Raw genomic sequence first — 461373 nt, forward strand, 5'->3', positions numbered from 1 at the left:
CTCGTCACCTGGCGCGTGATGCCGCACGCGGGAGCGGCGCCGTAAGCGAGCCATGAGATCAGGCGGAAACCCTGGCCGGATCGGAGCGGGCGGTTCTCGGCGTGCATGCTCGCCGACGCCGTCAAAATAAGGCTGCCCCGGATGATAACATTCCTTGCCTATCATGGCGACCCTGAGCGGCGGCAGCGGACGATCCACCGCGTGGTCGAGCTGATCAAGAGCGGTCGACTGGCCAGTGATGGCGATGGCCAGCGGATGCGGCTGACGGCGGCCTTTGGCGAAGGGCGTTATGATCTGTCCTGTGCCTATTACCATTGTGGCTTCCCCAGCCCCCTGTTGATGATCTGTGACGCCATCCATGACGGGCTTCCCGTGGAAGACGCGCCGGCCTTCGTCCTCTCGCTCGCCACGGCCGCCCGCCTTGACGCCGATCTTGCCGATGTTGCGCGGCGGTTCATGGACTGGATGGTGCCGTATGCCGTCGCCATGGAAGCCAGCCACTGCTTCAGCAAGCTGGCCGCGCTGCACGTCCCGACGCCGACGCGACAGCAAACGACCAAAGCGCGGGCTGTCGCACCGGACTGCTCAAGCGATCAGGCCGCGCACGCAGTCCACTGGGTTGCCAGCATCGCACCCTCTCCCGTCGATCAGTACCGGCGGTGTGCACGCAAGATGTTGGAACTGGTGGAAACGGCATGACCATCGACGCGCTTCACGCCTGGCTTGTGACGCACGGCTATGCCGACTGGATCAGGCGGGCTGGCGACAGGATCAGCCTGTTCGACTTCTACCTCGACCGCGAGAGCGACCTTTATCGGGTTTACATCATCGAACGCGGCGTGATGATCGCCCTGTGCCTTGAAACGGACAGCGAAGCCCGGGCCTGCGCGTATTTCGTCGAACAGGTAACCGGCAGTTTCCTGGTCTATGCGGGAAATGATCCCGCTGACGCCGCCGACGCTCAGGCGCGGCTGGCGTCTGACGGAATTGTGGTCCGCACCAACGACATGCCGCCGTTTACGGCAGCCGACGAGGGCCGCTTTCGCATTTTCGTGTCGGGGCCCGATCTTGCGCTGGCGAGGCAACTGCTGGAGCAGGCACACCCCCACAAATGAAGGGAATGCGCCCCCCTCTATGCGGGGGTTAGACCAGTCCCGATCAATCATGCTCAGGGGACGACGATGAATGCTGCAGCCCGCCCGTGGATCGGGCTCGTTTTCAAATGTCTGGCCGTGCTCGCCCTGATCTTTGCGTTCATCTTCTTCATGAACATGATGGACGAGCAGTCGAGGGTCGACAAATACAAGCAGGACGGATCGGTCTTCCAGGCTGTCGTCCACGACATGGCGGAAGGCGAGGTGACCAACCGGACCGGCGGGATCGGGCGGCGCAGTTCGGGATCGACCACCACCTACGACGTCTATTATCTGCTCGTCTATCTCTCGGAAGATCGCAGCGTTCCCTTTGCCGCCTACCCGGGGAAGGTGAGCGCTGCAGATCTGCCGGTGCCCGACAAGCTGACCGGCGATCCGGTGCGGGACAGCAAGTTCAGCCACGTCATGAAAGTGACGAAAGAACGCTACGACGCCACCAAGGTCGGCGACAAATTTGTGGTGGTCGACCGCATCTACAGCGGCGAAGATCCGGAATTCTTCGAAGCCATCCGTGATTTCGATCAAAGCATCTACTATCCGCGCATCGCCATCGCCCTGGCGTTGACGCTGCTGTTCGGGCTGGTCGGCTGGCGTATCGGCAAGGCTTCCACAGCGAAAGGCGTGGTCGAGGTCGCCAAGATGCCTGGAAGCGCGCCATGAATGCATATCGCCCGGTTGCCGACCAGTTGCGCGCGCGGCGAAAGGGCAAGCCGGGCGAGCTGCAACTGGCGCTGGGACTGGCGCTGACGATCGCGATGCCGTTTGCCGCCTATCTGTCCAGCGAAGAGGCAAGGAAGCTGGAGGCGCTCAAGGCAAGGGGCACCGTCGCTGAAGCGACCGTGATCGAGCGGAACAGCCGGAGCGAGGCCTATGTCGACGGCCAGGGGCGCCGCAAGACGCGCATCATCTATAGCCTGTCGTTGCAGCATGACCTCAACCGCGAAGCGCCCTATTCCGAATGGAAGGTCGCTGGACGACTTCCCGCGTCCGACTATCCGGCACTGACCACGACGCACCTTGATGTCGGGCAATCCGACTATGAAGCCCTAGCGGTCAGGCAGAAGGCGATGATCCTGCGCGATCCGTCCAAACCGGCGGACACAGAATTGTTGCAGCGGGTCGAAGCCGAAACCTCGCCTGGCTATCTGGCAATATGGTATGCTGCCGCCATTGTCGGCGTACTTGCGGGCCTGGCATTAACGGGTTTCGGTTGGCGTAAACGATCGGGCCAAGTTTAGGTCTGCGCCCGGGGGGTGGATAAGGTTGACGGGCCCAAATCATCACAGTCTTGCCGGGGGAGGGCGGCTGCACGGGCTATTGTCGCATCGTGTCAAAGACTGGCTTGCGGGAGTGCTGGTACTGGCCGGCCTTGTCATCGCCTTTTCGGCTTTCCTTTACGTCGCAGAAGAGAGTGCCCAGCCCAATGGACTGGAAGCCAGGAAAGTCCTTGAGTTCGTCAGGGTGGAGGCAGATGGATCGATCGATCCATCCTCGCCGGTTTTCACCGCGCCTTACGATGACGCCCCGATTTATCGCACCCCCATTGGTGACAGCGGCAACAGGGTCGCCTTTCGCATTCCCTTCCGGATCGCCAGGGCCGATGCCGATCTTGCCTTTTTTCTGGGGGCAACACCGGGCGTGCAGGAAATCAGGCTGAACGGGGCCGTCCTCCAACCCAATACCCCCCTCGATACCCTGCGCGGGGCAACGGACGGAAAGGCAGCCTATTATATGCTGCCGACTGCCCAGCAACGCGTCGGCCAGAACGAAATCCTTGTCTTCATCGACGCGCAGAGTTCCGTGCTGGCGCTTGCGCCATTCTCCATCGGACCGGCGACCGAGGCGGCCCGGGCCGTGCGCAGTATCGAACTGCTGGACACGTATATTCCGATCATGGCGGTGTCGTTCCTAGTGTTCGCGATCCTGTTGATCGTGGCGACCCAGTGGCCGCAGCAAGATCGCTCGCGTGTCCGCGCGTTGATGGTGGTGATGCTGTTTTGGGCATTGCGGACCTGCTTCATCACCTTTCCGATGCCGTTCGAGATTCCATTCCTGATCACCGCGTTCACCTATTACGCCCTCGAAGCGTCGGTGATTTTCGCCTTTGCCCTACATCTCCTTGCCGGCGAACAGATCGCTCCGCGATGGTCACGCCTTGCCGCCTGTCTCTGGGTCGGCGTGATCGCCTATCTGATCGTGGTGACGGTTGCCGGCTTTGCTGTCGGCCCTGCCATTCGTGGCTGGTTCAAGGTGGCGGCGATCGTTCATCTCGGGCTTACCGCCCTGCTCGGTGCAGTGGGTCTGACGGCTTTGGCATGGGCCATTGCGCACCGCAGGGATGGCCGCTGGCTGGAACGGATTTCGCTGGCGATGTGCTTGATGGCGCTGCTCGTCGATGCGGGCGACTCCGTCTTTGCGCTGCACGTGCCGTTCCGGCCGGACCTGCCGCTGACCTTTTACATTACGTCGGTCGCCGGATTGCTGCTGGGGCTCGGCGTGGTCGCCTCCATCGCCCGCGAAGCATCGCAGGCGCGCCAGACCGTCATCCACGCCAATGCGATTCTTGCCGAGCGGTTGGCGGAGCAGGACGCTGAGCTATCCCGGAGCTACGAAGCGCAACGTCAGATGCTCCAGCGTCAAGTCACCTTGGAGGAGCGCCAGCGCATCGTGCGCGATATGCATGACGGCATCGGAGGCCAGTTGCTGGGGCTGATGATGCAGGTGCGCAGCGGCGCGACCGAACCGAAGGTGATTGAGGAAGGCCTGCAGTCCAGCATCGCGGACTTGCGCCTGATCGTCGATTCCATGGATACGGCGGACGAAAGTCTGACCGAAACCTTGCGGTCGTTCGAACATCGGGTCAGGGCTCAGGTCGAGGCGGCCGGCATGGTTTTCCGGGTCGATCATGGACTGGACGAAGCCCAGCCCGGGCCGGGTCCGCGTCCCACCTTGCAAATCCTTCGCATCCTGCAGGAAGCGGTTTCGAACGCCATGCGCCATTCCAGGGCAACGGTGATCGCGCTCGATAGCGGCTATACCAGCGCGGGTGATGTCCGCATTTCGATCAGCGATGATGGCGTCGGGATGCCCGAACAACCCAAGGGGGGTCGGGGGCTCACCAGCATGCACACCCGCGCCAGGGCGGTTGGCGGCACCTTGCACATCGCCAGCGCGCCATGCGGGACAAGCGTTGAGCTCCGCCTCTCGCCGATCGACGCGCAGGGGTAGGGCGGAACGCTTCCGCAAGCCGCAATCGGCCCTGCCCGATCACCGGATGGCACCGCCGTCATTCGGCATAGTTCCAGCGCGTCGGCGCCCATAGCAGGGGCCAGAAATCATGCGGGACCGCGCGGCACCGGTCATAACGCCGGTCCTCGATCATGAGGAAGGCTGTGCCGGAAAATCCCAGCTTCAGTTGGCGGCCACAGCCGTCATCGCCGTCCTTGGGCAATCTGACAATCAGCAGCGAGTCGTCCCCCATCCCCGCATAGCCATGCACATGGGCCTTGCCTGTGGCATCCCGCGCATCGATCCGGACTGCGGCCTTGCCGTCCGGTTGCAGGAACAGCTTATAGCCTTCGGGGCATTCCAGGTGCCATAGTCGATGGCCCGGCCCGATCCGCCATCCATCGGGCTGGTTGACATAAGTGCCGCGATCACAGGCGCGTAGCACATCGCCGGGAACCGGATCCTCGATCTGGGAATGGCGCAGGATCACATGGTGATATTCCTTCAGCCACTGTGCTTGCTCTTGCGCGGACAGCCTTGGCTTCCGGGGATGCTGAAGCCGATCCATCCTGCGAAACAGGCGCTCAAGGTCGCCGTGGGGCATTTTCACCTTGAGCCCGCCGCTGCCCTTGATGACCGTTCCCGGCCAGCGACGCAGCGCGCCGATGATGGTCGCCCCGGCCGCTGGAGATGGGCGATAGGCGCCGTCCCGGTCGGCCGCGCCCAAACCCAGCCTCAGGGGCGGCGGCATTCTGGGCACACCACGCGCGTAGAGCCGCCAGCGATCGTTTGGCTGCGGGACGGAAAGACTGCCGAGCGAATCGACAAAGGCAATCCGCATTCGGGGCGGTGCGTTCCGCGCGATGCCCCGGCTGATCATGACCACAGCCCTCACGCCAACGCCATTTCGGGGAACTTTGGCGACGCCGATGATCTGACACAGGCGAGTACTGTTACACTGCAACGTCCAGTCGCCGGCATGGTAAGCCCTGTCCAGGTCGCGCAGATATTTGGGCGGTTCTCCTGCCGCCAGGGTGGGTGTGGCCGAAACGGCCAGACACACCCCCGCCAGCACTGCCCATCGCGCGCGACTGGGGTGGCGCAGATCACGCACCGGAACGCGCCCCGCTCGAAGCCTCTGTATAGGTTCGTATCCAGTGTTCCGGTGTCAGCCCCATGCACAGCGGCATCTCCCGCCGCTCCAGCAGGCGCCAGCCACGCGTGGTGTAGCCCCAGGCGCGGAACAGGCCGCAATCCTCCTGTTCGCCCGCAAAGGCATAGTGGCGCAGGATGCCGAAATCGAAATCGAAGGCGAACCCTCGGCCGGAAAGACCTTGTCTGCCAGCCGGAACAGGCCCGTCGCGAGGGTCAGGAAGCTCGAGTGACGCGGCCAGTTCGCCGGATCGGTCCGACATGGCCAGAAATTCGATATGCCCTTCAGGCTGGTCTTCGCATTCGTAAACCCACAGATCGGCGCCATTGCTGAACGTGAAACGGCGAACGTTTCGCGTGCCTGCGCCCTTGCAGCTGTTCCGGGTCATGACCGGCACGAAGCCCGAAACCAGTGCGGGCGTTGCGCGAAGTCTCGCGGCTGGCTTAGCATTTTGCGCTGTCGCGGCAGGGTTCGCGCGCAATCGCATCGATAGGGCGTGGTGCGCTCGTTTAAGGATGCGCAGCGCCTCCTGAGTGCTCTCGTGCGGAAACCGCACCGCCGCGCTCTCGCCGCCGATCGCCCTGCCGACGAGCGAGCGCCCGGCCGAAAGATGACTCAGCACCGCAAGGGCCTCGCGCTGGCCTAATGACACCCTTGCGCGGCCATGGACCGGGACGGTGATCGACCCATGTTCATCGGGAACGACACCGGCATCCGATCGCGCTTGGATGTCCAGCAGGAACGGCGGTGACGGCTTGGTTGTCGACTGCGATGCAGCAGTGCGCCCGAACCGCACCAGCTCGATGACGGGCGCTGCCGCGCCGGCTGATCCTGTCAGGCGGATTTGCAGCGCCAGGTCGATTGTCTTGCTTCCCGGATGGCTCCCGGCGGCCTGCGCCTGCGGAAAGCCCAGCATCATGCAATCGCCGCCATTATCGCAAGCGATCAGCCAGTCGCCCTTTTGCCGTACCTCGCCGCGCAGCAGCCGAGCGTCGGGATGCAACGACTTGGCTTCGGTTGCAGGGGGACTCGCCAGAACGAACAGAGCCAGGCCGGCCGTAAGGGCTGGCAGCAGTGCAGCTGCCAGCCCCATTCCCGGCGTGCCGCCGGTCGTCTCAACCTGCAGCAGGTGGGGATCGTCAGCCCGGTCGCACTTAGAAGGCGATGCTGACACGGCCCTGCACCGAATGGCGATCGGTCTGGCCAACCTCACCCCGATAGCCCAGGCTGAAGGTCATCTGGCTGCCGGTGGTATAGTCCAGTCCCAGGCCGAACAGCCCCTGGAGGGAATTGCGCGTGTCACCTTGCAGCACGACACCGGCATTGCTGGCCGCGAACGTCACCGGGATCGCCCGGTCGCCAAGCGCATCGAGATAACGGCCACCCGCTTCGATCCGCAGGTCTAGTCCTTCCGGCGTTTCCTCTGCGCCTTGGACAGGTGCCCACAGCCGGGTCTTTGCCGTCAACCGGGCCTGACCTTCGACGCTATCGGTGGACAGATCGTCGAGACGCAGGCGCAGCGGGCTGGTGCCGCTTTCGGTATATGCCTCCTGGCGCTGGCCGATGTAGCTGCCGCGGACATTGGCGCTGAAAGCCCATCCACCGGCCGAGCCCAATGGCAGTCCGAGTTCGGCGAAGACGCCAAACAGCGTGGAATCCGTGTCACCGTTCACACTGTCCGAAAAGCCGCTGAAGCTCACGTTCCGTACGGTCGCCTGATCGACCCGCCCGTACAGCGCCCCGCCGCCCAGCGTGAAACCGCTGCCGACATAGCGCGCGGTGATGGCGCCCATCACGCTCGATTGATCGCCGCCGCCGCCGTTTTCACCAAGCGTAATGTCTCCCTTCGCCCAGCCGACCGCCGCGCCCAGTGTCACGCCGTTTCCGACATCGACATTGACGCCGCCGGACAAGCCCCGGGTGTCATGGTCATAGCCCAGCGTGCTCCCCGATGCACTGCGGCTACCCCAGGTGCCAAAGCCGCTCATCCACACCCGGCTCCCATTCCCCTGGCGGCCGTCGCCCGCCCCGATCGCATCGATAAAGCCAAGCGCGGTGTCGGCCGCAGCCAGCGACTGCGCGTTGAAGGTCGATGGGCGTGCGGTCAGCACCGATGGTGCCATCAACCCGGCGTTGGGCTGGTAGATGACAGCGAGCGGCAATTGCGCGCCTACCGTCTCGACCGTGGCGAACGTGCCGCTGACGCCACCAGTCGCGGTTAGGAAGGTGCCGCCAAGCCCCTCGGCAGCGCCGATCGACACGAAGCGCAGCGTGCCGCCATTGAGCGTGGCGGTTCCGGTCACCGCCAGCAGATCGATCGCGCCGGTGCCGTCAAATTCGATTTCCAGAACGCTGCCGCTGTTGTGGGCATAATTGCCCTCCACCGTCATCGTGCCGATCGAATTGCCCGGGGCGACCGTGCCGTTGTTGGTCAGGGTACCGATCACCCGGCCGGTTCCGTCCAGCCTGGCGCCCGATGCCACCATGGCGTTGCCCGTCATAGTGGCATTGAGCCGCACGGATCCTGCATCGACCGCAAGCAAGCCGATGGCGAACGGGTTGGCGAACAGCAATTGTCCGGTTCCGATCTTGCGAAAGGTTCCGGCGCCCGAAAGGCCGGTGGCGAAGCTGCTGTTGTTAGATCCCGTATAGACCAGTTCAGCGCCTGATGAGATCGAAACCGGCCCGGTACCGATGCTGCCAAGGCCCGCAACGGCCAGCAGCCGCCCGCCGGAAATGGCAAGGCCCCCGGTCAGAGCGTTTTGCGTGACCGTCAGATCGCCAGCGCCGGACTTCTCCAGTCTCCCATCGCCGGTCAGCACGTTGGTCAGCGTCTGGTTGGTGCCGTTGTCGACGATCAGCGCCGTCCCGGTCGCCGCGTTGACGGGGCCAGTCGACAGAGCGCTGACATCGGCGACGCGCAGCGATCCCCCCTGAATATCGGTGCCGCCCGCATAGCTGTTGGTGCCGGTCAGGGTTACGGTGCCGGTGCCGGTCTTGACCACGCCGCCATTGCCGGAAATCACGTTGAAGAACGTGGTGTTCCCCGCGGTATCGAGATTGAGCCGCGCCGCGCTGCCGGAAATGATGATGTCGGCGATGCCGATATTCTGGCTGCCCGAAACCCGTAGCGTTCCATTCGAAATGAAAACGTCGCCCGACAGGCTGTTGTTGCCGGTCAAGGTCAGGCGGGTATTGCCCAGATTCTCAAGATCGCCGGCACCGGAGATGTTGGCCGCGATCGTGGTATCGCCCACAGCCGAATTGACGAAAACGATGGCGCCATTGGCAATCGCCAGACTGCCCGATCCCGCCGCGCGCCCGTCCAGCAGTTCGACGGCGCCGTCCTGGACATCGAACAGGCCGGTAAAGCCGCTATTGTCCCCGGAAAGGGTCGCGATGTTGTTGGCTGTCTTGATGATGGAACCGGTGCCAGAGACCGTGTTGGCAAGCGTGATCCCGCCGATGCCGAGAATGGCTCCGGTATCGATCTGGATGTTGCCAGTGCCCAGCGCGTCTCCGTTGTTCAGGCCGATGCGGCCCGCGCGAATGATCGTTCCGCCGGTGTACGTGCTGCTCTGGTTCATCACGACATCACCGGTGCCTTCTTTGATGAAGGTGCCGTCGCCCACCATGAACGGCGTGGTCTGCAGCAACTGGCCGACGCCATTGTAATTGAGGATCAGATTGCCGGCCGACCCGGTAAACACCATGCCACCGCCAAGCCGCGCAAAGCTGTCGATCCGGATGGCACCGTCATTGATCAGCGTGTTGCCGGTATAGCTGTTCGTCCCGGTCAGATCGACCACACCGGCACCGGACTTGACGATGGTGAGGTTGCCTGTGAGGTCGTTTGACAGCACGCCGTCGGTCCCGATCTCCAGCGACAGGACGCCGCTGTTGGTCGACGCGGTGATGTCCCCGGTGCCGAGCGCATTGAGGCTGGCCACCTCCAGCACGCCCTGGATATCCAGCCCGCCGCTGAAGGTGTTGTTGCCGCTCAGCCGGCTGTTGCTCCCTGCACTGGTCACGATGACCTGGCCGGTGCCGCTGATGTCGTTCGCCAGGTTGATGCCGCCGAGCTGGACCACCCCGGAATTCTGGAACGTCGCTGTGCCAAGCGCATCCGCAGTTGCGATGACGGCGGTATCGCCCGCCGCAATCTGGAAAGTGCCGGCGAAGGTGCTGCCGGTCCCGCCGAAGGTGTAGGTGCCGCCGCCCGAATTGAGCGCCAGAGTGCCGGTGCCGGCAAGGACGTGATCGAATGTCGCCACGCCGTTCTGCGACAGCGACAGCTGCGCGCCCGACTGGATCTGGACATTGCTGTTCGCCTGACCCAGTGCCGCCAGATTGGTGACGTCGACCGTGCCGCTTGCGACGTTGAACTGGGTCACATCGGCATGCGCACCGCTCAGCACACGAACGTTGCCGGCCCCCGGGTCCAGCACGAGCGTTTCAATGCCGATGCTGTTGTACGCGGAAACGCCACCGCCACTGATCCGCATCAGATCATTGCCCTGTCCGCCGTCGAACAGGATGTTGTTGCCCGTGCCGCCGGAGATGATCGCCCCGCTTTCGATGTCGATCGCGTCATCGCCATCGCCCAGATTCATGGCAAGGCCGTCGGACTGCACGGACAGGGTTCCGGAGAGCGATACGAGCTGGCTCCCGTTTCCGCCCCGCAAGAGATAGCTGCCGGTCGTGCTGCTGCCCGACAGGGTGCCACGCAGCGTGATGACGTTGGTTCCCGTTGGGCTTGCCAGAACGGCGAGGTTTCCGGGCGCGATGTTGACCATGCTGCCTGTGTCGAACAGCAGGTCGGAGCTGTCCCCATCTACCGTGATGCCGGCGCCATTGGCCGTACCCTGCACCCAGACAAGATTGCCATTGCCAAGCGTGTAGATCGTCGACGCGGTCAGTGACGCACCGCTGCGGACTACGGCAACGCTTTGACCGCCGATGAGGAAAATGTTCGACCCGCCGCCGACATCGGTTCCAGCCCCTGTGATCTCGACCTCGACCGCATTGGCATTGGAAGCGATGGTTTCGCCCGAGACCGCGCCGGTGCAGGTGACAATTGTTCCGTCGACCTGAACTCCGTTCAAGGGCTGACCATTGTTGGTGACACATTGCGCCTGCGCTGCGTCCGCGAACAAAAGGGCTGCGAACGAGGCCGAGACCATCAAGCCGGTCGAGGTAAAGCGCTTGGCACGGTTGCGATCAGAAACAGCGGACATTGGAGTTTCCCCTATGGGTTGAAGCTCCATGGCTTTCTTACGAACGCACCGCCGGTCCTATCCCCTCACATATAGGGGTGTGGTCTCAGCGTCGTGGTGCGCTGCGTGGCGTGGCCTGCCAGATCAGGATGAAGTCCTCGCTGCGGCGGCAGACCGGCATTGCTTCGCGCTCGACAATCCGAAACATCGCGCCGTCCCACACATAGCGTGTCCGCGTCCCGCAATCGCCCCAGCTCCGCCCGCGGGCAAAACTGCTGAGCTGCGCTGAATGATCGTCCCAGTCGGGATTGACGATGGACGATCCGGCCATGCGGCCCGCGCTGCGATGGGATTCGAAGGGGGCAGGGCGGGCGACACCGGCATTATCGATCAGAAACGCTTCGCTCCAGATATTATAGGGGCCATTGGCACACGGCCATGGCACCAGGGCCAGCGTCGTCCTGGCATCGAGGCGCTGTAGCACCAGTGCGTTGGCGTTGAGGTCGCTTGCCCCGGCCTCACACTCCTGCTCCCGCGCGACCCTGGCCTCCAGATCCGAAGGCAGAGCCGTTGGCGGCAGATCCGACCTGCTCGGCACAGTGATCCAGTGCTTGGGGGACTGCTTGATCCCATCGGGCGATAAAGGGCCGGGAACGGCGAGCGCGGTTCGGGTTTCAAGCCTGTGCTGAACCCGATCCATGTACAGCATGGCGGTTTTCAGCCCGCGCAGGGAGGACTTGCGAACCACGTCGCCATGGGCGTTGTGCAGGCTGAGCCAGCGGCCCTGGTGGAGCCTTGCCAGCAGCTGCGCGACCGGTCCGGCATTCCGGCTTTTTGGATCATCGGCAAGGTCGAGGCCGCTTCCTTCGTGTGCGGCGGTCGCGATCGTCTCGCCGTCGAGTGACAGGCGATAGGGGCCGACGGCATCGGGCCATACGACTGACAGTGACGCCCGATCTGCTCCCGCGCCGCCGCGCGAAACGGCGATGGCAATGGGATCTTCGACCGGGCCGTCTATGGGATCGCCTGAGCCCAGCGAAACTGCGCGACAATTGCGCAGGTTATCGCAGCCAACGGCCCAATCGTCGAAGATCTGGATTTCCCCCGGTTCGGCCGGGCTCGCACCGATCAGCAGCGCGGCGATTGGCAGCCACAACAGGCTCTGACGGTGCCGGGCAGGCGCGCCAAGGCGATCCGCGCGGTCATGTCTCATGGCTTGCCGATGCGGATGAGGTTGGCTTGGATTGCCTCGAACACGGCCTCGCCGCGCGATCTGACCTGAAGCTTGCGATAGATGCTCTGCATGTATTCGGCGACGGTATGGGGCGATATCTCCATCACGCGCGCCGCTTCCTTGCGACTGAGCCCGCGTGCCAAGAACTCGAGAAGTTCGCGCTCGCGCGGTGAAAGATGCGGCGCTTGCGGGTCGGCAGGCCCATCGGCAACGGGCTCGTCGCGAACAAAGCTCAACAAGTGGCTGGCCGCTCGCGCGCTGATCGGCGTTTCACCCGCCAGCGTCGCACGGACATGCTCGAGCATCATCTCCGCATTGGTGTCCTTGAGGATATAGCCGTCGGCGCCGGCCTTGAGCGTATTGAGCACGCTCGCCCGATCCTCGAACACGGTAAAAACCAGGACGCGGCAACCCGGAGCACGCTCCCGCACTGCATCGATGATCTGGATGCCGCTGCCATCGGGCAGGCCAAGATCGAGCAAGACCAGATCGGGACTTTGATCGATCAGCAACAGGCCGGCTTCCACTGTGCCGGCGGCACCGACCAACTGGATATCGTCGATCCGGGAAAGCGCACTGATCGCGTAATTGCGCAGGCGGGCGTCATCTTCGACCACCACAACGCGGGCCGGGTTGTCTCGATCCGTGGTTTCGTGATGTGTACTTGCCATCGGATGTTCACTGCCTGCCAGTTTCAAGAGTGTCCAACCCAGTTTGCGCGTCATCCGCGACCACAGGCTAGCCAAGTGCGTGCATGCCCGCTCTTGCTGCCGCAAGGGCGCTACGGTCGAACAACCAGACTAAAACGCGATGATTTAACATGCCCATCGGTGGGTCCTTGTCTGCCTGTGTCATGAACTAATCACGGAACTCCGCCGGCTGCATCCCATCGGATGTGGGGGGCACCCAAAGGCCGCAGAATCAAGGTGCCCCGGCGAAAGCGCCGCAATGCATCCGCCTTCGGCGTTTGCGGGGTATCGCGCCAATCCCGCGATTTGGGGGGATGGCCGCTCGCACGGTCGGCGCGCATTGCTCCCCCTCGAATCTTCGGGAGTGAAATCCAGTGAGTCCGATGCAGGGTTTTTCGATTTCGGTGGTCGCCATCCTGTCGGCAGGCACGGCAACCGCGGTTCTGGCCCAATCCAGCGCGCTGGACCGGGCGCGTACCGCGATCGAGCGAACGGAAGCGCGGCGGACTGCCAATCCCAAGGCGGCGCCAGCGGCCCCGGCCAATGGGTCGCAGATCCCGGACCAGGGCGTCCATAATCCCATGCACGCGGCCCACCAGAACCAGATCGTGTTCACCCGCAGCGACTTGACGCTGGGCGCCATCAACCCCGGCGCATTGGCGAGTGACTTCACGCTGGGACAGCCGATCTTCTTTCGCGTCTACACCGAACGGTCGGCGGTCAATGCTATCGCGGCCAAGAACGGCATTCCTGCCCAGCAAATCTATGCCGACGGGGTCCATTACACCGCGCGCTTCAAGGTAGGCGGGCAGACCTTCGATACGCAGATCAAGCCGTGGGGTGGCCGCAGGGATCACCAGACCTGGACGACTTGGCGCGGCCAGCTCGGCAATCCCGACCGCGTGGTCGTGCCCGGCGCCGATGCATTTCTCGAGCTGCTGAGCCGTGCGACGGCCGCGGGACTGTTGAAGCCGGGACAGCATACCATCGAAATGGAACTGATCGCGCAGACCAACACCGAGAATTCGGGGAAGCTAGCCTCGGGAGTTGTGGCCCGAGGGTCGTTTCGTCTTGCCGTCCCGGCCAGCGCGTTCACGCCGTCCAATCGCGCCGTTTGCGGGCCTGGCAGAGGTGCCGCTGGCAGCGCCGCGATCGAGGCGCGGGCGATGTCCGTCACGAAGCAATTTTGGGACAGGCCCGACATGACGGCGGTCCGTGCGATTGCCGCTGGCGAAGAATGGAAGGTGGAACGCAACGAATTGACCGGCATTCCGATCGAGCGCTCGACGCGCGTCGATATTCTCAGCCGTGGCGCAAAATACTGCACCCGGGAGAAATACAATTTCACCGAAAAATACATGGGCGGCGGGAACTTCGCTACGGCCACCGGGGGCGTGTCGGTCAACTTCGAACCCGGATATGTGCCCTGTGGCTGCCTTGGCTAAGGCGCGGGTGGCGCGACCGGGATCCCTGCAAATACCCGCTTTTGAGGGACGCAGAAACGCGAATGAACCTTGAGCATTGGGGGTGACTTGCGGGTTGGCAACTCCCGCCGGAACCGGGCCGACAGCTGATGGGTCGAAATCAGCCCCGTTTGAAATGATCCGATGGTCTGGATGAACGACTGGCACGCGATGGCGTGTCGAGCGCATAGCCAAGCCGGCGCATGACGACGCCATGATCCTGCTCAATACGGGCCAATTGGTGCGGCGACAGCGCGTCGCGCCACTGGCCGGCCCGTCCGGCACGAAAGAAGCGCTCCATGCCGGCGGGTCGTTCGCGGAAACCCCGTTCGGCCTCCAGTGCGGCCAGGCGCTCGAAATCGGTCGCGGCGATGGCACGAGCGATATCTTGCGTGCTCGGGGCGAGCCCGCAAAAATTGGTGAGCGCGGTGAATGCCGCCATGGGGTTCGCGACCAGATCCTCGTAGCGCAGCGTCAGGCGGCGTAGCGGTGAGTCGAGCCAGCTCGTCGTATGTTCCGACCAGGAGCCGCGCCGCTCCATCAATCGCGTCTTGGTCGTCTTGTCCGTGGGTGTGTCCGGCTCGCCGAGCCGCGCGATCGCGCGATCAACCGATAGTGCATCATGGGCTGCCAGCGACAGGCAGACGTCGCGCGGGTCGCGCACGATATGAATGCAGCCGAGGGTGGCCTCGATCGGAAACAGATCCGCGCCGGACGGCGTTTTGCCACAGGCGTCATGGGTCTTGAGAAACACGGGGCCGCGCGAACGCTCTGCCAGGGCGCGATAGGCGACTGGGCGCAGTTCGGCGGCTTCCTGCCATGACAGGTCGGCAAGGTCGAGATCGACAAGCTGCTCGATCAGGCCACGGCTGACGGCAAGCACGCCGGTATTGTCCATGCGCGCAAGATCGATTTCGGAATCGGGTTTCAACGCGCTGAGGAACAGGCGCACCCATGTGTTTCCGGACTTGGGATAGGATGCGATCCAGTAAATCCCTGTCGCTGCGTCGCCTGCGTGCGTCATCATGCTGACCCGCCGGGCGCGACTTGCGTCCTTGGCTGCGCTGGCCCGGCAGCAAGCTCCATTCGGTCCAACACCCAATCGGGCAACGCGGAGAGCTTCGACAGGTCGCGCGGGTACCAGAGTTCGTAGAGCGGCGTGTCCCGCGCGATCTGCGCCGCCAGGGGCATCCATATGCGGTCCAGCGCAAGGGCGCGTGCCGCCTGCGGTTGGCGCGCCAAATGGATGACTGCCTTGAACGCGTCGGAACCGTGGTGCCGCTGGGCCTGCGCAACGAGGCCTTCGGTCGCACGCCGCAAGATGCCGATTGCGCCGATCGGACATGGCATGGTTTGAAACCAGCGCGCGCCGGACAGGCAGTAGCGTCCGCCGGGACTCGGCTCCATTTCCGGCAGGGGATGCCCAAGCGCCGCGATCGAGTCCGGCCATAATCTGATTTCGGGAAACCCCGGCCAGATCATGGGCTGCGAACCGGGTCGCTGCTCAAGCGCGCACAGCCCGTCGGCAAGCAGGCCGAGCCCCTTGTCGGCCAGCGCCGCCGCGAGGGTGCTCTTGCCGATGCCGGGTGAGCCGACGAGCAGCAGTGCGTGGCCGTCCAATGCCATCGCGACCGCGTTGAGCGGAACCAGCTGCCACTGCATGCACACCAGCGCGAGCGGCGTGCCCTTCAGAAAATCCACCGCACGATCGCGTTCGGCCCCAGGCTCAAGCGCAATCGTAATGCAGGTTCGATCGCGGATCAGGTAGCGTGCAACGCCAGGAACATGAAACAGCGCGGTACCGGCCGCATCGATTTGCAGCAGCGGCCGGACGCATACCGGATTTGCCAGCTGAGCGGGCACGGGGCCGATCTCCAGCGCAACCTCCCGCCCCGTGCGCTGTCCGTCAGCTGTTGAAAAGCCCTGACACGGAAACGGCGCGACGATGTCGAGGCCAAGGGCGGAATAGCGATGGGTCAACCGGCTGCTCCTTCCTGCGCGCGGACGGTTCGGCCTGTTAGGCATGACGGACTGGTGTCAGCCATGTCCTTAAGGAACGCAGTTGCCTGTCATCATATGACCGTCGGATCGCCGGTAAAGGGTTCGGCGAACCGCGCGCGCAGATCAAGCCTGGAAGCTGCCGTGCCGCGCCAGCACGCGGCAGGCGGATGGTCGATTGGGCCTGATCGAGCGTGGCGTTCAATCCCGTGGCAGCCGTCCGGCAGCAAAATCGCGCGCGAGCGCGATAAAGGCCTGGAAGGCTGCGGACGAATTGCGGCGATTGGAATAATAGAGACACAGCGGCGCGAGCGGGGGCGTCCAGTCTTCCAGAATGCGGATCAGCCGACCTGCATCGATGTCTTCGCGGACATCGGCTTCCATGAAATAGCCGATGCCGATGCCGTTCATCGCCGCGATCCGGGCGAGCGACGCTTCGTCCAAGGTGATGGGGCCGTCAACCTCGACCTGCAGCTCTTCGCCGCCCTTCTCGAACTGCCATCGAAACATGGCGCCATTGGGGAGCCGCACGCGCAGGCAGGGGTGATCGAGCAGATCCTGTGGCACTCGGGGGATTGCCCTGCCTTCGAAAAAGGCCGGAGATGCCGCCACTGCCATGCGACGCATCTGGCCGAGCGGGATGGCGATCGCGTCGCTGGGTACCAGATCCGCGCTGCGCACCCCCAGATCGAACCCGGCCGCCACAACGTCAACGAGCCGTCCCTCGGTGACCAGGTCGATATGAACCTGCGGGTAGCGCTGAAGATAGCGGAGCACGAGCGGCGTCATGATTTCGCGTGCCGCTGTGGCGAAGGCGTTGATGCGCAAGATGCCGGATGGCGTCTCCTGCTGCGCGCGGGCGGTGTTCATCGCTTTTTGGATGTCTTCAAGCGCTGGCTTGATCTGTGCGACGAACATGCGCCCGGCATGGGTGAGCGAAACGCTGCGCGTAGTGCGATTGAACAATCGTACGGCAAGCTCCCGCTCGAGCTTGCCCACTGCATTGCTGATTGCCGTGGCCGACATGCCAAGATCGAGTGCCGCCGCGCGGAACGATCCGCACCGCACGATGGCGAGGACTGCCTCCAGCTCGATCAGCGAATGGCGGCGCATTATTCCGTTTCGCGTTACACTCTATGCCGTTTTGTCTCGATTATCAGGCGAAATGTCCATCGCTAAATGGCTGTCGTCACTGTCGAGGAGATGAACATGCCGATTGAGCTGCCCCCGCCGATTGCCGCCTATGTCGCGGCGAATGCCCGGCTTGATCTCGACGGCATGTTGGAGCCCTTCGCGCACGACGCCGTCTTCATCGACAACGGCAAGCGGTTCGCGGGAGAGGCCGCGATCCGCCAGTTGTTCGAGGATGAAGTGATGCCGGTGAAGGCGATCTTCGCGCCCGACACGGTCCGGGATGAGGACGGCGACATCGTCATCGAAGGTCCCGCCCATGGCGATTTCCCGGGGAGCCCGCTGCGCTTCACCTATCGCTTCACGCTGGTGAACGGCACCATCCAGACACTGGAGACGACGGTATGAGCATCACGGCAGATCCCACAGAGTTCGCGGGCAAGCGCGTGGTCGTCAGCGGTGGTACCAAGGGCCTGGGGCGCGCCACGGTCGCGCGTTTCCTGGCTGGTGGCGCACGCGTGATTACCGCCGCCCGGGCGATCAGGGACCCTATAGCGGGCGTCGACTATGTCGAGGCCGACCTGACCACGGCGGCGGGCAGCGAAGCGCTGGCCAGCGCGGCGGTAGAGCGGCTGGGCGGCGTCGACATTCTCGCCCATGTTATCGGCGGCTCGGCCTCGCCTGCGGGTGGCTTTGTCGCGCTCTCGGACGCGCACTGGCTGGCGGAGTTGAACCTCAACCTGTTGGCGACGGTCCGCCTTGATCGCCTGCTGATCCCGCAGATGGTCGAGCGGGGCAGCGGGGTTGTCGTGCACGTGACCTCGATCCAGTCTGTGCTGCCGCTGCCCGAATCCACGACTGGCTATGCCGCTGCCAAGGCAGCGCTGCGAACCTACAGCAAGTCGATCTCGAAGGAGCTCGGTCCGAAGGGCGTGCGGGTTAACGCCGTGTCGCCCGGCTGGATCATGACGGAGGGCGCTGGCGATTTTCTCGATACGCTTCGGGCGGCCAATGGCGGGACGATCGAGGACGCGCGTCGATCCGTGCTCGATGCGCTCGGCGGGATTTCGATCGGGCGTGGTGCCGAGCCCGAAGAGGTCGCCGACCTGATCGCCTATCTCGCGGCCGACCGCGCTGCCGCGATCCATGGCGCGGAGTTCGTCATCGATGGCGGGACCATTCGCACGGTTTGAGGGAGCCGCCCGGCGTTCGGACGATGGTCCCGACCCTCAGTTAAAGGCCGCACGGGCGCTGTGCCACAGCATATAGCTGGCGACGAGGAAGATGAGGCCGGCAAAAACCAGCGTCAGCTTGCCATCGCCCGACAAGCGGCGCGCCACCGCAGTGCCGGCAAGACCGCCGGCAGCGCCGCCAGCGATGAAAATGCCGGCAAGTGTCCAGTCGATCAGACCGGAAGCCGCATAATTGAGCGCCGTGGTCAGGCCAAAAGCGGTGACCGCGACCAGGCTTGTGCCGACGGCGTTGACGATCGGCATATGGGTCGATGCGATCAGGCCTGGCACGATCAGGAAGCCGCCGCCAATGCCGAAAAAGCCGGAGAATGCGCCGCTGCCCAAGCCAAAGCCGAGCACGCGGGGGGCGTTCGTCCGGGTGCATTGCGCCGTCGGGTCGCCCTTTGCCTTGCGACCGCGGATCATCAGCACGCCGACCGCGACCATGAGCAGCGCGAACAGGACCAGCAGCTTCTGACCGTCCACCGCCTTGCCGAGCGTCGATCCGGCGAACGCGCCGACAACGCCCGCTGCGGCGTACATGCCGCCGCACCGCCATTTGACGGTGTGGGCACGGGCATGGCTGGCGAGCCCGGTTGCTGCATTGGCCGCGACCGCCAGCGCCGCGGTGCCGATCGCGATATGCGGATTGGTGACGCCGACGACATAGACCATCAGCGGAACCGCCAGAATCGACCCGCCACCCCCGACCAGGCCGAGCGAAAAGCCGACCAGCGCGCCGGACAGCAGCCCGAGCAGCAGGTAGGTCAGATCAACCATGGCCGGGCTCCATCACGCGTCTGCCGGAGCGGTCACACCGCATCGAGCGGGATCTTGAGATACCGGGTGCCGTTTTCCTCCGGTTCGGGCAGGCGACCGCCGCGCATGTTCACCTGAATCGACGGCAGGATCAGTCGGGGCATGTCGAGCGTGCGGTCGCGGGCGGTCCGCATGGTGACGAATTCATCCTCGCCGATCCCGTCATGCACATGGACATTGGCGTCGCGCTGCGCGCCGATGGTGGTTTCCCAGCGGAATTCGTCGCGACCCGGTGCCTTATAGTCATGGCACAGGAACAACCGCGCCTCACGCGGGAGCGCGAGCAGGCGACGGATCGAATGATAGAGCCGCCGGGCGTCACCACCCGGAAAATCCGCGCGCGCGGTGCCGTAATCGGGCATGAAGATCGTGTCGCCCGGGAACACTGCATCGCCGATGATGAAGGCGAGGTCGGCCGGGGTGTGACCTGGCACGGCCAGCACGGTGGCGCGGATCGACCCCAGCATGAAGCTGTCGCCATCTTCGAACAGCTGGTCGAACTGCGATCCGTCGCGTTCGAACTCGGTCCCGGCGTTGAACAGCTTGCCAAAGGTGTCCTGGACCGTGGTGATGTGGCGACCGATCGCCAACTTGCCGCCAAGTTGCGCCTGCAGCCAAGGGGCGGCGGAGAGGTGGTCGGCATGGACATGGGTTTCGAGCAGCCATTCGACGGTCAGTCCGCGCGCTTGCACATAGTCGACGATCGCCTGTGCCGAGCCATGGCTGGTGCGCCCGGAGGCGGGGTCAAAGTCCAGCACGCTGTCGATGATCGCCGCGACGCGCGCGACCGGATCATGGACGACATAGCTGACCGTGAACGTCGCCTCATCAAAGAAGCCGCGCACGATCGGCACCGGCATCCTGTCGCTGCGGCAGGAGCGGATGATGTCCGCCGCCTGGGCCAGCGCCGCGTCGCCATGGGTCATGATCAGCTACTCCCGAGATGCGTCCTCGGAATATTAAATAGCTCTTATATTCGTATATGTCAATATAACTAAGGGTTCATGCCGGGGCGGCGTCGGGTTCACGGCAGGCACTGCACAGCGCGTCGAAGATCCGGCCGACCTGAGGGTCGGAGATCGAGTAATGGCGCAGCTGCTGATCGACCCGCGCCGCCACAGCGCCAGCTTCGCGCAGCAGCGCGAGGTGCTGCGACACCGCCGATTGCGACAGGCCCGTCACCTCGATCAGCTCCCCGACCGATGCTTCACCCGCCGACAATCGGCACAGGATCAGCAGCCGCGCGGGGTTGGCGAGCGCGCGCAGATGACGGGCCAGACCGTCCGCCTGCACGCGCATTTCGTCGAGGGATAGGTCCAGTGCGCTCATTGTAGTGCCTTTGTCATTGGCCGCTCGTCATCGCGCAGCACCACATAGATGGCCGGGATGACGAGCACGGTCAGCAGTGTCGAGGAAGCCAAGCCGAACAACAGCGAAATCGCAAGCCCCTGAAAGATCGGGTCAGTCAGGATCACCGCCGCGCCGATCATCGCCGCCGCCGCCGTCAGCACGATCGGCTTGAAGCGGATCATCCCTGCTTCCAGCAGCGTGTCGCGCAGCGATTTGTCCTCGGATCGCGCATGGCGAATAAAATCCACCAGCAGGATCGAGTTCCGCACGATGATCCCCGCAAGCGCGATGAATCCGATCATCGATGTGGCGGTGAACGGCGCACCGAACAGCATATGCCCCAGCACGATGCCGACCAATGTGAGCGGGATCGGCGTCAGGATCACCAGCGGGATCTTGAAATTGCCGAACTGCGCGACGACCAGCACATAGATGCCGAGCAGCGCGACCATGAACGCCGCCCCCATGTCGCGGAAGGTCACCCAGGTGATCTCCCATTCCCCGTCCCACAACAGCGAGGGGGTGCTCTCGTCCTCGGGCTGGCTGTTCAGGCGGATTTCGGGCTTGGGCAGTCCGCGCGCGGCCCAGTCGTGCGCCTCGATCGCTGCGTTGACGGCGAGCATGCCGTAGATCGGTGCTTCGTAGCGGCCGGCCAGTTCGGCGCTGACCATCGTCGCGCCGCGACCGTCGCGGCGGAAGATCGATGGATCCGCCGTGACCATCCGCGCCTCGATCAGTTCGCCAAGCGGCACCAGCTGTGGCCCGGCGGCCCCGCGCGTCACCGCGACCGGCGTTGCGGCAAGCGCCTGGCTCCAGCTGCGCTGCGACTGGTTGAGGCCGATCTGGATCGGCAGCGCGTCACGCCCGTCGCCCTGCGGCGCATCGCCGACCACGGTGTTGCCCATCAGCGCGCCGATCGAATCGAACAGCTGGCGTTCGGACAGGCCGTAATAGTCGAGCCGGTCGCGCAGGGGGATCAGCCGCAGCTCGGGCACCGGCGCGCCGAAGCTGTTGTCGACATCGACGACGAACGGGACCGAGCGGAACAGCTTTTCCACCTCGACCGCAACATTGCGCCGGGTCGCTTCGTCGGGCCCGTAGATCTCGGCGAGCAGCGTTGCCATGACCGGCGGACCGGGCGGCGTTTCGACGACCTTGATCGACCCGCCCGCAGGCAGCGGCAGCGCCTTGAGGCGTTCGCGCAGCGCGACGGCGACGTCATGGCTGGCGCGCGCGCGGTCCTCCTTGGGGGCGAGGGTGAGCATCAGGTCGCCCATCCACGGCTTGTCGCGCAGGAAATAATGACGGACCAGGCCGTTGAAGTTGAACGGGGCAGAGGTCCCGGCATAGGCCTCCATCGCCGTTACCTCGGGCACGGTGCGCGACACCGCCGCCGCCTGTTCCAGCAGGCGTGACGTTGCCTCCAGGCTGGTGCCTTCGGGCAGATCGACGACCAGCTGCACCTCCGACTTGTTGTCGAACGGAAGCAGCTTCACCGTCACCGCCTTGAAATAGAACATCGACCCGGCGAGCAAGGTCGCCAGCCCTACCGCGATCAGGAAGGTCCAGGCGCTGCGCCGGCTGGCGATCACCCGCGCGGCAACGCGGCCATAGAGCGCGCCGAGCTTGCCGCCATGGGCATCGTCATGGCCATGGCCCGCCGCAAGCGTCTTGCGCGCAAACCGGATCATCAGCCACGGCGCGATGATCACCGCGACGAAGAAGGAAAAGATCATTGCCGCCGAGGCGTTGATCGGGATCGGCGCCATATACGGCCCCATCAGGCCCGACACGAACAGCATCGGCAACAGCGCGGCGACGACGGTCAGCGTCGCGACGATGGTCGGGTTGCCGACTTCCGCCACTGCATCGATCGCGGCGGACACGCGGGTGCGGCCACCCTCGGTTCCGACATCGCCCATCGCCCAGTGGCGCGCGATATTCTCGATCATCACGATCGCGTCATCGACCAGAATGCCGATCGAAAAGATCAACGCGAACAGGCTGACCCGATTGATCGTGAAACCCATCAGGTTCGAGGCGAACATGGTGAGCAGGATGGTGGTGGGGATCACGATCGCGGTCACCCCCGCTTCGCGCCAGCCGATCGCAAAGCCGATCAGCAGCACGATCGAACCGGTCGCGAGCGCGAGGTGGAACAACAGCTCGTTCGCCTTGTGGTCGGCGGTCTCGCCATAGTTGCGCGTCACCGCGACGGTGACGGTATCGGGGATCAGGCTGCCCTTCAGCCGCTCGACCCGATCGGTAACCGCGTGCGACACGGTGACCGCATTGGCCCCGGCACGCTTGGCGATGGCGAGGCTGACGGCGGGTGCGCTCGACCAGCGATCGCCATCGCGCGACCAGCGCCAGGCGCGCGCCTGATCCTGGGTCGGTGCTTCGCTGACGTCGGCCACGTCGCGCAGATAGACGGGGGCACCGTGGACCGAACGGACCACGAGCGCCCCGACCGCTTCGGCGGACTCGAGCGTGCGCCCGGCCACGACCTGCGCGGTCTGGCCACCCTCGCGCACCTGTCCGACGGGGAAGGCGCGGTTGGCCTGTGACGTCGCCTCGATGACATTGCCCAGCGGCACCTGCATCGCCGCAAGCCGCGCGGGATCGGGCGCGATCCGGATCGCCTGCTGCTGGCCACCGACGATGAAGGTCAGACCGACATCGGGAATTTTGGCGATTTCGGTGCGCAGCCGCCCGGCGAGTTGCGCCAGCGCCTGATCGTTCCACGTACCCGGCGCGCCGGGGCGGGGGGTGAGGGTGAGGACGACGATCGGCACGTCGTTGATGCCCCGCACGGTCACGCGCGGCGGGGGAATGCCGACCGGGATCCGGTCGATATTGGCGCGCAGCTTTTCCTCGATCCGGATCGCCGCATTTTCGGGCTTGGACCCGACAAGGAAGCGGGCGGTGACCATCACGCCGTTGGATTCGGCCTGGGTATAGACATGCTCGACCCCGTCGACCGATTTGACGATCGTCTCCAGCGGCTTGGCGACCAGTTCGACCGCATCGCTCGCCGACAGCCCAGGCGCGGCCACCATGATGTCGACCATCGGCACCGAGATTTGCGGCTCTTCCTCGCGCGGGATGGTGATGGTGGCGAGCAGGCCGACCAGAATCGCCGCGAGCAGCGCCAACGGCGTCAGCGGCGAGTTGATAAAGGCGCGCGTCAGCCGACCGGAAATCCCGAGATTCATTTCTGCGCTCCCAGCGCGATCCGATCGCCCGCGGCGATGCCCGACAGGATTTCGACCTGATCCGGATTGCCGGTCGGCGCGGTCTGCACCGGCACCGTCGCGAGCGTCCCGTCGGCACCGACCAGCCGGACACTGTCCACCCCGAAGCGGGTGGTGATCGCACTTTTAGGAAGGATCAGCGCCGCGCGGCGTCCGGCCTCGACCCGCGCCGATACGCGGCGGCCGATCAGGTCGGCTGGCAACTTGTCGATGACGACATCGGCAGACACCTGGCCGCCATTCACTGCGGGATACAGCTTCGTCACCGTGCCACGCCTTGTGTCGCCGGCGGCCAGTTCGGCGGTAACCGCCGCGCCCGGCCGGATCGTGGCGGCAAGGCTTTCGGGCAGTTCGAGCCGCAGGATCACCGGGCCGGAGGTGATCGTCGCGATCGCCATGCCCGGCGCAACCGCCGACCCGGCGGGGATGTTGGCGATCAGCACGCGCCCGGCGGACGGTGCGGTCACTACGCCCTGTCCGGCAACGGCTGTCACCGCCGATTGCTGCGCGCGGGCGGCGCGGATCTGCGCCTCCGCTGCGCGGGCGCCGGCCTGTGCCTGATCCAGCCGCGCCTTGGCGTAGACGCCATTGTCATAGAGGAACTGCGTCCGCGCCAGCTCGGCCCGCGCCTGCGCCGCCTGCGCCTCGGCGGCGGCGGCCTGCGCGCCATAGGCGCTGCTCTGATAGCCCAGCTGGCTATCGACGATGCGGCCGATCACCTGCCCGCGCGCGACCACATCGCCTTCCTTGACCGTCAGACTGGTCAGCACGCCGGGGATGCGCGCCATTGCCTGCGCCTGATCGACGCTGGTGATGCTGGCGCTGACGGTCCGCCAGTCGGCGGCGTCGCTGCTGCGGACGGTGAGCGTCGGCCCGGCATAGCGGGTGGCGCTGGCGGCCGGCGCCTCGGCCTCGCCCCCGCAGGCGGCGAGCGAAAGGACGGTTGCCGCCAGCAACAGGGCGAGGCGTCGGCGCATCGGTCAGGCTCCCTGGGCAACGGGAAGGCCAGCGGCCTTCCACGCGCCGATCCCGCCGGCGAGATGCGTGTCGACCGCGGCCTGCGCCACCGCGCATTTGCCCAGCGCCATTGCCGACCGCTTGCCGCCCGCGCAGTTGAGCACGAGCGTGCGCGTGCCGGGATCGGGCAGGGCGGCTGGGTCAAAGGTCGAAAGCGGCACATTGACCGCACCGGCGATATGCCCGCTCGCAAATTCATCATGCTCACGCACATCGACGACCAGCGCGGTTCCGTCCGCGATCATCGCCTTCAACTCATTGGGTGTGACCTCACGCATCGTGCTTCTCCTGAACAGACCGAACATGGCAATCCTCTAAAATTGCGTATTGCTAATATGCATTATCAAGCATATTAGTCAACTCGAATTTATTGGAGAGAGGTCATGTCGGACTCACATGTCGTGGTGCTGGGGGCGGGGCTGGGCGGCACCATCGCCGCATATGAAATTCGCGAGGCGCTGAAGGGCAAGGCGCGGGTCACGGTGGTGAACAAGGGCGAGGATTACTGGTTCGTCCCGTCCAACCCCTGGGTCGCAGTCGGCTGGCGCGAGCCGGAGGCGATCCGCGTCCACTTGCCCCCGGTGATGCAGAAGCGCGGCATAGCCTATTCAAGCGTGGGCGCGGCGAAGGTGCATCCGACCGAGAATCGCGTCGAACTGCTCGACGGCAGCTCTGTTGCCTATGACTATCTCGTCATCGCGACCGGCCCCGACCTTGCCTATGATGAGATCCCCGGCTTTGGGCCGGATGGTCATACCCAGTCGATCTGCCACACCGACCACGCTGCATCCGCGCATGCGAAATTCGAGGAATTGTGCGCCAATCCCCGTCCGATCGTCGTCGGCGCGGCGCAGGGGGCGTCCTGCTATGGCCCGGCCTATGAGATGGCGATGGTGCTCGACACCGAGCTCAAGCGTCGCAAGATTCGTGACAAGGTGCCGATGACCTTCGTCACGCCCGAGCCCTATATCGGACATCTCGGCCTGGACGGGGTCGGCGACACCAAGTCGATGCTCGAAAGCGAGATGCGCGAGCGGCACATCAAATGGCTGACCAACACGCGCGTGACCAGCGTCGAGGATGGCGTGCTGCACGCCGAAGAGGTCAATGACGACGGCTCGCTCAAGAAGGCGCATGACCTCGATTTCGGCTGGGCGATGCTGTTGCCGGCCTTTCGCGGCGTTTCGGCGGTGCAGGGGATCGAAGGGCTGAGCAATCCGCGCGGCTTCATCCTGACCGACAAGCACCAGCGCAACCCGACGTATCGCAACGTCTTTGCGCTCGGCGTGTGCATCGCGATCCCGCCGACCGGGCCAACTCCGCTGCCCGTGGGCGTGCCCAAGACCGGCTTCATGATCGAAAGCATGGTCACCGCGATCGCGCAGAATCTGAAGCAGATCCATGCCGGCGAAGAACCGACGCATGAGGCGACGTGGAACGCCATCTGCCTTGCCGATTTCGGTGACGGCGGCGTCGCCTTCGTCGCCAAGCCGCAAATCCCGCCGCGCAACACCAACTGGTCGGCGTCGGGCAAATGGGTCCATCTCGCGAAGATCGGCTTCGAGAAATATTTCCTGCGCAAGGTCCGCAAGGGCGAGAGCGAACCCTTTTACGAAAAGCTCGCGCTGCACGTCCTCGGCATCAAGAAACTCCGCTTCGACTAAGGAAAGGTCTGTCCCATGAACCTCGATCGCGCCGTGCTCGCCTTTGCCGGAACTGTCGTCCTGGTGAGCGCCATCCTGTCGCTGACGGTCCATCCGTGGTGGATCGGCCTTACCCTGTTTGCCGGGGCCAATATGCTCCAGGCCGCGTTCACGGGCTTCTGCCCGGCCGCGATGGTGTTCAAGCGTATCGGCGTGCGGCCGGGCACGGTGTTCCGGTGAGGCGCCATGCTCTGAGCGCCGTGCTGGCGGCATCGGCGGCGGTCGCATTCGCTGCGCCGGTTCAGGCACAGTCGCTCGATGCCGTGGTCGAAGCGACGCTCGCGCGCTCGCCCGATCTTGCCGCAGCGCGTGCGCGGGCCGACGGTGCCTCGGCGCGGGTCGATCAGGCACGCGCCGAGCGGATGCCGAGCGCCAGCGCGCAGGGGCAGCTGGGCGTCGGGCGGATCGATCCGCAGGGTTTTTTCGGGCTCAGCGCCGATGCCGTCACACCGCGCGTGCTACAGTTCGGAACCGAATTGCCGCTCTTTACAGGTGGCCGGGTCGGTGCAGCGATCGGTCAGGCACGCGCGGGTGAAACCGCGGCACAGGCGGCAACGGCAATGTCGACGTTGTCGCTGCGGATTGATGTCGTGCGTACCTATGCCGAGGCGGTCGCAGCGCGCGACACCGCCGCCGCCTATGCGCGGATGGAAACCACGCTGACCGAAGCGTTGCGTCAGGCGCGGCTGAAATACGAGACGGGGGCCGGGACCAGCACCGATATGGCGCTGGCCGAGGCCCGTCTCGCCGAAGCGCAGGCCGCACGCGCCATGGCCGAGGGTGAGCAGGCGGCGGCGCACGCGGCGCTGCGGTCCTTGTCGGGGCTGGACGTGGTGCTCGACACCAGCTTGCCCGTCCCGCCGCTACCCGACCTGTCGATGCAGGCGGCGATTGCGCGCGCCAGGACGAAGAATCCCGCCATCGCAGCAGCGCGTGCGATGGTCGACGTGGCGCGCGGTGGCGTATCCGGCGCACGGGCCGAACGCCTGCCGACACTGGGCGCCTATGCCGAGGCGGCGAGCGTGCGCGACCAGTTCTTCCCCGGCTATCGCGCCGATAGTGCGAGCGTCGGCGTACGCGCCCGCTGGACCCTGTTCGACGGCGGGCGCACCGGGGCAAAGGTTCGCGCGGCCGAGGCCGAACTTGCCGAACGGTCCGCGCAATTGGGCGCTGCCGAGCAGGAGGTCGAGCGGCGGACGGCCGCCGCCTATGCTGCGCTGATCGGTGCGGACCGCGCGCTGATCGCGGCACGTGCGCGCCGCCAGGCTTCGGATGCGGCGCTGCGCGGCGTCAGGCTCGAGGTGCAGGCTGGCGCGCTGCCGATGCTTGCCCTGCTCGATGCCGAGCGCGACGCGGCGGCGGCAGCGGCGGAGGAAACGCGCGCACTGGCGCGCCGGTTGGTGCAGGCGGAGGCGCTTGCCGCGCTGCTGGGCGGGACATGAGATCTTGGTTGCAAGCTGGCCGCAGCTAACGTTCCGAAAGCCCAGAGATCATATTGTCCTCAGTGATCGGGCAGGTCCTTGGGATAGTCGTCGGGCTTGACGGTGCCGACGACCGGGCGATCCTCGACGGCTTCCTGCGGCTGGCCGCCCGGGGTGTCGCTTTGGCCGCGATCCAGCGTATCGCTGGGGCTGCGGGCATCGCCCTCGCGCTGATGCTCGGTCGACAGGTTCGGGCGGTCCTGTGTCTGCGTCGCGCTGTTCGCGGCAAGGTCCTTGTGGCCCGGCTCGGTCGAGCCATTCGGACGCGGCTGGGTTTCGGTGTGTTCGTTGGACATGATCGTTCTCCTCAATCTTCCCCGCTGCCCGGCTCGGCCATGGCGCGGTGGCGATCGGCCAGGATTGCCTGCGGGACGATCCCGGCGGCGGCGACTTGCAGCTTGTTGATCAGGCCGGAGACGATGTGCCCCTTGCCGTCCAGCATCGCCGACCATCCGTCCTGAGCCACCTTGGCCGGATCGGCCTTGTTCTCGTCCTGCCCGACGCTGGTATCGAGCATTTCGGCGCGGGCGAAGAATTCGGTATCGGTCGCACCGGGCATCAGGGTGGTCAGCGTGACGCCCTCCACATCCTTCAGCTCGTTGCGCAGCGCTTCGGTGAAATTGTCGATGAACGCCTTGGTCGCGTTGTAGATGGCGTTGAAGGCTCCGGGGATGTAACCGGCGATCGATCCGGTCACCAGTACCTTGCCTTCATTGCGCGCCACCATCGCCTGCAACACGCGCTGGAGCAGGTAGACGGTGCCCGTGACGTTGGTGTCGATCGAATGCCGCCAGTCGGCCACATCCTGCTCAAGAAACGGCCCGCCGGTGCCAATGCCGGCATTGGCGACGAGGACGTCGATGGTGCGACCCTGCACTGCGTCGAGTAGCTGATCGACGCCTGCGATCGATGACAGGTCGGCCTCGACGGCGCTCACCTGCGTCCCGAATTGCCGAAAATCATCGGCGGCGGACGCGATCAGCGGTTCGTTGGCGACGACGATCAGGTCATATCCGTCCTTTGCCGCCAGCGTGGCCAGTTCAAAACCGATGCCGGTCGAGGCACCGGTGACGACCGCCAGCTTGCCCGTTGCGCCGGTCATCGCACCACCTCCATCCGATCACGCGCCCAGTCCGGTTTCAGCACCACCTTGGTCACCTCATTCTGGTCGTCGTGGAACATCTTGTACCCCTCCGGTGCGCGTTCGAGCGGCAGCCGGTGGCTGATCAGGAAGGTGGTATCGACCTTGTTCTCCAGCACCGCATTGAGCAGGCCCGGCAGATAATGCTGGACATGGGTCTGACCGGTCTTGAGCGTCAGTCCCTTCTCCATGAACGCGCCGAGCGGGAATTTATCGACGAACCCGCCATAGACCGCCGGCATCGAGACGCGCCCGCCCTTGCGGCACGCGATGATCGCCTGGCGGATCGCATGGATGCGATCGGTGCCCAGGAACGTCGATGCCTTGATCTGGTCGATCACATTATCGACGAACAGACCGTGCGCCTCGAGCCCGACCGCGTCGATCACCGCGTCCGGCCCGATGCCGCCGGTCATCTCCATCAGCGCCTCATAGGTGGCACTTTCCTCGAAATTGATCGTCTCGGCCCCAAAGCGCTTGGCGAGTTCCAGCCGGCGCGGGAAATGGTCGATGGCAATGACGCGCTCGGCCCCCATCAGGAACGCCGACTGGACCGCGAACAGCCCGACCGGACCGCAACCCCATACCGCGACAGTGTCGCCCGGCTCGATATCGGCATTCTCCGCCGCCATCCATCCAGTGGGCAGGATGTCGGACAGGAACAGCACCTTGTCGTCGTCTATCCCATCAGGGATGACGATCGGGCCGACATCGCTGAACGGCACGCGCACATATTCGGCCTGTCCGCCCGAATAGCCGCCGGTCATATGGCTATAGCCGAACAGGCCCGCCATCGGATGGCCATAGGCGGTCTGCGCAATGTCCTGATTGTCGGCGGGCAGGCCGTTATCGCACGCCGAATATTGATGCTTGCCGCAATGGAAGCAGGAGCCGCAGGAAATGGTGAAGGGGACCACGACGCGCTGGCCCTTGTGCAGCGTCGACGCCGAGCCCGTTTCGACCACTTCGCCCATGAATTCGTGGCCGAGGATATCTCCGGCCTGCATCGTGGGGATGTAGCCGTCATAGAGGTGGAGATCGGAGCCGCAGATGGCGGTCGAGGTGATCTTGATGATCGCATCGCGCGGATTGAGGATTTCGGGATCGTCGACCGTGTCGACGCGCACGTCATGTTTTCCGTGCCAGGCCAGTGCGCGCATCAGTTCTTTCCTTCTTCGAGCAGGCGGCGGTTGCGCGCGCCGGTGGCGATCTCGCCGGTTTCCATCAGTTGCTTGAACCGGCGCAGGTCGCGGCGCGCCTGGATCGCGGGTTCGCGCTGGAACATCTTGGCGATGACCTTGCCGATGATCCCGGCGGGCGGATCGTAGAGGATCGTGGCAGTGACGATCGTCCCGCGATCGCCCTGGGCGTCGCGGAAATCGATCCGGCCGCTATTGGGGACATCCGCCCCCTCGACCGATGCCCAGGCGATATATGCGCCGTCCTGTTCGTCGGTGATCTGCGAAACCCATTCGACCGTGCCACCGCCCGGCGCCTTGACCACCCAGCGCGAGCGGTTGGCGTCGAGCAGCTCGATGCTTTCCACATTGTCCATGAACTGCGGGAGGTTGGTGAAGTCGCGCCAGAAGGCGAACAGCTCCGCGCGGGGGCGGTTGATTGTGACGGTCCGACCGACCAGCGTGTCGGCGTCGCCACCCGCTGGCTTGTCGATGAACGTGTCGGTGGCAGCATCCACCGCTGTGGACGGATGCTTGGAAGTCGAAAGCGGCGCATCGTCCGCGCGCGCGGAATCGATTGTCTCGGTCATCTGGAAACCTCCGGTCGAGGGAATGCCGACTCAACGAGGCGCGACAGATGCCGTTCCTCCCCCGGAGGTGAGAATCCTGAAATAAAACGGTTATGGCCGCGCGGTGCGGTCAGTCCGCCTCAATCTTCAGTCGAAAGGGAACGACCGGCAGCCCCGATCGCGCATAGAGGTTGATTGCGGGGCTACCCTGCCAAGCATAGCGAACTTCGCTGGCGGGGTGGCCGTCGTCGATGACCAGCACCGATTGCCCGTGAAGGCTGGCTCGCGCGAAGCGGCACACACCGCTGGCGTTGCATAGCTCAAACCCGACAGGCTCCAGCGCACCACTGACTGCAAGGCCTTCGGCGGAGCGCAGGCTGATCGCGATGCCCTCGCCGGTGCGTGTTGCCTTGAGCGGCTGGGGTGCAGCGGGACGGGCGATGCCATAGGCGACGCGCAGTGCTTCCTGACCCATGCGTTCGCCGACAACATCCTTGTGCGCGGGGTGGATGTCGGTGACGACGCCAAGGTCGATCGCGACCGCCAGCCCGGTGCCCGCGTCTTCATTGGCGACGACGCGCTGCGCCTCGCGCAACTGCGCCCATGGAGCATCGACGGGCCGGACGCCGCGCGGGCCATAGCCGGGCAGCTGGACGACGACGACCGGCAGCGCTGGGTCGCCGAAATGTCCGCGCCACGATGTCCGCCACGCCCGTAGCGCGCTGGCATAACCCGCGGCACGACTGGTATTCGATTCACCCTGGTACCAGGCGATGCCGCGCAGGCCGGTGCCCGCGAGCGGCGCGATCATGCCATTCCAAGCCATGGTCAGCCCGCGCGGCATGCTCCACGGAATGGCGGGCGGTGCTTGCTTCCACGCGCTATCGGCGGTGCCGCGACGATAGCGCCATGGTCCGGCCAGCGGCTTGCGCCCCCCGCCCGGCAGCACCAGCGCGAGCGCGTCTGCGGGGCCGCTGAAGCCGCCGCCGCCCATTTCGTCGATCACGCGCACCGCGATGCTGTTGTCCCCCGCGCGCAGTACGCCCGCCGGGATACGGTAACTGCGCTGTTCGGCGGCAACGAGTTGTGCGCCCACCGGCACGCCGTTGATCCACACGCGGTCGCGCTCGTCGATCCGCCCAAGCTGGAGCACGACATCCTTGCCATCGCCGAGTTCCGCAGCGCTCAGCGCGAAGTTCGTGCGGAACCACATGATCCCGTCATAGCCGCCCAGGCCATCGATCCCCGACCGCTCCCATTGGCCGGGGACGGCAATCCGGTCCCAGTCGCCATCCTCGAAGCCGGGGGCGGCCCAAGCGGCTCCGGCCGAGCCAGGGTCGACCTGTTCCGCCCAGCGGTCGGTCGCCTCGACCGCTGCGGCAAGCGCTGCCGCTGGGTCCGCCGCATAGCGGTCGAGCCAGCCCAGCTGCTCGGGCGACGCGCCGGACGTGCCGAGCGCTGCCGGGGACATCCAGTCCTCGATCGTCGATCCGCCCCAGGCGGAGTGGATCAGGCCGAGTGGAGTCTTGGGATCGTTGCGCAGGATTTCGCGCGCCATGTGCCAGCAGGCGGCGGAAAAAGTGCCGAGATTGTCGGGCGCCGCGCGCGACCAGGCGAGTTCAGGCACGATATCGCGTGCAGGCTTCGCCGCGGCAGTGCGCTTGAGCTTGAGCAACCGGATTGGCAGCCCGGCACTCTCGCGCGCCGTGCGGTCGGGATTGGCACTGCCCGACACCGGCAGGTCCATGTTCGACTGGCCCGAGCACAGCCAGACATCGCCGGTGACGACATCGTCCAGCTGCAGCGACGCGCCGCTGGCTGCGCGGATCGTGACCATGCCGCTCTGGCCGCGGGGGAGGGCGGGCAGGGTGACCTGCCAGTCGCCCTGCGCATCGGCGCGCCCGCGCGCGGTGACCGCACCGAAGCTGACGGTGACCTCTTCCCCTGCCTTTGCACCACCGCCCCGGAGTTGCGCAGGCTTGCCCTGTTGCAGCACCATGTGGCTCGCCAGATGCGGCGCGACGGTGAGCGGTCCGGCCAGCGCCGGCGTTGCGGCGGCGGTCAGCGCAAGCGCGATCAGGGCGGTTCGGGTCATCATCATTCTCGTTCGTTCAGCGCGGATAGGGGACCAGCCAGCCGGCGTCGGCAGCGGGCACTTCAGGCGGCATCAGCCGCGCGTCGCGGAACCCCCAGGCAGCGAGGGTCAGCATCGTGTCACTCTCGGTCATCGCCCGCGCCCGGCGACCGGGGTCGGCAAGGTCGATATCCTTGAACGGCCAGGCGTCGAGCTTGGCACGATAGCCCGCAAGATACTCGACCCCCCGCCGCAGCGGATTGGATTTCGTATCGCCCTGCCACAGATCGACGCCGACACATTCGCCGAGCATCGCCATCTGCACCCCGGCGCGCAGCGTGAAGGCGGAATAATGCCAGCTGCGCGTGCGGGCGGTTTCGGCGGGGAGGGTGCCAACGGCGTCGATCTGTGGGCCGAGGCGACGGGTGAGGAAATCCTGTGCCAGTCGCTGGGTCACGCTGTCCATCCGCGCGAACAGCGCGAACTGGCCGAGCAGCATGTCGTAATAGACGCCGTGATTGTTCTTTGCCGCGCGCTGCCCCTTGCCGTTGGGGCTGGTCGCCAGCCACGTAGCAAAATCCGCGAACCAGCCTTCGATCGCGCGCTGGTCGGTCGCGCTGATCGCCTTGCTGGGACCAAGCACGCCGATCGCCTCGATCACCGGGACCAGCCGCGTCGCTTCGATGATGCCCTCTGGGCGGCCAGCTGACGCACCCGGCACCGCCTGCGCATAGTCGAGATTGGGGTTCATCCGCGTTTCGGCGGTGACGAACCAGGCGCGCAGCAGCTTTGCCGCATGCTCGGCGTAACGCGCGTCGCCGGTCGCGTGCCATGCCAGCGCGAGCGTCTCGACATCGCGGCTAAAAGCACCGAGCCGCTGCACGTCGAACCGCTCGCCGTTGCGTTCGGGGTTCACTTGCCCGTCGCGGCGGCGATAGGGTTCGCCATCGGGTTTCGACGCGTCCGGCCACCAATAGGGACCGATCGACAGATAGTCGCGCTTGTCGCCGCTGCCCGCCGCGCGCGGCTTTTCGGTCACGCTGTATAGGCCACGGCGCAGCGCGGCATCCGCGCCACGGATCAGCCGCTGGCGCAATGCCGCGTCGCTGGTAGCGGCGGCTCGCTGCGCCGCCAGCCATTCGGGCCGCCACAAAAAGGTGCGCTGCCCGCTGGCGAGATAGCCGTCCGCGCCCTTGCACTGTGACAGCGACGGGGCAGCAGCGGCGGGCGCTACGGCGAGCAACACTCCCGCAAGTATTGCCGCGCCGCGCATCAGAACTTCACCGTCACGCTGACCGCTCCAGTCCGGCCATCGAAATCGGCAACGCGATTGAGGCGCGGATCGCCTTCATATTCCTCACGCCGCGAATTGGTGATGTTGTACACCTCCAGCCGCAGTTCGAGCCACTTGCTCGGCTTGAGCGCGCCGGAGAAGTCGAGCTGCCCCCGCGGCCGCACGCGGCTGGCGCTGCCGGTAAAGGTCGACCCGCCCGCCAGCTCGATGTCCGATGCGTGATTATATGCCATGCGCAGCTGGACGAGGCTGTCCTCATAATAGCCGATGATGTTGTAGGTGTCGTTGGCGACATTGTAGAGCTTGGTGCCGTTGGCCCCGCCCGAGCGGACGCGGGTGTAGTTGAATACGCCGCCGGTATTGCGCAGGAAGCCGGGCAGGAAGTCGAAGCGCTGCTGGATCTGGAATTCCAGCCCGTTGACCGTGATAGCATCGGGGTTGTTCACGATCTGGTTGATGATGATGCGCTGGTTGGCGGTCTCGATCGCCTGACCCTGATCGATGCGGCACCGGCCCGACCCGTCGATGAATAGCGGGCCAAAGGTCTGCCCCTCGATCGTGAAGCTCTGTCCCGCCGGGCAGAAATTGTTGAGGGTGAGGATGTCGTTGGTCACCCGCTTGTTGAAATAGCCGATCGCGATCACGCTTCCCGGGCGGTTATACCACGAGATGCCAAGGTCGAACGCGCGCGAGCTGCGCGGTTGCAGGCCGAAGCGGTTGACGTCGATCCGCACCGAATTGACCGTGTCACCTGCATCGGGATCGACGTCTTCAAGGATACGGGTCGGCGCCGGGCTGAATTCGACCAGGTCAAAGGCCTCGAAGGTTTCGTAATAGGCCGCGCGCGCCACCAGCTTCGGCGTGATCTCATAGATCAGGTTGGCCGAGGGCAGCCAGGCGCTGTACTTGCCCGTTGCCGGTTCCGGCGGGAGGAAATAGCCGGGCCGGAAATCGGCTTCGGTAAAGCCGAGCGCGGTATAGAAATCGAGCGCCTGGTCGCGGGTCACGCCCGACAGGTTCGAGCGGACATAGCGCATGCCGATATTGCCGCGCAGCGGCAGCCCCTTCCACTGCTCCAGATCGAACTTGGTCATCGCGAACAGCTCAAGATTGTCGCGTTCGGAATTGAAGTTCTGTCCCTCGACGCGGTTCAGCGGGAAACGCTGGACAAAGCCGGTCAGCGAGTTGCGCGGGGCGAGCGCAAGGATGTTGGCATAGGTGATCCGGCTGCGCGCCGCCGGGGTCAGCTCGGGGAAGAAGACGGCGAGCTGTGCGGCGGTCGGCGCGAAGGTCACGCCGGGCGGGATCGTATTGAGAACCGGGTAGATCGCCGCTTCGATATTGCGGATGTTGAGCGAGTAGAAATTGCCGAACTCCGCCCCCGGCGCGCCGCCGCCGAAGAAGGTGCCGCCCGAGGTAACGGCGTCGTTCAGGCGGAAGATGTTGTTGGTCAGGTTGTTGAGCTGCGTGCCGATATTGGCGTTTTCCTGCAGCGTCTGGTCCGCCGTCTCGCGCTGATAATAGGCACCCACCTTGACGCTGGTGAACGGGCCGAAATCGACGAAGCGCTCGACCTTGAAATCGGCGGCGAGCATGTCGCGCTTGACGCGCACGCCATTGCCGCTGGCGGTGAACACGACGTTTTGCGGGCGGGTCGAGTTGCGCGCCTGGATCGCGTTGCCCGCACTGACCGTGTAGGTGCCGTTGCCAACGTTCAGCAGCGCGCTCGGCACCGTCAGGTCGAACAGGAAGTCGTTATAATTGCCAAGGCCGGTGTTGATGATTGCATAGGCGCCGTTGCCCGCGTCATCGATCCCGTCGCCATTGGCATCGGCGCGGCCGGTATTAGGCTGGATGCGCTGTTCGTACAGGAACTCGCGCTTGTCGCCGACCGCCTTGGACCAGGTGCCGACGAAATCGACCGCCCAATCGTCGTTACGGAAATTGACCTGGGGGTAGATCGCCCAGCTCTGGTCGATCGAGGGGAAGTTGCGGTTGCCGATCGGGATCGCAAAATCGCTCGCGGCGATGTTGTTGACGACATAGACATTTTCGACCGACCCGTTGGAGCCGCGGTCGAACGTGCCCAGCGCGACCGGAGCCGACAGCGGCGTGACGATGCCGGTCGCATCCTGCGGGAAAGCGATCAGCAGGTCGAGATTGGCGTCGGACAGGTCACGGCGGGTGTAGATACCGTCGACACGCACCTTCAGCGCATCGGAAATCTCCCACTCCATGCCCGCGCCGCCGGACAGGCGATAGCCCTGGTTGGTCTGCGAAATCTGCCGCACTTCCGACGGGAAGACAACATCGTTGGGCACGCCGCCGGCATCGGTCGCGGGAATCGCGAAAGCGGGGTTGGTCGCCGCCAGCTGGTTAAGGCGGGCCTGGGTGAAGGAGGTGTAGGAATTGACCCGGATCGTGTCGCGGCGAAAGCTCTGCTTGGCGTAGGAGCCGGTGGCATAGACCCCGAAATTGGGCGTGATGCGCTTGACCGCCGACAGGAAGTAACCGGGATTGGCGTCCTCGGTCGTCTCTTCATATTGCAGCTCGGCGCGGGCGACGAAGCCTTCCTTGCGCGACAGGGCGGAGCGCAGGCGCAGGTCGACGTTCGAGGCGAGGCCGCCCGCCGGAATCTCGGCGGTGAATGACTTGATCACGTCGGCGCCGCTGAAGATCGCCGCGTCGAAGATACCGAACGGATTGCCGTTGCCGCGCGTGCCGAAGGTCGGCGTGGCGATGCTCTGCCCCATCACCGTCGTCTTGGTATATTGGCTGGGAAGCCCACGCACGCTGATCGACGCATCGCGCCGGTCGGCTGAGCGGTTGATCTGGACGCCGGGAATGCGCTGCAGCGCTTCGCCGAGGTTGAGGTCGGGGGTGCTGCCGATATCGTCGGCGGAAATGCCGTCGAGGATGACATCGGCCTTGCGGCGGATATCGAGCGCGTTTTCCAGCGATGCACGAATGCCGGTGACGACGACCTCTTCCTCCGCCTCCGGTTCATCTGCAGGCGTGGCGTCCGTCTGGCCGTAGGCGGATGGTGCCAGAGCAATGGCGAGCCATGCTGTCGAGCTGACCGCGGCGATCCGGGCCGCACGTGCGAAGTTGGTCATTTGGTCTCTCCCCAATTCTCTATACTTCGTGATACCGGTGTCATTTCGCGGCGCAGGAAATCGGCCTGCGCCTTCCGGCTATTCGTCGATATTTTTGCGGAACGTTTCGGGCAGGAACAGCAGCCCGATGATCAGGGTCAGCCCGGCGACCACGATCGGATACCACAGCCCGTAATAGATATCCCCGGTCGCCGCGACCATCGCGAAGGCCGTGGTCGGCAGGAACCCGCCGAACCAGCCATTGCCGATATGATAGGGCAAGGACATCGAGGTGTAGCGGATCTTGGTCGGGAACAGCTCGACCAGCATCGCCGCGATCGGGCCATAGACCATCGTCACCAGCAGCACGAGCCAGGTGAGGATCGCCACTACCAGCGGCTTGTTGATCTGCGCGGGATCGGCCTTGGACGGATAGCCGGCGGTCGTCAGTGCGGCCTTCAGCTCGCCCTGGAACGCCGTGATTGCAGCCTTGCGGTCCGCTCCGGTCACCTGCGCCGGATCAGGCGCGGTGAAGGTTGCATCGCCGATCTTCACCTGCGCGATCGCGCCAGCGGGTGCCTCGACCGAGCTGTAGCTGATCGCATTCTTGGCGAGGAACGCCTTGGCGATGTCACAGCTCTTGCTGTCGAACTTGTTGCCGCCGACCGGATCGAACTGCAGCGAGCAGTCCGCATCGTTCGTAACCACCGTGACCGGCGCGGTCGCGGCGGCGCGGGCGAGCGCTGGGTTGGCCGCCGACGACAGCGCCTGGAATGCCGGGAAATAGGTCAGCACTGCGAGCGCGCAGCCCGCCATGATGATCGGCTTGCGCCCGATCTTGTCCGACAGCCACCCGAAGAAGATGAAGAAGGGCGTGCCGATGGCGAGTGCGATGGCGATCAGGATGTTGGTGGTCGCACCATCGACCATCAGCATCTTTTCAAGGAAGAACATCGCGTAGAATTGGCCGGTGTACCAGACCACCGCCTGCCCCGCGACTGCGCCAAGCAGCGCGATCAGCACCAGTTTGAGGTTGCCCCATTTGGCAAATGCCTCGGTCAGCGGCGCCTTTGACGTCTTGCCCTCTTCCTTCATCTTCTTGAAGACCGGGCTCTCTTCAAGCTGCATCCGGATCCACAGCGACACGCCGAGCAGGATGATCGAAACGAGGAACGGCACGCGCCAGCCCCAGTCGCGGAACGCCTCTTCACCAACCAAGGTGCGGGTGCCGATGACCACCAGCAGCGCGGCGAACAGGCCGAGCGTCGCGGTCGTCTGGATGAAACTGGTGTACAGGCCGCGCTTGTTGTTCGGCGCATGCTCGGCGACATAGGTCGCCGCGCCGCCATATTCGCCGCCCAGCGCCAAGCCCTGGATCAGCCGCATCAGGATCAGCAGCACGGGCGCCGCAACGCCGATCGTGGCATAGGACGGCAGCAGGCCGACGACGAAGGTCGCAAAGCCCATCAGGCCCATGGTGACGAGGAAGGTATTCTTGCGCCCGACCAGATCGCCGATCCGTCCGAATACCAGCGCCCCGAACGGACGCACCGCAAAGCCCGCCGCGAACGCTGCGAGCGCGAAGATGAAGCCGGTGGTCTCGTTCACACCCGAAAAGAACTGCGCCGAGATGATCGTCGCCAGCAGCCCGTAGAGGTAGAAGTCATACCATTCGAACACCGTCCCCAGCGACGAGGCGGTAATGACCAGCTTCTCGCTCTGGGTTGCCTTGTGATGCTTGGGCATGTCTGAAGCCGGGGTAGCCATGCGCGCTCAACTCTCCTGATCGATCCGCCTTCTATCCTGCAACCGCAGTTCGAGGCGGCGACGATCATGGCGGTGGTCGCGCCGAAAGTCATTACGACAATGGTCGTAGATGTATGACATCATGCACCGGCGGAGCGGCTTGCGCGGGGATATGATTGCGCAAGAAAATGTGCCGGATTGCGTGACTTGTCGACCGTTCGGCGGTAGCTGTCGGCACCGTGGAGGGAAGCAGGCGTGACGCAATCCGTTCTCATTGCCGATGACCATCCCCTGTTCCGCCAGGCCTTGCGCCTTGCCGTGCAACATGTCCTGCCCGACGCGACCATCATCGAATCGGGCACGATCGACGGCGCAGCCACCGCCGCAGCCCGCGCCGAGGGATTGAAGCTCATCCTGCTCGATCTGAAAATGCCGGGGGCAGTCGGCTATTCAGGGATCGCCTTGCTTCATGCCGAGCGTCCCGAGGTACCGATCCTGGTCGTTTCGAGTTCCGGCCCTGAGGCTGCGGCGCAGGCGCGGGCGTTCGGCGCGATCGGGTATCTGCACAAGGGTAGCGACCTGGACGCGATCGAAGCGGCGATTGCCGCCGCGCTCGCCAATCCAGTCCCGTCCCCGGTCGATGTGCAGGAGCAACCGGTGGATCAGGTGCGGGCGACCGTGGCCAGCTTCACGCCGATGCAGCTCAAGGTGCTGCTGGCGGTGCTCGACGGACAGTTGAACAAGCAGATCGCGCATCGCCTGGATATCAGCGAGGCGACGGTGAAGGTGCATATGACCGCGATCATGCGCAAGCTGGATGTGCGGACCCGGACCCAGGCGGCGCTGGTCGCGCGGTCACTCGGGATCGATCTGCGCGGCTGAAGCCTCGCGCAGAAAGGCTTCGATCGCTGCGGGATTGGCCGGTTTGGCAAGGACATCGACGCCCAGCGCCGCCGCTTGCGCGCGGATCTCGGGTCCGGCTTCGGCGGTGACCAGCAGCGCGGGGAGATCGGCATAACGCGCACGCAGCTGGCCGATCAGGGCAAGGCCGGACAGCGGGCCGCCAAGCTGATAATCGACCAGCGCAGCATCGATGCGATCGGCCACCGTCAACGCGTCACCGGCGCTGCGGACGCCGATCGCACGATGGCCGAGCGCTTCGAGCAGCGCGACACTGGCGGCAACGATACGCGGGTCATCATCGACGACCAGCACGCTGAGCGATCGCACCGGCGCGTCCGGTTCGACCGGTGCTGGCGGCACCACAGGCGCATCCGCATGGGCGGGCAGCGACAGGCTGAAGCAGCTGCCATGACCGGGGCGCGAGCGGACATCGAGCTGTCCGCCGATCAACGGGACGATCCGGCGCACCAGCGCCAGGCCCAGCCCCAGACCCTCGGTCTCGATCGTGCCGAGCCGCCTGAACTCGGCAAAGATCTGGGAGAGCTGCGACGGCGCGATGCCGACGCCGGTGTCGACGATATCGATGCGCCAGAACGCGCCCCGCCGGCGCACGCCGATCAGCACCCCGCCCGCTACCGTATAGCGCAAGGCATTGCTCAGAATGTTCTGCAGCACCGAGCGCAGCAGGCCGGCGTCGCACCGCACGGTCCCGCGCGGATGGGCCAGGCGCAGATCCAGCCCCTTGTCCCCCGCCATCGGGCGAAAGCTCTCGGCAAGCTCGGTCAGGAACGGGCCGAGCGGGATGACAACCGGGTCCGGCGTCACGCCGCCGGCATCGAACTTGCTGATGTCGAGCAGCGCGCGCAGCAGGTCTTCGGCGGCCAGCAGCGCCTGATCGACCTGGGTCAGCAGGCCGGACTGTCCTGGCGTCGCCTCGCGGGACAGGGCGCTGGTGAACAGGCGGGCGGCGTGGAGCGGTTGCAGCAGGTCGTGGCTGGCGGCGGCGAGAAAGCGGGTCTTGTCGCGATCCGCCTCGGCCAGCCGCGCATTGGCATCACGCAGCTCGCTGGTGCGCTGTTCGACCCGGCGCTCCAGCTCGTTCAGCGTGGTGCGCAGCGTCGCGCGCATCCGCGCCTCCTCGCTGATGTCGGTAAACGACATGACATAGCCGCCGCCGGGCATCGGGCCGCCGACGGTCTTGATCGTCTTGCCATCGTGCCGCTGGCGTTCGAACTGGTGCGGCTGGCCGTTGCGCAGATGGGCGAGACGCTTGCGCACATGCATTTCGATGTCGCCATCGCCAAAGTCGCCATGCCGCGCATTGTGCCGGATCAGGTCCGCGACCGGCGCGCCGACATAGACCATGTCCGGCGGGTAATCGAACAGGTCGAGATAGCGATTATTCCATGCGACCAGATTCAGGTCCGCATCGACGACGCTGATGCCGGCCTCGACATTCTCGAACGTCGATGCGAGCAATTTGCGCGAGAATTGCAGGCTGGCACCGCCTTCGTCGAGCAGGCGCGCCACGTCGTGAACGCTGAGCTTCCCGCCCGCCAGCGCCGATGCGACCAGCGCGCGCGCGGATGACGATCCCACCACTTGCGCGATCAGCGCGCGGGCGCGCCGGGCCGAGCGCCGGTCGACCGACGCCGCCGGATCGATGTCGCTGAACGCCCGCTCCGCCTGTTCGCGCCCCACGAAACTGCCGGTCAGCTGGATCAGGTCGCGCTGGTTGCTGATCAGCTTTTCGCCGCCGAACATGCGCGGAAAGGTTGGCCGGTTCAGTCCGCGTGCGGCGATGGCACCAAACACGAGGAGGTTCGCGCCGACGCTCCAGATTACGCCATGGGTAAGCGGCGTTGCAGAGCCGATGCCGAGCAAGTTGGTAGGGTCGGCCAGCCCACCCTGCAGCACCGCCATCACCCCGTCGGGCAGCACCGGCGGCAGTGCCAATGTGTAGAGCCAGAAAACGAGGCCCGTTGTCAGGCTCGCCCGCGCCGCCAGGGCATCGCGGCCCTTTCCTGTGGCCGCGAGGATGAAGTGCGGCACGAACTGCGCCATCGCGGCAAAGGCGATGAGGCCGATCGACGCCAGCGAGTCCTGCGACGACACCAGCAGCGCCCATGCCAGGCCAAGCAGCATGATGGCGAGGATGGTGGCGCGCCGCAGCACCAGCATCCGCTGCCCCATCGGGCCCGAGGTGTTGGCGGTGGTCAGCACGCGCCTGCGCACCAATGTGGGGAACAGCAGGTCGTTCGACACCATGGTCGCCAGCGCGGTCGAATCGACGATCGCCATCGATGCGGCGGCGCTGACCCCGCCGAGCAGCGCCGCCGCGAGCACCAGGCTGTGCCCCTGCGCGGCGGGCAGCTCGAGAACATAGACATCGGGCGAAACGCCCGGGTCGAGCAGCATCGTGCCCGCCAAGGCGATCGGCAGGATCACCACGGCCATCGCCGCAAGATATGCGGCAAGACCGAAGCGCGCGCGCACCAGATCGTCGGGATGGCGCGCCTCGACCAGTCCCATGTAGAATTGCCGGGGCAGCACGATGATCGCGGGCATCGCGATCAGGAAGATGATCGCGACTTCCAGCGACATGCGATCCGCGCGGAAACTCTGCTGAAATCGCGCGAGTCCTGCCTGCATCGCTGCGGCGTCGGCGTTGACGATCACGGTGATGGCGATCCCGGCGACCAGCAGCAGGGCGAGCAGCTTGATCGCGGATTCGAGCGCGATGGCGTAAACGAGTCCTTCGCTGCGCCCAGCAAGCTCGAACCGGCGCGCGCCGAACAAGGCGGCGAAGATAGCGAGCAGGGGGGCGGCGACCAGCATGGCGGGCACGCTGACATCCGCGCCGGAGACGATCGACAGCGCTGCGCCGATCGACCGCAGTTGCAGCGCGATATAGGGGATGGTGCCGAGCAGCGCGATTGTCGTCACCAGCCGCGCGACCACGATGTCATGTCCGAAGCGCGCGGCGATGAAGTCGGACACGGTGGTGGCGCGCTCTTCTGCGACAGCTTCTGCCAACCGGCGCAGGAAGCGCGGTGCCGCGATCAGCAGGATGACCGGCGCCGCATAGATGGGCAGATAGCTCCACCCGTCGCGGACCGCGCTGCCGACCGCGCCGTAAAAGGTCCAGCTTGTGCAATAGACGCCCAGTGCCAGCGTATAGGCCCGGCGGCGCAGGCGCGCGTCGGGATGCTCGGTCCCGTTCCGCTCCACCATCGCGGCGACCGCGAACATCACGACGATCAGCGCAAGAGCGACCAGAGACGCGACATGGAGGCTCATGCCGCGACGCATAGCATGATCCGCCCTGTGATCGGCAAGCCCGGCCGCACGGTCCGCGCACACACGTCACCGCAACCGTTGCCGAAACTCCTTCCCGTCGCCGCCCAAGCTTAGTAGCGTGGGGGTTCAGGGAGGCGTGCATGGGCATTTTCGATTTTCTTTCGAAGCAGTTCGTCGATGTCATCGACTGGGTCGACGAACCGGGCGTGCTCGCGATCCGCTACCCGATGCAGGATCGTGAGATCCAGAATGGCGCGCAGCTGACCGTGCGCAGCGGCCAGACCGCGATGTTCTATAATGAAGGCGTGCTGGCCGACGCCTTCCTGCCCGGGCTGCACACCCTCGAAACCGCCAACCTCCCGGTCCTCACCTCGCTGCTGAACTGGGACAAGGGCTTTGCCGCGCCGTTCAAGTCCGATGTCTATTTCTTCTCACAGAAGGAGCAGACCGGCCTGAAATGGGGGACGCAGCAGCCGATTACGGTGCGCGACAAGGAATTCGGCCCGCTGCGGGTGCGCGCATTTGGCAGCTACAGCTTCCGGGTCGAGGATGTCGCGATATTTGCGGTCAAGATGATGGGGTCGCTCGACAGGCTGACCGCCGCCGACCTTGAGCCGCAGTTGCGCGCGGCCATCGCCACCGCGCTCGCCACGGGCCTTGGCGGCGGCGAGATCGCGTTTCTGGACCTGGCCGCCAATCAGGCCGCACTGTCGGACAAGCTGCGCGCGGCGGTCGAACCTGCCTTTGCGCAATGGGGCCTCACCTGCACCAGCTTCTTCGTCGAGAGCCTGTCGCTGCCCGAAGATGTCCAGGCGATGCTCGACAAGTCGAGTTCGATGCGCGTCGTCGGCGACCTCGACCGCTTCGTGCGGTTCCAGAGCGCGCAGGCGATCGAGACTGCGGCGGGCCAGTCGGGCGGTGTCGCCGGCGCTGGCGCAGGCGCGGCGGCTGGCTTTGCGATTGGGCAGCAGATGGCGGCGGGGATGACTGGTACCCCGGCCAGTGCCGCGCCCGGCGGCGGCGAGGACGCCTTTGCGCAGATCGAAAAGCTGCACAAATTGCTCACCATCGGCGCGATCGGCCAGGCTGAGTACGATACCAAGAAGGCCGAACTGCTCGGGCGTATTCGCTGAACCCGATGGGCCTGACGATCGCCTGTCCCAATTGCGGCGCCGACGCCGTGTTCCGCTCGTCGGCGCTGCCGTGCCGCATCTGCGACTATTGCCAAACGATGCTGGTGCGCAGTGACGACGGGGTGCGCGCGGTGGGGGAGGCGGCGGTGCTGCCGTTCGACGTCAGCCCGGTGACGATCGGCATGCGCGGCATGGCCGACGGCATCGGATTTCAGGTGATCGGTCGTGTGCGCTGGGCATGGACCGATGGCGCCTGGAACGAATGGCTGATGCTGCTGGACGATGGCAGCCATGGCTGGCTGGGCGAGGCGATGGGGCAGTTCATGCTGCTGCGTGAAGCGCCGCTGAAGACTGCGCGCGCAAAGCTGCTGCGGGACGTGATCAACGGCGAAGACGCCAGGCCCGGCACAGCGGCCGAGATTGGCGGGGTCAAGATGCATGTCGCCGATGCCCGCGATGTTCTGTGCATCGCGGCTGAGGGTGAGCTGCCCTTCACCGCGCCGCCCGGCTGGCGGGTATACAGCGTCGACCTGAAGGGCCCCGGCGGCGAATGCGCATCGCTGCAGCGCGATGGCGCGAGCGCGACCTTCTATCTCGGTCGCTATGCGACGCTGGCCGAGCTCGCCCCGCGCGGGCTGCGCCGGTTCGATGGGTGGAGCCTGCCCGACTATGCCGGCTGAGCTCGAAGCCATCGCCCCGCCGCCCGCTCCGGCGGTCCGCGCGCTCAATTGCCCGGCGTGCGGGTCGGGGGTGACGCTGCGCGCGGCGGGTTATTCGGTCACGGCGGGCTGCCCGTCGTGCGGCAGCATCCTCGACGTCGCCGATCCGCTGGTGAAGCTGGTCACGCGCTATGCCGAAATGACGCGTGCGCTCGACATCCCGCTCGGCACGCGCGGTACGCTCGACGGGATCGAGTGGGAAGCGATCGGGTGGCTCGCCCGGTCGATGAACGGCGCCTATCCGTGGGAAGAATATCTCCTGTTCAACCCCTATCACGGCTATCGCTGGCTGATCTTCGACGGGCAGAGCTGGAGCCTGGGCGAGACGCTGACCGCGACCCCGGACTTCGTGACCTATGATACGCTGAGCGCCGGGGGCCGCCATTATCGCCGCTTCTTCAAGGAGCGCGAGGCGCGGGTCGATGCCGTGCTCGGCGAATTCTACTGGCGGGTCACGATCGGCGAGCAGGTGATCACCTCCGAATGGGCCGCGCCCGGCTGGACGCTGTCGCGCGAAGCCAATGCCAAGGAGGTCAGCTGGTCGGTCGCGCGGCTGCTGCCCCCGCGCGAGATCGAGACGGCGTTCGGGGTGGAGGCGGAGCGCCATCCCTGGCCGCCGCCGCCGCATATGGTGTCGCCGCATGCCGGCTGGCTGTCGACCTGTTTCAAGCTTGGGCTAGCGGCGATGGCGTTCCTCGTCGTCGTATCGATCTTCATGGGCGGCGGGCGCTGGAGCGATATCGGCGTGTTGCCGGTCGCGCGCGACGGCTCCGCCCAGTCGGTGACGCTGGGGTCGGTGACGTTCGGCCAGCCGTGGCAGCGGGTCGAATTGCGCGCGCGCGTGCCACGCCTCGAAAATGGCTGGGTCGATCTCGACTACGCCTTGGTCGATCGCACCACGCAGCGCGTCTATGAGGCCTATGGCGTCGCGGAGCGCTATTCCGGCCGCGACGATGAAGGCGACTGGAGCGAAGGATCGCGCGAGTCCGAAATTTCGATCGCGAGCGTGCCGCGCGGCACCTATGATCTGGTGATCGATTATCGCGGCAATCGCTGGACCTCGAACAATCCGGGCGGTTGGGGCCAAGCCGACTGGCTCACCAATGGTGATGCGCCCGAAGTGGTGGTGGAAGTGCGGCGCGGTGGCGTCTACTTCTCCAACCTGATCATTGCCTTGATCTTCATTCTGATCCCGCTCGGTTGGGGCTTTGCCCGCCATGTCCGGTTCGAACAGGCACGGCAGGCAGAGAGCGATTTCGATCCCATCGGGGTCGCCGCCTTGTTCAAGGAAAGCGAATGACCCGCGGCAGCTTCCTCTTTGGTCTATGGTGCCTGTTCGTCGCGGCGCTGTTCATCGTCACCGCCATCTTCGGCTATTCGCCCTTCGCGCAGGGCGGGCGCAGCGCCGCGCGTGCCGGCGCCTATGGCCCCACCCATAAATAGGAGACGCACATGGTCACCACCCTTCCCGCATTTCTCGCCACTATCCTCTATGCCGCGATCGGCATCGTCGTCTTCGTGGTCGGTTTCGTGATCCTCGACGTGCTCACCCCCGGCAAATTGTGGGACGAGATCGAAAAGAAGCAGAATGTCGCGGTCGCGATCTTTGCCGGCGCGGTCGCGATCGGGCTGGCGATCATCGTCGCCGCCGCCATTCATGGCTGAGGGCGATCCCGCCCCCCAGTTGCGCAAGCCCACAGCCCCCGGCGCGGCGTTGCTCGCATCGGCGTTCGTCGTCGCGACCTGTGGCCTGATCTATGAGCTGCTGGCGAGCACGCTGGCGAGCTATCTGCTCGGCGACAGCGTCACGCAATTTTCGACCGTCATCGGCAGCTATCTGTTCGCGATGGGCATCGGCAGCTGGTGTTCGCGCTATGTGAAGCGCGACGAACTGCGCCTGTTCGTGCGGGTCGAGTTGCTGATCGCGATCCTCGGCGGCTTTTCGGCGGCGGCGCTGTTCCTGCTGTTCCCGCTGGTCGATCATTTCCGAGTCGCGCTGTACAGCATCGTGCTCGCGATCGGGTTCCTCGTCGGGCTGGAAATCCCGCTGCTGATCCGCATCCTGCGCGGCTATGATTTCCGTGAGGTCGTGTCGAACGTCCTGACCTTCGACTATGTCGGCGCGCTCGCCGCATCGCTGCTGTTCCCGCTCGTGCTGATGCCGCATCTCGGCATGATCCGCACCGGGTTCCTGTTCGGATTTGCCAACGCGGCGGTCGCGCTCGCGCTGCTGATCACCCTTCCGCGCGCGGCGCGGCTGGGGCTGGAAAAGGCGGTGGCGGTGGTAATCCTGATCGCGCTCGCCGCAGGGTTCGCGGGGGCCGAGCGGCTGCAGAAATGGGCCGAGGTCGCGAGCTATTCGGAGCCGGTGATCTATGCCGAATCGAGCCGGTTCCAGCGCATCGTGCTGACCCGCCGCGACGATGATCTCCGCCTCTATCTCAACGGCAACCTGCAATTCTCGTCGCGCGACGAATATCGCTATCATGAGGCGCTGGTGCATCCGGCGATGGGACGGGTGGCCAGCCCGCGCAACGTGCTGATCCTGGGCGGTGGCGACGGGCTCGCCGCGCGCGAAGTGCTGCGTTACCCCTCGGTCGAGCGCGTGACCCTGGTCGATCTCGACCCGGCAATGACCAAGCTGTTCGCACGGAGCGGCTTTCTCACCCGGCTGAATGGCGGCGCGCTGACCGACAAACGGCTGACGGTGGTCAATGCCGACGGGTTCCGCTGGGTGCGCGAAGCGACCGGACGCTATGACGCGGTGATCGTCGATTTCCCCGATCCGGTCGATTTCTCGGTGGGGAAGCTCTACACCGAGACCTTCTACCGCAGCCTCGTCCGCCTGCTGGCACCCGGCGCGATGGTCGCGGTGCAGAGCACCTCACCGTTGGTTGCGCCGCAGGCCTATTGGACCGTCGCCGCGACGATGGAGGCGGCCGGGCTGACCACGCGGCCCTATCATGCCTATGTGCCGAGCTTCGGCGAATGGGGCTTCATCCTCGCCGCGGCGGGCACCATTCCCATGGAAGGCCGCTTCCCGCGCGGGCGTTTCCTGACCCCGGCGGTGGAGCGGCAGCTCTTCGCCTTTCCGCCCGACATGGCGCGGCGTCCGGCCGAGGTGAACCGGCTCGACAACCAGATTCTGGTGCGTGAATTCGGCAAGGCTTGGGCACGCTATGAGAGCTGATCGCCGCACCGTGCTGGGGGCGGGCGCGGTAGCGGCCTGTGCGGCGGGCGGCGCATTCGCGCTGGCGCGTCCTGCGCCACTACCGCCCGGCGAGCTCGACGGCGCGGACATGGCGCGCGGGCACCGATTGCGCGACGGCGGTTTCCCCCCGCCGACGCGCGAGGAGCAGGTCGACCTGCTGATCGCCGGTGGCGGCGTCGCGGGGCTGGCCGCCGGGTGGCGGCTGATGGATGCCGGGTTCGACCGGTTTCAGTTGCTTGAGCTTGAGGACAGCGTCGGCGGCAACGCGCGCGCCGGGCGCAATGCGGTGTCGGCCTATCCGCTCGGCGCGCATTACCTGCCCGTGCCCAATCGCGAGGCGGGGGCGCTGCGCAAGATGTTGCGTGATTTCGGCATGATCACCGGCGAGCGCGATGGCGTGCCGGTCTATGATCCCGCCCAGCTCTGCGCCGACTTGCAGGAGCGCATCTTTTGGCAGGGCCGCTGGCATGAAGGGCTGATCCCGCGCACCGGCCTGACGCCGCAGGACACAGCCGACCTGCGCGCGTTCGAGGCAGCGATGGCAGCGTTTTCGCGCCAGACCGGCCGCGACGGCAAGCCCGCCTTTGCGGTGCCCATGGCCTATAGCTCGACCGATGCCGAACTGCGCGCACTCGACACGCAGAGCTTCGCCGCGTGGCTCGACGCGCGCGGCTGGCGCTCGCCGGTGCTGCGCGGTCATGTCCGCTATGCGATGCGCGACGATTACGGGACCGAGCCGGGCGAAGTCTCCGCCTGGGCCGGCATCCATTATTTCGCCAGTCGCCGCGGCTGGGCGGCGGATGGCGCGGGCGGCAACGAGCTGACCTGGCCGGAGGGCAATGCGCGGCTGACGCAGGGGATGGCGCGGCGCTGCGGCGGCCGTATCCGACCGGGCATCATCGTTCACCGTGTCGCGCGGCGCGGGGACGGGGTCGAAGCGGATGGCTATGACGTCGCATCGGGCCAGACCATCCGGTTCAATGCCCGCGCCGCGATCCTGGCCATGCCACAGTTCGTCGCCGCGCGGATCAGTCCAGGCATCGCGCCTGACCCGGTGCTGACCTATGCGCCATGGCTGGTCGCCAATGTCACGCTCGACCGACTGCCGTCGGGCCGCGGCGTACCGCTCGCCTGGGACAATGTCTCGGCAAGCAGCCAGTCGCTCGGCTATGTCGTGGCAACGCATCAGGGACCGGCGGCGCAGCCGGGCGCGACCGTCCTTACCTGGTATCTCCCGCTATCGGACATGGCCCCGGGCGCGGCGCGCCGATTGCTGGTCGAGCGCCCGGCGGATGACTGGAAGCGCATCGTGCGCGACGATCTGCTCACGACCAATCCCGAACTCGACGGGGCGATCCGCCGCATCGACCTGTGGCGCTGGGGGCATGCAATGGCGCGGCCGACACCGGGCTTTCTGCGCCGCGCGGGGGGCGGGGACACCGCTCCAATCTGGGCCGCGCACAGCGACCTCAGCGGATTGTCGCTGTTCGAAGAGGCGCATTATCACGGCGTCCGCGCGGCGGAAGCGGCGATGGCGCATCTCTCCTACCGCCATGAGCGCCTGTTATGACCGGGATGCTGCCGGGCGAGGGCTGGCACCTCATCGCCGACCTGATCGACGGCGCGCATCTCGACGATGCCGATCGTATCGAACGCATCCTGACCGATGCAGCCAAGGCAGCCGGGGCGACTCTGCTCGAAGTGCGACTGCACAAGTTCGGCGCGGGATTCGGTGTCACCGGGGTGGCGCTGCTCGCGGAATCGCACATCTCGATCCACACCTGGCCCGAATATGGCACCGCTTGTGTCGACATCTTCATGTGCGGGAAGAGCAACGACCTCGATGCCGCGCTCGCCGTGATCGTCGCGGGGCTGGAGGCGATGGTGGGGCAACAGGCGATCCATCGGCGTGCGTTCGGGGGCGATCGAACCCGACGGCGCGTCGACGACCGGTTTTAAGGCGCAATGCAGCCTTAAGTTCCCGCCGCGCGTTGACCATCGATGACCGACACGATCGAGGAACTGCAACAACAGATGGCTGCTGCGGCAAGCGCGCTCGATTTCGAGGAAGCGCAGCGCATTCGTGACCGCATCAATCTGATGCGCGGCGGAGCAAGCGCGGAAGAGACTGAAGAGGTGGATACATCGGGCCTGGTTCGCCAGCGTCCGGGCGCCATGGGGCTTGGCACGAGCCGGCAGCGGCCGGTTCCTCCGCCCGGGTGGAAACCGCCGCCGAAGCCCGATCCCATGACGTCCAATCGGAAACGAAACGGAAGATCGACCCGATAGGGCGCGATGCCGCTCGGATATTAAGGCGGCGTGCCGTCGGTTGAGCCGCCCAGCGCCTGCCACAGCACGACGCGCGCACGTGCGGCCCGCCCCTCCGCGGCGACCGCGCGTTCGCGACTGGCGAGTGCCTGCCGCCGCGCCTCCGTCAGCGCCGTCATGTCGGCAAGGCCGGCGCGCTGGCGGTCGGCGATCAGCCGGGCGGCGCGATCAAGCGCGATCAGCTCACGCCGCGCGGATAGCTCCTCGCGGTCCGCTGCGGCAATCACGCCATAGGCGGCCTCGGCCTCGCCCAGCGCGGTGTACACCGCCCCGCGATAGGCCTGAAACGCCGCACGCTTGCCCGCCGCAGCCGCGTCGATATCCGCCGCGATCCGCCCGAAATCGAGCAACGGCGCGGCAAGCGACGCGCCCAGCGACCCCACCAGCGAGTCACTGTCGAACAGATTGCCAAGGCCAAAGGCGAGCAGCCCCAAGGACGCATCGAGCCGCAGCGTGGGAAAGCGCCGCCGCGCCGCCGCCGCGAGGTCCGCATCCTGCGCCTCCAGCGTCGCCGCCGCCGCGAGAATGTCGGGCCGGTTCTGTAACAGCGTCGCGGGCAGCGCGGGCGGGGCAGGATAGGTGACCGCTGCTGCTGGCGGGGGCAGTTCCGCCGCATCGACCAGCACCGGCTGCGGCGGCATCCGCAGCGCCGCGCGCACGCGCTCCGCATCCTGCGCGGTGAGGGTGGTCAGCCGCCCGATCAGCCGCGCCTCTTCGCCCGCCAGCGCCGCCAGCCGGGTCCGGGCAGTTTCCGCCAGCGCGCGTGCCTGCACCGGATCGAGGCCGGAGACGATCCCCGCGCGCGCCCGGCTGCCTGCTAGCGCGCCCAGCCGCTCGGCCGCCGCCAGATCCTCGGTCAGCGCCGCGCGACGCTCCGACACGGTGCGCCAGTCGATCACGGATGCGGCGATCTCACCTACCAGCGCGATACGCACCGCCTGTGCCGATGCGGTGGCGGCGTCGAGTCGCGCCCGCGCCGCGCGCTGCTGCGCCCGCACCCGCCCGAACAGGTCGACGTCCCATTGCGCGGTCAGGTTGGCGGCATAGCTCGCGCGCTCGGCGGCAATCTCGACACCGGGGGGCAGGCTCGCGCCGAACTGGTCGGGATTGCTGCGCGTGCCGGTCACCGCGCCATTGCCACCGATGGTCGGCAGTGCCTCCGCCTGGGCGCGCCCGAGCCGCGCACGCGCCTCGTCGATCCGCGCCAGCGCTTCGCCCAGCGTGGGCGCGCTCACCAATGCCTCGCGCGACAGGCGCAGAAACCCCGGATCGGTGTTCGGCAACAGGTCCGCGACAGCTCCGCCCGTCTCCGCCGGGATCATCGCAAAGCGCGCGGGCAGTTCGGGCGTCGGCGTCGCGACTTCGGGCGCGGGTCCCGCCACGCAACCGGCAAGCGCCGCAGACAAGGTCAGCGCGGCGAGGCGCTTACCCCGGCTCATTGGCCGTCCTTGCGCGCCGGGATGAACGCGTCGACCTGTTGCCCGACGCGAAACGCGCCATTGGTTTCGGGCAGCGCGTAGATCAGCTGCAGCACGCGCACATCGACCCGCTCCTGCGCGCTGTTGGTCAGCGAGCGTTTGGGCACGATCAGCGGCTCGGCCCGGACGAAGCGGGCTTCAACCCGCCGGGTGGCGGCGCCCCGCGGCGAGACGATTGCGGCAGCGCCCAGCGCCACGCGTGGGGCTTGTTCCTCGTCAATGTCGATGCGCACATGCAGCGGATCGGTCGCGCCCATCTGGATAAATGGCTGGCTGGTCCCGCCCATGGTCGAGACAAACTCACCAGGCCGGATGTTGACGGTCAGGATTTCCCCCGCGATCGGCGCGCGTACGGTCAGGCGACCAATCTCGGTCCGCGCCGTTCCCGCCCGCGCCTGCGCTGCGGCAAGCCGTGCGCGGGCGAGCGCGACGCGCTGTGCGGCGGCGGCGGCTTCGCCCTCGACCCGCACGATTTCCGCGCGTGCGACCGCGGCAGGGTCGTCCACCGCGCGATACAGCGCAAGCTGGCGTTCGGCGGTAGCGCGCGCGCTGCCCGCTTCGGCGATCGCGGCGCGGGCCTCGCCGATCGCGGCCAGCGCCTCGGCCAATTGTGCGCGGACCGCGCGGTCGTCGATCGAGAACAGCGGCTGGCCCGCCACCACCCGCACGCCGGGGCTGACGGCGACGCTCATGACCAGCCCGGACAGCGGCGCGCCGATATCGATCGTTTCGCTCGACGGTTCGACCACCCCGGACCCCGCAACCCGGTCGGCAATGGCGAGCGCGGGAGGCGCCTTGGCCGGCTCGCGCTGCGGTGCGCTCGGGCTGCGGTCGGGCAGGCCGGCCCAAATGAACAGGGCAGCCAGCACCAGGCTCGCCACCGCGATCAGGGGCAGGATGGTCCGGGCAAAGCTCAGCCGCTTCCAGTCGGGCATCAATGGTCCTCCGGCATATGCGTACCGTCATGGGTAATGTAACCGTCCTCCAGCCGAAGGATGCGGTCGGCGAGGTCGAAGATCCGGTTGTCGTGCGTGACGATGATACACGCGCGGTCGGGCGCGACCGCCACCTCGCGCAGCAGGTCCATCACGCGCCGGCCCGAACGGGCGTCGAGCGCGGCGGTCGGCTCGTCGCACACCACCAGCCGGGGGCGGTGGACGAGGGCGCGCGCGATCGCCACACGCTGCTGCTGTCCGCCCGACAGCTGGCTGGGCAGCTTGTTTGCCTGATCGGCGATGTTGAGCGCGGCGAGCATCTCGACCGCGCGCTCACGCGCTTCCGCCCGCGCCATGCCCTGCGCGATCAGTGGCACGGCGGCGTTGCTCGCCGCATCGATCGACGGGATCAGATTATATTGCTGGAAGATGAAACCGATGTTGCGCAGCCGGAACGCCACCAGCTCACTGTCCGACAGGCGGTAGATATCGGTGCCGAACACCTCGACCTCGCCCAGCGTCGGATAGAGGATCCCGCACATGATCGAGATCAGTGTGGTCTTGCCCGACCCGCTCTCCCCGACGAGATAGGTCAGCTCGCCAGCTCGGATCTCGACATCGATTCCGTGCAGCACGGTGATGGCCTGGCTCCCCGCCATGAAGTCGCGGGTAACGCCGCGCGTGCGGATCGCGGGCTGGGAGGGAATGGCGCCGCTCACCGGAACACCGCGGCCGGTTCGGTCTTGAGCACGCGGCGCAGCGCGACCCAGCCGGTCAGCGCAAGGATCAGCACCACTGCCGCAAGGCTGATCAACGGGATCTGCCACGGGATGTAAAAGCCCTTGAAGGTCGGGACGGCGGAGAAGCTCCAGATGAACGCGATGGTCCCGAGCACGCCCAGGCCATAGCCGATCAAGCCGACCAACCCCGCCTGCGCCGCAACCATCCGGCGGATCGTGCCATTGGCGACACCGATCGCCTTCAGCGCACCGAACTGCTTGATATTGTCGCGGATGAACAGGCTGAAGGTCAGCCCGACGATCGCCACGCCCACGACGAAGCCCAGCGCGACGGTGATCCCGAAATTGAGCGGAATGCCGGTATTTTCGACGATGAAGTCGATGCCGTCCTGCGCGAACTGCGCACGGGTGCGCGCGCGCAGGCCGGTTTCCGCCTCGATCCGCGCGACCAGCTGCTGATGATCCACGCCCGGCGCGGCCCCCACCAGCACGAACGACAGCCGGTTGCGCGTACCCGGCACGTAGCGCAGCGCCTGGCTGTATTTGGTGTAGAGCGTGACCTGGCTGGTAAAGCTCGGCACCGCATCGGCGATGCCCCGGATAACGGCGCGCTGGTCGTTGAGCTCAAGCCGCTCGCCGATCGGGCTGCGGCCATCCTCGAACATGTTGGTGGTGCCGACATCGTCGATGATCACCGTGTCGGGACGCGAAAGCACATCGATGCTCCCTTCCGCCATCCGCCGCGGCAGGCCGATCAGCGTCGCGTCATCGACCCCGACGATCGCCACGCCCTCAAGGTCGCCGTCGCCGGTGCGCACCGATGCGGCTGCGCGCAGATGTGGCGCCGCCCATTCCACCCCGGGGACAGATCGGACCTTGTCGAGCGCGGTGCTCGGCATCGGATAGGCGACGTCGGTCGTACGGCTCACCCGGTCCATCACCCAGATATCCGCGGCCGGAACGTTGAACACGGCGCTCGCCCCACGTTCGAGCAGGTTGACGAAGATCGTCAGCTGTTGGGTGATGAGCAGGGTCGAAAAGGCGATGCCGAACACCAGCCCATAGAATTTCTGGGCGTCGCCGGTGAGCATGCGGATGGCAATCCAGATCATGCACCACTGCCCCCTGCTTGCGCCACGGCGTCGAATCGGGTTACACTGAACGTTGTCGTTCAAATGAACGGGACCGTTCACTCTGTCAAGCAAAACCCTTACGCGTGCGCAACGCTCGATCGATCCGGTGAAACGCCAGGCGATCCTTGACGCCGCCACCCGATCCTTCTTCGCCCTTGGCTTTGCTGCAACCGCCATCGAACAGGTGGCGGCTGACGCGCATGTTTCCAAGGTCACGATCTACAATCAGTTCGGTGACAAGCGCGGATTGTTTGCCGCCGCGATCGAACGCGAATGCGCGCGGATGGGCGATCATTTCAGCATCGCGCCGATGCCCGGCCTGTCCCTGCGCGAGCGGCTGGCGGCGATCGGCGCGGCGATGACCGCGTTCATGTCCCGCCCGGAAATGGTTCAGTTCGATCGGCGCATCGCGGCGGAAACAGAGCGCGACCCGGCGATCGGCGAAGCGTTTCTCGAGGCAGGACCGCGCCAGATGCTGCGTGCATTTGCAGCACTGTTGGGCACGCTGCGCGACGCCGGCGAGATCGCAGTGGAGGATCCGGAACTGGCGGCCGAACAGTTCGTCGCGATGTGCAAGGGACTGGGCGACCTGGAGCGCCGCTTTGGCTGTCCCAATGACGCCACCCGCAATCAGCGGCGGATCACGGCGGCGGTCGATGCATTCTGCCGAGCTTACGGCACCGGTTCGGGGGACTGACCTACGCGCGTCCCCGGCCTTGGAGATTGTCGTTCAGCGTCACGAGCGCAGGCGCGCCAAACGGACACAGAGCGGCGTTCTGAACGGACGGAGTTAGCCCAAAGATGTCGACGAAATCGGCACCCTATTCGCGCGACGGGCTGCGAATGGGGAAATGGTGCCCAGAAGAACACTCCCATCGGCACTCAAGTAGCTGATTTCCTACGCGAATTGGCAGTGGGAAATCACCAGCACCATCAATAGCACCATCATATCTTCTGGAAAAGGCTGGATTTCCACGGATCAAGCATATGTGACGTCGCAAAGAAGTGCCGGTTAGTGCGGCCCTTGGTCATCAAGAATAGCCTGCCCGCGCCCCAGCGACCCCCATCGACCGAAACCAGAATGTCTCCCTGCAGCAAATCACGCGTAGTTGATCATGCACCGCCTGATCGTTCACGAACGCGATACGACCAAAGAAGAACATCAGGTCGGTCGTTCAAGCGAGTCTATGATCGGGCAGTCGGGGCGGTCGTCACCGCAGCATCGGGCCGCCAGATCAAGCAGCGCGCGCCGCATTTTTTCGAGCGCCTCCGCCTTGCGGTGTAGTTCCTCGGCGCGTGCGGTCGCCAGCGACTTAACGTCGGCCGACGACCGCGCGCCGTCGTGCCACAAATCAAGCAGCGTTCGGATCTCTTCGATGGGGAAGCCAAGGTCACGGGCGTTGGCGATGAAGCGCAACCGATGCATGTCGGCGTCGGAATAATCGCGGTAGCCGCTGTCCCGGCGCGGCGGTGCCGGGACGAGGCCGATCTTCTCGTAGTGCCGGATCATCCGCTGCGAGACACCGCTCGCCTCCGACGCGGGTCCGATTTTCATAGTTTCACCCGGTTCAATCGCAGGGCATTGAGGACGACGGTGAACGAAGACAGCGCCATCGCCGCGCCCGCGAACATCGGCGACATCAGGATGCCGAACGGGGGATAGAGCACGCCCGCCGCAATCGGTACGCCGAGTCCGTTGAAGAGGAACGAGAAGAATAAATTCTGGCGGATGTTGCGCATCGTCGCATCGGCCAGTCTGCGTGCTCGGACGATTGCGGTCAAATCTCCACGGGTCAGCGTCATCCCCGCACTCTCGATCGCCACATCGGTGCCCGTTCCCATCGCCAGCCCCACGTCCGCCGCCGCCAGTGCGGGCGCGTCGTTGATGCCGTCGCCGGCCATCGCGACCTTCGCCCCAGCCGCCTTCAGTTCGCCAACGATACGCGCCTTGTCCTCTGGCCTGAGATCGGCGCGAACATCGTCAAGGCCGCCGACTGCGTGCGCGACCGCGTCGGCAGTGGCCTGGTTGTCGCCCGTAAGCATGATGACTTTCAGACCCTCGGCGCGCAACGCGGCGATCGCCTCGCGGGCATTTGCGCGGACCGGATCGGCGACCGCGAGTAGTCCTGCCGGCGACCCGTCGATGGCGATGAACATGACCCCGGCTCCAGTCTTCCGGTGCGGGTCGGCAGCGGCCTCCAGCGCGAACGGATCGGCGCCGACACGGGTCATCTGCGTAGCGTTGCCAATCGCGATGATGCGGCCATCGATCACTCCGCTGACACCCAGACCGGTCTGGGATTCGAAGTTCTCTACCTTTCCAACAATGACGCCGCGTTCCGTCGCGGCCGTGACGATGGCGTGTGCGAGCGGATGCTCGGATTGTGCCTCGACCGCAGCGGCCAGGCCAAGCAAATCGTCCTGGTCGAACCCCGGCAGGGCTTGGGTGGCAACGAGCCTCGGCTTGCCTTCGGTGATCGTGCCCGTCTTGTCGATCACGAGCGTATCGACCTTTTCCAGCGCCTGAAGTGCTTCTGCGTTCTTGACGAGGACGCCAGCATGTGCGCCGCGACCCGTGCCGACCATGATCGACATTGGAGTGGCGAGGCCAAGCGCACACGGACAGGCGATGATCAGGACCGCGATGGCATTGAGCAGTGCATGGCCGAAGCGTGGCTCCGGTCCAACGAAATTCCATACGATGAAAGCCGCGATCGCGATTGCGACCACCAGCGGCACGAACCAGCCCGAAATGCGGTCGGCAACCGCCTGGATCGGGGCGCGGCTGCGCTGTGCCTCGGCAACCATCCGCACGATCCGTGCAAGCATCGTGTCCGCCCCCACCGCTCGGGCTTCCATGACAAGGCTGCCAGTGCCATTAACGGTTCCGCCGGTCAGCGCATCGCCCGCCGACTTCCCGACTGCTAGAGACTCACCGGTGAGCATCGATTCATCGACCGACGAACGCCCTTCGATAACTATGCCGTCAACCGGGATTGCATCGCCCGGCCGGATGCGCAGCTTGTCGCCCGCCGCCACGTCACCGAGTGACACTTCTTCCTCCGACCCGTCCTCACGGACACGGCGCGCGGTCTTGGGCGCGAGATCCATCAGCGCGCGGATCGCGCGCCCGGTCGCCGCGCGGGCGCGCAGTTCCAGCACTTGCCCGAGCAACACCAGCGTCACCACGACGCCCGCCGCCTCGTAATAGACCGGCACCATGCCGCCGTGCATACGGAACGTGGGCGGGAACAAGCCAGGCGCGAAAGTCGCGACCAGACTGTAGAGGAAAGCGGCACCGACGCCGATTGCGATCAGCGTGAACATGTTGAGGTGCCACGTCCGGATCGACATCCAGCCACGCTCGAAGAAAGGCTTGCCCGCCCACAACACGATCGGCGCAGAAAGCGCGAGTTGAACCCAGGGCGACGCGGCGGGGCTGACGATCTCGATGCCCAGCATCTCGGCGACCATCGACACGATCAGCAGTGGCACTGCGAGCGCGGCGGATACCCAAAAACGGCGGGTGAAATCGACCAGCTCCGGGTTAGGCGCATCGTCGAGCGAAGGCTCCTCCGGTTCGAGCGCCATGCCGCAGATCGGGCACGTGCCCGGCCCCTCCTGACGGATTTCCGGGTGCATCGGACAAGTCCAGATCGCGCCCGGCATTGCCTTGGGTTCCGGACGCGGGGCATCGCTCAGATATTTGTCAGGATCGGCAACAAATTTGGTTCGACAGCCAGCACTGCAAAAATGGTAATCTTCGCCGTCATGCGCGGCATGATGCGCAGTTGTCGCAGGATCGACGGTCATGCCGCATACGGGATCCCTGACCGCGGACGTCGAGGGCTGGGTCGCGCAACAGCTGTGTTCGTCATGAGCCTTGTGGTCGGCATTAGTCATCGAGTCGTCCTCCATGACCCGGCAATAATGTCTGACATCATGTCAGGGTCAAGCCGCTTATTTTCGAGCCGCCAGCCAGGTGTCGATTTCAGTGATCTCCGCGCGTTGATCTCGGATGATCTTCTCCGCCAACGCCCGCGCCTCTGGATCGTCACCGTGGCGCAGTTCGGTTTCGGCCATGGCGATCGCCGCCTGATGATGCCCCTTCATCTGCTGCATGAAATCCGTGTCGGCCTCGCCAGTGTACTTTGGCATGTTGGCCATCATGTCGTTCATCGACTTCTTGTACCCTTGGGTCGCCGGCGGGTCGCCGGGGCTGGCGGCCGACATGTCCATCGGCCTCGCTCCGTTGGCGGCCGACGTGGCGGCCATATCGTGCGCGCTATTCTGCTGCGCATTGTCGGAACAGCCTGCCACGGTCAGCGACCCGGCGAGCAGTAGCGGGATTGCAAGGTTCTTCATGGCTTTCTCCTAGGATTCACCACAACGCCCGGACGGACAATCCGTGCCAATCACCCGACCGGTGACAGAGTTCCCAGGACCGCCACGACAGCGAGGATGAGCACCGCCGCCGCCGTCTCGACCAGGATCGCCAGCCGCAATCGGCGCTGCGCGATGGCCTGCCTATCGCCGCCCAATGCCGTCTCCAGGGTTGGCACGAGCCGCCAGCGGTTGAACCCGGCCAGACCGAGCATGACGCCAAACAGGATGAGCTTCAGCACAAGTAGCTGTCCGTATGATGTTCCAAATGTCGTGGAGAGACCTTCGATCCCGACAATCGCGAGAAGGTTGATCGCTCCGCTGACGACGATCGCGGCGACGATGATCCCACCGATGCCGGAGAAGCGTGCCAGTGCGGCGATCGCCGTTGTTGCCCCGCCGGGCGTCGCAAAGTCGAGCAGCAGGAGCCGCGCGAACATCGCCAGCGCTGCAATCCACAGCGCGCCCGCAACCAGATGAACGATGTCGCTGCTGCGGTGCGCCCAGCCCAGCGCCGCTTCGGATGCGCCGGCATGACCGGTCCAGGCTAGCGAACCCAGCGCAACGAGCGCCAGCGCGGCCGCAACCGGCCTGCTCGCCCGCCCGGCGAGCTGGAACGCCGCCAGCAACCCGAGCGCGGCGGCGCGCACGATATGAGAGATGCCCATCGGCGTTTCAAACGCCATGAACGTGAGCATTTCCCGATCCAGTATGGCCAGGTCGTAGCCAGTCATGGCCAGGGACGTCGCAGCAAGCTGGGCGATCGTGATGACCACGCCTAGTATGGCCAGCCAGCCTATTACACGTCCGCCAATCCCCGGCGCATGTCGACCGAGACCGCCACCCATGGCAAGGCCCGCCAAAAGCATGAGATCGGCATAGGCGGCGAAACGCAGGCCGATCGCCACCCAGTCGCTCATGATCAGCGGACGCTAAAGCTGTGCTGGCCGGTGATGCGATGCGTGTCCGCGCCAATCACGACCCAGTCAGCGCGGTAGCTGCCCGCGGGCAGCGGTTTGGCCGAGGTGAGGATGATCGACTTGCCATCGGCGGAAACGGCGCTGGTGACGCCCGCCATCTTCATGTCGGGATGGTTCGCCATTCCTGGCATCCCGGTCATGATCAGCGTGGCAGTGGAAAGCTTGGGCGTCAGGCGCTCGCTGAAGGTCAGCGTGATCGTCGTCGTGCGCGCGACCGTTGCGTTCGCGGCGGGCGTCGCCGTGACCAGCTTGGGATGTGCGAACGCGGTTGCCGGGATCAGCACCATGGCGAGGGCGGCGATGACGGCGGCGAATGGATTGAACTTCATCTCGAACTCCTGTGATATGCCCCCAATACGCAGTACCGGTTTTTACCCCTCAAACCGGCGTAGTTGAGGGATCGTGCATTCTCATACGTATGGGAAGCAGCGGATTACGAGGCAGTCATGCAAACCAATATCGACGATGCCCTTCAGCGGCTGGCGACAGGAACGCCGCATCGGGGACTGGCGGGTCTGGAAGACCGAGTCCTGAATGCGATCGCGCAACAGCCGGTTGCGGGCTTCGGTGCCGGCACCACGTTGGGGGCGATGGGCCTCGCACTGGCGCTCGGCGTTTTCAGCAACGTCGTTCCATCGACCGATGCGCAGGCCGCGCCGGTGCTGTCGCCTTTGGGCGCGTCCAGTCCGCTCGCCCCATCGACACTGCTGGGCGCGACCCGATGAACACACGGCGCACCGGGATCATCGTGATACTGGTTTTCCTCGCCGCATTGCTCGGGGTGGTCGCCGGACGATATCTTGTCGAACCGGCGGCACAGCCCGGGGCGGAGCTCCATGCGGTTCTTCACGACCAACTGAGTCTGGACGCGGCGCAGGAACGACAGCTGCATGTACTTGAGGAAGCGTTTGCCGTGCGCCGTCGCGCGCTCGAACTGGAAATGAAGGCCGAGAACGCCCGGCTTGCCGAAGCGATCGCCGCCGAGCACGGCAACGGCCCGCGCGTCGCCGCCGCGGTCGATGCTTCGCACCGCACGATGGGGGAGCTTCAGAAGGAAACGCTGGCGCATATCTTCGCGATGCGGGCTCTGCTCAAACCCGATCAGGCGGCGAAGTTTGACGCCGCAGTGACCAAGGCACTGACCGAAGACGCACGGTGACCGACGCACTTGCCGACCGCACGGACGGCGAGCTGGTCGCCCTGTGCCTTGGTGGAAGTCAGCTGGCGTTCGCTGAAATCGTGCGCCGTCACAAGGATCCACTGCATCGGCTCGTCGCGCGCATCGTCGGTGACGACGACGAAGCGCTCGACATCGTGCAGGAAGCCTTCGTCGCCGCGCATCGCGCGCTGCGGCGTTACGACATGGCGCGGTCGATGCGCCCCTGGTTGTCGCGCATCGCGATCAACAAGGCGCGCGACTTGCGCCGCCGCCGGGCGATACGCCGCCTGATCTCGGTCGTGCTTCCGCTCGACCATGCCGCCGACACCGCCGACGCAACGCCGTCGATCGAAACCGCGACCGCCGATCGCCAGGAGTTGCGGCAGGTCACAGCTGCCATCGCCGAACTGCCGGCCAATCTGCGCGAGACACTAGTGCTCCGCACGATTGAGGGGTTGAGCCAGGCCGAGACCGCCGAAACGCTGAGGATCAGCGAAAAGGCGGTCGAGACGCGCCTGTATCGCGCACGTCAGCGACTCACTGCGTCGCTGTCATAGAGCGTCGCCGGAGAAATCTTGCAGATCGCGCAAGGGATGCGCGCCCGGGCGTCGTATTATCCGCATGGGGGCGGTGGACCAAACAGGCGGGGGCGGCGATCCGTCGGCGCGCGACGGCGGTGTAGAGACGCGGGCAAGCGGGGCTTTCGTCGTCATGGACGCCCTGCGGTGCGTGCTGGCGGTGACGGTGGCGTTCGCCCATGCTTGGTATCTCCTGATCGCCGATTATTCGGGACAGGCCACGACGATTGCGTCGGCAGGTTATTTTCTGGCCGGTTTCGCCCATGCCAGCGTCATCCTGTTCTTCGTCCTCAGCGGTTACTGGATCGCAAAGAGCGTCGACCGGCGGATGACCGCAGGCTGGGCTTGGACGGGCTATGGGATCGACCGGCTCGCGCGGTTGCTGGTCGTTGTGCTGCCTGCGTTTGCGATCGGCGGCATCCTGGACGCAATTGGCCTCTATGGCCTTGAGTCCTCGACCCACACCGGCGCGACCGACACCTATGTGCTGAACAACAACCTTGCGGAGCGGCTGGGATGGCAGACCCTCCTCGGCAACATCCTGTTTCTTCAAAGCATTGCCGTAGCTCCGTTCGGCACCAACGGTCCTTTGTGGAGCCTGGCGTATGAATTCTGGTTCTATATCTGGTTTCCGGCACTGTGGGTCAGCTGGCGCAGGCGACGCCCGTCACTGCTGCTCGCCACCCTGTTCCTCGCCTGGATCGTGCCGAATATGCTGGTTGGCTTTGCCTGCTGGCTTTGCGGGGCGGCATTGTTCTGGGTGACCCACCGTTCCGGGAGGCAGAGCTTGCAGCCACTACGCCGCTTGTGGCTAATCGGTGCAGGTATCCCGTTCCTCGGAACCCTAATCTATTCGCGACTCCTCGGGCTTGACGGGACCGAGCTGCCGCTGGCGTTTACGTTCGCAGTGCTGCTTTACACATTGTTGCGCATCGATCTGTCCGCGCCCCGCTGGCTGAGGCCGTTCGCCCGCTATGGCGCGCAGGCGAGCTTCTCGCTGTATGTCCTGCATTTCCCGATCATCGCCTTCGCCGCTGCGTTGTTGCTCGACGACAAGCGTTTGCCCGCGACCGGAGCGAACATCGCGCTTGTCGTCGCGGTGCTTGCGGCGACGATTTTGATCTCCGCCCTGTTCGCACGGCACACCGAACGGCACACGGCCCGGGTTCGCGCGTTCTTCTCCGACGCACGGCCCGCCCGGATTTGATGCGCGTGGCAATCCGGGCGGTCTTTCGCCGATCGCGATGAGGGCCGGGCCGATATTCTGCGTAAAGCGGGTAACGTCATCGGAGCCATACATCACATGTCGCTGCTGCTAAGCCGTCGTAATCTGCTGCGCGGAGCCACCCTTGGGGGCGGCTCGCTCGCTTTCGCCCCGTGGTTTCCGGCGTGGGCACAGCCGGTGTCGGCTGGTATCGTCCAGGCGCTGCCGAGTGTCTCCGGCGAGGATATCCGACTGCGCATTGCGCACCAGATGATGACGATCGACGGACGCGAAAGCCACGCGATCGGCATCAACGGCACGATCCCAGGCCCGCTGATCCGGCTGCGCGAGGGTCAGAATGTCCGGCTGCACGTGGAGAACGCGCTCGACGAGGACAGCTCGATCCACTGGCACGGGCTGATCCTACCATTTCACATGGACGGCGTACCGGGCGTCAGCTTTCCGGGCATCAAGCCGCGCTCGACCTTCACCTATGAGTTTCCGGTCAAACAGGCCGGCACCTATTGGTATCACAGCCATTCGGGATTGCAGGAGCAGCTTGGCCATTACGGGCCGATCGTGATCGATCCGGCAGGCACGGACCCCATTGCCTCCGACCGCGAACATGTCGTCGTGCTGTCCGACCATGGCGAGATGCACCCGCACATCATCTTCAAGAAGCTCAAACAGCAGGGCGGCTATTTCAATCAGCAGAAACAGACGCTGGCCGATCTGCTGCGCGGCGAAGGCCAATCGGCCAAGGATCGCCTCGATTGGGGCAAGATGCGCATGGACCCCACCGACGTCTCCGACGTGACCGGTTCGACCTATAGCTATCTGGTAAACGGCCACGGCCCGCGTGACAACTGGACCGCATTGTTCACGCCCGGAGAGCGGGTGCGGCTGCGCATCGTCAACGCATCGGCAATGACCACCTTTAACGTCCGTATTCCGGGGTTGAAGCTGACGATCGTCCAGGCCGACGGGTTGAATGTACGCCCGGTGCAGGTGGACGAGTTCCAGATCGCCGTCGCTGAAACCTATGACGTGATCGTCGAGCCGTCCGACGATCGCGCCTATACGCTGGTTGGCGAAAGCGTCGATCGCTCGGGCATGGCACGCGCCACACTCGCCCCGCGCGCGGGAATGGCGGCGGAGGTGCCGCCTTTACGCAAACGGCCGATCGCCACCATGAAGGATATGGGCATGGGCGGCATGGATCACGGTGCGATGGCGGGCGCAGCCGCCACGCCGGGTGCCGGGGATTGCCCGCCCGAACATGCCGCGATGGGCCATTGCACGCCTGCGGCAAGCGGCGCGGCAGACGCCGGGGCTGGCGGCGGCATGGCCGGGATGGAACATTCGATGCGTGATTTCGCCGTCGCGCCCGGGGTCAAGAAAACGCCGACAGTCCAGACGATCTCACCGATGCCGATGGACCGCACCGGCGAGCCCGGCCAGGGGCTGGCGGATGTCGGGCACAAGGTGCTGGTCTATCGTGATCTGATCGCGGTGGAGCGCAACCCCGATGTGCGTGCCCCGGACCGGGCGATGCGCATCCACCTCACCGGAAATATGGAACGTTACATGTGGGCGTTCGACGGGGAGAAATTGAACGAGGTCAAGGATCCGATCCCGTTCCTGCAGGACGAGCGGGTGCGCGTCACCCTGGTCAACGACACGATGATGGGCCACCCGATCCATCTCCACGGCCATTTCTTCGAGCTGGTGACGGGGCATGGCGAATATGCGCCGCGCAAACATACGGTGCAGGTGCAGCCGGGCGGCACCGTGACCTTCGACGTCACCACCGACGCGGTCGGCGACTGGGCGTTCCACTGCCACATGCTCTATCACATGCATGCGGGAATGATGCAGGTCGTGACCGTCCGACCGCGCGGGGGAGAGGGGGCATGAAGATGTTGTCGCTCGCCACCGCCGCCGCCGCAATCGCACTGGCCGCCCCCGTCGCCGCGCAGACGATGGATCACTCGAAAATGCCCGGCATGAAGATGCCGGCGAAAACAGCGCCCAAGCCAAAGCCGGTAGCGAAGCCGCGTCCGACGTCGACACCGGCAGCAAAGCCAGCTGCAATAGCGGCACCCGCGAAACCGGCGCAGGCGGCACCGGCCCCCGACCCGGCCTGCCCACCTGAACATGCGGCAATGGGGCATTGCACACCCGCGGGTGCAGCCCCCGCTGCGCCCGAGAAAGCCGGGGGCGATAGCTCGGCAATGCCTGATATGGCCGCCGATGCACCGAGCACCGGCAGCGGCGGGACCGCGCTGCCCGCCGGAAACGCTCCGGCACCCGCCGCGCCCGAGCCGAACTATGCCGACCGTGTCTGGGGGCGCGAGGCGATGACCGGCGCGCGCAAGGCACTGCGCAGCGAGCATGGCGGCGGCACGTTCAGCCAAATCATGCTGGACATCGCCGAGCTGCAAATCCGCAAGGGGCGCGAGGGCTATCGGTGGGAAGGGGAAGGCTGGTTCGGCGGCGACATCGATCGGCTGATCGTCAAGACCGAGGGCGAAGGCAGCTTTGGTGAGGCGGTCGAAAGCGCCGAGGCGCAGGCGCTCTACAGCCGCGCCATCGGCCCATATTTTAACCTGCAGGCCGGCGTCCGTCACGATTTCGAGCCCAAGGCGCGTAGTTATGCAGCGTTCGGCATTGAGGGGCTCGCCCCCTATTGGTTTGAAGTCGAGGCTCATGCGTTCGTATCGACCAAGGGCGATGTGCTGGGACGGCTCGCGGCCAGTTATGATCAGCGGATCACCCAGCGGATTATCCTGCAACCGCGCGTCGAGTTCAATCTGGCGGCGCAGGATGTAATCGAGAGCGGAATCGGCGCGGGGCTTTCCGATGCCGAGTTCGACCTTCGTCTGCGCTATGAGATCGTACGCGAATTCGCGCCTTATATCGGCATCTCGCATTCATCGAAATTCGGCCGCACCGCGCGCTTCGCCCGCGCTGACGGCGAAGACCCTTCGGCAACCACCTTCGTCGTCGGGATCAGGGCCTGGTTCTGAGGTCGGAGACCGACGAAAATGGCAAAGGAGAATGCAATGACCCCCTATCGCAGCCTCGCACTGCAAACCGCCATCAGCGGGGTCATCATGTATCTGGTGATGTTCGTGATGATCGACCAGCTGTCGAGCTTCTACAACAACCTCAACATGCTCTACATGACGCTGATGATGGTCGCACCGATGGTTGTGCTGATGATCGTGGCGATGCGGGACATGTTTCCGTCCAAGCGCCTCAATGTGTTGCTGCTTGCCGGATCAGCCGTCGCGTTCTTCGGCAGCTTCGCGTTGCTCCGAACTCAGACTACGATCGACGACACCGCATTCATCCGATCCATGATCCCGCACCATTCAGGTGCGATCCTGATGTGTGAGCAGGCATCGCTCAGCGATCGCGAACTGGTATCGTTGTGCCGACAGATCATCAAATCACAGCGCGAGGAGATCGCGCAGATGAAAAGCATGCTGGAAAATTAGGAAGCAACGATGATGATTTTGAAGCCGCTGTCCACGACGGTTCTGCTGTTGGTGGCCACTTCGGCGTTCGCCGCCGACGTCGTAGTGCATCGTGATCCGGGTTGCGGTTGTTGCACAAAATGGGCGGCGATCGCGCAACGCGAAATCAAGCGACCAGTGCGGATGATCGACAATCCCCAGCGTGCCGCTCTCGCACAAAAGGCGGGGGTGCCTGCGGCGTTGTCCTCCTGTCATACCGCGATCATCGACGGCATGGCGTTCGAGGGGCATGTCCCCATCGCCGACATGAAGCGCGCGCTCGCGACGCGACCGAAGGGTGTGAAAGGCCTTGCGGTGGCCGGAATGCCGATCGGCTCGCCCGGCATGGAAGTACCGGGCGCGAAGGCCCAGCCCTACAGCGTCATTGCCTTTGGATTGGGCGGGCAGAAAGTCTTCGCACGTCATTGAGGAAGGGAGAGAGGCGCGGACGCCTCCCTCCCCATTCGTTACTTGCCCTGCGTGCTGGGCGTTTCCTTTTTCATGTCGTCGCAGCAGCCCGGCTTGTCGCCCTCTTTCTTGCAGCAACAGGTCTTCATGTCCTTGCAGCAATCCATGCCCTCGGCAGCATGGGCAACAGGCGAGGCCAAGAGCGCCAAGGTGGCACCGAGTAGTTTGAGATTCTTCATCGATAGTCTCCGTGATTTGATCAGATTCAGTAGAGTGCAGGTCGATCACGGGTGCGAGGCGGCGGCGGTGCGGGGCCTTCGTTGACGCTGCGGAGCGTTTCGGCGCTCGACGGATCGTAAACGGTGCTTAGCGCCAGCCTGATCGCCAGCGGAGCGACGGGCGCGGTATTCGCCAGCAAACAGGGAGCCGCGCACGCAAGCGAAGCCGATTTTTGCACCGGTGGCTTGCGCGGCATCTCCGGGCAGGCAGCCATGTCCGTCACGTGCGGCGATGCAACGATCTCACAGACGGGCGGCGACTTGAGGACAAGCAGACAGGCCAGCACAAGCAGGCCTATCATGCTGGCGATCGATCGGCGGTTCACGCGGCCCGTGTCCATCGTTTTTCATTACCCCTGAAGCGGTGCGCCTGCCAGCGATATGAGCAGATCACGCCGATCCTTGATAAGTCACAATCCCTTCTTTTCCCGGCGCGGCCAGTGACGGTGGAGATCGTCGATCTGAAAGGCGTGCCCAGCCCGTCCATCTGGATGTGCCTCGATCAGATGCGGGTGACCGGGCGGCAGGTCGTCATGACGATGCTCGACCACTTCCGGATCGCGGGATGGCCAGATCAGGAATGCAATGATGGTTCCGATCGCGGCCAGAATCGCGGTCGCCGTGAACGCCGTGCCAAATCCTGCGAGCGCGCCGACTTGTCCGGCGAGCGGGTAGGCGATCAACCAGCAGATATGGCTGAGCGCGAACTGTGCCGCGAACAATGCGGTGCGATCATCGGAACCCGCTGAACGTCGTAACAGCCGTCCGCCGGGTGTGATGCTGGCGGCATAAACCATACCGAGCAGCAGCCACCCGCCCAGCAACGCATACCAGAAGCCTGATCGCCCGTGCAGCTGCCATCCCAGCGCCAGCGCGCCGAGCAGCAGGGTCATCGCTGCGGCGGAAGCCAGCATCACCGTACGATCCGCAACCCGATCGAGCAGTCTGGGTAACAGCAATGCGGCGATCATCGAGCCGCCGCCGAATGCGGCCAGGGTCATCGCGACCTCGCTCTGCCCAAGGCCCAGCCCCGCGCGGATCAGAACCGGCGTGTTGACGATCACCATGGCGCTGGCGGCGGCAGCGGCAAGGGTTACGGCGAGCAAGCCGCGCAACCGCGGTGTCGCGAGATAGATGCGGGTGCCCAGCGTCGTGTTGGTCCAGATGCCACCTTGTCGCTGCTTCGCCGATGACGCGGGCAGCGCGGTCGCCAGCACCAGCAATGCCGATGCCGCAAAGCCGACCGCCGTCCCGGCGAACAACCAGTGGAAGTTGAAGACCGTGAGCAGCGCCGCCGCCAGGATCGGGCTGGTCAGGCTCTCCATGTCATAGGCCAGCCGCGAGAGCGACAACGCCCGGGTATAATCCTTCTCGTCCGGCAATATGTCGGGAATAGTCGCCTGAAACGTCGGCGTGAACCCGGCGGAGGCCGATTGCAGGATGAAGATCAGCACATAGACCTGCCAAACCTGGTCCACGAATGGCAGAACCAGCGCGACGCCGATGCGAATGACATCCATCGCGATCAAGAACGCGCGGCGTGGCAGACGGGCGGCATAGGCACCAACGACAGGCGCGACGCCGATATAGGCGATCATCTTGATTGCCATCGCCGTGCCCAGCACCGCTCCGCCGTTGCTACCGGCGATCTCATAGGCGAGCAGGCCCAGCGCGACGGTCGCCAGACCCGTGCCGACCAGCGCGATGACCTGCGCCAGGAACAGGTTGCGGTAGGTGGTATTGCTTAGAACGGCGAGCATTTCATGTCCCCATTGTCGTCCGCTTCACACGTCAGAGACGCTCGCGTCAAACCACCCGTTTGATCGCAGCGTAATTCCCGCTGGTCTTCAGCGTGACCGTCACCGGCGCGCCTGAGCGGTTCCGCCAGAACCAGCCATGTCCCCCGTCGAATGCAGCAACCAGCGTGCCGCGCTCGCCGGTCGACTCCTTGCCTTTGCCATAACCGTGGTAGAAGCCGCGAGGCGCGCCGATCTTGTCGCCATGCGTGTCATAGTTGACGTGTCCGCCCGTCACCGACCAGTCGAATGCGATAGCGGCCCCGGCGTCCGCAGTGACCTTGATCTCAGCCGCTTCGCCGGGTGCAAGCGTCAGCTTCATTTCGTCGGTGCGCGCGGCTGCCGCCTTTGTCGCATCGGCCTTTGCCGCTGGTGACGTCGCCACCGGCATTGCCGACGGAGTCGGTGCCGCCGCCTGCGCTTCTTCCTCGGCAGCTTCCGCCGCGAGCTGCTGTTTGATCTCGCCCATTTCGGTCAGGCCGAGCACCCGCCCGATGCCCGTGGGATCGATGGCATATTCGGATGGCAGCACGATAGTCACGAGCAACGCGCCCGCAACCCCCGCCGCAATCGCGGTCGAGCGAACGAGCTGACGCGACGTGGGCAGTTCGTCGGCGTTTGGCATCTGGGAATTATACATGGGATTTCTCCGGTCAGGCGGCGACGAGGCCGGTCAGTTGGTAGCCCACCAGCACGAAGCCAGCGGTCATCAGGATTACGTTGGCGACATAAGCATGGCGCTGGAAGCTGCGGGTGCGACGCCAGAAACCCATCGCGATCAGGATCGCGCCGAGCGCGAGCAACTGGCCGATTTCGACACCGATGTTGAACGCAATCAGATTGGGCAGCAGGCCGTTCGGCGACATCTCGAACTCAAGGATTTTGGTCGCCAGTCCAAAGCCATGGAAGAAGCCGAAGATCAGAGTTGCCGCTTTGGTATTTGGCTGAACGCCGAACCATCGCCGGAACGCCCCCATATTATCGAGCGCCTTGTAGACGACGGACAGACCAATGATCGCGTCGATGAGATAGGCGTTGGCGCTGATCCCGGTCAGCACGCCGAACAGCATCGTGGTGGAATGGCCGACCGCGAACAGCGTGACGTAGATGCCGATGTCCTTCATCCGATACAGGAAGAAGATGACCCCGAACAGGAACAGCAGATGGTCGTATCCGGTGACCATATGCTTGGCCCCCAGATACAGGAAAGGCATGAACAGCACCCCGCTGCTTTCCTGAATATAGCCCTTGTCGCCTTCCTCGACGCCATGCGCGAACGCATCGACGGCGGCGAGCAGCAGGACCAGCAGGGCGCTCAGCAACAGGAGCGCGGTTCGTTTATCAGACATCCATCGCTGGATTGTGTTCGCAGGCATCATCATCCTTTCACGACGGCTGCGTGCAGCGCGCCCTCATGATATTCCACCGCAAGTTGCACGATGTCCCGGCGATCCAGCTTGTTGAAGAAGACGCTGAACGATCGCGTGCCCTTCCCTCGTCTGGGAAGCGGGCCGGGCCGGGTGCCAATCGTTCGCGTATCGCTGACATTGGCGAGGGTCGCGGTCACGTCCAGATGGCCCCGCCCCGTTCGATACACGCCGTTGCGCGGTCGGATATTGCCAACGACGCGCACGCCATCCCCCGCTTGATAGGCATGCAGCCAGAATATCGAGATAGGGTCGTCAGAGGCCGCCACAGCGGTGGGTCGCAACGGCAACGGTTCCAAGCCCATGCAGCCAGACAAGAGGAGCACGGCGAATGCCGCACCGAAGACCCGTTGCCGGGTCGTGTTTGCAAGCGTCATCATCGTCATCCTTTCGCGAGGCGCTGGGTGTGTGGTGATGCTTCAGGATTTTCGTCGTCCGCCCGGCGACGTTGGACGAGGCGATAGAGCGCGGGCAGGACGACCAGCGTCAGCAGCGTCGACGAGATGATCCCGCCGATAACCACTGTTGCCAACGGGCGCTGCACTTCCGAGCCGATCCCGACATTGAGTGCCATCGGGACAAAGCCGAGCGACGCGACCAGCGCCGTCATCAACACCGGTCGCAGGCGGGTCAGCGCCCCTTCGCGGATCGCGTCGTCGAGGCCCATTCCTTCCTCGCGAAGTTGGCGGATGAAACTCAGCATCACCACGCCATTGAGCACCGCGACGCCGGACAGCGCGATGAAGCCCACGCCCGCCGAGATCGAAAACGGGATATCCCGCAACAACAACGCGAGCACGCCTCCGGTCAGCGCCAGCGGCACGCCGGAGAACACGATGCCCGCATCCTTGAGCGAGCCGAACAGCAGGAACAGCAGGCCGAGGATCAGCAGCAACGTCAGCGGTACGACGATCTGGAGCCGTGCCGACGCGGATTGAAGCTGCTCGAATGTGCCACCATAATCGACCCAATAGCCTTCCGGCAGTTCGGCCTGGGCTGCGACCTTTTCCTGGACCTCGGCAATGAACGAGCCGAGGTCGCGACCGCGCACGTTGACGGTGACCACCGCACGCCGCTTGCCATCCTCGCGACTGATCTGGTTTGGACCCGTTGTCTCGCGGATCGTCGCCACTTCGGATAGCGGCACGCTGTCGCGCAGCCCTTCGCCGCCGCCCGGCAGCGGGATCGGCAGCCGGTCGATGATGGAGCGATCCTGCCGCATCGCCTCGGGCAAGCGAACGACGATGTCGAAGCGCCGGTCGCCCTCGAAGATTTGCCCCGCCTCGGTGCCTGCGGTGGCGGCGGACACGACCGACTGGACATCGGCGATGTTGAGTCCCAGCTGGCTCAACCGCTGGCGATCGGGAATGATCTCCAGAAACGGCAGGCCGGTGACCTGCTCGGCCTGAACATCTTGTGCGCCGTCAATCGCTGTGACGATGCCCACGACCCGCTCCGCCGCTGCGGCCAGTTCGTCGAGATCGTCGCCGACGATCTTGATCGCCACGTCCGACCGCACGCCCGCAATCAATTCGTTGAACCGCATCTGGATCGGCTGGATGAACTCATAGCGCGAACCCGGCACGTCGCGTTGAATGCCCGCGTTCATTTCATCGACCAGTTGCGCCTTCGTCTTGCGTGGATCGGGCCATTGGTCGCGGGGCTTCATGATGATGAATGTGTCGGCGACCGAAGGTGGCACCGGATCGGTCGCGACATCGGCGGTGCCGATCTTAGCAAACACGTCCTGCACTTCCGGGAAGCGCTTGATCCTGTTCTCCAGTGCAGATTGCATCTGCACAGCCTGGCTGAGGCTGGTGCCCGGGATGCGTAGCGCGTGCAGTGCGATATCGCCTTCGTCCAGATTGGGGATGAACTCGGATCCCAGCCGTGTCGCCGCGACGCCGCTCAGGGCAACCAGCGCGACCGCGCCTACCAGCACAGCGATGCGCGCCTTCAGCGCCCAGTCGATCAAGGGCGCATACCAGCGTTTGGCCGCCCGGATCGCTGCGCTCTCCTTTTCGCTGACCTTGCCGCTCACGAAAGTTGCCACGGCTGCGGGCACGAAGGTGAGCGACAGGATCGCCGCCGCCGTCAGCGCCAGCACCACCGTGATCGCCATCGGGTGGAACGTCTTCCCCTCCACCCCGGTCAGCGCGAAGATCGGCAGATACACGATCGTGATGATCGCGATGCCGAACAGGCTGGGCCGCACCACTTCGGAGGAAGCCGATGCCGCGATGTCGAACCGCTCTTCCCTGGTCAGCAGCCGTCCAAGCCGATGCTGTGCCTCGCCGAACCGGCGCAAGCAGTTCTCGACGATGATGACGGCACCATCGACGATGAGGCCGAAGTCAAGCGCGCCCAGGCTCATCAGATTGCCCGAAATGTCCCCCGCGACCATGCCGGTGATCGTCATCATGAAGGTGATCGGGATCACCGCCGCCGTAATCAGCGCGGCGCGAATATTGCCGAGCAGCAGGAACAGCACGACGATGACGAGCAGCGCGCCTTCGGCCAGATTCTTTTCGACCGTGCCGATCGTCGCTTCAACCAGCTTTGAGCGGTCATACATGGTGACCGCGACGACCCCGGCGGGAAGCGATTTGTTGACCGTTTCCAGCCGCTCCGCGACCGAGACGCTGACCTCGCGCGCATTCTCGCCGACCAGCATGAAGATAGTGCCGAGCACCACTTCGCGCCCGTCCTTGGTCGCCGCGCCCTGCCGGATTTCCGATCCGATCGAGACATCCGCGACGTCGGCGACCCGCACCGGCGTACCATTGCGCGACGCCACGATGACCCCGGACAGGTCGGCTCGATCGGTCGCCTGCCCCGGCACGCGGATGACATATTGTGCGCCGGATCGTTCGAGATAGCCCGCGCCGACATTGGCGTTGTTCTTCTCCAGCGCCTCGGTCAGTTCGGTGACGCTCAGCCCATAGGCCGACAGTCGCGCTGGAATCGGAGCGATCACGAACTGCTTGCGATAGCCGCCGATCGAGTTGACCTCGGTCACGCCCGGCACGTTGCGCAATTGCGGTCGCACGACCCAGTCGTGCAGCGTACGCAAATCCTGCGCCGTATAGCGCGAACCGTCCGGCTTCACCGCGCCTGGCTTTGCCTCCAGCGTGTACATGAAGATTTCGCCCAGACCCGTCGCGATCGGACCCATTGCCGGTTCGACGGTCGGCGGCAGCGCCTCGCGTGCGCCTTGCAGCCGTTCATTGACCAGCTGCCGCGCGAAATAGATGTCGGTGCCGTCCTTGAAGACGACCGTCACCTGGCTGAGGCCCGCGCGCGAAACCGATCGGGTGAACTCCAGATCGGGCAGGCCGGCCAGCGCCGTTTCCACCGGATAGGTGATGCGCTGTTCCGCTTCCATCGGCGAAAATCCCGGTGCGGGCGTGTTCACCTGCACCTGGACGTTGGTAATGTCGGGAACGGCGTCGATCTTGAGCCGTCCAAACGAGTAGATGCCGATACCGATTAGCAGCAACGCTGCGATCAGAACGGCCCAGCGCTGTCGGATCGACAGCCTTATGATGCGTTCAAGCATGGCCGTGTTCCTCAGTGATCGTGGCTGGCGCCGGATTTTTCGATATCCGCCTTGATGACGTAGCTGCCCTTGGTGACGTAGCTCTGGCCGGGCTTGATGCCGGACTTGACCTCGGTCCACACCGGGCCGCGCGTCCCCAATTCCAGCATCCGCACCTCATAGGTGTCACCGACTTTGGCGAACACGACGGTGAAATCGCGGAATGCCTGCAACCCCTCGGTCTTGACCGCCAGCGGCACCTGACGCTGGTCGACGGTCAGCACGCCCTTGACGCTCATTCCCGGTCGCCAGAACCCGTCCCGGTTGGCGAGCGGCGCGCGGGCAACGAGCGCACCCGTCATGGGATCGGCCACCGGGCGAAAATCGCGGATGGTCGAGCCGATCGTGCGATTGTCCTCAAGCAGGCTGAGTTGAACGGGCGCGCCAGCGCGGACCCGCTCCATGTCGCGCGGAAACACCGGGAAGGCGGCGGTCGTCCGGGATGGGTCGGCGATCACATAGATCGGATCGCTTCCCGCGACATCGCCGGGGTTGGTGCGCCGTTCGGTGATGACGCCGCTGATCGGCGCGGTCACCGAATAGATCTGCATGCTTTCATTGCTCTCGACCCGCGCCAGCACTTGCCCGCGCCGCACGCGATCGCCCACGTTCAACGATGCCGAGACGACGCGGCCAGGGAATTTGGCTCCAACCTCCGCCGTGGCCGAAGGGTCGAGCTCGACCCGTCCGATCAATTCGAGCGCCTCGCCAATCTCTGCGGGTCCGGCATTTTCAAATGCAAGGCCCGCCGCACGGGCGGCGGCGGCGGGCATCGACACGCGGCCTTCGAACGAATCATATTTCCACCGGTGGGTGCGCCCGCCTTCGCGCGCGACGACAGTCACGTCGAAGCTGTGCGGCTCGACCACCCGGCCATCACCGCGCAGATAATCCGCCTCCGGTTTGAAGGCGAAGCGGTTGACCTCGCCGTCCAGCCTTCCCAGCGCGACCGATAGCTGTACTTCGCCCGGTGCGACCGGCTTGTCGTCGCGATAGGCATAGATGCGAAATTCGGGCGGCACGCCATCCTCGAAAATCGTCATCTCGACCGCGAAATTCCCGTCGCGCAGCATGCGGCCATTATGCGGCCCGCGTTCATAATCGGCGGCGGGTGCGCCCTCCGCTTCGGACGCCGTGTTCTCGGTTGCAGATTCGCCGCCACACGCGATCAGCGGCAACGGCAGGATAAGCGCTGCGGCGAGCGCGGCGTGGATGCGGGCCATCAGAAATCCCCCTTGGCGAGTTCGGTGAAGCGGCCGGTCAGTCGGTCGAGTTCGACCCTGGCCTCATGGTGACGGCGCACGGCATCGACCATCCGGGCGCGGGCATTGGCGAGCGTCGTTTGCGCCGCCGACACATCGACATAGCTGAAGAATCCGCGATTATAGCCGACGCGGACCTCCATCAGAGTGAGGTCGGCGTTCGGAATGACCTGATCGCGGATCGCCTCCGCCTCATGCGCGGTTTCCTCGACCTTCTCGACGGCCAGCGCGATCGTCCGTTCGCGGGTGAAGCGCTCAACCGCCAGATCGGCCTCGACCCGCCGTCGGTCGGCCTGGGCTTCGGCTAATCGTGCGTCTGATATGCGACGTCCTCCCAGCGGCAATGAGACGCCAGCGACCAGTGCGACATCACCGGTGCCAATGAAGCGCGGTCCCGCAGAGATTGTGGGATCGCGCTTGGCATTCGCGACCTGAAGGTTGATCGCTGCATCAGCACGCGCGCCGCGCGCCACAAAAACGGCAAGGTCCGCCGGGGCTGCCCCCGCCGCGCCGACGGGCTCGTGCTTGAACGACAGAAAGTCGCTGGTCGGGACCGATAGACCAGCCGATGCACCGCCCCACATTGCCGCCAGTCGCTTCAGCGCGGCGTCGCGGGCGTGAATCGCAAGTTCCACATCGACGCTGGCTTCGGACACACTGGTGGTCGCGCGCATTCCGGCGAACAGCGGGTCTTTGGCTGAAGCGACGCGGCGCTTCACTTCGGCCTCGACCATCCGGGCCATCGTCAGCCGCTGCCTGGCGATACCGATCTGCGCCTCGGTCGCCTGTACCTCGACATAAAGACGCTGGACCTGTGCAATGACGTCTAGCCGAACGACGATCGCCTCAGCGCGCGTCACGTCCATATCGCGATCGACGACGGCAACGCGCGCTTCGCGCTTGCCGCCGCGTTCGATGCGCTGGCTGTAGGTGGCAGTGACCTGAAACTGATCATAGAGGTCGCCGCTCGGAATGCCGAAGTTTTCAGTCGTGACTTCGATCGTCGGTTGCGGACCCAGTCCGGCGGCGGTGCGCGCGGCGGTCTGCGCCTCGATCCGGGCGGCGGTGGAGGCGGTTTGCGGTGCGGCGGCAAGCGTGCGCCGGATTGCGTCGTCGAGCGTCAGCGGCTGTGCCTGAGCCAGCGCTGCCGATGGCAGACAGACAGCCACGACAAGCGCGGCCCTGAACGGGGAATGCATCTGAAATCTCCTGATCCTATCGGTCAGCGGCGCGCGCGAACGCAGGCCGCGGGACGGCTAGGGTCAGGCTGACGGTGGTTCGGGGAGTGGTTCCAGCGTTGTCGAGCGCAGACGGGCGTCATCGAGGGGCTGCCGCCGGACTTTGTCGCTGGCGCTCGCAAGCAGGCTTATTGAGCTGCCCGGGACACCATCAGCGGCGACGTGAGTATGATAGCCCGATCCCTGCGTTGCCTTGTCCAGATCGTTCGACCGGTCGGGGGCTGCATCAGTCTGAGCAGATTGCGCGTCAACGGCCGCAGGATCGTCATTGTGATGATCGTGGTGGTCGGCATCGACCGCACGAACATGCTCATGCGTCGAACCGTCAAGATGAGGCACGGCCGCGCCCATCGGCCCGTGCGAAAGCGCCAGGACGAGAATGAGCAAGGCTGACAGGATGCGCCCCATATACCGGCCCGTAGCATCCTGGGCGAAGCGGGGCAATCGGCGACTAGTGCCAAAAATCTCGACGGAGTCTTCGAATGTGGTTCGCGGGTTCGCGAGCAGCAACCCAAGCCATCCAAGCAAAGGTGATAAGATCTACCAAGGCGGGCATTTGGCGCGCATTCAACCGACCCTGCCGGAGTTGCTTCTTCGAGTCAGGCTGTTAGTCTGCTCGGGTGCCGCGAGGGCGGCGCCGAGGCTTGAGAACCTCGCTTGGGAAGAATGACCCGCCATCGACGCGGCCGGGTGGCCGACGCGCATGTCCAAGCCGCTTGCGGCCAAAGGCGTCGGCGCACGACTCAAGCGTGCTTCTCAACACCCGGCTTCCGCCGGCGTCGCCTCGAAACGGGCGAGTCGGCGATGGATATTGGACTGATCAGATTTTTTCGGGCGAGTGGTCCGCCATACCCTCGGGATCGGGTATCGCGATGCGCCTGATCCCCGATGTTTTGAACGCATTGACCTCGCCTCGCCTGGCCGAGGGCGATCCATTGCCGCCCGATAATCGGGTCGCGGCCGGATCGGTCCTGGCGCTGAACGACTTGTACCAGACTCAGGCGCCGCGGCTGCATCGCTACTTCGCGCGCCGGACGGATCGGCAGGATGTGGGAGATCTGGTGCAGGAGAGCTTCGCCCGGCTCGTCGATGCGTCGGCGACGAAGGACCGGACGATCGAGCAACCCGAAGCCTATCTCAACCGTATCGCGACGAACCTGCTTCGCAGTCGCGCGAGGACCGCCTTGCAGCGATCGCTCGCCCAGCACGTCCCTGCGGATGAGGAATCGCTCGCCGGGCCAGACATGATCGCGGCGCTGGAGGCGCGTGATCTACTCAACCGGCTCCAAGGCGCCCTGATGCGGCTTAATCCGAAGACCCGCGAGATATTCCTGGCCCACCGCGTCGATGGCGTCAGCTATAGCGATATCGCCAAGCGGATGGGATTGAGCGTAAAAGGCGTCGAATGGCACATGACGAAGGCAATCGCGCGTCTCGACCACGTGCTGAGGTCGCGTTGACATCCGAGGCCGGGGAGGCACCCAGCCCGGACGATACCATCCGGGCGACCGCTGTCACCTGGCTGGCGCGTCTGCGCGCGCCTGACAGCGCGGACCATCATGAGGATTTCGAGGCCTGGTACGCCGCCGATCCGCGACATGCCGACATCTATGACGAGGTTCTCGCAAACTGGGAGAACATGGCCCTGGCGGCGCAGACGCCTGCCGCTGAACCGGCGCGGCGCCAAACTGCCCGGGCTGTGGATCGGCGCCGCCCGACATTGGCCTTCGCAGCGGCGGCGGCTGTCCTCCTTGTCATCTTTGCAGGCATCGGCATGTCGCGGCTCGATGGGCCTTGGTCGAGAGCAGTCGAGCCGACCGAGATCGCCAGCCGGCTCGGTGAGATCCGCACCACCACGCTTTCCGATGGCTCGCGCGTGACGCTCGACACCGACAGCCTGCTCCTGGTGGCCTATACGGATGGCGAACGAAGATTGTTGCTCCGTCGGGGGCGTGCTCGTTTCGACGTGGCGCATGACACGGCGCGGCCGTTCGTTGTCCAGTCGGATGGCGGCTTAATCATTGCGCACGGAACCTTGTTCGATGTCGAACAGCAGGCACGGCGGATGACCGTGTCGCTCCTGCGCGGATCGGTCGAGGTCCGCACAGCCGTGACTTGGACAGGCGAAACGGTCGGCAAGGGCCGATTGCTGCGTCCTGGCCAGCAGCTTGCACTCGAGCCGCAAACCCCGGCTGGATCGCCGGTGCCGCTTCGGGAGTCGGACATGCGGTGGACCTCGGGCATGCTGTCCTTCGAGGACGCACCGCTCGCGCAGGTGGTGGCAGCCACGAACCGCTACAATGACCAACAGATCCGGCTGGCGGACCCCAAGTTGGGCGCGTTGCGGTTCACCGGCACCTTCGCCGCAACAAAGCCCCGTGAGCTTGCCCAAATGCTGGCGGCAACCTTCAATCTTGACGTCGCGCTCGCCGATCGCGGCACCCTCATCCTGTCTCGGCGTCGATAGCCGAAAAAAATTCCCAGGGTAGGCGACGCCCCTGGTGTCGAAGCCCCCAAGCGATGCCACGTCGGCGTCGCGCAGGGGCACTTGACGATGACAATATTGCGCAACGCGGCGTTCGCGACTTCGATTTCGACATGCACAGCCGCCTTGATCCTGGGTTCGGCCCCGGCATCGGCGCAAGCCTCCGGGCGACAGACCTACCGTCTTCCGGCACAATCACTGGCTGAATCGCTACGCGCAGTCGCCATTGCATCCGGCCGTAGCATCATCGCGCCTTCCATCCTGGTCAACGGCAAGGACGCGCCTGCCCTGGACGGGGATCACACCGCCGAAGAGGCGCTGAATGCCCTGCTTGCCGGCTCGGGTCTGCGCTATCGCGTCATCGCTACGGGTCTGATCATCGAGCGGGATTCCGCTTCGCGGGAGACTGCGCAACAGGCAGGCGAGTCTGAGGTCGTTGTGACCGGCAGCCGTATTCGCGGAGCGCCGGTGGCGTCTCCGGTCGTCCGGCTGGACCAGCAAGCAATACGCGATGCCGGCCAGTCGGACCTTGGCGAGGTCGCACGCAGCGTGCCGCAAAGTTATGGCGGCGGGCAGAATCCGGGCGTGGGCTTCAATGTCCCTTCCAGCACCGGCGGAAATGTCGGCGGGGGATCGTCGTTCAACCTGCGCGGACTTGGCAGCGACGCAACGCTGACGATCCTTAACGGCCGCCGCCTCCCTTATGATTCGGCGCGGCAAGGCGTCGATGTCTCGGCGATTCCCCTGGCGGCGGTCGACCGCATCGAAATCGTCGCCGACGGCGCTTCGGCGCTCTATGGCTCTGACGCCGTTGGCGGGGTGGTCAACGTCGTCCTCAAGCGCGATTTCGACGGGATCGAGACACGCGCGCGCATCGGCGGCTCGACCGAGGGCGGCAATTTCCAGCAGCAATATGGCGCGATCGCGGGCGGTCGCTGGGACAGCGGCAGCGCCTTCATCACCTATGAATATGCCGACAACACCGCGATCAGCGCGGCCGACCGCGATTATGCCGCCTCGCGTCCCGGCATCACGCTGCTCCCCGCGAGCACGCGCCATGCCGTTACCGCCAGCGGTCATCAACGACTGACGGACGCCCTCTCGATCGAGGCCGACGCGCTCTATAATCACCGCACCAGTGCGACGACATATCCGCTCAATTTTGCGGGCGACCTTGCAGTCAGCCGAACGACGCAAAGCTTCGAGGCCGAATCCCACGCGCTGGCCGCCAGCCTGCGCTGGTCACTGGACCTGTGGCGGGTGAATCTCACCGGCAGCTTTGGTGAAAGCAGCACGGCCTTTCGGGGAGACACCTTCGTCAACAATGCCTTCGCCAGCACCGCTGGGGGACGCTACGACAATCGCTCGACCACCGGCGAACTCTCCGCCGACGGACCCCTGATCGCGCTTCCGGGCGGGCCGGCAAAACTCGCGCTGGGGGCGGGTGTGCGGTTCAACGATTTCGCGCTGTTTCGCGGCGCGGGCGCGATCCAGAACATCGATGCCTCGCAGGACATCTTCTACGCCTATGGCGAATTGAGCTTGCCAGTCATTTCGCCCGATCAGCAGATTCCGCTGATCCGGCACCTCAACCTGAGCGGTGCGATCCGCTATGAGCGCTATCGTGGCGTAGCCGACGTCGTCACCCCAAAATTGGGGATCGTCTATTCGCCATCGGACAGCCTCGATCTGAAGGCGACCTGGGGCCGGTCGTTCCGCGCACCCAGCTTCATCCAGCAATATCAGGTCGGGCAGGCACTGCTCTATCCGGTCACGAGTTTCGGCGGCGTTGGCTATCCGTCCGGTTCATCCGCGCTGTTACGGGCGGGGGGCAATCCGGCGCTCAAGCCAGAGAAGGCGAGGAGCTGGTCAGCGACGATCGCACTCCATCCGCCTTCGCTTGCGGGCGCGACGCTTGAGCTGAGCTATTTCTCGACGCGCTATGTGGATCGCATCGTCAATCCGATCCTGCTGCTCTCGCAGGCATTGTCCAACCCGATTTATCGCGACCAGATCACCCTCAACCCGACGCCGGGCCAGCAGGCTGCGCTCATCGCCGGTGCGGACCAGTTCATCAACGCCACGGGCTCAACCTATGATCCGGCGCGGGTCGTCGCGATCATCGACAGCGCGAACATCAATGCGGGGCGACAGTCGATCCACGGTGTCGATGCGCTGCTACGTTATCGGATGGCGGTTGCGCGCGGCTCCATCGAGATGAGCCTCAACGCGAGTTATCTCGACAGCGAGCAACAGCTCGCGCCCGCCCAGCCGGTTCAACCACTGGCCGGCAGGCTGTTCAATCCGCCGCAATGGCGCGCGCGCGGAATGATCCGCTGGGATAACGGACCGCTGGGCATTGCGGCGACGGTCAGCCATATCGGCGAGGTCCGCGACACGCGCCCGGCGACCGCAGTCCGTATCGGCGGAATGACCACTGTCGACATCTCGGGGCGGTACCGGTTCGCCAACGCTGCGGGACCGCTGGCCGGGATCGAATTGTCGCTGTCCGTCCAGAACATCTTCGACGAGACGCCGACGACGATCGCGACGTCGGTTTATTACGATACGCCCTACGACTCGACCAACTATTCGCCGGTCGGACGCTTCATCGCCGTCGGGCTGTCGAAGAAATGGTAGTGGCCGTACCCGGACATCGGCGACGTGTGCTGACCACTGCCGCTGCGCTCCTGCTGCCGTTGATAGCCGAGGCGCGATGCGACCTGTTGCCGCGCCAGCAAGCTGTCGATCAGCCGCAGCGGCTTGTCGCACCCGAGGATCTCGTGCGACTGCGCGACATCGGACTGCCGGACGGATCGATCCTCGGATGGCCAAGCCCACTTGGTCTCTCGCCCGATGGAACACGCGCCGCTTTTGTCATCAGCCGGGCGGACCTTGACACCAACCGCTACTGTCGCGGCCTCGCGGTGATCGACATCAAGCCCGCCGCAGCGCCGAGGCTCCTCGATGAAGGCGGGGACCCGATCCTGTCCGTTGGCGTCTATCGCGGTCTCTTCGCCCGGACCGGCTTCCCACAGGTCGTAACGCCTTTATGGTCGCCCGATGGCCGCTGGATCGCCTATCTGCGGCGAGATCGAGGAACGACGCAGCTTTGGCTTGTGGCTTTGGCGGGCGGACCGGGCCGTCCGCTCACCCGCTCGGCGGTCGATGTCGAGCGGTTCGCCTGGCTTTCAGATGGCACTGGGCTGGTCTTCGCAAGCCGCCCCGGAACGCTTGCCGAGCGTTCGGCGGCGGATCGCGAAGCGCGTCGCGGCTTCCATTACGACGAACGTTTCGTACCGAGCATGGGAAACGGCCCGCAGCCCAGCGCATCGACGCCGCTTGAGTATTTCAAGATCGGGTTGGCGGATCGCGAACTGTCCCCGGCCAGCGCGAGCGAGCGGGAGCGCATCAGTGCCGAGGGTGTGCCGGGCGTCCCGCCCGATCCGCGGGCGGACGCACCGGACGGGCGGCGCGCCTGGACCGAACGGCAATCGTCCTCGCCGCTCGGGCCGCTCGTCCTGCGGGCAACCGCCGCCTCCGGTGCGACCGTCACCTGCCCGCCGAGTGCGTGTTTGGGCAAGATCGTCGGGATGTGGTGGCTTCCAGGCGGCGGGCCGCTGTTGTTCCTTCAGCGCGAAGGCTGGGCACGCGGCGAGATGGCGCTTTATCGCTGGACGCCGGGTGCCGGACCGCCAAAGCGCGTTTTCGCCACGACGGATATCCTCGACGGCTGCTTGCTCTTCGCCGCACAACTGGTCTGCACACGCGAGGCAGCGACGGTGCCCCGGCGCCTCGTCATCCTCGACCCCCGCACCGGGCAATCGCGCCTCCTTTACGATCCGAACCCGGAATTCTCGCGACTTCGCCTTGGCCGCGTGGTCCGACTGTTCTGGAAGAACGACCTTGGCCTCGAAGCGCGCGGCGACCTCGTGCTTCCCCCCGGCTACCGTCCGGGCACGCGCCTCCCGCTGATCGTGACGCAATATTTCAGCAACGGGTTCCTGCGCGGCGCGACTGGCGACGAATATCCGATCCATGCCTTTGCCGCGCGCGGCTTTGCCGTGCTCAGCATCGAGCGCCCTCCCTTCTTCGCGGCAGCCAATCCGGCCCTCAAGACCTATGAGGATCTCAACGCTGCCAACGCCCGCGGCTGGAGCGAGCGCCGCAGCCTGTTGTCGGCCGTCACGAAGGGCGTGCAGCGGGTGATCGATCTGGGGATCGCCGATCCCGCGCGGATCGGCATCACCGGTCTTAGCGACGGCGCGAGCACGGTGGCGTTCGCGCTCATCAACACCGACCGGTTTGCGGCGGCGGCGATGAGCTCATGCTGCATCGAACCCTGGACCGTGATGACGGTCGTCGGTCCCGCCTATGCCGATCGCATGCGCGCGCTCGGCTACCCGCCGGCTACGGCATCGGATCGATCCTTCTGGGCACCGGCCTCGATCGCCCAGAATGCGGCGGCGATCGACACGCCTTTGCTCATGCAACTGGCGGACGATGAATATCTGACGAGCTTGGAGGCGTTCACCGCGCTGCGCGAGCATGGCAAGCCGGTCGACATGTACGTCTTTCCGGGCGAGCATCATATCAAATGGCAGCCCGCGCATCGTCTGGCCATCTACGCGCGCAACCTCGACTGGTTCGGCTTCTGGCTCGCCGGGCGCATCGACCCCGACCCAGAAAAGCGCGAAGAATTCGCACGCTGGCAGGCAATGCGCGATCGCCGCGATCGGGCGCGCATCAAGCAATAGATGCTGTCCAGTTCGCCGCCCAGGCCTCGACATCGGCCAGTCGCATGATGCGGCGATAATCCGCACCGACAGCCGGGCGCGGATCGGCCAGCACCTGCTCGACGGCCTGTGCATCGAGAATGCCTTCCGCGCGCAGCCTGCCGTCCAGCAGCATCGCGCGAAGCATAGGCCGGTTCAGTTCGAACAGTTCGGCGACGAAGCTGTCGGGCGATCCCTTTGACGACCGCCTGAGCGTTTCGTTGGGCAGCATCCCTTCGAATGCCTCGCGAGCGACGGCGCGATTCCTGCCTTCGGCGAACCACCACCAACTGGGCACGCGAAGGCAAACCTCGACCACCGGCTGGGCAACGAGCGGGGAAGCGCTGGCCAGCGCCCGGGGTTCACCCACCTCCGCCCAGCTTTGCGCCGCAACGACCATCGCAATATGCGCCGCCGTGCCGGGCGTGCTGCCGCGCGGGGGCTCGAGCCAGGGGTGCGCGGCCGCCACGCTCGCGCCGAATTGCGCTGCCCGGCTCAGAAAGCGCAATTCCGGCGACCAGCGATAGGCCGCCGAGCGGAAATAGGCACGACGGACAGCGCGCAGTAGCACGTTGGACACGCTTGTCTGCGCCAGCCCTGCCATCGTGCCCGCCACAGCCAGCGTCCTGCGGAAGGGCTCGCCGTGCAGCATCGCGTCGGCAACGGGTGCGACCGATTGCAGTGCGCAAAAGACATTGTCGCCGCCGCCGCCGTCGATGATCAGGTCGGCACCCGCTCGGGCAGCGGCGGCACTCGTCAAATGATCGGACGCTTGCATGAAACTGCGCGCAGACGGATTGGGCATGTCTGCGGCAGCCGAGCGTGTGACATCGACGTCGCGCACGTCCCACTGCGCCACGAGGAGCTCCACGCCCAGCGCGTCGGCGACGAGCCTCGCATAGTCGCGCTCGTCGCCGATCGCACCCGCGCTTGCCAGGTTCAGACAGCTGAACGGACGCTCGAGCGCCGAGAGCGAGGCCGCAACGATCGACGAATCGAGTCCGCCGGACAGCAGGAGCAGCGGATGTGTAGCGCGCGAAACGGTCGAGCGGACGGCATTCAGAACAGCCTGTTGGACGGCCTCCACGGCGAGGGCGCGACTGGCCACCGATCCGCAGCGCTCGGCCTGCTTCCAGGGCGTCCAGATTCGGTCGAGCGCGATCTTGCCATCTGCCAGGGTCATGCGATCGCCGCCCAGTAATTCCTCCACCCCGATGAGGCAGGTCGCAGCGCGGCGCAGGTCGCGCATGGCGAGATGCGACGCGACCTGATCCCAGGCCACACCTTGCGGCGTCCAGCCTGCCTCCGCGAGCAACCCCAAGTCGGAGGCGACCAGTAGGGCGGCGCCGAGGCGCGTCATCAGACAAGACAACGCACCGAACGGCGCGCGCACCACCGACCATTGCCGCGCGCGGGCGCCGCGCACGAATGCGACGTAGCTTCCCCAGAACTCTTGGGTCAGTGTGCTGCCATTCGACACGGGGATCGCGTGCTTCCAGCCGCCATCGAGACTTTTCACCCGCGCGCCGGTGCTTCTTGAGTAAAGCTGACCGAGAACCGCCCCCTCGTCGCGTCCGACCGGGAGCGTCGGCAGATCGTTCGTCGCGATCAGCAGCAAGTCGGGCTGATCGACGACAATGCCGAGGTCGGCGCGACGGTTGCAGAGCGCGCGAACACGGTTTGCCGCGACGGCTCCATCGGGCGAGTCGGCACCGAGGACGGCGAGATATTGCCCCGCCATCACACGACCAGGATGGGGGTGAACAAGCGCACAGCATCGAGCTGGTCGTTCACGACCACATCGCCCAACTGCACCCAGCAATGCGCCTGGAAAGGATGCAGCTTCACGCCCAGGATGAGGTCGGGCGTTGCCCCGAGGCTGGCGAGCTGCCAGGCGACCGCGAGCGAGGTCGCGAGGCATTGGTCATGCGCGGATACGAGCATTCCGGCGCGACGATAGGCCGCAGCGAGCCGCGAGATCTGAGCCACAGACAATTCCACGCCCGCTCTCGACGATTTTCGCTCCTGCACCCGATCCAGCACCGCCTTGAGCGGGCGTGCGCGAAGCCAGACCCGACTTGCCGCGCGGCGGGTGAGTGCCCCGAGCACGCTCGTCCGGCTGACGATCTGGTTGCTCTCGTGCAGCGACCCGCGCGGCGGGGCCGGCGGGACACACGCAACCGGGCGCGTGTCGTCGGCAGCCTCGCGGAGCAGGCCATCTCGCAGCGCCGCCGCGACCCACACGGGCGAACCTCCGGCGGTCACATCGAGAAATGCCTGGTCCGCGGCCGGACTCAGGCAGAAATATCGATCGCGGGGCAAGTCGAGGAACACGAAGCGGCCGTCGACACGGCAGAATGTCAGTCCCTTGCGCAGAGCATAGCCTGTCATTTTCGCGAATAGCGAAACGGCGCGCAGCCAAGGCTGCGCGCCGTCGCTTCAGTCGTCGGAAAGACCGGTCTGGAAGATTCCGAGCGCCAGATCGTCGACCGGGCCGCCGGGGCCCTTGGTCTCGGCGCTCGCGGTACCCAGGTCGATGACTTCGTCTTCGCGTTCCATGATACACTCCTTCTCTCAGGCTGCGAGTTGCAGCCCAGGGAGTGTATGAAGCGCGCCCGGCTATCCGAACTTTATACGGATTCTATATCGAGATTGTTTAGCGATCAGCGAAATCGTGACCGTTAGTCGGCCCGGTACACGGCGCGGACAATGGCCGCCGCCGCGCGACGCCGCCGACGGTGGTAAGCCGTGTTGAGACGGCGGAGCAGGTTGCGCTCCCCGGCCTCTGCTGCTGCCGTCACGGCAGCCAGTTCCGCATCCACATTATCGAGCACGTGGGCTTCAACCGTGCGGACGGCATGCAGCCTTGCGTTGAGACGATCGACTGCACGCGCGTGCTCGCCATTCGGCGAGCGCCGGGCAATTCCGAGGAACGCCTCCGCGACGCGCTCGGCGATCGGGTGCCCGTCCTGCGCACGCGGGTGAAAGACGATTGCAGCGTGTGGGCGCGGCCAGGCGTGAATGGCGAGCGCGACGAGTTCGGCGGACCAGTCGTACAAGTCTTTCAACGCCGGCTCGTCGAGCGCCGGCACATGGAATCCGTCGCCGGTGCGCGTCTCGACCAGGTCCTCGCCGGTGAGCAGGTGGAGGGCGTCGCGGACCGGCGTCACGCTCGATGCCAGCGGAACCGCCAGGATCGCCGGGTCGAGCCGGTCGCCTGGCCGGAATTCGCGGCCCATGATGCGGGCCTTCAACGCCTCATGAACCCGTTCCGCGGTCGCGCCCGAATTCACGGCGCAGCTCGCTGATCTTGGAGATAGGCGTCGATCATCGCTTGTTGATCGGGGCGCAGCGCATCGATTGCACCCAACGGACGGTCGCTGTCTTCGCCGAGCAGGACGGAAGGACACTGGCCCTCATAATTGCCGAGATTGGGGCGGTGCTGACGGTAACCGACGAGCGCGGCCAGCTCCGACGGAAAATGCCGCGCCACCTCTGGTGGATAAGCGAGCCACTGATTTTCGTAAGGTTTGAGCCACCCGAGCGAATAGCCGATGACCAGACCGCGCCGAACGCCCATGCTGGTGTTGGCACCCGCCCCGTGCAGCGCCGACCCGAGAAAGATCAGCGCGCCGCCAGGCTCCATTTCGGCCGCCACTGGCGTCTCGACGGGTTCCGGGTTGAGCGCCTGCGGCCCGTGGCTGCACGGCCAGACCAGCGTGGCACCATTTTCTCGCGTAAAGGGCGTCAGCGGCCACATCACATTGACGAGATATTCGATCTCGCCGGTCGGTCCACGCCACATGTCCTGATCCCGGTGCGGCAACTGCGCCGGCGCGCCCGGATGCACCGCGATCGCCTGGGTGGTGTTAAGCTGGATCCGGTCGCACCACGGCGACAAGACCGCCTCGACGATGCCGAGGATCAGGGGGTGCTGGACCAGCGCCGCAGCCTTTGGCGAACGGACGAGAAGTCGACCGAATCGCTTGGTCGTCGTGCCGTAGAATCCGCCCTGACCAAATGGCGTCCGGGCGAAATGCGCCGCGAGATCATTGTCGAGAGCACCGACCGCCGCGGGCGGCAACGCGTCAGGAATGTGACAATAGCCCCGGGCAGAAAGTTCGGCGGTGCGTCGCGCAATCTCGCCGGCGAGGTCGAACATATCCGTCATCGAAATGCTCCCCTATCAGGCTGCGACGCGACGGCCGTCGAACGGCATCGGCTTTGCCGCGATGCCTGCCGCGGCAAGCAATTCTGGCGTTTCGGGCGTGATGTCGATGCGGAGCGCTGCAAGCAACGTGCCGCCGACGATCCGTGGTAGACCGAGCGGCATGCAGCGCCAGCCGAACGCCAGGATTTGCTGGAACCAGCCGATTTCGGCCAGTGCGGTGTAGGTGGTAATGCCGGTTGCGAGCGCATGCTCGACCAGTCCCGTTACCAACGTATCGCGCACGATGCGCCGCTGGGCTGCGTTCAGCCGCCGATCGAGGCAGAAGCGCGTAATCTCGAAGGTGCCCGGTCCCTTGGGCGGGACCGCTTCGCACAACTCGGCATAGAGGCTGTCGAGAATATGTGGGCGGCATGTCGGCAGCAGGCGGGCCGATCCGAGATGGGTGCCGTCCGCTTCGGTGAGGACAAGGTAGGTGGCATGGATATTGTCGAATTGGTCGATCTCATAGGCATCGTCGAGCACGGGCACGTCCCATTTGAGCAGATCGACGAAGACGGATTTGCGCGCGGCGAACATTGCGCGGAGCGCGGCGTCGGATGCCGGGCTACCGGTGGACTGGAGGACTTGCAGCATGTCGGTGTCTCCCTGACCGAGTGATCGGGCAAGGGTCGGCGAGGAGCAGGCTGCGCCGCTATCCCGGAAAAGGGGTATATCAGTGGCGGAATAGGTCGGTGAAGGTCAGCGTTCCGTCGAACAGCGCCCGGATCACCAGCAATGTCCGCTTGCTTACCCCGTAACGCTCGCAGGCGTCCTTGATATGGCGCGCAACCGTCTCTTCGCTGATGCCGAGGATTATGGCGATCTCCCAGTCGCCCTTGCCATGGGCAACCCAAAGCACACAATCGCGCTGACGATCGGTCAGCGGCCGTTGCTGTGCGACCGGCATGTGACCGCGGATGCTCCACAAGCGTCGCGCGGCCTCGAAGGCGAAATTGCCCGCGAGTTGCGCCACCGGCAATATCGTCTCGGGCACCGGCCGGCCCGCTTCGCTGGCGAACGAACAGGAGCCGCGCGCTTCGCCTGGGACATGCGCCGGTATTGTGAAACCGTCGCCGATTCCCTGATCGCGACCAAGCGCCAGCACCTTGCGGTCACACGCTGTGAGTGGGATCATATCGGGCATGCGCGACCAGCAAAATCCCATGCTTGTCACATGGCTTGCCCTATGGACCGGGTCGGTGACGCCAAGCGCGTTGCCGTCATAATAGTCGGCCCATTGTGCCGGATAGTTGTGCAGCCGGATCGCGCTGCTGCTTGCCGCGACGATGTCGACATGGTGCGTCAATGCGAAGTACTGGAAGCCGAGCTCGTCGGTGATCGCTGCCATCGCCGCCGCGAGGTCGTCGGCACTTGCGACATCTTCGACGACGTGCATGAACCGCACTGCCATTGCGTGCAGGTGCATCGGGCATCAACGCAATCGCGGGCGGCGTCTCAAGCCACCGCAATCCCGGCGATCGTCCTTTCACGCGGGTACGGGCCGAACGGTGGGATCTCAAACCAGCGCACGGCGAATCTAGCAATAAAAGTGCAATATCACAGTGGGTTTGTCCGTCAAAGCGCCAGCGCCTCGGGAACAGGGTATGCGCACCGTAAAGGATTGAGCTTCCAGTCCATTGTGGAGGTTTCGTCCCGCAGTGTAAGGCTGCCCCCGGGATCAAACTGGTGAGCGGTTACGCTAGGGAGAACGCTTCTACCGACTGGCGCAACGGATCGAGCTATGATCGATTGCGTAGCATCGATCGCGCGGGGCTGATGTGGGAATGGCTGCGCCGCGATCCCGGCTATATCAGCTGGTATGCGCGGGCCAGCACGGCAACCCGCGGCACCGGCGACGCCATGCCCTGGGGGCTGCACTTTCGCCGAGCATCCCGACCTCCAGGCCCCGGAGGCGCGGATCATCTGGCATGCCGATTTCGATCCCGGGGCAATTGCCGTTACCGCCGAGTCGGCGGACCCGTCCGATCCGGACAGTCTCCGCATCGACCGGATCGCGCCCTGGCTCGCCATTGCGACCGACGCGGCCGGGCGCGAGCATGTCGTGCTATCCGATGGCTGGCATCATATTCGGCTCGATGTCGAGGAGGGCCGTCTGGCGGGCCAGGAAGCGGTCCTGTTGCATTACAGGTTGCGTGGGCTTGTCTCAGCGGAGGCCCGCTTGCTGCCGCTCCGCCGATTGCTCGATCTGTGTCGCCATCGCCGCTTCGCCCGCTCGCTCTTTCCCAGCGATGTCCGGATCGATCGGGGCGTCGATATGTTGCGTGTCCATGATGCAATCGGCCAAGGTGCGAGCCAGCGCGAGATCGGTTCGATCCTGTTCGGCAGCGAGCGGGTGGCGCGCGACTGGAATGACGTATCCGATTCGCTGCGCTCGCGGGTCCGGCGGCTGGTACGCGAGGCTGGTGCAATGGCGCGTGGCGGATATCGTCAATTGATGCGGCGCAAACCCTAGCCCACCCTTGGGTCGGATGGACGCGGTGCGCCTCATCCCTGGACCCGATCGGGTGTGCGAAGCGATGGCGCCTCACGCCGGTGAAGCGGCGCGACCGCGCTCTACGGCTCGAAGCCGGGCTTCGCGCCGCCGAGCCCCGTGGCCGGGTCTCGGCCTGACGGTGACGATCGGCTGGCGCGGGTCAGCGATGCTGACCCTGACGGAGCGGGGCTGAGGACGCACACTGCCGGACTGCGGCGCGGGTGATCCCACAAAGTCCCGCTTTGTGGGCCGCACAGCAGCCTCGCAGGGTGCGGCGCCTGATGGTGGCCCCGCAGGCACTCCGACCTCTCGGGCGGGCGGTGCGCCCGGTTTTGCAACGCCGGCGACAGGTGCCGCCTTGCCTTGCAAAGCCCGACCCTGCACCGCGCGTTCGCCCGCACCGGCCGGGGGCCATCCCTTCATTAGCGGCGGCTCTGCCGCCGGAAACGGCTGCGGTCGCCGCTCGCGCGGCGGCGCTGTTGGTGGCCTCTCCCGGTGGCGCGGGAGTGGGCGGCGCTCCCTGCTAGGCCCGCTCGCGTCCCCGGCAAGCCGGGCTGCGCCCGGCTCCTTCACCTACGTTGCGGCCCTTCGGGTGCCGGAGCCGCTCAAGCGGGCCTCTCCGGTTCGCATCTTGCCGCCCACCCCCGCTTCCGGGGAGGCCCTGGTGGTTTTGGGGCGGTGCAGGAGGTGAACGATGCGTGCTTCAACTTGCCATCGCGCGCGCGGCGCGGGCCGGAAACCCACCGCGTCCCGCGCCGGAAGAGCAACCCCGGCCAAGCCCGGAACTGACTCCGAAACGACCCGCGTCAACCTCTATGACGAGGTCACCGCCCGGATCATCGCCGAGCTTGAGGCAGGTCGCTTCCCATGGGTTCAGCCTTGGGCGACAGCCGGTGCCCCCGGACGTCCCGATGGCAACGGCAGCGCGGCCAGCCCCGGTCTCCCGCGCAACGCGCTTACGGCCCGGCGTTACTCTGGCGTCAATGTGCTGATCCTGTGGGGCGCGGTGATCGAACATGGCTATCCTTCGCAGGGCTGGCTCACGTTCAAACAGGCGCTTGAGGCGGGCGGCTGCGTGCGCAAGGGCGAGCGCGGCACCACGGTCGTCTATGCAGACCGCTTTATCCCCGAGGCCGAAAAGGCGCGCGCCGTCGAAACTGGCGGCGACGCCAAGGCCATTCCCTTCCTCAAACGCTTCACTGTGTTCAACGTCGCCCAGTGCGAAGCGCTGCGCCCCGGCCTCGACCCGGAACCGGCCCCCTTGCCCGAACGCCAGATCGTGCCGGTTGCCGAGCAGGTCATCGCGGCGAGCGGCATCGACTTCCGCGTCGGTGGCAATCGCGCCTTTTACGTCCCGGCGCAGGATTATGTGCAGGTGCCGCCGCAACCGGCCTTTTTCGAGCAGATCAATTATTACCGGACCTGTCTGCACGAGCTGACCCATGCCACCGGCCATCCGTCGCGGCTCGCGCGCAACCTGACTACCGGCTTCGGGTCGAAGGATTATGCCCGCGAGGAACTGGTCGCCGAAATGGGTTCGGCTTTCCTCTGCGCGGCGCTCGGCATCGTGCCGACCGTCCGCCACGCCGACTATCTGGCATCGTGGCTTGAGGTGCTGCGCGAGGATAACCGCGCGATCTTCCGCGCCGCCAGCGCCGCAAGCAAGGCTGCCGACTGGCTGCTGGCACGGCACGCCGCCGCCCAGGCCGAGGCTGTCCAAGGCGACACTTCCCATGATGACTCTGGCGAACGGAGGGCGACGAGGCCCAAGGTTCCGGCGATGCGCAGCATCGTTGGAATGGCGGAGGAGGGGGCGAAGCCTCGCAAGGCTCCGGCGGCGCGAAGCGTCGCGGGACAGGGGGCGGAGGGATGATCCTGCTCACCCCCGAACTTCGCGCCACGCTGCGCGTGAACGCCGAACGCTCCGCCGCGTGCGATCATGATCCCGCGCCGGTCGTCAAATTCTTCAATCCGCTCGGTGCGGCGACATGGCTGGCAACCGAACTTTACGACGATGGCGACACGCTGTTCGGACTGGCCGACCTTGGGTTCGGCTGTCCCGAACTCGGGCATTTCAGCCTGTCCGAACTGGCGGGCATTGGTTTGCCCTTCGGCCTCGGCATCGAGCGCGATATCGACTTTTCGACCACCGTCAGCCTGTCGGTGTGGGCCGACGTTGCGCGCCGAGCCGGTTCGATCAGCCAAGCCCAATCCATCATCTGGCGCATCGAGTCCGCGCCGGTCCCCGAGCTTCCGACCGACCCCGAACACGGGAGAGGTGGATGACGCGCGGCGCGTAACGCCGCTTTGCAAGCCGATCCGCCAACCCCGGAAAGAGCGACGGACCGGCACTCACAAGGAGTGACGACAATGAAACTCGATTTTATCCCGCTCGACAAGCTGGTCGTGAGCAAGGCCAATATGCGCTACGGCAAAAAGGCCCCGGACGTGTCCGATATCTTGCCGACCGTGCGCAGCCGTGGCGTCATCCAGCCGGTCATCGTCCGCCCGAACTGCGCGCCCGATGGCTTTGAAATCGTCGCCGGTAGCCGCCGCTTCCATGCCGCCAAGATCGTCGCCGAGGAACGGCGCGCGACAGGCGACGCCGATCCCGATGCGGCATTGCTTCCCTGTGCGATCCTCGACGAGGGCGACGATGCCGCCGCCATCGAGGCGTCGATGATCGAGAATATGGCGCGGCTCGACCCCGATGAGGTGACGCAGTGGGAGAATTTCACCCGCCTCGTCCGCGAGGGCCGCACGGTCGAGGACATCGCCGCAACCTTCGGATTGCCCGACCTCACCGTCAAGCGCGTGCTGGCGCTCGGCAACCTGCTCCCGGCGATCCGCGATCTCTATCGCAAACAACGGATCGACGCGGGGACCGTGCGCCACCTGACGATGGCGTCCAAGAGCCAGCAAAAATCATGGCTGGCGCTTGCCGACGATGAGAATGCCTATCTGCCGACCGGCCACCAGTTAAAGGCTTGGCTGTTCGGCGGGCAGTCGATCCCGGTCAAACATGCGCTGTTCGACATCGAGGCGAGCGGCCTTGCAACGATCGCCGACCTGTTCGGCGAGGACCGTTATGCCGCCGATCCGGAAGCTTTCTGGACTGCGCAGAATGCCGCAATCGAGGCACGCCGCGCCGCCTATATCGAGGCGGGCTGGGCCGACGCGATCATCGTCCCGCCGTCCGATCATTTCTCGACATGGGAATATGAGAAGGCGGGCAAGCGCAAGGGCGGGCGCGTCTATTTCGACGTGCGCGCGAGTGGCGAAGTGATCGTCCACGAAGGCTATGTCTCCGGCAAGGAAGCCCGCCGCATCGCCAAGGCCGAGGGATCGCAGAACGGGACCGGTCAGAAACCGGCGCGGCCCGAGGTCACATCGACGATGCAGACCTATATCGACCTGCATCGTCACGCCGCCGTCCGCGCTGCGTTGACCGGCCAACCGGCAATCGCGCTGCGCTTGATGGTCGCCCATGCCATCGGCGGCTCTCACCTTTGGACGGTGAAGGTCGAGCCGCAGTCCACCCGCAACGACGAGGTGCGCGACAGCCTCGACAACAGCAAGGCCGAGGCGGATTTCGACGAACGCCGCCGCGCAGTACTGGCGGTTCTCGGTTTCTCGCCCGAGGAACCGACCGTGACCGGGGGCAGCATCGAAGCGGACGGCGACGACTATGGCGTCGTCGGCATCTTCCACCGGCTGCTCGACCTTCCCGATGCGGTCGTCATGGAGGTGCTCGCCATCGTCATCGGCGAAACGCTGGCTGCGGGCAGCGCCGCTGTCGAGGCGGTGGGCATCGAGATCGGCGTCGATATGGCCCGCTATTGGCAGCCCGACGATGCCTTTTTCGCGGTTGTTCGCGACCGGGAAGTGCTCACCCGGATCGTCGCCGAGGTGGCGGGCGAAACCGTCGCCAGCGCCAACCGGCAGGAGAAGACCAGGACCCTGAAACGGATTGTGCGCGACCATCTTGACGGCACCAATGGGCGCGACCGGCGCGAAAACTGGGTGCCGCGCTGGATGGCGTTCCCGCCCACCGCCTATACGGCGCGCGGCGGCGTCGGCACGGTCGCGGCCCATGCCAAGGCGCAAGCCGCCCGCGCGGTCGAGCGGCCCCGCCCGGGCGACGAGGAGCCTGATCCGGGCGCACCGGGCGCGGTGATGGCCGTGCCGGACTCCGACGACGAGGCCGACCGCCTCGCCGCATGATTGCTCGCGGGCGGCGGCAAACCCGCCGCCCGCATCCTTCCATTTCTGAAAAAATTCGGCCGCGCGCCCGCGCCAGCAATCGGGTCGGTCATACCCCCGGTATGACCTGAACAGCGCGGGGCGCTGTTCACCCGTTGCTCGGGCGCGGGCGCGCGGCAAAGGAGATCATCATGGCCGACCGTGTATCCGCGAGCATCACCATCGGCGGCACCTTGCCGCGATCCTTGTTGCCCGATTTTCTCGCGCTCATTCGGGAGCAGGAACTGTCCACCGAATGGGACGGCGAACCCTTCGCCCCCACGATGTTCCGCGAGGGCATGTCCCTTGAACTCATGGCGCATGAAGTGCCCTGGGGCCGGTTCGAGCGCCTCGAAAGCTGGTGCGTCGAACATGGCCTGCCCTTCGCGCGTTGGTCGGGCGGCTATTGCGGCCAATGGGGTCCGAGCGCGCCGTGTTCACCGGCACGGGCGAGGTGCAATGCTATGCCGCCGACGAGGACGACTATCTCCTGATCGGTCGCTGCACCGTCGAACGGCTCGGCAGCTACGCAGCGATCCTCGACCACTTCGCGGCGAGCGATTTCGCCGTGCCGCCGTTGCGGCTGATGCCGTGAATATCGGCCGCGCCCCGGCCTGCTGGCGCGGGCCGGGGCGCGGCTGGTTCCTTGTTTTCATCGCCGCGCGCGCGCGCACCAGTCGGGCATCCGCTGCCAGCGCGGCCACCAGCGTGCGATGCCGCTCGCCACCAGTTCGGACCCGACATCGCGACCGGCCAGCGTCACTTGGGCGACCGTGCGGTTGTAGCTGCGCCCGCCCCGCATGACGGTGACAGTCCGGCCATCGAGCAGCGTTCGGACACGCGCGGTCGCGGCCCGGCCAAGTACGATCTCCGCTCTACATCTGGCCTGTCCCGCTTGCGTCTCCGGGGCGTCGATTCCGGCAATGCGGATGCGTTCGCCGTTCTCCAGCCGGAAGGTATCGCCGTCGATCACAAGGCCGACACGCCCCTGATCAGGCGGCGCGGCGGCGATCAGCAACAACGCCGCGCAGGCGGCCAGAGGGCGGAGGACGATCATCGACATGGTGCTGGCCTTTATCGCCTTTGACGCCGCACACGAAGCCCCGGCCTGTCGACATCGGCCACGCCGACGGCAATGCCGGCAGCCTCGCCGTGCGTGCCCCGGACGGTCGATCCGGTGATGCGGCGGTACGTCCGCGCTGTCCTCGACTGATCCATCGCGTAGGTGAACCGGCGGCATTATCGTCGTCGCCACCGCCATCTCCCGCACCGTTTTCGGCTCCTCGGGCGCATGACCTGGTACGGCCGCAGTCCCGCGAAACCATCGCCGTGCGGCTTATTTCCCCGCCCGCGCCCACCCCACGCGGCACGCCGCGTGGGGGCCCCGAGCTTGCGGGCTCCTCGCGCTCGCTGCGCTTCAAATAAGCCTTCGGCTCCGGTCCTCCGCTTCGCTCCGGCCTGCCGGTTCGCGGACCTGCTTTGACCGTCCCTTCGGTCCGCCCATCGCCCGGAAACGGTTCGGGGCGACTTTCTAAGGAGACGAGCAATGCCAGCCATCGGTTATGTCACCCGCGACGGAAACGGCTTCAAGGGCCAGCTCAAGACGCTCTCGATCCGCACCGATATCGAGATCATTCCCAACACCCGCAAGTCCGGCGACACCCAGCCCGACTACCGGGTGTCGGCAGCCGGCGTCGAGGTCGGGGCCGGGTGGGTCCGGCGCGGCGAGATGAGCGGCAAGGACTATGTGTCGCTGTCGCTCGCCGCCCCCGAATTCGGTCCGCGCCGGCTCTACGCCAATCTCGGCCGCGCCGCCGGCCAGGACGACGATGACGCTTTCGCAATCATCTGGAATCCCGCCGACTGAGCGAACCGCCCCGCGTCCCGAAAGGACGCGGGGCATCGCCACCGGCTCTAAACGCCGGTGCCAATTTGGGGGGTCGGAATCGCAGAGGTCGATTTGCGACCCTGCCGAAGACGACCGGATCGATCCAATCCGCGCTCATCAGCCGACGCCGGGTGCGTGGGCGCAGATGGAGCTTCATCATGGATACCGCCGAACGGGCGCAGGCCGCGCGCGAAACCTGTCCCTTCCTCACCGCCAAGCAGGCGGCTTTTCATCTCGGCCTCGCATACTCGACGCTCAAGCGCCTGCGCCAGACCGGCAAAGGGCCGAAATGCCGCCTGCATGGCCGAACCTGGCGCTATCACATCGACGATATCGAGACCTGGTCGGCAGCCCGCGCGCGCGGGGGCGACCGTGGTTGAGCGCCGGATTCGCGACCGCCCGCTCCCGCTTCTCGCCTGGCTTGAGGTCCGCCGCGCGGAACGTCAGCGCATCCGCGCGCGCCGCCTGCGGCTTGGGCGGCACGCGACGCTGCTCGGTATCGGTATCGCCTGCCTCGGCGTCACGATCGCCGTCCCGCCGCTGCCCCGGCTGGTGTGGAACGCGAGCGCGAGCGCACCTATCGGCCTCTATGCCGTGTCGCCCGGTGCATCGCTCGAACGCGGCGACATGGCGATTGCCTGGCCGCCAATCCAAGCACGGCAACTCGCAGCGCGCCGCCACTATCTGCCGAGCAATGTACCACTGGTGAAGCGCGTTTCCGGCATTGCCGGAGACACAATCTGCGCGGTGGATAGCGTCGTGACGGTGAATGGCAGGCCGGTTGCGCAGCGCCGTGCCGCCGATGCAGCGGGCCGTCAGCTACCTGCGTGGCGGGGGTGCATCCGGCTTGGACCTGGCACGCACTTCCTGCTCCTGACCGAGACCCCGGACTCGTTCGACGGGCGCTATTTCGGACCGACGCTGGCGCAGGATGTCATTGGCAAGGCGACCCCGTTGTGGCTGCGCTGAGGACGTTCGCGCTCGGCCTTGCGTTGCTCGCCGCGCCCCCCGCCGCCGCCGCAAATCCGTCGGGGACCGATCCGGTATCCCGCTGGCACGCCGAGATCGCCGAGGCGTCCGCCCGGTTCGGTGTGCCGGTCGCCTGGATCGAGCGGGTGATGCGCGCCGAAAGCGGGGGCCGGACCATGCTTGGCGGGCGACCGATCACCTCCCACGCTGGCGCGATGGGGCTCATGCAGTTGATGCCGAGGACATGGCTGGCGATGCGAGCCGCGCACGGCCTGGGGCGCGATCCCCATGATCCACGCGACAATATTCTCGCAGGGACGGCTTATCTGCGCGCGATGTATGACCGGTTCGGCTATCCCGGGTTGTTCGGTGCCTATAACGCCGGTCCCGGTCGCTACGCCGTCCATCTCGCCACGGGCCGTGCGCTGCCGACCGAGACGCGCGCCTATCTTAAACAGGTGTCGGGCGGGCCTTTGGTGCCATCCCCATCGCCCGCGCCGCAGCCGCCATCGACCTTGTTTGTCGTGCTTCGGCCCAGCAATCAGTCGGCTGATCCATCGCGATCGCGCACGCCGGACGCGCCGCCAGATACGCTGTTTGCGATCCGCGCACCCCGTTGAGTCTGCATGTGTTGCTGCGTCGAAGGGTGCCGACTGTAAGGGCATCGCGCGACCTTGGATGTTGGAGGGGCTCGTCTCGGCAAGGCCCAGCATGACGGGCGGCGAAGCGGCTGTGCAAGGCCGGCGGCCCCTCCAATTTTGCCGCGAACCAGAGGCTGCTGCGCAGCCGCGTTGTTTGTTTTCAGCGCAACAAAATCGGTTCCTCCGCCGCCGCTGCGCGGCGCTTCCGGCTTCGCCTCCAGCGGCCCTGACAGCCGCCTCGCCACCCGTCTTCGGATGTCTGTCCTCGATGATGGGGACTTCAAGCGAAGGAGGCGATCATGACCATGTTTCAACCGATTGGTGCGGCGTCGGACCGCGTAGTGGCGACGCTGGTGGCAGGGCTCGAAATCGAGTTTGGGCGGGGCGCAGGCGAGGCGCTTGCGACACGGTTTCTAGAGGCTGAGGAGAGCGATTTCCTGTGGGATGCGCGCATGTCGGAGCGGTGGCTCGGTGCGTATGAGAACATCGACGACGAGAATTTCGAGCTCGATCGGGTGGCGATCACGGGACGGTTGGATGGCCGCTGGTTCGTCGCGGTGAGCATCGTCGATGGCGATGGGAGCGCGCAAGGATTGATGGGTCGCCGCGATTTCAGGAGCGAACGCCAGGCACGCGAAGCGTTCGCAGCGACGCATTGATCGCAGCATCGGAAACGCCGGGACACAGTGCCGACAGGCATCGTGTCCCGGCTCTTTTTTTGCCTCGGCTCAGGCCAGATGGGCAGGCAGCAGGTCAGCGGAAATTGGCGACAGGAGCGGTTCCGATGGGAGGGTGGCGTAAGGCAAGATAAAGCTATGGCACTGGTGTTCCATAAGCCTTTGTCTGCACAGCGTTTTTTGGAGCCGCCACCGGCACTGCCCTCTCGGCACCAGTGCCGTTCGGCCCGGACATGGCGGTATTGCGCCACATTCGGCGGCACCGGTTTTCAGGGGAACCGCACGGGGTCATGCTTGCCGCTCCGCACCCCTTGGAATCATCACAATGGCCGACGACGACAGCTTTGAACCGCGCCTCGGGCGCCAGCGTCAGCAGGGTGCCAAACGCGCCCGACGCTATCTCGGCCGCGTCCTTGCCGCCGCCAACCTTGCGCGCGGCGGCGCGGTGGCTTCCGGTCTCGCGCGTGGGGCGTTCTCAGGCGTCCGGATCGGACGCGGTGCGGGTGTCGGACGCCTGCTCGCCAGCCGCGGCAATCATGCCGCCGCGAACGGCCGCCGGGTGATCGTCAAGGCAAGCATCGTCAAGCTCGCCGGCAAGGGCGCATCGACCGCTGCCGCGCATCTGCGTTACCTCCAGCGCGACGGCACAACGCGCGAGGGCGAACGGGGCGCGCTTTACGGGCGCGATGCCGGCGCTGTCGACGGCAAGGCGTTCGGCGGACGGGGGGCTAGCGATCGCCACCAGTTCCGCTTCATCGTCTCACCTGAGGACGGCGATCAATATGACGATCTGAAACCGCTCACCCGGCGGCTGATGGCGCGCATGGAAGAGGATCTTGGAACGAAGCTCGACTGGGTCGCGGTGGACCATTTCAACACCGGTCACCCGCACACCCATATCGTCGTGCGTGGGAAGGACGATCGTGGTGCCGACCTCGTCATCGCCCGCGACTACATGACGACCGGCATCCGCGAGCGTGCCGCCGAGCTGGTCGACCTCGACCTTGGCCCGCGCACCTACCGCGAAATCGCGCAGACGCTGCGCGTAGAAGTCGAGCAGGAGCGCCTGACCTCGATCGACCGGGCCTTGCTCAAGGGGATGGACGCCGCGCGGATAGTAGCGACCAACGGTCGCGATGCCGCCGACCAGACGCTGCGCGCCGCCCGACTTGCAAAACTGTCGCGCCTGGGCCTGGCCGAGCCGCTCGGCGCGGGACGCTTCCGGCTTGTGCACGACCTTGCCGATACGCTGTGGGCGTTGGGTGAGCGCGGCGACATCATCCGCACGATGCAGCGCGACTTTTCCCGTGCCGCAACCGTGCGGGCGTCGGCAGATCAGGCGATCTACGATCCCGCCGCGTCCGGTGCCCGCCCGCTGGTCGGCCGCGTGCTGGCACGCGGACTCGCCGACGAACATGCCGATCGCCATTATCTGATCGTCGATGGGGTCGATGGGCGCAGCCACTATGTAGCGATCGGCAAGCCCGCCCTGAGCTTCGTCGATAGTGGTACAGAAACCGATGCCAGCTTGCCGTGCGGTGCGATCGTGCGGGTCGATCCGGTTAGCCCGATCGTCCGCGAGGTGGACCGGACCGTCGCTGCGGTCGCCGCAGCGAATGGCGGACGCTATGATGTGGATGCCCATCTTCGCTACGATCCGGCCGCGACCCAGGCCTTTGCCGAAACCCATGTCCGGCGTCTGGAGGCGATGCGACGGACGTCGGGCATCGTCGAGCGCGAACCGTCGGGCCGCTGGATCATCGCGCCGGACCATCTGGCGCGTGTCGCGGCCCATGAAACGGCGAGGCTACGGGACCGTCCGGTCGCGATCACCTTGCTGTCGGCGCAGCCGCTTGACCGGCTGGTCGATGCCGAGGCCGCGACCTGGATCGATCGCGAGCTGATCTCGGCAGCGCCCGAGGCGGTTCGAGATGCCGGGTTCGGACGTGAGGTACGCGAGGCTCAGACGCGGCGTCGGCAGTGGCTGGTTGCGCAGGGTTTTGCGGAGGAAACGGGCGGCGATACGCCGTTCCCGAGGACCATCGTTGCGACGCTTCAGCGGCGCGAGTTGCTGCGGATCGCGGGCCAGCTCTCCGACGAACTCAAGGTGCCGTTCCGCGAAGCTGCCGAAGGCGACCGTGTCGAGGGCCGTTATCGCCGCCCAGTCGACCTTGTCAGCGGGCGCTTCGCGCTCATCGAACGGTCGCGGGATTTTACGTTGGTGCCGTGGCGCCCGGTGCTGGAGCGGCAGGTCGGCAAATCGGTTTCAGGGTTGATACGCGGCGACGGCATCAGCTGGTCCATCGGGCGCAGTCGAAGTGGGCCGGGGATTTCATGACCTGGCTGCTCTTGTGACCGTCGAGTTCGACGGACGAAGTCTGCAACCGACCGCAGCCGGTCAAAATCAACCGTACCCGGCGATCATGGTGACGTCCGCCCTTGAGAAACAGGCCGATAGGGCGACCCAAACAGACATTCGGCAACGCGCTCGCCTTGTCGTAGCTCAAACAGCTTGCGGCGACCTCCGAAAGCACTCCTTCGGTCAGCGCGACGGTCGGTCCGGAACGTGCGGCCAGTCCTCATGATATCTAACCGAAATCCGTTCCACATCTTGATAGTGGGTCTCGGCCATGTAGGCACTGAATGATCGACTACCCCGGCCTCGGCGCGAAGATGGTCCAGGCCGGGTTGCAATCGTCTGCGGGTCGCGCCGATCGGAAAACATGGCAGTTACGTCGATATGGCCACGGCCAGCCCTGTACACTCCGCGGCTCGGTCGAACGGTGCCGACCACCCTTATGCCGCTTCCGACCTGATAGGCATGTAGCCAGTAAATCCTAATCGGGTCGCCGGGCATGTTGACCGCCAAAGGCTGCAACGGGATCGGCTGCAAGGTGGCGCACCCTGAAAGCACAATTGAGATCGCCAGCGCTGCAAGCGACAGAAGCGGTCGCGGACCACCACCCATCCTACTTCTCCTGATTATTGTTGCGGCGGACGCCCATTCGCCAAGGGCGCAGCGGGGAGGGCAGTACAAGGCGTAGCTGCGCCGCCCGTCCGCGGATGGCATCAACCGTCCGGTGTAACCTTCGTGCGATCTCGCCCGGAGGGTGTCGCGCCTCGATCATCTGTATTAGCGCGGCATCGTCGGCCTCGGTCCATGGGCGCGGCTTGCGGCGCGCGGAGGTGTCGGTCGGATCGCTGCTCATTGGCGATACGCCAACAGACGAAGGGCATTGAATACGACCAGCAGTGTCGATCCCTCGTGGATCATCACCGCCGGTCCGATGCCCAGGCCCAGGATCGTAGCGGGCACGAGAAACCCGACGATGCCGAGGCTGACCACCAAATTCTGCCGGATGATGCCGCGCGTTTTGCGGCTTAGACCAACCGCGAAGGGCAGATGGGCGAGGTCATCCGCCATCAGCGCGACATCGGCGGTTTCCAGCGCCACGTCCGAACCGGCGGCGCCCATCGCGATGCCGACCGTCGCATTGGCCATCGCCGGCGCGTCGTTTACGCCATCGCCCACCATCGCGACCTTCGCTTCGCCACGCAGCTTGCGGATCGCCTCGACCTTGTCTTCGGGCAGCAAATCGCCCCATGCCTCGTCGAGGCCGACGTCGCGCGCAATTGCCTCGGCAACCTTCTGGTTGTCGCCCGAGATCATGATCATCCGCGTGATGCCGAGCGCATGAAGACGCGCGATCGTGTCTTTCGCAGCCGCGCGCGGCGTGTCCATCAGCCCGATGGCGCCGAGATCGCGTTCGCCGCGACGCACTACCATCGTCGTTCGCCCGCCGTCTCGCAGCCGGGCGATGGCATCGCGCATGGCATCCGAAAGCGGCGCAATGCCGTCAGCGCCGAACATCTCCGCCTTACCGATCAGCACCGGCTCGCCATCGATCTTCGCGGTGATCCCGCGTCCGGTCAGGCTGGCGAGATCGGTCGCGGCGGGAAGCTTGATCTCGCCGAGCCGTTTCTCGCCGTCCTTGGCGATCGCACGCGCGAGCGGATGGTCGCTGAGCCGCTCGACCGCCACCGCGACCGCGAGCAGATCGCGCTCATCCACACCGTCCGCCGGGATGATGTCGGTGATCCGCGGACGCCCCTCGGTCAGCGTGCCGGTCTTGTCAAAGGCGATGGCCTTGAGCGATCCCAGATCCTCGAGCGGACCACCGCCCTTTACCAGCACGCCGCCTCGGGCAGCGCGAGCGACACCGGATAGCACCGCGCTTGGCGTGGCGATTGCCAGCGCGCAGGGGCTTGCCGCCACCAGCACTGCCATTGCGCGATAGAAGCTGTCGCGGAACGGCTCGTCGATCACGACCCAGGCGAACAGCAGCACGACCGTGAGAAGTAGCACCGACGGCACGAACACGCGCTCGAACCGATCGGTGAAACGCTGCGTCGGCGACTGGCGCGTTTCGGCCTCGCTGACCAGTTCGACGACGCGCGCCAGCGTCGTCTCACTCGACTTGCGCGTGACCTCGACCTCGATCAGACCGCTGCCGTTGATCGTGCCGGCGAACACTCGATAGGGCGCTTCGATCGTGTCCGGTCTGGTGCGCGCCGCGGCTTCGTCGGGCACCGGCCGCTTGTCGACCGGCATGCTCTCACCCGTCACCGGCGCCTGATCGATGCTGGTCGTCCCTTTGACGATGAAACCATCCGCTGGCAGCCGCTCGTCGGGTTTGACAACCACCGTGTCGCCAACCACGAGTTGCTCGACCGGCAACTCGACCAGCTCGCCATCACGGCGCACCAAAGCTGTCTGCGGCGCCAACTCAGCCAACGCCTCGATCGCCCGTTTGGCGCGCCCCATGGCGTAGTTTTCGAGCGAATGCCCAAGGCTGAACAGGAACAGCAGCAGCGCGCCTTCGGCCCACGCGCCAAGCGCCGCCGCACCCACTGCGGCGACCAGCATCAGCGTGTCGATCTCGAACCGCTTGTGCCGCAGGTTGTCGATCGCTTCGCGCAACGTGAAGAAGCCACCGAACAGATACGCGGCGACGTAGCAGGCTAGCGGTATCCAGCCGGGCGGATTGGTCAGCTTCTCGAGCGCAAAGCCGATCGCGAGCAGCGCGCCGCACAGCAGCGCGCAGATCAGTTCGGTATTTGCGCCAAAAATCCTACCGTGCGCATGATCGTGCCGGCCATTTGGCTCGGGTGGGGCTTGATCGGTCATGCGATGGCCTCCGTTGGACGGACGTCATCCCGTTCGACCTCGGCCACGTCGGTCTCACGCCGGCCGTAACGGGCGTAGAGCGTGGGCAGGACGAACAGGGTCAGAAGCGTCGCCGAGATCAGGCCGCCGATGACGACTGTCGCGAGCGGCTTCTGCACTTCGGCACCCGACCCGGTCGCGATCGCCATCGGCACGAAGCCGAGCGAGGCCACCAGTGCGGTCATCACCACCGGCCGCAGCCGGGCGAGCGCGCCCTGCCAGGCCGCATCTACCCTCGCGACGCCGCGCGCCATCAGATCCTGAATCGAGTTGACCATGACAAGGCCGTTGAGCACCGCGATGCCGGACAAGGCGATGAACCCGACCGCTGCCGAGATCGAGAATGGCATCCCGCGCAGGAACAGCGCGAGCACCCCGCCGACCAGCGCGAGCGGCACGCCGGTGAAGACGATCGCTGCGTCGCGCACGCTGCCCAATGCCCCGTAGAGCAGCAGGATGATCAGCGCGAAGCAGGCCGGCACGACCAGCATCAGCCGCTGGCCGGCCGATTGCAGATTCTCGAATTGGCCACCCCATTCGAGATACTCGCCGGCCGGCAGACGTACCTCCCGGGCGATCGCCACGCGGGCGTCCTCGACCACGCCCGCGACATCGCGGCCCCGGACATTGGCCTGAACGACGACACGGCGCTTGCCATTTTCGCGGCTGATCTGATTGGGACCGGCCGTCACCGCGATGTCGGCGATGCTTTCGAGCGGGACGAATGCGCCATCCGGCGTGGGCACGGGAACCTGCCCCAGCGTCTGTAGATCGGCGCGCGCGGCGTCGGTCAGCCGGATCGTCACCGCGAAACGCCGATCGCCCTCGAAGATCATCCCGGCGTCGCGCCCGCCGATCGCGGCGGCAAGCGTGTCCTGCATGACCTGCGCAGTGATCCCCAGCCGCGCCATCGCATCGCGGTTGGGCCGGACGTCGAGCATGGGCAGACCTTCGGTCTGTTCGACCCGCACATCGGTCGCGCCCTCAACATTACGCAAAATGCCCGCGATCTGGTTGGCCGTTGCGTTCATCGTGTCGGTGTCGTCGCCGAACACCTTGACCGCGATGTCGCCGCGCACGCCCGCGATCAACTCGTTGAAGCGCATCTGGATCGGCTGGCTGATCTCGAATGCGTTGCCCGGGAGGCTTTCCAGTGCCTTCTCGATCTTCGCAACCAGTTCCGCCTTTGGCAGCTTCGGATCGGCCCACTCGTTGCGGTCCTTCATGATGATGAAGGTGTCGGAGATGTTCGGCGGCATCGGATCCGACGCGAGTTCGGCGGTGCCTGTCTTGGAAAAGACGAACTTGACCTCGGGAATCGCCGAGATGGCCTTTTCAACGCGGAACTGCATCGTCTGGCTCTGCTCGACCGACGTGCCCGGCACGCGGAGCATCTGCGCGGTCGCATCCCCTTCGTCCAGCTGCGGCAGAAACTCCTGGCCCAGCGTCATGAACGCACCGATCGCCAGCACGAAAGCACCGACGGCGGCGGCAATCGTCGTGCGTGGCCGTTTCATTGCCTTGCCAAGGCCCGGCTCGTAGCGCCGTTTGAGCCAGGTCATGATCCGGCCCTCCTTCTCCTCGACCGGCTTTGACAGCCAGATCGCCAGCATCGCTGGCACGAAGGTAAGCGAGAGGATGAACGCGCAGGCCAGCGCCAGGATTACGGTCAGCGCCATCGGCGTGAACGTCTTGCCCTCGACCCCGGTGAGCGTGAGCAGCGGAACATAGACGAGGATGATGATCGCCTGGCCATAGACCGAGGGGCGGATCATTTCGCGCGTGGCGCTCGCCACCGCGTGCAGTCGTTCGCCCTTGTCGAGGGTGCGGCCAAGGTGATGCTGGCGTTCGGCGATCCGTCGCAGCGCATTCTCGACGATGATGACGGCACCATCGACGATCAGGCCAAAGTCGAGTGCGCCGAGACTCATCAAATTTGCCGATACACCGCCGCGCAGCATGCCAAAGCTGGTCATCAACATGGTGATCGGTATGACCAGCGCCGCGATGAGCGCGGCCCGGAAATTGCCGAGCAGCAGAAACAGCACGACCACGACGAGCAGTGCGCCTTCCGACAGATTCTTGGCGACGGTCTTGATCGTCGAATTGACCAGCCCCGTGCGGTCGAGCACCGGCTGGATGATGATATCGGTCGGCAGCGAAGCGTTGACCTCGTCGAGCCGGTCGGCGACCGCCGAGGCGACATTGCGGCTGTTCTCGCCGATGCGCATGACGGCTGTGCCGACGACGACTTCCCGACCGTTTTCGGACGCCGATCCCATCCGCGTTGCCTGACCGAGCTTTACCGTCGCGACCTGATTGAGCAGGATCGGCACGCCTTCGCGCGTCGCGATCACGGTGCGGGCAAGCTGGTCGGCATTGGCGATGCGCGCGTCGGAACGAACCGCGAGACCTTCACCGTTGCGATCGACGACACCTGCGCCGACCGCGCTGTTGTTCGCCTCAAGCGCTTCGGCAAGGTCGCTAAGGCTGAGTTTGAGCGCGGTCAGCCGCTGTACGTCCGGCACGACCTGATACTGCTTCACATAGCCGCCGATCGAGTCCACGCCCGCCAGGCCGGGGACCGACTTGAGCAACGGCGCGACGATCCAGTCCTGCGCAGTGCGCAGATAGGTCGCCTTGTCAGCGTCGCTGACCAGCCGGTCACCTTCCGGCGTGATGTAGCTGCCGTCCGGCTGGATGCCCGGCTCGCCGGCCTTGTGCTTGTCCTCGGGCCGATGAGCCATGTGGACGGTCCACATATAGACTTCGCCAAGGCCGGTCGCGATCGGCCCCATTTCCGGTGCGACGCCCTCCGGCAGGTTTTCCTCGGCGGAGCGCAGCCGTTCAGCAACTTGCTGGCGCGCGAAATAGATATCAGTGGCGTCGGTGAACACCGCAGTCACCTGCGCAAAGCCGTTGCGGCTTAGCGATCGGGTGTATTCTAGACCGGGAATGCCCGCGAGCGCGGTCTCGATCGGGAATGCGACTTGCTTCTCGACCAGTTCGGGCGAAAGCGCCGAGGCGCGGACGTTAATCTGCACCTGGTTGTTGGTGATGTCGGGAACGGCATCGATCGGCAGCCTCGACAAGGAGACCGCGCCGATAACCGCGGCGATGAGGGTCAAGAGCAGCACGAACCAGCGCCGCTCGACCGCGAAATTGACAATGCGTTCGATCACGGATCAATGCCCTCCGTGCTCGGCTTCGCCCTTGGCGAGCTCTGCCTTGAGCGTGAAGCTGCCATTACCGGCGACTTCCTCGCGCCCGGTGAGGCCGGACGTGACTGTGACCGTGCCGGCGCCGCGAGCGCCCAGCGTGACCGCCTGCGCGCGAAATCCGGTAGCGGTGCGGACGAACACGGTGTTGCGGTTTTCGACCGTCTGGACTGCGGCAACCGGCACGCTGACCGCGCCGCCCCCTTCGCCCGGCAAATTCAATATGGCGGACACCGGTTCGCCGACACGCCACTGGCCGGCACGATTGTCGATCAGCGCGATGGCGGTGACCAGGCGCGTCGTTTCGTCGAGCACGGGCGAGACGAGGCTGAGCACCGCAGCCGAGCGGCGGCCACCCGCGCTGATCTCGACCGGCGTACCAACCCGCACGCGTGCGGCATCGGCTGGTGAAAGCGAGATCGTTACCGCGACGCGCGACAGGTTGGAGACGCGAAACAGCTCGGCATCTGCCGCAACGGTCTGGCCGAGCACAACCGGTCGTGCGGTGATGCGCCCGCCAAGCGGCGCGACGACACCGATGCGGTTGAGTGCGCCACCGCCGACGCCAGCCGCAGAGACCTGCTGTTGGGCAAGGCGCAGTGCGATACTGGCCTCAGTCGCCGCGGTGCGAGCCGCGATGAGATCGCGTTCGGGCGAGACACGAAGCTTGAACAGCCGGTCTTCGCGCCGCAGGTTGGATTGGGCGAGCGCCGAACGTGCTCGCGCCGCTTCGACCTCGGCTCTGAGCGACGCGGCTTCACGGCTTTCGATCACGGCGACCACCTGGCCGCGCGCGACGGCGTCGCCCAGATTGCGGTTGAGTGCGACGACGCGACCGCCGATCGCTGCGGAGACCACTTGTGTCCCCTGCGGATCGCCCTCGATCGTCGCGGGGAGCGTCAGCGCGCCGCCGCCGGAGGACAAGACCCGGACCACTTCGATGCCCGCAGCCTTGATCTGCGGTGTGGTCAGCGTGATGAGGCCTTCCTCGCCTTCGCCTTCTTCACGGGCGGCTTCGTCGCCGCCATGATCATCCCCGGCCTCCGCACCGGCTTCCATGGCCGCGCTGTTGTTGGCCGCATCCTCGCCACCCGAGCAACCTGCCAGCAGCATCGCCAGGACGAGCGGTGCCGTAGCCCCGCTTACGAGCTTTTTCATCGTCAGTTCCCCGTTTGCACCGGCGTGGGAGCCGGTGTGGTCAGCCGGGCGAGGCGCGCCTCGGCATCATGATATTGGGCGCGCGCGTCGATCGCGGCGGTGCGGGCATCGAGCAGAGCCTGTTCGGCTTCGAGCAGAACCAGCTGGTCAAACTTGCCCTCCCCATAGCCAATGCGCGCGATGCGCGCGGCTTCCTGTGCGGCACCAAGCGCCGGGCCAGACGCTCGCACGCTCGCCGCCGCCCGATCGCGGTCGGCGCGCGCCGCGTTGATCGCACGTTCGGCCTCGAACCGAGCCACTCGCTGCTTGGCCTCACTCTGGTTGCGCAGCGCCATAGCCTGACCCACGGCAGCCCGGCCGTTGTTGAACACCGGCAGCGGCACCGAGACGCCCAAGACCATCGCCATGTCGCCGCTGGCCTGAAGACGGCGCGTACCCGCGCTTACCGTCAGATCGGGGATACGCTGACTGCGCGCGAGGCGAAGTTGTGCATCGGCGGTGGCGACGTCGGCACCTGCGGCTGCGAGCGCCAACGTGCCATCCGCATTCGCCGGTGTCGCAGGACCCGCCCGAACGTTGTCGATACGATCGAACCACGGCTGGTCGAGGGCACCGGGCAGGCTGGCGCCGACGAACTGGGCGAGCACTAGCCGGTTCGCCTCGACGCTGCGCTGTGCACGCTCCAGCTCGGCTTCCGCGTTTGCCGCCAGCAGGGCAGCGCGCTGCTGATCGATGGGCGAGTTCGCACCGGCTTCGACCCGGTCGCGCGCGATACGCAGATTTTCGCGCGTCACCCCAAGCTGGTCCTGCGCGATCGTCAGCCTTCGTTCAGCGGCGACCGCCTCGATATACGCTTGTGTGACTTGTAGTCTGAGGTCGGCTCGCGTGATCACTGCGTCGATCTTGGCGCGCGCCGTCTGCGCGTCGGCTACTGCGATGCGTGCGGGTCGCTTACCGCCGAGTTCGAGCGGAAGCGCGAACGCAATCGTGGTCTCGGCCTCGTTGATGCCCTTGTACGGGCCGGTGCCGATCACATTCTCGACATCGGCGCTGAGCGTCGGGTTCGGTCGCAACGCAGCGACTGCACGCCCCGCCTCCGCCGCTTCGATGCCGAGCGCCGCCGCTTCGTTGGCTGGCGCTATCGCGCCAGCTTGCGCCAATGCTTCGTCGAGCGTTAGCGTCTCGCCCTCTGAGACGGGCGCGGACGATGTCGAGCTTTGCGCCTGCGCAATCCCTGCGCATGACGCCGCGGCGAGAAGCGCCGCGTAGATGGACTTCATGATGGAATACTCCTGACAGCCACAAACAGCCGCCGGGCATCGGCCCGCGGCGGAGGGGCGTCAGGCTTGCGGAGGTCTCAACGCGGGGTCGGGCGCGGCCGCGACCAGCACACTCGCCGGGCCGCGATCACGAATATTCTCATGTGAGGTTAACGTCGCTGTCACGGCGGCATCGTCAAGCGACGCGAAATGGTGTCCGTGGCAGCCACCATGCTGATGCGCGATGTTCTGGTCGCTCTTGCCGGTCTCCGGCGCGTTCTGATCGGCGTGATCCACATCCACGCCCGGCAGCGAGGGAGCCATCTCGACGCAGATCGACCGCTCCACGGCATGCGCGACCGGCGCAGTGCCGATCGACAGCAGCGCAAACGCACAAAGCATCAAGGTGAGCAGACGGATCATTGCGATGCCGCGTTATCCTGTCGAGGCCGGTTTGTCATCCGCAAAGTGCGTGGCAATGAAGTTGATATAGCGTATCATATCGCCAACAGAAGTGAATTGGGCCGCCGTCATTTCGAATTAACGTTTGGGACCATAAATATCCTGGCCAAAGGTATGAACTCATTCCGTATCGACGCCCGATGTATTTCATCTCATCCTTCATTTGACTTACAGACGGAAAATGCCGTGCTGCCCGGACGCGGAAATTTCACGCTTAGCCTGACGGATAATCTGAACACCGCCGGTGATCCCCAGGCCGGCCATGATCGCTGCCACGATCAGATCAGGCCAGGCCGTCCCGGTGCCGAACACCCCGACAGCAGCCATGACCACGGCGACGTTACCGATCGCATCGTTGCGCGAACAGATCCACACGGACCGCATGTTCGCATCGCCCGCGCGGTAGCGGTAGAGCATCAGTGCAACGCCGACATTTGCGATCAGCGCCACGACGCCAATAACGCCCATCACCTGGGCCTCGGGCGTCTGTCCGTCCCACACGGCCCATAAGGTTGTGCCGAGCACATAGGCACCAAGCAGAAGGAGCGTCACGCCCTTAAACATTGCGGCACGCGCACGCCAGCCGAGCGCCATGCCTGCAACGCCGAGGCTGATCGCATAGTTGGCCGCGTCGCCCAGGAAATCGAGCGCATCGGCCTGAAGCGCTTTCGATCCGCCCGCGACACCGGCGACCATCTCGGTCACGAACATCGTCGCGTTAACCAGCAGCGCGATCCACAGCGCGCGCCGCCATTTGGGGTCATTGTTCGCGTCGGATTTGTCCGACGCACAGCTGTTACAGGCCATTGCCACCTCGCGCGACTCGATGTGACTGGCTATATGGATCCTGTAGTAACTCCAGGGTCAATGGGCATGAAAATCGGCGAGCTTGCGCGAGCGACCAGCACCAAGGTTGAAACGATCCGCTTTTACGAGAAAATCGGTTTGCTTCCCGCGCCCGCTCGGACTGCAGCGAATTATCGCGCCTACAATCAAAATCAACTGGCCCGCCTGTCCTTCGTGCGCCGCGCCCGCGACCTTGGCTTTACGCTCGATCAGATACGCGGCTTGCTCGCTTTGTCAGATGATCGCGACCAGTCTTGCAGCGCAGTCGATACCGTGGCTCGTCAGCACGTTTCCGAAATCGACCGCAAGATCGCCGATTTGCGGGCGCTCCGCCGCGAGCTGCAAGAGATGCTCGACCAATGCAGCCAGGAGACGATCTCAACATGCCGGATCATTGAGTCTTTAGCGCCATGCTGACTTTGCGTTTCGTTGAGCAAAGTGGCGAACGACCGATTCGGTCGCTCCAAGCGCTCGCAGAGATACCCGACCCTGGGCGTTAGCTTGTAGAAGCTGACTCCGAAAAGCGACCGTTCCCAGAACGTCCGCGCAAGGTTATTGCCGTAAATAATTGATCGCACAGCGCAGTATGAGTCAGTGCTAAGACTGCCAATCTCCGGGGGATGGACCGATGAAGCTCGCGCATTTGCGCATCTGTAACTTCAGGTGCTTTGGAAATGTCGCTACTGAGATCGGGTTGGACGACACCACGTTCATCCTCGGACCTAACGGCACCGGCAAAACTGCGATCCTGCAGGCGCTGGCAAGAATGTTCAGTCTCGATCCTGCGCTGCGCAAGATCAGGCATTCGGATTTTCACATTGCAACCGATGAAGCACCCGATGCCGCGCCGGAAGAGCGCAGGCTCTGGATCGAAGCCGATTTCGACTTTCCCGAACTCGAACTGGACGACGAAGACGCCATGCCCGCCGTGCCGGGCAATTTCGCGCACATGCTGATGGTGGACGATGATGAGGCTGTGCGCGTCCGTTTCCGTCTGGCTGCAACGCTCGATCAGGATGGCGATATTGAGGAAACCTTCACCTATGTGACCAAAACCGACGATGCAGGGGTGCCGACCGAGGAAAGCCGCGCATCCAAGCAAGATCGCAATGCCATTCAGGTGCACTATCTGCCCGCTCGGCGCGATCCTTCCGATCATATCTCCTACTCGTCCAATGCGCTGTTGGGCCGGGCATTGCGGGCGGCGGACTGGAGCGGTGAACGTGCGGCAATCGGCGATCTCACCGCGCAGATCACCGCAGCGCTGACCGGCAACGCCGCCATCAAAAGCATTGGCGAATCCCTGACCACGATCTGGAGCCAACTGCACAAGGGCCAGTTCTTCGCCGACCCCGGGGTTTCCTTCGAGCAGAGCGAGATCGATACGCTGCTTCGCCATTTGAGCCTGACGTTCACGCCCGGACACGGTGAACCTCTCGTTGATTTTTCGCGGTTGAGCGACGGTCAGCAGTCGCTGCTCTACATCTCGCTGGTACTCGCCATGCGCGAGATCAGCGACAAGGTGCTAGCAGGCGAGCTGTGCGCGTTCGATATCGATAAGCTGCGGCCCGCAATCTTCACTCTGATTGCGGTCGAAGAGCCGGAGAACAGCCTGTCGCCACATTATCTGGGACGCATCGTGCGTGCCGTTTCCGAATTCGCCAAAGGTCAGAATACCCAAGCGCTCGTGGCAACGCACGCGCCGTCGCTTCTGCGGCGGGTTGCGCCCGAGACCATTCGTTATCTGCGGCTCGACGGCAACCGCCGCACGGTCGTTACGCGTGTCGTGCTTCCTCAAAATGCGGACGCCGCCAAATATGTGCGCGAAGGCGTACAAGCCTTTCCGGAGCTGTATTTCTCGCGGTTCGTGATCCTGGGTGAAGGCGACAGCGAGGAGGTCGTTCTGCCGCGGCTGCTCGGCGCGCGCGGGATTCTTACCGATGACGCGTCGATTTCGATCGTTCCCCTGGGCGGTCGGCACGTCAATCATTTCTGGCGTTTGCTGCACGCGCTCGGCATTCCGCACGCGACACTGCTCGACCTTGACCTTGCTCGCTATCAAGGGGGCTGGGGCCGGATCAAATATGCCGCGAAGCAACGCCTCAAATACGGCGATATCGAAAACGCCGGCATCGACGACGACGATATCGCGGGCATTCCGGCCTGGGACAGCGATCTGGGATTGCTGGACGATGACGATGACTGGATCGAGTATTTCGCAGATCGGGGAATCTTCTTCTCTTCTCCGCTTGATCTCGACTTCATGATGATCGAAGCGTTTGGGGAAGTGTACAAGATTGACGACGACGAGCGCGAGGAACCGGACGAAAGCACGCTCAAGGCTGTTCTTAGCAAGAAGCACGACACAGTTGATGGCCAGTACTCCGACGAGCAGCTGGAGCTGTTCGATGCTTATCACCGCAGGTTCAAGATCGGCAGCAAGCCGGCTTGGCACATTCGGGCGATGGCGGCGCTCGATGATGCAGAACTAGCGGCCGACATGCCAGCAGTTATGACAGCGCTGATCGACTATGTTGAAACCGCACTGGAAGGCCTGCCAGAATGATCTCGGCCGAGCGATGGTCTCCTGCCGACGGCTTGACGCTCGAGCCGAATGCGATGGCTGCCGCTACGGAGATCGCACGCAATCTGGCGCTGACCGCAGGTCCGGGTGCCGGCAAGACCGAAATGCTTGCGCAACGTGCGGACTTCCTGCTTCGGACCGGCACTTGCCGCTATCCGCGGCGGATCCTCGCCATCTCCTTCAAGACCGATGCCAGCCAGAACTTAAAGGCGCGCGTCCGCAAACGCTGTGGACCCGAACTGGCGGCGCGCTTCGACAGCCACACCTTTCATGCATTTGCGAAGCGGATCATCGATCGCTTTCGCCCCGTGCTCACCGGACGGGATGCCCTGGGCCCGGACTATTCGATCGGTACACGTCGGGTGCAGCGCCAGTCCATCACCTTCGCCGACATGGTGCCGCTCGCCCATACGATCATCGAAGCCAGCCTCATTGCGCGCAACGCAGTGCGTCAGACCTACACCCATATCTTTCTCGATGAATTCCAAGACTGCACGGCCGAGCAATATCGCCTGATTCTCGCTTGCTTCGGGGGCACCTCGGCGATTCTGACAGCGGTGGGCGATACCAAGCAAAGCATCATGGGCTGGGCCGGCGCGCTTGAGGGTATCTTCCAGACCTTTGCCGATGAGTTCGATGCGCTACCGCGCAACCTCTACCAGAATTTCCGATCCGCACCGCGGCTACGCCGCATGCAGAATGCGATGGTCAAAGTGATGGATCCGCCCGCCGCGCTCGACGATGCGGATATCCTCGGCGAAGAGGGCGAGATCGCTGTTCTTCGTTTCGACGATGATGGCGAAGAAGCTGCCAGCCTGACGGGGCAAATCCGCGACCTGATCGACAATGGCGTCCGACCCTCTGAAATCGCGATTCTCGTCAGCAAGCAGCAGAACCTCTATTGCCAGCGCCTTACGGTCGCATTCGAGGCCGCCGAAATCCCGTTTCGTGAGGAAGACAAGGAACAGGATCTGGCGTCGGAGCCGGTCGCCTGCCTGCTCATCGACTTTCTCCTAGTCGCCAGCGGTTCGCGGCAGCCCGCCGCCTATCGCCGATTACTGGATATCGTGGTGTTCAACCATGGCTATGACGAGGAGCGCGAATATCAACTGCGCTCACGCTGGGATCGCTTCGTTACAGAAACTAGGCGGCAGATCGCGTCGGGTGAGATCAATCTAGGCCATATCAACGACCTGCAAGCCGTTGCCACGGCGCTGGTAGGCGTAGTCGGGCGCGACAATCTCATCGCGCTTTCGCCTGACTACGCGCATGGTGGCCGCCTCGACCAACTTATAGAACAGGCACTCGAACGCGCGCATCTGTTGCTGCAAGGCGACGCGGAGCCGGCGACGGCCTTGGCGTCCTTCTCTGGCGACAGCGCGGTTCGCATCATGTCGGTGCATAAGAGTAAGGGTCTGGAGTTTGATACAGTCGTCATTCTCGGGGTCGAGAAAGAGACTTTCTGGGGTGAATCATCGGCGGAGCGCGCTGCCTATTTTGTCGGGATTTCCCGCGCTAAACAAAGGCTTTGGCTAACCGCGTGTCACTGTCGCCAGCGCCCGGATGGCGCTAAACGCTGGGATGTCGAGCGTCGGGAGCACGACGAATTTCTTGGCTACGCACTTGATGGCGATTGAGCCGAACTTATGCAGCGATCAGCAAAACTCGACATCGGCGTGGTTGTGTCAAGCTCGGTGAGCTCTTGGAGTTCTCGCAGGTACCTGACGAGAATCCGCGGTGCCAGTTTTCAAACCAGTCGGGCAGCCGTGCTGGCGCGTATGTACGATCAACCAAAAGGATCAAGCGCGTGCGAAAGCAAAGCGTGACGCACTTCGATGTTCTTCGTTCCGGCGCGGCTATGGGTCGTACTGAACCGGTTGATTCGATGCACCGGGACCATAGGAACCGGACCACCTAGAATATTTAGCGCAGCGTGAGACGCGATCGCATTTGCCAATCGCTCCATTGAGAAACCGAGATCGCCGTCCAACACATAACCGAGCATGCAACCGACCTCCAACCCTTCGGCATATTGCTCGGTGATGAAGCGCATCATTCCGTCGGTGACGTAAGGGCCGGCCAGTGATTGTCTGCCACCGCTGTAGATCACATTTAGGCGTTTGCATTCGTAGGCGAGGTAGCGCGTGCGATCCCAGTCGAGAATGACAGCGAGGTCGATCTGACCTTTGCTGTATTGGGCGCCTGTTGGATGGGTGCCGGTCGGTTCGAACTGAAATTCTATCCAGTGACAAAGCCGACGAACCACAGGATCCTTGCCCAGCAAAGAGACGAGATTGATTGTGATCGTGTCTTCGTCGGGTTGTCCGGGCAGAAGATCGAGGAGCGTGGGCCATACCGCCGCAATACGGTCGAGAATGCGATCATCGAGCGAGGCAAAACGCGCTGCCCATTTCTCAGTGTCGCCCAGCAGCATCAGGCGCCGGCAGTCCGTCTTTGGATGGTGATCGCGTCCTGAAGATCCATCGCGATCGAATCCGCGTCGGCAAGTGCGGCAGCCCGAAGCCAGAACCGCATTTGCATCGGCTTGATCAGATAGAGACTGTCGCCGACGAAGACCCGGAGATCGGGGATCAACTGGAAATTACCGTCCAGCGGCTGATTGATGTGCTCCGACAGATAATCCAGCACATCGTTCAGAGAAGCGCTGTCATCCTCGGAATAGCTGCTCTCATGCTCGAGCGTGATCCGCAATATTGCGAGATCGACGCTCCTGGCGACCAACTTCGTGCCTACCGATCCGCCATCAAGGAGCCATCCCCGCAGACTCTCGGCCAAGGTTTCGGCATATGCCCGCCGCTGATCTTCGAGCGGCGGCTTCCAAAGACCCGGACTTGCACCTTCGTGCGGCTGGATCGCGGGAATGATTGTTTCGACCGCATCGTCGATCAGAACGATCTCGTCGTCCGAAAGGCAGAAATAATCATATGTTAAGCGGTCGATCGCGCCGAGATACGCATCGTCTCCGCCACCGAGCGTGAAAGGTTGGCGCGAGGCATCCATCGCCGCGTCGATCACCGCGACCAGCGCGTCCGAGGCGCGGGCCGCTCGATCGGGATCCGGCAGCTCCGCGAGTTGCGGGAAGGGCAGGCGTCGCAGTTCGGCCTGCTTCACTTCCGGCCGGTCCGATCCGAACGATGCCGTGCCATGGAATGCGTACCAGACGGAAAGTCGGCTGTTCAGGATAGCCGTGAGCAATTTTGCCCGCCGCTCCTCGCCGGACGGAACGATGATCGCCTGCAGAATGTCTTGGAACGTCAACGGACTTTGACAATAGGCGGCGCGCAACCTGGTTTGGGAGGTTTCGACCCCGCGCGGGACAAGGATGCGAACCCCAGCAAAGCCCGGCTCGAAACCCCTTCTGCGCACAAGGTTGCTGATAGCAGGGTGCAGGCCATCATCGGCTTGTGCCAGTCTGCGAAAAGCACCGATCGGGAGGTCGGGGTATGTGCCGACATACTGGCTAACCTGAGGCTTGACCGGTTTGCTCCCCGTTTCGTCCTCCTCGGCGCCGGCGTAGCCCGCAGTTTCATCATCTTCATCGTCATCGGTCGTGAATGGCTGGTAGCCTTGCCCAATGACCCAGTGCCCAGTCGGGTCCTGCCGCCGCCGGCTGAACGACCCAAAGTCAGCGACAAGGTCGCCGATTTTTGACAGCCGGGCGAGATAGCCGAACAGTTTGGCGTCCGGTTCCCGCATCCAGAGGCGTTGCTTGAATGCTAACGGGTTATCTAGAACGGCCTCCACGGACATCGCCATCTTGTCGGCGCTGCTGAGCGTGATCACCCGTTTGATCCGCAGGTTCAGATCGGCTTTCGGCGCCCAATAATCAAACGTGTAGGGAAAATGGTCCACTGAGCCGGCACCATAAATGACAAGTGCTGCGGGACGATGGGCATGTTCGAAGAGCTGGAAGCGCAGGTCGGCGAAGTTGATGATCCGCCGGATGCGGCACGCGCGCATAAATTGGTTTCGCGCGGCCACCGTCTTTGCCGAATGGTTATGCAGGAAGCCCATCGACGGAAGAAGAAAAGCGACGACGCCGCCTGCGGCGAGATGCCGACCGGCCTTCCAGGTGAAGGCCCAGGCGTCCTCCTTGCCGGGCATCGGGAGCGCTGCCGCCTTACTCCACCGAACCGACGACCGGTCGGGTCCTCGCCGGCTCGTCCAAGGCGGATTGCCGATGATGAGATCGAAGCCCTCCTCGGCTTCGGGCACCGCGAAAAAGTCCCGACAGATGAGGCTGTGGCCCCACAGCTCCGGCAAGACCTTCCCTCGGCTGATCAGCCGTCGGATGTCGCGGGGCGATACTTCCTCGAGCAATGCGACGTAGAGAGAGAACACCGCCACGCGCACCGCGCTGCCATTGATATCCCAGCCATGGACACGGCGCAGTATCCCGAGGAGCTGGTCCCAGGCGATCTCGCCATCGTTCGAACGGCTTCGCCAGTGTTCGCACAGCCGCTGGAAGGACCGGACCAGAAAAACACCCGACCCGCATGCCGGATCGAGAAAGCGGCCTTTGTCGCGCACTGCTGGGCTTAGCATGTCCCAGACCTGCGATACGACGGTATCGGCCAGGAACATGGGGGTATAAAAGGCGCCGGTCGCCCGACGCTCCGCTTCTTTTTCCCCTAGAAAGCGATCATAAACCGCACTGACGAGTTCGACGGGGATGTATCGGAAATCATAGCCCCAGAACCTATGCTGCCCGTGCGCCATCTCTTCGCGACCCAGGCGGAACGAGGCGAGGATATCAAGATGGCTGCCCCTGATCTCCGGCGCTTGTACCTGCGGCTCGAACGAGCAGGGCGCGACAAAAATATCGCCGTTGAAGTCGGCCTTGAGCGTCGCGAACAGAGCCTGAAGAAGCGACACGTCCCGCTGTCCTAGCATTTCAAGGAAGCTATTCGCGGCTCCTGAGGATACCGTGCGGAAATATTCGGTCGAAATGATGTCGCGGTCTTCGAGATAAGCGATGAACATCGCCTGGATCAGAAGCGCCTGAGCGGGGTCGGGATCGAGACCCTCCTTGCGAAGCAGCGTGTGCGAGACCTTGAGATTGTCGAGCAGAACCTGGTCGATGCGTTCCTTCGGCTTGAAGTATTCCGCGTGCTCGGACCACAACCGACCCGATTCGGCGCCATCGACAATATTTCGAAACCGCAGGGCATCGGCCGTCAGCGTCAACGTGTCGACCAAGCAACGATTCTCGAACGCCTCGTCGGCATCTTTCAGCGGCGTTCGGGCGAGCGAGAACGCCCGCATGACCTCACCACTGATGACTAGGAGCAGACTGATCAGCCCTTGGTTCCACAATGCACCATGGAGATCGACGATCGCCTTGCGGTCGTAATTATCGGTGACCAGAATAGCGATCGTTGGCACCGTCTGGACGCAAAACACCGCCGACACCTGAAGGTCATCCAGCGCCACCCGGATCGCCGAGGCGTGCGGCGCATCAACAACAGACGCTGACACGTCGTAGAGTTCCGGCGCCTGCCGGTTGGCGAGGCCAAGCCGCTCCTTCCATTCCGGGCTAAGCGCGAGGGTCATCGGGTCGCTCATCCGGTGGCTGCAGCGCGCGTCAGTACAAGTGGCGGGAACATCAATTGACTTTGATCGCTCTCGCCCTGCTCGCGAAGCAGGGCACCACGCAGCTCCGCGAGCAGCGGATCGAGCGGACAGAAGATCGTCAGCTCGCCAGCTTTCCACGGCGATGGATCCCGGACAATGCGGCATTTGCGTTGCAGCAGGTCGATTGCGAAGACACCGCCTTCCATGACGCTCCAAGGGGACGCATCGCAGATAGTGATGATGTCCGGGACAATATCCTTCAGCGCGCTTACTCGAATGCCAGCCGTTTCGGTCAGTCGCCGGATGATGCTCGCCGCGACCAGATCACCAATTGTGAAGCATGGCGCTCGTCCAGTGCGCCCAGCATAGGACGGCAACGCGCGTTTCCAGTGCCGATAGGTTTCTAGCGAGAGGCCGACGGTGTCACGCAATTGGCCAATCGTATAATGCATGGGGCTCACAACGGCCTGAGGTGGGGCCAGCCCCATGTAATTGGTGCGCTAGGCGCCGTCAACCATGTTCTCTCTGTGTTCCCGGCAAGCTAGTTGCAGCGCGAATTGGCGGAAGTGCAAAGGCAAATGTGCATAACTCGTGGCTTTCCTCCATGCTCCGATCGGCCCGCTCCGTAAGCCGTTGGGCTTTGGAAGAGGCAATGGACGAATTATGTTGCTGCCAAGGCGGTTCGCCGCGAGAATCGTGACCGTGAGGCACGGCGTGGATCATCTGCCCTTGGTCCAGCAAGGCGAGCTGGACCGAGTGAAGCAATTGCTGATGGGCGAGTTCGCCCAAGCGACGGCGCGCGCAACTCAGCCCTGGAAGAGAAACGGGAGCATCCTCAAGGTCGTGTTGTTCGGCAGTTATGCCCGAGAGGATTGGGTCGATGAACCCCAGAATGGCTACCAGTCCGACTATGACCTGCTGATCATCGTCAGTCATCCTGATCTCACTGACATTGCCGACTACTGGTATGTCGCCGAGGATAAGATACTGCGCGACGCCGAAATCGCCCGGCCAGTGAACATCATCGTCCACACGCTGGATGAGGTGAACCAAGCGCTGAGCCGGGGCGAGTATTTTTGGGTCGATATCGTCCGCGACGGCATCGTCCTATACGAACGGCCTGGCAGTGCGTTTGCCACACCGCAACCGCTAACGATGGCTGATGCGTATGAGATGGCGAGCAAGTACCTTTCCGAATGGCTGCCCAGCACAGATAGAGCGTTGACGACGGCACACGAGCAGGCGCTTAAGGGCGCTGACGATCTCGGATGGCGCAAGGAGGCCGTGTTCTCGCTGCATCAGGCGACGGAGCGCGCCTATATCTGCTTCCTGCTTGTCCGAACCCTGTACTTCCCCCGCTCGCACAACATCAAATTCCTGCGGTCGCTGGCCGAGGACAGCGAGACACGGCTGATCGACGCATGGCCGCGCGCCACCCGGATTGACCGCCGGCGCTTCGAATTGCTCAAGCGCGCCTATGTCGAGGCTCGCTACTCGGCGAGCTTCGAGATCACCAATGACGACCTCAATGTCTTGTCCCAATCGGTCCGCACCCTTCGCGATATCGTCGAAATGGTCTCGCGCGAACGTATCGAAACGCTCCGGATAGACGCCGGTCTCTAACTGCCGAGCGATAGCTGCCGGATAGCTTCCGGCTCCGGCATCTGACCGAAACGCACCAAGACAAGCCCATCTGCGCCCATCAGCTCCGTTCCGTTTTGGGCGTCCGTGACCGAGTCTGAATCCGCCCGAGCCGATCCTGTCCGGCGGGCGGGAGCCTCGACGTGACACCGACCAAATTGCTCATCGGCCAGATCCTTGTCGTCTTCGCGATCGTCATCGCGGGCGTGTGGGCCGCGACGCAGTGGGCGGCGGCGATGCTCGCTTATCAGTCCGAACTGGGGCGGCCGTGGTTCCAACTCGGGTCCGTGCCAATTTACCGTCCCTGGGCGTTATTCGGCTGGTGGTATCATTATGATGCCTATGCCCCGATCGTCTTCGACAAGGCGGGCATGCTTGCCGGCACCAGCGGCTTTATCGGCTGCGCGGCGGCGATTTTTGGATCGATATGGCGCGCGCGCCAATCGAGCAATGTCACCACCTATGGCTCGGCGCGCTGGGCCAGCCGCCGCGAGATCGAACGCGCTGGGCTGCATTGCGACGCGGGAGTCATGCTCGGCACGCTCGGTGGCCGCTATCTGCGCCATGACGGCCCGGAGCATATCATGGCGTTTGCGCCCACGCGATCGGGTAAGGGTGTTGGCCTCGTCGTCCCCACCTTGCTGTCCTGGACCGGTTCGACCGTCGTCCACGACATCAAGGGTGAGAATTGGACGCTGACCGCTGGCTGGCGCGCACGCTTCTCGCACTGCCTGCTGTTCAACCCCACCGATGTCGCGTCGGCGCATTACAATCCGCTGCTCGAAGTTCGGCGCGGTATCGACGAAGTGCGCGACGTCCAGAACATCGCAGATATCCTGGTTGATCCCGAGGGTGCGCTGGAACGCCGCAACCATTGGGAAAAGACGAGCCATTCGCTGCTGGTCGGTGCGATCCTCCATATCCTCTATGCCGAGCAGGAGAAGACGCTCGCGCGTGTCGCGACCTTCCTGTCCGACCCGCAGCGCAGCTTCGTGGCCACGCTGCGTCGGATGATGACCACCAATCATCTTGGCGACGATCAAAGCCCCAGGGTCCATCCTGTAATTGCGTCCGCCGCACGCGAACTGCTCAACAAAAGCGAGAACGAGCGTTCTGGCGTGCTCTCGACCGCCATGTCCTTCCTTGGCCTTTATCGTGATCCGACCGTCGCGGAGGTCACGTCCCGCTGCGACTGGCGGATCGCCGACCTAATCGAGGCCGAACGCCCCTTGTCGCTCTATCTCGTCATTCCGCCGTCGGACATCAGCCGCACCAAGCCGCTGATCCGTCTTGTGCTCAACCAGATCGGCCGTCGGCTCACCGAGCGGCTCGACCAGCCCGGCACATCCGCGCGTCGGCACCAGCTCCTGATGATGCTCGACGAGTTCCCGGCATTGGGCCGTCTCGATTTCTTCGAGACCAGTCTCGCATTCATGGCCGGCTATGGCATTCGCGCTTTCCTGATCGCGCAGAGCCTCAACCAGATCGAGAAGGCATATGGCGATCACAACGCCATCCTCGACAATTGCCATGTCCGGGTTGCATTCGCGACTAACGACGAACGCACCGCCAAACGCATTTCCGACGCGCTCGGCACCGCGACCGAGCAGCGCGCCATGCGCAACTATGCAGGCCATCGCCTCGCGCCGTGGCTCGCGCACGTCATGGTCAGCCGCCAGGAAACCGCCCGGCAGCTGCTGACCCCCGGCGAGGTCATGCAGCTATCGCCCGACGAGGAACTCGTGCTCGTGTCCGGGCTCGCGCCGATCCGGGCGCGTAAACTGCGCTACTTCCGCGACCGCAACTTTGTCGCGCGCGTGACACCCGCGCCGGTGCTGGCATCGGGTGAATATTCCGATCGCCCTAAGCCGCGCGGCAATGACTGGTCCGATCAGGTGCGCGGCATCGATGCCCGGCTGCACCAGGCAGAGGATGCTGCGGGCGGCGAGGACGAAAGCGGCATGCAGCAGCAGCGTCATCCCGGCCTTCCCGAACAGGTCTCTAAGGCAACCGACGCCGCCGAAACACGCGATCCCCAGATCGTGCCCGACGACGACGATGTCGCCGCCGACAAGCGCGCCATGGACCAGGCGCAAGGGCAGAACGCCGTCGTCCGGAGCCATGCGATCAACGAGGGCGCGAAGCGCGACCTCATACCGGATTTCTGAGGCTGCGATGAAGATCCGTCAGAACCTTTATATCGACCGCGAACTCAGCGACGCGCTGGAAGTGCTCGCCGCCGGACCGCGCGGCAACAAGAGCCATCTCGTCAACGATGCACTGAAGGACTGGCTCGCGCGCCGGGGGACCAAGGAGGTCGATGACCTCCTCAAGGTTCGCCTCGACCGGCTGTCGCGCGAACTGGCCGGCGCGCGGCGCGACATCGACGTGCTGCTGGAAAGCCTGTCGCTGTTCGTCCGCTACCAGTTGATGGTGACGGCACCTTTGCCTGAAGCCGACGCCGCGGCCCGCGCCACCGGCCGCGACCGCTTCGATGCGTTCGTCTCACAGGTTGGCCGCCAGATTGCGGGCGGCACCCGCACGCTCGTGCCTGCCGAATCCGACGGAGCATCATCGTGATGTCCGCCCAGCCTGAAAGCGTCTCCGCAGAACGCCGCCGCGCGATGCTGCGCACCGCAATGGGATCGGCGATTGCCGCCGCGCTCGCCGACCCGCGCGTCATCGAGATCATGGTCAATCCCGACGGTGCGCTGGGCATCGACATTCTGGGCGAAGGCCGCGTCGATACCGGCGTGAAGCTCGATCCCGCCCAGGTCGAGCGGATCATCCGGCTGGTGGCATCGCATGTCCGGTCCGAAGTCCATGGCGAGAGGCCCATCGTGTCGGCTGAGCTGCCGCCGCTTGGCTCCGGGGCCGGGGAGCGGTTCGAAGGAATTCTGCCGCCAGTTTCGACTGCCCCCTGCTTTTCGATCCGGAAACCTGCGGCCCGCATCTACACGCTGATGGACTATGTGACCGACGGCATCATGTCGGCGGAGGCCGCGCGCCTCTTGTCGCTTTCCGTCGTCGATCGCCGCAACATCCTCGTCGCCGGTGGAACCAGTTCGGGCAAGACCACGCTCGCCAACGCGCTGCTCGCCGAGATGGCGCATTTGGACGAACGGGTGATCCTGATTGAGGACACCCGCGAGCTGCAATCGCCCGCGCGGGACACGGTCGCGCTCAGAACCCGGGCTGGCACCGTCACTATGGGCGATCTCGTGCGCTCGACGCTGCGCCTTCGACCTGACCGCATCATCGTCGGCGAGGTACGTGGGTCCGAAGCGCTGGACATGCTCAAGGCTTGGAACACCGGTCACCCCGGCGGGATCGCGACCGTCCACGCCAACAGCGCCGCATCCGCGCTCTACCGGATCGAACAGCTCATTCAGGAAGCTGTCGTCACCGTCCCGCGCCGCCTCGTCGCCGACGCGATCGACATGATCGTCTTCATTGCCGGACGCGGCACCGCGCGGCGCATCGAAACGATCGCGCGCGTCGCAGGGCTCGACCCCCAGGGCGATTACGCCGTCGTCGATCTCACACCCGTCCTGACCCCTGACCTTCAAGGAGACTGACATGCGTATGCTTCATATCCCCAACCGCGAGCGCTTTTTCCTGACCGGCCTGGCGCTCGGCCTTTCGTTCACCTTGGCGAGCGCAGCACAGGCCGGCGGGTCCGGCATGCCTTGGGAGCAGCCGCTCCAACAGGTTCTCGAGTCTGTCCAGGGACCGGTCGCCAAGATCGTCGCGGTGATCATCATCATCACCACCGGCCTGACGCTCGCCTTCGGCGAGTCCTCGGGCGGCTTTCGCCGGCTGATCCAGATCGTGTTCGGCCTTTCGATCGCGTTCGCCGCTTCGTCCTTCTTTCTGTCCTTCTTCAGCTTTGGCGGCGGGGCGCTCGTCGCATGAGCCCCGTGGACACCGGTCATGTTGCGGGCTTCGAGGCGCCGATCCACGCGAGCCTCGGGCAAGCAATCCTGCTTGGCGGCGCGCCGCGCGAAATCGCCATCGTCAACGGTACGGTCGCAGCGGCCATCGGGCTAGGCCTCCAGCAATGGCTGGTCGGGATCGCGCTATGGGCAGTCGGACACAGCATCGCGGTTTTCGCCGCGCGCCGCGATCCTGATTTCGCAGCCGTTTTGCTCCGCCACCTGCGTCAGAAGGGATATCTGGCGTGCTGAACCTCGCCGAGTATCGCAGCCGTGCCGACCGGCTCGCCGATCATCTGCCCTGGGCGGCGCTGGTCGCACCCGGAATCGTCCTCAACAAGGATGGCAGCTTCCAGCGCAGTTTCGCGTTTCGCGGTCCCGACCTCGAAAGCGCGACCGAGGCGGAGCTCGTCTCCGCCTGCGCGCGCGCCAACAACGTCCTCAAGCGGCATGGGTCGGGTTGGGCGCTATTCTTCGAGGCCGAACGGCGCGAAGCACTGGGCTATCCCGAAAATGTCTTTCCCGATCCTGCGTCGTGGCTGATCGATCAGGAGCGGCGTGCCAGTTTCGAGGCCCAAGGCCAGCATTTCGAGAGCCGCTTTCACGGCACGCTGGTCTGGCTGCCGGATGCCGACAGTAGCGATGCGGCAGGACGGACACTCGTCGAGCGACCCGACGACGCCAAAGGGCGCGACTGGCACGCCAGCCTCTCCGGCTTCATCGCCGAAAGCGATCGCGTGCTCGACCTTCTGTCCAGCTTCATGCCGGAGGTGCGCCCATTAAACGACGGGGAGACGCTGACGTATCTCCACGGCACCGTTTCCAGCCGTCGTCACCCCGTCGTCGTGCCGGAAACGCCGATCTATCTCGATGCGCTGCTCGCTGACACACCGCTGACCGGCGGGCTTGAGCCCAGGCTCGGCGATCTGCATCTGCGCACCCTCACCATCCTCGGTTTTCCGAACCTCAGTCGACCCGGCATTCTCGATGCGCTCAACCATCAGGATTTCGGATACCGCTGGGTCACGCGCTTCATTGCCCTCGACAAGACCGATGCGACCAAGGCGCTGACGAAGATCCGGCGGCAATGGTTCAACAAGCGCAAGTCGATCGCCGCGCTGCTGCGCGAGGTGATGTACAACCAGCCAGCCCAGCTTCTCGACAGCGACGCTGATAACAAGGTGGTCGATGCCGACCTTGCGCTCCAGACGCTCGGCGGCGATCACGTTGCCTTTGGGTATCTGACTACGACGATCACGGTGTCGGACTCCGATCGCGCTCGCGCAGAGGACAAGGTTCGCGCGGTCGAGCGGATCGTCAACGGCCTCGGCTTCACATGCTTGCGCGAAGGCATCAACGCGGTCGAAGCGTGGCTGTCGTCGCTGCCCGGTCAGGCTTACGCGAACGTGCGCCAGCCGCTGATCCATACCCTCAATCTCGCCCATCTCATGCCACTGTCGTCGGTGTGGGCAGGACCTGCTGGCAACCGCCATCTCGACGGCCCGCCACTGCTCTATGCGCAGACCAGTGGATCAACCCCTTTTCGCTTGTCGACCCATATCGGCGATGTCGGGCACATGCTCGTCGTCGGTCCCACCGGTGCTGGCAAGTCGGTGCTGCTGGCCCTGATCGCATTGCAGTTCCGGCGCTATGCCGGCTCGCAACTCTATATCTTCGACAAGGGCTATTCGGCACGCGCGGCGGTGCTGGCGATGGGCGGCGCGCATCATGCGTTGGGTCTCGGCGCGGATAGCGGCGACACTTTCGCGTTCCAGCCGCTTCGCCGCGTTGATGATCCCAGCGAACGGAGCTGGGCGGCAGAATGGATCGCGGCGCTGCTGGCCCACGAAAAGGTCATCGTCACCCCCGAGGTCAAGGACGCTGTGTGGTCCGCACTTTGCAGCCTCGCATCGGCACCACCTCAGGAGCGGACGCTGACCGGACTGGCCATGCTACTCCAGTCCAATGCGTTACGCATCGCGCTGACCGCCTATACGCTCGACGGCCCCTATGGGCGTCTCCTGGACGCGGCTGAACAGCATCTCGCCTTCGCGGACATCCAGTGCTTCGAAACCGAGGCGCTGATGGGACAGGCCGGGGTGGTCGCCCCGGTTCTGACCTATCTCTTCCACCGCCTCGAAGAGCGCTTCGACGGTCGGCCAACGCTACTCGTTCTCGACGAGGCCTGGATTTTTCTCGATCATCCAATCTTTGCCGCGCGCATTCGCGAATGGCTGAAGACCCTGCGCAAGAAGAATGTCGCGGTGCTGTTCGCAACGCAGAGCCTCGCCGATATCGCCGACAGCAGCATCGCGCCGGCGATCATAGAGAGCTGCCCGCAGCGCATTTTGCTGCCCAACGACCGCGCGATCGAGCCGCAATCGCGGGCCGCCTATGAGCGTTTCGGACTCAATGACCGGCAAATCGAGCTGGTAAGCCGCGCAACGCCGAAGCGGCAATATTACCTTCAATCGGCGCGCGGCAATCGGCTGTTCGAGCTCGGCCTCGGGCCAATCGCGCTCGCGCTGTGCGGTGCGTCCGATCCGGCAACCCAGGCGCGCATCGACGCGCTGCTGGCGGAGCATGGCCCCGAGAATTTCGCGGCCCGCTTCCTTGAGCAAGCTGGTCTCGACTGGGCCGCCGACCTCCTCGCCGATTTCCCGAATTTCGCGCCCACCGAAGAAGGAGAAGTGTAATGCGTATTGTCACCCGCAAAGTCCTGATCGCGTCCGCGCTCAGCATCGGAACCGCCGGTTCGCTGGCTATGGGGCTCGCCAGTGCGAGCACCCCGGCACGCGCGCAAATCAGCGTATTCGACCCGACCAACTACAGCCAGAACCTGCTCACTGCGGCGCGCACGCTCACCCAGATCAACAATCAGATCCAGTCGCTCCAGAACGAAGCGACGATGCTAATCAATCAGGCGAAGAACCTCAGCCGGATCGACTTTCCGCAACTCCAGCAGCTCAACCAGAACTTGGCTGCGATCGACCGGTTGATGGGGCAGGCGCAAGGGATCGATTTCAGGGTCGATGGCCTGGACCAGCAGTTCAGCCAGTTGTTTCCCAAGGACTTCAATCAGGCACTGACCACCAACAAACAGGTGGTCGCCGCCAAAGCGCGGCTCGATGCCGCAATGTCGGGCTTCCGGCAGGCGATGGGCGTGCAATCCCAGATCGTCACCAACGTGCAGGCTGATGCCGGGACGCTGAGCGAGATCGTTGCGAAGAGCCAGGGCGCTGAGGGCGGCTTGCAAGCCCAACAAGCCACGAACCAGCTACTGGCACTCACCGCCAAGCAGCAGTTCCAGATCCAGAAGATGATGGCGGCGCAATACCGCGCCGAAGCAACCGAAGCCGCGCGTCGTGCACAGGCCGAGGCAGAAGGGCGGGAACGCACCCGGAAATTTCTGGGCACCGGCCAAGCCTACACGCGCGAATAGGCGCGGTGACGAGCTGAGGCGGCGCAGTCCAGCTCCCCGATCGCGCCGCCTCGTCGCGGAGTCCGTTTGCCTTGCCCCCGGGTGGCGGGCTCCGCGACACCTTTACTCAAGTCGAAAGCTGCCGAACCGTGCAAGATCTCAATGTCATCGACCGCTTCATGCAGGCCTTCATCCGCTACATCGACAGCGGATTCGGGCTGCTCGGCAATGACGTCGGATTTCTCACCGCGACGCTGATAGGGATCGACATCACGCTCGCTGGCCTGTTCTGGGCAATGGGTGGCGACGACAACGTCCTTGGCCGGTTCCTCAAGAAAATCCTCTACATTGGTGCGTTCGCGTTCATCCTGAACAGCTTCTCGACGCTTGCTGACATCATCTTCAAATCGTTCGCCCAGGCCGGACTGACGGCTGGCGGCGGCACGCTGTCGGCCGACGACCTGCTTCGCCCCGGACAAGTCGCATCAACCGGCTTCAGCGCCGCCTGGCCGCTGCTCGAGCAGGCCTCGAGCATGATGGGCTTTGTCAGCTTCTTCGAGAACTTCCTGACGATCATGGTCCTGCTGTTTGCCTGGGCGATCGTCATCCTCGCCTTCTTCATCCTCGCCGTGCAGATGTTCGTGACCATCATTGAGTTCAAGCTGACGAGCCTCGCCGGCTTCATCCTCGTGCCGTTCGCGCTGTGGAACCGCACCAGCTTCCTCGCCGAGCGCGTGCTTGGCAATGTGGTCAGCTCGGGCATCAAGGTGATGGTGCTCGCGGTCATCGTCGGCATCGGTTCGAACTTTTTCGCCGAGTTTACCACCTCGATGCAGGGACAAGAGCCCGATCTCGGTGCCGCGATGAGCCTCGCGCTCGGCGCGCTTTCGCTGTTCGGCCTCGGTATCTTCGGTCCCGGCATCGCCTCCGGTTTGGTAGCGGGCGCGCCGCAGCTGGGTGCAGGCGCTGCGCTCGGTACGGCCGCCGGCGCGGCGGGCGTCACCATGCTTGCCGGCGGTGCGACGATGGGCGCGGCCAGCGCGATCGGGGGCGGTGCGCTCAGCGCGGTCCGCGCCGGGACATCAATGGGATCGGCTGCATCGACCGCTTACACGCTCGGCAAGGACACCGCCCCGTCGCCGACCATGGCTGCCGGCCTTGGCGGCGTCGCCCGCGCCGCAGGTAACGCCGCCCGCGATCGCGCGTCGAGCGCGCTCGGGCTTGGCGAAGCCGCATCGAGCGGCCGCACGGCTGCCTGGAACGCGCTCAATCGGTCCGGCGCAGGTGAGCCTGCCTCCTCAACGACTGTCGGCGAAGGAGCGCCCGAATGGGCTCAATCGATGCGCGCGCAGCAAAACGCTCGTCATCACCGTCAGATCGCACTGCACTCGATTCAACAGGGCGATCGTGGCGGTGCCTCCGCTCACCCCGACATCAAGGAAAGGGACGACTGATGATCTTCAAGCGCGCCGTCCAGCGCTACGGACGGACACCCCAGCCCGAAACGCCCTACCAACGTGCCAGTCAGCTGTGGGACGAGCGGATCGGCTCGGCCCGGGTTCAGGCCCGAAACTGGCGGCTAATGGCGTTCGGAACGTTGACGCTCACCTGCGCCATGTCTGCCGCACTCATCTGGCAGTCACTCCAGAGCAGGGTCACGCCCTATGTGGTCGAGGTCGATCGTCTTGGCGAGGCACGGGCGGTCACCGAGGCCGAGGCTGGATACAAGCCCACAGACCCACAGATCGCCTGGCATCTGGCGAAGTTCATCGAAAATGTTCGCGCTGTTTCGCTCGACCCGGTGCTGATGCGCCGCGACTGGCTATCAGCCTACGCCTTCGTGACCGAGCGCGGCGCCCGATCCCTCGACGACTATGCAAGGGCTGCGGACCCGTTCGCCCGGATCGGCGAGCGAACCGTGGCGGTGCAGGTGACCAGCGTCGTCCGCGCCTCGGAGCGATCGTTTCAGGTGAAATGGACCGAAACGCCCTACGAGCGCGGGAGTGCGGGGGGATCATCGACCTGGACGGGGATTTTGACGATCGTGACGAAGCCGCCCGTATCGGCGGACACGATTCGCAAGAATCCGCTCGGCATCTACGTCGATGCGATCGACTGGAGCCGCGAGATCGAGCCGGCAACGGTCACCGCCCCGGCGCGCACGCCGCCGCCTCCGTCCTCCGACAACCTGCCGCTGGGCTCGCCGCTCGATCCGAACCTTGCCGCACAACCGACCCCCAATCCGGAGACACAGCCATGATCCGCTACCTTGCAGTGCCATCCCTGCTGGTGCTTGCCCTTCCGCCAGCAGCGCATGCGGCCGGGGCTTCACCATCTCAAAGCAGCCCGACGCAACGGACGGTCGCATCCGCCAACCGCCTTGCAACCATCGAACGCGCTGCAAATGGTTTCCTGCATGCCGTTCAGGTTTATCCCTTTACGGAAGGGGCAATCTATCGCGTGATGACCGCACCCGGGCGGGTTACCGACATTGCGCTCCAGCCAGGGGAAACGCTCGTGGCGGTAGCCAGCGGCGACACGGCTCGCTGGGTTATCGGCGATACGACCAGCGGATCGGGCACCGCGAAGCGTACGCATGTGTTGGTCAAACCGTTCAGTGCTGGGTTGTCGACCAACCTTGTGATCACCACTGACCGCCGCAGCTATCATATTGCGCTCACCAGCGTCGGGAAGACGGCGATGGCTGCGCTCTCATGGACCTATCCGCAGGATGCGCTGATCGCCCTCAAACGCGCGGCCACGGCCGCCGAGGCAATGGCCCCGGTGGCCGCCGGCATCGAGGTGGAAACTCTTCATTTCAACTATGTCGTATCGGGCGATCGTCCTTCCTGGCGGCCGCTACGCGCGTTCGACGATGGCAGGCAGACGTTCATCGAGTTTCCTGCGTCGCTCGCTGTCGGGGTGGCTCCCCCGATCTTTCTGGTGGACGCAAAGGGCGAGGCCCAGCTGGTCAACTATCGGGTGAAGGGCCGTTTCTACGTGGTCGATCGGATCTTCGATGCTGCGGAGCTTCGTCTCGGCACGAAGAATCAGCAGGTCGTCCGCATCAGCCGGCTGGCGGCTGGCGCTAAGACACGGAGGGGATCATGACCGACGGGAATGATCGGCCGGCGACTGATGTCCAAGCAGCGCCCGGCAAGGCTGATCCGGAAACACTGGCACTTCGCGCCCAGCCGGCGCGGGCGATCCGTTTCAAGCGCGGTGCCATCGTGGCGATCGCGGCGCTCGGCTCCGTCAGCCTTGTCGCAACCGCCTGGGTTGCGCTCAGGCCATCCAATCTGCAGCTCGTAGGCCAGGCTGACGATCGGACAATCATTGCGAAGCCCCCTACCGACGCGCTCAGCGCACTTCCGGGCGGCTATGGCGACGTACCCAAGCTCGGACCGCCGTTGCCTGGTGATCTCGGCCGACCCATTCTCGATCATCAGCGCGCAATGGGAACCGAGCCGGTGGAAGGAGAGGCAGCCCGGGCCGATCAGGCGGCAGCAACCGAACGTGAGCGGCGCGCTGCTGAATTGAGAGCTGCGCGAGAATCCGGGTTGCTCGTTCAGTCGGGCAGTCGTCCAATCCCGACCGCTGAGGCTCAGGCAGCATTGCCTCTGGCACCGGTGGCAAGCGCCGATGCGCCGCGGCCTGCAGTCAACCCGGACCGCGATCCCAACGCCCAGCAGCGCAAGGCCGATTTTGTGGCCAAGCGCGATTCCGGCGGCGACGTCAACGGTGATCGGCTGACCCCACCTGCATCACCAAATATGCTTTCAGCCGGCAGCGTGATCGCCGCAGGTCTGATCACCGGTCTTAGGTCAGATCTCCCCGGCCTCGTCACCGCCCAGGTCACCGAACGGGTCTATGACAGCGCAACCGGCTCCATCCTGCTCATTCCGCAGGGCGCTCGGCTGATCGGCAGCTATGACAGCGTCGTAGCGTATGGGCAGAAGCGCGCGCTGATCGTGTGGCAGCGGATCATATTGCCCGACGGCAGTTCGATCCGGCTAGATAACGTCCCCGCGACCGACCCGTCGGGCTATGCGGGACTCGCCGACAAGGTCGACTTCCACACCTGGACGCTGCTCAAGGGCGTCGCGATTTCAACGCTGTTGGGCGTCGGTGCCAACCTCTCCTTCTCCGGTGAAAGCGATCTCGTTCAAGCAATTCGGGAATCGACCCAGCAGAATGTCTCCCGCGCTGGAGACCAGATCACGTCGCGCAACCTGCAAGTTCAGCCGACCATCACGATCCGGCCCGGCGCCCCTGTTCGGCTGGTCGTCCATCGCGACCTGATTCTCGCGCCCTGGCGCGGCTAGGAGACAACGATGCCAACCATTAAGCTGACCAAGCTGCCTGATCGCACGCCGATCAAGCTCACCATCACCATCACGCCGGACCTGAACCAGTTGCTGGCGGACTACGCGGAAGCCTATCGGGATGCCTATGGTCAGTCGGAGCAGGTGACTGACCTGATCCCCTATATGCTTCGCTCCTTTCTTGAGAGCGATCGCGGTTTCAGCCGCGGGAAGGCGAAATCATGACTTCACCCTCCCTGCCGACGCGGAACCATGAGCATGGCGGTGTCGCGATCGAGCCATTGTCCGTGCGCATCGCGACAGCGGTCCAGATCACGGGGATCAGCCGCTCTCGACTTTATGAACTTATCCAGTCTGGCGATCTTGAGACGGTCAAGGTCGGTCGGTCGACACTCATACCATATCGCAGCCTCAAGGAGCTGGTCGGCGGCTAACCCTATCGTCGACCGCCTCCGCTCCCGAAGATCGGACGAAAAATTGCTGCGCCGTCACGCAGCTGGTCAAGATGGTCCGACCAGTGCTGCATCATTCGGACTCGCTCGTCCCAATATTCTCCCCGCGTGTAAGCGCGGCGCACCGCGCTGCCGTCGAGGTGAGCGAGCTGCTTTTCAATCGCATCGGGGTTCCAGATGCCCATCTCGTTGAGCAGCGTTGCTGCCATGGCGCGAAAGCCATGCGCGGTCATCTCCTGCTGACTGTAGCCAAGCCGGCGAAGCGCTGCGTTGATCGTGTTCTCCGACATCGGCTTGTCCGCCGACCTGAAGGATGGAAACAGGTATTTCCCATGTCCGGTGAGCGTATGAAGGTGATCGAGATGCGCCATGACCTGTCGGGACAGCGACACCCGATGCGGGCGGCGCATTTTCATTTTCTCCGCCGGGATCGACCAGATTGCATTCTGCGCTTCAATTTCGGCCCATTCGGCCTTGCGCAACTCTCCTGGCCGGACAAACAAGTACGGCGATAGCTGAAGTGCGACCGCAGTAATCTCGTGGCCAGTGTAGCCTTCGATCGCGCGCATCAGCGCACCAGCTTCCTTCGGCGTCGTGATGGCTGCAAGGTGCGTGACCTTGGGTGTGATGAGGGCACCGCGAAGGTCGGCCGCTACGTCGCGGTCTGCTCGGGCGGTTGCGATGCCATACCGAAGGACGCGGCTTAGTACGCTGCGCATCCGGCGGGCGCTCTCGTAGCGCCCAGTTGCCTCCACCTTGCGCAACACGGAAAGCACGTCCTGCGCAGTGACCTTTGAGATCGGCAGGTTGCCGATCGTGGGATAGGCCATGCCCAGTAGCCAGCGAATCTTCTCCAGCGTGACATGCGCCCGACCCTCCCGTTCAATCTTGTCGAGCCACTCCTCGGCAACCGTCTTGAACGTATTGTCGGATGCGATCTTCTCCGCGATTCGAGAGAGTCTCTTCTCTGCGCACGGATCGAGTCCGGCGGCGATCTGCTCTTTCGCTTCGGTCCGTCGCTGGCGTGCCGCTGCGATTCCCACCTCGGGCCAGGCCCCGAAATACAGTGTCTTCTGCCGACCAAGGTGACGGTAATTCATACGCCAGAGCTTCGCGCCGTTCGGCTGTACGAGAAGGTAAAGCCCCTCGGAGTCGGCTACCTTGTAGGCTTTGTCCCTGGGCTTGGCGTTGGTGATCTGGATGTGATTCAGTGCCATGATGGTGCTAGCTCCAAAGGGCTCGCCGGCACCATCAAAAACACCATCATTTTGATGGTGCTGCCGATGGATTCGGGTGGATGAGCCCGGATTCCATTCGGCGATTTTCACTGAAAATATGCTGTAAAACCAGCTGCTTACTGGACCTTCCCGGACGTCGCCGGAAAGGCCTCTGGTGCCCAGAAGAGGACTCGAACCTCCACGACCTTGCGATCGCCAGCACCTGAAGCTGGTGCGTCTACCAATTCCGCCATCTGGGCACGGGGTAGGCGAGCGCCTCTACGGATGCGCCCTGGGACTGTCAACCGGCTTGGCTGGCAAATTCGCCTGGCGGCGCGATTTTTTCGGCGTCACCACTCAGCCTTGCTGGCGGATGGCGGTGACCAGGATACCCCCGGCTAGCGTCAGCACCGCGAGCAGCAGCATCACCGGGCCAAAATCGCGGGGAGTCGCCAGCGCCCAAGCGAGGGCGGGGCCGATCAGCGCGGGCAGGGTGTTGGTGAGGTTGATGAGGCCCAGGTCGCGCCCGCGATGCGCCGCGCTGGGCAGGAGCTGCATCGCAAAGCCGGAATGGATCGACAGGAACACCGATGAACCCAGCGCATAGAGCGCGAAGGCCGGCGCGGCGGCGGCCCAGTCGCGGGCTATGGCCAAACCGAGCAGGCCGAGCGCCGCCACCGCCGCTGCGGCAAGCAGGAACGGCTTGCGCCGCCCGATGCGGTCGGACCAGCGGCCCAGCAGCACAGCGGCGGGGAGGGGGAGCAGATAGGCGATCGTCATCAGCTGGCCGATCGGGCCGACTTGCTTGGCGGCGGACAGATCGGGGTCGATGCTGATGAAGTAATAGACGAGGTAGAGTGACAGGACGTTGCCCGCGATCTGCACCAGCAGCCGCGACAGCCAGGCGAGCGCCAGATCGCGCCCGGCGAGGCGCGGCTGCGCGTCCGCTATCGGGTCCACCGCCGCCAGTGACGGCACGCGCAGCAGCGGTACGACACAGAGCAGCACCATCGCGAAGATGAAGGCGAGGCGGGCAGCGTCGGTCGCAAAGCCGATGCCGATCATCGCCGCTCCCACCGCCGACGCCAGCGGCGAGCCGAGCGCGATCAACCCGCCCGCCAGCCCCATCTGCGTTCCCGGCACCTCATCCGCCATGATCGCAAATAGCGGGGCGAGCAGTGCGTTGACCGCAACCTGAAACAGGATGACGGCGATCAGGATCTCAGCGGGCGTCTGCGCCAGCGCGACGGTCGCGAAAGACGCTGCGAGCAGAACCAGGCCCAGCACAGCCCAGCCACGGCGTCCACCACCGCGCGCGCGCGTCCGGTCGCTGGCCCAGCCGAACGCGATATTGGACAGGCTGGCGGCGATGGCCCCCGCGATGACCGTCGCGGTGAACAGGCCGATGCGCGCTTCGCCCGCAATCTCGGCGATCTTGACCGGCAGCATCAGGCTGAGCAGCGGGAGGAACGCGATGACGCCCCCCGCATTGGCGAGCGCGACCAGCAGGATGAATCCCATCCCGCGCCGCGCTGCGCCGCCTGTCCCCTGATCGCCCGTCACCCGCTCCACCTGTTCGGACGCGTCGGTGCGCGGCCGTTTCCCGATGGCTAGGGCTTCATTGTCGCCGCGTCGAGCGTGGTGGTGAGCGTCATCGATCGGTCCGTCGCATCGCGGGCGATCGCGACGCGATAGCTGCCCCCCGCAATCCGCCAGCCGGGCAGGCTCGTGTCGTAGTCAGCGAGGATGCGCGGTTCGGCAGTCAGCGTCACCCGGCGCGATTCGCCGGGGTTCAGCGTCACGCGCTGGAACCCGGCGAGCCGCATCGGCTTGCCCGATCCGTCGCGGGTTACATAGAGCTGCGGCACGTCCGCACCGGCGCGCTGGCCAGTGTTGGTGACGGTGAAGCTGACGGTCAGCTTCTTGCCCCCGGTGAGCTGCGGCTGGGCATAGGTGAAGTTGGTGTAGCTGAGGCCATGGCCGAACGCGAACAGCGGCTTGTTGCCCTGCCGTTCGTACCAGCGATAGCCGACGTCGCTGCCCTCCTGATATTTGACCGGGAAGGTCTTGAGGCTGAAGTCGCCGCCCGCCGCCGGGTTCGACGCGGCATCGCGCTCCAGGCCGGTGAGCAGGTCGAGCCCGACCGGGGTGGGGCGGGGTGCCTGTGCCTCGCGGACGGGGAAGGTGATCGGCAGGCGGCCCGAAGGATTGACCTTGCCGGTCAGGATGTTCGCGATCGCCTCGCCGCCGCGCTGGCCGGGGTACCAGGCCTGGACCACGGCGGGGACCTGTTCGATCCACGGCATCGTCACTGGGCCGCCGGTGGTCAGCACGACGACTGTCTTGGGCTGAGCCTTGGCGACACCGGCGATCAGCGCGTCCTGATGGTCGGACAGGCGCAGGTTCGGCACATCGTCGGCCTCGGTCGTCCATTGCGTCGCAAAGACGATGACGATGTCGGCCTTGGCGGCGGCCTCCAGCGTCGCATTCATGTTGCGGCCGTCGGTAAAGTCTACCTGTGTTCTGGGCGCTGCCTTGCGCAGCGCGGCGAGCGGGGAGGAGGCGTGATAGGTGATCCGTGCGAACGACGCCGAGCCGCCATAGGCGAGCGGGATTTCGATCGGCGCGCCGCCGACCGAGCGCACCTGGCTGGAGCCGCCGCCTGACAGCACGCCGACATCCGCACCGCCGCCGATGACCAGGATCTTCTTCGCGCTTGCCGCCAGCGGCAGGATGCCGCCGTCATTCTTGAGCAGCACGATGCCGGCTTCGGCGGCGCGCTGCGCGACTTCGGCATTGGCGGCATAGTCGATCGGCTGTGCCGCGGCGGGGGCGGGCGTGTCGAACGCGCCGGTGAGGATCAGGCCGGTCAGGTACCGCGCGACCATGTCGTTGAGGCGTGCCATCGGCACCTCGCCCTTCTCGACGGCGGCCTTCAATGGCGCGTCAAAGAACATCGCCTTGTCGAGTTCCTGACCCGATTGCTGGTCGAGCCCGGCCATTGCCGCCTTCACCGTGGTATGGACGCCGCCCCAATCACTCATCACCCAGCCGGGATAGTTCCAGTCGCGCTTGAGCACCGTGTTGAGCAGGAAGTTATTCTCCGACGCCCAATGGCCGTTGACCTTGTTGTATGCGGCCATCACCGATCCGGGCTTGCCCTTTTCGATCGCGATCTGGAAGGCGAGCAGATCGCTTTCACGCAGGGCTGCTTCATCGATCTGCGCGTCGAGCACCATCCGGCCCGTCTCCTGCGCGTTGAGCGCGAAATGCTTTATCGTGGAGACGATGCGGTTCGACTGGACGCCCGCGATATGCGCGCCGGCCAGTTCGCCGGCGAGCAGCGGGTCTTCGCCGAGATATTCGAAATTGCGCCCGCCCCATGGATCGCGCGTCAGGTTGACGCCGCCGGCGAGCAGGACGTTGAAGCGCTTGGCGCGCGCCTCCGCACCGATCATCGCGCCGCCCGCGCGGGCAATCTCGGGGTCGAAGCTGGCGGCGGTGGCGAGGCTGGAGGGGAGGGCGGTGGCGACGTCGCCCTTGCGCTGCTCGACCTGATTGGCGACGCCAAGCGAGGCATCGCTTTCGCGGACGATGGGGATTCCGACGCGCGGCACGCCGTCGATATGCCCGGCCGACGGGATCAGTTCTTCCTGCGTCTTGCCTCCGGCCATGGGCGGGAACAGGCCGTGGACCAGCATGATCTTTTCATCGAGCGTGAGCTTCGCGACGATCGCGTCCGCCCGGGCGCGAGCCTGTTTCGCCGAAACAGTCGTGGCGGCGGCTGGCTTTGGAGCCTGCTGCGCTACGCTGGCACTGGTTGCAACTGCACCGATGGCGGCCGCAGACATGAGTGCGGCGATCATTTTCGACATCGAATTTCCTCTCCAGCGATGTGCGCTGCGCATTTCCCTGCCAGCTGCACCGACTGTCCAGACAGCATAGATTGGGAACGTTCACAATAGCGGATTTGCGCGCTCCGACCTGCTGGATGCCACGGGTGGCCCCGCTTGACAACGTTGTAAAACGGGTTCAAGTGAACGTTCTCAATGCGAGCACGAATGGCGTGCCGCGCGATGGGGAGGATTGGGGAATGCGTGACCTAAAGGCGCGCGCGCTTTCGCGACTGGTGATCGGCGTTTCGACGCTGGCGATCGTGACTGCGCCGGCATTTGCACAAGAGACTGACGCTGCGGCACCGGCGGAAGAGGGCGAGGAAATCGTCGTCACCGGCATTCGCGCCAGCCTTCAGGCAGCGGTGGACATCAAGCGCGACGCACAGGGTGTTGTCGACGCGATTTCGGCCGAGGATATCGGCAAATTCCCGGACACCAACCTCGCCGAATCGCTCCAGCGCATTACCGGCGTTTCGATCGACCGCTCGAACGGCGAAGGCTCGACCGTCACCGTCCGCGGCTTCGGACCTGAGTATAACCTCGTCACGCTGAACGGTCGCCAGATGCCGACCTCGACGCTCGGCGATGGTGCCAGCGCGCCGGCCTCGCGTTCGTTCGACTTCGCCAACCTCGCCTCTGAAGGCATTGCTGGCGTCGAGGTCTACAAGACCGGCCGCGCCGCCGTCGCATCGGGCGGTATCGGCTCGACCATCAACATCAAGACACCGCGTCCGCTCGATCGTCCGGGCATGCGCGGATCGGTCTCGGTCAAGGGCGTGCTCGACACGTCGCTGAACGAAGGCAATGAGATCACGCCGGAAGTGTCGGGCGTGTTCAGCACGACCTTCGGCAATGAAGAGCAGTTCGGCATCCTCGTCTCGGGCATCTATCAGAGGCGCAAGGCGAGCGTGAACACCGGCTCGGTCGGGTTCGGCAATTCGTTCCTGGGGAACGAGAATGACTGGGGCACGCTCGGGCCGGAGGGGCCGAACGTCATCAACCGTCCCGGCGCGACCGAAGTCTATGAAGTGCCGCAGAGCGCGGCCTATAACCTCACCGATATCGATCGTGAGCGGATCAACGGCCAAGTCGTGCTGCAGGTCCGTCCGGCGGATTCGGTGACCGCGACGTTCGACTTCACCTATTCGCGCAACCGCGTGGAAGCGCGCGACAGCAGCGTCGGCGTGTGGTTCAACTTCGGCGATACCTCGTCCGAATGGACCGACGGCCCTGCCGCCGGCCCGGTCTTCTACACCGAGCGGTTCGGCCCCGGTAAGGACCTGTCGTACAGCGGGTCGCTGACCGCGAACGAGTCCGAGAACAAGTCGTTCGGCGGCAATCTGAAGTGGGAAGCACCGGGTGGCGTTACGGTCACGCTCGACGCGCATCATTCGACCGCAGAGTCGAAGCCGACCAACAAGTTCGGCACCAGCACTTCGGTCGGTTCGGCCGTATTCGGCGTCGCGTCGCAGACCGTCGACTTCACCAACGAACTGCCGGTGCTGTCCTATACGATGCAGCCGGGGATCGACGCGCTCAACCCGGCGCTGATCACCGCGACCGGCAACTCGTTCCGCAACGCCTATTTCAAGGACGAGATCAATCAGGTGCAGCTCAATGGTCGCTACGACCATGACGGCGACTTCCTCGATTCGATCGACTTCGGCTTCTCCTATGTTCAGAACAAGGTGCGGTCGGCCTATGGGTTCGTTCAGAACGACACCTGGGGTGGCATCGGCACGGCAGCGGATCTGCCCGACGATCTGTTCACCCGCGTCACGCTGCCCGACAAATTCCCGGGCCTGACCGGGTCAGACGCCGGCATCATCCCGGCCTATTACCGGTTCGATTTCGAGCGGATGGTGGGCATCCTCAACAGCCGCTTCGGGGTCTGTGGCGGCGACAATGACTGCCTCGCGCCGTATGAGACCGATCGCCGGATCGAGGAAAAGACGATCTCGCCGTTCGTCCAGGTGAACACCAAGTTCCAGGTCGGCGCGGGCGACGCGCACCTGATCGCGGGTGTCCGCTATGACCAGACGACGATCGCATCGGCATCGCTGACGCCGATCCCGGTCGGCACGTCGTGGAACGCGGCGGGCGAGTTCAACATCAACTATGGCACCGCCAGCGATTTCCTGACTACCAAGGGCAGCTACGACAATTGGCTGCCGGCGGTCGATTTCGACATCGAGCCGATCGAGAACGTCAAGTTCCGCGCATCGTACAGCCACACCATCACCCGCGCCGACTATAACAGTCTGCAGGGCGGCCTGACGCTCAACCGTCAGTTCGGCATCGCCGGTGGCGGCGGGCTTCAGGGCAACCCGAACCTGGTGCCGTTCCTGTCGCGCAACATCGACGTGTCGCTGGAATGGTATTACGCCCCCGCCAGCTACGTCTCGGCCGGCTATTTCCGCAAGAAGGTGAAGAACTTCATCAACTCGCAGGAAGTGGAGCGCTCGGCATTCGATCTGCGCAATCCGGCCGATGGTCCGCGCTTCCGTGCGGCGCAGGCGGCGCTGGGCGGCACGACCGATGTCTCGCGCATCCGCGACTATATCCTGCGCAACTTCAGCGGGGTTGAGGTCACGCGCGACGCGATGGGTGCGCCGATCCTTGATGTGAACGGCTATTACCAAGGCCGCATCTTCGGCCTGCCCGAGGACGGGCTGGTCGACTTCCGCGTCGGCACGCCGTTCAACTCGGACCAGACGGCCACGCTCTATGGCTTCGAGTTCGCGGTCCAGCATGCCTTCTGGGACACCGGCTTCGGTGCGCAGCTCAATTACACGATCGTGCGTGGCGACGCCGAGTTCGACAATGCCGCCAACCCCAATATCGGCCAGTTCGCGCTGGCAGGGCTGAGCGACAGTGCGAACGCGGTCGTCTATTACGACAAGGGCGGGCTGCAGGCGCGTGTCGCGTATAACTGGCGCGACAAATTCTACGCCGGTGGCAACCCCAACCCGACCTATGTCGAAGCCTATGGCCAGTTCGATGCCAGCATCAGCTATGAGTTCATTCCCGGACTCACCGCCTATGTCGAAGGTATCAACCTGACCGGCGAAGGGCGTCGCGGTCACCGCCGTAACGAAAATATGGTGACCTTCGCCCAGCCCGGCTTCGCCCGCTACATGGGCGGTGTCCGCTTCAACTTCTGACCTCCTCCCCCCAAGGCCACCCTCGTTCATTCGAGGGTGGCCCTTTTTTCATCGGGGATGCACAAGTCGGGGCGTCACTGAAGCAAACGGAAAATACGGTGGAGCAGGAAACGGTCCGGATCGTCGTCGTCGGTGGGGGAACCGCCGGATGGCTGTCGGCATGTCTGCTCGCCGCGCGCGTCCCCGGCGCCACCATCACGCTGGTCGAATCCCCCGATGTCGCGACGATCGGGGTTGGCGAAGGAACCTGGCCGACGATGCGCCGCACATTGCAGGCGATCGGGCTGGACGAGGCCGAGTTCCTGCGCGCCTGCGACGCGTCATTCAAACAGGGTTCGCGCTTCATCGGCTGGGGCAGCGGCGCGGCTGACGATGCCTATTACCACCCCTTCACACCGCCCGCCGATACCGACGCCCGCGCGCTCGTCCGTGGCTGGCATGTGGCCGCCGGAGGGCAGGCGTTTGCGCCAGCGGTATCGGCCCAGCCGCGCATCTGCGACCTCGACCTTGCGCCGCGTCAGCGGGCGATGTCGGGCTATGCCGGCGCGCTCAATTACGCCTATCATCTCGACGCGGCCAAGCTGGCCGCGCTGCTGGCGCAGCATGGGGTGGAGAAGCTTGGCGTGCAGCATGTGCGTGCGCATGTCATCGGGGTCGATGCCGACGCCGATGGCGATCTGCGCGCGGTGCTGACGCGCGAACAGGGGGCGATTGCAGGCGATCTGTTCATCGACTGCACCGGCCATGCCGCGCTGCTGATCGACGGGCATTTCGGCGTTCCGTTCGTCGATCGCAGTGACGTGCTGTTCAACGATCGCGCGCTGGCGGTGCAGGTGCCGGTCGATCCCGACAGCCCGATCCGGTCGCAGACCGATGCGACCGCGCATGACGCGGGCTGGATCTGGGACATCGGCCTGCCGACCCGGCGCGGCGTCGGGTGCGTCTATTCCTCCGCCTTTATCGATGACGATCAAGTTGCGGCGACGCTGGCCCGTTATCTCGGACGAGACCCCGCCGATCTCGGCGCACGCGCGCTACGCTTCCGCTCCGGGCATCGCGCCGAATTCTGGAAGCGCAATTGCGTTGCGATCGGGCTATCGGCCGGATTTTTGGAGCCGCTGGAGGCATCGGCGATCGTGCTGATCGAATTGTCGCTGGGCGCGCTGATCGATGGCTTCCCGGTCGACCGCGCGGCGATGGATATTCAGGCGCGCCGCTTCAACACCCTGTTCCGCTATCGCTGGGACCGGATCGTCGAGTTCCTCAAGCTCCATTATGTGCTCAGCCGGCGCGATCAGCCTTATTGGCGCGCGCATCGGGACCCGGCGTCAATTCCGGATCGGCTGAGCGAGTTGCTCACGCTGTGGCGGCACCAGCCGCCATCGATCGCCGATTTCCCGGCGGTGGACGAAATCTTCCCCGCCGCCAGCTACCAATATGTCCTTTATGGCATGGGTCATTCCGCGCCGCCGCCCGGCCCGGTCGCGGTCGAACCCGAAGCGGCGGTCCGTGCCATGGCGCAGGCGGCCCAGCGCGGTCGTGCGCTCGCCGCCAGCCTTCCCACCAACCGCGCCTATCTTGACGCGCTGCACGCCGCCGCGCCACGCAGGGCGCTGGAGACCCTATGACCGACCATCAGCTGCTGACCCCCGAAGCCCATGCCGAGCTGCGCGTCCATCGCGGACGCGGCGCGACCTATGGCGATGCGGTCATGTCGTGCGTGACTGTCCCGGACGAGTTTCGCCAGGTTCAGGCCCATTACCCGATCCTGTTCCGGCGCAATATCGAGCGCGACGATGTTGTCGCCGTCGCCCTGTTCGGATTCGAGGAGGGCGAAAATCTGTTTCTGAGCGGCGATTGCTGGGACGCGGGCTATGTCCCGCTGGCGATCGATATTCAGCCGTTTCTGATCGGCGGCGCCCCCGACAGCGCGGATGCCAAGCAGGTCTGCGTCGACCTCGCCAGCCCGCGCATCGGCGCCGGCGAAGGCGTGCGGGTGTTCGACGAGTTCGGCCGTCCCAGCCCCTATCTCGAAACCGTTGCCGAGCAGTTGGGCGCGCTCGATGCCGGGTGGCAGGGTGCCGCCAGCTTCTACGCCGCGTTGCGCCGCCACGACCTGCTCGAGCCGCTGACGTTCGAAATCACGCTGGACGATGGCTCGACCCATCGGCTGGTCGGCTTCCACGCCGTGAATGAAGACCGGCTTCGCGCGCTCGACAGCGCGGCGCTGGGCGATCTGCATGGCGAGGGGCATCTGATGCCGCTGTTCATGGCGGTCGCGTCGATCGGCAACATCGCTGCGCTGGTCGATCGCAAGAACCGGCGGATTGCCGATGGCTGAGGCAGATCCCGGCGCACTGGCGGGCGTGGCGGCCGTGCCCGAGGTCGCGGTTGCCAATGCCGCCGCGCTGGACGCACAGCTGCGCGCTGCGACTGCGCCATTCGTGGTGCGCGGGCTGGTGCGCGATTGGCCGCTGGTCGAGGCCGGGCTGGAATCGGGCCGCGCCGCGCGCGACTATCTGCTGCGCCGCCGTCGCGATACGCGCTTTGCCGTTTCGGTCGGCCAGCCGGGTAGCGACGGTCGCCTGTTCTATGATGCGGCGATGGGCATGAACTTCACGATGGTCCGTGCCAAGCTGCCGGAGATTTTCGCCAAGATCGACGAGACCGAGGGCGATCCCACCGCGCCGCCAATCTATCTCGCCTCGATCGACGTGCATGATTTCTTCCAGGGTCTGCACGAAGCGAACCATGTCGATCTGGGCGACCGCCAGTGCATGGCGAGCATCTGGATCGGCACGCGCACGCGCATTGCGGCGCATAACGACATGCCGGCCAACCTCGCCTGCGTCGCCGCCGGGCGGCGGCGCTTCACGTTGTTCCCGCCGGACCAGTTCCGCAACCTCTATCTCGGCCCGCTCGACAACACGCCCGCCGGGCGCGCGGTCAGCATGGTCGATTTCAGCAATCCCGACTTTGCCGCGCACCCGAAATTTCGCGAAGCGCTGACGCAAGCGCAAGTCGTCGAGCTGGAGCCCGGGGACGCGCTGCATATCCCGTCGATGTGGTATCACCATGTCGAGGGGCTGGAGCCGTTCAACATCCTGCTCAACTATTGGTGGCGCGATACGCCGGTCTGGCTCGGCCAGCCGCAGGATGCGCTTCACCACGCGCTGCTCGCGATCCGCGACCTGCCCCCGGCGCAAAAGGCGCATTGGCGCGATCTGTTCGACCATTATGTGTTCGACAATGACGATGCCGTCACCGCCCATATCCCGGCGAGCGGGCGCAGCATTCTCGATCCACTGACGCCCGACACCGCGTCGCGCATCCGAACCTATCTGCTGCGGCAGCTCAGCCGATGAGGAAAGACATGATCAAGCGTATCGTCGTTGCCGGCGGCGGGACTGCGGGATGGATGGCCGCCGCTGCATTGGCGCGCACTATGGGCCACACCGTCGCGGTGACACTGGTCGAATCCGAGGCAATCGGCACGGTCGGCGTGGGCGAGTCCACGATCCCGCCGCTCGTCGTCTACAACCGCCTGCTCGGCATCAACGAGGCCGAGTTCATGCGCGCCACCCAGGCGACGTTCAAGCTCGGCATCCTGTTCGACAATTGGAAACAGCCGGGCGACCGCTATTTCCACAGCTTCGGCTATACCGGGAAGGACCATTGGGCTGCGGGATTCCAGCATTACTGGCTGGAAGGCCGCGCGCGCGGGCACACCCAGCCTTATGACGATTACTGCCTCGAACTGATCGCCGCGCTGCAGAGCAAGTTCGCGCAGCTGCCCGACAACAAGGTCAACTACGCCTATCAGCTCGATTCCGGCCTTTATGCCCGCTTCCTGCGCCAGATGGCGGAGGCGGACGGCGTCACGCGGATCGAGGGCAAGATGGCCCGCGTCGAGCTGAACGGCGAGAGCGGCGACATCGCCGCGCTGGAGCTGGACGGCGGTCGCCGGATTGAGGGCGACCTGTTCCTCGACTGCACCGGGTTCCGCGCGCTGCTGATCGAGGGAGCGTTGCACGCCGGGTATGACGACTGGACCCACTGGCTGCCATGCGACAGCGCGATCGCGCTGCAGACGCCGAATGTCCGCCCGCCGGTCCCCTATACCCGTGCGATGGCGCATGACGCCGGCTGGCAATGGCGCATCCCGTTGCAGCACCGCACCGGCAACGGCATCGTCTATTGCAGCCGCTATCTCGACCATGACGCCGCGCTCGAACGGCTGCTCGGCAATATCGAAGGCGAGCCGCTGACCCCGCCCAACAAGATCCGCTTCCAGACCGGCGCGCGGCGCAAGCAATGGCACCGCAACTGCATCGCGATCGGCCTGTCGGGCGGGTTCATGGAGCCGCTCGAATCCACCTCGATCCACCTGATCCAGCGCGCGATCCTGCGCCTGATCCGGATGATGCCGCAGGGCGCGATCAGCCCGCGCGACGTCGCCGAATTCAACGACCAGCAGTTCCAGGACATGGAGCAGATCCGCGACTTCCTGATCCTGCACTACAAGGTCACCGACCGCCGCGATTCCCCCTTCTGGCGCCAGTGCGCCGCGATGGACGTGCCCGACAGCTTGGCCCAGAAGATCGAGCTGTTCCGCGACACCGCGCGCGTGTTCCGCCGCAACGAAGAGCTGTTCGCCGAGAATAGCTGGGTTCAGGTGATGCTGGGGCAGGGGATCGAACCGCGCGCATGGCACCCGATCGCGGGCAAGCTCAACGACGATGAACTCGACCGGCTGCTCGGCATGATCCGGCAGGACGTGACCCGCACCGTCGCGGGCTTGCCCGCCCATGCCGATTATGTTGCCCGCTATTGCGGCGCCGCTGAGCCTGCAGCTGCCTGATGGCGCGTCGCAAGCAGGCGGTTACGATCAAGCATGTTGCAGCGGACGCCGGGGTCTCGCTGCAGACCGTGAGCCGCGTCATCAACAAGGAGCCGAATGTTCGCCCCGAAATGATGGCGCGGGTGCAGGAATCGATCGCGCGGCTGGGCTATGTCCCGTCGATCGCGGCGCAGCGGATGAGCGGGTCGCGCTCCTACCTGATCATGGCGCTCAACGACCGCGAGCGCACGATCGAGGGGTGGAAATCGCGCGAAGGCACCGACTGGGTCGATCAGATGCTGTTCGGCGGAATGCTGACCTGCGCCGAACATGGCTATCGCCTGATCGTCGAGCTGGTCGATACGCATAGCGACCATATCGAGCGTGAGCTGTCCGCCGCGATCGCCGCGCTCCAGCCCGACGGGGTGCTGCTGACCCCGCCGCACTCGGCCAACCCGAAGATCATGGCGCTGCTCGATGCGGCTGGGATCGAGCAGGCGCGGATCGGATCGCTGATGCCGGGGCCGGGGTTCCGGCTGACTATGGGCGACGACCTCGCCGCCGCCATGGCGACGCGGCACCTGATCGAGCTGGGCCATCGCCGGATCGGCTTCATCGCCGGTTCGCTGGAATATGAACTGAGCGGCTGGCGCGTCGATGGCTGGCGCGCGGCGATGGGCGAGGCGGGCCTCTCGACCGACGGGATGCTGGCGCAGGGCGATTTCAGCATCGAATCCGGCCGCGCCCGCGCGCCCGAGCTGATCGATGCGGGCGCGACCGCGATCATCGCCAGCAACGACCAGATGGCGATGGCGACGCTGGAGGTGGCGCGCGCGCGCGGCCTTTCGGTGCCCGGCGACCTGTCGATCGTCAGCTTCGACGACACCCCCGTGGTCCGTTTCGCCCACCCGCCGCTGACCGCGATCGAACAGCCGATTGCGGCGGTGACCGCGCGCGCGGTCGAGTTGATCATCGGCGCGCGCTCCTGTCGCGCGGCGCTCGACACGCCGGTGGTGGTCACGCCGTCGCTGACGGTGCGCGAATCGACCGCGCCACCGCGATCCTGACGGTGACCGAGATCGATCCGTAACGGATCGGACACCCGCTCCCGCACAGCGACGTTGCGATACCCTCGCCGGGCCGCATGGTGCGGCGGGGGTGTCGATGAGCGTTGCCAACTCCCTGTTCTACGGGGACAATCTCGATGTGATGCGGGCGCATTTCCCGGACGGGTGCGTCGATCTCGTCTATCTCGATCCGCCGTTCAACTCGCGCGCCAACTACAATCTCCTGTTCCGCTCACCCGAAGGAAGCGAGGCCGACGCGCAGGTCGAGGCATTCAAGGACAGCTGGCACTGGAACGACGCGGCGGAGGATGCCTTCGACCAGGTGATGCAAGGCGGCCACGCCCGCGCCTTCGACCTGCTTGCCGCCTTCCGCAGCGCGCTCGGCACCAACGACATGATGGCCTATCTCGCGATGATGGCGATCCGCCTGATCGAACTGCACCGCGTGTTGAAGGCGGAGGGCAGCCTCTATCTCCACTGCGACCCGACCGCGAGCCATTACCTCAAACTGCTGCTCGACGCGGTGTTCGGGGCGGAGCGGTTCCGCAACGAGATCACGTGGAAACGCACCGCCGCGCACAGCGATGGCGGCCGCTACGGGCGCAACACCGACACGATCCTGTTCTATGCCAAGGGCGCGAAGCCGCGCTGGAACCCGCTCTTCACCCCCTATGACGCCGATTATGCCGCGCGTTTTCGCAACCGCGATCCCGACGGGCGGCTGTGGATGGACGACAATCTGACCGCCAAGGGGCTGTCCGGCGGCGGCTATCATTATGCCTATAAGGGCGTGACCTCATACTGGCGGATGCCGGTCGAGACGATGGAGCGGCTGGACCGGGAGGGGCGGCTGCACTTCACCCGCACCGGCGGCATCCGCCTCAAACGCTATCTGGACGAGGCGCGCGGGTCGCCGGTGCAGGCGCTGTGGAGCGACATCCCCGCGCTCAACTCACAGGCGCAGGAGCGGCTATGCTACCCCACGCAAAAGCCGATCGCGCTGCTCGAACGGATCATCGCCGCCTCGTCCGACCCCGGCGACCTGGTGCTCGACCCGTTCTGCGGCTGCGGCACCGCGGTGCACGCGGCGGAAAAGCTCGGGCGGCGCTGGGCAGGGATCGACATCACGCACCTCGCCATCGGCCTGATCGAAAAGCGGATGCACGCCGCATTTCCGGGCGTGGCGTTGCGGGTCGAGGGAACGCCGCGCGACTGTGCCTCGGCCGCCGATCTCGCGCGGCGCGACCCGTACCAGTTCCAATGGTGGGCGGTGTCGATGATCGACGCGGTGCCGTTCGGCGGGCGGCGCAAGGGCGCGGATGGCGGGATCGACGGCATCATCTATTTCCGCCCCGAACGCCGCCAGACCGCCCGCGCGCTGGTCTCGGTCAAGGGCGGCGAGCGTGTCGGCGTCGGCGTGGTCCGCGACCTCCACTCCGCAATGGAACGCGAACGCGCCCCGATCGGCGTGGTCCTCACCCGCTCCACCCCCTCCGCCCCGATGCTGCGCGAAGCGGCGGCGGTGGGGCGGTTCCATAGCGAGGCGACCGGGCGGAGCTATGCGCGGATGCAGATCCTGACGGTCGAGGAGCTGTTCAGGGGGCGGCGACCGGACATCCCGCTGGTGGACCACGCGGCGGCGTTTCGGAGTGCGCCGCGCGAGCGGGTGGGCGGGGAGCAGGCGGTGTTGATTTAGGGGGGCGGCTATTCGCGGGACGCGCTCATGCTAATCTGCTTGGGCGACCCCGGCCGACCGCAGCATGTTGAGGACGGCAAGGTCGCGTTTTGCCCACTTAGGTTCTGAACGGGCTACAAGAACAACGCTGTCGAACAGCGATTCGGACAGGAACCACGACAAAGCAATGTCGATTGCGGTTGCGTCGAAGTCGAGCAGTTCCCAGTCGGTTTCCGCAAGCCTGTCCCGCGTCACCAATATCTGTGTCTCTGGGTTTCTTCTGACAAGATGGCCGGGAATGGCTTCAAAGCTGCAGCCACCCTTGAACTTCGCTTCAGATATGTCGAGCGCCCATTCGACCGATACATAGAACGAGATGGTAGCCGCGTCCCATTTCTGTTGGTCAGGTGATTGCGGTCCAACAGAGCGATTGATCTTGATGCCGCTTAGCGCACCTGACAGCTTCACATGCTTAAAGACGCAGCCCCAAAGGAACAGCGGGGATGCACCTTGCCTCTTGAGGTTATGCAGCGTCACCCCTTCGAGGGCCGCAGTGTTCAGGGCTGCATTGATTTGGGTGACGTCAATCAATGACACATCACGGACCACGTTCCAGTCGCCCGGGCGTTGTGAATTCGGGAGATACCATCCGTTTAATGTGTAGTTTCGGGCACGGCATTGTCCGAAGTGGCGCTGCTCCGTTCTTCCCCATAAACTGCCGCCGTCACATTCGGTCATGCTGATCTCCCCAATGCTAGTTATGCTGCACGCGGAAATGTTCGCAATGGGTTGGTTGGCGGACATTCGTTCTGCACACATTGCCCATCCGCCCCGCTCCCCATACACCTCTTCCCAATGCCCGAAGACCTCACCCCTATCCCCGCCGCGACGCTCGTCGTCTTCCGCGAACGCAGCGATGGCCCGCCCGAGCTGTTGATGCTCGAACGCTCGGCGGCGATGCGGTTTGCGGGTGGGGCGGTGGTGTTTCCCGGCGGCAGAGTTGATGCGGGCGACCATGTTTTTGCCGCGACCCTCCACGGCGATCCCGACGACCTTGCCGCGCGGGTGGCGGCGGTGCGGGAGACGGTGGAGGAGGCGGGGGTCGCGATCGGCGTCGATCTGTCCGACCTGCCCGCCGCGCGGCGCGCGCTGTATGATGGCACCCCGTTCGCGGAGGTGATCGCGGGGGCTAGGTTTGATCCTGCCGCGCTGGTCCCCTTTGCCCGCTGGCTGCCGCATCAGGGCGTCGCGCATCGCATCTTCGACACCCGCTTCTACCTCGCCCGCTGGCCTGATGGTGCGCCCGCGCCGGCGGTGGACGGCAATGAGAATAGCCTGCTCTTCTGGTCGAGCGCGCGCGACACGCTCGCCGCCGCCGACGCGGGCAAAGTGCGGATGATCTTCCCCACGCGACGCAACCTTGAGCGGCTGGCGTTGTTCAACAGTTTCGACGATGCGGTCGCCGATGCGCGGGCGCATCCAATCGAGACCATCACCCCCTGGATCGAGGCGCGCGACGGCGTGGACCATCTCTGCATTCCCGAAGGGCTGGGCTATCCGGTCACCGCGCAACCGCTGGGCGCCGCGCTGCGGGCATGAAGGCGTTGCGCACCTCGATCGCCGCGATCGTCATCGCCGCGTTGCTGCTGACGCTGGCGCTGCTCGTCTACGCGATGCTGCGCAACCGGCCGCAGGACCTGCCCTGGACGAAGGTCGATCTGTCCCAGCCGGTCGGCATGTTCACCGGGCGCAAGCTGACCGCGCTGACCGATGATTTCCCCGCCTGCCGCGCCGCGCTCGACAAGGCCGGCATCCGCTACACCGCGCTACCGGCACGGTCGGAAGGCGAGGGGTGCGGCTATACCGACGCGGTGCGCTTGACCAAGGGCGGGGCGCGGCGGATCGGTTTTGCGCCCGCCGACCTCGGTGTGTCCTGCCCGGTCGCGGCGGGGCTTGCGGTGTGGGAATGGGAAGTCGTCCAGCCCGCCGCCCAGCGCATCTTCGGCCAGCGCGTGGCGGAAATCGAGCATTTCGGCAGCTACAATTGCCGCCGCATGTATAATCGCGAGGGCGCGAGCTGGAGCGAGCACGCCACCGCCGACGCCGTCGACATCGCCGCCTTCCGGCTGGCGGATGGCACGCGCATCACCCTGATCGGCGACTGGGCGGGGGAGGGGAAGAAGGCGCAATTCCTGCGCTCGGTGCGGGATGGCGGCTGCGACCTGTTCGCGACCGTGCTGTCACCGGACTACAACGAAGCCCACCGCGACCATTTCCATTTCGACCAGGCCGAGCGCGGCGCGATGGGCTGGCGGGCGTGTCGGTAGCCTCCTGATCCTCCCCCGCCAGGGGGAGGTGTCAGCGTAGCTGACGGAGGGGGAGGAAGGGTAAACGCAAGAGGCTCAAGGACACAGCCGTCCTCCCCCTCCGTCGTCCCGGAACAAGTCCGGGACGCCACCTCCCCCTGGCGGGGGAGGATAATTTCAAATCAATTCGGCAGTGCCCCAGCCTCAACCTTCTCCACCCATTGCGGGTAGAAGGCCGGCTGGCGGTTCGACCAGCCCGACGCGGTCGCCGCGGCTTCGCTGATCGATTGGAGCAGCTTGCGGCGCAGGTCCGGGTGCAGATGCGGCAGCGCCGCTGCCCCGCAAAAGGCGGCGGGGAGCCAGGGGCGCACTTCCGCACCGATCAGCCGCTCATAGAGAAAGCGATACGCCGAAAAGCTGGTCAGCCGCCCCTGCGACAGGTCGAACGCGGTGACGGTGATCAACGGCGCGAGGAACGGCTCCATCGCATCAAGGCCGGTATCGTCGGGGATCAGCGCGCGGATTTCGGGGAGGCGGTCATAGATATGCGCCTGCGCACGGATGCTGGCCGCTTCGACCACGTCGCGTGACCAGCGCTCCAGTGCGTCGTCGCGGTCGAGGCCGATGTCGAGCGAGCGGCGGATATAGCGCTGGGTCGCTGCGGCGAACCCCGCAAATTCCTTCATCTCGGCCAGGGTCATGGCCCCTTCGGCTGGCTTGCTCCGTGCACTCATTGACTACACTCCCACCCCACTCATTTGCCCAACGCAATCATGCTCCCCGCATGGTTAACGACGCGATAATGCTGCGTCGTCGCGCGTTAAGCATGTGATCACAGCATCTATTGCAACGCAACATGGCTGCGGCGAACCGAGTCAGTCACATTTGAAACGATCGCGCGGTGCGGCTTTGGCGCAACAAAATGGTTCGGGGCCGTAACATCGCGACCGATCGCATTGTGGTTGACCGGCTCCTTCACCTTAGGCCGGATCAGCCGGGGTTGGTCGCTCGCGGGCGGGATTCGCAGGGGCTAGGTAGTCATCCTTAGGCATCCGCTGCGTCGCAACACGGCCTGTTCCGCAGGTCATCGCCCCGACGAAACGATTCATCGGATATACAGGTGCAGGGGGTGGTCAGCCCGCGACCGCCCTGCCAATCCCCATCCTAAGAGATCGGGGAAGGGGTTTTCCACCATGTTTCAGACGCTGAAAGCGCGTTTTGCGCTGATGGCCGCGCTTTGCCTGGCGACGATCGCCACGCCGGCCCAGGCCCAGTTCTGGCAGTGCGCCCCCTATGCTCGCATGATCTCCGGCGTCGAAATCTATGGCAACGCGCACACCTGGTGGGCACAGGCCGAGGGCCGCTACGCCCGCGGCGACGCCCCGGTCGAAGGCGCGGTGATGTCCTTCGCCCCCACTGGCAAGATGCGCCTCGGCCATGTCGCGATGGTTTCGAAGGTGCTGAGCGACCGCGAAGTGCTGCTCACCCACGCCAACTGGTCGCGTCGCGGCGGCGTTGAAAAGAATGTGATCGCGATCGACGTGTCGGAAGCGGGCGACTGGAGCCGGGTCAAGGTGTGGTTTGCGTCGAACAACGGCCTTGGCACCTCGACCTACCCCGTCAACGGCTTCATCTACGCCAAGGGCGCGCCGCGCAACGACGCAGCGCCGTTCGCTGGCGAAACCGTCGCGCAGATCGACCTGTCGATGTTCGGGATCGAAACGTCGCTGCAGAAGTGAGCGTCAGGCTGGCCTGAAGTTCAGCGCCAGCCCGTTGATGCAATGCCGCTTACCGGTCGGCGGCGGCCCGTCATCGAACACATGGCCAAGGTGCCCGCCGCACCGGCGGCAGATCACCTCGGTCCGCGCCATGCCCAGCGAGAAATCCGACTTGGTCCGCACCGCATTGTTCAGCGGCTGCCAGAAGCTCGGCCAGCCGGTCCCGCTCTCGAACTTGGTCTTCGACGAATAAAGCGGCAGGGCGCACCCGGCACAGGCAAACACGCCCGCGCGCTTCTCCTTGTTCAGCGGGCTCGAATAGGGACGCTCGGTCCCCTCCTGCCGCAGGATGCGGTATTGCGCCGGGGTCAGCCGCTTGCGCCATTCGGCATCGGTCAGGCTGAATTCGAACTTCTGGGCCGCAGCCGCGCTTTCGTCCGAACTGCACCCGACGATCATCGCCGTGCCGACGACCCCGATGAACTGACGACGATGAACGCGCATCCTGCTACTCCTTCACGACGAGATACGTTGCCGGCCGCAGAAAGGTTTCACCCCGGGCGCGTCAATAGCGGCTGAGCTCCACCGGCATCGCCTTATAGCCATGGACGAAGCACGCCGCGACGCGCTCCGGCTCCGCTACTACATTGGGGCGCAGGCGGCGCTTGGCCATTTCCTCCATCAGCACCCCGATCTGCAGCTCCGCCAACCGCGCCCCGACGCAGCGGTGGATGCCATGGCCGAACGCGAGATGCCGCCGGGCATTGGCGCGGTCGACGATGATCTCGTCCGGCCGCTCGAACACGCTCTCGTCGCGATTGGCCGACAGATACCATAGGACGAGCTTGTCGCCCGCCTTGATCTGCTGCCCCATCAGTTCAGCGTCGGCCGTCGCTGTGCGCCGCATATGTGCGAGCGGGGTCTGCCAGCGGATGATCTCCTGCGTTGCATTGGCGATCAGCGAGGGATCGGCCTCCAGCTTTGCGCGCTGCTCGGGGAATTGCTCCAGCGCCCAGGCATAGGCGCTCATCGAATTGCGCGTTGTATCATTGCCGCCGACGATCAGCAGGATCAGGTTCCCCAAAAATTCGAACTGGTCCATCTCCTTCATCGCGTCGGAATGGATCATCATCGAAATCAGATCCGGCGTCGGGTCCTTGCCCACCTTGCTGTTCCACAGCGCGCCGAATTCCGCCGCGCACTGGAACAAGATCTCGCGGCGCTCTTCCTTCTTCACCGGGTCCTTGGCGATCTCGATATCACCGGCCCAGTCGGACCAATAGGTCAGCTTGCGCCGCTCTTCCCACGGAAAGTCGAACAGCAAAGCCAGCATCTGCGTCGTCAGCTCGATCGACACGCGATCGACCCAATCGAACGTCTCGCCGACCGGCAGTCCATCGAGGATTTCCGCGGTGCGCTGGCGAATGTCGCCGGTCATCCGCAGCATCTCGCTCGGCGTAAAGGCGGGGGCGACGGTGCGGCGCTGGCCGGTATGCTTGGGCCGGTCCATCGCGATGAACATCGGCATGCGGATGTCTTCGGGCATCAGGTCGGCGACGACGATTCCGCCCGCTTCGGAGGAATAGAGTTCGGGGAGCGATTCGACCTCGACGATCGGCTTGTAGGTCGAGATCGACCAATAGGGCCCGAACCCGCTATGCTCGCACTTGTACACCGGTGCCTCCGCGCGCAGCTGGCGGAACGGTTCGTGCCAGGTATCGTCGCGGTAGAGTTCGGCCCGGGTGACGTCGAGTGGATCGACGATGCGTGCGGTTTCGGGCGCAAGGGTGGCCATGGCGATACTCTCCCGGATTCTGTCTTTCCGGGAGAGTGAATTAACTTACAGGAATGTCAATAGCGGGATGCGGTGGCGCTTCCGCTTAAGGGCAGGGACTATGCGGCCGGCACCACCACGTCGATTGCCCGTTCCGCCACGCGCACCGTCACCGGCACGCGCGCCAGCACTTCGCCGTCGATCGATATGCTGCGGCGGGGGCGGGCGTCGAGCTTCAACTCGGTGCCGCGAAACTCCTCGACCAGTTTCTCGCGCCCGCGCAAGCGAAAGAAGCGGGCGTACCAGTCCCAGGCAAGCCGCCAGCGGTTGCGGCCGGTGACGACCTGAATCATCATCTCGCCGCTCTCGACACAGGCCTCGTCACTCATGACTACGCCGCCATGAAATTTGCCGTTGAGGATGCGCACCTCGCTCGCCCACATGCGGTGCGCCCCGCGCGCGTCGGTCACGGTGACGCGGAACGGGCGGAAGCGGGCGAAGCACCACAGCGCCCAGGCGAGATAGCCGACGCGACCCAGATATTTTTTGAGGTTGTGCGGCACCGTCTTCCCGATCATCGGCGACAGGCCCATCGCGGCGGCGTTGGCGAAGTAATCGCCGTCGATCATGCCGAGGTCGACGCGGCGGCGCTTGCCGGTGGCGATCACGTTGATCGCACCGTCAAGGTCGAGGGGGAGGCCAAGCGTGCGCGCAAAGCTGTTGGCGGTGCCGAGCGGCAGGACGGCGAACACGACATCCTTGCCCACGACATCATCGACCACGCCCGACAGCGACCCGTCGCCGCCGCCGACGATGACCATCGGCGCGCCGCCACGGATCGCGTCGCGCACGGTGTCGTCGAGCAGGTCGGGGTCTTTCACCGGATGCGCGGCGATCAAGCGGATGCCGGCCGCTTCGATCTTTTCCCGCGCTTGCTCGAACAGCGCTTCGCCGCGTCGCGATTTGGCATTGACGATCAGCACGGCTTCGCGCGGGATGGGAAGAGTCATGGCGCCCCAACCCCGCACGCGCGACGAAGGTCCATCGCCCGATCAGTAAAGCAGCACACGTTCGTCAATCTCCCGGAACACCGGCAGGTCGAGCGTGGCGGTGTCGGCCCAGCCGACATGCACGACGTCTTCGAAATACCAGCGGTCATGGTCGCCATCCGATTTCGAGTTGCTCCGTAGTGTGACGCGCTGGCCATAGGGAAGGCGGACGATCCAGCGATCGAGATTGGGCCGATGCGGCGCGCGGTTGGCGATGTTGAAGCGCAGCCACAGATGATCCTTCCCCTCCATCCGCTTGGCGAGCGGCACCCGCCAATCCTCGATCACGCCGAGTTCGCCATAGCTGGTTACTGGGACAAAGCGGGCGCGCGCCCGATAGTCGATCCGCTGATACCAGCCGCGCTCGCTGGCGCGCGGCGGATCAAACGGAAGTTCGCGGGGCAGGGCATTGCGCACGCCCGACCAGGGCATGCCGCGCGCCACCTTGTCCCAATGGATATGCACATGCTGGATGGCGAGTTGCCCCCTCACAGGCGTTTGCCCGTCCGCCCGGCCAGATCGACGACATATTGCCAGGCGACCCGACCCGAGCGGCTGCCGCGCCGGGTCGCCCAGTTGATCGCCTCCGCCGCGTCGAACGGCAGGCCGTGGTCCGCCGCATAGGTCCGGACGATCGCGACATAGGTGTCTTGATCGATCGCGTGGAAGCCGAGGCTGAGGCCGAAGCGGTCGGCCAGCGCGAGGCTGTCGTCGATGCTGTCGCGCGGGTTGATCGCGCTCGCCTGTTCCTCAAGGTTGCGGGGGATCAGATGGCGGCGGTTCGAGGTCACGAACAGACGGGTGTTCGCCGGGCGCGCTTCGGCCCCGCCTTCGAGGAGCGAGCGCAGTGCGCGGCCGTCTGAGGCGGCGTCGAATCCGAGATCGTCGAGGAAGATGACGAAGGCGCGCGGCGCTTCGGCGAGCAGGGTGAACAGTGCAGGGAGCGTGTCGAGCGCGTCGGCTTGCGTTTCAATCAGCGCGACACCTCCGCCTTCGGCCTGAACCGCGGCGACGGCGGCCTTGCTCAGCGCCGATTTGCCGGTGCCGCGTGCGCCCCACAGCAATGCGTCATGCGCGGGCAGCCGTGCGGCGAGGCGGCGGACATTCTCGACTAGGGTGGCTTTCTGTGCGTCGATCCCGACCAGTTCGGACAGCGGGAGCGGCGCGAAGGCGCGGGCTGGCTGGAGATAACCGCGATGCCAGACATAGGCGGGATGCGCGGTCAGGTCCGGCGCGGGTGGCGGGGGCGGCGCGAGCCGTTCGAGTGCGGCGGCGATGCGGTCCAGCGGGTCGGTCATCACCCCGACGGCTAGGGGGTGGGGCGGGGGTTGGCAAGCTACCCTGTCGTCCCGGGTCAAGCCCGGGACGACGAAGAGCGGCGGGTTATGCCAGTTTCGCCAGCAGGGCCTCTGCCGCGCCCTTGTCGGTGAAGCCGGGGATGGCGAGTGCGGCGCGGGTTTCGGCGATGGCTTCGGTGCTGCGGCCGGCGTCGGCATAGGCCTGGGCGAGTTGCCAGCGGAGCATCGGGTGGCGCGGGGCGAGCGTTACGGCCTTGCGCAGCAGCTCGATCCCGCCCGCCTGATCGCCGCCCTGCGCCAGCGCCCAGCCCATGGCACCGGCGACTGCGGGGTTGCTGGGAGCGATGAGATAGGCCGCTTCGGCATAGCGCGCGGCGCGGTCGGGCTCGCCCGCGCCGGCATAGGCGAAGGCGAGTTCGGCCAGCAGTGCCGCGTCGCGATTGCCGATGCGCAGACGGATCGCCTCAAGCGAGTCGATCGCCGAGTCGAAATCGCCCGCCGCTGCCTGCCAGTGCGCCGAGAGGCGTAGCGCGGCGAGGTTGAACGGGTTTTGCGACAGGAACAGCGCGAGCGTCGTGGACGCCGTCTGGCGCTGGCCCGAGCGGTCGAGCGCCTCGACCAGCCGCAACATCGCGGGTTCGTCGAAGCGGATGCCGGCGGCGGTCTTGTACCATGGCACCGCGTCGGCGGGGCGCTTGAGCAGCATCAGCACATCGCCGACCAGACTGGCCGATGCCGGGGCGCCGGGGTTGCGGCGGGCGACGGCCTCGGCGCGGGCGAGCGCTTCGGCGCCGCGTCCTTGCTCGATCAGTCCGCGCAGCAGCGGGAGCAGCGTTTTCGGATCGTCGCCGCCGGCTTTGCCGGCAGCGGCGGCGAGGATCGGGAGCGAATCGTCCGAGCTGAACCAGTCGGGATTGTCGCGTACGGGAAGGGCCGCGCGGTCGAAATAGCGTGCCGCTTCGGCGCGCTCGCCGATCCGCTCATAGCCGCGCGCGACAAGGGTGAGCGCATAGGTATCGGCGTCGCCGCGCGCGACGACCGGGCGCAGGACGTCGATGCCGTTCTTCGATGCGTCGGCGCGGAGCAACGCGGTCGCGAGCAATTTGCGCGCGCCGATGTTCATCGGTTGCAGGGTGATCAGCGTGCGCAGCTTCTCGATCGCACGGGCATAGGCGCCTTCCTCCAGATCGAGCGCGCTGCCGAGCAGCAGGCCGCCGGGCAGTTGGCCGACGCCGCCGCCGGCGCGGGTCAGCAGCTGGCGGGCGAGGTCGAAGCGCTGGGCACGGGCGGCGAGGACGGCCTGAAGATACAGCGCCTGCGGGCTGCGCGGGCGGACCTCCATCGCGCGGCGGGTAAGGTCGAGCATCGCGCGCGTCTGCCCGGCATCGCCGAGCGTCGCGGCGTACTGGATCAGGGTTGAGTGGCGATACGGATCGCGCTGCAACGCGCGGTCGAACCAGGGGAGCGAGGCGACGAGGCCATATTGGGTGCGCACCAGCTCGCCGCGCAGCAGCAGCGCGTCGGTATTGCCCTTGTCGAGATCGACCGCCTTCGCGCTAGCCTCGATCGCGCCGACCACGTCGCCGGCGTTGAAGCGGAAGCGGCCGAGTTCGGTCCAGGCGTCGGCGCTTTGCGGGGCGAGGCGCACGGCGGCCAGCGCCGAATCCTGCGCCGCAGCGAGGTTGCCGCCCGCGACATAGGCGCGGGTCTGGACACGCAGGGCGTAGAGGCGGTCGGCCTGCGGCGCCTTGCGGCTTTCGACCAGAGCGCGGCGGGGATCGCCCTGTAACAGGATGGCGTGCGCCATCAGCGCACGGGTGCGGGCCGGGGCGATGCCGCTGTCGAGCGCGCGGCGAAGTGCGGCCTCGGCGGCGACGCCTTCGTCGAGGGCGAGGTTGGCGCGGGCGAGGGCGAGATGCGCCTCGCCCCAGGCCGGGTTGGCGCGGACCGCACTGAACGCCTGGCTGCGCGCGGCCGAGGCGTTGCTGACCTTCAGATAGGCCTCGCTACGCGCCAGCGCCTCACGCGCGGCGGCGGGGTCGGGGCGGTCGGTGATGACCGATTTGAACGCGAAGAGCGCGACCGCGAATGCACCGAGGCACAGGCCGAAGACGACGAAACGGCGCAGCGTGAGGCTGCGACGTGTGCGCGTCTCGCCCGACCGGCGGCGGCGGCGGCTGGGTTCAGGGCTGGAGGTCATAGGCCTTCATCAGGTCATAGAGGGTCGGGCGGCTGATCCCGAGCAGGCGCGCGGTGCCGGAGATATTGCCCTCCGCGCGGGCGAGGGCATGGGCGATCGCGCGGCGGTCGGCGGCTTCGCGGATCGCCTTCAGGTTGATCGGTTCGGCGGCCTCTGCAGGCGCAAGGTCGAGGTCGGCGGCGGTGACGAGCTTGCCATCGGCCATGATCGTCGCGCGCTTCACGCGATTCTCCAGCTCGCGGACATTGCCCGGCCAGTGCCACGCGTCGATCGCGTCGAGCGCGTCGGGGGCAAAGCTCTTGGCAGGCAGCTTCATCGCGGTCGCATGCTTGTGGAGCAGATGGCGCGCGAGCAGTCCGGCGTCACCGGGGCGCTCGGCCAGGGACGGGATGCGGACGACGATTTCGGCGAGGCGGTAATAAAGGTCTTCGCGGAAGCTGTTGTCGGCAACCATTGCGTCGACGTCCTGATGGGTCGCGCAGACGACGCGGGTATCGACCGGAATCGGTTTGCGTCCGCCGATCCGCTCGATCACGCGTTCCTGCAGGAAGCGGAGCAGTTTGACCTGAAGCGGGAGCGGCACGTCGCCAATTTCGTCGAGGAACAGGGTGCCGCCCTGCGCCTGTTCGATCTTGCCCTCGGTGGTCTTTACAGCACCGGTGAACGCGCCCTTTTCATGGCCGAACAACTCGGATTCGAGCAGGGTTTCGGGGATCGCGGCGCAGTTGATCGCGACGAACGCGCCCTTGCGTCCGCTCGCCTCGTGCAGGCCGCGCGCGAGCAGTTCCTTGCCGGTGCCGCTGGCGCCGAGCAGCATGACCGAGACATCTGCGGGGGCGACGCGCTCGATCGTGCGGGTGACCTTGAGCATCTCGGGCGCGCCGGTGATGATGCCGCCGAGTGTATTGCCGCTGTCGGCACGCGCGGCGAGGCGGCGGTTTTCGGCTTCGAGCGCGTGGACGTGGAAGGCGCGCGCGACGATCAGGCCGAGCGCGTCGATGTCGATTGGCTTTTGATAAAAGTCCCACGCACCCATGGCGATGGCGCGCAGCATCGATTCATGCGCGCCATGGCCGGATGCGACGATCACCTTGGTGTCGGGCTTGAGCGCCAGGATCGCTTCGAGCACCGCAAACCCCTCGCTGGTCCCGTCGGGGTCGGGCGGCAGGCCGAGGTCGAGCGTGACCACCGCCGGCTCCTCGGCGCGGAGCAGCGCGATGGCGCTTTCGCGGTCACTGGCGGGCAGGATCTGATAGCCCTCATAGGCCCAGCGCAGCTGACGCTGCAGGCCGGGATCGTCCTCCACGATCAGCAATTTCGGGAGTGGCGCGGACTTGTCGGTCATGCGGCGTTTCCAAGGGCATTGGTGTCGGCGCGCGCGGCGCGCAGGATCACGCGGAAGCGGCTGCCACGCCCCTCCGCGCTGGAGACGTCGAGCCGTCCGCCCATTTCCTCGGCCAGCTTGCGCGCCTCGAACGCACCGATGCCAAAGCCGCCCTGTTTGGACGAAACGAACGGGCGGAACAGCTTTTCGCGGATGAAGGCGGGCGACATGCCGCAGCCGCAGTCGATCACGTCGATCGCCACCGCATCGCCCAGTTCGACAATGGCGAGGGTGACACGCGCGTCGGGCGGGCTTGCATCGATCGCGTTCTGGACGAGATGGCCGAGCAGGGTTTCGAGCCGCGCAGGATCGGCGATGGCGATCGGGTCACCCTTGCTCACCACCTCGACCGGGTGGGTGGCTTCGCGGCTGCGCGCGATGCGGCGGAGCAATGGGGCGAGCGGCATGGCGACCGGTGGTTCGTTGCGGGCGCGGTGATGCTGCGACAGCCGGGCCAGCAGGTCGTTCATGCGGCCCGCCGAATCCTGCAGCGTCGCGACCATGTCGGCGCGGAACGCGGGATTGTCGGCATGGCGTTCGGCATTGCGCGCGACGAGGGTAAGCTGGCTCACCAGATTCTTGATGTCGTGCATGATGAAGGCGAAGCGGCGGTTGAACTCGTCGAACCGCTCGGCTTCGGCCAGCGCCTCCTGCGCGCGCTCTTCGGCGATATGGCTGGCGACCTGTCGACCCGCCGCCTTGAGCAAGTCGAAATCCTCCCAGTCGAGTGCGCGCGGCACGGGCGGGCGAGCAAGGATAATCACCCCGGCCAGTTTGAGCTGGTGCGGGAGTGGCACGACCACCCACGCCTGGTCCCAGGCCCGGATCGATGGCGGCACCGCATCGGCGCCGGCGCCGGTATCCAGTTCGACGACCAGCGCGGGATCGACCCGCTCGCGCTGCCAGCTTTCGCCATAGGCGGTCGGCAGCTCGGCGCGGGCGACATTCCAACCCGCGCCCATGGTAAAGCCATTGCCCTGGGGCAATAGGAGGACGCCGGCGGGGGAGTCGGTGAGGTCGGCCAGCGCCTTGACGATGCGCTCGTCCAGCGTCGCCGCGCCGTCGGGGTCGCCCAGCGTTTCGGTGAAGCGCATCCATTCGGCGCGATAGTCATAGCGGTGACGGAAGAAATGCTTGGCAAGCTTGACCTTGATCCACGCACGCAGCCACGAGCTTGAGATCAGCGTCAGGATCGCGGCGGTCGATCCGAAGACGAAGGCGGTCTGGAGTAGCCGGGCGTTCGGGCCGCCGATCGCGGCGAGCGCGCTGGTGGCGGCGGCAAGCAGGGCGACATAGACCCCGATCGCGACAAGGCTGAGCGCCTGATAGATCACCGTGCGCGACATCTGCACGGGTCGGTCGCCGCGCTGTTGCAGTCCGGCGGCGATTGCCATGGCGATCAGCGCCATTGCAAAGCCGCGCACTGCGATCAGCTGAACCGGCCAGCTCTCCACCAGCCAGGCGACGGCGAGCAGGTTGATATCGACCAGCCACATCGCGCCGAGCGCGAGGATCACCGGGCGGACCGCATGGCTCTGTCGTGGCGCCAGCGCGCTGTGCTGCCCCTGCACCAGCAGCAAGGCGGCGACCGTCGCGAGCATCTTGAGCAGCAGGGCGGCGTCGAGCACCGGGCGTGGCAGCTCGCTCGTGGCACTGGTCAGCACATCGAGCGTCGCGGCCATCACGATCACTACCGCGACGACCCCGAACACGGTGCTGATTGCCGCGGGCGGTCGCTCGATCCCGCCGCTGCGGTAGAGCGCGACCATGAATCCGAACCAGGCGAGGTTGCGCGCCGCTGCGGCGATCTGGGTGACGAGGTCACTTTCCCCAATCCCCGCCACCGCGAGCGCCCAAAGCGCCGTGATCGCCAGTGCGGCGGCAAGCGGGATACGCGGCATCGTCGCTTCGTCGCTGCGCAATGCCCATAGGCCGATTGCGCCAAACAACAGGGCGGCGAGCGCATGTCCCCAAAGGATCAGCGTCGCAAGCATCAGGTTACTTCACGTAGGCGGCACCGGCCCGCTCCCCCACCCGGCCACCCAGCGGCAGCATCATATGGGTGGCCGGGTGGGGGAGCGGGCCGGTGCCGGGGCGTGGCAACGCCAAACATCACCGCGCCCCGTCCGGGAACAGCACGACGCGCAACGTCTGGAGCAGGATCAACAGGTCGAGGAAGGGCGAGTAATTCTTGGCGTAATAGAGGTCATATTCCAGCTTCTGCCGACTGTCCTCGATCGAGGCGCCATAGGGATAGTTGATCTGCGCCCAGCCGGTGATGCCAGGCTTCACCATGTGGCGTTCGGCATAATAGGGCAGCTGCTGTTCCAGATCCTCGACGAATTGCGGGCGTTCAGGGCGCGGACCGACGAAACTCATCTCGCCCTTCAGCACGCTCCAGCATTGCGGCAACTCGTCGATCCGCACCTTGCGGATGAAACTGCCGACGCGAGTGATGCGCGGATCGTCCTTTTCGGCCCAGACGGCCTTGCCCGCGACTTCGGCATCCTGCCGCATCGAGCGGAGCTTGATGATGTCGAAGCCCTGACCGTACAGGCCGACGCGGCGCTGGCGGTAGAAGGCGGGGCCCTTGCTTTCCAGCTTCACGGCGAGCGCGCCGAGCAGGATCAGCGGCAGCGTCAGCGCGAGCAGGATCAGGCTGGCGGCGATGTCGAACAGCCGCTTGAACATGCTCGACAGCATCCGCCCCGACGAGAAGCCGTCGGAGAAAATCAGCCAGCTGGGATTGACCGACTGGAGATCGACGCGGCCGGTTTCGCGTTCGAGGAAGGTCGAGATTTCGTTGACGTGCACGCCGGTGGTCTTGATCCGCAGCAGATCCTTGAGGGGGAGCGCGTTGCGGCGTTCTTCGAGCGCCAGCACCACCTCGCTCGCGTTGAGCAGCACGACATGGTCGGCGAGGTTGTAGATCGCGTCGCGCGCGATCGCCTCCGGGATCACACGGTTCGCTTCGCTCATCGACACATAGCCGACGACGACGAAGCCCGATCCGGGCTTCTTCGACAAGACCTTGAGCCGTTCGGCGCGCGGGCCGGCACCCAGCACGACAACGCGGCGCTTGAACACCTGGCTGCCCAGCGTCTTGCCGAGCAGGATGCGCAGCGCGAACAGGGCCACGAACGCCGCCAGCATCGCGTAGAGCAGGTTCGAGCGCCAGAAGGTCAGCGCCGGAACGAGGAAGAAGATCACCGACAGGAAGATCGTGCCGAGCGAAACCGCGACCAGCAGCCGCGCGGTGGCGACGCGGTTCGATTGCAGTGCGTCCGCCCCATAGACGCCAACCGCGATCATCGCGAGTTCGAGACTTGCGACGAAGCTGAGCATCTGGGGGATGCGGGTCACGATCGGTTCGACGTCCATCCCGATCTGGTGCGCGCGATAAATCCAGCCGAACTCGGCCGCGGCGAACAGCAGCATGATGTCGAACAGCGCCAGCAGCAGCACCGCGTTCGGGATGTAATGTTTGAACAGGCGGATCATGATGGCCCAACCCTAAAGTGCGAGTGTAAACAAATCCGACACTGGCCCCATGTCGGGGAAATTGACGAAGAAATGCTGAACAACGGAAACTGCGGCTTAGATAAGTGTTTGGGAGTGCAGCCCGCGCCGCCTATGGGTATCGCGCGTCGGGGGGTTTTGAAGGGCAATCAATGAGCGAGCATGAGGCGATCGTCCCGGTCATCCTGTCGGGCGGATCGGGCACCCGGCTATGGCCGATGTCGCGGCCCGAACGGCCCAAGCAGATGCTGGCGCTGACCGCCGACGAAACCATGCTTCAACTCACCGCGCAGCGCGCGCCAGCCGAAGCAGGCTTTGGTGCACCGATCGTGGTCGCCAATGCGCTGCATGCCGACCTGATCGAACAGCAACTGGGCGGGACCGACGCGATCCGTGCGATGATCCTGGAGCCGATGGGGCGCAACACCGCGCCGGCGATCGCGTTGGCGGCGCTGGCGGTCGATGGCAGCGCGCCGCTGTTGGTGATGCCGTCCGACCATGTCATCGCCGACATCCCCGCCTTTCACGCCGCGATCGAGGCCGCGCTTCCCGCCGTGCGGGACGGGTGGATGGCGACATTCGGGATCAGCCCCGATCATCCCGAAACCGGCTATGGCTATATCCGCGTCGGCGAGGCGATCGGCGCGGGCATCCACCGGGTTGCACGCTTCGTCGAAAAGCCCGAGCGCGCGGCGGCCGAGGCGATGGTGGCGAGCGGCGACCATGTGTGGAATGGCGGCATCTTTCTGTTCCGCGCCGATGTGTTCGTCGATGCGCTGGCCGAGTTCGCGCCAGAGATGCTGGCGGCGGCCCGTGCGGCGATGGACCGGGCGGTGCGGGAGGGCAATCGCATCCTGCCCGATGCCGCCGAATTCGCGCGTTCGCCGTCGGATTCGATCGACTATGCGGTGATGGAAAAGGCGTCGAAGGTCGCGGTCGTGCCGGTGCGAATGGGGTGGTCGGATGTCGGCAGCTGGGACGCGCTGCACGCCATCAGCGCGTGCGATGCCAGCAACAATGCCTGTCGCGGCGATGTGGTGGCGATCGACACCGCCAACTGCCTGGTCCGGGCGGGCGACGGCAAGAAGGTCGCGCTGGTGGGTGTGTCGGACTTGATCGTCGTGGTCGATGGCGACGATGTCCTGATCCTGCCGCGCGGGCGCAGCCAGGAGGTCAAGCGCGTGCTGGCGGCGATGAAGGACAAGGCCAGCGGTCCGCAATGATCCCTCCCCTGGCGGGAAGGATTGATTGCGGCGGGGGCTGAAGTCGACCTTCGCCGGCGATGGTCACGACTTTGGGACGAACAGGATCGCCACCCCGTCGAGCGGGCGCGCCTGAAAGATCAGCGGCGCTGGGACGCGTTCGTTGTCGATCAGGATATAAAGGCGACCAGGCACCACCTCACCGCCGCGGAAGCGGTCAGTTTCGGCCTGCTGCCGGGCGGCGCCGCTGTGCGAAACACGGGCAACATAGACGCTGCGCACCGGTACCCCGGCCTTGGCGGCGCGCCAGGCGATTTCCTGAAAATGGCCCAGCCCCTTGGTCACGTCGCCGGGGATGAAGGCAATGTCGTCCGCCTGCGCGATCAGCTGGTCCCATTCGGGCGAGGGTGTGCGGACATAGAGCGGGGCGCGGCGCGCCTCCGCCGTTTGCGCCCGGATTGCGACGGACATGGGGACCAGATCGGCGACCTGCACGACGCTGGCCACGATCAGCGCAAGCCGCGCGGTCCGCTCCGGCAAGCGATAGATTACCCGCAGCGCGACGAACACCAGAACATAGGCGACCGGCCAGAACAGCCGCCCCGATGCACGCACCGCGTCGAGCGCGTTGGCGATGCTGGTCGGCAGATGCAGGCGCGGGAGCTTGTATCCGGCGATGTCGGGGTACGTGCTGATCGCGAGCAGGGTGAGGACGATGAGTGCCGGGACAAGCCAGCGATAGCGCGACAGGCTGTCCGGCGCGTCGGGTGCGGGCCGGGGTAGGCGGCGCGCGAGGATGAACGCTGCGGGGAGCAGCAGCAGCAGGCCGAGACCGAGATATTGGAACCCCTCGAACCCGCGCCCGGGCCGTTGTTCGATCGCGGGGAGGAAGGTCGAATAGGTCGCGACACCCGGGTTCCACAGCGCATCCAGCGGCATGGCGAATGCGCCGTAATTGCCCGAGGACTGGAAGTCGCCGAATACGCCGAGGGTCCAGGCGATGGCGAGCACCAGTGCGACCATCGCCGCGCCCTCAGCCAGAAGGCGCGGGAGTGCGCTGCGGTCCTTGCCCAGCCGCTCCAGCATTGCGCTCGCCCAGATCGCGCCGACCATCACCAGCAGATAGCTGTGCACCAATGTCGTCAGCGCGATCAGCACCGCCCAGCCGCGATTGGACGCGGCGCGCTCAGGATCATCGAAGCGCCACAGCGCCCACAGGATCAGCCAGTGCGCCATCAGGTTCACATGGACGACGCGGTTGAACAGGGTCGGCAGCGCGGCCAGCAGGATCACGCCGCACCACAAGGCGACCGGGCCGGGCGCATAGCGGCGGAGCAGCAGCCACGCGAAGCACACTTGCAGGAACAGGCAGGCGAGCAGCCACCAGCCGATCAGTTGCGCGTCCGCAGGCAGCGCCCATTGCAGCAGGAAGCCGATGGCGGAGAGCAACGGGTTGCTGTCGGTGAACAGCAGCGGCGTCCCCTCCGGCGCGCCGAGCAGGCTGGTGCGCAGGAAGCCGGGCGCGGGGTCGTGCAGCCAGGCATGCAGGCCCAGCGCATTCTCACCATTGTCGGTGCCGCGCAGCAGCCAGCCGACATTGCCGATGTCGAGGATCTGCCAGTGAAAGAACGCGCCGAACAGCACGAGCGGCAACAGGATCAGAGGCAAGCGGTGATCGACGGCGCGCATGGCTGAGCTATAGGTCGCGCGGCCCGGTGCGACCAGTGTCAGCGGGCCACGCGACGCACAAGCGCTCTGGCGGCAATGCTGGCCCCTGCCGCCAGCCCGCTCAGGCTGTATGGATTGAACATCCGCAGCCGGTGGCGCACGCGGCGCTCGTCCATCCACTCTGCTTTGTATCCCTCATCGCCATTGCCATAGTCGATCAGGTCGGGCCGGTCGTGATCCAGGACGTGCCGGAACATCGCATGCGACAACAAGGTGCCGGGCGAATTGGCGCGTTCGCTTTCGAGATGCGCCAGCTTGTGGATCGTCGCGACCCGGTTCTCGACGGTCCAGAACTGCGCGGCGACCGGCTGTCCATCGCGCCGCGCGATGCCGAGCCGCAGCGTGCCCGCCGCGCCCTCCTGCTTGGCAAAGGCGCGGACAAAGGCGGGCGAACCCTCATTTGGCTTCCAGCTGCCGGCATAGACCGTTTCATAGGCTGCCCAGGCATCGGCGTCGAAGCGGTCGAAGATCTGCGTTTCGACCGGGCTGCTCTTCGCGCGGCGGCGCACCGTGTTGCGCAGTTTCGACCCGCGCCGCGCCCAATAGGCGTCGAAATCAAGTCCCGCCGTATGCGCAACCCAATGTGCGGTCTCGACCCGTGCGATCGCAATCCAGCCCCGCGCGCGGAACGCGCTTTGCACTTCGGCGCAGACCTCGGGCTCCAGCGGCCAGAGCGCCAGCGCGCCGAAGCGCTTGCCCACCTGCCGTGCGATCGTTTCGAGGAGCGCCGCGCGCACATCTTCCGGACAGCCCGGCGTGGCAATCGGCGCAAAGGCGAGCGTATACCAGCTCGCGAGGCTACGCGCCCGGCCCGCCCCGCCGTCGCGCAATGGCAGCCACAGGGCATGCGGCCCGACCCGCGCCGCTGCGATCGCAACCGGCGTATCGGGCCAGAGGTGGTGTGCGGTCAGCGTAAGCCAGTCGAGCCGGTCATAATGGCCGCGCTGAAAAGGGCGGTCGAGCATCCCTGCCGACTCGCGGGCGAGCGCGTCGATCGAACAGAGCATCCGCGCACCGGGCGCTGCGGCGGCCTCAATCAGCGGGAAATGCGCCGTCATTCGGCGTGACCGGTCATGCGTCGCGCCTTCTGGATGCCGCGCCAGGCGATGGATTTGAGGTGATTCTGCTGCGGGAAGCGCGCGGGCATCGCGGGCTGCAACCCGGCCTTGCGCAGCAGGCGGTTGAGCGCATGGGCGTCCGCCTCGCGATAGCTCCATTCGGAGCGCCAGGTGACGGACAGCGAAATCGACATGGCGTCGCCATTCTGCACCCAGTGCGGCGCCTTGACCGGCACGTAGAGCGCGTCGCCCGGCGTCAGGCGCAGCGGTATGCCCTTGGTGGCGAAATGATCGTGGAAGGGCAGGTTGCGGTGGCCGCCGGTATGAAATGCCTCCTGCAGCGCGCCCGGCACCAGTTCGGGGTCGGCGGCGGGGAAGACGGTCATGACCTTTTCCCCGCGCAACTGCATCAGGATGTTGTGCTCGGGGTCGATATGGAAGGGCGTGACCGCACCGGGCGAGGATACGAAGATGAACGCCTCGCGCTTCAGCATCGCGCCGGTGCTGCGCGCGACGAGCGGCTCGATCTCATCGAGCACGGTATCGAGCAATGCGCGGTAGAGCGGGTCCTGATCGACGAATTTGAGGACCATCCACGATCCGTTTTCCTCGATCGAGCGGATCGACTCCTCGACCGACAGGCCGTTGCTCTTCAGCTCAGACGGGTCAATCCCGACCGGGATATGGGCGAGATTCTGTTCGACATCGACCGGGCGGATGCGCTGCGACAGCGCGACAAGCGCGTCGAGTTCGAACAGCGGATGGCCGCACAGATGGTGACCGAACACGCCCGGGCGCTCCGGGTAGAGCGCGGAGAATGCGGTGCGCGAATCGGTGTCGAAGATCGGGGTCATGCGTCGCTCTCCACGGTGGGAACGGGGCGGGGCGCGCGCAGCGCGCGCAGGGTGGCTGCGCCCTGTTCGAGCGCGCGTGCGGCCGTGAACAGTGCGCGACGGCGTGTTCCGGCGAGCGGAATCGACACGCGGATGATCGCGCGGCGCTCGCCCCACAGGCTGTTGATCATTGGGTGATTCTCCACCGCGCAGCTGTCCATCCAGCCGAGATCGCTGCGCGCGAGGAGCTGGAGATTGTCGATCTGCAGCAGCACGCCGGGCGAGAAGCGCGACAGGCGTTCATCGAAGGCGGTCTTGAACGAAAAGGCGCCGGGCGGGGCGAGCAGGTTGACCAGCATCGCGGTCGCCGCACCGTCCAGATCGATGCGGATTATGTCGAGCTTGCCCGCGTCATGCGCGCCCGTCACGACATCGCGGAAGAAGGCGGCGGTTTCGGGCGTGCATGCCAGCGCCGAGCCAGCCGCGCCCTTCCATCCGGCGCGTTCGAGCGCGAGGAAGGCGTCGATCCACTCCGGCAGCGAGTCGGTCGATGTCAGGCGGCGCGTTTCGACGACGCCCTGCTCCAGCAGGCGGGAACGCAGCCGGCCGAGTTCCTTGCGCTTCTTCTTGCGCACCGTGGCGGCGTAATAAGCGTCGGGCGACAGCTCGGTCGCCAGCATCGCCCGCTCGATCCGGTGAACAGTGTCGCACGGGCGGCCCAGAGCCTGCGCGGCCTCAACCAGCGCGCGATGCACGGGGCCGTGCTCAACCAGCCCGCTGACATGGAGCAGCGCCCCGGCGTCGCGATTCGCATCGAGCGCGGAGAGGATCGCGGTCCATGCCGAGACCTCATGCCCGTGCCGAAGCAGGGGTGTGCCGAGGAAGCGATGGTAATGCGCCCAATTCTCGACGTGGCGCAGCGGGATGCGGCCGTAGCGGGTGGCGGGGACGATCGGCATCAACCCGATCAGCTGCCCGCCGCGACGGACCCGCAACAGGCGCACGTCGGGCGGGGCGAGGTGCCGACTCGCCTCCGCGAACCAGCGTTCGGCGAAGACATCCGGCTCGGCGGCGTGGCTGGCGAGCGCGTCCCATTCGGCGGCGAAGGCGGCGTCGGGGACGCCCAGCGCCGCGATCTCGACCTGAGTCGCGGTCGCGATGCCGCACAGCGCATCGGGCGCAGGCGCATAGTCGCCGCCCGTGTCGATGGCCGTCACCGCGTTCATCGCCGCTCCTCAAGGGTCTGGGTCACGCGCATGGCGTAGCGGCGAAGCGTTAAATTTCCCCAATTGCGCGGCTCTTGCCCAGATCGAACATTTACGTTCGGCGGTGGGGAAAGCGGTGTCATGGGATCGCGCGGATTACTTCGCAATCGGGTAGGGTGACCTACCTGGGTCGCGGCCACACGGCGCACGGTGATCCAGCTTCAAGCGCCCGCGACTCGCGGAATCATCACGTTTGTTACACGCCTGCGATCATAAGTTGAGATTGATTCTCGAGTAGCGTTGTAATAAGTATTATGCGGATATATTTTCGATAATCTACCTACATCTTTGCCGTTGTCCGAATATTCCAACCATATAAAATACACGCATTTCGCCGTTAATCGTTTCGTCAGAGTAAAATGTCCAAATTCCGTCCGATCTATACATGTGAAATCGGATTCAGATTTGTAGTTTTGCGGGTTGTAGATTCTCGGATCGTAAAATCCCGATATCGCTGATTAACCACGAATCGACACAAAAGGTGCTTGTTGAGACGGTGAGTCGAGCACGGGGAATGGGTATGCGTAACGTTGCTTCCGAAAGCGTTCTGACGGCCTCCAATGGCGGGCGTGCTGCCCCCTGGTCATCTACCTCTGCGACAAGTGGGCGCAGCCTGTTTGCACCGAGCGATGGTCGTTTCGCCCCGGCCCCACCGGCGCGCCCGTCGCGACCGATGGGGGGCTTTGTACCCTATGCGGGACATTGCATCGTGCCGGTCAAGACCAATGGCCTGGTCCGGCTTCCTTCCTTCGTACGTCGTAATGTCAGCACCGAAGGGCCGAGCATCTTCCTCGGCCTGCATGCCGCGCAGAACTGCCTCGTCGGATCGAGCGTCCGCTGGTGGCAGCAGCTGACGATGCGTTGCGACAGCCATAGTTTTGACGGTGCCGAAGCAGCGGGCCGGCGCGACATTCCGCCGCCGCCAGCGCCGTCGCGCCGCCTGTTTGGCTTTTGCGAAGAGTTTTGGCGGCCCAATGAGTTCGTGAAGCTGCCAAGCTGGGCGCGCGCGGTCGCAGGGATCGCCAATGCTGCGCTGTTTGTCGGCGCGGGCGAGACGTTCGAGATCTGGTCGATCGAAGATGCGATGAAGTCGGACGACCCCGATCTGGTCGCTCTCGTCCACTCGGCGACGAAGCTCCAGTGAGCGGGGGCAGGACATGGCGCGCTGTCACCTGACCGGCCACCAGCCGGGCGACGAGATCTGGAACGAGGGATATTTCTTTACCCGCTGCACCCGCTGTGGCCGCGACATGATGCGCGCTGACGGGCCGTGGCGGACGGTGCCGAGCAAATATCGGGTTGTTTGGCGCAGCGGCTATCATCGTCACGCGGTGCCTAGCGATTTCGGGCGGCGGCTGCCGGCGGCGGCGAACATGCCACGCGACAAGCGGGCGAAGCTGCCGCGCTACAGCGTAGGCAGCATCATGATCAGCGCGCCACCGCCGAGGGATGAGGTGCCCGGTGAGCGCGAGGCGATGGATCAGGCGATTGCCGCATTCCGGTTGCTCGGGATGCGGTGAGTAACGTGTAGCGTTGCGTATGAAAAAGGGCCGGGGAGGCGACTCCCCGGCCCTTTTTTTGTCCGGTATGGTGGCCGGGGTATTGGATCCCGCCCCGGCAAAGCCGGGGCGTCGGACGGGCTCGGCGGACTGGCCGCCGACCCGCCGTCCGGACCTGAGGAGTCCTGAGTTAGCGTGGCTAACCCAGGCACCTCTAGGTCAGAAATCCATGCCGCCCATGCCGCCCATGCCGCCGCCGCCCATGGGCATTGCGGGCTTGTCTTCCGGCAGTTCGCTGATCGCCGCTTCGGTGGTGATCAGCAGACCGGCGACCGAAGCCGCGTTCTGCAGCGCGGTGCGAACGACCTTGGTCGGGTCGATCACGCCGGCGGTGACGAGGTTTTCATAGACGTCGGTCGAGGCGTTGAAGCCGAACGAGGTGTCCGACTGGTCGAGCAGCTTGCCCGAGACAACCGCGCCGTCCTGGCCCGCGTTGGTGGCGATCTGGCGAACCAGCGCCGTCAGCGACTTGCGGACGATGTCGATGCCGCGGGTCTGGTCTTCGTTGACGCCGGTCAGGCCTTCGAGCGCCTTGGTCGCGTACAGCAGCGCCGTGCCGCCACCGGGGACGATGCCTTCTTCAACGGCTGCGCGGGTTGCGTGCAGCGCGTCGTCGACGCGGTCCTTGCGCTCCTTCACTTCGACTTCCGAAGCGCCGCCAACCTTGATCACCGCCACGCCGCCAGCGAGCTTCGCCAGACGCTCCTGGAGCTTCTCGCGGTCATAGTCCGAAGTGGTCACTTCGATCTGCTGACGGATCGCATCGGTGCGGCCCTTGATCGCGTCGGCGTCGCCTGCACCGTCGACGATGACGGTGTTGTCCTTGTCGATGGTCACGCGCTTGGCGGTGCCGAGCATGCCCAGCGTCACCGACTCGAGCTTGATGCCGAGGTCTTCGCTGATCACTTCACCCTTGGTCAGGACGGCGATGTCTTCCAGCATTGCCTTGCGACGATCGCCGAAGCCCGGTGCCTTGACCGCTGCGACCTTGAGGCCGCCGCGCAGCTTGTTGACGACGAGCGTGGCCAGAGCCTCACCCTCGATGTCCTCGGCGATGATCAGCAGCGGACGGCCCGACTGGACGACGGCTTCCAGGATCGGGAGCATCGCCTGCAGGTTCGACAGCTTCTTCTCATGGATCAGAATGTACGGATCGTTCAGCTCGACCGCCATCTTCTCCGGGTTGGTGATGAAGTAGGGCGACAGGTAGCCGCGGTCGAACTGCATGCCTTCGACGACGTCGAGTTCGAACTCGAGGCCCTTGGCTTCCTCGACGGTGATCACGCCTTCCTTGCCGACCTTTTCCATGGCTTCGGCGATCTTTTCGCCGACTTCACGGTCGCCATTGGCCGAGATGATCCCGACCTGAGCGATTTCGGCCGAACCCGACACGGGCTTCGAGCGCGACTTCACGTCCTCGACGACCTTGGCGACGGCAAGATCGATGCCGCGCTTGAGGTCCATCGGGTTCATGCCGGCCGCAACCGACTTCATGCCCTCACGCACGATCGCCTGGGCGAGAACGGTCGCGGTGGTGGTGCCGTCGCCGGCGATGTCGTTGGTCTTCGAGGCCACTTCGCGCACCATCTGTGCGCCCATGTTCTCGAACTTGTCCTTCAGCTCGATCTCCTTGGCGACGGTGACGCCGTCCTTGGTGATGCGCGGTGCGCCGAAGCTCTTGTCGATCACGACGTTGCGACCCTTCGGCCCCAGCGTGACCTTCACTGCATCGGCGAGGATGTCGACGCCGCGCAGGATGCGCTCACGCGCGTCGCGGCTGAATTTTACGTCCTTGGCTGCCATGATGGCTGTTCCTCTATTTCGTCGCCCCGGCGGAGGCCGGGGCCGCTATGTGGCTTGGTAAAACGGAAGAAACTGGGCGGCCCCGGCCTGCGCCGGGGCGACGGCTGTGTCAGCCGACGATGCCCAGAATGTCGCTTTCCTTCATGATCAGCAGGTCTTCGCCGTTCACCTTGACTTCGGTGCCCGACCACTTGCCGAACAGGATGCGGTCGCCGGCCTTGACGTCGAGCGGGGTGACCTCGCCCTTGTCGTTCTTGGCGCCCGAACCGGCGGCGACGACTTCGCCTTCCTGCGGCTTTTCCTGGGCGGTGTCGGGGATGATGATGCCACCGGCGGTCTTGGCCTCGGCCTCGACGCGGCGGACCAGCACGCGATCGTGCAGCGGACGGAAGTTCATGGAGCTCTCCTGAACGTGGTTGAATTGCATTGTTGGCACTCACTCCCGGCGAGTGCCAGCAACGGGCATATGGGTGAGCGTTCAGAAGGCGTCAACGGGTGCAGTGCGGCTTGACGCAATTTGTCGGGAAATGAGCCGCAAGACGGCACCGTCTGTATTGGTTGATTAACACAGTGGCTTTACTCGCTTGCGCGCAGGCCTTACCTGTGCGTCAATCGCGTGGGGCATTTCGGAGAATTCAGACGTGAAACTGGTACGCGGCGCATGGAAGCTGCTCGTCGGCATCAAGGACGGGCTGGTCCTGCTGTTCATGCTGTTCTTCTTCGGGGCGCTGTTCGCGCTGCTGTCGGCACGGCCCAATCCGGGCGCGGTCAAGGATGGCGCATTGGTGCTGGCGATTGATGGCACGATCGTCGAGCAACCGGCCGAAGCGGATCCCTTTGGCGGGCTGGGCGGCGGCGACGTTCCGCGCGAATATCGCATGCGCGATCTGGTCCGCGCGCTCGACGCCGCGAAGGACGATGCGCGGGTCAAGGTGGTCGTACTCGACCTCGACCGGTTCGGCGGCGGCTATCCCGCTGCGGTGGCAGAAGTGGGCGAGGCGATCCGCCGCGTGCGCGACGCGAAGAAGCCGGTGCTTGCCTATGCTACCGGCTATAGCGATGCGAGCTATCTGCTCGCCGCCAATGCCAGCGAAATCTGGGTCGATCCGATGGGCGGCACGATCTTTACCGGACCGGGCGGGTCGCGGCTCTATTACAAGGGACTGATCGACAAGCTCGGCGTCACCACGCACGTCTATAAGGTCGGCAAGTTCAAGTCGGCGGTCGAACCCTATATCCTGACCCAGCAGTCGCCCGAGGCGAAGCAGGCCAATGAGGCGCTGTATGGCGCGATCTTCGGCCAGTGGCGCGAAGCGGTGAAGAAGGCGCGGCCCAAGGCGCGGATCGAGCCTTTGCTGACCGCGCCGGCCGATGCGGTCGTCGCGGCAAATGGCGATTTTGCCAAGATGAACCAGCAGCTCGGCATGGTCGACAAGCTGGGCGACCGGCTGGCGTTCGGCAAGCGCGTGGCGGAAATGGCCGGCGTCGATGCCAACAAGCCGGCGGGCAGCTACAAGACGATCAAGCTCGCCAACTGGCTGGAGGCCAATCCGGTCAAGAAGACCGGCGATGCGATCGGCGTGATCACCGTCGCGGGCGAGATCGTCGATGGTAAGGCCGGCCCGGGCGTGGCGGCGGGCGACACCATCGCCAATCTGCTGCTCAAGGGTCTGGCCGACAAGAAACTGAAGGCACTGGTCGTCCGCGTTGATTCGCCGGGCGGATCGGCACTGGCGTCCGAACGCATCCGTCAGGCGATTCTGGTGGCCAAGGAACAGAAACTGCCGGTCGTGGTCTCGATGGGCAGCCTTGCCGCGAGCGGCGGTTACTGGGTCTCGACCCCGGGCGACGTGATCTTTGCCGAGCCGAACACGATCACCGGATCGATCGGCATTTTCGGCATCCTGCCGACGTTCGAGAACAGCCTCGCCAAGATCGGCGTGACGGCGGACGGGGTGAAGACCACGCCGCTGACCGGCCAGCCCGACATCTATGCCGGCACCAATGCCGAAGTGGACCGGGTGCTGCAGTCGGGGATCGAGCAGGGCTATCGCCGCTTCATCGGCCTCGTCGCCGGGTCGCGCAAGATGACCACGGCGCGGGTCGACGAGATCGGCCAGGGTCGCGTATGGGACGGCGGGACGGCGCGCCAGCTGGGGCTGGTCGACCGGTTCGGCAATCTCGACGATGCGGTTGCCGAAGCGGCCAAGCGCGCCAAGCTCGACCCGGCCAAGACGCATGCGGTGTTCCTGGAGAAGGAGCCTGACTGGTTCAGCCAGCTGATCGCCGGGTTCATGTCGGGTGGCGATGGTGATGAGGAAGAAGCTGCGCCGGAGAGCGGCGGCGACCTCTATGCCCGCATCGCCGGCGATCGTCGCGCGGTGCTGGCGCAGGCGCTGGGCGATGCCAAGCGTCTGGCGGGCGCGTCGTCGATGCAGGCGCGCTGCCTGGAGTGCGCGTCCTACGGCCCGATGACCGGGCCGCAGGCAAAGGCGGATGCGCGGCTGATCGATCTGGTGATGGCGAAGCTGGGCTGGTGATACAGATCCAGCTGCGCGCTGCGGAGCCGGGGGATGCCGCGGCGATTGCCGCCATCTATGCGCCCTATGTGCTCACCGGCACGGTGAGTTTCGAGTTCGATCCGCCCGACGCGCGTGCGATGCGTGGGCGGATGGAGGCGTCGGACGGGCTGTATCCGTGGATCGTGGCGACCAATGGCGAGGGGCGCGGGGTGCTGGGCTATGCCTATGCGACCAAATTCCGTGAGCGTGCGGCGTACCGCTATGTCGTCGAAACCTCGGTCTATGTCGCGGGCGCGGTGCAGGGGCAGGGCGTCGGGCGGCTGCTCTATGAAGCGCTGATCGACACGCTGCGCGCGCAGGGCTTTACCCAGGCGATCGGCGTGATTTCGCTTCCCAACGACCAGTCGATCAAGACGCATGAGCAGGCCGGCTTCCGCCGCGCCGGGCAGTTGCGCGAGATCGGCTTCAAGCAAGGTCGCTGGGTCGATATCGGCATCTGGCAGTGCGCGCTGAACGACAGCGCGGTTCCGCCGATCGAGCCGAAGCCGTTCAGCGAAGTGGGCGTCGTTCGGGGCTGACCCCGGTACATTTTTTGGTGGCAGCGAATGACTTGGCCGCCATTCTTTCCTAAAATGCGCTCATGCACGCAGCGCCTACCCATCGCGTCGAGATCGACCGTGAGCGCAAGCTGGCAATCCTGACCATGCTCGCGATGCTCGGGCCGGAAGATGCGTCCTGGGCGGGCGAGGAACTGCGCGCAGCCATCCAGACGTTCGGGCCGGACATTGGCCAGCATGTCACGCTGTACGATCTGAGCGCGGTGCCGAGCATGCCGACCGCGACGATCGATCAGACGCTGCAAACGCTGGACCATCCAGCGGTGCGGGAAATCTGGGCGCGCAAGATCGCCTTCGTCGTCACCACCGCGACGGCGCGGATGCAGGCGCGGCGGTTGCAACAGGTGCGCAAGGACATCGGCGTGTTCGATTCGCGCGAGGCGGCGATTGCCTGGCTGATGGAGCCCTGAACTATCGCCCGCCGCGATAGGCGGGCAGGGCCAGCTTCCATCGAATCGCGGCGGCGCGCAGGGCGAACCCGGCGCTCGCGGCGATGAGGCTGGCGGCATAGAGCGGCAGTCCCACTAGGGTCAGGCCGACATGGAGCCCGGAGGCGAGCGCGGCGGCTGTGACGTAGAGTTCAGGGCGCATCAGGATCGATGGTTCCCCCGCCAGCACGTCGCGGATGATGCCGCCGGCACAGGCGGTGAGCACGCCCATCAGCATCGCGGGGACCGGCGGGATCCCGAAACTCAACGCCTTGGCCGCGCCGAACACGGCATAGGCGGCGAGCCCTGCAGCATCGAGCCAGTCGAATCCCTGACCCTGCCACCAGCGTTGCGGGGTCACCCAGATCAGCCCGGCGACGCCGAGGCACAAGGCGGCGACAAATGGGTGGTGGACCCACCAGACGGGCGCGCCGATCAGCAGATCGCGGATCGTGCCGCCGCCAACGCCTGTCACCAGCGCGAAAAAGGCGGCGGTAACGAACGTCTGCCCGCGTCCCGCAGCCGCCAACGCGCCGGTCGCCGCAAACACGGCGATACCGAACAGGTCGAGCCAGGGCAGCACGGTGCCGAGCGGAAGTGGGGTGGGGGACATGACTGCCCTGTCTCACCCCGCTCGCCTGCGGTCAACGCGCCGTGCCGACCCCCAGCCGCGCGAGGGCGCGCAGCACGCGCTGAATATGCAGCACGGGCAGCATCGCCGCCTTGAAGATCGTTGAGACGATGATCAGCGTCATTGCGGGGAGGCCCCAGCGCAATGCCTCCAGCATCTCGGTCGCGGCGAAAAAGCGCCAGGCGGCATAGACCCCGGCGAAAAACATCAGCGTCTGGGCGACGAGCACGACCGCACTGGTCCAGCCAAGGCGACCGCCGAACAGTGAGCCGACCTGGGTCAGATAGCCGGGCTCCTCGCCGATCTGGCGCAGCAATTCGCGTTCTTCGGCCGCGATGGCAGCGTCGATGTCCTGGTCACGCATGGGACTCTCCTTCCAATTGGGTTCTGAGCCTGGCGCGGGCATGCATCAGGCGGGTCTTGACGGTTCCGGCGGGGATGCCGAGCGCGACCGCGGTTTCGGCGATGCTCAGCCCCTCGAAATAATGCAGCGCGACGGCAGCGCGATGGCCGGGCGGAAGTGCGGCGACGGCGCGACGCAGGGCTGTGCCATCGGCGGCATCTTCAGGGCTCGGCAGCGCGGCAACTGGGGCATCCTCGAGCGCGGCGGCGAGCGCGCGGCCCGCAATCCGGTCGCCGATCGCGGCGGCGGTCTTGCGGGTGACAATGCGATAGGCCCAGGCGGGGAAGGCGCGCTCGTCGCGCAAGGTGCCGATGCCGCGCAGGATGTCGATCCACGCGGCTTGCACCGCTTCCTCCGCCATCGCGCGGTCGCCGGTCAGCCGCCAGCCATGCGCGACCAGACGGCGGTGCCAGCGCGTGACGAGCCGGTCGGTCGCGCGCCGATCCCCCGCCTGTGCCGCGACCACTAGCCAAGCATCGGTGGCACGATCAGCCTGCGGTGTTTCCCCGTTCATGCGGACAAGGTGCGCGCGAAATGACATTCGGTTCAATCGGCGATGCGATTTCCCGCTTGGCGTGGCGGTGCCGCTGTGGAGAATGCGGGGCATGAAGGATTATGCCCCCCGCTTCATCGCGCTCGCCGTCGCGCTGGCGGCGCTCGCCGGGTTCGTCGATGCGATCGCCTTCACCCGGCTGGGCGGCTATTTCGTGTCGTTCATGAGCGGCAATTCGACGCGGCTGGGTGTCGGGATCGGGCTGGCGGACGGGACGGCGTTGCTGGCGGCGGCACTGATCCTGGCATTCGTCGCCGGGGTGATGGCCGCGACGATCATCGCCCGGCGTTTTGCGGAGCGGCGCAAGGCGGCGGTGCTGAGCGCAGTGACGGCCACGCTGGCTCTGTCGGCGGCGCTGTGGATGCTCGTGCCCGGGCCACTCCCGCTGCTGCTGGTCGCGGCGGCGATGGGGATGGAAAATGGCGTGTTCGCGCGCGATGGCGAAGTGGCGATCGGCGTTTCCTACATGACCGGATCGCTGGTGCGGATGGCGCAGCGGCTGGCGGGGACGCTGATGGGCGATCCCGACCGCTGGGCGTTCGTGCCGCACCTCGCGCTGTGGCTGGGCTTTGCGGTCGGCGTGGTGCTGGGGGCGAAGGTTGGGGTGGCGGCGGCGGATGCGGCGCTGTGGATCGCGGCGGCGGCGGCGGGCGGGCTGACGCTGGTGGCGGCTGGCCTGATGCGGCCGCGAGCTCCCTCCGCCGCCTGAACCGGCGGCGCAGGGCACTGCGGGCGGATTACTTGCGCGGCGCCGGCATCGACCGACCACCCTGGTGGAGGATCGCGCCGGTCACCTTGCCGCTGGCATCGCGGGTGAACTCGACCTGGGCATCGACGACCTTGAGGAAGAAGCGGTCCTTGCTCTCGGGGAACAACTCAAATTCCTGCTGCCCGGTGGCCTGGGTCATCAGCTTGCCGTCCTTGACCCGCATGGTGAGCGCGAAGGTCGGTGCGAGTTCGTACACGCCGGCATATTCGGCGAGTTGATCGGGGGCGACGGTCGCCGCCTTGCGTTCGCTGGGAAGGGTCACGGCCCCGCCGCGCGCGAGGGTCATCAGCGATTTGGACAGCTTGCCGGGCGAGGGGCCGTTGAGGTTGCCGAGCACGACCACCGTGATCTTCCGGTCAGGGTCATAGGCGAGCGAGGTGTTGAACCCTTCGATCCCGCCGCCATGCTCGATCGTGGTCACGCCGTCCTTGTTATCGACGAACACGCCAAGCGCGTAGCCATCCTTGTACGGCGTGCGGAATGCGGCCAGCGTGGCGGGCTTGAGCAGCTTGCCGCCATACAGGCCGCGCTGCCATTTGAGCAGGTCGCGGGTGGTGGAATAGAGCGCGCCCGCGCCTTGCGGGATGGTCATGCTGATATAATCGGCATTGACCGGGCCGTCTTTGGACGGGGAATAGCCCGCGGCGCGGCGTGGGAGGATCGCGGCATGGCTGTCATAGCCGCTATCGGCCATGCCGAGCGGCTTGAACAGATTTTCGCGCACAAAGTCCGCGTAGCTCTGTCCGCTCAATTTCTCGACGATGGCGCTCAGCAGGACATAGCCAGAGTTGGAATAGGCGAATTTCTGCCCCGGGACGAACTCCAGCGGCTTGTCGCGAAAGCGCGCGATCAGGCTGGCATGGGTCGCGGGCAGGGTCTTGGTCTTCCCGTAATCGGGGAAGTTTGTGAAGTTGGGGATGCCCGCACTGTGGGTCAACAAATGGCGGACGGTCACCTTGTCCCAAATGCCGGGCGCGTCGGGCAGGTAGGTCTTGACCGGCGCGTCGAGCGTCAGCTTGCCTTGTTCCTGCAGCAGCAGGATCGCGACCGCAGTGAACTGTTTGGTGACCGAGCCGAGCCGAAACTTGGTATCGCCGTCATTGGCGATCTTCCATTCGAGGTTCGCCGATCCATAGCCCTTGTCGAACAGCACATCGCCATCGCGCGCGACCAGCACTGCGCCCATGAACTCGCCCTTGTCGACATCCGCGCGGACCACCGCGTCCATACGCACAGGATCCTGGGCGAGCGCAGGCAGCGGAGCCAGAGCGAATGCGGCGAGTGCGATGGCGGCATGAAGGCGCATGGATCAGTCTCCCCCTGTGTGTTACTCGACTATAGCGGTCGGGCGGGGGAAAACAACCGGCCGTGTGAGATCAGCTCGAGCGCTGAATCGCGTTGTGCCGCCGCCCGACGGGGCGGTGCCATATGGCGCGGTCGCGTCCGCCCTGCTTGGCCTCGGCGAGCGCTTCCTCGGCGCGGAGCAGCAGCGACTCGAACCGGTCGCCGGCAGTGGCGCCGGTCACGCCCGCGCTGACCGTCACGCGGACCATCTCGCCATAGCGGCCCGGCGTTTCCAGGCCATAGAGACCGGTGCGCACGCGTTCGACGACATTCATTGCCTCGGCCTGGCTGTCCGCGCGCACGAACGCTGCAAACTCGGCGCCGCCGATGCGTCCGCACAGATCGCCTTCCCGCAGCAACGCGGCGATGCCGTTGGCGATGTTGATCAGCGCGCGGTCGCCGGTTTCCTCGCCATGGACTTCATTGATCCGCTTCAGGTGATCGACATCGAACGTGAGCAGATAATGCCCTTCGCCCCCAAGCACCGTGAGCCGTGCATCGATTTCGCTCGCCAGATGGCGGCGGCTGGGAATGCCGGTCAGCGGGTCGCGAGTCGCGATCAGCTTGAGCTGAAGATTGGCGCGCCGCAGGGCTTTGGTCCGGTCGGCGACCTTGCGCTCCAGCTCGCTTTGCGCGGATCCGATCCGCTCGGCCATGGTGTCGAAATCATGCGTCAGCTGAGCCACTTCGTCGCGCCGTGCGACCCGATCGACATCGACGAAGCGCGCGCTCGGAACGCGACGGGTCAGTGTGCGGGTGCGCTCGATCAAGCGGGCAAGCGGCGCACCCACGCGGCGGCGTAGCAGCCAGGTGATGGCCAGCGCCTGCAGGACGAGACAGACCGCAGCGGTAATCGCGATGCGCAGAATCAAGCGGTAGGATTCGGCCTGCATCACCGACGGGTCCTGCACCACCAGCGCGTACCAGCCCGGCGTATCGATCCGGCGCATCGCGACGAAGTTGCCGAGCGCTTCGCCGAGATAGTTGCCATCCTTGCCATGCTGCTGGACGAACGCCCAGAGCGCCGCCAGTTGCGGGTCGCGGGTCGTGGTCAGATCGAGCATCGATTCCGGCCCTGAGCGCTTCTGATGCGTATAGCGGGGATGGTGGATCAGCCGCCCTTCGCGCGAGATCAGGATCACGCCCGTCCCGGGCACGTCGTTCAAGTCGTTCGCAGGCATCAGATCGTCGAGCGGAACGCTGGTCCCCCAGCTTCCCACATGCCGTCCGTCCAAATCGACAGGCGTCATACAGCCTGTGGTCCAGGTGCCCCCGGTGCGATCGTACATGATGTGGCGCAGCGCGGTGCAGCGCATCGTGCGCGCCGGATTGGCAGCACGGGTGGTGATCGTCGCGAATTCCTGTTGCTGGAAATCGAGCGTGCTCGGCGCGTCCTTGCGATAGAAGCTCAGCCGATCCGGGCGGTCGGCGGCAAAGATCACCAACGCATTTTCCGGTGTAAAGTAATAAAGGCTCTCAAGCTCCGGCCTGATCCCTTCGCCCAGTCTACTCACGACGCCGGTCGCGGCCATCAGGCGCTGGCGCGACGCAATGTCGGGCTCGCGCGGGATAAATCCGCCGATGGTCCGGACGTATCCGAATGGCGTGCTCGCGCCGGTGTAGAGCCCGTCGGCGCTGCGGCGACCTCCGCGCGGATCGGCGGGGAACATCGCGCTGAACGCCGCGGGATCGTTGAGCCGGGGATTGGCGGAAAGTTCGGCGCGCAACAGGTCACTCGCGCGCATATGGGTCGTACGGATGCGGGCAAAGCGCGCCTCCTGCTCCTTGACAACCTCGCGGGCATAATGGTCGAGCGTGGCCAGCCCGCTGTCGCGCGTGCGGCGGGCGCTGTCCTGATAGGATACGATGCCCGCAAGAATGAAGATCAGCCCGATCAGCGCGGACAGCGTGATCGCCGTCCGCGTCGAGATCGACATATCCCGAAGGAATGCGGAAAAGCGCGCGAGCATCGCCCCATGTTATCGGGGACCGGTTAAACTGCAGCTAATGCAAACAGGGCGGCGTGGCGTTACCAGCAGAAGCGGGTATCGGCGCCGTTTTCCTTGCGCGCGGCGATGAGCCTGGCGCGGTTCTGGGGGTCGGCGAGATAGGCCGTTTCCTTGACCATATCCTCGCGTAATCTGCCCAATGCCGCTTCGAGCAGGGCCGGGCGATCCTCACCCTTGGCGGCGCGCGCAGGGTCGAACATCGGCTGATAGGGGTTGGCTGCGACCCAGTCATAGGCCTTGCGCCGCAGCGCCTGTTGAGCGTCAATGTTGCAGAAGGCGTAACCGTTGATCGTCGGCCCGGCGAGTTGGACGAACGCCCCCATCGCCGCGCGTGCTTCGCCGCCAGCAGCGAACATGCCGGGGCGGTCATAGCCGGTCAGCACCCCAGACATCGTCATGAACCGGTCCTTGGCGACGTAGAACCAGAATACCGAATCGTCGCGTGCGCCGACATCGTAGAGGCGGGACGCGAGCACCATCATCGCCAGCGGGCTGACCTTGGCGGGGTCGGCGCGGACGCGTTCCTGCGCGGCCAGCACGTCTTCCGCGCGGTCGGAGCGGAGCAGGGGGTCGAGATCGGGATCGACCCGAACCACCCGCTTCGATGCCTTGGCTGCGCTGGAATAGAGCGGGGTGACGTAGAGATCGACGCTGCGCACCGGCTTGTCGTCGGACATGGCCATCACGGCCAGCGCCAGTGCGATCATGTCGTCCCCCGCTCTATCGCGATCAGATGTGGATCGGCTTGCCGGTTACCGCCATCGCCGCTTCCTTGATCGCTTCGCTGTGCGTCGGATGGGCGTGGCAGGTATAGGCGATGTCCTCGCTGGTCGCGCCGAATTCCATCGCCTGCGTCACCTGGGCGATCATCGTGCCGGCCAGGCTGGTGATGATCCACACGCCGAGCACGCGATCGGTCTTGGCATCGGCGATGACCTTTACGAAGCCGTCGGGCTCGTGGTTGGTCTTGGCGCGGCTGTTGCCGGCCATCGGGAACTTGCCGACCTTGATCTCGCCTTTTTCCTTCGCCGCTTCTTCGGTCAGGCCGATGCCGGCGATTTCGGGCATGGTGTAGACGACCGACGGGATCAGGTCGTGGTTCACGATGCCGGTGAGGCCAGCGATATTCTCCGCGACCGCAATCCCCTCATCCTCGGCCTTGTGCGCGAGCATCGGGCCGGGGACGACGTCGCCGATCGCCCAGATGCCGTCGACGGCGGTTTCGAACTCGTGACCGATCTCGATCTGGCCGCGTGCGTTGACGGTCAGGCCAGCGGCTTCGAGGTTGAGGCCGCTCGTGTTCGGGCGGCGGCCGATCGCGACGAGGACATTGTCCGCTTGAATCGTTTCCGCCGCGCCACCCTTGGCCGGTTCGATGGTGATGGTGGCCTTGTCACCATTGATCGCAACGCCCGTGACCTTGGTGCCGGTCTTGAACTCGATGCCCTGCTTCTTGAACAGCTTCTGCGCTTCCTTGCGCACGTCGCCGTCAAAGCCGGGGAGGATCTGGTCGAGATATTCGACCACGGTCACCTTCGCGCCGACGCGGCGCCACACGCTGCCCAGCTCAAGCCCGATCACGCCGCCGCCGATAACGACGAGATGCTCGGGCACCTTGGCCAGTTCGAGCGCGCCGGTCGAGTCGATGACGATTTTCTGGTCGACCTCGACGCCGGGCAGCGGGGTGACGCTGGAGCCGGTGGCGATGACGATGTTCTTGGCGCGAACCTCACGGTCGCCGACCTTGACGCTGTCCTTGCCGGTGAACGCCGCATAGCCCTTGAGCCACTCGACCTTGTTCTTCTTGAACAGATATTCGATGCCGCCGGTCAGGCCCTTGACCGCGTCGAGCCGCTGCGCGTGCATGGCGTCGAGGTCGAGCTCGACGCTGCCGAGCTTAACGCCGAGCTTGGCGAGCGCGCCGCTGGCGGCTTCGTTATACAGCTCGGACGCGTGCAGCAGCGCCTTGGACGGGATGCAGCCGACATTGAGGCAGGTGCCGCCCAGCGTCTCACGCCCCTCGGCGCACGCGGTCTTGAGCCCCAGCTGCGCCGCGCGGATTGCCGCGACATAGCCGCCGGGCCCGGCACCGATCACGAGGACGTCGAAGTCGTATTCAGCCATTTTCTTCACTCCGTCGCCCCGGCGGAGGCCGGGGCCGCTCTCGGCAAGCGCGTCGAGAGCCATGTGGCGGCCCCGGCCTTCGCCGGGGCGACGTCTATCTTACAGGTCGATCAGCAGGCGGGTCGGGTCCTCGATCGCGTTCTTGAGCGCGACGAGGAAGGTGACTGCCTCACGCCCGTCGATCAGGCGGTGGTCGTAGCTGAGCGCGAGATACATCATCGGGCGGATGACGATCTGGCCGTCGCGAACCACGGCGCGGTCCTCGATGCGGTGGAGGCCCAGCACGGCGCTCTGCGGCGGGTTGATGATCGGGGTCGACATCAGCGAGCCGAACACGCCGCCGTTGGAGATGGTGAAGGTGCCGCCCTTCATCTCTTCCATCTTGAGCGTGCCGTCCTTGGCGCGCTTGCCGAAGTCGCCGATCGTCTTTTCGACCTGCGCGACGCTCATCTGGTCGGCGTCGCGGATGACCGGAACGACCAGGCCCTGCGGCGCGCTGACCGCGACCGAGATGTCGGCATAGTCGTGATAGACGATCTCATCGCCGTCGATCTGGGCGTTGACGGCGGGAATGTCCTTGAGCGCCATGCAAGCGGCCTTCACGAAGAACCCCATGAAGCCCAAGCGGACGCCGTGCTTCTTTTCGAACAGGTCCTTGTACTTGGTCCGCGCTTCGATGACGGCGGTCATGTCGACGTCGTTGAAGGTGGTGAGCAGCGCAGCGGTGTTCTGCGCGTCCTTGAGGCGTCGAGCGACGGTCTGGCGCAGGCGGGTCATCCGCACGCGCTCTTCCTTGCGACCGCCGGTCGATGCGGCGGGGGCGGCGGTCGGAGCCGGGGCAGGGGCCGCAGCCGGAGCGGTGGCGGGCTTCGACGAGGCTGCGGCAACCACGTCTTCCTTGGTGATGCGGCCATCGCGGCCGGTTCCGGTGATCGTCGCGGGATCGACGCCATGCTCCAGCACCGCGCGGCGCACGGCGGGCGACAGCGCGGCGGCGGCTTCGCCAGCGGGTTCGGCGGCGGGGGCAGCCGGGGCCTGCTGCGCGGCAGCGGCAGGCGCTTCGGTCTTGGCGGCGGGGGCGGGGGCGGCGCCATCGCCCGCCTCGATCGTGCCGATCAGCGCGCCGACATTGACGGTGTCGCCGACGGCGACGGCGTGTGCGCCCATCACGCCTGCGACGGGGGCGGGGACTTCGACCGAGACCTTGTCGGTCTCAAGGCTGGCGATCGGTTCGTCGGCGGCAACCGCCTCGCCCGGCTGCTTGAGCCATTCGCCCAGTGTCGCTTCAGTGATCGATTCGCCCAGCACGGGGACGAGGATTTCGGTGGCCATCTCGCTGTGTCCTTCCTGGGGAATTCTTACGCGCCGGGCTTGCCGGCGGTCTTGGAGTCTTCGGTCGTGCGTGCGCGGCGGATTTCCTCGCGCACATTATGGCCGAGCGCGTCGGCAACGAGCGCGCCCTGTTCGGCCTGGTGGCGCTTCATCAGGCCGGTGGCGGGCGACGCCGCCGGAGCGCGACCGGCATAGCGCGGACGCTGCGGCTTGATGCCCGCTTCGACCATGCATGCCTCGATATAGGGCTCAACGAAGAACCAGTAGCCATTGTTGCGTGGCTCTTCCTGCGCCCACACCACTTCCTCGACATTGGTCATGCGCTGCAGGCGCGCGACCAGCGGTTCGCCGGGGAAGGGATAGAGCTGTTCGATGCGGATGATCGCGGTGTTCTTGTCACCCGCGGCATCGCGCGCCTCGATCAGGTCGTAGGCGACCTTGCCGGTGCACAGCACGACGCGCTTCACATCCTGATCCGCCGGGGCCGAGGGGTCCGACAGGATACGCATGAAATGCGTATCGCCCTGGAACTGGTCGGCGGTGGAGACCGCGAGCTTGTGGCGCAGCAGCGACTTGGGCGTCATCACCACCAGTGGCTTGCGGAAATTGCGGTGCATCTGGCGCCGCAGCAGGTGGAAATAATTCGCCGGGGTGGTGACGTTCGCGACCTGCATATTGTCGCCCGCGCACAGCTGCAGGAAGCGCTCCGGACGTGCCGAGCTATGCTCGGGGCCCTGGCCTTCGTAACCGTGCGGGAGTAGCATCACGAGGCCATTGGCGCGCAGCCACTTGGACTCGCCCGACGCGATGAACTGGTCGATCATGATCTGCGCGCCGTTGACGAAGTCGCCGAACTGCGCCTCCCACAGCACTAGGCTCTTGGGGTCGGCGAGCGCATAGCCGTACTCGAAGCCGAGCACGCCATATTCGGATAGCGGGCTGTCCAGCACCTCGAACCGGCCGTGCGGGATGGTGCTGAGCGGTACATATTTGCGCTCGTCGGTCTGGTCGACCCACACGGCGTGACGCTGGCTGAACGTGCCGCGGCCCGAATCCTGGCCCGACAGGCGCACGCCATAGCCTTCTGACAGCAGCGAGCCGAAGGCCAATGCCTCGCCGGTCGCCCAGTCGAAATTCTCGCCCGACTTGAACATGTTCGCCTTGGCATCCAGCACGCGCAGCAGCGTCTTATGCGGGGTCAGCCCCTCAGGAACGCTGGTCAGCGTGCGGCCGAGGCTGTCGAACAGCTTCTTGTCGATGCCGGTTTCGACGTTGCGGCGCGCGTTTTCGGCGTCCACCGGCGCGCTGAGGCCCGACCAGCGACCGCCGAACCAATCGGCCTTGTTCGCCTTGTAGGTCGCACCCGCGCTGAACTCGTCTTCGAGATGCGCGGTAAAGTCGGCGATGTGCTTGGCCGCGAAGCCGCCATCGATCACGCCTTCGCCCTCAAGCCGCTTGGCATAGAGCTCGGCGACGCCGGGATGGCCCTTGATCTTGGCGTACATCAGCGGCTGGGTGAAGGACGGCTCGTCGCCCTCGTTATGGCCGAAGCGGCGATAGCACCACATGTCGATCACGACGTCGCGCTTGAACTTCTGGCGATATTCGATCGCCATCTTGCACGCGAAGGTCACCGCTTCGGGATCGTCGCCGTTGACGTGGAAGATCGGCGCCATCACGCCCTTCGCCACGTCCGACGGATAGGGCGAGGAGCGCGCGAATTGCGGGCTGGTGGTGAAGCCGATCTGGTTGTTGATGATGAAGTGGATGCAGCCACCGGTGTTGTAGCCGCGGATCCCCGAGAAGCCGAGGCACTCCCACACGATCCCCTGACCCGCGAACGCCGCGTCGCCGTGCAGCAGCACGGGGAGCACCTGCTCGTGGTTTTCAAGGTCGTTGCGGTTGGTCTGCTGCGCGCGGACCTTGCCGAGCACGACCGGGTCGACCGCCTCAAGGTGCGACGGGTTGGCGACCAGCGACATATGGACGCTGATCCCGTCAAACTCGCGGTCGGTGCTGGTGCCGAGGTGGTATTTCACGTCGCCCGAACCGCCGATATCGTCGGGGTTGGCCGAGCCGCCGGCGAATTCGTGGAAGATCACGCGATAGGGCTTGGCCATCACGTTGGCGAGCATGTTGAGGCGGCCGCGATGCGCCATGCCGTACACGATCTCGCGCACGCCGTACTGGCCGCCGTACTTGATGATCGCCTCCATCGCGGGGATCATCGATTCACCGCCGTCGAGGCCAAAGCGCTTGGTCCCGACATACTTCTTGCCGAGGAACTTCTCCCACTGCTCGGCCTCGATCACCTTGGACAGGATCGCCTTCTTGCCGTTGGGCGAGAATTCGATCGCCTTGTCCTGGCCCTCGAGCCGCTCCTGCAGGAAGCGGCGTTCCTCGACATCGGCGATGTGCATGTATTCGAGGCCGACATTGCCGCAATAATTGCGGCGCAGGATCGCGATCAACTCGCGGATCGTTGCCTTTTCCAAGCCGAGATTGCCGCCGAGGAAGATCGGGCGGTCCATGTCGGCGTCGGTGAAGCCGTGATATTCCGGCGTCAGATCGGCCGGCAGCTCCTGCTTGGCGAGGCCCAGCGGGTCGAGATTGGCGGCGAGATGGCCGCGCACGCGATAGGTGCGGATCAGCAGCATCGCGCGGATCGAATCATTCGCCGCGCGGGCGATATCCGCACTCGATGCGGCCGGGGCAGGGGCTGCGGCAGGAGCAGGGGCGCCACCGCGCGCGGGCTTGGGCGCGGGCTCCATCTGGGTCGGGTCGAGCGCCGCGGTCAGCGCGTCGGTGTCCTTGAGCGGCCAGCGCGGATTGGCCCAGCTCGGGCCACTCGCGGTGCTTTCCAGCCCCGCGAACCACACGCGCCAGCCGGCTTCGACCGAGGCGGGGTCCGCCTTGAACTTCGCGTACATCGTCTCGACGAAAGCGGGGCTCACGCCACCTGCGATATCCGCGAAATCCAACCCATCAACGCCCATCATCAAATTCCTTCTACCCCCGGGGAATGGCCGGGCCGCGCACCGCGCGCACCCGGCCGGGAGTGGTGTGTCAGCCCTTCAACGCCTCAAGCAGCGTTTCGCCGAGCAGGCTGGGCGACTGCGACACGCGGATGCCCGCTGCCTCCATCGCCGCGATCTTGCTCTCGGCATCGCCCTTGCCGCCCGACACGATCGCGCCGGCATGGCCCATGCGACGGCCCGGAGGCGCGGTGCGACCCGCGATGAAGCCGGCCATCGGCTTCTTGCGACCGCGCTTGGCTTCGTCGATCAGGAACTGCGCGGCCTGCTCTTCGGCGTCGCCGCCGATTTCGCCGATCATGATGATCGATTCGGTCGCATCGTCGGCCAGGAACAGCTCGAGCACGTCGATGAAGTTGGTGCCGTTGACCGGATCGCCGCCGATGCCGACTGCGGTGGTCTGGCCCAGGCCCGCATTGGTCGTCTGGAACACCGCCTCATAGGTCAGCGTGCCCGAGCGCGACACGACGCCGACGCTGCCCTTGGAGAAGATGTTGCCCGGCATGATGCCGATCTTGCACTCGCCCGGGGTCAGCAGGCCGGGGCAGTTCGGGCCGATCAGGCGCGACTTGCTACCCGACAGCGAGCGCTTCACCTTGACCATGTCGAGCACCGGAATGCCTTCGGTGATGCACACGATCAGCGGGATTTCGGCGTCGATCGCCTCAAGGATCGAGTCCGCAGCGAAGGGCGGCGGAACATAGATCACCGATGCGTCGGCGCCGGTCTTGCTCTTGGCTTCGGCAACCGTGTCGAACACCGGCAGGCCGATATGCGTGGTGCCGCCCTTGCCCGGGGTCACGCCGCCGACCATCTGGGTGCCGTATGCCAGCGCCTGCTGGGTGTGGAAGGTGCCGGTCTCACCGGTCATACCCTGAGTGATGACCTTGGTATTCCGGTCGATGAGAATGGACATTCAGAACCCTCCGATAGATTGCGAGACCAGGACCAGGCCCTGGATGCCGTAAGACGTGCCGAGCGGGTGACCGCGCGGGACATAGGTAATTTCGAGCGTGACGCCAGTCTGCCACGGCTCCCACAGACGCTTGGTCGCGGTGCCGTTGGCCTGAACGCCGGTCGGGGCGGAGCCGACCCAGGAGTCGATCACTTCGCGCGGCGGGGCGGCTGGGGCGTCGAGGTCATAAGCGCGGCAGCCATCGCCCCAATAGCCTTCCTTGGCAACGAAGCGGCTGGTGACGAGCCAGACGGTGCGGCCGTCGAAGCTGTGGCGGAACATCTGGCCGGCATAGGTGCCATCCGGCTCCTCGGCCTGAACCGCCTTGCGCCCCATTGCCGTAATGCGCGCGATACGCGGGTCGGCATCGGCCTCGGCCACTTCGGTCCAGCCCGCAGCCTTGGCGGCGGGGGCGATCGTGTCGAATGCCGACTTGCCGTCCGCGCTCTTGAGGTTGAAGCACGCCGCCTTAAACGCCGCAAACAGCGGCGATGGCGCAGGGGCGGGTGCCGCCTGCGCCATTCCGAATGCTGCGATGAGGGCGGCTGCCGGCATCAGGCGAGCGAGCTGTCGATGGCCTTACACGCGACCAGCAGTTCCTTGACCGCGTCGACCGAGACCTGAAGATTGGCCTTGGCCTCGTCGTTCAGGTCGATCTCGATCACCTGCTCGACGCCGTTCGCGCCGATGATCACCGGCACGCCGACATAAAGGTCATCGACGCCATACTGGCCGGTCAGGTGCGCGGCGCAGGGCAGCAGGCGCTTCTGGTCGTAGAGATAGGCTTCGGCCATCGCGATGCCGCTGGTGGCCGGGGCATAGAAGGCCGAACCGGTCTTGAGCAGGCCGACGATCTCGCCGCCGCCCGAACGGGTGCGCTGAACGATCGCGTCGATGCGCTCCTTGGTCGAACGGCCCATCTTGATGAGGTCTGGGATCGGGATGCCCGCGACGGTCGAATATTCGACGACCGGGACCATCGTGTCGCCATGACCGCCGAGCACGAAGCTGTTCACTTCCTTGACCGACACCTTGAACTCGTCGGCGAGGAAGTGGCTGAAGCGCGCGCTGTCGAGCACGCCGGCCATGCCGACGACCTTGCTGTGCGGCAGTCCGGAGAATTCGCGCAGCGCCCACACCATCGCGTCGAGCGGGTTGGTGATGCAGATAACGAAGGCGTCGGGCGCGTTGGCGGCGATGCCTTCACCGACGGCCTTCATGACCTTGAGGTTGATGCCGAGCAGGTCGTCGCGGCTCATGCCCGGCTTGCGGGCGACGCCGGCGGTGACGATGATCACGTCCGCGCCTGCGATGTCGGCATAGTCGTTGCTGCCGGTGATGGTGGCGTCGAAGCCTTCGACCGGGCCGCACTGCGACAGGTCGAGCGCCTTGCCCTGCGGAACGCCCTCAACCACGTCGAACAGGACGATGTCGCCCAGCCCCTTGAGTGCAGCGAGATGGGCAAGCGTGCCGCCGATATTGCCGGCGCCGATAAGGGCGATCTTCTTGCGGGCCAAATGAGCCTCCCTGAACATGCGTTGGGCGGCCCGTCCTACTATTGGCCGCAGGGACGGAGGCGCCTTAGGCGCATTATAGAGGCTGGGCAACCGACGAATTGCCCGCCGTCAAGAAATCTTTGCTCGTGCGAATTAGTTGCAATAAGATGGGTTTTTAAGCGGGTTGCTTCTCAATCCTCCCCCGCAAGGGGGAGGTGGCGCCGTAGGCGACGGAGGGGGAGGACGGCTGTGCCCTATCGCCTCCTGTCCAACCCCTTCCTCCCCCTCCGTCACGCTGCGCGTGCCACCTCCCCCTGGCGGGGGAGGATTAGTCAGGCGACCAACCGCGCAGCCACGGCTTCGGCGACCTTGATGCCGTCAATCGCGGCGGAGAGAATGCCACCGGCATAACCTGCACCTTCGCCCGCCGGGAACAGGCCGGGGGTGTTGAGGCTCTGAAAATCGCCGTTGCGTGTGATGCGGATCGGGCTGGACGTGCGCGTTTCGACCCCGGTCATGATCGCGTCGGGATGGTCGTAATTGGCGATGCGGCGGCCGAAGATGGGCAGCGCCTCGCGGAACGCCTCAATCGCGAAGGAAGGCAGGCAGGCGGACAGGTCGGTCGGTGTCACGCCGGGCTTGTAGCTCGGCACAACCTCGCCGATCGCGGTCGAGGCGCGGTCGGCGAGCAGGTCGCCGACGCGCTGGACCGGGGCGTTATAGTTGGAGCCGCCGGCGACGAACGCCAGATCCTCGAAATGGCGCTGGAGTGCGAGGCCCGCGAGCGGACCATCGGGATAGTCGCGCGCGGGGTCGATCGCGACGACCAGGCCGGAGTTGGCGTTAAATTCGGCGCGCGAATATTGGCTCATGCCGTTGGTGACGACGCGCCCCTCTTCGCTGGTCGCGGCGACGACGCGACCGCCGGGACACATGCAGAAGCTGTAAACGCTGCGCCCGTTCGAGGCGTGGTGGACCACCGAATAGGCGGCGGGGCCGAGATCGGGGTGTTTGGCGCAAGTGCCGAAGCGGGCGGTGTCGATCCACGCCTGTGGATGTTCGATCCGCACGCCGATCGCGAACGGCTTCGCCTCGACATGCACGCCGCGACGGTGGAGCATTTCGAAGGTCGGGCGCGCGCTGTGGCCGACGGCGAGGACGACCTGATCGGTTTCGATGAAGCCGCCGTCGTGCAGATGCAGGGCGCGGATGTTGCGATTTGCATCCAGTTCGATGTCATCGACGCGGGTCTGCCAGCGATATTCGCCGCCCAGATCCTCGATCGCCGCGCGCATGCTTTCGACCATGGTGACGAGGCGGAAGGTGCCGATATGCGGGTGCGCCTCCCACAATATGTCGTCGGGTGCGCCGGCCTTGACGAACTCCTCCAGCACCTTGCGGCCGAGGAAGCGGGGGTCCTTGACCCGGCAGTAGAGCTTGCCGTCGGAAAAGGTGCCCGCGCCGCCTTCACCGAACTGGACATTGCTGTCGGGGTTGAGCTCGCTGCGCCGCCACAGGCCCCAGGTGTCCTTGGTCCGTTGCCGCACGACCTTGCCGCGATCGAGGATGATCGGGCGGAAGCCCATCTGCGCGAGGATGAGGCCCGCGAAGATGCCGCACGGCCCTGCGCCAATGACCACCGGGCGCTTCCCCGACCAGTCCGCGGGTGCGGTGACCGGCGGGCGATAGGCCATGTCGGGGGTGGGGCGGACATCCTTGTCGTCGGGGAAGCGGGCAAGCACCGCGGCTTCGTCGGCGAGGTCGAGGTCGAAGGTGTAGACCAGCTGAATCGCGTTGCGGCGGCGCGCGTCGTTGCCGCGCTTGAACAGCGTCCAGCTTTTCAAATCAGCGCGTGCGATGCCGAGCCGATCGCAGATCGCGGCGGGAATCGCTTCGGGTGCATGGTTCAGCGGGAGGTTGAGGCCGGAGAGACGGAGCATGTGGGCGCTTTAGGCCCAACTGCGGCGCAATCCAATTCCTCCCCTGAGCTCGCTCAGGGGAGGGGGACCGCCGCGAAGCGGTGGTGGAGGGGCTGCCCCGCAGAGGGCAGAATTTTGTCGAGCCGTTTCGGCCGTCTGCGCGGCCGCCCCTCCGTCAGCACTTCGTGCTGCCACCTCCCCCGCGGAGCAGGAGAGGCATTTGGTTGCCCCTTGCCGCCCCCTCCCAACCCGTTAAACCCTTGCACCAAAGGGATTGGGGGATTCTGAACATGGCGACCACAGCGGACGAGGCGTCGAAACAGCGCGAGCCGAGCAGGGCGGAAATGCGGCAGGTGGTGACCGCGTCGTCGCTGGGCACCGTGTTCGAATGGTATGATTTCTTCATCTACGGCACGCTCGCCGCGTCGGGGATCATCGGGCGCACCTTTTTCGCGACCGGCAATCCGGTGCTAGAGGCGCTTTATGCCTGGGCGGGGTTCGCCGTCGGGTTCGGGTTCCGGCCGCTGGGTGCGGTGCTGTTCGGATATCTGGGCGACAAGCTCGGGCGCAAATATACCTTCCTCGTCACCATCACGCTGATGGGCATCGCCACTGCGGGCGTTGGCCTCGTCCCATCCTACGCCAGCATCGGCGTTGCCGCGCCGATGATCGTGATCGGCCTGCGCATCCTGCAGGGGCTGGCGCTGGGCGGTGAATATGGCGGGGCGGCGATCTATGTCGCGGAACATTCGCCGCCGGGCCGCGCAGGCTATCACACCAGCTTCATACAGGCGAGCGTGTCGGCCGGGTTCATCCTGAGCCTGGCGGTCGTTCTGATCACGCGGTTCAGCATGCCGGCGGGGGCGTTTGACGATTGGGGCTGGCGTCTGCCGTTCATCTTCTCGATTGCCTTGCTCGCCATCTCGCTGTGGATGCGGGTGAAGCTTAACGAAAGCCCGGTGTTCAAGGCGATGAAGGCGTCGGGCGAGATTGCGCGCAATCCGCTGAAGGAGAGCTTCACCTATCCCGGCAACTGGCGGCGGTTGCTGGTCGCCTTGTTCGGCATCGCGGCCGGGCTTACCGTGATCTGGTACACGGCGACCTTCTCGGTCCTGTCGTTCCTGCAGGGGCCGATGCGGGTCGAGCCGGTGGTGGCGCAATTGCTCGCCGCCGGGGGCGCGGCGGCGGGGCTGTTCTGGTTCATCCTGTTCGGCAAATTGAGCGACAAGATCGGGCGCAAAAAGCCGATCGTCCTTGGTTATGGCTTCACCCTGTTGCTGCTGTTCCCGCTGTTCTGGGCGATGGGGCATGCCGCCAATCCGGGGCTGGCGGAGGCGGCGAAGCGCGCGCCGGTGGTCGTTTCCGGGCCAGACTGCGCCTATGATCCCTTTGCCGCGCGGCAATCGACGACGTGCGGGCAGTTGATGGATTATCTGTCGAAGAAAGGCATTCCCTATACGCAGGAGGTGACTCCGTCGGCATCGGTCGCGATCGGCAGCATCCCGGTGGTTTCGAACACGTCGGTCGATATCGACAAGGCGCTCGCCGAGTCGGGCTATTCGCTTGAGCGCGTGACGCCGGGGACGGTCGATCTGGTGCTGATCCTGATCGCGATCGTCGCGCTGGCGGCGCTGTCGGGCGCGACCTATGGCCCGGTTGCCGCGCTGCTGACCGAACTGTTCCCGCCGCGCATCCGCTACAGCTCGATGTCGATCCCCTATCATATCGGCACCGGCTATTTTGGCGGATTCCTGCCGCTGATTAGCCAATATATGGTGGCCAAGAGCGGCGATCCCTATGCGGGGCTGTGGTACACCTGGATCGTGGTGGCGATGGCGTTGGCGGTGACGGTGTTTTTCCTCAAGGAACGCGATCTGGTTCAGCAGTGATTGCGGGGATGGCGCGCGATGCCTAACCGGGCGGGATGATCGCTTCCCCGCTCCGCCTGCGTCTCGACCGCGACGCGCTGGTCGCCAACTGGCGCACGCTGGCCGCGATGAGCGGTACGGCAGCGTGCGGCGCTGCGGTCAAGGCCAATGGCTATGGCCTGGGCGCGCCGGAGGTGGTGCGCCATCTGGCGGAGGCGGGGTGTCGCGATTTCTTTGTTGCGACGTGGCGCGAGGCGCTGGCGCTGGCGGATGCAGGCGTCGCCGTATCCGTCCTGCACGGTGTGCGCGAAGACGACATGGCCGTCGCGCTGGCGTCGCCCCATGCGCGCCCGGTGCTCAACAGTGTGCAGCAGCTGCGCCGCTGGCGTGATGCCGGGGGTGGCGCGTGCGACGTCATGGTCGATACTGGCATGAACCGGCTCGGCATTCGGCCCGAGGATGTTGCCGCAGGGCTGCTCGACGGCATGCAGGTCGAGACGCTGATGAGTCATCTGGCTTGCGCGGATGACGATTCGCCGCTGAACGCGCAGCAGCGCGACAGCCTTGCGGCGTTGCGCGACCGGACGCAGGCGCGGCGGATGAGCCTGGCCAATTCGGCCGGAATTGCGCTCGGTCCGGATTATGCGTTCGACCTGACGCGACCTGGTGTTGCGCTCTACGGTGCGGTGCCGGTGCCCGCGCTGGCCGGGCGGATTCGTCAGGTGGTGACGCCTGAGGCGCAGATTTTGCAGCGGCGGCTGGTCCCGGCGGGCGCAAGCGTGGGGTATAACCTGACCTGGACCGCGACCGCCGATACCGAAGTGGCGATCGTCAATCTGGGCTATGCCGATGGCTATCTGCGCTGCTTTTCGGGCAAGGGGCGGGCCATGCTGGACGATCGCGTGTTGCCGGTGATCGGGCGGGTGTCGATGGACCTGACCGCAGTGGACGTGAGCGCGGCGCCGGAGCTGGCAGAGGGCGACTGGCTGGCGATGGACTATGATTTGCCTGCCATGTCCGCGCTGTCGGCGTTGTCGCAATATGAGCTGCTGACCGGACTTAGCGCGCGGTACGACCGGATTTGGGGCTGAAGGTGTAATTGGTTCAGCGTTGCGAAAGGCGCGATGCGATACCATCATGGGTAACAGAGGAGTGGAACGTCATGCGACTTGCATTTGCCGCCGCCGCCCTTGCCGCCCTGGCCCTGCCGGGCGCCGCAACGGCCGATCAGAAACCTTATCCGAAGGGCGAGGCCGAGCTCGCCAAGATGCTTGAAGGCCGGGTTGCCGGAAAGCCCGTGCGCTGTCTGCCGCATTCGCGGCTCGACCAGAGCACGATCATCGACAAGACTGCGATCGTCTATCGCGCCGGATCAAAGCTCTATGTCAACCGCCCGCGCGGCGGGGCCGATCAGCTGAACGACGATGAGATCCTTGTCACCAAAATCTATGGCAGCCAGCTGTGCAATGTCGACAAGATCGATCTGGTCGACCGCACCTCGCGGATGTGGAGCGGGTTTGTCGTGCTCGGCGATTTCGTGCCCTATGAGCGCGTGAAGTCCGACACGAAATAAGCGGTTTTCGCCGAATGAATATGGGTCAGCGGGTTATCCCCGCTGGCCCATTTTTTTGTGCGCGCTTCGGCCAAATAAAAAGGGCCGCCTGTCGAATGACAGACGGCCCCGAAGTTTTCGAAGTTCTGATTAGAACTTGAAGGTCGTGTTGATGAACACCTGACGGCCGGTATAGTCGTAGCCTGAATAGAGCGGCGCGTTACCGATCGTGGTGTAGTACACCGTGACCTGAGGCGGTTCGGTGTCGAACAGGTTACGCACGCCCATGGTCAGTTCGAACTTCTTGTTAACGTTGAACTGAACCGACGCGTTATGCAGGAAGTACGACGGCACCTCAATCTGGTAGAAGGTGTTGAGGATGTCGACGTTGGCCTGGTTCACCACACCGGTGGTGCGGCTGGTCTGGTTGTATTCGGCAGTGCCGCTCGAACCATCGAACCAGGTGATGCCGTAACGCGCCGTGACCGGGCCCGAACGGAAGCTGACGTCACCCGAACCAACCCAGTCCGGCACGTTCAGCGTACCGTTGGAGTCGAGCAGGATTTCCTCCGGGAAGACCTTGTCCGACTGTTCGGTGTACTTGGTGACGTTGGCGTTGATCGTCAGGCGACCGCCGAACAGGTCGGTGGCGAAGCGTGCCGAGGCTTCGAAACCCTTCACGACGTCAGTCGCGAGGTTCACGTAACCGCTGGTCACCGTGAGCGCCTGGTTGGCGTCACGCTGGACGAAGCGGCAGAAGCCACCGTTCGGGTCGAAGTCCGTTGCGCCGTAACAACGGTTAAGGATCGTCGTCCCGCCGAGGGAGGACACGCCGTTCGTCACCTTGATATCGAAATAGTCGATCGCAAGGGCGAGGGTCGTACCAGCGGCAATGCGCGGCTGAAGCACGGCACCCACCGACCAGTTGGTCGAGGTTTCCGCAGACAGGCCGGTTTCCGCACCGCCACGGGTGAGCGACGTGATCCCGTTGTTCTGCTGGAACGTCTCGACGTTGATGCCGACGGCAGCGCAGTTGTTCGCCCGAGTCTGCTGAGCCACGCTGTAGGGCGGCCGCGGAAGCGGACCGGCACCATCCGGATCCTGCGGGAAGTTGTCACCATCGCAAGGATCGTTGGCCGCGCCGAGGAAGCCACTGGTCGAGCCCAGGAACTGCTCGGCGAGCGCCGGTGCACGATAGGAGGTGCCATAGCTGCCGCGGATGCCGAAGCCCTTGAAGAACTCCCACTCGCCCGCGAACTTGTAGGTCACGTCCGAACCATAGGACGCATAATCGGTGTAGCGCACCGAAGCGTTCAGGTTCACGTTCTCAAAGAACGGACGGCCCGACAGGATCGGCAGATAGACTTCGGCAAAGGCTTCCTTGACGTTGTCCTTGCCGCGGGTCGGCGTACCGGCGGTCAGGCCGAGCAGGTTACCGCGGATCGAGTTTTCATCCGGCGTATCGTCGATTTCCTGCTCACGATACTCGACGCCGAGCGCGAGCTGCACATCGCCACCCGGAAGTGCGAACACCGGACCGTCGATTGCGGCGACGAAGGTGGCCTCGCGGAACTTGGTGGTCCCGATCGTGTTCTGCAGGATATAGTCGCGCCATGCCTGCGGCAGGTTGCCGCCGATCACCGCCGCACTGAGTGCCGGAGCGGCGACGCAGTTTGCGAAGGTCGCGGCCGAAGCGCAGCTGAACGAACCGTCGGTGTTTTGCACGACGTTGGTCGAGGCGGCAACGCGATCGATCAGGAACGAGTCGATCTCGTAGGTGCCGTCGGTGAACGACTTGCCAGCGTACACGTCATAGCGCCAGCCGCTCAGGAAGAAATCGCCGCGAATGCCGAGGCCGGCACGCACATAATCGACTTCCTGCGACGAGTCGGTCAGGCCAAAGCCGACGAACGCGCGGGCCGCGATTTGCTGACCGCTGCTGGTGTTGGTCGGGTTGGCGAACACGCCGTTGCGGAATTCCACCGGGAGCAGCGGGCTGCCGCGCAGATAGTCGATCGAGAGCTGGCGATACAGCTTCGACGACGACTGGCGACGCGTAGCGAGCAATTCACCGTAGAGTTCGGCATTGCCGAGGCCGTCGATGTCATAGCTGGCAGCAAGGAACCCGGTGTAGGTCTTGACCGGGGTGATCAGCTCTTCTTCCTGGCTACGCGGGTCGAAGCTGTCACGGTCGTAGAGGCCGACGCCGAGATAGCCCGGGGTCGCGCCACCGCCCTGGCCAGGCGCGGGCACGAAGCGGTTAAAGGTGGCGAGCGTGCCGCTGGTACGACCGATACCCGTGCGGTTCGGGAGACCCAGGGTGTTGATCGTCACACCACCATTGTCGATGGTGAAGCAGTTGCGCGGGTCACCCAGCGGATACGGATCGTCCGAACCGATCGGCGAATCCGCGTCGAGGCGGAAGCCGGGGATCGGGCACTTGGTGAAGTCGCGGTCGGCCAGGGTCATCGCGTCACGCTGACGATATTCGACCGAGCCGATGACGTTGAGCGGACCGCTCTCAAACCCGAAGGTCGCCGAAATGCGGCGATCGACGCCGGCACCGACTTCAGGAATGTTGGCCTGCGCTTCGAGCGTCAGGCCGCGCGTCGTGGTATCGGTGATGATATTCACAACGCCTGCGATCGCGTCCGAACCATAGACCGACGAAGCGCCAGCCTTCAGGACTTCGATCCGCTCGACGATGGACGTCGGAAGGACGTTAAGGTCGGCCGCGAGGACGTTGCCGCGCGTACCGGCCGGCGCGATGCGGCGACCGTTCAGCAGGACCAGCGTACGCGCCGGGCCGAGGTTGCGCAGGCCGAGCGTGTTGGCGCCGGTGCCGCCAGCGGTCACGAAACCGCCGTAGAAGTTGTTGATCTGGCCAGCGCCAGCCGTCACTTCGGCGCTCTGCAGCGCGTCGGTCGCGCTTGCGAAGCCCGACTGCGTGATTTCCTGCTTGGTCACCACGGTGATCGGCTCGACCGTCGAGAAGGTGTCGCGACGGATGCGCGAACCCGTGACGGTCACTTCGGTCGTGGATTCTTCCTCTTCCGCTTCATCCTGAGCGGTGGTTGGCGCAGGCGTTGGCGTGGCGGTCTGCGCAAGAGCGACTTGCGGAACAGCGAAGCTCGCACTCGCAAGCGCGGTCGCCGCCAGAAGACGACTAATGTTCATATGATTCCCCTTCGACCCGGCTGAATGCCGGTTCGTCACAGAGGAAACCGTTTTGTTCAGCCTAGCGCAAGCAAAAGCGTCCCGGTTCTGTCAGATTCGCCGTCATCGTGTTGCAACATTGCCACAATGGTGCGGTGCAACACGAATCAAGCGACATAAAATTTCAAAACTGGACGTTAGCGTGAACTAATTCAAACCTTAGGGAATCAGCCGTTGCGTTCGACGCACATGGCGATGCCCATGCCCCCGCCGATGCAGAGAGTCGCGAGTCCCTTTTTTGCATCGCGGCGCGCCATTTCATAGATCAGCGTGGTCAGCACGCGCGCGCCGCTGGCGCCGATCGGATGGCCGATCGCAATCGCGCCGCCATTGACGTTTACCTTGGCGGGATCGAATCCGAGTTCCTTGCCAACGCACAGCGCCTGGGCCGCAAACGCCTCATTGGCTTCGATCAGGTCGAGGTCAGCGACGGTCCAGCCGGCCTTTTCCAGCGCCTTTTTCGACGCCGGGACGGGGCCGATGCCCATGATCGACGGATCAACGCCGGCAGTTGCCCAGCTCTTGATGGTGGCGAGGATCGGTGCGCCGCGCTTTTCGGCTTCTTCGCGGCTCATCACCACCAGCGCCGCCGCGCCGTCGTTGAGGCCCGATGCGTTGCCTGCCGTGACCGTGCCGTCCTTCTTGAACGCAGGGCGCAGGCCTGCAATGCCGTCCAGCGTTGCGCCGGCGCGGATATATTCGTCCTGATCGACGATCGTGTCGCCCTTGCGGCCCTTGATCGTGACCGGCGCGATCTCGTCCGTGAAGCGACCTTCGGCGCGCGCGGCTTCGGCAAGGTTCTGCGAGCGGACGGCGAATTCGTCCTGCTCGCCGCGACCGACCTGATATTGCTCGGCGAGGTTTTCCGCGGTGATTCCCATGTGATAGCCGTTGAAGACGTCGGTCAGGCCGTCCTTGATCATCGTATCGACCAAAGCGACGTCGCCCATCTTCGCGCCGGCGCGCAGCGTCTGGGCGTGCGCGGCGAGTGACATCGATTCCTGGCCGCCCGCGACGACGATCGTGGCATCGCCGGTCTGCACCGCCTGTGCCGCGAGCGCGACCGCGCGCAGACCGGAACCGCACACCTGGTTGAGGCCCCATGCCGGGACCTCCTTGGGCACGCCTGCCGCCATCGACGCCTGGCGGGCGGGGTTCTGGCCCTGCGCGGCGGTGAGCACCTGGCCCAGGATCACTTCCGAAACCTCTTCGCCCAACACGCCCGCCTGCGCCAGCGCAGCCTCGATCGCGATGCGGCCAAGCTCATGCGCGGGGGTGGCGGCGAAGGCGCCGAGGAAGCTGCCGACGGGGGTGCGCTTGGCGGCGGTGATCACGACTTCGGTCATCGAGGGGCTCCTGAACTTGGTTGCGGGCTATTTAGGGGCGGGGAGGCCGGTTAGCCAGTCGGCAAGCGGTTGCCACAGAAACTGTCGCGCCGACGAGCCGACGACCATCCCGACATGGCCGAGGCGCAGCTTGCGTTGATCGGCGAAGCCGACCGCGCTGCCCGCAGGGACGATGCGGTCGGTGAGTGAGACGAACTCGACCGTGGGGCAGGGCAGGGTGAGCGGGTCGATGAGGTTCCCCGCTACGCGCCATTTCCCTTGCCCGGGCAGGTCGGCGGTGAAGAAATCGTCGAACATCTGGCGTCCGGCGGCGAAGGTCAGCGGCGCGCCGGCATTGGCCCAATCCTCCAGCACCACGAAATTCTTGGCCGCCGTGCTGGCGGGGTCGAGCCGGGCGAACTTTTCGAACTTGGCGATCGTGCGCGCCGGGTCGAGTTGCCAGAAGCCGGCCTGAAGCACCTCCATCGGCACGAGGCCGAGCGTGTCGCAGGTGTCGTGCGCCGCCTGCCAGATCGAGTCGATCTGTCCCAACGCGTCCGGCCCGAACCGCTCGAACTGCCACGGCGCGGCGATCAGCGCGAGGCCGCGCACCGGCACCGCCTGCGCCGCCGCCGCCGCGATTGTGCCGCCGAGGCAATAGCCGGCCAGCGCCACCGGCTCGCCGATGCTGCGCAGCAGCGGGATCAGCATTTGCTCGACATGCTGCGCCACGTCCTGACTGCGCTCGGCCGGGGTTGGCGTGCCCCAGTCGACCAGCAGCGGGCGGACCCCTTGCCGCGACAGCCAGCGCAGCAGCGAGCGGCGGTAGCGCATGTCGAGAATCATCGGCGGATTGATCAGCGATGGCACGAACACCACCGGACTCCCCGTTCCGCCATAATCGCGTAGCGTGGCCCGGCCCGCCTGCGCCACCATCGGCATGGCCCGGCGTGGGAGGGGTCGGCGGGCCGCCTGATAGGCCGCCAGCCCCGCCAGCGCCGCTGCGCGCCGTTCGGGCGATGCTGCGGTTTCTTCGCGCAGCAAGTCGAGAAACAGCGGCAGGGGGCGCGGCCCGTGTTGCGATGCGGCAATGAAAGATGTTAGGGCCATGTCAAATACCCTTGGGGGCGAGCATGAAAAAGACAGCGCAGACGGACGGCCCGGTCATCATCAAGAAATACGCCAACCGGCGCCTCTACAATACCGAAAGCTCGTCCTACATCACGCTCGACCATCTCGCCGCGATGACGCGCGAGGGGCGCGATTTCAAGGTCGTCGATGCCAAGACCGACGAAGACATCACGCACAATGTGCTGACCCAGATCATCATGGAAGAAGAGGCGCGCGGCCAGACGCTGTTGCCGGTCAACTTCCTGCGCCAGCTGATCGCGCTCTATGGCGATTCGATGCAGGCAATGGTGCCGGGCTATCTGGAAGCATCGATGGAAAGCTTCCGCCGCAATCAGGAGCAGTTCAAGAGCGCGGTCGAGGGCGCGTTCGCCAACTCGCCCTTTGCCGAGATTGCCAAGCGGAATCTGCAGATGTTCGAAGCGGCGGCCGAGGCGTTCAAGCCCGGTTCCGCAGCAGCTGGTGCAGCAGCAGCCAAGCCCGCCGCTGGCGCGCCCGAGAAGAGCAAGGATGACGAGATCGCCGCGCTCAAGGCGCAGCTGTCGGCGCTCAAGGATCAGGTCGACAAGCTCGGCTGAGCGCAATAGCCTTCGCCCATTCGCGTTCTGAATGGGGGAAGTGCATGAAATCCTTGGTCGCCATTGCGGCTGCAGCCCTGCTGGCGGGGTCGGCACTCGCCCAAGAACCGGCTCAGGTCGATCGCTACATCCATGCCGGCGCGCTGCTCGACCGACCGGGGCAGGCACCGCGCGGCGCGAGCACGATCGCGGTCAGGGGCGACCGGATCGTCGGCGTCTATGACGGCCATGTCATGCCGCTGGGCGATGCGCCGGTCATCGACCTGAAGGACAAGACGGTGCTGCCCGGGCTGATCGACAGCCATGTGCACCTCGGCTCCGACCGCGCCGGGCAGGAAGGGCTGCTGGCGGGCTTTACCGAGAGCAAGGAGCTGGGCGCGTTCGAGGCGCAGTGGAATGCGCGCAAGACGCTGATGGCGGGGTTCACCACCGTCCGCAATCTGGGCGACGACGGCGCGACGCTGGCGCTGCGTGAGGCGATTGCGCGGGGCTGGGCCGATGGGCCGCGCATCGTCGATGCCGGGCGGTCGATCTCCACCACTTCGGGCCATATGGATCGGCGGCTGGGGGTGGTCGAGGACCTGCACCCGGTGATCAGCACCGAAAACCTGTGCGATGGCGCGGACGCATGTCGCAAGGCGGTGCGCAATCAGGTCGCACGCGGCGTGGACGTGATCAAGATCGCGACCACCGGCGGGGTCAACAGCCGCATCGGCGCTGGGCTTGGCAAGCAGATGTTCGACGACGAGGCCCGCGCGATCGTCGAGACCGCGCGCCTCTATGGCAAGAAGGTCGCGGTGCATGCCCATGGCGCGGACGGCATTACGCTGGCGCTGAAGATGGGTGCGGATTCGGTCGAGCACGGCACGCTGATGGATGACGAGGCGATTGCGCTCTTCAAGAAGTCGGGGGCCTATTATGTCCCGACGCTGTCGACCGTGAACGGCTATCTGGAGCGGATCGCGAAGGATCCCAATGCCTATCCGCCCGCAGTGCGCGCGAAGATCGACTGGCGCATCGGCATCACTGGCAAGGCGCTGGAAAAGGCGGTGCCGGCGGGCGTCAGGATCGCGTTCGGCACCGATGCCGGCGTGTCCAAACACGGGCGCAATGCCGACGAGTTCGAGCTGCTGGTCAAGCATGGCATGACGCCGATGCAGGCTATTGCGGCGGCGACGGTCAACGCCGCTGATCTGCTGGGGCTGGCCAAGGAAGTGGGCAGCATCGAGCCGGGCAAGAGCGCCGACATCATCGCGGTTAGCGGCGATCCGCTGAAGGATGTGCGCGTGCTGAAATCGGTCGGCTTCGTGATGCGCGCGGGGGTGGTGCACAAACAATGAGGTGGCGGGGGCGGCGCGGGCCGCCCCCAATCTGCGTCAGCCGCCCCGCACGCCGGGGTTGGGCTTGCGGAATTTGAGCGTCATGCGGTCGCTTTCGCCGATTGCCTCATATTTGGCGCGATCAACATCCTTGAGGCGCAGCACCGGGGGCAGCGTCCAGACGCCGTCCTTCCAGTCGGCCGTGTCCTTGGGATTGGCATTCACCTCCGACGCGGCGACGAACTTGAATCCCGCCTCCTCGGCCAGTTTGCGGACGGTCGAGACCTTCACATAGCCGCTAGTCTTCTCGCGCGCCGAGTCGGCCGATTCGGGCAGCCGGTGGTCGACGATGCCAAGCGTCCCGCCGGGCTTGAGCATTGCGAAAATCTGCTTGAAGGCTTCGGCGCTGCGGTCGGTGGTGCCCATCTTCCAGTTGTGAACGTTGCGGAAGGTGAGGACGACATCGGCGCTGCCAGCGGGAACTGTGGGCGCGTCATCTGCGGCGGGGAAGGCGGCGAGCTTGACTGCGCCATAGAGGTCGGCATTCTTCGCCTGCAGCGTCTGTGTGCCCTTGACTCCATTGGGCCAGGGGGCCGCTGCATAGAGCGTGCCGCCGCCCTTCTTGAGATAGGGCGCAAGGATTTCGGTATACCAGCCGCCGCCCGGCCACAGTTCCACCACCGTGTGCGAAGGCTTCACCCCGAAAAAGGCGAGCGTTTCAGCCGGGTTGCGGTATTTGTCGCGGGCGACATTGGCAGGCGTGCGGGTGGATGCGGCAACGGCAGCCTTCAAATCGGCACTGGGCTTGCCCATCTGGGGCGCGCCGATGGCGGCGGCTGCGGTCAGGGCGACTGCGGATAGAGCGATGGCGGGCAGGGTGTAGCGCATGGACGGCTCCTCTCTGTTCTGGAGCGTGGTTTGGAGTGGGGCGCGGGGCGATGCAAGGGCCGTTATGGATCGGGGTAGGCGCGATGGTCGCGCTGGTCGGCGTGAGCGGTGTCGCGGAGTGGCGGCGCGGCAAGCGTGCTGATCTGGACCGGGTCGGCTGGATGCCCTGGACGTTCATTCAGGTGATGGCGCTGCTGCTCGCCATCGTCGGAGCCGCGCTGGCCCTGAAGGGCGTGTGACTCAGTAAAAGCTGGCGAGCGTCAGGGTGCGTTCTGTGCCGTCGCACAGAGTCAGGCGGATATGGCGGCCCGGGGTGCCCGTCGCCCAGTCGCGCGGGGCAGCAGCGGCCGGTGCGCCATCGATCGCACAGATCAGCGTGCCCGCGCGCCAGCCGCTGGTCGCCGCCGGACTTCCCCGCATGACATGCAGCACGCGCAGGCGGTCGGACTCTTGCGCGACCATCAGGCCGCTGGTCGATCGCGTCACCGGCCAGTCGGCGCGCGCGCCGCTCGCCAGCACCATCCGCCCCGCACGTGGGTCGAGCAGCACGCGGTGGCGGCGCAACAGTCCGCCGCCGATCCGCCCCGCCGCGCCCTTGCGTGCGGAAAAGCCGGTATCTGCCTCGACCCGCAACTCGACCTCCGCAGCAAGGCCGCCGATGCGCAGTTTCGGGAGGACGGCAACCTCATTCTCCACCACCCCGCCCAGGCCCCAGGCGATTGCCGTGGTCGTGCGAACGGAACCGGGGGCGCTCGCTTGCCAGAAACTGCGGGTCAGACTGACCATGCCGCCATCGCCGGTATCCACGATGACCGGGCGGACATTGCGGCCGCCCAGATCGAGTTCGCTGAGATACAGGCCCGATCGCTCGGCCAGGCGCAGCGGCAGGGTCACGCCGCGGAACGGCAGACGCCCGCTGGGGAGCAGGCGGAAGCGCTGGGCGTCGTAGTCGATCTCGAGCGCATGACCGGCGAGCAGGTCGGAGCCGACGAACAGGTCGACCGGTGCGCTACCGGTGACGCGTGGATCGGCATCGATGATCGCGACCCGCCCGCCCGTGCGGACCAGCCCGCCGACCTCGACCCGGTCGATGCCGGTCCAGGACAAGGCGACGCTGCCCCCGATCGCATCGGCGCGGCCAGCGACGAGTGGCTTGAGCCCGGCGGCGCGGGCAAAGCGCGCGGTGATGGCGGTGTCGGTCACGCCGGTGTCGAGCAGCGCATCGACCCAGCGTCCGTTGAGCTGGGTGCGGAAGCGGATCTGGTTGCCTTCCGTCACTTCGAAACTGACCCAGCGTGCCTCGCTGTCGGCGGAAAGGTGCATCACCGCTGGCGCCGCGACGACGCGCTGCGCCGGTGCGGCAAGGCCGATCAGGGCGGCGAGCAGGATCATTGGCGTGCGGAACCCCATCCGCGCGATGCTAGGCGCGGGGCGGATATGCGCCAGCAGTTGCGGTCGTGGTTAATGTCCCGTTGAGGGAGTCGTCTGTTGGCGGTGCCGGCCCGCTCCCCCGCCCGGCCACCCACTTCAGGGTATCTTTGGTGGGTGGCCGGGCGGGGGAGCGGGCCGGTACCGCGCCGCAGCGCAGCTGCGATCAGAGACACGCTTCCAGCAGCGCATGGTCGAAGCCGAACGAACGCGCCTTTTCAAGCGTATAGGGGCGCAGGCCCATCGAGCGATACTCGCCGATGATCTTGCCGTCGGCGCTTTCGTCGAGATATTCGAACTTGAACAGCTCCTGCGTCACGATGACGGGGCCTTCCATCCCGATCACCTCGGTGATGTTGGTGACGCGGCGGCTGCCGTCGCGCAGGCGCTTGACCTGAACGATCAGGTCGACCGAATCCGCGATCTGGCGGCTGATCGCCTCCTTCGGGATCTTGATGTCGCCCATCAGCACCATGTTTTCCATACGCCCCAGGCACTCGCGCGGGGAGTTGGAGTGGAGCGTACACATCGACCCGTCATGGCCGGTGTTCATCGCGGACAGAAGGTCGAAGCACTCAGGTCCGCGAATTTCGCCCAGGATGATGCGGTCCGGGCGCATACGCAGCGCGTTCTTGACCAGGTCACGGATCGTGATCTCGCCCTGACCCTCCAGGTTCGGCGGGCGGGTTTCGAGCGGCAGCCAGTGCGGCTGCTGCAGGCGCAGTTCGGCCGCGTCCTCGATCGTCAGCACGCGCTCGCCCGGGTCGATCATCTTCGACAGGGCGTTGAGCATCGTCGTCTTGCCCGAACCCGTGCCGCCCGAGATGACGATGTTGAAACGGCAGGCGCCGGCGATCTTCAGCATCGTCGCCATCTTGGTCGACATCGATCCGAAGCCCGCCATCATGTCGAGCGTGATCGGCTTGTCGGAGAATTTACGGATCGAGATCGCGGTGCCGCGCAAGGACAGCGGCGGCACGATCACGTTGACGCGACTGCCGTCCTTGAGCCGCGCGTCGGCGAGCGGGGTGGTCTGGTCGACGCGGCGACCGACCGAGTTGCAGATGCGCTGTGCGATCTGGAACAGATGCTCTTCGTCGCGGAACTGGATGTTGGCCAGCTCGAGCTTGCCCTTGCGCTCGACAAAGGTCTGTTCGGGGCCGTTGACCATGATGTCGCTGATCGAGCTGTCGCCCAGCAATTCTTCAAGCGGGCCAAGGCCGAGCAGTTCGTCGACCAGCACTTTTTCGAGCGCGAACTGTTCGCGGCGGTTGAGCGTGAGCTTGAGCTCCGCCAGCACCTCGCCGATGATCGGGCGGAATTCCTCGGCCAGCTCATCCTTGTTGAGCGTCGCGGCAGCTTCGGGATCGACGCGTTCGAGCAGGCGCGGAAGCACCTGTTCCTTGATGCGGTGGATTGATGCTTCGAAGCCTTCGATCCGCGAGCTGCTCGGTTCGCCGGTCGCGGCCTGACGGTCGGCGAGCCGTTGCATCGCCTCACTCGTATTCTGCGCAGCCATGCCGCCGCCGGAAACCGGCTCGGGCGGCAGTTGCGCTGCGCCGGGAAGGGGCACGTCATGGAGCGGCGGGAATTGCTCGCCGCCCATCGGTTCGCTGGGCCGCGACGCGCCGCCGCCCTGCATCGGGCGCGCAACGCCGAAGGCAGGGCGTCCCGACCCGGCTCCCGGTCCGCTACGACGTCCAAATGCGCTCACCTCGGCTCCCCGCTATCCGCTGTCGGCACGGGGATAACCGCCAAGGTTTTACAAGTTCCTAACCATCCATCGTCGGCTCGTCGCGCGCCGCGACGAACGGTCCGGCGGCGCGGCGGCGCGTGGTGCCGGGGGAAAGCCCGCCCAACGCCCGAAATTCGCGGGTCATGTGCGCCTGGTCGGCATAGCCCGAGGCGGCGGCCATATCGGCGAGGCGGGCGGCTTTGCCCTGTACCCCGGCCACCGCTTCGCGAAAGCGGAGCAGGCGCAGGTAGCTGCGCGGCGGCATTCCGATCTCCCGCGCGAAGATACGCTGAATCTGGCGCGGCGAAAGGCCGCTGCGGCGGGCGAGCGCACCGATGCTATCGACGTGGCGAATCAGATCGATCGGGTGTTGGGGCCGCCCGGCAAAGGCGGCGGCCAGTCGGGCAGGATGCGCGCCGTCGATCGGAAGCAGCGCTGCGAACGGGCTGTCCTCCGCAACGCCCCGCCAGTCATCGGCAAAATCGGCACAGCGGCTGCCGCCGAGCGCGTGCCAGCCCCATGGCCACAGGCGGATGGCGGTAAATCGCGCGTCGCCGCTGAAGCGGAGCGCAGCCGGACGCAGCGCGAGGCCGGTGACGAACAGCGGCGGCTGCTCGGTGCGCCACACCGAACGGCCGGCATGGCGACGGATCACCTCGATGCAGCCATCGGGCACCGCTTCGTGCGCGACCCAATCGCCGGGCGCCCCGCCGACATCCAGCGTCCAGATCGCGGCAACGAAACCCTCGAGGCCGGGCGGGGGCGGAGTCTCACGATAGTCCATCGCCAGAGCCTCGCATGTCGTAACGGTTCAAGCCAGCCGATCGCTGCGTGGCTATTGTCAGCGCGGGACCAGAGGGAGATTGGGATGATCGGGACAACATTATTGCTGGCGGCGTTGGCGATGCCGCTGGCCGCAACGGGATCCGACGGCAGCACCGGGCTTCCCGAATGGCTGGCCGGGCGCTGGTGCGGCGCCGATGGTCCGCAAGGCCAGACCTGCGAGACGTGGCAACAGGCGGCGGGCGGGACGATGCTCGGCACGTCGCAGACCGTGAAGGACGGCAAGACGGTCGCGTTCGAATTCCTGCGAATCACGCTGGAGGGCGACATTGCGGTCTATCTGCCCCAGCCGGGGGGCAAGCCGCCGGTGCCGTTTCGGGCAGTCGCGGGCAAGGACGGGGTGACGTTCGTCAACGCGACGCATGACTATCCGCAGCGGATTCAGTATCGTCGCACCGGCGACATGCTGACCGCCGAAATTTCTCTGGCGGATGGCAGCAAAGCGATGCGCTGGACCTTCAACCGGGTGCACTGACCGATCCTGACCGTGGCGGGGCGGGGCGAGCAATGCAAGGACGGCTGCGCTAATCGATCACAGGGGTTTTCAGATGCTCACTTTCCTCGTTTCGCTGTTCACCATGTTCGCCGCCCCGACCGGGCTGGCAACGGCACCTGCGCCGGTCGTGGTGGATGCAGCCGTGACGAACCGCCATCTCGACTGGCTGGGCGGGACGTGGCGCGGCAACGGGCTCGAGATGCGCTGCGACCCGACGAAGCTGGGTGTTTCGTGCAGCGAAGAGGGGACGAGCGGGGCGATGAAGGGCGCGAAGGCAGAGCTGGCGTTCGATGCAATGGGGGAAAAGGCGGTGCTGGACATCACCCTTCCCGCCATCCCGCCGAGCCGGTTTACCGAAGTTGCGCGCGATGCGCAGAGCGTGACGTTTGAAATGCCGACCAAGGCAGGCACCGCACGGCTGCGCTTCACCCGCACCGGCGACGCGCTGAAGGTTGAGCGTGGGACCGCCAAGGGTTGGGCGAGTGCGATGGAGTATCAGCGCGGGTAAGGGCAGCGCAGGGCGCATGAAAAAGGCCGCAGGGTTGCCCCTGCGGCCTTTTCGATTCCGGCAATGGCTAAAGAATCAGCCGGCCTTTTCGGCGAGGACCGTCAGGCCCTTTTCATTGACCTCGGCAAAGCCACCCTCGACGCGGATCAGTTCCGGCGACTGGTTCGACGCGGTCTTGTAGATTTCGATATTGCCGTCGCGGATCGTCGACATGAAGGGCGCATGGCCCTCCAGCACGCCGAAATCGCCCTCGCTGCCGGGGACCACCACCATGTGGACGTCCTCCGAGCGGAGCAGCTTTTCCGGGGTCACGAGTTCGAAGTGCAGCATTTCAATTTCTCCCCCCTCCCGCTTGCGGGAGGGGTCGGGGGAGGGCCTGTAACGATCGAGGATGGCCCGTGTGGACAGGCCCTCCCCTAGCCCCTCCCGCAAGCGGGAGGGGAAACTGGCTTACGCCTCGGCGGCCATCTTGGCGGCCTTGGCGACGACGTCGTCGATGCCGCCGACCATGTAGAAGGCCGATTCGGGCAGGTGGTCATATTCGCCGTTCACGACCGCCTTGAACGACTTGATCGTGTCTTCCAGCTGCACGAACGCGCCCGGGATGCCGGTGAAGACTTCGGCGACGTGGAACGGCTGCGATAGGAAGCGCTGGATCTTGCGCGCGCGGGCGACGGTCAGCTTATCCTCTTCGCTCAGCTCGTCCATGCCGAGGATCGCGATGATGTCCTGCAGCGACTTGTACTTCTGCAGGGTCGACTGGACGGCGCGTGCAGTTTCGTAATGCTCCTGGCCGACAACGCGCGGCTCGAGCACGCGGCTGGTCGAGTCCAGCGGATCGACCGCCGGGTAGATGCCGAGTTCCGAGATCGCACGGTTGAGAACCGTGGTCGCGTCCAAGTGGGCGAACGAAGTTGCAGGTGCCGGGTCGGTAAGATCGTCCGCGGGGACGTACACGGCCTGAACCGAGGTGATCGAGCCCTTGTTGGTCGAGGTGATGCGCTCCTGCAGCGCGCCCATGTCGGTCGACAGGGTCGGCTGATAGCCCACCGCCGACGGGATACGGCCGAGCAGTGCCGACACTTCCGCGCCCGCCTGGGTGAAGCGGAAGATGTTGTCGACGAAGAACAGCACGTCCTGGCCTTCGACATCGCGGAAATATTCGGCGATCGTCAGGCCCGACAGCGCGACGCGCGCGCGGGCGCCCGGCGGTTCGTTCATCTGGCCATAGACCAGCGCAACCTTCGATCCTTCGCTGATCGCGTTGCCGTCGGCGTCCTTGGCGATCACGCCCGCGTCGAGGAATTCGTGATACAGGTCGTTGCCCTCACGGGTACGCTCACCGACGCCCGCGAAGACCGAGGTGCCGCCATGGCCCTTGGCGATGTTGTTGATCAGTTCCTGAATGAGAACCGTCTTGCCCACGCCGGCGCCGCCGAACAGGCCGATCTTGCCGCCCTTTGCGTAAGGCGCGAGCAGGTCGATGACCTTGATGCCGGTGACGAGGATCGCGCTTTCGGTCGACTGGTCGACGAACAGCGGGGCTTCGGCATGGATCGGGGCGCGCAGGTCGGTGGCAACCGGGCCGCGCTCGTCGATCGGCTCACCGACGACGTTGAGGATGCGGCCGAGCGTTGCCGGGCCGACCGGAACCTGAATCTGTGCGCCGGTGGCAGTGACCGACTGGCCGCGGGTCAGACCTTCGGTCGAGTCCATCGCGATCGTGCGGACGGTGCTCTCGCCCAGATGCTGCGCGACTTCGAGGACGAGGCGCGTGCCGTTATTGTCGGTTTCGAGCGCCGAGAGAATCGCCGGCAGTTCGCCGGTGAAGCTGACGTCGACGACCGCGCCGATGACCTGCGCGATGCGGCCCTGGCCGGCTGCGGCGACGGGTGCCGCCGTTGCGGCGCTGTCCGCCTTGGGCTTGGTCGCGCGCGGCTTGCGCGCGGGCTTTTCTGCGGTGGGGGCTGCGGTTGCCATGTTCTTCAAGTCCTTGCTTGGCGAATGCGATCAGGGTTGCTGGGAGTTGTCGACCATCGCCTCGGCCGGGGCCGTAGCGGAGGGGCGGCGGAAAGTCACGGTCAGGGTGCGGGCGGCGTCGCCCTTGTCGATGGCAATGGCGATCGGCGCGGTGCCGATCGTGCCGTCGAACGCCTGTTCCTTGGCGATGGCGTCGAGCGCCTTCTTGTCGTCGATGCGATACTGGAACAGGAACGCGCGGACGATGTCGGTCAGCCGCTTCTTCGCGGTTTCGGCATTGGCGTCGTCGGTCAGCGACAAAGCAAAGGTGATCGTGTCGATCGTCTCTGCATCCGGGCCGGTGACGGTCACGGTGCCGGTGTTCGGCGACTTGGCATCGGACTGCGACAGCGTGATCGCCGCGCCCTTCGCCGCAAAGCCGGTCTGCGCCGCCGCATAAGGGGCGAGGCGATAGCCGTACTGGTTGAGGCGACCGATCGTCTCGGTCGGGAAGCCGAACACGCGGTCCCAGCCCTTGAGGTCCGCCGCCGCCTCGCGCGCCGCCGCCTCATTCTGCGCAAGCGTCGGTTGCTCGGCAGGCTGCTGGTTGCAGCCTGCGAGCGCGATGGTCGCAGTGAGGAGGAGAAACGCGCGCATCTTACAGTGCCTCAGCGCCCGAGATGATCTCGACCAGCTCGGTCGTGATCGCGGCCTGACGTGCGCGGTTGTACTGGATCGACAGCCGCTTGATCAGGTCGCCCGCGTTGCGCGTGGCATTGTCCATCGCGGTCATCTTGCTGCCCTGTTCCGACGCGGCGTTCTCACGGATCGCGCGGTAGAGCTGGATCGCGACGTTGCGCGGCAGCAGGTCGGCGAGGATCGCTTCCTCGTCGGGTTCATATTCCACCACCGCCGAGCCGGCATCCTCAACCACGACGTCGGGGATCTTGACCGGGATCAACTGCTGCTCGGTCGGCTCCTGCGTCAGGACCGACTTGAAGTTCGAATAGAACAGGTGCGCGACGTCATATTCGCCCGCTTCGAACCGCGCGATGAGGTCGTCGGCATAGCCGCGCGCATCGGCAAAGCCGAGCTTGCCGAGGTCGCCGGGCTCGATCGAGTGGACGAAGCTGTTCGGGTAGAGCCGGTTCAGCACCGCGCGGCCCTTGCGGCCGATGGTGTAGAATTTGACGGTCTTCCCCTGGGCGATCAGCTCCTGTGCGCGGCGACGCGCGAGGCGGGCGATGTTGGTGTTGAACGCACCGGCCAGGCCCTTGTCGCTGGTCGCGACGACGAACAGATGGACCTGATCCTTGCCGGTGCCGGCGAGCAGCGGCGACACGCCGGGGCCGCCCGCGACCTTCGACGCGAGACTGGCGACGACCTGTTCCAGCCGCTGCGCATAGGGACGCCCGGCCTCCGCCGCTTCCTGCGCGCGGCGCAGCTTGGCGGCGGCGACCATCTTCATCGCCTTGGTGATCTTCTGGGTCGATTTGACCGAGTTGATCCGCACTTTGAGGGCTTTAAGCGAGGCCAAGTCCGTAATTCCCTTGTTCGTCATTCCCGCGAAGGCGGGAATCCATTATCGCTGCCGTTGCGGCTCTATCGAGAGCCTAGCCAGAATGGATCCCCGCCTTCGCGGGGATGACGGTTACACTTGTGTCTTACGCGAACGTCTTGCCGAACGCGGCGAGCGCGTCCTTGAGCTTCGCCTTGGTGTCGTCGCTCAGATCCTTGCTGTCGCGGATCGCGGCGAGGATGTCGGCGTGCTTGCTGCGCATTTCGGCGAGCATCGCGGCCTCGTAGCGGACGACATCGTTCACTGCGACGCTATCGATATAGCCGTTGGTGCCGGCGAAGATCGACACGGTCTGCTCTTCGAACGGCAGCGGCGAGAACTGCGGCTGCTTGAGCAGCTCGGTCAGGCGCGCGCCGCGGTTGAGCAGCTTCTGCGTCGAGGCATCGAGGTCCGAACCGAACTGCGCGAACGCGGCCATTTCGCGATACTGGGCGAGCTCGAGCTTGATCGAGCCCGACACCTTCTTCATCGCCTTGGTCTGCGCCGACGAACCGACGCGCGACACCGACAGGCCGACGTTGATCGCCGGGCGGATGCCCGCGAAGAACAGGTCGGTTTCAAGGAAGATCTGGCCGTCGGTGATCGAGATCACGTTGGTCGGGATGTAGGCCGACACGTCGCCTGCCTGTGTCTCGATGATCGGCAGCGCGGTCAGCGAGCCCGAGCCATTGTCCTCGTTCAGCTTCGCCGCGCGCTCGAGCAGGCGGCTGTGCAGATAGAAGACGTCGCCGGGATAGGCTTCGCGGCCCGGCGGGCGGCGCAGCAGCAGCGACATCTGGCGATAGGCGACGGCCTGCTTCGACAGATCGTCATAGACGATCACGGCGTGCATGCCGTTGTCGCGGAAATATTCGCCCATCGCGCAGCCGGTGTAGGGCGCGAGGAACTGAAGCGGGGCGGGGTCCGATGCGGTCGCGGCGACCACGATCGAATATTCCATCGCGCCATTTTCTTCGAGCGTGCGGACGAGCTGTGCGACGGTCGAGCGCTTCTGGCCGACGGCGACGTACACGCAATAGAGCTTCTTGCTCTCGTCGGTGCCGGCGTTGACGGTCTTCTGGTTGATGAAGGTGTCGATCGCCACGGCCGACTTGCCGGTCTGACGGTCGCCGATGATCAGCTCGCGCTGGCCACGGCCGACGGGGACGAGTGCGTCGATCGCCTTTAGGCCGGTCTGCACCGGCTCATGCACCGACTTGCGCGGGATGATGCCCGGAGCCTTCACTTCGACGCGCGAGCGCTGGTCGGAGACGATCGGGCCCTTGCCGTCGATCGGGTTGCCAAGGCCATCGACCACGCGGCCGAGCAGACCCTTGCCGACCGGAACGTCGACGATGGTGCCGGTGCGCTTGACGACGTCGCCTTCCTTGATCTCCGAGTCCGAGCCGAAGATCACGATGCCGACATTGTCCGCCTCAAGGTTCAGCGCCATGCCCTGAACGCCATTGGCGAATTCGACCATTTCGCCCGCCTGGACATTGTCGAGGCCGTGGACGCGCGCAATGCCGTCACCCACGCTCAGCACCTGGCCGGTCTCGCTGACCTCTGCCTCGGTGCCGAAATTGGCGATCTGGTCCTTGATGACCTTGGAGATTTCTGCGGCGCGGATATCCATGGTTCTAGCTTTCAGCCTTTCATCGCATGCGCGAGGGAATTGAGACGGGTCTTGATCGAGCTGTCGATCATCTGGGAGCCGATCTTCACGACCAGCCCGCCAAGGAGCGAGGGATCGACCGACAGGTCGACGGTGACGTCGCGGCCGACGCGGGCGCGCAGCTGCGTCTTGAGTTCGGCCACCTGCGCCGCGTCGAGCGGGTGGGCAGAAGTGACCGCTGCGGTCACTTCGCCGCGGTGGTGCGCCGCGAGCGTGCCGAAGTCGCGGATCATGCCGGGCAGCGCCGACAGGCGGCGATTCTGGGCCAGCACGCCGAGGAAGCGGGTGGTGAGCGGATCGAGCTGCATCGCGCCCGCCGCAGCCGCGACGCCCCGCGCCGCCTGATCGCGACCGAGCAGCGGGCTTTTGGTCAGCGCCGCAAAGTCGGCCGATTCGGTCAGCGCTTGGCGGACCGTGGCAAGGCTCGATTCGACCGTTGCGATCGAACCGCCCTCGCGCGCCAGATCGAACAGCGCAGTCGCGTAACGACCGCTTAAGCTGGCTTGGATACCGCCGGAATTATCCACGGACGCGTGTTTCCTCTTGGACTCTAGAATGGCCCCATGGGGATTCGGAGGTGTGCCTGTGCGGCACCCCCGATGGGTTGGCGCGCGCCTAGCAAAGGGGGGGCAAGGATGCAACCTGTGTGACCATGTGATGACGGCGGCGGTGGCGGAACGGGGTTGCCCAAAGTGGGAACGGGTGCGAAACCGTCGGTCGCAAACGCATTTAGGGGGAATGCCATGCCGTGGACGCCGACCCGTGCCGCTGTGTTGCTTGCAGCGATGACCATGACCGCGCCGACCGCTCTGGCGGAAAGCGTGCGCATGACCGGCCGCTTCGCCGCGCCCTATCGCGACGCCGCGATGCTCGATTCGCTGCGCGTCGGGCGGATCGGGGGCGAGGACGGGATGCAGCTCGCACTGGCGATCGAACGCGCGCTGGGGCGGCCGGACATCGAGGGGCGGACCCATTTCGACCTGGTCGGCGGGCGCGGCGGCGATGCCGACGGGCTGATCAACGGCAATGTCGTCACCGGGGTTCAGGAAACGAAGTTCAAGCGCAAGGAAAAGGACTGCGTCGAGCGCGAAGGGGGCAAGCGCGATGGCAAATGCCTGCGCGAGGAAGAGGTCGAGAAAGACTGCACCCGGCGCGTGATCAACGTGAACGCCGACCTGCGCCTGAGCGGACCGGGCGGGCGTGTCCTTTATAGTGTATCGCGACCGCGCCGCGATGAGACCAGCTGGTGCCGCGGGCAGAATCCGGCGCGCACGACCGAAGAGGCGATCCGCGCGATGATCATCGACATCGCCGAGAATGTGCGCAGCGACATCGTGCCATCGGTCGAACTCTATTCGATCCGCTTCCGCGAGAGCACGCGCGGCCTGCCCAAGCCGCTGGAGCGGCCGTTCAAGGCTATCGTCAAGCAGACCCAGCGCGACTTGCGCGGTGCTTGTGCGGCGTGGGCGGCGATGGACGTGCAGGCGCCGAACCACCCGTCGATCACCTTTGACCTGGGCCTGTGCGCCGAATCGGCGGGGGAGTATGACAAGGCGCTGGCCCTGTATCGTCGCGCCGCGCCGCTGATCGGGCGGGGCGGCAACGAGGCGACGGCGGGGGTCGAACGGGCACAGCGGCTGATCGACGGTCGCGCCGACGAAGAAGCGCGACGTCGCGGTCGCGGGCCGGGGCGGCGGTGATGGTGAGATCAAGGCGACTCGATCTCGACCGGAATTGCGTTAGCATGGCGCGATGAAAACGATCCTGATCGCCGGCCTGATCGCCGCCATTGTCACCCCCGCTGCTGCCCAGAACCGTTTTCGGGTGGGCACGGTGGAATTCACGACCGCGCTACCGGCAGGCTATTGCCCGGCGGAGGGCAAGAATGCAGCGGTGGCGCAGATGCTCGCCGCGGCCGATCCTCGCAATGTCACCCACCTGACCGCGATGTCCTGCAGCGCGGACATGGCGTGGAAGGACTATTTCATCCTCAAGACGCCGAACGAATTGCTGGCCGTCAGCACCAACACCGCCGAACTTCAGCGCGCCATCGGCCCTGCGCTCAACGCGCAGTCGGGGGGCGAAAATGAAGAAGCGTCCAAGAGTGTTTCGCGCACTATGGGCAGCCCGGTCCAGATCAAGGGCGAGGTGCGCGGCTATGGCCAGGATGCGCACTGTGTTTATCTCGGGGCGGTGCTCGACATGGCGGCACCGGAGCGCGGGATCGCCTATACTCTGGCGATGAGCGGCTGCATGACCGTGGTGTCGGGCAAGGTCGTGACGATCTATCGCTATGCGCCCGGCACGACCGACGCGGATATCCGCAAGCTGATGCCGTCGGTGCTGGACTTTGCCAAGGCGATCAAGCCGGTGGCCGCCAACTGATCCGCTCCCCCCGGCCGGGCCGGGAGGAGCGTGGATCGATTACCCGCGACGCTGGCCTTGGCCGCCGCCGCCACCGCTGCGCTGGCCGCCGGGGGCACCGGCACCGGCGGGACGCGGGGTGAACTTCTTTTTGCGCGGGCCATAGAAGCGCGGCTTGTCGCCGGCTCCGGCGCCTTCACCCCCGCGCGGGGCGGCGGTGCCGAGCGTTTCGCGACGCTCACCGGCAGGGTTGCCGCGCGGGCCGCGGTCGCGCTGGGCGGCGCGGTGATGCGCATTGCGGTCCTGCATCGTGCGGCCGTTGCGGCCATTCATCTCGTCGCGGCTGACCGGGACCGGCCCGCGGCTCGACTTGATGCGGGCCGATTCGGCGAGGAAATCCTCGGGCAGCGGCTGAATCGTCACCTTCTGGCGGATCAGCTTTTCGATGTCGCGCAGATACGGCCGCTCGTCATCGGCGCAATAGCTGATGGCGATGCCGGTCGCGCCGGCACGCGCGGTGCGGCCGATGCGGTGGACATACTGATCCGGGACGTTCGGCAGCTCGAAGTTGAACACGTGGCTGACGCCCGACACGTCGATGCCGCGCGCCGCGATGTCGGTGGCGATCAGCACCTTGACCTTGCCTGACTTGAACTCGCCCAGCGCACGCTCACGCTGCGGCTGGCTCTTGTTGCCATGGATCGCGTTCGACGCGATGCCGCTCGCCGCCAGCAGCTTTACGACGCGGTCGGCGCCATGCTTGGTGCGGGTGAAGATCAGCGCGCGGTCGATGCTCTCGTCACGCAGCGCGATGGTCAGCAGCGACTGCTTCTCCGCCTGGTTCACGAAGGTCACGAACTGCTCCACGCGCTCGGCGGTGGTGGCGACCGGGGTCACCTTCACCTCGACCGGGTCCTTGATGAACTGGGTCGCGAGGTCGCGGATCGACTTGGGCATGGTGGCCGAGAAGAACAGCGTCTGGCGCTTGCTGGGCAGCTCGCGGACGATGCGCTTCAACGCGTGGATGAAGCCCAGGTCCATCATCTGGTCGGCCTCGTCCAGCACCAGGATTTCGATGCCGAGCAGGATCGCATAGCTTTGTTCGATCAGGTCGACGAGGCGGCCCGGGGTTGCGACGATGATGTCGACGCCGCGCGCCAGATCGGTCTTGTTCTTGTGGATCGAGGTGCCGCCGAACACGGTAGCGACCGACAGCTTGGTGCCCTTGCTATAGTCGCGGGCGCTCTGGGCGATCTGGCTGGCCAGTTCGCGGGTCGGCGCGAGGACGAGCATGCGGCAACCGCGCGGCTGCGCCCGCTTGTTCGACGCGACGAGGCGCTCGATCGAGGGGAGCATGAACGCGGCGGTCTTGCCGGTGCCGGTCTGGGCGATGCCGAGCAGGTCGCGCCCTTCGAGCAGCGCCGGGATCGACTGCGCCTGAATCGGCGTCGCGTCGGTATAGCCCTTTGCCGACAGCGCAGCCAGCGTGGTCTCGGACAGGCCGAGGGTATTGAACTTGGTCATGGAATCTCTTTGCATAACGGCCAGCGCGCATGCGGAATGCGCGCGCGCAGGCGGGTCAAAAAATGACGACCCGCGTGATATGGGAAGCCGAGCAATCAACCGAGGCGGAGCCGGAGCCGCAGGATGAACCCCGGCCCGATCACGCTGCATAACGCCTCGCTGCGCCGCGATATGGCAGCAAGGTTGCCATAAGTCAAGATCGGGGGCGCAAAGGTCGCGAATGTGGTCCGGGCGCGGGGCGGAGGCTGGCTAGGAGACAGGTCGCGAAACTGACGAAGTTACGCGGAACGCGGTTCATCCTGTCAGCTTCGGACGGTTTCTGCGCGGTGAGGGCGGGGCGGAGTTGACGAAGCTGACAAAAATACGGGTGTGTAAGGCGGGTTGTCAGGTTCGGGCCGGAGGCAGCCGAGGTCCGGCGGCGGGGCGATCGACGGGGTCAAAGAGCGGTCGGGGATCGACCGGGGGATGAGAACATATCGGGTCCAACATTGCAAGGGGGGCGGGTGTTTCGCAGGTGGAGGGGCTCCTCGGAGCCAAGCTTTCCTACGTTGCCCCGCTGGTGAACGTCATCAACACGGGCTAGTCGTTAGGCTTAATGCCCAGCCGCTTCGCGCGCTCCTTGTGCAGGATAGCCTGGCGGGTGTTCCTGCACCACTGGATCATGGCTGGGTCAGCCCTGAGCACATCCTCTATCGGCATAGTAGCCAACCCCCCAAGGTCCTCTCCCTCGCGGACCTTGGGGCAAAGCTGCCCTGTGGCTGGATAGGTCAGTGGCCCATAGGCCCCGCTCGATAGCGTCAAGAAAATGGCTGCAATCATAAGGCCCTCCACGGCCTGCCTACTGGCGCGCTTCGGTAGCGTCAATTGATACCGTCATCGAAACCGCAAATAGCAGGAGGGTTTAATCCCAGACGATGCGCCGATCTTTAGGTATTCGGTAATAAATTGCCCGTGATGTGGTTCTCAGGCTAATTGGGAACTCAACTTTTAAGGCTGATTCATTAGCAGCGACCATGTATGCTACTACGGCTGGCGCCGATGGCGCTACCACGGACACCAATTTTACTTGGATCAGTAGCAGCAATTCCAAAGTGTAGCTAATCAAGATATTTTACGCTGACTCTCTCGCCATTCCTGCCAATTGACCGGCTCGCTTTCGACGAGGTGAAGGTCGTCAGGGTCTAATCGATCCACAAAGAGCACTAGATTGTGACATGGCCAGCGCGCGCTCGGTGCCAAAATGCCGTCGAAGCCGAGGAACTGCGCTGCGTCGCCTATCTCCTGGCAGCGATCGTATGATAGGCTGGTGTAGTTCTCCCTGCTGATACCCAAGCCGACGAGGGCGTCGAGATCGGCAATTTTCAGAGTACGTGCTGTACGCACGGTCAGGCGGTGCAGCACCGACCGGAGCTTGGAAGGAAAAACCGGCTGTTGGCTCAGATGGAAATGGATTTCCGCGAGCGCGCCTTCGCGCTCCAGTGCCGTGTAGAGAACGTCGAAGGTTCCGGGATCCCAGCGGGCACCGGCGGGATAACCCTGAAGAACATCGCGCTCCTCGCGGACGATTCGCCAAACATCTCCTTCGAACGGAACTCCTTGATGTCCGTCGATAAGATCGAGCAACTCTAAGTCTCGGGCGCGCCGATCGTTCATTTCCCGACGCCTATAGGAATGCTCCGGCCTCAAGGCGCTCGATTACAGCTAACACCTCTTCGGTCCGGTCTGCATTGATAAGATCGATGGCTCGCTCGTTGCGGAGCAATGCATGACGCGAATGTAGCCAAAGACGTGCCTCATCTGCAGTGTAGAAATCCGAAAGCCGGTCTACGACATAACGCAGGTCGGCGATGACCGTCTGAGTATGGAGATTAGGCGTTCCGTTTCCGCGCGACCAACGCGAAACGGTCGCTGTGGAAACATCGACGATGTTGGCGATGTCTTTGCCTTGGAGACCGCCATAGGTCTTCAAGTCGTCGAGAATGCGGGTAACGGCTGTGGACATAACTTAACGCCTTGCGAGACTAGCGGCGCTGAGCGCCGAGCGGGAACGCTCTGGCGCGGCAGCCCGCGGCGCCCCATCGACCGTGCGGCCCAAATCTTCAAGCACGGCATGCATTTTTTCCAACCGTTCGCTGCTACGGGTCAACAGCTCAGACAGCCCGTCCTCGCTCACTTTGAGCTTGGCAGCATTCCGCGCCGCACGTTCAGTTGGTGCCAGCTCATGGTCAAGGAAATGGCGAACGCGACGGCTGTCGGGCACGCGCGCGAGTTCGGCAACCTGCCTAGAACGCTGGCGCAGATAGTGCGCTTTTGGATTTTTGAGCATATCCTCGAGGCCGTGCGGGCAGCAACCGCGATCCGCGCAACTCAGCGCCTTGCGCGCGCCTGGGGCTGCCATCAGCGTCTCGAGCTGCTTCACACTCAGCAATCGATCAACTGCGCTGATTAAGACACGTTTCTCGCGTCCACCGCCGCCTTGCTTAGGGGGCTTTCCCCAACTCGAAGCGTCGAAGCGCTCCTTCTCGGCAACGCCATGGCAAATGCCGCCGGCTGCCCCGAACGCAGCGATCGCAATTCCAGCGAGTCCGCCAACACCATCTGCAACAATTGGTCGCTCAAGCCGGGTGAAGTCCAGCATCGCAGCGATATAACGGCGCAGAGCCATCGGCGTAGCGTCTGCTCCAAAACCGGATACGCGAAACCACAAACTGGAATACGGAGTATCAGCGAGGCCCGCGATAAACGCACGACGCTGAACTGGATCGCGCAACGCGCCATTCTTGATATTCAGCTCGTAGTGGATGTCGATCTTCTCTCCGCCTTCTGCATCAAGCGAACGACGAAGAGCTGCGGTTGCTTCACGATCGACGCCAAAAAGCGGATCCGGCGAGCCGTCGAGGATATGCGTAGGCGCCAAGATCGCATGGAAGCCTTGATGCACAGCGTATCGCGCAATCTGGCCAATCACGTCACGATTGGCATTCGCTCGCATATCATCTGGAGTGAGCACGGCCGAAGGATTGGCCCAGGGCGCTTCGCGCGCGGCGCCTTCAAAACGGCCGAGTGAGGACAACTCAGCGACGTTTGTATCAAGAATAAGCTCGGCCCCCGCCTCGCGCAGCGACTGGATCAACTCCTGCTGTCGCCCTGCAGCACAGGCATCAATAACAACGCGATTAGGCATGGCGTTGCCAGCCCCCAGCAAGGTCTCAAGCTGGCGATGTCCCGTAGTTCCGACCCGCAGGAAGTGGCCTACGGGGCTCGGTTGACCATGAAGATAGACAACGTTCTCGCGCATAGGAGCACCTCTGCTGAGGCGGTTACGTTTTAATTTCACAAATGTCAATCGTGAAATTGAAACGCAATTTATCGGGGCGGTAGTGCAGTACGCGGAACCGAGATCTCCACGTTAAGCCCTCACCCCGCAGCTTTAGCCAACCCCCGCGAAATCTGCACCGCCGCATTCAGCCGCGCCCGTGGCGTCGCAAACGCGCGTGAGACCACCAGCTTCATGTCCGGGCGCAGCTTGGCGGTGCCGTCCAGGCGCTCGACATAAGCCAAAAGCCCGTCGACGCTGGGGAATTTGTCTTCGTGGAAGGTGACCAGCGCGCCCTTTGGGCCGACGTCGATCTTGGCGATGCAGGCCTTTTTGGCGTTCAGCTTGGCCTCGATCAGCAGCAGGAGGTTTTCGGTCTCCTCGGGCAGCTTGCCGAAGCGGTCGATCATTTCGGCGGCGAATTCCTCGATCCCCGCGCGGTCCTCGACATCGTTGAGGCGGCGGTAGAGGCCCATGCGCAGGTCGAGGTCGGGGACGAAGCCCTCCGGGATGAGGATCGGGGCGTCGACGGTGATCTGGGGCGAGAGGTCGCGGGGGCGGTCGCTGGCCATGCCGCCGGCCTTGGCGTCCATGATCGCCTCTTCCAGCATCGACTGGTAGAGTTCGTAGCCAACTTCCTTGATGTGCCCCGATTGTTCGTCGCCGAGCAGATTGCCCGCGCCGCGAATGTCGAGATCGTGGCTGGCGAGCTGAAACCCTGCACCCAGCGATTCGAGGTCGGAGAGGACTTTGAGGCGCTTTTCGGCGGCTTCGGTCATCTGCCGCTGGGGGGCGGTGGTCATATAGGCATAGGCGCGGGTCTTGGCCCGGCCGACGCGGCCGCGCAGCTGGTAGAGCTGGGCAAGGCCGAACTTGTCGGCGCGGTTGACGATCATCGTGTTGGCGCTGGGGATGTCGATCCCGGATTCGATGATCGAGGTGGAGACGAGCACCTCGTACTTCTTGTCGTAGAAGGCGGACATGCGCTCCTCGACCTCGCTCGGCGCCATCTGGCCGTGGGCGACGACGTAGCGGATTTCGGGCACCTCCTCGCGCAGGAAGGTTTCGATGTCGGGCAGGTCGGCGATGCGCGGGGTGACGACGAAGCTCTGCCCGCCGCGATAATGTTCGCGCAGCAGGGCCTCGCGCAGGACGACGGGGTCCCACGGCATGACATAGGTGCGGACCGCGAGGCGATCGACCGGCGGGGTCTGGATCACCGACAGCTCGCGCAGGCCCGACATCGCCATTTGCAGCGTGCGCGGGATGGGGGTGGCGGTGAGGGTGAGGACGTGGACGTCGGCCTTGAGGCCCTTGAGCCGTTCCTTGTGGGTGACGCCGAAGCGCTGTTCCTCGTCCACCACGACCAGGCCGAGGCGCTTGAATTCGATGCCCTTGGCGAGGACGGCGTGGGTGCCGACGACGACGTCGAGCGTGCCGTTTTCGAGCGCTTCCTTGGTCGCCTTGGCCTCGGCCGCGGGGACGAGGCGGGAGAGGCGGCCGATGCGCAGCGGGAACCCTTCAAACCGGGCGACGAAGTTGGTGTAATGCTGGCGGGCGAGCAGGGTGGTGGGGCAGACGATCGCGACCTGATAGCCGGCCATCGCCGCGACGAAGGCGGCACGCAGCGCGACCTCGGTCTTGCCGAAGCCGACATCGCCGACGACGAGCCGGTCCATCGGGCGACCGGCGGCGAGATCGTCGAGCGTTTCGCCGATGGCGCGCTCCTGATCGTCGGTCTCGCTGAACGGGAAGCGGTCGACAAAGGCGGGGTAGGCGCCGGGGTCGGGGTCGATCACCTCGCCCGGGCGGACGGCGCGGGCGGCGGCGGTGGCGATGAGTTCACCCGCGATTTCGCGGATGCGCTCCTTCATCTTCGACTTGCGGCGCTGCCATGCTTCGCCACCGAGGCGGTCGAGGGTCGCGCCCTCTTCGGAGGAGCCGTAGCGGGTGAGGACTTCGAGGTTTTCGACCGGAACGTAGAGCTTGTCGCCACCGGCATAGGAGAGCGCGACGCAGTCGTGCGGTGCCTGTTGCACCGGGATTTGCGTGAGGCCTTCATAACGGCCGATGCCGTGTTCGGCGTGCACGACGAGGTCGCCGGGGGAGAGGGTGGCGAGTTCGGCGAGGAAGGCGTCGGTCGACTTCTTGCGCTTGTTGCGACGGATCAGCCGGTCGCCGAGCATGTCCTGTTCGGTCAGCAGCGCGATGTCGGGCGCGGTGAAGCCGTGGTCGAGGGGAAGGACGATGAGCGCGACATTGGCGGAATCGCGCCCGCCGGCTGCGGCGCCCAGCGCCTCCTGCCAGCCGTCCGCCAGCACGGTGCTGGTCAGGCCATGATCGGCGAGCAGGCCCTTCAACCGCTCGCGCGAGCCGGTGGAGTAGCTGGCGAGGACCGGTTTCTTGCCCGCCTTGCGCAGCTTGGCGAGGTGGTCGGTGACGGCTTCGTAGATGTTGCTCTGTGCCGCGCGCTCGGGGGCGAAGTCGCGCGGGCCGTCGACGTTGAAGTCGAGGACGGTGGCGCTCTCGGGCTCGTGGAACGGTGTGGCGAGGTGCGCGCGGGCGGATTTGAGGCGCGTCTCCCATTCGGCGGGGAGGAGGTAGAGCTGGTCGGTGCCGAGCGGGCGGTAACTGCCGGCATCGGTCGACTGGGCGCGGACGCGGTTGGCCTGATAGTCGGCGATGGCTTCGAAGCGGGCTTCGGCGGCGCCCGCGTCCCCGGCATCGCGGACGACGACCGCGTCGGCGGGGAGGTGGTCGAACAGGGTTTCCATGCGCTCTTCGAACAGCGGGAGCCAATGTTCCATGCCGGCGAGGCGGCGGCCGTCGCTGATCGCCTGATAGAGCGGGTCACCGGTGGCGGTGGCGCCGAACTTCTCGCGGTAGCGGGTGCGGAAGCGCTTGATCGTGTCTTCGTCGAGCAGCGCTTCGGACGCGGGGAGGAGCGTGAAGCCGTCGACGCGGCCGGTGGTGCGCTGGTCGGCGGGGTCGAAGGTGCGGACGCTTTCGATCTCGTCGCCGAAGAAATCGAGCCGCAGCGCCTGGGGGGCACCCGAGGGGTAGAGGTCGACCAGGCCGCCGCGCACCGCGAACTCGCCGCTGTCGTGGACGGTGTCGGTGCGGACATAGCCGTTGGACGACAGCAGCGTCGCGAGCTTGTCGAGCGAGATGCGCTCGCCCGGCGCGAGGCGCGCGGTCATCTGGCGGATGCGGAACGGGGTGAGCGTGCGCTGGCTGGCGGCGTTGACGGTGGTGAGGATCAGGCGGGGCTTGGCGGTGGTGGTCTGGAGCGCGGACAGCGCGGCCATGCGTTCGGCCATGACGCGCAGCGTGGGGCTGGCGCGGTCATAGGGGAGGCAGTCCCAGGCGGGGAACTGGATGATCTCCAGCTCCGGCGCGAAGAAGGTCGCGGTGGAGGCGACGGCGCGCATCGCGGATTCGTCCGGCGCGATGTACACCGCACCGCTGGTCGAGGCGCGCGCGAGATCGGCGAGCAGCCAGGGGAGGAAGCCCGTGGGGACGCCCGACAGGGTCAGCGGGGTCTTGGCAGAGAGGATGCGGTTGAGGTCGGGCATGGCGGTCGAGGTGCAAACAAACCCGCTCGTGCTGAGCTTGTCGAAGCACCGTCCTTTGCTTGAACGGTCAAAGAAGAACGGCCCTTCGACAAGCTCAGGGCGAGCGGCGGTCACTTCGAAATCGGTACGTAATCCAGCGACTTGAGGTCATCCATCATGGCCCCCTGCCAGCGCGCGGGGACGGGTTCGGTTCCCATCGCCCAGGCCATGATGTCGACGTCCTGTTCCTCCATCAGGTCCTCGAACCACGCAACCTGATCTTCGCTCCAGCTGGCCGAGCGCGCGTCGTAAAAGCCGCCGAGCATCAGGTCGGCCTCCTTGACGCCGCGATGCCAGGCGCGGAAGCGGAGGCGTTTGAGGCGGGTTTCCAGATCCATCTTCATCCAACGCAAATTGGCCGACGGCGCTTTTGCGCGCGGTCGGCTGGGTGTAGGGTACCGCAGATAATCATGCGTCCCGACATCCTCAATCCCCTGTTCGCCGAAGTCACCGTCCTCAAGGGCGTGGGGCCGCAATTGGCCAAGCCGCTGGAGCGGCTCGGGCTGGCGCGGGTGGTGGATGTTGCGTTTCACCTGCCAAGCGGGTGGATCGACCGGCTGCCGCGCGAAGAGCTGGATCAGGCCGATGTCGGGCGGACGATCGCGATTCAGCTGACTCCGGTGAATTATCGCATGAGTGGCAGCGCGCGGGCGCCGGCGCGGGTCGAGGCGACCGATGCGCGCGGCAATTATGTGACGCTGGTGTTCTTTGGCGGGAATAGCGGCTGGGCGAAGAAGCAGCTGCCGCTGAACGAGGCGAAATGGGTGTCGGGGCGGCTCGACCAGTACGGGCAGGAACTGCAGATCGTGCATCCGGAGATCGTCGCGCTGAGCGAGCCGCGGCCGGGCGGGCGTGAGGCGATCTACCCCCTGTCGGAGGGGATGACGTCGAAGCGGCTGGCCGATTTCGCAGGCCAAGCGGTGGCGCGCGCGCCCGAGCTGCCCGAATGGATCGAGCCGAGCTTGAAAGCGCGGCATGGCTGGCCCGCATGGCGCGAGGCGCTCGCCACGATCCATGCCGATCCGGCGGACGCCAAGGCCCGCGACCGGCTGGCCTATGACGAGGTGTTCGCCAATCAGCTGGCGCTGATGCTGGTGCGCGGGGCGGCGCGGGCGAAGAAGGGGCGGGCGCTGGCCGGCGACGGGCGGCTGCGCGATGCGTTGAAGCTGCCCTACACGCCGACGGGCGCGCAGGCGCGGACGATCCGCGAGATCGAGGGCGATATGGCGCAGCCACGCCCGATGCTGCGGCTGCTGCAGGGCGATGTCGGCGCGGGCAAGACGCTGGTGGCGGCGATGGCGCTGCTGATCGCGGTCGAGGCGGGGGCGCAGGGGGCGATGCTGGCGCCGACCGAAATCCTGGCGCGGCAACATTATGAGACGCTGCGCAAGCTGTTCGCTGGCCTTGGCGTCGAGATCGCCATCCTGACCGGGCGCGACAAGGGCCGGGCGCGCGAGGCGACGTTGATGGGGGTGGCGGATGGATCGATCGACATTCTGATCGGCACCCATGCGATCTTTCAGCAGGGGGTCGAGTATCGCGACCTGGGGCTGGTGGTGGTCGACGAGCAGCATCGCTTTGGCGTCGCCGAACGCATGATGCTGCAGGCCAAGGCGAAGACCGCGCCGCATCTGCTGGTCATGACCGCGACGCCGATCCCGCGCACGCTGCAGCTCGCGACGCATGGCGAGATGGATGTCAGCAAGCTCGACGAGATGCCGCCGGGGCGCATGCCGATCGAGACGAGCGTGATTAGCGAGGAGCGGCTGGAGGAGGTCGTTAACGGCCTCGCGCGGCATCTGTCGGGCGGGGGGCAGGCATATTGGGTATGCCCGCTGGTCGAGGAGAGCGAGAAGACCGACCTTGCCGCCGCCGAGGCGCGGGCGGGGTCGCTGCGCGCGCGGTTCGGGGAGCGGGTGGGGCTGGTCCACGGCCGGATGAAGGGGCCGGAGAAGGACGCGGTGATGGCGCGCTTTTCCGCGGGCGAACTCGGCGTGCTGGTCGCGACGACGGTGATCGAGGTGGGGGTCGATGTGCCCAACGCGACGCTGATCGTGATCGAGGCGGCGGACCGGTTCGGGCTGGCGCAGCTCCACCAGTTGCGCGGCCGCGTCGGGCGCGGCGGGGGTCGGTCGGTGTGCGTGCTGCTGCGCGGCGGGACGTTGAGCGAAACGTCGCGCGCGCGGCTGGCGCTGATGCGCGAGACCAATGACGGGTTCCGCATCGCCGAGGAGGATCTGCGCCTGCGCGGTGCGGGCGAGATGCTGGGGACGCGGCAATCGGGGGAACAGACGTTCCGTCTCGCCCCGCCCGAGAAGTTCGCCGAGCTGATCGCGGCGGCGACCGACGACGCGCGCCTGCTGGTCGATCGCGATGGCGGGCTCGACGGCGAGCGCGGGCAGGCGGCGCGGGTGGCGTTGTATTTGTTCGAGCGGGATGCTGCGGTGGGGTTGTTGCGGGCGGGGTAGGGTTGGGGATTGCAGACCGGCAGATGTCGACCCCCTCTCGGTCAATCAACATCCATGCAGACGATCGCGTGAGCGGAACTTGACAGGCGTTGCGTCGGAAGCTTCATCTTTGCCATGTCTCGCGTCGCTGGCATCGTCTTCGTCCCTCCGTGGCGTCCTCTCGAACACCAAGTTGAGCGAGAGGGCCTACCCTGTCAGCTAAAGACAGAGGTCTCACCGGATCATCCACTGTGGGGACTGGATGCCGAAGTCATTGGTCGCGCTGATACTAATGACGATATCCTCGTGTCGTGTTCGGACGAACGTCTGGCGATCGTCCATCTCACTTGGGGACGGGGTCCGGGTAACCACGAATATCCTGACACGGTGTTCTACGAGACGGCGGCGGAACTCAATGACGCGCTGTGGCGCGACGCGGTATGGCAGGGATTCATCGAAGACTTTGATCCCACCGACCCAAGACTGCGGACCAATCAAATCTAAGTCTGCTTTGTAGCGTCTCCGGCCTGAAAACCATCGTCACCCCGGCCTTGTGCCGGGGTCCACTGGGCGGTGAGCGCGGGGCTTGGGGCTGGAGCGCTACGCTTGGGGAGGGGTGGACCCCGGCACGGGGGCCGGGGTGACGATGGGGGTGTTGCGAGCGGTGTCAGTTATCCTCCCCCGCCAGGGGGAGGTGGCGCCGAAGGCGACGGAGGGGGAGGACGGCTGTGGCCTCGCCCTTTAAGCCGAACCCCTGCCCCCCTCCGTCACGCATGCGCGTGCCACCTCCCCCTGGCGGGGGAGGATTGGGAAGGCTGGCGGTCTCGGTGAGATTTCACTGCCCCACCCCAACCCAGCATCGGGTAAACAGCGCCCCGCGCTGTTTAGGCCATGCCGGGGGCATGGCCGACCCGATACTCCTGAAGGGGAGGGGCTTAGAAGGGTCACCCCGCCTTCAGCATCCGGGCGAGCAGCTCGTAATAGCTCGCCAGATCGACTGCGCTGTCGAAGCTCACGCCGATGCGGCCGCCGAGGGACCAGCGGATCTCGGCGGGGAGCACGCCGACCACCGGGAGCATGACGCGCAGGCGGTCGCCCTCGGCAAACTCATGTTCGCACCGCGCCATCAGGCCGTGGGGGGAGATGTTGACGATCAGCAGGGTGCGCGGCTGCGCGTCGGGGCCGAAGGCGCGGGCGCGGAAATGGACTTCGTCGCGGTCGGTGTTGCGACGATCGCTGTCGGCGGCGGTGGCCCGCACAATGGACGAGAACTGAAAACTCATACTGGCCCCCACCGACTCGTGGCTCGATGTCAATCTGGGTAGGCCGGCGGGCGTAAACAGCTCCGCAACCGGATTGGTTACCAGTGGTTACTTACGTAGAACTACAGGGGTCGATCACTCGGCGCGGAGCAGGCCGTGAAGCTTCTTGCCCGCCGAGACGCGCACCTCCGCCGAGCCGACGGTCACGGTCGCGGCCTCGTCGCTGACCTTTTCGCCGTCGATGCGCGCGCCGCCGCCCTTGATCAGGCGGCGGGCCTCACCCTTTGACGCAGCAAAGCTCAAGCCGACGAGCGCGTCGACCACGCTGATTTCGCCACTGACCGACAGGGTCGGGAGCGCGTCGCCCGACGCGCCTTCCTCGAACGTCTTACGCGCGGTCTCTTCGGCGGCGAGCGCGGCGTCGCGGCCGCGGCACATGGCGGTGGCTTCGGTGGCGAGGATTTTCTTCGCCTCGTTGATCTCGGCGCCCTGCAGCGCTTCGAGACGGGCGATCTCGTCCAATGGCAGGTCGGTGAACAGGCGCAGGAAGCGGCCGACATCGCGGTCGTCGGTGTTGCGCCAGAATTGCCAGTAATCGAAGGCGGGGAGGGTGTCTTCGTTGAGCCACACCGCGCCCGACATGGTCTTGCCCATCTTGCCGCCGTCGGCCGTGGTGATCAGCGGGGTGGTGACGCCATAGACCTCGGTCCCGTCGACGCGGCGCGACAGTTCGATGCCGTTGACGATGTTGCCCCACTGGTCCGACCCGCCCATCTGCAGGCGGCAGCCGGCGCGGCGCGACAGCTCCAGGAAGTCGTAGCCCTGGAGGATCATGTAGTTGAATTCGAGGAACGACAGCGACTGTTCGCGGTCGAGGCGCAGCTTGACCGAATCGAAGCTGAGCATGCGGTTGATCGAGAAATGCTTCCCGATGTCGCGCAGGAACGGGATGTATTCGAGCTTGTCGAGCCAGTCGGCATTGTCGACCATCATCGCGTCGGTGGGACCGTCGCCGAAGGTCAGGAACTTTTCGAACACCGTCTTGATCGACGCGACGTTGGCCGCGATGACCTCGTCCGTCATCAGCTTGCGCGCTTCGTCCTTGAAGCTGGGGTCGCCGATCTTGCCGGTGCCCCCGCCCATCAGCACGATCGGCTTGTGCCCGCTCTGCTGCATCCGGCGCAGCAGCATGATCTGGACGAGGCTGCCGACATGCAGCGAGGGCGCGGTGGGATCGAAGCCGATATAGCCGGGCACGATCTGCTTGGCGGCCAGTGCGTCGAGCGCAGTGGCGTCGGTGACCTGGTGGATGTAGCCACGGTCGGACAAGGTGCGGAGCAGATCGGATGCGTATTCGGTCATGGTGGCGGCGCGCATAGCCGAGGTGGGGCGGCGTGTCATCTATTGGCTGGCGAGGTTCGTTGACGCAGGACTGGGGCTTCGACAAGCTCAGCCCAAACGGGGGTTGGAGTGCGCCCACATCCGTTTGCCCTGAGCTTGTCGAAGGGCGGGGGGAGAAATGAAGTGGCGTTCTACTGCTATATCCTGCGGTGCGGCGACGACAGCTATTACACAGGGCAGACTGAGGACCTGGAAATCCGGCTCGCGCAGCATGAGCGTGGGACATTTGATGGTTGCTACACCTATACCCGCAGACCGGTGACGTTGGTGCGGTCGCAAGATTTCGGATCGCGCTACGAAGCCGTCGAGGCCGAACGGCGGATCAAGGGGTGGAGTCGGCCCAAGAAGGAAGCATTGATCGCGGGCGACTGGGACGGTGTTTCGGTTCTTGCGCGCAACTGGCAGGTCGGGACTGGCCCTTCGACAGGCTCAGGGCAAACGGAGTGAGGGCTATGCGACATCGACTGATTTGCCATCCCGCTACGCCCGCAAACAAGGTCGATACCGTCTATGTGGACTTGCATCAGCAGGCGTCCGGGGCGTTGTGGTTCGAATATCACGTCGCTCCCTCCAACACGCTGATCGTGCCGCAATTTGCCGATCCGGTGCGGGCAGATGGCTTGTGGAAAACGACCTGCTTTGAGTTGTTTGCGAAGCCCAGCGGTGGCGATGCCTATTTCGAGTTCAACTTCTCACCTTCGTTCGAATGGGCAGCTTACGCGTTCGACGGCTATCGTTTGGGAATGCGTGAGTTGCCCTGCGACGATCCCGAGATCTTGGTGACCCCTAGCAGCCCACCTTCCTTTTTCCTGTCGGTCGAGGCAATGCCTGAGCTTCCCTCGGTTCCGATGCGGCTGAACCTCACCGCAGTCATCGAGGAAGCCGACGGCACCAAATCCTATTGGGCGCTGGCGCATCCGTCGGAAAAACCGGACTTTCATCACCCGGACGGGTTTGTCCTCGACCTCCCCGCGTGAGGTTAATCGTGACGCCAGAAGATCGTTGTAAATACAAATCATCTGTCTGCCGCCCGAATAGTTTCGTCACATAACTGTTATTGACATGAACAATTTCAAATGTGAGTAATATCGCACCGACGATCGCCAAGAATCGCGGCTGACAGGGGAGTGTGACGATGGGTCGAGCGACTTCGCGCGCGCAGGGGCGTGCAGCATCCAGCATCGCCGCGATTGCGGCTTTTTTGAGCTTTACCGCAGCCGCGCCGGCACTGGCGCAGGATAGTGCGGAAGAGGCGACTCCAGCGGCTGAGGGCGAGATTCTCGTCACCGCGCGGCGCCGTGAGGAGAGCCTTCAGGATACGCCGGTCGCCATTTCCGCATTCAGCGCCGAGACGCTGCAGGAACGGCAGATCACGCAGACGCAGGACCTTGAGCGGATCACGCCGAGCCTGCAGTTCAAGCCCGCCGGCCAGCTGTCGGGCAACAGCGCATCGTCGGTGGTGTTCATTCGCGGCGTGGGTCAGGTCGATCCGACCGCGGCGGTCGATCCGGGCGTCGGCGTCTATCTCGACGAAGTCTATCTGGGCCGTGCCGTCGGTGGCGCGATCGATTTCGGCGATATCGCGGGCGTCGAAGTGCTGCGCGGGCCGCAGGGGACGTTGTTCGGTCGCAACACGATCGGCGGCGCGATCCTCGTCCGCACGCAGCAGCCCAAGCTGGGCGAATTCAGCGGCCGGGCGCGGGTGCGCGGTGGTAGCGAAAACCTGATCGAGGGCTTTGGCGTCGTCAACGTGCCGCTGGGGACGACTGCGGCGGCGCGCGTCTCGGGCGGTTTCCGCAAGCGTGACGGCTATGTGATCCGCGCCGTGGATGGCCTCGACCTGGGTAACGAGAACCGCTTCTCGCTCGCCGCATCGGTGCTGTGGGAGCCGTCGAGCGACTTCGACCTGTTCCTGCGCGCCGATTACAGCAAGCAGGACGAGAATGGCGCGCCGTTCACCTTTGCCGGGATCAACGAACAGGCCCCGGTCGCGGCAATTGCCAGCGTCGCGGCGGGCTGCCCCGGTGCGACGATTCCGTTCGCGCCGCTGACGCCGGGCGATCCGCGTTTCGGCGCGCCGAACGTGCTGATGGTCAACGACATTCGCTGCGCCAACGACCTGCAGGCGCGCGGACCGTTCGTGAATGGCGGCACTGCACCGGTCGAGAGTAATTCGGAAGTGTGGGGCCTCGCCGCGACCGCCAATATCCGGCTGACCGATGTCGCGTCGGTGAAGCTGATCACCGCGTATCGCGAGACCGAATCGCGCGGCATTCGCGATGGCGACAACACGCCGTTGCTGCTGATTACCACCGACGTCGCCGCGCAGTCGGCGCAGTTCAGTCAGGAGGTCCAGCTTCAGCTCGACTTCGGGTCGGTCAATGCGATCGTCGGCGGCTATTATTTCAACGAAGTCACCGACGAGCGCGCGACCGTGCCGCTCGCCTTCCCGCCTTCACCGCCGGTGATCGGATCGCTGCTGGCAGGCGGGCCGGGGTCGCGCGACCTTCAGGTTTCGCGGCTCAAGACCGATTCGGTTGCGGTATTCGGCGAACTCGCCTGGAACATCACCGACGCGCTCGAGATCAGCGGCGGCCTGCGCTACACCAGCGACCGCAAGAATTATCGCGGGACGGTGCTGAACCTGTTCCCCGCGACCCTGCCAGATCCCAACCCGCTTCCGACGCTGGCAACGTCACAGGGCGGACCGCTGTTCATCTTCAACCGCCCGTTCCAGCAGGATTTCTCGGCGCTGACCGGTTCGGCGAGCATCCAGTATCGCTGGAACGACGCGATCAGCACCTATGCGTCCTATGCCAAGAGCTTCAAGTCGGGCGGCTACAACACCCGGTACAACGCGGCACCCGCCGGCAATCTGCCGGTCCCGTTCGCGGAGGAAAGCGTCACCAGCTACGAGATCGGTGCGAAGACCAATATCGGTCGGCTGCGCCTGAACCTCGCAGCGTTCCAGGCCGAGTATCAGGACATTCAGCTGATCTTCCGCCAGGGCGTCGTGCCGCTGCTGTTCAACGCCGGCGAGGCGCGCATCCGCGGGCTGGAGGCCGAGGCGAGCCTGCGCACCAGCTGGGGGCTGATCTTCGACGCCGGCATCAGCATCCTGGACGACAAGATCAAGACGATCACCCCGGTGCCGGGCGCGACCGCGACGGTGACGCCGAACGACGACCTGCCCTTTACCCCCGACATGCAGGCCAATTTCGGCATCAGCTATGCGATCCCGCTGGGCGGCGACATGACGCTGACGCCGCGGGTCGATGGCAGCTACCAGTCGAAGATCACCTTCATTACCGGCAGCATCCCGCTGATCGAGGAGAATGGCTATTTCGTCGGCAATGCGTCGCTGACATTGAAGCTCGGCAATGGGATCGAGGTCAGCGGTGGCGTCAACAACGTGTTGAACGAGCAATATCTGATCCAGGGCAACGCCTCGCTGGCGACGCTGGGTTACGCCGAGCGCATCTTTGCCCGCCCGCGCAGCTGGTATGTGCAGGTGGCGGCTTCGTTCTGATCGACAATGGGGAAGGTCGGGCGACCTTCCCCGTCATCTGACGCTACGCGTCTTTGCTAAAGAGGGTCGTCACCCCGGCCTTGTGCCGGGGTCCACCGGGCGGCAGGCGCGGCGCAAGAGGTTTTAGGTTCGCGCGTGCGGACGAGTGGACCCCGGAACAAGTCCGGGGTGACGAGTTGGGGGGCGGGGCTTGCGTCGCCTGCCAACTCCCGGCACCTGAAGGTCCATGAACTTCGGTATCGACCGGCTGATCGCCGACCCCGCTTTGCTCAACCAACTCAAGGGGCGTCGCGTCGCGCTGCTCGCGCATCCCGCGTCGGTGACGGCGGACCTGACGCATAGCGTCGACGCGCTGGTCGCGGCGGGGCTGGATGTGTCGGCGGTGTTCGGGCCGCAGCATGGCGTGCGCGGCGATCTGCAAGATAATATGATGGAGTCGCCGGACTATACCGACCCCACTTACGGGATGCCGGTGTTCAGCCTGTATGGCGAGGTGCGGCGGCCGACCGGTCAGTCGATGCATACCTTCGACGTGATCCTGATCGACCTGCAGGATCTGGGCTGTCGCATCTACACCTATGTCACGACGCTGCTGTATATGCTCGAAGCTGCGGCGGCGTATGGCAAGGAAGTGTGGGTGCTCGACCGTCCCAACCCGGCGGGCCGCCCGGTCGAGGGGTTGACGCTGCTGCCCGGATGGGAGAGTTTCGTCGGCGCGGGGCCGATGCCGATGCGGCACGGCATGACGCTGGGCGAGATGGGCGCGTGGTTCATCGATCACTTCAAGCTCGACGTGCAGTATCGTGTGATCGCGATGGAGGGGTGGCAGCCCGACGCCGCGCCGGGGTTTGGCTGGCCGCCCGAGCGGGTGTGGATCAACCCCAGCCCGAATGCCGCCAACGTCAACATGGCGCGCGCCTATGCCGGGACGGTGATGCTGGAGGGGACGACGCTGTCCGAAGGGCGCGGGACGACGCGCGCGCTGGAGCTGTTCGGTGCGCCGGATATTGACGGCAAGGCGGTGATTGCGGAAATGCGGCGGATCGCGCCGGAATGGACCGCGGGCTGCACGCTGCGCGATTTCTGGTTCCAGCCGACCTTTCACAAGCATGTCGGGCAGCTGTGCAGCGGCGTGTTCATTCATGCCGAGGGGGCGGGGTACGACCATGATGCGTTCCGGCCGTGGCGGTTGCAGGCGCTGGGGTTCAAGGCGATCCGGGCGCTGTATCCCGATTACGATCTGTGGCGCGATTTTCCGTACGAGTATGAGTTCGAGAAGCTGGCGATCGATGTGATCAATGGCGGCCCGGGGCTGCGGGCGTGGGTTGACGATGCCGGGGCGAAGCCGGGCGATCTGGATGCGGCCGCTGGGGGGGATGAGGCGGCGTGGGTGGAGCTGCGCGCGGGGTTTCTGCTGTATTAATTCCTCCCCGGAACGGGGAGGGGGACCAGCGAAGCTGGTGGAGGGGGCCCGAGGCACCGGACTCGTTTGCCTCGGGCCCCCTCCACCACGCCCTGCGGGCGCGGTCCCCCTCCCCGTTCCGGGGAGGAATTGGGTGCTTCCCCCGCCGAATCAATTCGCCTAACCGGATCAACATGCTGGCGGGGCTGATCTTTGCGACGGAGGATGCGGGCGATCGCGCGGGGGTGCTCGCCGCGACGCTGCCGTTCGGGGGGATGACCCTGCTCGAATATCAGGCGCGGCTGCTGATCGGGGCGGGTGCTGGGCATATTCTAGTGGCGGTGAGCCGGGTGACGCCGGCCTTGCTCGGCGCTGTCAGCCGCGCGGCGAAGCGCGGGGTGCCGGTCGATATCGTGCGGTCGGCGGCGGAGGCGGCGGCGCGGGTGCATCCGCTGGCGCATGTCGTTGTAGTCGCCGACGCGCTGGTCACGACCGACGATGTGATCGACCGCATGGCGGGTGAGGGCAAGGACGCGATCCTGGTGACGCAGGACCCCGCCGCGTCGCTCGAGCGGATCGATGCGCGCAATTGCTGGGCCGGGGTGGCGCACACACCGGCGCGGCGGATCAAGGACATTGCCGACTTCCCGCCTGATTATGATTTCCAGTCGACCCTGCTGCGCGCGATCGTCCAGGCGGGGGCGGAGCAGGTGCCGCTGTCGGCGGGCGCGGTGCGTGCTGGCCATGGCGTCGAGCGCGAAGGCGCGGCGCTGGCGAGCCGCAGCAACGCGGTGCTGGCGGCGCTGACCGAACGGCGGACGAGCTGGGCCGACCGGCATGTGTTCACCCGCATCGCGCGCTGGGTGCTGCCCAAGGTGGTGGAAAAGGGCATTCCGGCGTGGCTGCTGATGGCGGGCGGGGCGCTGACCGGGGCGGGGGCGGTCGCGCTGATCGCATTCGGCTTTGCCTGGGGCGCCGGAGTCGCGATTCCCGGCGTGGCGGCGCTGGCGACCGGGGCGGCCCTGTCGGCGTTGCGCGGCGAGGAAAAGCGCGCGCTGATGCAGGAGGCGCTGATCGGCGGAATCGTCGGCGCGGTCGTCGGGGCATTGGGACTCGGCGAGATGCGGATCGACGCCACGCTGGACGGAACGATCTTGGCGCTGGTCACGATTGCCGCGACCGCGATTGCCGAACGCAGCCAGGCGGTGATCCGCCGCTGGTGGGGGAGCCCGGCGGCCTATCTGCTGCTGGTCACCCCCTTTGCCATCGCCGGGCGGGTCAGCTGGGGGCTGGCGCTGATTGCGATCTACGCATTCGCGACGCTCGCCGCAGCGGTTGAGAGCAGGCGGGAAAAGCCTTAGGGCGGCCTTAACTGCATTCCGTTATTCCGGAGACCATGTCCGACCCGAATGTCGACATGAGTGACGGCGCCACCGGTCGGGGCGCCCGCACGTTGCTCGCGCATGTCGCGAGTGCGGACGCTGCCGCTTGGCGCGGCCTGGCGACGGCGATCGACGATTTCTTCCTGCCCGAATCGCACCGAATCGATGAACAGACGCGAGTCGGGCTCGCCCGCCTGCTGCGCGCATTGGTCGATACGGTCGAGGGCGAGATTCGCGACCATGGCGTGCGGCAGCTGCAGGTGCAGGGCGAAGCCGAGCTGGCCGCCGCGCTCGCCGCAGCCGACGGCGTATTTGCGGCACTGTCCGACTCGGGCGTGCTGCGCGACCGCGAGCTGATGGCCGAATTGATCGCGCAGGTGCAACAGGAGCTGCTGGCGAGCGGCATGCCGGTACAGGCGCATGACGACCCCGAACGGCCCAGCCTTATCAACCGTTTCGTCCAGCATCCCGACCGGGTGCTGGCGCAGAGCGCGATGGGCGTGCTGATCGCCGAAAGCCGCCGCCGCAGCCTGCCTGAAGCGGGACCGTTGCCGCAGACCGATTTGCCCGCCGAACTGCATCACAAGCTGGTGTGGTGGGTCGCCGCCGCGCTGCGGCTGCGGGTGGCCGCCGAGGATGTCGCCGCGCTCGATCGCGTGCTGGCGGAGGCGGCGCAGCGCAGCCTGGCGGCGCATGACGAAGGCGATCGGGTCGAGGCGGCGGTGATGCGGCTGGCGGTTGCAATCGACGCGCAGCCGGGCGAGCTGCCCGAATTGCTCAACGAGGCGCTGGGCGACCGGCGCGTGACGTTGTTCGCCGGGCTGCTCGCGCACGCGCTGGGCGTGGACTATGGCGTGGCGCGGAGCCTGGCGCTGGACGCGGGCAGCGGGCGGCTGTGGGTCGCATTGCGTGCGCTGAATCTGGATCGGGAGGCGATTGCCCGCCTCGGCCTTGCGCTGACCGAAGCCGACCCGCGCCGCGATATCGAGGCGTTCGCCGAACTGCTCGACACGATCATGGCCGTGGACGTGGCGGACGCCCGCGCGGCGCTGGCCGGGCTGCGGCTGCCGGCCGACTATCGCGCCGCCGTGCAGGCGCTGGGGAGCGCGGCATGAACGCGATCGACCCGCATGTGCCGATCGCGATCGGCCGGGTCGGCCGCGACGGACGGCTGCTCGATGCCGAACCGCGCCTGTCCGACCTCAACGCGCGTGCGGGCGGCAAGCAGGGCGAGCCGCTCGCCGTGCCGCAGATCGCGTCGATCGCCCGGCTGGCGCTGCGGCTGGGCATCGCCATTTCGCGCAACATCGTCGCGGCGGATGGCGAGGACGATATCGACCTGTGGGTCCGCGCCGAACCCGACGCCGATGGCGTACGGCTGGAGGTCAGTGGATGGCGCCCGCGCGCCGCGTGGCGGGCGGTGGCGGATGAGGGGCGCGAGGATGATTTCCTGCGATCCGACGCCGATTGGGTGTGGGAATGCGATTCGGCGATGCGGCTGACGCATCTCTCGCTGGAGGCAGGCGCGCGCTATGGCTTCGATGCCGGCAAGATGCTGGGCCAGCCTTTGACCCTGTTGTTCGCGCTGGAGGCGGATGACGAGGGCGCGCTGCCGATCCTGACGGCGGCGGCGGAGCAGGGGCGGTTCGAGGGACAGGTTGCAGAACTGCGCGGCACCGGCCGCCGCGTCCGGCTGTCGGCCAGCTCGCGCGTCGATGCGCAGCTGCGCTTTGCCGGCTTTACCGGCGCGGCCGAGATGATCGATCCGGACGAGGATGCGCCCGCGCATCCGTCTGCCGCGCCTGAGGCCGTGTTCACCAGCGAATTCAGCCAGCGGCTGGACCGCGCGCTGCGCAAGCCATTGAGCCGGATCATCGCCAATGCCGACAGCATCAGCGCCCAGCTCGATGGCCCGTTGCGCGCCGATTATGCCGAATATGCGGGCGACATTGCCAATGCCGGGCGGCATCTGTTGTCGCTGGTCGACGACCTTGCCGACCTCACTGCGGTCGAGCGTGACGATTTCGAGGTCGACGCCGAACCGATCGACCTGGCCGATATCGCACGCCGCGCCGCTGGCTTGCTCGCCGTGCGGGCGAGCGAGGCGGATGTGCGGATCGACAAGCCGAAAGCGGACGAGAGCCTGCCCGCGACCGGCGAGTTTCGCCGCGTGCTGCAGATCATGGTCAATTTGATCGGCAACGCGCTGCGCTATTCGCCGCCGGGCGGGTCGGTGTGGGTGCGGCTGGAGCGCGAAGGTGCGCTTGGCTGTGTCATCGTCGCCGATCAGGGCAAGGGCATCGCGCCGGAGGACCACGCGCGCATCTTCGAGAAATTCGGGCGGGTCGATCCGACCGAGCCCGGCGGCAGCGGTCTCGGCCTCTATATCGCGCGGCGGCTTGCCCGCGCGATGGGCGGCGATATCACCGTCGACAGTGCGCCGGGACAGGGCGCGCGCTTTGTCCTGACCCTTCCTGCCCGCGACCGCTGATCGTTTCGATTACGGTTGTAGTTGATCGTGGGGCAGCGGCATGATACGTCCGCCCCATGACCATGATCGATCGCCGCGCTGCCCTGCGCGGCCTTGCCGCCGGCCTTGCGCTTCCCGCCCTTCCGCTGGCGGTGCAGGCGAAGGAGCCGCCGCGCGACATCACGCTCGCGCAGGATTTCGACGAGATGTGGGAGACGCTGGCGGCGCGCTATTGCTTCTTCGGCGAGAAGGCGACCGATTGGGAGCAGGTGCGGCGCGTCTATCGCCCGCAGGCGGTGGCGGCGCCGGACTGGGACGCGTTCGCGCTGGTCCTGCGCGGGGCGCTGGGCGAGCTGTACGATGCCCACACCAATGTGCGTACCGCTCCCGATGGCACGCCGCGCATGCCGCCATTCGACCTGATCGTGGAGCGCGCGCCCGACGGGCTGCGCGTGACGGCGGTGCAGGAGGAGTCGGCGGCGGCGAAGGCTGGCATCGCGATCGGGGACGTGGTGACCGCAGTGAACGGCAAGGCGGTCGCGGAGGCGATCCGCGCCGCTGCGCTGCGGTGCCAGCGGCGCGCCGACCCCGAAGCCGACGCTTTCGTGATCAACAGCGTGGTTGCCGGCGGGCGCGGGATGCCGCGCACGATGCAGCTGCGCGCGGCGGGTGGTACGCGCGACGTTGCGCTGCCGCTCAACCAGCGCGATGCCGTGCCGGATGTCAGCCACCGGCGGCTCGACGGCGGGATCGGCCTGATCGCCATCCGCAGCTTTTCCGACGATGCAGCGATCGCCGCATTCGATGCGGGGCTGGCCGCGCTGCGTGACGCCCCGGCGCTGATCATCGATGTGCGCAATAATGGCGGCGGTGACACCGCGGTCGCGCGCCCGATCATGGGGCGTTTCATTCGCGAGACCCGCCCCTATGCGCGGATGCGCCGCCGGGCGGGGGCGGGGCTGGGGCCGGCCTGGACCGAGGTCGTCGAGCCACGCGGCCCGTTCACCTATGACGGTCCCGTCGTCGTGCTGTGCCACCATTGGAGCGCGAGCATGGCCGAGGGGTTCCCGATGGGGATGCGCGGGCTGGGCCGGGCGCGGATCGTCGGCACGCCGATGATGCGACTGGGCGCCGCCGTGTTTCCGCTGCGGCTCGACCGGACCGGCATCGAACTCCAATATTCGGCCGAGCCGGTTTATGATGTGCAGGACCGGCCGCGCTGGCAGTTGCAGCCGGACGTGCTGGTGCCGGACGGCGCGGACATCCTTACCGCTGGCGTCGCCGAGGCGCATCGGATGGTGGCGGCGGCCTTGCTGAGCTAAGGCTCTGCGGATGCTCACGCCGCGCGAAATCATCGACGCACTGCGCCAATGGGGCCTGACCCTGCCGGGCGCGCATCTCAAGGCGCCATGGCCCGATCATTCGGACCTGGCGGTCAATGACAAGACCTTTGCCTATCTCACCACCGGGGACGATTTCCGCATGTCGGTGAAGCTGCGCTACACTGGCGAGATGGCGCTGGATCTGCCGTTCGCGCGGCCCACCGGCTATGGCCTGGGCAAGAGTGGCTGGGTCACGTTCGAGTGTGACGCGGCGGCGATCCCCGACATGGGCCAGCTGCGCGAATGGATCGAGGAAAGCTACCGCGCGCAGGCGCCGAAGAAGCTGGTCAAGGAACTTGATGCGCGCGGGTGATCAGCGCAGCAGCATCCACGCCGCCATCGCCACCATCATCACATTTTCGGTCAGCGAGATGAAGCCGAGCGGCACATTGCTGTCGCCGCCCATGCAGGCGCATTTGAGCTCGCGCTTTTCGACATAGACCGCCCTGAACACCGACACCGCGCCAACGCTGCCGATAAAGGCGGCGAGTGGGATCGACAGCCAGTGCAGCGCCTGTGCCGTCATCAGGATACCAGCCAGCCCCTCCGCGAACGGATAGATGTAAGCATAGGGCACCCAGCGCCGGGCGAGCAGGTCGTAGCCCAGGAACATGGTCGAGAAACTCTCGACATCGCGCAGCTTCTGAATGGCGAGTGCGACCATGCTGAAGGAAATGAACCACTCCGCCGCACGGATCGTGAAGGGGTTGCCATAGGCGGCATGGCTGGCGGCCAGCGCCATCAGCGCCATCATTCCGAATAGCGCGATCACCGGAGCGTAGCTCGTCTCGCCCTTGTCGCGCACGTGCAAGCCGAAATGGCGGCGCAGATCGTCATAACCGCCGATGCGGCGCCCTTCGATGAACGTCTGCGGCGTGGTCGGGACGTCGTGCTCCGCCTTGAACGCGTCGGTTTCCGCGCGGGTCTTCAACCAATGGTCTTCGACGGTATAGCCCTTGCGCTCCAGCAGCGCCTTGGCCTTGAGGCCATAGGGGCAAATATGGCCGGGCATGACCATGCGGTAGAGCGTGGCGGTTGGTGTGGCGGGCATGACGAACTCCTTGGATATCGAACGTACCCACACCAGATAGGGTCCGTACCATGGTACGGAGTCAAGGTGTGAACGACATGACGATCGGTGCGCTGGCCAAGGCGGGCGGGGTGGGGGTGGAGACGATACGCTATTACCAGCGGCGTGGGCTGCTGGCCGAGCCACCGCGCGCCGGTGGGATGCGGCGCTATGACCGCACGGACGTTCGCCGGCTGCGATTCATCCGCATGGCGGCGGAGGCGGGATTCACGCTGACGCAGATCGGCGAGCTGCTGGAACTCGATGCGGGCGAGGACCGGGAAAAAGCACGGGCGCTGGCGGAAACGCAGGTTGCGGTGATCGATGCACAGATTGCCAAACTGGCCCGCGCGCGCGCGGCGCTTGAGGGACTGGCGCACCGCTGTGCCGCAGGTGAGGGCGCGGGGTGTCCGATCCTGACGGCGTTCGAGGGATAGCAAAAGGCCCGCCGGATTGCTCCGACGGGCCTGAGACTGCGGGTTTGCCTGAGCCTTAGCGCTGGCTGACCGGCACGTAATCGCGCTGGGTCGGGCCGGTGTAGAGCTGGCGCGGGCGGCCGATCTTCTGGTCCGGATCGCTGATCATTTCGTTCCACTGCGCGACCCAGCCGACGGTGCGGGCGAGCGCGAAGAGCACGGTGAACATCGTGGTCGGGAAGCCGATCGCCGACAGGATCACGCCCGAGTAGAAGTCGACGTTCGGATACAGCTTCTTCTCGATGAAATAATCGTCGCTCAGCGCGATCCGCTCCAGCTCGCGCGCGGTGTCGAGCACCGGATCGCTGATGCCGAGCTTGTCGAGAACTTCGGTCGCGGCCTTGGACAGCACCTTCGCGCGCGGGTCGAAATTCTTGTACACGCGGTGACCGAAGCCCATCAGGCGGAACGGATCGTCCTTGTTCTTCGCGCGGGCGATATATTCCGGGATGCGCTCGGGACGGCCGATCTCACGCAGCATGTTGAGCGCGGCTTCGTTGGCGCCGCCATGCGCCGGACCCCAGAGGCAGGCGATGCCGGCCGCAATGCATGCGAACGGATTTGCGCCCGACGAACCGGCAAGGCGCACGGTCGAGGTCGAGGCATTCTGTTCATGATCGGCGTGGAGGATGAAGATCGTGTCCATCGCCGATTCGATGATCGGATCGACGACATACTCTTCCGCCGGGACGCCGAACGTCATGCGCAGGAAGTTGCCGGTGTAGGACAGCGAATTGTCTGGGTACAGGAAGGGCTGACCCACGCTGTACTTGTACGCCATCGCCGCGATCGTCGGCATCTTGGCGATCAGGCGGTGGCTGGCCACCATCCGCTGGTGCGGATCGCTGATGTCGGTCGAGTCGTGGTAGAAGGCAGAGAGCGCGCCGACCACGCCGCACATGATCGCCATCGGGTGCGCGTCGCGACGGAAACCGCGATAGAAGGTCGCGAGCTGCTCATGCAGCATCGTGTGGCGGGTGATGGTGTTGGAGAACTTGCCCAGCTCGTCGCCGTTCGGCAGTTCGCCGTTCAGCAGAAGATAGGCGACCTCCATGAAGCTCGACTGTTCGGCGAGCTGGTCGATGGGGTAGCCGCGATGCAGCAGGATGCCCTGATCGCCATCGATATAGGTGAGGCCGCTCTCGCACGATGCGGTCGAGGTGAAGCCCGGGTCATAGGTGAACATGCCCGTCTGGGCATAGAATTTGCGGATGTCGACGACCTCGGGGCCGACGCTACCCTGTCGCACGGGATATGCCTTGTCGCCCAGATTGAGGGTGGAGTCGGTCATCGTCACTTCCTTTCCTTCAGCCGTCCGTGTCAATTGCCCGGGGAGGCCGTCATCTGATCTGCAATGCGGCTGAGGCTTTCGTCGCGCCCCAGCAAGAAGAGCACGTCGTAAATCCCCGGTGAGGTGCGCTTGCCGGTGAGCGCCGCGCGCAATGGCTGTGCCACCGCGCCCAGTTTGACCCCCGCCGACTCCGCGACCTCACGTACCGCAGCTTCGAGTGCTTCCGTATTCCAGTCCGCCACCGCGTCAAGCGCGCTGTGCAGTTGCGAAATAAGTTCGCGTGCGGGGCCTTCAAGCAGCGGCACCGCATCCGCGTCGATTTGAAGCGGGCGGGTGGCGAACAGGAAGGCCGCGCCATTGGCGATTTCGATCAGGCTGGCGGCGCGCGGCTTCAGCGCGTGCATGCTGCGCTGCAGAAGATCGCGCTGTTCGGCGGTCGGCTCGAACGGCAGGAACTTGGCGGCCAGTTCGGCGAGGCGGGCATCGTCGGCGGCGCGGATGTAGTGGCCGTTGAGGCTGTCGAGCTTTTTGAGGTCGAAACGCGACGGCGACTTGCCGACGCCGTCGAGCGTGAACCACTCGATCGCCTGCGTCCGGTCGATGATCTCGGCATCGCCATGCCCCCAGCCGAGGCGGAGGAGATGGTTGAACAGTGCCTCGGGCAGTACGCCGAGTTCGTCGCGGTAATCGTTGACGCCGAGCGCGCCGTGCCGCTTCGACAGCTTCGCGCCGTCCGCGCCGTGGATCAGCGGGATATGGGCATAGGTCGGCTCGGCCCAGTTCATCGCACGGATGATCGTCAGCTGGCGGAAGGCGTTGTTGAGGTGATCGTCGCCGCGGATCACGTGGGTCACGCCCATGTCGTGATCGTCGACCACCACCGCGAGCATATAGGTCGGCGTGCCGTCCGAACGCAGCAGGACCATGTCGTCCAGCTCGGCATTCTGCACCGTCACTTCGCCCTGGACGAGGTCGCGGATCGTCGTCGCGCCCTCCCGCTCGGCGCGGATACGGACGACATAAGGCTGATCGAGCGGGCCATCGCTGCGGTCGCGCCACGGGCTGCGGATGCGATAGGGTTGCTTCGCCGCCTGCGCCGCTTCGCGCTGCGCCGCGATTTCCTCCTGCGTCATCCAGCAGCGATAGGCGTGGCCGCTCTCCAGCATCGCGTGCGCGACTTCGGCGTGCCGATCGGCGCGGGCGAACTGATAGACTTCCTCGCCATCCCAATCGAGGCCGAGCCAGCACATCCCGTCGAGGATCGCGGCGATGGCGGGCTCGGTCGAGCGCGCGCGGTCGGTATCCTCGATCCGCAACAGGAACTTGCCACCATGATGGCGGGCGAACAGCCAGTTGAACAAGGCGGTGCGTGCGCCGCCGATGTGCAGGAAGCCGGTCGGCGAGGGCGCGAAGCGCGTAACGATGGTGGCGCCCGAAGGCTCAACTACTGCGCTCAACCGCGCGATCTCCAGCTTGCAAAGGGTGGCCGGGATGGCCGGCTGCGCCCCTAGCACGCGGTGCGATGCGCTTCAAACCGCAGTGATACGTAGGGTATTGGAGTGGGTTGCGTAGGGACTATGGCTGGACCAAGCTGCACTCCCGATGGGGACCGACGCCGCGCGCGCATGGGGGCCGATGCGGTTCCCGACCCCGGCATGGCCGGGCGGCGTCGCCGCGCGGGTCGAGCGCTGGCTGGAGGTCGAGCGCGGGCAGTTGTTCCTGTGGGTGCCGGTGATGATCGGCGCGGGCATCGCGGCGTGGTTCGCGTTGCCCGATGCGGCGCGCTGGGGCGCGGTGATCCTGGGTGGCCTTGCGCTCGCGGCCGCGGGGCTGGCGGTGGGGCGCAGCGGGCGTGCGGCGCGGGTGCTGGTGTGGGCTGGGCTGCTCGTCGCGCTGGGTTGTGCGCTGGTGTGGTGGCGGGCGGAGCGGGTCGCCGCGCCGGTGCTGGCGCGCCCGGCGGTGGTGCAGGTCGTGGGCAGCGTTGTGCGGATCGAGCCGATGCCGGCGCGGGAGCTGGTGCGGCTGCGCATCGCGACCGATGCGGGGAGCGCGCTGCCCCGGCAGGTGCGGGTCAATCTGGCGGTGAAGGACATGCCCGATGGGCTGACCCCGGGTGCGCGGGTGCGGGTGCGCGCGCGGCTGATGCCGCCCGCGCCGCCGGCGGTGCCGGGGGCCTATGATTTCGAGCGGGTGGCGTGGTTTGACGGGCTGGGCGCGACCGGGCGGGGGTTTGCGCCGGTCGAGGTAATCGCGCCGGGCCGACCCGATAGCGGGCTGCGCGCGCGGCTGACTGCGCATGTGCAGTCGCGGGTCGAGGGGAGCGCGGGCGGGATTGCGGCGGCGCTGGTGACCGGTGATCGCGGGGCGATTTCCGAGGAGGATGCGGAGGCGCTGCGGCGATCGGGGCTGGCGCATCTGTTGTCGGTCAGCGGGCTGCATGTGACGGCAGTGGTTGGGGCGACGATGTTGCTGGTGCTGCGGTTGCTGGCGCTCAGCCCGTGGCTGGCGCTGCGCTGGCCGCTGCCGGTGATCGCGGCGGGCGTCGCGGGCGTGACGGCGGTAGGCTATACGTTGCTCACCGGGGCGGAGGTGCCGACGGTGCGGTCGTGCATCGCGGCGCTGATGGTGCTGGCGGCGATGATGCTGGGGCGACAGGCGATCACGCTGCGGCTCGTCGCGTTCGGTGCGCTGGTGGTGCTGTTGCTGTGGCCCGAGGCGCTGATGGGCCCAAGCTTTCAGATGAGCTTTGCCGCGGTCACCGCGATCGTCGCGCTGTATGAAAACCAGCGCGTGCGCGGCTGGTTCGAGCGGCGCGAGGAGGGGTGGGGACGGCGGCTGGTGCGCGGGGTTGCGTCGCTGTTGCTGACCGGCCTGGTGGTCGAGATCGCGTTGACGCCGATTGCGCTGTACCATTTCCACAAGTCGGGCCTGTACGGCTCGCTGGCCAATATCGTGGCGATCCCGCTGACGACCTTCATCGTGATGCCGTTCGAGGCGGCGGGGCTGGTGTTCGACGCTGTGGGATTGGGCGCGCCCTTTTGGTGGGTGGCGGAGCAGGGGCTGCATCTGTTGCTGTGGATCGCGCATACCGCCGCGAATGCGCCTGGCGCGCTGGCGATGCTGCCCGCGATGCCGGGCGAGGCCTATGCGCTGATGGTGGTGGGGGGCGTGTGGATCGCACTGTGGCGGACGCGGATGCGGCTCGCGGGGCTGGTGCCGGTTGTCTTAGGCGGGGTCTGGGCGTTGGCGACGCCGATGCCGGACCTGCTGGTGACCGGGGACGGTCGGCATCTGGCGCTGCGGATGCCCGGCGGTGAACTGGCGCTGCTGCGCGATCGGGCCGGGGACTATGTGCGCGACACGCTGGCTGAGAATGGCGGGGTGGACGCGGAATTGCCTGCGCTGGCTGAACAGCGCGATGCGCGGTGCAGTGCGGACCTGTGCATGGTGACAGTCGAGCGCGGCGGGCGCGAATGGCGGATCGCGGCGACGCGCAGCGGCTATCGCGTGCCTTGGCACGAGATGGTGGCCTTCTGTGCCTCAGCCGACATCATCGTCGCGGACCGCTGGCTGCCGCGCGGGTGCGTGCCGAAATGGCTGAAACTGGACCGGGCGAAGCTGGAGGAGACGGGCGGGGTAGCGATCACGTTCGGGGAGCGCCCGACGGTGGTGACGGTGCGGCGCGCGGGGGCGCGACATCCGTGGCTGGAGGCGGAGACGGTGATGCCGGCGCGGGAGTGAGGACCCGCAGCGCTCCGTCCTTACACGTTCGTCACCCCGGCCTTGTGCCGGGGTCCACTTGGCCGCACATCCGGCGCTCAAGCCTCATGCTTTGCGCCTGCCTCCCGGTGGACCCCGGCACAAGGCCGGGGTGACGCCGAAGGGGGGCGCCCGCGATCAGACGACAGGGCCTGCGAGGCTGCTACGCCCCGCCCGGAAATCGCTCGAACTGCGGCAAGGCATGTGCATCCTTCATCCAGCCGATGCGGTCGGCGGTCTGGATGTGTGCGGCAGCGGGGACGGCGTCGGGGTTGTCGAGGGTCGATGCCTGGACATCGACAAGGCCCGGCAGATTGGTCGCGTTGCGGTAAAGCAGGCCGGTGCCGCAGGTTTCGCAAAACCAGCGGCGGCCGGTGTCGGATGAGGCGTATTCGCGGGGGGACCCCTGCGTCACCGTCACCGCGTCCTCGGGGTACATCGCCCAGCCAACCATCGGCGCACCGGCGCAGCGGCGGCAATCGCTGCAGTGGCACAGCGCCTGACCGCCGTGCAGCGGCTCGCCGTCGATTTCGTAGCGCACCGCGCCGCAATGGCATCCGCCGGTCAGGGTCATGCTGGCTCTCCCTCAGTTCCGGACGGGGTATGACTTGGCGTGTTCGCCCTAGCCTCACCGCCCCACCCCAACCCCTCCCCTGAAGGGGAGGGGCTATTCCAGGCCTCAGTACCGCCGCAGCAGTCCGGCCAGCTTACCCTGCACCCGCACCTGATCGGGGCGGTAGCGCTGGGGGTCGTAGCTGCGGTTCGCCGGGTCGAGGCGGACCATGCTGCCCTCGTTCCGGAAATATTTCAGCGTCGCTTCCATCTCGTCGATCAGCGCGACCACGATCTCGCCGTCGCGTGCGGTTTCCTGGCGGCGGATCAGCGCATAGTCGCCGTCGAAGATCCCGGCCTCGACCATCGAATCCCCGGCCACCTCAAGCGCATAATGGTCGCCTGAACCGAGCAACGCGGCGGGGACGGGGAGCATCGTCGATCCCTCCATCGCCTCGATCGGTACGCCCGCAGCGATGCGCCCGTGCAGCGGGATTTCGATCACGTCATTCGCCGGCTGCGGCGCGGGGCGCGGCATCGCGACGACGCTGGACTTGGCCGCGGGCTTCTTGGTCTCGCCGCGCTCGGGCATCTTGACCACTTCGAGCGCACGCGCGCGATTGGGCAGGCGACGCAGGAAGCCGCGTTCCTCCAGCGCCGAGATCAGGCGGTGGACGCCCGACTTGGACTTGAGGTCGAGCGCGTCCTTCATCTCCTCAAACGAGGGCGAAACCCCGGTATCGGCCAGACGGTCGGCGATGAAGCAGATCAGCTCATGCTGCTTCTTCGTAAGCATTGGACGTCCCCTATCAAGAACAGACATGGAACGTTTACGCCTTGTTCCACGCCCCGTCAAGCGGGTCCGAATCAGCCAATGTCGAGGATTTCCACCGAGTCGCCCAGTGCGGCCGCCGGAACATGTGGAGCACGCACGATCAGGCAATCCGCAGCGGCCAAAATGCGCAGCATCGAGCTGTCCTGACGGTCGGCGGGGATGACGCGCCCGTCGCAATGGACCGCGCGGATATGGTCGGCGCGCGGGCCATTGGCGGGCAGCGTGGTGCCAAGGATTGCGGTGCGGCGGCGGGGCAGGGGGTCGGCCGCGCCGGAAAGATACGCGACCATCGGCAGGACGAAGAGCCAGGCCGTGACATGCGCCGACACCGGGTTGCCGGGCAGGCCGATCACGACGGTATCGCGCATCCGTCCGGCCATCACCGGCTTGCCGGGGCGCATCGCGACCCTCCAGAAATCGATTTCGGCCCCCGCCGCCTCCAGCGCCGGACGGACGAGGTCGTGGTCGCCCACCGACGCGCCGCCGCTGGTGACGAGCAGATCGGCGTTGACTGCGGCGAATGCGGTCGTCAGCGCGTCGATCCGGTCGGGCAGGATGCCGAGGTCGATCAGGTCGACCGGCAGCGTCGCCAGCATCGCGGCCAGCATCGCGCCGTTGCTTTCAGGAAGCTCGCCCTGCCCGAGCAGCGCACCGGGCGCGCGAAGTTCGTCCCCGGTGGCGGCAATGGCGATACGGATGCGGCGGCGGACGGGAAGGGTGGCATGACCCGCAATCGCGGCGAGCGCGATCCGCGCCGGGGTCAGCTGCGCGCCCGCATCGATCACGATCGCGTCGCGGGAAAAATCGAGCCCGACCGGTCGCACATGCGCGCCGCGCGCAGGCGGACCGTTGCCGTCCAGTTTCAGCGCGTCAGCGTCCCGCTCCGCTTCTTCCTGCACCAAAATCGTGTCGGCACCATCGGGCACCGCCGCACCGGTAAAGATGCGGACCGCCGCACCCGGCGCGACCGATCCGGCAAAGGGCCGTCCCGCCGCGCTCTCGCCGATCACCCGCCATGGGCCGGGAAGCTCGGCGAAGCGGATCGCATAGCCGTCCATGGCCGAGAGCGGCAGCTCGGGCTGGGTGCGCAGTGCGACCACCGGCGCGGCGGCCCAGCGCCCGGCGGCGTCGCGCAGCGGCACATGCTCGACCGTCACCGGGTCGGCCATTGCAAACAGGCGTTCTTGCGCTTCCGCCAAAGAGATCATGTCGGCCATGGCCCCGATTAGCCGGGGCGCGGCCTATGGTCGAGGCGTCACCGGGGCCGCGCGGCCTCGCTCAACCGGCTCATCTCGTGCGGGCGCAGCGGCAGGCGGAATTCGGCGACATGGCGCGCGCCATGACATTCGATCACCCGGATCGGCCAGCCGCCGATCTGCGGCAGCGACAGCCACAGGCCGCACAAGGGCGCGAATTCGGTTTCGCTCTCGAACTCGACCAGTGCGTTGCTGAGCGAGGTGATCTGCGCATTCCACCAGCTGCTGCCCGATCGGACATGGGTCGCCGCATCCAGCTTGATCGCATTCTTGACCGCGCCCAGCGGCGACGCACTCCCCACCATCGGCTCCTGCGCCACTGGCGGGCGGCGATTGGCGACCTGCCGCAGCCACGGCATCAGGACCTGCCAGCCCAGTTCCTCGGCAAAAGCGATGCCGGCCTGACCGCGTTCGGTCCAGCGGATCTCGCCAGCGATCGGCCGCAGCCCGTCGAGCGTGACCTCGACCGCCTCGCCCACGCGCAACGCGGCGCGCGTTTCGACGCCAAGGCCCGCCGGAGAGAGGTTGCGGGTCCAGGCAAAATCGACCTGATCGCCGTGACGAATGCACAACCGCTGGCGCAGCTCGACGCGCGGCATCTGGCGGCGCTCGCTGGGCAATGCGGCAAGGCAGCGGGCAAGCGCCCCAACGACGTCGAGCGGTTCGTCGAAGCAAAAGGTGAATGCGGCGGGGTCGTCGCCCAGTACCGATCCTTCGGCACTGACGCCAAAGGGCAGTTCGATCCGGCCACGATCACCATCGGTGAGCGGCCCGCTGACGGTGAGCGTTGCGCCGGCGGAGGTAATGCGGTGGACGAAGCAGTCGCGGATGCCGTCGCTGCCGATCAATCGGGCGTGGGCAGCATTCTCGCCGTTGCCGGGCGGAACCGGGTCGAGTCCGTCCGACAGTGAAAATATGGCAGACCGCCCTGAACCCGACATAACGCCCCACAACTGAACGGAAAAGCTGTGGGCCCCGCGCCGTCAAGATTCGCTGAGCGAGCGCGGTAAGGGGTAGGTTAACCCTGCTGGGCTTGGCGTAGTTTTGATCCTCCCCCGCCCGGGGGAGGTGGCACGCGAAGCGTGACGGAGGGGGCGGAAGCAAGTCGGCAAGAGGTGACAGGACATCGCCGTCCTCCCCCTCCGTCGCCTGCGGCGCCACCTCCCCCTTGCGGGGGAGGATCAATTTAGGTTGCGTGCCAGTCGCCGGACTTGCCGCCGCGCTTTTCGATCAGCCGCACCGCGCCGATCTCCATCGTCCGGTCGAGCGCCTTGGCCATGTCGTAGACGGTGAGCAGCGCGACGGTGACGGCGGTCAGCGCCTCCATCTCCACGCCGGTGCGACCGGTCAGGCCGACCGTGGCGGTGGCGGTGACGCCGCCGTCATCGGGGACCAGGTCGAGCGTGACCTTGCTCAGCGCCAGCGGGTGGCACAGCGGGATCAGGTCGCTGGTCTTTTTCGCCGCCATGATCCCGGCGATGCGCGCGACGGCGATGACGTCGCCTTTCTTGAGCAGGCCGTTGCGGATCGCCCCGGCGGCCTCGGCCGACATGGTGATCCGCCCGGTGGCGATGGCGACGCGTTCCGTCTCGGCCTTCCCACCGACATCGACCATGCGCGCCGCGCCGCTGGCGTCGAGATGGGTCAGGTCGCTCACCCGATCATCGCCCGCGTTGCCGCCTCGACATCGTCCTCGCGCATCAGCGACTCGCCGATCAGGAAACAGCGCACGCCACGCTCCGCCATCGTGTCGAGGTCGGCGCGGCTGGTCAGCCCGCTTTCGGCGACGAAGGTGCAGCCTTCGGGCGCGCGACCGACCAGTTCATAGGTGCGGTCGAACGAGACGGTGAAGTCCTTGAGGTTGCGGTTGTTGACCCCGATCAGCCGCGACTTGAGCGCAAGTGCGCGGTCGAGCTCTTCCGCGTCATGCACCTCGACAAGAACGTCCATGCCGAGGCCGATCGCCGCGTCCTCGATCTCCGCCATCTGCGCATCTTCGAGCGCGGCGACGATGATCAGGATCGCGTCGGCGCCGATGCTGCGCGCCTCCAGCACCTGCCACGGGTCGATCATGAAATCCTTGCGGATCACCGGAAGCGCGCAGGCGGCGCGCGCGGCGATCAGATAGTCCTCATGCCCCTGAAAGAACGGTGCATCGGTCAGCACCGACAGGCACGCCGCGCCGCCGGCGGCATAGGCGCGGGCGTGGGCGGGCGGATCGAAATCGGCACGGATCAGCCCCTTGGACGGCGAGGCTTTCTTGATCTCCGCGATCAGGCCGTATCCGCTTGCTGCCTTGGCATCCAAAGCGGCGCGAAAGCCGCGCGGCGGGGTTTGTGCCATCGCCAGCGCCTGAAGGGCCGCGAGCGACGTCGCCGCCTTGCGCTCCGCCACTTCGCCGCGCTTCACCGCGATGATTTCATCCAACATCGTGCTCATGCGGCGGCGATCCAGCAGTCGAGCAGCGCTTTGGCAAGCCCCTTGTCGATCGTCTCCGCCGCTTCCTCCGCGCCCTCGCGCAGATCGATCGCTTCGCCCGCGACCACCAGCGCCGCGGCGGCGTTGAGCAGCACCGCGTCGCGATAGGCCCCGCGCTCGCCATCGAGCAGGCGGCGCAGTGCCGCGGCATTCTCCTGCGCATCGCCACCGCGCAGGGCGGCGAGCGGGTGGGCGGCCAGGCCGGCGTCGGCAGGGGTCACGCGCGCGGGCAGGCTGACATCGCCGATGCTGACCACCAGCGAACCACCTTCGGGCGACAGTTCGTCCAGCCCTTCCTCACCCGCGACGATCGCCGCGCCCTTGACGCCCAGTTGCGCCAGCGCCTCGGCATAGATCGGCGCATAATCGGGGCGGGCGATGCCGATCAGCTGGCGCTGCACCCCCGCCGGGTTGGCGAGCGGACCCATCAGGTTGAAGATCGTCCGCCGCCCGATGCGCTTGCGGATCGGCGCGATCCGGCCCAGCGCCGGGTGATATTTCGCCGCGAACAGGAAGGCGATGCCGATATCGTTGAGGTGCGCCTCCGCATTCGCCGCCGCGCGATCGAGGTCGAGGCCGAGTGCCTCCAGCGTATCGGCTGCGCCCGATTTGGAGCTCGCCGCGCGGTTGCCATGTTTGGCGACCGGCACGCCTGCCGCTGCGACGACAATTGCCACGGCGGTCGATACGTTGAGCGTATGCTGCCCGTCGCCGCCGGTGCCGCACACGTCGATGGCATTGGCGGGCGCACTGACCCGGATCACCCGCGCGCGCATCGCCCGTGCCGCCTCGGCAATCTCGATACTGGTTTCGCCGCGATCGGACAGGGCGATCAGGAACGCCTCGATCTCCGCGTCGGCGGCGCGGCCGTCGAGGATATGGGCGAATGCCTGCGCCGCGCTTTCGCGGGCGAGCGGGCTGGAGGGGTCGGGAAGGAGGCTGAAGCTGGTCACGCCGCCTCTATTCCGGGGTGCGCTGCGCGAGTCGAGCAAATCCTGTTGCGCGTGGGCAAAGCGCGGCTGCGGTCAGCCCTCTTCCCAAGGCGCCGCGGGGCAGGCGCCATCTGCGACCTCCAGCCGCACGATCCGGTTCATGCCGGTCACGGGATCGACAATGTAGCGCAGCTTGACGCGGCTGTCGGCGCGGACCGGGCCATTATCGACTGCCGACGCCTTGAAGGCGCGACCCATATCGCCGCTGCCATAGCTGAATTCCTGCCCGGCGACGCGCCAATGCTCGTCGGTGGCGGTCGAGGTGCTGAGCGCCCGCGAGCGCGGCTCGGGTCCATAATGGTCGAGACACCCCTCCACCGCCCGCACCCGTCCGGCCGCGAGTTCCGCGCCGAGCGCGCGTTCACGCCTGTGCTGGTGGATGCTGCCAAAAATGAAGGCGGCGGCGCAGACCGCGATGAACACGGTGACGAACCAGGTCATCCGCCCTGCACGCGGCCGACCGCCGCGATAACCCCGCACGATGCGCACGCCAAGCGCGAGCACGATCAACGCCAGGCCCCCTCCGGCGACCCCGATCCACAGGATCATCGGATCGGCAGGCTGGCCGGCAATGTCGAATACCAGGCGATATGGAGCCGGCGGCATCAGCTTTCTCCCGGCGCAAGGGTGGAAGGCGGCGCGCGGCGATGCAACCGATCGTTTCAGTTCGGCAATGATAGTCCGGGACGCTGCCCTGCCGGTGTCAGCGTCGATACGGGCTGTTGAGGTCCTGCACCCAACCTGCGGTGACACCGCGATTGACCACAGTAGCCGGGCGCGGCGCTGGCGGGGCGATGATCGCCTTTGACCGCGCGGCATCCGGGTCGATCGTTTCGGCGAAGCGCAGGCCCGCCAGATCGTCCCGAACCCAGATCACGGTCGCGCCGACCGCCTTCAGCACGCCGACCGACACCAGCACGGTCGCGCCGGGCTTCAGTCCATCCGCGCGATCGATCCGCGCACCGCCGGCCGACAGGTCCTTGATCCGGTGCTTGGTCGGCGCACCGCCACCAAAGCCGCAAATCTCCGCACCCAGCAACACCTGCTGGCGTGGCTTCCGCGGGGTTTGGGATTCGTGGATCGCTGCTTCGCCCATGGTTTGACCTTCCGGCTCCGCGCATGACGGACCCGCAGTTACGACGTTGCCCGGGACGTTAGCGCGAATGGGTTAAGCCGATATTGACTTCGGTCCCCGGCGGCTCAAGCCAGCTGCTTCGCCTCCAGTCCCGCGATCCTCATGAAATTCGCCAGCATCGCATGGCCATGCTCGGTCGCGATGCTTTCCGGGTGAAATTGGACCGAATGGATCGGCAGGTCGCGGTGGCGGAATGCCATGACGCTGCCGTCCGACGCGGTGGCGTTGACCACCAAGGCGTCGGGAATGTCGGTGACGATCAGCGAGTGATAGCGGGTTGCGGTGAACGGGCTGGGCAGCCCTTCGAACAGGCCGGTGCCGTCATGGCTGACCGGCGACGTCTTGCCGTGCATCAGCCCGCCGCGCACGACCTTGCCCCCGAAATGCTGGCCGATCGACTGGTGGCCGAGGCACACGCCAAGCAGCGGCTTGCCCGCTTGCGCGCACGCGGCGACGAGGTCGAGGCTGATCCCCGCTTCGTTCGGGGTGCATGGGCCGGGGGAGAGCAGGAATGCCTGCGCATTGCTGGCAATCGCCTCCTGCGCGGTGAGCGCGTCGTTGCGCACCACCTTCACCTCCGCGCCCAACTCCATCAGATAATGGACGAGGTTCCAGGTGAAGCTGTCGTAATTGTCGATGACGAGGATCATGTTTGCCGCCTAGCGCGAAGCAGCGGTTCCGACAATCTCAGCCATCGGCGATCCAGTTGCCGTGGAAACCGGGCGGCACGCGATGCGGGATGCGGATGCTGGCCACCGGCTTGCGGTCGAACCGCTGCGCATCGAGAATCATCAGATCGGTGGCCTCGCTGTTGCGGTCGATGACCAGCCCGATCAGCCAGCCTTCGTCCTCACCCTTGTCGCCGGGGACGAAGACGAATTCGCCGGGCACCTTGGACTTCCCGAAATCATGGGTGAGGCGACCGCCCGTTTTGATGTCGTGGCGGAAAATCTTGCCGTCGCCGAGCTGATCGGGTGAGGCCACGCCGGTAAGGCCGAGCGTATAGGTGTAGCGGTGCTGGCGCGTGGTCAGCCGCTCGTCGATCCGGGGAAATTCCTGCGGCGTCTTGTCAATCACCGCGCGGTCGATTCGCCGTGCCTTCGGATCGATCGTCCAGCGTTCGAACGCGCGCGGATTGACGTCCGGTCCCATCGTGCTGGTCGCGAACATGCTGTCATAAACGATCGCGTCGAGCAGGATCTTGCCGTCCGCCGTCTCCTGCGCATTGGCGGCGTGGAAGATGTAGAGCGGATCGACGTCGATCCAGATCATCTCGGCGGCGGTGCCGCGGCGCGGCATCAGGCCAATCCGCGCCTGATGCTTCGGGTTCCAGATATAGGGAAAGGCATAGCCCGATATCGCCCGCTTCATCGAGAAGATGACGGGCAGGTCGAACACCAGCACATAATTGGGCGTGACCGCACAGTCATGCACCGACGGCCCGTCTTGCACCGGGATCGGCTCGCTGCGGATCACCTTGGCATCGGTGTTCAGCGCGACGTGCCACAGCTGGTTCTGGTTCATCCCGAAATAGCAGACGGCGTGCAGCTCGCCGGCATAGGGGTCGAGATGCGGATGCGCCGAGATCGGCCCCTTCAGCGTCCCGCCGAACCGGTCATAGGCTTCGGAGTCGAGCGTTTCGGACAGCCGCACCGGTGCCTCGCCCGCTTCGACCAGCGCCCACGCCTTGCCACCGATGCCAAGCACATTGGTGTTGACCGATCCGCCCGCGCCGGGCGCGGCGGGCAGGCCGGTGATCTTGGCGACGCGGTTCGAGCGGATCCAGCGGTTGCGATACCATGCCGCCTTGCCACCCTCGATCCGGATGCCGTGGACCATGCCATCGCCAGTGAACCAGTGGGTCTTGGCCGCGTCGATATCCCCCGCCGGATTGGGGCCGATGCGCAGATAGCGGCCGCTCAGCGCGGGCGGAATCGTGCCGGTCACCTTGAGGTTGGCGAGGGTCTTTTCCTCGGTCATCGGCTTGTGGATGCCGTTGAGGAACGGGTTGGCCATCGGCTCGGCAAAGGCTGTACCGGGGATCGCAGCGCCGGCAGGGGTGAGCACGGCGGCGCGTAGCAGGGCGCGGCGGTCGAGTGCGATGTCGTCGATTGGCGGCATGTCGGCCCCCCCTTTTGCCAAGTGTAACCGGCTTCAATAGCCCGCGTCGAGATCGACGATATTCCGCATCGGTTTGCCCGCCATGAAGGCCTGCGCGTTCTCCAGAAACAGCGCGGCGGAGCGCATGAACATCTTCGTCTGCGAGCGGCCGGACAGGTGCATCGAGTGGATCGTGTTGGGTGCGGTCCAGAGCGGGTGGTCGGCGGGCAGCGGCTCGGGCGTCACCACGTCGAGGAATGCGCCGCCGATCCGCCGCTTGTGCAGCGCCGCGATCAGCGCGTCCTGATCGACCATGTCGCCGCGCGCGATGTTGATCAGCCACGCGCCGGGCTTCATCGCCGCGAGTTCATCTGCACCGAACATCGCGCCGGTCTGTGCGGTCGAGGGGGCGGCGAGGACGACCCAGTCATACTCGCCGATCCGCTCGCGCCACGCGTCTGGCGTGAGCGTACCGTCGCGGCCCGAGCGGGTGACGCCGGTCACACTCACGCCGAACGCCGCCAGCCGATCCCCGATCATCCGCCCGATCGTGCCATAGCCGATCACCAGCGCGCGCGTTTCGAACAGCTCGACCTTGCCCGGCGCATCGCCCGGCCATTCGCGCCGGTCGGCGATGCGCACCACTTCGTCGAAGCGCTTGGCGGCGGCGAGGATGCCGAGCACCGCATATTCGGCGACCGCGATCGCATTGATGCCGACGCCATTGGTCAGGATCGTGCCGCGCGCCTTGAGCAAATCGATGTCGAACGCGTCGATCCCGGCATAGATGGTCGACAGCCATTTGAGCCGTTCGCCCGCCGCCGCGATCTCTCCGGTCCAGCCTGGCCGGTTCATGTCGACCCAGCCGATATCGGCATCGCCGATCATCGCCAGCGCCTCCTCGCGGCTGGTGAACCAATGCGCGTCGATCCCGGCGGGCAGGCCGGGTTCGATCAGCGGGCGGGCGAGCGCGGGCAGCACGGCTTTCATGCGCCAAGGATGGCGCGATCCGCGCGCCGGGGCAATCGCGCGACGCGAAGTTGGTTTGCGACAAATTGATACTCTTTTGGTCTGGCGTGCTGCAGCCGAAAGGGGAATGTTCGGGCGGGACGACATGGCGCGGGAGGTGCCGTGCGTCCGGGGTGGGACCGATGGACAAACTGGAATCGCCGCTGATCGCGCTGGATGAACCGCTCGCGCCGCAACCGTCGGCTGCCGGTGAGGTCGCACGCGCGGGGGGCAGCTTCACGGCGGTCGGGGTCAGCGGGCTCGCGCTGGCATTGGCGGCGTGTGACTCGGGTGGCGGCGGCGGGGGCGGGGTGGTCTCCACGCCCGGGCCGACGCCCACGCCCAGCCCCAGCCCGGCGCCGATCAGCGCGGCACAGGCCAGCCGCTTCCTGGCGCAGGCAACCATGGGCGCGACCGCCGCCGACATCGCTGATGTCCAGGCGCGCGGTTATGACGCATGGATCACCGCCGAATTCGCGAAGCCGCGCCCGACCAGCCTGTGGGACTGGCTGGTCAGCAAGGGCTATAACGACGCGGCCAACGTCAATAACCAGAACGGCTTCGACAATGCCATGTGGAGCCAGCTGACCGGTGCGGGCGATCAGCTGCGCCAGCGCGTCGGCATGGCGCTGCTCGAGATCCTGGTGGTCGGGATCGACGGGGTGAACCTGAGCTGGCGGCAATTCGCGATGGCCGCCTATGTCGACATCCTCATGGACAATGCGTTCGGCAATTTCCGCACGCTGATCGAGCGGGTGACCTACAACCCCGCAATGGGGTCGTTCCTGACCTATCTCGGTAACCGCAAGGCGGACAGCCGCACCGGATCGGTCCCGGACGAGAATTATGCGCGTGAGCTGATGCAGCTGTTCACCATCGGCCTGCAACGGCTCAACATGGATGGCAGCGTGGTGACGTCGGGCGGGCAACCGATCGAAACCTATACCCCGGCGGATGTGTCGGGGCTGGCGCGGGTGTTCACCGGCCTCGTGCTCGACAGTTCGGACAATAGTACGCCCGACCGGTATCGCCGGGCGATGATCTTCAACACCGGCCAGCATGAGACTGGCGCGTCAAGCTTCCTCGGCACCGATGTGCCGGCGGGGGTGTCAGGAGCCGATGCGGTCAAACAGGCGCTCGACACGATCTTCGCGCACCCCAACGTCTCGCCGTTCGTGTCGAAACAGCTGATCCAGCGGCTGATCACCAGCAACCCCTCGGCGGCCTATGTCGGCCGCGTCGCGGCGAAGTTCGCCGATAACGGCTCGGGCGTGCGCGGCGACATGCAGGCGGTGATCCGCGCGATCCTGATGGACAGCGAGGCGCGGACCGAGCCGAGTGCGGCCAGCGCGGGCAAGCTGCGCGAACCGGTGATGCGCCTGACCGGCTGGGCGCGCGCATTCGGCGCGACCAGCGTGTCGGGCAACTGGACGACGGGGAATACCAGCAGCGGCACCAACCGGCTGGCGCAATCGATGGGACGCAGCCCGTCGGTCTTCAACTTCTTCCGCCCCGGCTACACCCCGCCCAATACGCCCATCGCCACCGCCGGGCTGGTCGCGCCGGAATTGCAGATCACCAATGAAATCAGCGTCGTCGGCTATGTGAACTATATGCAGGCGGTGGTGAACAACACGACCGACCTGCGCACCGATTATGGCGGGGTTTCCAGCCTGGCATCGGACAGCGCGGCACTGGTCGACCGGGTCAATTTGTGGCTGGCGGCGGGGCAGCTGTCGAGCGCCACGGTAACCGCGATCCGCGCCGCGGTGGACAGCTCGACCAACACCAATAACCGCATCGCGATCGCCGTCCTGCTGACGATGGCGTCGCCCGAATTTCTGACGTGCAAGTGAGGGGCCGGGACATGGACCAGAACCAATCGCGCCGCGCCTTCCTCAAGCGCACCGCCGCACTCGGTGCAGCGGGTGCCGCCGCGCCCTTCGTCACCCAGCTTGCCGCGATCGGCGAGGCATCGGCGGCGGTCGCCAGCGATTACAAGGCTTTGGTGTGCATCTTCCTCTATGGCGGCAATGATTACGCCAACACGCTGCCGCCCTATGACAGCGCGACCCATGCCGCCTATCTCGCACAGCGCCCGACGCTGGGCCACACGCGCGACAGCCTGACCGCGACCCTGCTCAACCCGGGCAATTCACTCGGCGGGCGGCAATTCGCGCTCGCGCCGGCCATGGCGTCGCTGCTGCCGCTGTTCAACGCGGGCAAGCTTGCCCCGGTGCTCAATGTCGGCACATTGGTGCGGCCGACGACCAAGGCCGAGTATAACGCCCGCTCGGTCGCGCTGCCGCCCAAGCTGTTCAGCCACAACGACCAGCAAAGCTATTGGCAGGCATCGAGCGCGGAGGGCGCGACATCGGGCTGGGGCGGGCGGATCGGGGACCTGCTGCAGAGCGGTAACGGCACCAGCGCGCTGACCTGTATCAGCGCGTCGGGCAATGCGGTGTATCTGTCGGGGCGCAGTTCGATCCAGTATGTCACCGGAACCAACGGCCCGACCGCGCTGATCAACGGCGCATCGACGCTGTTCGGATCGGCCACCGCCGCCAGCACGCTGCGGACGCTGATGGGCGGGGCACAGGCGAACCTGATCGCCAACGAACACGCCACCGTGTCGAAACGCGCGCTCGACCTCTATGCGCAGGTCAATGGCGCGCTTGGCAGCGCACCGGCGGCGAACTTCACGCTGTTCCCGACCGGCAACTCGCTGGCGGACCAGCTCAAGATCGTCGCGCGGCTGATTTCGGTGTCTCAGGAACTGGGCGCGAAGCGGCAGGTGTTCTTCGTCTCGCTCGGCGGCTGGGACATGCACGATTTCCTCGTGCGCGATCACCCGACCCTGGTCGGCCGCGTCGCCGACGCGATGCGCGCCTTTTACGACACCACCAACGCGCTGGGCATCGCGGACAAGGTGACCAGCTTCACCGCATCTGATTTCGGCCGCACGCTGACGCAGAATGACGACGGCTCCGACCATGGCTGGGGGTCGATGCACTTTGTGCTGGGCGGCGCGGTCAATGGCGGGCGCATCTACGGCACCGCCCCCGATTTCGGGCACAATACGCCGAGTGATGTCGGGCAGGGGCGGCTGCTGCCCACGACCTCGGTCGATCAATATGCCGCGACGCTGGCGAGCTGGTTCGGGGTGTCGGCGGGGAATATGTCGACGGTGCTGCCGAATATCGGGAACTACTCGACGACGAATCTGGGGTTTGTTTGAGGGAGGCGAGTCGCCGGTCGGCTAGCCACCTCGGATTAGGCCTTAGTTATCCAGCGGCGTGATCAGTACCTTGGCACCCGATTGTGCGACGTTACGGACCTTCTCCATGAAGTCAGGGCCACTTCCTTCGTCAACAGGTCCGATCTCGTTCCAATTTTCATCAATGATCGCGGCTCGATAGAAGCCAGTGAGATGCCGGGCTACGGAAACGAAGCTGCTTGCCGGGCCGTCACCGCAGGCCTTGCAGGCTAGGATATAGCTTCCGTGCTGCACGACCATGTGTAGGTCGCTTGTACCGCACATCTGGCAGGCTGCTTCATCTGACATGATTGGATCAGTACCTGGGCATCTATCTGATTGCCACTAATCAAGGCCGTCCGACCCTAGACCTCCACCCGCCAGTCCCACCCGATCGGGTCGCCGTCCATCACCTCGACTCCCGCGCCGATCAGCTCGTCGCGGATCGCGTCTGATCGAGCGAAGTCTTTCGCGGCGCGGGCTTCTTTCCGCTGCGCCAGTCGCGTTTCGATCTCCGCTTCGGTGACCAGTGCATCTGCCGGGCGGACGCGCAGGTCGGCGCGGCTGAGGTCGAGCAGGTTGAGGCCGAGCGCGGTGTCGAATTGCGTCAGCGTCATCAGCCGCGCTTCCTGGCCCAATTGCTTGTCGGCGAGCAATTCCTCGAGCACCGGCAGCGCCTTGGGGGTGTTGAGGTCGTCCGACATCGCCGCGTCGAGCCGCTCGAGATAGCTGGCCGCGTTGCCGCCACCCTTGCCCTCGGTCGCGCGGAACTTCTCCGCCGCGAGCACCAGCCGCCGTAGTCGCACGAGCGCCGCCATCAGATTCTCGCCGCTGAACTCCAGCTCGCTGCGATAATGCGCGCTCAGGCACATCAGGCGATAGGCGAGCGGATGCACGCCCTTTGCCACCAGCGCGTCGAGCGTGGCGATGCCGCCCTTGGACTTCGACATTTTCCCGCCGCGATCGACGAGGAAATTGTTGTGCATCCAGATCTTCGCGCCCGAATTCGCGCAACCGCAATGCGCCTGATTCTGCGCGATTTCGTTGACGTGGTGGATCTCGCGATGGTCGATCCCGCCGGTGTGGATGTCGAACGGCAGGCCGAGCAGCTCGGCGCTCATCACCGAGCATTCAAGGTGCCAGCCCGGCGCGCCGCGGCCCCAGGGTGAATCCCACTCCATCTGCCGCGTCTCGCCCGGCGGGGTGGTGCGCCAGATTGCGAAGTCCTGCGGGTGGCGCTTGCCCTCGACGCTCTCGATCCGGCCTTCACCCGCATCGTCCTGCCCGCCCGACAGCTTGCCGTAGTCGGGCACGGTGCTGCTGTCGAAATACAGGCCGCTATCGAGCTGGTAGCAATGCTGGTCGGCAATGCCCTTGGCGAACGCGATCATCTTGGCGACGTAATCGGTCGCCAGCGGCATGTGATCGGGGGTGCGGATGTTGAGGTCGCGCAGGTTGCGGCGGAACACGTCGGCATAGTGGCGCGAGATATCCCACGCGCTCAGGCCGCGCTTCTTCGCCGCCGCCTCCATCTTGTCCTCGCCTGCATCGGCGTCGGAGGTCAGATGGCCGACATCGGTAATGTTGATAACATGGGTAAGGGCGTGGCCCTTCCACCGCAGCACGCGGCTGAGCGTATCGGTAAAGACATAGGCGCGCAGATTGCCGAGATGCGGGTCGCTATAGACCGTCGGCCCGCACGAATAGACGCGCACGCCCTTGGCGGGGTCGATCGGCGCGAAGGCTTCGCTCGCGCGGGTGAGGCTGTTGTAGAGGGTGAGCGTGGCGCCAGTCATGCGTCGCGCATAGCGCGGGGGAGGCGGCTTACCAACCTCCCCGCGCGGTTTTAGGCAGCGAGCGGTTTGGCCTTCTCGCTGACGCGGAACGTCCCCGCACCAAAGCTGCCGCCATTGTTGATCGGCAGCGCGGTGGCGCAAAAGGCGCATTCGGCGGTCATCCGCCCGATGGACCACTGGGATTGGCCGCATCCAGGGCAGATATTCTGCTCACCCGGGCGAAAGGCAATGCGATAGCCGCTATTGGCGGCGGTGAAGGGGGTCGTGTCGTAAAACATCGGCTCGTCTCCAGACTTGCTCGGTTCGACGCACGGAATCGGGGTTTTGTTCCAAGCACGTATCGACGGAGCGGGTCAGGTGTCGCCAAACTGCAACACGTCGCCGCTCAATCCAACGGACGGATTCGGTCGAGAACAGTGTAGGCCATCACTGCCGTCGCGACGGCGGCGTTGAGGCTGTCGGCCTTGCCCAGCATCGGGATTTTCACGCGCACATCGCATACCGCGGCATAGTCGGCGGGGAGCCCCTGCGCCTCGTTCCCGGTCAGCAGGAACACGGGTGCGGCAAAGTCCGGCGCGCGGTAATCGACCGCGCCCTCCAGCGCGAGGCCGACCAGCTGGCCGGGGCCGGAACGCAGCCAGGTGTGGAACTCCGCCCATGGCGCGCGCGCGATCGGGATCGTGAACAGCGCGCCCATGCTCGCGCGCACCGCCTCGACGCTGAACGGGTCGACGCACTCGTCGACCAGGATCAGCCCGCCCGCGCCGACCGCGTCGGCCGTACGCAGGATCGTGCCGAGATTGCCCGGATCGCGCAGCCGCTCGGCGACCAGCCACAGCGGCGCGGCGGTGCGGTCGATGCGGGCAAGGTCGGTGGACAGTTCGGCATAGACACCCACCACGGCGCCCGGGTTATCCTTGCCCGACAGCTTGGACAGGATGTCGTTATCCGTCTGGATGACCTCACCGCCCGCAGCCTCGGTCGCGGCGATCAGCTCCTGCGCCAGCGGATGTCCGTCATGCCCCTTGGCGAAGAACAGATAGGCCGGCAGATGCCCCGCCTCGCGCGCCTCGGTCAGGATGCGCAGCCCTTCGGCGAGGAACAGCCCCGCGTCGCGACGATGCTTCTTGTCGCGCAAGCTGCGGACCCGCTTGACCAGCGGGTTGGAAAAGGCGGTGATCTCGCGCGGCATCAATCCTCGCCGAAGCGATCTTCGACCAGTTCGACCAGTTTCAGCACCGCGTCCTCGGCGCCGTCGCCGGCTGCGCTGATCGTGATCGTGTCGCCCATCGCCGCGCCCAGCATCATCAGGCCCATGATCGACGTGCCGGTGACCGCGTTGCCGTCCTTCTCAACGGTCAGCTCGCATGGCAGGGACGAGGCGAGCGTGACGAATTTCGCGCTGGCGCGTGCGTGCAGTCCCCGACGATTGGCGATCAGGACAGTGCGGCTGACCCGGCTCAAGCGGCAGCCTCGCCAAGCACTTCGGAGGCGACGGTGATATATTTCTTGCCCGCCTCACGCGCGGCGGCGACGGCCTCGGTCACCTTCATCGTCTTGCGCGCGCCGCCCAGGCGAATCAGCATGGGCAGGTTGATGCCCGCAATCACTTCGACCTTGCCCGCCTCCAGCAGCGAAATGGCCAGGTTCGACGGGGTGCCGCCGAACAGGTCGGTCAGCAGGATCACGCCGCGCCCGCCATCGACCGCGACAATCGCCTTGGCGATATCCGCGCGCCGCTCCTCCATATCGTCCTCGGGGCCGATACAAATGGTGGCGATGCGGTCCTGACGACCGACGACATGCTCCATCGCGACGACGAACTCCTCCGCGAGCCGCCCGTGCGTCACGAGTACCAGTCCAATCATGTCTCTACGCTTGTCCCATGCGGTTCATCTTGCAGCCGGCGGGCCTTCTAGCGAGTCCTGCGGCGCGGTTTGCAAGTCACGATGGGTTACCGTGGGCGAAAAACCCGCTTCGCGCAACCGCGCAGCGACGCGTTCGGCAACATGGACCGACCGGTGTCTCCCGCCGGTACAGCCAAAGGCGATGGTAACATAGGATTTCCCCTCCGCCTGATAGCGGGGGAGCAGCAGCAGCAGCAGCTCCTCGATCCGCGTGATCGCTTCGGGATAGGCGCGATCTCCGGCGACATAGGCGGCAACATCGGCGTCCTTGCCCGTGCCGGGGCGCAGCGATTCGACCCAGTGCGGATTGCGCAGGAAACGCATGTCGAGCACCAGATCGGCGCTGGTGGGCACGCCACGCGCAAAGCCGAACGACGTCACCGACACCACCGTCTCGCCCAGGCCGCGTCCGGAAAAGGTCGAACGGATCTGTTGCGCCAGTTCGTTCGACGACAGGCTGGTCGTGTCGATGACGCGGTTGGCCCAGCGCCGCAGCGGCTGAAGCAATTCGCGCTCGCGCACGATCCCGTCGCCCGCCGGCCGGTCGAGCGCGAGCGGGTGGCGACGGCGCGTCTCCGAATAGCGCCGCTCCAGCTCCGCGCCCGCACAGTCGAGGAACAGGGTGCCCATGTCATAGCCGCGCTCGTCGCGCAGCTTCTTGATGCGGCGCACGATGCTGTCGGCGTCGAATGCGCGCGTGCGGGTGCCGATGCCGAGCGCGAGCGGACGATCATCGCCGTCGCTGCCCTCGGGCGGGTCGGTGTCGAGGAGGCGGTTGAGCAGCAGCAACGGCAAATTGTCGACCACCTCCCAGCCAAGATCCTCGAGCGTGCGCAGCACGGTCGATTTGCCCGCGCCCGACATGCCGGTGACGAGCAGGATCTGCTTCGGTCGCCGCTTGTTCATCGCTTCAGCTCCGTCAGGTGGCGCAGCGCCAGTTCGACCTTGATCGGTGCGGACGGTTCGAGTGCGGGCAGCGCGACGCACGGCACGTCGACCCCCGCGATCTTCCGCAATTGCGGCCCTTCAGGCATGCGCGGCGGATCGTCGAAGATCGTGATCAGCAGTGCGACCGGCGCGCTGTCGCTATGGGGCAGGGTGACAAGGCCGATCCCACGCACTTCGATCTTGCCCGCGATCGTCGCTGGAGATTTGGCATGGAGCACGCCGTCGCGCCGCGTGCAGATCGTATAATCGTCCGCGACCAGCGCCGCCCCGCGATCGATCAGGCGCAGTGCCAGATCGGACTTGCCCTCGCCCGAACGGCCCTCGATCAGCACGGCGCGCCCATCGATCGCGACGCAGGACGCGTGCAGCGTTTCGGAAGACAGGATCGCCACGCTTCTAACTCCCAGCTCTCTCACCCCGCCTGCACGAACGGCAGGCGGACGACGAAGCGCGCGCCCTGGATCCGGTCCTCGCGCGTTTCGACGCCGATCGTTCCTTGATGGCCTTCGACGATGGTCCGCGCAATCGCAAGCCCCAGTCCGGAATGTTTGCCGAACGCCTCGCCCTCTGGCCGGTCGGTGTGGAAGCGACGGAAGATCGCTTCGCGCGCCTCTTCCGGCACCCCCGGCCCCTCATCCTCGACCCGTGCCTCCAGCATCTCGCCGGACGTGATCAGCGACAGCGCCACGGTCCCGCCATCGGGGGAAAAGGACACGGCGTTGTCGATCAGATTGGCGAAGACCCGTTCCAGCCGGGCGCCTTCGCCCATCACCTTCGGTGTCGGCCCGATCGGCGCGTCAAAGCGCAGGCGAATGTCGCGTTCGAGGCCGCGCGCCGTGCGCTGCTCGACCATCGCGGCGAGCATCGCGCCCAGATCGACGGGATCGAACTTGGCGCGGGACAGCTGTGCGTCGAGCCGCGACGCCTCCGAAATGTCACTGATCAGCCGGTCGAGCCGCAGCACATCGTCGCGCACCACCGCCAGCAACTGGGTCTGCAACGCCGGGTCGCGCACCGCCATCAGGCTGTCGACGGCGGAGCGGAGCGAGGCGAGCGGGTTCTTGATCTCATGCGCCAGGTCGGCGGCAAAGGCTTCGGTCGCATCGATCCGCGCACGCAGCGCGAGACTCATATCGGACAGCGATCGGGCGAGGTGGCCGATCTCGTCGCGCCGTTCGGGCAGGCGCGGCACCACCACTTCGCGCGCACGCCCCAGCCGCACCCGCACTGCGGCGCGGGCGAGCCGACGCAGCGGGCGGACGATGGTGCGCGCCAGGAACAGCGACAGGAAGATCGACAGGCCAGCCGTAAATGCCAGCACCAGCCCCAGCCGGAACCGCTCCACCCGGACGGTCTGGGTGATGTCGCGCGCATTGGAACTGGTGAACACTGCCCCTTCCGGCCCATAGGGTGCGGCGGCGGTGATCACCGGCGTGCGATCGGGCGCGCGCCACACGGTCGCGCTGGATTCGCCGGTGCGCAGCGCTGCGGCGAGGTCGGGCCAGTCGAGCCCCTTGGTCGGCGCGCGCTCGCGAAACTGCTGGTCGCGATCGGCCCCCGCGACGGTGTCGATCACCGCGTCGAGGAAGCGTGCCGCGCTCTGATTCCACGGATCCTTGTCGGGATCGCGCAGCACGAAATTGTTGAGGCCGAGCGCGCGCGTGTCGAGCGTCACGCGCCCGGCGCGATCATAGAGGCGGATGCGGATATCCGCCTCGCTCGCCACCCGGCGGACCAAAGCAGTGCGGTCATCGGGCGGGGTCATCGCGACGGCCTGGGCAATCAGCCGCGCCTCGCGGCTCGCCTGTTCGACGCGGCTGTCGACGATCCGTGCGCGATAGCTGTCGAGGTAAAAGAACCCGCCCGCCAGCATCACCAGCGCAAAGATGTTCACCGCCAGGATGCGCGGCGTCAGGCTGACCCGGCCGGACCAGCGCAGCGACAGGTCGCGCTCTTCCCGCGTCGTGGCGGGTCTATTCGTCGGAGAAGCGATATCCGGCACCATAGAGCGTCTCGATGGCGTCGAATGTCGGATCGACCTGCCGGAACTTGCGGCGCACGCGCTTGATATGGCTGTCGATGGTGCGGTCATCGACGTAGATGTCGTCCTGATACGCCGCATCCATCAGCTGGTTGCGCGTCTTGACGATGCCGGGCCGCTGGGCGAGCGTTTCGAGGATCATGAATTCGGTGACGGTCAGCGTCACATTGTCGCCCTTCCACGTCACCTTGTGCCGCGCCGGGTCCATCGTCAGCGGGCCGCGCTCGATCACCGGCTGCGCCTCGGCCGCCGGCGCCTCTTCGCCCTGCGCGGTCGCCGCGACCAGCTCGGTCCGGCGCAAAATCGCGCGGATGCGGGCGATCAGCAGCCGCTGGCTGAACGGCTTGGCGATATAATCATCCGCGCCCATGGCGAGACCCAGCGCCTCGTCCAGCTCGTCATCCTTGCTGGTCAGGAAGATCACCGGGATCTGGCTCTTCTCGCGCAGCCGCCGCAGCAGCTCCAGCCCGTCCATGCGCGGCATCTTGATGTCGAGCACCGCCAGCTCGGGCGGATTGTCGACCAGCGCCTTCAGCGCCGCCTCGCCATCCGAATAGACACGCGTCACAAACCCCTCGGCCTGCAACGCGATCGACACGGACGTCAGGATGTTGCGGTCGTCATCGACCAGCGCAATCGTTGCGGTCATGCACGCGGGGTAGCGGAATGTGCCGCGCGGCTCAACAAGGGAGGGGCATTCCGCCTACCACCGCACCCAGCGTGGGACGATGAACCGCCCCAGCGCCGCGGATACGGCGACGGGCGCGACGTGCCAGATGCCGAGATGGCCGATCGAATCCACCGGGCACGACAGGCCATAGGCAAAGCTGCCCAGCGCGCCGGCGGCAACGCCGGTGTAAAAGCCGGCGACCTTGGGGGCGACCGGTGCGCCGCGTCGCAGCCAGGCGACCAGCGCGATCGCAACCAAAACGCCTCCGCAGGTCCCGGCGATGAAACATTCCGGGCCGTGGGTCGCATGTTCATGCCAGTCGATCTGTCCCTCGATCGCGGCAAGCAGCACCGCCGCCAGCGGCAGGATCGCAAGCGCCGCGAGCAGCCAGCGCGCACCGTCCTGCCGCGCGCCGACGCGCGGGCCGGCCATGCGGATGACCGCGAGTGCCGCGACCAGCCCGACAAGTCCGATCAGCGCATTGGCGACGAAGAACATCCCCGCCGCCTCGCCCTGCAGCGGGCCGGACCACAGGCCCAGCCCCAGTGCGACGACGCCAATGGTTGCGGCCACGGACAAGGCCAGCAACGCGCGGCCATGCGCCATGCGGACCGGGCGCACCGGTTCGAGCTCGCTGGCGAGCTGCGCAATCAGGGGGGAGGGCGGGCGGGTCATGGTCAGTCGGCCTCTTCTACGAGCGCGGCGAGCTTTCTCAAACCGCGATGGATATTCACCTTGATCAGGCTTTCGCTCTGACCGCTGCGTTCGGCTGCCTCGGTGACGGACAGCCCCTTGATCTTCACCAGCTCGATCGCCTCGCACTGGCCCTGTGGCAGGTGGACGAACAATCGCGCCAGGCTCATCCGCGCCAGCACCGCCTCTTCGTCGCTGTCCTCGGCCGAATCCGGATCCTCCAGCGCGTCCTCGGCGGAGCGATAGACCCGGCGCAGATGATCGACCCAGCGATAGCGGGCGATCGCCGCAAGCCAGGGCAGAAACGCGCGCGTCTCGTCCCAGGTCGCGCGCTTGGCATGCAGCGCCAGCAGCACCTCCTGCACCAGATCGTCGAGCTGGCCGGGCGCGACGCGGCGGCGGAAATAGCGTTCCAGCCACAGCTGCACCTCGGTCAGCAGCACGGTATAGGCGCGGCTGTCGCCTGCCTGCGCGGCGATCATCAGCCGCACGAAGCCGGCTTCATCTGCAATCATCGCCGTCCCCGCCGTCCTGACCCGGTATCAGCCCCGCCGACGGTGCCACTTGGCGATCTGCGCGTCGAGCGAGACCATGCCGCCTCCCCGCACGATCAGGATGCCCGCCAGCGCGACCCACAGGACATGCGTCGCCCACCAGGCGTCGGGATAGACGAACAGCTGGATGACCAGCGTCATGCCAAGCAGCGCGAGCGCCGAGAACCGTGTCGCGAGGCCGATCAGCAATAGGGCAGGGAACAGGTGCTCGGCCATCAGCGCCATGGGCGCGGCGAGTTCGGGCGGCAGCGGAACCGCGCTGTAATCATTCTCGAACAGATAGCGGGTGGCGTCGCTGAGTTCGAACCAGCTCCCCTCCACCACCTTGCTGCGGCCCGCGCGCCAGAAGATTCCGGCGAGCGCGACCCGCACCAGCAGCAGCGCAACGCCCTCTGCCGTGCGCGAGCCGACCAGCGTGACGGCCCGGTCGTACAAAGATGCGATGCGCTGCATTTCATTATCCTGTCGGGTGCGAATGGATCAGCGCTGGACCGGGGTCAGCGAACCGTTGCCCTTCGGCGTTTCGGTCTTCGCGCACGTGCCCTTGGGCACGAGCTTCCAGGCATTGCCCTGATAGTCGCGGGTCGAGGTGCCGGCGCAGCTGGTGCCGGGCCCCGCCGCGCAATCATTCTTGCCCGCCTTGGCGATGCCATAGCATTTTTCCATCTCGGGCTTCTGCGCGGCGGCGGGTGCGGTGCCGAGCGCTGCGGCGAGTCCGGCGGTGGCGGCGAGCCCGGCGAGGCGCGCAATCGTGGAAGTGGTCATCGTCATCGTCTCCGGCTGTGGTCGGTGCCCACGCATAGGATCGTCGGCACGGCTGCTCATTCGTGACGACACGGAGGGGCGTTACAGCGCGTGAAAAATTGTTTCGGGTGTAACCCCGGCACCGTGTCCGGCGAACTGGTTGGAGTGCGCTTTCGCACGATGCTCAACTCAAGGGACATGGGATATGAAGACCGCAACGCGCACTGCTGCATCCATCGCCGCCACCGCCGCCGCCATCGCGCTGGGCTCGGTTGCCGCTTTCGCCGCCGATACGCCCGCAGGCAGCAAGGGCCGCGCGATCGGTGCGAACGACACGGTGCATTGCTATGGCCTGCACAGCTGCAAGGGCCAGTCGGACTGCGCGACGACCGAGCATCAGTGCAAGGGCAACAATGCGTGCAAGGGCCATGGCTTCAAGGCGATGAAGGCCGGCGAATGCCTCTCCAAGGGTGGGACGATCGGCGACCTCGGCTGATCCCGCCTGATCCGGCGGGCTGCTCCCCCCGCAACCGCAAGCCCGCCGGATCGTCTCCCCAGTTGTCGAGGGCAGGCCATGCATGCAGTGACGCCATTTGCCGGCTTTGGCCTCGGCCTGCGCCGCGACCATTATCGCGATTTCCTCGAGGGCGAGGTCGCGGTCGATTTCGTCGAGGTGATTTCGGAAAACTTCATGGTCGATGGCGGCCGTCCGCTGCGCATCCTGGAGCAGGTGCGCGGGAAGCTGCCGGTGATCCTGCACGGCGTGTCGATGTCGATCGGATCGGCACAGGGCCTCGACCCGGACCATCTCGCCCGCCTCCGGACGCTGGCCGACCGCATCGATCCGCTCTGGGTGTCCGATCATCTGTGCTGGACGCGGACCAGCGCGCACAACAGCCATGACCTGTTGCCGATGCCGCTGACCCGCGATGCGCTCGATCTGGTCTGCGACAATATCGACCGCGCTCAGGATGCGTTGGGCCGCGCGCTGCTGTTCGAAAATCCGTCGAGCTACCTGTCCTTTCCGCAGGATGAGTTCACCGAATGGCAGTTTCTTGCCGAGATGAGCCGCCGCACCGGATGTTACCTTCTGCTTGACGTCAACAACATCTACGTCAGCGCCCGCAACCACGGCTTCGACCCGCTCGACTATCTCGCAGGCATCCCCGCCGACCGGGTGCGGCAGGTGCATCTCGCCGGACATACGCCGGGGGAGATCGTGATCGACACGCATGACCGCCCGGTCTGTGACGCCGTCTGGGCGCTGTTCGCGCGGGCGATGGCGCTGCTCGGGCCGGTCGCGGTGATGATCGAGCGCGACGACGCGATTCCGCCGCTGCCCGAACTGCTGACCGAACTCGATCAGGCGCGCGCCATCGCCGCCACCGCGCGGCTGGAGGCGGCGGCATGACCGCGCTCGCCCAGCTTCAGGACGCCTTTATCGCCTGTCTGCACGACGATGAAGCGCCGTTGCCGGCCGGCCTGGACGCCACCCGCGCGGCGGGGATGGCGGTCTATCGCAACGGCTATCGCGCGCGGCTGATCGACGTGCTGGGCGAAACCTATCCGCGCACTGCGCGGCTGGTCGGTGCAGAGGCCTTTCATCAGGCGGCAGCGCACCATCTGATCGCGCATCCGCCCTCCGCGTGGACGATCGATCGGGCGGGGGAGGGGTTCGCCGACACCTGCGCCGAGCTGTTCGCCCACGACCCCGATGTGGCGGAACTCGCCTGGCTCGAATGGGCGATGCAATGCGCCTTTACCGCCGCTGACGAAGCGCCGCTGACCCATGCCGGCTTTGCTGCGGCGACGGCGGGTTTCGACGCGGCGGATTGGGAGCAACTTGTTCTGGAGCCGATCGCAGGGACGGCGCTGTGCCCTGTGACCCATGATCTGCCCTGCCTGTGGCGGTCGCTGGCGGACGACGCGGATCAACCCACCGTCGAGCGGCTGGAAGCGCGCCACTGGCTGCTGGTCTGGCGCGAGGGCGAGGAAGCGGTGTTCGCCCTGCTCCCCGACCATGAGGGCGAAGCACTCAGCGGCGCGCTGCACGGTGCGACCTTCGGCGACATCTGTGCAGGTCTGGCCGAACGACTCGTCCCGGAAGATGCGGCAGTGGCGGCGGGGGCGATGCTCAATCACTGGCTCGCGCTTGGCGTGATCGGGTCGGTTCGCACACCGATGCAACAGGTCAGCGTTGTCACCCAAAAATAGACGGTTACCGCGCTTTTGACACCGGTTACTGGCGTTGACCCCCGTTTCCGCCGCTGCCTATGCGCGACTCCACGCATACGAATGCAATGCCGTGCGGAGAGGCTCGGCCGAGGAGAGAGACGTGACTGATCGTACCCCCAAGATCGGCCTCGACGCGCTGGGCGTCGCGGCCGGGGCCACCATTCATTGGAACCTGCTGCCTGCCCAACTGGTCGAGCATGCCCTGCGTCGCGGTGAGGGCCGCCTCGCCAAGGATGGGCCGCTGGTCGTCGAAACCGGCAAGCACACCGGGCGCAGCGCCAAGGACAAGTTCATTGTCCGCGATGCGGAGACCGAGGACAATGTCTGGTGGGGCAGCACCAATGTCGGGATGACGCCGGAGCATTTCGCGGCGCTCAAGGCCGATTTCCTCAGCGCGCTCGGGACCAAGGATACGCTGTTCGTTCAGGACCTCTATGGCGGCTCGCAGCCCGAGCATCGCGTCACCGTGCGCGTTGTCAACGAACTCGCCTGGCACAGCCAGTTCATCCGCACCCTGCTGGTTCGCCCCGAAGCGCATGAACTGCGCGATTTCGTCGCGGAATACACGATCATCGACCTGCCCAGCTTCCGCGCCGATCCGGCAAAGCATGGCTGCCGCAGCGAGACCGTGATCGCGGTCAACCTGACCGAAAAGCTGATCCTGATCGGCGGTACCGCCTATGCCGGTGAGATGAAGAAGAGCGTGTTCGGCCTGCTCAACTATCTCCTCCCGCCACAGGGCATCATGCCGATGCATTGTTCGGCCAATATCGGTCCGGATGGCGACACGGCGGTGTTCTTCGGCCTGTCGGGCACCGGCAAGACGACGCTGTCGGCCGATGCCAGCCGGACGCTGATCGGCGATGACGAGCATGGCTGGTCGGACACCGCAGTCTTCAACTTCGAAGGCGGCTGCTACGCCAAGATGATCAACCTGTCGGCCGAGGCCGAGCCGGAGATTTTCGCGACCACCAAGCGTTTTGGCACGGTGCTCGAAAATGTCGTGATGGACGATGCGACGCGCGAACTCGACTTCAACGACAACAGCCTCGCGGAGAATAGCCGCGGTTCCTACCCGCTCGACTTCATCCCGAATACGAGCGAGAAGAATCTGGGTCCGGTGCCGAAGAACATCATCTTCCTCACCGCCGATGCCTATGGCGTGCTGCCCCCGATCGCGAAGCTGACGCCGGATCAGGCGATGTATCACTTCCTCTCGGGCTATACCGCGCGCGTCGCGGGGACCGAGATCGGCGTGACCGAGCCGAGCGCGACTTTCTCCACCTGTTTCGGTGCGCCGTTCATGCCGCGCCATCCGTCGGTCTATGGCAATCTGCTCAAGGAGCGGATCGCCAAGGGCGGGGTCGATTGCTGGCTGGTCAATACCGGCTGGAGCGGCGGCAAGGCGACCATGCCGGGGATCAAGCGCATGCCAATCAAGGTGACGCGCGCGCTGCTCAACGCCGCGCTCGACGGCAGCCTGAAGGATGCGGAGTTCCGCCCCGATCCCAATTTCGGCTTCATGGTCCCGGTCGCGGTCGGCGACATCGACCCCAACATGCTCGACCCGCGCGCGGCCTGGGCGGACAAGGGCGAATATGACGCGACAGCCGCCAAGCTGGTGGACGAATTCGTCGCCAATTTCGCGCAGTTCGAAACCCATGTCGACGAAGGCGTGCGCCAGGCCGCGCCGCAGAGTCGCAACAAGGCGACCGAGGTCGCCTGATCGGCCGCGATGGCCCGGCCGCCGGTCGGGCCATCGCTGGCTATTTCCGGTGCCAGCCCCTATATGTCGATCATCGTCGGCACATGCTCCGTAGGCGCCGGCGACTGAGAGATTCTTCGCGCTCCCGCTTACATGACAGGAGCCGCCATATGGACCTCAACTATCTCCTCTATCGGCATCAGGTGTCGCTGATGCGCGCCAAATCGTCCGATTGTCTGTGCGCCAGCCGGTCGCATCGCGGACTCGCAAGCGGCTATGCCGAGCGCATCCGCGTATTGCGCAGCGCGCTGGGCGAGGAAGGGTCGCTGACGCGCGCGCCATGCTGAACCCACCCCCCGCCGAAACCGACAAGCCCCGCACCCGCCAGTTCCGCCGCCACAGCGACAAGCCGCGCCTCGCACCCGATGCGGTGGCGCGTCAGGGCCGAGTGGCGACGCTGGTGTGGGAAAGGCTGCGCGACAATGCGGCCGTGCTCGAATTCCTCAACGCGCATGATCCGGGGCTCGATGCCCGCCCGATCGACCTGGCCATTGCTGACGATGACGGCATCCGCGCTGTGCTTGCTCGCCTCGACGTGCTCCACCCGCTGGGGTAGGATCGCCCGGGGCATTTCCCCATTCAAGGAGCGACGCAGATGAGCATCCTCGACACCATTCTCGGCCAGGTCGGCGGCACCGACGGCCTCACCAATCTCGCGGCCAAGGTCGGGCTGTCGCCCGAACATGTCGAATCCGCGGTGCAGGCGCTGGCCAGGCATCATCAGATGGCCGGCGACACCGCCGAGGGTGCGGCGGCCGCGACCGGCCTGCCGCTCGACAAGATGCAGGAGCTCATCACCCAGATCGGCGGCGAAGGCGCGCTCGGCAAATTCGCGACGATGCTCCAGACCGACGGCGCGGCCGGTATTCTCGGCGCGCTCGACCGCGACGGCGACGGCAATCCGCTCAACGATCTGGCCGGAATGGCAGGCGGCTTGTTCGGCAAGAAATGATGGCAGCGGGAACCGGCGCGTTCGCAGCCGGTTCCTGTTGCAATGCAGCAAGTTTTCCCCGCGCACTGGGACGTGCCGCCCATCGTCATTGACGCGCTGACTGTGACAGCCGCAGTCGTGGCGGCGCTTGTGCTGCACTGGATCGCGATCCGGGTCGCGCGCCGCCTTGCCGCACGCACCCCCGAGTCGATTGACGACGTGTTCGTCGACCGGGCGGAGCGGCCGCTGCGCTGGATCTTCGTCGCACTGGCGCTCGCATCGGTCCGGCGGCTGCTGCACCTGGGCGAAGGGGCGAGCGCCTTCTGGGGGCAGGCGGCCGGGATGATCGTGCCGCTGCTCCTCGGCTGGCTGGCGGTCAACATGATCCGCGCGGGTGGGCGGGCGGTCGAACTCAGCGCCGATATCAGCGTCGCCGACAATCTGCTCGCCCGCCGGCGCCGCACGCGCAGCGTGATCCTGACGCGCGTAGCGGTGTTTCTGGTCGGCTTCGTCACCATCTGCCTGATGCTGTTGTCGATCCCCAGCGTGCGATCGGTCGGGGTGACGCTGATGGCTTCGGCCGGCCTTGCCGGCCTCGCGGTCGGTGCCGCCGCGCAGCCCGCGCTCAAGAACATTATCGCCGGCATCCAGATGGCCTTTACCGAACCGATCCGCATCGACGATGTCGTGATCATCGACGGCGAATGGGGCCGGATCGAGGAAATCCGCCTGACCTATGTCGTGGTTGCGATCTGGGACGAGCGACGGCTGGTGGTGCCGGTCTCCAAGTTCCTCGAAGAAAGTTTCCAGAACTGGACGCGCAATTCCAGCCAGCTGCATGGCACCGCCTTTTTCTGGCTCGATCCCACCGCCGACATTTCCCGGCTGCGCGCGCGGCTCGAGGAGCTGGTGCGCGCCAATGAACGATGGGACGGGCGCGGCTTTGTGCTGCAGGTGACCGACACCCGCCCGGACGCGATCGAGGTCCGCGCGCTCGTCACCGCACGCGACGCCGCCAACGCCTTCGACCTGCGCTGCGACATTCGGGAAGGGATGCTGGCGTTCATTCGTGAGGAGATGCCCGAAGCGCTCCCGCGCGGCCGCATGGAGCTCGGCCGCCCCGGCTGGAGCGAGCCGGTCGCGCTGCCAGTGCCGCCCGCGCCGGGGGAGCAGGGCTCCAGCGGCGGGGCAGGGGCGATCCCCGAAGACGCGCGCTAGGCGCTCAGGCTTTCCGCCCGGCGATATGCCGGTCGATCACATGCTCCAGCACGCTCATCGGCACCCCGCCGCCCAGCACGAGCGCATCGTTGAACGCGCGGAAATCGTAGCGCGGACCCAGTTCGCGCTGCGCCTTGGTCCGCAGCCGGTTGATCGCGGTGTGACCGAGCTTGTAGCCGCACGCCTGACCCGGCCAGCTGCAATAGCGGTCGACCTCGCCGCTCACTTCCTCGACCGACGATCCATTGGCGGTGGCGAACCATTCGATCGCTTGGGCCCGCGTCCAGCGCTTGGCATGCAGCCCGGTGTCGACCACCAGACGGCAGGCGCGGAAGGCGAGGCTCTGGAGATAGCCCAGCCGCCCGACCGGGTCGGCATCATATGCGCCCAGCTCCGCACCCAATTGCTCGGCGTACAGCGCCCAGCCTTCGCTATAGGCGTTGAAGCCCAGCAGCGAGCGCACCAGCGGCAGCTTGAACGTATATTCGCCCTGCCACGCATGCCCCGGAATACCCTCATGATAGGCGAGCGTGGCGAGGCTGTATTTGGTGTGCAGATGCGTGGTGCGCAGGTTGAGCCAGACGCGCCCCGGCACCGTCCCGTCGATCGACCCCGCCCCGCCATAGGCACCCGGCGCGCCCGGCTCTTCGGCCAGCGGCAGGCGCTTCACCTCGACATTGCCGCGCACCAGCGTGTGGAACGCCTGCGGCATCTTCGCCTTCATGTCCTCGATCGTCTTGGTCATATAGGCGAGGATTTCCTGCCGTCCGGCATCGGTGTCGGGGTAGAGGAACTTCGGATCCTTGCCGAGCGCGGTCATCCGCGCGCCGACCGTTCCCTTGGAATAACCGAGCTTCTTGAGGATGGTATTCATCTCGGACTGGAGCGCCTTCAGCTCCTCCTGCCCGGCACGATGCACCTCGTCCGGCGTCATCGTCGTCGTGGTGCCGGCGCGCAGCGCCCAGGCATAGTACGCCTCGCCATCCGGGAACTTCCACACGCCCGCGTCGCTCGTGGCCTTGGCGCGATGGCGCTTGAGTTCTTCGATCTGGCGGTCGAGCGCCGGGGCGATCTTGCCCGCCGCTAGCTTCGCCGCCGCCACCGCCTGATCGCCGGTCACGACCTTCTTGCCGGTGAAATTCTCGACCAGCTCCCATTTGCCTGCATCGGTACCGCGGGTCAGCGCGATCTGGCGCAGGCATTTGTCGAGCAGGAAGTCGGGCGCGACGACGCCCTTGTCGTACGCGATTTTGAGCCGCTCGGTCTCGCCGTCGATCTGTCCGGCCCAACCCTCGAACCGTGCCAGCCACGACGCCGCGTCCGCCGCGCTCTCCACCTTATGCTCGCTGTCGAGGAAACGCGGCATGTCGAGATAGGCCCCGACATTCTGCACGACGACATAAGGGGCGTTACGCCACCCGCCGACCGCGACATCGCCATAGCCGAACGCCATGCCGTCCACCCCGACCTGAAACGCGGTCCGCACGACATCGACATTGGTCTGCATCACCGGCGACAGCGCGTTGCGGTCGAGTGCGTCGAGCTGTGCGATCCGCGCGCGCAGCCCTTCAGCCACCTTCGCGCGGCCCGCGACGCTGCGATCCTCGACCATCGACCGCAGATGCGCGCGCTCGCCCTTGTCGATGCCGAGCGAGGTCGCGCTTTCCGGCGAACTGGTCAGCAATTGTTCGGCGGTCGCACTCAGCAGCGCATCTGCTGCAGCATCCGCCGACGGCGCGCCCTGCGCGCAGGCGGGCAGGGCGGGAAATGCGGCAAACGTGGCGGTCGAGGCAAGAAACTGGCGGCGGCTGGCGATCATGACGGCTCCGGATACGCGGGAGGGTGTGGTTGCGACCGTTACCTTAGCGCGCGCCCAGCGCCGCGCCACCCCCTGGCGGGAACAGCGTGCGTTGTGCATCGCCCGGCGGGCAGGCATCATCGCGCGGCAATGAACGAACCGACTGAAGCTCATCCTTCGATCGTACAGGACCCGCTCTTGCTGCGGCGGCTATTGCGTGCCCGCGATCGTATCGACGCCGCCTCGCACGAGGATTGGCCAGTGGCGCGGCTCGCCCGGGTCAGTGGCGTTTCGCAGGCGCATTTCGCCCGCGCCTTTCGTCAGGCGTTCGGGATGCCGCCGCATCGTTATCTGCTCACCCGCCGGGTCGAGCGGGCGGCGGCTTTGTTGCGCGAGACCGACGCGTCGGTGACCGATATCGCGTTCCAGACCGGCTGGAGCAGCCTCGGCAGTTTCAGCCGCACGGTGCGCGACATTACCGGCAAGACGCCCACCCAATTGCGCGCGGCACCGGTCGGTCCGCCCGCAATGCCGCAATGCTATCTCCGAGCCGCCGAGCGCCCTGACCTCAAGATAGCAGTTTCGGAGAAGCGCCGCCGCGCCGCTGTCATTACCCCGGCGTCACACAGTAAGGAGGAATGACGATGGAAGGGGTACAGGTCGCCGGCATCTATGTGCGCGATCAGGATGAGGCGCTGGATTTCTATGTCGGCAAGCTCGGCTTTCGCGTGCACAGCGATGTGCGCAACGGCAATTTTCGCTGGCTGACCGTGCAATATCCCGGGCAGGACGTCCAGCTCGGTCTGTTCAGGCCCGGTGCGCCAATGGTTGATGATGCGACGGCGCAGACGCTCGACGCGGCGGTGGCAAAGGGCGCGATGCCCCCGCTCGTGCTGTCGGTGAAGGATTGCCGCGCCGCTTATGCCGAGATGCGCGCGCGCGGCGTCGAATTCACCCAGGAACCGGTCGAGCGCTACGGCGCGGTCGATGCCAGTTTTCGTGATCCTTCCGGCAATGGCTGGAAGCTGGTCGAGCGCTGAGGGGGCCGATGATGCGACATCACTGGATCCCCGCGAGCCATCGCTGGCTTGGTCTGGCATTGACGCTCAGCGTCGCCGCCAATTTCATCGCCATGGCGTTCGGCCCGCCGCCTGCCGCGATCACCTATGCGCCGCTACTGCCGCTCGCGCTGCTGATCGTAACCGGCATGTATTTGTTCGCGCGACCCTATGTGACGGGCCGGGGCTGATCGGCTTCGGCCGCGCGCTATTCCCCGACGCTGATCGCCGCCGCCGCGATCGCGCCCATCGCCATAAGCATGTCGATCCGGCTGCGCCCCTTGCGCGCGCGGGCGGCGTGGCGGAGCAGGCTGGCGGTGCGATAGGCTTCGCCGGCGATGGTGCATTCCGGGCCCCAGCGCAGCTGGAGCAACGACGACGCCGCGCGGTTGCGCACCAGCAACAGGTCGACGATCCGCGATCCCGCTTCTGCGCCCATCTCGCGCTTGTAACCGGAGTCGCCCGATCCGAAATCGATCCGGTCGATGTCCAGCGCTTCGGCCTGGCCTACCAGATGCGCGGTCACCAGCTTGCCCGGGCGATAGGCGGCGAAGGCTTCGTCATAGCTGCTGGCGATGCTGTACTGGACCGGCGGGGTCAGCAGGTCGAACGAGAAGGCGATCGGCCGCCCATCGACGCGCAGCACGGTGGCCATGAGCATCTCGGCCAGCACCGGATCGCTCAGCACGCGGTGCCAGTCGGCGCGGCGCGTTTCCGACAGGAATTTGGCGCCCGTGCCGTCGGTGGCGCGCCCGACCCAGCTCGCCTGCTCGATCGCGCCGAGATCGTCGAGCAACGCCGCACTCCACCCGGCTCCGCGCACGGAGTCGATCGTGACCGCGCCCTGTTGCTCGAGCTGCCGTGCGTAATTGGCCAGCCGCCGCCGCGTCGATGCGCGCGGCCAGCCGGTCGCCGGGTCGAAGATGAAGGTCTGGCCCAGCGGGCGCGACAGCACCGTCCACCCGGCCATCGCGGCGGCGCGTGAGAAGAGCTGCGTCGCGGGATCATCGGCGTAGGTCGGGCCGAGCCGCCACACCTGCCCCAGCGCGCCGAGTGCCACCGGATGGGCAAGGAAGTCGGAAAGCTCCTCGGCGGTAGCATCCGCCGCGATCGGTAGTCCGCGGAACGGCCAATAGCTGCCCGGCACGGTCCGCGCACCGACCAGCGCCGGGCCGAATCCGATGGTCGGGATCGCCGCTAACGGAGTGTCGTCACCGCGCCAGGCGATCAGCGTCGCGGCATCGCGGTCATCGACTGCACCGAACCAGGCGGCGCGCAGAAAGCGGTGCTGCGGGGACAGGAACGGCGTCAGCGCATCGACGGTGCCGTCGATCCCCGGATGTCGCGCCACCGCGACGCCGTTGCGTTGCTCCGCCCAGTCGATCCGCTCAACGTACATCGATCCGCTCCCTGATGCGCAGGATTAGCGGCGAAATTCCTTCAATCCGGTAAGCGCGGGCATCAGTCGGCCGGCAGCGCCGTCACGGTTTCCACTACCACGACACCGCCGCGCACATCGGCAATCCGCGCCTTCGCCCCGGCAGGAAGGTCTGGTCCCTCGGCCGGCCATTCGCCGTCGCCGACGCGCACCCGGCCGGTGCCGCTGCTGATCGCGTCGACCACGGTGACGCTCTGCCCGATCATTCGTGCGGCGCGGTTGTTGAGGTCGGGGTCGGCGCTCGGCACCGGGTTCGCGCCGTACCAGCGCTTGCCGACCAGCACTGCGACGGTCGACCATGCCGCAAAGCTGATAAACTGCCCGATCGCGCCAAGCTCGGGAAAGAGCAGCGCCAGCACGCCCGTCGCCGCCGCGCCGAGCGCGAGGAACGTCAGATACACGCCCGGGATCATCAGCTCGCAAATCGCGAGCAACGCCGCGACGATCAGCCAGACAAAGCCGGCCTGGTCGGAAAACCAGTCCATCATTCCTCCGTCTTGAACGGCGACTGACGCACGCGCTGTTGCGGTGCGGGCGGCGCGGCGGGCGTATCGACCTTGCCGAACGCTTCCTTCGCCAGCTCACCGATCCCGCCCAGCGTGCCCATCAGCTGCGTTGCCTCGACCGGGAACAGGATCGTCTTGGCATTGGGGCTGGTCGCGAACTTGCCGATGGCTTCGACATATTTCTGCGCGATGAAATAGTTGAGCGACTGGGTGCCGCCGCTCTCGATCGCCTGGCTGACGACCTGCGTCGCCTTGGCCTCGGCCTCGGCGGCGCGTTCGCGGGCTTCGGAGTCGCGGAAGGCCGATTCCTTGCGCCCCTCGGCCTCAAGGATGCGGGCTTGCTTCTGGCCCTCGGCGCGCAGAATCTCCGACTGGCGGCTGCCTTCGGCCTCAAGGATGTTGGCGCGCTTTTCGCGCTCGGCCTTCATCTGGCGGCCCATCGCGTTGACGATATCGGCGGGCGGGCGGATGTCCTTGATTTCGACGCGGGTGATCTTGACCCCCCAGGGCGTCGTCGCGTGATCGACCACCGACAACAGCCGCGCATTGATCTCGTCGCGCTTCGACAGCGTCTCGTCGAGGTCCATCGACCCCATCACCGTGCGCAGGTTGGTCGTCGTCAGCTGGAGCAACGCGACATACAGGTCCGACACCTCATAAGCCGCCTTGGCCGCGTCGAGCACCTGAAAGAACACCACGCCATCGGTGGAGATCATGGCGTTGTCCTTGGTGATGATCTCCTGACCCGGGATATCGATCACCTGCTCCATCATGTTCACGCGGCGACCCACGCGATAGAAGAATGCGGGGTAGAGGTTGAACCCCGGCTGCGCGACGGTGGTGAAGCGGCCGAAATGCTCGATCGTATAATGATAGCCCTGGCGGACGATCTTGATGCTGGCGAACAGGTACAGCAGCACCAGCACCATCAGGATGAAAAATGCGCCGACCGTCAGTTCCATCACGCGTCCCCTGGGTTTCCTACTTCCCCCGATCCTAGCATAGAGGGGCCATGAGCAAAGCGATTTACGCCCCGCCGCGCACCGCGCTGTTCCTGCCCGCGTCGAATGCCCGCGCGATCGAGAAGGCGAAAGGGTTGAACGCTGACATGGTGATCCTCGACCTTGAGGACGCGGTGAAGGCCGAGGACAAGGAAGCGGCGCGCGAGGCGGTGAAGGCGACCCAGGGCTTTGGCGACCGCCCGTTCGGTGTCCGCGTCAATGCCAAGGACAGCGACCACTGGAAGGCCGACCTCAAGGCCGTCAAGAAGTCCGCCGCAACCCATGTCATCGTGCCCAAGGTCGAGACGGCGGAGGCGATCACCTATGCCGCGCTCTACGCCGACCGTCCGGTGCTGGCGATGATCGAGACGGCGGCGGGGGTGATGAATGTCGGCCCGATCGCCAGCACCACCGGCTGGGGCGTCGAGCTGGCCGGCTTGATCGTCGGCACCAATGATCTCGCCGCATCGCTCAAGCTGCCCCCGGCGGCGAGCCGCGCGCAGATGGCGCTGTCGCTGCAGCTGGTCGTGCTGGCGGCGCGGGCGCGTGAGCTGTGGGTGCTCGACGGCGTTTTCAACCGCCTCGACGATGCCGAAGGGCTGGCGGCGGAATGCGCCGAGGGCCGCCTGCTCGGTTTCGACGGCAAGTCGCTGATCCACCCCAACCAGATCGATATCGCCCGCGCGGCGTTCGACCCGACCGAGGCGGAGCTGGAAGAAGCACGCGCGCTGGTCGCGGCGTTCTCCGGCGGCGCGGAACGCTATAAGGATGCGATGATCGAGGAGATGCACGTCGACCGCGCCAAGGCGCTGCTGGCGCGCGCGGGCGGGCACAATTGATGGCAAAAGCGGACCGTCTGGCGAAGCTCGACGAACACCGGATCGAGCTGGAGGCCGAGTATCGCGCCGCGCTGATCAAGGCGCTGGAGGTGACCGCGGCCGGCCGCTGGGGTCTGTTCGGCCACAATGACGATCGTGCCAGCCGGGCTGCCGCTGCACCGATGGTCGCCGAACTGACCGAATTGGGCGACGACATCAATGCGATGCGCGAACGCCTGTTGCTGCCGCCGTTCGACCTTCACGCCGAATTTCTCGCATCGCGCGGCAAGGTCGGTTCGCATGCCGTTGGCGAGCCCAAACAGGCGCTGCAATGGCTGCAAAAACTGAACGGCTGATGCGGCGTCCCGCGCTGCGACGCAGCACCCCCTAGCGCGCGTCACATAGCGCGGTTACATGGGCCGCCAATCCTCGACTCAGGACATTGGCGCACCCCATGGATATCCCGCTCGGCCTCACCTTCGACGACGTTCTGCTCTATCCGGGCGAGAGCGAGGTGTTGCCGAGCATGGCGGATACGCGGACGTTCGTTACCAAGTCGCTGGCGCTCAACATCCCGATCCTGTCTTCGGCGATGGACACGGTGACCGAAGCGGACATGGCGATCGTCATGGCACAGCTCGGCGGCCTGGGCGTCCTCCACCGCAATCTCGAGATCGATGAACAGGTTGAGGCGGTGCGACAGGTCAAGCGCTTCGAGAGCGGCATGGTCGTCAACCCGATCACGATCCGCGCCAGCGGCACGCTGGCCGAGGCGCAGGCGCTGATGACTCGGCACAAGATCAGCGGCATTCCGGTGACCGAAGCCGATGGCAAGCTGGTCGGCATCCTCACCAACCGCGACGTGCGCTTTGCCGAGAATCCGGGACAGCCGGTCAGCGAGCTGATGACCCACGACAATCTCGCCACCGTTTCGATCGGGGTCGGGCAGGAGGAGGCGCGCCGCCTGCTGCACCAGCGCCGCATCGAAAAGCTGCTGGTGGTGGACGAAAACTATCGCTGCGTCGGCCTGATCACCGTCAAGGACATCGAAAAGGCAGTGAACTATCCCAACGCGACCAAGGACGGCGCGGGCCGCCTGTGCGTCGCCGCCGCCACCACCGTGGGCGACAAGGGCTTCGAGCGGACGCAGGCGCTGGTCGATGCCGAGGTCGACCTGATCGTGATCGACACCGCCCACGGCCATAACAAGGACGTCGCCCGCGCGGTCGAGCGGGTGAAGAAGCTGTCGAACCGCGTCCAGGTCGTCGCCGGCAACGTCGCGACCGCCGCCGCCACCCGCGCGCTGATCGACGCGGGCGCGGATGGCGTGAAGGTCGGCATCGGCCCCGGCTCGATCTGCACCACCCGCGTGGTCGCCGGCGTCGGCGTGCCGCAGCTGACCGCCGTGATGGACGCCGCCAACGAAGCCGCGAAATCGGGCGTGCCGGTGATCGCCGACGGTGGCCTGCGCACCTCGGGCGACCTCGCCAAGGCGCTCGCGGCGGGCGCGTCGACCTGCATGGTCGGGTCGCTGCTCGCCGGGACCGAGGAAGCGCCGGGCGAAACCTTCCTGTATCAGGGTCGCGCGTACAAATCCTATCGCGGCATGGGCAGCGTCGGCGCGATGGGCCGCGGCTCGGCCGACCGCTATTTCCAGGGCGATATCAAGGATCAGCTCAAGCTCGTCCCCGAGGGGATCGAGGGGCAGGTCGCGTTCAAGGGCCCGGCCAAGGACGTGATCCACCAGCTGATCGGCGGCATCAAGGCGGCAATGGGCTATACCGGCGCGGCAACGATCCCCGAGCTGCAGAAGAAGGGCAAGTTCGTCCGCATCACCAATGCCGGCCTGCGCGAAAGCCATGTCCATGACGTGACGATCACGCGCGAAGCCCCGAACTACCCGACGCGCTAAGACGTCAGCCAGCCTATCCTCCCCCGCCAGGGGGAGGTGGCGCTGAAGGCGACGGAGGGGGAGGACGGCGATGCCCTCTCGCGCGTCGTGCTTCCTCCCCTCCGTCAGCTGCGCTGACACCTCCCCCTGGCAGGAGGGATTGGAGCGCGGCGAGATGCCTCGGAAACCGCGCAATCCCAGAAGTTTAGTCCGCCCGGAACCGATCGTTTGCGCCGGCGTTGATTGCTCTGGGCCGATGCACGTGCATCGCCGGGGGAATGGCGGAGCAAGCGTGGAATTCAGCGCGACACCGGTGGCGGACGTCCCGGCATTTCTGGCCAATGGCGGCGAGATGGGCGCGCGCATTGCCGCCTATGACTGGTCGACGACCGGTGTCGGCGCGATCGAGCAATGGTCGCAAAGCCTGCGCAGCATCGTCGCCTTCCTGGTCAACTCGCCCGTTGCGCTGGTCATGCTGTGGGGCGAAGACGGCCACCTCATCTATAATGACGGCTATTCGGCCTTTGCCGGCGAACGCCATCCCGGGCTGCTCGGGATGAAGGTGCTGGAGGCGTGGCCCGAAGTAGCCGACCTCAATGCGCACGTCATGCGCGTCGGCCTCGCTGGCGGAACACTCGCCTATCGCAACCACAGGCTGAAGCTCAACCGCACCGGCACGTTCGAGGATTGCTGGCTCGATCTCGATTATTCGCCGGTGTTCGAGGATGATGGACACCCGGCTGGAGTCATGGCGGTCGTCGTCGAAACAACCGAATCGGTAAAGGGGGAACAGGTGCTGCGCGAAAGCGAGGCACGGCTGCGCTTTCTCGATGCGCTCGACCGCGAAACGGGCGACGCGACCGACCCGGCCCAGATTTTGGCGATCACCACACGCAAACTCGCCGATCAGCTCGGCGCAGCCAACTGCGCCTATGCCGATATGGATTCAGATGGCGACGGCTTCACGATCCGTGGCGATTGGGCCCGGCCGGGCTCGCGATCGATCGTCGGCCATTACAGCCTCGCTGCCTTCGGCGCGCAGGCGGTGCGCGAACTCAATAACGGACGCCCGCTGATCCTCGACGATATCGCGCACGAGTTGCCGCCGCACGAAGCGGCGACCTTTGCCGCGATCGGGCTTGCCGCCACCTGTTGCATGCCGCTGGTCAAGGACGGGCGGCTGATCGCGCTGATGGCGGCGCACCACAATGAACCGCATGTCTGGACCGCCGATGAAGTCGCGCTGATCCGCGAGGTAACCGACCGCAGCTGGGCGCATGTCGAGCGCGCGGCGGCCGAGGCGGAGCTGCGCAAGACCGCCATTCAGCTACGCCAGCTCAATGCCGAGCTCGAAAGCCGCGCCAACGAACGCGCGGCCGCGCTGGAGCAGAGCCGCACCCAGTTCCGCCTGCTGGTTCAGGGTGTGACCGATTACGCGATCTACATGCTCGATCCCGGCGGCGTCGTCGCCAGCTGGAACGCCGGGGCGCAGCGGATCAAGGGCTACGCTCCCGATGAAATCATGGGCGCGCATTTCTCGACCTTCTATCCCGAAGAGGATCGCGCCGCCGGAGAGCCGCAACGCGCGCTCGAAACCGCGCGGCGCAAGGGGCGGTTCGCTGCGGAGGGCTGGCGGATGCGCAAGGGCGGCGTGCGCTTCCGCGCCAGCGTGGTGCTCGACGCGATCCATGACGATGACGGCAAGCTGATCGGCTTTGCCAAGATCACGCGCGACATCACCGAACGCGAAGAGGCGCAGCGCGAGCTGGAAGTGGCGCGCGAGGCATTGTTCCAGAGCCAGAAGATCGAGGCGATCGGCCAGCTGACCGGCGGAGTCGCGCATGACTTCAACAATCTGCTGATGGCGATCATGAGCGCCTGACCCTGCTGCGCAAACGCATGCCTGAGGATGATGCCCAGATTACCCGTTTGATCGACAATTCGCTGCAGGCGGCCGATCGCGGCGCAGCGCTGACTCAGCGCATGCTCGCCTTTGCCCGGCGACAGGAACTCAAGACCGAACGGATCGACGTGCCCGCGCTGGTCGCCGATATGCGCGGTCTGCTCGAACGCACCATCGGGCCGGCGTGGCGGATCGAGATGGATTTCCCCGATCGCCTGCCCGCCGTTTCCGGCGACGTCAACCAGCTGGAAATGGCGCTGGTCAATCTGGCGGTGAATGCGCGCGACGCGATGCCCGACGGGGGCCTCATCTGCATTCGCGGCGTCGAACGCGAGGTGATCGGCGAGGTGCGCGGCCTGACTTCCGGCCATTATGTCCGCATGACGGTGAGCGATGAGGGAACGGGCATGGATGCCGCAACGCTCGCCCGCGCGACCGAGCCGTTCTTCACCACCAAGGGGGTGGGCAAGGGCACCGGGCTTGGCCTGTCGATGATCCACGGCTTTGCCCGTCAGAATGGCGGGATGCTGGAGATCGAAAGCGCGCCCGGCGAGGGGACTCACGCCCATATCTGGCTGCCGGTTGCGCCCGATGGCACGCGTGCCGCCGTTGCCGCGCCGCGTGTCGCCGCTGGCTGTGGGACCGTGCGGGCACTGGTGGTGCTGGTTGTCGATGACGATCCGCTGGTGCTGATGAACACCGCCGATCTGCTGACCGACTTGGGCCACAGGGTGATCGAGGCAGACTCGGGTTCAGCCGCGCTCGATCAAATGGCTGCGCGGGAGGATATCGCGCTGCTGATCACCGATCAGGCGATGCCCGGCATGACCGGAACCGAGCTGATTGCACAGGTCCGCGAACGGCGCCCCGAGCTGCCGATCATCCTTGCCACCGGCTATGGCGAAACCCCGGCGGACGCCGCCGCGCAACTGCTCCGCCTCAACAAACCCTTCACCCAGGCCGATCTTGAGCGCGCCGTTGCGGACGCGATGCTGCAGCGGGTGTAGGGCCTTTCTTCCCCTCCCTGAAAGGGAGGGGACAGTCCCGACATCATTTCGACGCAATGCGCGGGCAATCCGACCGCGCCTTGTCGAGTATCGCTGTCCTGCCCCCAGCCGAAGACCGGCCTCCGCTGCTTCAGCGCGTGCGCGAGCGGTTTGGCACGCGCGCGATGGCGATCGCACTGGCGCTGGTGATCGAGGCGCTGTTTGCGCTGCTGTTGCTGACGCTCGCGCCCAGCATCCTGACCCCGCCCGAAGAGACCGTGCCGATCGCGACATTCGGCGTCAGCCCGGAACCCGAACCCGCGCCCGAGCCGCCGTCCGAGGCTCGCCCCGCAGACGCAGTGGCCCAGCCCACAGCGCGAGCCCAGCCACGTGACGCCGACACACCACCGACGCCCGACCCGGTGGTCGCCGACCCCGCACCCGCGCCGCCCGTACTGCTCGACATTCCGCTTAGTCGTATGCCCGATATCGGCACGCTTCCCCGCCGCCCGGCCGCCGGGCCGTCTGCCCCCGCGCGCCGCGTCGCCGGTCCGCCCGCGCCCGGCCCCGATCCCGGCGACTCGCGCCGGGTCGAAGGGCGCGGCCCCAATGGCGAGCCGCTCTACGCCGCCTCCTGGTTTCGCAAACCCTATGACAGCGAGACGCGCGGCTATCTGTCGACCGCACGCGCGCCAGGCTGGGCGACGATCGCATGCCGGACGGTGGCCGATTATCGCGTCGACAGCTGCGTGCTGATCGACGAATATCCCGATGGCGCGCAGATCGGGCGCGCATGGCTCGCCGCCGCCTGGCAATTTCGTGTGCGCCCGCCCCGGCTGCGTGGCCAGTATCGGGTTGGCGAATGGGTTCGGATCCGGGTCGACTATGGACTGGACTCGGTGCGTGCCGAGTAAGCGTTAGAAAGGAAAATCGATGATGTGGATTGCTGCCCTCGCGATGCTGGCCTACGGCGTTCAGGAGGCACCGGCGCTGACTCCCGGCACGGTGACGGTCGAGGCGGTGGCGGATGACGCCACTCCGGCTGCAATCCGTCAGGTGTTCGCCGACGCGGTCGAACAGGCGCTGCTTGATGCACGCTTCACCGCGCTGCCACCGCAGGCACGTGGGCGCTACATCGCGCGGATCGGCGTGACCCGGGCCGAACGCGGCGCGGTGGCATCGAACGGGCGCGAGCCGGGCGCGTCGGGCGGCCTTGGCAATTGGGGCGGCGCAGTCAGCGTCGCGCTGCCCTCAGGCAAGCGCCAGCTGCGCGGTCTGATCGTCACCACGCTGACCGTCGAGCTGGTCAGCCGCGCCGATGAAAAGATCGTGTGGCGCGGCAGTGCCCTCACCGCGCAGGCCGCAGGCACGCGTGCCGATGTCCCCGCAACGCTCGCCGCCAAGCTCGCCCCGGCGATCATCCGCGCGTTCCCGCAGACCCTCGCCGAACCGTTGTCGATCCCCTAAAGCGCCGGAATGACTCCTGCCGCGCGTACGCGCACTGCCATCGAACTGCTCGACACGATCATCGCCGCCGCGCGCGACGGGGGTGCGTCGGCGGACGTGCTGATCGCGCGCGAACTCGCGGCGCGGCGCTATGCCGGGTCAAAGGACCGCCGCGCGATCCGCGGGCTCGTCTATGACGCGATCCGGCTGTGCGGCGAAGTTCCGGCGAGTGGCCGCGCCGCGCTGCTCGCGCTCGCCGCGCGCGACCCCGATCTCGCCGCGACCTTTGATGGCTCCGCCTATGGCGCTGCGCCGATCGCCCCCGGTGAGCCCGCCGCCACGCCCGGCGTCGCTCCGGCCTGGTTGATCGACGCGCTCGCCGCATCGGGAGTGGACGGCGATCAGGCGGCCGCCTTGCTCGACCGCGCGCCGCTCGACCTGCGCGTCAACCCGTTGCGGGCCGACCGCGACCAGATCGCCGCCATCTTCCCGGACTCCGCGCCGATCCCCGGCCTCGATCTCGCGCTGCGCCTGTCCGCCGACACACAGGTGGACAAGAGCGACGCTTATGACGCGGGCTGGTTCGAGGTGCAGGATGCAGGCAGCCAGGCCGTGACGCTCGCCGCTGCCGCCACCCCGGGCATGCGCGTGGTCGATTTGTGCGCGGGCGGCGGCGGCAAGACGCTCGCGCTCGCCGCGGCGATGGCGGGGCAGGGGACGATCCTCGCCAGCGACAGCGACCGCGGTCGCCTCTCGCGCCTCGCCCCGCGTGCGGTGCGGGCCGGGGTGGAGATCGTCGAAACCCGCCTGCTCAACCCCAACCAGGAGGCCGACGCGCTGGCCGACTGGGCCGGGCGCGCCGATGTTGTGCTGATCGACGCCCCCTGCTCGGGCACCGGCACCTGGCGCCGCAACCCCGAGGCGCGCTGGCGGCTCACCCCGGCGCGGCTCGCCCGGCTTGTGGAAACGCAGGCCCGGTTGCTCGATGTCGGCGCGGCGCTCGTCCGCCCCGGCGGCGCGCTGATCCATATCGTCTGCTCTTTGCTCGATGCCGAGGGTGCGGATCAGGTCGCCGCCTTCCTCGCGCGCAATCCCGCCTTCCGCGCGGAGCCGCTTGCGCTCCCGCTCGGCACACCGCATGGATCGGGCATGCGCCTCACCCCGCTCCGCGATGCGACCGACGGCTTTTTTGTCGCGCGGCTGGTGCGCGCATGATAGCCCTGTCCATTCCACGTCCGGAGACTGTCATGCGTATCTCGCTCGTGTCGGCCGCCGCAGCCCTTGCGCTGCTCAGCGTTTCGACTTCGCTCAACGCCCAGCGGGCCGACGACCAGATCGACGCGCGCTCGGTCGCTTTGCTCGATCGCGGCAAGGCGGCGCGCGCCGCCGGTGACCTAGACACCGCCAACGGCCTGATCGAAAGCGCGCTCGCGGTCGATCCGCGCAACCGCGCCGGCTATCTTGTGCTTGCCGAGATCGCCCGCGCCCAGGGCCTGCCGGGCAAGGCGATCCGCTTCTACCGCGAAGCGCTGACGCTCGAGCCGAACGACCAGGCTGCACTGCGTGGGCAGGGCGAGGCGATGGTGCAAAAGGGCGCGGTCGAACGCGCCCGGGAAAATCTCGCGCGATTAAAGACGCTGTGCGGCAATTGCGCCGACGCGACCCAGCTGGCAGCGGCGATCGCCAAGGGTCCGCCCGCGACTGCGACGGCGCAGGTGGCGCCGGCTCCCAAGGCTGAAGAGAAGAAGAACTAGAGTGTCCCCCTCCCGCTTGCGGGAGGGGCTAGGGGAGGGCCTGTCCTCCGGGAGTGCGGCCTGATTGAACAGGCCCTCCCCCGACCCCTCCCGCAAGCGGGAGGGGAGATTAAGAAAGCGCCCGCGCCAGCGCGACAAACTCCGCCACGCTCACCGTTTCCGCGCGCCGAGTCGGATCGATCCCCAGCGCTTCCGCCGCCTCGACCGCGCCCGGCACCGCCTTCAAGCTCTGCCGCAGCATCTTGCGCCGCTGTCCGAACGCCGCGGCGGTCAGCCGCTCCAGCACCTTGAACTTCACCCCCGGCGGTTCGTCGCCCGGCACGATATGTACCACCGCCGACATCACCTTGGGCGGCGGGGTAAAGGCGCTGCGGTGGACCGGCATCGCGATCCGCGCGCTGCTGCGCCACTGGGCGAGCACCGCGAGGCGGCCATAATGATCGCTGTCGGTGGTCGCGACGATGCGCTCGGCGACTTCCTTCTGGAACATCAGCGTCAGGCTCGCCCACCACGGCTCCCACGGCGCCGACAGCCAGCCGACCAGCAACGCCGTGCCGACATTGTACGGCAGGTTCGACGCGATATGCGGCTTGCCGGAAAACAGCGCCGGGGCATCCACCTCCAGCGCATCGCCCTCGATCAGCTTGAGCTGCCCCGGAAACGCTTCGCCCAGTTCCTCCAGCGCGGGGATACAGCGGCGGTCACGCTCGACCGCCGTCACCTGTGCGCCTGCCCCCAGCAGCGCACGCGTCAGGCCGCCCGGACCCGGGCCAACCTCGAACACCTCCGCGCCGTTGAGATCGCCCGGCACCCGCGCGATCCGGTCGAGCAGTTGCGAATCGAACAGGAAATTCTGGCCCAACGCCTTGCTGGCGGAGAGCCCGTGTTTCGCAATCACTTCACGCAGCGGCGGTAGCTTGGTCACGCGGTCGCGGCCTGTTCGGCATCATACATTGCGCGATGTGCCGCTGCCTGCGCCGCCATGCGGATCGCCGCGATCATCGCGCCGGGCTCGGCCATGTCCGTGCCGGCAATGCCGAACGCGGTGCCATGATCGGGCGAGGTGCGCACGATCGGCAGGCCCAAGGTCAGATTGACGCCCTCATCGAAATGCAGCGTCTTGAGCGGGATCAGCGCCTGATCGTGATACAGGCAGATGGCGGCATCATAGGTCGCGCGCGCGCGGGCATGAAACATCGTGTCGCCCGCAAATGGCCCGGTTGCATCGATGCCTTCGGCGCGCAGCTGTTCGATCGCGGGGATCAGCAGGTCGATCTCCTCACGCCCGATCGCGCCGCCTTCGCCCGCATGCGGGTTCAGCCCGGCAAAGGCGAGACGCGGCGCGCTGATCCCGAAATTGCGGGCCAGGCCCCGTGCCGTGGCGCGCGCCTTGGCCAGGATCAGCGCGATGGTGAGGGTCGGCGCGACCTCCGCCAGCGCGATATGCGTCGTCACCGGCACCACGCGCAGCGTCGGCCCGGCGAGCATCATGACGGCATTTTCGGGCGCGACGCCGCAGCGTTCGGCGACGAACTCGGTTTGCCCCGGATGGGTGAAGCCGATCGCATAAAGCTGCGCCTTGGACACCGGGCCGGTGACCAGACCACCGGCGGTACCCGACCGCGCAAGGCCCGTGGCAAGTTCCAGGCTGCTCAGCGCACAGCGCGCACCTGCGACATCGGGCACTCCCGGCTGGACCGCCGCCGAGCAATCGACGGGCAGCACTGGCAGCGCATCGTCAAATACGCCGCGCGCCTCGTCCGGGCTGCCGATCCGCGCCATCGGGCCGTCCCACACCGCCGCGATTGCGCCGGGTTCGCCGACCGCGAAAAACGGTGCAAGCGCGTGCAGTTCGCGGTTGCGCCACGCCTTGCCGATAATCTCCGGGCCGACCCCTGCCGGGTCGCCCATCGCAACCGCAAGCGGGCGCAGCGCGCCGCTCACGGCTCAGCGATACTCGATGATTGCGTCGCGGCGCAGATCTTTGAGCAGGCGCGAGGCGCGCAGGTTCGTGCGGCGCTCTTCCAGTCCGTCGCGGATCTGGTCGGGCGAGGGTGCGGCGGCGGTCTTGGGATCGTCACGCCCGCACAGCACCAGCGCGCGGATGCCATCGGTCGGCGACCCGAACGGTGGCGTCGCCTGCCCGACCTGCAGCCCGAGGATCAGGTCCTGCAACTGCGGCGGAAGGTCGCGTGCGACCACCGAATCATTGTCGATCACATCGGCGCCCAACGCTTCGGCGGCCTTGCCCACAGCGCCACACCCGTTGGTGGCCTTCAACACCGCGGCGAATTCGGCGACCTTGGCGGTGGCCTGGGCCTGGGTGATGCCGGCCGGGAATTTGACCGTCAGCTGGCGCAGGCTCAGCTTCGCGTCGCGCGGATCGGGCATGCCGACCTGACGCTTGTCGACCAGATACAGGATCGAAAAGCCGCCCGGCACTTCGATCGGGCCGGCCACCTGACCGACCTGCATCTGCTGCGCCGCTTGCGACAGCGATGCGGGCAGCATTTCGGCGCGGACCCAGCCCAGGTCGCCGCCAGTCGATTTGGTCGTCGCGTCGGAATATTGCGCGAAATATTCGAACGGGCGACCCTGCTGCATCTGCTGGATCATCTGCTGCATCGCCTGGAACACTTCGCCTGCGCGTTCCGGAGTCGCCTGAATATAGATTTCGCGCAGATGATATTCGTTGGTGCCCTTCGACGCCTCGATCGTATCGATGATCTGCTGGATTTCATAATCGCCCACGTTGATGAACGGGCCGACGCTGCGGCGGATCACCGCCTGCCATGCCAGTTCGCCCTCGATCTGGCGGCGGAACGACCGCTCCGACGAACCGATTTCGGTCAGCCAGGCGCGCATCTGATCGGGCGATCGGCCATAGCGGCGCGCGATGCCCGCAAAGCTGCGCTCGATCTGCTCGGCGGGAATCGACACATTTTCCGCCTTGGCATGCTGAATCTGGATCGTCTCGTCGATCAACAGACGCAGCACCTGCATGCGCAACTGGTCCTTCTCAGCGTCGGAGAGCTTCCACTGGTTGAGCGCAATCGCCAGGTTGACGCGATGATCGACGTCGGTGCGGGTCAACACATACCCGTTCACGATCGCCGTGGGCTTGCGCACATTGGGATCGGCCTTGCCGAACAGCTGCAGATTTTCCGGCAGGTTCAGGCTGGCCGTCGACGGCACCGACCCGTCATCGACGGTCTGCGCCGCAATGGCGGTGGTGCCCGCAATACCCAGAACAAGGGCCGCAATCCGGCCGAAACGCGCGACTTTCGAAGTCATTTTCACCTGTGCCTGAAACCTGTCCGATACATTCATCGGGGTCGTGTAATCGCCAATTGTGCCTGAACTGGGGCTTACGGCCTGTAATCTATCGCCGCAATGGTCATGATTGGGGAGGATCAGAGGCGGCTCACCGCCCCAGATTCTTCAGCGCCAGCGTGAACAAATAGGAATTGCCCCGCCGCGCGTCGCCCGTGGTCTGATAATCGCGCTTCCAGGTCAGGCCGACGCGGATGCAGTCATCCTCATATTCGACGCCCAGCCGGTGCCGCACCGGCTCGAACCCGTCGGCCAGCGAGGTCGGATCTTCCTCGCCATCGGTCAGGTCGACCACCGCCGACCCGAATGCCGACCAGAAGCGCGAAATCTGCACGCGCGCGCCGATCCGCGCCTCCTCACGGTCCTGCAAATCCTCGAGCGCGAAGGGAATGTTGCGGTTGAGCCGCAGATAGCCGAGCGTGACGAAGGTGGTGCGCGATCCGACCGTGGCGTCGATCTCGTTCCGGCGCACCGCGAAATTGTCCTTGTCCACGCGATAGCGGTGCGTGAGGGACAGGAAGTCGCGATAGCGCACCACCGTGCGCCCGACGATGTCCGACAGACGGTCATCAAGGCCCGTTCCGCTCGGCAGGATCGTGGCGCGCGAATTCAGGCGATAGCTCTGCCCGACATTCGCCTCGATCGAAATGCCGGGCAGATACAGCGCATAATCCACGCCAAAGGTGAAGCGCGTCGAATCCTCAAACCGGTCGTAACCCGGGAAGCGGTTGAGCGCGAAGAGGTTCGAATCCTCCAGATCGACCGACCGTGCGTCTTCGTTCGGCACATCGATATTTTCGATGCGCGGCGCGGCGACGATCTGGAAGCGCGGCGTGATCCGCTGCGTCCCACCGAACGCATCGCCGATCAGCGGCCATTTGATGTCGAGCGCCAGCGCACCGATTGCGCGCCCGCGAAATCCTTCCAGCCCGCGATAGCTGACCACGCTGGTGGCGGCGGTCTGCTGGGTGTTGTAAACATCGCCGCGGCCATAGGCGGTCAGCGTGACCTCCTGCCCCCACGCCGTCAGCTTGCGCAGGTCATAGCGCAGCGAGGTAAAGGCGCGCTGCGTATCCTGTCCCGCGCTGCGCCCGATCGCCAGGCTGTTGGCCTGCAGCTCGAACCGTCCGCCGGGGATCAGGTCCTGGCCAAAGCGCAGCCGATAGTCGATTTCGGGCAGCGCCACCGCCTGCAGTCCCTGGCTCTCGGTCGGGCGCAATGTCTGGACGAACCAGCCATTGATCGAGAAATAGGAATCGCGGTCGATCCGCTCGACGCGCAGATTGTTGCGCAGCCGGTCGTCGCTCGAAATATCGTAGCGGCGCAGGAAGGTGCGGTCGCTCGCCAGCCGGACCGATCCGCTGGTGCTCCAGTTTTCGTCGAACTGATAACGACCGACCGCGTCGATATAGCCGCGAAACGCATTCTCGCTCGACACGCCGGGAGTGGGCGAAATGAAATCGTCGCTCCGGCGGCTATAGGTGCCATAGCCGGTGACGCTGAACGCGCCCTTGTCCAGCAGATGGCGATATTGCGCCTGCAGCATCGGCAGCGCGCCGGTGAACAGGCGCGGCGTGACGGTCAGGTCGCGATTGGGCGCCAGACTGAAATAATAGGGCAGCGCGACCTCGAACCCGTTGACCGCGTCATAGCGCAGCTCGGGCGCGAGCAGGCCGCTGGCATTGCCGTCGCCCACCGAATGCGAAAACACCGGCAGCGGCAGGCTGGCAATGCCGAACAGCGACACGCGCGCGCCGGTGTAGCGGATGCGTTGCGTTGCGGGATCATAGACGACGCGGACCGCGGTGATCTTCCACGACGGCTCCTTGGGGCAGTTGCCCGAATCGACGACGGCACAGGGGGTATAGGCCGCGCGATCGACGCGGATCACGCCGCCGGCCTCACGCGTCCCGCGCTCCGCCGCGATGCGCCCGCCCTGCTCGAGTACGACCAGCATATTCTCGATCACGCCGTCTTTCAGCGAATCGGTCAGCTCGATCCGGTCGCCATAAGCGGTGTCGCCTTCCGGGCTGGTGACCGCAATATTGCCGTTCGCCACGACCTGCCCGGTCTTGCGGTTCCAGATCACCTTGTCCGCGCGCAGGCGGTTGCCTTCACGGAACAGGCGCACGTCGCCGCTGACCGTGACGACATCGCCGTTCGAATCATATTCGGCGAGATCGGCGGAAAACTGGATCTGGTTGGGATCGTCGGGCAGCCGGGTTTCCGACGGCGGCGGCGGTTCGACCGCGCGGTCCTGCAGGTCCTGAACGCCAGTCGCGCTGGCCCCCGGGACCAGACACAGGGCCAGCGGGACGACCCCGGCGAGCAACAGAGCCTTGCGCGTCACGTTTCTCGAAAACCCCTTTGAACCAACTCTCGCCCCGCGCAGGGCCGAAGCAGCCCTATCGCACCGCACGGCCCGCTTCGCAATCGCCCGGCGTTGCCCCGCTCGGGTGCCGCGCCTAGATAGACCGGAATCGCGGCCCATCCGAACCGCTAACGCCCACAGGAACAGGAAGCTTCATGCAGGTCATTTTTTCCGCCACCCGCCCCACCGATGCGGCCGTGCTCGCGCTCCCGGTCGAAAAGGACGGGCTGGATCGCATGCCCGCCGGCACGCTCGACGACGCGACGCTGGCGCTGGTGCGCGGTGCCGCGCGTGCGGGCCGGTTCGAGGGTGAGGCGGGAAGCGTCGCCGAAATCTTCGTCCCCGGCGACGAAGCGGCGAACCGCATCCTGCTGCTCGGCGTGGGTTCGGGCAGCGAGGCGGATTATGAGCGCGCCGGTGGATCGCTGACCGCGCGCTTCCTCGTTTCCGGCGTGACCGCGATCACGGTCGACTTCGCCGCCCTCGGCGGTGCCCCGACCGCGCGCGCCGTCGCGCGCTTCGCCGCCGCCGCCGTGCAGCGCAGCTGGCGCCACGATGTCTATCGCACCAAGCTCAGCGACAAGCAGAAGCCGACACTCGATACGCTCACCCTCGCCAACGCCCCCGCCGACAGCGACTCGAGCTGGGCGAGCCTCGACGCGGTGACCAAGGGGATGGAGCTGACCCGCACGCTCGTGTCCGAGCCGCCGAACATCATCTACCCCGAAAGCTTCGTCGAACGCTGCCGCCATCTGGCGGACCTCGGCATCGAAATCACCGTGCTCGACCGCGCTGACATGGAAAAGCTCGGCATGGGCGCGTTGCTTGGCGTCGCACAGGGCTCGCGTCGTGAAGCGCGCCTGCTCGCGATGCGCTGGAACGGCAAGGGCACAGGTGACGTCGATGTCGCGCTGGTCGGCAAGGGCGTGACCTTCGACACCGGCGGCATCTCGATCAAGCCCGCCGCCGGCATGGAAGACATGAAGTGGGACATGGGCGGCGCCGGTGCCGTCGCCGGCGCGATGAAGGCGCTCGCGCTGCGCAAGGCCAAGGCGAACGTGATCGGCGTGTGCGGCCTGGTCGAAAACATGCCCGACGGCAACGCGCAGCGGCCGGGCGACGTCGTCACCTCGATGTCGGGCCAGACGATCGAGGTGATCAACACCGACGCCGAAGGCCGCCTTGTCCTGTGCGACGCGGTCACCTGGGTCCAGCGCACGCATGGCCCCAAGACCATCGTCGACCTCGCCACCCTGACCGGCGCGATGATCATCGCGCTGGGGAGCGAGCATGGCGGCCTGTTCGCCAATGACGATGGCCTGGCCGAAGAGCTGCTGTCGGCCGGCCGCGCGACCGGCGACCATCTGTGGCGCTTCCCGCTCGGCGACGCGTACAACAAGCTGATCGACAGCCCGATCGCCGACATGAAGAATGTCGGCCCGCGCGGCGCCGGATCGATCACCGCGGCACAGTTCATTCAGCGCTTCGTCGACCCCGGCGTGCGCTGGGCGCATCTCGACATCGCCGGCATGGTCTGGGCCGACAACCCCGGTCCGAACTACGACAAGGGCGCAACCGGCTACGGCGTCCGCCTGCTCGACCGCTATATCCGCGACAATTTCGAGCGCTGATCCCATTTAAATCCTCCCCCGGAGGGGGAGGGGGACCGCCGAAGGCGGTGGAGGGGTAGTCGCCACACACGAACCGGCCCGCGAGCGGAGAGCTACCCCTCCACCAGCTTCGCTGGTCCCCCTCCCCCTCCGGGGGAGGACTGGGGATGGGATGCAGGTTGATTTCTACCACTTAACGTCGACTCCCCTCGACCGCGCCCTCCCGCAGATCGCGGCCAAGGTGGTGGAAACCGGCCAGCGCCTGCTGATCGTCTCCGCCGACGCCGAACAGCGCCGCCGGATCGACCAGCTGCTGTGGACCTTCCGCCCCGACAGCTTCCTGCCCCACGCGCAGGCCGGGGCAGGGGACGACAGCCTCCAGCCCGTCCTGATCGGCGAAGCGGTTGCGCCGGGCAACGGCGCGCGCCACGTCGCGCTGATCGACGGCGAATGGCGCGATGAAGCGCTCACCTTCGACCGCGCCTTCCACTTCTTCGGCGAAGACAGCATCGGTGCCGCCCGGATTGCATGGAAGACTCTAGCCGACCGCGACGGCGTCGAGCGCCGCTACTGGAAGCAGGACGAAACCGGCCGCTGGGCACAGGCGGCTTAGGGAGGTGAGCAATGCGACGTTCCGTTCAGCATTACAGTGCTTTTGCCGGAATGGTGGGGATCTTCACTTTTGCAGGCCTTTCACTGGTCCCGGACGGAAGCCATGAAAGCATAGAATACGTCGTAGTTGGCTGTTGCGCGCTGGCCGCTGGGGTTATTGCCAATCGCTTCATCCCGCTGCGGTAACGGTTCTGGCACGTCTGGCGTTGGCGCCGCCCCCCTTGCCACCGCCCGCGCGTGCCTCTAAGGGCGCGCGCAATCCCATCCCCCAAAAACAGGAGCCGCATGGCCATGGCCGTGACCCGTACCTTTTCGATCATCAAGCCCGATGCCACCCGCCGCAACCTGACCGGCGCGGTCACCAAGATGCTTGAGGAAGCCGGCCTGCGCGTCGTCGCCAGCAAGCGCATCCACATGACCCGCGAACAGGCCGAAGGCTTCTACGCGGTGCACAAGGAGCGTCCCTTCTTCGGTGAGCTGGTCGAATTCATGATCTCCGGCCCGGTCGTGGTGCAGGTGCTCGAGGGCGAAAACGCCATGCAGCGCAACCGCGACATCATGGGCGCGACCAACCCCGCCAATGCCGAGCCGGGCACGATCCGCGCCGAACTGGCCGAATCGATCGAAGCCAACACCGTCCATGGTTCGGACAGCGACGAGAATGCGGCGATCGAAATCGCCTATTTCTTCAAGCCGGAAGAAATCGTCGGCTGATCGATCCGATCACCTGACCACATCGAAGCGGGCCGGGGGCAACCCCGGCCCGTTTTGTTTGTGGTGTCAATCAATCCTCCCCCGCAAGGGGGAGGTGGCGCCGAAGGCGACGGAGGGGGAGGAAGGGAATAACCTCACCGGTCGTGCGTCCTCCCCCTCCGTCAGCTGCGCTGACACCTCCCCCTGGCGGGGGAGGATTTGGGCACTCAATGCCATACCGCCGACAGCGGATAGAGCGCGATCAGCCACACCAGGCACGCCATCACCACCCGTCGGTCGCGCGTCAGCACCGCGATCAGGCTGACCGGGAAGAACGAGAAGGTGATGATCACGCTGCGCAGGTCGAAATTGAGATCGACCAGCGCATAGGCCGTGCCGACCAGCACCACATTGCACAGCAACACCGCGCCGATCACCGTGCGGCGATACCGGTCGAAATGGGCGTCGAGATCGCTGTCCGCGTCAATCGTGTCGGGAAACACAAGCGACGCTGCGACGAAATAGACCGCCGTCACCAAGAACCCGCCGAACATCACCGGCCAGCTCAGCGGCAATTGCTCGCGCATCGCCCAGCCATACATCCAGAACGTCACGACATCGCACGACACGAACAGCCCGAGCAGCCCGGTCGGCCATCCGATCCCGTTCAGCCCGCGCCGCTTGATCGCCCGCGTCAGCCCGCCCAATCCTTCGGCGAGCGACAGGCCGAGCATCAGCCCGAACAGCGAAAAGATGAACTCAAAGCCGCTCATACCATGTCCCCCGAACCCGATTGGTCAGTGGAAGTGGCCGGACTGTCAACCGTTGGGGTCCAGCCCTTCTCGCTCCCCTCGCTGAAAGGGAGGGGTTGGGGGAGGGTGCGCGCGTCTGCGCGCCGAAAAGACTCAAACCGACGGCCCGGCAAAACAGCAGCAATCGAGGCCTCGAGCCTCGCTTGCTTCTAAACCCTCCCCTAGCCCCTCCCTTTCAGGGAGGGGAAATGAACGGAGATCACCGCCCCGGCAGCGTGATCGTCGCGCACAGTCCGCCGCCCTCGCGATTGGCCAGCGTGATATCGCCCCCCGCCTCGCGCACGATCGCGCGCGCCAGCGTAAGGCCGAGGCCCACCCCGCCGGTGGTGCGGTTGCGCGACGGGTCGAGCCGGGTGAAGGGATCGAACACCGCCGCGATCTGCTCTGCCGGAATGCCCGGCCCGCGATCGCCGACCTCGATCCGCACGCCGCCCGCATCCTGGATCAGTTTGACCTCTGCGGCACCGGCATATTTGATCGCATTCTCGATCAAATTGCGCAGTGCGCGCCGCATCAGCGACGGGCGGATGCGGCGGATCAGGCGATGGCCATTCTCATACTCGACCGCCGCGCCCAGATCACGAAAGTCATCGACCACCGCGTCGATCAACGCCGACAGGTCGGTCTCGGTAAGCGGCTCGCTCGGTCGACCCAGCCGCGCCAGCGACAATATGTCGTCGAGCGTGCGGTTCATCTCGTCGATCGTGTCGGCCATCCGCGCCCGATCCTCGTCATCCTCGACCGATTCGATCCGTACGCGCAGCGCAGCGAGCGGCGTGCGCAAGTCGTGCCCGATTGCGCCGAGCATCTGGTCCTTCTCGTCCAGCATCGCGGTCACGCGGCTGCGCATCAGATTATGCGCGGCGATCACCGCGCGGACATCGCCCGGCCCGCGTTCCTCGATCGGCTCGGGCGCGGCACCCGGGCTGAACCCGCGCGCCGCATCCGCGAGCGAGCGCAGCGGCCGATTGACGCGCGCGCCGACCCACAGCACCGGCAGCAGGACGATGCCATAGATGATCAGCGTCTGCAGGATCAGCCGCCAGATGATGTCGCCATCGCTGCGTGGCCAGGCCGATGTCAGCACCAGCCAGCCCTTGCCGGGCAGTTCGACCGCGACCATCAGCTCGCCGCCCAGCCGTTTCATGCGCTCGGCGCGCAACGCGTTCATCCGGGCGAAACGCGGATCGGTCGGCGACAATTTGCGCACGCCCGTAACGATGCGCCCCACCGGGATCCCGGCCTCGGCGAGGGAGGTGCGGATGCCTTGCTCGACTTCAGGATTGTTGCGCAAGCCGGGCGGGATCGGATTGGTCGGTTCCAGCCGCAACCGCGCCTTGCGCTGCTCCGGCGGCTCGCGAAACCGGCCGTCGCGGATGCGCTCGGCCGCATCGACCACGCGGGTGACCGCCGGCGCGGTCACCTGCTCGAAGCGCAGCGAGCGCCGCTCGCGCAGGATCAGCGCGAAATTGATCGCCTGCGCCACGAATAGCGCCAGCGCGACGAGCAGCGCGATCTGTCCGGTCAGGCTGCTCGGCACCAGCCGCTTGAGGAAAGACGGCGCACTCACAGCTTGGTGACGTCGCTCGCCAGCGTGTAGCCGCCGCCCCACACGGTCTTGATCAGCGTCGGGTTCTTCGCATCCGGCTCGATCTTCTTGCGCAACCGGCTGACCTGATTGTCGATCGCGCGGTCGAACGCCGCCGCCTCGCGCCCCTGGGTCAGGTCGAGCAGCTGGTCGCGCGTCAGCACCGCGCGCGGCCGCATGACGAGCGCGAGCAGCAGATTATATTCGCCGGTCGACAGCGGCACCGACACGCCCTCACGGTCGACCAATGCCCGCTCGCCGGTCTTGAGCACCCATCCGGAAAAGGCATAGCTGCCGCTCTCCGGCGCTGACAGGCGCGTCCCGCCCGCCTGCATCCGGCGCAGCACCACCTTGATCCGCGCCGCCAGCTCGCGCGGGGAAAACGGCTTCACGACATAATCGTCGGCACCCATCTCGAGGCCCACGATCCGGTCGGTCTCCTCGCTCCTGGCGGTCAGCAGGATCACCGGCACTTCGCTGGTCGCGCGGATATGCCGACACAGGCTCAGCCCGTCCTCGCCCGGCATCATGATGTCGAGCACGACCAGGTCGATCGAATAGGCCGACAGCCGTGTCCGCGCGGCTTCCGCATCGGCGACCTGGGTCACGCGGAACCCCTGCTTGGTCAGATATTGCGCCAGCGGCTCGCGGATCGAACGCTCGTCATCGACGAGCAGCAAATGCGGGGTCTCATTGGTCATCTCGTTGGAGTTAGCAGATTCCGTCCGCTCGGGAAGTGCCGGGCGGGCGCGGAGGAGGTCGCTGATCCCGCCCGGCATCGCCGTCACTCGCCCTGGGGGGCGGGCGGTGGCGGCGGTGTGTTTCCGCGGCGCTCGCGCATCTTCTTCATGGCGTCGCGCGCCTTGTCGCGCTGCGCCTGCATTTCGGCGGCGTCGATCTTGCCGTCCTTATTGGTGTCGAGCTTGGCGAAGCGCTGCGCCGACATCGCGTCGAACTCGGCCTTGCTGATCGCGCCGTCCTTGTTCGTGTCCGCCATCATCATGCCCGCGCCGCCACCGCGACCGCCACGCATGCCCTTGGCCTTGCCGCCCCGGCCTTCGCCGCGCTTGCCCATGCCCTTGCGGCCTTCGCCGGCCTCGACGCTGCCGTCCTTGTCGGCATCCATCCGGGCAAAGCGCGCCTCGACCATCGCGCGGTTCTCCGCCTTGCTGATCAGGCCATCGCCATTGGTGTCGACGCGCGCCAGCATCCGCTCGCCCATGCCGCCGCCACCGCGACGACCGCCGGGCATAAAGTCCTGCAGCTCGCCGCCCTTCTTCTCGGCCATCGCTTTTCGCGCAGCCTCGGCACCGGCCTTGCGCTCTTCGGCGCTCAGCTGGCCGTCCTTGTTGGTGTCGAGCCGGTCGAACCGTGCATCGGCGCGGGCGAGCATCTCGGCCTTGGACACCGGTGCCTTGGGTGGGGTGGAGGTCTGGCTCTGCATCGCGACCGCAGCACCTGCTGTCAGCGTCGCGCCAATCGCTGCGGTGGTGAGAAATTTCTTCATACGGGCTCCTGTCACGCGGCAGGGGGCGCCGCAGTGATGCCCTTCTGAACCCCGCCTGTCGCACGCGTTTGTCAGTGCGACAGGAGATTGTCGCAAATTGTGTCGGGTTACCCGAAAATCGCCACGCCCTGCGTCCCCTCGGCCACCAGCGTCCCGTCCGCTGCCCACATCCGCATCGTCTGGCTGGAATAGCCGCCGCGCGCGCTGTCGGTCTCGGCCTCCAGCAGCCACCAGCCATCGGTCGTGACCGGCGCAGGCTGCAGGATATTGACCTGCCAGGTCAGCGACGACAGCGGCGTAATCTTGGCGAACAGCTTGAACGCCGCTGGCGGCAGCGCGTCGCCCAGCGCCATCAGCTCGAGCTCCGGGTCCAGCCCCGCCCGGTCGATCAGCCGCCCCCAGCGCAGCCATTCGGTCGGTCCGGCCTCCGCCTTCAGGTCGAAGAAGTTGAAATTGCCGGTGAAGAACTCCTTCGGCCCGGTGTAGAGCTCGGCGTCCGCAGGCGGCGGCGCATGCTCCGCCCGCGCCGTCCCATCATGGTCGATCGCCGACTCCAGCCGGCTCATGAACACGAAATTGGTGCGCAGCCCCAGCCCCGCCTCGCTCACAATATCCGCCTGGATAAACGCCGCATTGCGCCCGCGCCGCAGCTTCGTCGCGGTCACGTTCACCGGCCCGGCAAGCGGCCCGACAAATGCCACCTGGGCCGAGCGCAGCGGTGGCAGGTCCGGCTCGACCTGCTTCGCCGCCGCCAGCGCCAGCGCCGAGGACAGCCCGCCATAGGCCGTCCGCCCCTGCAACCAGTTGGCCGGAATTTCGGTCTTAAAGCCGGTCTCGGTCGGCACCGCGTCGGCCAGCAATTGCGGAAGCGAAGTCATGCCGGGGTCTTCTCCACATAGAGGTCGCGCAATTCGCGCTTCAGCACCTTGCCGATCGCGCTGCGCGGTAATTCGTCGATCGCGATCAGGCCGGCCAGCCGCTGAGTCTTGCCAAGGCCAGCATTGACCGCCGCGAGTATCTCCCCCGCCGGGGTCGCATCGGCGGGGACATAGAATCCCACCGGCGTCTCCCCCCATTGCTCCGACGGTACGCCCACGACAGCACAATCACGCACGCCCGGATGCTGGCGCAACTCCGCCTCCAGATCGCTCGGATAGATGTTGAAACCGCCCGAGATGATCAGGTCCTTCTTGCGGTCCATCAGGATCAGGAAGCCGTCCGCATCGAACCGCCCGACATCGCCATGGCGGATGAAGCGATTGCCCTGCGGACAATACCATTCCGCATCCGACGTCGCCTGTTTGCGCCCGTGATAGCCCGACATCATCGCCCCGCTGCGCCCGACGACCTCGCCCATTTCGCCCTGAGCGACCTCGTGTCCCTCCTCGTCGATCAGGCGGATGTCGTGCCCCGGTGCGGGCTGGCCGACCGTATGCAGCTTGTCGGGATGCGCAGTCGCATTGAGGATGCACGTGCCTCCCCCCTCGGTCATCCCGTAATATTCGACCAGCAGCCCCGGCCAGCGCGCCACGACATCGGCCTTGAGCGCGGCGGAAAACGGCGCGCTGGTGCAGGTCTTCAACCGAAAGCTCGACAGGTCGAACGCATCGAAATCGGGCAGCGCCATGATCCGCTGATACTGCACCGGCACCAGCATCGCATGCGTGGCCCTATGCCGCTCCGCCGCCTCCAGAAACCCGCGCGCATCGAACTTGCCGAGCAGCACCGCCGTCCCGCCCCAAGCGAGCGTCGGGATGAAGCTGACCAACGTCGTATTCGAATAGAGCGGCGTCGCGATCATCGTCACCGCATCGGCAAAGCCCGCCGCATCGCCCCGCGCGACATGCGCCCATCGCATCGCATGCGGCTGCACGATCCCCTTGGGCGTCCCGGTCGTGCCGCTGGAATAGATGATGTTGAACGGGTCCCCCGGCTGCAGATCGACTGGGGCGGGCGCACCAGCACCCGCCAGCCAGTCCTCCACCCCCGCACCATCCAGCATCACCCGCCGCGCCGCTACTGCGCGCTCGCCCAATGTCGCCGCCGCATCCGCATCAAGGAACACGACCCCAGCACCGCTGTCCGCGACCATCGCCGCCATCTGCTCCCCGGTAGAGGAGGGCGCAATCGGCGCCGGAGCCCCGCCCGCCCGGATCGCACCGAGAAAGATCGCCGCATAATCGACGCCCATCGCCCCGACGATCGCCACCGCCTGCCCGCGCGTCAGCCCATCGCGCTGCAACGCCGCCGCGATGGCATCCATCCGCGCATCCAGCTCCGCATAGCTCAGGGCATCGTCGCCATGCACCACCGCCAGCTTGTCGCCACGCTCGCGCGCATGGGCGGCAATCAGCTCGGGCAATGTCCCGAACGGTCCGGCCAGGATTTCCGCCGCAGTCTGCATCCCCACTCCTCGATTCGCATCAACTGCTATGCGAAACCGCCATTGGCTGCCATACGCGATCTTCGAAAAATGATGAGGAGAGGTCGATGCTGTTCTACGATTCGGCGATGCCCGCCCCCAACCCCCGCCGCGTCCGCATCTTTGCCGCGGAAAAGGGGATCACCCTGCCGACGCAGGATGTGTCGATCATGAAGGGCGAGCACAAGAGCGAGGACTTCAAGGCGATCAACCCGCTCGGCCAGACCCCGGCCCTGCAAACCGACGACGGAATTTGCCTCTCGGAAAGCGTCGCAATCTGCCGCTATCTTGAGGCACTGCACCCCGAACCACCCTTGTTCGGCAGCACCCCGACCGAAATCGCCCAGGTCGAAATGTGGAGCCGCCGCGTCGAACTGCGGCTGATGGTCCCGACCGGGATGATCTGGATCCACACCCACCCGTTCACCGCGCGCGTCGTGCCGCACCAGTATAAGGAGTTCGGCGAGAGCAACCGCACGCTCGTCGCCCGCGCCCACGCCCTGTTTGACGCAGCGCTCGGCGAAACCCCGTACGTCGCGGGCGAGCGCTACACGATGGCCGACATATTGCTGCTCACCACGATCGATTTCGGCACCTTTATCGGGCTGAGCATCGCCGAGGAGCATGCCCGCCTCAACGACTGGCACCGCCGCGTTACCGCGCGCCCGAGCGCTGCGGCATGACCATGGAGGGGATGGCCGCCATCGTCACCGGCGGCGGCACCGGGATCGGCGCAGCGGTGGTGCGGCGGCTGGCGGACAGGGGCGTGCGCTGCGTCATCAACTACGCTAACAGCCGCGACGCGGCCGAGGCGCTGGCGGCGGAACTCGGCAACGGATCGATCGCGGTCCAGGCCGACATCGCCGACGACGCGCAATGCCGCGCACTCGCCGCCGCAGCGATGGAGGCATTCGGTCGCATTGACCTGCTCATCAACAATGCCGGCAAGACCAAATTCGCCAATCACGAAGACTTGGAAGCGCTGTCGGCCGACGATTTCCTCGACATCTATCGGCTCAACACCATCGCCCCGTTCCAGATGATCCGCGCCTGCGCGCCCGCCATGCGCGAAGGCCCGGCCAGCGCAGTGGTCAACATCGCCTCGGTCGCCGGGGTGTTCGGCAACGGCTCCTCGGTCGCCTATGCCGCGTCAAAGGGCGCGCTGGCGACGATGACCAAAAGCCTCGCCCGCGTCCTCGCCCCCGCCATCCGCGTCAACGCCGTCGCGCCCGGCTATGTCGGCACCGGCTGGTTCAGCGAGCGGATGACGCCCGAAGCGTTCGACAAGTTCGAAGCCTACATCGCCAGCCAGACCCCGATGGCGATGGCCGCCCATGCCGAGGATATCGCCGGGCCGGTGGTCAACCTGCTCGACCCGTCCAGCCGCGTCATCACCGGAGAGATTGTGCTGCTCGACGCCGGCACCCATCTTGATGTGGGATTGTCGCGCAGACCGGGTAAAGGGTAGCGGTGGCCCACAAGAAACTGAACCTGCCAACCAAGATCTGCGTCGCCTGTGCCCGCCCGTTCGCCTGGCGCAAGAAATGGGAGCGCGACTGGGAACAGGTGAAGTTCTGTTCCGACCGGTGCCGCACGAAAGGGGCAGCGGATGGCCGATGATTATGATCGCGGCAGGCGCGACGGCCTGCGTCTCGCATTGCAGATTCTGGCGAGCGAAGAAGCCAAATGGGAGCCATTGCTCGGGCAAAGCAGCGCATGGCGCACCAATCTGGCGCGTGAGGTACGGCACAAGACGTTCCAGGTGGCCCAGACGCGGGTGCAAACGGCCCTGAATCGGCTGCACCCCGCCGACGACCGGGCCGCCGCCAGCGAACTTGCCGACGCGATCGAAAAGGCCGGACTCTGACCTGCCAGCGAAAGACCGCTTCTTCTTCTTAGCCCTCTCCCGCCTGCGGGAGAGGGTTGGGTGAGGGTCTTCTTCTTCTTCTTCTTCTTCTTCTTCGCCCCACCACCACAGAAAAAGGAAGAAGACCCTCCCCAACCCCTCCCGCAAGCGGGAGGGGCAAAACAAGAAAAGCGGGAGCCGAACTACCCCTTCACCACCGCCGCAGTCTGCCCGAACAGGATCTTCTTCTGCTCGTCCGTCATCACCGGATTCCCCGGCCGCACTTCCTCGCCCTTGGCATAAGCGCGCACCGTCGCGGGCCGTGCCGCCACCGCCTCGAACCAGCGCTTCACATGCGGGAAATCGTCGAGATTCTGGCTCTGCGCCTCATAGGGCACGATCCACGGATAGATCGCCATGTCCGCAATCGAATACGCCTCACCCCCGACGAACGGCTTGCCCGCCAGCTGCCGGTCGAGCACGCCGTACAGCCGGTTGGTCTCATCGATATAGCGCTTCTGCGCATAGGGAATCTGCTCGGGCGCATAGCGGTTGAAATGGTGGTTCTGCCCCGCCATCGGGCCAAGGCCACCCATCTGCCACATCAGCCACTGCATCTGCACGATCTTGTCGCGCTGCTCGGGGCCAAAGAAGCGCCCGGTCTTGTTGGCGAGGTAGAGCAGGATCGCCCCGCTCTCGAACACGCTGATCGCTTCGACGCCATCGACCGGATCATGGTCGACGATCGCGGGCATGCGGTTATTGGGCGCGATCTTCAGGAAATCGGGCTTGAACTGCTCGCCCTGCCCGATGTTCACCGGCACGATGGTGTAGGGGAGGCCGGCCTCCTCCAGGAACAGCGTGATCTTGTGGCCGTTCGGCGTGGGCCAGTAATGCAGTTCGATCATGGGCGCGGGTCTCCAGCGTGAAGCCGCACAAATGGGGTGGCGCGTCGCTTACGCAACCGGCTCGGCAACGCGCGGTCGCCGCAGGACAAAGACCAGCACGATCCCAGCCGCAACTGACGTCAGCACCGCCGCCAGCGCGAATGCTGCACCCGGAAAGCCATGCTCGGCACCATAGGCCAGCGTCTGGGTCAGGCTCAGCGGGCCGAGGATCGCCGCGATGCTGGCAATGCTCGCCATCCCGCCCTGCAACGCGCCCTGATTGGCGGCATCGACCCGCCGGCTCAGCATCGCGTTGAGCGAGGGGTAGGCCAGCATCTGCAGTGCCCCGAACATCAGGATGACGTAAACCTGCCACCCCTGCGTCGCGAAGCCATAGGCGGTGTAGGCGAGTGTGCCGACAATCAGGCCGATCATCAGCGTCTTCGCCTCGCCCAATTTTGCAATCGCGCGCCCGGTCACGAAAATCTGGGTCAGCGCCATCGCCGTGCCCGACGCCGCCAGCGACCAGCCGATTGCGCGGCTGTCCCAGCCATGTGCCAGCTCGGCATAAAAAGCCCAGGTCGCGGGATAGACCTGATGCGCCAGCTGCCAGATGAACGCGACCGCGAGCAGCGGCAGCGCGCCCGTCATCGCGAACAACGGGCGAAAGGTGCCAAGCGGATTGGCGCGCTTCCAGTCGAACCGGCGCCGGTTCTCGGGCGCGAGCGTCTCGGGCAGGACGAAGAAGATCCAGGTCGCGTTGATTGCCGCCAGCGCGGCTGCCACCATGAACGGCGTACGCGGCCCGAAATCGGCCAGCAGCCCACCGATCGCCGGGCCGACCACGAACCCGATTCCGAACGCCGCGCCCATCAGTCCGAATGTCGCGCCGCGCTTCTCCGGCGGGGTCACGTCCGCCAGGATCGCATTGGCCGGGCCATAGACGGCACCTGCGATCCCCGCGATCAGCCGCCCGACGAACAGCCAGGCAATGGTCGGCGCAAACGCCATCAGCGCATAATCGACCGCAAAGATCAGCATCGCCGCCAGGATCACCGGCCGCCGCCCATAACGGTCGCCCAGATTGCCCAGGATCGGCGCGGCAAAGAAATGCGCCAGCGCGAACACGATCGCCAGCGCCCCGCCGATCCGCGTCGCATCGGTCAACGTCGCCCCGCTCAATTCGACGATCAGCGTCGGCAGCACCGGGATCACGATCCCGAACCCGATCGCATCGATCAGCACCGCCGCCAGCGCGATCGGAACCGCGCGATGTCCGAACTTCATACCCCTGCCCCCCGTTCGACACGCTATTAGAACCGATCGCGGCAGGACGAAAGCGCGCCCTCACTACACCCCCTCGTCGTCCCGGCCTTGAGCCGGGACCAAGCTGCCTTCCCCGTGAGAAGCCTTGCCCCGGCTCAGGCCCCGGGCGACGAAAATGGGTTAGGCCCGCACCATTCGCCGCCTCGACGCACTTGCTCACATTCCCGCTGGCAAATGTCCTCACCCTGTTGAGGCAAATGACGCGAAGTTCCGCGACATGTTCGCTTTGTTCAACTTCGTTCCGCAGCGGCTTGACGTAGCGTCATCCATACCGCACCTTCTAAACAGCCGCAGCAGACGGCAGGTGGAGGGATGTAGATGGCGACGACGGTGGATGGAGTCGTGGGCGAAGCGGTGCGCGGTACGCCGCCGATCACGCTGCGGACGCGTGTCAGCTATGGTTCGGGGGCAATCGCCAACGGCATCAAGAACGCCGCCTTCACCACCTATCTGCTGTTTTTCTACAGCCAGATCATCGGCGTGCCGGCGGGGATCGTCTCCGCCGCGGTCGCGCTGACCTTGCTCGTCGATGCGGTCGCCGATCCGCTGATCGGGCGCTGGTCGGATCTGACGCGCAGTCGCTGGGGGCGCCGCCACCCGTTCATCTATGGTGCGGCATTCCCGACCGCCCTGTTCTTCCTGCTCGCCTGGTTCCCGCCCGCCGGGATGAGCGATTTCCAGATGGGCGTGTGGATCTTTGCCACCGCGTCGCTCACCCGCGTATCGATCAGCGCATTCGAGATCGCGACCTCGGCGATGACCCCGGAGATGACCGACGATTATCGCGAGCGCACGCGGCTGTTCTCGCTGCGCTGGTGGTTCGGCTATGCCGGCACCTACGGCTTCACCACGCTGTGCCTGCTGACCTTCTTCGCCGCGACGCCCGAATATCCGCGGGGTCAGCTCAACCCCGATGGCTATCCGGGCTTCGCCATTGCCGGTGCGCTGACCATCCTGGCGGTGATCCTGATCTGCGGCATCGGCACGCATAACCGCATCCCCTATCTGCGTCAGGCCGAGGTCCGGGTCGAGCGGACGCCGCTGCTTGGCCATTTGCGCGAAATGGGCGCGGCGCTGAAGAACCGCGCTTTTCTGGCGATTTTCGGCTTCGGCGTGCTCAAATATTCGGCGATCGGGCTGTACAGCGCGACCAACTTGTTCTTCGGCACCTACCTGTTCGAACTCACCGCGACCCAGCTCGCGATCCTCACGATCGACAGCCTCGTCGCCGCCACCATCGCCGCGCCGTTGGCGCCGGTCATGTCGGCATGGATCGGCAAGCGGGCAAGTTCGATGGTCTTCGCGGTGTTCGGGGTCGCGATCGGCCTGTCGCCGCTGTTCCTGTCCTATCTCGGCTGGTTCTTCGTGCCGGGCGACGCGCTGCTGGTGCCGACGCTGTTCGCAGTCGGTGCGGTCTATGGTGCGATGGTCGCGATCTCGCTGATCAACACCAGCTCGATGCTGGCGGACGTGGTCGAGGACAGCGCGGTCACCACCGGGCGGCACGAGGCGGGGATCTTCTTCGCCGCATCCAGCTTCATGCAGCAATGCTCGACCGCGATCGGCATCTTCCTCGCCGGTCGCCTGCTGGTCTGGTCCGACTTCCCCGCCAAGCCCGTGCCGGGGCAAGTCACGGACGAGGCGATCCGCAGCCTCGTCATCCATTATATCCCCTGCTCGATCGGCCTGTGGACGCTCGGCGCGCTGTTCCTGCTCTTCTACCCGATCACCCGCGCCAAGCACGAAGCCAATGTCGCCGCCCTGCGCGCCCGCGAGGCGGAGGCGCGGGCCGTGGAGATGGACAATAGCGCGCTGCTCGGCCCCGTGCGGTAATTACGGGGTATTGACGCGCGCGGAGCCATACCGCACATTCAAATCCAGCATCGTGAGAGTCGCGTCGGCGGTGGACGCAAACGACCAATGCGGCGGGGCTGGCCAAGGTCGAAAGCGAACATGTCGAGGAAATTCGCGCAAAGTGAACTAAAGCGAACATGTCGCGGAAGAATGCGCCGTGGAGCCGCAGCCCGCTGTGAATTTTGAGGAGAGAACATGTCTGTAATGGAGGATGTAAGGGTCGATCTCGACACCTTCCGCACCGAAGTCCGCGACTGGCTATCGGCCAACTTCCCCGCCTCCCTCAAGGGCAAGGACAATAGCATGTCGGCGGTCGAGGGGCCGACCAACGAGACCCCCGAACAGGCCGCCTGGCGCAAGGCGATGGGCGAAAAGGGGTGGGGCGTCCCGACCTGGCCCGCCGAATATGGCGGTGGCGGTCTCAGCCGGGCGCAAGCCAAGGTGCTGCAGGAGGAAATGGCCCGCGTCGGCGCGTGGAATCCGATTGGCGGCATGGGCGTGATGATGTTCGGTCCGACGCTGCTGGAATATGGCAATGAGGCGCAGAAGAAGGAGCATATCCCCGCCATCGCGCGCGGCGAGGTGCGCTGGTGTCAGGGCTATAGCGAGCCGAATGCCGGGTCCGACCTCGCCAACCTTCAGACCTTTGCCGAGGACAAGGGCGACCATTATCTCGTCAACGGCCAGAAGACCTGGACCAGCGGCGGGCAATGGGCGCACAAATGCTTTGCCATCGTCCGCACCGACAAGACCCAGAAACAGGGCGGCATCACCTTCCTGCTGATCGACATGGATTCGCCGGGGGTCGAGGTGAAGCCGATCCAGATGATCAGCGGCATGTCGCCCTTTTGCGAAACCTTCTTCACCAATGTGAAGGTGCCCAAGGAAAACCGCGTCGGTGAGGAAGGGCAGGGCTGGACCATCGGCAAGCGCCTGCTCCAGCATGAGCGCACCAATTTGTCGGGCGGCGGCTCCGCCTTCCGCATGTCCGGGCCTTCGCTGGCGGACATCGCCAAGAAATATGTCGGCGTTGATGCTGAAGGCCGTATCGCCAACCCCGATCTGCGCGCCCGCATCGCCAAGTTCGAGATGGACTGGCGCGCCTTCCTGCTCACCGCGATGCGCGTGCAGGCGGAGAGCAAGGCGGTCGGCGGTGTGTCCGAAGTCTCGTCGATCCTCAAGACGGTCGGCACCAAGCTGGGCCAGGAACGCGCCGAATTGCTGATCGAGATCCAAGGGATGGAAGGGCTCGGCTGGGAAGGCGAGGGCTTTACCGAGGCGCAGATCCACGGCGTGCGCGCGTGGCTCTTTGGCAAGGCGACGACCATTTATGGCGGCTCGACCGAAATCCAGAACAACGTGATCGCCAAGCGCATCCTGGGGATGCTGGATCATCAGTGAGCCGCGTCGCCCCGGCGCAGGCCGGGGCCGCCCCGTGGCGGGGCGTGGCGCAACATTCTAGCGGCCCCGGCCTTCGCCGGGGCGACGAGGACGAAGACTATGGCCGTTCTGACCGAAGAACAGACGATGCTGCGCGATATGGCGCGCGACTGGGCGAGCAATGAGAGCCCGGTGACGGCGTGGCGCAAGATCCGCAATGCCAATGAAGCGACGGGCTATGATCCCGCCGCCTATGCGACGATGGCCGAAATGGGCTGGACCGGGGTGATCATCCCAGAAGCGCATGGCGGCAGCGATTTCGGCTGGCTGAGCCTTGGCCTCGTCGTCGAGGAGCTGGGCAAGACGCTCGCCGCCAGCCCGATCGCGGCCAGCGCCGCCGCTGCCTCGGCGATCCTGCTCGGCGGCAGCGACGCACAGAAGGACAAGTATCTGCCACGCATCGCCAGCGGCGAACTGGTCGCGACGCTCGCGGTGGATGAGGGGCCGCGCCACGATCCGTCGGCCATCGCGGCCTCGGTCGAGGACGGAAAGCTCAGCGGCACCAAGGCGTTCGTCGCGGAGGGCGATAGCGCCGGCTTGTTCGTCGTCGCTGCGACCGACGGCCTGTATCTGGTCGAGGCGGGGCAAGGCGTGACGGTTTCGCGCCGTCACCTCGTCGATTTCCGCAGCCATGCCCAGGTGAGCTTTGACGGCGCGCCGGCCGACAAGCTTGCTGCGGGCGGAGCCAACCTGCTCGATTCGGTGATCGATCGCGCCGCCGTGCTCACCGCAGCGGAGATGTTGGGCATGGCCGGGCAGGCGTTCGATACCACGCTGGCCTACCTCAAACAGCGCGTGCAGTTCGGCCAGATCCTGGCGACCTTTCAGGCACTGCAGCACCGCATGGCCAATCTGTTCAGCGAGATCGAGCAGATGCGATCGGCGGTCGAGGCTGGCCTTGCCGCGATCGATACCGTGGGCAAGGGTGGCGGCGACACCCGCCAGGCGGCGTCGCTGGCCAAGGGCAAGGCCAATGAAATCGGTCATTTGATGAGCCGCGAGCTGATCCAGCTGCACGGCGGCATCGGCATGACCGATGAATATGATGCCGGCTTCTACCTCAAGCGGATGCGCGTGCTGGAGCAGATGTGGGGTAACACCGCCTATCACCGCGACCGGTTTGCGCGGTTGAGCGGGTTTTAGGGTCGCGCGCTAAATCTGACTCACTTTGCCGTTTGTCCCCGGACTTGATCCGGGGTTGTCGAAGCACCTTTCCTGCGCTCAAAGAGGGCAGTCTACTGCCCTTCGACAAGCTCAGGGCAAACGGCTGTAGAGCGATCCAAATTGAACGCTGGACGCTCTAGGATCGGGCCCGAGGCGGTCCATCCCCCCCTCCCGCTTGCGGGAGGGGCCGGGGGAGGGCCTGTCCTCTTCCGCTAACGTTGCGACGTGTTGACAGCCCTCCCCTAACCCCTCCCGCAAGCGGGAGGGGGACTGGTTCCTGAATCGACGGCAGCGCCCTCTTCGCATCTGCGGCATAAAATCGGTCGTTTAGAAGATCGGTTCAGCATACCCGCGCGTATTTATACAGTACCGATAACGGCGTGCTTTCCCTGATATGCCCAAGGATCAGTGGCGTTTCGCAACGCTTTTCTTGCCTTGACCCGAACTCCTGAACACGTTCTATTCGAGTTTACGGTATGGAGCCGCAAAGCGTTCCGGCCGAACGGGAGTGGGATCTATGAAGAAGCAGCTTTTGGCGGCGTGCGGGCTTACGGCGCTCGTACTTGGCGGGGCCGCGCCGGCGTTTGCGCAGGACAGCGGGGAAGAATCGGAAATCGTCATCACCGGATCGCTGATCGCCGGGACGCCTGAGGATGCGGCGCTGCCGGTCGATGTGATCGGTGCCGAAGAACTTGCCAAGCAGGGCAGTCCGAGCGTGCTCGACCTGGTCAAGGCACTGCCTAGCTCCAGCGCCTCGCTCGGTGACGCCAACCAGTTCGACAGCCGCTCGCAGGGTGCCGAGGGTATCGCAACGGTCAATCTGCGCGGCCTCAGCCCGCAGCGCACGCTGGTGCTGCTCAACTCGAAGCGCCTGGCGACGTCGGGCAATGGCGTGCCGTCGGTCGACATCAACCTGCTGCCCCAGGCCGCAATCGGCCGGGTCGAGGTGCTGAAGGACGGTGCCGCTGCGACCTATGGCTCCGAAGCGATTGCCGGCGTGGTCAACTTCATCACCCGCACCAATCAGCGCGGTTTCCAGGGATCGGGCAGCTACCGGTTCATTGACGGATCGGACGGCGATCTCGATGTCTCGCTCAGCTTCGGTCATGTCGGGGACAATTTCCGCGTGCTCGTCGCGGGCGGATATCAGCAGCGCGGACAGCTGATGGCGAAGGAGCGCGACTGGGCGATCCGCCCCTATGCCGAAAACCCGCAGGGCGGCTGGACCGGTGGCGGCAATCCGGCGAACTTCCTGTTCCTGGGCGCCACCGGGTCGCCGGTGACCGGGATCGCCGCGGACTCGGCCTGCGCGCCGCTCGGCGGCTTTGTCGGCGCGGATGCGCGCTGCTACAACCAATATTCAGTCTATGACAATCTGGTCGAAAAGGAGATGCGCGGCCAGGCGTTCATCGATTTCGAATGGGATGTGGGCGAGAAGACGACGCTTCAGGTGACTGCGCTGTACGGGCGCACCACGGTTCCCAATTATCTGACATCGCCATCCTATTTGCTGACCCAGCCGCCGTCGGGCGTGGCGATTGCGGGAACGCCGTTTGCACCGTTCGCGGCACTGCTGAACAGCGGCTTCTTCGTGCCGAGCGCCAATCCGGGCCTCGTCGCATATCGCGCGGCCAACACGACCCCGGCGGGCGCGGGCGTGCTGTTCCCGACCCTGTTGTTCCGGCCGTTCCTGCTCGGCGGCAATCCATCGACGCTGGACAATGAGTTTGCGCCCGGTTCGGCGACCGGTTTGCGCAAGGGTGAATCGACGCGGTTTACCGCCGAATTGCGCGGTGAGATCGCGGACGGGCTCAACTACAACCTCAACGCCACCTATCACAGCTATTATCGCTACATCGATGGCTATGACTCGTTCGGCGACCGCGTGCAGCGCGCGCTGCTCGGTTTCGGCGGTCCGAACTGCACCGGCACGACGCCGGGGGCCAATGGCTGTCTGTGGTTCAATCCGTTCGGCAATGCGGTGTCGGTCAACCCGGCCACCGGCCAGTCCAACCCCGTCGCCAATGGCCCGAGCAACAGCGCCGAGCTGACCGACTGGTTCTTTGTCCGTTCGAATACCAAGGTGAATACCGACCTGCTGGTGTTCGAAGGGTCGCTGAGCGGCGGTACCGGGGTGAGCCTGCCGGGCGGCGAAGTACAGTTCGGCGTCGGCGCGCAATATCGCGATACGTCGATCAAGGGCCGTTATGGCGCGGCCAACAACCTGGCCACCAACCCGTGTCGCGAATCGCCGCTCAACGGCAATACCAATGGCGCGGCATGCTCGGGTGGACGTGCCCCGGCGGGTGCGCTCGGCTTCCTCGGCACCAATCTCGACTATGACCTGCAGGGCGATGTCTGGGCGGTCTATGGCGAAGCGCAGCTGCCGGTGTTCGACTCGCTGAACCTGCAGCTCGCCGCCCGGTTCGAGGATTATGGCGGGGCCACCGGCTCAACCTTCGATCCCCAGATCCGTGCGCGCTGGCAGGTGACCGACTGGCTGGCACTGCGCGGCGGGTTCGGCACCACCTTCCGTGCGCCGACGCTCAACCAGCTGGCGCCCGGGTCGATCACCGCGCTGCAGATCATCGACACGACGTTCCGCCCGATCGATGTGTTCGGTAATCCGAACCTGGTGCCGGAAAGCTCGAAGAATTATGGCGGCGGCGTGTTGTTCAATGCCGGGGGCTTCAGCGCGAGCATCGATTATTACCGCTATGATATCGAGGATGTGATCGTCTCCGATCCGCTGATCTCGATGGTCAACACGCTGTTCCCCAGCACCGGCGGCAACACCTGCGCCACCAACACCGCACTGGCGGCGCGCTTCACCTTCTCGACCGGCCCGTGCACCGCGACCACGGCGCGCACCGCGATCTCGCGCGTGCGGACCGAGAACCAGAATGGCGCGTCGATCACCAATGAAGGCATCGACGTCACCGCCAGCTATCGCGGGACCGACATGCTGGGCGAGGGGACGCGCTTCGCGATCGGCGGCAACGTCACCTACACGCTGCAGAACCGCATCAGCGACATCTTCGTCGAAGGGACGCTGGTGCAGCGCGGCTATGACGGCGTCGGTCTGCTCAACTATCAGACGACGCTCTATCCGGTGCCGGAGTGGAAGGGGCAGGCTTTCCTGGAGTTCGGCGCAGGCCCGGTCGATGCGCGGTTGACCGTGACCTATATCGACGGGCTGTACGACCAGCGTGCCGACACCACGACGGCCGGCGTCTATGGCCCCAACGCCTCGCTTGGCGGGGCGCGGGTGACCGACGGCGCGTTCATCGACAGCTTCACCACCGCCGACTTCACGATCCAGTTCGAGATTGTGAAGGACGTGACGCTGTCGGGCAGCATCTACAACATCTTCGACAAGGATCCGCCCTTCGCTCGCGAAGACTATAACTACGAGCCGTTCGTCGGGAATCCTCTGGGCCGCAACTTCAAGATTGGCGTTTCCGCCAAATTCTGAAGCCGGCACCTTTCGGGGCTCCGCCGCGCGGGGAACGCGGCGGGGCTCCGCTTTTGTTTGACGAGCGTGAAGAATTGACGGTGCGTAACGCGTAAAAGGAGCAGGTTTAGATGGCGACGATTCCCGCACCGGACGGTCCCGTTCCTGAAGGGGCCGATGACCGGGCGATCCGGCGCCGTGGCCTGACGCTCGCGCTGCTGACCATCACCTATTTCTTCAGCTATATGGATCGCCAGATTCTTGCGATCCTTCAGGAGTTGATCAAGAAGGATCTCGGGCTCAGCGATACCCAGCTGGGGATGCTGACGGGCCTTGCCTTTGCCGTCTTCTATGCCGGGCTCGGTATTCCTGTCGCGCGGCTTGCCGACCGAATGAACCGGCGCAACATCATCACGATCAGCCTGACGGTGTGGAGCGCGATGACCGCCGCGTGCGGACTGGCGCAGAATTTCATCCAGCTGCTGATCTTTCGCATCGGTGTCGGAATTGGCGAGGCGGGATCGAGCCCGCCGAGCCACTCGATCATCGCCGACCTCTATCCGCCCGAAAAGCGCGCCGGGGCGATGGCGATCTACTCGCTGGGCGTGGTGCTGGGCACTGCGTTCGGTACGATGATCGGGGGCACGGTGGCGCATTATTATGGCTGGCGCATCGCACTGCTCGCGGTCGGCCTGCCGGGCGTGATCCTCGCCTTTTTCGTGTGGAAATTCGTGGTCGAGCCGCGCCGCGGGCTATCCGACGTGGTCAAGGTCGCGGAAAGCGATGCGATGCCCTCGCTGCGTGAGGCATTTGCCGGAATGTGGGCCAACAAGGCGGCGGTGCATGTCGTGCTGGGCGTCACGCTGACCTCGATGATCGGCTATGGCCTGGCCGCATTCGGGCCCAGTTACATGCAGCGCTCGCTGGACATGAGCTTGCTGGAGATCGCATGGATCGTGGCCCCGATCCTGGGTGTGGTCGGCGCATTGTCGGCTGTGATCGGCGGGCGGCTTGCCGACTGGCTGGCGAAAACACGCGGAATGCACGCACAAAGCTATATGGTCGCGCTGCTCAAGGTCATCGCATTGCCCTTTGCGCTGATGTTCTACTGGCTCGACAGCTGGCAGCTTGCGCTCTGCGCCTATGTGGTCGCGCTGCTGTTCCAAAACAGCTATCTCGGCCCCAGCTTCGCAATGATCCAGAGCCTCGCCCCGCAAAAGGTGCGCGCGTTGTGGGCGGCGATCACCTTGCTGGTCATCAACATGGTCGGTCTTGGCATCGGCCCGGTCGCCGTGGGGCGCCTCAGCGACGCGCTCTACCCGACCTATGGTGAGGATTCGCTGCGCTATGCGATGTTGATCTTTGCCGGGATCACCCCCTGGGCGATCTTCCATTACTGGCGCGCGGGGGTGTGGCTGAAGCGGGGGGCGGCCGCCGCCTGACACCGTCCTTGCCAAGTCCGGTACTGCAATTTAGCGTGACCGCTCTGTGTGTTGGCGGTGACGGGGGCGTTTATGTTCGTGCTGAGCTTGATGTTGGCCGCCTCACAAGCCGCCCCCGCGCCCAAACCCAGCGAAACCCCGGACGTCGTCGTGGTCGCCAACCGCATGGGCGCGGCGCTGAAGCGCTGCCTCGAGCGTAATTGCCCGCCCGAGGAGGAAGTCGAGGCGGCGATGGAGGCGGGGGCGGAGAGCTTTGCCGCCGGACGCTATGAAGAGGCAAAGAAAACGCTGCGGCTCGCCATCTCCCGCAATGCCAAATATGCCAAGGTCATCCCGACCAAAATTTCCGACCTTTATGCCACCTATGCCGACGTCGCCGAGCATGAGGGCGACGAAACCGCCTTCATCGATTCGACCCGCAACAGCGTGACGGTGTTGCGCCGGGCGCTGGGTGAAGGGCATCCGGCGGCGATCCGGGTGTCCGCGCGGCTGGGCGACATGTGGGCCAAGCTGGGGCAGCCGCAACGCGCCGACGGCGCCTATCAGCGTGAGGCGGAGCGCGCGGCGCGGTTCGGGCGACGCGATCTTGCCGGGATGCTGACCTTCCGCCGCGCCTGGTTGGCACTGGCGGCGCGGGACAAGCCGCATGCGCGCAAGCTGTCCGTCCAACTCGAGCGCGAATATGGCCGCGAACCCGTCTTCACCCCGGCGCTTGCAATCCTGAAGGCGCGGCTTGCGCTTGGAGACGGCAAGGATGACGGGACCGCAGCGTTCATCGCCGCAATTCGCCAGGCGGGAATGGCCGATCCACTGTTGATGCGCGAACCGCCTTACCCCGAGTTCGACCCCGCGCCGATGGTGTTCGGATCCAGCCGCGACATTATCTGGGCGGATATCGGGTTCTGGATTCAGCCCGATGGCACGACGGCCGGGATCGAAGTCCTGCGACCGGCAGAGGATGGCGCGTGGGCGCGGCGGTTATTCAAGCAGATCGCCGGTCGCCGCTATTCGCCGGTCGAGGGTGCCGAGGCGGGGGCAATGGGCGTGTATCGGGTCGAGCGCTACACGCTGCGCCCGGCCTATAAGGTCGATATCGGGACGCGTATTCGCCAGCGCGTGGGACCAGTCAGCCTGCACCAAGTCGATATCACCAAATTGGCCGCGCACACCGAGGGCAGCGCGACCCCGTAATCCGCGATCAAAACTCCAGCACGCGATCGTCGAACAGGCCGAACACGATGGTCGAGGCGTAGAAGGCGACCGCGCGCTCGCGCGGCATGGTGCTGGCCCATTTGCGCATGTCGAACGCGGCATTCTGCAGCGCCATCATCGTCTGGCTGGCGACCAGCGGGTCGATCGCACGGATCGATCCTTCGGCGATGCCGTCGGACAGCATGCCGGCATAGCGCCGCGCGATGCGGTTTGAGCGGTCGATCAACGCGGTGCGCACGCGTGCGGGCAGGCCCGACAGCGCCGTGGTGCGCAGCAGCGGTCCGCGTTCGGAAAACTGCACGTCGAGCAGGGTGGCGATGATGCTGGTCAGCTTGCGCCAATGGTCGCCCGGCCCCTCTTCGGCCAGCCGCTGCGCATCGGCGATCAGGTCGAAGCTGCGCTTGTAGCATTCGATCACCAGCTCGTCCTTGGCGTCGAGATGGTGGTAGAAACTGCCCTTGGTGACGTTGAGCTCGCTCGCGATCTTCTGCACCGATGCGCCGCGATAGCCGAGTTCGTTGATCAGCCGCGTCGCCGCCAGCAGGAACGCCTCGCGCCCCGGCTCGGCCTCGTCATGGATCAGGTCGAGCATTTCGGGCTTCCAAACATCGCCGGGGGTGGCGATGCCGTGGCGAAACACGTCCATCAGCCGGCTTTCGACGCGCGGATATTCATCGACCTCGTAGCGGGTGATCCAGGCCGGAAGCCAGAAGGTGTTTTCGAGCAGCACATGCGCGCGCCCGCCGCGCAGGTCGGTTTCCGCGCGGGTGCCGCCTTCGCCCCACAAGGCGCGGGTCTTGCGGAAAATCTGCTGCCACCGCTGCATCAGGCGGGTGCGCATCTCACCCTCCATCGCGCGCAGGTCGGACAGGATGGCGAACGCCTTTTCCTCGCCGCGATGGATGCTGGCGAGGCGCGCCATGTTGATCGACAGGTAGCGCGCGACGCGTGCTTCGGGCGTCGTTTCGCGATGCGCCTCGTCCAGCATCGCGTCGAGCCGGTCGAGCGTCACGTCGAACGCGGCGGCGGCAAGGTCTTCCTTGCGCTTGAAATAATAGGTAACGCTGGTGGTGTTGAGGCCCACGCGCTGTGCGACATCGGCGAAGGTCATGCCCTTCGCGCTCTGATCGTTGATCACGTCCGCTGCCGCCGCGAGGATCGCGTCGCGCTTGGCGCGGAACCGTTTTGTTTCCCCCCGCGCCTCTTCGGGCGCTGCGTCTTCGGCGTTCATCGTGACAGGTTAGCAAATTTGATTCGAACGAACAGTCCTAAACGCGCGTTTGGCCATGCACAGCAAACCGTAGCCGAAAAATGCGGCCAGCCCCACTTTACCGAATATCGGGTATGGCCTAATCGAGTCGAAACGGATTGAAGAAGGAGAGGCGCATGGATTTCACGCTGACGGAGCGCGAGACCTATTTCCGCGACCGCGTGAGGGGGTTCCTCGACCAGCACATCACCCCGCGCCAGAACGAGTATCGCGATCAGGTGTATACGGGCGAACGCTGGAAGGTGCTGCCGGTGATCGAGGAGCTGAAGCCGGTCGCGCGCGCGCAGGGGCTGTGGAATTTCTTCATGCCGCCGCATTCGGGCCAGACCCATGTCGACGACAGTTTCGAGTTCGAGGGGACTCAGCTCACCAACCTCGAATATGCGCTGTGTGCCGAGGAGATGGGCCGCGCCGGCTGGGCGAGCGAGGTGTTCAACTGCTCCGCGCCCGACACCGGCAATATGGAGGTGCTCCACCGCTATGGCACGCGTGAGCATAAGGAGCGCTGGCTCAAGCCGTTGATGGATGGCGAGATCCGCTCAGCGTTCCTGATGACCGAGCCGGATGTCGCCTCGTCCGATGCGACCAACATCCAGACCTCGATGGTCCGCGACGGCGACCATTATGTCATCAACGGGCGCAAATGGTGGTCGTCGGGCGTAGGCGACCCGCGCTGTGCCGTTGCGATCGTGATGGGCAAGACCAATCCCGACGCATCGCGCCACGCGCAGCAGAGCCAGATTTTGGTGCCGATGGACACGCCGGGCGTCAGGGTCGAACGCATGCTTTCGGTGTTCGGGTATGATCACGCGCCGCATGGTCATGGCGAAGTGGTGCTGGAGAATGTGCGCGTTCCGGTCGAGAATATCCTGCTCGGCGAGGGCCGCGGGTTCGAGATCGCGCAGGGCCGCCTCGGGCCGGGGCGCATCCATCATTGCATGCGGTCGATCGGCGTGGCCGAAATGGCGCTGGAGCTGATGTGCAAGCGGCTGCTGAGCCGGGTCGCGTTCGGCAAGCGGATCGCGGATCATTCGATCTGGGAACAGCGCGTCGCGGAGGCGCGCTCGAACCTCGAGATGATGCGCCTGCTGTGCCTCAAGGCGGCGGACATGATGGACAAGGCCGGCAACAAGTCGGCGCAGGGCGAGATCGCGATGATCAAGGCGATGGGGCCGCGCATGACGCTGCAGATCCTGGACGATGCGATCCAGGCGTTCGGCGGCGCGGGCGTGTCGGGCGATACGCCGCTGGCCAGCGCCTGGGCGAGCATGCGCACGCTGCGCTTTGCCGATGGGCCGGATGAGGTGCACAACCGGGCGATCGCGCGTAGCGAGTTCGGCAAGTACGGCGAGTTCAAGGCCGATCGCCCGAGCAGCGGCGACATGGCGGTGACGCGGTAAGCCTTTGCCGTCACCCCCGCGAACGCGGGGGCCCATCTCCCGGACGCGCGGCAACTGCGCCGGTGAGGTGTTTGGATCGCGCAGGAGATGGGCTCCCGCTTTCGCGGGGGTGACGATTGAGGTTTGGGGAGTTTCAGGTGAAAGCAGCAGTCCTGTTCGAGGCCGGCAAGCCGCTCGAAATCCACGATATCCGCATCGACAAGCCCGGCCCGCGCGAGGTGCTGGTGCGCACCGCGGCATGCGGCGTGTGTCGGTCGGACCTGCACTTCGTCGACGGTGCCTATCCGCACGCCATGCCGACCGTGCCGGGGCATGAAGCGGCGGGTGTGGTCGAGGCGGTAGGGAGCGAGGTCACGCGGCTGAAGCCCGGGGACCATGTCATCACCTTCTTCACCGTCTTCTGTGGATCGTGCGAGTTCTGCATCTCGGGTCGTCCGTCGCTTTGTCTGGACAATTCGACGCGCCGCCCGGCCGATGCGGCACCCAAGCTGGCGCTCGCCGATGGCACGCCGGTCAACCATTTCCTCAACCTGTCGGCGTTCGCCGAAAAGATGCTGATCCACGAAAATGCCTGTGTCGCGATCAGCAAGGACATGCCGCTCGACCGCGCCGCGCTGCTCGGCTGTGCGGTTCTGACGGGGGCGGGATCGATCTTCCGCGACAGCAAGGTGGTGCCGGGCGAGACGGTCGCGGTGATCGGGTGCGGCGGGATCGGCCTGTCGGCGATCAATGCCGCCAAGATCGCGGGCGCGGGCAAGATCATCGCGATCGATCCGGTGGCGGAGAAGCGCGCGCTCGCAAGGAAGATGGGCGCGACGCACGATCTCGACGCGATGGCTCCCGATCTGGTCAAGCAGGTGCTCAAGCTCACCGATGGCGGCGTGCATTATGCGATCGAGGCGGTCGGGCGGCCGCAGACTGCGGAGACCGCGTGGCATGTGCTGCGCCGGGGTGGCACCGCGACGATCCTGGGCATGATCGCGCCGGGTCAGTCGGTCAGCATTCCGGGACCGACCTTCCTCTCGGGCAAGAAATTGCAGGGCTCGCTTGCGGGCTCGATGCAGTTCCCGATCGATCTGCCGCGCCTTGTCCAGATGTATCTCGACGGGGTGCTCGACCTCGACACGATGGTGGCTGAGCGGATTCGGCTGGAGGACATCAACCACGCCTTCGACAATCTGCGACAGGGGGACGCGGTGCGATCCGTGATCGAATTCGCATGACCAGCCCGGCGGGACATCGCGGCGGGCAGCCGATGGAGCAGGTCGACGACCTCGACACCGCGCGGCTCACCGCATGGATGGAGGCCAATGTCGCGGGCTTCGCCGGCCCGCTTACCTACGCCAAATTCCCCGGCGGGCAGAGCAACCCGACCTATCGCATCGACGCGGCGAGCGGCGCCTATGTGCTGCGGCGCAAGCCGTTCGGGCCGCTGCTGCCATCGGCGCATGCGGTGGATCGTGAGTATCGGCTGATCGCCGGGCTGCATCCGACCGGTTTTCCGGTCGCGAAGCCCTATGGGCTGTGCGAGGATGACGGGGTCGTTGGCTCCGCTTTCTACATCATGGAGCTGGTCGAGGGGGCGACCTATTGGGACGGGGCGCTGCCGGACAAGACTCCAGCGCAGCGCACCGCGATCTATTTCGAGATTTGCGACCGGTTGGCGCAGTTGCATGAGACCGATTACGTCGCGGCGGGGCTGGGCGATTATGGCAAGCCGGGCAGCTATTTCGAGCGGCAGGTGGGCCGCTGGACCAAGCAGTATCGCTTGGCGCAGACCGACGATCTGGAGGATGTCGAGAAGCTGATCGAGTGGCTGCCGCGCACGCTGCCGCCGCAGACGCGCACCAGCATCGTCCATGGCGATTATCGCATCGACAATATGATCTTCGACGCTGAACAGCCGCGCGTGAAGGCGGTGCTCGATTGGGAGCTGTCGACGCTGGGCGATCCGATGGCGGATTTTTCGTACCTGCTGACCAATTGGATGATCCCCGCCAATGGCGCGTCGGCGATCGGTGGGATCACCGGGGCTGAGACCGGCATTCCGACCGTCGAGGCGATGGTCGAGCGCTACTGCGCCGCGACCGGGCGCGACGGCATTCCCGACCTCAACTGGTATTTCGCGTTCGGCCAGTTCCGGCTGATGAGCATCGTCCAGGGGATCAAGCGCCGCCTGCTCGACGGCAATGCCAGCAATGCGCATGCCGAGGAGACGGCGACGCGGGTCCCCGGGCTGGCGGCGAGTGCGTGGGAATTTGCGCGCAAGGCGGGGGCCTGAAATCCCCCTCCCGCTTGCGGGAGGGGTTAGGGGAGGGCCTGTCCCTCCAAACTGGATACACCGTGTGCGGACAGGCCCTCCCCCGGCCCCTCCCGCAAGCGGGAGGGGAGAGGATATGAGTCTGTTCGACCTGACCGGGAAGGTCGCCATCGTCACCGGATCCTCACGCGGGATCGGCAAGGCCTCGGCAGAGGCGCTCGCCGATCAGGGCGCGCGCGTCGTCATCTCCAGCCGCAACCAGGATGCGTGCGAAGCGGTCGCCACCGCGATCAACGCCAAACATGGCGACGGAACCGCGGTCGCCATCGCGGCGAGCATCTCGCACAAGGACGCGCTTCAGCATCTGGTCGATGAGACGCGCCGCGTGTTCGGGCGGATCGATATCCTCGTCTGCAACGCCGCGTCCAACCCCTATTACGGGCCACTGGCGGGCATTGCCGATGAGCAGTTCCGCAAGATCCTCGACAACAATGTCCTGTCCAACCACTGGCTGATTCAGATGGTCGCGCCCGAGATGCGCGCGCGCAAGGATGGGGCGATCGTCATCATCTCTTCGATCGGGGGCCTGCGCGGGTCGCCGGTGATCGGCGCGTATAACGTGTCCAAGGCGGCGGACTTCCAGCTCGCGCGCAACTATGCGGTTGAGTACGGCCCCGACAATGTCCGCGTGAACTGCATCGCGCCGGGGCTGATCAAGACCGACTTCGCCCGCGCTTTGTGGGAGAATCCGGAGGCGGAGAAGCGGGTGAACCAGCAGACTCCCCTGCGTCGGCTGGGCGAGCCGGAGGATATTGCGGGCGGTGTCGTGTTCCTCGCCTCGGCAGCGGGGCGCTACACCACCGGGCAGGCGTTGGTGATTGATGGCGGGGTGACGATCTAGCCCCACCCCCGTTTGTGTTGAAACCCCAACCCCCGTTTGTGCTGAGCCTGTCGAAGCACTGCTCCCGAACGGGGTTTATTCCAGGCTCAGGACAGGCCCTTCGACAAGCTCAGGGCAAACGGAGGTAGTTATGCGCTTCACCGACAAATCGATCATCGTGACCGGCGCTGGCAGCGGCATCGGGCGCGCCGCCGCGATCCTGTTTGCCGCCGAAGGGGGGCGGGTGATCGTCGCCGACAAGACTGAGGGTGCAGATGAAACCGTCGCGATGATCGCTGCGGCTGGCGGCACGGCCAAGGCGATTTGCATGGATGCGGGCAGTGAGCCGGACGTGATCGCGACGGTCGAGCTGGCGGTTGCCGAATATGGCGGGTTGGACGTGCTCTTCGCCAATGCCGGCATCTCGGGCGGCATGGCCAATTTGTTCGACACCACGCCGGAGCTGATGGCCGAGGTGCTGCGCGTGAACCTGATCGGGCCGCTGCTGGCGATCAAGCATGGTGCGCCCAAGATTGCCGAGCGGGGGAAGGGGGCGATCGTCCTCACCGCCAGCGTTGCCGGCATCCGGTCGGGCGCAGGCAGCCCGGCCTATTCGGCGTCCAAGGCGGGGGTCATCAACCTCGCCGCCGTCGCTGCGCAGCAATTGTCGGGATCCAACGTCCGCGTCAACGCGCTCTGCCCGGGCCTGACCGAGACGGGCATGACCAAGCCGACCTTCGATTATGCGCGCGAGGCGGGGAAGATGGACCGCGTCGGCCGGTTGAACCCGCTGCGGCGTGGTGCGCAGCCCGAAGAACTGGCGCGGGCGGCGCTGTTCCTGGCCTCGGACGAAGCCAGCTATGTCAACGGGCAGGCGCTGGCGGTGGATGGCGGGCTGTCGTCGAGCCACCCGGTGACGCGGCAGGAATATGGGAAGACGGCGGTTTAGGGGGCGCGAAGCTGCGCGTCGGCTGACGACCCTATTGCGGACATTCGAGTCATTGAGGTTCTGGCTGCACGGAAATGCTGACAGACTTCGCGTAAATGGCACCGGAACCGCCGAAAACATCATCGAAGCCCAGCTCATAGTCGCCAGCAGACGCCGAGGTGTTTAAGATTGGGAGGTGCTCAGATGTGAGCCGTCTAAGTCCGACCTCCAAAACGGTAGTAAGCGGATTACAATCGAGTACGACCCCACTAACCCCCTCGAAGCGTAGACATATTCTCGCGTGACGGTCGAGAACGAAGAAACCTCGTTCATCAAGCTCACTCGTGATCCGAAATGCCGAAAGAACAAGTGTTCCTGACGATTCCTCGAAGCTCATGCTTCGAATGGTCGCGTCGTGAAAATCAGGAAGGAAGCCGAACCACGCAGTCAGTTCAGCGGCACCTTCAAGCTGTGCTAGCAGTGTCCAGTCCGAAGTCCAATTTGCTTGCTTAGCTATTGAGTAGGGCATTCCGGGACGGTGGCGGGGCGTTGTGGAAGATGCAACGTCAGATGTCGGCAATCCACCCACTTTCCGTCGCTCGGCCCCCGCGCCGAAAGCTGCCCTCCAGGCTCGCCCACCTAATGCCTTGATCCAGTAACAAAAAAGGCGGACGTTGCATCTCATGCTGATGCTCCTCGCCGCTGCCGCCCAGACCGCGACCATCGCCGTGCCGCCGCCCCCGCCGCGGTCTCCCACCCATTTGGCGCCGCCACCCGTGCAGACTCCGCCTTATCGCCCGCATCTGGTCGATTATGAGGGCGCCACCGCGCAATGTGGCGGGCGGATCGTGACGCCGCTGTCCGCCGTCGCCCCCTTCACGCAGGTCGCCAGGCTCGGGGTCGAGCCGCCGCGTTCCTATGAAATGGGGTTCACGATCGGCGATGATGGCCGCCCGCTCGGGATTACGCAGCGGGTCGCGGTGTCCGGGGGCAAGGGCTATGTGCAGGGCACCGATCTGGCCCCGGCGCTCAGCCTGTGGCGCTTTCCGGCGAGCGCGGCCGGGGCCGCCTGCACCATGACCCTCACACCGCGCAGCGTTCCGTTCGACCGCGCGGCACCGGCCGATCTCTACCGCGTAGCCGCGCTGCGCATGGCGAACCCGTCGGAGTTTCAGACGGTGATGCAGGAGATCCGCAAGTCGGGCGATTGTGCCGGGCCGGGGCGCCCGCGCATGTTGCTGCGCGCGTTCATTGACGATCGCCGCATTCCGCAGACGCCGGGCGTGCCATCCTATGCCGTGGCCAGCTTCGACATCGATGCCGAGGGCGTCCCGCAAAATCCCGGCATCGTGGCCAGCGATGGCAACCGCGTGCTGGAGGCGGCGGCGAGCGATGCGGCGGGGCGCAGCCGCTATGTCGGCAACGCGCCGCGCACGCGCTGCACCATCCCGTTTCGCCGCGCCGCGACCGCGCCGGTTCCCGCGCCCCCGATGCCGCCGAAAGCGGCCTATCCCGAGGGGCGCTGCCCCGGGCCGGTCCGCTGGGCACGCCCGCTGAACCTTGAATTCCCCGACGCCTTTCGACGCCGCGCGATCGAGGGCTGGGCGATCGTGCGCTACGACCTAGCCCCGTGGGGCGCGACCGGGGCGGTCACCGTGCTGGCGAGCGAGCCGGCGGCGGACTTTGGCGAACAGGCGCGGCGTATGATCATCGCCGCGCGCGCGGAAGCGTCACCCAGCGGCGCGCAAGGGTGCATCGCGCGGGTGCAGTATCGCATGGCTGCTACCGGCGATGCCGACGACGATGCTCAGGGTTTCTGACGGCTCCTGACAGCCGGTTGACCCGGCGCGGGGAACGTCAGACCCTGTACCCGAAACAAACGGGAGCAGGGCGATGCGGATCATTCGGGCACTGACGGCGGCTTCACTGATGGTGGCGAGCATCCTGCCCGTCGCGGCGCAGGAGGTGGTGGTCACCGCCACCCGATCGTCGACCAATCGCGACGGGTTTCAGGGCACGTCGATTCCGATCATCACGCTGCGCCGCACGGCTGATTTCGCGGTCCAGCGCGTTTCGATCACCGGCGACACGCGCGATGAGGCGACCCGTCGCAAGGAAATCTATGCGATGGTGCGCAGCGCGATCGAACAGGCGGGCAAGCATGGCGTGGAGCTGGCGACCGGCGACTATGTTGTCGAGGCGCTGACGCTCGCCAATTATGGCGACCTGTTGCTGAGCCGCGACGGTCGCCCGGATTCGGAGCGGACCAGCTTCATCATCAAGGTGAAGCTGGAGCCCGGCATGGACGCCCGCGCCGCGCTCGACCGGATTGCCAAGTTCATCAAGGCGGTGCCGCCGACCGGGCGTGCGCAGATTGAAAAGAGCGGCGACATGACGCTGTCGGTGCTCAACCCGGATCAGTATCGGAACAAGATCATCGAGATGATTGCCGCCGACGCAGCCACGACTGCGGCGCGGTTCGGGGGCGATTATGGGGTGGAGGTGCGTGGGCTGGACCGGCCGGTCGAATGGTCGCGGGCGAGTTTGACCGAGGTGTTTCTGTATTTGCCGGCGGCGTATGTGATTCGGCCCAAACAATAAAACTCTCGTCTGCCCGGGCTTGACCCGGGCCCGGGCTTCTTGCTCGCCGAGTGCCAAACAAAAGCCCGGCCCCGGGTCAAGCCCGGGGCGACGGAGTTTGGCGCGGTTCTGAAACCGCTACCCCTCGCGCATCCGCATCAGCCCTTCCTGCGCGACGCTCGCCACCAGCCGGCCGTCGCGGCTGTAGATGCGGCCGCGGTTGAACCCGCGCGCATGGCCGGCCCAGGGGCTGTCGGTGGTGTAGAGCAGCCAGTCGTCGGCGCGCAGCGGTGCGTGCAGCCATACGGCGTGGTCGAGGCTCGCGCTCTGCAACCCGCGCGTCATCCAGTTGACGCCATGCGGCAGCGTCGCGGTGCCGAGAAGCATCATGTCGCTGGCATAGGACAGGATCGCGCGGTGGAGCGCCGGATCGTCCGGCAGGGCGGCGGCGGTGCGGAACCAGCTATGCTGCACCGGATCGCGCTTTTCCGGCTTGAACCAGTTGCGCGGGGAGCAGGGGCGGATCTCGATCGGGCGCGGGCGCAGGAAGAAGGGGCGGAACTTCTCCGGCACGTGATCGCGGATTTCCTCGCGCAGATCGAACTCGGAGCGCAGGTCGTCCGGCGCCGGCACATCGGGCATGTCGGCCTGATGCGACAGGCCGTCTTCGGGCCGCTGGAACGACGCGATCATGTTGAGGATCGGCACACCCTGTTGCAGCGCGATCACGCGGCGATTGGCGAAGCTGCCCCCGTCATAATCGCGCACCACGCGGTAGATGATCGGGAAATCCTCATTGCCCGGCCGCATGAAATAGGCGTGGAGCGAATGCGCGTCCTTGCCCTCGACTGAGCGCTGCGCCGCTTGGAGCGCCTGCCCGATCACCTGCCCGCCGAACACGCGCCCGACCCCGCCCGGCTGGCGCGCGCCGCGATACAGGTCGACATCGATGGTTTCGACGTCGAGCAGGTCGACGAGTTGGGTCACCTGTTCGGCAGCGGTTTCGGCGCGTTTTTCGGTCATTTGTCTAACATCCGTTCGTGCTGAGCTTGTCGAAGCACCGGCAACTCCCCTTCGTCCTTGGCGCTTCGACAGGCTCAGCGCAAACGGATGGCAGGATCAATACCCAGCCGCCCGCGCCAGCGCATCGGCGTGATAGTTGGTGTCGCCGAACAACTCCGCCAGCACGCGCCCGCGCTTCATGTAGAAGCCGATATCATATTCGTCGGTCATGCCGATGCCGCCATGCATCTGCACGCCTTCCTGCACCGCCAGTGTCGATGCCATACCGGCCATCGCCTTTGCGACCGACACAGCCTCGTCCGCCCGGGCGTCGCCGGCATCGAGCAATTGCTGTGCCTTGAGCACCGCCGCGCGGGCGACTTCCAGTTCGGAATAGAGGTGAGCGGCACGATGCTGGAGCGCCTGGAAGCTGCCGATCAGCACGCCGAACTGCTTGCGTTCCTTGAGATACTGGACCGTCATGTCCATCGCGCCGCCACCGACGCCGAGCATTTCCGCCGCCGCGCCCGTGCGCCCCGCGCCGAGCAGTGCGTTGAGCACCGCGCGGCCGCCATCGACCTCACCGATCACTGCATCGGCGTCGACCTCCACGCCTTCGAACATCATCCGCGCGGCGAGGCTCGCATCGGCGAGCCGCTGCGGGTCGGCGGTCAGGTTCGCCGCGTCCTTTGGCACCGCGAACAGCGTCACGCCATCGGCATCCTCGGGCGATCCGGCGGTGCGCGCGGCGACGATCAGCAGGTCGGCGACATGGCCATGCGCGACGAACTGCTTCGCCCCCGTCAGCTTGAAGCCATTGCCCGAGCGTTCGGCCTTCATGCCGATCGCGTCGCCATGCTTGGCGCGCTCGTCGATCGCCAGCGCCGCGACGGTCTCGCCCGACAGGATGCCGGGGAACCAGCGTTCGCGCTGCGCCGTGCCGTTGAGCGCCGCGACGGCCGCAACGGCGGTGGTGAGGAAGGGGGAGGGGGACAGGTTGCGCCCGATCTCCTCCAGCACCACGCCCGCCTCGACATGGCCGAGGCCGAGGCCGCCGTCGCTTTCGGCGATCAGGATGCCGGTGAAGCCCATTTCGGCGAACTGCTTCCACAGGTCGCGGCTGAACCCGGTCGCGTCGTTGGCGTCGCGCAGTGCGCGCATATGGCTGACCGGGGCGGCCTCGGCCACGAATTGCTGGGCGCTCTCGCGGAGCATGGTCTGTTCTTCGTTGAGGTAGAGTGGCATCTTAAACTCCGTCGCCCTCTTCTACGTCACCCCAGCGAACGCTGGGGTCTCGTGCGGCAGGGGAACCGCTTCGCAACTGGAGACCCCAGCTTTCGCTGGGGTGACGGTGAGCTAGGCCGGCAGCTCCAAAATCCGCTTGGCAACGATGTTCAGCTGGACCTCGCTCGTCCCGCCTTCGATCGAATTCGCCTTGGTCCGCAGCCACGCGCGCGGCTTTGCGCCGCCGTTGGAGCGTTCGCTTTCCCATTCCAGCGTGTCCGACCCGCCGCTCGCCATGATCAGCTCGTGGCGGTCCTTGTTCAGCTCGGTGCCGTAATATTTCATCATCGACGGCTGGGCCGGGTGCGCCTGTCCGGCCTTCAGCTGGTCGATGAACCGCTCCGACATCGCCGAGAACGCCTTGGACCGCACCTCGAACATCGCGAGCTGCGCGCGCAGGATCGGGTCGGCGAGACGCCCTTGCGCGTCCAGTCCGATCGTCGCGATCGCCCCTTCGATCAGCGGGTTGCCGCCGGGAGAGGCGAGGCCCATGCCGCTGATCATCTCGCGCTCATGGCCGAGCAGATATTTGGCGACGTCCCAGCCCTTGTTTTCGTCGTGGATGCGGTTCTTCTTGGGCACCCGGACATTGTCGAAGAACGTCTCGCAGAAGGGCGAATAGCCGCTGATCAGCAGGATCGGCTTGGTGGAGACGCCCGGTGAGTCCATGTCGAACAGCAGGAAGCTGATCCCGCCCTGCTTGCTGTCCTTGCTGGTGCGGACGAGGCAGAAGATCCAGTCGGCCTTGTCGGCATAGCTGGTCCACACTTTCTGCCCATTGACGATATAATCGTCGCCATCGCTGACCGCGCTGGTGGCGAGGCCGGCAAGGTCGCTGCCCGCATTCGGCTCCGAATAGCCCTGGCACCAACGGATTTCGCCGCGTGCGATCTTGGGCAGATGCTCCAGCTTCTGCTCCTCGGTCCCGTATTTCAGCAAAGCCGGGCCGAGCATCGAGATGCCGAAGCTGTTGAGCGGGTTGCGGCAATTGAGCGCCGCCATCTCCTCACGCAGGATCTTGGCCTCTGCCGCCGACAGCCCGCCGCCGCCATATTGCGTGGGCCAGTCGGGCACGGTCCAGCCGCGCGCGGCCATCCGGTCCATGTAGAGCTTCTGGTCGGGGTTCTTGCTGTAATCGGCCTTGCGTCCGCCCCAATTGGCGTCGCCCTCGCCACGCATCGGCTGGCGCATCGATGCGGGGACATTGGCCTCCAGCCAGGCGCGGGTCTCTGCGCGGAATGTGTCGAGATCGGTCATGATGGTTCCTCGTCCAGCAAAGCGGCGATGCGGCGCGCGGTCGCGATCGCAAGATGGTCGTGATTGAGGTCGGTCAGCACCTGCACGCCGGTCGGCAAGCCGTTGGCGGTCCCGACCGGGAAAGTCGTGGCGGGCAGGCCCGGATAGGTGGCGAGCCCCGCCCAGGCGAGGTGGGCGTCATAGCCGCTCTCCACACCGTCGATGTCGAGCGTCCGCTCCGCCTGCGGGCGCGGGTCGTGCGGAAAGGCCTGGGTCGCGGCGGGCGGTGCGATCACTGCGTCGATATCGGCAAACAGCGCGGCCCATGCGCGGGTGTTGCGCGCCTGCGCGTCGAGCATCGCGAGGTATGGGAGCAGGCGTGGCAGCGTGTCGTGCAGCGTCGGGTCCGACCGCGCGAACACCGTGCCCAGCAGCGCGGTATAGGCGTCATGCTGCACGGCCAGATCGGGCAGGGCAGGGTGGGTGCGGACGATCTGAACCCCGTCGCGTGCCAGTGCTTCGGCGGCGCGCTCGACCCCGTCGATCACGGCCGCAGCGGTCGCGGTTGCCGGATGCGCGGTCAGCACGAGTACGCGGCGGGCTGGCGCTGCCGCGCGCGGCAAGGGCAGGTCGGCGAGCAGGTCGAGTAGCAGCGGCAGGTCGCCGCCATGCTGCGCCATCGGCCCGATCACGCCCAGCACCGCCTCCGCGCCGTCGGTGCCGGGGAAGCGATGACCGTATCCGTTCAGCGCGCCATAGCTCGGCTTGTGGCCCCAGATGCCGCAGAAGTGCGAGGGCACGCGGATCGACCCGCCAATGTCGCTGCCCAGCTCGATCGGCACATAGCCCGCCGCCAGCGCCGCCGCCGCGCCGCCCGAACTGCCGCCGCAGGTTCGGGTCAGGTCGTGCGGGTTGCTGGTGCGGCCATAGACGGAATTGACGCTCTGCCAGTCGCCCAGCGCCTTGGGCACGTTGGTCTTGCCAAGAATAATCGCGCCCGCCGCCTTCAGGCGCTGCACTGCCACCGCGTCCGATGTCGCGAAGTTCTCGGCGGCGTGCGAAAAACCCCAGCTGGTCGGCAGCCCGGCGACGTCGAACGCCTCCTTGACCGTCATCGGCACGCCCAGCAGTGGGCGGCGCTCGCCGCCCGCCACTGCCGCATCGGCCTCGTCCGCTGCCTCCAGCGCCCGGTCGAAATCGCGCACCACCACCGCGTTGATCGCGCCGTCCCCAGCCTCGATCCGTGCAATCGCAGTTTCGCATTGTTCGCGCGCGCTCGTCTCGCCCGCCGCGATTGCGGTGGCGATGTCGATCGCGGACGCGCGCGCCATTGTCATCCCGGGGCGCCCGTCCGCTGGATCAGCTCGATCTCATGCCCCTCGGGGTCGAGCAGGAAGGTCAGCCGCGCACCTGGCAGCTCATGGGGCCCATGCAGCGGGCGGGCGCCATGCGCGATCGCGCGCGCCGCTGCCGCGTCCAGATCGGCGGTGGTCAGGCCGACCGGGCCATGCCCGTTGCCGACCGTCACGTCCCGCCCGTCGCTATGGTGGAACAGCACCAGCGTAAAGGGCTGGCCGGGCAGGTTGAGCATCGACTCTTCCAGCCCGGGCAGCACCACGCGATTGGTCACCGCGAAGCCAAAGGTGTCGCAGTAGAAGCGCTCCATCGCGGGGAGGTCGCGCACGACCAGCTTGAAGAAGCCGAGGCGGAAGCGCAGCGCCTCCACCTCGCCCGTCTCCGCGCCGGTCAGTGCGGCATCAGCCATTGAAGCGCTCGCCCTTCGCAGCCTTGTCCTTCAGCAGTTGCGCGATTTCAAAGCCATGCTTCTCCAGCCCGGCGACGATGGTCTTGAGGCCAACCGTGTCCGCCCAGAACATCGGGCCGCCGCGATAGACCGGCCAGCCATAGCCATAGATCCACACGACATCGATGTCCGACGCGCGCTGCGCCATCCCTTCCTGCAGGATCAGCGCGCCTTCATTGACCATGGTGTACAGCGTGCGCTCGATGATCTCCTCATCGCTCACCGCATGCTGCACCGCGCCGGTCTTCTTGCGGAAGTCCTCGATGATCTCGGCGACGCGGGGGCTGGGCGAGGGGTTCCGCTTGTCGTCATAGTCGTAGAAGCCGGCCTGCTTCTTCTGGCCCCAGCGCCCTTCGGCGGCGAGCGCGTCGCGGATGCTTTCGATCCGGGTCGGGTCGCGGTGCCAGCCGATGTCGACACCGGCCAGATCGCTCATCTGGAACGGGCCCATCGGCATGCCGAATTCGACATGGACGCGGTCGACCTGCTCCGGGGTCGCGCCTTCCATCAGCAGCTTCATTGCCTCGACCTGACGCGGCATCAGCATGCGGTTGCCGATGAAGCCGTGGCACACGCCCGCGACCACAGCGACCTTCTTGATCTTCTTGGCGACGTCCATGACCGTCGCCAGCACATCCTTGTCGGTCTGTGCGCCGCGCACGATTTCGAGCAGCTTCATGACGTTGGCGGGCGAGAAGAAGTGCATGCCGACGACATCGCCCGGACGGCTGGTCGAGGCGGCAATCTCGTCGATGTTGAGGTAGCTGGTGTTGGAGGCGAGGATCGCGCCCGGCTTGCAGATCGTGCTGAGCTTGCCGAAAATGTCCTTCTTGACGTCCATATTCTCATAGACCGCCTCGATCACGAGGTCGCAATCGGCGAGGTCGTCCATGCTCAGCGTCGGGGTCAGCAGGCCCATTGCCTGTTCGACCTGTTCGGGCTTGATCCGCCCGCGCGCGGCGCTGCCCTCGTAATTCTTGCGCATCACGCCGGTGCCGCGGTCGAGCGCGTCCTGCTGCATTTCGACGATCGTCACGGGAATCCCGGCGGACAGGAAGTTCATCGAAATGCCGCCGCCCATCGTGCCGGCGCCGATCACGCCGACCTTCTTGATGGCACGCAGCTGCGTATCTTCCGGCACGTCGTCGATCTTCGCGGCCTTGCGCTCGGCGAAGAAGATGTGGCGCATCGCTGCGCTCTGGGTGCCCATGATCAGCTTCATGAAGCCGTTGCGCTCACGCACCACGCCCTCGGCATAGGGCTTGTCGACCGTTTCCTCGATGACCTTGATGATCTCTTCGGGCGCGTCGAAGCCGCGGAAGCGCTTGGCGTTGGTCTTGCGGAAGGCGTCGAACACGCCCGGCTCAACGCTGACCGGCTTTTCGCTGGCGCGGGGCAGGGGGCGGGTGTCGGCCACTTCCTTGGCATAGGCGACCGCATCGGCGGTCAGGCTGTCCTCACCGGCCATGCGATCGACCAGACCAGCGGCCTGCGCGACCTTGGCCGGGACCGGATCGCCCTTCGCCGCCAGTTCGAGCGCGAATTCGACGCCCGCGACGCGCGGCAGGCGCTGGGTGCCGCCCGCGCCGGGGAGGATGCCGAGCTTCACTTCGGGCAGACCGAACTTCGCCGAGGGGACGGCGATGCGGTAATGGCAGGCCAGCGCAACCTCGCACCCACCGCCAAGGGCAGTGCCGTGAACGGCGGCGACGACCGGCTTCTCGCTCGCCTCGATCGTGTCCACGACGGTCGGCAGCCCCGGCTCCTGCATCGGCTTGCCGAATTCGGTGATGTCGGCGCCGGCAAAGAAGGTGCGCCCGTCGCAGCGGATCACGGCGGCCTTCAGGCTGTCGTCGCTGTTCAGTTCCTTGATCGCCGCGTCCAGCCCCTGCCGCACCGCCGCGCCCAGCGCGTTCACCGGCGGGTTGTTCGAGGTGATGACGAGGATATCGCCCTGTTTTTCGGTGGTGATGGGGCCGGTCATTGGTCTTCCTCTCTCTAGATCGTCATCCCCGCGCAGGCGGGGATCCATTGTCGCTGATGCTGCGGCTCCTGCCGAAACGTCAGTCCTGAATGGATTCCCGCCTGCGCGGGAATGACGGGGTAGGGGTTGCGAACGAAATCATGTCAAAGCCGAATAGATCATCGTCTTCAGCTCGCGCCGGATCGGGTACAGCCCCGATGGCGACAGCTGGGTCATGAACACCATACTGATCCGTTCGACCGGATCGACGAAGAAGGCGGTCGAAAACATCCCGCCCCAGTAAAACTCCCCGACGCTGCCTGGGATCATCGAGCGCGCAACGTCGATGTTCATTGCAAAGCCCAGGCCAAAGCCGGTCCCGGCATTCTGCGTCTCGCTGAACAAAGACCGTGACAGCGCCGACAGGTCCTTGCCGCCGGGCAGGTGGTTCATCACCATCAGGTCGAGCGTCTTGCGCCCGATAATCCGCGCGCCGTCGAGCGTCCCGCCATTGAGCAGCATGGTGCAGAAGCGGTGATAGTCCAGCGCGGTCGAGACGAGCCCGCCGCCGCCGGACAACAGGGTCGGCTTGCGGCTCCACGCCGATTTTTCGCCCTGATCATACATCACCCGGCCTTCGCCCGGCTTGAACGTGTAGCAGTCGGTCAGCCGGTCGAGCTTGTCCTCTGGCACCCAGAAGCCGGTGTCGTGCATGCCGAGCGGCGCGAAGATATATTCTTCGAAATAGGCATCGAGCTTCTGGCCCGACACGCGTTCGACCACCGCGCCGAGTACATCGGTAGATACCGAATAATTCCACGCCTCACCCGGCGAAAATTCGAGCGGCAGCTTGCCCAGCGCCGCGACGAAGCCGTCCAGGTCGAGATGCCCGTGCCAGCTCTCGATCCGCCCTTCGCGATAGGCTGCATCGACATTGCCGCGATTCTGGAAGCCATAGGTGAGGCCGGAGGTATGCCGCAGCAGGTCGATCATCCGCATCGGTTCGGTCGTCGGCCGGGTCACGAACGGCACCCGCCGCCCCCGCCATTGTAAACGCCCAGCCCCTTGAATTCGGGCAGGACGTGATGGACCGGCGTATCGAGCGCGACGCTGCCCTGCTCGACCAATTGCATGAACGCGATCGACGTCACCGGCTTGGTCATTGACGCGATGCGGTAGATCGACGTCTCGTCCACCGCCGCGCCGCCTTCCCGCGCTGCACCCTGATGGCTGAAATGCGCGACGTTCCCGTCGCGGGCGATCAGCAGCTGGGCGTTGGGCAGTTTTCCCGAGTCGAGGTAGCGCGCCTTTACGAACGCATCGATGCGCGCGAGCCGATCGGCGTCGAAGCCGCTTTCCGTAGCGGTAGCGAGGGCGGTTGAGTCCATACCTCTAATTCGAATCCTCGTTCCGGGGCGTTCGCCTTTGTGTCGCTTCCCTATTGCGTTGAGCGGCTAATGAATCAAGAATGAAGTGTGTTCGGGCGTGGCGGAATCGCCAAACCGGACATTCAACAACGAAATGATGACAGCATTGGAGAGACCCGCCTTGGCCCCCGAACCGCTCATCCCGCTCGACCCGTCCTGGCCGAAGATGACGCTGGCACAAGCCCAGGCGCTGATGACCGCGCCCGGCCAGAAGCTGGAAATGGACGAAATCGAGATTCGCGGCATCAAGACGCGGGTGTGGAAGAACGCCCCGCCGCACCTTGCCGCCCTGCTCCAGCTGTCGCGCACCCATGGCGAGCGTATCTTCACGATCCACGAGGACGAGCGTGTCAGCTACGAGGCGAATTTCCGCGCTACCGCGCACCTCGCGACCAAATTGCGCGAGATGGGGGTAGTGAAGGGCGACCGCGTCGCGCTGGCGATGCGCAACACGCCCGAATGGCCGGTGATCTTCTTCGCCGCGGTCAGTATCGGCGCGATCCTGGTGCCGCTCAACGCGTGGTGGACCGGCGGCGAGCTGGACTATGGCCTGCGCGATTCGGGGTCGAAGGTGCTGTTCCTCGACGGCGAGCGGTTCGCCCGGCTGCAAAAGCGGTTGCCCGACCTGCCCGATCTTCAGCGCACCGTGGTCAGCCGCTGGGATGGCGAATTGCCCGAGGGCGTCGACAAGCTCGAAGACCTGATCGGCGCGCCCAATGACTGGGCCTCGCTGCCCGATGTCCCGCTCCCCGCCGAACCGACTTTGGAGCCGGAGGATGACGCGACGATCTTCTACACCAGCGGCACCACCGGTTCGCCCAAGGGCGCGCTCGGCACGCATCGCAACCTCTGCACCAACATCATGTCGGGCGGATATGCCGCCGCGCGTTCGTATCTGCGCCGGGGCGAAATGCCGCCCGAGCCGCAGCCCAAGGTTGGTCTGCTGGTGATTCCGCTGTTCCACGTCACGGCCTGTTCGGCGAGCCTGATGGGCACGCTCGCATCGGGCAACACCGCGATCTTCATGCGCAAATGGGACGTGGTCGAGGCGATGGAGATCATTCAGCGCGAGAAGGTGAACCTCACCGGCGGCGTGCCGACCATCGCCTGGCAGATTCTGGAGCATCCCGACCGCCACAAATACGACCTCTCCAGCCTCGAGGCGATCGCCTATGGCGGCGCGCCCTCGGCACCCGAGCTGGTCAAGCGCATCTTCACCGAATTCGGCGCGCTTCCCGGCAATGGCTGGGGCATGACCGAGACGATGGCGACCGTCACCAGCCATTCGAGCGAGGATTATCTCAACCGCCCGACCAGCGCCGGCCCGCCCGTGCCGGTCGCCGATCTCAAGATCATGGACCCCGAGGGTGAGAAGGAACTGCCCGTCGGCGAAGTCGGCGAGCTCTGGGCCAAGGGGCCGATGATCGTGAAGGGATACTGGAACAAGCCCGAAGCGACCGCCGAATGTTTCCGCGACGGCTGGGTCCGCACCGGCGATCTGGCGAAGCTGGACGAGGAGGGGTTCCTCTACATCGTAGACCGCGCGAAGGACATGATCATCCGCGGCGGCGAGAATATCTACTCGTCCGAGGTCGAAGACGTGCTGTACGCCCACCCCGCCGTCACCGACTGCGCGCTGATCGGCATTCCGCACAAGACGCTGGGCGAAGAACCCGCCGCCGTGGTGCATCTGGCGCCGGGGATGGAAGCGACCGAAGCCGAGCTGCAGGCGTGGGTCCGCGAACGGCTGGCGATCTTCAAAACGCCCGTGGCGATCAAGTTCGTCGCGGAGACGCTGCCAAGGAATGCGAACGGGAAAATCTTGAAGAAGGATTTGAAGGCGTTGTTTGTGGAGGAGGGGGTGGCCTGATTGGGGCGTGAACTCACCCCTCTCGTCGTCCCGGGCTTGACCCGGGACAGGGCTTCTTCTTCCAACGTCGGCCAAGAAAAGCCCAGCCCCGGGTCGAGCCCGGGGCGACGGGGAGGGGGGTGGTTGACTGCCGCCTTGGTTTCGCGTCGTATCCACCGATGCCACGCGCACCCAAAGGCGGCTGGGTCTACATCATGGCCAACCGTTATCGCGGAAAGATGTACACCGGCGTCTCGGCAAACTTGCCCGCCCGCGTCCACCAGCACCGCACCGGTACCGGATCGAGTTATTGCGCCGAGCATCACCTGACCCGCCTTGTCTGGGCCGAATATGCCGAGGACATCACCGACGCGATTGCGCACGAAAAGCGGGTTAAACGGTGGCACCGGGAGTGGAAGTTTGCGCTGATCGAAAAGGCGAATCCGGATTGGGTTGATCTCTACGATCAAATTGCGGGCGGCGACTAAAACCCCCTCGTCGCCCATGCCCCCATTTTCTCGTCGCCCCGGGCTTGACCCGGGGCTGGGCTGCTTTTTCCCCTCGGCCGTGGTCAAGAAAGCCCTGTCCCGGGTCAAGCCCGGGACGACGAGAGTGGGCGGCGTTAGGGCAAAAAAAGGGCCGGTCCTTCCGAACCGGCCCCCTCCATCACGTCAGGCGTGTCGCCTCACCAGATCTTCACCCGCTGCTCGGGCGGCAGGTACAGCGCGTCGCCCGGCTTCACGTTGAACGCCACATACCAGGCGTCGACATTGCGGACGATGCCGTTGACGCGATATTTGGCCGGGCTGTGCGGGTCGGTCAGCAGGCGCTGCAGTTCGGCGTCTTCACGCACCTTTGCCTGCCACGCCTGGGCATAGGACAGGAAGAAGCGCTGGTCGCCGGTCAGGCCGCCGATCACCGGGGCCTTGCCGTGCTTGGTCTGATAACGCTGGTACGCGCCATAGGCCATTTCGATGCCGCCCAGATCGCCGATATTCTCACCCAGCGTCAGCTTGCCGTTGATCTTGGTCCCCTTGACCGGCTCATACTGGTTGAACTGCTCGACCAGAACGCCCGTGCGCTTGGCAAAGGCGGCCTTGGCTTCGGGCGTCCACCAGTTGGCGAACTTGCCATCGGCACCGAACTGGCTGCCCTGATCGTCGAAGCCGTGGCCGATCTCATGCCCGATGATCGCGCCGATCGCGCCATAGTTCACCGCCGGATCCGCCTTGGCGTCGAAATAGGGCGCCTGCAGGATCGCGGCCGGGAAGGTGATCTGGTTCATCAGCGGGTTGTAATAGGCGTTCACCGTCTGCGGGGTCATGTCCCACGCCGCGCGGTCGACCGGCTTGCCGAGCTTCGAGAGCTGATACTGCTGCCCCCATTCGCGTGCCGCCACCATGTTGCCGAGCAAATCGCCACGGCTGATCTTCATGCTCGAATAGTCGATCCACTTGGCCGGATGCCCGACGCGCGGGTCGAACGCGGCAAGCTTGGCCAGCGCCTTTTCCTTGGTCGCCGCATCCATCCACTGGTTCGCCTTCAGCCGCTCTTCCAGGCTGGCGCGCAAATCGACGATCAGCTCGTTCATCTTGGCCGAGCTTTCCGGCGGATAGTGGCGCGCGACGTAAATCTCGCCGACTGCCTCGCCCAGCGCGCCATTGACCAGCTGGACCCCGCGCTTCCACCGCTCGCGCTTTTGCGGGGTGCCCGACAGCGTCTTGGCGTAGAAGTTGAACGAGGCATCGTCGAACGCCTTGGGCAGATAGGCGGCGTTGGACGAGATGAAGTGGAAGGTCATCCAGTCCTGCCAGGTCGATACCGGCACTTCGGCGAACATCTTGCCCAGCGCGGTCAGCGCGGTGTCGTTGCCCATGATCATCTTGGGCATCGCCGCGACGCCCGCTGTCTGCATCATGGCCGGCCAGTCGAATTCGGGTGCCAGTTTCGCCATCCCGGCGCGGTCCATCGGCTTGTACAGCGCCATGATGTTGCGGTTCTGCTCAGGGCTCCAGTGCACCTTGGCCATCGCGGTTTCGAAGGCGACGATCGCGTCGGCCTTTTTCGCCGCATCGGCGATTCCCGCCAGCGTCAGCACCTGTTCGACATAGGCGCGATAGGCGGCGCGGAACTTGTCGTATTTTTCGCCTTCCAGCAGATAATAGTCGCGTGCCATGCCGAGCGTGCCCTGGCTGGCGAACGCGGTGTACTGGGTCGGATCGGCCAGATCGGGGATGATCCCGATGTCGACCGGGCTGGCATAGCCGACGCTCGCGAACAGCGTTTGCAGCTTGGCGCGATCATTCGCGGCGGCGATCTTGGCGAGATAGGGCTTGAGCGGCGCAGTGCCGCGCGCCTCGATCCCGGCCTCGTCCATCCAACTGGCGTAGAGGTCGCCGATCTGCTTGCCCTTGGTGCCGAACTGGCCGGGGTTCTTGGCCATGTCGTCGAGGATCGCGCGCACCGAAATTTCGGCCTCGTCGGTCAGCTTGACGCCATAGCCCGCCGATGCGCGATCCGCCGCGATCTCGACCGACTTGTCCCAGCCGCCATTGACGTAGGACCAGAAGTCATCGCCCGGCTTGACGCTCTTGTCCTGCGTGGACAGCTCAAGGCCGACGGTGCCGTAACGCGGCCCGGTGGCGCTCTGCGACAGGGCAGGCGCGGTCAGCGCGAGCGCGGCAACGCCCAGCGTCAGGCGCGCGAAAACATTGATCTTCATGGAAAAATCCCCCCAGAGAGTCGGTAGTGTATTGTGTTACCATAACGGTTGGCGGGGAGGGGTGCAATGCCGCTCACACACCTGCCCATCGTCGTCCCGGGCTTGACCCGGGACCGGGCGTCTTCTTTCTCGGCGGTGGCAAGAAAAGCCCAGCCCCGGCTCAAGGCCGGGGCGACGGTGGAGGGTTCAGGCGAGAACCCCCGCCACGGCCTTTACCCAGCCCGCAAGCCGCGCCTCCCGCGCGCCGCTCTCCATCGTCGGCTCGAACATCTCGACCCGCCCGCGCATCGCCGCCGCTTCCTCCAGCCCGGAGAACAGCCTGCAGCCCACGCCCGCCAGCATCGCCGCGCCCAGTGCCGTCGTCTCGGTGAAGGCCGGACGTTCGACGGTTACGCCCAGCACGTCGGCTAGATCCTGTGCGATCCAGTCATTGGCGACCATGCCGCCATCGATCCGCAGCCGCGACCAGTCACAGCCATCGGCGGCGAAGGCGGTCTTCAGGTCATGGCTCTGATGCGCCATTGCCTCCAGCGCGGCGCGCACGACATGCGCCTTGCCGCTGGCGAGGCTGAGGCCGCTGATCGCTCCGCGCGCTTCGGGTTCCCACCACGGCGCGCCCAGCCCCGATAAAGCAGGCACGAAATACACCCCGCCATTGTCGGCGACGCTGCGCGCCAGCGCCTCGGTCTCGCCCGCGTCTGCGATGAGCCCCAGCGAATCGCGCAGCCATTTGACCACGCTGCCCGCGACGAACACCGACCCCTCGATCGCATAGGTGCGCTTGCCGTCGAGCTGGCACAGCACGGTCGAGAGTAAGCGGTGGCGCGAGGTGGGCTGGCGCTCGCCGGCATTGGTCAGCACGAATGCGCCGGTGCCATAGGTCGCCTTGGTCTCGCCCGGCGCCAGGCACGCCTGCCCGATCGTCGCTGCCTGCTGGTCGCCGGCCAGGCCACAGATCGGGATGCGCCCGCCGAACAGCGTCGTCTCCCCGAATCGCCCCGCGCAATCGACAATCTCGGGCAGCGCGCCGCGCGGGCAATCGAACAGGTCCAGCAGCCCGTCGCTCCACCCGCCGCTGCCCAGGCCCATCAGCAAGGTGCGCGACGCATTGGTCGCGTCGGTGACGTGGAGACCACCGGTCAGCTTCCACACCAGCCAGCTTTCGACCGTCCCGATCGCCAGCCGGTCGCCCGCGTCGCGCAGCTGCGGCCAGTTGGCCATCGCCCAGGCGATCTTGGTCCCGCTGAAATAGGGGTCGAGCAGCAATCCGGTGCGCGCCTGCACGCCGGGTTCCTCGCCGCGTTCCTTGAGGTCGCGGCACAAATCGGCGCTGCGCCGGTCCTGCCATACGATCGCCGGGGCGAGCGGTTGCCCGGTCTCCTTGTCCCAGAAGACGATTGTCTCGCGCTGGTTGGTGATGCCGATCGCCGCGATCCGCTCCGGCCCGCCCGCGCGCTCGACCATCGTTGCCGCGCAATTGGCCGATTCGGCCCAGATCTGGTCGGGGTCATGCTCAACCCATCCGGCTCGCGGATAGCTTTGGCGCAACGGCACCGCGATGCTGTCGAGACAGCGACCGTCCGGCGCGAACAGCATCGCGCGGGTCGAGGTCGTCCCCTCGTCGATGACCAGCAGAATCTCTCCCATCGAATCAGGTTAGCCGGGATTACATCGCACGCAAATCGCGCTAGGATTCGCGCGAGAGGTAAAACAAGTGGACGAAGTTTTCGGGAACGACCGGCGCGCAGAAGGGGAGGGCGACACGCCCGACTCGACGCATCACTTCGTCCCCGTCGTGCCCCCCGCCGATCATGAGACCGAGGCGGAGAATCGCCGCGACCGCCTGCTCGCCGGGCTGACGCTGATGGCGGGGATCGGCCTGGTCCTCGCGCTGCCCTTCGCGCTCAAGGCCGGATCGCCCTTCTTCCTCCCGCTGACCGCCGCGATCGTCATCGCGATTGCGCTGGTCCCGATCCTCGAATGGCTGGAGCGGCATCGCGTGCCGGCGCCGCTCGCCGCCCTGATCTGCCTGTTGCTGTTCCTGACCGCAGCCAATGCCGCGCTGGCGTCGATCGTCGTGCCTGCCTGGGGCTGGCTGTCGATCCTTCCCGAGCGGATCGACAATATCCAGTCGAACGTGAAGCCGCTGATCGACTTCTATTCGAACTTCGAAGCCTTTGTGAACAAGACGATCCAGGACCTCGCTCAGTCGCGCCCGATGCAGCCGACCGAGGCGACGGGACAGGCACCGCCGCGCTCGCTGCTCGAACTGGCCGCGACCAGCGCGCCGACTGCGTTCATCGAAATGTTCTTCGCGGTGCTCGTGATCTTCTTCTTCCTGTCGGGCTGGACCCGGTTGCGGCGCAACGCGATCACCAGCCGCACCAGCTTTGGCGGGGCGATGGCGACCGCGCGGGTGATTCAGGATGTGGTCGACGATACCTCGGCCTATCTCGGCACGATCACGATGATCAACGTGACGCTGGGGCTGCTCGTCGCTGGCGCGCTGTGGCTGATCGGCATGCCGACCCCGCTGATGTGGGGCGGCATCGTCGCGTTGCTCAACTATATTCCCTATCTCGGCCCGATCTTTGCCGCCGGATTCCTGGCGGTGGGCGGGCTGATGACGTTCCAGGACGTGTGGACCGCGTTGCTGCCCGCCGCGATCATGATCGGGCTGCATACCATCGAGGCGAACTTCATCACGCCGCTGGTGGTCGGGCGGCGGCTGACGATCAATCCGATCATGATTCTGATCTCGCTGTCCTTCTGGGGCTGGGTCTGGGGCACGCCGGGCGCGCTGCTCGCGGTGCCGCTGCTGATCATCATCCAGACCGTGCTCAATGCGGCGGGCAAGCCGGACATCGCCGGATTCCTGTTCGAACATGGCACCCTGGTCGCGCGCGGAAACCCCGCCGCGCCACGTCCGCAAATTATGCGCGAAAGCGGAGTTGACAGCCCCGGACCGCCCGGTTAGGTGCCGCGCTCTCGCAAGGGACTGCGCTTCGGCGCCAGGGTCATGCGGGTGTAGCTCAGTTGGTTAGAGCGCCGGCCTGTCACGCCGGAGGTCGCGGGTTCGAGCCCCGTCACTCGCGCCACCCCTTTATGGGTGGCCACCTCTCTCACTCCACGTCACCGATTGTCAGCGGCACCATGGTGCTTTGCTTGTGCACGCGCTTGATGAAGCTCGTCTCATAGCGCCGCACCGCCGGATCGTTCTGAAACAGCCGTTCGGCCAGCCTGTTGTAATCCGCCATGTCGCGCACGCAGACCAGCACCGCCAGGTCATCCGCTCCGGCGACGTCCAGGATCATTTGAACCGAATTCTCGGCCGCGAGCGCCGCGCGCAACGCCGCGATGCCGCGCTCTTCGGCATGTTCATGGACCTGTACCCGCACCAGCGCGCGCAGCCGCCGTTCGGTGAGCTTGGGCGCGAGCAGTGCGACGTCGGCCGCGATAAACCCTTCGCTGCGCAGCCGACGCACGCGTCGCGTGACCGCCGATGCCGACAGCGGCACGTCGCGCGCCAGCTCCTCCGCGGTCGCCAGCGAATCGGCCTGGAGCAGGTTGAGCAACTGAAGGTCGAAGGCGTCGAGCTTGCTCATATCTGGCGCGAACCCACTCCCGAATGACGATTTTCGGCACATAGCGCGCCATGATCGCCTGCAAAAGGCGTGTTAGTCAACTATAACACCTCGGGTGATCCACAACGGAGAGGCTTGATGGGTAAGGAAGTGATGGCGGCGGCAATCCTGGCGATGCTGGCACCGGCGGCGATGGCACAGAGTGAGGCACCGGCACCCGCCGTCGCCCCCGCCTTTGACGCGGCGGCGGCCAAGGCCGCAGTGGCGACGCTGGCGGACGAGCTGGAGAAGAATTTCGTCTTTCCCGATACCGCAAAGCGCTACGCTGCGGCGCTGCGCACGAAGCTCGCGGCGGGCGGCTATGACGGCATGACCGATGGCTATGCGCTGGCCACCGCAGTCACCGCCGACCTTCAGGCGATCGCTCCCGACGGCCATCTCGCCATGTTCGCGCCGGGCGGCCCGCAGTCGCAGCGCGTCGGCCAGCCCTCGACCCAGCAGCAGATCGGCAATGCCCCGCTGCCCCCGCCCGCGATGGAACAGGCCGGAATGATCGCACCGGGCATCGCCTATGTCCGCTTCAACGGCTTTTTCGGCGAGGCCGAGACGCTCAAGGCCTTCACCGCCTTTCTTGATCAGCAGGTCGGGGCAAAGACGCTGATCATCGACGCGCGCACGCATCGCGGCGGCGGGCTGGACGAGATGGACGTGCTCTTCCCGCGCATCTTCGACAAGGCGCAGGCGGTGATGATCATGGACACGCGCGCATCGTTCGCCGCGCAGGCGGGGCCGCTGCCGTTCCGCTCGCTGGTCAAGGTCGATGCGCCCGCCGAACTGGCGCGAACCGAGCATCGCGTCATCCCGGCAAGCCCGGCCGGCCCATGGGCGAAGACGAAGATCTACTACCTCACCTCGCCGCGCACCGCCTCCGCCGCCGAGCATCTTGCAGCGGTGTTCAAAGGGACGAAGCGCGCAACGCTGATCGGGGAAACTACGGCGGGGGCGGGCCATTATGGCGGCACCGCACCGCTCGGCGGGGGATATTCGGCCTTCATCCCGGTCGGGCGCAGCTATTTTCCTGGCGGTGAGAGCTGGGAGCAGGTCGGCGTGAAGCCCGATATTGCGGTCGCGCCGGAACGCGCGCTTTATGAGGTGCTGGTGCGCGAAGGCGTCCCCGCCGCACAGGCCGAGGCGCTGTCGGCATCGCATATGCCCAAGGGTTCGATGGAACGCCGCAAGCTCGGTCGCCGCTGACGCGCGACCCGCAGGGGGGCGGTGGCGTTGATGGATCACCCCTAATCCACAACGCCGTAGCGCCGCCCCCTTGCACCCCCCGGCACAGCCGCTAAACGCCCCCGTTCACCACAAGGGAGCGGGACATGAGCGACTCGATTTCGGCCGAGCAGCTGCGCCTTTTGATCGAGCGGATCGAGCGGCTGGAAGAAGAGAAAAAGGGCATCAGCGACGACATCAAGGACGTCTATGGCGAGGCCAAGGCGACCGGTTTCGATGCCAAGATCATGCGCACCATCATCCGCCTGCGGAAGATGGAGAAGCACCAGCTCGACGAGCAGGACGCGCTGCTCGAAACTTATCGCGCCGCGCTGGGGATGCAGTAAGCTCTTTGGTCAGCTACGCTGACGCGGCACCGGCCCGCTCCCCCACCCGGCCACCCATTTCAGAATATCCTGTCGATGGGTGGCCGGGTGGGGGAGCGGGCCGGTGCCGCCATCCGGCTCGGCGAAGCTGAGCCGAACAAGGAGACCCGCGCATGATTCTCACCACCACCAGCACCGTCGACGGGCATAGCGCCACCCGCTATCACGGCATCGTGACCGCCGAAGTGATCATCGGCGCCAATATCTTCCGCGACCTGTTCGCCGGCATTCGCGACATCGTCGGCGGCCGATCGGGCAGCTATGAGCGCCCGCTCAAGGACGCGCGCAAGACCGCGCTCGACGAACTGCGCGACGAGGCCCGTGCGCTCGGCGCGAACGGGGTGATCGGCATCGATTTCGATTATGAAGTGATCGGCAAGAACGGATCGATGCTGATGGTCTCCGCCTCCGGCACCGCGGTGACGCTCAGCGGGGTCTGAGTCGCGGCGTTCCTGACTCGTCACCCCGGCCTTGTGCCGGGGTCCACTCTGCCTCCCGTCCGACGCTCACGCTGCTTGCTTTGCGCCTGCCTCCCGGTGGACCCCGGCACAAGGCCGGGGTGACCAGGGCGGTTGGCGGCGAAAACCCCCGGTTGCGCCTCAACCCGCCCTTGCCCTAGAGACGCCGCACCCAATTCCACAGAGACACCCCATGGCAGGCCATTCCAAATTCAAGAACATTATGCACCGCAAGGGCGCGCAGGATAAGAAGCGTTCGGGCATGTTCAGCAAGCTCAGCCGCGAAATCACCGTCGCGGCCAAGATGGGCCTGCCCGATCCCGACATGAACCCGCGCCTGCGCGCTGCGGTCAACGCCGCGAAGGCGCAGTCGATGCCGAAGGACAATATCCAGCGCGCGATCGACAAGGCGAGCAAGGGCGACGGCGAGAATTACGAGGAAATCCGCTATGAGGGCTTTGGCCCCGGCGGCGTCAGCCTGATCATCGAGGCGCTTTCCGACAACCGCAACCGCACCGCCACCAATGTGCGCACGGCCGTAAGCAAGAACGGTGGCAATCTCGGCGCGTCCGGATCGGTCAGCCACGCCTTCGACCGGGTCGGCCTGATCACCTATCCCGCCAGTGTCGGCGATGCGGAGAAGGTGTTCGAGGCGGCGCTGGAGGCGGGTGCCGAGGACGTGACGTCGAGCGAGGACGGCCACGAGATCTGGACCGCCAACGCCGACCTGCACGAAGTCGCCAAGGCGCTCGAACCCGTGCTGGGTGAGGCCGAGGGCGCCAAGCTCGCATGGAAGCCGCAGACGATGGTCGAGGTGAGCGAGGACGATGCCGCGACGCTGTTCAAGCTGATCGACGCGCTCGACGATGATGACGACGTCCAGACCGTCTGGGGCAATTACGAAGTTTCGGACGAGGTGATGGCGAAGCTGGGGTGACAACCATTCCCTCGCCCCTCCGACGGAGGGGAGAGGGATGCGCAGACTTGGGTCTTGCGAAGCAAGGCCTTCAGTCGGAGCTGGGAGAGGGGTGGGCGGCTGCGAAGCAGACGCTCGGCGCTATGCGCCGATCTACCCCTCTCCAAGCTCCGCTAGGCAGCAAGCTGCCAAGCTGCGCTATCCTCTCCCCTATCAAGGGGAGAGGATGGCACCTCTAAGCCGCCCGCTCGTCCGCCCCATCCATCCCCAGCATCGCACGGATGCGCCAGGCGTCGGCGGCCCAGTTGGTCCCCTGCGAAAATGGCGCGGATGCCAGGCGCGGCGCATCGTCTAGCAGGGGGAACAGCTCGCGCTCCTCGCGGTCCAGCCGGTCGATGACCTCGGCTGTGCGCAACCGCACCGCTACCGCATAAGCCCGCCAGTCGCGCACCACTGCATCGGGCGGAAATTGGCGGGTATGCGCCGCGAACTTCGCATAATCCGCCGCCGTGGCCTGACAGAAGCGCTCGGCCACCGCGCGCGCCGCCGGGTCGGCATGCAGCCGCAGCCGCGGATAGATCATCCGGTCCTTCAGCGTCAGCGTCCGCAGCAGGGTTCGGCTGAACCGCCATCGCGCGTCGTTGAGTTCGTCCAGGCTGGGCGGTTCGGTGCGCCGCGCAATCGCCGCCATTTCCACGGTGCATTCCCGCAGGCGGCGATGTTCGGCAAAGAACGGATCGAGATTGGACACAGCGAAACCCGCTTTCTTGGCTCCAGAACGACAGGACGGCAGCGCAACGATGCCGGGACGGGCTGGCGCACCGTCCACTTGTCTTTTAGGGCGCGGGGATGGTTAGAGGTCAGGCAACCAGCAGAAAACCGTTACGGACCCGGTTTTACCGGGTGGAGCGATGAGGACCCAGCGCCTGATCCTCGGCCTCGACCCCGGTCTAGGCACCACCGGCTGGGGCCTGATCCGCGCCGACGGCAATCGCCTGAGCCATGTCGCCAACGGCCAGCTCAAGACCGACGCAAAGGCTCCGCTGCCTCAGCGGCTCGCGCATCTCGACGCGATGCTCGCCGCGCTGGTTGCCGATCACGCCCCCGATGGTGCGGCGGTGGAGGAGGTGTTCGTCAACTCCAACCCGCAATCGACGCTGAAACTCGCCCATGCCCGCGGGGTCGCGATCTGCGCTGTCGCACGCGTGGGCCTGGAGGTGGGCGAATATGCCCCGCGACTGGTCAAGAAGGCGGTGGTCGGCACCGGCACCGCCGAAAAGGCGCAGGTCCACGCGATGATCGCCCGCCTGCTCCCCGGCACCAAGATCGCCGGGGCCGACGCGGCCGATGCGCTCGCGGTCGCGATCTGCCACGCGCACCATCTGGCGAGTGCGCGGGCGTTGGGCCGCTGAATATCGCTTCCCTCATGGCGGTCGTTCCGCTTATGTCCCGGCCATGATTGCGCATCTCAACGGCCATCTCGCCGCAACAGGCATCGACCATGCGGTGATCGACGTGAATGGTGTCGGCTATCTGGTCGGCGCATCGGCGCGGACGCTGGCGGCGCTCGGCGCGATCGGTGAGTTTGTCACCGTCCACACGGAGATGCTGGTCAGCGAGGATTCGATCCGCCTGATGGGCTTTGCCAGCGCCGAGGAGCGTGACTGGTTCCGCCTGCTCACCGGCGTGCAGGGGGTGGGGGCCAAGGTCGCGCTGGCGATCCTCTCGATCCTCTCGCCGGCGGAAGTCCAGACCGCCATCGCTCGCGCCGACGCCGCGATGGTCGCGCGCGCCAATGGCGTCGGCCCGAAGCTGGCGCAGCGCATCGTCAACGAACTCAAGGACAAGGCTGGCGGCGTGGCGATCGGCAGCGGCGGAGCTGGGGCGGCGGCCCCGGTCGGTAGCGCGGCGAACGACGCGGTCTCTGCGCTGCTCAACCTGGGCTTCAAGCCCGCAGAAGCCAGCAACGCGGTGAACGCGGCGAGCGATGAACTCGGGCCGGCCGCTACGCTCGACGCGCTGGTCCGGCTGGCGCTGCGCAAGGCGGCGAAGTGAGGGTCATCCCTCTTCCACTCCGTCATGCTGAACTTGTTTCAGCATCCACTGCACCCCGCAGCGACTGACCAGAGGCTCTATCTGCAACGGGCGACCCTTGCCGCCCTTGGCGGTGACGCTCGGACCAAATTTCGGAACAGCCGCCCGCCGCACGGTGGATGCTGAAACAAGTTCAGCATGACGGAATGGGTCAAAGATAGCGCTACCAGATTCCCGTTGCGCTTAGTATTGATAGCGCTAACATCTCCTCCGCCGGACATGATTCCGGACATGCAGGCCCGCAAACGGGCCGCGAGGAGGAGAGAGAGGATGCGGGCCCTTACACGTCGGGAAACCCTTGCCCTTGCCGGTGCGCTGGGCGTTTCAGCATGTAGCGGGGGAGGGCCGGGGACCGGCACGATTTCTACCCCGTCACCGACCCCCACGCCCGGCCCCTCGCCCAGTCCTTCGCCATCACCCAGCCCGTCGCCATCGCCGACGCCAACCAGCACGCTCAAGGCGGCGGCTGCAGCGCGGGGGATGCGGTTCGGATCGACCTTTGCCTGGGCGTCGCCCGGTGCCGATGCCGGATCGTTCAACAACCCGGCCTATGCCGCTTTGCTCGAGCGCGACTGCCAGCTGCTCGTCCCCGAAAACGAGATGAAATGGGAATATCAGTCGAGCGCCGAGAATGTGTACGACTGGACCCGCGCCGATCAGATGCTGGCCTATGCCGAGTCAAAGGGCATGGAGATGCGCGGCCACACCATGCTGTGGTATATTCAGGAGCGGTTCCCGGCGTGGCTGCGCAGCTATCCGATGGGCGCGGACCCGCGCGCCACGGCGGAGCGGCTGGTGCGCACGCATGTTCAGAATACCGCGCGCCATTTCGGCAACCGCATCAAAAGCTGGGACGTGATCAACGAGGCGATCGATCCCGCGACCGGCAATGTTCGCACCAACATCCTGCACAATGCGGTCGGCGGGGACACTTCCATCCTCGACCTCGCCTTCCGCACCGCGCGGGCGGAGCTGCCAACGGCGGAGCTGGTCTATAACGACTATATGGACTGGGGCTCGACCACGCACCGCAACGGCGTACTGGCGCTGCTTCAGGGGTTCCGCACGCGCGGCGTTCCGGTCGATGCGCTCGGTATCCAGTCGCATATCGGCTTTTACTCCAGCGGCACCGCGCAGGACATCGCCAACGCCCAGATCCCGGCGATGCGCTCCTTCCTCGATGCGGTCGTCGCGCTTGGCTACAAGCTGATCATCACCGAGTTCGACGTCAGCGACCGTAATCGCACGGGCACAATTGCGCAGCGGGACGAGGATGTCGCGGTGTACGGCCGCGCCTGGCTCGACCTGTTGTTCAGCTACCCGCAGCTCAAGGACGTGCTCGTCTGGGGCATGAACGACAAATATAGCTGGCTGCAGAATTTCGGTACCCCGCGCCCCGACGGCCAGCCGCTACGGCCGCTGCCCTATGACGCCAGCGCGCAGCCCAAGCGGCTCTACACCGCGATCGGCGACGCGTTTGCCGCGACGACCACGCGTCCCGCACCGACCTGACGAGCGGGGAGGGGGATTGGCTTGCCGTAAGCGAACGGATAAGGAACGTTGAGAACGGTTGGCGGCAGCCGCCCCCCTTTTGCGGTATGACGCACGAGGGGGCTCGATTATTCGCTTAAGGAAGCACCATGCACGTCACAGCAGTCCTGACCCCCGCTGTCGAAGGTGGCTTTGTCGCCTATAATCCCGAGACGGGCAGCACGACGCAGGGTGAAACGATCGAAGAGGCGCTGGCCAGTCTGCGCGAGGCGGTGGAACTGTATCTGGAGGAGTTTCCGATGAAATTCGGCGCCGCTCCCCTGATTACCAGCTTCGACATTGCGGCCAATGCCTAAGTTTCCGGTGCTGTCAGGTGCCGAAATCATTCGCGCGCTCGAACGGCTCAATTTCGTGCAGGTCCGTCAGCGCGGCAGTCATGTCGTGATGCGGCGGGGCGGCAATGGTTGCGTCGTTCCGCTGCACCGTGAGGTGAAGTCAGGCACGCTTGCCGGATTGTTGCGACAGGCCGGGGTGACCGCCGACGAATTTCTGGCGGCCGCACGTGACTGACGACCGCATCCTCACCGCATCGCGCCGCCCCGAGGACATCGACGCGGCGCTGCGCCCCAAGTCGCTCGACGAGTTCGTCGGCCAGCGTGCGGCGCGCGACAACCTTCGCGTGTTCATCGATGCCGCCCGCCAGCGCGGCGATGCGCTCGATCATGTGCTGTTCTTCGGCCCGCCCGGCCTTGGCAAGACCACGCTGGCGCAGATCATCGCCAAGGAAATGGGCGTCGGCTTCCGCGCCACGTCCGGCCCGGTGATCGCCAAGTCGGGCGATCTTGCGGCGTTGCTCACCAATCTCGAGGATGGCGACGTCCTGTTCATCGACGAGATTCACCGCCTCGCTCCTGCGGTTGAGGAGGTGCTGTATCCCGCGATGGAGGACCGCGCGCTCGACCTGATGATCGGGGAGGGGCCGTCGGCGCGCAGCGTGCGGATCGATCTGCCGCGCTTCACCCTGGTCGGCGCAACCACGCGGCAGGGGCTGCTGACGACGCCGCTGCGCGACCGCTTCGGCATCCCCGTGCGCCTGCAATTCTACACGGTCGATGAACTGACCCGCGTCGTCACCCGCGCCGCCGGCCTGCTCGACCTTGGCATTGCGCAGGATGGCGCGGCGGAGATTGCGCGGCGTTCGCGCGGCACCCCGCGCATCGCCGGGCGGCTGCTGCGGCGCGTGCGGGACTTCGCCAATGTTGCGGGGGAGGCGGTGGTGCACGCCCGCGCCGCCGATGCCGCGCTCAACCGGCTTGAGGTCGACGCGCTCGGCCTCGACGCGATGGACCGGCGCTACCTCACCATGATTGCCGACATTTATCGCGGCGGTCCGGTCGGCGTAGAGACGCTCGCCGCGGGCCTGTCCGAGCCGCGCGATACGGTCGAGGAGGTGATCGAACCCTACCTCATCCAGATCGGCCTGATCGCCCGCACCGCGCGCGGCCGATGCCTCAACGCGGCGGGGTGGAAGCATCTCGGCCTCAACCCGCCCGCCGGATCGCAGGACGGGCTGTTCGACGGGTGACGCCGCGTGGCGTCGTTACCCGACCGGTTCAGCTGAAGATTTCGGGTGCATCAAAATCCGGCGCGCCTTCGCCCAGTCGCGGGTCGAAGCCATAATCGTTCTCGCCGCGGGTGCCGGGCAAAAAGCCGAACACGATGAAGAAGATGAACCCGATATAGGGGATGATCGTCAGCAGATACATCCACCCGCTCTTGTTGCTGTCGTGCAAACGCCGCACCGTTACCGCGATGCTGGGAAGCAAACACGCCAGGATCCAGAGAACGACCGGGATATAGATTAGCGAGAAATCGTCGCTCTCTGCCGAGTCTTCCAGTGCCGCCCCGCCCATCATGCCGTCTGTCACGACGAACGACGCCGCGATCACGCCGTAAAAGATGATGAAGAACAGCCAGAATTCGGTCCGCGTCGAGCGCCCGCTGAAGTCGACATAGTGGCGCCACGGCCGCAGAATCTTGTCCATCTTTGCCCCCATTTGATTCGGAAGCGATCCTATCCGATTGCAATGGCTTGGCAATTGCCGCGACCCTGGGGCGCGAGGGGGCCTGAGACATGCAGACTATCGCTGCCACCGGTGGTTGGACTATCGGATGGCACTGACTTTGTGGAAACCAAGCCTTGACCGACCAGCCTTCCGCCGACCGTCTGAGCGATGCCCGCGCCGCGCTCGCCACCGCGATGGCGCTGCACGAACAGGGCGATCTGGAAGGGGCCGAGGCGGGCTATCGCGCGGTGCTGGCGCTGGGCTACCGCGCCACCGATGTGCTCCCCTTGCTCGCCGGCCTGCTCGGGCGTCTGTCCCGCGCGGAGGATGCGCTGGCCGCCTGGGAGCAGCTGCTCGCCATCCAACCCGATCATGCCGTGGCGCTGCATGAAAAGGGGCTGACGCTGCACTGGCTCGGTCGCACCGGGGAAGCCGTCGCGGCTTTGGAACAGGCCTGCGCGCTCGATCCGCACAATGCGATCGCGATCGGCAATCTGGCGGTGGTGCTGGCCGATGTCGGGCGCAACCACGCCGCGATCGGCCAGTTCCGCCGCGCTCTGGCACTTCAGCCCGACAATCTGCATCTGTGCCATCAGCTGCGCCGGCTGGGCGCGGCATCGGTGCCTTTCTGGCATATCCCGATGATGAACGACGCGCCGCGCAACGACGCGTTCGAGGCGGCGATCAAGGCCGCCATCGCCGTCGCCGGCCCGGACGCGCGCGTGCTCGACATCGGTGCGGGCAGCGGCCTGTTGTCGCTGATGGCGGCGCGCGCCGGCGCGCGACAGGTGGTGGCGTGCGAGATGGAGCCGCTGATCGCCGAAATGGCGCAGCGGATCGTGGCGCAGAATGGCTATGCCGATCGCGTCACCGTTCATGCCAAGCCCTCCACCGAGCTTGCCGTGGGGGCCGAGCTCGACGCGCCGGCGCAAATCCTCGTTTCCGAAATCCTCTCCAGCGATCTGCTCACCGAAAAGGTGCTCGACACGTTCGAGGACGCCCATCGCCGCCTGCTCGCCCCCGACGCTTTGGTGATCCCGCGCGCGGCCACCGCGATGGGATGCCTGGTCGCCAGCGACACGCTGGCCGATTATGCCTTTGTCGGCGAAGTCTCGGGATTCGACCTGTCTCCCTTCACTGCCCTTGCCCAGCAACGCCTACCGATCCACGGCACCATGACCGCGTGGCAACGGCTGTCCGACGACCATGAACTGGTCCGCCTCGACCTGACCCAGGCGCGGCACGACGCACTGCTCGCCCGCCTGCGCATCCCGGTGACGACGAGCGGGCGGGCGATCGGCATCGTCCAGTGGATGCAGATCGATCTGTGGCCCGGCGTGACGTTCGACAACCACCCCGACCGCTATACCGATGGCGGCTGGCTCCAGATCCTGCACAGCTTCCCCGCGCCAATCGACGTGGTGGCGGGCGAGACGCTGGACGTCGCGGTCGGGCATGACCGGATCACGCTGATCCTGCTGCCGATGACGCAGGATAATGGCCCAGCAGGCTCCGCCGGCGCCGCGCGCGTCTAGTCGACGAAGCCGCTCAACGTTAACGGGTCGCCCGACATGATCTGCTGGGTCTGGAGGCCCGTCGCCGTTGGCCAGGTCACGGTTACGGTTCCGGCGAAGTTGGTAATTTCGATGCTCGGCGCTGCGTTGGGCGCGCTGAGGGGAATGGTGACCTGTGCATTGAAGGTCGTGCCTGATTCGACATTGAAGTTGATCGCGCCGGATGTGACGTAGAGTGCGCTGAAGGCAATCGTCCCGGACATGGCAAGCGCGCTTACCGGGTCGAGCGCGAAGCTGCCGTCGGTGATGGCAATTGTCGAATTCATCGAGGTCAGGGTCGCGTTCTGGAAGTTGATCGTAATCGAGCTCATGGCCATGGTGCGGTCCTCTCCGGAATACCGCCGCAGACATTACATGATTATGTCCGGTCATTTCTATAGCGAAACATGGTGCCGGGCCCGGTGCGCCGGACATCGACATAACGACAAGCGCCGGGGTCGCCCCCGGCGCCGCCATTTTACAGTCCGTCGACCGCCTTGCTGACCAGGATGTTCACCGCAACGCGGCGGTTCTGTGCCTTGCCTTCCTCGGTGCTGTTGTCCGCCAGCGGATCCGCCTCGGCCATGCCGGTCGGGGTCAGCATGCGATAGGGCTTCCACCCGCACGCCTGTTGCAGGTGGTTGACCACCCGGCTCGCGCGCTTTTCGCTCAGCTCCTGGTTGAGCTCTTCCGGCCCGGTCGCGTCGGTATAGCCGACCACCAGCAGCAGCGCGTTCTCCATCGACCCGGCCTGGCTCGCCGCGCCGCACAGCTCCGCCTTGGCCTGCGCGCTCAGCACCGCCTTGCCGGTGTCGAAGTTCACATTGGTCGTGCCCTTGACGTTATACTGGTCGATATCGCCGACGCGGCCGCGCAGCGCTTCGGTGGCCGCGGTCTGCTCGGCAAAGCCTTGGCTGGTGCCACTGCGGATCATCGCCGCGGTCTTGAGGTCCTTGTCGGCCAGCTTCACCTGCGCCGCGACCAGCCCGCCGCCGAACTGGCGCGTCTGCACGGTGACCGGAAGGCCGTTGAGCAGCGCATCGCTACCGCGCTTGGTCCGCCCGAGGCCGAGGAAGCCGCCGGCCGAGCGGATCTGCGTCTCGCCGGTCACCGCGATCAAGGTCGGCGTGCCATCGGCCCCAGTCACCTGAATCTGGTTGCCCTCGCGCGCGGAGATCATCCCCTCAATCTCTGGCCCGGCAGGCAGCTGCGCGAGCGGCGGCAGCGGCTCGCCCTGGATCGTGACCTGCTCGGTCGATTGCAGCGGCGCTTCCTGCGCGACCAAAGCGGTCGGCGCGGTCGCGGCGAGCAGGGCGGTGAGCGCGAGGGCGCCGGAATGGATGGAACGCATACACATACTCCTGAAACTCAGCCCGTTACGGGGCTGCGGAGCAAAGTCTGCGTTGCGGCGAAGGTTCCGAGGGCATGTCCCGGAGTCCGGGCGGGCAGTGCGATCCGTGCGGCGGGTTGAGCAACCGGCGGCATCGACGGCACAAGCGGAGGGCTTAGCTGTCATGTAGTTTATTGCGTCGGGGGGCGGGGGTAACCTCAGGCACCCCGCAATCGGGAAATGTCTGCCCGTACCTGCGCCAGATCCTTCGCGAAACCCGGATGGTCGGGCCAGCGTTCGACCAGTCCGGCGATGACCGCGGCCGCGGTTTCAAACCGTGCAATGGCACCTTCGACATCGCCCTCGCGTTCTAGAAGCTGCGCCAGCTTCGCGTTTCCGATGAACACATCGCGCTGCCATTGGCTGTTTCCGGGTTCGAGCGCGGCGAGCCGTTCGCGGATCGCCAGCCCGGCCTCGAAGCGCTGGCGGGCGGCGGTCAGGTTTCCGGCTGCGCTCTCGACATCGCCGAGCTTGTTATAGCTGATCGACAGGTCGCGCTGCCATTCGCTGTTTCCGGGTTCCTGCGCGGCGAGCCGATCGTGGATCGCCAGACCGGCCTCGAACGTCTGGCGCGCGACCGCGAGGTCTCCGGCTGCGACCTCGATATCGCCGAGCTTATTGTGGCTGATCGATAGGTCGCGCTGCCATAGGCTGTTTCTGGGTTCCTGCGCGGCGAGCCGTTCGTGAATCGCCAAACCGGCCCAGAAGCGCTGGCGGGCGGCGGTGCGGTTTCCGGCTGCGGCCTCGATATCGCCGAGCTTATTATAGCTGATCGACAGGTCGCGCTGCCATTCGCTGTTTCCGGGTTCCTGCGCGGCGAGCCGTTGCGCAATCGCTAGCCCGGTCTCGAAGCGCTGGCGGGCGGCGGTGCGGTTTCCGGCTGCGACCTCGACATCGCCGAGTTTGTTATGGCTGATCGACAGGTCGCGCTGCCATAGGGTGTTTCCGGGTTCCTGCGCGGCGAGCCGCTCGTGTATCGCCAGACCGGCCTCGAAGCGCTGGCTGGCGGCGGTGAGGTTTCCGGCTGTGACTTCGACATCGCCTAGTCGGTCATAGCTGATCGCCAGGTCGCGCTGCCATTCGCTGTTTCCGGGTTCCAGCGCAGTGAGCCGTTCGCGGATCGCCAGCCCGGCCTCGAAGCGCTGGCGAGCGGCGGTGAGGCTTCCGGCTGCGCCCTCGACATCGCCGAGCCTCTCAAAGCTGATCGACAGGTCGCGCTGCAATTCGCTGTTTCCGGGTTCCAGCGCGGCGAGCCGTTCGCGGATTGCCAGCCCGGCCTCGAAGCGCCGGTGGGCGGCGGTGAGGTTTCCGGCTGCGACCTCGACATCGCCAAGTCGGTCATAGCTGACGGACAGGTCGTGCTGCCATTGGCTGTTTCCGGGTTCCAGCTCGGCGAGCCGTTCGCGGATCGCCAGCCCGGCCTCGAAGCGCTGGCGGGCGGCGGTGAGGTTTCCGGCTATGACCTCGATAGTGCCGAGCTTGTTATGGCTGATCGACAGGTCGCGCTGCCATAGGCTGTTTCCAGGTTCCAGCGCTGCGAGTTGTTCCGCAATAGCCAGCCCGGCCTCGAAGCGCTGGCGGGCGGCGGTGAGGTTTCCGGCTGCGACCTCGACATCGCCGAGCTTATCATGACTGATCGACAGATCGCGTAGTGTCACAGGGTCGTCGGGCGCACTATTGGCACGATCTTCAGCGCTGTTGATCGACGCTGTGTAGCATTGGCGTGTCCTGCCAAGGTCGCCCGTGATTAGCCAGAGATCACCCAATGTTCCGGTCGCAATCATGGCATCGCGGTCGCTTTTTGCGACTTGTCTTGCCTGCTCCGCGCACCGAAAAGCAGGATCGAGACCTCCCCGCAGCTGGTTCAGGCGACACAGTTCGATCCAGGTCCAGAAATGTGTGGCGTCGAGCTCTGATGCCTGCGTCCATAGCCGAAATGCGCGATCCAGCGAATCGAGCGCGGCATAGGACGCCAGTTCCCGCGTCTTCGCCGCCAAGTCTCCCCGTGCCAGTTTGAGTTCCGCCTCACCCTGATCGAGCAATGCTGTGCGATCCTCGCCGCCAAGCTCGCGCAGCGCGTTGAGCAGGATCGAAAGGCTGTCGGTCGCGCCCTTGACCGCGCTCTCGATGACAAGGGGCGGCGTCTCGGGATTGCGTTCGAGATAGCTGCCCCAGATGGTTGCGAGATGTGCGCGCTGCCCCGGGGTGAGTGCGTCCGCTGCAACGGCCTGCTCCAAAATAGTGAGCGCGTCGGCGGGGATCGTCTGATGGCTGGCGACAGCCCTGCCGACTTCGGCAATCATCCCTTCCATACGCTGGAACCCGTCCTGGGTTCGTGCGTCCAGTGCGGCAAATGACGCGTTCTGATGGACACGGTCCGCCCTCGCATCAGCCTTGCCGTATGGGGTAGGGGCAAGAAAGCTCGCGATTGCCGACACCGCCCCGAGCGCGGAAAAGGCGGCCGTCAACAACACCCATGGGTTGGGCGGCGTCGCGAGCCACGCGGCGTCTGTTGGCCAGTCGAGCGGAGGATTGGCCGCGTAAATCTGAGCCATCGTCGCCAGCCCGAAGATCAGGAACAGCGGCAACGCGACAACAAGTCGTCTGAGAACGATCCAGATGTGTCGAATCATGCCCAACTGCCCCCGATCATCGAAAAGGATGACCGGGGGCAGGGATGGGTTCAAGAAAAACCGGCGGTGATCGGTCTTAGGCCGCCTTGGCGCGGCTCGCGCGCTTCCGCTCATGCGGGTCGAGGAACCGCTTGCGCAGGCGGATCGTCTTGGGCGTGACCTCGACCATCTCGTCATCGTCGATATACGCGATGGCCTGTTCCAGCGTCATCTTCTTGGGCGGGGTCAGGCGGATTGCGTCGTCCTTGCCCGACGAGCGGACGTTGGACAGCTGCTTGGCGCGCATCGGATTGACCTCAAGGTCGTCCGGCTTGGCGTTCTCGCCGATGATCATGCCTTCGTACAGCGCTTCGCCATGGCCGACGAACAGGATGCCGCGCTCTTCCAGCGTGTTGAGCGAATAGGCATTGGCCTCGCCCGAACCGTTGGAGATCAGCACGCCATTCTTGCGGCCCTCGATCACGCCCTTGTACGGGCCATATTTCTCGAACAGGCGGTTCATGATGCCGGTGCCGCGCGTGTCCGACAGGAACTCGCCATGGTAACCGATCATGCCGCGGCTGGGCGCGCTGAAGGTGATGCGCGTCTTGCCGCCGCCACTCGGGCGCATGTCGGTCATCTCGGCCTTGCGGATGTTCATCTTGTCGACGACCGTGCCCGAATATTCCTCGTCCACGTCGATGATGACCGTTTCATACGGCTCCATCTTCTGGCCGTCTTCTTCCTGAAGCAGCACGCGCGGGCGGCTGATGCCGAGTTCGAAGCCTTCGCGGCGCATCGTTTCGATCAGGACGCCCAGCTGAAGCTCGCCGCGGCCGGCGACTTCGAAGCTGTCCTTGTCGGCGGCTTCGGTCACCTTGATCGCGACGTTCGATTCGGCTTCGCGGAACAGGCGGTCGCGGATCATGCGGCTGGTCACCTTGGTGCCTTCACGCCCCGCCATCGGCGAATCGTTGACGGCAAAGCGCATCGACAGCGTCGGCGGATCGATCGGCTGTGCCTGGATCGGCACGCTGACCGAGGTGTCGGCGATGGTGTTCGACACGGTCGCGACGGCCAGGCCGGCCAGCGAGATGATGTCGCCCGCCTGCGCTTCGTCGGTCGGCACGCGATCGAGGCCGCGGAACGTCATGATCTTCGACGCGCGGCCGGTTTCGATGATGTTGCCGTCCATGTCGAGCGCGTGGATCGCCTGGTTCGCGCGCACCTTGCCGCTGGTGACGCGACCGGTCAGCACGCGGCCGAGGAAATTGTCGCGGTCGAGCAGGGTGACGAGGAAGGTGAACGGCGCATCGACGTCCAGCGCGGGCGGCGGGACATGGTCGACGATCTTCTGGAACAGCGGGGCGAGCGTGCCCTCACGGCGATCCGGATCTTCGCTGGCATAGCCGTTGCGGCCCGATGCGTAGAGCACCGGGAAGTCGAGCTGATCGTCATTCGCGTCCAGGCTGACGAACAGGTCGAACACTTCGTCCAGCACTTCCTGAATGCGCTGGTCGGGGCGGTCGACCTTGTTGACCACGACGATCGGACGCAGGCCCAGCGCGAGCGCCTTGCCGGTCACGAACTTGGTCTGCGGCATCGCGCCTTCCGACGAATCGACCAGCAGGACGACGCCATCGACCATCGACAGGATGCGCTCCACCTCACCGCCGAAATCGGCGTGGCCGGGCGTGTCGACGATGTTGATGCGGATCGAGTTTTCGTCGGTGCCGTCGGGCGACCAGTCGACCGAGGTCGGCTTGGCCAGGATCGTAATGCCACGTTCCTTTTCCAGGTCGTTCGAATCCATCGCACGCTCTTCGACGCGCTGATTGTCGCGGAAGGTGCCAGATTGACGGAAGAGCTGGTCGACGAGCGTGGTCTTGCCATGATCGACGTGTGCGATGATCGCCACGTTGCGAAGATTCATACGAGTTCCTGGATGTCGCTGAAATGCGGTTCGGGCGCGCCAATAGCGGAAATTGTGCGGCGCGGGAAGAGCTTCAGTCTTTTCTGCGCGGCGCCCATTTCTCGACAAGGTCGACGCGGACGTCCTTTAGAGCCAGGCTGCGCCCGGCAATCGCGAACTCAAGCAGCGCTTCGCCACCGCTGGGGCAGCAATTGGCGTCCTTGTCGCGCCACAGCTTGCTGCTCGCGGCGAGGCCCTCGAAATCATAGTCGACGCCCTTCCAGATGCCGAAGCCCTTGGGCAGTTTGCCGGGCAGTGCGTCGCGCCAGCTTTCGAGCTCGATGTCCTGCCAGCTCTTGCTGGCCTCATCCCATTTGAAGAGCAGATCGGCATTGCCGTCGCCCGTTCCGGCCCTGCGTCCCGGCACCCAGATCATTCCGTCCTGCGTCATGCGGGGCGGTTCGTAGACGACGCCGTCGAACGACCAGCCGATCAGCTTGGCGGTGCCATGCCCGCTTTCCGCCCACAATATGATAGCCGCGCCGATGCCGTCTTCGTCCGACGCGCCATCCATCATCTGCCAATGGACCGGCTGGCCGTCCTTGCGCCACAGGATGCCCGATGCGGTCACTCCGCAGCCCCGGTCGAGCCATTTGGCCATGCAGGTCTGGCTGCGCGCCGAGGGCGTCTTGATCATCGTGCGCACGCCCTGTGCCTGGGCCAGCGCCTTGTCATAGTCGGCGATTGCGTCGCGGAACGTCTGCTCCAGCTCGACATCGTCCATCGGCTTGCCGTCATAGTTCAGTGCGGCGCGAATCTCGCGCAGAACGGCATCGTGACGCGCCTGCCAGGTCGCGGTGCGGTTTCCGAGCGCCATCACGGCTGCAAATTTGTGCGCCAGCTCGGCGCGGAGCGGGGCGAGCGCAGTGCCCTTGCAGGCGCGCTGACCATAGGTCTGTTGGCAGAGGTCCGCCTGGGACGCGGCGGCGGGAACGACGAGGGCGGCGAGCAGAGCCGCGACCAGTTTAGCGCGCATGATCCTCCAGGACGGGGGACACATTCGTCGCAGGCTGGGCCTTCAGGCGATAGAGTTTCCCCGCATCGACGGCGGCAGGGCGCGATTCGGAAGCCGAAGCCACCGGCACCCATACTGCGATCGAACCGGCGATCATCATCCTGAGCCTGCGTTCCATCAGTCCTCCCTAGCGCCGATATGTTAACAGCCCGCGTATCGCCAACCACTGACATATGCAGTCGGTTGCACCATGGCCAGAGTGTATTATATTTGCGATACACTTGAAGGCGACGCGGTTCCCGTTCATCTAGGGGGGAACCGCTGGAGGGATGGGATGTCGACCGAGACTGCCGAAAAGACCGACGATCTGGTGCTGACCGCGCCCGAGCCGTTGAAGGAACGCCCGATCGAGAAGATGGCCGGCCTCGTCCCGGTTGATGAGGGCAAGAAGGGCGAACTGGTGACCCGTGTCGAGAGCTTCATCGACGATCTGGTCGCGCAGGACGTCAACTCGCCCGAGTTCGGCAAGCGCGTGGACGCCATTACCGCGATGGGATCGAAGGAAATCCGCGACGCGGCTGGCCAGTCCAACCGCTTTCTCGATCGCCCGGTGCGCGCGATGGACAAGGATGTCGGCGTCGGCAAGGACCTCGCCGAGCTGCGCCGCGTGGTCGAGGATCTCGACCCCGGCAAGAAGGGCAGCCTGACCCAACGCAAGAAGTTGTTCGGCATCATCCCGTTCGGCAATTCGCTGCGCAATTATTTCGACAGCTACAAGTCGAGCCAGGGCCATATCGCGGCGATCCTCAAGAGCCTGCAGTCCGGCAAGGACGAGCTGTTGATGGACAATGCCGCGATCGACGTGGAGCGGCAGAACCTGTGGGCGGCGATGGGGCGGCTCGAGCAGATGATCTATATCTCGAAGGAGATGGATCAGCGGCTGGAGGACAAGGCCAATGAGCTGGATCACAGCGACCCGGCCAAGGCCAAGGCGATCCGCGAGACCGCGTTGTTCTACACCCGCCAGCGCACGCAGGACCTGCTGACCCAGATGGCGGTCACGGTGCAGGGGTACCTCGCGCTCGATCTGGTCAAGAAGAACAATGTCGAGCTGGTGAAGGGCGTCGATCGCGCCAGCACCACCACCGTCGGCGCGCTGCGCACGGCGGTAACCGTGGCACAGGCGCTGACCGCGCAGCGGCTGGTGCTCGACCAGATCACCGCGCTCAACACGACGACCGCGAACATCATCGATTCGACCGGCAAGCTGCTCAAGGACAATACCGGCCGCATCCACGAACAGGCCGCGTCAGCGACGATCCCGATCGAAACGCTGCAGCGCGCGTTCCAGAATATCTATGACACGATGGACGCGATCGACACGTTCAAGGTCAAGGCGCTCGACAATATGAAGACTACGGTCAACGTGCTGTCGAGCGAGGTCGAAAAGTCCAAGGGCTATATCGCCCGGGCCGAAGGGGCGGCGCAGAACCAGGTGTCGGGCAGCACCGAGACATTCAAGCTGGAGGCTCTGTAAACACCCGTGCCGACCGAGATTGACCGCCAGATTGACCGCGCGAGCGAAGTCCTGAACCGCTCGCGCGAGCGCTATACGACGCTGAGTTCACGCGCGAAAAAGCGCCGGGAAGCCGAGATTCTCGGGCGTATCGGGCGCATCGCTGCGGCCGACGGCGCAATCCTGGTCGGGGCGATGGTGGTTGGCTTGTTCATCCCGCTCGGCATGGGCGGCGCGTTGCTGGTGATGGCGGCGCTGATCGCAGCGACCCTGTTCTTCGGGTTGATGCCGACCAGCCGGGAAGCAATCCCCGAGCGGTTCGGCGAGGTTGCGCTCGCGTCGCTGCCGCTGCAGACCGAGGAGTGGCTCGACCGCCAGCGCCCGAGCCTGCCGGGGGTGGCGATGCCGCTGGTCGACGGGATTGGGGTCAAGCTGGACGTGCTGGCCGGACAGCTCAAGGCGCTGAACGAAGCGGAACCGGCGGCGGCGGAAGTGCGCAAGCTGGTCGGCGAGCAGCTGCCCGAACTGATCAAGGGCTATCAGCGCGTTCCCGAAAATCTGCGCCGCGTTGACCGCTTCGGCCAGTCGCCGGACAAGCAACTGGTCGACGGGCTGGCGCTGATCGATCAGGAAATCGCGCAGATGTCGGCGCAGCTGGCGCAGGGCGATCTGGACGCGCTGGCGACGCGCGGGCGGTACCTGCAGATCCGCTATCGCGGCGATGACGAGGTCAGCGGATAGGCTTGCCCAGCGCCTCCACCGCCCGTGGCCGGAGGTGATCGGCGGCGGCGGCGTGGATGGCGGGGGTGGTGGCGAGCAGGCCGAAGCTTTCGCCGCGTGGGGTGTTGAAGCGGATTTTCTTGCCCAATGCGTCGGTGACTTTTGCGCCGGCCTCACGCGCAATCAACACGGCGGCGGCGATGTCCCAGTCGGCGCCCCAGCGGAAGGTGGCGAGCAGATCGGCGTCGCCCGCAGCGACCATCGCCATGCGCAGCGCGATCGAATTGGGTTTATCGACCCTGACCAGATGGCGGTCGACCTTTGCCAGATCGTCGGCTGGAACGCGTGCACCGGTCAGGTCGGTGCGGTCCGACACCGTGATCGGCGCGCCATCGCGGGTCGCGCCCTGGCCCTTGACCGCCAGCCAATGTTCGCCGCGCACCGGGGCGTCGAGCACGCCGATCACCGGCTGGCCATCCTCGACCAACGCGACCGAGACCGCCCAGCCGGGGCGCTGGCGCAGATAGTCGCGGGTGCCGTCGATTGGATCGACCACCCAGACGCGGCGGCAGGACAGGCGCGCCAAGTCGTCGGCGGTCTCCTCTGACAGCCAGCCGGCGTCGGGGAGGAGCGCGGAGAGGCGGTTGCGGAGCAGTTCGTCGACCGCCAGATCGACTTCGCACACGAAGTTATTCGGCGATTTCTCCCATTTCTCGACATCGGTGCCATAGCGGCCGAGCGCCAGCCGACCCGCTTCGGCGGCGATGGCGCTGACGGCGGCGGCGAGATCGTCAGCCACTGGCCACCGTCATCCCGTCGATCCGCAGGGTCGGCACGTTGATGCCGTAGCGGAAGTTCAGGTCGTTGGCGGGGACCAGTTCGCGGAACATCGATTGCAGCGTGCCCGCGACGGTGAACTCGCTGACCGGCGTGGTGATGACACCACCCTCGATCAGATAGCCCGCCGCGCCGCGGCTATAGTCGCCGGTGACGAGGTTGATCCCCTGACCGATCAGTTCGGTGACGTACACGCCATAGTCGATATCGGCGATCAGCGACGCGACCGGGGTCTTGCCATTGGCCAGGTAGAGGTTGCTTGGGCCGACACTCGGCGCGCCGCCGACGCCGCGCACGGCATGGCCGGTGGGCTCGAGGCCCAGCTGACGCGCGGCGGCGCTGTCGAGCAGCCAGGTTTCGAGCATGCCGTCGCTGACCAGCTGCATCGGCGACACCGGCAGCCCTTCGCCATCGAACGGGCGCGAGCGCAGGCCGTGGGGGCGGTGGGGATCGTCGATGATGTCGATGCCGGCTGCGAAGATGCGCGTACCCATCGCCTCAAGCAGGAAGCTGGTCTTGCGGGTGATCGCGCTGCCCGAGATTGCGCCGCTCAGATGGCCGAGCAGGCTCGATCCGACGCGCGGGTCGAGGACGATCGGCATCGCGCCGCCGCGAACGCGACCGGCACCGACGCGGGCCACGGCACGCTCGCCCGCGCGGCGGCCGATGTCCTCGGCGGAGTCGAGGCGGGCGGCGTGGCGGGCGCTGTGATAGTCGTAATCGCGCTCCATCGCGCCGGCATCGCCCGCGAGCACGCTGGCGGAGATGCTGTGGTTCGACGAGGCATAGGCACCGGCAAAGCCATGGCTGGTGGCGAGCGCCCAGATGCTGCGGCTGGCGCTGGCACCTGCGCCTTCGCTGTTGGTGACGCCGGGGACGGCGCGGGCGGCGCGTTCGGCGATGAGCGCGCTTTCCTTGAGGGCGGCGGGATCGCCCAGTGTGCCATCGTCGAGGTCGAGCTGCGGCACATTGCCATGCATCAGCCGCTCGACCGGAGCGAGGCCGGCCCATTCGTCTTCGGGGGCTTCGCGCGCCATCGCGACGGCGCGTTCGGCGAGGATGTCGAGCGCAGCGGGGGTCAGGTCGGTGGTCGAAATGCTCGCCGAGCGCTGGCCGCAGAAGACGCGCAGGCCGAGTTCGAGATGCTCGGCACGGTCGACATCCTCAAGCGCGTCGAGCCGGACCGAGACCGACAGCGATTCGCCGGCGGACAGCATCGCATCGGCGGCGTCGGCACCGGCGCGGGTGGCGCGGGCAATGGCGTCGTGGACGCGGTCACGGGCTTGATCGGGGGTCAGCATCGACGCGATCTAGGAAGTGCGGGGGCGAAGGTCAAAAGGCTGTCGTCCCCACGACGAAACAGGCGGCGAACATCAGCAGCCCCGCATTGCGGTTCGAGCGGAAGCGATGGAGCGCGTTGGCGCCGTCGGCGGGGGCCAAGGTCACGACCTGCCAGACCAGATGCAGCGCCATCGGGGCGAGGGCGACGAGGACGAGCGGGTCGGGGCGGACTTGCCACAAGGCGGCGCTCCAAAGGGCGAGGGCGAGGGCGTAGAAGAGCGCCACCCCCACCTTTACGTTGCTGCCGAGACGACGGGCGGAGGAGCGGACGCCGACCAGCGCATCATCCTCGACATCCTGTAGCGCGTAGATCGTGTCGTACCCGATCACCCAGACGATGCACCCGGCATAGAGCAGCAGGCCGGGCAAAGGGAGTTCGCGCGCGACCGCCGCCCAGCCGACCAGGGCGGCCCAGGAGAAGACGAGGCCCAGCCATGCCTGGGGCCACCAGGTGATCCGCTTCATGAACGGATAGGCGGCGACCAGCGCTAGGCTGGCGACGGCGATCCCGGCCGCAAAGGGGTTGAGCTGGACCAGCACGACGAGGCCGATCAGGCACAGAAAGCCGAGCCACAGCCACGCGGCCTTCAGGCTGACCGCGCCGCTCGCCAGCGGGCGGCTGCGGGTGCGGGCGACCTGACGGTCGAGGTCGCGGTCGACGATGTCGTTATAGACGCAGCCCGCGCCGCGCATCGCGATCGCACCGAGCAGGAACCACAGGATCAGGTCCCAGCGCTCGACCGCGCCACCGGACAGCGCGATCGCCCAAGCGCCGGGCCAGAACAGCAGCCACCAGCCGATCGGCCGGTCGAACCGGGCGAGCAGGGCATAGGGGCGCGCGGCGGCGGGCAGCAGCGCCATGAGACCGCGATGTTCGGTATCGGGGACGATGTTGGGGTCGCTCGCCAAAATTCCTCCGTCACCCCGGGCTTGTCCCAGGGTCCACCGTGCCGCACGCGCAGCGCGTGAGGCTATTGCTTTGGACTTGCCGCGCAGTGGACCCCGGCACAAGGCCGGGGTGACGAAAGTTTTGCGTCTGGGTAAGGGAAAGCCATGATCGCTACCCCCGCCTGGCCGCCGCAATCCACCCCGCGCCTGTTCGTCGAACCCGCTCTGACGATGGGCGAACATCGCCGCATCGACGGGCAGCAGGGCCATTACCTTGCCAGCGTGATGCGGTTGAAGGTCGGCGATCCGGTGAAGCTGTTCGACGATGCGACCGGCGAATGGCTGGGCGTGGCGAGCGAGGTGCGCAAGCGCGACGTGGTGCTTGAGGTGCGCGAGAAGCTGCGCGAACGCGAGGGGGTGCCGGACCTGTGGCTGTGCGCCGCGCCGATCAAGAAGGGGCGGATCGACTGGGTGGTCGAAAGGGCGTGCGAGCTGGGCGTCGCCCGGGTCGCGCCGGTGCTGACGCGGCGCGCGGTGGTGGACAAGCTCAACCTCGACCGCCTGCGCGCGCACATGGTCGAGGCGGCGGAGCAATGCGGTCGCACCGCGCTGCCCGAACTGGTCGAGCCGGTGAGGCTGGCCGCACTGCTGCGCGACTGGCCGGCGGGGCGGACGCTGTTCTTTGCCGACGAGACCGGCGGCGCGCCCGCGCTGGAGGCGATGAAGGCGCATCCCGGCCCGGCGGCGATCCTGGTGGGGCCGGAAGGTGGCTTCGACGCGGAGGAGCGCGAGGCGATCCGGGCGGTGCCGGGGGCGGTGGGAATATCGCTGGGGCCGCGGATTTTGCGCGCGGAGACAGCGGCGGCGGCGGCGGTAAGCCTCTGGATGGGGGCGGTGGGGGATTGGTGAGCGTTTGAACGCATGCCGCGGCGGCCCGCGCGCCGCAACGCACAGTCGAACCGGGGCAGTATTCCGCCATCACCGTCTGTCGGTTGCCGACGCCATCGCGCACGTTCATTTTGCCCACCCAGCGTGTTGCCATAAGCCGTTCAGCGGATAGGTTGAAATCTGCGGCGTCCTCACCTGAGCGCCGCTCCAAGGGGCCAAAACGATGATTCGGGTGCAGATCGAACGATTGCTGGTGCTTCTCGCTGCCGCGGTGCTTTCGGTGCCGGCGCATGCGACGGGCAACCGGCCAACGTCGGCCAAGCCCATTGCATCGGATCAACGCCGTGACGGGAATGTGTCGCAAGCGGACCATGAAGAGTTGCTAAAACGCAACGATGAGTGCCATGCGGCACGTCCGAACGGCGCAGATTGCCGGAAGCTCCTTTTTGCTCTCGCATTAAGCTCGCGCGCGACCGATCCCGACACGAGCGTGCGGTTCTCGCGCCGGGCGCTGATCGAGATGGCCGATGCGCGACTTCCTGAAGACAATCCCGACTGGGTGGTGGCGCTGCAGGTCTCTGCCGACAGTCTGCGCGCCCGTGCCTTGGTGGCATCATCCACCTTTGAGAAGCGGGATGACCAGGCCGAAGCACGATCGAAGCTCGTGCGCATTGTCGAATGGCACCGTAAATGGAACGCAAACGATCTCGCCGCGATTGTGAATGCGTACACGGCGCTCGGTGACTATGACGCGTCGCGCGATCAGACCAGAAGCGCTGCGGTTGCGTATCTCGCTGCTGCGCGGGCAGGAGGTGCCAAATCGAGGGCGCCAGCAAGCAGTTCTCTACTACGCAAGCTCGCATCGAGTTTGGAGGTGCTGGCCCAGCCCAAAGAGGCAGAAGAGTTCCGCCGCCAAGCAGCAAATCGCGGCACCATGGCTGGTCGGCCGGTGGAATCCTATGTGATGGACCAACTCCTCCTTGCGCAAAACCTTGCCAAGCAGGAGCGAAATACTGAGGCATCTCGACTGACCGAGCATGCCCACGCTTTTGCCAAGCGGAAACTACCATCCGACGCGCCGGAACTTGCAATGCTGCAAGCCGAGAAGGTGCTTAATCTATTTCGCACCGAGCGTTATCCAGAAGCTACGGGTTCCGCCGCAGAAGCTGTCGCCAGCCTGCGCAAGGGTAAATTTCGTGACCGATCTCAGCGCCAGATTGCTATGGATCAGTTAGCAGCCGTCAACGAGTTCTGGTGGCCCCATTTTTCCAGAGCCGGCGATTGGAACAAGATCTTGTCAGCTGCCAGCGAAACGCGCGGTAACCTTGCTTGGATGCTGGCGCAGGACAGTGCAGAGAGCAGCGGCGCGAGTGCGCCGGCAGCGCTTCAAACTGCCCACATGGCAGAAGATCTCCAAGCTCTTGGCGAGCGGTTCAGTGCTGAGCGCGCGTACAGGTCTGCGCTTTCCGATCTGCTTGCCACGGTACCGGCCACGCATCCGGCAATTGGCCGGATTATGTCGGGGTTGAAAGACTCGGGCGCGCGACTGGCTTATTCAGATGCCCTGCTGCGCGTCGCCGAGAAGCTCGAACTGCCAGACGGCGATTTGCGAAGATCTCGCGCGCTATATCGTGAGGCAGGTTCTGAAGTACTAGAGAAAATGGGATATGAGCGAGGGTTCACGGAGGTCGCGAAGATCTATGTAAAGGCCGGTCGTCCGGCATTTGTTGGTCAGGTTCGCGTGGCATGGAAACTCAGTAAGGACGCTTCGCCGCCGATATCCCGATAATTCCGAGGCCGGATTGTCGCGCGGGATGAAACTGTAATGACATATACTTAGAGATGACCGGTTCGTGCGCTTGCAACTTGACGGCCGCTTTTCGACATATTTACGGTCCTTTGCGATCACGCCGTGTCCTGATCGCTGCCGTGCTTGAGCGGCCGTTGCGGAAGGCGGAGGCCGGTTCGATACTGCCAAGGCACGAAGCGCTGGATAGCACACGTCCCAATCGCCGCATTTCCCATCCCGATTTGGGTGTTTCATCCCCCCTTTCGCAGATCGTTTCGCGCGCCTAAATGCGCGCGATGAGCACAAAGACGGTTTCAAACAGCAACGCGCCTGTCATCGAGAGCCGTCAGGCGCTCCTCGATTATTTCGCCGGGGGCGAGAAGCCGGCGGCGCGCTGGCGCATCGGCACCGAGCATGAGAAGTTCGTCTATGCCACTGCGGACAATCACGCGCCGAGCTATGACGAGCCCGGTGGGATCCGCGACCTGCTGGCCGAGCTGACCCAGTTTGGATGGTCGCCGGTCGAAGAGGGCGGCAATGTGATCGCGCTGGCCGGGCCGGACGGCAATGTCAGCCTGGAGCCGGCTGGACAGCTGGAGCTGTCCGGGGCGCCGCTCGACAATCTGCATCAGACGTGCGCCGAGACGGGCCGCCATCTGGAGCAGGTCAAGGCGGTGGGCGAGAAGCTGGGCATCGGCTTCCTCGGCCTTGGCATGTGGCCGGACAAGACGCGCGCCGAGCTGCCGATCATGCCCAAGGGCCGCTATGGTATCATGCTAAACCATATGCCGCGGGTCGGCACCCTCGGCCTCGACATGATGCTGCGCACCTGCACGATTCAGGTGAACCTCGATTATGCGAGCGAGGCGGACATGGCGCAGAAGTTCCGCGTCGGGCTGGCGCTGCAACCGCTGGCGACCGCGTTGTTCGCCAACTCGCCGTTCACCGAGGGCAAGCCGAACGGGATGCTGTCGTATCGCTCGCACATCTGGTCCGACACCGATCCGGCGCGCACGGGCATGCTGCCGTTCGTGTTCGAGGATGGGTTCGGGTATGAGCATTATGCCGACTATGCGCTCGATGTGCCGATGTACTTCGTCTATCGCGACGGACGCTACATCGACGCGGCTGGCCTGAGCTTCCGCGACTTCCTCAAGGGCGAGCTATCGGTCCTGCCGGGCGAAAAGCCGACGATCGACGATTGGGCGGACCATCTGTCGACCGCCTTCCCCGAAGTACGGTTGAAGACCTTCCTCGAAATGCGCGGTGCCGATGGCGGGCCGTGGGGGCGCATCTGCGCGCTGCCCGCTTTGTGGGTCGGGCTGCTCTATGACCAGGGCGCGCTGAATGCGGCGTGGGATCTGGTCAAGGACTGGGACATGGCCGGGCGTCAGACGCTGCGCGACAGCGTGCCGCGGCTCGGCCTCGACGCGCCGCTGCCCGGGGGCGGCACACTGCGCGATATTGCGGGGCAGGTAATCGACATCGCTGGGGCGGGCCTGACGGCGCGTGCGCGGCTCAATTCGGCCGGGGACAGCGAGAACGGCTTTCTCGACCCGCTGCGCGAGATCGTGCGGAGCGGCAAGGTGCCGGCGGAGCTGCTGCTCGATCGCTATCATGGCGAGTGGCAGGGCGATGTCAGCCGGATCTATGACGAGACGCGGTTTTAGGGGTTCTTCTCCGCCAGCTGCCACGCAGCGCGGATCGCATAGCTGTAAACGCCGGAAAATTGCCGCATTTCGCGTTGTGCGCGCACGCCATAGTCGCGCCATGCCGCCGCGCGTTCGCGACCGGCCTCGCCCACCGTGCGAAACTGGATGCGCGCAGTTGCCGGATCGCCGCTCATCAACTTGATGACGCCCCAGCTCACTTCCGCCTGGACCCGGTCCATATGCGTGGTGACAAGCCCCGCGCGGATGATGTGCAGACCGCGTTCCATCGTCGCCATCCCCGTCGGATCGCCCTGACGCATGGCCGCCAATCCAGTGAACAGCAGCACCCGGCCATATTGCGGATGCGCAACACCGACCGAATCGCGCACCGAGAATTCTGCGGAGCGCAGCGCGGCGGCTGCTTCCTTCACCTTGCCCTGCAACAACAGATTCTCGCCATAGCGCAGCCAGGCAGTGGCGGTTTCGGGATGTTGTGAGAACAGCTTGCCCTGCAGCGCCCAGACCGCAGCATAGCGCAGCGGTTGCGCTTCGGGATAGCGGCCCAGCGCTTCAAGCAGGCTCGCCACCGCGAGTTGCGCCCGCGCGGTATCGACATGCTTCTCTCCCAGTCGCGCTGTGCGCAGCATTGCGGCGTTGCGGGCGAGTGGAAGCCCATCCTCGGGCAGCAGAACCGCCGACAGGTCGAGATAGACGCGCGCCGTCTGCAGCGGGTCGGCGCGCGCGGCGGCGAAGCGGGCGAGAAGGTCGCGGCCCAGAATTTCGGCCTCCTGCCGCCGGTCGAGACGGACGAGCAGGCGCAGGTAGCGCATATCGGCATCGAGCCGCGCGGCGGGAGCGGTCAGCCGCGCGCGGGTGTCGCGGTACAGCGGCTCAGCTTCCCCGAATCGGCCCAATTGAGCCAGCGAGTCGGCGTGGGTCAGCGCGAGGGACAGCGTCAGCGGATCGGCCGGGCCGAACTGTTTGAGCGCTTCGTCATAGGCGTCGCGCGCAGGCTTCTCGCCCTCGCCGGGGGAGGGGGAGTCGGTAAACGCGGCGGCGTGCTTGCCCTTGGCGCGCAGTCGCCAGCGCGTGTCGGCGTCGCCGCGCCCACGCTGTTCGAGGATCGCGACGGCGCGGTCATAATCCTGTGCCGGCTCGCGATAGATTTTCCCCGCCGCGGTGCCGGCATCGCCGAGCAATTCGCTGACCGCTGCGATTTCGATCCAGTAGCGGCGGACCGCTTCCTCTCCGCGCTTGAGGTCGGCGGCGTCGGCGGGGGCGATGGTACCCTTTTCGCGGCGGAACTGCAGCGGGGCGATGCGGTTTTCCTCAACCTCACTGGCATCCATCAGCGCGACATAGATCGCCTTGCCCAGCTTGTGCGCGGCTTCCGGATCGGTCGCCAGCAGCGCACGGGCGTGGGCAAATTGCAGGTCGACACAGCGGTCGGCCGGTTCGGGCTTCTGCAGGCACGCGTCGAGCATGGCCGGCACTTTCCGCATGTCCTTCGGCACCGGTGCGCGTTCCGCCGCGAGCACCGGGCTGGCGCAGAATAGCAGGGGGATGAGCCATCGCATCCCCCACAGCCTATCAGCCAATCGCGTTCATGCCAGCGACAAAGCCTGTCAGCCGATCCGCAGCCCCATCGCCTGCTGAACGTCGCGCAGCAGCGGCGCGGCGAGATTGGCGGCGCGTTCGGCGCCCTTGCGCAGTTCGGCGTCGACCGCGCTTTTGTCGGCGATCAGGCGGACCATCTCGTCGCGGATCGGGCCGAGTTTCGCCACGGCAAGATCGGCGAGCGCGGGCTTGAAGCTGCCGAAACCCTGCCCGGCATATTCCGCCACCACATCCTCCGGCGTGCGGTCGGCGAGTGCGGCGAAGATGGTGACGAGGTTCTTGGCCTCGGGCCGGTCCTTGAGCGACTCCCAGCTCTCACCCATCGGTTCGGGGTCGGTCTTGGCCTTGCGGAATTTCTGCGCGATCGCGTCGTCGTCATCGACCAGGTTGATCCGCGCCGCTTCGGACGGGTTCGACTTGGACATTTTCTGCGTCGCATCGCGCAGCGACATGATGCGCGGCGCGGCCTTGCTGATCAGCGGCTCGGGCTCGAGCAGCAGGTCGGTCTTGTAGTCGAGGTTGAACTTGGCGGCGATGTCGCGCGCCAGTTCCAGATGCTGTTTCTGGTCCTCGCCCACCGGCACATGCGTCGCGCGATAGAGCAGCACGTCGGCGGCCATCAGCACGGGGTAATCGTACAGGCCGACGCTCGCACCCTCGCGGTTCTTGCCGGCCTTGTCCTTGAACTGGGTCATGCGGTTGAGCCAGCCGACGCGCGCGACATTGTTGAGCAGCCAGGCGAGCTCGCTGTGCGCGGGAACGCGCGCCTGATTGAACAGGATCGAGCGGGCGGGATCGATGCCGCTGGCGATCATCGCGGCGCTCACCTCGAACGTGCTGTCGGTGATCGCGGCGGGTTCGCTCCACTCGGTCAGCGCGTGCAGGTCGGCGATGAAGTACATCGACTCGCCGCCCGCCGCCTCGACATCGGCCTGCATCCCGACCCATTGCTTGATCGCCCCGAGATAATTGCCGAGGTGGAGATTGCCGGTAGGCTTGATGCCGGAAACGACGCGCATTGGGGTTCTCTACGATCAGGCGGCGCGACGACGGACCAGCGACTTGATGTCGCTCGGCCGGAACGCGCCGGTTGCGAAACAGGCGGCGGCGTAGACGATGCAGCCAGCGCCGACCAGCACCATCATTGCAGCCGTGCGGATCGTCCAGCTGCCGCTGGTATAGGGCGTGAACAGGTCGTTGAGGAAGAACATCACCGCGCCCATCGCCACCGCCGCGCCGACGAGCCGCCACACGCGGCGGCGCAATTGCGGGTCGGCGTCGAAATGGCCGCGCTTGACCAGCGTGCGGTAGAGCAAGGCGACATTGACCCAGGCGGCGATCGCGGTGGCGAGCGGCGGCCCCATATGCTTGAGCGGGACGATCAGCGCGAGGTTCAGCACCAGGTTGATCGCGATCGAGATCATCGCATAGCGCACCGGCGTCTTGGTATCCGACCGCGCATAGAAGCCCGGGGTGAGCACCTTGACCAGAATATAGGCCGGCAGCCCGACCGAGAAGGCGGCGAGTGCCTGTGCCGTCGCGCGGCTATCCTCGGGCGTGAAGGCGCCATGCTGGAACAGTGCCGCGACGATCGGCACGCCGCATACGACCAGCGCGACAGTAGCGGGGAGGGTGAGGAACAGCGCCAGCTCCATCCCGCGATTTTGCGTGTGCATCGCCGCACCGTCATTCCCGGCACCCAGCTGGCGCGCGATGGTGGGGAGCAGCACGGTGCCAAGGCCGATGCCGATCAGCCCGAGCGGGAGCTGGTTCAGCCGGTCGGCATAATAGATATACGACACCGAACCCTCGACCAGCAGGCTGGCGGCGAGTGCGGTCGAGATGACGAGGTTGATCTGATACGCGCCCGCGCCCGCCGCTGCCGGGCCGATCAGCTTGAGCAGCTTCTTCACGTCCGGGGTCAGGCGGGGGAGGCGCAGTCGCAGCTTCACGCCCGCCGCGCGGCAGGCGAGGATCAGCCATAGCAGCTGGAGCACGCCCGACACGGTCACCGCAATCGCCTGATTGCGCGCGGTCAGCAGCGTTTCGTCGGTGTGGAAGAACAGCAAGGCGACGATCAGGGTCGCATTGAGCAGGATCGGCGCGGCGGCGTTGACCCAGAATTTCTGGAGCGAATTGAGGATGCCACCGAGCAGTGAGACGAGGCTGATGAGCAGCAGATAGGGGAAGGTGATCCGGGACAGTTCGACCGCATAGGCGAATTCGGCGGGGCTCGCGTCGTTGAACCCGCCCGACAGCGCCCACACCACCGGAAAGGCAGCGATCTCCATCACCGCAGTGATCAGGATCAGGATCGGCAAAAGGACCGACAGCGCCTCTTCGGCGAAGGACAGCGCCGACTTCGTGTCGCCGCCGGACTCGCCGACCTTCTTGCTGAACATCGGCACGAACGCCGCGCTGAACGCCCCTTCGGCGAACAGCGCGCGGAACAGATTGGGCAGGCGGAAGGCGATCAGGAACGCGTCGGAGGCGAAGCTCGCGCCGACATAGCGGGCGAACAGCGAATCGCGGACCAGCCCCAGCACCCGGCTGACGAGCGTCAACCCGCCGATCGACCCGAGTGCCTTGACGAGATTCATCTGATCGACACCGCCACTTTCGTCATTCCCGCGAAGGCGGGAATCCATTCAGGCTGCCTTATCGGATCGAGCCGCGCCGTCACAGTCAATGGATCCCCGCCTTCGCGGGGATGACGTTGAGAGGGCGGGCGGCTCGTCCTGAATTACGCCTGGCCGGCCTCGCCGAGCTGCGCCTGCGCGTCGTGCTGGGCGCGCTGCTGTTCATACAGGCCGTTGAAGTCGATCGGCTCCAGCATCAGCGGGGGGAAGCCGCCGTCGCGGACGGCGTCGGCCAGCACGCGGCGCGCGAAGGGGAAGAGCAGGCGCGGCGCTTCGCCAAGCAGGAAGGGCTGAAGATGCTCGTCCGGCACGTTGCGGATCGCGAACAGCCCCGAATAGGACAGGTCGACGATGAACGCGACCTGGTCTTCCATCGTCGCGCGGACATCGATCTTCAGCGTCACTTCATGAACGTCCTGCGCCACTTCGGCCGCGCCGATGTTGAACTGGACGTCGAACGCCGGCTGGCCCTGGATCTGATAGATGGCAGGCGAGTTCGGATTTTCGAACGAAAAATCCTTGGTATATTGCGAGATCACGCCGACCGACGGGGCGGTGTCGGCGCCGTTCGCCTGGGGAGCTGCGGTGTCGGGCGTATCCATGATCGTGAAACTTCCTTTGCGTGTTCGGGATATTGTCGCGGTTCGCCGCGTTCGAATGACCGCCGCGCCTAGCAGGGGCGGTTGACCGTTTCAACGGGCGTGCGGTTCGCACGAGACCGGATTTGAAACGCGCGGGTTTCCGGCCTATGTTGGAACCCAGAAAGAAGGTGACGACGTGTCTTTATATGTGGTGATCCTGTTTGCGGCGATTGCCGCGTTCCTTGCGCTCCGCCTGTATTCGGTGCTGGGCAAGCGCACCGGGCATGAGCAGCCGTTGCCGCGCCCGGCGGAGGAGCGTGTCGGTGCGCCGCAAATGCCGCGCACGATCGACATGCCGGCTGAGGTGCGCGACACCGGTCCGCGCGCGCTGGAAAGCGGTGCGGAGGGCGGCCTGCGTGCGCTGGTCGCCGCCGATCCGTCGTTCGATGTGGGTCAGTTCGTCGAGGGCGCAAAGTCGGCCTATCGCATGATCCTGGAGGCGTTCTGGAAGGGCGACCGTGAGACGCTCGAATGGCTCGTCGATGCGGAGGTGCGCGACAGCTTCATCGCCGCGATCGACGCGCGCGAGGCGGCGGGCGAAACGCTCGACAACCGCCTGATCTCGATCGAGCGGGCAACCATCTCCGACATCGCGCTCGACGGTCGCGTGGCGCGGATCACGGTCCGCTTCGACGCCGATATCGCCGCAATCACGCGCGACAAGGACGGCAACGTCATTGCCGGGTCGCTGAGCGACGCAGTGCAGACGCACGATGCCTGGACGTTCAGCCGCACGCTGGGCAGCGGCGATCCGAACTGGAAGCTGAGCGACACCGACGAAGTTTGATCGGGTATAAGGGGTAAGGTGATGCGCGCTTGGGGGGTAGCGGCTTGCGCCGCGCTGTTGGGCGCGTGTTCGTCCGGGGTGGTTCCGGCGGGGCGGCCCGCGACTGGCGGTGCGGTCCCTGCGCGGCCGGGTGCGTCCACCAGCGTTCCGGTGCGTCAGCCGGTTGCCGCCACACCACTGACCCCTGCGCCCGCCGCGCCGGTTCCGGCCGGGGTGACCAATGCGGCCGGTGCCGGGCTGTTACCCGGCCCGGCGGTTGACGACCTGCCGATCACCATGGCCGCTGCCGCGCGCGCGCTCGGGGCGTTCAAGCTGAGCTGTGCGACCCTGGTCCGCCGCACCGATGCGACCGGGCTGACGCGCGGCGCGGACTGGCAACCCGCCTGCGATGCAGCGCGCACCACCCAGGACCGCGACGCCAGCGCCTTTTTCGCGCGCTATTTCGAAACGGTGCAGGTCGCCGACGGCAAGGCGTTCGTCACCGGCTATTACGAACCCGAAATCGCTGGTTCGCGCACGCGGCGTCCGGGCTATGAAGTGCCGGTCTATGCCCGGCCGACCGATCTGGTCGATGTCGATCTGGGCAGCTTTACCGATACGCTGGCGGGCAAGTCGATCCGCGGGCGGGTCGATGGCACCAAGCTGGTCCCCTATCACGACCGCACCGCGATCGAGCAGGGCGCGCTCGCCGGGCGCGGGCTGGAAATTGCGTGGGCGGCCGATCCGATCGAGCTGTTCTTCCTCCAGATCCAGGGCTCGGGCCGCCTGCGCTTGCCCGATGGTGGCGTCATGCGCATCGGCTATGCCAGCCAGAATGGGCGCGACTATACCGGGATCGGCAAGCTGATGCTGGACCGCGGCCTGGTCCAGCGTGGGCAGGCGTCGATGCAGGGCATCATGGCCTATCTGCGCGCCAACCCCGAAGAGGGGAAGGCAATCATGCGCGAGAACAAGAGTTATGTGTTCTTTCGCGAGCTGACCGGGGCGGGTCCGCTGGGCGCGCTCGGCATTCCGGTCACGGCGCAGGCGACAGTCGCGACGGACCCGAAATTCGTGCCGCTCGGTGCGCCGGTGTTCCTGTCGATGGATCGCCAGGACGCCAATGGCCTGTGGATCGCGCAGGATACGGGCGGGGCGATCAAGGGCTCCAACCGCTTCGACACGTTTTGGGGCGCGGGCGACGATGCGCGGGCGATTGCCGGCGGCATGGCCGCGCGCGGCACCGCCTGGCTGCTGCTGCCCAAGGGGACGCTAGAGCGGCTCGGCGCCGCACGCGACTGATCGATGGCCCGTCCGCCGCGCGCGCTTTCGCCCGAGGAGCGGGCATTGTGGCAGCGCGTGGTTGCCAGCGTGACGCCGATTGCGCGGGCCACGCCGGTGCCGCCCGCACCGATCGTGCCGTTCGTCGCGCCGACCCCCGTCGCTGAACCGGTCCCGCCCAAGAAGGTGAAAGGCCGGGTGCCGCCGCTGCGCCAGCCCGCTCCGCCGACCCCGCCCAAGCCGCCACGCGATACGCTCGACGGCGGGTGGGACCGGCGGCTGTCGCGGGGCCTCGTCACGCCGGAAAGTTCGATCGATCTGCACGGCCATACGCTCGCCAGCGCGCATGCGATGCTGGATCGCGGACTGGATCATGCGGTGGCGCGGGGGGACCGGGTGCTGCTGCTGATCACCGGTAAGCCGCCGCGCCCCGAGTCCGAGCGCCCGCATGCGCGCGGTGCGATCCGCGCGGCGGTGGGCGACTGGCTCGCGGCATCGCGCCATGCCGATTCCATCGCGGCAGTGCGCGGCGCGCATCCCCGGCACGGGGGGCAGGGCGCGCTCTATATCGTGCTGCGTCGATCCCGGTCGCCGGCGCGAAATTTTTAACTCTTTCCCGGCATACCTCCGTTCAAGGAAGCCGGATGGTCCGGCTGGCGTGGGGGATCGCGCAATCGCAATGGACGGATTTTCGCTCAAAAGCCGCGCGATTGCGTTCGCGTTGTGCGCGGGGGCGTTCGTCTTCATCCTGGCGCTCGCCGCGACCACGCGCGGGCCATTCGACGTTGCCAGCGCCAGTCGCGCGCTGATCGCCGCCATTATCTGTGCCGCGATGTGCTGGGCCTATGCCGAGCGCACCATTGCCTCGACCGCCGCCGCGATCGACGCCGCGATCGAGCGGTTGACCCGCGCGGCCAATGGCGACCTGCAAAGCGAAATTCCGCAAGAGGTGGAGCAATGCGTTCCGCCGCTCGCGCATGCCATGGAGGGGCTGTTTAGCCAGCTGCACAGCAATCTGGAGAGCGTGCAGCGGCTGGCGCTGTATGACCCGGTGACCGGCCTGCCCAACCGGATCCATTTCCGCCGCAGTTGCGAACGGATGCTGGCCGAGCTGCCGCAGGATGCGATGGCGGCATTATTCTTCATCGACCTTGACCGGTTCAAGGCGGTCAACGACACGCTCGGTCATGCCGTCGGCGACCAATTGCTCGGCATGGTGGCCAATAGACTGCGCGCGGTTGCCGACCGCTTCGCGATCGAGGGTGATGCGCGCCAGCCGCTGATCGGGCGCCTGTCAGGCGACGAGTTCACCATCTATTTCCCCGAGCTGGGCCATGTCCGCGACGCCGACCGGGTCGGACGCGGCATCTTGTTCGCCCTGTCCGAACCGTTCGATCTGGCCGATCAGGAAGTGTCGATCGGAGCATCGGTCGGCATCGCGATCCGGCCCGAGCATGGCTCGTCGCTGACCGACCTGATGCGCGCCGCCGACGCCGCCATGTATCACGCCAAGGCCAAAGGTCGCGGGCGCGCCGAACATTTCACCGACCATCTTGCCAATGAAATCGCCGAACGCGCGGTGCTCGAGAGCGACCTGCGCATGGCGGTTGAGCGCGATGAGTTCACCCTGGTCTATCAGCCGCAGATCAGCGCGGGCGACGGCCGTATCGTCGCCGCCGAAGCGCTGCTGCGCTGGCAGCATCCGACGCGCGGCCTGTGCCTGCCGGGCAGCTTCATCGGGCGCGCCGAGGAAACCGGCCTGATCGTCGAGATCGGCGAATGGGTGGTCGAACATGTCGCCGCGACGATCGCGCGCTGGGGCGCGCTGGGTATCGAGCAGCGGATGGCGGTCAATATCAGCCCGCGGCAGCTCGACCATGCTGCCTTCTTCCGGCGGTTGCGGGAGGCGATGCAGGCCGCTGGAGCGCCGGCGCGGTTGCTCGAGCTGGAAATTACCGAAACGCTGGCGATGCACTGTTCGCGTGAGGTGATCGATGCGATCGCGGCGCTGCGCAGCGATGGCGCGACCGTGGCGGTCGACGATTTCGGCACCGGCTACTCCAACCTTGCCCGCCTGCGCGACCTGCCGCTCGACCGCGTCAAGCTCGACCGCAGCCTGGTCGAAAATGTCGCGACCAGTGCCGAGGCGCGGACCATCGCGCATGCGGTGATCGGTCTGATCCACGGTATCGGTTGCGAAGTGGTGGCCGAGGGGATCGAGACCGAGGCGCAGCTGGAAGTGCTGCGCGTGATCGGCTGCGACATCTTGCAGGGTTACGTCATCGCCAAGCCGATGCCGGAGGACGCGTTCCTCGAATGGGCGAGCGCGGCGCCGCGATTGGCGCTGCGGGCGTAAGCCCTACCCGAACACCCGCCCCAGCACGCCCGCATAAATCCGCGTCAGCGCATGCAGGTCGTCCAGCGCGACCGCCTCGTCCAGCTTGTGCATCGTCGCGTTGAGCAGGCCGAATTCAACCACCGGACAGATGCGCGACAGGAAGCGCGCGTCGGACGTGCCGCCACTCGTGGACAGTTCGGCATCGACCCCGGTTTCCGCCCGGATCGCGTCCGCCACCAGCGTGGACAGCGCCCCCGGCTCTGTCAGGAACGCCTCGCCATAGACGCGGCCGCGCACGATGCCGGCGGGGGCATGGGCGTGAACGATGTCCTGCACCCGCGCGATCAGGTCGTGCCCGCGATGCTGGTCGTTGAAGCGGATCGAGATGCGCGCCCTGGCCCGGCCGGGAATGACGTTGGTCGCCGGGTTGCCCACCTCCAGATCGATCACCTCGATATTCGATGGCTGGAACCAGTCGGTCCCCTCGTCCAGAATGATCGCGTCGATCTCCGCCAGCGCGCGGACGAGGCGGGGGACGGGGTTGTCGGCCAGATGCGGGTAGGCGACATGGCCCTGCCGCCCCGGTACCTCGATATCGATCACGGTCGATCCGCGCCGACCGATCTTGATCGTGTCGCCCAGCCGATGCGCCGAGGTCGGCTCACCGACCAGGCACAGGTCGGGGGTCAGGCCGCGTGCCGCCATCCGATCCATGATCGCGAGCGTGCCATAGGTTGCAGGGCCTTCCTCGTCCCCGGTAATGATCAGGCTGACGGTGCCGGATGCGGGCAGGGGGGCGAGCGCCGCCACGAACGCTGCGATCGCGCCCTTCATGTCCACCGCGCCACGGCCATAGAGCAGGTCACCGCGGATTTCTGGCTCGAACGCGCCGCTGGCCCAGCCTTCGCCGGGCGGCACGACATCGAGGTGCCCGGCAAAGGCGAAATGCGGCCCCGGCCCGGCATGGCGTACAGCCAGCAGGTTTTCGACCGGGCCATCGGGGGCCTCACCCGCGATGAAGCGCTCGACGTCGAAGCCGAGCGGGATCAGCGCCGCCTCGAGCACATCGAACACTGTCCCTAGTGCCGGTGTAATGCTGGGCGCGGCGATCAGCGCCTTGGTCAGGTCGACGACATCGGGCATATTCGCTCCTTCACTGGGAGGCTCCTTTGCCCAAGCTCGACCTCGACACAATCCCGCAGACCAACGCGACCGGCTATCCCGCCGAATATGCCGATGTCGTGCAGGGCCGCTGGTACCGCCGCCTTGCCCCCGCATCGGGCCTTACCGATTTCGGCGCGAGCCATGTTACGCTCAAGCCCGGCGCATGGTCGGCGCACCGCCACTGGCATGAAGGCGAGGATGAACTGGTGGTGATGATCGCGGGCGAGGCGGTGCTGGTCGACGATGCGGGCGAGCATGTGTTGCGCCCCGGCGACGTCGCGGCCTTTCCCAAGGGTGATGGCAACGGCCATGTGCTACAGAACCGCACCGACGCCGATTGCGTGTTCGTCGCGGTCGGCCGTCCGGCGGCAAGTGATTGCCACTATCCCGACATCGACATGCACCTAGAGAATGGCGTCGGGTTCAGGCGGAAGGATGGCAGCGGGTTTTGACTATTCCTTCCTCGCCCCTCCGCAGGAGGGGAGAGGGATGCGCAGACTTGGGTCTTGCGAAGCAAGCCCTAGTCGGAGCTGGGAGAGGGGTGGGCGGCTGCATCGCAGCCGCGCGGAGCAAAGCTCCGCTCTACCCCTCTCCAAGCTACGCTAGGCAACAAGTTGCCAAGCTTCGCTATCCTCTCCCCTATCAAGGGGAGAGGATAAAGCGGTCAACCCTGCGCCTGCTCGAACTGTTCGATCACCCATTCCTCTTCCTGCGCGCCCGCAATCCAGTCCTGCATGAAGGGATGCTGGAGCACCGCGTTCATGTACGCAGGCGCAAAGCGCGCGACGGGGAGGGAGTAGGTGACGAAGCGGGTCACGACCGGTGCGAACATCACGTCCACCGCGCCGAACTCGCCGAACAGGAATTCGCCATCGCCGCCGTAGCGCGCGCGGGCCTGAGCCCACAGCTCCATGATCCGCTGGATATCGTGCATCACGTCTTCGTCCGGGGTCTTGGGCGGATAGACCTGACGGATGTTCATGCTGTGCTTGCGGCGCAGCGCGGCATAGCCCGAATGCATCTCCGCCGCCATCGACCGCGCCATGGCGCGCGCCGTGGGATCGGTCGGCCAGAATTTGTCGCCACCCGACTTCTCGTTAAGATACTCGACGATAGCGAGGCTGTCCCACACCACCGCGTCGCCATCCCACAGGATCGGTACCTTGCCCGACGACGGGGCGAACTCGTCGCCTTCGCGCCGCTGGTCCCAGTCCTGGTCGTAGAGCGGGACCACGACCTCCTCGAATGGCAGCCCGGAGAGCTTGCACGCGAGCCAGCCGCGCAGCGACCAGGAGGAATAGGCCTTGTTGCCGATGAAGAGCTTGAGCATCGCGCGGGGATAGCGGCGGGGCGGGGGCGGGGCAATGGCGCGGTGACTTTCCGTACGCGTCTGCTAGGGCGTGCGTCATGCACCCTGTCACCGTCTGGTACGACGGGCATTGCCCGCTATGCGTCCGTGAGATCGCGCTGATGCAGCGCCTGGATCGGCGGGGACGGATCGACTTTGTCGCGATCGAGGGGCTGGGCGATGGTGCCTGCCCGATCGACCGGGCCGAGCTGCTCGCCCGCTTCCATGCGCGCGAAGGCGGGCAACTGCTGTCGGGCCCGGCGGCGTTTGCCGCGATGTGGCGCGCGATTCCCCTGCTGCGGCCGATGGGTTTGGCCGCACGCAATCGCATCGTCCTTGCGCTGCTGGAGCGCGGCTATCGCGGCTTTCTGCGCGTTCGCCCCGCGCTCCAGCGCTGGGCACGGCGTTTCCCACCAGCCTGACCATTTCGCTTGCGCAGCGGCCGCTGACGCGACAGGTTGCGCGCCGGGGCCGTTCGGCATTGGGGGGATTAATGTCACGTAAGTTCATGATCTTGGCCGCTGGCCTTGCGACGATCGGTGCCGCGCCGCCGGCGCAGACTCCCGCAACCGCACCGGCCCCCGCGCGGGCCGTCGCGCCCGCTCCGTTGCCGGTCGAGGTGTTTGCGGAACTCCCGCAGATCGAACGTCCGCGCATTTCGCCGAACGGCAAGCGGATCGTCGCGCAGTTGGCCCGCGATGGGCAGATGTTCCTTGCCGTGATCGCGATCGATGGCGGGGTTGCACCGACCTTTATCCATCCCGGCAAGGTCGATCTCAACTGGTGGCGCTGGGTCAATGACGACTGGATCGTGGTCGGGGTCGGGCGCGAGCAGAATGTCGAGGGCACCAACTTCTACGTCAGCCGCGCGATCGGCATCCAGACATCGACCGGCCAGATGGTGCCCATCGCGGGCAAGGATGCGGCGCAACGAGGCGACGACATCGTGTGGGTGGCGCGCGACGGTTCCGCCCGCGTGATGCTCGCTTACCAGACATCGATCTATGTCGACCGCCCCGGCTTTTGGTCCAAGGTCGAGGAAGTCGATCTGGCCACCGGCAAGCGCCGCCTGATCCAGGGGCCGCGCGAAGGTGTGCTCGACTGGTATGCCGACCGCGACGGGGTTATTCGCATGGGCGTCGGATCGAGCCTGGACGGTCGGTCGAGCCGGCTGCTGTATCGCGAAAGCGCCGATGCGCCCGTCCGCACCATCGATCGGGCGAAGCGGGGCAAGGACCGGCTGACCGTCCCATCGCTGTTCCTGCGCGACAAGAACAAGGCGCTGGTGATCGAGGATGATGAGCAGGGCTTTTCTGCGCTCTACGAATATGACCTCGGCACGCTTCAGCGGGGAAAACAGCTGTTCGCGACACCCGGCTATGACATTGGCGGGGTCGTCGCCAACGTAGATGGCGACGGCTTTGCCGGCGTTCATGTCGAAGAGAACCGCCCGATGATCCGCTGGATCGACCCGCAGATGGCGGCGATGCACGCCGCGATCGCGGGACAGGTCAAGGGCGGGCAGGTCGAGATCAGCTCGTTGAGCCGCGACGGGCAGACGGCGGTCGTCAATGTCGGCGGAGCGGACTCGCCTGGCGCGTGGCTGGTGTATCGCAACGACACCCGCGTGCTGAGTGCGCTAGCCTTCGACAACCGCACCATCGGGCTCAAGCGGATGCACCCGGTGAAGACGATCCGCTACAAGGCGCGCGACGGGCTGGAGATCGCCGCCGTGCTGACGCTGCCGCGTGGCAAGACGGGCAAGCTGCCGCTGATCGTGATGCCGCATGGCGGGCCCAGCGTGCGCGACAGCGAAGTATGGGATTGGCCGGCGCAGTTTCTCGCCGATCGCGGCTATGCGGTGATCCAGCCCAATTATCGCGGCTCGACCGGCTATGGCACCAAGTTCCAGGAAAAGGGCGAGGGGCAATGGGGCCTCGCGATGCAGGACGATCTGGACGATTCGGTCAAGGCGCTGGCTGATCTGGGTATCGCCGATCCGAAGCGGGTGTGCATGGTCGGCGCATCCTATGGCGGCTATGCGGCGCTCCGCGCGGCGCAGCGCGATGGCGACAAATATCGCTGTGCGGTGTCCTATGCCGGGGTCTCCGACCTCAACCGGATGCTGCGCCACCAAAGCAACTTCCTCTTTGCCAAAGCGCGCGGCGACTGGCTGCGCGCGCAGGCCCCCGACCTCAAGGAGGTGTCGCCGGTCAATTTCCCGGGGTCGTTCAGCATCCCGGTGCTGATCATGCACGGCAAGGAGGATCGTGTCGTGCCGATCATCCAGTCGCAGGCCATGGCACAAAAGCTGAAAAGCGCGGGCAAGGACGTGACCTATATCGTCCAGCCGCTGGGCGACCATCATTTCTCACGCCAGCAGGACCGGCTGGAGTTTCTGAAGGCGATGGAAGCGTTCCTCGCCAAGCATAACCCGGCCTGAGCCCGCATTGGTCCTGGAAATCCTCCCCCGCCAGGGGGAGGTGTCAGCATAGCTGACGGAGGGGGAGGAAGCACGACGCCTAGAGGTGATAGCGCGAAGCCGTCCTCCCCCTCCGTCGCCTTCGGCGCCACCTCCCCCTGGCGGGGGAGGATTGATTTTCAGATGCTGACCGCCTCGATCACCGCGGCGCGGAGTTCCGCGATGCCGTCGCCCTTTTCGCTCGACGTGGCGAGGATGTCGGGATGCGCGGCGGGGCGCTTGCGGGCCTCGTCGATCGTGCGCTGGGTCACTTCGGCGAGTTCGGCTGGCTTGATCTTGTCGCCCTTGGTCATGACGATGCGATAGCTGACCGCCGCCGCGTCGAGCATGTCGAGAATCTCGCGATCGACATCCTTGATCCCGTGGCGGCTGTCGATCAGCACCAGCACGCGCTTGAGCACGTCACGCCCGCGCAGATAGTCGTTCACCAGAAACCGCCACTTGCGAACGACATCCTTGGGCGCCTTGGCAAAGCCATAGCCGGGCATGTCGACCAGCCGGAAGCGCAGCGGATCGCCGACGTCGAAGAAGTTCAGCTCCTGTGTCCGCCCCGGCGTGTTCGACGTGCGCGCCAGCGCGTTGCGCCCGGTGAGCGCGTTGAGCAGCGAGGATTTACCGACGTTCGACCGCCCCGCAAACGCCACTTCCGGCACCGTGGCATCGGGCAGGAAGTTGAGCGCAGGCGCAGATTTGAGGAACGCGACCGGACCCGCAAAGGTCTTGCGCGCGCCCTCGATCAGCTCGGGGTCGAACTCGGTCACTTCTTCCCCTTACCCGATTTCGGCGTGGGCGGTGCCTCGATCACCGCGCCCGATGCCGGCACCGGTTCCTTGAGCGCCGGGTGGCGCATGTAGAGGAACTTCTGCTGCGCGATGGTGAGCAGGTTCGAGGTGATCCAGTAGAGCTGGAGACCCGCCGCGAACGGTGCCATCACGAACATCAGGATCCACGGCATGATCGCGAACATCTGCTTCTGCACTTCGTCGGTCGGCGCCGGGTTCAGCTTGAACTGCGCCCACATCGACACGCCGAGCAGGATCGGGAACACGCCCAGCGCCAGGAACATCGGCAGCTGAATACCGGTCAGGTAATGGACCAGGTTGACCAGGTTCGCCGGGTCGGGCGCGGACAGATCCTTGACCCACAGCACCAGCGGCTGGTGGCGCATTTCGATCGACAGCATCAGCACCTTGTACAGCGCATAGAGGATCGGAATCTGCAGCAGGGTCGGCAGGCAGCCCGCGAGCGGGTTCACCTTCTCGTCCTTGTACAGCTTCATGATCTCCTGCTGCTGGCGCGGCTTGTCGTCCTTGTAGCGGTCCTGCAGCGCCTTCATCTTGGGCTGGAGCGCGCGCATCGCGGCCATCGACGCAAACTGCTTCTGCGCGATCGGGAACAGCAACAGACGGACGGTGACGGTCAGCAGGATGATCGCCAGACCGAAATTGCCGACCATGCGGAACAGCCAGTGGAGGTAATGGAAGATCGGCTTTTCAAAGACCTCGAACCAGCCCCAGTCGATCGCCTTGCCAAAGTGGTGGATCCCGCCCTTTTCCTCATAATCGTCGAGCAGGTTGATGTCCTTGGCACCCGCGAAGAAGCGGGTGGTCTGGGTCATAACCTGGCCCGGCGCGATCTGGCGGGCGGTGGTCGGTTCGAACTGCGCCTGGGTCGCGGTGCCAGCACCGGGGCGGAAGCTGAGGCTCACCGGCATGCCCTGATCTGGCACCAGCGCGGTCAGCCAGTAGATGTCGGTATAGCCGATCCAGCCGCCCTTGGCATCAAACCGCTGCGTGCCTTCGTCCTTCACCGTGTCATAATTGACGCCATAATCGACCGCGCCGCCATAGGATGCGACCGGCCCGGCGTGGATCGTCCAGGTGTCGACATCCTTGCCGGCGCCATAGCGGTAGAGATAGCCATAGCCCGCCGCGGCAATCGCCTTCTGCCCCAGGTTCGCAACCTTCTGGCGGACGGTGAACATGTATCCGTCATCGACCGACAGCTCGATCGCGAAGCGCTGCGTGCCGCTGGTGGCGGTCAGGGTGACTGGGGTGGTCGGGGTCAGCTTGGACCCGCTTGCCGTCCACACCGTGTCGGGGCCGGGGGCGTTGATGCCCTGACCCGTCCAGCCGAAGCCGGCGAAATAGGCGTCGCGCGTGCCGCTCGGCGAGAGCAGGCGGATCGGCGGGCTATCCTTGGCGATCGTTTCCTTGTGCTTGACCAGCACCAGATCGTCGATGCGCGCACCCTTGAGGTTCAGGCTGCCCTGTACCGTCGGCGTTTCGATCGCGATCCGCGGCGTTTCGCGCAGCACGCTGTTGCGGTCGCGGATCGCCTGGGGCGTGTCGGCGGTGGGGTCCGCGCCGGGGTTGGGCACCACCTTGGGCGCGCCGTCGGCTGCCTTGGTCACCGTCGTGGCGGGCGGGGTGGGGAACAGCCAGCCGGTGATCGCAGGCCATGCGAACAGCAGCAGTCCTGCGATCACCGCAAACAGCAGGAAATTCTTCTGGTCTTCTTTCACGTCATTCCCCGGTCAGGACATCAGGGCACGGGGTCATAGCCGTGCCCACCCCATGGATGGCAGCGAAGGATGCGCCGCAGCGCGAGCCATCCGCCCTTGAGCGCCCCATAGCGGGAGAGCGCCTGTATTGCATAGGCCGAACAGCTTGGCGCGAAACGACAGCTGGGCGGCAGGATTCGCGACGGGCCGATCTGCCACCCGCGCGCGATCAGGATCAAGATGCGGGCGATCACCGTTTCACCTTTGCCAATGCCTTGGCCAGTTCGGCCTTGAGTGCCGCGTAATCCCGCTCGATCCCGCTGGCGCGGCCGATCAGGACATGGTCGGCGCCCGCGACGCCATCGACTGGAAGCACTTCGCGGACCAGTGCGCGGAAACGGCGTTTCATGCGGTTGCGGGTGACGGCGTTGCCGACTTTCTTGGACACGGTGATGCCGATCCGCATCGTTGCGTCGTCATCGCCGCGCGGGCGGACGATCAGGACAAAGCCGGGCATCGGTGCGCGCTTGCCGGCATTGGCGGCGAGATAGTCCTTGCGCTGCGTCAGCCGTGTGAGCGGGCGCGCCAGCGGGGCGGGTAAACGCAAACAGCCCGCTTCCCCGGTCGAGGAAACGGGCTGGTTCGACACCAGCGATGCTGGCGTCAGGCTTACGCGCTCAGCTTGTTGCGGCCGCGGGCGCGGCGGGCGCGAATCACATTGCGACCACCGGGGGTCGCCATGCGCGCGCGGAAGCCGTGCCGGCGCGCTCGCACCAGGTTGCTCGGCTGAAAGGTCCGCTTCATCGCTCATTCCCTGAATTCTAGAAACTGAAAAGGCCGCCGCGGGGGCGACCGTGTGAACGGGGCCGTTAGCCAAAGCGGACGTCGAAGTCAATTCGTGGCAAGCCTTTTTGCCCGCGAGCGGCGGCGTTTGGCACTCCCCCGCACGAGAATCCGGTCGATGAACGCGCCCGCGCGCGGCCATTTGGCCTTCAATCGCACGAATCGGTACCGCGCCCAGCGCGAATTGCGCAGGATCAGGATCAGGCCGAATGCGGCAATGACGGTTCCACCCGGACCCGGCAGCGGCGATGCCAGCGGCGCGACCAGCAGAAACAAGGTCCAGCCAGTCGCCAGCAGGGCGATTCGCACAAAGGGATGCGGCTTGGGTCGCATCCCTTCCAGATGGGGCGGTGTATTGCCGATGCAAGGCGCAGGCGCGATGAACCGTTTCCCTGCCGCGAAAAGCGGTTAAGAGTGTGCGAACAAAAGGGGGGCGTTGATGGTCGCGAGTGTCTCGACGGTCGCATATCTCGGGCTGGAGGCGCGCAGCGTCGAGGTGCAGTGCAACCTCGTCCCCGGCCTGCCCAAGTTCATGATCGTCGGCCTGCCGGACAAGGCGGTGGCGGAAAGCCGCGAACGGGTGCGCGCGGCGATGGCCGCCATTGGCCTCGCGATGCCGCCCAAGCATATCGTCCTCAACCTCTCGCCCGCCGATTTGCCCAAGGAAGGGTCGCATTTCGACCTGCCGATCGCGCTGGCGCTGCTCGCGGCGATGGGCGTGACCGATGCCGAGGCGCTGGCAGATTATGTCGTGGTCGGCGAACTCGCGCTCGACGGGCGGATCGCGTCGTCGCCCGGCGTGCTGCTCGCGGCGCTGCATGCGGCGGGGGAGGGGAAGGGGCTGATCTGTCCCGCAGCGCAGGGCGCGGAGGCGGCGTGGGCCGGGACCGGCGCAGTGCTGGCCGCGCCCGACCTGATCGGCCTGCTCAACCATTTGAAGGGCCAGCAGCTGCTCGGCGCGCCTGAGCCGGGGGAGGCCGATCCGCCGGGCTTTGGCCCCGATCTCAAACAGGTGAAGGGACAAGAGACCGCCAAGCGCGCGCTGGAGATCGCGGCGGCGGGCGGGCATAATCTGCTGATGGTCGGGCCGCCGGGGGCGGGCAAGTCGCTGATGGCGAGTTGCCTACCGGGCATTCTCCCGCCGCTCGACGCGGCCGAAGCGCTGGAGGTGTCGATGGTCGCCAGCGTCGCCGGGACGCTGGAAGGTGGCCGGCTGACGCGCACGCGGCCGTTCCGCAGCCCGCATCACAGCGCGTCGATGGCGGCGCTGACCGGAGGCGGGCTGAAGGTCAAGCCGGGCGAGGTCAGCTTGGCGCATCTGGGCGTGCTGTTCCTCGACGAACTCCCCGAATTCCAGCGCGCCGTCCTCGATTCGCTGCGCCAGCCGCTGGAGGCGGGGACGGTCAGCGTCGCGCGCGCCAATGCCCATGTGACCTTCCCGGCGAGGGTGCAGCTGGTGGCGGCGATGAACCCGTGCCGCTGCGGGCATCTGGGCGACCCTGCACTTGCTTGCGCCCGCGCGCCGCGCTGTGCGGCGGATTATCAGGCCAAGGTGTCGGGTCCACTGCTCGACCGCATCGACCTGCATGTCGAGGTGCAGCCGGTCACCGCCGCCGACCTCGTCCTGCCGCCACCTGCCGAGGGATCAGCCGAAGTCGGCGCGCGCGTGGCGGCGGCACGCGCGGTGCAGCGCGCCCGTTATGGCAGCGACGGCCCGCGTACCAATGCCGAGGCCGACGGCCCGGTGCTCGACGCCGCCGCCACCCCCGACGAACCGGGCCGCAAGCTGTTGGCGCAGGCGGCGGAGGCGATGCGGATGAGTGCGCGCGGCTATACCCGCGTGCTCCGCGTTGCCCGCACCATTGCCGATCTGGCGGGGGCGGACAGCGTCGGGCGCATCCATATCGCCGAAGCGCTCAGCTACCGCCGGCAGGCACCGCGCAGTTAGGCGGTCGCGAGCGGCCGCGCTGATCGCGCGCGCGGCTTGGGGCGTTTGAACCAGAAGGTCCACACCGCGAAACTGCCGAGCATCGCCAGCACGAGTCCCGTGGATGCGACCACCAGCTTCCACAGCCATCCGCCGACCTTGGCGGCGTGGAGTGGATAGACGCTGTTATAGGCGCGGATGCCGGTCGGCACCGCATGAGCGTCGCGGGTGTCGACCAGCGCGCCATTCTCGGGGCGGAACCACACCAAAGTGCGTCCATTGGGCAGCCATTCGGCGGGCTGGCGCAGACGCATCTGGATCAGGTCGCCGGGCTTGCGCGGCAGCGCGACGATGCGGATTTCAGCGTCCGGATAGCGCGCCCGTGCCGCAGTGAACATCGCCGCCCAGTCGAGATTGGCGGCCAGCGGCCCGCCCTCGACCTTGGGCGGCGCGAATGGCGTCTGGAGTGCGCCGACGCTTTGCCCCGGCGCGAACAGGGCGGTGCTGACCGGCTTCAATACCATCAGCATGCCCGTCGCCATCGACAGGAACAGCAGTGGCGCAAACACCACGCCGATATCGCGATGATGCGTGACGATCGCCGGGCGGCTCATTCGCTTGGGAAAGAGGCGCAGCTTGAACGTCTTGCGCAGCCGCCACCACAGGATGACGCCGGTGATGACGAAAGCGAGACCGATCAGCCCGGCGATGCCCGCGACGGTCTCGCCCAGATCGTCGAGGAAGAGATGATGGTGCAGGTCGAACAGCCACAGCTCGACCCGATCCCATTTGCTGTCCCATTGCGCGACCACCCGACCCGCCTGATCGGCATAGACTCCCGCCCCCTCGGCAAAGCTGCGGCGGGCGAGGCCGAAATCGGCATAGGGGAACAGCACCGATCGCGGTGCCTCGCCCGGCGCGGCGAGCGCGGCGTTCATCTGCGCCGCGAGGGTGGCGACATCCTGCCGCTGTGCATCGCCCGCGCCGGGGAGCCAGCCCAGCCATTGATGCTTGAAGACGAGGATCGCGCCCGACAGGCCAAGAACGGCGAGCACGAGCCCGACGATGCCGCCGGTCCAGCGGTGCAGCAGATCGACCCACTTCATCCCCGCCATGCCCCCGTTCAGAACTTCACATCAAAGCCGAGCGTGAACACCCGCCCGCGACCCGAGAAGAAGCGGAGATTGTCCGCCACCGAAATCGTGTCGCTGTTGTAGGTGATGTACGTCGCGTCGAACAGGTTCGACACCGCCAGCGTCACTCCGCCAAATCCGATGTCGTAGCGCACCACCGCGTCGGTGAGGTTGTACCCTTCGAACGCGGTCGCGGGATTATAGGCCGCCGGGTTGGTCGACAGCTGGAAGGTGCGCGAGAGGTAGAAGCCGGTCTGGACCCGGGCGGTCAGCGGCCCGCGTGCATAGTCGAGCGCGAAGTTGAGCCGGTCGGGCGAGATGTTGGCCCCGTCCAGGTCGATGTCGACCACGCCGTCCTCGTTGCTGTCGGTCCGCCCGGCGATGTGGGCATAGCCGGTGCTGACCCGCAGGCCTTCGATCGGCAGGCGAATGCCCATGTTGATCTCAAGTCCTTCGATCGCGATCCGCTGGCGCTGGACGTCATAAACACCAGCCGGATTGAGCACGAGGAGGCTGCCGAGCGAGGACGAAGACCAGAAATAGGTTGCGCTTGCGTCCAGCGGGCCACGCTTTACCTCGAACCCGATCTCGCGATTGTTCGACACTACCGGGGTAACGTCGAGGAAATTGTCGATGTCGACATTGGGCACGTTGATCGCGCGCAAAATTCGGCCGACATCGGCGATCGAATAGCCCTCGGCATAGCTGGCATAGGCGCGGATGCCCTTGACCGGCTCGACGATCACGCCGCCGTTGAGCAGCGCGTCGCGGAAGCTGGGGTTGCCGCCGCTCACCGCCCGCGCGCCATAGGAGGCGAGGGTGACGAAATCATCGACCTTGAGCTTCACATCCTCATAGCGGACTCCGCCCGCGAGGCGCAGCTTGTCGTCGAACAGGCCGAGGTTGAGCTGCGCAAACGGCGCAAGGCTGCGGAAGGTCGTTGGCGGCACCCAATAACGGTCGGTCCACAGCAGCGACTGTTCGGTCTCGTCCCACAGGCTGTCGAAGCCCACCGTGGCGGTCAGCGCGCCAGCAAATTTTCGCTCATAGCTGAACCGCGCGCCCAGCTTGCGCGACTGGTTGACCGACTGGTCGAACAGCGTGCCGACCGGGGCAATGCGCGCATCCTGGAAGGTCGAGGTGATCGACCCGCCAAACACGTCGTTGGTGCGGTTGAAGAAAGCCTGAAGCACCAGCTTGCCGCCCGCCAGATCGCTGTCGGTCAGCGTCAAATTGACCGTCTCGACCCGGTTCGACACCGGATCGCCCGCGGGATTGCCGCGCACGCTGGTCGATGGCGTGTTGGTCGCGCGGCTGCCGGCGACCTGGACATAAGTGTGATGGCCCTTCAGCTCGAAGCGGTTGGCGAACAGCTCCAGCCGGGCGGTGTCGTTGACCTGCCAGCCGAGCCGCGCGAACGCCGACCAGCTTTTGCTCGCCATCGTGTCGCCCTGCGCGCCATCGACGCCGATGATCCGGCCCGCGCCGTCATAGAAGACGCCGCGCTTTTCATAAGCGCCGCCGACCGTCGCATCGAACGCGCCGCCGCGCCAGGCGACCAAGGCCGCTGCCTTGCCGCCCAGGCCATTGTCGTCGAAGCCGCTGCTCGCGCTTCCCTGAAGCAAGGCACGGCCCGAGAACCCATCCTGCGCAGGGGCCTTGACCACCACCTGATTGACCACACCGCCGGTCGCGCCGATACCCTGCAGGGCGTTCGCGCCATAGATCAGCTCGATCCGGTCGAGGAAGAACGGGTCGATCGTGTATCCGTCGCGCGATCCGTCGCGCACCGGGGTCGATTGCGGGATGCCGTCGATCGCATAGAGCGGCGAGCGGCCGCGCAGCGTCTCGCCCGCGCCCGACAATTTCTGGCGGGTGGGGGAGAAGGATGGCGACAGGTTCGCCACGGCATCGACCACCGACCCGGCGATCGAAACCTGCTGATCCAGTTCCTCCTTATCGATCACATCCACTGTCAGCGGGAGCGCGCTGGCGGGCAATTCGGTGCGCGCGGCGGTAATGATGACCTGGTCGGACTCGTCCGGTTCCGATGCCGCCGTGTCCGCCGGCGCTGGGTCGCTTGCGGCATGCGCGGCGGCGGGTGCGAGCATCGCCAGGGCGAGCAGAGGCAGGGCGGAAATCGAACGGACGGACATGCGGAAACTCCCTTTCCGCCTCCGCTACCAATGCCGAACCGATAATGCAAACGCCTCGCATTAGATTCTATGGCGTTGGTCTTGATGGCAGGCGGGCGCTGTGCGGCTCATTCTGACACAGATCATGTTTGCAGCCTGCTGCGCCGGTTCGCTGCCATACCGTCTATAATGGAGCCTGAGTATCAATTGGGCTGGATTTGAGAGTGGGGACGTCGGCAATGAGGACTGGAGTTAGCGCCATGCTCGGCGGGGCGGTATGCGCGCTGCTGATCGGTGGCATAGGCACGGCGCACGCTCAGGCAAAGGATGCCGATGCAGCAGGCCGCTTTTCGATCGAGGGCAGCGTCCGCGCGCGGGCCGAGGTGGTCGACGGGCAGGTGAAACCGGGTGCGCCGGACAGCGACGCGATGCTCTCGTTCCGCACGCTCATCACCGCGCGTTACGATTTTGGCGGGGTGCATCTCTCCGCCGAACTCGACGATGCGCGCAGCTATTTCCAGCATGGTCAGTCGACTGCGGGGACCAGCGAGAGCAACGCGCTCGAACCGCTTCAGGCCTATCTCGGCATCGACCTGGGCAATGTCGCGGGTCAGAAGGGCAAGGGCGTGCTGCGCCTCGGTCGCTTCACCGCCTCGTCCGGGTCGGGTCGCCTGCTCGACCGGCCGGACTGGTCGAACTCGCCCAACAGCTTCCTTGGCGCCAATCTCGACTGGAGCAGTGCGCGTGGCGACCGGCTGACCCTGATCGCCGCGCGGGTGTTCGACAAGCTGCCGTCGGATCGCGCGTCGATCGAGGATAACCGGGTCGAGCTGGACCGCGCCAATGCCGGGCTGCAGTTCTGGGGCGGCTCCTTCACCCGCGCCAAGGCGCTGGCCGGGGCGAACGCCGAGCTTTTCGCCTATGGGCTGGACGAACGCGACCGCGCCGGTCGGGCGACCCGTGATCGCGACCTGTTCACCTTTGGCGGCCGGGTGAACCGCACCCCGGGCAAGGGCAAGCTGGACTTTGAACTAGAAGGCGCGCTGCAGCGCGGTACGACCCGCGGATCGACCGCGGCGAGCGACCTGCTCGACCGCAAGGTGCGCGCCGGTATGGCCAATGTCGAAATCGGCTACACCTTCGCGGCGGGCTGGACGCCGCGCGTGACGGCATTTCTGGGCTATGCCAGCGGCGACACGACCGCCACCGACTATCGGCGCTTCGATCCGCTGTTCGGCGGCCGGCGCGGCGATTTCGGGCCGCTCAGCCTGTACGGTCCGGCCAGCTGGTCCAACATCGTCAGCCCGGGCGTCGCGATCGAAGCGAAGCCGAGCAAGGCGTGGGACTTTTCGGTCAAGGCGCGCAAATTCCTGCTCGCGTCCGCCACCGACAGCTTTGCCGCCACATCGGTCCGCGATGCGACCGGCGCGTCGGGCCGCGATGCCGGAACGCAGGTCGAGGGCCGCGTGCGCAACTGGCTGGTGCCAAAGAAGCTGCGCGTCGAGGCGGGCGCTGCGTTCCTCGCCAAGGGGCGTTTCCTGACCGATGCGCCCAATGCCCCCGCAACGGGCGACATGAAGTTCGGCTATCTGACCCTGTCGACGTTCTTCTGACCCAGGGCGGCCTTCGGCCCGGCCCTTAGGCAACAAAAAAGCCGCCGTCCGATCGCTCGGGCGGCGGCTCTTATTGTGTCAGCGGACCGCTGAACGCGGGCGATTACTCGCCCTTGTTCAGATACTCGCCGGCTGCTTCGTCGCTGCCGTCACCCGACACTTCGACCTTCTCCAGCGCGTCGCTGGTGACCATCGCGTCAACGGGATCCTGTGCCAGTTCCGCAGCACGCTCTTCAGCGGCCGAGTTCGGGGCGATCAGCGCTTCCTGCAGCTTGCGCTGCTGGGCGCGGAGCGCGGCGTCGCGGCTGGTCGCCGCGATGCGCACCCGGTTCATGCCCGCGCCGGTGCCGGCGGGGATGAGACGGCCGACGATCACGTTTTCCTTCAGGCCGATCAGCGTGTCCTGCTTGCCCTGGACCGCCGCCTCGGTGAGAACGCGGGTGGTCTCCTGGAACGACGCCGCCGAGATGAAGCTGCGGGTCTGCAGCGACGCCTTGGTGATGCCGAGCAGGATCGGCTTGCCCTGTGCAGGGGCCTGGCCGGGCTCGAGCTTGCTGTTGATGTCGTCCATCTCGTCGCGATCGACCTGTTCGCCCGCCAGCAGCGTGGTGTCGCCACCGTCGGTGATCTCGACCTTTTGCAGCATCTGGCGAACGATCACCTCGATGTGCTTGTCGTTGATCTTCACGCCCTGCAGTCGATAGACTTCCTGGATTTCCGCGACGAGATATTCCGCCAGCGGCTCGATGCCGAGCACTTCGAGAATATCGTGCGGATCAGGCGAGCCGCCGATCAGGTTGTCGCCACGCTTGACGTAGTCGCCTTCCTGAACGTCGATCACCTTCGACTTGGGTACCAGATACTCGACGACCTCGCCGCCATCCTCGGGCTGGATGCCGATCTTGCGCTTCGCCTTATAGTCCTTGCCGAACACCACGCGGCCCGAGACCTTGGCGATGATGGCATTTTCCTTGGGCTTGCGCGCTTCGAACAGCTCGGCGACGCGCGGCAGACCGCCGGTGATGTCGCGGGTCTTGGCAGACTCGCGGCTGACACGGGCCAGAACGTCGCCGCCCTGCACGGTCGCACCGTCCTCCACGCTGATCACCGCACCGGGCGACAGCATGTAGCGCGCGGCCTCCGCCGCACCGTCACCGGTGAGGGTCAGGCGCGGACGCAGATCTTCCTTCTTCGCCGCAGCACCGCGGTTTTCGATCACCACGCGCTGCGCGATGCCGGTCGCTTCGTCGACCTGTTCGGTCAGCGTCTTGCCGTCGATCAGGTCCTGATACTTCACGACGCCGCCGGTTTCCGTGATCACCGGCATGGTGAACGGATCCCATTCCGCCATGCGGTCGCCCTTGCTGACGATGTGGCCATCGTCGAACATGACGTACGCACCGTACGGGATGCGGTGGACCGCGAGCTCGCGACCATCGGTGTCGAGGATCGCGATCTCGCCCGAACGCGCCAGAACCACGCGACGGCCGCGCTGATCGGTGATCAGGCGCAGGTCGCGGAACTCGGCCTTGCCGTCCACGGGGGCTTCGAGGTTCGACTGCTCGTTGAGCTGCGCCGCGCCGCCGATGTGGAAGGTACGCATGGTCAGCTGCGTGCCCGGCTCACCGATCGACTGCGCCGCGATGACGCCGACTGCTTCACCGATGTTCACCGGCGTACCGCGGGCGAGGTCACGCCCGTAGCACTTGGCGCACACGCCGATCTTGGCTTCGCAGACGAGCGGCGAGCGGATCTTCATGCCCTGAACGCCCAGACCTTCGATCTGCGCGATCATCGGCTCGTCGAGCAACGTGCCGGTGGGGATTTCCACCTTGCCGGTCTTGGGATCGACAACATCCTCGGCCGTGGTGCGGCCCAGGATACGCTCGCCCAGCGACGCGATGACGCTGCCGCCCTGCACGATCGCCTTCATCTCCAGCGCACGCTCGGTCCCGCAATCCTGCTCCATGACGACGCAGTCCTGCGACACGTCGACCAGGCGGCGGGTGAGGTAGCCCGAGTTCGCGGTCTTCAACGCCGTATCCGCGAGGCCCTTGCGGGCGCCGTGGGTCGAGTTGAAGTACTCAAGGACGGTCAGGCCTTCCTTGAAGTTCGAGATGATCGGCGTTTCGATGATCTCGCCCGACGGCTTGGCCATAAGGCCGCGCATGCCGGCCAGCTGCTTGATCTGCGCCGCCGAACCACGCGCACCGGAGTGCGCCATCATGTAGATCGCGTTGGCGGGCAGCTCGCGGCCGGTCGTCTCGTCGATCTTCACCGACTTGATCTCGTCCATCATGGCGGCCGCCACCACGTCGCCGCAACGGCTCCAGGCGTCGATCACCTTGTTGTACTTTTCCTGCTGCGTGATCAGGCCGTCCTGATACTGCTGCTCGAAGTCCTTCACGAGGGCGCGGGTCTCGTCGACCGTTGCTTCCTTCGATGCCGGGATGATCATGTCGTCCTTGCCGAACGAGATGCCCGCCTTGAACGCGTGACGGAAGCCGAGCGCCATGATCGCATCGGCGAACAGGACGGTCTCCTTCTGGCCGGTGTGGCGATAGACCTCGTCGATCACGTCGCCCACGTCCTTCTTGGTCAGCAGGCGATTGACGACGTCGAACGGCACCTTGTGCGACTTGGGCAGGCACTCGCCGAGCAGCATGCGGCCCGGCGTGGTCTCGAACCGCTTCATCACGGTGCTGCCATCTTCCAGCGTCTGCGGCACGCGGCTGGTGATCTTGGTGTGCAGCGTGACCGCACCCGCGAACAGCGCCTGGTGAACCTCGGCCATGTCGCCCAGCACCATGCCTTCGCCCGGCTCGTTCTGCTTCTCCATCGAGAGATAGTAGAGACCCAGCACCATGTCCTGCGACGGCACGATGATCGGCTTGCCGTTGGCGGGCGAGAGGATGTTGTTGGTCGACATCATCAGGACGCGCGCTTCCAGCTGCGCTTCAAGCGACAGCGGGACGTGCACGGCCATCTGGTCGCCGTCAAAGTCGGCGTTGAAGGCCGAGCAGACCAGCGGGTGGAGCTGGATCGCCTTGCCCTCGATCAGCACCGGCTCGAACGCCTGGATGCCCAGACGGTGAAGCGTCGGCGCGCGGTTCAGCAGAACCGGGTGCTCGCGGATCACCTCGTCCAGGATGTCCCAGACTTCCTTGCGTTCCTTTTCGACCCACTTCTTCGCCTGCTTCAGGGTCATCGACAGACCCTTCGCGTCGAGGCGCGCGTAGATGAACGGCTTGAACAGCTCGAGCGCCATCTTCTTGGGCAGGCCGCACTGGTGCAGCTTGAGCTCGGGACCGGTCACGATCACCGAACGGCCCGAATAGTCGACGCGCTTGCCGAGCAGGTTCTGACGGAAGCGGCCCTGCTTGCCCTTGAGCATGTCGGACAGCGACTTGAGCGGACGCTTGTTGGCACCCGTGATCGTGCGGCCGCGACGGCCGTTATCGAACAGCGCGTCGACGGCTTCCTGCAGCATGCGCTTTTCGTTGCGGACGATGATGTCCGGCGCGCGCAGCTCCATGAGGCGCTTGAGGCGGTTGTTGCGGTTGATCACGCGGCGATACAGATCGTTCAGATCCGACGTCGCGAAACGGCCGCCGTCCAGCGGGACCAGCGGGCGCAGTTCGGGCGGAATGACCGGAACGACGTCGAGGATCATCCACTCGGGACGGTTGCCCGATTCCAGGAAGCTCTCGACGACCTTCAGCCGCTTGATGATCTTCTTGGGCTTCAGCTCGGACTTGGTGACGGCCAGCTCTTCGAGCAGCACACGCTTCTCGCCCTCGAGGTCGAGGTCCATGAGCATGATCTTGACCGCTTCCGCGCCGATCCCGGCGGAGAAGGCGTCCTCGCCATATTCGTCCTGCGCGTCGAGCAGTTCGTCCTCGGTCAGCAGCTGGAACTTCTCCAGCGGCGTCAGGCCCGGCTCGGTGACGATGTAGGATTCGAAATACAGCACGCGCTCAAGCTGCTTGAGCTGCATGTCGAGCAGCAGGCCGATGCGCGAGGGCAGCGACTTGAGGAACCAGATGTGCGCGACCGGCGCGGCCAGTTCGATATGGCCCATACGCTCACGGCGGACCTTCGAGACGGTAACCTCGACGCCGCACTTTTCGCAGACAATGCCCTTGTACTTCATGCGCTTGTACTTGCCGCACAGGCACTCATAGTCCTTGATCGGACCGAAGATGCGCGCGCAGAACAGGCCGTCACGCTCGGGCTTGAACGTGCGATAGTTGATGGTTTCGGGCTTCTTGATCTCGCCGAACGACCACGAACGGATGCGGTCCGGCGAAGCGATACCGATCTGGATCTGGTCGAAGGTCTCCGGCTTGGCCACCGGGTTCGCGAAGTTGGTCAGTTCATTCATGTCGTTTTCCCTCAGGAGGGTAAATCTCTGGGCTGGCCGGGAAGGGCGCTGCACGACGGCAGCGCCCGATCCCCTTATGCCGCCGTGATCGCATGGCCGTCCTCGCCAAAGCCAAGATCCTCATTGGTCTTGAGTTCGACGTTGAGACCCAGCGAGCGCATTTCCTTGACGAGCACGTTGAAGCTCTCGGGGATGCCGGCCTCGAACGTGTCGTCACCCTTGACGATCGCCTCATAGACCTTGGTGCGGCCGACCACGTCGTCGGACTTCACCGTCAGCATCTCCTGCAGCGTATAGGCAGCGCCGTACGCCTGCAGTGCCCAGACCTCCATTTCGCCGAAGCGCTGGCCACCGAACTGCGCCTTGCCGCCCAGCGGCTGCTGGGTGACGAGCGAGTATGGGCCGATCGAACGGGCGTGGATCTTGTCGTCGACCAGGTGGTGCAGCTTGAGCACATATTTGTACCCAACGGTCACCTTGCGGTCGAACATGTCACCCGTGCGCCCGTCGAACAGGTCGACCTGGCCGCTCTCGTCCAGCCCGGCGAGCCGGAGCATGTCGGTCACGTCCGCCTCGACCGCGCCGTCGAACACCGGGGTGCCCATCGGAACGCCACCGCGGACATTCTCCGCCAGATCGACGAGCGACGCGGTGTCGCGGTTCTTGATCTGCTCGGCATAGTTGTCGCCGTAGATTTCGAGCAGCAGCTCCTTGACCGCTTCGGGGGCTTCGCCCGCCTGCGGGTTCGGATTGGCTTCACGCCATGCGTCCAGCGCCTCGCCGATCTTCTTGCCCAGGCCGCGTGCGGCCCAGCCAAGATGCGTTTCGAAGATCTGCCCGACGTTCATGCGCGACGGCACGCCCAGCGGGTTGAGCACGAAGTCTACCGGAGTTCCGTCCTCCAGGAACGGCATGTCCTCCTGCGGCAGGATGCGGCTGATGATGCCCTTGTTGCCGTGACGGCCGGCCATCTTGTCGCCCGGCTGCAGCTTGCGCTTCACCGCGACGAACACCTTGACCATCTTCAGCACGCCCGGCGGCAGCTCGTCGCCCCGCTCCAGCTTCTCGCGGCGGTCCTCGAACTTGTCCTTGATGCGCTTGACGGCCTCGTCATACTGACCCTTGACCGTCTCCAGATCGCCTTGGACCTTGTCGTCGGCGACGGCGAACTTCCACCATTCGTGGCGATCGACGCTGTCGAGCAGATCCTGATCGATCTCGGCACCCTTCTTCAGGCCCTTCGGCACGCCCGTGGCGACCTGACCGATCAACATCTCGCGCAGACGCGACCAGGTCGCGCGGTTGAGGATGTTGCGCTCGTCGTCCGAGTCCTTCTTCAGGCGCTCGATCTCCTCGCGCTCGATCGCCATCGCGCGCTCGTCCTTGTCGATGCCATGGCGGTTGAAGACGCGCACGTCGACGACCGTCCCGGCAACGCCCGGCGGCAGGCGGAGCGAGGTGTCGCGCACGTCGCTGGCCTTTTCGCCGAAGATCGCGCGGAGCAGCTTCTCTTCCGGCGTCATCGGGCTTTCACCCTTCGGCGTGATCTTGCCGACCAGAATGTCGCCCGGCTCGACCTCGGCGCCGATGTACACGATGCCTGCCTCGTCGAGGTTGCGCAGCGCTTCTTCACCGACGTTCGGGATGTCGCGGGTGATGTCCTCCGGCCCGAGCTTGGTGTCGCGGGCCATCACTTCGAACTCGTCGATATGGATCGACGTGAACACGTCGTCCTTCACGATGCGTTCGTTGATCAGGATCGAGTCTTCGTAGTTGTAGCCGTTCCACGGCATGAACGCGACGAGGACGTTGCGACCCAGCGCCAGCTCGCCGAACTCGGTCGACGGGCCGTCGGCGATGATGTCGCCGGCATTGACCAGCTCACCCACCTTCACCAGCGGACGCTGGTTGATGCAGGTCGACTGGTTCGAACGCTCGAACTTCATCAGCGTGTAGATGTCGACGCCGCTTTCCTCCGCCGACACGTCGCCGGTGGCGCGGACGACGATGCGCGAGGCATCGACCTGGTCGACGATGCCGGCACGCTTGGCCGCGATCGCCGCGCCCGAATCGCGCGCGACGGTCTCTTCCATGCCGGTGCCGACGAACGGCGCTTCCGCCTTCACCAGCGGCACGGCCTGACGCTGCATGTTCGAACCCATGAGCGCGCGGTTGGCGTCGTCATTTTCCAGGAACGGGATCAGCGAGGCTGCAACCGACACCAGCTGCTTGGGCGACACGTCCATCAGCGTCACCGTGTCCGGGAACGCCATCAGGAATTCGCCGGCCTGACGTGCCGAGACGAGGTCTTCCGTGAAACGGTTGTCGCCATCGGTTTCGGCCGAAGCCTGCGCGATCGTGTGCTTGGCCTCTTCCATCGCCGACAGATAGACGACCTCGTCGGTCACCTTGCCGTCGATCACCTTGCGGTACGGGGTCTCGATGAAGCCGTACTTGTTGACGCGGCTGAAGGTCGCAAGGCTGTTGATCAGACCGATGTTCGGGCCTTCCGGCGTTTCGATCGGGCAGATACGGCCATAATGCGTCGGGTGAACGTCGCGGACTTCGAAGCCAGCGCGCTCACGCGTCAAGCCGCCCGGGCCAAGCGCCGACACACGACGCTTGTGGGTGACTTCCGACAGCGGGTTGGTCTGATCCATGAACTGCGACAGCTGCGAGCTGCCGAAGAACTCGCGCACCGCGGCGACCGCAGGCTTCGCGTTGATCAGGTCGTTCGGCATGACCGTCGAGACATCGACGCTCGACATGCGCTCCTTGACCGCACGCTCCATGCGCAGCAGGCCGACGCGATACTGGTTCTCCAGCAGCTCGCCCACCGAACGCACGCGGCGGTTGCCGAGGTTGTCGATATCGTCGATCTCGCCCTTGCCGTCCTTCAGGCCGACCAGCGTCTTGATCACCGCGAGGATATCCTCGGTGCGCAGCGTCGTCACCGTGTCCTCGGCATCGAGGTCGAGGCGCATGTTGAGCTTGACGCGGCCCACGGCCGACAGGTCGTAGCGCTCCGGATCGAAGAACAGCCCGCCGAACAGCGACTCCGCGGTTTCCAGCGTCGGCGGTTCGCCGGGGCGCATCACGCGATAGATGTCGGACAGCGCCTGCTCGCGCTCTTCGGCCTTGTCGGCCTTGAGCGTGTTGCGGATCCACGGGCCGGTGGAAACATGGTCGATGTCGAGCAGCTCGATCCGGTCGATGCCGGCCTTGTCCAGCTTCTCCAGATTCTCGGCCGAAACTTCGTCACCGGCTTCGATGTAAATCTCGCCCGTCGACTCGTTGATCAGGTCGAACGCGCTGTAGCGGCCGAAGATTTCCTCGGTCGGGATCAGCAGCGTCTCGAGCCCGTCCTTGCCCGCCTTGTTCGCGGCGCGCGGGCTGATCTTCTGGCCCGCCGGGAACACGACTTCGCCGGTCTTGGCGTCGACAATGTCGAACATCGGCTTGACGCCGCGCCAGTTTTCGGACGCGAACGGGATCTGCCAGCCATTGGGACCGCGCACATAGGTGACGGTGTTGTAGAAGTGGTTGAGGATCTCTTCGCTGTTCAGGCCCAGCGCGTACAGCAGCGTCGTCACCGGCAGCTTGCGCTTGCGGTCGATACGGACGTTGACGATGTCCTTGGCGTCGAACTCGAAGTCCAGCCACGAACCGCGATACGGGATCACGCGCGCGGCGAACAGATACTTGCCCGACGCATGCGTCTTGCCGCGGTCATGGTCGAACAGGACGCCCGGCGACCGGTGCATCTGCGACACGATCACGCGCTCGGTGCCGTTGATGAAGAAGGTGCCGTTGCCCGTCATCAGGGGCATGTCGCCCATATAGACGTCCTGCTCCTTGATATCCAGCACCGAGCGGGCATCCGTATCGGGATCGACCTCGAACACGATCAGGCGAAGGGTGACGCGCATCGGGGCCGCATAGGTGATGCCGCGCTGACGGCATTCCTCGACGTCGAACTTGGGCGATTCGAGCTCATAGGTCACGAAGTCGAGTTCGGCCGTGCCGGCAAAGTCGCGGATCGGAAACACGCTGCGCAGCGTCTTCTCAAGACCCGAAACATAACCGATCGAGGGATCGCTCCGCAGGAACTGTTCGTAGGATTCGCGCTGAACCTCGATCAGGTTCGGCATCTGCACCACTTCGTGGATGTCGCCGAACACCTTGCGGATGCGGCGCTTTGCGGTGCCGCTTGAGCCCGCGCGGCCTGCCGCCCCAACTTCGATCGCTTTGGTTGCCATGTGCTGTTTTCGCCTTCTCAGCCTGAATTTCGCCCCGATATCCGCCGGGACAGGCACGCAGACAGACGCCAAAAGGGCCGAGCGATTCCCATCGTCGAAACGGGGAAAAACTCAGCCTCTCAAGCGTCTATGATACCCGTCCGGTCCATTCGTACGACCCGCTGCGCGACGGCGTGCCATGTCCCGACCGGTCGGGGCAGAGGCGCGATATAGGCAGGGGAGGGGGCAGTGTCAAACGCGCGCCGGTTAAGGCTTGCCCAAGCCATGCCCATCGTCTAGCCAGCCCGCTCGCTGCCCCTGTGGCGAAATGGTAGACGCAGTCGACTCAAAATCGACCGCCGCAAGGCATGCTGGTTCGAGTCCGGCCAGGGGCACCATTCCCAATCAAGCGAGGGCACCAAATTTGCCTGCTGATCGGGGTCGGAGTTGGCAGCAATTTCGAGCGGCTTCCTCGGGCCGGTGATCGTGATAGCATCGGGTGCAACGACCACTTTGGCGATGAATCTGCGCGCATACGCCAGCTGATCGATCGGATCACCGGAGCGTGACATCTGTCTCGATCCGCGGAATGCTGGCGATCGGTTCGATCGTGATGTTGCGGAACCAGGTTTCGGCGCCTTCCGACTGAAGCTGTATCCGGCCATGCGTCAGCGGCCGGCGCCCGCCGTCTGGCGCGATCACGGCCATATCCCGCACCTGCGCCACCGGAACCCCGTTCACCACATGCACCGCGCGGTCGCCGACGACGTACAGGTCTAGGGTGTTCCACTGTCCGATGGGTCGCTCCGCATCCCGCGCCGCCTCGACATTCCAGGTAGGGGTGCCGTTGACCATGTCCACTTGCTGCCCACCCAGCTGAAAGCGCAAATGCGGGGCGATCAGGCTCGGGTCATAGGCGACGGTGGTGCGGCCCCGAACGTTCCTGCCGACCGGCACCAGCATGCCGGTCGAGCCGCGCATGATCTCGAACTCCATCGAGGGCGACCAGGTGCCGAATACGGCGCCCGGTTCGCCATGGGTGTGATAGAGCAGGCCGTTATTCTGCGGCAGCGTTTCGCGCGGGGCATAGGTCTTCGCGCCCCATTTGAACTCCAGACGCAGATGATAGTCGCGCAGGTTTTCGCGATGGATCAGGCTGCCCCAGGTTTCGCCTTTGATCCAGATTGCCGGTGCGCCATCGATCATGCGCACCGCGAAATCGCCGCTGCGATCGCGACCGGTGCCGATCGGCGACTGGCCGGGGGCATCGCGATAGGTGACCGCCGGATCGGGATAGCCAAGCCAACTGTCCCATTCGCTGAGATCGCGGCCGTTGAACAGGCTGCGGGCCGGACCGGTCGGGGTTGGTAGATCAACCAGCCGCAATCGCTGCGGCGTGGCGGCGCGGTCGGCACTAGCGGCGCGTGCCCGGTCGAGCGAGGTCATGTCGGGCGCGTTTGTGGGCGCAGGCGTCTGGACGCACGCCCCACACAGCAGGGCAAGTGCCACGATCGGAGCCTTCGATCCCACGGTTACGCTCCCCACTTTGCCAAACGCGTCCACTTTTCTGCGCCGGCGCTGTTTTCGATCATCGCTTCGACAAAGGCCATGGTGCGCAGGCCATCACTGACACCCGGGAAGCCGTCCGGCGCTCCACCACGGACCGCTCGCCCGAAGCTGCGATACAGATTGGCGAAGGCCTCGATATAGCCCTCCGGATGCCCCGCCGGCGTGCGCAGCATCGCCTGGGTCGAGGGGGCGAGGCCCGGACCGCCCGCGCGGACGATCTCGGCGGGGCGATCCAGCCAGCGCAGGGTGAGCGTGTTCGGCTCCATCTGCGACCAGTCCAGCCCGCCCCGCTCGCCGTGGATACGCAGGCGCAGGCCATTCTCGTCGCCCGCGGCGACCTGACTGGCCTTGAGCACGCCGCGCGCGCCGCTCTCCAGCCGCAGTAGCGCGGCGACATCGTCGTCAAGGCGACGGCCGGGGACATGCGTCGTCAGATCGGCGCTGAGTTCCTCCACCGCGAGACCCGAGACATGCTCGGCGAGATGGAAAGCATGGGTGCCGATGTCGCCCAGACACCCGCCAAGCCCGGCACGGGCGGGATCGGTGCGCCACTCCGCCTGCTTGTTGCCTTCGCGATCCAGCGGCCCGCTCAGCCAGCCCTGCGAATACTCGACCTGCACCAGCCGGATCGCGCCGAAATCACCTCGCGCCACGCGCACCCGCGCCTCTTCGACCAGCGGATAGCCGCTATAGGTGAAGGTGAGCCCATAAAGCCTGCCGCTACGCTCCACCGCCGCCGCAATCGCGCGCGATTCGGCGAGGTTCAGCGCCATCGGCTTGTCGGAGATCACATGAAACCCGGCGTCGAGCGCGGCGATCGCTGCGGGGGCGTGGAGATGGTTGGGCGTGACGATCGACAGAACCTGCATCCGCTCGCCCTCGGGCAGTGCGCGTTCGCCCGCGAGCATGGCTTCAAGCGTTGGATAGGTGCGTGCCGGATCGAGGCCCAGCGCCGCGCCGCTGCGTCGGCTGCGCTCCGCGTCACTGCTGAAGGCACCGCACACGAGCGCGTAATCGCCGTCGAGCGCCGCCGCCATACGATGGACCGCGCCGATAAATGCGCCCTCGCCGCCGCCGACCATGCCGTAGTGAATGCGTTGCTGTCCGCCCGTTTCCATTGCGCCTCTCCTGTTGCTCTTCGGCTCGGTCCGGTTTGACGGGGTTGCGTTGCGCGCCGCCATCCGCTTAGATGCTGTCAACGATGTCAGCCTGAAGGTTGGCACAGTCGGAGGGGATTGTGAAAGCACTCATCGCATTGCCCTTCGTGGCATCGCTCCTCGGCGTGGTAGCGCTAACGGCTGGAACGCCCAGCGTTGGCGCGCGCCAGACCCAGGACCCGGGCGCCCAAGCATTCGCCGCGTGTCGTGCTTGCCATACGCTTGCCCCAGGCGGGAAGAGCGTGATGGGCCCCAATCTCAACAAGCTGTTCGGTCGCAAGGCCGGGGCCGCTCCGGGATTTGCCTATAGCCCCGCGCTCAAGGCGTCCGGGATCGTGTGGGATGCCAAGACGCTCGATGCGTATCTCGCCGCGCCGACCACGAAAGTGCCCGGCACGCGCATGGTGATGAAGGTGGGCGATCCGGCGCGCCGGGCCGCGCTGATCGCGTATCTGAAATCGGAAACGAAATAGCTCTAACCTGCGGAGGCGTAGCATGAAGGGTCCGGCGGTCTTCCTCGCACAGTTCATGGGCGATGCCGCGCCGTTCGATACGCTGCCCGCGGCCGCACGCTGGATGGCGGAGGCAGGCTATGTCGGGGTGCAGATACCGACCTGGGACAGCCGCTGTATCGATCTGGCGCTGGCGGCGGAGAGCCAGGATTATTGCGACGAACTGGCCGGCACCTGCCGCGAGGCTGGGGTCGAGATCACCGAGCTGTCGACGCATCTTCAGGGCCAGCTCGTCGCGGTGCACCCGGCCTATGACGTCGCGTTCGATGCGTTCGCCCCCGATGCGCTGAAGGGCAAACCGGCCGAGCGCCAGGCCTGGGCGGTCGAGCAGCTTCACCTCGCCGCCAAGGCAAGCCGACGGCTGGGTCTGAACGCGCACGCGACCTTCTCCGGCGCGCTCGCCTGGCCCTATCTCTATCCGTGGCCGCAGCGGCCGGCGGGGCTGGTCGAGGAAGCCTTTGGCGAGCTGGCGAAGCGCTGGCGGCCGATCCTCGACGCGTTCGACGCACAGGGCGTCGATGTGGCCTATGAAATCCATCCGGGCGAAGACCTGCACGACGGCGTGACGTTCGAGCGGTTCCTGGCGGGCGTCGACAATCATCCGCGCGCCAACATTCTCTACGACCCCAGCCATTATGTGCTGCAGGCGCTCGATTATCTGAGCTTCATCGACATTTATCACGAGCGCATCCGGATGTTCCACGTCAAGGATGCCGAGCTCAATCCGAACGGGCGCTCGGGCGTCTATGGCGGGTTCCAGGATTGGGTGGATCGTCCCGGCCGCTTCCGCTCGCTCGGCGACGGGCAGGTCGATTTCGGCGGCATCTTCTCGAAGCTCACCCAGTACGGATATTCCGGCTGGGCGGTGCTCGAATGGGAATGCTGTCTCAAGCATCCCGAAGATGGCGCGCGCGAAGGCGCACCCTTCATCGCCGCGCACATGATCCGCAAGGCGGACAAGGCATTCGACGATTTCGCCGGGGGCAGTGATCCGGGCCTCAACCGGGCGATGCTGGGGCTGAAATAGAAACAAAAGGGGGAGGCGGCGATGGCCGAGACATATCACAAGGGGCGGCTGTTCTGGCTGGGCATCCTCGCCCTGTTCACCGCGGCGGCGGGGCTAGCGATCCGCGGGGCGATTGCCAGCGGGCTGAAGGCCGAATGGATCGATCCGATCGCGCCGTTGCAGGCGGGTGAACTGATCGCCGCCGCATTGGGCGCCGCGTTCCTCAGCTTCGCGATCACACTGTTCGTCGCCAGCGCATTTCTCGATCAGATCGGGATGAAGCGGTGCCTGGTCGCCGCTGGCCTGTGCTTCTTCGCCGGACCGCTGCTGATCGTCACGGCGGGCCAGATTGCGAGCGGGATGACCATCTACACAATCGTCTGGATCGGAATGCTGCTCAGCGGGATCGGCTGGGGCCTCACCGAAGCGGCGATCAACCCGCTGACGACGCAGCTCTATCCCGATGACGCGACCCACCGGCTCAACGTGCTTCACGCCTGGTTTCCGGGTGGCATCATCATCGGCGGCCTCGCCGGCTTCTTCCTCTCGGCCACCCTGCCGTGGCAGGGGATCATGGCGCTGGTAATGATCCCGGCGGCGGCGACGATCCTGATGGCTGCGACCACCAGCTTCCCGCCACCGCTGCGCAGCGAAACCGGGGTGAGCTTTGGCCAGATGATCGGCGAGGTGTTTCGCCGCCCCAGCTTTTTCATCTGGTTTGGCGCGATGTTCCTGACCGCTGCGTCCGAACTGGCGCCCGGACAGTGGATCGACGTCGCCCTGTCCAATCGCGTGGGCATGCGCGGCATCCTGCTGCTGGTGTACGTCAACGCGCTGATGTTCGTGTTCCGCCACTTCGCGGGGCGGCTGGCGAACACGATCTCGAACCCCGGCCTGCTATGGGTGTCGAGCCTGCTCGCGGGAATCGGGCTGTTCATGCTGTCACAGGCGCAGTCGCCGGTCACGGCGATCATCGCCGCGACCGTGTGGGGGCTCGGCGTGTGCGTGATGTGGCCGACGATGCTCGCCTCGGTCGCCGAACGCTATCCGCGCGGCGGAGCGTGGGCGATGGGGCTGGTCGGGTCGGCGGGCGCGCTCGCCAGCTTCTTCGTGCTGCCGCAGCTGGGCGCGATGTTCGATCAGGCCAAGATCGAGTTTGCGGGCGGGCCGGAGAAGTTCGCCGCGCTGACCGGCGCTGCCAAGCTGGCGGTCGAGGATGCCGCGGCGTCGGTGTCGTTCCAGAAGCTGGCGATCATGCCGGCGGTCCTGCTGGTGGTGTTCGGGTTCATCTGGCTGCGTGAACGCGGCAAGTCGCGCGCGCAGCTGGCGGGCGAAGCAGCGTGAGACTGACGCGGCGCTCCGTCATCGCCGTCGGTGCCGCCATGGCGGGCGCGGCAGCGATGCCGAGCGCCGCTAGACAATCGAACGCACCGCGCTTCTCGCTCGGCTTCGCGCCGCATGAGGGCAGCTTCGCCAGCCGCGGCAGCCGGCTCGAGCAGATCGCCTATGCCGCCGACCAGGGCTTAACCGCCTGGGAGGATAACGAGGCCGCCGCTCGCCCGGTCGAAGAGCAAGTCGCGATGGCGCGGGCGCTGCAGCAGCGCGGGATGACGATGGGCGTGTTCGTCGCGTCGATGCCCAAATGGGCGCAGTCCCGCCCGGTGCTCGGCGCCAATGACGGTGGCGACCGCGCCGCGTTTCTTGCCGATATCCGCGCGTCGATCGACGTCGCCAAGCGCCTCAATGCCAAGTGGATGACGGTGGTCCCCGGCTTCCTCGACCGCCGCGTGTCGATCGACATCCAGACCGGCCGGGTGATCGATACCATGCGCCGCGCCGCCGACATCGTCGCGCCGCATGGGCTGGTGATGGTGATGGAGCCGCTCAACACGCTGGTCGATCATCCGGGCGTGTTCCTGCAGACCGTGCCACAGGGCTATGCCGTTGCGCGCGGCGTCGACAGCCCGGCGGTGAAGATCCTCGCGGACCTCTATCACGAGCAGATTCAGGCCGGGCATCTGATCCGCACGCTGGACAGCTGTTGGAGTGAGATCGCCTATCTCCAGTTCGGGGACAATCCGGGCCGCAAGGAGCCGGGCACGGGCGAAATCAACTATGCCAACATCGTCCGCTGGCTGCGCGCGAAGCGCTTTGCCGGGGTGATCGGCATGGAACACGGCAATTCGGTCGAGGGCCGCGTGGGCGAGGAGCGATTGCTCGCCGCCTATCGCGCGATCGACGCGGCATGAAGGGAAAGCGCGTGAAACTGACTCTGCCCATCGCGGCGCTTGTACTGGCTGCGGCGAGCGGCTCTGCCCCGGCGCAGGAAAGGCCCGGCTTCCGCGATACGCCTGTAATCCCCGGCACCAGCTGGAAGGTGCATGACGCGGACCGTCCGCATCCCTCCATCGTAACCCCTGCAGCCCAGCCGGGCGGCGCACCGTCGGACGCGGTCGTGCTGTTCAACGGCACGTCGCTCGACGCGTGGCAGCCGCAGCATACGCCGTGGACGATCGCCGATGGCGCAGTCACCTCACGGCCGCGCACCGGCGGCGGGGGCGAAAATGCGCTGATCAGCAAGGCGAGCTTCGGCGACGTCCAGCTCCACCTCGAATTCCGTTCGCCCAATCCGCCCGAGCACAGCTCGCAGGATCGCGGCAATAGTGGCATCTGGTTCATGCAGCGCTACGAGATCCAGATCCTCGATGGCTATAACAACCCGACCTATGCCGATGGCACGGTCGGCGCGATCTATGGCAGCACGCCGCCGCTGGTGAACGCGTCGCGCGCGCCGGGCGAATGGCAGAGCTACGACATCGTGTTCGAGCGCCCACGCTTCGCCGCCGACGGCAAGCTGCTGCGCCCGGCCTATATCACCGCGTTCCTGAACGGCGTGCTGGTGCAGAATCGCCAGCCCTGGCGCGGCACCACCGTGTGGCGGCAGGTCGCGAAATATCAGGCGCATGGCGACGCCGCGCCGATCCAGCTTCAGGATCACAATTCGCCGGTGTCGTTCCGGAACATCTGGGTGCGCCCGCTCCCCGAAGCCGCGGCGAGCCACGACCATCACGGGGAGGGGAAATGAGACTCGACCGACGCGACGCACTCGCCGGGATCGCGGCGATGTTCGGCACCGCGCTGTTCGCACCGATCGCGCGCGCAGCATCGGCGCAAATGACCCCGATCAGCGACGGCCCACCCAGCGCACCGGTGTTCACCGCGGAGCAGCGCGCGCTGATGAGCGCGCTCAGCGAACGCATCATGCCGACGACCGACACGCCGGGCGCGATTGCCGCAGGCGTGCCGGAGTTCATCGAAAAGATGCTCGCCGACTGGGCATTGCCCGATGAACGCAAGCCCATCCTCGCCGGGCTCGACGCGATCGAAGCGCGCAGCCAGGCCGATTTCCAGATCGCAGCCGTCAACGCCATGCCCGAACAGCAGGACGCGCTGATCACGCTGGCGATGGAGGACAAGATCCCCGGCGGTCTGAACTTCTTCACCGCATTCCGCCAGCTCGTCATCACCGGCTATTTCACCTCCGAAATCGGCATCACGCAGGAGCGCGACTATCTGCCGGTGCCCGGACGCTATGACGGCGCACACCCCTATTCCCCCGGCACGAAGGTGTTTTCGTCATGATCATCGACCGACGCCAATGGCTGGCGGGCGGCGCCGCACTCGCGACCAGCCTCGCCGCCGCACCGCTGATGGCACGCGGAAGGCCGCGGCGCCCGATCGGACTCCAGCTCTACACCGTGCGCGAACTGTTCGCGGCCGACCCGATCGGCACGCTCGAGAAGGTCGCGGCGATCGGCTATCGCGAGGTCGAATATGGCGGCGGGGGCTATGACAAGATGGACCATGCCGCGCTGCGCAAGGCGATGGACCGGCTCGGCCTGAACTGCCCGTCGATCCATGTCGGCTATGAGCCGCTCGCCGCCGATCTTGCCGCCGTGGTCCGGATGGCGAAGACGCTGGGGGCCGACACGATCGTCCTGCCCTGGCTGACCCCGGCGATGCGCGACCCGCAGGTGTTCCAGCGCGCGATCGGCGACTTCAACCGCTGGGCGGGACAGCTCAAACAGGCGGGGCTCGGCTTTGCCTATCATAACCATGACTTTGAGTTCACGATCAAAGCCGATGGCCGCAGCCTGTTCGACCTGCTGGTCGCGGACGGCGATCCGGCGCTGGTCAAGATCGAGCTCGACCTGTTCTGGGCCGTCGCGGCGGGTGAGGATGTGAAGGCGGTGATCAAGCGCCTGCCGGGTCGCATCTATGCCTATCATGTCAAGGATCGCGCCGCCGATGGCCGCATGGTCAGCGTGGGGGCAGGCGTGATCGATTTCGCCGACATCTTCGCGTTGAACAAACAGGCCGGCGTCCAGCATCTCTATGTCGAAAATGATCAGGCGCCCGCGCCCTATCTGCCCGACATCAAGGCGAGTTTCGACCATCTGCGCCGGATCGGCGCGTAACCGGATTTAGGGGGGATCGGCATGGCCGACATGTTCGACGCGATCGTCATCGGCTCAGGGGTGAGCGGCGGATGGGCGGCGAAGGAACTGACCGAAAAGGGGCTGCGCGTCCTGATGCTCGACCGCGGCGTGATGGTCGAGCATGGCGAGAATTACGATTATGACGGCAAGGCGCCGTTCGAGATTCCCGCGCGTGACATGATGCCCAAGCATCTGATCGACAGCGATTATTTCATCGCAAAGAACGGCTATATCGCGCCCTCCAGCCAGAAATTCTACAATAACGACCGATTGAACCCCTATGCCTATGGCGAGGGCGACAAATTCTACTGGATCCGTCCCGGCGCGGTTGGCGGCAAGTCGCTGATCTGGGGGCGCTGGAGCTTTCGCTGGTCGCCGGAGGATTTCGAGGCGAACAAGAAGGAGAATGTCGGGATCGACTGGCCGATCCGCTATGACGACCTCGCGCCCTGGTATGACTATGTCGAGAAGGTTGTCGGCGTATCCGGATCGCGCGAGAATCTGCCCCAACTCCCCGACAGCCTGTTCCAGCCGCCGATGCAGCTGAACGTCGCCGAGAAATGGCTCAAGGAACGGCTGGAAGCGAGCTCGCCCGGGCGAAAGCTGATCCCGTCGCGCCTGTCCAACATGACCGAGGACAAGCCCGACCAGGGGCGCAGCAAATGTCAGTTTCGCAACCAGTGCGGACGCGGCTGCTCATTCGGCGCCTATTTCTCGACCCAGGCGGTGACCTTGCCGCTGGCGCGCGCCACCGGCCGACTGACGCTCCGTCCGGACTCGGTGGTCACCAGCCTCGAATATGACGCGCCACGCCGCCGCGTGACCGGCGTGCGCGTGGTCGATGCGAAAACCAAACAGGTCGAGATCATTTCGGCGCGGATGGTGTTCCTGTGCGCCTCGGCGATGGCCTCGACCCAGATCCTGATGAACTCGCGCGCGCCGGGCAGCGGGAAGAGCCATTTCGACACCAGCGGCACGCTCGGCCGCTATGTGATGGATCACATTTTCCGGGTCGGCGCGGCGGGTGAAATCCCCGGGTTCGACCAATTCATCGAATATGGCCGTCGTCCCGGCGGCGTCTACATCCCGCGCTTCCGCAATGTCGGCGGCGAGGAGGGCGTCGGCTTCCGCCGCGGCTATGGCTATCAGGGCAGCGCGCGGCGCGAGCCGGCTCCGCCCAAGGGCTTCGGCGCGTCGATGAAGCAGGGGATGCGCGACTATGGGCCGTGGAAATTCGCCATGGGCGCGTTCGGCGAGTGCCTGCCCTATGAGGATAATCGGGTCAGCCTGCATGCCGACAAGGTCGACCGGTTCGGCGTCCCGCTGATGCGCTTCGACGTCCGCTTCCGCGACAACGAGATCCGCATGATGGACGATGCGCGGGCGGAGGGTGAGAAGATGCTGCGCGCCGCTGGTCTGCGCAACGTGCACAGCTGGCGCGGCGAGCATGTGCCGGGCGACGCGATCCACGAAATGGGCGGCGCGCGCATGGGCCATGACCCGCGTGAGGCGGTGCTCAACAAATGGAGCCAGGCGCATGACGCGGCCAATCTGTTCGTCACCGATGGCGCACAAATGGCGTCGGTGTCGTGCGTGAACCCGTCGCTGACGTTCATGGCGCTGACGGCACGCGCAGCCGACCATGCGGTAAAGCAGCTGAAGGCGGGCGCGATCTAGGCAATTGTGATCCACCCCGTTACGTCAGGCTGGTGAATGTGGACGCCACTGATCCCTGCTGACCGAAAAGCCAGTTAACCAAATGTCCGCTGACGCTGCAGCGCGCTTAGAGCCACCGCTCTGCGATCTGCCTGTCCTCAGCGGCGGCGGATCAAGAGTCTCCAATGATCTGAGCGCTCAATTTTGCCCTTTGTGGGGCACCAAAATTTCCGGGTCAGCGCGTTCTAAGTTCGAAACACGACCGTGCGCGCGCCGTTGAGCAGCACGCGATCGTCGAGGTGATAATGCACCGCCGTCGCCAGCACGCGGCGCTCGATGTCGCGCCCCTTGCGCACCAGATCGTCGGGCGTATCGGCGTGGGAGATCGCCTCGACATCCTGATGGATGATCGGGCCTTCATCCAGGTCTTCGGTGACGTAATGCGCGGTCGCTCCGATCATCTTCACGCCGCGCTGATACGCCTGGTGATAGGGCTTGGCCCCTTTGAACCCGGGCAGGAAGCTGTGGTGGATGTTGATGCAGCGGCCCGACAGGAACGCAGCGAGATCGTCGGACAGGATCTGCATGTAACGCGCCAGCACGACGAGTTCTGCGCCGGTGTCGGTGACGATCCCCTTGATCGCCGCCTCCTGCTCGGGCTTGGTCTCCGGCGTGATCGGAAGATGGTGATAGGGGATGTCGCCGATCATCGATGTCGCAAGCGCGCTGCGCGGGTGGTTGGAGACGATCCCGACCACATCCATCTTCAGCTCGCCGATGCGGCGGCGGTAGAGCAGATCGCCAAGGCAATGGTCGAATTTGGAAACCAGCATCAGCACGCGGGTCGGGCGCGAATTGACCCGGAACTTCCACTCCATGCCCCAGCTGGCGGCGAGGTCGGCAAAGCGCCCCTCGATCGCGGCAACCTCGCCTGCGGGTGCGTCGAACACCGTGCGCATGAAGAAGCCGCCGGTGATCGCATCATTATATTGCTGCGATTCGACGATGTTGCAGCCGGCATCGGTCAGGAACCCGGCGACCGCAGCGACGATGCCCTGCCGGTCGGTGCAGTGGAGCGTGATGGTGCAGGTCTCGGTCATGCGCTCGGGTCCAGTCCTGTCGCTCGCGCATAGCCGTCGATCCAGTCGAGCGTGCGCGCGAGCCCGCCAAAGGGGTAGAAATGCAGTCGCACCGGCCCATGGTCGGGCGTCAGCGCGGCTTCCAATATTGCGACGAAGCGATCGGGGCCAGCGCTTCCGATCAGGTTGCCGAGCGACAGGCCATATTTGCGCAGCACCGCCGTCGATGCCCCGACGCCGCATAGCGCGGCATAGCGCATCAGCGTCTTGATCCCGGCCGGTCCCGGCACGCCCAGCCGCACCGGCGCGTCGATCCCGCAGCGGCGCAGCGCGCTGAGCCACCGGACCACGGCATCGGCATCGAAGCCGAATTGCGTGACGATCAGCGGGGCCATGCCGCGCCGTTCGATCTCGTGGCATTTGCCGTCGAGCACCGCGAAACACTCGGCCTCGGTCATATTGGGATGGCCCTCGGGATGGCCCCCCACGCCAATCGCGCGGATGCCGCAGCGCTCGAATGCGCCCGTCGCGATCAGCGATGCACTGTCGGCAAATGGCCCGGCGGGCGTGGACGGGTCGCCCGCGACGACGAAGCAGCGTTGCACCCCGGCCTGTTCGACCGCGGCGGCCAGATAATCCTCGAACGCTGCGCCCGACCCGATCCGCCGCGCGGAGAAATGCGGCATCGGCTCAAACCCCAGCGCGCGGATCGTCTGCGCGGCGCGCACCCGTGCGTCGAGGGTCTCGCCCGGCAGGAAGGCGATGGCGATCGGCGTTGCCGGCGGGATGCGCGGTGCGACCGTGCGCAGGGCATCGGCATCCTTGGCGGTGATCTCGAGCGAATAGCCGTCGATCGCCGAAGTGGCGGGGCGCGACCAGTTGGGATGGATGAGGGGAGGGGGCACCGGATTCCTCGTCCTGAGTGGAGATTTGCCGTCTAGCGCGCGGACTCAAATTCGCATAGACGAATAATTCACGTATGCGGATTGAAACGGACTTGCGCGAAGACCTGCTGATCCTGCCAGGATTGATGTGCGACGCGGGCATGTTCGCGGCGACGCTGGCGGCGTTCCCGCAGGCGCGCGCGATCGACGACCATTATGCTGGTGCGGACACGATCGCGGCGATGGCGGAGCATGTCCTTGCCTCCGCGCCGGCTCGCTTCGCGCTGATCGGGCATTCGATGGGCGCGCGGGTCGCGCTGGAGGTCGTCGCCCGTGCGCCCGATCGCGTCACCCGGCTGATGCTCGCCGATACGGGTGTGCATGGCGTGCGTGCGGGCGAGGCAGAAAGCCGCCATGCGCTGCGCGACCTTGGCCGCCGCGAGGGGTTCGACCGGCTGGTCGATGCCTGGCTGCCGCCGATGGTCGGCGAAGCCGCGCGCGCCGATGCGGCGTTGATGGCGGCGCTGCGGGCCATGTGCCTGCGCGCAGGGCAAGCGGTGTTCGAGGCGCAGACGCATGCGCTGTTGCACCGTCCCGACACTGACGCCGTGCTGAAGGCGCTGGCCTGTCCTGTGGCCGTGGTCGTCGGTGCCGAAGACCAATGGTCCAGCGTCGCCCAGCACGAAGCGATCGCCGCGCGGATCGCCGGGGCGCAGCTCCATGTCATTCCCGGTGCTGGCCATATGGCACCGGCCGAGAAGCCCAAAGATTTCAACACCCTGATCCGGGAATGGCTGGACGCACGCGTCCCCGCCACGCCCCTCACAACCTGACCTTAGGAGAGGCACGACCATGACCGACAAGACGCTTCAGAACCTGCTCGACGAACAGGGCAATATCGTCGACTTCCTGCGCAATCAGCAGGTCGGCCCCAACGCCTATCCGGGCGTGCCGGCGGAATATTCCAACTGGCGCGACGAACAGCTGTCCTGGGCCAACACGGCGGTGCTGTTCAACCAGAGCTTCCACATGGTCGACCTGCTCGTCACCGGGCCGGACGCGTTTGAGATGCTGCACTATCTCGCGCCCAACAGCTTCAAGGGTTTCGTGCCGAACCGCGCCAAGCAGTTCGCGCCGGTCACCCCCGACGGCTATGTCATCGGCGACGTGATCCTGTTCTATCTTGAAGAGAACACGTTCGAGCTGGTCGGCCGCGCGCCGTCGATCGAGTGGGTCGAATTCCACGCAGCTTCGGGCAAATGGGACGTCAAGGTCGAGCGTGACGAGCGTACCGCCGCGCGGCCCGACAAGGACAATCGCCGCAACTATCGCTTCCAGCTGCAGGGCCCGAACGCGATGAAGGTGCTGGAAAAGGCGATGGGCGCGACCCCGCCCGAGCTCAAATTCTTCCACATGGCCCCGGTCGAGATCGCCGGCGTCGAAGTGCGCGCGCTGCGTCACGGCATGGTCGGCCAGCCGGGGTACGAGCTGTTCGGCCCGTGGAAGGATTATGACACGGTCCGCAACGCGCTGATCGAAGCGGGCAAGGACTTTGGCCTGACGCTGTGCGGCGGGCGCACCTATGCGTCGAACACGCTGGAATCGGGCTGGATCCCCTCGCCACTGCCGGCGATCTACACCGGCGACTCGCTCGCCGAATATCGCGCCTGGCTGTCGGCCAAATCCTATGAGGCGGGCGCGTCGGTCGGCGGCAGCTTCGTGTCCGAGCGGATCGAGGATTATTACCTGACGCCGTGGGATCTCGGCTATGGTCACATGGTCAAGTTCGACCATGATTTCATCGGTCGCGAGGCGCTCGAGCGGATGAAGGACCAGCCGCATCGCCGCAAGGTGACGCTGGCGCTCGATACGCAAGACATGCTGCGCGTGATGAGCTCGATGCTGCAAAAGGGCGATCGCGCCAAGTTCCTCGACTTCCCGAGCGCGGTCTATGCGATGCACCCCTATGACGCGGTGCTCAAGGATGGCCGTCCGGTCGGCATCTCGACCTGGATCGGCTACACCGCGAATGAAGGCCGTTTCCTGACGCTGGCGATGGTTGACGCGGACGTTGCCGAGCCCGGCACGGAAGTGACCTTCGTGTGGGGCGAGCCCGATGGCGGCACGCGCAAGCCGACGGTCGAGCGGCACGTGCAGGTCGAGATCAAGGCGACCGTCGCCCCCGCGCCCTATTCCGAAGTCGCGCGCGATTCCTATGCCGAGGGTTGGCGCACGCGCGGGTGATCAATCATCTCATTCCTCCCCTGAGCTTGCTCAGGGGAGGGGGACCGCGCCCGAAGGGCGTGGTGGAGGGGCGGCCGCGCAGACGGCCGTGAACAGCTCGGCAAATTCCGCCCTCTGCGAGGGCGGCCCCCTCCGTCAGCGCTGCGCGCTGCCACCTCCCCTGCGGGGCAGGGGAGGAATGGTTACGTCCCACTACGCCCCTGCGTCGATCGCGGCGCAGGCGACGGTGAGGCGGTCCATGATCTGCGCGCGCGCCTCCGCCGTGTGGCGCAGCTTGGGCAGCGCGACGGCGAGCGCGCCGACCGCGACGCCGTCGATCCGCACCACGCGCGCAATGCCGCACACGCCCAGCGTATATTCCTCATCGGTAAAGGCGAAGCCGGTATCGCGCACCGCCGCGATCTGATCGCGGAGCGTCACTTCGTCGGTGATCGTGCGCGGGGTGAACAGCGGACGGAAGGACTCGGTAAAATAGAGCGTCAGCGTGGGCTCATCCAAGCTCGACAGCAGCGCCTTGCCCGCCGCCATGCAATGCAGCGGCGCGCGCGCGCCGACGCTCACCGAGTAGCGCAGCGCCTGTTCGGCGGTCTCCGTGACCCGCGCCTCGATCTCCCACTCGGTCAGGGTGAAGAACGACGTGGTTTCGTTGAGCGACCGGCGCAGCGCGCGCACCTGCGGCGCGACGCGGTCCTCGATCGACATCGCGCTGGCGGGCATGCGCAGCCGGTCCAGCCCCGCCCCGGCGAGGTAGCGGCGGCCCTCGCGCCGCAGATAGGTCCGCTCGCAGAGGGTGGCGAGCAGATAGGACAGGCTGCTGACCGGGATCTGCAGCGCGGCGGCAATGTCCTGCGCCGCCACGCCTGAAGGATTGCCGACGACATATTCGATGATGTCGAGCGTCCGCATCGCGGACTTGACCGTCGGCTGGGTGGGTTTGGTCATTCGGCTTCCGTTGTTCAGAAGGTCAGACTACCCCGGCGCTCGGCAAATCGCCATCCGGCATCGGTGCGGATGAAGCGGTCGTGGAAGCTGCCGACCTTGGGCGCGCCGTCGCCGGTGAACAACAGCATCGCGGACTCGCCCACTGCATGATCGGCATCGATCACGTCGATGACGACATTGGAGCAGATGTGCCGCGTCGTGCGCGCGGGGCGGGCGAGGAACGCCGCCAGGATTGCCCCACGCCCCGCGATCCAGTCATCCGGCGCGGTCGGGCGGCTCATCCGGCCATCCTCGGCATACAGCTCGGCGACCTCGGCCCAATGCCTGGCATCGTTGAGATTGGCGTAGCGCGCGACCAGCTTGGCGCAGTCTGCCTCGATCGCGCGGGCGGCGTCCGGACTCACAGCCGCGCGTCCGCCAGATCCGCGCCCTCCCGCAGCGCGCGCAGCTTCTTCCACGTCACCTCGGGATCGATCTTGCCATAGCCGGCAAAGGTGCCGAAGCCGCAATCGGTGCTGGCGATCACCCGGTCCTTGCCGACGATGCGCGCATAGCGTTCGATCCGCTGCGCGATCAGTTCGGGATGTTCGACATAGTTGGAACATGTGTCGATCAGGCCGGGCGCGAGCAGCTTGTCGTCGGGCAGCGCCGCGTCACGCCACACCGTCCATTCATGCTCGTGACGCGGGTTCGCCGCCTCGAACAGGATCGTGCCCGGGCGCGCGGCGAGGACGATGTCGATGACCTTGTCGAGCGCGATGTCGCAATCATGCGGCCCTTCATAATTGCCCCAACAGACATGCATCCGCATCCGGTCGGCGGGGATGTTCGCGGTGGCGGCGTTGAGCGCTTCGACATTGGCGGCCGCGGTCGCCAGGAACTCGGCGTCGCTCTGGTCCTGGAACCCGGTGTGCCGCGACATGGCAAGGTCGGGGCAGTCGAGCTGAAGGTCGAATCCGGCGGCGATGATCGCCTGATATTCCGGGCGCATCGCATCGACCAGATCGGCCAGATACGCCTCGTGCGAGGGGTAGTGCCGGTTGACCTGAAACGCCGTGATCAGTCCGGGCGAGGCGGCGTTCATGAACCCGCGCACCCCGCCACCAGCCTTGTCGAGCGCATGGCGGAAGCGGCGGATATCGTCGTGCAGCGGGTCGAGCGTCTTCAGCCGCACCGGGCCGATGCACGATGCGCGGGTAAATTCCTGCGACCCCATGATCGCCGACAGCTTGCGGGCAAGGCCGGGATGCGCGGCAAGGTCGGCGGCGGGGCGGCGGTCGATATGCCCGCCAAACCCCTCCAGCCGTTCGATCATATATGTCGAATAGCCGACCTTCCCCAATTCACCATCGCTGACGATGGTGACCCCGCATGCGACCTGCTGTGCCACGGCTTCATCGACCGCTGCCTGAACGCGCGTGTCGAATAGCGCCGCATCATAAGGCTCACCCTTGTCGCGGGCGAGCAGCAGCGGCGTCAGTTCGTCTCCGCGCGGAAGGCTGCCCACATGCGTCGTCGCGATCATCCACCGTCTCCCTGTTCCAGAATCCGGTGATGGCATCGTTTCACGGATGTGCAAGCATCATATCCGCGAATTTACTCGGTGGAGTTGCGGATCAGATCGATCAGCCAGCGCAGCCCCGGATCGTTGCTGCGCGTGACATGATATTGCGCCATTTCCACCAGTGGCGGGATCGGCAGCGGCGGCGCGACAGCGACCAGCGGGAAGTTACGCGCCATCTGCGCCGCCAGCCGCCCCTGGATCAGCGCCAGCCAGTCGGTGTCCTGCAACAGCCACGGTAGCATGCCGAAATTGGGCGCGATCATCGCGACGCGCCGCTGGATGCCCATGCGATCGAGATAGGCGTCGCCAAAGCTCGGCAACCGCTCGTCGCCGATCGCGACATGGACATGATCGTATTCCAGCATCGCCGCCAATGTCGGTTCACTGATCAGCGCCGGATGCCCCGCGCGCCCGACCAGCCGGTATTCGTCCTCGAACAACCGCTCCGAGGGCAATTCGGGCGTCACATATTCCTGCAGCGTGATGAGCAGGTCGATCCCGCCGCTTTCGAGCAGCTCGATCCGCCGCGGGCTCGGCAGCAGCAATTCGATCCGCACCCCCGGCGCGGTCGTGGCAAGGCGGGTGACGATCGGGAACAGGATCGATGTCGCGATATAGTCCGACGTCATGATCCGGAAATTCCGGTTGGTCGTCGCTGGATCGAAATGGCGCGAGGTCGCGATCACGCCCTCCATCGTCTCCAGCGCCTGCCGCACCTGCGGCAACAGCGTTTCGGCAAAGGGCGTCGGATACATCCGCTTGTTGCGCGCGATCAGCAGTTCGTCGCCGAAATAGCTGCGCAGCCGCGCCAGCGCGTTGCTCATCGCCGGCTGGCTGAGGTTCAACCGCTCCGCCGCGCGCGAGACGCTGCGATCGCTCATCAGCGCCTCGAACGCGACGATCAGGTTGAGGTCGAGTCCCTTGAAGCGCATCGCCGATCCATCATTGAGATCAATCAAAATGGATCAGAACTATAAGTTTTTCAATGCTCCGGCTTGGCGGTAGGTCATGCGCAACCAAATCTGGAGCAGGATGCATGAGCAGAGTAAGCGAAATCCGCTATGTCGGATATGCCGTCACGGCGCTGGAGGAAGAACGCGCCTTCTACGCCGATGTCTGGGGGCTGGAATCGGTCCCGTCGGACGATGGCATGGTCTATTTCAAGGCGCAGGGGCATGACGAGCATCATGTCGTCCGGTTGCGCGCGGCGGATACCAAGCGGATCGACGTGATCGCGCTGGCGGCGGACAGCCGCGCCGATGTCGACGCGCTGCACGTCAAGGTGCAGGACGCTGGCTGCCAGATCATCCACGCCCCGCGTGACATGACCGCGCCGGGCGGCGGCTATGGCTTCCGCTTCTTCTCCCCCGATGGCCTCCCGTTCGAGATTTCGAGCGATGTCGCGCGCGGACCGAGCCGTGAAATGGTCCGCTGGGACGGCGTGCCGCAGAAGATCAGCCACATCGTCCTTCACTCGCCCGACCATCAGGCGATGGTTCGGTTCTTCGTCGAGGTGCTCGGCTTCCGCGTCAGCGACTGGCTGGGCGATTTCATGTGCTTCCTGCGTTGCAACAGCGCGCATCACCGCATCGCGCTCCTGCCCGGACCCGCCTGCCTCAACCATGTCGCCTATGACATGCTGACGGTGGACGACATGATGCGCGGCATCAGCCGCCTGCGGAAGAAGGGCACCGATATCCGCTGGGGCCCGGGGCGGCACACGGCGGGCAACAACACCTTCAGCTATTTCACCACGCCGAGCGGCTTCGCGGTCGAATATACCTCGGAGCTGGAGGAGGTCGATTTCGAGACGCATGTCGACCAGGTTCATGTCCCCGGACCGCAAGTGATGGACCAGTGGGGCGTCGGCGTCGGCGGCCCGCAGACCATGCCGCATCCCGAGGCCGATGCCGGCCTGTTCCAGGCAGCGGAGGCTTAAGTCATGGCATTGTTTGAATATTTCCCGAACTATATCTGGAACCTCTCGGTCGCGATCGCGCTCGAGAGCGGCGGGCGCATCGGCGAGATCGTCGATATGTGCCAGCCGATCAAGGACGCGGCTGCGTCCGGTTCGGACGCCGGTACGCCGCAGTTCATGGCCAAATGGGTCGAGATGGGCGACAAGCTGATCGGCCTGGCGGATGAGGATGAGGCCGCTGGCCGCGGCTTCTCCGCCTCCGACAAGCTCGAACGCGCGTCGCTTTATCTGCTCGTGGCCGAGCGGATGCAGGGCCATGGCCATCCGGGTCGCGTCGAAACCTATGCCCGCGCGCTCGATGCCTTCGCCCGCTCGACCCGGCTCGGTTCGATCAACCGTGAGCGGGTCGAGATCCCGCTCACCACCGGCACCATGCCAGCGCTCTACACCCGCGCCGAAGGGCCGGGGCCGCATCCGGTGGTCGTCTATTGCAACGGCCTCGATAGCTGCAAGGAACTGCTCTATTGGTCGCGCCTGCCTGAAGCGCTGGCGAAGCGCGGCATCTCGACCCTGTGCGTCGACCAGCCGGGGACCGGTGAGGCGCTGCGGCTGCAGAACCTCCCCGTCGATCCGCATAGCGAGAATTGGGCGAGCAAGGCGATCGACTGGCTGGAAACCCAGAGCGACGTCGATCCCAAGCGCATCGGCATGACCGGCATCTCGCTCGGCGGCCATTTCGCCCCGCGCGCTGTCGCCTATGAACCGCGCTTCGCCAGCGGCGCATGCTGGGGTGCCAACCACAATTGGGCCGAGGTGCAGCAGAAGCGCCTGAAGCGTGAGGGCGAGAACCCGGTCCCGCATTACTGGGCGCACGTCATCTGGGCGTTCGGTGCGAAGGACATGGACGACTTCCTCGCCAAGGCGGAGGACATGAACCTCAACGGCCATATGGGCGGCGTGAAGGTCCCCTTCCTCGTCACCCATGGCGCCAAGGACCGCCAGATCAGCGTCGATTATGCGCAGGACTGCTATGACCAGCTGATCAACTCGCCCCGCCGCGAACTCAAGCTGTTCACCGAGCGCGAGGGCGGAGTCGAACATGTCGGCGCCGACAATATGAGCTTTGGCCGCGACTATATCGCCGACTGGTTTGCCGACACGCTGGGCGGGAAGCTGTCCTGATGCGCCTCGCGACATTGCGGAGCGGCGGGCGCGACGGGACGCTGGTCGCGGTCAGCCACGACGGCGCACGGGTTGCGCCGGTCGCGGGCTATGCGACGCTGCAGGCCGCGCTCGACGATTGGGATGCGGCGCAGGGCGCGCTGACCGCGGCGGTCGAAGCGGCGGAGAGCGGTGAGGCGGTCCAGCCGGACGATTTCGCCGCGCCGCTGCCGCGCGCGTGGCAATGGCTCGACGGATCGGCCTTCGCCAATCACGGCGCGCTGATGCAGCTTGCCTTTGGCCATGCTCCGATCGAGACCGACCTGCCGCTGATGTATCAGGGGATGAGCCACGAATTCATCGCCCCGACCGCGGACGTGCCGCTCCCGAGCGAAGCCGACGGCATCGATTTCGAGGGCGAGTTCGGCGTCATCACCGGCGACGTGCCGATGGGCTGCTCCACCGACGAGGCGCTGGCCTATGTCCGGCTGGTGGTGCTGATCAACGACTGGTCGCTGCGCGCCATCGCGATCCCCGAGATGAAGACCGGCTTTGGCTGGGTGCAGGCCAAGCCCGCATGCAGCGTCGCGCCGTTCGCGGTCACCCCCGATGCGCTGGGCGATGCGTGGCGCGACGGCCGCGTGCACCTGCCGCTGACGGTCGAGGTCGATGGCCAATGGTTCGGCAGCCCCAATGGCGCAGCGATGGGCTATGGCTTTCACGAGCTGATCGCCCACGCCGCCCGCACCCGCTCGCTACCCGCCGGCACCATCATCGGTTCGGGAACGGTGTCGAACGCAGAGCATGAGACGGTCGGATCGACCTGCATGTCCGAACGCCGCGCGATCGAGATGATCGCCCATGGCACGCCGCAGACGCCGTTCCTGTCATTCGGCAGCCGCGTCGCGATGCGGGCAGGGGAGGGCGCGTCGCCCTTCGGAGCAATCGATCAGCGGGTGGTGAAGGGGTAGCTCCCAAACATCCGTTTGCCCTGAGCCTGTCGAAGGGCGTTTCCAACCGCCATTGACGGTAGGAAATGTGCTTCGACAAGCTCAGCACAAACGGAGTTGGAGTTTCCCTAACTCCCGTCCGAAATGAGCGTCCCGCCATCGACCACGATGGTCTGGCCAGTGGTAAACCCGCCCGCGTCGCTGGCGAGGTAGAGCGCGGTCGCCGCAATCTCGTCCGGGGATCCGGCGCGGCGTAGCGGGGTCATCCCCAGCCGCCGTGCGGCGCGCTCCGGGCTCGACAGGATTGCGCCCGCCCAGTCGGTCTCGATCAGCCCCGGCGCAATGGCGTTGGCGCGCACGCCCGACGGCCCCCATTCGACCGCGAGGTTGCGCGCGAGCTGCGCCAGCGCCGCCTTGGTCATTCCGTAATGGCCGAGCATCGCATTGCCGCGCAGCCCGGCGATGCTCGACAACAACACGATGCTGCCCCGCCCGCGCGCCGCCATCGCCGGGGCGATATGCCCGGTCAGCCTGAGCGGGTGGAGCAGGTTGATCGCGTAGAGCCGCTCGCGCTCCTCCTCGTCCAGCGCGTGCAGCGGTGACGCTTGTCCCGCGATCCCGGCATTGCAGACGAGAATGTCGATGCCGCCGGTCCGCGCCTCGGCCTGCTCCGCAAGGCGCGCAATCGCTACAGCGTCGCCAACGTCGGTCGGGATCGAGATGCCGCCCAGTTCCCCGGCCAGCGCATCGCACGCCGGGGCATCGATATCGGCCAGCACCAGCCGCGCGCCCGCACCCGCAAAGAGCCGCGCAATCGCCAGACCGATCCCCCGCACCGGCCCGGTGATCAGCGCGGTCCGCCCATCCAGGCGAAAGGCCGATAACGCGTCAGAGGTCGGCAAGCACCGCCTCCACCAGCTGTGTCAGGCTGCCGTCATGCCGAAAGCCGAGCGCATCGGCGCGGGGCGTGCGCAGCGCGGGATAGCTCCCGAATGTCGCGCGCGTCGCCGGAATCTCCTCGAACCGGATGCCAGAGACATCGCCATGACGCGCCAGTTCCGCCACCAGATCCCCGATCGTCACGCGCAACGCGGGAAGCGTCACCGCCTCCTGCGCGGTTCGCTCGCCAAGCGCCGCTGCCACCAGGTTGGTCGCACAGCACCGCACCGACATCAGCCAACTGGTCGCATTGGCAGCCACCGGCACGCACAATGGCGTCCCGGCCAGCGCCGTGTGGAAGATATCGCTGAGAAAGGCTGAGCCGAACCCGCGGGCTGCTGCCGGGCGGGCGACGATGCCGGGCAGCCGCAATGCGAAGCCAGACACCGTGCCGCGCCGGACGGCATCGGCAAAGGCCAGTTCCACCATGCGCTTGTGCGTGCCGTAAACACTGGTCGGTGTGGGAACGGTCGCGTCATCGACCGTGTCGGGCAGCACGCCGCCCAACACTCCGATCGAGCCCGCGATCACCAGCCTGCGCCCGCGCATCGCCTCGATCAGCGTCAGCGGCACGTCAAGGTTGATCGCGCGTGACGCCTCGGGATTCCGCTCGGCTGCGCCGCCCGGCAGCGCGGCAAGATGCAGCACCGCATCGACGCGTGGCGCCGTCAGCGCCGCGATCACCGCCGGATCGGTCAGATCACCTGCGAGGGTTTCGTGCCCGTCGAACCCAGCCACCTCCCGGTCGGCGAGCAACAGCTCGATCTCCGGATGCTGTGCGGCGAGCTGCCGCACGACCGTCCGGCCGACGAACCCCGCCGCGCCGGTGATCGCGAGCATCATTACCGCTTCAGTTCCGGCGCGAATTCGCCGTCGATCAGGATGAAGGCGATGCGGCAATTGGCGTCCGAGCGGTTCGACCAGCCATGGTTGGTGCCGCGCTGGATCACGATATCGCCCGCGCGCACGGTGACCTCACCCTCGTCCATGATCAGCACCAGCTCGCCCTCCAGCACGATGCCGTAATCAATCGTCTCGGTGCGGTGCATCAGCGCGTGACGGCTGCCCTCGCCCGAATGCGCCGATGCGTCGCCCGCGCCGACCTCGGCGAAATGCGCCTGCGCCTCTTCGGGCGACATGGTACGGATCTCGTCATTCTCGGGCGGGATGTCGAGCACGCGGATGCGCGTGCCACCCTTGGGCGGGGCGAGCTTGATGCCATCTTCATGCGGTTCGCCCGATGCGGCGTCGAGCAGCGCCGGGGTTTGCTGCGTGTTCCAGATTTCGTGGAACATCGGCCCCGAGGGGCCACCGATCTGCTGTACGCGCGGTGCGGCGCCATCCTCCTGGATGATCGCGCGACCGCTCGCGTCATGGCCGGTGACAACGCGGCGAACGGGCTTGGTCATGTTCATGCTCCTTGAGTGGCAGTGCCGCGACGCAGCAGCGCAATGACTGCACCGATACCAGCCGCAGCGGCATAAAAGAGGAAGACCCCCGGCAGGCCGCCGAGCACGCCCGAGAGTGCAACCGCGACGATCGGCGCGACGAACTGGGCGAGGAAGAACGACCCGGTCCACACACCCGTCCCGCGCCCACGCGTCTCGGGCGGAAGACGACGCAGCACCCAGGCGAGCATCGTCGGGAGCATCAGGCCATTGCCGATCGAGATCACCACGGCGCACGCCGCAGTCAGCGCAAAGCTCTCGGAGAGCGCAATGCCGACATAGCCGAGCGCGACCAGCGGCAAGCCGATCGACAGCAAGGTCTCGCCCGACCAGCCCTTGAGCCGCCCGAACAGCATCGACCCCGCCATTACGCCAAGGTTCGCCGCCGAACCCGCCAGCCCGATCGTGGCGGGCGAGGTAACCCCCGTCGCCTCGATCACCGGGCCGAGCTGGACGATCAGCGTGTAGAACAGCATCCCGATGCCAAAGGTGATCGCGACCAGCATCGCGATACCCTGTGCCTTGCCCGCTGTTGCCGGGGCAGTCGCGACAGTCTTGGCCGGTTCAAACAGGATCATCGCCGCGGCCACCGCCACGGGGAGCGCCAGCAGATACAGCCAGAACGGCCCGCGTGACCCCAACGCCTCACCCAGCGCGCCGCCCGCCGCGATCAGCACGATCGCGCTGACGCTGGCGGTTGCGATCTGGATCGACACCCAGCGCTCGCGCCGCTCGCCGGTGAAATAGTCCCCGACCAATGCCGTCGCGACGGTCATGATGATCGCCTCGGTCACCCCCAGCGCCACGCGCGCGGCGAGGATCATGCGCAGATCCTCGAGCAGCAGCGGCAACAACCCGAAACCCGCATAGCCAACCAGCGCAGCGATCAGCAGCCGCTTGCGCCCAACCTTGTCCGACAGCCACCCGGCGACCGGCGAAAACAGCGCCACGCACAACGCGGGTATGGTCAGCGCCATCGGCACCAGAACCGCCGCACCCGGCACGCCCGCAAATTCGCGCAGCAACAGCGGCAGCACCGGCACCAGCGCGATGATCGCCATGGTCGGCATCACCGCGGTCAGCATCAGGATCACGCCATGGCGGGTCGTCGCTTGCTGGGTCATTGGACGGTCCTCAGATGGGTTGGGCTACAACTTCGAACATCTCGTGCGTCGCCTTGGCATTATCGACCGGCGGCCCCTTGCCGATCTGGCCCATGCAAATCGCCAGGCTGGAGCGGACGATATAGGCGCAGCGGTCGAAGCGGCGGTTGCGATAGGCGGTCAGCGCGGTCTCGACATCGTCGTGCCGCGCCAGCTCTTCGGCCAGCACCAGGCTGTCCTCGATCGCCATCCCTGCGCCTTGGCCCAGATGCGGCGTGGTCGCGTGCACCGCGTCGCCGAGCAGCGCGATCCGCCCGCGATGCCACTCGCCCTCGACCATCATCCCTTCGAGCGGGCGATAGACCACGCCGTCATCATCGGTGACCAGCTCGGAAAGCTCGCGGATATAGGGCGCGCAACTTGCCATCTTCGACCGCATCAACGCCGCCAGCCCTTCGCGCGGGTAACGCGGATTGTCGGGCTCGGGCGTGGTCACATAGATGTACATCAGGTCTTCGGAAATCGGCACCAGCCCGACCCCGGTCGGCCCGTTATACGCCTGCAGCGCGTCGAGATCGGCCGGGCGGGGCAGGTTGTAGCGCCACACTGCCTGACCCGTGAATTGCGGCCCGGCCAGCTCCGGGAACAGCGCGGCCCGCGTCTGCGAGTAAACCCCATCGGCCCCGATCACGAGGTCAAAGCGCGCCTGCTCGCCATTGGACAAGGTCGCATCGACGCCTGCGCCATCGTCGCGCAGCTTCGTCGCGGTAACGCCCAGCAGCACCTTGGCACCGCTGGCGATCGTGCGGTCGCCCAGGATCTTGTGCAGCGCCGGGCGGCTGATGCCCATATTCGCCGGATAACCGTCGACCAGGCGCGGCGTCGGCACGCGCGCGACCTTGACTCCCGTCGGCGTGAAAATCTCCACCGCGTCGAAGCCGACACCCGACGCCACATATTCGTCGATCAGCCCCAGCTGCGCCATCGCGCGGATCACGTTCGATTGCTGGATGATGCCGACGCCATAGACCGACCAGTTGGGATCGCGCTCGATCACCGTGACGTCAAAGCCTTTGGCGCGCAGCGCGATGGCGGCGGTCAGGCCGCCAATGCCGCCGCCGATGACGAGAATGTTACCGGATTGCATGTCTGTTCTCTCAGAAACGGTCGAGGTCGTTGGCGAGGGTAATCGGCCCGGCAAAGCGCGCGCGGACCTCTGCGATATAGCCCTGAGTGCGGACGGGATCGGGCGTGCCGCCCGCGAAATGCGTGATGACCACCGCCTTCACCCCGGCGCGCGCGGCAAGATCGCCGACCGCTTCGGGCGTCAAATGATGGGTGGACAGATGCTGCTCCAGCTTCTGCTTGGCCGGCGCCGGCATGTTCGGCGAATTGCGCGCGACCGTCGCCATCGTCGCGGCCATGTCGATCATTTCACTTACCAGCAGGTCCGCGCCCTTGGCGAGCTTTTCCACCGCCGCGCTCGGCCCGGTGTCGCCGGTATAGACGATCGACCGGCCAGGCAGGTCGAAGCGCAGCGACAGCGACTTGTAGTTGCGGTCCTCGACGCTGCCGGGCGCAAAGTCGTAATGGCTGTTCTGCGCCGCGGTGACGGTCATCCCGTCCACGGTCATCTTGTCGCCATCGTTCAGTTCGATCACCGTGACGGTGTCGGCGGGCGGCGCCCAGGGCTGGCCCGGAATGCCGTACCCGACCCGCGCCGCCGGCTGCATCGACGCGACCATGCCCGCGACCAGCTCACGCGTGCCCGGCGGGCCGTAAACGGTCAGCTTCTCCGCCACATTGGTCTGGTTGCGCAGGCCCAGCACCGCCGACAGCCCGCCGGTATGATCGGTGTGAAGGTGGCTCAGAAACACTGCGCGCACGCGGGGCAGCTGATAGCCCGCCTTGGTCAGCTGCTGGACCGCGCCGTCGCCGGCATCGACCAGATAGACGCGCCCGTCATGCACCAGTGCATTGGCGGGCTGGGACCGGTCGCGGCTCGCCACCGGCCCGCCCATCGTGCCGAGCGTGATGAACGCATCGCCCTGGGGCGGCGCTTGCTGTGCGGTGGCGGGCGATGCCGCGAATGCCGCCGCAACCGCCAGCCCCAGAAGCGACACCCGCATCAGAAGTCGAACCCGACGCGGACGCCATAGGTGCGCGGCGGACGCAGCGTACCGACCGGGAAGTCGAGGATCGGGCGGGTACCCGCACGTGCCAGCACTTCCTCGTCGGTCAGGTTGTTGACGAAGCCGGTGATGCTCCACCCCTGCTGGCTGCGCAGCGTGACGAAGGCGTCGGCCATCACGAACCCGTCCTGCTTTTCCTCAGGGCGATAGTTTGAGTTCATGAAGCGGCTGCTCTCGATATTCGCCCGCGCACCGGCGACGAAGTCGAGATCGCCGGTCAGCTCGAACGTCCGCTCATAGCCGACATTGATCGCCCATTCGGGCGAATTGACCGTCGGCTTGCCCGAACAGTCGATGTCATAGAAGCGCGCGTTGTTGATCCCCGGATTGGCCGCACGGCTGCCCAGCGTGGTGCAGCCCGTCGTCACCGGCGCGCCGGTCGGCGAGAAGTTCGCCGTCTGCAGGCTGTCGTACTTGCCCTTGAGATATTGGACGTTGAGGTTGAACAGGTCGTTGCGGCTGGGCGCGAACCGCGCCTCGAACTCGGCGCCATAGATGTGCGACTTGCCCGCATTGACGGTGATCGAACCCTGCGCGAACACGCCGCTGCCGGTCGGCACACCGCCGACATAGGTGATCTGCTGATCCTTATAGTCCCAGTAGAATGCCTCGAAATTCAGCTGCAGCTTGTTGTCGAGGAAGCGGTTCTTCGCACCGAAGGTATAGGCGGTCAGCGATTCTGGGCGGAAGGTGTTGTTCGGCGGCTGCGCGACGAAGAAGCCGCCCGCCTTGAAGCCGGTCGCGACGTTTGCATAGATCAACGACGCCGGACCTGCGTCGAACTCGACGCCCGCCTTCCAGGTGAACTTCTCGAAGCTCAGGTCGCCAGTAAACGGCACGCTCAGCGGCGGGTTGATCGGGCCGGGCAGGCCGCCCGACGCGGTCGAGGTCAGCTGCTTCTTGTCCTCGCGGGTGTAACGGCCGCCGGCAACCAGCCGCAGGCTGTCGCTGAGGTCAAAGGTCAGCTGGCCGAACGCCGCGACGCTCTCGGTGTTGAGGCGCGGGGTGAAGCGGGTGGTGGAGATATTGCCCTGGCGGAAGAAATTCTCGGTCGCCTGATTCTCACCGAAATAGAAGCCGCCGATCACATAACGCAGCTTCTGGTCCTCGTTCGACGACAGCCGCACTTCGATCGAGGTCTGCTCGGCGAGGTCGGTGATGTCGCCGGCAAAGCCCGGCAGATAGGTGCGGAAGCGCACGTCCGAGCGCCGCCATGCCGGCAGCACGGTCAGCGTGCCGAAGCCAAGATCGCCGACCACCGTCGCGCTGACGCCATAGAATTGGTTGTCGAGGAAGCCGTCGGTGCCGGGCAGCGCGACGCAGCCGCTGTTCACGAAGTTGCCCGCACCACCGCAGAAGGGCGGGGCGAAGATCGTCGAGGCGAGCTGACGGATCGCGGCATGCGCGCGCGGATCCGAAACGCTTACGCGGTCCTCCAGCGCAGGCACGGTATAGCGCGCTTCGGGCAGCAGCACCGCGCCCGATCCCTTGCCATGCTGGTTGTAATAATCGGCGACCAAAGTCATCGACCAGCGGTCGGACGGCTGGATCAGCAGCGACGCGCGCACCGCCTCGCCCTTGTCGTCGTCATAACCGTCGGAGATATAGCCGTCGCGATCGACGATCTGTCCGGCGACGCGCAGCGCGACCTTGTCGCCGATCGGCACGTTCAGCGCGAGGAAGCCCTTCTTGCTGTCGTAATTGCCATATTCGAGCAGCGCTTCGCCGCCGAAATCGCCCAGCACCGGCTTCTTCGGAAGAACGTTGATCGCGCCGCCGGTGGCGTTGCGGCCATAGAGCGTACCCTGCGGCCCCTTGACCACTTCGACGCGCTCGAGATCGTAGAAGACGCCTGCCGGGGCGGTCGGGCGGCCGACATAGACGCCGTTGAAGTTGAACGCGACCGCGTTCTCCGAGAAGGAATTCTGCGAATTGGTGCCGACCCCGCGCAGGAAGAAGCTGGTCGTGCCACCGGTCGGCTGAACCACCAGTGAAGGGACGAGCTTGCCGAGATTGGCGGTTTCGGTGATGCCCGATTGGGCCAGGTCGTCGCCGGTCACGGCGGTCACGGCAACGGCGGCGCGCTGGAGCGACTCCGACCTGCGCTGCGCGGTGATGACGATGTCCTGCAGACCATCGGTTTCTTCGGCTGCGGCCGGAGCGGCAGGCGCTTCCTGCGCGAACGCAGGAGCGGCATGAGCGACGAGGATCGCGGTCCCCGCGAGAAGCAATTTTTTCATCAGACAACCCTCCCTGGGCGCCGCTTCGGTGAGCGCGCCTCTGCATTGAGGATGGTCAAAGCGGATGAATTATCATAACGATTTGTTTCTATCATTTAGCACAAACGGAATTGATGGATGCGGCTCGATCAATTCGATCTCAACCTGTTGATTGCGTTCGATGTCCTGATCGAGGAGCGCAGCGTCACCCGCGCCGCCCAGCGCCTAAATCTCACCCAATCGGCGATGAGCGCCGCGCTGAAACGGTTGCGCGAGTCGTTCTCGGACGAGATTCTGGTCCAGCATGGCAAGCGCATGGTGCCCACTGCGGCCGCGCTGTCGCTGGCCCCCGACGTCTCCGCCGCGTTGCTTAACATGCGCGCCATCCTCGCCAGCGGGATGCGGTTCGATCCGGCCCATTCCCAGCGCAAGTTCCGCATCGTCGCGTCGGATTACATCACCACCGTCCTGCTCGGCCCCGCCTTGCGCCTGCTCCACAAGGAGGCGCCGCACATCCAGATCGAGATCACGCTGCCGCGCTCGGACATTCTCGAGATGCTCGACGATGGCGAGATCGACCTGCTGATCTCGCCCGAACAGTTTCTCAGTCCCGATCACCCCCGCGAACTGCTGTTCGAGGAGCGGCATGTCGTGGTCGGCTGTGCGACCAATCCCGTCATGCAGCAGCCGCTCGACGCCGAAACCTATTATGCCAGCGGCCATGTCGCGACCAGCGTGTCGCGCGACGGCACGTTCATCGACAATTATCTGCGCGGACAGGGCGAGCAGCGCCGCGTCGATGTGATCTGTGCCGCATTCTCCCAGGTCCCGTGGATCTTGCCGGGAACCTCACGGCTGGCACTGATGCATGAGCGGCTTGCCAAGGAACTCGCCCCGGTTCTGGGCCTCGTGATTCAGGAGCCGCCGTTCGCGCTGCCGGTGATGCGCGAAATGATGCAGTATCACAGTGCGCGCAGCATGGATCGGGGATTGTCGTGGCTGTGCGCCCGGCTAAAGGCCGTGGGGGCGACACCGGCGACCGGCTGACGCTGTGGAGGCCCGCCGCGTTACCCCTGCGTCGGGCGAAAGCTCAGCGTCGCGATCGCGCCCCCGCCCTCGCGCGGTGACAGCTCGAACCTGCCGCCAAGCTGTTCGGCCAGCGTGCGTACGATGCGCAGCCCCAGGCTGGGCGCCGCCGCCGTCGAAAGGCCGGGCGGCGGTCCTGCCCCGTCATCGGCGATCGTCAGCGTCACGGCGGCCGCACTGGCGCGCATCTGTACGTCGATGCGTCCGGCGTCGCGATCGGCAAAGCCATGCTCGACGGCGTTGGCGATCGTCTCCGCCACGATCAATGCAATCGGGATCAGCGCGTCCGGTGGCAGCATAATGTCCACATCGACATCGACCGACGCCGTCACGCCCGGCTTGCCGGCCGTGGACATCACATCCTGCACCAGATCGGGGAGTATCCGCTCCAGCGTCTGGCGATCACCGCTGGGGTCGTAGAGCTGGCGCTGGATACGGCCGATCGTCTGCAGCTTGTTGGACGCGTCGCTCAGCGCCTGGCGCGCCGCCGGGTCGCTGACGCTGCGCTGCTGCAGTGCCAGCACTGCACCGACCATCTGCAGATTGTTCGACACCCGGTGCTGCAACTCGCTGAACAGCAACTGGCTCCGCTCGGCGAGCTTCTCGCACCGCTCGCGCTCCAGCCGCAGCCGCGCGGCCCCGCGCTGCATCCAGTCGATCAGCAACAGATCGACAGCGACGACGCCGACATAAAAGCCCAGGGCAAGCCCGGCGCCGGGGGCCAGCGTAAAGCTCATCACGGGTGGAATGAAGAAATACCAGGCAAGCAGCCCGCACAGCACCGCGGCGAGGATGCCCGGACCGCGCCCGAACAGAAAGCCCGACAGCACCACTGCGGGGAAAAAGGTGAGAAACGGGAATCCCGGCGGGAAGGCATCGCCCAGCGCCCAACGCGTGAGCAGTGCGAGCAGCGACAGCGCCAACGCCGCAGCATAGCCCTGCCAGCGATGTGCGCGGGCGAGCGGAAGTCGCTCCAGCAATCTGCCCGTATGCCCGTCCACGTCTGCTTCCCCCGGTCCCCGCCCAAGCGGGGCACCCATCATGGATCGAAAAAGCCTCCGAAGCCAGTGGCTCCGGAGGCTCTCGCTGTCCGATCCGGATTGCTCCGGAACGTGAACTTACTTGACGTGCTTCGCGATGTGCTTGTTCATCTCGAACATCGTCACCTTGTCCGCGCCGAAAATGGGCTTCAGCTTGTCGTCGGCAAGAATCTCGCGCTTGTTGGCGGGATTCTGAAGATCGTTCTTCTTGATGTACTCCCACATCTTGCTGACGATCTCGCTGCGCGGCAGCTCTGCGGTGCCGACGATCGCGGCGAGCTCAGGCGAGGGGGTGACGGGCTTGGCGATCCCGCCACGGGCGCCGCCAGATGCCTTTTTTTCGGCCATTCTATTCTTCTCCTCTGCGGGCCGGCAACGCCGCCGGACCGTGATCTTGGTCAGCGCCGGGGGCTCGGGCAATGCCCCGAACCCGGTGTCGCTGCGCCGGATGTAATCCGGTTCGGCGCACGATGCACGTATTTGCTGCGGTTCCAAGGGGGTTTGATATGTTTGTTTGTGGAGAACTCGTCACTTTGCCGCTCCAACGGGGCGATCCGTCGCCGTTGGGCAGTGTTTCGGGCGGTTCGATCACCCGATGCCGCCCAAAAAACCCATGAAAATGGGGCGCGCCCGGTGCCCCGAACGCGCCCCCATTTCGCAGGGCCGGATCGCCCGGCCCCGATCAGACCCTGATCAGAAGCCGACCTTCGCCTTGACGCCGAAGAAGCGCGGCAGGCCCGGATAGGCGGCATAGTTGCCGGTCTGCTCCGGCACCGCAAAGCCGGTGATGTGGTAATATTGGTTGGTCAGGTTCTCGACGAAGAACTCCAGGCTCTTCTTGCCGTCATTCGTCTGCACGCCGACACGGGCACCCAGCAGCGCATAGCCCGGATTGTACAGCGCGGTCCGGCCGGTGGTCGGGTTCGGGTTGTTCGACGGGATGTTCACTTCGCTGTTGTAGCGCATGTCGACATGCACCAGCCCGCGGATGCCGCTGGTGATCTGCGGCGTCCAGGTCGTCGCGATCGTCACCGTGTGCTTGGGCTGGTTGCTGACCTGACGGCCCTCCTGCCCCTGCAGCGGTGTGCCGACGAAGTTGTTGTCGGCATCATATTGCGCGTCGATATAGCTGTAGCCCATGCGGAAGGTGAGGTTGCGCACCGGCTGGATGATCGATTCAACCTCGACGCCCTTGCTGGTCGTGCTGTCGACATTCTGGACGACGAAGTTGTTCCCGCTGAACACCAGCGACTGGAGATCGCTGAACTTCTGGTAGAAGCCGGCGATGTTCAGGGTGAAGGCGCGGCCCCACTGGGTCTTCACGCCGATTTCATAGGCATCGACCGATTCCGACCCGAACGCCAGGTCGCTGGCCTGCGGACCATTGCCGCCGAGCAGAACGCTGTCGAACGTCGCCTGATCCATATTGTAGCCGCCCGACTTATAGCCGCGGTCATAGCCACCATAGACCAGGATGTCCGAATTCACCTTGTACGCCAGCTTGGCGGTACCGGTGATCTTGCTCTCGTCCTGATCGTGGGCGTAGCTGCCGTTGAACTCGGAGTTGATCGCCGGGTTGCAGGCCAGCAGATAGAGGTTGTTGAACAGGCCGAGCTGGCGCAGCAGCGTGGCATATTGCACTGCCGCCGTGTTGCCCGCGCGCACCTGGTTGAAGAAGGTGCAGCTGCCGGTGTTGTTGTTGACGGTCGCGGTAAAGTCCTTCTTTTCATAGTTCCAGCGCGCACCCAGCGTCAGCGACAGCTTGTCGCTGATGTTGATGATGTTGTGCGTGAACAGCGCGAAGGCGTTGGTCTTGACGCGATAGTCGTTGTCGTTGCCCTGACCGGCGCTGACGCCGGGCAGCGGGCTGGCGGCAAGCGCGGCGAGGCCGGCCACCGGGGTCGGCGAATAGCCAAGCGCGTTGCAGGTCGCGACCGGCACCACGCCCGACGGCGCTGCGCCAACCGCGGTGCGGAAACAGCCGACGACCGGGGCCAGCGCCGCACCATAGGCCGCCTGATAGGCGGCGAGGGCGTTCGGCACCGCCGGGTTCAGGAACACTGCACCCGGAGTCGGGGCGGCGCCCAGCGAGCCGAAGAACTGCACCGAACCACCAAAGGACGGGCCGGCCAGCGCGTTGAAGATCGAATCGACATAGCGGTTGCCGTCGGTACCGACGCGGACGGTGTCGTGGACCTTGTTGGTTTCGTTGAGATAGAAGCCGCCGACGAGCCAGTCGAGCGCGCCGCCGAACGCCGAACCCTGGAACCGCAGCTCTTGGGTGAAGTCCGTCAGCTCGTTGCGATAGTCGTCGCGATAGGCACGGTCGATGCCCGAGAAGTCGACATCCTGGTTCCGCAGCGCGCGCCAGTTGCGATAGGCGGTGATCGACGTCAGCTTGATGTCGCCCAGCTCGGCGTTGATTTCCGCCGACAGACCATAGTCGCGCACCCGCTCGCTGAAATCGCGATTGGGCGATGCCGCCATGCGGCGCTGTTCGGGGTCCACCGTGGTCGGCAGGCCGTTCACGGTGCGCTGCGTGCCGGTGTACAGGCCGTCCAGGCCCTGCGCGCCGGCAATCCCCTCGATCAGCGGCGCGAACGCACCGCGCACGACCGAGATTGCGCCACAGCATTGCTCGTCGGTCTCATAATAGTCGGCGATCAGGCGCAGCGAGAAGGTCGAGGTGTCGTACAGCGCCTGGCCGCGCGCGTACCAGCGATCGACATTGTTGAACGAGCGGTCGGAATTGACGTCCTCGATATAGCCGTCGCGCTTGCGATAGCCGCCATCGACGCGCAGCGCGAGCTGGTCGGTCACCGGGCCGGTCACCGCGCCCTTCAGCTCGAACGCGTTGTAATTGCCGTAGCTGCCTTCGAGATAGCCGCCGAGCTCGAACGCCGGCTGGGCGGTGAAGATCGACAGCGCACCGGCCGAGGTGTTGCGGCCGAACAGCGTGCCCTGCGGACCACGCAGCACTTCGACGCGCTCAAGCTGCGGCAGCTCGGAGATGGCGACACCGGCACGCGCGCGGAACACGCCGTCGATGAACACGCCGACCGCCGGCTCGAAGCCGGGGTTGTCGCCTGCGGTGGTGATGCCGCGGATATACAAAGTGGTGCCGGTCGCCGACGACTGGCCGGTCGAGCTCTGCAGCGACGGCGCGAGCTGCTCCAGCCCGCGAATATCTTCGATGCCGGCGTTTTCGAGCAGCGCTGCCGGGACCGCGGTCACCGCGATCGGCACGTCCTGCACGGTTTCGTTACGGCGGGTCGCGGTGATCACGACCTCGTTGCCCGAAGCTTCTTCTTCCTGCGCGGCAGGGGCGGAGGCGTCCTGGGCAATGGCGGGGGTGGCCGCGATCAGCGCGAGCGCGGATGCGGAAAACAGCTGGAGTGTGCGCATGGGTCTCTCCTCTCTGGGTCCGCCGGGGGTGTTTCCCTCCGGGACCGGTCTTCTTGTTGTTGTTGGGTCGCACGCTACCGTCGCTCGAATCCTTACGTCAACGTCAAATCACGCTAGGAATCCGGCGGAAATGCTTGCTATTTCCCGTTACGATACCGTTTGTTGCGCCAGGGCAACACAGCAGCTCCGCTTGCCGTAGCGTCACGCGATAGAATAGGGCTTTGACCGATATGAGTTGCCATCACCACGAAGATCCCGCCGATGGCGATCTCGCCGCGCCGCCGCCAAAGATTCCGGTGCCGGATGAGGTTGCCGATGCCGTCCGCACGCTGCTGCGCTGGGCTGGCGACGATCCGAGTCGCGAAGGGCTGCTGGACACGCCGCTGCGCGTCGCGCGGGCGTGGAAGGAATATTGCCAGGGCTATGCCGAGGACCCCGCCTATCATCTCAGCCGGGTGTTCGAGGAGGTTGGCGGCTATGACGACATCGTCCTTCTCAAGGACATTCCGTTCCAGTCGCATTGTGAACATCATTTGGCACCGATCATCGGCAAGGCGTCGATCGCCTATCTGCCGGGCAAGCATGTCGTCGGCATCTCGAAGCTCGCGCGCGTGCTGCACGCCTATGCCCGGCGGCTCCAAGTGCAGGAACGGCTGACCGCGCAGGTCGCCGATTGCATCTGGGATCATCTGAAGCCGCGCGGCGTCGCGGTGGTGATCGACGCCAGCCATGCGTGCATGACCGCGCGCGGCGTACGCACCCCCGGCGTGTCGATGGTCACCAGCCGCGTGATCGGAACGTTCCGTGAGGATGATCGCAGCCGCAAGGAAGTCCTCGCACTGATGGGATATTGATGCGCGTTCTGGTCACCGGCGGCGCACGGCGGATCGGTGCGGCAATCGTGCGCCGGCTGGTTGCGGACGGCCATGCCGTGGCGGTGCATCATCACGATTCCCATGACGAGGCCGATGCCTTGGCAAGCGAACTCGGCGTCGCGCTGGTCACCGCCGACCTTGCCGATGCCGCCGACACCCGCAACCTGATCGCCGCCGCCTCCGCCGCGCTGGGCGGGCCGGTCGAGGGGCTGGTCAACAATGCCTCGCGCTTTGCCTGGGACGCGATCCCGCTCGCCGATTACAGCGGGCTCGACCGCCACATGCATGTCAATCTCGGTGCGCCGCTGCTGCTCGCCTCGGCGCTGGCGGCACAGGTCGGGCTGGGGCAGGGGGCGATCGTCAACCTGCTCGACCAGAAGCTCGCCAATCCCAATCCCGACTTTCTGACCTACACATTGAGCAAGGCTGCGCTGGCCGAGGCCACGACCCTGCTCGCGATGCAGCTCGCCCCGCGCATCCGCGTCAACGCCGTCTCGCCCGGCCTCACGCTCCCCAGCCTCGATCAGACGTCGGAGGAATTTGCGGCGGTCGCTAGCGCCAATCTTCTCGAACGCCCGGTCGACCTGTCCGATCTTGCCGCGACCGTCGGCTATCTGCTCACCACACGCAGCATTACCGGCCAGAATGTGTTCGTCGATTGCGGCCAGCGCCTGGTGAAGCGCGACGGCGACGTGATGTTTTCGGGGCGGGAGCGCCCGCATGGCTGAATACACGATCCATCTCGACGGCCTGGTGGTCGAGATCGGCCTTGGCATCTACGACCATGAGCGCGCCGCGCCCCAGCGGGTCGAGCTCAGCGTCGCCATGCGCTGCGTCTATGCCGAGGTGCCGCAGGACCGGATCGATGCGGTGGTCGATTACGATTATCTGCGCACCGGTATCCACGCGCTGGCGGCGCAGGGGCATATCGAGCTTCAGGAAACGCTGTGCGACGCCGTCGCCGCGATCGCCCTTGCCGCCGACCCGCGTGTTGCCGAAGTCCGCGTCCGATCGATGAAGCTCGACGTGTACCCCGACGCCCGCGTGGGGTGTGAGGTGCTGCGGGTCCGGTCGGCGTGACATGGCTCGGCCAATCGCCGCGGGATCGCGCAAGGGGCGCATCCGGACGGTCCGACACGATCCGTGCGGCGATCCTCATATGCGCCGCGGTCGCACTGGCCGTCGGCGGGCTATGGATCATGGCCGGGCAGGGCGAGGTCGCCGTTCGCGCACCGTCGCCGGACCTCAGCCTCGCCAATCGTCCGGCCACCCCGGTCGGCAGTCCGGCTGCCTGGGTGACGCCCGACGATTATCCTCAGGACGTGCTGCATCGCGGGGAACAGGGCACTGTCGCAGTCACGTTCGTGGTCGATGCTCAGGGCGCGGCCACCCAATGCCGCGTGACCGGCACATCCGGCTTCAGGTCGCTCGACGTTGCGACGTGTGAGCTGATCGAACGCCGCGCCCGCTATACCCCCGCACGCGACGGACAGGGACGCGCGATCGAAAGCTCCCAGACGCTGCGCTTCCGCTGGGAGATCGACCCAAGCCTTAAGCCGTAGCGATCGGCGGACGGCGGCGCCCACTTTTGGACTTGGAGTCGGTCGCCCCAACCCCTATGTCCGCACGGTCCGTCGTTCAGCGGCGGGCAACAAGGGGCCGTTTAACGGGTTTTCGCGTGCAATTGCTGCTGTTTCTCTCTGCGCTCCTCGCGAGCCTCACCGGTGCGATTGCCGGTGACCGCGACCTGCGCGGGTTTCAGCAGCGCAGCGACACTGCCATCTCTCGCACCGCCGAAACCGCCGCTGAAGCGGTGGCAAGCGTTGCGGGCGCTGTGGTTAGCCGCCCCCTTGCCACCCGCGAAGCGCCCGCCGCGGCGCCCTTTGCGATCCATGCCGCTCCGGCCGGGCGTCCCGCCCGCCTGACCAGCGAACGCCGGCTCGAATAGCCGCGCGCGCCGCCGCCCATCTGCGGCAGGCATCCATTTCGCATTCGAATCGTTGGCGCTCGTAAATCGGGCGCGCACCCCGCAATTTCACACGACTGGAAATCATCATGTTCGGCGGCTTGGCCAAGTCCCTGTTCGGTTCGTCCAACGACCGGTATGTTCGTTCGCTCAACCCCATTCTCGCGAAGATCGCGGGCTTCGAGCCCACGCTGAAAGCGATGTCCGACGACGAACTGGCGGGACAGACCGCCAAGTTCCGCGAGCGGCTGGAAAATGGCGAAAAGCTCGATTCGATCCTGCCGGAAGCCTTCGCCACGGTGCGAGAGGCCGGCGTCCGCGTGCTCGGCATGCGCCATTTCGATGTGCAGATGGTCGGCGGCATCGTGCTGCACCGTGGCGAAATCGCCGAAATGCGCACCGGTGAAGGCAAGACGCTCGTGGCGACGCTCGCCACTTATCTGAACGCGCTGCCGGGTAAGGGCGTGCACGTCATCACCGTGAACGACTATCTGGCGCGCCGCGACTCCGAATGGATGGGCCAGATCTACCGCTTCCTCGGCCTCAGTGTCGGCGTGATCGTCCCCAACCTCGCCGACCATCAGCGGCGCGAAGCCTATGCATCGGACATCACCTACGGCACGAACAACGAATTCGGCTTCGACTATCTGCGCGACAATATGAAATATGACCGCGCGTCGATGGTCCAGCGCCCGTTCGCGATGGCGATCGTCGACGAGGTCGACTCGGTGCTGATCGACGAAGCGCGCACCCCGCTGATCATTTCCGGCCCGACCGACGACAAGAGCGAGCTCTATATGGGCGTCGACGCGGTGGTGAAGCAGCTCTCGCCCGAGCTGTACGAGAAGGACGAGAAGCAGAAGAGCATCGTCCTGACCGAAGAGGGCATGGAAAGCGTCGAACGGATGCTGGAGACGGCGGGGCTGCTCAAGGGCGCCAACCTCTACGACTTCGAGAACACCCAGGTGGTCCACCACCTCAACCAGTCGCTGCGCGCCAACGTCATGTACAAGCGCGACATCGACTATATCGTCAAGGACGGCAAGGTCGTCATCATCGACGAATTCACCGGCCGCATGATGGACGGCCGCCGCTGGTCCGACGGCTTGCACCAGGCGGTCGAGGCCAAGGAAGGCGTGACGATCGAGCCGGAAAACCAGACGCTCGCGTCGATCACCTTCCAGAACTATTTCCGCATGTATCCCAAGCTGTCCGGCATGACCGGCACGGCCGCGACCGAGGCGCCGGAATTCTTCGACATCTACAAGATGAACGTCGTGTCGATCCCGACCAACGTCCCGGTCAAGCGCATCGATCAGGACGATGAGTTCTACAAGACGATGCAGGACAAATTCATCGCCATTGCCCGCGCGATCCGTGAGCATTCGGCAAAGGGCCAGCCGGTGCTGGTCGGCACCGTGTCGATCGAAAAGTCCGAACTGCTCAGCGAATATCTGACGAAGGAAGGCGTCGACCACTCGGTCCTCAACGCGCGCTTCCACGAACAGGAAGCGCATATCGTGGCGCAGGCCGGCCGCCTGGGCGCGGTGACCATCGCCACCAACATGGCCGGTCGCGGCACCGACATTCAGCTGGGCGGCAACCTTGAATTCCGCATCGAGGCCGAACTCGCCGACCTGCCCGAAGGGCCGGAGCGCGACGCCGCGATCGCCCAGATCAAGGCCGAGATCGCTGCCGAGAAGCAGCGCGTGCTGGAGGCCGGCGGCCTGTTCGTGCTCGGCACCGAACGCCATGAAAGCCGCCGCATCGACAACCAGCTGCGCGGCCGTTCGGGCCGTCAGGGCGACCCGGGCCTGTCGCGTTTCTACTTGAGCCTCGACGACGATCTGCTGCGCATCTTCGGCCCCGACACGCTGTTCGCCAAGATGATGCGCAACAACATCGCCGATGGCGAGGCGATCGGCAGCAAGTGGCTGACCAAGGCGATCGAAACCGCGCAGAAGAAGGTCGAGGCGCGGAACTATGACATCCGCAAGCAGGTCGTCGAATATGACGACGTGATGAACGATCAGCGCAAGGTGATCTACGAACAGCGCGCCGACATCATGGACGCCGACACCGTCGGCGACGTGGTCGAGGATATGCGCGCGGAGACGGTCAACGACCTGGTTGGTACTGCCTGCCCGCCCGAAACCTATCCCGAACAATGGGATATCGAGGGGCTGAAGGCCCGTGTGCAGGATACGCTGGGCGTCGAGGCACCGGTCGAACAATGGATCGCCGAGACCGACGGGATCGAGCCCGAGGATGTCGAAACCCGCATCCGCGAACTCGCCAGCGCGCGCGTCACCGCCAAGTCGGACGAGCTTGACCCGGAAACCTGGACCTCGATCGAAAAGTCGATCCTGCTCCAGAATCTCGACCATCACTGGAAGGAGCATCTCGCGATGCTCGACGCGCTGCGTCAGGTCGTCCACCTGCGCGCCTATGCGCAAAAGACGCCGATCAACGAATATAAGCAGGAAGCGTTCGCGATGTTCGAACGCATGCTGGGCGCGATCCGCGAGGACGTGACCCGCACCCTCGCCTGGGCCGAATTCCAGTTCCAGGCGCCCCCGGGCCTGCCCGAACTGCCCGATTTCCTGACGACGCATATCGATCCGCTCACCGGCCTCGACAACAGCGCCGACTGGGACGCGGGCAGCGCCGGACTGATTTCGAACGAGCTGCCGGCGATGCAGATCCCGCGCCCGACCGGCGAAGCGCTGGGTGACGATCCCGCGTCGTGGGAAGGTCGCGTCAACCGCAATTCGCCATGCCCGTGCGGTTCGGGACGCAAGTACAAGCAGTGCCACGGCGCGGTGGTGTGACCGCCGCCCGTCGCTGACACGAAAAAGGGCCGCCCGAGACGATCGGGCGGCCCTTTTTGTAAATCGTCACCCCCGCGAAAGCGGGGGCCCATCTCCCGGACTGTCCGAACACTGCACCGGTGCGATGCGCCGATCCTGCAGGAGATGGGCCCCCGCTTTCGCGGGGGTGACGGCGGTGTCTGGATGCCGTCCTGCCTCACCGACGACGGGGAGAGGCAGGAACTACCTCACCGCGGACGCGGCGGGGCGATCGCGCTCCCCAGATTCTCCAGCACCTCGCGCGCGTTGAACGCGCGGACATTGTCGGGCTTGCGGCCCTTGCCGATCACGATCTCGGCGCTCGCGTCATAGCGTTCGACCGTGCGGACATCGATGTCGCGGTCCCAGAAGGGGTCGCCGCCCCACGGGCTCCAGCTGCGCCAGCCCCAGCGCGGGCCATAATAGCGCCATGACGGGCCCCAGCCGCCCCATGGGCCGCCGGCAAATGGGCTGGTGGTCGCATAGGTACGCGACTTCTTCTCGGTATCGCGGTCGGACAGGATGAAATGGTCGCCGCCGCGCTCCACCGTCAGCTGCGCCGCGCGATAGAGGAGATAGCGCTCGACTGTCTCGCGCGAGGTCATGCTGTTGCCAGCAAAGGTAACGCGGAAGCGATCGGATTCGATCTGCTCGTCCCAGTAGCCGGTGCGGTACGATCCGCTGCCGGTCGCGGGCTGGTACGGGGTCGGGGTCGAGCAGGATGCAAGCACGCTCGCGCTGGCCAGCGCAAGCGCGACCGCCGCGATACGCGAGCGGCGGGCGGGGACGGTGGACATGATTTTCCTCCTAAGCATCTCATATTGCGGCGAATCGTGCCGATGCTGCGGTGATAACGTTCAGCACAGGCCAAATGTCCCTATGCTGAACGAAACGACAGAAACCCGCGCGGCGCAAGGCCTGCGGCTGGTGTTATGCCATCGCTGTCCGGAAATGTCGTTGGCTCCCTGAGTAGGATTCGAACCTACGGCCGCTCGATTAACAGTCGAGAGCTCTACCGCTGAGCTATCAGGGAACACCAGCGAGGGCGCGCCTATACGAAGGGGTGCCGGGCAATGCAAGCGGGGAAAGGGGGATTTTCAACAACAATCCTCCCCCGCCAGGGGGAGGTGGCACGCGTAGCGTGACGGAGGGGGAGGAAGGGTGCGCGCTCAAGCCGAGAGGGCACGGCCGTCCTCCCCCTCCGTCGCCTTCGGCGCCACCTCCCCCTGGCGGGGGAGGATTGCCGAATCACGCAATAAACTGCTCCATCGTGATCCGCTCATCCAGCGCATGCTCGGGATCGAACAGCAAGGTCAGGTCGCGGTTACGGTCGATCGCGATGTCCACTTGCGCCACGTCGCGCACCTCGCGCTGGTCGGCGACCGCGCTCACCGGGCGCTTGCCGGGGTCGAGCACGCGCAGCGAGATGCGCGTCTTCTCGGGCAGGATCGCGCCACGCCAGCGCCGGGGGCGGAACGGGCTGATCGGGGTCAGCGCCAGCAGCCGCGAGCCCAAGGGCAGGATCGGACCATGCGCCGACAGATTATACGCGGTCGACCCCGCCGGTGTCGCCACCAGGATCCCGTCGCATACCAGTTCGGGCAGCACGACGCGGTCGTTGACGCGCACCTCCAGCTTGGCGGTCTGGCGCGTCTCGCGCAGCAGCGACACTTCGTTGATCGCGGGCAGGACGTGGCGCTCGCCATCCATCGTGGTGGCGGTCATCACCAGCGGCGACACCTTGAACGGTCGCGCCCGCGCCAGTCGTTCCTCCAGCCCCTCGGGCTGCCAGTCGTTCATCAGGAACCCGATAGTGCCAAGGTTCATGCCGAACACCGGCACGATCCGCCGCCGCTCCAGCATCGCGTGCAGCGTTTGCAGCATGAACCCGTCGCCGCCCAGCGCGACAACCATCTCGGCATCATCGACCGGCACCCAGTCGCGCCCGGCGAGCAGTTCCGCCGCTGCCGTTTCGGCCGGGGTGGTCGGGGAGGCGGCAAGCGCCCGGCGCACCATGCTCATCCGCCGGTCACGCTCATATGCCGCGCCACCGCCGGCGCCGCGCCCGGCGCAACGTCGAATGCGTGCCGCGCGGGCTTGCTCGCCAGCGCCGCGTCGATCGCGGCATCGACCGCCGTCAGCCCGCCGCTGCGGATCGCGGCCTTCAGATCGACCTGGTCGTCATGGCCCAGACAGGTGAACAGCTTGCCCTCCGTAGTCAGCCGCACGCGGTTGCAGCTGTCGCAGAAATTGCCCGTCAACGGGGAAATCAGGCCCAACCGCGCGCCGGTCCCGCCGACCCGCCAGTAGCGCGCCGGACCGCCGCTGTCATGGGCATCGCGGGTCAGGTCGAATTGTGCAGACAAATCGGCGAGTACATGGGTCAGCGGCACGAAGCGATCGGCGCGATCCTCGTCGATCCGCCCCAGCGGCATCGTCTCGATCAGCGTCAGGTCCATGCCCTGCGCGCTGGTCCACGCCAGCATCGCCGGAATCTCGGCATCGTTCAGCCCCTTGAGCGCGACCATGTTGATCTTGACCGCGAGGCCAGCCGCGCGTGCCGCGGCGATGCCGTCGACCACTTGGCCCACATCGCCATGCCGGGTGATATGCCGGAAAATCTCGGGAGCGCGGCTGTCCAGGCTGACATTGATACGCCGCACGCCCGCCTGCGCCAGCGCGTCTGCATGGGCCGCCAGCCGCGTGCCGTTGGTGGTCAGCGTCAGCTCGTCGAGGCCATCACCCACGCTGCGGCCCAGCCGCCGCACCAACTCCAGCGCGTCGCGCCGTACCAGGGGTTCGCCGCCGGTCAGCCGAATCTTGGTCACGCCGCGCGCGACAAACCGCTCCGCGATCAGCGCGATTTCCTCCAGCGCCAGCACTTCGCTGCGCGGCAGAAACGTCATCTCTTCGGCCATGCAATAGCGACAGCGCAGGTCACACCGGTCGGTGACCGATACCCGCAGGTAACGGATCGCGCGGCCGTGCTTGTCCATCAAGGGCCGAACCATCGCCATGACGAAAGGAGCTAAGCTGTTCGGTGCGCCGCGACAAGGCTTTGGTTTCGGTCCGGGCTTGCGTTAGGACTGCTGCCGATGACCGACGCCGCGCCCGTTTCTGCCACACCGATGACCGGGCGCGACCGGCCCCTGTTCCTGCTGTCCTTCCGCCAGCGCGACGAACTCGCGGCACAGGCGGCGCGGGCCGGTTGGCGCGTGGTCGCGGCGCGGCGCGGGGAGGGGGCGGATCACCGTTTCCTCGCCAGCGGCGCGGCGGTTGCCGTGGTCGATGCGCGCGGTTCGGTGACCGAGGGGCTGGCCGCGACCCGCGCGCTGGCACCGGTCACCAGCGCCAACGGGGCGGCGTTGCTCGCGCTCGTCTCACGCGACGACACCGGTCGGCTCGGCGAATTCTACGATGCCGGTGCCACCCACTTCCTCGCCAGCCCGATGCGCGAGGTGGAATTTGTTCAGGCGCTGCGCTTCGCCGCGCGCCATGCCCAGCGCATTGGCAGCGATGCGCCCCGCGCGACCGGGGAACCGCTTGGCTGGCGCTACGATCCCGCGCTGCGCTCGCTTCAGCTGACACCGGCGCTGGCAGCGATGCTGGGGCTCAGCGCCGCGCCATCGCTGCGCACCATGTTGCGCCATGTCGAGGCGGCGGATCGCGGCGCGATGCGCGGCGCACTCCAGCGTCTGCGCGACGGGATTCAGGCGACCGCCTTCGCCCACGACCTGCCCGGCGCGGGGCGGGTGGTCGAACATCTTCAGCGCGACGCCCGCACCGGCCGCATCCACGCACTGATCGAACGGCTGGGCGAGGTGGACGCGAGCGCCGTCGTCCGCGACGTCCTCACCGGCGTGCGCGACGATGCCGGGATGCGCCGCTGGCTCACCCGCCGCCTTGAGGATGCGCAGCCGGTCGGCGTCGCCCTGATCGCGCTCGGCCGGTTCGACATGGTCAACACCGCCTATGGCCGCGACGCCGGCGATTCCGTCCTGCGCGCCGCATCGACGCGCATCGCCGATGCCGTGCGCGCCGTGCTCGGTCGCCGCGCAGCGCTCGCGCGGATGGGCGGGGCCGAGTTTCTCGTCGCGGCGGAGGGCGCCGACGTCGAGGCGCTCGCCGCCGCTGCCAAGGCGATCGAGGAGGCGCTGACCCGCCCCTTCGTCATCGGCGATGTCATTGCCCCGGTCGGCGCGCGCATCGCCACAGCCACCGCGCGGCCCGGCGACGATGCGGCGGCCTTGCTCCGGCGCGCAAGCGAGGCATTGGCGGGTGAGGACGACGACAGTCGCGCCATCCCGCTCGACGCGCTCGCCGTCGATCTGCGCCGCGCGATGGAGGCGGGGGAGATCGAATTGCGTATGCAGCCGCAGGTCGCGGTCGCCACCGGCGCGATCGTCGGGGTCGAGGCGCTGGCCCGTTGGCGCCACCCCGACCATGGCGAAGTCGGTGCGGAAACCTTGTTCGCCGCCGCCACCCGCGCCGAACTCGAGCTCGCGCTGTCGGAGCACGTTCAGCGCCTCGCGCTGGCACAGGCCGCGCGCTGGCCCGCCGCGCTCCGCCATCTGCGCCTGTCGGTCAACGTCACCGCCACCGATGTCGCGCGCTCCGGGTTCGCCGATCTGTTCCTCGACTGGGTCGACAGCAGCGGCTTCCCGCGGTCGCGCCTGACCGTCGAGATCACCGAAGGCGGCCTGATCGACGATCTCGGCGAAGCCTCCCGCCTGCTCAGCGAGTTGCGCGCCGCCGGTTGCCGCGTCGCGATCGACGATTTCGGCACCGGCTATTCCAGCCTGGCGTACCTCAAGGCGCTCCCGCTCGATTACCTCAAGGTCGACCGCCGCCTGACCCAGGACATCACCGGCAGCGCGCGCGACCGTATTGTCGTGCGCGGCGTGATCGACATGGCCCGCTCGCTTGGGCTCACCGTCATCGCCGAAGGGGTCGAAACCCCGCAGCAGCTCGATCTGCTGGCCAAGGAGGGGTGCCAATATTATCAGGGCTATCTCTGCGCCGAGCCGCTGACCCTGCCCGAACTCCTTGCCCTGGTGGAATCTGTATGAACGACCCCCGCGACGCGACCGGCGTCTGGTATGGCCGCTATTTCGCGACCGGCTGGGACGTGCCCGAAAACAGCTTCATCGCGCATCTCGAGGAATTCGGCGGCGCGGTGGAAGGGACGATCACCGAACCCGATGACACCGGCCTCTCCGAAATCCGCCGTGCCTTCGTTTCCGGCAGCCGCAGCCTCGACACGCTCACTTTCACCAAACAATATGATCCATCCGGCCCGCTCGCGCACAGCGTCGCCTATTCGGGCCGGATCAGCGAGGATGGTACGGAAGTCACCGGCGACTGGCGCTTCTCGGGTTATCACGGCAGCTTCGTGATGAACCGCGAGATTTTCAGCGCCGAGGAACTGGACGAAGAGGCGGCGGTGGACGAAGAGCTGCTGATCGAATTGGGGGACCCGGCGCCGCCCGCATGGCGCCTGTGACTTGGGAGGGATTGAGATGATGAACCGCCGCGGCCTGTTCGCGACACTGGCGATGCTGCTCACCGCAGCGTTGCTCCCCACGCCCGCAGCGGCCAAGGGCTTCAGGTCCGACCGCATCGCCGTGACCGTGGAGGGGAAGGGCGCCGACGTCATCCTGATCCCGGGCCTGTCCTCGTCCCCTCGGGTCTGGGCGGAGATGACCGCCGCGCTCCCCGGCTATCGCTACCACAAGGTGCAGGTGCGCGGCTTCGGCGGGCTCGACAAGGGCGGCAATACCGACGGCAATGTCGCCGCCCCGGTGGCCGAGGAAATCTCGCGCTACATCGCCGAGCACAAGCTCGGCAAGGTTGCGGTGATCGGGCATTCGATGGGCGGCACGATGGCGATGATGCTCGCCGCGCGCCACCCCGATCAGGTCGGCAAGCTGATGGTGGTCGACATGCTGCCCTTCCTCGGCGCGATGTTCGGCGGGCCACAGGCGACGCCCGAGACGCTCAAGCCGATCGCCGACCAGATCATGGCCGGCATGCGCAACAGCCCGCAGGACGCCTATGCCAAGCAGCTTGAGGGCACGATCACCGGCATGGTCGCGACCGAGAGCAAGCGCGCCATCGCGCTCGACGACGCGATGAAGTCCGACCGGGACGTCTCCGCCCGCGCCTATGGCGAACTCGTCATGACCAACCTGATGCCGGAACTCAGCAAGGTCACCGCACCCACCACGGTCCTCTATGTCACGCCCAAGGGCGCCCCGGTCACCGACGCGCAGATGGACGGCTTCTACCAGGCGTCCTACGCCCCGATCAAAGGCGCCAAGCTGGTGCGCGTGCCCGCCTCCGCGCACTTCATCATGTGGGACAACGCGCCCTTCTTCCAGGCGCAGGTCAAGGCGTTCCTCGCAGCATGAAGCCCACCATCGCACTCGCCGCGCTGATCGCGCTCCCCGCCGCCGCACAGGACGCGCCCGACCGCTCGCAGGACGTCGCGTGGCATAATCAGCAGTCGCTCGCGCTGGCACAGCGTCACGGCGGCGCTGGCTGGAACGTCACGGCCACCGGCCTGCGCTGGCGCCTCATCGCCGGCAACGGCACCGGCAAACGCCCCGGCCCGACCGACCGCGTGACCGTCCATTATGTCGGCACCTTCACCGACGGCGCCGAATTCGACAGCTCGGTCAAGCGCGGCCAGCCCGCCACCTTCCCCCTCAACCGCGTCATCCGCGGCTGGACCGAGGGCGTCCAGCTGATGGGCGTCGGCGACAAGGTCGAATTCGCGATACCGTCAGAGATCGCCTACGGCCCCAACGGCCGCGGCCCGATCCCGGGCGGCGCGACGCTGCTGTTCACGGTGGAGCTGCTGGGGATTGAGGCGGCGGGGACCGCCGAGTAACTGCAACACCCATCGTCGCCCCGGGCTTGACCCGGGGCAGGGCTGCCTTGGTTTGTGCGTGCAGAGTAGAAGAGAAAGAAGCCCCGCCCCGGGTCAAGCCCGGGGTGACGAGCGGGGAGGGATCACCCCAACGCCTCAAACGCCCCCGTCTCGAAATCCTCGCCCAGCATCGCGACGATCCGCGCCGCCACCTCTTCCGGCGGCTTGACGCTCTCGGGCGCCTCACCCGGATAGGCGCGCGCGCGCATCTTGGTCCGCGTCGCGCCGGGATCGAGCAGTGCCACCCGAACCTTGGTCAGGTTGCGCACCTCATCGGCATAGCTCAGCAGCAAATTCTCGAATGCCGCCTTGGTCGCGCCATACAGGCCCCAATAGGCGCGCGGCTGACGACCGACCTTCGACGTCACGCCGATCACCCGCGCCGCATCCGACCTGCGCAGCAACCCGTCGAACGCGCCGATCAGCGCCGCCTGCGCGCTGACGTTCAGCGCCAGCACCTTGGCCACTTCCTTGGGATCGAACGCCGCCACCGCCGACAGCGTGCCGAGCGCAGCTGCATTCAGCACCAGAATATCGAGCTTCCCCCACCGCTCCGCCACGGCGGCGGCGAGGCGCGGGATCGAATCGGTTTCGATCAGATCCATCGGCGCGATAGTCGCCGATCCGCCCGCCGCGAATATCGCTTCCTCGACCTCTTCGAGGCCGCCGGCGGTGCGCGCGGTCAGCACGACATGCGCGCCCTGCGCCGCCAACGCGATCGCCGTCGCCGCGCCAATCCCGCGGCTCGCGCCGGTGACGAGCGCGACGCGCCCCGCAAATACCTGTTCGGTCATCGGATCAGCGCTTTTCGTCGAGCAGGGCGAGCTGGCCGATGGCCTGCTCGTCATGGTCGGTCAATTGGGTCGGATATTCGCCGGTGAAGCACGCGTCGCAATAACGCGGCAACACGTCGCCGCGCTGCGCCTCGCCCAGCGCGCGATACAGGCCGTCGATCGACACGAACGCCAGGCTGTCGGCCTTGATGAACTTCGCCATCCCGGCGACGTCATGCTGCGCGGCGAGCAGCTTGGAACGCTCGGGCGTATCGACGCCATAGAAGCAGCTATGCGTCGTCGGCGGGCTGGCGATGCGCATATGCACCTCCGCCGCGCCCGCTTCGCGCATCATCTCGACGATCTTCAGGCTGGTCGTCCCGCGCACGATCGAATCGTCGATCAGCACGACGCGCTTGCCCTTGATCAGCGCGCGATTGGCATTGTGCTTGAGCTTGACGCCCAGCCGCCGCACTTCCGCGCTCGGCTGGATGAAGGTGCGGCCAACATAGTGCGAGCGGATGATGCCAAGCTCGAACGGAATGCCCGACTGCTGGGCATAGCCGATCGCGGCGGGCACGCCCGAATCCGGCACCGGGATCACCAGATCGGCATCGACTGGCGATTCGATCGCCAGTTCCGCGCCAATGCCCTTGCGCACGGTATAGACCGAGCGGTCCTGCGCGATCGAATCCGGGCGGCTGAAATAGACCCATTCGAAGATGCACGGGCGCGGCGCGATCGCGGTAAACGGGCGGATCGATCGCATCGCGCCGTCCTGCACGATTACCAGCTCGCCCGGCTCGACATCGCGGACATAGGTCGCACCGACCACGTCGAGCGCCACCGTCTCCGACGCAAAGATAAAGCTGTCGCCCAGCCGTCCCATCACCAGCGGCCGGATACCCAGCGGGTCGCGGCACGCGATCATCCCTGCCGGCGTCATGCAGATCAGCGAATAGGCGCCCTCGACCTGCTTGAGCGCATCGATGAACCGGTCGAGCAGATCCTTGTAGCCACTCGTCGCGACCAGATGGATGATCGTCTCGGTATCCGATGTCGACTGGAAGATCGAACCGCGCCGGATCAGCTCGCGGCGCAGATGCATCGCGTTCGAGATATTCCCGTTATGCGCCACCGCGAACCCGCCACTCGCCAACTCGGCATAGAGTGGCTGCACGTTGCGCAGCGCGGTCTCGCCGGTGGTCGAATAACGGACATGGCCGCACGCCACGGTCCCGGCGAGCGCGCGGATCACCTCGTCGCGGTCGAAATTGCCCGCGACATGGCCCATCGCGCGGTGCGTGTGGAAGTTCGCCCCGTCAAAGCTGGTGATGCCGGCGGCCTCCTGCCCGCGATGCTGGAGGGCGTGCAGGCCCAGCGCAACGAGCGCAGCCGCGCCCTCCGCACCGGAAACACCGAATACGCCGCACTCTTCGCGCAGCTTGTCGTCGTCAAATGGATGTGTGGTCAGCATCGGCCCTTCGGGGGAGTCGTTGGTCGATGGCCGCGCATATAGGGGGCCGATCCGGCTTTGTCGCCTGTTTGTCACATCAAATCGGTGATCATTGTGTTTCTCCGTAGGTTGGGTGGGGGTGGGGTCTTAAAATCCTCCCCGGAACGGGGAGGGGGACCATGCGCAGCATGGTGGAGGGGGCGAGGCACCGGACTCCCTTGCCTCGGGCCCCCTCCACCACGCCCTGCGGGCGCGGTCCCCCTCCCCGTGCCGGGGAGGATTTGGCAAGTTCCCAAATCCCGACTCTGTTCGTCCCAATCGATGACCGAACAATGACATAATCGATTTCCTCACTCGCACTGACCGGTTTATCCCGTTTCCGCCGCGCGCCCCGCTCCGATAGCCTCCCTCCAAGACCAATCACCCAAGGAGGGATTCCAACATGGACGCAAAGACCGGATCGATCGACGGCGGCGGCTGCCCCGTGCACGGCAATGGCGGAGTCCGCGCGCTGCTCGGCCGCACCAACAAGGATTGGTGGCCGGAAATGCTCGCCACCGAGATTCTCAATCCCAACGGCCCGTCCAACCCGATGGGCCCCGATTTCGATTACGCCGAAGCGTTCAAGAAGCTCGACTACGCCGCGCTCAAGGCTGACCTGACCGCGTTGATGACCGACAGCCAGGACTGGTGGCCGGCCGATTACGGGCATTACGGCCCGTTCTTCATCCGCATGGCGTGGCACGCCGCCGGCACCTATCGCACCGCCGATGGTCGCGGTGGCGCGAATAGCGGGCAGCAGCGCTTCGCCCCGCTCGACAGCTGGCCCGACAACGGCAATCTCGACAAGGCACGCCGCCTGCTCTGGCCGATCAAGCAGAAGTACGGCCAACAGATTAGCTGGGCGGACCTGTTCATCCTCACCGGCAACGTCGCGATCGAGAGCATGGGCGGCCCGGTGTTCGGCTTCGGCGGCGGCCGCGCCGATGTGTATGAGCCCGAGCGCGACATCTATTGGGGCAGCGAAGACAAGTGGGTGAACCAGGGCGTTCAGACCCGCATCAGCCCCGAGCACGGCATGCACGAGCTGGAAGGCCCGCTCGCCGCGATCCAGATGGGCCTCATCTACGTCAATCCGGAAGGGCCGGGCGGCAACCCCGATCCCTTGCTCTCGGCGCGCGACATGAAGGCGACGTTTGAGCGGATGGCGATGAACTCGGAAGAAACCGTCGCGCTCACCGCCGGCGGCCACACCTTTGGCAAGGCGCATGGCAATGGCGATGCGTCGCTGCTCGGCAACGCGCCCGCTGGCGGCGACATCACCGCGCTCGGCTTTGGCTGGGTCAGCAGCCATGAGAGCGGCGGCATCGGCGAGCATACCGTCACCAGCGGCATCGAAGGATCGTGGGTCAACACTCCGACCACCTGGTCCGAGAATTATTTCCGCTTGCTGCTCGATTACGACTATGAACTCGTCCACTCGCCCGCCGGCGCGCAGCAGTGGCAGCCGATCAATCAGCGCGAAGAAGACATGGCCCCCGCGGCATGGGATCCGAACATCAAGGTCCCGACCATGATGACCACCGCAGACATGGCGCTGAAGATGGACCCCGAATTCCGCGCGATTAGCGAGAAGTTCCGCAACGACCATGAAGCGTTCAAGGACGCCTTTGCCCGCGCCTGGTTCAAGCTGACCCATCGCGACATGGGCCCCAAGGTCCGCTACCTCGGCCCGGAAGTGCCGGCCGAAGACCTGATCTGGCAGGATCCCATCCCCGCCGGCACCATGCCGTCGGACACGCTCGTCGCGCTGGTGAAGGACAGGATCGCGAATAGCGGCCTGACGGTCAGCCAGTTGATCAAGACCGCCTGGGCCTCGGCCAGCACCTATCGCAAGTCCGACCATCGCGGCGGCGCCAACGGCGCGCGCATCCGCTTCGCTCCGCAAAAGGACTGGGAAGTCAACGAGCCGGAGATGCTGGCGAAGGTGCTGAGCACCCTCGATGGCCTGCGTGATACGATGTCGCTGGCCGATGTCATCGTGCTCGGCGGCGTGGTTGGCCTGGAGAAGGCGATCAAGGATGCGGGTCACAATGTCCCCGTGCCCTTCACCGGCGGCCGCGGCGACGCGACCGAGGAACAGACCGACGCCGACAGCTTCGCCGTGATGGAGCCGGAGGCCGACGCCTTCCGCAACTATCTCGGCAAGAAGAAGCTGGCGGTAAAGACCGAGGAAATGATGCTCGACCGCGCATCTTTGCTCGGCCTCTCGGTCCCCGAACTGGTGGTGCTGGTCGGCGGCCTGCGCGTTCTCGGCGCCAACCATGGCGAGCGCGGCCATGGCCACTTCACCAAGCGTTCGGGCCAGCTGACCAACGACTTCTTCGTCAACCTGCTCGGCATGACCAATGTCTGGAAGGCGGCCGAAGGATCGGACGATCAGGAATTCATCGCGACCGACCGCAAGGGCGGTCACGAAACCTGGCGCGCGACCCGCGCCGACCTGATCTTCGGCTCCAACTCCGAACTGCGCGCCGTCGCCGAAGTCTATGCCGAAAACGGCCATGAGGAAAAGTTCGTCAAGGACTTCGTTGCCGCCTGGACCAAGGTCATGAACGCCGACCGCTTCGACCTGAAGGGGTAAGACGACTCTCCCTTCTTTCCCCCTCCCGCTCGCGGGAGGGGTCTCCCAAAAACTCCCCTCCCGCTTGCGGGAGGGGTCGGGGGAGGGCCTGTTCCCACAGGATAAGGCCGCGACGGGAAACCCCCGCCGCGGCCTTTCTGTTCGCGGCCAGCACCTGTGCCGAGGCCGACCCCCACTGACGTTGGGCAGGCTTTTTACAGCTGGAACGACGACCTGCACTGGCTCTATGTGCCGGGCATGAAGCAACGTCTCGCTGTGCTCCAGTTCGACTGGGACGACGTGAACGGCGCGGAGGTCCGCGCGGTGTTGGCCAGGGGCGTTCAGACTATGCAGGGGGATCTGCGCTGTGCCGCCATCGCATTCGTCCTAGACGGTTGCGCCGTGGTGCTCCGCGTGAGTGACGACACCGACGAACTGATCGTGAGCCGCGAAACCGCACCTGACGAAGACGACTGGCGACCGCTGGACCCGCTCGGCTCGATTGTCGGCCGGACGCTCGGCTGGTGCTGGGTCGGCCGGAACCATCGCGGATATCTCGACGGTTTCACCCTCGCCATTGACGAAATCGATCCGAACTACCTTTTCACCGGCGTAGGCTCGGCGATCCAATGCGCGCGGGTCACGCCAATCGCTGATTAAACGGGGCGGGGCGGTCGGGAAGCCGTTCGCATAGTTGCTTCCACACCACGCCCCCTTAAACTCCCCCCATGGAATCGATCGGCGGCGACCTCAGTACCATGGCCCCGCGTCCCTTCGCGGACGCACACCTCACCGCCATCCAGGCCATCGCCACCACCCGCCACTATCAACCCGGCGACATCGTCCTCGAAGCCGGCTCCCCGCAGGATCGCTTCGTCCTGGTTGAGGAGGGCGAGATCGAAATCGCCGACCCCGTCACCGGAGAGCGGCTGCGCCCCGGCAGCCTCGGCCCCGGCCAGTTCATGGGCGAGCTCGCCTTCCTCAACGGTGGCCCGCTCACGCTGACGATGCGCGCCAGCGTCCCCACGCGCACGCTCGAAGTGCCGCGCCCCGACATGCTCCGCCTGATGAGCGCGGTCCCCGAGATCGGCGACCATATCCTCACCGTCTTTT

423 protein-coding genes, 4 tRNA genes and 1 pseudogene (2 of these 428 running past the window's edge) are annotated in these 461373 nt (G+C 65.9%); 204 read left to right on the top strand and 224 right to left on the bottom strand.

Translation table 11 applies throughout. The features are described from left to right. From ACRYLO_RS00490 to ACRYLO_RS00515, 6 genes are all read left to right on the top strand, one after another. Positions 1-45 carry the final stretch of a DUF1176 domain-containing protein gene (locus tag ACRYLO_RS00490; RefSeq protein WP_482658391.1) on the top strand. It extends 1074 nt beyond the left edge of the window, so 45 of the gene's 1119 nt are visible here — the last part of the coding sequence; its start codon lies beyond the left edge, outside the window; its stop codon occupies positions 43-45. 96 nt (positions 46-141) lie between these two features. Further along, on the top strand, positions 142-699 hold the full coding sequence (locus ACRYLO_RS00495; RefSeq protein WP_482658392.1) for a hypothetical protein: 558 nt from the start codon (positions 142-144) through the stop codon (positions 697-699). Then, a complete protein-coding gene (locus ACRYLO_RS00500) occupies positions 696-1115 on the top strand; it encodes a hypothetical protein (protein ID WP_482658393.1) in 420 nt (139 codons plus the stop codon). The genes ACRYLO_RS00495 and ACRYLO_RS00500 overlap by 4 nt, the downstream gene beginning before the upstream one ends. 66 nt (positions 1116-1181) lie before the next feature. After that, positions 1182-1814, top strand: coding sequence for a hypothetical protein (locus ACRYLO_RS00505; RefSeq protein ID WP_482658394.1), 633 nt, complete (start codon positions 1182-1184; stop codon positions 1812-1814). Further along, positions 1811-2392 (top strand): hypothetical protein, encoded by a 582-nt coding sequence (locus ACRYLO_RS00510; RefSeq protein ID WP_482658395.1) that lies wholly within the window; start codon positions 1811-1813, stop codon positions 2390-2392. The genes ACRYLO_RS00505 and ACRYLO_RS00510 overlap by 4 nt, the downstream gene beginning before the upstream one ends. A 112-nt stretch (positions 2393-2504) precedes the next feature. Further along, a complete protein-coding gene (locus ACRYLO_RS00515) occupies positions 2505-4382 on the top strand; it encodes a sensor histidine kinase (RefSeq protein ID WP_482658396.1) in 1878 nt (625 codons plus the stop codon). A 58-nt stretch (positions 4383-4440) separates the two neighbouring features. Here the strand turns inward: ACRYLO_RS00515 and ACRYLO_RS00520 are convergent, their stop codons facing one another. From ACRYLO_RS00520 to ACRYLO_RS00540, 5 genes are all read right to left on the bottom strand, one after another. Further along, positions 4441-5496, bottom strand: a complete 1056-nt coding sequence (locus ACRYLO_RS00520; RefSeq protein ID WP_482658397.1) for a hypothetical protein — start codon at positions 5494-5496, stop codon at positions 4441-4443. Next, a complete protein-coding gene (locus tag ACRYLO_RS00525) occupies positions 5489-6628 on the bottom strand; it encodes a DUF1176 domain-containing protein (RefSeq protein WP_482658398.1) in 1140 nt (379 codons plus the stop codon). Before ACRYLO_RS00525 ends, ACRYLO_RS00520 begins: the two co-directional genes overlap by 8 nt. Positions 6629-6689: 61 nt before the next feature. Then, positions 6690-10772 carry a beta strand repeat-containing protein gene (locus tag ACRYLO_RS00530; protein WP_482658399.1) on the bottom strand — a complete coding sequence of 1361 codons (4083 nt, stop codon included), beginning with the start codon at positions 10770-10772 and terminating at the stop codon, positions 6690-6692. Between the two features lie 85 nt (positions 10773-10857). Further along, complete coding sequence (locus ACRYLO_RS00535; protein WP_482658400.1) at positions 10858-11964, bottom strand: DUF1176 domain-containing protein; 1107 nt, start codon at positions 11962-11964, stop codon at positions 10858-10860. After that, complete coding sequence (locus ACRYLO_RS00540; RefSeq protein WP_482658401.1) at positions 11961-12710, bottom strand: response regulator; 750 nt, start codon at positions 12708-12710, stop codon at positions 11961-11963. Before ACRYLO_RS00540 ends, ACRYLO_RS00535 begins: the two co-directional genes overlap by 4 nt. A gap of 338 nt (positions 12711-13048) precedes the next feature. Between ACRYLO_RS00540 and ACRYLO_RS00545 the strand changes: the two genes are divergently transcribed. Further along, positions 13049-14119, top strand: coding sequence for a hypothetical protein (locus ACRYLO_RS00545; RefSeq protein WP_482658402.1), 1071 nt, complete (start codon positions 13049-13051; stop codon positions 14117-14119). Between the two features lie 139 nt (positions 14120-14258). Here ACRYLO_RS00545 and ACRYLO_RS00550 read toward each other — a convergent pair whose 3' ends face one another. The 3 genes from ACRYLO_RS00550 to ACRYLO_RS00560 form a co-directional block, all read right to left on the bottom strand. Further along, entirely contained in the window at positions 14259-15164 is a 906-nt protein-coding gene (locus ACRYLO_RS00550; RefSeq protein WP_482658403.1) for a sulfotransferase domain-containing protein, read from the bottom strand. After that, complete coding sequence (locus ACRYLO_RS00555) at positions 15161-16000, bottom strand: hypothetical protein (RefSeq protein ID WP_482658404.1); 840 nt, start codon at positions 15998-16000, stop codon at positions 15161-15163. The genes ACRYLO_RS00550 and ACRYLO_RS00555 overlap by 4 nt, the downstream gene beginning before the upstream one ends. A 336-nt stretch (positions 16001-16336) precedes the next feature. Beyond that, positions 16337-17248, bottom strand: a complete 912-nt coding sequence (locus tag ACRYLO_RS00560; RefSeq protein ID WP_482658405.1) for a LysR family transcriptional regulator — start codon at positions 17246-17248, stop codon at positions 16337-16339. A gap of 96 nt (positions 17249-17344) precedes the next feature. Here ACRYLO_RS00560 and ACRYLO_RS00565 point away from each other — a divergent pair, with 96 nt between their 5' ends. Both ACRYLO_RS00565 and ACRYLO_RS00570 read left to right on the top strand, forming a co-directional pair. Next, positions 17345-17674 carry a YybH family protein gene (locus tag ACRYLO_RS00565; RefSeq protein WP_482661648.1) on the top strand — a complete coding sequence of 110 codons (330 nt, stop codon included), beginning with the start codon at positions 17345-17347 and terminating at the stop codon, positions 17672-17674. Then, the gene (locus ACRYLO_RS00570; RefSeq protein ID WP_482658406.1) at positions 17671-18459 is read left to right on the top strand and encodes an SDR family oxidoreductase; all 789 of its coding nucleotides are present in this window, start codon (positions 17671-17673) and stop codon (positions 18457-18459) included. Before ACRYLO_RS00565 ends, ACRYLO_RS00570 begins: the two co-directional genes overlap by 4 nt. Positions 18460-18495: 36 nt before the next feature. On the opposite strand, the gene ACRYLO_RS00575 is transcribed toward ACRYLO_RS00570, so the two are convergent. From ACRYLO_RS00575 to ACRYLO_RS00600, 6 genes are all read right to left on the bottom strand, one after another. After that, positions 18496-19278: a sulfite exporter TauE/SafE family protein gene (locus tag ACRYLO_RS00575; RefSeq protein ID WP_482658407.1), complete on the bottom strand. Its 783-nt coding sequence runs from the start codon at positions 19276-19278 to the stop codon at positions 18496-18498. 32 nt (positions 19279-19310) lie between these two features. Beyond that, on the bottom strand, positions 19311-20243 hold the full coding sequence (locus ACRYLO_RS00580; RefSeq protein WP_482658408.1) for an MBL fold metallo-hydrolase: 933 nt from the start codon (positions 20241-20243) through the stop codon (positions 19311-19313). 76 nt (positions 20244-20319) lie between these two features. Then, entirely contained in the window at positions 20320-20646 is a 327-nt protein-coding gene (locus ACRYLO_RS00585) for an ArsR/SmtB family transcription factor (protein WP_482658409.1), read from the bottom strand. Further along, positions 20643-23882: an efflux RND transporter permease subunit gene (locus ACRYLO_RS00590; RefSeq protein WP_482658410.1), complete on the bottom strand. Its 3240-nt coding sequence runs from the start codon at positions 23880-23882 to the stop codon at positions 20643-20645. Before ACRYLO_RS00590 ends, ACRYLO_RS00585 begins: the two co-directional genes overlap by 4 nt. Then, a complete protein-coding gene (locus tag ACRYLO_RS00595; protein WP_482658411.1) occupies positions 23879-24898 on the bottom strand; it encodes an efflux RND transporter periplasmic adaptor subunit in 1020 nt (339 codons plus the stop codon). Before ACRYLO_RS00595 ends, ACRYLO_RS00590 begins: the two co-directional genes overlap by 4 nt. A 3-nt stretch (positions 24899-24901) precedes the next feature. Beyond that, positions 24902-25216: a rhodanese-like domain-containing protein gene (locus ACRYLO_RS00600; protein WP_482658412.1), complete on the bottom strand. Its 315-nt coding sequence runs from the start codon at positions 25214-25216 to the stop codon at positions 24902-24904. A 105-nt stretch (positions 25217-25321) separates the two neighbouring features. Here ACRYLO_RS00600 and ACRYLO_RS00605 point away from each other — a divergent pair, with 105 nt between their 5' ends. Genes ACRYLO_RS00605 through ACRYLO_RS00615 form a run of 3 tightly spaced genes read left to right on the top strand, consistent with a single transcriptional unit; the run spans position 25322 to position 28083 of the window. Next, entirely contained in the window at positions 25322-26602 is a 1281-nt protein-coding gene (locus tag ACRYLO_RS00605; protein WP_482658413.1) for an NAD(P)/FAD-dependent oxidoreductase, read from the top strand. Between the two features lie 15 nt (positions 26603-26617). Next, a complete protein-coding gene (locus ACRYLO_RS00610) occupies positions 26618-26821 on the top strand; it encodes a YgaP family membrane protein (RefSeq protein WP_422056396.1) in 204 nt (67 codons plus the stop codon). Further along, positions 26818-28083, top strand: coding sequence for a TolC family protein (locus ACRYLO_RS00615; protein ID WP_482658414.1), 1266 nt, complete (start codon positions 26818-26820; stop codon positions 28081-28083). The genes ACRYLO_RS00610 and ACRYLO_RS00615 overlap by 4 nt, the downstream gene beginning before the upstream one ends. A 59-nt stretch (positions 28084-28142) precedes the next feature. Here ACRYLO_RS00615 and ACRYLO_RS00620 read toward each other — a convergent pair whose 3' ends face one another. The 8 genes from ACRYLO_RS00620 to ACRYLO_RS00655 form a co-directional block, all read right to left on the bottom strand. Beyond that, a complete protein-coding gene (locus ACRYLO_RS00620) occupies positions 28143-28418 on the bottom strand; it encodes a hypothetical protein (protein ID WP_482658415.1) in 276 nt (91 codons plus the stop codon). An 11-nt stretch (positions 28419-28429) separates the two neighbouring features. Then, positions 28430-29224: an SDR family NAD(P)-dependent oxidoreductase gene (locus ACRYLO_RS00625; protein WP_482658416.1), complete on the bottom strand. Its 795-nt coding sequence runs from the start codon at positions 29222-29224 to the stop codon at positions 28430-28432. Then, complete coding sequence (locus ACRYLO_RS00630) at positions 29221-30423, bottom strand: zinc-dependent alcohol dehydrogenase (RefSeq protein ID WP_482658417.1); 1203 nt, start codon at positions 30421-30423, stop codon at positions 29221-29223. The genes ACRYLO_RS00625 and ACRYLO_RS00630 overlap by 4 nt, the downstream gene beginning before the upstream one ends. Then, the gene (locus ACRYLO_RS00635) at positions 30423-31031 is read right to left on the bottom strand and encodes an SRPBCC family protein (RefSeq protein WP_482658418.1); all 609 of its coding nucleotides are present in this window, start codon (positions 31029-31031) and stop codon (positions 30423-30425) included. Before ACRYLO_RS00635 ends, ACRYLO_RS00630 begins: the two co-directional genes overlap by 1 nt. 109 nt (positions 31032-31140) lie before the next feature. Next, positions 31141-33105, bottom strand: a complete 1965-nt coding sequence (locus ACRYLO_RS00640) for a sialate O-acetylesterase (protein WP_482658419.1) — start codon at positions 33103-33105, stop codon at positions 31141-31143. Positions 33106-33121: 16 nt separating this feature from the next. After that, entirely contained in the window at positions 33122-34357 is a 1236-nt protein-coding gene (locus ACRYLO_RS00645) for an alginate lyase family protein (protein WP_482658420.1), read from the bottom strand. After that, complete coding sequence (locus ACRYLO_RS00650; protein WP_482658421.1) at positions 34357-37494, bottom strand: TonB-dependent receptor; 3138 nt, start codon at positions 37492-37494, stop codon at positions 34357-34359. The genes ACRYLO_RS00645 and ACRYLO_RS00650 overlap by 1 nt, the downstream gene beginning before the upstream one ends. A gap of 78 nt (positions 37495-37572) precedes the next feature. After that, the gene (locus ACRYLO_RS00655; protein ID WP_482658422.1) at positions 37573-39240 is read right to left on the bottom strand and encodes an MFS transporter; all 1668 of its coding nucleotides are present in this window, start codon (positions 39238-39240) and stop codon (positions 37573-37575) included. 234 nt (positions 39241-39474) lie between these two features. Between ACRYLO_RS00655 and ACRYLO_RS00660 the strand changes: the two genes are divergently transcribed. Beyond that, complete coding sequence (locus tag ACRYLO_RS00660; RefSeq protein ID WP_482658423.1) at positions 39475-40101, top strand: LuxR C-terminal-related transcriptional regulator; 627 nt, start codon at positions 39475-39477, stop codon at positions 40099-40101. Here the strand turns inward: ACRYLO_RS00660 and ACRYLO_RS00665 are convergent. Further along, a complete protein-coding gene (locus ACRYLO_RS00665) occupies positions 40075-43422 on the bottom strand; it encodes a hybrid sensor histidine kinase/response regulator (protein ID WP_482658424.1) in 3348 nt (1115 codons plus the stop codon). The two genes, ACRYLO_RS00660 and ACRYLO_RS00665, sit on opposite strands and share 27 nt — an antisense overlap. Before the next feature lie 140 nt (positions 43423-43562). Here ACRYLO_RS00665 and ACRYLO_RS00670 point away from each other — a divergent pair, with 140 nt between their 5' ends. From ACRYLO_RS00670 to ACRYLO_RS00710, 9 genes are read left to right on the top strand one after another with little or no spacing between them, the layout of a single operon-like run. Further along, positions 43563-44555, top strand: coding sequence for an SPFH domain-containing protein (locus tag ACRYLO_RS00670; protein ID WP_482658425.1), 993 nt, complete (start codon positions 43563-43565; stop codon positions 44553-44555). A gap of 5 nt (positions 44556-44560) precedes the next feature. Next, entirely contained in the window at positions 44561-45235 is a 675-nt protein-coding gene (locus ACRYLO_RS00675) for a DUF4178 domain-containing protein (RefSeq protein ID WP_482658426.1), read from the top strand. Further along, a complete protein-coding gene (locus tag ACRYLO_RS00680) occupies positions 45225-46574 on the top strand; it encodes a DUF4178 domain-containing protein (RefSeq protein ID WP_482658427.1) in 1350 nt (449 codons plus the stop codon). The genes ACRYLO_RS00675 and ACRYLO_RS00680 overlap by 11 nt, the downstream gene beginning before the upstream one ends. Further along, positions 46571-46717, top strand: coding sequence for a hypothetical protein (locus ACRYLO_RS00685; RefSeq protein WP_294017722.1), 147 nt, complete (start codon positions 46571-46573; stop codon positions 46715-46717). The genes ACRYLO_RS00680 and ACRYLO_RS00685 overlap by 4 nt, the downstream gene beginning before the upstream one ends. Positions 46718-46726: 9 nt before the next feature. Then, complete coding sequence (locus ACRYLO_RS00690; RefSeq protein WP_482658428.1) at positions 46727-46939, top strand: DUF350 domain-containing protein; 213 nt, start codon at positions 46727-46729, stop codon at positions 46937-46939. Next, entirely contained in the window at positions 46932-48464 is a 1533-nt protein-coding gene (locus ACRYLO_RS00695; protein WP_482658429.1) for a polyamine aminopropyltransferase, read from the top strand. Before ACRYLO_RS00690 ends, ACRYLO_RS00695 begins: the two co-directional genes overlap by 8 nt. Then, positions 48454-50055 (top strand): FAD-dependent oxidoreductase, encoded by a 1602-nt coding sequence (locus ACRYLO_RS00700; protein ID WP_482658430.1) that lies wholly within the window; start codon positions 48454-48456, stop codon positions 50053-50055. The genes ACRYLO_RS00695 and ACRYLO_RS00700 overlap by 11 nt, the downstream gene beginning before the upstream one ends. Next, complete coding sequence (speD, locus tag ACRYLO_RS00705; protein ID WP_482658431.1) at positions 50052-50444, top strand: adenosylmethionine decarboxylase; 393 nt, start codon at positions 50052-50054, stop codon at positions 50442-50444. Before ACRYLO_RS00700 ends, speD begins: the two co-directional genes overlap by 4 nt. 42 nt (positions 50445-50486) lie before the next feature. Continuing rightward, on the top strand, positions 50487-50774 hold the full coding sequence (locus ACRYLO_RS00710; RefSeq protein WP_482658432.1) for a UvrB/UvrC motif-containing protein: 288 nt from the start codon (positions 50487-50489) through the stop codon (positions 50772-50774). 20 nt (positions 50775-50794) lie between these two features. Here the strand turns inward: ACRYLO_RS00710 and ACRYLO_RS00715 are convergent, their stop codons facing one another. The 4 genes from ACRYLO_RS00715 to ACRYLO_RS00730 are packed head-to-tail and all read right to left on the bottom strand — an operon-like array spanning position 50795 to position 55078. After that, entirely contained in the window at positions 50795-52252 is a 1458-nt protein-coding gene (locus tag ACRYLO_RS00715; protein ID WP_482658433.1) for an efflux transporter outer membrane subunit, read from the bottom strand. Next, positions 52249-53226, bottom strand: coding sequence for an efflux RND transporter periplasmic adaptor subunit (locus ACRYLO_RS00720; RefSeq protein WP_482658434.1), 978 nt, complete (start codon positions 53224-53226; stop codon positions 52249-52251). The genes ACRYLO_RS00715 and ACRYLO_RS00720 overlap by 4 nt, the downstream gene beginning before the upstream one ends. After that, entirely contained in the window at positions 53226-53945 is a 720-nt protein-coding gene (locus ACRYLO_RS00725) for an ABC transporter ATP-binding protein (protein ID WP_482658435.1), read from the bottom strand. Before ACRYLO_RS00725 ends, ACRYLO_RS00720 begins: the two co-directional genes overlap by 1 nt. Further along, positions 53942-55078 (bottom strand): ABC transporter permease, encoded by a 1137-nt coding sequence (locus ACRYLO_RS00730; protein ID WP_482658436.1) that lies wholly within the window; start codon positions 55076-55078, stop codon positions 53942-53944. The genes ACRYLO_RS00725 and ACRYLO_RS00730 overlap by 4 nt, the downstream gene beginning before the upstream one ends. Before the next feature lie 127 nt (positions 55079-55205). Here ACRYLO_RS00730 and ACRYLO_RS00735 point away from each other — a divergent pair, with 127 nt between their 5' ends. Further along, positions 55206-55796 carry a TetR/AcrR family transcriptional regulator gene (locus tag ACRYLO_RS00735; RefSeq protein ID WP_482658437.1) on the top strand — a complete coding sequence of 197 codons (591 nt, stop codon included), beginning with the start codon at positions 55206-55208 and terminating at the stop codon, positions 55794-55796. Positions 55797-56261: 465 nt separating this feature from the next. On the opposite strand, the gene cueR is transcribed toward ACRYLO_RS00735, so the two are convergent. Genes cueR through copC form a run of 5 tightly spaced genes read right to left on the bottom strand, consistent with a single transcriptional unit; the run spans position 56262 to position 60791 of the window. Continuing rightward, positions 56262-56654 carry a Cu(I)-responsive transcriptional regulator gene (cueR, locus tag ACRYLO_RS00740; protein ID WP_224921274.1) on the bottom strand — a complete coding sequence of 131 codons (393 nt, stop codon included), beginning with the start codon at positions 56652-56654 and terminating at the stop codon, positions 56262-56264. Next, positions 56651-59002 (bottom strand): heavy metal translocating P-type ATPase, encoded by a 2352-nt coding sequence (locus tag ACRYLO_RS00745; RefSeq protein WP_224921690.1) that lies wholly within the window; start codon positions 59000-59002, stop codon positions 56651-56653. The genes cueR and ACRYLO_RS00745 overlap by 4 nt, the downstream gene beginning before the upstream one ends. 57 nt (positions 59003-59059) lie before the next feature. Next, positions 59060-59464, bottom strand: coding sequence for a DUF305 domain-containing protein (locus ACRYLO_RS00750; protein WP_224921275.1), 405 nt, complete (start codon positions 59462-59464; stop codon positions 59060-59062). A gap of 50 nt (positions 59465-59514) precedes the next feature. After that, positions 59515-60402 carry a copper homeostasis membrane protein CopD gene (gene copD / locus ACRYLO_RS00755; protein WP_482658438.1) on the bottom strand — a complete coding sequence of 296 codons (888 nt, stop codon included), beginning with the start codon at positions 60400-60402 and terminating at the stop codon, positions 59515-59517. Positions 60403-60404: 2 nt separating this feature from the next. Next, positions 60405-60791, bottom strand: coding sequence for a copper homeostasis periplasmic binding protein CopC (gene copC, locus ACRYLO_RS00760; RefSeq protein WP_224921277.1), 387 nt, complete (start codon positions 60789-60791; stop codon positions 60405-60407). Positions 60792-60908: 117 nt separating this feature from the next. Here copC and ACRYLO_RS00765 point away from each other — a divergent pair, with 117 nt between their 5' ends. From ACRYLO_RS00765 to ACRYLO_RS00800, 8 genes are all read left to right on the top strand, one after another. Then, the gene (locus ACRYLO_RS00765) at positions 60909-61187 is read left to right on the top strand and encodes a hypothetical protein (RefSeq protein WP_224921278.1); all 279 of its coding nucleotides are present in this window, start codon (positions 60909-60911) and stop codon (positions 61185-61187) included. Next, a complete protein-coding gene (locus tag ACRYLO_RS00770; RefSeq protein WP_224921279.1) occupies positions 61184-61621 on the top strand; it encodes a periplasmic heavy metal sensor in 438 nt (145 codons plus the stop codon). Before ACRYLO_RS00765 ends, ACRYLO_RS00770 begins: the two co-directional genes overlap by 4 nt. Further along, on the top strand, positions 61618-62178 hold the full coding sequence (locus tag ACRYLO_RS00775) for an RNA polymerase sigma factor (RefSeq protein WP_224921280.1): 561 nt from the start codon (positions 61618-61620) through the stop codon (positions 62176-62178). Before ACRYLO_RS00770 ends, ACRYLO_RS00775 begins: the two co-directional genes overlap by 4 nt. Positions 62179-62332: 154 nt before the next feature. After that, entirely contained in the window at positions 62333-63406 is a 1074-nt protein-coding gene (locus ACRYLO_RS00780) for an acyltransferase family protein (RefSeq protein WP_263622470.1), read from the top strand. A gap of 96 nt (positions 63407-63502) precedes the next feature. Further along, positions 63503-65320 carry a copper resistance system multicopper oxidase gene (locus ACRYLO_RS00785; RefSeq protein ID WP_482658439.1) on the top strand — a complete coding sequence of 606 codons (1818 nt, stop codon included), beginning with the start codon at positions 63503-63505 and terminating at the stop codon, positions 65318-65320. Next, a complete protein-coding gene (locus tag ACRYLO_RS00790) occupies positions 65317-66432 on the top strand; it encodes a copper resistance protein B (RefSeq protein WP_482658440.1) in 1116 nt (371 codons plus the stop codon). Before ACRYLO_RS00785 ends, ACRYLO_RS00790 begins: the two co-directional genes overlap by 4 nt. 36 nt (positions 66433-66468) lie before the next feature. Beyond that, a complete protein-coding gene (locus ACRYLO_RS00795; RefSeq protein ID WP_224921284.1) occupies positions 66469-66906 on the top strand; it encodes a DUF305 domain-containing protein in 438 nt (145 codons plus the stop codon). 12 nt (positions 66907-66918) lie between these two features. After that, positions 66919-67353, top strand: coding sequence for a DUF411 domain-containing protein (locus ACRYLO_RS00800; protein WP_412103459.1), 435 nt, complete (start codon positions 66919-66921; stop codon positions 67351-67353). 38 nt (positions 67354-67391) lie between these two features. Here ACRYLO_RS00800 and ACRYLO_RS00805 read toward each other — a convergent pair whose 3' ends face one another. From ACRYLO_RS00805 to ACRYLO_RS00850, 10 genes are all read right to left on the bottom strand, one after another. Next, positions 67392-67571 (bottom strand): hypothetical protein, encoded by a 180-nt coding sequence (locus tag ACRYLO_RS00805; RefSeq protein WP_224921286.1) that lies wholly within the window; start codon positions 67569-67571, stop codon positions 67392-67394. 26 nt (positions 67572-67597) lie between these two features. After that, positions 67598-67951: a hypothetical protein gene (locus ACRYLO_RS00810; RefSeq protein WP_224921287.1), complete on the bottom strand. Its 354-nt coding sequence runs from the start codon at positions 67949-67951 to the stop codon at positions 67598-67600. Positions 67952-68020: 69 nt separating this feature from the next. Then, on the bottom strand, positions 68021-69370 hold the full coding sequence (locus tag ACRYLO_RS00815; protein ID WP_482658441.1) for an MFS transporter: 1350 nt from the start codon (positions 69368-69370) through the stop codon (positions 68021-68023). A 46-nt stretch (positions 69371-69416) separates the two neighbouring features. Beyond that, positions 69417-70046: a transmembrane anchor protein gene (locus tag ACRYLO_RS00820; RefSeq protein ID WP_224921289.1), complete on the bottom strand. Its 630-nt coding sequence runs from the start codon at positions 70044-70046 to the stop codon at positions 69417-69419. 13 nt (positions 70047-70059) lie between these two features. Continuing rightward, positions 70060-70755: a HupE/UreJ family protein gene (locus ACRYLO_RS00825; protein WP_224921290.1), complete on the bottom strand. Its 696-nt coding sequence runs from the start codon at positions 70753-70755 to the stop codon at positions 70060-70062. A 29-nt stretch (positions 70756-70784) separates the two neighbouring features. Continuing rightward, positions 70785-71210: a LolA-like protein gene (locus ACRYLO_RS00830; protein WP_224921291.1), complete on the bottom strand. Its 426-nt coding sequence runs from the start codon at positions 71208-71210 to the stop codon at positions 70785-70787. A 5-nt stretch (positions 71211-71215) separates the two neighbouring features. After that, a complete protein-coding gene (locus ACRYLO_RS00835; protein WP_224921292.1) occupies positions 71216-74392 on the bottom strand; it encodes an efflux RND transporter permease subunit in 3177 nt (1058 codons plus the stop codon). Positions 74393-74403: 11 nt separating this feature from the next. Further along, entirely contained in the window at positions 74404-75654 is a 1251-nt protein-coding gene (locus ACRYLO_RS00840; protein ID WP_482658442.1) for an efflux RND transporter periplasmic adaptor subunit, read from the bottom strand. After that, on the bottom strand, positions 75654-76862 hold the full coding sequence (locus tag ACRYLO_RS00845; protein ID WP_224921294.1) for a TolC family protein: 1209 nt from the start codon (positions 76860-76862) through the stop codon (positions 75654-75656). The genes ACRYLO_RS00840 and ACRYLO_RS00845 overlap by 1 nt, the downstream gene beginning before the upstream one ends. Before the next feature lie 93 nt (positions 76863-76955). Continuing rightward, entirely contained in the window at positions 76956-77339 is a 384-nt protein-coding gene (locus tag ACRYLO_RS00850; RefSeq protein WP_224921295.1) for a hypothetical protein, read from the bottom strand. A 464-nt stretch (positions 77340-77803) separates the two neighbouring features. Here ACRYLO_RS00850 and ACRYLO_RS00855 point away from each other — a divergent pair, with 464 nt between their 5' ends. From ACRYLO_RS00855 to ACRYLO_RS00870, 4 genes are all read left to right on the top strand, one after another. Continuing rightward, a complete protein-coding gene (locus ACRYLO_RS00855; RefSeq protein WP_224921296.1) occupies positions 77804-78391 on the top strand; it encodes an RNA polymerase sigma factor in 588 nt (195 codons plus the stop codon). Continuing rightward, entirely contained in the window at positions 78337-79398 is a 1062-nt protein-coding gene (locus ACRYLO_RS00860; RefSeq protein WP_260481394.1) for a FecR family protein, read from the top strand. The genes ACRYLO_RS00855 and ACRYLO_RS00860 overlap by 55 nt, the downstream gene beginning before the upstream one ends. A 144-nt stretch (positions 79399-79542) precedes the next feature. Further along, entirely contained in the window at positions 79543-82056 is a 2514-nt protein-coding gene (locus tag ACRYLO_RS00865) for a TonB-dependent receptor (RefSeq protein ID WP_257844690.1), read from the top strand. Next, a complete protein-coding gene (locus ACRYLO_RS00870; protein ID WP_260481393.1) occupies positions 82056-84173 on the top strand; it encodes an Atxe2 family lasso peptide isopeptidase in 2118 nt (705 codons plus the stop codon). Before ACRYLO_RS00865 ends, ACRYLO_RS00870 begins: the two co-directional genes overlap by 1 nt. Here the strand turns inward: ACRYLO_RS00870 and ACRYLO_RS00875 are convergent. The 7 genes from ACRYLO_RS00875 to ACRYLO_RS00905 form a co-directional block, all read right to left on the bottom strand. Beyond that, entirely contained in the window at positions 84163-85932 is a 1770-nt protein-coding gene (locus ACRYLO_RS00875) for an asparagine synthase-related protein (RefSeq protein WP_482658443.1), read from the bottom strand. The two genes, ACRYLO_RS00870 and ACRYLO_RS00875, sit on opposite strands and share 11 nt — an antisense overlap. After that, positions 85932-86582, bottom strand: a complete 651-nt coding sequence (locus ACRYLO_RS00880) for a lasso peptide biosynthesis B2 protein (protein WP_257844695.1) — start codon at positions 86580-86582, stop codon at positions 85932-85934. Before ACRYLO_RS00880 ends, ACRYLO_RS00875 begins: the two co-directional genes overlap by 1 nt. 48 nt (positions 86583-86630) lie before the next feature. Beyond that, the gene (locus ACRYLO_RS00885; protein WP_257844696.1) at positions 86631-86750 is read right to left on the bottom strand and encodes a benenodin family lasso peptide; all 120 of its coding nucleotides are present in this window, start codon (positions 86748-86750) and stop codon (positions 86631-86633) included. 122 nt (positions 86751-86872) lie between these two features. Continuing rightward, the gene (locus ACRYLO_RS00890) at positions 86873-87484 is read right to left on the bottom strand and encodes a GntR family transcriptional regulator (RefSeq protein ID WP_257844697.1); all 612 of its coding nucleotides are present in this window, start codon (positions 87482-87484) and stop codon (positions 86873-86875) included. Continuing rightward, on the bottom strand, positions 87481-88362 hold the full coding sequence (locus ACRYLO_RS00895; protein ID WP_482658444.1) for a phytanoyl-CoA dioxygenase family protein: 882 nt from the start codon (positions 88360-88362) through the stop codon (positions 87481-87483). Before ACRYLO_RS00895 ends, ACRYLO_RS00890 begins: the two co-directional genes overlap by 4 nt. Positions 88363-88377: 15 nt before the next feature. Next, entirely contained in the window at positions 88378-88995 is a 618-nt protein-coding gene (locus ACRYLO_RS00900; protein WP_257844699.1) for an acyl-homoserine-lactone synthase, read from the bottom strand. A 79-nt stretch (positions 88996-89074) separates the two neighbouring features. After that, positions 89075-89827, bottom strand: a complete 753-nt coding sequence (locus tag ACRYLO_RS00905; RefSeq protein ID WP_257844700.1) for a LuxR family transcriptional regulator — start codon at positions 89825-89827, stop codon at positions 89075-89077. A gap of 350 nt (positions 89828-90177) precedes the next feature. Here ACRYLO_RS00905 and ACRYLO_RS00910 point away from each other — a divergent pair, with 350 nt between their 5' ends. The 5 genes from ACRYLO_RS00910 to ACRYLO_RS00930 all read left to right on the top strand — a co-directional run bounded on the left by ACRYLO_RS00910 (position 90178) and on the right by ACRYLO_RS00930 (position 95119). Beyond that, complete coding sequence (locus ACRYLO_RS00910; RefSeq protein WP_482661649.1) at positions 90178-90693, top strand: transcriptional regulator domain-containing protein; 516 nt, start codon at positions 90178-90180, stop codon at positions 90691-90693. Continuing rightward, positions 90581-90874 (top strand): DNA -binding domain-containing protein, encoded by a 294-nt coding sequence (locus tag ACRYLO_RS00915; protein ID WP_482658445.1) that lies wholly within the window; start codon positions 90581-90583, stop codon positions 90872-90874. The genes ACRYLO_RS00910 and ACRYLO_RS00915 overlap by 113 nt, the downstream gene beginning before the upstream one ends. A gap of 715 nt (positions 90875-91589) precedes the next feature. After that, positions 91590-92768 carry an ArdC family protein gene (locus tag ACRYLO_RS00920; protein ID WP_482658446.1) on the top strand — a complete coding sequence of 393 codons (1179 nt, stop codon included), beginning with the start codon at positions 91590-91592 and terminating at the stop codon, positions 92766-92768. Beyond that, on the top strand, positions 92765-93181 hold the full coding sequence (locus ACRYLO_RS00925) for a DUF2958 domain-containing protein (RefSeq protein ID WP_224921302.1): 417 nt from the start codon (positions 92765-92767) through the stop codon (positions 93179-93181). The genes ACRYLO_RS00920 and ACRYLO_RS00925 overlap by 4 nt, the downstream gene beginning before the upstream one ends. An 84-nt stretch (positions 93182-93265) precedes the next feature. Continuing rightward, positions 93266-95119 carry a ParB/RepB/Spo0J family partition protein gene (locus ACRYLO_RS00930; RefSeq protein ID WP_224921303.1) on the top strand — a complete coding sequence of 618 codons (1854 nt, stop codon included), beginning with the start codon at positions 93266-93268 and terminating at the stop codon, positions 95117-95119. A 127-nt stretch (positions 95120-95246) separates the two neighbouring features. Here ACRYLO_RS00930 and ACRYLO_RS00935 read toward each other — a convergent pair whose 3' ends face one another. After that, positions 95247-95369, bottom strand: coding sequence for a hypothetical protein (locus ACRYLO_RS00935; protein ID WP_482658447.1), 123 nt, complete (start codon positions 95367-95369; stop codon positions 95247-95249). A gap of 183 nt (positions 95370-95552) precedes the next feature. Here ACRYLO_RS00935 and ACRYLO_RS00940 point away from each other — a divergent pair, with 183 nt between their 5' ends. Further along, complete coding sequence (locus ACRYLO_RS00940; RefSeq protein ID WP_482658448.1) at positions 95553-95732, top strand: hypothetical protein; 180 nt, start codon at positions 95553-95555, stop codon at positions 95730-95732. A 57-nt stretch (positions 95733-95789) separates the two neighbouring features. Here the strand turns inward: ACRYLO_RS00940 and ACRYLO_RS00945 are convergent, their stop codons facing one another. Further along, the gene (locus ACRYLO_RS00945; protein ID WP_224921305.1) at positions 95790-96200 is read right to left on the bottom strand and encodes a thermonuclease family protein; all 411 of its coding nucleotides are present in this window, start codon (positions 96198-96200) and stop codon (positions 95790-95792) included. Positions 96201-96683: 483 nt separating this feature from the next. Between ACRYLO_RS00945 and ACRYLO_RS00950 the strand changes: the two genes are divergently transcribed. The 6 genes from ACRYLO_RS00950 to rlxS all read left to right on the top strand — a co-directional run bounded on the left by ACRYLO_RS00950 (position 96684) and on the right by rlxS (position 101650). After that, positions 96684-97004, top strand: a complete 321-nt coding sequence (locus ACRYLO_RS00950; protein ID WP_179510978.1) for a DUF736 domain-containing protein — start codon at positions 96684-96686, stop codon at positions 97002-97004. 179 nt (positions 97005-97183) lie between these two features. Further along, positions 97184-97405 (top strand): helix-turn-helix transcriptional regulator, encoded by a 222-nt coding sequence (locus tag ACRYLO_RS00955; RefSeq protein ID WP_224921306.1) that lies wholly within the window; start codon positions 97184-97186, stop codon positions 97403-97405. After that, positions 97398-97994: a S26 family signal peptidase gene (locus tag ACRYLO_RS00960; RefSeq protein ID WP_482658449.1), complete on the top strand. Its 597-nt coding sequence runs from the start codon at positions 97398-97400 to the stop codon at positions 97992-97994. Before ACRYLO_RS00955 ends, ACRYLO_RS00960 begins: the two co-directional genes overlap by 8 nt. Beyond that, positions 97982-98614, top strand: coding sequence for a lytic transglycosylase domain-containing protein (locus ACRYLO_RS00965; RefSeq protein ID WP_224921308.1), 633 nt, complete (start codon positions 97982-97984; stop codon positions 98612-98614). The genes ACRYLO_RS00960 and ACRYLO_RS00965 overlap by 13 nt, the downstream gene beginning before the upstream one ends. Positions 98615-98934: 320 nt before the next feature. Beyond that, a complete protein-coding gene (locus ACRYLO_RS00970) occupies positions 98935-99294 on the top strand; it encodes a hypothetical protein (RefSeq protein WP_224921309.1) in 360 nt (119 codons plus the stop codon). A gap of 343 nt (positions 99295-99637) precedes the next feature. Continuing rightward, a complete protein-coding gene (rlxS, locus tag ACRYLO_RS00975; protein WP_224921310.1) occupies positions 99638-101650 on the top strand; it encodes a relaxase/mobilization nuclease RlxS in 2013 nt (670 codons plus the stop codon). A 631-nt stretch (positions 101651-102281) separates the two neighbouring features. Here rlxS and ACRYLO_RS00980 read toward each other — a convergent pair. From ACRYLO_RS00980 to ACRYLO_RS01010, 7 genes are all read right to left on the bottom strand, one after another. Further along, entirely contained in the window at positions 102282-102521 is a 240-nt protein-coding gene (locus tag ACRYLO_RS00980) for a hypothetical protein (protein WP_224921311.1), read from the bottom strand. Beyond that, positions 102518-104500, bottom strand: coding sequence for a heavy metal translocating P-type ATPase (locus tag ACRYLO_RS00985; protein ID WP_224921312.1), 1983 nt, complete (start codon positions 104498-104500; stop codon positions 102518-102520). The genes ACRYLO_RS00980 and ACRYLO_RS00985 overlap by 4 nt, the downstream gene beginning before the upstream one ends. Then, positions 104497-107721 carry an efflux RND transporter permease subunit gene (locus ACRYLO_RS00990; protein WP_482658450.1) on the bottom strand — a complete coding sequence of 1075 codons (3225 nt, stop codon included), beginning with the start codon at positions 107719-107721 and terminating at the stop codon, positions 104497-104499. Before ACRYLO_RS00990 ends, ACRYLO_RS00985 begins: the two co-directional genes overlap by 4 nt. A gap of 3 nt (positions 107722-107724) precedes the next feature. Continuing rightward, positions 107725-108915, bottom strand: a complete 1191-nt coding sequence (locus tag ACRYLO_RS00995) for an efflux RND transporter periplasmic adaptor subunit (protein WP_482658451.1) — start codon at positions 108913-108915, stop codon at positions 107725-107727. Positions 108916-108917: 2 nt separating this feature from the next. Next, the gene (locus ACRYLO_RS01000; protein WP_482658452.1) at positions 108918-110195 is read right to left on the bottom strand and encodes a TolC family protein; all 1278 of its coding nucleotides are present in this window, start codon (positions 110193-110195) and stop codon (positions 108918-108920) included. Between the two features lie 60 nt (positions 110196-110255). After that, positions 110256-110597, bottom strand: coding sequence for a hypothetical protein (locus ACRYLO_RS01005; protein WP_482658453.1), 342 nt, complete (start codon positions 110595-110597; stop codon positions 110256-110258). A 207-nt stretch (positions 110598-110804) separates the two neighbouring features. Beyond that, the gene (locus tag ACRYLO_RS01010; protein WP_482658454.1) at positions 110805-111443 is read right to left on the bottom strand and encodes a cation efflux transmembrane domain-containing protein; all 639 of its coding nucleotides are present in this window, start codon (positions 111441-111443) and stop codon (positions 110805-110807) included. A 66-nt stretch (positions 111444-111509) separates the two neighbouring features. Between ACRYLO_RS01010 and ACRYLO_RS01015 the strand changes: the two genes are divergently transcribed. The 3 genes from ACRYLO_RS01015 to ACRYLO_RS01025 all read left to right on the top strand — a co-directional run bounded on the left by ACRYLO_RS01015 (position 111510) and on the right by ACRYLO_RS01025 (position 115703). Further along, the gene (locus tag ACRYLO_RS01015; RefSeq protein WP_482658455.1) at positions 111510-111899 is read left to right on the top strand and encodes a MerR family transcriptional regulator; all 390 of its coding nucleotides are present in this window, start codon (positions 111510-111512) and stop codon (positions 111897-111899) included. A 211-nt stretch (positions 111900-112110) separates the two neighbouring features. Next, the gene (locus ACRYLO_RS01020) at positions 112111-114048 is read left to right on the top strand and encodes an ATP-dependent nuclease (protein ID WP_482658456.1); all 1938 of its coding nucleotides are present in this window, start codon (positions 112111-112113) and stop codon (positions 114046-114048) included. Further along, positions 114045-115703: a UvrD-helicase domain-containing protein gene (locus ACRYLO_RS01025; RefSeq protein ID WP_482658457.1), complete on the top strand. Its 1659-nt coding sequence runs from the start codon at positions 114045-114047 to the stop codon at positions 115701-115703. Before ACRYLO_RS01020 ends, ACRYLO_RS01025 begins: the two co-directional genes overlap by 4 nt. A 149-nt stretch (positions 115704-115852) precedes the next feature. Here ACRYLO_RS01025 and ACRYLO_RS01030 read toward each other — a convergent pair whose 3' ends face one another. From ACRYLO_RS01030 to ACRYLO_RS01040, 3 genes are read right to left on the bottom strand one after another with little or no spacing between them, the layout of a single operon-like run. After that, positions 115853-116500, bottom strand: a complete 648-nt coding sequence (locus ACRYLO_RS01030) for a hypothetical protein (RefSeq protein WP_224921321.1) — start codon at positions 116498-116500, stop codon at positions 115853-115855. Further along, entirely contained in the window at positions 116500-119640 is a 3141-nt protein-coding gene (locus ACRYLO_RS01035) for an HsdM family class I SAM-dependent methyltransferase (protein WP_482658458.1), read from the bottom strand. Before ACRYLO_RS01035 ends, ACRYLO_RS01030 begins: the two co-directional genes overlap by 1 nt. A gap of 8 nt (positions 119641-119648) precedes the next feature. Further along, positions 119649-120113, bottom strand: a complete 465-nt coding sequence (locus ACRYLO_RS01040) for a hypothetical protein (RefSeq protein WP_224921323.1) — start codon at positions 120111-120113, stop codon at positions 119649-119651. 262 nt (positions 120114-120375) lie between these two features. Here ACRYLO_RS01040 and ACRYLO_RS01045 point away from each other — a divergent pair, with 262 nt between their 5' ends. From ACRYLO_RS01045 to ACRYLO_RS01110, 14 genes are all read left to right on the top strand, one after another. Then, positions 120376-121284 carry a HEPN domain-containing protein gene (locus ACRYLO_RS01045; protein ID WP_224921324.1) on the top strand — a complete coding sequence of 303 codons (909 nt, stop codon included), beginning with the start codon at positions 120376-120378 and terminating at the stop codon, positions 121282-121284. 161 nt (positions 121285-121445) lie between these two features. Next, entirely contained in the window at positions 121446-123470 is a 2025-nt protein-coding gene (locus ACRYLO_RS01050; RefSeq protein ID WP_224921325.1) for a conjugal transfer protein TraG, read from the top strand. A gap of 7 nt (positions 123471-123477) precedes the next feature. Next, entirely contained in the window at positions 123478-123882 is a 405-nt protein-coding gene (locus ACRYLO_RS01055; RefSeq protein WP_224921326.1) for a CopG family transcriptional regulator, read from the top strand. Beyond that, positions 123882-124880: a P-type conjugative transfer ATPase TrbB gene (gene trbB, locus ACRYLO_RS01060; RefSeq protein WP_224921327.1), complete on the top strand. Its 999-nt coding sequence runs from the start codon at positions 123882-123884 to the stop codon at positions 124878-124880. Before ACRYLO_RS01055 ends, trbB begins: the two co-directional genes overlap by 1 nt. Before the next feature lies 1 nt (position 124881). Continuing rightward, the gene (locus tag ACRYLO_RS01065) at positions 124882-125217 is read left to right on the top strand and encodes a TrbC/VirB2 family type IV secretion system protein (RefSeq protein ID WP_224921328.1); all 336 of its coding nucleotides are present in this window, start codon (positions 124882-124884) and stop codon (positions 125215-125217) included. Next, on the top strand, positions 125214-125489 hold the full coding sequence (locus tag ACRYLO_RS01070; protein WP_482658459.1) for a VirB3 family type IV secretion system protein: 276 nt from the start codon (positions 125214-125216) through the stop codon (positions 125487-125489). Before ACRYLO_RS01065 ends, ACRYLO_RS01070 begins: the two co-directional genes overlap by 4 nt. After that, positions 125483-127933 carry a conjugal transfer protein TrbE gene (trbE, locus tag ACRYLO_RS01075; protein WP_482658460.1) on the top strand — a complete coding sequence of 817 codons (2451 nt, stop codon included), beginning with the start codon at positions 125483-125485 and terminating at the stop codon, positions 127931-127933. The genes ACRYLO_RS01070 and trbE overlap by 7 nt, the downstream gene beginning before the upstream one ends. Next, positions 127933-128679, top strand: coding sequence for a P-type conjugative transfer protein TrbJ (gene trbJ, locus ACRYLO_RS01080; protein ID WP_224921331.1), 747 nt, complete (start codon positions 127933-127935; stop codon positions 128677-128679). Before trbE ends, trbJ begins: the two co-directional genes overlap by 1 nt. 128 nt (positions 128680-128807) lie before the next feature. Next, a complete protein-coding gene (gene trbL, locus ACRYLO_RS01085) occupies positions 128808-130112 on the top strand; it encodes a P-type conjugative transfer protein TrbL (protein WP_224921332.1) in 1305 nt (434 codons plus the stop codon). Beyond that, the gene (trbF, locus tag ACRYLO_RS01090) at positions 130112-130918 is read left to right on the top strand and encodes a conjugal transfer protein TrbF (RefSeq protein ID WP_224921333.1); all 807 of its coding nucleotides are present in this window, start codon (positions 130112-130114) and stop codon (positions 130916-130918) included. Before trbL ends, trbF begins: the two co-directional genes overlap by 1 nt. Continuing rightward, entirely contained in the window at positions 130915-131769 is an 855-nt protein-coding gene (gene trbG / locus ACRYLO_RS01095) for a P-type conjugative transfer protein TrbG (RefSeq protein ID WP_482658461.1), read from the top strand. Before trbF ends, trbG begins: the two co-directional genes overlap by 4 nt. Positions 131770-131888: 119 nt before the next feature. Further along, a complete protein-coding gene (locus tag ACRYLO_RS01100; RefSeq protein ID WP_482658462.1) occupies positions 131889-132983 on the top strand; it encodes a TraB/TrbI/VirB10 family type IV secretion system protein in 1095 nt (364 codons plus the stop codon). Positions 132984-132992: 9 nt separating this feature from the next. Beyond that, complete coding sequence (locus ACRYLO_RS01105) at positions 132993-133208, top strand: DUF2274 domain-containing protein (protein ID WP_224921336.1); 216 nt, start codon at positions 132993-132995, stop codon at positions 133206-133208. Next, positions 133205-133417: a helix-turn-helix domain-containing protein gene (locus ACRYLO_RS01110; RefSeq protein ID WP_224921337.1), complete on the top strand. Its 213-nt coding sequence runs from the start codon at positions 133205-133207 to the stop codon at positions 133415-133417. The genes ACRYLO_RS01105 and ACRYLO_RS01110 overlap by 4 nt, the downstream gene beginning before the upstream one ends. A gap of 2 nt (positions 133418-133419) precedes the next feature. Here the strand turns inward: ACRYLO_RS01110 and ACRYLO_RS01115 are convergent, their stop codons facing one another. The 4 genes from ACRYLO_RS01115 to ACRYLO_RS01130 form a co-directional block, all read right to left on the bottom strand. Further along, complete coding sequence (locus ACRYLO_RS01115) at positions 133420-134652, bottom strand: tyrosine-type recombinase/integrase (RefSeq protein ID WP_224921691.1); 1233 nt, start codon at positions 134650-134652, stop codon at positions 133420-133422. Between the two features lie 173 nt (positions 134653-134825). Continuing rightward, positions 134826-134912: transfer RNA gene (locus ACRYLO_RS01120), tRNA-Leu, on the bottom strand. Between the two features lie 97 nt (positions 134913-135009). Then, positions 135010-136224, bottom strand: a complete 1215-nt coding sequence (locus ACRYLO_RS01125; protein ID WP_482658463.1) for an MFS transporter — start codon at positions 136222-136224, stop codon at positions 135010-135012. A 38-nt stretch (positions 136225-136262) separates the two neighbouring features. After that, positions 136263-138527: a beta-glucosidase gene (locus tag ACRYLO_RS01130; RefSeq protein ID WP_482658464.1), complete on the bottom strand. Its 2265-nt coding sequence runs from the start codon at positions 138525-138527 to the stop codon at positions 136263-136265. Between the two features lie 161 nt (positions 138528-138688). Between ACRYLO_RS01130 and ACRYLO_RS01135 the strand changes: the two genes are divergently transcribed. The 7 genes from ACRYLO_RS01135 (at position 138689) to ACRYLO_RS01165 (ending at position 149315) form a co-directional block, all read left to right on the top strand. Further along, positions 138689-141712 (top strand): TonB-dependent receptor, encoded by a 3024-nt coding sequence (locus tag ACRYLO_RS01135; protein WP_482658465.1) that lies wholly within the window; start codon positions 138689-138691, stop codon positions 141710-141712. 98 nt (positions 141713-141810) lie between these two features. Then, positions 141811-143340: a tryptophan halogenase family protein gene (locus tag ACRYLO_RS01140; protein ID WP_482658466.1), complete on the top strand. Its 1530-nt coding sequence runs from the start codon at positions 141811-141813 to the stop codon at positions 143338-143340. After that, positions 143337-144053 (top strand): SapC family protein, encoded by a 717-nt coding sequence (locus ACRYLO_RS01145; RefSeq protein WP_482658467.1) that lies wholly within the window; start codon positions 143337-143339, stop codon positions 144051-144053. The genes ACRYLO_RS01140 and ACRYLO_RS01145 overlap by 4 nt, the downstream gene beginning before the upstream one ends. Next, positions 144046-145077, top strand: coding sequence for a cupin-like domain-containing protein (locus ACRYLO_RS01150; protein ID WP_482658468.1), 1032 nt, complete (start codon positions 144046-144048; stop codon positions 145075-145077). Before ACRYLO_RS01145 ends, ACRYLO_RS01150 begins: the two co-directional genes overlap by 8 nt. A gap of 8 nt (positions 145078-145085) precedes the next feature. Further along, the gene (locus tag ACRYLO_RS01155; RefSeq protein WP_482658469.1) at positions 145086-146573 is read left to right on the top strand and encodes a tryptophan halogenase family protein; all 1488 of its coding nucleotides are present in this window, start codon (positions 145086-145088) and stop codon (positions 146571-146573) included. Beyond that, a complete protein-coding gene (locus ACRYLO_RS01160) occupies positions 146573-147619 on the top strand; it encodes a LacI family DNA-binding transcriptional regulator (RefSeq protein ID WP_482658470.1) in 1047 nt (348 codons plus the stop codon). Before ACRYLO_RS01155 ends, ACRYLO_RS01160 begins: the two co-directional genes overlap by 1 nt. Before the next feature lie 97 nt (positions 147620-147716). Next, positions 147717-149315, top strand: a complete 1599-nt coding sequence (locus ACRYLO_RS01165) for a DNA methyltransferase (RefSeq protein WP_482658471.1) — start codon at positions 147717-147719, stop codon at positions 149313-149315. Positions 149316-149345: 30 nt separating this feature from the next. Here ACRYLO_RS01165 and ACRYLO_RS01170 read toward each other — a convergent pair whose 3' ends face one another. After that, entirely contained in the window at positions 149346-150032 is a 687-nt protein-coding gene (locus ACRYLO_RS01170) for a hypothetical protein (RefSeq protein ID WP_482658472.1), read from the bottom strand. A 117-nt stretch (positions 150033-150149) separates the two neighbouring features. Between ACRYLO_RS01170 and ACRYLO_RS01175 the strand changes: the two genes are divergently transcribed. Then, positions 150150-150893 carry an NUDIX hydrolase gene (locus tag ACRYLO_RS01175; protein WP_482658473.1) on the top strand — a complete coding sequence of 248 codons (744 nt, stop codon included), beginning with the start codon at positions 150150-150152 and terminating at the stop codon, positions 150891-150893. Then, positions 150890-151621, top strand: a complete 732-nt coding sequence (locus tag ACRYLO_RS01180) for an extensin-like domain-containing protein (RefSeq protein ID WP_482658474.1) — start codon at positions 150890-150892, stop codon at positions 151619-151621. Before ACRYLO_RS01175 ends, ACRYLO_RS01180 begins: the two co-directional genes overlap by 4 nt. 161 nt (positions 151622-151782) lie before the next feature. On the opposite strand, the gene ACRYLO_RS01185 is transcribed toward ACRYLO_RS01180, so the two are convergent. Beyond that, positions 151783-152334 (bottom strand): hypothetical protein, encoded by a 552-nt coding sequence (locus ACRYLO_RS01185; RefSeq protein WP_482658475.1) that lies wholly within the window; start codon positions 152332-152334, stop codon positions 151783-151785. A 459-nt stretch (positions 152335-152793) separates the two neighbouring features. Between ACRYLO_RS01185 and ACRYLO_RS01190 the strand changes: the two genes are divergently transcribed. Further along, positions 152794-153339 carry a CHAP domain-containing protein gene (locus ACRYLO_RS01190; protein WP_482658476.1) on the top strand — a complete coding sequence of 182 codons (546 nt, stop codon included), beginning with the start codon at positions 152794-152796 and terminating at the stop codon, positions 153337-153339. A 3-nt stretch (positions 153340-153342) separates the two neighbouring features. On the opposite strand, the gene msrB is transcribed toward ACRYLO_RS01190, so the two are convergent. From msrB to ACRYLO_RS01235, 9 genes are all read right to left on the bottom strand, one after another. Next, the gene (gene msrB, locus ACRYLO_RS01195; protein WP_482658477.1) at positions 153343-153822 is read right to left on the bottom strand and encodes a peptide-methionine (R)-S-oxide reductase MsrB; all 480 of its coding nucleotides are present in this window, start codon (positions 153820-153822) and stop codon (positions 153343-153345) included. A 61-nt stretch (positions 153823-153883) separates the two neighbouring features. Next, a complete protein-coding gene (locus ACRYLO_RS01200; protein ID WP_482658478.1) occupies positions 153884-155113 on the bottom strand; it encodes a cytochrome P450 in 1230 nt (409 codons plus the stop codon). Between the two features lie 98 nt (positions 155114-155211). Next, positions 155212-156102: a diacylglycerol/lipid kinase family protein gene (locus tag ACRYLO_RS01205; protein ID WP_482658479.1), complete on the bottom strand. Its 891-nt coding sequence runs from the start codon at positions 156100-156102 to the stop codon at positions 155212-155214. A gap of 42 nt (positions 156103-156144) precedes the next feature. Continuing rightward, positions 156145-156633: a hypothetical protein gene (locus tag ACRYLO_RS01210; protein WP_482658480.1), complete on the bottom strand. Its 489-nt coding sequence runs from the start codon at positions 156631-156633 to the stop codon at positions 156145-156147. Beyond that, complete coding sequence (locus ACRYLO_RS01215) at positions 156630-157439, bottom strand: ATP-binding protein (protein ID WP_482658481.1); 810 nt, start codon at positions 157437-157439, stop codon at positions 156630-156632. The genes ACRYLO_RS01210 and ACRYLO_RS01215 overlap by 4 nt, the downstream gene beginning before the upstream one ends. An 85-nt stretch (positions 157440-157524) precedes the next feature. Beyond that, on the bottom strand, positions 157525-159639 hold the full coding sequence (locus ACRYLO_RS01220) for a tetratricopeptide repeat protein (protein WP_482658482.1): 2115 nt from the start codon (positions 159637-159639) through the stop codon (positions 157525-157527). Beyond that, positions 159623-160984: a PEP-CTERM-box response regulator transcription factor gene (prsR, locus tag ACRYLO_RS01225; RefSeq protein ID WP_482658483.1), complete on the bottom strand. Its 1362-nt coding sequence runs from the start codon at positions 160982-160984 to the stop codon at positions 159623-159625. The genes ACRYLO_RS01220 and prsR overlap by 17 nt, the downstream gene beginning before the upstream one ends. Further along, positions 160981-163017 carry an XrtA/PEP-CTERM system histidine kinase PrsK gene (gene prsK, locus ACRYLO_RS01230; RefSeq protein WP_482658484.1) on the bottom strand — a complete coding sequence of 679 codons (2037 nt, stop codon included), beginning with the start codon at positions 163015-163017 and terminating at the stop codon, positions 160981-160983. The genes prsR and prsK overlap by 4 nt, the downstream gene beginning before the upstream one ends. Positions 163018-163135: 118 nt before the next feature. Further along, complete coding sequence (locus ACRYLO_RS01235) at positions 163136-164524, bottom strand: TIGR03013 family XrtA/PEP-CTERM system glycosyltransferase (RefSeq protein ID WP_482658485.1); 1389 nt, start codon at positions 164522-164524, stop codon at positions 163136-163138. A 170-nt stretch (positions 164525-164694) separates the two neighbouring features. Here ACRYLO_RS01235 and ACRYLO_RS01240 point away from each other — a divergent pair, with 170 nt between their 5' ends. Continuing rightward, entirely contained in the window at positions 164695-165765 is a 1071-nt protein-coding gene (locus ACRYLO_RS01240) for a mannose-1-phosphate guanylyltransferase/mannose-6-phosphate isomerase (protein WP_294018593.1), read from the top strand. Positions 165766-165828: 63 nt separating this feature from the next. Here the strand turns inward: ACRYLO_RS01240 and ACRYLO_RS01245 are convergent, their stop codons facing one another. Genes ACRYLO_RS01245 through ACRYLO_RS01260 form a run of 4 tightly spaced genes read right to left on the bottom strand, consistent with a single transcriptional unit; the run spans position 165829 to position 170589 of the window. Then, complete coding sequence (locus ACRYLO_RS01245; protein ID WP_482658486.1) at positions 165829-167433, bottom strand: DUF6311 domain-containing protein; 1605 nt, start codon at positions 167431-167433, stop codon at positions 165829-165831. 38 nt (positions 167434-167471) lie between these two features. Next, the gene (locus tag ACRYLO_RS01250; RefSeq protein ID WP_482658487.1) at positions 167472-168530 is read right to left on the bottom strand and encodes a GNAT family N-acetyltransferase; all 1059 of its coding nucleotides are present in this window, start codon (positions 168528-168530) and stop codon (positions 167472-167474) included. Next, entirely contained in the window at positions 168527-169384 is an 858-nt protein-coding gene (locus ACRYLO_RS01255) for a cupin-like domain-containing protein (protein ID WP_482658488.1), read from the bottom strand. Before ACRYLO_RS01255 ends, ACRYLO_RS01250 begins: the two co-directional genes overlap by 4 nt. Next, complete coding sequence (locus ACRYLO_RS01260) at positions 169381-170589, bottom strand: GNAT family N-acetyltransferase (protein ID WP_482658489.1); 1209 nt, start codon at positions 170587-170589, stop codon at positions 169381-169383. The genes ACRYLO_RS01255 and ACRYLO_RS01260 overlap by 4 nt, the downstream gene beginning before the upstream one ends. Positions 170590-171301: 712 nt before the next feature. Between ACRYLO_RS01260 and ACRYLO_RS01265 the strand changes: the two genes are divergently transcribed. Further along, positions 171302-171772, top strand: coding sequence for a division/cell wall cluster transcriptional repressor MraZ (locus ACRYLO_RS01265; protein WP_482658490.1), 471 nt, complete (start codon positions 171302-171304; stop codon positions 171770-171772). Positions 171773-171785: 13 nt separating this feature from the next. Then, entirely contained in the window at positions 171786-172148 is a 363-nt protein-coding gene (locus ACRYLO_RS01270) for a hypothetical protein (RefSeq protein WP_482658491.1), read from the top strand. A 198-nt stretch (positions 172149-172346) separates the two neighbouring features. Here the strand turns inward: ACRYLO_RS01270 and groL are convergent, their stop codons facing one another. Both groL and groES read right to left on the bottom strand, forming a co-directional pair. After that, positions 172347-173990 carry a chaperonin GroEL gene (gene groL, locus ACRYLO_RS01275; RefSeq protein ID WP_482658492.1) on the bottom strand — a complete coding sequence of 548 codons (1644 nt, stop codon included), beginning with the start codon at positions 173988-173990 and terminating at the stop codon, positions 172347-172349. 109 nt (positions 173991-174099) lie between these two features. Beyond that, a complete protein-coding gene (gene groES / locus ACRYLO_RS01280) occupies positions 174100-174387 on the bottom strand; it encodes a co-chaperone GroES (RefSeq protein ID WP_482658493.1) in 288 nt (95 codons plus the stop codon). Positions 174388-174631: 244 nt separating this feature from the next. Between groES and sppA the strand changes: the two genes are divergently transcribed. The 3 genes from sppA (at position 174632) to ACRYLO_RS01295 (ending at position 177539) form a co-directional block, all read left to right on the top strand. Beyond that, on the top strand, positions 174632-176530 hold the full coding sequence (sppA, locus tag ACRYLO_RS01285; protein ID WP_482658494.1) for a signal peptide peptidase SppA: 1899 nt from the start codon (positions 174632-174634) through the stop codon (positions 176528-176530). After that, the gene (locus ACRYLO_RS01290) at positions 176527-177090 is read left to right on the top strand and encodes a GNAT family N-acetyltransferase (protein ID WP_482658495.1); all 564 of its coding nucleotides are present in this window, start codon (positions 176527-176529) and stop codon (positions 177088-177090) included. The genes sppA and ACRYLO_RS01290 overlap by 4 nt, the downstream gene beginning before the upstream one ends. Positions 177091-177152: 62 nt before the next feature. After that, positions 177153-177539 carry a hypothetical protein gene (locus tag ACRYLO_RS01295; protein WP_482658496.1) on the top strand — a complete coding sequence of 129 codons (387 nt, stop codon included), beginning with the start codon at positions 177153-177155 and terminating at the stop codon, positions 177537-177539. A 1-nt stretch (position 177540) separates the two neighbouring features. Here the strand turns inward: ACRYLO_RS01295 and ACRYLO_RS01300 are convergent, their stop codons facing one another. The 3 genes from ACRYLO_RS01300 to ACRYLO_RS01310 are packed head-to-tail and all read right to left on the bottom strand — an operon-like array spanning position 177541 to position 179105. Continuing rightward, positions 177541-178170, bottom strand: a complete 630-nt coding sequence (locus ACRYLO_RS01300) for a trimeric intracellular cation channel family protein (RefSeq protein WP_482658497.1) — start codon at positions 178168-178170, stop codon at positions 177541-177543. A gap of 31 nt (positions 178171-178201) precedes the next feature. Then, on the bottom strand, positions 178202-178552 hold the full coding sequence (locus ACRYLO_RS01305; RefSeq protein ID WP_482658498.1) for a DUF6768 family protein: 351 nt from the start codon (positions 178550-178552) through the stop codon (positions 178202-178204). Continuing rightward, a complete protein-coding gene (locus ACRYLO_RS01310) occupies positions 178545-179105 on the bottom strand; it encodes an RNA polymerase sigma factor (protein ID WP_482658499.1) in 561 nt (186 codons plus the stop codon). Before ACRYLO_RS01310 ends, ACRYLO_RS01305 begins: the two co-directional genes overlap by 8 nt. A 91-nt stretch (positions 179106-179196) precedes the next feature. Between ACRYLO_RS01310 and ACRYLO_RS01315 the strand changes: the two genes are divergently transcribed. After that, positions 179197-179853 carry a YoaK family protein gene (locus tag ACRYLO_RS01315; RefSeq protein WP_482658500.1) on the top strand — a complete coding sequence of 219 codons (657 nt, stop codon included), beginning with the start codon at positions 179197-179199 and terminating at the stop codon, positions 179851-179853. Positions 179854-179881: 28 nt separating this feature from the next. Here the strand turns inward: ACRYLO_RS01315 and ACRYLO_RS01320 are convergent, their stop codons facing one another. The 10 genes from ACRYLO_RS01320 to ACRYLO_RS01365 form a co-directional block, all read right to left on the bottom strand. After that, positions 179882-181219, bottom strand: coding sequence for a serine hydrolase (locus tag ACRYLO_RS01320; protein WP_482658501.1), 1338 nt, complete (start codon positions 181217-181219; stop codon positions 179882-179884). A gap of 70 nt (positions 181220-181289) precedes the next feature. Beyond that, on the bottom strand, positions 181290-183194 hold the full coding sequence (locus tag ACRYLO_RS01325) for a GGDEF domain-containing protein (RefSeq protein ID WP_482658502.1): 1905 nt from the start codon (positions 183192-183194) through the stop codon (positions 181290-181292). 92 nt (positions 183195-183286) lie between these two features. Further along, entirely contained in the window at positions 183287-183973 is a 687-nt protein-coding gene (locus ACRYLO_RS01330) for a hypothetical protein (RefSeq protein ID WP_482658503.1), read from the bottom strand. 22 nt (positions 183974-183995) lie between these two features. Further along, positions 183996-185390, bottom strand: coding sequence for a dihydrolipoyl dehydrogenase (lpdA, locus tag ACRYLO_RS01335; RefSeq protein WP_482658504.1), 1395 nt, complete (start codon positions 185388-185390; stop codon positions 183996-183998). A 99-nt stretch (positions 185391-185489) separates the two neighbouring features. Further along, positions 185490-186722, bottom strand: a complete 1233-nt coding sequence (odhB, locus tag ACRYLO_RS01340) for a 2-oxoglutarate dehydrogenase complex dihydrolipoyllysine-residue succinyltransferase (RefSeq protein ID WP_482658505.1) — start codon at positions 186720-186722, stop codon at positions 185490-185492. A 26-nt stretch (positions 186723-186748) separates the two neighbouring features. After that, the gene (locus tag ACRYLO_RS01345) at positions 186749-189718 is read right to left on the bottom strand and encodes a 2-oxoglutarate dehydrogenase E1 component (protein WP_482658506.1); all 2970 of its coding nucleotides are present in this window, start codon (positions 189716-189718) and stop codon (positions 186749-186751) included. Positions 189719-189788: 70 nt separating this feature from the next. Beyond that, positions 189789-190673: a succinate--CoA ligase subunit alpha gene (sucD, locus tag ACRYLO_RS01350; RefSeq protein ID WP_066659385.1), complete on the bottom strand. Its 885-nt coding sequence runs from the start codon at positions 190671-190673 to the stop codon at positions 189789-189791. Then, entirely contained in the window at positions 190674-191267 is a 594-nt protein-coding gene (locus ACRYLO_RS01355; protein ID WP_482658507.1) for a hypothetical protein, read from the bottom strand. Further along, positions 191267-192229, bottom strand: coding sequence for a malate dehydrogenase (mdh, locus tag ACRYLO_RS01360; protein WP_294018563.1), 963 nt, complete (start codon positions 192227-192229; stop codon positions 191267-191269). Before mdh ends, ACRYLO_RS01355 begins: the two co-directional genes overlap by 1 nt. Before the next feature lie 311 nt (positions 192230-192540). After that, a complete protein-coding gene (locus ACRYLO_RS01365) occupies positions 192541-194148 on the bottom strand; it encodes an NAD(P)/FAD-dependent oxidoreductase (protein WP_482658508.1) in 1608 nt (535 codons plus the stop codon). A 269-nt stretch (positions 194149-194417) separates the two neighbouring features. On the opposite strand from ACRYLO_RS01365, the gene ACRYLO_RS01370 reads away from it, so the two are divergent. From ACRYLO_RS01370 to ACRYLO_RS01380, 3 genes are all read left to right on the top strand, one after another. Continuing rightward, on the top strand, positions 194418-196016 hold the full coding sequence (locus ACRYLO_RS01370; RefSeq protein ID WP_482658509.1) for an MFS transporter: 1599 nt from the start codon (positions 194418-194420) through the stop codon (positions 196014-196016). A 35-nt stretch (positions 196017-196051) separates the two neighbouring features. Next, positions 196052-197086: an alanine racemase gene (gene alr / locus ACRYLO_RS01375; RefSeq protein ID WP_482658510.1), complete on the top strand. Its 1035-nt coding sequence runs from the start codon at positions 196052-196054 to the stop codon at positions 197084-197086. Between the two features lie 71 nt (positions 197087-197157). Continuing rightward, positions 197158-197568 carry a hypothetical protein gene (locus tag ACRYLO_RS01380; RefSeq protein WP_482658511.1) on the top strand — a complete coding sequence of 137 codons (411 nt, stop codon included), beginning with the start codon at positions 197158-197160 and terminating at the stop codon, positions 197566-197568. A gap of 129 nt (positions 197569-197697) precedes the next feature. Here ACRYLO_RS01380 and ACRYLO_RS01385 read toward each other — a convergent pair whose 3' ends face one another. The 3 genes from ACRYLO_RS01385 to ACRYLO_RS01395 form a co-directional block, all read right to left on the bottom strand. Beyond that, positions 197698-200724, bottom strand: a complete 3027-nt coding sequence (locus tag ACRYLO_RS01385) for a TonB-dependent receptor domain-containing protein (protein WP_482658512.1) — start codon at positions 200722-200724, stop codon at positions 197698-197700. A 206-nt stretch (positions 200725-200930) separates the two neighbouring features. Then, the gene (locus ACRYLO_RS01390) at positions 200931-202109 is read right to left on the bottom strand and encodes an acetyl-CoA C-acetyltransferase (protein ID WP_482658513.1); all 1179 of its coding nucleotides are present in this window, start codon (positions 202107-202109) and stop codon (positions 200931-200933) included. 27 nt (positions 202110-202136) lie between these two features. After that, a complete protein-coding gene (locus ACRYLO_RS01395; protein ID WP_482658514.1) occupies positions 202137-203198 on the bottom strand; it encodes an alpha/beta fold hydrolase in 1062 nt (353 codons plus the stop codon). A gap of 23 nt (positions 203199-203221) precedes the next feature. Here ACRYLO_RS01395 and phaR point away from each other — a divergent pair, with 23 nt between their 5' ends. Together phaR and ACRYLO_RS01405 are read left to right on the top strand one after the other, a co-directional pair. Next, a complete protein-coding gene (gene phaR, locus ACRYLO_RS01400; protein WP_482658515.1) occupies positions 203222-203794 on the top strand; it encodes a polyhydroxyalkanoate synthesis repressor PhaR in 573 nt (190 codons plus the stop codon). Between the two features lie 44 nt (positions 203795-203838). Further along, positions 203839-205134, top strand: coding sequence for a metal-dependent hydrolase family protein (locus tag ACRYLO_RS01405; protein ID WP_482658516.1), 1296 nt, complete (start codon positions 203839-203841; stop codon positions 205132-205134). Between the two features lie 36 nt (positions 205135-205170). On the opposite strand, the gene ACRYLO_RS01410 is transcribed toward ACRYLO_RS01405, so the two are convergent. Then, entirely contained in the window at positions 205171-206001 is an 831-nt protein-coding gene (locus ACRYLO_RS01410; RefSeq protein WP_482658517.1) for a class I SAM-dependent methyltransferase, read from the bottom strand. Between the two features lie 50 nt (positions 206002-206051). Here ACRYLO_RS01410 and ACRYLO_RS01415 point away from each other — a divergent pair, with 50 nt between their 5' ends. Continuing rightward, positions 206052-206240, top strand: coding sequence for a hypothetical protein (locus tag ACRYLO_RS01415; RefSeq protein ID WP_482658518.1), 189 nt, complete (start codon positions 206052-206054; stop codon positions 206238-206240). 1 nt (position 206241) lies between these two features. On the opposite strand, the gene ACRYLO_RS01420 is transcribed toward ACRYLO_RS01415, so the two are convergent. From ACRYLO_RS01420 to ACRYLO_RS01430, 3 genes are all read right to left on the bottom strand, one after another. Next, a complete protein-coding gene (locus tag ACRYLO_RS01420; protein ID WP_482658519.1) occupies positions 206242-207411 on the bottom strand; it encodes an aspartyl protease family protein in 1170 nt (389 codons plus the stop codon). A gap of 184 nt (positions 207412-207595) precedes the next feature. Then, positions 207596-209143 carry a TadA family conjugal transfer-associated ATPase gene (locus tag ACRYLO_RS01425; protein ID WP_294018546.1) on the bottom strand — a complete coding sequence of 516 codons (1548 nt, stop codon included), beginning with the start codon at positions 209141-209143 and terminating at the stop codon, positions 207596-207598. Positions 209144-209201: 58 nt separating this feature from the next. Further along, a complete protein-coding gene (locus tag ACRYLO_RS01430; protein ID WP_482658520.1) occupies positions 209202-209948 on the bottom strand; it encodes an AraC family transcriptional regulator in 747 nt (248 codons plus the stop codon). A gap of 84 nt (positions 209949-210032) precedes the next feature. Here ACRYLO_RS01430 and ACRYLO_RS01435 point away from each other — a divergent pair, with 84 nt between their 5' ends. Both ACRYLO_RS01435 and ACRYLO_RS01440 read left to right on the top strand, forming a co-directional pair. Continuing rightward, positions 210033-210482: a DUF6265 family protein gene (locus ACRYLO_RS01435; protein WP_482658521.1), complete on the top strand. Its 450-nt coding sequence runs from the start codon at positions 210033-210035 to the stop codon at positions 210480-210482. A 73-nt stretch (positions 210483-210555) separates the two neighbouring features. Beyond that, complete coding sequence (locus tag ACRYLO_RS01440; RefSeq protein ID WP_482658522.1) at positions 210556-211011, top strand: hypothetical protein; 456 nt, start codon at positions 210556-210558, stop codon at positions 211009-211011. 75 nt (positions 211012-211086) lie between these two features. Here ACRYLO_RS01440 and ACRYLO_RS01445 read toward each other — a convergent pair whose 3' ends face one another. The 6 genes from ACRYLO_RS01445 to ACRYLO_RS01470 form a co-directional block, all read right to left on the bottom strand. Continuing rightward, positions 211087-211341, bottom strand: a complete 255-nt coding sequence (locus ACRYLO_RS01445; RefSeq protein ID WP_482658523.1) for an ATP synthase F1 subunit epsilon — start codon at positions 211339-211341, stop codon at positions 211087-211089. 120 nt (positions 211342-211461) lie between these two features. After that, a complete protein-coding gene (gene atpD, locus ACRYLO_RS01450; RefSeq protein ID WP_482658524.1) occupies positions 211462-212991 on the bottom strand; it encodes a F0F1 ATP synthase subunit beta in 1530 nt (509 codons plus the stop codon). Positions 212992-213021: 30 nt separating this feature from the next. Then, complete coding sequence (locus tag ACRYLO_RS01455) at positions 213022-213627, bottom strand: DUF6030 family protein (protein WP_482658525.1); 606 nt, start codon at positions 213625-213627, stop codon at positions 213022-213024. Between the two features lies 1 nt (position 213628). Next, positions 213629-214507, bottom strand: a complete 879-nt coding sequence (locus ACRYLO_RS01460; RefSeq protein ID WP_482658526.1) for a F0F1 ATP synthase subunit gamma — start codon at positions 214505-214507, stop codon at positions 213629-213631. Positions 214508-214634: 127 nt separating this feature from the next. Further along, complete coding sequence (atpA, locus tag ACRYLO_RS01465; protein ID WP_482658527.1) at positions 214635-216164, bottom strand: F0F1 ATP synthase subunit alpha; 1530 nt, start codon at positions 216162-216164, stop codon at positions 214635-214637. Between the two features lie 11 nt (positions 216165-216175). Further along, positions 216176-216730 carry a F0F1 ATP synthase subunit delta gene (locus ACRYLO_RS01470; protein ID WP_482658528.1) on the bottom strand — a complete coding sequence of 185 codons (555 nt, stop codon included), beginning with the start codon at positions 216728-216730 and terminating at the stop codon, positions 216176-216178. 216 nt (positions 216731-216946) lie between these two features. On the opposite strand from ACRYLO_RS01470, the gene ACRYLO_RS01475 reads away from it, so the two are divergent. Further along, positions 216947-217903 carry a hypothetical protein gene (locus ACRYLO_RS01475; RefSeq protein ID WP_482658529.1) on the top strand — a complete coding sequence of 319 codons (957 nt, stop codon included), beginning with the start codon at positions 216947-216949 and terminating at the stop codon, positions 217901-217903. A gap of 52 nt (positions 217904-217955) precedes the next feature. Further along, on the top strand, positions 217956-218588 hold the full coding sequence (locus tag ACRYLO_RS01480; RefSeq protein WP_482658530.1) for a hypothetical protein: 633 nt from the start codon (positions 217956-217958) through the stop codon (positions 218586-218588). 39 nt (positions 218589-218627) lie between these two features. Here ACRYLO_RS01480 and ACRYLO_RS01485 read toward each other — a convergent pair whose 3' ends face one another. From ACRYLO_RS01485 to ACRYLO_RS01510, 6 genes are all read right to left on the bottom strand, one after another. Then, positions 218628-220091, bottom strand: a complete 1464-nt coding sequence (locus ACRYLO_RS01485) for a DEAD/DEAH box helicase (protein WP_482658531.1) — start codon at positions 220089-220091, stop codon at positions 218628-218630. Positions 220092-221192: 1101 nt separating this feature from the next. Further along, positions 221193-221744, bottom strand: a complete 552-nt coding sequence (locus ACRYLO_RS01490; RefSeq protein WP_482658532.1) for an RES family NAD+ phosphorylase — start codon at positions 221742-221744, stop codon at positions 221193-221195. Between the two features lie 10 nt (positions 221745-221754). Then, complete coding sequence (locus ACRYLO_RS01495) at positions 221755-222093, bottom strand: hypothetical protein (RefSeq protein WP_482658533.1); 339 nt, start codon at positions 222091-222093, stop codon at positions 221755-221757. A gap of 3 nt (positions 222094-222096) precedes the next feature. Then, positions 222097-223389, bottom strand: a complete 1293-nt coding sequence (locus ACRYLO_RS01500; RefSeq protein ID WP_482658534.1) for a hypothetical protein — start codon at positions 223387-223389, stop codon at positions 222097-222099. Positions 223390-223508: 119 nt separating this feature from the next. Further along, positions 223509-226982: a transcription-repair coupling factor gene (gene mfd, locus ACRYLO_RS01505; RefSeq protein WP_482658535.1), complete on the bottom strand. Its 3474-nt coding sequence runs from the start codon at positions 226980-226982 to the stop codon at positions 223509-223511. A 110-nt stretch (positions 226983-227092) separates the two neighbouring features. Beyond that, positions 227093-227359 (bottom strand): FAD assembly factor SdhE, encoded by a 267-nt coding sequence (locus ACRYLO_RS01510; RefSeq protein WP_482661650.1) that lies wholly within the window; start codon positions 227357-227359, stop codon positions 227093-227095. Positions 227360-227431: 72 nt separating this feature from the next. Here ACRYLO_RS01510 and recG point away from each other — a divergent pair, with 72 nt between their 5' ends. Together recG and ACRYLO_RS01520 are read left to right on the top strand one after the other, a co-directional pair. Then, on the top strand, positions 227432-229489 hold the full coding sequence (gene recG, locus ACRYLO_RS01515; RefSeq protein ID WP_482658536.1) for an ATP-dependent DNA helicase RecG: 2058 nt from the start codon (positions 227432-227434) through the stop codon (positions 229487-229489). A gap of 114 nt (positions 229490-229603) precedes the next feature. Further along, positions 229604-229972, top strand: a complete 369-nt coding sequence (locus tag ACRYLO_RS01520; RefSeq protein WP_482658537.1) for a hypothetical protein — start codon at positions 229604-229606, stop codon at positions 229970-229972. Positions 229973-230412: 440 nt separating this feature from the next. On the opposite strand, the gene ACRYLO_RS01525 is transcribed toward ACRYLO_RS01520, so the two are convergent. Continuing rightward, on the bottom strand, positions 230413-230751 hold the full coding sequence (locus ACRYLO_RS01525; RefSeq protein ID WP_482658538.1) for a PilZ domain-containing protein: 339 nt from the start codon (positions 230749-230751) through the stop codon (positions 230413-230415). A 114-nt stretch (positions 230752-230865) separates the two neighbouring features. After that, on the bottom strand, positions 230866-232092 hold the full coding sequence (gene tyrS / locus ACRYLO_RS01530) for a tyrosine--tRNA ligase (RefSeq protein WP_482661651.1): 1227 nt from the start codon (positions 232090-232092) through the stop codon (positions 230866-230868). Between the two features lie 162 nt (positions 232093-232254). Here tyrS and ACRYLO_RS01535 point away from each other — a divergent pair, with 162 nt between their 5' ends. The 9 genes from ACRYLO_RS01535 to ACRYLO_RS01575 all read left to right on the top strand — a co-directional run bounded on the left by ACRYLO_RS01535 (position 232255) and on the right by ACRYLO_RS01575 (position 242609). After that, on the top strand, positions 232255-232578 hold the full coding sequence (locus ACRYLO_RS01535; RefSeq protein ID WP_482658539.1) for a GIY-YIG nuclease family protein: 324 nt from the start codon (positions 232255-232257) through the stop codon (positions 232576-232578). Positions 232579-232583: 5 nt separating this feature from the next. Beyond that, on the top strand, positions 232584-233108 hold the full coding sequence (locus tag ACRYLO_RS01540) for a DOMON-like domain-containing protein (RefSeq protein ID WP_482658540.1): 525 nt from the start codon (positions 232584-232586) through the stop codon (positions 233106-233108). 158 nt (positions 233109-233266) lie between these two features. Next, positions 233267-235660, top strand: coding sequence for a TonB-dependent receptor (locus ACRYLO_RS01545; protein ID WP_482658541.1), 2394 nt, complete (start codon positions 233267-233269; stop codon positions 235658-235660). Positions 235661-235886: 226 nt separating this feature from the next. Then, positions 235887-237083 (top strand): exo-beta-N-acetylmuramidase NamZ family protein, encoded by a 1197-nt coding sequence (locus ACRYLO_RS01550; protein ID WP_482658542.1) that lies wholly within the window; start codon positions 235887-235889, stop codon positions 237081-237083. A 173-nt stretch (positions 237084-237256) separates the two neighbouring features. Further along, a complete protein-coding gene (locus tag ACRYLO_RS01555; protein ID WP_482658543.1) occupies positions 237257-238423 on the top strand; it encodes a hypothetical protein in 1167 nt (388 codons plus the stop codon). Positions 238424-238458: 35 nt separating this feature from the next. Beyond that, positions 238459-239559, top strand: coding sequence for a DUF2336 domain-containing protein (locus ACRYLO_RS01560; protein WP_482658544.1), 1101 nt, complete (start codon positions 238459-238461; stop codon positions 239557-239559). After that, positions 239556-240935 carry a sensor histidine kinase gene (locus ACRYLO_RS01565; protein ID WP_482658545.1) on the top strand — a complete coding sequence of 460 codons (1380 nt, stop codon included), beginning with the start codon at positions 239556-239558 and terminating at the stop codon, positions 240933-240935. The genes ACRYLO_RS01560 and ACRYLO_RS01565 overlap by 4 nt, the downstream gene beginning before the upstream one ends. A 56-nt stretch (positions 240936-240991) precedes the next feature. Beyond that, a complete protein-coding gene (locus ACRYLO_RS01570) occupies positions 240992-242236 on the top strand; it encodes a S41 family peptidase (RefSeq protein WP_482658546.1) in 1245 nt (414 codons plus the stop codon). A gap of 10 nt (positions 242237-242246) precedes the next feature. Next, the gene (locus tag ACRYLO_RS01575) at positions 242247-242609 is read left to right on the top strand and encodes an MmcQ/YjbR family DNA-binding protein (RefSeq protein ID WP_482658547.1); all 363 of its coding nucleotides are present in this window, start codon (positions 242247-242249) and stop codon (positions 242607-242609) included. Here the strand turns inward: ACRYLO_RS01575 and ACRYLO_RS01580 are convergent, their stop codons facing one another. Further along, positions 242610-243347 carry a MauE/DoxX family redox-associated membrane protein gene (locus ACRYLO_RS01580; RefSeq protein WP_482658548.1) on the bottom strand — a complete coding sequence of 246 codons (738 nt, stop codon included), beginning with the start codon at positions 243345-243347 and terminating at the stop codon, positions 242610-242612. A gap of 77 nt (positions 243348-243424) precedes the next feature. Here ACRYLO_RS01580 and ACRYLO_RS01585 point away from each other — a divergent pair, with 77 nt between their 5' ends. Next, complete coding sequence (locus ACRYLO_RS01585) at positions 243425-243802, top strand: MerR family transcriptional regulator (protein WP_482661652.1); 378 nt, start codon at positions 243425-243427, stop codon at positions 243800-243802. A gap of 55 nt (positions 243803-243857) precedes the next feature. On the opposite strand, the gene ACRYLO_RS01590 is transcribed toward ACRYLO_RS01585, so the two are convergent. Further along, the gene (locus tag ACRYLO_RS01590) at positions 243858-245132 is read right to left on the bottom strand and encodes a citrate synthase (protein ID WP_482658549.1); all 1275 of its coding nucleotides are present in this window, start codon (positions 245130-245132) and stop codon (positions 243858-243860) included. 29 nt (positions 245133-245161) lie between these two features. Further along, on the bottom strand, positions 245162-246589 hold the full coding sequence (gene gltX / locus ACRYLO_RS01595; protein WP_482658550.1) for a glutamate--tRNA ligase: 1428 nt from the start codon (positions 246587-246589) through the stop codon (positions 245162-245164). Positions 246590-246734: 145 nt separating this feature from the next. Here gltX and ACRYLO_RS01600 point away from each other — a divergent pair, with 145 nt between their 5' ends. After that, a complete protein-coding gene (locus ACRYLO_RS01600) occupies positions 246735-248873 on the top strand; it encodes a ComEC/Rec2 family competence protein (protein WP_482658551.1) in 2139 nt (712 codons plus the stop codon). Between the two features lie 181 nt (positions 248874-249054). Here the strand turns inward: ACRYLO_RS01600 and ACRYLO_RS01605 are convergent, their stop codons facing one another. The 12 genes from ACRYLO_RS01605 to ACRYLO_RS01660 form a co-directional block, all read right to left on the bottom strand. Further along, positions 249055-249465, bottom strand: coding sequence for a GFA family protein (locus ACRYLO_RS01605; protein WP_482658552.1), 411 nt, complete (start codon positions 249463-249465; stop codon positions 249055-249057). Between the two features lie 105 nt (positions 249466-249570). After that, entirely contained in the window at positions 249571-250239 is a 669-nt protein-coding gene (gene lexA, locus ACRYLO_RS01610) for a transcriptional repressor LexA (protein WP_439539238.1), read from the bottom strand. Between the two features lie 71 nt (positions 250240-250310). Further along, positions 250311-251495 (bottom strand): molybdopterin molybdotransferase MoeA, encoded by a 1185-nt coding sequence (locus ACRYLO_RS01615; protein WP_482658553.1) that lies wholly within the window; start codon positions 251493-251495, stop codon positions 250311-250313. Positions 251496-251533: 38 nt separating this feature from the next. Beyond that, positions 251534-252475 carry a PilZ domain-containing protein gene (locus tag ACRYLO_RS01620; RefSeq protein WP_482658554.1) on the bottom strand — a complete coding sequence of 314 codons (942 nt, stop codon included), beginning with the start codon at positions 252473-252475 and terminating at the stop codon, positions 251534-251536. Positions 252476-252720: 245 nt separating this feature from the next. After that, on the bottom strand, positions 252721-253191 hold the full coding sequence (gene moaC, locus ACRYLO_RS01625; RefSeq protein ID WP_482658555.1) for a cyclic pyranopterin monophosphate synthase MoaC: 471 nt from the start codon (positions 253189-253191) through the stop codon (positions 252721-252723). Beyond that, complete coding sequence (gene trpC / locus ACRYLO_RS01630) at positions 253188-253973, bottom strand: indole-3-glycerol phosphate synthase TrpC (protein WP_482658556.1); 786 nt, start codon at positions 253971-253973, stop codon at positions 253188-253190. The genes moaC and trpC overlap by 4 nt, the downstream gene beginning before the upstream one ends. Further along, entirely contained in the window at positions 253970-254965 is a 996-nt protein-coding gene (trpD, locus tag ACRYLO_RS01635; protein WP_482658557.1) for an anthranilate phosphoribosyltransferase, read from the bottom strand. Before trpD ends, trpC begins: the two co-directional genes overlap by 4 nt. A gap of 72 nt (positions 254966-255037) precedes the next feature. After that, the gene (locus ACRYLO_RS01640; protein ID WP_482658558.1) at positions 255038-255610 is read right to left on the bottom strand and encodes a hypothetical protein; all 573 of its coding nucleotides are present in this window, start codon (positions 255608-255610) and stop codon (positions 255038-255040) included. A gap of 97 nt (positions 255611-255707) precedes the next feature. Further along, on the bottom strand, positions 255708-256100 hold the full coding sequence (locus ACRYLO_RS01645; protein ID WP_482658559.1) for a PilZ domain-containing protein: 393 nt from the start codon (positions 256098-256100) through the stop codon (positions 255708-255710). A 104-nt stretch (positions 256101-256204) separates the two neighbouring features. Next, complete coding sequence (locus ACRYLO_RS01650; RefSeq protein ID WP_482658560.1) at positions 256205-256789, bottom strand: anthranilate synthase component II; 585 nt, start codon at positions 256787-256789, stop codon at positions 256205-256207. Between the two features lie 37 nt (positions 256790-256826). Next, positions 256827-258260, bottom strand: coding sequence for an 8'-apo-carotenoid 13,14-cleaving dioxygenase (locus ACRYLO_RS01655; RefSeq protein WP_482658561.1), 1434 nt, complete (start codon positions 258258-258260; stop codon positions 256827-256829). 33 nt (positions 258261-258293) lie between these two features. After that, positions 258294-259229: a D-2-hydroxyacid dehydrogenase gene (locus tag ACRYLO_RS01660; protein ID WP_482658562.1), complete on the bottom strand. Its 936-nt coding sequence runs from the start codon at positions 259227-259229 to the stop codon at positions 258294-258296. 161 nt (positions 259230-259390) lie between these two features. On the opposite strand from ACRYLO_RS01660, the gene ACRYLO_RS01665 reads away from it, so the two are divergent. Both ACRYLO_RS01665 and ACRYLO_RS01670 read left to right on the top strand, forming a co-directional pair. After that, on the top strand, positions 259391-261103 hold the full coding sequence (locus ACRYLO_RS01665) for a DUF1800 domain-containing protein (RefSeq protein ID WP_482658563.1): 1713 nt from the start codon (positions 259391-259393) through the stop codon (positions 261101-261103). Between the two features lie 11 nt (positions 261104-261114). Then, positions 261115-262485: a DUF1501 domain-containing protein gene (locus ACRYLO_RS01670; RefSeq protein WP_482658564.1), complete on the top strand. Its 1371-nt coding sequence runs from the start codon at positions 261115-261117 to the stop codon at positions 262483-262485. A 42-nt stretch (positions 262486-262527) separates the two neighbouring features. Here ACRYLO_RS01670 and ACRYLO_RS01675 read toward each other — a convergent pair whose 3' ends face one another. The 14 genes from ACRYLO_RS01675 to ACRYLO_RS01740 form a co-directional block, all read right to left on the bottom strand. Next, positions 262528-262812: a hypothetical protein gene (locus ACRYLO_RS01675; RefSeq protein WP_482658565.1), complete on the bottom strand. Its 285-nt coding sequence runs from the start codon at positions 262810-262812 to the stop codon at positions 262528-262530. Between the two features lie 56 nt (positions 262813-262868). Next, complete coding sequence (cysS, locus tag ACRYLO_RS01680; protein WP_482658566.1) at positions 262869-264299, bottom strand: cysteine--tRNA ligase; 1431 nt, start codon at positions 264297-264299, stop codon at positions 262869-262871. A 50-nt stretch (positions 264300-264349) separates the two neighbouring features. Next, complete coding sequence (locus ACRYLO_RS01685) at positions 264350-264577, bottom strand: hypothetical protein (RefSeq protein WP_482658567.1); 228 nt, start codon at positions 264575-264577, stop codon at positions 264350-264352. A 107-nt stretch (positions 264578-264684) separates the two neighbouring features. Further along, positions 264685-265491, bottom strand: a complete 807-nt coding sequence (locus ACRYLO_RS01690) for a TrmH family RNA methyltransferase (RefSeq protein WP_482658568.1) — start codon at positions 265489-265491, stop codon at positions 264685-264687. Beyond that, positions 265491-265763 (bottom strand): HPr family phosphocarrier protein, encoded by a 273-nt coding sequence (locus ACRYLO_RS01695; RefSeq protein ID WP_482658569.1) that lies wholly within the window; start codon positions 265761-265763, stop codon positions 265491-265493. Before ACRYLO_RS01695 ends, ACRYLO_RS01690 begins: the two co-directional genes overlap by 1 nt. Beyond that, positions 265760-266167: a PTS sugar transporter subunit IIA gene (locus tag ACRYLO_RS01700; protein WP_294019393.1), complete on the bottom strand. Its 408-nt coding sequence runs from the start codon at positions 266165-266167 to the stop codon at positions 265760-265762. The genes ACRYLO_RS01695 and ACRYLO_RS01700 overlap by 4 nt, the downstream gene beginning before the upstream one ends. Positions 266168-266191: 24 nt before the next feature. After that, a complete protein-coding gene (gene rapZ, locus ACRYLO_RS01705) occupies positions 266192-267112 on the bottom strand; it encodes an RNase adapter RapZ (protein ID WP_482658570.1) in 921 nt (306 codons plus the stop codon). Then, positions 267109-267546 (bottom strand): HPr kinase/phosphorylase, encoded by a 438-nt coding sequence (locus tag ACRYLO_RS01710; protein ID WP_482658571.1) that lies wholly within the window; start codon positions 267544-267546, stop codon positions 267109-267111. Before ACRYLO_RS01710 ends, rapZ begins: the two co-directional genes overlap by 4 nt. Positions 267547-267566: 20 nt before the next feature. Further along, a complete protein-coding gene (locus ACRYLO_RS01715; protein WP_482658572.1) occupies positions 267567-269159 on the bottom strand; it encodes a sensor histidine kinase in 1593 nt (530 codons plus the stop codon). Next, positions 269128-269844, bottom strand: a complete 717-nt coding sequence (locus ACRYLO_RS01720; protein ID WP_482658573.1) for a response regulator — start codon at positions 269842-269844, stop codon at positions 269128-269130. The genes ACRYLO_RS01715 and ACRYLO_RS01720 overlap by 32 nt, the downstream gene beginning before the upstream one ends. 54 nt (positions 269845-269898) lie before the next feature. Next, positions 269899-270540, bottom strand: coding sequence for a DUF1109 domain-containing protein (locus ACRYLO_RS01725; RefSeq protein ID WP_482658574.1), 642 nt, complete (start codon positions 270538-270540; stop codon positions 269899-269901). A gap of 2 nt (positions 270541-270542) precedes the next feature. Then, entirely contained in the window at positions 270543-271073 is a 531-nt protein-coding gene (locus tag ACRYLO_RS01730; protein ID WP_482658575.1) for a sigma-70 family RNA polymerase sigma factor, read from the bottom strand. Positions 271074-271100: 27 nt separating this feature from the next. Further along, a complete protein-coding gene (locus ACRYLO_RS01735; protein WP_482658576.1) occupies positions 271101-271565 on the bottom strand; it encodes a DoxX family protein in 465 nt (154 codons plus the stop codon). 27 nt (positions 271566-271592) lie between these two features. Beyond that, positions 271593-271877, bottom strand: coding sequence for a BufA1 family periplasmic bufferin-type metallophore (locus ACRYLO_RS01740; protein ID WP_294018519.1), 285 nt, complete (start codon positions 271875-271877; stop codon positions 271593-271595). A 184-nt stretch (positions 271878-272061) separates the two neighbouring features. Here ACRYLO_RS01740 and bufA2 point away from each other — a divergent pair, with 184 nt between their 5' ends. From bufA2 to ACRYLO_RS01780, 8 genes are all read left to right on the top strand, one after another. Next, positions 272062-272352, top strand: coding sequence for a BufA2 family periplasmic bufferin-type metallophore (gene bufA2, locus ACRYLO_RS01745; RefSeq protein WP_482658577.1), 291 nt, complete (start codon positions 272062-272064; stop codon positions 272350-272352). Positions 272353-272430: 78 nt separating this feature from the next. Then, complete coding sequence (gene bufB, locus ACRYLO_RS01750; RefSeq protein ID WP_482658578.1) at positions 272431-273267, top strand: MNIO family bufferin maturase; 837 nt, start codon at positions 272431-272433, stop codon at positions 273265-273267. Next, positions 273264-274070 (top strand): HvfC/BufC family peptide modification chaperone, encoded by an 807-nt coding sequence (locus ACRYLO_RS01755; RefSeq protein ID WP_482658579.1) that lies wholly within the window; start codon positions 273264-273266, stop codon positions 274068-274070. Before bufB ends, ACRYLO_RS01755 begins: the two co-directional genes overlap by 4 nt. 121 nt (positions 274071-274191) lie before the next feature. After that, a complete protein-coding gene (locus ACRYLO_RS01760) occupies positions 274192-275817 on the top strand; it encodes a phosphoenolpyruvate carboxykinase (RefSeq protein ID WP_482658580.1) in 1626 nt (541 codons plus the stop codon). 149 nt (positions 275818-275966) lie between these two features. Beyond that, positions 275967-276143 carry a hypothetical protein gene (locus ACRYLO_RS01765; RefSeq protein ID WP_482658581.1) on the top strand — a complete coding sequence of 59 codons (177 nt, stop codon included), beginning with the start codon at positions 275967-275969 and terminating at the stop codon, positions 276141-276143. Beyond that, positions 276137-276412, top strand: coding sequence for a hypothetical protein (locus tag ACRYLO_RS01770; RefSeq protein WP_482658582.1), 276 nt, complete (start codon positions 276137-276139; stop codon positions 276410-276412). Before ACRYLO_RS01765 ends, ACRYLO_RS01770 begins: the two co-directional genes overlap by 7 nt. Positions 276413-276451: 39 nt before the next feature. Next, the gene (locus ACRYLO_RS01775; RefSeq protein WP_482658583.1) at positions 276452-276808 is read left to right on the top strand and encodes a hypothetical protein; all 357 of its coding nucleotides are present in this window, start codon (positions 276452-276454) and stop codon (positions 276806-276808) included. A gap of 42 nt (positions 276809-276850) precedes the next feature. Beyond that, positions 276851-278005, top strand: coding sequence for a mechanosensitive ion channel family protein (locus tag ACRYLO_RS01780; protein WP_482658584.1), 1155 nt, complete (start codon positions 276851-276853; stop codon positions 278003-278005). A gap of 4 nt (positions 278006-278009) precedes the next feature. On the opposite strand, the gene ACRYLO_RS01785 is transcribed toward ACRYLO_RS01780, so the two are convergent. Continuing rightward, the gene (locus ACRYLO_RS01785; RefSeq protein ID WP_482658585.1) at positions 278010-279824 is read right to left on the bottom strand and encodes a DUF885 domain-containing protein; all 1815 of its coding nucleotides are present in this window, start codon (positions 279822-279824) and stop codon (positions 278010-278012) included. Between the two features lie 129 nt (positions 279825-279953). On the opposite strand from ACRYLO_RS01785, the gene ACRYLO_RS01790 reads away from it, so the two are divergent. The 3 genes from ACRYLO_RS01790 to ACRYLO_RS01800 are packed head-to-tail and all read left to right on the top strand — an operon-like array spanning position 279954 to position 281052. Then, the gene (locus ACRYLO_RS01790) at positions 279954-280445 is read left to right on the top strand and encodes a helix-turn-helix transcriptional regulator (protein WP_482658586.1); all 492 of its coding nucleotides are present in this window, start codon (positions 279954-279956) and stop codon (positions 280443-280445) included. Positions 280446-280447: 2 nt separating this feature from the next. Continuing rightward, a complete protein-coding gene (locus tag ACRYLO_RS01795) occupies positions 280448-280843 on the top strand; it encodes a VOC family protein (protein WP_482658587.1) in 396 nt (131 codons plus the stop codon). 11 nt (positions 280844-280854) lie between these two features. Further along, positions 280855-281052 carry a hypothetical protein gene (locus ACRYLO_RS01800; RefSeq protein ID WP_482658588.1) on the top strand — a complete coding sequence of 66 codons (198 nt, stop codon included), beginning with the start codon at positions 280855-280857 and terminating at the stop codon, positions 281050-281052. Positions 281053-281069: 17 nt separating this feature from the next. Here ACRYLO_RS01800 and ACRYLO_RS01805 read toward each other — a convergent pair whose 3' ends face one another. From ACRYLO_RS01805 to ACRYLO_RS01815, 3 genes are all read right to left on the bottom strand, one after another. Further along, positions 281070-282260 (bottom strand): GNAT family N-acetyltransferase, encoded by a 1191-nt coding sequence (locus ACRYLO_RS01805; RefSeq protein WP_482658589.1) that lies wholly within the window; start codon positions 282258-282260, stop codon positions 281070-281072. Between the two features lie 62 nt (positions 282261-282322). Continuing rightward, the gene (locus ACRYLO_RS01810) at positions 282323-282784 is read right to left on the bottom strand and encodes an NfeD family protein (protein WP_482658590.1); all 462 of its coding nucleotides are present in this window, start codon (positions 282782-282784) and stop codon (positions 282323-282325) included. Further along, positions 282784-283767: an SPFH domain-containing protein gene (locus ACRYLO_RS01815; protein WP_482658591.1), complete on the bottom strand. Its 984-nt coding sequence runs from the start codon at positions 283765-283767 to the stop codon at positions 282784-282786. Before ACRYLO_RS01815 ends, ACRYLO_RS01810 begins: the two co-directional genes overlap by 1 nt. Before the next feature lie 50 nt (positions 283768-283817). On the opposite strand from ACRYLO_RS01815, the gene ACRYLO_RS01820 reads away from it, so the two are divergent. From ACRYLO_RS01820 to ACRYLO_RS01860, 9 genes are all read left to right on the top strand, one after another. Continuing rightward, positions 283818-284645, top strand: coding sequence for an HpcH/HpaI aldolase/citrate lyase family protein (locus tag ACRYLO_RS01820; protein WP_482658592.1), 828 nt, complete (start codon positions 283818-283820; stop codon positions 284643-284645). Next, on the top strand, positions 284645-284980 hold the full coding sequence (locus ACRYLO_RS01825) for a hypothetical protein (protein ID WP_482658593.1): 336 nt from the start codon (positions 284645-284647) through the stop codon (positions 284978-284980). The genes ACRYLO_RS01820 and ACRYLO_RS01825 overlap by 1 nt, the downstream gene beginning before the upstream one ends. Before the next feature lie 98 nt (positions 284981-285078). Next, on the top strand, positions 285079-286536 hold the full coding sequence (gene guaB / locus ACRYLO_RS01830; RefSeq protein ID WP_482658594.1) for an IMP dehydrogenase: 1458 nt from the start codon (positions 285079-285081) through the stop codon (positions 286534-286536). Between the two features lie 271 nt (positions 286537-286807). Then, entirely contained in the window at positions 286808-288397 is a 1590-nt protein-coding gene (locus ACRYLO_RS01835; protein ID WP_482658595.1) for a PAS domain S-box protein, read from the top strand. A gap of 17 nt (positions 288398-288414) precedes the next feature. Further along, positions 288415-289425 (top strand): response regulator, encoded by a 1011-nt coding sequence (locus ACRYLO_RS01840; RefSeq protein WP_482658596.1) that lies wholly within the window; start codon positions 288415-288417, stop codon positions 289423-289425. 80 nt (positions 289426-289505) lie between these two features. Beyond that, a complete protein-coding gene (locus ACRYLO_RS01845; RefSeq protein WP_482658597.1) occupies positions 289506-290318 on the top strand; it encodes a hypothetical protein in 813 nt (270 codons plus the stop codon). Positions 290319-290340: 22 nt separating this feature from the next. Beyond that, a complete protein-coding gene (locus tag ACRYLO_RS01850; protein ID WP_482658598.1) occupies positions 290341-290871 on the top strand; it encodes a DUF4136 domain-containing protein in 531 nt (176 codons plus the stop codon). A gap of 9 nt (positions 290872-290880) precedes the next feature. Continuing rightward, a complete protein-coding gene (locus ACRYLO_RS01855; protein WP_482658599.1) occupies positions 290881-292065 on the top strand; it encodes an RsmB/NOP family class I SAM-dependent RNA methyltransferase in 1185 nt (394 codons plus the stop codon). Positions 292066-292097: 32 nt separating this feature from the next. Further along, entirely contained in the window at positions 292098-292604 is a 507-nt protein-coding gene (locus ACRYLO_RS01860) for a tetratricopeptide repeat protein (RefSeq protein WP_482658600.1), read from the top strand. A 109-nt stretch (positions 292605-292713) separates the two neighbouring features. On the opposite strand, the gene rsmA is transcribed toward ACRYLO_RS01860, so the two are convergent. The 4 genes from rsmA to ACRYLO_RS01880 all read right to left on the bottom strand — a co-directional run bounded on the left by rsmA (position 292714) and on the right by ACRYLO_RS01880 (position 298287). Beyond that, the gene (gene rsmA, locus ACRYLO_RS01865) at positions 292714-293529 is read right to left on the bottom strand and encodes a 16S rRNA (adenine(1518)-N(6)/adenine(1519)-N(6))-dimethyltransferase RsmA (protein WP_482658601.1); all 816 of its coding nucleotides are present in this window, start codon (positions 293527-293529) and stop codon (positions 292714-292716) included. Continuing rightward, entirely contained in the window at positions 293526-294548 is a 1023-nt protein-coding gene (gene pdxA, locus ACRYLO_RS01870) for a 4-hydroxythreonine-4-phosphate dehydrogenase PdxA (protein WP_482658602.1), read from the bottom strand. Before pdxA ends, rsmA begins: the two co-directional genes overlap by 4 nt. A gap of 3 nt (positions 294549-294551) precedes the next feature. Beyond that, on the bottom strand, positions 294552-295898 hold the full coding sequence (locus ACRYLO_RS01875; protein ID WP_482658603.1) for a peptidylprolyl isomerase: 1347 nt from the start codon (positions 295896-295898) through the stop codon (positions 294552-294554). 130 nt (positions 295899-296028) lie between these two features. After that, complete coding sequence (locus ACRYLO_RS01880) at positions 296029-298287, bottom strand: LPS-assembly protein LptD (protein WP_482658604.1); 2259 nt, start codon at positions 298285-298287, stop codon at positions 296029-296031. Between the two features lie 176 nt (positions 298288-298463). On the opposite strand from ACRYLO_RS01880, the gene ACRYLO_RS01885 reads away from it, so the two are divergent. The 4 genes from ACRYLO_RS01885 to ndk all read left to right on the top strand — a co-directional run bounded on the left by ACRYLO_RS01885 (position 298464) and on the right by ndk (position 301244). Further along, a complete protein-coding gene (locus tag ACRYLO_RS01885; RefSeq protein ID WP_482658605.1) occupies positions 298464-299939 on the top strand; it encodes a leucyl aminopeptidase in 1476 nt (491 codons plus the stop codon). 151 nt (positions 299940-300090) lie between these two features. Further along, a complete protein-coding gene (locus ACRYLO_RS01890) occupies positions 300091-300531 on the top strand; it encodes a DNA polymerase III subunit chi (RefSeq protein ID WP_482658606.1) in 441 nt (146 codons plus the stop codon). 11 nt (positions 300532-300542) lie between these two features. Then, positions 300543-300716, top strand: coding sequence for a hypothetical protein (locus tag ACRYLO_RS01895; protein WP_482658607.1), 174 nt, complete (start codon positions 300543-300545; stop codon positions 300714-300716). Positions 300717-300821: 105 nt separating this feature from the next. Further along, positions 300822-301244 (top strand): nucleoside-diphosphate kinase, encoded by a 423-nt coding sequence (gene ndk, locus ACRYLO_RS01900; protein WP_257845413.1) that lies wholly within the window; start codon positions 300822-300824, stop codon positions 301242-301244. Positions 301245-301450: 206 nt separating this feature from the next. On the opposite strand, the gene ACRYLO_RS01905 is transcribed toward ndk, so the two are convergent. From ACRYLO_RS01905 to ACRYLO_RS01930, 6 genes are all read right to left on the bottom strand, one after another. Next, positions 301451-301996 (bottom strand): hypothetical protein, encoded by a 546-nt coding sequence (locus tag ACRYLO_RS01905; RefSeq protein ID WP_482658608.1) that lies wholly within the window; start codon positions 301994-301996, stop codon positions 301451-301453. Positions 301997-302234: 238 nt separating this feature from the next. Continuing rightward, positions 302235-303605, bottom strand: a complete 1371-nt coding sequence (locus tag ACRYLO_RS01910; RefSeq protein WP_482658609.1) for a sensor histidine kinase — start codon at positions 303603-303605, stop codon at positions 302235-302237. Continuing rightward, the gene (locus ACRYLO_RS01915) at positions 303602-304324 is read right to left on the bottom strand and encodes a response regulator (protein ID WP_482658610.1); all 723 of its coding nucleotides are present in this window, start codon (positions 304322-304324) and stop codon (positions 303602-303604) included. Before ACRYLO_RS01915 ends, ACRYLO_RS01910 begins: the two co-directional genes overlap by 4 nt. An 83-nt stretch (positions 304325-304407) precedes the next feature. Continuing rightward, positions 304408-305130 (bottom strand): hypothetical protein, encoded by a 723-nt coding sequence (locus ACRYLO_RS01920; protein WP_482658611.1) that lies wholly within the window; start codon positions 305128-305130, stop codon positions 304408-304410. A 107-nt stretch (positions 305131-305237) separates the two neighbouring features. After that, positions 305238-306008: a thioesterase family protein gene (locus tag ACRYLO_RS01925; RefSeq protein ID WP_482658612.1), complete on the bottom strand. Its 771-nt coding sequence runs from the start codon at positions 306006-306008 to the stop codon at positions 305238-305240. Further along, the gene (locus ACRYLO_RS01930; protein ID WP_482658613.1) at positions 306005-307534 is read right to left on the bottom strand and encodes a class I adenylate-forming enzyme family protein; all 1530 of its coding nucleotides are present in this window, start codon (positions 307532-307534) and stop codon (positions 306005-306007) included. Before ACRYLO_RS01930 ends, ACRYLO_RS01925 begins: the two co-directional genes overlap by 4 nt. Before the next feature lie 86 nt (positions 307535-307620). Between ACRYLO_RS01930 and ACRYLO_RS01935 the strand changes: the two genes are divergently transcribed. From ACRYLO_RS01935 to ACRYLO_RS01950, 4 genes are read left to right on the top strand one after another with little or no spacing between them, the layout of a single operon-like run. Next, complete coding sequence (locus ACRYLO_RS01935) at positions 307621-308235, top strand: glutathione S-transferase family protein (protein WP_482658614.1); 615 nt, start codon at positions 307621-307623, stop codon at positions 308233-308235. After that, entirely contained in the window at positions 308232-309020 is a 789-nt protein-coding gene (locus ACRYLO_RS01940; protein WP_482658615.1) for an SDR family NAD(P)-dependent oxidoreductase, read from the top strand. The genes ACRYLO_RS01935 and ACRYLO_RS01940 overlap by 4 nt, the downstream gene beginning before the upstream one ends. 2 nt (positions 309021-309022) lie before the next feature. Next, positions 309023-309172 (top strand): DUF2256 domain-containing protein, encoded by a 150-nt coding sequence (locus ACRYLO_RS01945; RefSeq protein ID WP_294018477.1) that lies wholly within the window; start codon positions 309023-309025, stop codon positions 309170-309172. Then, positions 309162-309419 carry a hypothetical protein gene (locus ACRYLO_RS01950; protein WP_482658616.1) on the top strand — a complete coding sequence of 86 codons (258 nt, stop codon included), beginning with the start codon at positions 309162-309164 and terminating at the stop codon, positions 309417-309419. The genes ACRYLO_RS01945 and ACRYLO_RS01950 overlap by 11 nt, the downstream gene beginning before the upstream one ends. A 182-nt stretch (positions 309420-309601) precedes the next feature. On the opposite strand, the gene ACRYLO_RS01955 is transcribed toward ACRYLO_RS01950, so the two are convergent. Together ACRYLO_RS01955 and ACRYLO_RS01960 are read right to left on the bottom strand one after the other, a co-directional pair. Next, the gene (locus ACRYLO_RS01955) at positions 309602-310306 is read right to left on the bottom strand and encodes a glutathione binding-like protein (protein ID WP_482658617.1); all 705 of its coding nucleotides are present in this window, start codon (positions 310304-310306) and stop codon (positions 309602-309604) included. 48 nt (positions 310307-310354) lie between these two features. Then, positions 310355-311572 carry a TCR/Tet family MFS transporter gene (locus tag ACRYLO_RS01960; protein ID WP_482658618.1) on the bottom strand — a complete coding sequence of 406 codons (1218 nt, stop codon included), beginning with the start codon at positions 311570-311572 and terminating at the stop codon, positions 310355-310357. A gap of 357 nt (positions 311573-311929) precedes the next feature. Between ACRYLO_RS01960 and ACRYLO_RS01965 the strand changes: the two genes are divergently transcribed. From ACRYLO_RS01965 to ACRYLO_RS01990, 6 genes are all read left to right on the top strand, one after another. Continuing rightward, positions 311930-313444, top strand: a complete 1515-nt coding sequence (locus ACRYLO_RS01965) for an MFS transporter (RefSeq protein ID WP_482658619.1) — start codon at positions 311930-311932, stop codon at positions 313442-313444. A 216-nt stretch (positions 313445-313660) separates the two neighbouring features. After that, the gene (locus ACRYLO_RS01970) at positions 313661-314866 is read left to right on the top strand and encodes an acyl-CoA dehydrogenase family protein (protein WP_482658620.1); all 1206 of its coding nucleotides are present in this window, start codon (positions 313661-313663) and stop codon (positions 314864-314866) included. A 99-nt stretch (positions 314867-314965) separates the two neighbouring features. Next, on the top strand, positions 314966-316048 hold the full coding sequence (locus tag ACRYLO_RS01975) for an acyl-CoA dehydrogenase family protein (protein ID WP_482658621.1): 1083 nt from the start codon (positions 314966-314968) through the stop codon (positions 316046-316048). 538 nt (positions 316049-316586) lie between these two features. Further along, entirely contained in the window at positions 316587-319544 is a 2958-nt protein-coding gene (locus ACRYLO_RS01980) for a TonB-dependent receptor (RefSeq protein ID WP_482658622.1), read from the top strand. Between the two features lie 110 nt (positions 319545-319654). Then, positions 319655-320965, top strand: a complete 1311-nt coding sequence (locus tag ACRYLO_RS01985; RefSeq protein WP_482658623.1) for a spinster family MFS transporter — start codon at positions 319655-319657, stop codon at positions 320963-320965. A gap of 72 nt (positions 320966-321037) precedes the next feature. Next, a complete protein-coding gene (locus tag ACRYLO_RS01990) occupies positions 321038-322156 on the top strand; it encodes a tetratricopeptide repeat protein (RefSeq protein WP_482658624.1) in 1119 nt (372 codons plus the stop codon). 7 nt (positions 322157-322163) lie between these two features. On the opposite strand, the gene ACRYLO_RS01995 is transcribed toward ACRYLO_RS01990, so the two are convergent. Continuing rightward, positions 322164-323408 carry a TetR/AcrR family transcriptional regulator gene (locus tag ACRYLO_RS01995; RefSeq protein WP_482658625.1) on the bottom strand — a complete coding sequence of 415 codons (1245 nt, stop codon included), beginning with the start codon at positions 323406-323408 and terminating at the stop codon, positions 322164-322166. 155 nt (positions 323409-323563) lie between these two features. On the opposite strand from ACRYLO_RS01995, the gene ACRYLO_RS02000 reads away from it, so the two are divergent. From ACRYLO_RS02000 to ACRYLO_RS02020, 5 genes are all read left to right on the top strand, one after another. Continuing rightward, complete coding sequence (locus ACRYLO_RS02000; protein ID WP_482658626.1) at positions 323564-324847, top strand: acyl-CoA dehydrogenase family protein; 1284 nt, start codon at positions 323564-323566, stop codon at positions 324845-324847. Positions 324848-324984: 137 nt separating this feature from the next. Then, on the top strand, positions 324985-326070 hold the full coding sequence (locus tag ACRYLO_RS02005; RefSeq protein WP_482658627.1) for a Zn-dependent alcohol dehydrogenase: 1086 nt from the start codon (positions 324985-324987) through the stop codon (positions 326068-326070). Then, positions 326067-327128 carry a phosphotransferase family protein gene (locus ACRYLO_RS02010; protein ID WP_482658628.1) on the top strand — a complete coding sequence of 354 codons (1062 nt, stop codon included), beginning with the start codon at positions 326067-326069 and terminating at the stop codon, positions 327126-327128. Before ACRYLO_RS02005 ends, ACRYLO_RS02010 begins: the two co-directional genes overlap by 4 nt. 115 nt (positions 327129-327243) lie before the next feature. Beyond that, a complete protein-coding gene (locus ACRYLO_RS02015) occupies positions 327244-328008 on the top strand; it encodes an SDR family NAD(P)-dependent oxidoreductase (RefSeq protein ID WP_482658629.1) in 765 nt (254 codons plus the stop codon). Between the two features lie 130 nt (positions 328009-328138). After that, positions 328139-328936 (top strand): SDR family NAD(P)-dependent oxidoreductase, encoded by a 798-nt coding sequence (locus tag ACRYLO_RS02020; protein WP_482658630.1) that lies wholly within the window; start codon positions 328139-328141, stop codon positions 328934-328936. Between the two features lie 49 nt (positions 328937-328985). On the opposite strand, the gene ACRYLO_RS02025 is transcribed toward ACRYLO_RS02020, so the two are convergent. Beyond that, positions 328986-329444: a hypothetical protein gene (locus ACRYLO_RS02025; protein ID WP_482658631.1), complete on the bottom strand. Its 459-nt coding sequence runs from the start codon at positions 329442-329444 to the stop codon at positions 328986-328988. A gap of 154 nt (positions 329445-329598) precedes the next feature. Between ACRYLO_RS02025 and ACRYLO_RS02030 the strand changes: the two genes are divergently transcribed. Together ACRYLO_RS02030 and ACRYLO_RS02035 are read left to right on the top strand one after the other, a co-directional pair. After that, positions 329599-330735 (top strand): energy transducer TonB, encoded by a 1137-nt coding sequence (locus tag ACRYLO_RS02030; RefSeq protein ID WP_482658632.1) that lies wholly within the window; start codon positions 329599-329601, stop codon positions 330733-330735. Positions 330736-330808: 73 nt separating this feature from the next. Then, the gene (locus ACRYLO_RS02035) at positions 330809-331516 is read left to right on the top strand and encodes a TonB-dependent receptor (protein WP_482658633.1); all 708 of its coding nucleotides are present in this window, start codon (positions 330809-330811) and stop codon (positions 331514-331516) included. Between the two features lie 117 nt (positions 331517-331633). Here ACRYLO_RS02035 and ACRYLO_RS02040 read toward each other — a convergent pair whose 3' ends face one another. The 7 genes and pseudogenes from ACRYLO_RS02040 to ACRYLO_RS02070 all read right to left on the bottom strand — a co-directional run bounded on the left by ACRYLO_RS02040 (position 331634) and on the right by ACRYLO_RS02070 (position 340172). Beyond that, positions 331634-332518, bottom strand: a complete 885-nt coding sequence (locus tag ACRYLO_RS02040) for an acyl-CoA thioesterase (RefSeq protein WP_482658634.1) — start codon at positions 332516-332518, stop codon at positions 331634-331636. A gap of 96 nt (positions 332519-332614) precedes the next feature. After that, positions 332615-333742: an acyl-CoA dehydrogenase family protein gene (locus ACRYLO_RS02045; RefSeq protein ID WP_482658635.1), complete on the bottom strand. Its 1128-nt coding sequence runs from the start codon at positions 333740-333742 to the stop codon at positions 332615-332617. Positions 333743-333853: 111 nt separating this feature from the next. Next, positions 333854-335041, bottom strand: a complete 1188-nt coding sequence (locus ACRYLO_RS02050) for an acyl-CoA dehydrogenase family protein (protein ID WP_482661653.1) — start codon at positions 335039-335041, stop codon at positions 333854-333856. Beyond that, positions 335035-336348: an amidase family protein gene (locus ACRYLO_RS02055; protein ID WP_482658636.1), complete on the bottom strand. Its 1314-nt coding sequence runs from the start codon at positions 336346-336348 to the stop codon at positions 335035-335037. The genes ACRYLO_RS02050 and ACRYLO_RS02055 overlap by 7 nt, the downstream gene beginning before the upstream one ends. Positions 336349-336350: 2 nt before the next feature. After that, positions 336351-336782, bottom strand: a complete 432-nt coding sequence (locus tag ACRYLO_RS02060) for a VOC family protein (RefSeq protein ID WP_482658637.1) — start codon at positions 336780-336782, stop codon at positions 336351-336353. After that, positions 336775-338805, bottom strand: coding sequence for a 3-hydroxyacyl-CoA dehydrogenase NAD-binding domain-containing protein (locus tag ACRYLO_RS02065; RefSeq protein ID WP_482658638.1), 2031 nt, complete (start codon positions 338803-338805; stop codon positions 336775-336777). The genes ACRYLO_RS02060 and ACRYLO_RS02065 overlap by 8 nt, the downstream gene beginning before the upstream one ends. Before the next feature lie 138 nt (positions 338806-338943). Continuing rightward, positions 338944-340172: pseudogene (locus ACRYLO_RS02070) on the bottom strand (serine hydrolase domain-containing protein). A 136-nt stretch (positions 340173-340308) separates the two neighbouring features. Here ACRYLO_RS02070 and ACRYLO_RS02075 point away from each other — a divergent pair. Next, entirely contained in the window at positions 340309-342081 is a 1773-nt protein-coding gene (locus ACRYLO_RS02075) for a class I adenylate-forming enzyme family protein (RefSeq protein WP_482661654.1), read from the top strand. A 158-nt stretch (positions 342082-342239) separates the two neighbouring features. Further along, positions 342240-342548 carry a GIY-YIG nuclease family protein gene (locus ACRYLO_RS02080; protein WP_482658639.1) on the top strand — a complete coding sequence of 103 codons (309 nt, stop codon included), beginning with the start codon at positions 342240-342242 and terminating at the stop codon, positions 342546-342548. A gap of 197 nt (positions 342549-342745) precedes the next feature. Here the strand turns inward: ACRYLO_RS02080 and ACRYLO_RS02085 are convergent, their stop codons facing one another. Then, the gene (locus tag ACRYLO_RS02085; protein ID WP_482658640.1) at positions 342746-344782 is read right to left on the bottom strand and encodes a M13 family metallopeptidase; all 2037 of its coding nucleotides are present in this window, start codon (positions 344780-344782) and stop codon (positions 342746-342748) included. Between the two features lie 186 nt (positions 344783-344968). Then, positions 344969-346429, bottom strand: a complete 1461-nt coding sequence (locus ACRYLO_RS02090) for a glycerol kinase (protein WP_482658641.1) — start codon at positions 346427-346429, stop codon at positions 344969-344971. 148 nt (positions 346430-346577) lie between these two features. Here ACRYLO_RS02090 and ACRYLO_RS02095 point away from each other — a divergent pair, with 148 nt between their 5' ends. Continuing rightward, entirely contained in the window at positions 346578-347759 is a 1182-nt protein-coding gene (locus ACRYLO_RS02095) for an AI-2E family transporter (protein WP_482661655.1), read from the top strand. A 44-nt stretch (positions 347760-347803) separates the two neighbouring features. Next, positions 347804-347880, top strand: a tRNA-Asp gene (locus ACRYLO_RS02100). Between the two features lie 24 nt (positions 347881-347904). On the opposite strand, the gene ACRYLO_RS02105 is transcribed toward ACRYLO_RS02100, so the two are convergent. Continuing rightward, a complete protein-coding gene (locus ACRYLO_RS02105; RefSeq protein WP_482658642.1) occupies positions 347905-348387 on the bottom strand; it encodes an Lrp/AsnC family transcriptional regulator in 483 nt (160 codons plus the stop codon). 117 nt (positions 348388-348504) lie between these two features. On the opposite strand from ACRYLO_RS02105, the gene ACRYLO_RS02110 reads away from it, so the two are divergent. From ACRYLO_RS02110 to ACRYLO_RS02125, 4 genes are all read left to right on the top strand, one after another. After that, positions 348505-349620: a S41 family peptidase gene (locus tag ACRYLO_RS02110; protein WP_482658643.1), complete on the top strand. Its 1116-nt coding sequence runs from the start codon at positions 348505-348507 to the stop codon at positions 349618-349620. 125 nt (positions 349621-349745) lie between these two features. After that, on the top strand, positions 349746-349985 hold the full coding sequence (locus tag ACRYLO_RS02115) for a DUF2312 domain-containing protein (protein ID WP_066660091.1): 240 nt from the start codon (positions 349746-349748) through the stop codon (positions 349983-349985). Between the two features lie 152 nt (positions 349986-350137). Beyond that, on the top strand, positions 350138-350464 hold the full coding sequence (locus ACRYLO_RS02120; RefSeq protein ID WP_224922836.1) for a heavy metal-binding domain-containing protein: 327 nt from the start codon (positions 350138-350140) through the stop codon (positions 350462-350464). A 211-nt stretch (positions 350465-350675) separates the two neighbouring features. After that, a complete protein-coding gene (locus tag ACRYLO_RS02125; protein WP_294018513.1) occupies positions 350676-351419 on the top strand; it encodes a YebC/PmpR family DNA-binding transcriptional regulator in 744 nt (247 codons plus the stop codon). A gap of 214 nt (positions 351420-351633) precedes the next feature. Here the strand turns inward: ACRYLO_RS02125 and ACRYLO_RS02130 are convergent, their stop codons facing one another. Then, positions 351634-352149 (bottom strand): hemerythrin domain-containing protein, encoded by a 516-nt coding sequence (locus ACRYLO_RS02130; RefSeq protein ID WP_482658644.1) that lies wholly within the window; start codon positions 352147-352149, stop codon positions 351634-351636. 160 nt (positions 352150-352309) lie between these two features. On the opposite strand from ACRYLO_RS02130, the gene ruvC reads away from it, so the two are divergent. The 6 genes from ruvC (at position 352310) to ruvB (ending at position 356568) form a co-directional block, all read left to right on the top strand. Next, complete coding sequence (gene ruvC, locus ACRYLO_RS02135; RefSeq protein ID WP_482658645.1) at positions 352310-352810, top strand: crossover junction endodeoxyribonuclease RuvC; 501 nt, start codon at positions 352310-352312, stop codon at positions 352808-352810. 43 nt (positions 352811-352853) lie between these two features. Beyond that, positions 352854-353453: a Holliday junction branch migration protein RuvA gene (gene ruvA, locus ACRYLO_RS02140; RefSeq protein WP_482658646.1), complete on the top strand. Its 600-nt coding sequence runs from the start codon at positions 352854-352856 to the stop codon at positions 353451-353453. A 309-nt stretch (positions 353454-353762) separates the two neighbouring features. Next, positions 353763-355004, top strand: a complete 1242-nt coding sequence (locus ACRYLO_RS02145) for an endo-1,4-beta-xylanase (RefSeq protein ID WP_482658647.1) — start codon at positions 353763-353765, stop codon at positions 355002-355004. A gap of 128 nt (positions 355005-355132) precedes the next feature. Then, complete coding sequence (locus ACRYLO_RS02150; RefSeq protein ID WP_482658648.1) at positions 355133-355339, top strand: type II toxin-antitoxin system HicB family antitoxin; 207 nt, start codon at positions 355133-355135, stop codon at positions 355337-355339. Beyond that, positions 355332-355553 (top strand): type II toxin-antitoxin system HicA family toxin, encoded by a 222-nt coding sequence (locus ACRYLO_RS02155; RefSeq protein WP_482658649.1) that lies wholly within the window; start codon positions 355332-355334, stop codon positions 355551-355553. The genes ACRYLO_RS02150 and ACRYLO_RS02155 overlap by 8 nt, the downstream gene beginning before the upstream one ends. Beyond that, the gene (ruvB, locus tag ACRYLO_RS02160; protein WP_482658650.1) at positions 355546-356568 is read left to right on the top strand and encodes a Holliday junction branch migration DNA helicase RuvB; all 1023 of its coding nucleotides are present in this window, start codon (positions 355546-355548) and stop codon (positions 356566-356568) included. The genes ACRYLO_RS02155 and ruvB overlap by 8 nt, the downstream gene beginning before the upstream one ends. A 28-nt stretch (positions 356569-356596) precedes the next feature. On the opposite strand, the gene ACRYLO_RS02165 is transcribed toward ruvB, so the two are convergent. Next, a complete protein-coding gene (locus ACRYLO_RS02165) occupies positions 356597-357028 on the bottom strand; it encodes a DUF805 domain-containing protein (RefSeq protein WP_482658651.1) in 432 nt (143 codons plus the stop codon). A 155-nt stretch (positions 357029-357183) separates the two neighbouring features. On the opposite strand from ACRYLO_RS02165, the gene ACRYLO_RS02170 reads away from it, so the two are divergent. Further along, entirely contained in the window at positions 357184-358584 is a 1401-nt protein-coding gene (locus ACRYLO_RS02170; RefSeq protein ID WP_482658652.1) for a class I SAM-dependent methyltransferase, read from the top strand. On the opposite strand, the gene ACRYLO_RS02175 is transcribed toward ACRYLO_RS02170, so the two are convergent. From ACRYLO_RS02175 to ACRYLO_RS02200, 6 genes are all read right to left on the bottom strand, one after another. Then, positions 358581-358940 carry a hypothetical protein gene (locus ACRYLO_RS02175; protein WP_482658653.1) on the bottom strand — a complete coding sequence of 120 codons (360 nt, stop codon included), beginning with the start codon at positions 358938-358940 and terminating at the stop codon, positions 358581-358583. The genes ACRYLO_RS02170 and ACRYLO_RS02175 overlap by 4 nt on opposite strands. 140 nt (positions 358941-359080) lie before the next feature. Then, a complete protein-coding gene (locus ACRYLO_RS02180; RefSeq protein ID WP_482658654.1) occupies positions 359081-359959 on the bottom strand; it encodes an OmpA family protein in 879 nt (292 codons plus the stop codon). A 191-nt stretch (positions 359960-360150) separates the two neighbouring features. Further along, entirely contained in the window at positions 360151-362625 is a 2475-nt protein-coding gene (locus ACRYLO_RS02185; RefSeq protein WP_482658655.1) for a tetratricopeptide repeat protein, read from the bottom strand. 76 nt (positions 362626-362701) lie between these two features. Next, entirely contained in the window at positions 362702-364537 is a 1836-nt protein-coding gene (typA, locus tag ACRYLO_RS02190) for a translational GTPase TypA (protein ID WP_482658656.1), read from the bottom strand. A 73-nt stretch (positions 364538-364610) separates the two neighbouring features. After that, the gene (locus ACRYLO_RS02195; RefSeq protein WP_482658657.1) at positions 364611-365552 is read right to left on the bottom strand and encodes a hypothetical protein; all 942 of its coding nucleotides are present in this window, start codon (positions 365550-365552) and stop codon (positions 364611-364613) included. Further along, on the bottom strand, positions 365542-365709 hold the full coding sequence (locus ACRYLO_RS02200; protein WP_439539146.1) for a hypothetical protein: 168 nt from the start codon (positions 365707-365709) through the stop codon (positions 365542-365544). Before ACRYLO_RS02200 ends, ACRYLO_RS02195 begins: the two co-directional genes overlap by 11 nt. Positions 365710-365865: 156 nt before the next feature. On the opposite strand from ACRYLO_RS02200, the gene ACRYLO_RS02205 reads away from it, so the two are divergent. After that, a complete protein-coding gene (locus ACRYLO_RS02205) occupies positions 365866-367068 on the top strand; it encodes a toxic anion resistance protein (protein WP_294019198.1) in 1203 nt (400 codons plus the stop codon). A gap of 6 nt (positions 367069-367074) precedes the next feature. Next, complete coding sequence (locus tag ACRYLO_RS02210) at positions 367075-367788, top strand: hypothetical protein (RefSeq protein WP_482658658.1); 714 nt, start codon at positions 367075-367077, stop codon at positions 367786-367788. On the opposite strand, the gene ACRYLO_RS02215 is transcribed toward ACRYLO_RS02210, so the two are convergent. Genes ACRYLO_RS02215 through ubiA form a run of 3 tightly spaced genes read right to left on the bottom strand, consistent with a single transcriptional unit; the run spans position 367778 to position 370806 of the window. Further along, positions 367778-368566: an inositol monophosphatase family protein gene (locus ACRYLO_RS02215; protein ID WP_482658659.1), complete on the bottom strand. Its 789-nt coding sequence runs from the start codon at positions 368564-368566 to the stop codon at positions 367778-367780. The genes ACRYLO_RS02210 and ACRYLO_RS02215 overlap by 11 nt on opposite strands. Beyond that, positions 368559-369905 carry a TldD/PmbA family protein gene (locus ACRYLO_RS02220; protein ID WP_482658660.1) on the bottom strand — a complete coding sequence of 449 codons (1347 nt, stop codon included), beginning with the start codon at positions 369903-369905 and terminating at the stop codon, positions 368559-368561. The genes ACRYLO_RS02215 and ACRYLO_RS02220 overlap by 8 nt, the downstream gene beginning before the upstream one ends. Before the next feature lie 31 nt (positions 369906-369936). Further along, positions 369937-370806 carry a 4-hydroxybenzoate octaprenyltransferase gene (gene ubiA / locus ACRYLO_RS02225; protein WP_482661656.1) on the bottom strand — a complete coding sequence of 290 codons (870 nt, stop codon included), beginning with the start codon at positions 370804-370806 and terminating at the stop codon, positions 369937-369939. A 192-nt stretch (positions 370807-370998) separates the two neighbouring features. Here ubiA and ACRYLO_RS02230 point away from each other — a divergent pair, with 192 nt between their 5' ends. The 3 genes from ACRYLO_RS02230 (at position 370999) to ACRYLO_RS02240 (ending at position 375180) form a co-directional block, all read left to right on the top strand. Continuing rightward, entirely contained in the window at positions 370999-371742 is a 744-nt protein-coding gene (locus tag ACRYLO_RS02230) for a 16S rRNA (uracil(1498)-N(3))-methyltransferase (protein WP_482658661.1), read from the top strand. 202 nt (positions 371743-371944) lie between these two features. Next, positions 371945-373510, top strand: a complete 1566-nt coding sequence (locus ACRYLO_RS02235) for a P-loop NTPase family protein (RefSeq protein WP_482658662.1) — start codon at positions 371945-371947, stop codon at positions 373508-373510. A 296-nt stretch (positions 373511-373806) separates the two neighbouring features. Beyond that, positions 373807-375180, top strand: coding sequence for a glutamate--cysteine ligase (locus tag ACRYLO_RS02240; RefSeq protein ID WP_482658663.1), 1374 nt, complete (start codon positions 373807-373809; stop codon positions 375178-375180). On the opposite strand, the gene ACRYLO_RS02245 is transcribed toward ACRYLO_RS02240, so the two are convergent. The 4 genes from ACRYLO_RS02245 to secB all read right to left on the bottom strand — a co-directional run bounded on the left by ACRYLO_RS02245 (position 375177) and on the right by secB (position 380020). Further along, positions 375177-376739 (bottom strand): hypothetical protein, encoded by a 1563-nt coding sequence (locus tag ACRYLO_RS02245; protein WP_482658664.1) that lies wholly within the window; start codon positions 376737-376739, stop codon positions 375177-375179. The genes ACRYLO_RS02240 and ACRYLO_RS02245 overlap by 4 nt on opposite strands. 48 nt (positions 376740-376787) lie before the next feature. Further along, positions 376788-377798: a tryptophan--tRNA ligase gene (gene trpS / locus ACRYLO_RS02250; RefSeq protein WP_482658665.1), complete on the bottom strand. Its 1011-nt coding sequence runs from the start codon at positions 377796-377798 to the stop codon at positions 376788-376790. A gap of 15 nt (positions 377799-377813) precedes the next feature. After that, the gene (murJ, locus tag ACRYLO_RS02255) at positions 377814-379379 is read right to left on the bottom strand and encodes a murein biosynthesis integral membrane protein MurJ (protein ID WP_482661657.1); all 1566 of its coding nucleotides are present in this window, start codon (positions 379377-379379) and stop codon (positions 377814-377816) included. Between the two features lie 143 nt (positions 379380-379522). Then, positions 379523-380020, bottom strand: a complete 498-nt coding sequence (gene secB / locus ACRYLO_RS02260) for a protein-export chaperone SecB (RefSeq protein ID WP_482658666.1) — start codon at positions 380018-380020, stop codon at positions 379523-379525. A gap of 175 nt (positions 380021-380195) precedes the next feature. On the opposite strand from secB, the gene ACRYLO_RS02265 reads away from it, so the two are divergent. The 4 genes from ACRYLO_RS02265 (at position 380196) to ACRYLO_RS02280 (ending at position 384462) form a co-directional block, all read left to right on the top strand. Then, positions 380196-380846: a Tim44/TimA family putative adaptor protein gene (locus ACRYLO_RS02265; protein ID WP_482658667.1), complete on the top strand. Its 651-nt coding sequence runs from the start codon at positions 380196-380198 to the stop codon at positions 380844-380846. A 21-nt stretch (positions 380847-380867) separates the two neighbouring features. After that, complete coding sequence (gene mltA / locus ACRYLO_RS02270; RefSeq protein ID WP_482658668.1) at positions 380868-382127, top strand: murein transglycosylase A; 1260 nt, start codon at positions 380868-380870, stop codon at positions 382125-382127. Between the two features lie 3 nt (positions 382128-382130). After that, on the top strand, positions 382131-382715 hold the full coding sequence (locus ACRYLO_RS02275; protein WP_482658669.1) for a Smr/MutS family protein: 585 nt from the start codon (positions 382131-382133) through the stop codon (positions 382713-382715). Positions 382716-382785: 70 nt separating this feature from the next. Then, on the top strand, positions 382786-384462 hold the full coding sequence (locus tag ACRYLO_RS02280) for a putative bifunctional diguanylate cyclase/phosphodiesterase (protein ID WP_482658670.1): 1677 nt from the start codon (positions 382786-382788) through the stop codon (positions 384460-384462). Positions 384463-384465: 3 nt separating this feature from the next. Here ACRYLO_RS02280 and dapE read toward each other — a convergent pair whose 3' ends face one another. Continuing rightward, the gene (gene dapE, locus ACRYLO_RS02285) at positions 384466-385587 is read right to left on the bottom strand and encodes a succinyl-diaminopimelate desuccinylase (protein ID WP_482658671.1); all 1122 of its coding nucleotides are present in this window, start codon (positions 385585-385587) and stop codon (positions 384466-384468) included. Positions 385588-385613: 26 nt separating this feature from the next. Between dapE and ACRYLO_RS02290 the strand changes: the two genes are divergently transcribed. Then, a complete protein-coding gene (locus ACRYLO_RS02290) occupies positions 385614-386060 on the top strand; it encodes a cupin domain-containing protein (protein ID WP_482658672.1) in 447 nt (148 codons plus the stop codon). 212 nt (positions 386061-386272) lie between these two features. Here ACRYLO_RS02290 and ACRYLO_RS02295 read toward each other — a convergent pair whose 3' ends face one another. Next, positions 386273-386938 (bottom strand): glutathione S-transferase family protein, encoded by a 666-nt coding sequence (locus tag ACRYLO_RS02295; RefSeq protein ID WP_482658673.1) that lies wholly within the window; start codon positions 386936-386938, stop codon positions 386273-386275. 77 nt (positions 386939-387015) lie between these two features. On the opposite strand from ACRYLO_RS02295, the gene ACRYLO_RS02300 reads away from it, so the two are divergent. Together ACRYLO_RS02300 and ACRYLO_RS02305 are read left to right on the top strand one after the other, a co-directional pair. Next, entirely contained in the window at positions 387016-387378 is a 363-nt protein-coding gene (locus tag ACRYLO_RS02300) for a thiol-disulfide oxidoreductase DCC family protein (protein WP_482658674.1), read from the top strand. Positions 387379-387449: 71 nt separating this feature from the next. Continuing rightward, positions 387450-389399 (top strand): alpha/beta hydrolase family protein, encoded by a 1950-nt coding sequence (locus ACRYLO_RS02305; RefSeq protein WP_482658675.1) that lies wholly within the window; start codon positions 387450-387452, stop codon positions 389397-389399. A gap of 158 nt (positions 389400-389557) precedes the next feature. Here ACRYLO_RS02305 and yihA read toward each other — a convergent pair whose 3' ends face one another. The 6 genes from yihA to ACRYLO_RS02335 form a co-directional block, all read right to left on the bottom strand. Continuing rightward, positions 389558-390199: a ribosome biogenesis GTP-binding protein YihA/YsxC gene (gene yihA, locus ACRYLO_RS02310; RefSeq protein WP_482658676.1), complete on the bottom strand. Its 642-nt coding sequence runs from the start codon at positions 390197-390199 to the stop codon at positions 389558-389560. Then, on the bottom strand, positions 390196-391962 hold the full coding sequence (gene yidC / locus ACRYLO_RS02315) for a membrane protein insertase YidC (protein ID WP_482658677.1): 1767 nt from the start codon (positions 391960-391962) through the stop codon (positions 390196-390198). The genes yihA and yidC overlap by 4 nt, the downstream gene beginning before the upstream one ends. Positions 391963-391982: 20 nt before the next feature. Continuing rightward, positions 391983-392195 (bottom strand): membrane protein insertion efficiency factor YidD, encoded by a 213-nt coding sequence (gene yidD / locus ACRYLO_RS02320; RefSeq protein WP_066664581.1) that lies wholly within the window; start codon positions 392193-392195, stop codon positions 391983-391985. Continuing rightward, on the bottom strand, positions 392192-392548 hold the full coding sequence (gene rnpA, locus ACRYLO_RS02325) for a ribonuclease P protein component (RefSeq protein ID WP_294019224.1): 357 nt from the start codon (positions 392546-392548) through the stop codon (positions 392192-392194). The genes yidD and rnpA overlap by 4 nt, the downstream gene beginning before the upstream one ends. Before the next feature lie 62 nt (positions 392549-392610). Continuing rightward, positions 392611-392745 (bottom strand): 50S ribosomal protein L34, encoded by a 135-nt coding sequence (rpmH, locus tag ACRYLO_RS02330; protein WP_044332822.1) that lies wholly within the window; start codon positions 392743-392745, stop codon positions 392611-392613. 87 nt (positions 392746-392832) lie between these two features. Continuing rightward, entirely contained in the window at positions 392833-393117 is a 285-nt protein-coding gene (locus ACRYLO_RS02335; RefSeq protein ID WP_482658678.1) for a hypothetical protein, read from the bottom strand. Between the two features lie 106 nt (positions 393118-393223). Here ACRYLO_RS02335 and ACRYLO_RS02340 point away from each other — a divergent pair, with 106 nt between their 5' ends. Then, positions 393224-394732: a YifB family Mg chelatase-like AAA ATPase gene (locus ACRYLO_RS02340; RefSeq protein ID WP_482658679.1), complete on the top strand. Its 1509-nt coding sequence runs from the start codon at positions 393224-393226 to the stop codon at positions 394730-394732. On the opposite strand, the gene ACRYLO_RS02345 is transcribed toward ACRYLO_RS02340, so the two are convergent. Continuing rightward, positions 394729-395826, bottom strand: a complete 1098-nt coding sequence (locus tag ACRYLO_RS02345; protein WP_482658680.1) for a PepSY-associated TM helix domain-containing protein — start codon at positions 395824-395826, stop codon at positions 394729-394731. The genes ACRYLO_RS02340 and ACRYLO_RS02345 overlap by 4 nt on opposite strands. An 8-nt stretch (positions 395827-395834) precedes the next feature. Next, positions 395835-398000 (bottom strand): TonB-dependent receptor, encoded by a 2166-nt coding sequence (locus ACRYLO_RS02350; protein ID WP_482658681.1) that lies wholly within the window; start codon positions 397998-398000, stop codon positions 395835-395837. A 218-nt stretch (positions 398001-398218) separates the two neighbouring features. On the opposite strand from ACRYLO_RS02350, the gene ACRYLO_RS02355 reads away from it, so the two are divergent. Then, positions 398219-399592: an alginate export family protein gene (locus tag ACRYLO_RS02355; protein WP_482658682.1), complete on the top strand. Its 1374-nt coding sequence runs from the start codon at positions 398219-398221 to the stop codon at positions 399590-399592. A 103-nt stretch (positions 399593-399695) separates the two neighbouring features. Here ACRYLO_RS02355 and rpoC read toward each other — a convergent pair whose 3' ends face one another. Together rpoC and rpoB are read right to left on the bottom strand one after the other, a co-directional pair. After that, complete coding sequence (gene rpoC / locus ACRYLO_RS02360) at positions 399696-403976, bottom strand: DNA-directed RNA polymerase subunit beta' (RefSeq protein ID WP_482658683.1); 4281 nt, start codon at positions 403974-403976, stop codon at positions 399696-399698. 74 nt (positions 403977-404050) lie between these two features. Further along, complete coding sequence (rpoB, locus tag ACRYLO_RS02365) at positions 404051-408235, bottom strand: DNA-directed RNA polymerase subunit beta (RefSeq protein WP_482658684.1); 4185 nt, start codon at positions 408233-408235, stop codon at positions 404051-404053. A 293-nt stretch (positions 408236-408528) separates the two neighbouring features. Here rpoB and ACRYLO_RS02370 point away from each other — a divergent pair. After that, positions 408529-408612, top strand: a tRNA-Leu gene (locus ACRYLO_RS02370). A gap of 157 nt (positions 408613-408769) precedes the next feature. On the opposite strand, the gene ACRYLO_RS02375 is transcribed toward ACRYLO_RS02370, so the two are convergent. Continuing rightward, complete coding sequence (locus ACRYLO_RS02375; protein ID WP_482658685.1) at positions 408770-409744, bottom strand: 3-keto-disaccharide hydrolase; 975 nt, start codon at positions 409742-409744, stop codon at positions 408770-408772. Positions 409745-409746: 2 nt separating this feature from the next. Next, complete coding sequence (locus ACRYLO_RS02380; RefSeq protein ID WP_482658686.1) at positions 409747-410901, bottom strand: Gfo/Idh/MocA family protein; 1155 nt, start codon at positions 410899-410901, stop codon at positions 409747-409749. A 164-nt stretch (positions 410902-411065) separates the two neighbouring features. Between ACRYLO_RS02380 and ACRYLO_RS02385 the strand changes: the two genes are divergently transcribed. Genes ACRYLO_RS02385 through ACRYLO_RS02420 form a run of 8 tightly spaced genes read left to right on the top strand, consistent with a single transcriptional unit; the run spans position 411066 to position 418634 of the window. Then, the gene (locus ACRYLO_RS02385) at positions 411066-411413 is read left to right on the top strand and encodes a c-type cytochrome (protein WP_482661658.1); all 348 of its coding nucleotides are present in this window, start codon (positions 411066-411068) and stop codon (positions 411411-411413) included. 22 nt (positions 411414-411435) lie between these two features. Continuing rightward, positions 411436-412479, top strand: a complete 1044-nt coding sequence (locus ACRYLO_RS02390; RefSeq protein WP_482658687.1) for a sugar phosphate isomerase/epimerase family protein — start codon at positions 411436-411438, stop codon at positions 412477-412479. 21 nt (positions 412480-412500) lie between these two features. Beyond that, positions 412501-413802, top strand: coding sequence for an MFS transporter (locus tag ACRYLO_RS02395; RefSeq protein WP_482658688.1), 1302 nt, complete (start codon positions 412501-412503; stop codon positions 413800-413802). Next, entirely contained in the window at positions 413799-414707 is a 909-nt protein-coding gene (locus ACRYLO_RS02400; protein WP_482658689.1) for a hydroxypyruvate isomerase family protein, read from the top strand. Before ACRYLO_RS02395 ends, ACRYLO_RS02400 begins: the two co-directional genes overlap by 4 nt. Before the next feature lie 11 nt (positions 414708-414718). After that, on the top strand, positions 414719-415543 hold the full coding sequence (locus tag ACRYLO_RS02405) for a 3-keto-disaccharide hydrolase (RefSeq protein ID WP_482658690.1): 825 nt from the start codon (positions 414719-414721) through the stop codon (positions 415541-415543). After that, entirely contained in the window at positions 415540-416100 is a 561-nt protein-coding gene (locus ACRYLO_RS02410; protein WP_482658691.1) for a gluconate 2-dehydrogenase subunit 3 family protein, read from the top strand. Before ACRYLO_RS02405 ends, ACRYLO_RS02410 begins: the two co-directional genes overlap by 4 nt. Further along, complete coding sequence (locus ACRYLO_RS02415) at positions 416097-416936, top strand: sugar phosphate isomerase/epimerase family protein (RefSeq protein ID WP_482658692.1); 840 nt, start codon at positions 416097-416099, stop codon at positions 416934-416936. The genes ACRYLO_RS02410 and ACRYLO_RS02415 overlap by 4 nt, the downstream gene beginning before the upstream one ends. Before the next feature lie 21 nt (positions 416937-416957). Next, positions 416958-418634: a GMC oxidoreductase gene (locus ACRYLO_RS02420; RefSeq protein WP_482658693.1), complete on the top strand. Its 1677-nt coding sequence runs from the start codon at positions 416958-416960 to the stop codon at positions 418632-418634. Between the two features lie 224 nt (positions 418635-418858). On the opposite strand, the gene purU is transcribed toward ACRYLO_RS02420, so the two are convergent. Both purU and ACRYLO_RS02430 read right to left on the bottom strand, forming a co-directional pair. Then, a complete protein-coding gene (gene purU, locus ACRYLO_RS02425) occupies positions 418859-419713 on the bottom strand; it encodes a formyltetrahydrofolate deformylase (RefSeq protein ID WP_482658694.1) in 855 nt (284 codons plus the stop codon). Further along, positions 419710-420597, bottom strand: coding sequence for a methylenetetrahydrofolate reductase (locus ACRYLO_RS02430; protein WP_482658695.1), 888 nt, complete (start codon positions 420595-420597; stop codon positions 419710-419712). Before ACRYLO_RS02430 ends, purU begins: the two co-directional genes overlap by 4 nt. Before the next feature lie 74 nt (positions 420598-420671). Here ACRYLO_RS02430 and ACRYLO_RS02435 point away from each other — a divergent pair, with 74 nt between their 5' ends. Beyond that, the gene (locus tag ACRYLO_RS02435) at positions 420672-421409 is read left to right on the top strand and encodes an alpha/beta fold hydrolase (RefSeq protein WP_482658696.1); all 738 of its coding nucleotides are present in this window, start codon (positions 420672-420674) and stop codon (positions 421407-421409) included. Between the two features lie 19 nt (positions 421410-421428). Continuing rightward, positions 421429-422820, top strand: a complete 1392-nt coding sequence (gene desA / locus ACRYLO_RS02440; protein ID WP_482658697.1) for a syringate O-demethylase — start codon at positions 421429-421431, stop codon at positions 422818-422820. Positions 422821-423012: 192 nt separating this feature from the next. Here desA and ACRYLO_RS02445 read toward each other — a convergent pair whose 3' ends face one another. The 4 genes from ACRYLO_RS02445 to ACRYLO_RS02460 all read right to left on the bottom strand — a co-directional run bounded on the left by ACRYLO_RS02445 (position 423013) and on the right by ACRYLO_RS02460 (position 426258). Beyond that, positions 423013-423762 (bottom strand): IclR family transcriptional regulator, encoded by a 750-nt coding sequence (locus ACRYLO_RS02445; protein WP_482658698.1) that lies wholly within the window; start codon positions 423760-423762, stop codon positions 423013-423015. Between the two features lie 14 nt (positions 423763-423776). After that, the gene (locus tag ACRYLO_RS02450; protein ID WP_482658699.1) at positions 423777-424166 is read right to left on the bottom strand and encodes a nuclear transport factor 2 family protein; all 390 of its coding nucleotides are present in this window, start codon (positions 424164-424166) and stop codon (positions 423777-423779) included. Further along, a complete protein-coding gene (locus tag ACRYLO_RS02455) occupies positions 424163-425287 on the bottom strand; it encodes a cobalamin-independent methionine synthase II family protein (protein WP_482658700.1) in 1125 nt (374 codons plus the stop codon). The genes ACRYLO_RS02450 and ACRYLO_RS02455 overlap by 4 nt, the downstream gene beginning before the upstream one ends. Before the next feature lie 71 nt (positions 425288-425358). After that, the gene (locus ACRYLO_RS02460; protein WP_482658701.1) at positions 425359-426258 is read right to left on the bottom strand and encodes a LysR family transcriptional regulator; all 900 of its coding nucleotides are present in this window, start codon (positions 426256-426258) and stop codon (positions 425359-425361) included. A gap of 104 nt (positions 426259-426362) precedes the next feature. Between ACRYLO_RS02460 and ACRYLO_RS02465 the strand changes: the two genes are divergently transcribed. The 3 genes from ACRYLO_RS02465 to ACRYLO_RS02475 are packed head-to-tail and all read left to right on the top strand — an operon-like array spanning position 426363 to position 429376. After that, on the top strand, positions 426363-427265 hold the full coding sequence (locus ACRYLO_RS02465) for a VOC family protein (RefSeq protein ID WP_482658702.1): 903 nt from the start codon (positions 426363-426365) through the stop codon (positions 427263-427265). 3 nt (positions 427266-427268) lie between these two features. After that, positions 427269-428426 (top strand): alpha/beta hydrolase family protein, encoded by a 1158-nt coding sequence (locus ACRYLO_RS02470; RefSeq protein WP_482658703.1) that lies wholly within the window; start codon positions 427269-427271, stop codon positions 428424-428426. Further along, a complete protein-coding gene (locus tag ACRYLO_RS02475) occupies positions 428426-429376 on the top strand; it encodes a fumarylacetoacetate hydrolase family protein (protein ID WP_482658704.1) in 951 nt (316 codons plus the stop codon). Before ACRYLO_RS02470 ends, ACRYLO_RS02475 begins: the two co-directional genes overlap by 1 nt. A gap of 107 nt (positions 429377-429483) precedes the next feature. On the opposite strand, the gene ACRYLO_RS02480 is transcribed toward ACRYLO_RS02475, so the two are convergent. The 7 genes from ACRYLO_RS02480 to ACRYLO_RS02510 are packed head-to-tail and all read right to left on the bottom strand — an operon-like array spanning position 429484 to position 437277. Then, the gene (locus ACRYLO_RS02480) at positions 429484-430257 is read right to left on the bottom strand and encodes an SDR family NAD(P)-dependent oxidoreductase (RefSeq protein WP_482658705.1); all 774 of its coding nucleotides are present in this window, start codon (positions 430255-430257) and stop codon (positions 429484-429486) included. Beyond that, positions 430244-431134, bottom strand: coding sequence for an NAD-dependent epimerase/dehydratase family protein (locus ACRYLO_RS02485; protein ID WP_482658706.1), 891 nt, complete (start codon positions 431132-431134; stop codon positions 430244-430246). The genes ACRYLO_RS02480 and ACRYLO_RS02485 overlap by 14 nt, the downstream gene beginning before the upstream one ends. Positions 431135-431136: 2 nt before the next feature. Continuing rightward, on the bottom strand, positions 431137-431703 hold the full coding sequence (locus ACRYLO_RS02490; protein WP_482658707.1) for a cupin domain-containing protein: 567 nt from the start codon (positions 431701-431703) through the stop codon (positions 431137-431139). A gap of 2 nt (positions 431704-431705) precedes the next feature. After that, complete coding sequence (locus tag ACRYLO_RS02495) at positions 431706-432866, bottom strand: MFS transporter (protein ID WP_482658708.1); 1161 nt, start codon at positions 432864-432866, stop codon at positions 431706-431708. Positions 432867-432876: 10 nt separating this feature from the next. Next, on the bottom strand, positions 432877-433992 hold the full coding sequence (locus ACRYLO_RS02500; RefSeq protein ID WP_482658709.1) for an FAD-dependent oxidoreductase: 1116 nt from the start codon (positions 433990-433992) through the stop codon (positions 432877-432879). Between the two features lie 10 nt (positions 433993-434002). Further along, positions 434003-434974, bottom strand: a complete 972-nt coding sequence (locus ACRYLO_RS02505) for an MBL fold metallo-hydrolase (RefSeq protein WP_482658710.1) — start codon at positions 434972-434974, stop codon at positions 434003-434005. Continuing rightward, the gene (locus ACRYLO_RS02510) at positions 434974-437277 is read right to left on the bottom strand and encodes a TonB-dependent receptor (protein WP_482658711.1); all 2304 of its coding nucleotides are present in this window, start codon (positions 437275-437277) and stop codon (positions 434974-434976) included. Before ACRYLO_RS02510 ends, ACRYLO_RS02505 begins: the two co-directional genes overlap by 1 nt. A 117-nt stretch (positions 437278-437394) precedes the next feature. Between ACRYLO_RS02510 and ACRYLO_RS02515 the strand changes: the two genes are divergently transcribed. After that, complete coding sequence (locus tag ACRYLO_RS02515) at positions 437395-438303, top strand: LysR family transcriptional regulator (RefSeq protein ID WP_482658712.1); 909 nt, start codon at positions 437395-437397, stop codon at positions 438301-438303. Between the two features lie 20 nt (positions 438304-438323). On the opposite strand, the gene ACRYLO_RS02520 is transcribed toward ACRYLO_RS02515, so the two are convergent. The 3 genes from ACRYLO_RS02520 to ACRYLO_RS02530 form a co-directional block, all read right to left on the bottom strand. Continuing rightward, positions 438324-439343 (bottom strand): sensor histidine kinase, encoded by a 1020-nt coding sequence (locus ACRYLO_RS02520; RefSeq protein WP_482658713.1) that lies wholly within the window; start codon positions 439341-439343, stop codon positions 438324-438326. A 117-nt stretch (positions 439344-439460) separates the two neighbouring features. Beyond that, a complete protein-coding gene (locus tag ACRYLO_RS02525) occupies positions 439461-439730 on the bottom strand; it encodes an SWIB/MDM2 domain-containing protein (protein ID WP_294017282.1) in 270 nt (89 codons plus the stop codon). 345 nt (positions 439731-440075) lie between these two features. Continuing rightward, the gene (locus ACRYLO_RS02530; protein ID WP_482658714.1) at positions 440076-442787 is read right to left on the bottom strand and encodes a TonB-dependent receptor; all 2712 of its coding nucleotides are present in this window, start codon (positions 442785-442787) and stop codon (positions 440076-440078) included. A 230-nt stretch (positions 442788-443017) separates the two neighbouring features. On the opposite strand from ACRYLO_RS02530, the gene folE reads away from it, so the two are divergent. From folE to secA, 6 genes are all read left to right on the top strand, one after another. Beyond that, complete coding sequence (folE, locus tag ACRYLO_RS02535; protein WP_482661659.1) at positions 443018-443641, top strand: GTP cyclohydrolase I FolE; 624 nt, start codon at positions 443018-443020, stop codon at positions 443639-443641. Next, positions 443641-444390, top strand: coding sequence for an SDR family oxidoreductase (locus tag ACRYLO_RS02540; protein ID WP_482658715.1), 750 nt, complete (start codon positions 443641-443643; stop codon positions 444388-444390). Before folE ends, ACRYLO_RS02540 begins: the two co-directional genes overlap by 1 nt. Further along, positions 444383-444742 carry a dihydroneopterin aldolase gene (locus ACRYLO_RS02545; protein ID WP_482658716.1) on the top strand — a complete coding sequence of 120 codons (360 nt, stop codon included), beginning with the start codon at positions 444383-444385 and terminating at the stop codon, positions 444740-444742. The genes ACRYLO_RS02540 and ACRYLO_RS02545 overlap by 8 nt, the downstream gene beginning before the upstream one ends. Continuing rightward, complete coding sequence (locus ACRYLO_RS02550) at positions 444739-445224, top strand: energy transducer TonB (RefSeq protein ID WP_482658717.1); 486 nt, start codon at positions 444739-444741, stop codon at positions 445222-445224. The genes ACRYLO_RS02545 and ACRYLO_RS02550 overlap by 4 nt, the downstream gene beginning before the upstream one ends. 116 nt (positions 445225-445340) lie before the next feature. Beyond that, positions 445341-445610: a hypothetical protein gene (locus tag ACRYLO_RS02555; protein WP_482658718.1), complete on the top strand. Its 270-nt coding sequence runs from the start codon at positions 445341-445343 to the stop codon at positions 445608-445610. A gap of 107 nt (positions 445611-445717) precedes the next feature. Continuing rightward, a complete protein-coding gene (gene secA, locus ACRYLO_RS02560; protein ID WP_482658719.1) occupies positions 445718-448459 on the top strand; it encodes a preprotein translocase subunit SecA in 2742 nt (913 codons plus the stop codon). Between the two features lie 227 nt (positions 448460-448686). Here secA and ACRYLO_RS02565 read toward each other — a convergent pair whose 3' ends face one another. The 4 genes from ACRYLO_RS02565 to moaA all read right to left on the bottom strand — a co-directional run bounded on the left by ACRYLO_RS02565 (position 448687) and on the right by moaA (position 451494). Continuing rightward, positions 448687-449274 carry a CC0125/CC1285 family lipoprotein gene (locus ACRYLO_RS02565; RefSeq protein WP_482658720.1) on the bottom strand — a complete coding sequence of 196 codons (588 nt, stop codon included), beginning with the start codon at positions 449272-449274 and terminating at the stop codon, positions 448687-448689. A gap of 161 nt (positions 449275-449435) precedes the next feature. Beyond that, positions 449436-449510: transfer RNA gene (locus ACRYLO_RS02570), tRNA-Asn, on the bottom strand. 215 nt (positions 449511-449725) lie between these two features. After that, the gene (locus tag ACRYLO_RS02575) at positions 449726-450499 is read right to left on the bottom strand and encodes an NAD kinase (RefSeq protein WP_482658721.1); all 774 of its coding nucleotides are present in this window, start codon (positions 450497-450499) and stop codon (positions 449726-449728) included. After that, entirely contained in the window at positions 450496-451494 is a 999-nt protein-coding gene (moaA, locus tag ACRYLO_RS02580) for a GTP 3',8-cyclase MoaA (protein ID WP_482658722.1), read from the bottom strand. Before moaA ends, ACRYLO_RS02575 begins: the two co-directional genes overlap by 4 nt. 78 nt (positions 451495-451572) lie before the next feature. Here moaA and ACRYLO_RS02585 point away from each other — a divergent pair, with 78 nt between their 5' ends. From ACRYLO_RS02585 to ACRYLO_RS02600, 4 genes are read left to right on the top strand one after another with little or no spacing between them, the layout of a single operon-like run. Continuing rightward, the gene (locus ACRYLO_RS02585) at positions 451573-453546 is read left to right on the top strand and encodes a putative bifunctional diguanylate cyclase/phosphodiesterase (protein ID WP_482658723.1); all 1974 of its coding nucleotides are present in this window, start codon (positions 451573-451575) and stop codon (positions 453544-453546) included. Then, positions 453543-453980, top strand: a complete 438-nt coding sequence (locus ACRYLO_RS02590; protein WP_482658724.1) for a hypothetical protein — start codon at positions 453543-453545, stop codon at positions 453978-453980. Before ACRYLO_RS02585 ends, ACRYLO_RS02590 begins: the two co-directional genes overlap by 4 nt. 19 nt (positions 453981-453999) lie before the next feature. Continuing rightward, positions 454000-454887 carry an alpha/beta fold hydrolase gene (locus tag ACRYLO_RS02595; RefSeq protein WP_482658725.1) on the top strand — a complete coding sequence of 296 codons (888 nt, stop codon included), beginning with the start codon at positions 454000-454002 and terminating at the stop codon, positions 454885-454887. After that, complete coding sequence (locus ACRYLO_RS02600; RefSeq protein WP_482658726.1) at positions 454884-455369, top strand: FKBP-type peptidyl-prolyl cis-trans isomerase; 486 nt, start codon at positions 454884-454886, stop codon at positions 455367-455369. The genes ACRYLO_RS02595 and ACRYLO_RS02600 overlap by 4 nt, the downstream gene beginning before the upstream one ends. Before the next feature lie 122 nt (positions 455370-455491). Here ACRYLO_RS02600 and ACRYLO_RS02605 read toward each other — a convergent pair whose 3' ends face one another. Further along, positions 455492-456202 (bottom strand): SDR family NAD(P)-dependent oxidoreductase, encoded by a 711-nt coding sequence (locus tag ACRYLO_RS02605; RefSeq protein WP_482658727.1) that lies wholly within the window; start codon positions 456200-456202, stop codon positions 455492-455494. A gap of 4 nt (positions 456203-456206) precedes the next feature. Beyond that, positions 456207-457658, bottom strand: coding sequence for an amidophosphoribosyltransferase (gene purF, locus ACRYLO_RS02610; RefSeq protein ID WP_482658728.1), 1452 nt, complete (start codon positions 457656-457658; stop codon positions 456207-456209). Positions 457659-458079: 421 nt separating this feature from the next. Here purF and katG point away from each other — a divergent pair, with 421 nt between their 5' ends. The 3 genes from katG to ACRYLO_RS02625 form a co-directional block, all read left to right on the top strand. Further along, complete coding sequence (gene katG / locus ACRYLO_RS02615; protein ID WP_482658729.1) at positions 458080-460281, top strand: catalase/peroxidase HPI; 2202 nt, start codon at positions 458080-458082, stop codon at positions 460279-460281. A 237-nt stretch (positions 460282-460518) separates the two neighbouring features. Beyond that, positions 460519-460920: a DUF6334 family protein gene (locus ACRYLO_RS02620; RefSeq protein WP_482658730.1), complete on the top strand. Its 402-nt coding sequence runs from the start codon at positions 460519-460521 to the stop codon at positions 460918-460920. Positions 460921-460988: 68 nt separating this feature from the next. Then, on the top strand, positions 460989-461373 hold the beginning of the coding sequence (locus tag ACRYLO_RS02625) for an FAD-dependent oxidoreductase (protein ID WP_482658731.1). 1202 nt of this gene lie beyond the right edge of the window; only the first 385 of its 1587 coding nucleotides appear in the window; it begins with the start codon at positions 460989-460991; its stop codon lies beyond the right edge, outside the window.

It is taken from the genome of Sphingomonas sp. SDUR79 (genome assembly GCF_056821745.1).

Coding starts and splice junctions, on each gene's coding strand:
- ACRYLO_RS00495 (WP_482658392.1), top strand. CDS start 142: ATGATAACATTCCTTGCCTATCATGGCGACCCTGAGCGGCGGCAGCGG.
- ACRYLO_RS00500 (WP_482658393.1), top strand. CDS start 696: ATGACCATCGACGCGCTTCACGCCTGGCTTGTGACGCACGGCTATGCC.
- ACRYLO_RS00505 (WP_482658394.1), top strand. CDS start 1,182: ATGAATGCTGCAGCCCGCCCGTGGATCGGGCTCGTTTTCAAATGTCTG.
- ACRYLO_RS00510 (WP_482658395.1), top strand. CDS start 1,811: ATGAATGCATATCGCCCGGTTGCCGACCAGTTGCGCGCGCGGCGAAAG.
- ACRYLO_RS00525 (WP_482658398.1), bottom strand. CDS start 6,628: ATGGGGCTGGCAGCTGCACTGCTGCCAGCCCTTACGGCCGGCCTGGCT.
- ACRYLO_RS00530 (WP_482658399.1), bottom strand. CDS start 10,772: ATGTCCGCTGTTTCTGATCGCAACCGTGCCAAGCGCTTTACCTCGACC.
- ACRYLO_RS00535 (WP_482658400.1), bottom strand. CDS start 11,964: ATGAGACATGACCGCGCGGATCGCCTTGGCGCGCCTGCCCGGCACCGT.
- ACRYLO_RS00540 (WP_482658401.1), bottom strand. CDS start 12,710: ATGACGCGCAAACTGGGTTGGACACTCTTGAAACTGGCAGGCAGTGAA.
- ACRYLO_RS00550 (WP_482658403.1), bottom strand. CDS start 15,164: ATGATGACGCACGCAGGCGACGCAGCGACAGGGATTTACTGGATCGCA.
- ACRYLO_RS00560 (WP_482658405.1), bottom strand. CDS start 17,248: ATGCGCCGCCATTCGCTGATCGAGCTGGAGGCAGTCCTCGCCATCGTG.
- ACRYLO_RS00565 (WP_482661648.1), top strand. CDS start 17,345: ATGCCGATTGAGCTGCCCCCGCCGATTGCCGCCTATGTCGCGGCGAAT.
- ACRYLO_RS00570 (WP_482658406.1), top strand. CDS start 17,671: ATGAGCATCACGGCAGATCCCACAGAGTTCGCGGGCAAGCGCGTGGTC.
- ACRYLO_RS00575 (WP_482658407.1), bottom strand. CDS start 19,278: ATGGTTGATCTGACCTACCTGCTGCTCGGGCTGCTGTCCGGCGCGCTG.
- ACRYLO_RS00580 (WP_482658408.1), bottom strand. CDS start 20,243: ATGACCCATGGCGACGCGGCGCTGGCCCAGGCGGCGGACATCATCCGC.
- ACRYLO_RS00585 (WP_482658409.1), bottom strand. CDS start 20,646: ATGAGCGCACTGGACCTATCCCTCGACGAAATGCGCGTGCAGGCGGAC.
- ACRYLO_RS00590 (WP_482658410.1), bottom strand. CDS start 23,882: ATGAATCTCGGGATTTCCGGTCGGCTGACGCGCGCCTTTATCAACTCG.
- ACRYLO_RS00595 (WP_482658411.1), bottom strand. CDS start 24,898: ATGCGCCGACGCCTCGCCCTGTTGCTGGCGGCAACCGTCCTTTCGCTC.
- ACRYLO_RS00600 (WP_482658412.1), bottom strand. CDS start 25,216: ATGCGTGAGGTCACACCCAATGAGTTGAAGGCGATGATCGCGGACGGA.
- ACRYLO_RS00605 (WP_482658413.1), top strand. CDS start 25,322: ATGTCGGACTCACATGTCGTGGTGCTGGGGGCGGGGCTGGGCGGCACC.
- ACRYLO_RS00610 (WP_422056396.1), top strand. CDS start 26,618: ATGAACCTCGATCGCGCCGTGCTCGCCTTTGCCGGAACTGTCGTCCTG.
- ACRYLO_RS00620 (WP_482658415.1), bottom strand. CDS start 28,418: ATGTCCAACGAACACACCGAAACCCAGCCGCGTCCGAATGGCTCGACC.
- ACRYLO_RS00625 (WP_482658416.1), bottom strand. CDS start 29,224: ATGACCGGCGCAACGGGCAAGCTGGCGGTCGTCACCGGTGCCTCGACC.
- ACRYLO_RS00630 (WP_482658417.1), bottom strand. CDS start 30,423: ATGCGCGCACTGGCCTGGCACGGAAAACATGACGTGCGCGTCGACACG.
- ACRYLO_RS00635 (WP_482658418.1), bottom strand. CDS start 31,031: ATGACCGAGACAATCGATTCCGCGCGCGCGGACGATGCGCCGCTTTCG.
- ACRYLO_RS00640 (WP_482658419.1), bottom strand. CDS start 33,105: ATGACCCGAACCGCCCTGATCGCGCTTGCGCTGACCGCCGCCGCAACG.
- ACRYLO_RS00645 (WP_482658420.1), bottom strand. CDS start 34,357: ATGCGCGGCGCGGCAATACTTGCGGGAGTGTTGCTCGCCGTAGCGCCC.
- ACRYLO_RS00650 (WP_482658421.1), bottom strand. CDS start 37,494: ATGACCAACTTCGCACGTGCGGCCCGGATCGCCGCGGTCAGCTCGACA.
- ACRYLO_RS00655 (WP_482658422.1), bottom strand. CDS start 39,240: ATGGCTACCCCGGCTTCAGACATGCCCAAGCATCACAAGGCAACCCAG.
- ACRYLO_RS00665 (WP_482658424.1), bottom strand. CDS start 43,422: ATGAGCCTCCATGTCGCGTCTCTGGTCGCTCTTGCGCTGATCGTCGTG.
- ACRYLO_RS00670 (WP_482658425.1), top strand. CDS start 43,563: ATGGGCATTTTCGATTTTCTTTCGAAGCAGTTCGTCGATGTCATCGAC.
- ACRYLO_RS00675 (WP_482658426.1), top strand. CDS start 44,561: ATGGGCCTGACGATCGCCTGTCCCAATTGCGGCGCCGACGCCGTGTTC.
- ACRYLO_RS00680 (WP_482658427.1), top strand. CDS start 45,225: ATGCCGGCTGAGCTCGAAGCCATCGCCCCGCCGCCCGCTCCGGCGGTC.
- ACRYLO_RS00685 (WP_294017722.1), top strand. CDS start 46,571: ATGACCCGCGGCAGCTTCCTCTTTGGTCTATGGTGCCTGTTCGTCGCG.
- ACRYLO_RS00690 (WP_482658428.1), top strand. CDS start 46,727: ATGGTCACCACCCTTCCCGCATTTCTCGCCACTATCCTCTATGCCGCG.
- ACRYLO_RS00695 (WP_482658429.1), top strand. CDS start 46,932: ATGGCTGAGGGCGATCCCGCCCCCCAGTTGCGCAAGCCCACAGCCCCC.
- ACRYLO_RS00700 (WP_482658430.1), top strand. CDS start 48,454: ATGAGAGCTGATCGCCGCACCGTGCTGGGGGCGGGCGCGGTAGCGGCC.
- speD (WP_482658431.1), top strand. CDS start 50,052: ATGACCGGGATGCTGCCGGGCGAGGGCTGGCACCTCATCGCCGACCTG.
- ACRYLO_RS00710 (WP_482658432.1), top strand. CDS start 50,487: ATGACCGACACGATCGAGGAACTGCAACAACAGATGGCTGCTGCGGCA.
- ACRYLO_RS00715 (WP_482658433.1), bottom strand. CDS start 52,252: ATGAGCCGGGGTAAGCGCCTCGCCGCGCTGACCTTGTCTGCGGCGCTT.
- ACRYLO_RS00720 (WP_482658434.1), bottom strand. CDS start 53,226: ATGCCCGACTGGAAGCGGCTGAGCTTTGCCCGGACCATCCTGCCCCTG.
- ACRYLO_RS00730 (WP_482658436.1), bottom strand. CDS start 55,078: ATGATCTGGATTGCCATCCGCATGCTCACCGGCGACGCCCAGAAATTC.
- cueR (WP_224921274.1), bottom strand. CDS start 56,654: ATGAAAATCGGACCCGCGTCGGAGGCGAGCGGTGTCTCGCAGCGGATG.
- ACRYLO_RS00745 (WP_224921690.1), bottom strand. CDS start 59,002: ATGACTAATGCCGACCACAAGGCTCATGACGAACACAGCTGTTGCGCG.
- ACRYLO_RS00750 (WP_224921275.1), bottom strand. CDS start 59,464: ATGAAGAACCTTGCAATCCCGCTACTGCTCGCCGGGTCGCTGACCGTG.
- copD (WP_482658438.1), bottom strand. CDS start 60,402: ATGAGCGACTGGGTGGCGATCGGCCTGCGTTTCGCCGCCTATGCCGAT.
- copC (WP_224921277.1), bottom strand. CDS start 60,791: ATGAAGTTCAATCCATTCGCCGCCGTCATCGCCGCCCTCGCCATGGTG.
- ACRYLO_RS00765 (WP_224921278.1), top strand. CDS start 60,909: ATGCAAACCAATATCGACGATGCCCTTCAGCGGCTGGCGACAGGAACG.
- ACRYLO_RS00770 (WP_224921279.1), top strand. CDS start 61,184: ATGAACACACGGCGCACCGGGATCATCGTGATACTGGTTTTCCTCGCC.
- ACRYLO_RS00780 (WP_263622470.1), top strand. CDS start 62,333: ATGGACGCCCTGCGGTGCGTGCTGGCGGTGACGGTGGCGTTCGCCCAT.
- ACRYLO_RS00785 (WP_482658439.1), top strand. CDS start 63,503: ATGTCGCTGCTGCTAAGCCGTCGTAATCTGCTGCGCGGAGCCACCCTT.
- ACRYLO_RS00790 (WP_482658440.1), top strand. CDS start 65,317: ATGAAGATGTTGTCGCTCGCCACCGCCGCCGCCGCAATCGCACTGGCC.
- ACRYLO_RS00795 (WP_224921284.1), top strand. CDS start 66,469: ATGACCCCCTATCGCAGCCTCGCACTGCAAACCGCCATCAGCGGGGTC.
- ACRYLO_RS00800 (WP_412103459.1), top strand. CDS start 66,919: ATGATTTTGAAGCCGCTGTCCACGACGGTTCTGCTGTTGGTGGCCACT.
- ACRYLO_RS00805 (WP_224921286.1), bottom strand. CDS start 67,571: ATGAAGAATCTCAAACTACTCGGTGCCACCTTGGCGCTCTTGGCCTCG.
- ACRYLO_RS00810 (WP_224921287.1), bottom strand. CDS start 67,951: ATGGACACGGGCCGCGTGAACCGCCGATCGATCGCCAGCATGATAGGC.
- ACRYLO_RS00815 (WP_482658441.1), bottom strand. CDS start 69,370: ATGCTCGCCGTTCTAAGCAATACCACCTACCGCAACCTGTTCCTGGCG.
- ACRYLO_RS00820 (WP_224921289.1), bottom strand. CDS start 70,046: ATGTATAATTCCCAGATGCCAAACGCCGACGAACTGCCCACGTCGCGT.
- ACRYLO_RS00825 (WP_224921290.1), bottom strand. CDS start 70,755: ATGTCTGATAAACGAACCGCGCTCCTGTTGCTGAGCGCCCTGCTGGTC.
- ACRYLO_RS00830 (WP_224921291.1), bottom strand. CDS start 71,210: ATGACGCTTGCAAACACGACCCGGCAACGGGTCTTCGGTGCGGCATTC.
- ACRYLO_RS00835 (WP_224921292.1), bottom strand. CDS start 74,392: ATGCTTGAACGCATCATAAGGCTGTCGATCCGACAGCGCTGGGCCGTT.
- ACRYLO_RS00840 (WP_482658442.1), bottom strand. CDS start 75,654: ATGGCCCGCATCCACGCCGCGCTCGCCGCAGCGCTTATCCTGCCGTTG.
- ACRYLO_RS00850 (WP_224921295.1), bottom strand. CDS start 77,339: ATGGGGCGCATCCTGTCAGCCTTGCTCATTCTCGTCCTGGCGCTTTCG.
- ACRYLO_RS00855 (WP_224921296.1), top strand. CDS start 77,804: ATGCGCCTGATCCCCGATGTTTTGAACGCATTGACCTCGCCTCGCCTG.
- ACRYLO_RS00860 (WP_260481394.1), top strand. CDS start 78,337: ATGGCACATGACGAAGGCAATCGCGCGTCTCGACCACGTGCTGAGGTC.
- ACRYLO_RS00875 (WP_482658443.1), bottom strand. CDS start 85,932: ATGGCGGGGCAATATCTCGCCGTCCTCGGTGCCGACTCGCCCGATGGA.
- ACRYLO_RS00880 (WP_257844695.1), bottom strand. CDS start 86,582: ATGACAGGCTATGCTCTGCGCAAGGGACTGACATTCTGCCGTGTCGAC.
- ACRYLO_RS00885 (WP_257844696.1), bottom strand. CDS start 86,750: ATGGAACGCGAAGACGAAGTCATCGACCTGGGTACCGCGAGCGCCGAG.
- ACRYLO_RS00895 (WP_482658444.1), bottom strand. CDS start 88,362: ATGACGGATATGTTCGACCTCGCCGGCGAGATTGCGCGACGCACCGCC.
- ACRYLO_RS00900 (WP_257844699.1), bottom strand. CDS start 88,995: ATGCTGCAAGTCCTCCAGTCCACCGGTAGCCCGGCATCCGACGCCGCG.
- ACRYLO_RS00905 (WP_257844700.1), bottom strand. CDS start 89,827: ATGCACCTGCACGCAATGGCAGTGCGGTTCATGCACGTCGTCGAAGAT.
- ACRYLO_RS00910 (WP_482661649.1), top strand. CDS start 90,178: ATGTGGGAATGGCTGCGCCGCGATCCCGGCTATATCAGCTGGTATGCG.
- ACRYLO_RS00920 (WP_482658446.1), top strand. CDS start 91,590: ATGCGTGCTTCAACTTGCCATCGCGCGCGCGGCGCGGGCCGGAAACCC.
- ACRYLO_RS00925 (WP_224921302.1), top strand. CDS start 92,765: ATGATCCTGCTCACCCCCGAACTTCGCGCCACGCTGCGCGTGAACGCC.
- ACRYLO_RS00930 (WP_224921303.1), top strand. CDS start 93,266: ATGAAACTCGATTTTATCCCGCTCGACAAGCTGGTCGTGAGCAAGGCC.
- ACRYLO_RS00935 (WP_482658447.1), bottom strand. CDS start 95,369: ATGAGCGCGAGAAAATCGGGCAACAAGGATCGCGGCAAGGTGCCGCCG.
- ACRYLO_RS00940 (WP_482658448.1), top strand. CDS start 95,553: ATGGGGTCCGAGCGCGCCGTGTTCACCGGCACGGGCGAGGTGCAATGC.
- ACRYLO_RS00945 (WP_224921305.1), bottom strand. CDS start 96,200: ATGTCGATGATCGTCCTCCGCCCTCTGGCCGCCTGCGCGGCGTTGTTG.
- ACRYLO_RS00950 (WP_179510978.1), top strand. CDS start 96,684: ATGCCAGCCATCGGTTATGTCACCCGCGACGGAAACGGCTTCAAGGGC.
- ACRYLO_RS00955 (WP_224921306.1), top strand. CDS start 97,184: ATGGATACCGCCGAACGGGCGCAGGCCGCGCGCGAAACCTGTCCCTTC.
- ACRYLO_RS00970 (WP_224921309.1), top strand. CDS start 98,935: ATGACCATGTTTCAACCGATTGGTGCGGCGTCGGACCGCGTAGTGGCG.
- rlxS (WP_224921310.1), top strand. CDS start 99,638: ATGGCCGACGACGACAGCTTTGAACCGCGCCTCGGGCGCCAGCGTCAG.
- ACRYLO_RS00980 (WP_224921311.1), bottom strand. CDS start 102,521: ATGAGCAGCGATCCGACCGACACCTCCGCGCGCCGCAAGCCGCGCCCA.
- ACRYLO_RS00985 (WP_224921312.1), bottom strand. CDS start 104,500: ATGACCGATCAAGCCCCACCCGAGCCAAATGGCCGGCACGATCATGCG.
- ACRYLO_RS00995 (WP_482658451.1), bottom strand. CDS start 108,915: ATGAAAAAGCTCGTAAGCGGGGCTACGGCACCGCTCGTCCTGGCGATG.
- ACRYLO_RS01000 (WP_482658452.1), bottom strand. CDS start 110,195: ATGAAGTCCATCTACGCGGCGCTTCTCGCCGCGGCGTCATGCGCAGGG.
- ACRYLO_RS01005 (WP_482658453.1), bottom strand. CDS start 110,597: ATGATCCGTCTGCTCACCTTGATGCTTTGTGCGTTTGCGCTGCTGTCG.
- ACRYLO_RS01010 (WP_482658454.1), bottom strand. CDS start 111,443: ATGGCCTGTAACAGCTGTGCGTCGGACAAATCCGACGCGAACAATGAC.
- ACRYLO_RS01015 (WP_482658455.1), top strand. CDS start 111,510: ATGAAAATCGGCGAGCTTGCGCGAGCGACCAGCACCAAGGTTGAAACG.
- ACRYLO_RS01020 (WP_482658456.1), top strand. CDS start 112,111: ATGAAGCTCGCGCATTTGCGCATCTGTAACTTCAGGTGCTTTGGAAAT.
- ACRYLO_RS01025 (WP_482658457.1), top strand. CDS start 114,045: ATGATCTCGGCCGAGCGATGGTCTCCTGCCGACGGCTTGACGCTCGAG.
- ACRYLO_RS01030 (WP_224921321.1), bottom strand. CDS start 116,500: ATGCTGCTGGGCGACACTGAGAAATGGGCAGCGCGTTTTGCCTCGCTC.
- ACRYLO_RS01035 (WP_482658458.1), bottom strand. CDS start 119,640: ATGACCCTCGCGCTTAGCCCGGAATGGAAGGAGCGGCTTGGCCTCGCC.
- ACRYLO_RS01040 (WP_224921323.1), bottom strand. CDS start 120,113: ATGCATTATACGATTGGCCAATTGCGTGACACCGTCGGCCTCTCGCTA.
- ACRYLO_RS01055 (WP_224921326.1), top strand. CDS start 123,478: ATGAAGATCCGTCAGAACCTTTATATCGACCGCGAACTCAGCGACGCG.
- trbB (WP_224921327.1), top strand. CDS start 123,882: ATGTCCGCCCAGCCTGAAAGCGTCTCCGCAGAACGCCGCCGCGCGATG.
- ACRYLO_RS01065 (WP_224921328.1), top strand. CDS start 124,882: ATGCGTATGCTTCATATCCCCAACCGCGAGCGCTTTTTCCTGACCGGC.
- ACRYLO_RS01070 (WP_482658459.1), top strand. CDS start 125,214: ATGAGCCCCGTGGACACCGGTCATGTTGCGGGCTTCGAGGCGCCGATC.
- trbJ (WP_224921331.1), top strand. CDS start 127,933: ATGCGTATTGTCACCCGCAAAGTCCTGATCGCGTCCGCGCTCAGCATC.
- trbF (WP_224921333.1), top strand. CDS start 130,112: ATGATCTTCAAGCGCGCCGTCCAGCGCTACGGACGGACACCCCAGCCC.
- trbG (WP_482658461.1), top strand. CDS start 130,915: ATGATCCGCTACCTTGCAGTGCCATCCCTGCTGGTGCTTGCCCTTCCG.
- ACRYLO_RS01105 (WP_224921336.1), top strand. CDS start 132,993: ATGCCAACCATTAAGCTGACCAAGCTGCCTGATCGCACGCCGATCAAG.
- ACRYLO_RS01110 (WP_224921337.1), top strand. CDS start 133,205: ATGACTTCACCCTCCCTGCCGACGCGGAACCATGAGCATGGCGGTGTC.
- ACRYLO_RS01115 (WP_224921691.1), bottom strand. CDS start 134,652: ATGGCACTGAATCACATCCAGATCACCAACGCCAAGCCCAGGGACAAA.
- ACRYLO_RS01130 (WP_482658464.1), bottom strand. CDS start 138,527: ATGTCGAAAATGATCGCCGCACTCATGTCTGCGGCCGCCATCGGTGCA.
- ACRYLO_RS01145 (WP_482658467.1), top strand. CDS start 143,337: ATGACCGACCATCAGCTGCTGACCCCCGAAGCCCATGCCGAGCTGCGC.
- ACRYLO_RS01150 (WP_482658468.1), top strand. CDS start 144,046: ATGGCTGAGGCAGATCCCGGCGCACTGGCGGGCGTGGCGGCCGTGCCC.
- ACRYLO_RS01155 (WP_482658469.1), top strand. CDS start 145,086: ATGATCAAGCGTATCGTCGTTGCCGGCGGCGGGACTGCGGGATGGATG.
- ACRYLO_RS01160 (WP_482658470.1), top strand. CDS start 146,573: ATGGCGCGTCGCAAGCAGGCGGTTACGATCAAGCATGTTGCAGCGGAC.
- ACRYLO_RS01165 (WP_482658471.1), top strand. CDS start 147,717: ATGAGCGTTGCCAACTCCCTGTTCTACGGGGACAATCTCGATGTGATG.
- ACRYLO_RS01170 (WP_482658472.1), bottom strand. CDS start 150,032: ATGACCGAATGTGACGGCGGCAGTTTATGGGGAAGAACGGAGCAGCGC.
- ACRYLO_RS01175 (WP_482658473.1), top strand. CDS start 150,150: ATGCCCGAAGACCTCACCCCTATCCCCGCCGCGACGCTCGTCGTCTTC.
- ACRYLO_RS01180 (WP_482658474.1), top strand. CDS start 150,890: ATGAAGGCGTTGCGCACCTCGATCGCCGCGATCGTCATCGCCGCGTTG.
- ACRYLO_RS01185 (WP_482658475.1), bottom strand. CDS start 152,334: ATGAGTGCACGGAGCAAGCCAGCCGAAGGGGCCATGACCCTGGCCGAG.
- ACRYLO_RS01190 (WP_482658476.1), top strand. CDS start 152,794: ATGTTTCAGACGCTGAAAGCGCGTTTTGCGCTGATGGCCGCGCTTTGC.
- msrB (WP_482658477.1), bottom strand. CDS start 153,822: ATGCGCGTTCATCGTCGTCAGTTCATCGGGGTCGTCGGCACGGCGATG.
- ACRYLO_RS01200 (WP_482658478.1), bottom strand. CDS start 155,113: ATGGCCACCCTTGCGCCCGAAACCGCACGCATCGTCGATCCACTCGAC.
- ACRYLO_RS01205 (WP_482658479.1), bottom strand. CDS start 156,102: ATGACTCTTCCCATCCCGCGCGAAGCCGTGCTGATCGTCAATGCCAAA.
- ACRYLO_RS01215 (WP_482658481.1), bottom strand. CDS start 157,439: ATGACCGACCCGCTGGACCGCATCGCCGCCGCACTCGAACGGCTCGCG.
- ACRYLO_RS01220 (WP_482658482.1), bottom strand. CDS start 159,639: ATGACCTCCAGCCCTGAACCCAGCCGCCGCCGCCGCCGGTCGGGCGAG.
- prsR (WP_482658483.1), bottom strand. CDS start 160,984: ATGACCGACAAGTCCGCGCCACTCCCGAAATTGCTGATCGTGGAGGAC.
- prsK (WP_482658484.1), bottom strand. CDS start 163,017: ATGCTTGCGACGCTGATCCTTTGGGGACATGCGCTCGCCGCCCTGTTG.
- ACRYLO_RS01235 (WP_482658485.1), bottom strand. CDS start 164,524: ATGATCCGCCTGTTCAAACATTACATCCCGAACGCGGTGCTGCTGCTG.
- ACRYLO_RS01240 (WP_294018593.1), top strand. CDS start 164,695: ATGAGCGAGCATGAGGCGATCGTCCCGGTCATCCTGTCGGGCGGATCG.
- ACRYLO_RS01245 (WP_482658486.1), bottom strand. CDS start 167,433: ATGCGCGCCGTCGATCACCGCTTGCCTCTGATCCTGTTGCCGCTCGTG.
- ACRYLO_RS01250 (WP_482658487.1), bottom strand. CDS start 168,530: ATGACGGCGCATTTCCCGCTGATTGAGGCCGCCGCAGCGCCCGGTGCG.
- ACRYLO_RS01255 (WP_482658488.1), bottom strand. CDS start 169,384: ATGACCCCGATCTTCGACACCGATTCGCGCACCGCATTCTCCGCGCTC.
- ACRYLO_RS01260 (WP_482658489.1), bottom strand. CDS start 170,589: ATGAACGCGGTGACGGCCATCGACACGGGCGGCGACTATGCGCCTGCG.
- ACRYLO_RS01265 (WP_482658490.1), top strand. CDS start 171,302: ATGGGGGGCTTTGTACCCTATGCGGGACATTGCATCGTGCCGGTCAAG.
- ACRYLO_RS01270 (WP_482658491.1), top strand. CDS start 171,786: ATGGCGCGCTGTCACCTGACCGGCCACCAGCCGGGCGACGAGATCTGG.
- groL (WP_482658492.1), bottom strand. CDS start 173,990: ATGGCAGCCAAGGACGTAAAATTCAGCCGCGACGCGCGTGAGCGCATC.
- groES (WP_482658493.1), bottom strand. CDS start 174,387: ATGAACTTCCGTCCGCTGCACGATCGCGTGCTGGTCCGCCGCGTCGAG.
- ACRYLO_RS01295 (WP_482658496.1), top strand. CDS start 177,153: ATGCACGCAGCGCCTACCCATCGCGTCGAGATCGACCGTGAGCGCAAG.
- ACRYLO_RS01300 (WP_482658497.1), bottom strand. CDS start 178,170: ATGTCCCCCACCCCACTTCCGCTCGGCACCGTGCTGCCCTGGCTCGAC.
- ACRYLO_RS01305 (WP_482658498.1), bottom strand. CDS start 178,552: ATGCGTGACCAGGACATCGACGCTGCCATCGCGGCCGAAGAACGCGAA.
- ACRYLO_RS01310 (WP_482658499.1), bottom strand. CDS start 179,105: ATGAACGGGGAAACACCGCAGGCTGATCGTGCCACCGATGCTTGGCTA.
- ACRYLO_RS01315 (WP_482658500.1), top strand. CDS start 179,197: ATGAAGGATTATGCCCCCCGCTTCATCGCGCTCGCCGTCGCGCTGGCG.
- ACRYLO_RS01320 (WP_482658501.1), bottom strand. CDS start 181,219: ATGCGCCTTCATGCCGCCATCGCACTCGCCGCATTCGCTCTGGCTCCG.
- ACRYLO_RS01325 (WP_482658502.1), bottom strand. CDS start 183,194: ATGTCGATCTCGACGCGGACGGCGATCACGCTGTCCGCGCTGATCGGG.
- ACRYLO_RS01330 (WP_482658503.1), bottom strand. CDS start 183,973: ATGATCGCACTGGCGCTGGCCGTGATGGCCATGTCCGACGACAAGCCG.
- lpdA (WP_482658504.1), bottom strand. CDS start 185,390: ATGGCTGAATACGACTTCGACGTCCTCGTGATCGGTGCCGGGCCCGGC.
- odhB (WP_482658505.1), bottom strand. CDS start 186,722: ATGGCCACCGAAATCCTCGTCCCCGTGCTGGGCGAATCGATCACTGAA.
- ACRYLO_RS01345 (WP_482658506.1), bottom strand. CDS start 189,718: ATGGGCGTTGATGGGTTGGATTTCGCGGATATCGCAGGTGGCGTGAGC.
- sucD (WP_066659385.1), bottom strand. CDS start 190,673: ATGTCCATTCTCATCGACCGGAATACCAAGGTCATCACTCAGGGTATG.
- ACRYLO_RS01355 (WP_482658507.1), bottom strand. CDS start 191,267: ATGCCGGCAGCCGCCCTCATCGCAGCATTCGGAATGGCGCAGGCGGCA.
- ACRYLO_RS01365 (WP_482658508.1), bottom strand. CDS start 194,148: ATGCTCCGTCTCTCCGGCCTCAACCTCCCGCTGAACCATGCACCCGAA.
- ACRYLO_RS01370 (WP_482658509.1), top strand. CDS start 194,418: ATGGCGACCACAGCGGACGAGGCGTCGAAACAGCGCGAGCCGAGCAGG.
- alr (WP_482658510.1), top strand. CDS start 196,052: ATGATCGCTTCCCCGCTCCGCCTGCGTCTCGACCGCGACGCGCTGGTC.
- ACRYLO_RS01380 (WP_482658511.1), top strand. CDS start 197,158: ATGCGACTTGCATTTGCCGCCGCCGCCCTTGCCGCCCTGGCCCTGCCG.
- ACRYLO_RS01385 (WP_482658512.1), bottom strand. CDS start 200,724: ATGAACATTAGTCGTCTTCTGGCGGCGACCGCGCTTGCGAGTGCGAGC.
- ACRYLO_RS01390 (WP_482658513.1), bottom strand. CDS start 202,109: ATGACCGAAGTCGTGATCACCGCCGCCAAGCGCACCCCCGTCGGCAGC.
- ACRYLO_RS01395 (WP_482658514.1), bottom strand. CDS start 203,198: ATGGCCCTAACATCTTTCATTGCCGCATCGCAACACGGGCCGCGCCCC.
- phaR (WP_482658515.1), top strand. CDS start 203,222: ATGAAAAAGACAGCGCAGACGGACGGCCCGGTCATCATCAAGAAATAC.
- ACRYLO_RS01405 (WP_482658516.1), top strand. CDS start 203,839: ATGAAATCCTTGGTCGCCATTGCGGCTGCAGCCCTGCTGGCGGGGTCG.
- ACRYLO_RS01410 (WP_482658517.1), bottom strand. CDS start 206,001: ATGCGCTACACCCTGCCCGCCATCGCTCTATCCGCAGTCGCCCTGACC.
- ACRYLO_RS01415 (WP_482658518.1), top strand. CDS start 206,052: ATGCAAGGGCCGTTATGGATCGGGGTAGGCGCGATGGTCGCGCTGGTC.
- ACRYLO_RS01420 (WP_482658519.1), bottom strand. CDS start 207,411: ATGGGGTTCCGCACGCCAATGATCCTGCTCGCCGCCCTGATCGGCCTT.
- ACRYLO_RS01430 (WP_482658520.1), bottom strand. CDS start 209,948: ATGGACTATCGTGAGACTCCGCCCCCGCCCGGCCTCGAGGGTTTCGTT.
- ACRYLO_RS01435 (WP_482658521.1), top strand. CDS start 210,033: ATGATCGGGACAACATTATTGCTGGCGGCGTTGGCGATGCCGCTGGCC.
- ACRYLO_RS01440 (WP_482658522.1), top strand. CDS start 210,556: ATGCTCACTTTCCTCGTTTCGCTGTTCACCATGTTCGCCGCCCCGACC.
- ACRYLO_RS01445 (WP_482658523.1), bottom strand. CDS start 211,341: ATGCTGCACTTCGAACTCGTGACCCCGGAAAAGCTGCTCCGCTCGGAG.
- atpD (WP_482658524.1), bottom strand. CDS start 212,991: ATGGCAACCGCAGCCCCCACCGCAGAAAAGCCCGCGCGCAAGCCGCGC.
- ACRYLO_RS01455 (WP_482658525.1), bottom strand. CDS start 213,627: ATGCGCGCGTTTCTCCTCCTCACTGCGACCATCGCGCTCGCAGGCTGC.
- atpA (WP_482658527.1), bottom strand. CDS start 216,164: ATGGATATCCGCGCCGCAGAAATCTCCAAGGTCATCAAGGACCAGATC.
- ACRYLO_RS01475 (WP_482658529.1), top strand. CDS start 216,947: ATGCCGTGGACGCCGACCCGTGCCGCTGTGTTGCTTGCAGCGATGACC.
- ACRYLO_RS01480 (WP_482658530.1), top strand. CDS start 217,956: ATGAAAACGATCCTGATCGCCGGCCTGATCGCCGCCATTGTCACCCCC.
- ACRYLO_RS01485 (WP_482658531.1), bottom strand. CDS start 220,091: ATGACCAAGTTCAATACCCTCGGCCTGTCCGAGACCACGCTGGCTGCG.
- ACRYLO_RS01490 (WP_482658532.1), bottom strand. CDS start 221,744: ATGAACGATCGGCGCGCCCGAGACTTAGAGTTGCTCGATCTTATCGAC.
- ACRYLO_RS01495 (WP_482658533.1), bottom strand. CDS start 222,093: ATGTCCACAGCCGTTACCCGCATTCTCGACGACTTGAAGACCTATGGC.
- ACRYLO_RS01500 (WP_482658534.1), bottom strand. CDS start 223,389: ATGCGCGAGAACGTTGTCTATCTTCATGGTCAACCGAGCCCCGTAGGC.
- mfd (WP_482658535.1), bottom strand. CDS start 226,982: ATGCCCGACCTCAACCGCATCCTCTCTGCCAAGACCCCGCTGACCCTG.
- ACRYLO_RS01510 (WP_482661650.1), bottom strand. CDS start 227,359: ATGGATCTGGAAACCCGCCTCAAACGCCTCCGCTTCCGCGCCTGGCAT.
- recG (WP_482658536.1), top strand. CDS start 227,432: ATGCGTCCCGACATCCTCAATCCCCTGTTCGCCGAAGTCACCGTCCTC.
- ACRYLO_RS01520 (WP_482658537.1), top strand. CDS start 229,604: ATGTCTCGCGTCGCTGGCATCGTCTTCGTCCCTCCGTGGCGTCCTCTC.
- ACRYLO_RS01525 (WP_482658538.1), bottom strand. CDS start 230,751: ATGAGTTTTCAGTTCTCGTCCATTGTGCGGGCCACCGCCGCCGACAGC.
- tyrS (WP_482661651.1), bottom strand. CDS start 232,092: ATGACCGAATACGCATCCGATCTGCTCCGCACCTTGTCCGACCGTGGC.
- ACRYLO_RS01540 (WP_482658540.1), top strand. CDS start 232,584: ATGCGACATCGACTGATTTGCCATCCCGCTACGCCCGCAAACAAGGTC.
- ACRYLO_RS01545 (WP_482658541.1), top strand. CDS start 233,267: ATGGGTCGAGCGACTTCGCGCGCGCAGGGGCGTGCAGCATCCAGCATC.
- ACRYLO_RS01550 (WP_482658542.1), top strand. CDS start 235,887: ATGAACTTCGGTATCGACCGGCTGATCGCCGACCCCGCTTTGCTCAAC.
- ACRYLO_RS01555 (WP_482658543.1), top strand. CDS start 237,257: ATGCTGGCGGGGCTGATCTTTGCGACGGAGGATGCGGGCGATCGCGCG.
- ACRYLO_RS01560 (WP_482658544.1), top strand. CDS start 238,459: ATGTCCGACCCGAATGTCGACATGAGTGACGGCGCCACCGGTCGGGGC.
- ACRYLO_RS01565 (WP_482658545.1), top strand. CDS start 239,556: ATGAACGCGATCGACCCGCATGTGCCGATCGCGATCGGCCGGGTCGGC.
- ACRYLO_RS01570 (WP_482658546.1), top strand. CDS start 240,992: ATGACCATGATCGATCGCCGCGCTGCCCTGCGCGGCCTTGCCGCCGGC.
- ACRYLO_RS01575 (WP_482658547.1), top strand. CDS start 242,247: ATGCTCACGCCGCGCGAAATCATCGACGCACTGCGCCAATGGGGCCTG.
- ACRYLO_RS01580 (WP_482658548.1), bottom strand. CDS start 243,347: ATGCCCGCCACACCAACCGCCACGCTCTACCGCATGGTCATGCCCGGC.
- ACRYLO_RS01585 (WP_482661652.1), top strand. CDS start 243,425: ATGACGATCGGTGCGCTGGCCAAGGCGGGCGGGGTGGGGGTGGAGACG.
- ACRYLO_RS01590 (WP_482658549.1), bottom strand. CDS start 245,132: ATGACCGACTCCACCCTCAATCTGGGCGACAAGGCATATCCCGTGCGA.
- ACRYLO_RS01600 (WP_482658551.1), top strand. CDS start 246,735: ATGGGGACCGACGCCGCGCGCGCATGGGGGCCGATGCGGTTCCCGACC.
- ACRYLO_RS01605 (WP_482658552.1), bottom strand. CDS start 249,465: ATGACCCTGACCGGCGGATGCCATTGCGGCGCGGTGCGCTACGAAATC.
- lexA (WP_439539238.1), bottom strand. CDS start 250,239: ATGCTTACGAAGAAGCAGCATGAGCTGATCTGCTTCATCGCCGACCGT.
- ACRYLO_RS01615 (WP_482658553.1), bottom strand. CDS start 251,495: ATGGCCGACATGATCTCTTTGGCGGAAGCGCAAGAACGCCTGTTTGCA.
- ACRYLO_RS01620 (WP_482658554.1), bottom strand. CDS start 252,475: ATGTCGGGTTCAGGGCGGTCTGCCATATTTTCACTGTCGGACGGACTC.
- trpC (WP_482658556.1), bottom strand. CDS start 253,973: ATGAGCACGATGTTGGATGAAATCATCGCGGTGAAGCGCGGCGAAGTG.
- ACRYLO_RS01640 (WP_482658558.1), bottom strand. CDS start 255,610: ATGCCGCCGGCTCCATATCGCCTGGTATTCGACATTGCCGGCCAGCCT.
- ACRYLO_RS01645 (WP_482658559.1), bottom strand. CDS start 256,100: ATGGGCGAAGCAGCGATCCACGAATCCCAAACCCCGCGGAAGCCACGC.
- ACRYLO_RS01650 (WP_482658560.1), bottom strand. CDS start 256,789: ATGATCCTCGTCATCGACAATTACGACAGCTTCACCTGGAACCTCGTC.
- ACRYLO_RS01655 (WP_482658561.1), bottom strand. CDS start 258,260: ATGCCGCCAATCGACGACATCGCACTCGACCGCCGCGCCCTGCTACGC.
- ACRYLO_RS01660 (WP_482658562.1), bottom strand. CDS start 259,229: ATGAAAGCCGTGCTGCCCGCGCTCGCCCGCCCGCTGATCGAACCCGGC.
- ACRYLO_RS01665 (WP_482658563.1), top strand. CDS start 259,391: ATGGACAAACTGGAATCGCCGCTGATCGCGCTGGATGAACCGCTCGCG.
- ACRYLO_RS01670 (WP_482658564.1), top strand. CDS start 261,115: ATGGACCAGAACCAATCGCGCCGCGCCTTCCTCAAGCGCACCGCCGCA.
- ACRYLO_RS01675 (WP_482658565.1), bottom strand. CDS start 262,812: ATGTCAGATGAAGCAGCCTGCCAGATGTGCGGTACAAGCGACCTACAC.
- cysS (WP_482658566.1), bottom strand. CDS start 264,299: ATGACTGGCGCCACGCTCACCCTCTACAACAGCCTCACCCGCGCGAGC.
- ACRYLO_RS01685 (WP_482658567.1), bottom strand. CDS start 264,577: ATGTTTTACGACACGACCCCCTTCACCGCCGCCAATAGCGGCTATCGC.
- ACRYLO_RS01690 (WP_482658568.1), bottom strand. CDS start 265,491: ATGCCGCGCGAGATCACCGCCTTTTCCAACCCGCTGGTCAAGCGGGTC.
- ACRYLO_RS01700 (WP_294019393.1), bottom strand. CDS start 266,167: ATGATTGGACTGGTACTCGTGACGCACGGGCGGCTCGCGGAGGAGTTC.
- rapZ (WP_482658570.1), bottom strand. CDS start 267,112: ATGAACAAGCGGCGACCGAAGCAGATCCTGCTCGTCACCGGCATGTCG.
- ACRYLO_RS01715 (WP_482658572.1), bottom strand. CDS start 269,159: ATGGTGCCGGATATCGCTTCTCCGACGAATAGACCCGCCACGACGCGG.
- ACRYLO_RS01720 (WP_482658573.1), bottom strand. CDS start 269,844: ATGACCGCAACGATTGCGCTGGTCGATGACGACCGCAACATCCTGACG.
- ACRYLO_RS01725 (WP_482658574.1), bottom strand. CDS start 270,540: ATGACCCGCCCGCCCTCCCCCCTGATTGCGCAGCTCGCCAGCGAGCTC.
- ACRYLO_RS01730 (WP_482658575.1), bottom strand. CDS start 271,073: ATGATTGCAGATGAAGCCGGCTTCGTGCGGCTGATGATCGCCGCGCAG.
- ACRYLO_RS01735 (WP_482658576.1), bottom strand. CDS start 271,565: ATGCAGCGCATCGCATCTTTGTACGACCGGGCCGTCACGCTGGTCGGC.
- ACRYLO_RS01740 (WP_294018519.1), bottom strand. CDS start 271,877: ATGACCACTTCCACGATTGCGCGCCTCGCCGGGCTCGCCGCCACCGCC.
- bufA2 (WP_482658577.1), top strand. CDS start 272,062: ATGAAGACCGCAACGCGCACTGCTGCATCCATCGCCGCCACCGCCGCC.
- bufB (WP_482658578.1), top strand. CDS start 272,431: ATGCATGCAGTGACGCCATTTGCCGGCTTTGGCCTCGGCCTGCGCCGC.
- ACRYLO_RS01755 (WP_482658579.1), top strand. CDS start 273,264: ATGACCGCGCTCGCCCAGCTTCAGGACGCCTTTATCGCCTGTCTGCAC.
- ACRYLO_RS01765 (WP_482658581.1), top strand. CDS start 275,967: ATGGACCTCAACTATCTCCTCTATCGGCATCAGGTGTCGCTGATGCGC.
- ACRYLO_RS01770 (WP_482658582.1), top strand. CDS start 276,137: ATGCTGAACCCACCCCCCGCCGAAACCGACAAGCCCCGCACCCGCCAG.
- ACRYLO_RS01775 (WP_482658583.1), top strand. CDS start 276,452: ATGAGCATCCTCGACACCATTCTCGGCCAGGTCGGCGGCACCGACGGC.
- ACRYLO_RS01780 (WP_482658584.1), top strand. CDS start 276,851: ATGCAGCAAGTTTTCCCCGCGCACTGGGACGTGCCGCCCATCGTCATT.
- ACRYLO_RS01785 (WP_482658585.1), bottom strand. CDS start 279,824: ATGATCGCCAGCCGCCGCCAGTTTCTTGCCTCGACCGCCACGTTTGCC.
- ACRYLO_RS01790 (WP_482658586.1), top strand. CDS start 279,954: ATGAACGAACCGACTGAAGCTCATCCTTCGATCGTACAGGACCCGCTC.
- ACRYLO_RS01795 (WP_482658587.1), top strand. CDS start 280,448: ATGGAAGGGGTACAGGTCGCCGGCATCTATGTGCGCGATCAGGATGAG.
- ACRYLO_RS01800 (WP_482658588.1), top strand. CDS start 280,855: ATGCGACATCACTGGATCCCCGCGAGCCATCGCTGGCTTGGTCTGGCA.
- ACRYLO_RS01805 (WP_482658589.1), bottom strand. CDS start 282,260: ATGTACGTTGAGCGGATCGACTGGGCGGAGCAACGCAACGGCGTCGCG.
- ACRYLO_RS01810 (WP_482658590.1), bottom strand. CDS start 282,784: ATGGACTGGTTTTCCGACCAGGCCGGCTTTGTCTGGCTGATCGTCGCG.
- ACRYLO_RS01815 (WP_482658591.1), bottom strand. CDS start 283,767: ATGGAACTGACGGTCGGCGCATTTTTCATCCTGATGGTGCTGGTGCTG.
- ACRYLO_RS01820 (WP_482658592.1), top strand. CDS start 283,818: ATGAGCAAAGCGATTTACGCCCCGCCGCGCACCGCGCTGTTCCTGCCC.
- ACRYLO_RS01825 (WP_482658593.1), top strand. CDS start 284,645: ATGGCAAAAGCGGACCGTCTGGCGAAGCTCGACGAACACCGGATCGAG.
- guaB (WP_482658594.1), top strand. CDS start 285,079: ATGGATATCCCGCTCGGCCTCACCTTCGACGACGTTCTGCTCTATCCG.
- ACRYLO_RS01840 (WP_482658596.1), top strand. CDS start 288,415: ATGCCTGAGGATGATGCCCAGATTACCCGTTTGATCGACAATTCGCTG.
- ACRYLO_RS01850 (WP_482658598.1), top strand. CDS start 290,341: ATGTGGATTGCTGCCCTCGCGATGCTGGCCTACGGCGTTCAGGAGGCA.
- ACRYLO_RS01855 (WP_482658599.1), top strand. CDS start 290,881: ATGACTCCTGCCGCGCGTACGCGCACTGCCATCGAACTGCTCGACACG.
- ACRYLO_RS01860 (WP_482658600.1), top strand. CDS start 292,098: ATGCGTATCTCGCTCGTGTCGGCCGCCGCAGCCCTTGCGCTGCTCAGC.
- ACRYLO_RS01875 (WP_482658603.1), bottom strand. CDS start 295,898: ATGACTTCGAAAGTCGCGCGTTTCGGCCGGATTGCGGCCCTTGTTCTG.
- ACRYLO_RS01885 (WP_482658605.1), top strand. CDS start 298,464: ATGCAGGTCATTTTTTCCGCCACCCGCCCCACCGATGCGGCCGTGCTC.
- ACRYLO_RS01890 (WP_482658606.1), top strand. CDS start 300,091: ATGCAGGTTGATTTCTACCACTTAACGTCGACTCCCCTCGACCGCGCC.
- ACRYLO_RS01895 (WP_482658607.1), top strand. CDS start 300,543: ATGCGACGTTCCGTTCAGCATTACAGTGCTTTTGCCGGAATGGTGGGG.
- ndk (WP_257845413.1), top strand. CDS start 300,822: ATGGCCGTGACCCGTACCTTTTCGATCATCAAGCCCGATGCCACCCGC.
- ACRYLO_RS01905 (WP_482658608.1), bottom strand. CDS start 301,996: ATGAGCGGCTTTGAGTTCATCTTTTCGCTGTTCGGGCTGATGCTCGGC.
- ACRYLO_RS01915 (WP_482658610.1), bottom strand. CDS start 304,324: ATGACCAATGAGACCCCGCATTTGCTGCTCGTCGATGACGAGCGTTCG.
- ACRYLO_RS01920 (WP_482658611.1), bottom strand. CDS start 305,130: ATGAAGAAATTTCTCACCACCGCAGCGATTGGCGCGACGCTGACAGCA.
- ACRYLO_RS01925 (WP_482658612.1), bottom strand. CDS start 306,008: ATGACTTCGCTTCCGCAATTGCTGGCCGACGCGGTGCCGACCGAGACC.
- ACRYLO_RS01930 (WP_482658613.1), bottom strand. CDS start 307,534: ATGCAGACTGCGGCGGAAATCCTGGCCGGACCGTTCGGGACATTGCCC.
- ACRYLO_RS01935 (WP_482658614.1), top strand. CDS start 307,621: ATGCTGTTCTACGATTCGGCGATGCCCGCCCCCAACCCCCGCCGCGTC.
- ACRYLO_RS01940 (WP_482658615.1), top strand. CDS start 308,232: ATGACCATGGAGGGGATGGCCGCCATCGTCACCGGCGGCGGCACCGGG.
- ACRYLO_RS01950 (WP_482658616.1), top strand. CDS start 309,162: ATGGCCGATGATTATGATCGCGGCAGGCGCGACGGCCTGCGTCTCGCA.
- ACRYLO_RS01955 (WP_482658617.1), bottom strand. CDS start 310,306: ATGATCGAACTGCATTACTGGCCCACGCCGAACGGCCACAAGATCACG.
- ACRYLO_RS01960 (WP_482658618.1), bottom strand. CDS start 311,572: ATGAAGTTCGGACATCGCGCGGTTCCGATCGCGCTGGCGGCGGTGCTG.
- ACRYLO_RS01965 (WP_482658619.1), top strand. CDS start 311,930: ATGGCGACGACGGTGGATGGAGTCGTGGGCGAAGCGGTGCGCGGTACG.
- ACRYLO_RS01970 (WP_482658620.1), top strand. CDS start 313,661: ATGTCTGTAATGGAGGATGTAAGGGTCGATCTCGACACCTTCCGCACC.
- ACRYLO_RS01975 (WP_482658621.1), top strand. CDS start 314,966: ATGGCCGTTCTGACCGAAGAACAGACGATGCTGCGCGATATGGCGCGC.
- ACRYLO_RS01980 (WP_482658622.1), top strand. CDS start 316,587: ATGAAGAAGCAGCTTTTGGCGGCGTGCGGGCTTACGGCGCTCGTACTT.
- ACRYLO_RS01985 (WP_482658623.1), top strand. CDS start 319,655: ATGGCGACGATTCCCGCACCGGACGGTCCCGTTCCTGAAGGGGCCGAT.
- ACRYLO_RS01990 (WP_482658624.1), top strand. CDS start 321,038: ATGTTCGTGCTGAGCTTGATGTTGGCCGCCTCACAAGCCGCCCCCGCG.
- ACRYLO_RS01995 (WP_482658625.1), bottom strand. CDS start 323,408: ATGAACGCCGAAGACGCAGCGCCCGAAGAGGCGCGGGGGGAAACAAAA.
- ACRYLO_RS02000 (WP_482658626.1), top strand. CDS start 323,564: ATGGATTTCACGCTGACGGAGCGCGAGACCTATTTCCGCGACCGCGTG.
- ACRYLO_RS02010 (WP_482658628.1), top strand. CDS start 326,067: ATGACCAGCCCGGCGGGACATCGCGGCGGGCAGCCGATGGAGCAGGTC.
- ACRYLO_RS02015 (WP_482658629.1), top strand. CDS start 327,244: ATGAGTCTGTTCGACCTGACCGGGAAGGTCGCCATCGTCACCGGATCC.
- ACRYLO_RS02020 (WP_482658630.1), top strand. CDS start 328,139: ATGCGCTTCACCGACAAATCGATCATCGTGACCGGCGCTGGCAGCGGC.
- ACRYLO_RS02025 (WP_482658631.1), bottom strand. CDS start 329,444: ATGCCCTACTCAATAGCTAAGCAAGCAAATTGGACTTCGGACTGGACA.
- ACRYLO_RS02030 (WP_482658632.1), top strand. CDS start 329,599: ATGCTGATGCTCCTCGCCGCTGCCGCCCAGACCGCGACCATCGCCGTG.
- ACRYLO_RS02035 (WP_482658633.1), top strand. CDS start 330,809: ATGCGGATCATTCGGGCACTGACGGCGGCTTCACTGATGGTGGCGAGC.
- ACRYLO_RS02040 (WP_482658634.1), bottom strand. CDS start 332,518: ATGACCGAAAAACGCGCCGAAACCGCTGCCGAACAGGTGACCCAACTC.
- ACRYLO_RS02045 (WP_482658635.1), bottom strand. CDS start 333,742: ATGCCACTCTACCTCAACGAAGAACAGACCATGCTCCGCGAGAGCGCC.
- ACRYLO_RS02055 (WP_482658636.1), bottom strand. CDS start 336,348: ATGGCGCGCGCGTCCGCGATCGACATCGCCACCGCAATCGCGGCGGGC.
- ACRYLO_RS02060 (WP_482658637.1), bottom strand. CDS start 336,782: ATGGCTGATGCCGCACTGACCGGCGCGGAGACGGGCGAGGTGGAGGCG.
- ACRYLO_RS02065 (WP_482658638.1), bottom strand. CDS start 338,805: ATGACCGGCCCCATCACCACCGAAAAACAGGGCGATATCCTCGTCATC.
- ACRYLO_RS02075 (WP_482661654.1), top strand. CDS start 340,309: ATGACAGCATTGGAGAGACCCGCCTTGGCCCCCGAACCGCTCATCCCG.
- ACRYLO_RS02080 (WP_482658639.1), top strand. CDS start 342,240: ATGCCACGCGCACCCAAAGGCGGCTGGGTCTACATCATGGCCAACCGT.
- ACRYLO_RS02085 (WP_482658640.1), bottom strand. CDS start 344,782: ATGAAGATCAATGTTTTCGCGCGCCTGACGCTGGGCGTTGCCGCGCTC.
- ACRYLO_RS02090 (WP_482658641.1), bottom strand. CDS start 346,429: ATGGGAGAGATTCTGCTGGTCATCGACGAGGGGACGACCTCGACCCGC.
- ACRYLO_RS02105 (WP_482658642.1), bottom strand. CDS start 348,387: ATGAGCAAGCTCGACGCCTTCGACCTTCAGTTGCTCAACCTGCTCCAG.
- ACRYLO_RS02110 (WP_482658643.1), top strand. CDS start 348,505: ATGGGTAAGGAAGTGATGGCGGCGGCAATCCTGGCGATGCTGGCACCG.
- ACRYLO_RS02115 (WP_066660091.1), top strand. CDS start 349,746: ATGAGCGACTCGATTTCGGCCGAGCAGCTGCGCCTTTTGATCGAGCGG.
- ACRYLO_RS02120 (WP_224922836.1), top strand. CDS start 350,138: ATGATTCTCACCACCACCAGCACCGTCGACGGGCATAGCGCCACCCGC.
- ACRYLO_RS02125 (WP_294018513.1), top strand. CDS start 350,676: ATGGCAGGCCATTCCAAATTCAAGAACATTATGCACCGCAAGGGCGCG.
- ruvC (WP_482658645.1), top strand. CDS start 352,310: ATGAGGACCCAGCGCCTGATCCTCGGCCTCGACCCCGGTCTAGGCACC.
- ruvA (WP_482658646.1), top strand. CDS start 352,854: ATGATTGCGCATCTCAACGGCCATCTCGCCGCAACAGGCATCGACCAT.
- ACRYLO_RS02145 (WP_482658647.1), top strand. CDS start 353,763: ATGCGGGCCCTTACACGTCGGGAAACCCTTGCCCTTGCCGGTGCGCTG.
- ACRYLO_RS02150 (WP_482658648.1), top strand. CDS start 355,133: ATGCACGTCACAGCAGTCCTGACCCCCGCTGTCGAAGGTGGCTTTGTC.
- ACRYLO_RS02155 (WP_482658649.1), top strand. CDS start 355,332: ATGCCTAAGTTTCCGGTGCTGTCAGGTGCCGAAATCATTCGCGCGCTC.
- ACRYLO_RS02165 (WP_482658651.1), bottom strand. CDS start 357,028: ATGGACAAGATTCTGCGGCCGTGGCGCCACTATGTCGACTTCAGCGGG.
- ACRYLO_RS02175 (WP_482658653.1), bottom strand. CDS start 358,940: ATGGCCATGAGCTCGATTACGATCAACTTCCAGAACGCGACCCTGACC.
- ACRYLO_RS02180 (WP_482658654.1), bottom strand. CDS start 359,959: ATGTGTATGCGTTCCATCCATTCCGGCGCCCTCGCGCTCACCGCCCTG.
- ACRYLO_RS02185 (WP_482658655.1), bottom strand. CDS start 362,625: ATGATTCGACACATCTGGATCGTTCTCAGACGACTTGTTGTCGCGTTG.
- typA (WP_482658656.1), bottom strand. CDS start 364,537: ATGAATCTTCGCAACGTGGCGATCATCGCACACGTCGATCATGGCAAG.
- ACRYLO_RS02195 (WP_482658657.1), bottom strand. CDS start 365,552: ATGCGCGCTAAACTGGTCGCGGCTCTGCTCGCCGCCCTCGTCGTTCCC.
- ACRYLO_RS02200 (WP_439539146.1), bottom strand. CDS start 365,709: ATGGAACGCAGGCTCAGGATGATGATCGCCGGTTCGATCGCAGTATGG.
- ACRYLO_RS02205 (WP_294019198.1), top strand. CDS start 365,866: ATGTCGACCGAGACTGCCGAAAAGACCGACGATCTGGTGCTGACCGCG.
- ACRYLO_RS02220 (WP_482658660.1), bottom strand. CDS start 369,905: ATGCTGACCCCCGATCAAGCCCGTGACCGCGTCCACGACGCCATTGCC.
- ubiA (WP_482661656.1), bottom strand. CDS start 370,806: ATGGCGCTGCTGCCCGCCGCCGCGCGCCCCTATGCCCTGCTCGCCCGG.
- ACRYLO_RS02230 (WP_482658661.1), top strand. CDS start 370,999: ATGATCGCTACCCCCGCCTGGCCGCCGCAATCCACCCCGCGCCTGTTC.
- ACRYLO_RS02235 (WP_482658662.1), top strand. CDS start 371,945: ATGATTCGGGTGCAGATCGAACGATTGCTGGTGCTTCTCGCTGCCGCG.
- ACRYLO_RS02240 (WP_482658663.1), top strand. CDS start 373,807: ATGAGCACAAAGACGGTTTCAAACAGCAACGCGCCTGTCATCGAGAGC.
- ACRYLO_RS02245 (WP_482658664.1), bottom strand. CDS start 376,739: ATGCGATGGCTCATCCCCCTGCTATTCTGCGCCAGCCCGGTGCTCGCG.
- trpS (WP_482658665.1), bottom strand. CDS start 377,798: ATGCGCGTCGTTTCCGGCATCAAGCCTACCGGCAATCTCCACCTCGGC.
- murJ (WP_482661657.1), bottom strand. CDS start 379,379: ATGAATCTCGTCAAGGCACTCGGGTCGATCGGCGGGTTGACGCTCGTC.
- secB (WP_482658666.1), bottom strand. CDS start 380,020: ATGGATACGCCCGACACCGCAGCTCCCCAGGCGAACGGCGCCGACACC.
- mltA (WP_482658668.1), top strand. CDS start 380,868: ATGCGCGCTTGGGGGGTAGCGGCTTGCGCCGCGCTGTTGGGCGCGTGT.
- ACRYLO_RS02275 (WP_482658669.1), top strand. CDS start 382,131: ATGGCCCGTCCGCCGCGCGCGCTTTCGCCCGAGGAGCGGGCATTGTGG.
- ACRYLO_RS02280 (WP_482658670.1), top strand. CDS start 382,786: ATGGACGGATTTTCGCTCAAAAGCCGCGCGATTGCGTTCGCGTTGTGC.
- dapE (WP_482658671.1), bottom strand. CDS start 385,587: ATGCCCGATGTCGTCGACCTGACCAAGGCGCTGATCGCCGCGCCCAGC.
- ACRYLO_RS02295 (WP_482658673.1), bottom strand. CDS start 386,938: ATGCTCAAGCTCTTCATCGGCAACAAGGCCTATTCCTCCTGGTCGCTG.
- ACRYLO_RS02300 (WP_482658674.1), top strand. CDS start 387,016: ATGCACCCTGTCACCGTCTGGTACGACGGGCATTGCCCGCTATGCGTC.
- ACRYLO_RS02305 (WP_482658675.1), top strand. CDS start 387,450: ATGTCACGTAAGTTCATGATCTTGGCCGCTGGCCTTGCGACGATCGGT.
- rpmH (WP_044332822.1), bottom strand. CDS start 392,745: ATGAAGCGGACCTTTCAGCCGAGCAACCTGGTGCGAGCGCGCCGGCAC.
- ACRYLO_RS02335 (WP_482658678.1), bottom strand. CDS start 393,117: ATGCGACCCAAGCCGCATCCCTTTGTGCGAATCGCCCTGCTGGCGACT.
- ACRYLO_RS02340 (WP_482658679.1), top strand. CDS start 393,224: ATGGTCGCGAGTGTCTCGACGGTCGCATATCTCGGGCTGGAGGCGCGC.
- ACRYLO_RS02345 (WP_482658680.1), bottom strand. CDS start 395,826: ATGGCGGGGATGAAGTGGGTCGATCTGCTGCACCGCTGGACCGGCGGC.
- ACRYLO_RS02350 (WP_482658681.1), bottom strand. CDS start 398,000: ATGTCCGTCCGTTCGATTTCCGCCCTGCCTCTGCTCGCCCTGGCGATG.
- ACRYLO_RS02355 (WP_482658682.1), top strand. CDS start 398,219: ATGAGGACTGGAGTTAGCGCCATGCTCGGCGGGGCGGTATGCGCGCTG.
- rpoC (WP_482658683.1), bottom strand. CDS start 403,976: ATGAATGAACTGACCAACTTCGCGAACCCGGTGGCCAAGCCGGAGACC.
- rpoB (WP_482658684.1), bottom strand. CDS start 408,235: ATGGCAACCAAAGCGATCGAAGTTGGGGCGGCAGGCCGCGCGGGCTCA.
- ACRYLO_RS02380 (WP_482658686.1), bottom strand. CDS start 410,901: ATGGAAACGGGCGGACAGCAACGCATTCACTACGGCATGGTCGGCGGC.
- ACRYLO_RS02390 (WP_482658687.1), top strand. CDS start 411,436: ATGAAGGGTCCGGCGGTCTTCCTCGCACAGTTCATGGGCGATGCCGCG.
- ACRYLO_RS02395 (WP_482658688.1), top strand. CDS start 412,501: ATGGCCGAGACATATCACAAGGGGCGGCTGTTCTGGCTGGGCATCCTC.
- ACRYLO_RS02410 (WP_482658691.1), top strand. CDS start 415,540: ATGAGACTCGACCGACGCGACGCACTCGCCGGGATCGCGGCGATGTTC.
- ACRYLO_RS02415 (WP_482658692.1), top strand. CDS start 416,097: ATGATCATCGACCGACGCCAATGGCTGGCGGGCGGCGCCGCACTCGCG.
- ACRYLO_RS02420 (WP_482658693.1), top strand. CDS start 416,958: ATGGCCGACATGTTCGACGCGATCGTCATCGGCTCAGGGGTGAGCGGC.
- purU (WP_482658694.1), bottom strand. CDS start 419,713: ATGACCGAGACCTGCACCATCACGCTCCACTGCACCGACCGGCAGGGC.
- ACRYLO_RS02435 (WP_482658696.1), top strand. CDS start 420,672: ATGCGGATTGAAACGGACTTGCGCGAAGACCTGCTGATCCTGCCAGGA.
- desA (WP_482658697.1), top strand. CDS start 421,429: ATGACCGACAAGACGCTTCAGAACCTGCTCGACGAACAGGGCAATATC.
- ACRYLO_RS02445 (WP_482658698.1), bottom strand. CDS start 423,762: ATGACCAAACCCACCCAGCCGACGGTCAAGTCCGCGATGCGGACGCTC.
- ACRYLO_RS02455 (WP_482658700.1), bottom strand. CDS start 425,287: ATGATCGCGACGACGCATGTGGGCAGCCTTCCGCGCGGAGACGAACTG.
- ACRYLO_RS02460 (WP_482658701.1), bottom strand. CDS start 426,258: ATGCGCTTCAAGGGACTCGACCTCAACCTGATCGTCGCGTTCGAGGCG.
- ACRYLO_RS02465 (WP_482658702.1), top strand. CDS start 426,363: ATGAGCAGAGTAAGCGAAATCCGCTATGTCGGATATGCCGTCACGGCG.
- ACRYLO_RS02470 (WP_482658703.1), top strand. CDS start 427,269: ATGGCATTGTTTGAATATTTCCCGAACTATATCTGGAACCTCTCGGTC.
- ACRYLO_RS02475 (WP_482658704.1), top strand. CDS start 428,426: ATGCGCCTCGCGACATTGCGGAGCGGCGGGCGCGACGGGACGCTGGTC.
- ACRYLO_RS02485 (WP_482658706.1), bottom strand. CDS start 431,134: ATGCTCGCGATCACCGGCGCGGCGGGGTTCGTCGGCCGGACGGTCGTG.
- ACRYLO_RS02490 (WP_482658707.1), bottom strand. CDS start 431,703: ATGACCAAGCCCGTTCGCCGCGTTGTCACCGGCCATGACGCGAGCGGT.
- ACRYLO_RS02495 (WP_482658708.1), bottom strand. CDS start 432,866: ATGACCCAGCAAGCGACGACCCGCCATGGCGTGATCCTGATGCTGACC.
- ACRYLO_RS02500 (WP_482658709.1), bottom strand. CDS start 433,992: ATGCAATCCGGTAACATTCTCGTCATCGGCGGCGGCATTGGCGGCCTG.
- ACRYLO_RS02505 (WP_482658710.1), bottom strand. CDS start 434,974: ATGCGGGTGTCGCTTCTGGGGCTGGCGGTTGCGGCGGCATTCGCGGCA.
- ACRYLO_RS02510 (WP_482658711.1), bottom strand. CDS start 437,277: ATGAAAAAATTGCTTCTCGCGGGGACCGCGATCCTCGTCGCTCATGCC.
- ACRYLO_RS02515 (WP_482658712.1), top strand. CDS start 437,395: ATGCGGCTCGATCAATTCGATCTCAACCTGTTGATTGCGTTCGATGTC.
- ACRYLO_RS02525 (WP_294017282.1), bottom strand. CDS start 439,730: ATGGCCGAAAAAAAGGCATCTGGCGGCGCCCGTGGCGGGATCGCCAAG.
- ACRYLO_RS02530 (WP_482658714.1), bottom strand. CDS start 442,787: ATGCGCACACTCCAGCTGTTTTCCGCATCCGCGCTCGCGCTGATCGCG.
- folE (WP_482661659.1), top strand. CDS start 443,018: ATGAGTTGCCATCACCACGAAGATCCCGCCGATGGCGATCTCGCCGCG.
- ACRYLO_RS02540 (WP_482658715.1), top strand. CDS start 443,641: ATGCGCGTTCTGGTCACCGGCGGCGCACGGCGGATCGGTGCGGCAATC.
- ACRYLO_RS02545 (WP_482658716.1), top strand. CDS start 444,383: ATGGCTGAATACACGATCCATCTCGACGGCCTGGTGGTCGAGATCGGC.
- secA (WP_482658719.1), top strand. CDS start 445,718: ATGTTCGGCGGCTTGGCCAAGTCCCTGTTCGGTTCGTCCAACGACCGG.
- ACRYLO_RS02565 (WP_482658720.1), bottom strand. CDS start 449,274: ATGTCCACCGTCCCCGCCCGCCGCTCGCGTATCGCGGCGGTCGCGCTT.
- ACRYLO_RS02575 (WP_482658721.1), bottom strand. CDS start 450,499: ATGAGCATGGTGCGCCGGGCGCTTGCCGCCTCCCCGACCACCCCGGCC.
- moaA (WP_482658722.1), bottom strand. CDS start 451,494: ATGGCGATGGTTCGGCCCTTGATGGACAAGCACGGCCGCGCGATCCGT.
- ACRYLO_RS02585 (WP_482658723.1), top strand. CDS start 451,573: ATGACCGACGCCGCGCCCGTTTCTGCCACACCGATGACCGGGCGCGAC.
- ACRYLO_RS02590 (WP_482658724.1), top strand. CDS start 453,543: ATGAACGACCCCCGCGACGCGACCGGCGTCTGGTATGGCCGCTATTTC.
- ACRYLO_RS02595 (WP_482658725.1), top strand. CDS start 454,000: ATGAACCGCCGCGGCCTGTTCGCGACACTGGCGATGCTGCTCACCGCA.
- ACRYLO_RS02600 (WP_482658726.1), top strand. CDS start 454,884: ATGAAGCCCACCATCGCACTCGCCGCGCTGATCGCGCTCCCCGCCGCC.
- ACRYLO_RS02605 (WP_482658727.1), bottom strand. CDS start 456,202: ATGACCGAACAGGTATTTGCGGGGCGCGTCGCGCTCGTCACCGGCGCG.
- purF (WP_482658728.1), bottom strand. CDS start 457,658: ATGCTGACCACACATCCATTTGACGACGACAAGCTGCGCGAAGAGTGC.
- katG (WP_482658729.1), top strand. CDS start 458,080: ATGGACGCAAAGACCGGATCGATCGACGGCGGCGGCTGCCCCGTGCAC.
- ACRYLO_RS02620 (WP_482658730.1), top strand. CDS start 460,519: ATGAAGCAACGTCTCGCTGTGCTCCAGTTCGACTGGGACGACGTGAAC.